Source organism: Klebsiella sp. LY (genome assembly GCF_004010915.1).
Lineage (GTDB): Bacteria > Pseudomonadota > Gammaproteobacteria > Enterobacterales > Enterobacteriaceae > Klebsiella > Klebsiella quasipneumoniae.
The window spans coordinates 222,393-677,022 of sequence record NZ_CP022444.1 but is presented as its reverse complement, the minus strand read 5'-3'; the positions used below and the strand labels follow the sequence as shown (position 1 = coordinate 677,022).

The 454,630-nt window shown below is 58.9% G+C and carries 437 protein-coding genes, 5 tRNA genes, 3 other RNA genes, 9 pseudogenes and 1 other annotated feature (2 of these 455 only partly in view); of the genes and pseudogenes, 240 read left to right on the top strand and 214 right to left on the bottom strand.

The window, feature by feature from the left end; all coding sequences use genetic code 11:
* Together mepM and lpxM are read left to right on the top strand one after the other, a co-directional pair.
* Positions 1-240: the 3' end of a murein DD-endopeptidase MepM gene (gene mepM, locus CE636_RS06115; protein ID WP_004203403.1), read on the top strand. 1,080 nt of this gene lie to the left of the window's left edge; the window shows 240 of its 1,320 coding nt (coding positions 1,081-1,320); its start codon lies off the left edge, out of view; the stop codon is at positions 238-240.
* 117 nt (positions 241-357) lie between these two features.
* Entirely contained in the window at positions 358-1,329 is a 972-nt protein-coding gene (gene lpxM, locus CE636_RS06110; RefSeq protein WP_017900217.1) for a lauroyl-Kdo(2)-lipid IV(A) myristoyltransferase, read from the top strand.
* A gap of 30 nt (positions 1,330-1,359) precedes the next feature.
* Here the strand turns inward: lpxM and dcuR are convergent, their stop codons facing one another.
* The 3 genes from dcuR to CE636_RS06095 form a co-directional block, all read right to left on the bottom strand.
* Complete coding sequence (dcuR, locus tag CE636_RS06105) at positions 1,360-2,076, bottom strand: two-component system response regulator DcuR (RefSeq protein ID WP_017900216.1); 717 nt, start codon at positions 2,074-2,076, stop codon at positions 1,360-1,362.
* Between the two features lie 54 nt (positions 2,077-2,130).
* Positions 2,131-3,816 (bottom strand): NAD-dependent malic enzyme, encoded by a 1,686-nt coding sequence (locus CE636_RS06100; RefSeq protein WP_017900215.1) that lies wholly within the window; start codon positions 3,814-3,816, stop codon positions 2,131-2,133.
* 62 nt (positions 3,817-3,878) lie between these two features.
* The gene (locus tag CE636_RS06095) at positions 3,879-4,826 is read right to left on the bottom strand and encodes an AEC family transporter (RefSeq protein WP_004203397.1); all 948 of its coding nucleotides are present in this window, start codon (positions 4,824-4,826) and stop codon (positions 3,879-3,881) included.
* 416 nt (positions 4,827-5,242) lie between these two features.
* On the opposite strand from CE636_RS06095, the gene CE636_RS06090 reads away from it, so the two are divergent.
* Positions 5,243-6,577: a 2-hydroxycarboxylate transporter family protein gene (locus CE636_RS06090; RefSeq protein ID WP_004203396.1), complete on the top strand. Its 1,335-nt coding sequence runs from the start codon at positions 5,243-5,245 to the stop codon at positions 6,575-6,577.
* Between the two features lie 59 nt (positions 6,578-6,636).
* Here CE636_RS06090 and pyk read toward each other — a convergent pair whose 3' ends face one another.
* Both pyk and CE636_RS06080 read right to left on the bottom strand, forming a co-directional pair.
* On the bottom strand, positions 6,637-8,079 hold the full coding sequence (gene pyk / locus CE636_RS06085) for a pyruvate kinase (protein WP_002911440.1): 1,443 nt from the start codon (positions 8,077-8,079) through the stop codon (positions 6,637-6,639).
* A 125-nt stretch (positions 8,080-8,204) separates the two neighbouring features.
* On the bottom strand, positions 8,205-9,110 hold the full coding sequence (locus tag CE636_RS06080) for a MurR/RpiR family transcriptional regulator (protein WP_072096624.1): 906 nt from the start codon (positions 9,108-9,110) through the stop codon (positions 8,205-8,207).
* A 159-nt stretch (positions 9,111-9,269) separates the two neighbouring features.
* On the opposite strand from CE636_RS06080, the gene CE636_RS06070 reads away from it, so the two are divergent.
* From CE636_RS06070 to CE636_RS06055, 4 genes are all read left to right on the top strand, one after another.
* Positions 9,270-9,419: a hypothetical protein gene (locus tag CE636_RS06070; RefSeq protein WP_032425929.1), complete on the top strand. Its 150-nt coding sequence runs from the start codon at positions 9,270-9,272 to the stop codon at positions 9,417-9,419.
* A 10-nt stretch (positions 9,420-9,429) separates the two neighbouring features.
* The gene (zwf, locus tag CE636_RS06065; protein ID WP_004203394.1) at positions 9,430-10,905 is read left to right on the top strand and encodes a glucose-6-phosphate dehydrogenase; all 1,476 of its coding nucleotides are present in this window, start codon (positions 9,430-9,432) and stop codon (positions 10,903-10,905) included.
* A 222-nt stretch (positions 10,906-11,127) separates the two neighbouring features.
* Positions 11,128-12,939 (top strand): phosphogluconate dehydratase, encoded by a 1,812-nt coding sequence (edd, locus tag CE636_RS06060; RefSeq protein WP_004203393.1) that lies wholly within the window; start codon positions 11,128-11,130, stop codon positions 12,937-12,939.
* Positions 12,940-12,977: 38 nt separating this feature from the next.
* On the top strand, positions 12,978-13,619 hold the full coding sequence (locus CE636_RS06055) for a bifunctional 4-hydroxy-2-oxoglutarate aldolase/2-dehydro-3-deoxy-phosphogluconate aldolase (RefSeq protein WP_002911423.1): 642 nt from the start codon (positions 12,978-12,980) through the stop codon (positions 13,617-13,619).
* A 57-nt stretch (positions 13,620-13,676) separates the two neighbouring features.
* Here CE636_RS06055 and purT read toward each other — a convergent pair whose 3' ends face one another.
* Positions 13,677-14,855 (bottom strand): formate-dependent phosphoribosylglycinamide formyltransferase, encoded by a 1,179-nt coding sequence (gene purT, locus CE636_RS06050; RefSeq protein WP_017900214.1) that lies wholly within the window; start codon positions 14,853-14,855, stop codon positions 13,677-13,679.
* Between the two features lie 135 nt (positions 14,856-14,990).
* Here purT and CE636_RS06045 point away from each other — a divergent pair, with 135 nt between their 5' ends.
* The 3 genes from CE636_RS06045 (at position 14,991) to ptrB (ending at position 18,390) form a co-directional block, all read left to right on the top strand.
* Entirely contained in the window at positions 14,991-15,338 is a 348-nt protein-coding gene (locus CE636_RS06045) for a YebG family protein (protein ID WP_017900213.1), read from the top strand.
* A 211-nt stretch (positions 15,339-15,549) separates the two neighbouring features.
* A complete protein-coding gene (locus CE636_RS06040; protein ID WP_004203389.1) occupies positions 15,550-16,209 on the top strand; it encodes a tellurite resistance TerB family protein in 660 nt (219 codons plus the stop codon).
* Between the two features lie 120 nt (positions 16,210-16,329).
* On the top strand, positions 16,330-18,390 hold the full coding sequence (ptrB, locus tag CE636_RS06035) for an oligopeptidase B (RefSeq protein WP_004203388.1): 2,061 nt from the start codon (positions 16,330-16,332) through the stop codon (positions 18,388-18,390).
* Positions 18,391-18,393: 3 nt separating this feature from the next.
* Here ptrB and exoX read toward each other — a convergent pair whose 3' ends face one another.
* Together exoX and CE636_RS06025 are read right to left on the bottom strand one after the other, a co-directional pair.
* Positions 18,394-19,053: an exodeoxyribonuclease X gene (gene exoX, locus CE636_RS06030; protein ID WP_004203387.1), complete on the bottom strand. Its 660-nt coding sequence runs from the start codon at positions 19,051-19,053 to the stop codon at positions 18,394-18,396.
* A 78-nt stretch (positions 19,054-19,131) separates the two neighbouring features.
* The gene (locus CE636_RS06025; protein ID WP_002911406.1) at positions 19,132-19,362 is read right to left on the bottom strand and encodes a DNA polymerase III subunit theta; all 231 of its coding nucleotides are present in this window, start codon (positions 19,360-19,362) and stop codon (positions 19,132-19,134) included.
* Positions 19,363-19,474: 112 nt separating this feature from the next.
* On the opposite strand from CE636_RS06025, the gene yobA reads away from it, so the two are divergent.
* The 3 genes from yobA to CE636_RS06010 are packed head-to-tail and all read left to right on the top strand — an operon-like array spanning position 19,475 to position 21,077.
* Positions 19,475-19,849 (top strand): CopC domain-containing protein YobA, encoded by a 375-nt coding sequence (yobA, locus tag CE636_RS06020; RefSeq protein ID WP_004203386.1) that lies wholly within the window; start codon positions 19,475-19,477, stop codon positions 19,847-19,849.
* Between the two features lie 3 nt (positions 19,850-19,852).
* Complete coding sequence (gene copD, locus CE636_RS06015) at positions 19,853-20,722, top strand: copper homeostasis membrane protein CopD (protein ID WP_004203385.1); 870 nt, start codon at positions 19,853-19,855, stop codon at positions 20,720-20,722.
* A gap of 16 nt (positions 20,723-20,738) precedes the next feature.
* A complete protein-coding gene (locus CE636_RS06010) occupies positions 20,739-21,077 on the top strand; it encodes a YebY family protein (RefSeq protein ID WP_002911404.1) in 339 nt (112 codons plus the stop codon).
* 648 nt (positions 21,078-21,725) lie between these two features.
* Here CE636_RS06010 and CE636_RS28580 read toward each other — a convergent pair.
* On the bottom strand, positions 21,726-21,869 hold the full coding sequence (locus CE636_RS28580; protein ID WP_032425946.1) for an Ecr family regulatory small membrane protein: 144 nt from the start codon (positions 21,867-21,869) through the stop codon (positions 21,726-21,728).
* Between the two features lie 103 nt (positions 21,870-21,972).
* Positions 21,973-22,941 (bottom strand): VirK/YbjX family protein, encoded by a 969-nt coding sequence (locus CE636_RS06000; RefSeq protein WP_004203383.1) that lies wholly within the window; start codon positions 22,939-22,941, stop codon positions 21,973-21,975.
* 156 nt (positions 22,942-23,097) lie between these two features.
* Here CE636_RS06000 and pphA point away from each other — a divergent pair, with 156 nt between their 5' ends.
* Complete coding sequence (gene pphA, locus CE636_RS05995; RefSeq protein ID WP_017900212.1) at positions 23,098-23,769, top strand: protein-serine/threonine phosphatase; 672 nt, start codon at positions 23,098-23,100, stop codon at positions 23,767-23,769.
* Here the strand turns inward: pphA and CE636_RS05990 are convergent.
* The 5 genes from CE636_RS05990 to yebS form a co-directional block, all read right to left on the bottom strand.
* A complete protein-coding gene (locus CE636_RS05990) occupies positions 23,766-23,957 on the bottom strand; it encodes a YebW family protein (RefSeq protein WP_002911395.1) in 192 nt (63 codons plus the stop codon). The genes pphA and CE636_RS05990 overlap by 4 nt on opposite strands.
* A gap of 97 nt (positions 23,958-24,054) precedes the next feature.
* Positions 24,055-24,294 (bottom strand): YebV family protein, encoded by a 240-nt coding sequence (locus CE636_RS05985; RefSeq protein ID WP_002911393.1) that lies wholly within the window; start codon positions 24,292-24,294, stop codon positions 24,055-24,057.
* A gap of 116 nt (positions 24,295-24,410) precedes the next feature.
* Entirely contained in the window at positions 24,411-25,844 is a 1,434-nt protein-coding gene (gene rsmF / locus CE636_RS05980; RefSeq protein ID WP_017900211.1) for a 16S rRNA (cytosine(1407)-C(5))-methyltransferase RsmF, read from the bottom strand.
* 128 nt (positions 25,845-25,972) lie between these two features.
* A complete protein-coding gene (locus CE636_RS05975; protein WP_017900210.1) occupies positions 25,973-28,606 on the bottom strand; it encodes a PqiB family protein in 2,634 nt (877 codons plus the stop codon).
* Complete coding sequence (gene yebS / locus CE636_RS05970) at positions 28,575-29,858, bottom strand: membrane integrity lipid transport subunit YebS (RefSeq protein WP_004203379.1); 1,284 nt, start codon at positions 29,856-29,858, stop codon at positions 28,575-28,577. The genes CE636_RS05975 and yebS overlap by 32 nt, the downstream gene beginning before the upstream one ends.
* Positions 29,859-29,990: 132 nt before the next feature.
* Here yebS and CE636_RS05965 point away from each other — a divergent pair.
* The 4 genes and pseudogenes from CE636_RS05965 to htpX all read left to right on the top strand — a co-directional run bounded on the left by CE636_RS05965 (position 29,991) and on the right by htpX (position 34,451).
* Positions 29,991-30,504, top strand: a pseudogene (locus CE636_RS05965) (GAF domain-containing protein).
* An 81-nt stretch (positions 30,505-30,585) separates the two neighbouring features.
* Complete coding sequence (gene proQ, locus CE636_RS05960) at positions 30,586-31,263, top strand: RNA chaperone ProQ (protein ID WP_004203375.1); 678 nt, start codon at positions 30,586-30,588, stop codon at positions 31,261-31,263.
* 19 nt (positions 31,264-31,282) lie between these two features.
* Positions 31,283-33,331, top strand: a complete 2,049-nt coding sequence (prc, locus tag CE636_RS05955) for a carboxy terminal-processing peptidase (RefSeq protein WP_017900208.1) — start codon at positions 31,283-31,285, stop codon at positions 33,329-33,331.
* Positions 33,332-33,566: 235 nt separating this feature from the next.
* Positions 33,567-34,451 carry a protease HtpX gene (gene htpX, locus CE636_RS05950; RefSeq protein WP_004203371.1) on the top strand — a complete coding sequence of 295 codons (885 nt, stop codon included), beginning with the start codon at positions 33,567-33,569 and terminating at the stop codon, positions 34,449-34,451.
* A 69-nt stretch (positions 34,452-34,520) separates the two neighbouring features.
* Here the strand turns inward: htpX and CE636_RS05945 are convergent, their stop codons facing one another.
* Positions 34,521-35,891 carry an MFS transporter gene (locus CE636_RS05945; protein WP_004203370.1) on the bottom strand — a complete coding sequence of 457 codons (1,371 nt, stop codon included), beginning with the start codon at positions 35,889-35,891 and terminating at the stop codon, positions 34,521-34,523.
* 177 nt (positions 35,892-36,068) lie between these two features.
* On the opposite strand from CE636_RS05945, the gene kdgR reads away from it, so the two are divergent.
* On the top strand, positions 36,069-36,860 hold the full coding sequence (gene kdgR, locus CE636_RS05935; protein WP_004203369.1) for a DNA-binding transcriptional regulator KdgR: 792 nt from the start codon (positions 36,069-36,071) through the stop codon (positions 36,858-36,860).
* Between the two features lie 55 nt (positions 36,861-36,915).
* Here kdgR and CE636_RS05930 read toward each other — a convergent pair whose 3' ends face one another.
* The gene (locus tag CE636_RS05930; protein WP_004203368.1) at positions 36,916-37,155 is read right to left on the bottom strand and encodes a YobH family protein; all 240 of its coding nucleotides are present in this window, start codon (positions 37,153-37,155) and stop codon (positions 36,916-36,918) included.
* A 159-nt stretch (positions 37,156-37,314) separates the two neighbouring features.
* Here CE636_RS05930 and mgrB point away from each other — a divergent pair, with 159 nt between their 5' ends.
* From mgrB to rlmA, 6 genes and pseudogenes are all read left to right on the top strand, one after another.
* A complete protein-coding gene (mgrB, locus tag CE636_RS05925; protein WP_002911375.1) occupies positions 37,315-37,458 on the top strand; it encodes a PhoP/PhoQ regulator MgrB in 144 nt (47 codons plus the stop codon).
* Between the two features lie 74 nt (positions 37,459-37,532).
* Entirely contained in the window at positions 37,533-37,823 is a 291-nt protein-coding gene (locus CE636_RS05920) for a YebO family protein (protein WP_004203366.1), read from the top strand.
* Positions 37,824-38,414: 591 nt separating this feature from the next.
* A pseudogene (locus CE636_RS05910) lies at positions 38,415-38,486 on the top strand (DUF2627 domain-containing protein); the annotation flags it as partial.
* Between the two features lie 85 nt (positions 38,487-38,571).
* On the top strand, positions 38,572-38,781 hold the full coding sequence (cspE, locus tag CE636_RS05905; protein ID WP_001062678.1) for a transcription antiterminator/RNA stability regulator CspE: 210 nt from the start codon (positions 38,572-38,574) through the stop codon (positions 38,779-38,781).
* A 187-nt stretch (positions 38,782-38,968) separates the two neighbouring features.
* Positions 38,969-40,717, top strand: a complete 1,749-nt coding sequence (gene ftsI / locus CE636_RS05900; protein WP_004203364.1) for a peptidoglycan glycosyltransferase FtsI — start codon at positions 38,969-38,971, stop codon at positions 40,715-40,717.
* Positions 40,718-40,778: 61 nt separating this feature from the next.
* Positions 40,779-41,573: a 23S rRNA (guanine(745)-N(1))-methyltransferase gene (gene rlmA / locus CE636_RS05895; RefSeq protein WP_004203363.1), complete on the top strand. Its 795-nt coding sequence runs from the start codon at positions 40,779-40,781 to the stop codon at positions 41,571-41,573.
* Between the two features lie 3 nt (positions 41,574-41,576).
* On the opposite strand, the gene mntP is transcribed toward rlmA, so the two are convergent.
* The 5 genes from mntP to manX all read right to left on the bottom strand — a co-directional run bounded on the left by mntP (position 41,577) and on the right by manX (position 45,775).
* Positions 41,577-42,143: a manganese efflux pump MntP gene (mntP, locus tag CE636_RS05890; protein ID WP_017900206.1), complete on the bottom strand. Its 567-nt coding sequence runs from the start codon at positions 42,141-42,143 to the stop codon at positions 41,577-41,579.
* A gap of 418 nt (positions 42,144-42,561) precedes the next feature.
* Positions 42,562-43,020: a DUF986 family protein gene (locus CE636_RS05885; RefSeq protein WP_004203361.1), complete on the bottom strand. Its 459-nt coding sequence runs from the start codon at positions 43,018-43,020 to the stop codon at positions 42,562-42,564.
* Positions 43,021-43,082: 62 nt separating this feature from the next.
* Positions 43,083-43,934 (bottom strand): PTS mannose transporter subunit IID, encoded by an 852-nt coding sequence (locus CE636_RS05880; protein ID WP_004145526.1) that lies wholly within the window; start codon positions 43,932-43,934, stop codon positions 43,083-43,085.
* A gap of 12 nt (positions 43,935-43,946) precedes the next feature.
* Positions 43,947-44,747, bottom strand: a complete 801-nt coding sequence (locus tag CE636_RS05875; RefSeq protein ID WP_004203359.1) for a PTS mannose/fructose/sorbose transporter subunit IIC — start codon at positions 44,745-44,747, stop codon at positions 43,947-43,949.
* A 56-nt stretch (positions 44,748-44,803) separates the two neighbouring features.
* A complete protein-coding gene (gene manX / locus CE636_RS05870; protein ID WP_004203357.1) occupies positions 44,804-45,775 on the bottom strand; it encodes a PTS mannose transporter subunit IIAB in 972 nt (323 codons plus the stop codon).
* Positions 45,776-46,221: 446 nt separating this feature from the next.
* On the opposite strand from manX, the gene yoaE reads away from it, so the two are divergent.
* Positions 46,222-47,784, top strand: a complete 1,563-nt coding sequence (yoaE, locus tag CE636_RS05865; RefSeq protein ID WP_004203354.1) for a CNNM family cation transport protein YoaE — start codon at positions 46,222-46,224, stop codon at positions 47,782-47,784.
* A gap of 36 nt (positions 47,785-47,820) precedes the next feature.
* On the opposite strand, the gene CE636_RS05860 is transcribed toward yoaE, so the two are convergent.
* The 4 genes from CE636_RS05860 to pabB form a co-directional block, all read right to left on the bottom strand.
* Positions 47,821-49,377: an EAL domain-containing protein gene (locus tag CE636_RS05860; protein WP_017900205.1), complete on the bottom strand. Its 1,557-nt coding sequence runs from the start codon at positions 49,375-49,377 to the stop codon at positions 47,821-47,823.
* A gap of 189 nt (positions 49,378-49,566) precedes the next feature.
* Positions 49,567-50,931, bottom strand: a complete 1,365-nt coding sequence (sdaA, locus tag CE636_RS05855) for an L-serine ammonia-lyase (protein WP_004203344.1) — start codon at positions 50,929-50,931, stop codon at positions 49,567-49,569.
* A 162-nt stretch (positions 50,932-51,093) separates the two neighbouring features.
* A complete protein-coding gene (locus CE636_RS05850) occupies positions 51,094-51,672 on the bottom strand; it encodes a CoA pyrophosphatase (RefSeq protein WP_004203342.1) in 579 nt (192 codons plus the stop codon).
* A gap of 3 nt (positions 51,673-51,675) precedes the next feature.
* On the bottom strand, positions 51,676-53,031 hold the full coding sequence (gene pabB, locus CE636_RS05845) for an aminodeoxychorismate synthase component 1 (RefSeq protein ID WP_017900204.1): 1,356 nt from the start codon (positions 53,029-53,031) through the stop codon (positions 51,676-51,678).
* Positions 53,032-53,119: 88 nt separating this feature from the next.
* Between pabB and CE636_RS05840 the strand changes: the two genes are divergently transcribed.
* Positions 53,120-53,305 carry a YoaH family protein gene (locus CE636_RS05840; RefSeq protein WP_004203339.1) on the top strand — a complete coding sequence of 62 codons (186 nt, stop codon included), beginning with the start codon at positions 53,120-53,122 and terminating at the stop codon, positions 53,303-53,305.
* On the opposite strand, the gene CE636_RS05835 is transcribed toward CE636_RS05840, so the two are convergent.
* Positions 53,306-53,650: a RidA family protein gene (locus CE636_RS05835; RefSeq protein ID WP_002910910.1), complete on the bottom strand. Its 345-nt coding sequence runs from the start codon at positions 53,648-53,650 to the stop codon at positions 53,306-53,308.
* A gap of 131 nt (positions 53,651-53,781) precedes the next feature.
* Between CE636_RS05835 and CE636_RS05830 the strand changes: the two genes are divergently transcribed.
* From CE636_RS05830 to rnd, 5 genes are all read left to right on the top strand, one after another.
* Positions 53,782-55,692 carry an ATP-dependent DNA helicase gene (locus tag CE636_RS05830; RefSeq protein WP_004175456.1) on the top strand — a complete coding sequence of 637 codons (1,911 nt, stop codon included), beginning with the start codon at positions 53,782-53,784 and terminating at the stop codon, positions 55,690-55,692.
* Positions 55,693-55,837: 145 nt separating this feature from the next.
* Positions 55,838-56,533 carry a tRNA (adenosine(37)-N6)-threonylcarbamoyltransferase complex dimerization subunit type 1 TsaB gene (gene tsaB, locus CE636_RS05825; protein WP_017900203.1) on the top strand — a complete coding sequence of 232 codons (696 nt, stop codon included), beginning with the start codon at positions 55,838-55,840 and terminating at the stop codon, positions 56,531-56,533.
* Between the two features lie 38 nt (positions 56,534-56,571).
* Complete coding sequence (locus CE636_RS05820; RefSeq protein ID WP_017900202.1) at positions 56,572-57,153, top strand: Slp family lipoprotein; 582 nt, start codon at positions 56,572-56,574, stop codon at positions 57,151-57,153.
* 205 nt (positions 57,154-57,358) lie between these two features.
* Positions 57,359-59,044 carry a long-chain-fatty-acid--CoA ligase FadD gene (gene fadD / locus CE636_RS05815; protein WP_025999236.1) on the top strand — a complete coding sequence of 562 codons (1,686 nt, stop codon included), beginning with the start codon at positions 57,359-57,361 and terminating at the stop codon, positions 59,042-59,044.
* A gap of 81 nt (positions 59,045-59,125) precedes the next feature.
* Positions 59,126-60,241 carry a ribonuclease D gene (rnd, locus tag CE636_RS05810; protein WP_072140568.1) on the top strand — a complete coding sequence of 372 codons (1,116 nt, stop codon included), beginning with the start codon at positions 59,126-59,128 and terminating at the stop codon, positions 60,239-60,241.
* A 77-nt stretch (positions 60,242-60,318) separates the two neighbouring features.
* Here rnd and minE read toward each other — a convergent pair whose 3' ends face one another.
* Genes minE through minC form a run of 3 tightly spaced genes read right to left on the bottom strand, consistent with a single transcriptional unit; the run spans position 60,319 to position 62,126 of the window.
* Positions 60,319-60,588, bottom strand: a complete 270-nt coding sequence (gene minE, locus CE636_RS05805) for a cell division topological specificity factor MinE (RefSeq protein WP_004103270.1) — start codon at positions 60,586-60,588, stop codon at positions 60,319-60,321.
* 3 nt (positions 60,589-60,591) lie between these two features.
* The gene (minD, locus tag CE636_RS05800; RefSeq protein ID WP_017900199.1) at positions 60,592-61,404 is read right to left on the bottom strand and encodes a septum site-determining protein MinD; all 813 of its coding nucleotides are present in this window, start codon (positions 61,402-61,404) and stop codon (positions 60,592-60,594) included.
* A 23-nt stretch (positions 61,405-61,427) separates the two neighbouring features.
* Positions 61,428-62,126 carry a septum site-determining protein MinC gene (minC, locus tag CE636_RS05795; protein ID WP_004203323.1) on the bottom strand — a complete coding sequence of 233 codons (699 nt, stop codon included), beginning with the start codon at positions 62,124-62,126 and terminating at the stop codon, positions 61,428-61,430.
* Between the two features lie 126 nt (positions 62,127-62,252).
* On the opposite strand from minC, the gene CE636_RS05790 reads away from it, so the two are divergent.
* From CE636_RS05790 to CE636_RS05780, 3 genes are all read left to right on the top strand, one after another.
* Complete coding sequence (locus CE636_RS05790) at positions 62,253-62,534, top strand: YcgL domain-containing protein (RefSeq protein WP_004203320.1); 282 nt, start codon at positions 62,253-62,255, stop codon at positions 62,532-62,534.
* A 16-nt stretch (positions 62,535-62,550) separates the two neighbouring features.
* Entirely contained in the window at positions 62,551-63,210 is a 660-nt protein-coding gene (locus tag CE636_RS05785; protein ID WP_017900198.1) for a fumarylacetoacetate hydrolase family protein, read from the top strand.
* A 94-nt stretch (positions 63,211-63,304) separates the two neighbouring features.
* Positions 63,305-63,751 (top strand): YcgN family cysteine cluster protein, encoded by a 447-nt coding sequence (locus CE636_RS05780; protein WP_017900197.1) that lies wholly within the window; start codon positions 63,305-63,307, stop codon positions 63,749-63,751.
* 5 nt (positions 63,752-63,756) lie between these two features.
* On the opposite strand, the gene CE636_RS05775 is transcribed toward CE636_RS05780, so the two are convergent.
* The 3 genes from CE636_RS05775 to nhaB form a co-directional block, all read right to left on the bottom strand.
* Entirely contained in the window at positions 63,757-64,101 is a 345-nt protein-coding gene (locus CE636_RS05775; RefSeq protein WP_002910895.1) for a DUF1971 domain-containing protein, read from the bottom strand.
* A 148-nt stretch (positions 64,102-64,249) separates the two neighbouring features.
* Complete coding sequence (gene dsbB / locus CE636_RS05770; RefSeq protein WP_004203315.1) at positions 64,250-64,780, bottom strand: disulfide bond formation protein DsbB; 531 nt, start codon at positions 64,778-64,780, stop codon at positions 64,250-64,252.
* Positions 64,781-64,908: 128 nt separating this feature from the next.
* On the bottom strand, positions 64,909-66,459 hold the full coding sequence (gene nhaB / locus CE636_RS05765; protein ID WP_004203313.1) for a sodium/proton antiporter NhaB: 1,551 nt from the start codon (positions 66,457-66,459) through the stop codon (positions 64,909-64,911).
* A 248-nt stretch (positions 66,460-66,707) separates the two neighbouring features.
* Between nhaB and fadR the strand changes: the two genes are divergently transcribed.
* Positions 66,708-67,427 (top strand): fatty acid metabolism transcriptional regulator FadR, encoded by a 720-nt coding sequence (gene fadR, locus CE636_RS05760; RefSeq protein WP_004203311.1) that lies wholly within the window; start codon positions 66,708-66,710, stop codon positions 67,425-67,427.
* 73 nt (positions 67,428-67,500) lie between these two features.
* On the opposite strand, the gene CE636_RS05755 is transcribed toward fadR, so the two are convergent.
* The gene (locus tag CE636_RS05755) at positions 67,501-69,033 is read right to left on the bottom strand and encodes a SpoVR family protein (RefSeq protein WP_004203310.1); all 1,533 of its coding nucleotides are present in this window, start codon (positions 69,031-69,033) and stop codon (positions 67,501-67,503) included.
* 76 nt (positions 69,034-69,109) lie between these two features.
* Here CE636_RS05755 and CE636_RS28575 point away from each other — a divergent pair.
* The 3 genes and pseudogenes from CE636_RS28575 (at position 69,110) to dadX (ending at position 71,733) form a co-directional block, all read left to right on the top strand.
* Positions 69,110-69,256: pseudogene (locus CE636_RS28575) on the top strand (hypothetical protein).
* Between the two features lie 98 nt (positions 69,257-69,354).
* Positions 69,355-70,653 carry a D-amino acid dehydrogenase gene (locus CE636_RS05750; protein WP_017900196.1) on the top strand — a complete coding sequence of 433 codons (1,299 nt, stop codon included), beginning with the start codon at positions 69,355-69,357 and terminating at the stop codon, positions 70,651-70,653.
* Between the two features lie 9 nt (positions 70,654-70,662).
* On the top strand, positions 70,663-71,733 hold the full coding sequence (gene dadX, locus CE636_RS05745; RefSeq protein ID WP_004203306.1) for a catabolic alanine racemase DadX: 1,071 nt from the start codon (positions 70,663-70,665) through the stop codon (positions 71,731-71,733).
* Between the two features lie 16 nt (positions 71,734-71,749).
* On the opposite strand, the gene CE636_RS05740 is transcribed toward dadX, so the two are convergent.
* Positions 71,750-73,483: a potassium/proton antiporter gene (locus tag CE636_RS05740; protein ID WP_004203303.1), complete on the bottom strand. Its 1,734-nt coding sequence runs from the start codon at positions 73,481-73,483 to the stop codon at positions 71,750-71,752.
* A gap of 92 nt (positions 73,484-73,575) precedes the next feature.
* Positions 73,576-74,490 (bottom strand): muramoyltetrapeptide carboxypeptidase, encoded by a 915-nt coding sequence (ldcA, locus tag CE636_RS05735; protein ID WP_017900195.1) that lies wholly within the window; start codon positions 74,488-74,490, stop codon positions 73,576-73,578.
* Between the two features lie 175 nt (positions 74,491-74,665).
* Between ldcA and emtA the strand changes: the two genes are divergently transcribed.
* Positions 74,666-75,277: a membrane-bound lytic murein transglycosylase EmtA gene (gene emtA, locus CE636_RS05730; RefSeq protein WP_004203299.1), complete on the top strand. Its 612-nt coding sequence runs from the start codon at positions 74,666-74,668 to the stop codon at positions 75,275-75,277.
* Between the two features lie 32 nt (positions 75,278-75,309).
* Here the strand turns inward: emtA and CE636_RS05725 are convergent, their stop codons facing one another.
* The 4 genes from CE636_RS05725 to CE636_RS05710 form a co-directional block, all read right to left on the bottom strand.
* Positions 75,310-76,119: a hypothetical protein gene (locus CE636_RS05725; protein WP_017900194.1), complete on the bottom strand. Its 810-nt coding sequence runs from the start codon at positions 76,117-76,119 to the stop codon at positions 75,310-75,312.
* Between the two features lie 27 nt (positions 76,120-76,146).
* Positions 76,147-76,689 carry a hypothetical protein gene (locus CE636_RS29385; protein ID WP_223171743.1) on the bottom strand — a complete coding sequence of 181 codons (543 nt, stop codon included), beginning with the start codon at positions 76,687-76,689 and terminating at the stop codon, positions 76,147-76,149.
* Positions 76,690-77,178: 489 nt separating this feature from the next.
* Positions 77,179-79,299 carry a TonB-dependent siderophore receptor gene (locus CE636_RS05715; RefSeq protein WP_017900192.1) on the bottom strand — a complete coding sequence of 707 codons (2,121 nt, stop codon included), beginning with the start codon at positions 79,297-79,299 and terminating at the stop codon, positions 77,179-77,181.
* A gap of 251 nt (positions 79,300-79,550) precedes the next feature.
* Positions 79,551-81,293, bottom strand: a complete 1,743-nt coding sequence (locus tag CE636_RS05710; RefSeq protein WP_017900191.1) for an alpha,alpha-trehalase — start codon at positions 81,291-81,293, stop codon at positions 79,551-79,553.
* Between the two features lie 512 nt (positions 81,294-81,805).
* Here CE636_RS05710 and CE636_RS05705 point away from each other — a divergent pair.
* The 6 genes from CE636_RS05705 to CE636_RS05680 all read left to right on the top strand — a co-directional run bounded on the left by CE636_RS05705 (position 81,806) and on the right by CE636_RS05680 (position 88,880).
* The gene (locus CE636_RS05705) at positions 81,806-83,164 is read left to right on the top strand and encodes a glycoside-pentoside-hexuronide (GPH):cation symporter (RefSeq protein ID WP_017900190.1); all 1,359 of its coding nucleotides are present in this window, start codon (positions 81,806-81,808) and stop codon (positions 83,162-83,164) included.
* Between the two features lie 100 nt (positions 83,165-83,264).
* The gene (locus CE636_RS05700) at positions 83,265-84,656 is read left to right on the top strand and encodes a carbohydrate porin (protein ID WP_017900189.1); all 1,392 of its coding nucleotides are present in this window, start codon (positions 83,265-83,267) and stop codon (positions 84,654-84,656) included.
* Positions 84,657-84,942: 286 nt separating this feature from the next.
* The gene (locus CE636_RS05695) at positions 84,943-86,382 is read left to right on the top strand and encodes a circularly permuted type 2 ATP-grasp protein (RefSeq protein ID WP_004180417.1); all 1,440 of its coding nucleotides are present in this window, start codon (positions 84,943-84,945) and stop codon (positions 86,380-86,382) included.
* Positions 86,376-87,305: an alpha-E domain-containing protein gene (locus CE636_RS05690; RefSeq protein WP_002910835.1), complete on the top strand. Its 930-nt coding sequence runs from the start codon at positions 86,376-86,378 to the stop codon at positions 87,303-87,305. Before CE636_RS05695 ends, CE636_RS05690 begins: the two co-directional genes overlap by 7 nt.
* Positions 87,302-88,117, top strand: a complete 816-nt coding sequence (locus tag CE636_RS05685; protein ID WP_017900188.1) for a transglutaminase family protein — start codon at positions 87,302-87,304, stop codon at positions 88,115-88,117. The genes CE636_RS05690 and CE636_RS05685 overlap by 4 nt, the downstream gene beginning before the upstream one ends.
* Positions 88,118-88,133: 16 nt before the next feature.
* Positions 88,134-88,880, top strand: a complete 747-nt coding sequence (locus CE636_RS05680) for a proteasome-type protease (RefSeq protein ID WP_004203290.1) — start codon at positions 88,134-88,136, stop codon at positions 88,878-88,880.
* Positions 88,881-88,941: 61 nt separating this feature from the next.
* Here the strand turns inward: CE636_RS05680 and CE636_RS05675 are convergent, their stop codons facing one another.
* From CE636_RS05675 to CE636_RS05655, 5 genes are read right to left on the bottom strand one after another with little or no spacing between them, the layout of a single operon-like run.
* Positions 88,942-90,027 carry an ABC transporter ATP-binding protein gene (locus tag CE636_RS05675; protein ID WP_017900187.1) on the bottom strand — a complete coding sequence of 362 codons (1,086 nt, stop codon included), beginning with the start codon at positions 90,025-90,027 and terminating at the stop codon, positions 88,942-88,944.
* Entirely contained in the window at positions 90,014-90,976 is a 963-nt protein-coding gene (locus CE636_RS05670; RefSeq protein WP_017899873.1) for a carbohydrate kinase family protein, read from the bottom strand. The genes CE636_RS05675 and CE636_RS05670 overlap by 14 nt, the downstream gene beginning before the upstream one ends.
* Before the next feature lie 2 nt (positions 90,977-90,978).
* Positions 90,979-91,818 (bottom strand): carbohydrate ABC transporter permease, encoded by an 840-nt coding sequence (locus CE636_RS05665; RefSeq protein ID WP_004203287.1) that lies wholly within the window; start codon positions 91,816-91,818, stop codon positions 90,979-90,981.
* On the bottom strand, positions 91,808-92,716 hold the full coding sequence (locus tag CE636_RS05660) for a carbohydrate ABC transporter permease (RefSeq protein ID WP_017899871.1): 909 nt from the start codon (positions 92,714-92,716) through the stop codon (positions 91,808-91,810). Before CE636_RS05660 ends, CE636_RS05665 begins: the two co-directional genes overlap by 11 nt.
* Before the next feature lie 9 nt (positions 92,717-92,725).
* A complete protein-coding gene (locus tag CE636_RS05655; protein WP_017899870.1) occupies positions 92,726-93,970 on the bottom strand; it encodes an extracellular solute-binding protein in 1,245 nt (414 codons plus the stop codon).
* A gap of 214 nt (positions 93,971-94,184) precedes the next feature.
* Here CE636_RS05655 and CE636_RS05650 point away from each other — a divergent pair, with 214 nt between their 5' ends.
* From CE636_RS05650 to CE636_RS05640, 3 genes are all read left to right on the top strand, one after another.
* Positions 94,185-95,393 carry an ROK family transcriptional regulator gene (locus CE636_RS05650; protein ID WP_004203282.1) on the top strand — a complete coding sequence of 403 codons (1,209 nt, stop codon included), beginning with the start codon at positions 94,185-94,187 and terminating at the stop codon, positions 95,391-95,393.
* Between the two features lie 74 nt (positions 95,394-95,467).
* A complete protein-coding gene (locus CE636_RS05645; protein ID WP_004203281.1) occupies positions 95,468-96,454 on the top strand; it encodes a fatty acid desaturase in 987 nt (328 codons plus the stop codon).
* Positions 96,447-97,247: a phosphate/phosphite/phosphonate ABC transporter substrate-binding protein gene (locus tag CE636_RS05640; protein ID WP_017899868.1), complete on the top strand. Its 801-nt coding sequence runs from the start codon at positions 96,447-96,449 to the stop codon at positions 97,245-97,247. The genes CE636_RS05645 and CE636_RS05640 overlap by 8 nt, the downstream gene beginning before the upstream one ends.
* Positions 97,248-97,294: 47 nt before the next feature.
* Here the strand turns inward: CE636_RS05640 and CE636_RS05635 are convergent, their stop codons facing one another.
* From CE636_RS05635 to CE636_RS28570, 6 genes and pseudogenes are all read right to left on the bottom strand, one after another.
* Positions 97,295-98,638 (bottom strand): LLM class flavin-dependent oxidoreductase, encoded by a 1,344-nt coding sequence (locus CE636_RS05635; protein WP_223171748.1) that lies wholly within the window; start codon positions 98,636-98,638, stop codon positions 97,295-97,297.
* Positions 98,639-98,696: 58 nt separating this feature from the next.
* Positions 98,697-99,596 (bottom strand): annotated as a pseudogene (locus tag CE636_RS05630) (ABC transporter substrate-binding protein).
* A 60-nt stretch (positions 99,597-99,656) separates the two neighbouring features.
* Positions 99,657-100,325, bottom strand: a complete 669-nt coding sequence (locus tag CE636_RS05625; protein ID WP_004203269.1) for an ABC transporter permease — start codon at positions 100,323-100,325, stop codon at positions 99,657-99,659.
* Positions 100,325-100,954 (bottom strand): ABC transporter permease, encoded by a 630-nt coding sequence (locus CE636_RS05620; RefSeq protein WP_004203268.1) that lies wholly within the window; start codon positions 100,952-100,954, stop codon positions 100,325-100,327. Before CE636_RS05620 ends, CE636_RS05625 begins: the two co-directional genes overlap by 1 nt.
* Positions 100,947-102,035, bottom strand: coding sequence for an ABC transporter ATP-binding protein (locus CE636_RS05615; protein WP_017899866.1), 1,089 nt, complete (start codon positions 102,033-102,035; stop codon positions 100,947-100,949). The genes CE636_RS05620 and CE636_RS05615 overlap by 8 nt, the downstream gene beginning before the upstream one ends.
* 437 nt (positions 102,036-102,472) lie before the next feature.
* On the bottom strand, positions 102,473-102,595 hold the full coding sequence (locus CE636_RS28570) for a hypothetical protein (protein WP_032447029.1): 123 nt from the start codon (positions 102,593-102,595) through the stop codon (positions 102,473-102,475).
* 197 nt (positions 102,596-102,792) lie between these two features.
* Here CE636_RS28570 and tdcA point away from each other — a divergent pair, with 197 nt between their 5' ends.
* The 5 genes from tdcA to pflB all read left to right on the top strand — a co-directional run bounded on the left by tdcA (position 102,793) and on the right by pflB (position 109,731).
* Entirely contained in the window at positions 102,793-103,731 is a 939-nt protein-coding gene (tdcA, locus tag CE636_RS05610; RefSeq protein WP_004203266.1) for a transcriptional regulator TdcA, read from the top strand.
* 93 nt (positions 103,732-103,824) lie between these two features.
* Entirely contained in the window at positions 103,825-104,814 is a 990-nt protein-coding gene (gene tdcB, locus CE636_RS05605; protein WP_004203265.1) for a bifunctional threonine ammonia-lyase/L-serine ammonia-lyase TdcB, read from the top strand.
* A 25-nt stretch (positions 104,815-104,839) separates the two neighbouring features.
* The gene (gene tdcC, locus CE636_RS05600) at positions 104,840-106,171 is read left to right on the top strand and encodes a threonine/serine transporter TdcC (RefSeq protein WP_004203264.1); all 1,332 of its coding nucleotides are present in this window, start codon (positions 104,840-104,842) and stop codon (positions 106,169-106,171) included.
* A gap of 27 nt (positions 106,172-106,198) precedes the next feature.
* Entirely contained in the window at positions 106,199-107,407 is a 1,209-nt protein-coding gene (gene tdcD / locus CE636_RS05595; protein WP_017899865.1) for a propionate kinase, read from the top strand.
* Between the two features lie 29 nt (positions 107,408-107,436).
* Entirely contained in the window at positions 107,437-109,731 is a 2,295-nt protein-coding gene (gene pflB / locus CE636_RS05590; RefSeq protein WP_017899864.1) for a formate C-acetyltransferase, read from the top strand.
* Positions 109,732-109,782: 51 nt separating this feature from the next.
* Here the strand turns inward: pflB and CE636_RS28565 are convergent, their stop codons facing one another.
* On the bottom strand, positions 109,783-109,929 hold the full coding sequence (locus CE636_RS28565; RefSeq protein WP_032425919.1) for a hypothetical protein: 147 nt from the start codon (positions 109,927-109,929) through the stop codon (positions 109,783-109,785).
* Positions 109,930-110,218: 289 nt separating this feature from the next.
* On the opposite strand from CE636_RS28565, the gene CE636_RS05585 reads away from it, so the two are divergent.
* The 5 genes from CE636_RS05585 to CE636_RS05565 all read left to right on the top strand — a co-directional run bounded on the left by CE636_RS05585 (position 110,219) and on the right by CE636_RS05565 (position 115,185).
* A complete protein-coding gene (locus tag CE636_RS05585) occupies positions 110,219-111,277 on the top strand; it encodes a branched-chain amino acid ABC transporter substrate-binding protein (protein ID WP_025999207.1) in 1,059 nt (352 codons plus the stop codon).
* A gap of 109 nt (positions 111,278-111,386) precedes the next feature.
* On the top strand, positions 111,387-112,301 hold the full coding sequence (locus CE636_RS05580; RefSeq protein WP_017899862.1) for an ABC transporter permease subunit: 915 nt from the start codon (positions 111,387-111,389) through the stop codon (positions 112,299-112,301).
* 9 nt (positions 112,302-112,310) lie between these two features.
* Positions 112,311-113,597 carry a high-affinity branched-chain amino acid ABC transporter permease LivM gene (gene livM / locus CE636_RS05575; protein ID WP_004203256.1) on the top strand — a complete coding sequence of 429 codons (1,287 nt, stop codon included), beginning with the start codon at positions 112,311-112,313 and terminating at the stop codon, positions 113,595-113,597.
* Positions 113,594-114,469 (top strand): ABC transporter ATP-binding protein, encoded by an 876-nt coding sequence (locus CE636_RS05570; RefSeq protein ID WP_004203255.1) that lies wholly within the window; start codon positions 113,594-113,596, stop codon positions 114,467-114,469. Before livM ends, CE636_RS05570 begins: the two co-directional genes overlap by 4 nt.
* Positions 114,466-115,185, top strand: coding sequence for an ABC transporter ATP-binding protein (locus CE636_RS05565; RefSeq protein WP_017899861.1), 720 nt, complete (start codon positions 114,466-114,468; stop codon positions 115,183-115,185). The genes CE636_RS05570 and CE636_RS05565 overlap by 4 nt, the downstream gene beginning before the upstream one ends.
* A gap of 5 nt (positions 115,186-115,190) precedes the next feature.
* On the opposite strand, the gene CE636_RS05560 is transcribed toward CE636_RS05565, so the two are convergent.
* The gene (locus CE636_RS05560) at positions 115,191-116,084 is read right to left on the bottom strand and encodes a LysR substrate-binding domain-containing protein (RefSeq protein WP_004203253.1); all 894 of its coding nucleotides are present in this window, start codon (positions 116,082-116,084) and stop codon (positions 115,191-115,193) included.
* 298 nt (positions 116,085-116,382) lie between these two features.
* On the opposite strand from CE636_RS05560, the gene pckA reads away from it, so the two are divergent.
* Positions 116,383-118,026: a phosphoenolpyruvate carboxykinase (ATP) gene (gene pckA / locus CE636_RS05555; RefSeq protein ID WP_004203251.1), complete on the top strand. Its 1,644-nt coding sequence runs from the start codon at positions 116,383-116,385 to the stop codon at positions 118,024-118,026.
* Between the two features lie 49 nt (positions 118,027-118,075).
* Here the strand turns inward: pckA and CE636_RS05550 are convergent, their stop codons facing one another.
* Complete coding sequence (locus tag CE636_RS05550; protein ID WP_017899860.1) at positions 118,076-118,552, bottom strand: GNAT family N-acetyltransferase; 477 nt, start codon at positions 118,550-118,552, stop codon at positions 118,076-118,078.
* A gap of 99 nt (positions 118,553-118,651) precedes the next feature.
* Here CE636_RS05550 and CE636_RS05545 point away from each other — a divergent pair, with 99 nt between their 5' ends.
* From CE636_RS05545 to CE636_RS05535, 3 genes are all read left to right on the top strand, one after another.
* Entirely contained in the window at positions 118,652-119,584 is a 933-nt protein-coding gene (locus tag CE636_RS05545) for a LysR family transcriptional regulator (protein ID WP_025999206.1), read from the top strand.
* A gap of 326 nt (positions 119,585-119,910) precedes the next feature.
* Positions 119,911-121,206, top strand: coding sequence for an MFS transporter (locus CE636_RS05540; RefSeq protein WP_023318579.1), 1,296 nt, complete (start codon positions 119,911-119,913; stop codon positions 121,204-121,206).
* A gap of 11 nt (positions 121,207-121,217) precedes the next feature.
* Complete coding sequence (locus tag CE636_RS05535) at positions 121,218-122,027, top strand: substrate-binding domain-containing protein (protein ID WP_025999205.1); 810 nt, start codon at positions 121,218-121,220, stop codon at positions 122,025-122,027.
* Here CE636_RS05535 and CE636_RS05530 read toward each other — a convergent pair.
* Complete coding sequence (locus CE636_RS05530; protein ID WP_017899856.1) at positions 122,002-122,901, bottom strand: LysR family transcriptional regulator; 900 nt, start codon at positions 122,899-122,901, stop codon at positions 122,002-122,004. The genes CE636_RS05535 and CE636_RS05530 overlap by 26 nt on opposite strands.
* A gap of 114 nt (positions 122,902-123,015) precedes the next feature.
* Positions 123,016-123,498 carry a cold-shock protein gene (locus CE636_RS05525; RefSeq protein ID WP_004203243.1) on the bottom strand — a complete coding sequence of 161 codons (483 nt, stop codon included), beginning with the start codon at positions 123,496-123,498 and terminating at the stop codon, positions 123,016-123,018.
* 191 nt (positions 123,499-123,689) lie between these two features.
* Here CE636_RS05525 and CE636_RS05520 point away from each other — a divergent pair, with 191 nt between their 5' ends.
* On the top strand, positions 123,690-124,388 hold the full coding sequence (locus CE636_RS05520) for an RluA family pseudouridine synthase (protein WP_017899855.1): 699 nt from the start codon (positions 123,690-123,692) through the stop codon (positions 124,386-124,388).
* A gap of 24 nt (positions 124,389-124,412) precedes the next feature.
* Here the strand turns inward: CE636_RS05520 and CE636_RS05515 are convergent, their stop codons facing one another.
* Positions 124,413-124,952 (bottom strand): DUF2058 domain-containing protein, encoded by a 540-nt coding sequence (locus tag CE636_RS05515; protein ID WP_017899854.1) that lies wholly within the window; start codon positions 124,950-124,952, stop codon positions 124,413-124,415.
* Positions 124,953-125,067: 115 nt separating this feature from the next.
* Positions 125,068-125,397 carry a gamma-glutamylcyclotransferase family protein gene (locus CE636_RS05510; protein ID WP_004203231.1) on the bottom strand — a complete coding sequence of 110 codons (330 nt, stop codon included), beginning with the start codon at positions 125,395-125,397 and terminating at the stop codon, positions 125,068-125,070.
* 297 nt (positions 125,398-125,694) lie between these two features.
* Here CE636_RS05510 and CE636_RS05505 point away from each other — a divergent pair.
* The 3 genes and pseudogenes from CE636_RS05505 to CE636_RS05495 form a co-directional block, all read left to right on the top strand.
* A pseudogene (locus CE636_RS05505) lies at positions 125,695-126,057 on the top strand (VasL domain-containing protein); the annotation flags it as partial.
* Between the two features lie 131 nt (positions 126,058-126,188).
* Positions 126,189-127,103 carry a sugar ABC transporter substrate-binding protein gene (locus tag CE636_RS05500; RefSeq protein WP_017899852.1) on the top strand — a complete coding sequence of 305 codons (915 nt, stop codon included), beginning with the start codon at positions 126,189-126,191 and terminating at the stop codon, positions 127,101-127,103.
* A gap of 83 nt (positions 127,104-127,186) precedes the next feature.
* On the top strand, positions 127,187-127,516 hold the full coding sequence (locus CE636_RS05495; RefSeq protein WP_004203225.1) for a DUF1869 domain-containing protein: 330 nt from the start codon (positions 127,187-127,189) through the stop codon (positions 127,514-127,516).
* Between the two features lie 86 nt (positions 127,517-127,602).
* On the opposite strand, the gene ychF is transcribed toward CE636_RS05495, so the two are convergent.
* Together ychF and pth are read right to left on the bottom strand one after the other, a co-directional pair.
* Positions 127,603-128,694 (bottom strand): redox-regulated ATPase YchF, encoded by a 1,092-nt coding sequence (gene ychF, locus CE636_RS05490; protein ID WP_004203224.1) that lies wholly within the window; start codon positions 128,692-128,694, stop codon positions 127,603-127,605.
* 117 nt (positions 128,695-128,811) lie between these two features.
* Positions 128,812-129,396, bottom strand: a complete 585-nt coding sequence (gene pth, locus CE636_RS05485) for an aminoacyl-tRNA hydrolase (protein WP_004180389.1) — start codon at positions 129,394-129,396, stop codon at positions 128,812-128,814.
* A 272-nt stretch (positions 129,397-129,668) separates the two neighbouring features.
* Here pth and ychH point away from each other — a divergent pair, with 272 nt between their 5' ends.
* Entirely contained in the window at positions 129,669-129,944 is a 276-nt protein-coding gene (gene ychH, locus CE636_RS05480; protein WP_002910437.1) for a stress-induced protein YchH, read from the top strand.
* Between the two features lie 222 nt (positions 129,945-130,166).
* A complete protein-coding gene (locus CE636_RS05475; protein ID WP_004203221.1) occupies positions 130,167-131,213 on the top strand; it encodes a MerR family transcriptional regulator in 1,047 nt (348 codons plus the stop codon).
* Here CE636_RS05475 and dauA read toward each other — a convergent pair whose 3' ends face one another.
* The 4 genes from dauA to lolB form a co-directional block, all read right to left on the bottom strand.
* A complete protein-coding gene (gene dauA, locus CE636_RS05470; RefSeq protein WP_017899851.1) occupies positions 131,214-132,893 on the bottom strand; it encodes a C4-dicarboxylic acid transporter DauA in 1,680 nt (559 codons plus the stop codon).
* A gap of 250 nt (positions 132,894-133,143) precedes the next feature.
* Complete coding sequence (gene prs / locus CE636_RS05465; RefSeq protein ID WP_002910407.1) at positions 133,144-134,091, bottom strand: ribose-phosphate diphosphokinase; 948 nt, start codon at positions 134,089-134,091, stop codon at positions 133,144-133,146.
* Positions 134,092-134,274: 183 nt separating this feature from the next.
* Positions 134,275-135,123, bottom strand: a complete 849-nt coding sequence (gene ispE / locus CE636_RS05460) for a 4-(cytidine 5'-diphospho)-2-C-methyl-D-erythritol kinase (RefSeq protein WP_025999204.1) — start codon at positions 135,121-135,123, stop codon at positions 134,275-134,277.
* Positions 135,123-135,734, bottom strand: a complete 612-nt coding sequence (lolB, locus tag CE636_RS05455) for a lipoprotein insertase outer membrane protein LolB (protein ID WP_017899849.1) — start codon at positions 135,732-135,734, stop codon at positions 135,123-135,125. The genes ispE and lolB overlap by 1 nt, the downstream gene beginning before the upstream one ends.
* Before the next feature lie 271 nt (positions 135,735-136,005).
* Between lolB and hemA the strand changes: the two genes are divergently transcribed.
* From hemA to kdsA, 6 genes are read left to right on the top strand one after another with little or no spacing between them, the layout of a single operon-like run.
* A complete protein-coding gene (hemA, locus tag CE636_RS05450) occupies positions 136,006-137,262 on the top strand; it encodes a glutamyl-tRNA reductase (RefSeq protein WP_002910404.1) in 1,257 nt (418 codons plus the stop codon).
* Positions 137,263-137,304: 42 nt separating this feature from the next.
* Positions 137,305-138,387: a peptide chain release factor 1 gene (prfA, locus tag CE636_RS05445; RefSeq protein WP_004203214.1), complete on the top strand. Its 1,083-nt coding sequence runs from the start codon at positions 137,305-137,307 to the stop codon at positions 138,385-138,387.
* Positions 138,387-139,235 carry a peptide chain release factor N(5)-glutamine methyltransferase gene (prmC, locus tag CE636_RS05440; RefSeq protein ID WP_017899848.1) on the top strand — a complete coding sequence of 283 codons (849 nt, stop codon included), beginning with the start codon at positions 138,387-138,389 and terminating at the stop codon, positions 139,233-139,235. The genes prfA and prmC overlap by 1 nt, the downstream gene beginning before the upstream one ends.
* Entirely contained in the window at positions 139,235-139,627 is a 393-nt protein-coding gene (sirB2, locus tag CE636_RS05435) for an invasion regulator SirB2 (RefSeq protein ID WP_008804389.1), read from the top strand. Before prmC ends, sirB2 begins: the two co-directional genes overlap by 1 nt.
* Positions 139,628-139,630: 3 nt before the next feature.
* Entirely contained in the window at positions 139,631-140,443 is an 813-nt protein-coding gene (gene sirB1 / locus CE636_RS05430; RefSeq protein WP_017899847.1) for an invasion regulator SirB1, read from the top strand.
* 39 nt (positions 140,444-140,482) lie between these two features.
* The gene (gene kdsA, locus CE636_RS05425) at positions 140,483-141,337 is read left to right on the top strand and encodes a 3-deoxy-8-phosphooctulonate synthase (RefSeq protein WP_002910393.1); all 855 of its coding nucleotides are present in this window, start codon (positions 140,483-140,485) and stop codon (positions 141,335-141,337) included.
* 87 nt (positions 141,338-141,424) lie between these two features.
* Here the strand turns inward: kdsA and chaA are convergent, their stop codons facing one another.
* Positions 141,425-142,525 (bottom strand): sodium-potassium/proton antiporter ChaA, encoded by a 1,101-nt coding sequence (chaA, locus tag CE636_RS05420; protein ID WP_004203207.1) that lies wholly within the window; start codon positions 142,523-142,525, stop codon positions 141,425-141,427.
* 263 nt (positions 142,526-142,788) lie between these two features.
* On the opposite strand from chaA, the gene chaB reads away from it, so the two are divergent.
* Both chaB and CE636_RS05410 read left to right on the top strand, forming a co-directional pair.
* Entirely contained in the window at positions 142,789-143,019 is a 231-nt protein-coding gene (gene chaB, locus CE636_RS05415; RefSeq protein ID WP_004203206.1) for a putative cation transport regulator ChaB, read from the top strand.
* Positions 143,020-143,155: 136 nt separating this feature from the next.
* Complete coding sequence (locus CE636_RS05410; protein WP_004203203.1) at positions 143,156-143,836, top strand: gamma-glutamylcyclotransferase; 681 nt, start codon at positions 143,156-143,158, stop codon at positions 143,834-143,836.
* Positions 143,837-143,892: 56 nt separating this feature from the next.
* On the opposite strand, the gene CE636_RS05405 is transcribed toward CE636_RS05410, so the two are convergent.
* Both CE636_RS05405 and CE636_RS05400 read right to left on the bottom strand, forming a co-directional pair.
* Positions 143,893-144,135, bottom strand: a complete 243-nt coding sequence (locus CE636_RS05405) for a DUF1883 domain-containing protein (RefSeq protein ID WP_017899846.1) — start codon at positions 144,133-144,135, stop codon at positions 143,893-143,895.
* Between the two features lie 238 nt (positions 144,136-144,373).
* Positions 144,374-144,727 carry a DsrE/DsrF/TusD sulfur relay family protein gene (locus tag CE636_RS05400; protein WP_002910380.1) on the bottom strand — a complete coding sequence of 118 codons (354 nt, stop codon included), beginning with the start codon at positions 144,725-144,727 and terminating at the stop codon, positions 144,374-144,376.
* A gap of 68 nt (positions 144,728-144,795) precedes the next feature.
* Between CE636_RS05400 and nasR the strand changes: the two genes are divergently transcribed.
* From nasR to CE636_RS05365, 7 genes are all read left to right on the top strand, one after another.
* The gene (gene nasR / locus CE636_RS05395; protein ID WP_017899845.1) at positions 144,796-145,977 is read left to right on the top strand and encodes a nitrate regulatory protein NasR; all 1,182 of its coding nucleotides are present in this window, start codon (positions 144,796-144,798) and stop codon (positions 145,975-145,977) included.
* 244 nt (positions 145,978-146,221) lie between these two features.
* A complete protein-coding gene (locus CE636_RS05390; protein ID WP_049003798.1) occupies positions 146,222-147,478 on the top strand; it encodes a CmpA/NrtA family ABC transporter substrate-binding protein in 1,257 nt (418 codons plus the stop codon).
* 1 nt (position 147,479) lies between these two features.
* Complete coding sequence (gene ntrB, locus CE636_RS05385) at positions 147,480-148,364, top strand: nitrate ABC transporter permease (protein ID WP_017900761.1); 885 nt, start codon at positions 147,480-147,482, stop codon at positions 148,362-148,364.
* A gap of 9 nt (positions 148,365-148,373) precedes the next feature.
* Positions 148,374-149,162, top strand: a complete 789-nt coding sequence (locus CE636_RS05380) for an ABC transporter ATP-binding protein (protein ID WP_004203195.1) — start codon at positions 148,374-148,376, stop codon at positions 149,160-149,162.
* A gap of 10 nt (positions 149,163-149,172) precedes the next feature.
* On the top strand, positions 149,173-153,240 hold the full coding sequence (nirB, locus tag CE636_RS05375) for a nitrite reductase large subunit NirB (protein ID WP_077252857.1): 4,068 nt from the start codon (positions 149,173-149,175) through the stop codon (positions 153,238-153,240).
* A complete protein-coding gene (locus CE636_RS05370; protein WP_017900762.1) occupies positions 153,240-155,846 on the top strand; it encodes a nitrate reductase in 2,607 nt (868 codons plus the stop codon). Before nirB ends, CE636_RS05370 begins: the two co-directional genes overlap by 1 nt.
* Positions 155,847-155,999: 153 nt before the next feature.
* Complete coding sequence (locus CE636_RS05365) at positions 156,000-157,382, top strand: YchO/YchP family invasin (protein ID WP_017900763.1); 1,383 nt, start codon at positions 156,000-156,002, stop codon at positions 157,380-157,382.
* Here the strand turns inward: CE636_RS05365 and narL are convergent.
* Positions 157,379-158,029, bottom strand: a complete 651-nt coding sequence (gene narL / locus CE636_RS05360; protein WP_002910198.1) for a two-component system response regulator NarL — start codon at positions 158,027-158,029, stop codon at positions 157,379-157,381. The two genes, CE636_RS05365 and narL, sit on opposite strands and share 4 nt — an antisense overlap.
* Before the next feature lie 10 nt (positions 158,030-158,039).
* Entirely contained in the window at positions 158,040-159,818 is a 1,779-nt protein-coding gene (gene narX, locus CE636_RS05355; RefSeq protein WP_017900764.1) for a nitrate/nitrite two-component system sensor histidine kinase NarX, read from the bottom strand.
* 311 nt (positions 159,819-160,129) lie between these two features.
* Between narX and CE636_RS05345 the strand changes: the two genes are divergently transcribed.
* From CE636_RS05345 to narI, 5 genes are all read left to right on the top strand, one after another.
* On the top strand, positions 160,130-161,518 hold the full coding sequence (locus CE636_RS05345) for a NarK family nitrate/nitrite MFS transporter (RefSeq protein WP_017900765.1): 1,389 nt from the start codon (positions 160,130-160,132) through the stop codon (positions 161,516-161,518).
* Between the two features lie 404 nt (positions 161,519-161,922).
* Positions 161,923-165,666 (top strand): nitrate reductase subunit alpha, encoded by a 3,744-nt coding sequence (locus tag CE636_RS05340; protein WP_017900766.1) that lies wholly within the window; start codon positions 161,923-161,925, stop codon positions 165,664-165,666.
* The gene (gene narH, locus CE636_RS05335) at positions 165,663-167,198 is read left to right on the top strand and encodes a nitrate reductase subunit beta (RefSeq protein WP_004203183.1); all 1,536 of its coding nucleotides are present in this window, start codon (positions 165,663-165,665) and stop codon (positions 167,196-167,198) included. The genes CE636_RS05340 and narH overlap by 4 nt, the downstream gene beginning before the upstream one ends.
* The gene (gene narJ / locus CE636_RS05330; RefSeq protein WP_017900767.1) at positions 167,195-167,905 is read left to right on the top strand and encodes a nitrate reductase molybdenum cofactor assembly chaperone; all 711 of its coding nucleotides are present in this window, start codon (positions 167,195-167,197) and stop codon (positions 167,903-167,905) included. Before narH ends, narJ begins: the two co-directional genes overlap by 4 nt.
* Entirely contained in the window at positions 167,905-168,582 is a 678-nt protein-coding gene (gene narI / locus CE636_RS05325) for a respiratory nitrate reductase subunit gamma (RefSeq protein ID WP_002910189.1), read from the top strand. The genes narJ and narI overlap by 1 nt, the downstream gene beginning before the upstream one ends.
* On the opposite strand, the gene CE636_RS05320 is transcribed toward narI, so the two are convergent.
* Positions 168,579-169,475, bottom strand: coding sequence for a DMT family transporter (locus tag CE636_RS05320; RefSeq protein ID WP_017900768.1), 897 nt, complete (start codon positions 169,473-169,475; stop codon positions 168,579-168,581). The two genes, narI and CE636_RS05320, sit on opposite strands and share 4 nt — an antisense overlap.
* A 107-nt stretch (positions 169,476-169,582) precedes the next feature.
* Here CE636_RS05320 and CE636_RS05315 point away from each other — a divergent pair, with 107 nt between their 5' ends.
* The gene (locus tag CE636_RS05315; RefSeq protein WP_017900769.1) at positions 169,583-170,026 is read left to right on the top strand and encodes an Lrp/AsnC family transcriptional regulator; all 444 of its coding nucleotides are present in this window, start codon (positions 169,583-169,585) and stop codon (positions 170,024-170,026) included.
* 116 nt (positions 170,027-170,142) lie between these two features.
* On the opposite strand, the gene CE636_RS05310 is transcribed toward CE636_RS05315, so the two are convergent.
* The 6 genes from CE636_RS05310 to CE636_RS05285 all read right to left on the bottom strand — a co-directional run bounded on the left by CE636_RS05310 (position 170,143) and on the right by CE636_RS05285 (position 172,204).
* Positions 170,143-170,275: non-coding RNA, RtT sRNA (locus tag CE636_RS05310), on the bottom strand.
* Between the two features lie 42 nt (positions 170,276-170,317).
* Positions 170,318-170,450, bottom strand: a non-coding RNA gene (locus CE636_RS05305) — RtT sRNA.
* Positions 170,451-170,492: 42 nt separating this feature from the next.
* Positions 170,493-170,577: transfer RNA gene (locus CE636_RS05300), tRNA-Tyr, on the bottom strand.
* Between the two features lie 39 nt (positions 170,578-170,616).
* Positions 170,617-170,701, bottom strand: a tRNA-Tyr gene (locus tag CE636_RS05295).
* Between the two features lie 159 nt (positions 170,702-170,860).
* Complete coding sequence (gene purU, locus CE636_RS05290; RefSeq protein WP_004203178.1) at positions 170,861-171,703, bottom strand: formyltetrahydrofolate deformylase; 843 nt, start codon at positions 171,701-171,703, stop codon at positions 170,861-170,863.
* A gap of 42 nt (positions 171,704-171,745) precedes the next feature.
* Positions 171,746-172,204: a YchJ family protein gene (locus CE636_RS05285; protein WP_017900770.1), complete on the bottom strand. Its 459-nt coding sequence runs from the start codon at positions 172,202-172,204 to the stop codon at positions 171,746-171,748.
* Between the two features lie 112 nt (positions 172,205-172,316).
* Here CE636_RS05285 and rssA point away from each other — a divergent pair, with 112 nt between their 5' ends.
* The 3 genes from rssA to galU all read left to right on the top strand — a co-directional run bounded on the left by rssA (position 172,317) and on the right by galU (position 175,422).
* The gene (gene rssA, locus CE636_RS05280) at positions 172,317-173,219 is read left to right on the top strand and encodes a patatin-like phospholipase RssA (RefSeq protein ID WP_004203175.1); all 903 of its coding nucleotides are present in this window, start codon (positions 172,317-172,319) and stop codon (positions 173,217-173,219) included.
* A gap of 89 nt (positions 173,220-173,308) precedes the next feature.
* Entirely contained in the window at positions 173,309-174,322 is a 1,014-nt protein-coding gene (gene rssB, locus CE636_RS05275; protein WP_017900771.1) for a two-component system response regulator RssB, read from the top strand.
* Positions 174,323-174,519: 197 nt separating this feature from the next.
* Entirely contained in the window at positions 174,520-175,422 is a 903-nt protein-coding gene (galU, locus tag CE636_RS05270) for a UTP--glucose-1-phosphate uridylyltransferase GalU (protein ID WP_017900772.1), read from the top strand.
* A gap of 121 nt (positions 175,423-175,543) precedes the next feature.
* Here the strand turns inward: galU and hns are convergent, their stop codons facing one another.
* Entirely contained in the window at positions 175,544-175,951 is a 408-nt protein-coding gene (gene hns / locus CE636_RS05265) for a histone-like nucleoid-structuring protein H-NS (RefSeq protein WP_002910103.1), read from the bottom strand.
* 561 nt (positions 175,952-176,512) lie between these two features.
* On the opposite strand from hns, the gene tdk reads away from it, so the two are divergent.
* A complete protein-coding gene (gene tdk, locus CE636_RS05260; protein ID WP_025999297.1) occupies positions 176,513-177,130 on the top strand; it encodes a thymidine kinase in 618 nt (205 codons plus the stop codon).
* Positions 177,131-177,276: 146 nt separating this feature from the next.
* Here the strand turns inward: tdk and adhE are convergent, their stop codons facing one another.
* Complete coding sequence (gene adhE, locus CE636_RS05255) at positions 177,277-179,952, bottom strand: bifunctional acetaldehyde-CoA/alcohol dehydrogenase (RefSeq protein WP_004203165.1); 2,676 nt, start codon at positions 179,950-179,952, stop codon at positions 177,277-177,279.
* A gap of 77 nt (positions 179,953-180,029) precedes the next feature.
* Here adhE and CE636_RS05250 point away from each other — a divergent pair, with 77 nt between their 5' ends.
* The 8 genes from CE636_RS05250 (at position 180,030) to CE636_RS05215 (ending at position 188,292) form a co-directional block, all read left to right on the top strand.
* Entirely contained in the window at positions 180,030-180,215 is a 186-nt protein-coding gene (locus tag CE636_RS05250) for a hypothetical protein (RefSeq protein WP_032425908.1), read from the top strand.
* Positions 180,216-180,428: 213 nt separating this feature from the next.
* Positions 180,429-181,076 carry a YchE family NAAT transporter gene (locus tag CE636_RS05245; protein ID WP_017900774.1) on the top strand — a complete coding sequence of 216 codons (648 nt, stop codon included), beginning with the start codon at positions 180,429-180,431 and terminating at the stop codon, positions 181,074-181,076.
* 743 nt (positions 181,077-181,819) lie between these two features.
* Positions 181,820-183,454, top strand: a complete 1,635-nt coding sequence (gene oppA / locus CE636_RS05240; protein ID WP_004203164.1) for an oligopeptide ABC transporter substrate-binding protein OppA — start codon at positions 181,820-181,822, stop codon at positions 183,452-183,454.
* Positions 183,455-183,539: 85 nt separating this feature from the next.
* Entirely contained in the window at positions 183,540-184,460 is a 921-nt protein-coding gene (oppB, locus tag CE636_RS05235) for an oligopeptide ABC transporter permease OppB (protein ID WP_002910089.1), read from the top strand.
* Between the two features lie 14 nt (positions 184,461-184,474).
* Positions 184,475-185,383 carry an oligopeptide ABC transporter permease OppC gene (oppC, locus tag CE636_RS05230; protein ID WP_004145396.1) on the top strand — a complete coding sequence of 303 codons (909 nt, stop codon included), beginning with the start codon at positions 184,475-184,477 and terminating at the stop codon, positions 185,381-185,383.
* Positions 185,384-185,394: 11 nt separating this feature from the next.
* A complete protein-coding gene (locus CE636_RS05225) occupies positions 185,395-186,408 on the top strand; it encodes an ABC transporter ATP-binding protein (RefSeq protein ID WP_004151853.1) in 1,014 nt (337 codons plus the stop codon).
* Positions 186,405-187,409 carry a murein tripeptide/oligopeptide ABC transporter ATP-binding protein OppF gene (oppF, locus tag CE636_RS05220; protein WP_002910083.1) on the top strand — a complete coding sequence of 335 codons (1,005 nt, stop codon included), beginning with the start codon at positions 186,405-186,407 and terminating at the stop codon, positions 187,407-187,409. Before CE636_RS05225 ends, oppF begins: the two co-directional genes overlap by 4 nt.
* 55 nt (positions 187,410-187,464) lie before the next feature.
* A complete protein-coding gene (locus tag CE636_RS05215) occupies positions 187,465-188,292 on the top strand; it encodes an ion transporter (protein ID WP_004203160.1) in 828 nt (275 codons plus the stop codon).
* 63 nt (positions 188,293-188,355) lie between these two features.
* Here CE636_RS05215 and CE636_RS05210 read toward each other — a convergent pair whose 3' ends face one another.
* Together CE636_RS05210 and cls are read right to left on the bottom strand one after the other, a co-directional pair.
* Positions 188,356-188,685: an HI1450 family dsDNA-mimic protein gene (locus tag CE636_RS05210; RefSeq protein ID WP_002910079.1), complete on the bottom strand. Its 330-nt coding sequence runs from the start codon at positions 188,683-188,685 to the stop codon at positions 188,356-188,358.
* Between the two features lie 34 nt (positions 188,686-188,719).
* The gene (gene cls, locus CE636_RS05205; RefSeq protein ID WP_004203158.1) at positions 188,720-190,180 is read right to left on the bottom strand and encodes a cardiolipin synthase; all 1,461 of its coding nucleotides are present in this window, start codon (positions 190,178-190,180) and stop codon (positions 188,720-188,722) included.
* A gap of 143 nt (positions 190,181-190,323) precedes the next feature.
* Between cls and CE636_RS05200 the strand changes: the two genes are divergently transcribed.
* A complete protein-coding gene (locus CE636_RS05200; RefSeq protein ID WP_023290120.1) occupies positions 190,324-190,497 on the top strand; it encodes a YciY family protein in 174 nt (57 codons plus the stop codon).
* A 278-nt stretch (positions 190,498-190,775) separates the two neighbouring features.
* On the opposite strand, the gene CE636_RS05195 is transcribed toward CE636_RS05200, so the two are convergent.
* Positions 190,776-191,423, bottom strand: coding sequence for a YceI family protein (locus CE636_RS05195; protein ID WP_164852348.1), 648 nt, complete (start codon positions 191,421-191,423; stop codon positions 190,776-190,778).
* 678 nt (positions 191,424-192,101) lie between these two features.
* Entirely contained in the window at positions 192,102-192,398 is a 297-nt protein-coding gene (locus CE636_RS05190) for a YciI family protein (RefSeq protein ID WP_002910042.1), read from the bottom strand.
* 210 nt (positions 192,399-192,608) lie between these two features.
* Here CE636_RS05190 and tonB point away from each other — a divergent pair, with 210 nt between their 5' ends.
* The gene (tonB, locus tag CE636_RS05185; RefSeq protein ID WP_017900776.1) at positions 192,609-193,355 is read left to right on the top strand and encodes a TonB system transport protein TonB; all 747 of its coding nucleotides are present in this window, start codon (positions 192,609-192,611) and stop codon (positions 193,353-193,355) included.
* Positions 193,356-193,398: 43 nt separating this feature from the next.
* Here the strand turns inward: tonB and CE636_RS05180 are convergent, their stop codons facing one another.
* The 3 genes from CE636_RS05180 to pfkB form a co-directional block, all read right to left on the bottom strand.
* The gene (locus CE636_RS05180) at positions 193,399-194,271 is read right to left on the bottom strand and encodes a fructosamine kinase family protein (protein ID WP_004203150.1); all 873 of its coding nucleotides are present in this window, start codon (positions 194,269-194,271) and stop codon (positions 193,399-193,401) included.
* 105 nt (positions 194,272-194,376) lie between these two features.
* Positions 194,377-194,661 (bottom strand): type V toxin-antitoxin system endoribonuclease antitoxin GhoS, encoded by a 285-nt coding sequence (gene ghoS, locus CE636_RS05175; RefSeq protein ID WP_004203147.1) that lies wholly within the window; start codon positions 194,659-194,661, stop codon positions 194,377-194,379.
* Positions 194,662-194,754: 93 nt separating this feature from the next.
* Complete coding sequence (pfkB, locus tag CE636_RS05170; protein WP_004203145.1) at positions 194,755-195,687, bottom strand: 6-phosphofructokinase II; 933 nt, start codon at positions 195,685-195,687, stop codon at positions 194,755-194,757.
* A 355-nt stretch (positions 195,688-196,042) separates the two neighbouring features.
* On the opposite strand from pfkB, the gene CE636_RS05165 reads away from it, so the two are divergent.
* The 10 genes from CE636_RS05165 to ihfA all read left to right on the top strand — a co-directional run bounded on the left by CE636_RS05165 (position 196,043) and on the right by ihfA (position 204,904).
* Positions 196,043-196,801, top strand: coding sequence for a DUF481 domain-containing protein (locus CE636_RS05165; RefSeq protein WP_004203142.1), 759 nt, complete (start codon positions 196,043-196,045; stop codon positions 196,799-196,801).
* A 269-nt stretch (positions 196,802-197,070) separates the two neighbouring features.
* Entirely contained in the window at positions 197,071-197,304 is a 234-nt protein-coding gene (locus tag CE636_RS05160; protein ID WP_004203141.1) for a hypothetical protein, read from the top strand.
* Positions 197,305-197,735: 431 nt separating this feature from the next.
* Positions 197,736-199,664, top strand: coding sequence for a threonine--tRNA ligase (gene thrS / locus CE636_RS05150; RefSeq protein WP_017900777.1), 1,929 nt, complete (start codon positions 197,736-197,738; stop codon positions 199,662-199,664).
* Positions 199,665-199,667: 3 nt separating this feature from the next.
* Positions 199,668-200,210 (top strand): translation initiation factor IF-3, encoded by a 543-nt coding sequence (gene infC / locus CE636_RS05145; RefSeq protein ID WP_004189469.1) that lies wholly within the window; start codon positions 199,668-199,670, stop codon positions 200,208-200,210.
* Between the two features lie 92 nt (positions 200,211-200,302).
* Complete coding sequence (gene rpmI / locus CE636_RS05140; protein ID WP_001124225.1) at positions 200,303-200,500, top strand: 50S ribosomal protein L35; 198 nt, start codon at positions 200,303-200,305, stop codon at positions 200,498-200,500.
* 50 nt (positions 200,501-200,550) lie between these two features.
* Positions 200,551-200,907, top strand: a complete 357-nt coding sequence (gene rplT, locus CE636_RS05135; RefSeq protein WP_000124850.1) for a 50S ribosomal protein L20 — start codon at positions 200,551-200,553, stop codon at positions 200,905-200,907.
* A 118-nt stretch (positions 200,908-201,025) separates the two neighbouring features.
* Positions 201,026-201,150: a sequence feature (Phe leader region), on the top strand.
* Positions 201,031-201,075: a pheST operon leader peptide PheM gene (pheM, locus tag CE636_RS28555; RefSeq protein ID WP_001386830.1), complete on the top strand. Its 45-nt coding sequence runs from the start codon at positions 201,031-201,033 to the stop codon at positions 201,073-201,075. Its footprint overlaps the feature before it by 45 nt.
* A gap of 63 nt (positions 201,151-201,213) precedes the next feature.
* On the top strand, positions 201,214-202,197 hold the full coding sequence (gene pheS, locus CE636_RS05125; RefSeq protein ID WP_002909105.1) for a phenylalanine--tRNA ligase subunit alpha: 984 nt from the start codon (positions 201,214-201,216) through the stop codon (positions 202,195-202,197).
* A gap of 15 nt (positions 202,198-202,212) precedes the next feature.
* Positions 202,213-204,600, top strand: coding sequence for a phenylalanine--tRNA ligase subunit beta (pheT, locus tag CE636_RS05120; protein WP_017900778.1), 2,388 nt, complete (start codon positions 202,213-202,215; stop codon positions 204,598-204,600).
* 4 nt (positions 204,601-204,604) lie between these two features.
* Positions 204,605-204,904: an integration host factor subunit alpha gene (ihfA, locus tag CE636_RS05115; protein ID WP_002909098.1), complete on the top strand. Its 300-nt coding sequence runs from the start codon at positions 204,605-204,607 to the stop codon at positions 204,902-204,904.
* Positions 204,905-204,956: 52 nt separating this feature from the next.
* Here ihfA and CE636_RS05110 read toward each other — a convergent pair whose 3' ends face one another.
* Genes CE636_RS05110 through CE636_RS05100 form a run of 3 tightly spaced genes read right to left on the bottom strand, consistent with a single transcriptional unit; the run spans position 204,957 to position 207,524 of the window.
* Positions 204,957-205,310 (bottom strand): RidA family protein, encoded by a 354-nt coding sequence (locus CE636_RS05110; RefSeq protein WP_004203134.1) that lies wholly within the window; start codon positions 205,308-205,310, stop codon positions 204,957-204,959.
* Positions 205,307-206,572 carry a D-amino acid dehydrogenase gene (locus CE636_RS05105; protein WP_323125872.1) on the bottom strand — a complete coding sequence of 422 codons (1,266 nt, stop codon included), beginning with the start codon at positions 206,570-206,572 and terminating at the stop codon, positions 205,307-205,309. Before CE636_RS05105 ends, CE636_RS05110 begins: the two co-directional genes overlap by 4 nt.
* Before the next feature lie 37 nt (positions 206,573-206,609).
* Positions 206,610-207,524 (bottom strand): LysR family transcriptional regulator, encoded by a 915-nt coding sequence (locus tag CE636_RS05100; RefSeq protein WP_004203130.1) that lies wholly within the window; start codon positions 207,522-207,524, stop codon positions 206,610-206,612.
* Positions 207,525-207,800: 276 nt separating this feature from the next.
* On the opposite strand from CE636_RS05100, the gene CE636_RS05095 reads away from it, so the two are divergent.
* Together CE636_RS05095 and btuC are read left to right on the top strand one after the other, a co-directional pair.
* Positions 207,801-209,234: a hypothetical protein gene (locus CE636_RS05095; protein ID WP_004203129.1), complete on the top strand. Its 1,434-nt coding sequence runs from the start codon at positions 207,801-207,803 to the stop codon at positions 209,232-209,234.
* 121 nt (positions 209,235-209,355) lie between these two features.
* A complete protein-coding gene (gene btuC / locus CE636_RS05090) occupies positions 209,356-210,333 on the top strand; it encodes a vitamin B12 ABC transporter permease BtuC (protein ID WP_004203127.1) in 978 nt (325 codons plus the stop codon).
* Positions 210,334-210,378: 45 nt separating this feature from the next.
* Here btuC and CE636_RS05085 read toward each other — a convergent pair whose 3' ends face one another.
* Complete coding sequence (locus CE636_RS05085; RefSeq protein ID WP_004203125.1) at positions 210,379-211,179, bottom strand: MetQ/NlpA family ABC transporter substrate-binding protein; 801 nt, start codon at positions 211,177-211,179, stop codon at positions 210,379-210,381.
* A gap of 236 nt (positions 211,180-211,415) precedes the next feature.
* Between CE636_RS05085 and CE636_RS05080 the strand changes: the two genes are divergently transcribed.
* The 4 genes from CE636_RS05080 to selO all read left to right on the top strand — a co-directional run bounded on the left by CE636_RS05080 (position 211,416) and on the right by selO (position 214,818).
* Positions 211,416-211,967 (top strand): glutathione peroxidase, encoded by a 552-nt coding sequence (locus CE636_RS05080; RefSeq protein WP_004203124.1) that lies wholly within the window; start codon positions 211,416-211,418, stop codon positions 211,965-211,967.
* A complete protein-coding gene (gene btuD / locus CE636_RS05075; RefSeq protein WP_017900780.1) occupies positions 211,967-212,716 on the top strand; it encodes a vitamin B12 ABC transporter ATP-binding protein BtuD in 750 nt (249 codons plus the stop codon). The genes CE636_RS05080 and btuD overlap by 1 nt, the downstream gene beginning before the upstream one ends.
* 81 nt (positions 212,717-212,797) lie before the next feature.
* Complete coding sequence (locus CE636_RS05070) at positions 212,798-213,262, top strand: NlpC/P60 family protein (RefSeq protein WP_002909082.1); 465 nt, start codon at positions 212,798-212,800, stop codon at positions 213,260-213,262.
* 113 nt (positions 213,263-213,375) lie between these two features.
* Entirely contained in the window at positions 213,376-214,818 is a 1,443-nt protein-coding gene (selO, locus tag CE636_RS05065; RefSeq protein ID WP_017900781.1) for a protein adenylyltransferase SelO, read from the top strand.
* Between the two features lie 29 nt (positions 214,819-214,847).
* Here selO and hemP read toward each other — a convergent pair whose 3' ends face one another.
* The 4 genes from hemP to CE636_RS28550 form a co-directional block, all read right to left on the bottom strand.
* The gene (gene hemP / locus CE636_RS05060) at positions 214,848-215,027 is read right to left on the bottom strand and encodes a hemin uptake protein HemP (RefSeq protein ID WP_023290103.1); all 180 of its coding nucleotides are present in this window, start codon (positions 215,025-215,027) and stop codon (positions 214,848-214,850) included.
* Between the two features lie 154 nt (positions 215,028-215,181).
* On the bottom strand, positions 215,182-216,228 hold the full coding sequence (gene aroH / locus CE636_RS05055) for a 3-deoxy-7-phosphoheptulonate synthase AroH (protein WP_004203118.1): 1,047 nt from the start codon (positions 216,226-216,228) through the stop codon (positions 215,182-215,184).
* Between the two features lie 154 nt (positions 216,229-216,382).
* On the bottom strand, positions 216,383-217,216 hold the full coding sequence (locus CE636_RS05050) for a pyruvate, water dikinase regulatory protein (protein ID WP_002909061.1): 834 nt from the start codon (positions 217,214-217,216) through the stop codon (positions 216,383-216,385).
* A gap of 144 nt (positions 217,217-217,360) precedes the next feature.
* The gene (locus tag CE636_RS28550; RefSeq protein WP_004203117.1) at positions 217,361-217,480 is read right to left on the bottom strand and encodes a hypothetical protein; all 120 of its coding nucleotides are present in this window, start codon (positions 217,478-217,480) and stop codon (positions 217,361-217,363) included.
* 75 nt (positions 217,481-217,555) lie between these two features.
* Between CE636_RS28550 and ppsA the strand changes: the two genes are divergently transcribed.
* A complete protein-coding gene (gene ppsA, locus CE636_RS05045) occupies positions 217,556-219,934 on the top strand; it encodes a phosphoenolpyruvate synthase (RefSeq protein ID WP_017900783.1) in 2,379 nt (792 codons plus the stop codon).
* An 85-nt stretch (positions 219,935-220,019) separates the two neighbouring features.
* Here the strand turns inward: ppsA and rprA are convergent.
* Both rprA and ydiK read right to left on the bottom strand, forming a co-directional pair.
* Positions 220,020-220,127, bottom strand: an RNA gene (gene rprA / locus CE636_RS05040) — antisense sRNA RprA.
* Positions 220,128-220,317: 190 nt separating this feature from the next.
* Positions 220,318-221,430 carry an AI-2E family transporter YdiK gene (gene ydiK, locus CE636_RS05035; RefSeq protein WP_004203114.1) on the bottom strand — a complete coding sequence of 371 codons (1,113 nt, stop codon included), beginning with the start codon at positions 221,428-221,430 and terminating at the stop codon, positions 220,318-220,320.
* Between the two features lie 218 nt (positions 221,431-221,648).
* Here ydiK and CE636_RS05030 point away from each other — a divergent pair, with 218 nt between their 5' ends.
* From CE636_RS05030 to CE636_RS05020, 3 genes are all read left to right on the top strand, one after another.
* Positions 221,649-224,705, top strand: a complete 3,057-nt coding sequence (locus CE636_RS05030; protein WP_017900784.1) for an FAD-binding and (Fe-S)-binding domain-containing protein — start codon at positions 221,649-221,651, stop codon at positions 224,703-224,705.
* Positions 224,702-225,112: a 1,4-dihydroxy-2-naphthoyl-CoA hydrolase gene (gene menI, locus CE636_RS05025; protein ID WP_004203111.1), complete on the top strand. Its 411-nt coding sequence runs from the start codon at positions 224,702-224,704 to the stop codon at positions 225,110-225,112. Before CE636_RS05030 ends, menI begins: the two co-directional genes overlap by 4 nt.
* A 202-nt stretch (positions 225,113-225,314) precedes the next feature.
* Positions 225,315-225,563 carry a GlsB/YeaQ/YmgE family stress response membrane protein gene (locus CE636_RS05020; RefSeq protein WP_004203110.1) on the top strand — a complete coding sequence of 83 codons (249 nt, stop codon included), beginning with the start codon at positions 225,315-225,317 and terminating at the stop codon, positions 225,561-225,563.
* 98 nt (positions 225,564-225,661) lie between these two features.
* On the opposite strand, the gene CE636_RS05015 is transcribed toward CE636_RS05020, so the two are convergent.
* A complete protein-coding gene (locus tag CE636_RS05015) occupies positions 225,662-225,982 on the bottom strand; it encodes a hypothetical protein (protein ID WP_004203108.1) in 321 nt (106 codons plus the stop codon).
* 597 nt (positions 225,983-226,579) lie between these two features.
* On the opposite strand from CE636_RS05015, the gene CE636_RS05005 reads away from it, so the two are divergent.
* Positions 226,580-227,557 (top strand): DUF1852 domain-containing protein, encoded by a 978-nt coding sequence (locus CE636_RS05005; protein ID WP_004203107.1) that lies wholly within the window; start codon positions 226,580-226,582, stop codon positions 227,555-227,557.
* Between the two features lie 23 nt (positions 227,558-227,580).
* Complete coding sequence (locus tag CE636_RS05000) at positions 227,581-228,612, top strand: methionine synthase (RefSeq protein ID WP_004203106.1); 1,032 nt, start codon at positions 227,581-227,583, stop codon at positions 228,610-228,612.
* Positions 228,613-228,676: 64 nt separating this feature from the next.
* On the opposite strand, the gene CE636_RS04995 is transcribed toward CE636_RS05000, so the two are convergent.
* The 5 genes from CE636_RS04995 to CE636_RS04975 form a co-directional block, all read right to left on the bottom strand.
* Positions 228,677-229,909, bottom strand: coding sequence for an MFS transporter (locus tag CE636_RS04995; RefSeq protein WP_017900785.1), 1,233 nt, complete (start codon positions 229,907-229,909; stop codon positions 228,677-228,679).
* Between the two features lie 11 nt (positions 229,910-229,920).
* The gene (locus CE636_RS04990; RefSeq protein ID WP_004203103.1) at positions 229,921-230,682 is read right to left on the bottom strand and encodes an ABC transporter ATP-binding protein; all 762 of its coding nucleotides are present in this window, start codon (positions 230,680-230,682) and stop codon (positions 229,921-229,923) included.
* Positions 230,682-231,719 carry a FecCD family ABC transporter permease gene (locus CE636_RS04985; RefSeq protein WP_032456256.1) on the bottom strand — a complete coding sequence of 346 codons (1,038 nt, stop codon included), beginning with the start codon at positions 231,717-231,719 and terminating at the stop codon, positions 230,682-230,684. The genes CE636_RS04990 and CE636_RS04985 overlap by 1 nt, the downstream gene beginning before the upstream one ends.
* Positions 231,719-232,717 (bottom strand): ABC transporter substrate-binding protein, encoded by a 999-nt coding sequence (locus tag CE636_RS04980; protein WP_004203100.1) that lies wholly within the window; start codon positions 232,715-232,717, stop codon positions 231,719-231,721. The genes CE636_RS04985 and CE636_RS04980 overlap by 1 nt, the downstream gene beginning before the upstream one ends.
* Positions 232,718-232,874: 157 nt before the next feature.
* Positions 232,875-233,786 (bottom strand): LysR family transcriptional regulator, encoded by a 912-nt coding sequence (locus CE636_RS04975; protein WP_004203099.1) that lies wholly within the window; start codon positions 233,784-233,786, stop codon positions 232,875-232,877.
* Positions 233,787-233,882: 96 nt separating this feature from the next.
* Between CE636_RS04975 and CE636_RS04970 the strand changes: the two genes are divergently transcribed.
* The 4 genes from CE636_RS04970 (at position 233,883) to CE636_RS04955 (ending at position 239,872) form a co-directional block, all read left to right on the top strand.
* On the top strand, positions 233,883-234,878 hold the full coding sequence (locus tag CE636_RS04970; RefSeq protein WP_017900854.1) for an NAD-dependent epimerase/dehydratase family protein: 996 nt from the start codon (positions 233,883-233,885) through the stop codon (positions 234,876-234,878).
* 97 nt (positions 234,879-234,975) lie between these two features.
* On the top strand, positions 234,976-235,590 hold the full coding sequence (locus CE636_RS04965) for a TetR/AcrR family transcriptional regulator (protein WP_017900853.1): 615 nt from the start codon (positions 234,976-234,978) through the stop codon (positions 235,588-235,590).
* Between the two features lie 74 nt (positions 235,591-235,664).
* Positions 235,665-236,774, top strand: coding sequence for an efflux RND transporter periplasmic adaptor subunit (locus CE636_RS04960; RefSeq protein ID WP_017900852.1), 1,110 nt, complete (start codon positions 235,665-235,667; stop codon positions 236,772-236,774).
* A complete protein-coding gene (locus CE636_RS04955; protein ID WP_017900851.1) occupies positions 236,771-239,872 on the top strand; it encodes an efflux RND transporter permease subunit in 3,102 nt (1,033 codons plus the stop codon). Before CE636_RS04960 ends, CE636_RS04955 begins: the two co-directional genes overlap by 4 nt.
* Positions 239,873-239,921: 49 nt before the next feature.
* On the opposite strand, the gene lldD is transcribed toward CE636_RS04955, so the two are convergent.
* Positions 239,922-241,106 (bottom strand): FMN-dependent L-lactate dehydrogenase LldD, encoded by a 1,185-nt coding sequence (gene lldD / locus CE636_RS04950; protein WP_017900850.1) that lies wholly within the window; start codon positions 241,104-241,106, stop codon positions 239,922-239,924.
* Between the two features lie 288 nt (positions 241,107-241,394).
* A pseudogene (locus CE636_RS28545) lies at positions 241,395-241,487 on the bottom strand (hypothetical protein); the annotation flags it as partial.
* Here CE636_RS28545 and CE636_RS04940 point away from each other — a divergent pair.
* From CE636_RS04940 to ldtE, 8 genes are all read left to right on the top strand, one after another.
* On the top strand, positions 241,486-241,683 hold the full coding sequence (locus tag CE636_RS04940) for a hypothetical protein (protein ID WP_004203090.1): 198 nt from the start codon (positions 241,486-241,488) through the stop codon (positions 241,681-241,683). The pseudogene CE636_RS28545 and the gene CE636_RS04940 overlap by 2 nt on opposite strands.
* A gap of 480 nt (positions 241,684-242,163) precedes the next feature.
* A complete protein-coding gene (gene sufA / locus CE636_RS04935) occupies positions 242,164-242,541 on the top strand; it encodes a Fe-S cluster assembly scaffold SufA (RefSeq protein WP_004203089.1) in 378 nt (125 codons plus the stop codon).
* 2 nt (positions 242,542-242,543) lie between these two features.
* Positions 242,544-244,031 (top strand): Fe-S cluster assembly protein SufB, encoded by a 1,488-nt coding sequence (gene sufB, locus CE636_RS04930; RefSeq protein WP_002908877.1) that lies wholly within the window; start codon positions 242,544-242,546, stop codon positions 244,029-244,031.
* Between the two features lie 16 nt (positions 244,032-244,047).
* Positions 244,048-244,794 (top strand): Fe-S cluster assembly ATPase SufC, encoded by a 747-nt coding sequence (sufC, locus tag CE636_RS04925; protein ID WP_004203085.1) that lies wholly within the window; start codon positions 244,048-244,050, stop codon positions 244,792-244,794.
* The gene (sufD, locus tag CE636_RS04920) at positions 244,769-246,043 is read left to right on the top strand and encodes a Fe-S cluster assembly protein SufD (protein WP_017900848.1); all 1,275 of its coding nucleotides are present in this window, start codon (positions 244,769-244,771) and stop codon (positions 246,041-246,043) included. The genes sufC and sufD overlap by 26 nt, the downstream gene beginning before the upstream one ends.
* Entirely contained in the window at positions 246,040-247,260 is a 1,221-nt protein-coding gene (gene sufS / locus CE636_RS04915) for a cysteine desulfurase SufS (protein WP_017900847.1), read from the top strand. Before sufD ends, sufS begins: the two co-directional genes overlap by 4 nt.
* 11 nt (positions 247,261-247,271) lie before the next feature.
* Positions 247,272-247,688, top strand: a complete 417-nt coding sequence (gene sufE / locus CE636_RS04910; RefSeq protein ID WP_004203081.1) for a cysteine desulfuration protein SufE — start codon at positions 247,272-247,274, stop codon at positions 247,686-247,688.
* A gap of 99 nt (positions 247,689-247,787) precedes the next feature.
* A complete protein-coding gene (gene ldtE / locus CE636_RS04905; protein WP_017900846.1) occupies positions 247,788-248,774 on the top strand; it encodes a L,D-transpeptidase LdtE in 987 nt (328 codons plus the stop codon).
* Between the two features lie 61 nt (positions 248,775-248,835).
* Here the strand turns inward: ldtE and CE636_RS04900 are convergent, their stop codons facing one another.
* Both CE636_RS04900 and pykF read right to left on the bottom strand, forming a co-directional pair.
* On the bottom strand, positions 248,836-249,072 hold the full coding sequence (locus CE636_RS04900; RefSeq protein ID WP_002908860.1) for a major outer membrane lipoprotein: 237 nt from the start codon (positions 249,070-249,072) through the stop codon (positions 248,836-248,838).
* Positions 249,073-249,385: 313 nt separating this feature from the next.
* A complete protein-coding gene (pykF, locus tag CE636_RS04895) occupies positions 249,386-250,798 on the bottom strand; it encodes a pyruvate kinase PykF (protein WP_004203076.1) in 1,413 nt (470 codons plus the stop codon).
* Positions 250,799-250,935: 137 nt separating this feature from the next.
* Between pykF and CE636_RS28540 the strand changes: the two genes are divergently transcribed.
* Together CE636_RS28540 and fumD are read left to right on the top strand one after the other, a co-directional pair.
* Positions 250,936-251,067: a hypothetical protein gene (locus CE636_RS28540; RefSeq protein ID WP_004217210.1), complete on the top strand. Its 132-nt coding sequence runs from the start codon at positions 250,936-250,938 to the stop codon at positions 251,065-251,067.
* 236 nt (positions 251,068-251,303) lie between these two features.
* Complete coding sequence (fumD, locus tag CE636_RS04890) at positions 251,304-251,516, top strand: fumarate hydratase FumD (protein WP_004203074.1); 213 nt, start codon at positions 251,304-251,306, stop codon at positions 251,514-251,516.
* A 17-nt stretch (positions 251,517-251,533) separates the two neighbouring features.
* On the opposite strand, the gene CE636_RS04885 is transcribed toward fumD, so the two are convergent.
* Positions 251,534-252,172, bottom strand: coding sequence for a TetR/AcrR family transcriptional regulator (locus tag CE636_RS04885; protein WP_017900845.1), 639 nt, complete (start codon positions 252,170-252,172; stop codon positions 251,534-251,536).
* 126 nt (positions 252,173-252,298) lie between these two features.
* On the opposite strand from CE636_RS04885, the gene CE636_RS04880 reads away from it, so the two are divergent.
* The 3 genes from CE636_RS04880 (at position 252,299) to CE636_RS04870 (ending at position 256,398) form a co-directional block, all read left to right on the top strand.
* Complete coding sequence (locus CE636_RS04880) at positions 252,299-254,152, top strand: bifunctional sugar phosphate isomerase/epimerase/4-hydroxyphenylpyruvate dioxygenase family protein (RefSeq protein ID WP_017900844.1); 1,854 nt, start codon at positions 252,299-252,301, stop codon at positions 254,150-254,152.
* Between the two features lie 71 nt (positions 254,153-254,223).
* The gene (locus CE636_RS04875; protein ID WP_004203068.1) at positions 254,224-255,546 is read left to right on the top strand and encodes an MFS transporter; all 1,323 of its coding nucleotides are present in this window, start codon (positions 254,224-254,226) and stop codon (positions 255,544-255,546) included.
* A gap of 15 nt (positions 255,547-255,561) precedes the next feature.
* Positions 255,562-256,398, top strand: a complete 837-nt coding sequence (locus CE636_RS04870) for a shikimate dehydrogenase family protein (RefSeq protein WP_017901287.1) — start codon at positions 255,562-255,564, stop codon at positions 256,396-256,398.
* An 87-nt stretch (positions 256,399-256,485) separates the two neighbouring features.
* On the opposite strand, the gene CE636_RS04865 is transcribed toward CE636_RS04870, so the two are convergent.
* A complete protein-coding gene (locus CE636_RS04865) occupies positions 256,486-257,298 on the bottom strand; it encodes a DNA-binding transcriptional regulator (protein ID WP_017901286.1) in 813 nt (270 codons plus the stop codon).
* Positions 257,299-257,475: 177 nt separating this feature from the next.
* Between CE636_RS04865 and CE636_RS04860 the strand changes: the two genes are divergently transcribed.
* The 8 genes from CE636_RS04860 (at position 257,476) to CE636_RS04825 (ending at position 265,837) form a co-directional block, all read left to right on the top strand.
* Positions 257,476-259,140 carry a bifunctional 3-(3-hydroxy-phenyl)propionate/3-hydroxycinnamic acid hydroxylase gene (locus CE636_RS04860; protein WP_017901285.1) on the top strand — a complete coding sequence of 555 codons (1,665 nt, stop codon included), beginning with the start codon at positions 257,476-257,478 and terminating at the stop codon, positions 259,138-259,140.
* Position 259,141: 1 nt separating this feature from the next.
* The gene (gene mhpB, locus CE636_RS04855) at positions 259,142-260,086 is read left to right on the top strand and encodes a 2,3-dihydroxyphenylpropionate/2,3-dihydroxicinnamic acid 1,2-dioxygenase (protein ID WP_017901284.1); all 945 of its coding nucleotides are present in this window, start codon (positions 259,142-259,144) and stop codon (positions 260,084-260,086) included.
* A gap of 17 nt (positions 260,087-260,103) precedes the next feature.
* Positions 260,104-260,970, top strand: coding sequence for a 2-hydroxy-6-oxonona-2,4-dienedioate hydrolase (gene mhpC / locus CE636_RS04850; protein ID WP_017901283.1), 867 nt, complete (start codon positions 260,104-260,106; stop codon positions 260,968-260,970).
* A gap of 9 nt (positions 260,971-260,979) precedes the next feature.
* Positions 260,980-261,786, top strand: a complete 807-nt coding sequence (mhpD, locus tag CE636_RS04845; protein WP_017901282.1) for a 2-keto-4-pentenoate hydratase — start codon at positions 260,980-260,982, stop codon at positions 261,784-261,786.
* Complete coding sequence (gene mhpF, locus CE636_RS04840; RefSeq protein WP_017901281.1) at positions 261,779-262,729, top strand: acetaldehyde dehydrogenase; 951 nt, start codon at positions 261,779-261,781, stop codon at positions 262,727-262,729. The genes mhpD and mhpF overlap by 8 nt, the downstream gene beginning before the upstream one ends.
* The gene (mhpE, locus tag CE636_RS04835; RefSeq protein WP_017901280.1) at positions 262,726-263,742 is read left to right on the top strand and encodes a 4-hydroxy-2-oxovalerate aldolase; all 1,017 of its coding nucleotides are present in this window, start codon (positions 262,726-262,728) and stop codon (positions 263,740-263,742) included. The genes mhpF and mhpE overlap by 4 nt, the downstream gene beginning before the upstream one ends.
* Positions 263,743-263,813: 71 nt before the next feature.
* The gene (gene mhpT / locus CE636_RS04830) at positions 263,814-265,010 is read left to right on the top strand and encodes a 3-(3-hydroxy-phenyl)propionate transporter MhpT (protein ID WP_017901279.1); all 1,197 of its coding nucleotides are present in this window, start codon (positions 263,814-263,816) and stop codon (positions 265,008-265,010) included.
* Positions 265,011-265,111: 101 nt separating this feature from the next.
* Positions 265,112-265,837, top strand: coding sequence for a polyphenol oxidase family protein (locus CE636_RS04825; protein ID WP_025999346.1), 726 nt, complete (start codon positions 265,112-265,114; stop codon positions 265,835-265,837).
* A gap of 12 nt (positions 265,838-265,849) precedes the next feature.
* Here the strand turns inward: CE636_RS04825 and CE636_RS04820 are convergent, their stop codons facing one another.
* Together CE636_RS04820 and CE636_RS04815 are read right to left on the bottom strand one after the other, a co-directional pair.
* The gene (locus CE636_RS04820; RefSeq protein WP_017901277.1) at positions 265,850-267,430 is read right to left on the bottom strand and encodes a rhodanese homology domain-containing protein; all 1,581 of its coding nucleotides are present in this window, start codon (positions 267,428-267,430) and stop codon (positions 265,850-265,852) included.
* Positions 267,431-267,435: 5 nt separating this feature from the next.
* Positions 267,436-268,038 (bottom strand): cysteine dioxygenase, encoded by a 603-nt coding sequence (locus CE636_RS04815; RefSeq protein WP_004203047.1) that lies wholly within the window; start codon positions 268,036-268,038, stop codon positions 267,436-267,438.
* Positions 268,039-268,144: 106 nt separating this feature from the next.
* Here CE636_RS04815 and CE636_RS04810 point away from each other — a divergent pair, with 106 nt between their 5' ends.
* The 7 genes and pseudogenes from CE636_RS04810 (at position 268,145) to CE636_RS04780 (ending at position 275,188) form a co-directional block, all read left to right on the top strand.
* A complete protein-coding gene (locus tag CE636_RS04810) occupies positions 268,145-269,038 on the top strand; it encodes a LysR family transcriptional regulator (RefSeq protein ID WP_017901276.1) in 894 nt (297 codons plus the stop codon).
* Between the two features lie 144 nt (positions 269,039-269,182).
* Positions 269,183-270,278 (top strand): annotated as a pseudogene (locus tag CE636_RS04805) (LLM class flavin-dependent oxidoreductase).
* Positions 270,265-271,416, top strand: a complete 1,152-nt coding sequence (locus CE636_RS04800; RefSeq protein ID WP_017901274.1) for an acyl-CoA dehydrogenase family protein — start codon at positions 270,265-270,267, stop codon at positions 271,414-271,416. The pseudogene CE636_RS04805 and the gene CE636_RS04800 overlap by 14 nt, the downstream one beginning before the upstream one ends.
* 5 nt (positions 271,417-271,421) lie before the next feature.
* Positions 271,422-272,396, top strand: a complete 975-nt coding sequence (locus tag CE636_RS04795) for an ABC transporter substrate-binding protein (RefSeq protein ID WP_004203042.1) — start codon at positions 271,422-271,424, stop codon at positions 272,394-272,396.
* Entirely contained in the window at positions 272,393-273,430 is a 1,038-nt protein-coding gene (locus tag CE636_RS04790; RefSeq protein WP_017901273.1) for an ABC transporter substrate-binding protein, read from the top strand. Before CE636_RS04795 ends, CE636_RS04790 begins: the two co-directional genes overlap by 4 nt.
* On the top strand, positions 273,411-274,406 hold the full coding sequence (locus tag CE636_RS04785) for an ABC transporter permease (RefSeq protein ID WP_017901272.1): 996 nt from the start codon (positions 273,411-273,413) through the stop codon (positions 274,404-274,406). The genes CE636_RS04790 and CE636_RS04785 overlap by 20 nt, the downstream gene beginning before the upstream one ends.
* Positions 274,400-275,188: an ABC transporter ATP-binding protein gene (locus CE636_RS04780; RefSeq protein WP_017901271.1), complete on the top strand. Its 789-nt coding sequence runs from the start codon at positions 274,400-274,402 to the stop codon at positions 275,186-275,188. The genes CE636_RS04785 and CE636_RS04780 overlap by 7 nt, the downstream gene beginning before the upstream one ends.
* 104 nt (positions 275,189-275,292) lie before the next feature.
* Here CE636_RS04780 and CE636_RS04775 read toward each other — a convergent pair whose 3' ends face one another.
* On the bottom strand, positions 275,293-277,365 hold the full coding sequence (locus CE636_RS04775; protein WP_094354828.1) for a TonB-dependent siderophore receptor: 2,073 nt from the start codon (positions 277,363-277,365) through the stop codon (positions 275,293-275,295).
* Positions 277,366-277,870: 505 nt separating this feature from the next.
* Here CE636_RS04775 and CE636_RS04770 point away from each other — a divergent pair.
* The 9 genes and pseudogenes from CE636_RS04770 (at position 277,871) to CE636_RS04730 (ending at position 285,913) form a co-directional block, all read left to right on the top strand.
* The gene (locus tag CE636_RS04770; RefSeq protein WP_017899602.1) at positions 277,871-278,692 is read left to right on the top strand and encodes an ABC transporter ATP-binding protein; all 822 of its coding nucleotides are present in this window, start codon (positions 277,871-277,873) and stop codon (positions 278,690-278,692) included.
* A complete protein-coding gene (locus CE636_RS04765; RefSeq protein ID WP_017899601.1) occupies positions 278,689-279,714 on the top strand; it encodes a FecCD family ABC transporter permease in 1,026 nt (341 codons plus the stop codon). The genes CE636_RS04770 and CE636_RS04765 overlap by 4 nt, the downstream gene beginning before the upstream one ends.
* Entirely contained in the window at positions 279,711-280,763 is a 1,053-nt protein-coding gene (locus tag CE636_RS04760) for a FecCD family ABC transporter permease (RefSeq protein WP_017899600.1), read from the top strand. The genes CE636_RS04765 and CE636_RS04760 overlap by 4 nt, the downstream gene beginning before the upstream one ends.
* A complete protein-coding gene (locus tag CE636_RS04755; protein WP_017899599.1) occupies positions 280,753-281,730 on the top strand; it encodes an iron-siderophore ABC transporter substrate-binding protein in 978 nt (325 codons plus the stop codon). Before CE636_RS04760 ends, CE636_RS04755 begins: the two co-directional genes overlap by 11 nt.
* Positions 281,696-282,629: pseudogene (locus CE636_RS04750) on the top strand (MurR/RpiR family transcriptional regulator). The gene CE636_RS04755 and the pseudogene CE636_RS04750 overlap by 35 nt, the downstream one beginning before the upstream one ends.
* A gap of 92 nt (positions 282,630-282,721) precedes the next feature.
* Positions 282,722-283,489 (top strand): basic amino acid ABC transporter substrate-binding protein, encoded by a 768-nt coding sequence (locus CE636_RS04745; protein ID WP_004203029.1) that lies wholly within the window; start codon positions 282,722-282,724, stop codon positions 283,487-283,489.
* A gap of 63 nt (positions 283,490-283,552) precedes the next feature.
* Positions 283,553-284,317, top strand: a complete 765-nt coding sequence (locus tag CE636_RS04740) for an amino acid ABC transporter permease (RefSeq protein WP_004151161.1) — start codon at positions 283,553-283,555, stop codon at positions 284,315-284,317.
* Positions 284,304-285,026, top strand: a complete 723-nt coding sequence (locus CE636_RS04735) for an amino acid ABC transporter ATP-binding protein (protein WP_002908374.1) — start codon at positions 284,304-284,306, stop codon at positions 285,024-285,026. Before CE636_RS04740 ends, CE636_RS04735 begins: the two co-directional genes overlap by 14 nt.
* A gap of 299 nt (positions 285,027-285,325) precedes the next feature.
* Positions 285,326-285,913 (top strand): DUF1062 domain-containing protein, encoded by a 588-nt coding sequence (locus CE636_RS04730; protein WP_025999180.1) that lies wholly within the window; start codon positions 285,326-285,328, stop codon positions 285,911-285,913.
* A 129-nt stretch (positions 285,914-286,042) separates the two neighbouring features.
* Here the strand turns inward: CE636_RS04730 and CE636_RS04725 are convergent, their stop codons facing one another.
* From CE636_RS04725 to CE636_RS04715, 3 genes are all read right to left on the bottom strand, one after another.
* On the bottom strand, positions 286,043-286,435 hold the full coding sequence (locus CE636_RS04725) for a VOC family protein (RefSeq protein WP_017899596.1): 393 nt from the start codon (positions 286,433-286,435) through the stop codon (positions 286,043-286,045).
* A 41-nt stretch (positions 286,436-286,476) separates the two neighbouring features.
* Positions 286,477-286,911 carry a VOC family protein gene (locus CE636_RS04720; protein WP_017899595.1) on the bottom strand — a complete coding sequence of 145 codons (435 nt, stop codon included), beginning with the start codon at positions 286,909-286,911 and terminating at the stop codon, positions 286,477-286,479.
* A gap of 115 nt (positions 286,912-287,026) precedes the next feature.
* Positions 287,027-288,226, bottom strand: coding sequence for an MFS transporter (locus CE636_RS04715; protein ID WP_004203023.1), 1,200 nt, complete (start codon positions 288,224-288,226; stop codon positions 287,027-287,029).
* A 296-nt stretch (positions 288,227-288,522) separates the two neighbouring features.
* Between CE636_RS04715 and CE636_RS04710 the strand changes: the two genes are divergently transcribed.
* The gene (locus tag CE636_RS04710) at positions 288,523-289,680 is read left to right on the top strand and encodes a M20 aminoacylase family protein (protein WP_004203021.1); all 1,158 of its coding nucleotides are present in this window, start codon (positions 288,523-288,525) and stop codon (positions 289,678-289,680) included.
* A gap of 42 nt (positions 289,681-289,722) precedes the next feature.
* Here the strand turns inward: CE636_RS04710 and fdhF are convergent, their stop codons facing one another.
* Entirely contained in the window at positions 289,723-291,873 is a 2,151-nt protein-coding gene (gene fdhF, locus CE636_RS04705; protein ID WP_017899594.1) for a formate dehydrogenase subunit alpha, read from the bottom strand.
* A gap of 246 nt (positions 291,874-292,119) precedes the next feature.
* A complete protein-coding gene (locus CE636_RS04700) occupies positions 292,120-293,199 on the bottom strand; it encodes a malate/lactate/ureidoglycolate dehydrogenase (protein WP_004203019.1) in 1,080 nt (359 codons plus the stop codon).
* A gap of 303 nt (positions 293,200-293,502) precedes the next feature.
* On the opposite strand from CE636_RS04700, the gene CE636_RS04690 reads away from it, so the two are divergent.
* The 3 genes from CE636_RS04690 (at position 293,503) to CE636_RS04680 (ending at position 297,498) form a co-directional block, all read left to right on the top strand.
* Positions 293,503-294,591, top strand: coding sequence for an ABC transporter substrate-binding protein (locus CE636_RS04690; RefSeq protein ID WP_017899593.1), 1,089 nt, complete (start codon positions 293,503-293,505; stop codon positions 294,589-294,591).
* A 74-nt stretch (positions 294,592-294,665) separates the two neighbouring features.
* A complete protein-coding gene (locus CE636_RS04685; protein WP_017899592.1) occupies positions 294,666-296,435 on the top strand; it encodes an ABC transporter permease in 1,770 nt (589 codons plus the stop codon).
* Positions 296,428-297,498, top strand: a complete 1,071-nt coding sequence (locus CE636_RS04680) for an ABC transporter ATP-binding protein (protein WP_017899591.1) — start codon at positions 296,428-296,430, stop codon at positions 297,496-297,498. The genes CE636_RS04685 and CE636_RS04680 overlap by 8 nt, the downstream gene beginning before the upstream one ends.
* Before the next feature lie 7 nt (positions 297,499-297,505).
* Here the strand turns inward: CE636_RS04680 and CE636_RS04675 are convergent, their stop codons facing one another.
* Positions 297,506-297,877 (bottom strand): VOC family protein, encoded by a 372-nt coding sequence (locus CE636_RS04675; RefSeq protein ID WP_017899590.1) that lies wholly within the window; start codon positions 297,875-297,877, stop codon positions 297,506-297,508.
* A 501-nt stretch (positions 297,878-298,378) separates the two neighbouring features.
* On the opposite strand from CE636_RS04675, the gene CE636_RS04670 reads away from it, so the two are divergent.
* The 12 genes from CE636_RS04670 (at position 298,379) to ccmI (ending at position 308,888) form a co-directional block, all read left to right on the top strand.
* Positions 298,379-299,134 (top strand): gluconate 2-dehydrogenase subunit 3 family protein, encoded by a 756-nt coding sequence (locus tag CE636_RS04670; RefSeq protein WP_017899589.1) that lies wholly within the window; start codon positions 298,379-298,381, stop codon positions 299,132-299,134.
* A gap of 2 nt (positions 299,135-299,136) precedes the next feature.
* Positions 299,137-300,921: a GMC family oxidoreductase gene (locus CE636_RS04665; RefSeq protein ID WP_017899588.1), complete on the top strand. Its 1,785-nt coding sequence runs from the start codon at positions 299,137-299,139 to the stop codon at positions 300,919-300,921.
* A 10-nt stretch (positions 300,922-300,931) separates the two neighbouring features.
* On the top strand, positions 300,932-302,272 hold the full coding sequence (locus CE636_RS04660; RefSeq protein WP_017899587.1) for a c-type cytochrome: 1,341 nt from the start codon (positions 300,932-300,934) through the stop codon (positions 302,270-302,272).
* 83 nt (positions 302,273-302,355) lie between these two features.
* Positions 302,356-302,979 (top strand): cytochrome c biogenesis heme-transporting ATPase CcmA, encoded by a 624-nt coding sequence (gene ccmA / locus CE636_RS04655; RefSeq protein ID WP_017899586.1) that lies wholly within the window; start codon positions 302,356-302,358, stop codon positions 302,977-302,979.
* Positions 302,976-303,635: a heme exporter protein CcmB gene (gene ccmB / locus CE636_RS04650; protein WP_017899585.1), complete on the top strand. Its 660-nt coding sequence runs from the start codon at positions 302,976-302,978 to the stop codon at positions 303,633-303,635. Before ccmA ends, ccmB begins: the two co-directional genes overlap by 4 nt.
* Before the next feature lie 49 nt (positions 303,636-303,684).
* Positions 303,685-304,422, top strand: coding sequence for a heme ABC transporter permease (locus CE636_RS04645; RefSeq protein ID WP_017899584.1), 738 nt, complete (start codon positions 303,685-303,687; stop codon positions 304,420-304,422).
* Complete coding sequence (gene ccmD, locus CE636_RS04640) at positions 304,419-304,649, top strand: heme exporter protein CcmD (protein ID WP_004203001.1); 231 nt, start codon at positions 304,419-304,421, stop codon at positions 304,647-304,649. Before CE636_RS04645 ends, ccmD begins: the two co-directional genes overlap by 4 nt.
* Entirely contained in the window at positions 304,633-305,091 is a 459-nt protein-coding gene (ccmE, locus tag CE636_RS04635; RefSeq protein ID WP_017899583.1) for a cytochrome c maturation protein CcmE, read from the top strand. The genes ccmD and ccmE overlap by 17 nt, the downstream gene beginning before the upstream one ends.
* Entirely contained in the window at positions 305,088-307,040 is a 1,953-nt protein-coding gene (locus CE636_RS04630; protein WP_017899582.1) for a heme lyase CcmF/NrfE family subunit, read from the top strand. Before ccmE ends, CE636_RS04630 begins: the two co-directional genes overlap by 4 nt.
* On the top strand, positions 307,037-307,591 hold the full coding sequence (locus tag CE636_RS04625) for a DsbE family thiol:disulfide interchange protein (RefSeq protein ID WP_004202997.1): 555 nt from the start codon (positions 307,037-307,039) through the stop codon (positions 307,589-307,591). Before CE636_RS04630 ends, CE636_RS04625 begins: the two co-directional genes overlap by 4 nt.
* 11 nt (positions 307,592-307,602) lie before the next feature.
* Positions 307,603-308,049, top strand: coding sequence for a cytochrome c-type biogenesis protein (locus tag CE636_RS04620; RefSeq protein WP_164852385.1), 447 nt, complete (start codon positions 307,603-307,605; stop codon positions 308,047-308,049).
* The gene (gene ccmI / locus CE636_RS29175) at positions 308,046-308,888 is read left to right on the top strand and encodes a c-type cytochrome biogenesis protein CcmI (protein WP_017899580.1); all 843 of its coding nucleotides are present in this window, start codon (positions 308,046-308,048) and stop codon (positions 308,886-308,888) included. The genes CE636_RS04620 and ccmI overlap by 4 nt, the downstream gene beginning before the upstream one ends.
* A gap of 1,233 nt (positions 308,889-310,121) precedes the next feature.
* Here ccmI and CE636_RS04605 read toward each other — a convergent pair.
* The 3 genes from CE636_RS04605 to CE636_RS28525 form a co-directional block, all read right to left on the bottom strand.
* Positions 310,122-310,817 (bottom strand): alpha/beta fold hydrolase, encoded by a 696-nt coding sequence (locus tag CE636_RS04605; RefSeq protein WP_017899579.1) that lies wholly within the window; start codon positions 310,815-310,817, stop codon positions 310,122-310,124.
* Positions 310,818-310,945: 128 nt separating this feature from the next.
* The gene (locus tag CE636_RS04600; protein WP_017899578.1) at positions 310,946-311,662 is read right to left on the bottom strand and encodes an SDR family oxidoreductase; all 717 of its coding nucleotides are present in this window, start codon (positions 311,660-311,662) and stop codon (positions 310,946-310,948) included.
* A 564-nt stretch (positions 311,663-312,226) separates the two neighbouring features.
* Positions 312,227-312,403 carry a hypothetical protein gene (locus CE636_RS28525; RefSeq protein ID WP_158512654.1) on the bottom strand — a complete coding sequence of 59 codons (177 nt, stop codon included), beginning with the start codon at positions 312,401-312,403 and terminating at the stop codon, positions 312,227-312,229.
* Between the two features lie 74 nt (positions 312,404-312,477).
* Here CE636_RS28525 and CE636_RS04590 point away from each other — a divergent pair, with 74 nt between their 5' ends.
* On the top strand, positions 312,478-312,840 hold the full coding sequence (locus CE636_RS04590; protein WP_017899576.1) for a TonB family protein: 363 nt from the start codon (positions 312,478-312,480) through the stop codon (positions 312,838-312,840).
* Between the two features lie 175 nt (positions 312,841-313,015).
* Here the strand turns inward: CE636_RS04590 and CE636_RS04585 are convergent, their stop codons facing one another.
* Genes CE636_RS04585 through budA form a run of 3 tightly spaced genes read right to left on the bottom strand, consistent with a single transcriptional unit; the run spans position 313,016 to position 316,278 of the window.
* Positions 313,016-313,786, bottom strand: coding sequence for a (S)-acetoin forming diacetyl reductase (locus tag CE636_RS04585; RefSeq protein WP_004151179.1), 771 nt, complete (start codon positions 313,784-313,786; stop codon positions 313,016-313,018).
* 23 nt (positions 313,787-313,809) lie between these two features.
* The gene (gene alsS, locus CE636_RS04580; RefSeq protein ID WP_017899575.1) at positions 313,810-315,489 is read right to left on the bottom strand and encodes an acetolactate synthase AlsS; all 1,680 of its coding nucleotides are present in this window, start codon (positions 315,487-315,489) and stop codon (positions 313,810-313,812) included.
* Positions 315,490-315,498: 9 nt separating this feature from the next.
* Positions 315,499-316,278 carry an acetolactate decarboxylase gene (gene budA / locus CE636_RS04575; RefSeq protein WP_002908205.1) on the bottom strand — a complete coding sequence of 260 codons (780 nt, stop codon included), beginning with the start codon at positions 316,276-316,278 and terminating at the stop codon, positions 315,499-315,501.
* Positions 316,279-316,384: 106 nt separating this feature from the next.
* Between budA and CE636_RS04570 the strand changes: the two genes are divergently transcribed.
* The gene (locus tag CE636_RS04570; protein WP_004145376.1) at positions 316,385-317,257 is read left to right on the top strand and encodes a LysR family transcriptional regulator; all 873 of its coding nucleotides are present in this window, start codon (positions 316,385-316,387) and stop codon (positions 317,255-317,257) included.
* A 19-nt stretch (positions 317,258-317,276) separates the two neighbouring features.
* Here the strand turns inward: CE636_RS04570 and CE636_RS04565 are convergent, their stop codons facing one another.
* The 6 genes from CE636_RS04565 to CE636_RS04540 are packed head-to-tail and all read right to left on the bottom strand — an operon-like array spanning position 317,277 to position 323,001.
* Positions 317,277-318,047: a 3-hydroxybutyrate dehydrogenase gene (locus CE636_RS04565; RefSeq protein WP_017899574.1), complete on the bottom strand. Its 771-nt coding sequence runs from the start codon at positions 318,045-318,047 to the stop codon at positions 317,277-317,279.
* Between the two features lie 23 nt (positions 318,048-318,070).
* Complete coding sequence (locus tag CE636_RS04560) at positions 318,071-319,465, bottom strand: GntP family permease (protein ID WP_196531944.1); 1,395 nt, start codon at positions 319,463-319,465, stop codon at positions 318,071-318,073.
* Between the two features lie 44 nt (positions 319,466-319,509).
* The gene (locus CE636_RS04555) at positions 319,510-320,433 is read right to left on the bottom strand and encodes a 3-hydroxyacyl-CoA dehydrogenase family protein (protein WP_017899573.1); all 924 of its coding nucleotides are present in this window, start codon (positions 320,431-320,433) and stop codon (positions 319,510-319,512) included.
* Positions 320,434-320,444: 11 nt separating this feature from the next.
* Complete coding sequence (locus tag CE636_RS04550; RefSeq protein ID WP_017899572.1) at positions 320,445-321,626, bottom strand: acetyl-CoA C-acetyltransferase; 1,182 nt, start codon at positions 321,624-321,626, stop codon at positions 320,445-320,447.
* A gap of 9 nt (positions 321,627-321,635) precedes the next feature.
* Entirely contained in the window at positions 321,636-322,292 is a 657-nt protein-coding gene (locus tag CE636_RS04545; RefSeq protein ID WP_017899571.1) for a CoA transferase subunit B, read from the bottom strand.
* Between the two features lies 1 nt (position 322,293).
* Positions 322,294-323,001 carry a CoA transferase subunit A gene (locus CE636_RS04540; RefSeq protein WP_004202983.1) on the bottom strand — a complete coding sequence of 236 codons (708 nt, stop codon included), beginning with the start codon at positions 322,999-323,001 and terminating at the stop codon, positions 322,294-322,296.
* A 140-nt stretch (positions 323,002-323,141) separates the two neighbouring features.
* On the opposite strand from CE636_RS04540, the gene CE636_RS04535 reads away from it, so the two are divergent.
* Positions 323,142-324,032 (top strand): LysR family transcriptional regulator, encoded by an 891-nt coding sequence (locus CE636_RS04535; protein ID WP_017899570.1) that lies wholly within the window; start codon positions 323,142-323,144, stop codon positions 324,030-324,032.
* A 44-nt stretch (positions 324,033-324,076) separates the two neighbouring features.
* Here CE636_RS04535 and CE636_RS04530 read toward each other — a convergent pair whose 3' ends face one another.
* A complete protein-coding gene (locus CE636_RS04530; protein ID WP_002908189.1) occupies positions 324,077-324,217 on the bottom strand; it encodes a hypothetical protein in 141 nt (46 codons plus the stop codon).
* 289 nt (positions 324,218-324,506) lie between these two features.
* On the opposite strand from CE636_RS04530, the gene CE636_RS04525 reads away from it, so the two are divergent.
* Positions 324,507-325,415, top strand: a complete 909-nt coding sequence (locus CE636_RS04525; RefSeq protein WP_004202981.1) for a DUF535 family protein — start codon at positions 324,507-324,509, stop codon at positions 325,413-325,415.
* Between the two features lie 60 nt (positions 325,416-325,475).
* On the opposite strand, the gene CE636_RS04520 is transcribed toward CE636_RS04525, so the two are convergent.
* Both CE636_RS04520 and CE636_RS04515 read right to left on the bottom strand, forming a co-directional pair.
* On the bottom strand, positions 325,476-326,693 hold the full coding sequence (locus tag CE636_RS04520; RefSeq protein ID WP_004202979.1) for an MFS transporter: 1,218 nt from the start codon (positions 326,691-326,693) through the stop codon (positions 325,476-325,478).
* Between the two features lie 236 nt (positions 326,694-326,929).
* The gene (locus tag CE636_RS04515) at positions 326,930-327,391 is read right to left on the bottom strand and encodes a winged helix-turn-helix transcriptional regulator (RefSeq protein WP_017899569.1); all 462 of its coding nucleotides are present in this window, start codon (positions 327,389-327,391) and stop codon (positions 326,930-326,932) included.
* Positions 327,392-327,451: 60 nt separating this feature from the next.
* Between CE636_RS04515 and CE636_RS04510 the strand changes: the two genes are divergently transcribed.
* The 4 genes from CE636_RS04510 (at position 327,452) to chrA (ending at position 331,504) form a co-directional block, all read left to right on the top strand.
* Positions 327,452-327,688: a tautomerase family protein gene (locus tag CE636_RS04510; RefSeq protein ID WP_004202976.1), complete on the top strand. Its 237-nt coding sequence runs from the start codon at positions 327,452-327,454 to the stop codon at positions 327,686-327,688.
* A gap of 197 nt (positions 327,689-327,885) precedes the next feature.
* Entirely contained in the window at positions 327,886-329,079 is a 1,194-nt protein-coding gene (locus CE636_RS04505) for an MFS transporter (RefSeq protein WP_017899568.1), read from the top strand.
* Positions 329,080-329,208: 129 nt separating this feature from the next.
* Positions 329,209-330,168 (top strand): chromate resistance protein ChrB domain-containing protein, encoded by a 960-nt coding sequence (locus tag CE636_RS04500; protein ID WP_017899567.1) that lies wholly within the window; start codon positions 329,209-329,211, stop codon positions 330,166-330,168.
* Positions 330,137-331,504: a chromate efflux transporter gene (chrA, locus tag CE636_RS04495; protein ID WP_017899566.1), complete on the top strand. Its 1,368-nt coding sequence runs from the start codon at positions 330,137-330,139 to the stop codon at positions 331,502-331,504. The genes CE636_RS04500 and chrA overlap by 32 nt, the downstream gene beginning before the upstream one ends.
* 136 nt (positions 331,505-331,640) lie before the next feature.
* Here chrA and CE636_RS04490 read toward each other — a convergent pair whose 3' ends face one another.
* From CE636_RS04490 to CE636_RS04445, 10 genes are all read right to left on the bottom strand, one after another.
* Entirely contained in the window at positions 331,641-332,123 is a 483-nt protein-coding gene (locus CE636_RS04490) for a hypothetical protein (RefSeq protein WP_017899565.1), read from the bottom strand.
* Positions 332,124-332,231: 108 nt separating this feature from the next.
* Positions 332,232-333,596 (bottom strand): patatin-like phospholipase family protein, encoded by a 1,365-nt coding sequence (locus CE636_RS04485; RefSeq protein WP_017899564.1) that lies wholly within the window; start codon positions 333,594-333,596, stop codon positions 332,232-332,234.
* A 273-nt stretch (positions 333,597-333,869) separates the two neighbouring features.
* Positions 333,870-335,291, bottom strand: coding sequence for an FAD-binding oxidoreductase (locus tag CE636_RS04480; RefSeq protein WP_017899563.1), 1,422 nt, complete (start codon positions 335,289-335,291; stop codon positions 333,870-333,872).
* A 26-nt stretch (positions 335,292-335,317) separates the two neighbouring features.
* Complete coding sequence (locus CE636_RS04475; RefSeq protein ID WP_017899562.1) at positions 335,318-336,133, bottom strand: ABC transporter permease; 816 nt, start codon at positions 336,131-336,133, stop codon at positions 335,318-335,320.
* A gap of 1 nt (position 336,134) precedes the next feature.
* On the bottom strand, positions 336,135-336,965 hold the full coding sequence (locus CE636_RS04470; protein ID WP_017899561.1) for an ABC transporter ATP-binding protein: 831 nt from the start codon (positions 336,963-336,965) through the stop codon (positions 336,135-336,137).
* A complete protein-coding gene (locus tag CE636_RS04465) occupies positions 336,962-337,945 on the bottom strand; it encodes an ABC transporter substrate-binding protein (RefSeq protein ID WP_017899560.1) in 984 nt (327 codons plus the stop codon). Before CE636_RS04465 ends, CE636_RS04470 begins: the two co-directional genes overlap by 4 nt.
* Positions 337,945-338,826 carry a creatininase family protein gene (locus CE636_RS04460; RefSeq protein WP_017899559.1) on the bottom strand — a complete coding sequence of 294 codons (882 nt, stop codon included), beginning with the start codon at positions 338,824-338,826 and terminating at the stop codon, positions 337,945-337,947. The genes CE636_RS04465 and CE636_RS04460 overlap by 1 nt, the downstream gene beginning before the upstream one ends.
* A complete protein-coding gene (locus CE636_RS04455; protein WP_004202959.1) occupies positions 338,819-339,301 on the bottom strand; it encodes a RidA family protein in 483 nt (160 codons plus the stop codon). Before CE636_RS04455 ends, CE636_RS04460 begins: the two co-directional genes overlap by 8 nt.
* Complete coding sequence (locus CE636_RS04450; protein ID WP_017899558.1) at positions 339,291-340,574, bottom strand: amidohydrolase family protein; 1,284 nt, start codon at positions 340,572-340,574, stop codon at positions 339,291-339,293. Before CE636_RS04450 ends, CE636_RS04455 begins: the two co-directional genes overlap by 11 nt.
* 11 nt (positions 340,575-340,585) lie before the next feature.
* Positions 340,586-341,554: a PDR/VanB family oxidoreductase gene (locus tag CE636_RS04445; protein ID WP_004202954.1), complete on the bottom strand. Its 969-nt coding sequence runs from the start codon at positions 341,552-341,554 to the stop codon at positions 340,586-340,588.
* 207 nt (positions 341,555-341,761) lie between these two features.
* On the opposite strand from CE636_RS04445, the gene CE636_RS04435 reads away from it, so the two are divergent.
* The 4 genes from CE636_RS04435 (at position 341,762) to CE636_RS04420 (ending at position 346,385) form a co-directional block, all read left to right on the top strand.
* Positions 341,762-342,661 (top strand): LysR family transcriptional regulator, encoded by a 900-nt coding sequence (locus CE636_RS04435; protein ID WP_004202952.1) that lies wholly within the window; start codon positions 341,762-341,764, stop codon positions 342,659-342,661.
* Between the two features lie 294 nt (positions 342,662-342,955).
* The gene (locus tag CE636_RS04430) at positions 342,956-343,945 is read left to right on the top strand and encodes an ABC transporter substrate-binding protein (protein WP_017899557.1); all 990 of its coding nucleotides are present in this window, start codon (positions 342,956-342,958) and stop codon (positions 343,943-343,945) included.
* Positions 343,946-343,956: 11 nt separating this feature from the next.
* A complete protein-coding gene (locus tag CE636_RS04425) occupies positions 343,957-345,375 on the top strand; it encodes an amidohydrolase family protein (protein ID WP_017899556.1) in 1,419 nt (472 codons plus the stop codon).
* Between the two features lie 20 nt (positions 345,376-345,395).
* Positions 345,396-346,385: an isopenicillin N synthase family dioxygenase gene (locus CE636_RS04420; RefSeq protein ID WP_017899555.1), complete on the top strand. Its 990-nt coding sequence runs from the start codon at positions 345,396-345,398 to the stop codon at positions 346,383-346,385.
* Between the two features lie 37 nt (positions 346,386-346,422).
* On the opposite strand, the gene CE636_RS04415 is transcribed toward CE636_RS04420, so the two are convergent.
* The gene (locus CE636_RS04415; RefSeq protein ID WP_017899554.1) at positions 346,423-347,340 is read right to left on the bottom strand and encodes a LysR family transcriptional regulator; all 918 of its coding nucleotides are present in this window, start codon (positions 347,338-347,340) and stop codon (positions 346,423-346,425) included.
* A gap of 116 nt (positions 347,341-347,456) precedes the next feature.
* On the opposite strand from CE636_RS04415, the gene CE636_RS04410 reads away from it, so the two are divergent.
* The 4 genes and pseudogenes from CE636_RS04410 to CE636_RS04400 all read left to right on the top strand — a co-directional run bounded on the left by CE636_RS04410 (position 347,457) and on the right by CE636_RS04400 (position 351,044).
* Positions 347,457-348,989, top strand: a complete 1,533-nt coding sequence (locus tag CE636_RS04410) for an MFS transporter (protein ID WP_017899553.1) — start codon at positions 347,457-347,459, stop codon at positions 348,987-348,989.
* Between the two features lie 159 nt (positions 348,990-349,148).
* Positions 349,149-349,262, top strand: a pseudogene (locus CE636_RS29380) (LuxR family transcriptional regulator); the annotation flags it as partial.
* Between the two features lie 156 nt (positions 349,263-349,418).
* The gene (locus CE636_RS29560) at positions 349,419-350,222 is read left to right on the top strand and encodes a helix-turn-helix transcriptional regulator (protein ID WP_306065949.1); all 804 of its coding nucleotides are present in this window, start codon (positions 349,419-349,421) and stop codon (positions 350,220-350,222) included.
* Between the two features lie 141 nt (positions 350,223-350,363).
* Entirely contained in the window at positions 350,364-351,044 is a 681-nt protein-coding gene (locus CE636_RS04400) for a hypothetical protein (RefSeq protein ID WP_127837808.1), read from the top strand.
* A 114-nt stretch (positions 351,045-351,158) separates the two neighbouring features.
* Here the strand turns inward: CE636_RS04400 and CE636_RS04395 are convergent, their stop codons facing one another.
* The 3 genes from CE636_RS04395 to CE636_RS04385 all read right to left on the bottom strand — a co-directional run bounded on the left by CE636_RS04395 (position 351,159) and on the right by CE636_RS04385 (position 354,696).
* A complete protein-coding gene (locus CE636_RS04395) occupies positions 351,159-352,355 on the bottom strand; it encodes an MFS transporter (RefSeq protein ID WP_017899551.1) in 1,197 nt (398 codons plus the stop codon).
* A 99-nt stretch (positions 352,356-352,454) separates the two neighbouring features.
* The gene (locus CE636_RS04390; RefSeq protein ID WP_017899550.1) at positions 352,455-353,603 is read right to left on the bottom strand and encodes an iron-containing alcohol dehydrogenase; all 1,149 of its coding nucleotides are present in this window, start codon (positions 353,601-353,603) and stop codon (positions 352,455-352,457) included.
* Between the two features lie 61 nt (positions 353,604-353,664).
* On the bottom strand, positions 353,665-354,696 hold the full coding sequence (locus tag CE636_RS04385; RefSeq protein WP_369707498.1) for an alpha/beta hydrolase: 1,032 nt from the start codon (positions 354,694-354,696) through the stop codon (positions 353,665-353,667).
* Positions 354,697-354,968: 272 nt separating this feature from the next.
* Here CE636_RS04385 and CE636_RS04380 point away from each other — a divergent pair, with 272 nt between their 5' ends.
* On the top strand, positions 354,969-355,895 hold the full coding sequence (locus CE636_RS04380; RefSeq protein WP_017899548.1) for a LysR family transcriptional regulator: 927 nt from the start codon (positions 354,969-354,971) through the stop codon (positions 355,893-355,895).
* 237 nt (positions 355,896-356,132) lie between these two features.
* The gene (locus CE636_RS04370) at positions 356,133-356,504 is read left to right on the top strand and encodes a cyclophilin-like fold protein (RefSeq protein WP_017899547.1); all 372 of its coding nucleotides are present in this window, start codon (positions 356,133-356,135) and stop codon (positions 356,502-356,504) included.
* A 78-nt stretch (positions 356,505-356,582) separates the two neighbouring features.
* On the opposite strand, the gene CE636_RS04365 is transcribed toward CE636_RS04370, so the two are convergent.
* The 13 genes from CE636_RS04365 to CE636_RS04305 form a co-directional block, all read right to left on the bottom strand.
* The gene (locus CE636_RS04365; RefSeq protein ID WP_017899546.1) at positions 356,583-357,071 is read right to left on the bottom strand and encodes a DinB family protein; all 489 of its coding nucleotides are present in this window, start codon (positions 357,069-357,071) and stop codon (positions 356,583-356,585) included.
* A gap of 118 nt (positions 357,072-357,189) precedes the next feature.
* Positions 357,190-357,717, bottom strand: a complete 528-nt coding sequence (locus CE636_RS04360; RefSeq protein WP_017899545.1) for an anti-virulence regulator CigR family protein — start codon at positions 357,715-357,717, stop codon at positions 357,190-357,192.
* A 368-nt stretch (positions 357,718-358,085) separates the two neighbouring features.
* A complete protein-coding gene (locus tag CE636_RS04355; RefSeq protein WP_017899544.1) occupies positions 358,086-359,057 on the bottom strand; it encodes an ABC transporter ATP-binding protein in 972 nt (323 codons plus the stop codon).
* Positions 359,054-360,034 (bottom strand): ABC transporter ATP-binding protein, encoded by a 981-nt coding sequence (locus CE636_RS04350; RefSeq protein WP_017899543.1) that lies wholly within the window; start codon positions 360,032-360,034, stop codon positions 359,054-359,056. Before CE636_RS04350 ends, CE636_RS04355 begins: the two co-directional genes overlap by 4 nt.
* On the bottom strand, positions 360,031-360,981 hold the full coding sequence (opp4C, locus tag CE636_RS04345; protein WP_017899542.1) for an oligopeptide ABC transporter permease: 951 nt from the start codon (positions 360,979-360,981) through the stop codon (positions 360,031-360,033). Before opp4C ends, CE636_RS04350 begins: the two co-directional genes overlap by 4 nt.
* Positions 360,978-361,937 carry an ABC transporter permease gene (locus CE636_RS04340; RefSeq protein ID WP_004202926.1) on the bottom strand — a complete coding sequence of 320 codons (960 nt, stop codon included), beginning with the start codon at positions 361,935-361,937 and terminating at the stop codon, positions 360,978-360,980. Before CE636_RS04340 ends, opp4C begins: the two co-directional genes overlap by 4 nt.
* A 44-nt stretch (positions 361,938-361,981) precedes the next feature.
* Positions 361,982-363,685: an ABC transporter substrate-binding protein gene (locus tag CE636_RS04335; protein WP_017899541.1), complete on the bottom strand. Its 1,704-nt coding sequence runs from the start codon at positions 363,683-363,685 to the stop codon at positions 361,982-361,984.
* A gap of 148 nt (positions 363,686-363,833) precedes the next feature.
* Positions 363,834-364,877, bottom strand: coding sequence for a methionine ABC transporter ATP-binding protein (locus tag CE636_RS04330; protein WP_017899540.1), 1,044 nt, complete (start codon positions 364,875-364,877; stop codon positions 363,834-363,836).
* Between the two features lie 52 nt (positions 364,878-364,929).
* Entirely contained in the window at positions 364,930-365,706 is a 777-nt protein-coding gene (locus tag CE636_RS04325; RefSeq protein WP_017899539.1) for a MetQ/NlpA family ABC transporter substrate-binding protein, read from the bottom strand.
* A 31-nt stretch (positions 365,707-365,737) separates the two neighbouring features.
* Positions 365,738-366,412, bottom strand: coding sequence for a methionine ABC transporter permease (locus CE636_RS04320; RefSeq protein ID WP_004202921.1), 675 nt, complete (start codon positions 366,410-366,412; stop codon positions 365,738-365,740).
* A gap of 1 nt (position 366,413) precedes the next feature.
* Positions 366,414-367,640, bottom strand: a complete 1,227-nt coding sequence (locus CE636_RS04315) for an SfnB family sulfur acquisition oxidoreductase (protein ID WP_017899538.1) — start codon at positions 367,638-367,640, stop codon at positions 366,414-366,416.
* Positions 367,641-367,910: 270 nt separating this feature from the next.
* Positions 367,911-368,594, bottom strand: coding sequence for a CatA-like O-acetyltransferase, family 1 (locus CE636_RS04310; protein WP_004202919.1), 684 nt, complete (start codon positions 368,592-368,594; stop codon positions 367,911-367,913).
* Between the two features lie 31 nt (positions 368,595-368,625).
* Positions 368,626-369,009 (bottom strand): VOC family protein, encoded by a 384-nt coding sequence (locus CE636_RS04305; RefSeq protein WP_004202917.1) that lies wholly within the window; start codon positions 369,007-369,009, stop codon positions 368,626-368,628.
* Between the two features lie 90 nt (positions 369,010-369,099).
* Between CE636_RS04305 and CE636_RS04300 the strand changes: the two genes are divergently transcribed.
* On the top strand, positions 369,100-369,870 hold the full coding sequence (locus CE636_RS04300) for a DeoR/GlpR family DNA-binding transcription regulator (protein ID WP_004202915.1): 771 nt from the start codon (positions 369,100-369,102) through the stop codon (positions 369,868-369,870).
* Positions 369,871-369,873: 3 nt separating this feature from the next.
* Here CE636_RS04300 and CE636_RS04295 read toward each other — a convergent pair whose 3' ends face one another.
* Positions 369,874-370,503 carry a LysE family translocator gene (locus CE636_RS04295; RefSeq protein WP_004202913.1) on the bottom strand — a complete coding sequence of 210 codons (630 nt, stop codon included), beginning with the start codon at positions 370,501-370,503 and terminating at the stop codon, positions 369,874-369,876.
* A gap of 249 nt (positions 370,504-370,752) precedes the next feature.
* Here CE636_RS04295 and CE636_RS04290 point away from each other — a divergent pair, with 249 nt between their 5' ends.
* Positions 370,753-371,388 carry a carbonic anhydrase gene (locus tag CE636_RS04290; protein WP_004202911.1) on the top strand — a complete coding sequence of 212 codons (636 nt, stop codon included), beginning with the start codon at positions 370,753-370,755 and terminating at the stop codon, positions 371,386-371,388.
* A gap of 47 nt (positions 371,389-371,435) precedes the next feature.
* Here CE636_RS04290 and CE636_RS04285 read toward each other — a convergent pair whose 3' ends face one another.
* The 4 genes from CE636_RS04285 to CE636_RS04270 form a co-directional block, all read right to left on the bottom strand.
* Positions 371,436-372,452, bottom strand: a complete 1,017-nt coding sequence (locus CE636_RS04285; protein WP_017899537.1) for a zinc-dependent alcohol dehydrogenase family protein — start codon at positions 372,450-372,452, stop codon at positions 371,436-371,438.
* 152 nt (positions 372,453-372,604) lie between these two features.
* On the bottom strand, positions 372,605-372,814 hold the full coding sequence (locus CE636_RS04280; RefSeq protein WP_004202908.1) for a YdgH/BhsA/McbA-like domain containing protein: 210 nt from the start codon (positions 372,812-372,814) through the stop codon (positions 372,605-372,607).
* 84 nt (positions 372,815-372,898) lie between these two features.
* Complete coding sequence (locus CE636_RS04275) at positions 372,899-373,615, bottom strand: hypothetical protein (protein ID WP_017899536.1); 717 nt, start codon at positions 373,613-373,615, stop codon at positions 372,899-372,901.
* 45 nt (positions 373,616-373,660) lie between these two features.
* On the bottom strand, positions 373,661-374,095 hold the full coding sequence (locus tag CE636_RS04270) for a winged helix-turn-helix domain-containing protein (RefSeq protein WP_017899535.1): 435 nt from the start codon (positions 374,093-374,095) through the stop codon (positions 373,661-373,663).
* Positions 374,096-374,495: 400 nt separating this feature from the next.
* On the opposite strand from CE636_RS04270, the gene CE636_RS28520 reads away from it, so the two are divergent.
* Positions 374,496-374,645, top strand: coding sequence for a hypothetical protein (locus tag CE636_RS28520; protein ID WP_002907802.1), 150 nt, complete (start codon positions 374,496-374,498; stop codon positions 374,643-374,645).
* 87 nt (positions 374,646-374,732) lie between these two features.
* Here the strand turns inward: CE636_RS28520 and CE636_RS04265 are convergent, their stop codons facing one another.
* Positions 374,733-375,569 carry an MBL fold metallo-hydrolase gene (locus tag CE636_RS04265; protein ID WP_025999172.1) on the bottom strand — a complete coding sequence of 279 codons (837 nt, stop codon included), beginning with the start codon at positions 375,567-375,569 and terminating at the stop codon, positions 374,733-374,735.
* A gap of 7 nt (positions 375,570-375,576) precedes the next feature.
* Complete coding sequence (locus CE636_RS04260) at positions 375,577-376,092, bottom strand: hypothetical protein (RefSeq protein WP_017899533.1); 516 nt, start codon at positions 376,090-376,092, stop codon at positions 375,577-375,579.
* 156 nt (positions 376,093-376,248) lie between these two features.
* Between CE636_RS04260 and CE636_RS04255 the strand changes: the two genes are divergently transcribed.
* Complete coding sequence (locus CE636_RS04255) at positions 376,249-377,133, top strand: LysR substrate-binding domain-containing protein (protein WP_017899532.1); 885 nt, start codon at positions 376,249-376,251, stop codon at positions 377,131-377,133.
* A 1-nt stretch (position 377,134) separates the two neighbouring features.
* Here the strand turns inward: CE636_RS04255 and CE636_RS04250 are convergent, their stop codons facing one another.
* Positions 377,135-378,055 (bottom strand): AraC family transcriptional regulator, encoded by a 921-nt coding sequence (locus tag CE636_RS04250; protein ID WP_017899531.1) that lies wholly within the window; start codon positions 378,053-378,055, stop codon positions 377,135-377,137.
* A 98-nt stretch (positions 378,056-378,153) separates the two neighbouring features.
* Between CE636_RS04250 and CE636_RS04245 the strand changes: the two genes are divergently transcribed.
* Complete coding sequence (locus CE636_RS04245; RefSeq protein ID WP_017899530.1) at positions 378,154-378,906, top strand: SDR family oxidoreductase; 753 nt, start codon at positions 378,154-378,156, stop codon at positions 378,904-378,906.
* A gap of 121 nt (positions 378,907-379,027) precedes the next feature.
* Here CE636_RS04245 and CE636_RS04240 read toward each other — a convergent pair.
* From CE636_RS04240 to CE636_RS04230, 3 genes are all read right to left on the bottom strand, one after another.
* A tRNA-Val gene (locus CE636_RS04240) sits at positions 379,028-379,104 on the bottom strand.
* 4 nt (positions 379,105-379,108) lie between these two features.
* Positions 379,109-379,185: transfer RNA gene (locus CE636_RS04235), tRNA-Val, on the bottom strand.
* A gap of 4 nt (positions 379,186-379,189) precedes the next feature.
* Positions 379,190-379,266: transfer RNA gene (locus CE636_RS04230), tRNA-Val, on the bottom strand.
* 253 nt (positions 379,267-379,519) lie between these two features.
* Here CE636_RS04230 and CE636_RS04225 point away from each other — a divergent pair.
* Entirely contained in the window at positions 379,520-380,098 is a 579-nt protein-coding gene (locus CE636_RS04225; RefSeq protein WP_017899529.1) for a TIGR00730 family Rossman fold protein, read from the top strand.
* 139 nt (positions 380,099-380,237) lie between these two features.
* Here the strand turns inward: CE636_RS04225 and asr are convergent, their stop codons facing one another.
* On the bottom strand, positions 380,238-380,588 hold the full coding sequence (gene asr / locus CE636_RS04220; protein WP_004202896.1) for an acid resistance repetitive basic protein Asr: 351 nt from the start codon (positions 380,586-380,588) through the stop codon (positions 380,238-380,240).
* A gap of 177 nt (positions 380,589-380,765) precedes the next feature.
* On the bottom strand, positions 380,766-382,139 hold the full coding sequence (gene mdtK / locus CE636_RS04215) for an MdtK family multidrug efflux MATE transporter (protein ID WP_004202895.1): 1,374 nt from the start codon (positions 382,137-382,139) through the stop codon (positions 380,766-380,768).
* 229 nt (positions 382,140-382,368) lie between these two features.
* Here mdtK and CE636_RS04210 point away from each other — a divergent pair, with 229 nt between their 5' ends.
* A complete protein-coding gene (locus tag CE636_RS04210; protein WP_004202894.1) occupies positions 382,369-383,004 on the top strand; it encodes a riboflavin synthase in 636 nt (211 codons plus the stop codon).
* 36 nt (positions 383,005-383,040) lie between these two features.
* Here the strand turns inward: CE636_RS04210 and cfa are convergent, their stop codons facing one another.
* Together cfa and punC are read right to left on the bottom strand one after the other, a co-directional pair.
* Positions 383,041-384,189, bottom strand: coding sequence for a cyclopropane fatty acyl phospholipid synthase (gene cfa, locus CE636_RS04205; protein WP_017899527.1), 1,149 nt, complete (start codon positions 384,187-384,189; stop codon positions 383,041-383,043).
* A 294-nt stretch (positions 384,190-384,483) separates the two neighbouring features.
* Complete coding sequence (punC, locus tag CE636_RS04200) at positions 384,484-385,665, bottom strand: purine nucleoside transporter PunC (RefSeq protein WP_017899526.1); 1,182 nt, start codon at positions 385,663-385,665, stop codon at positions 384,484-384,486.
* Positions 385,666-385,777: 112 nt separating this feature from the next.
* Here punC and punR point away from each other — a divergent pair, with 112 nt between their 5' ends.
* Positions 385,778-386,689 carry a DNA-binding transcriptional activator PunR gene (punR, locus tag CE636_RS04195; RefSeq protein ID WP_004202889.1) on the top strand — a complete coding sequence of 304 codons (912 nt, stop codon included), beginning with the start codon at positions 385,778-385,780 and terminating at the stop codon, positions 386,687-386,689.
* An 18-nt stretch (positions 386,690-386,707) separates the two neighbouring features.
* Here the strand turns inward: punR and purR are convergent, their stop codons facing one another.
* Positions 386,708-387,733: an HTH-type transcriptional repressor PurR gene (gene purR / locus CE636_RS04190; RefSeq protein ID WP_004202888.1), complete on the bottom strand. Its 1,026-nt coding sequence runs from the start codon at positions 387,731-387,733 to the stop codon at positions 386,708-386,710.
* 292 nt (positions 387,734-388,025) lie between these two features.
* On the opposite strand from purR, the gene CE636_RS04185 reads away from it, so the two are divergent.
* Entirely contained in the window at positions 388,026-388,118 is a 93-nt protein-coding gene (locus CE636_RS04185) for a YnhF family membrane protein (protein ID WP_002907776.1), read from the top strand.
* A 167-nt stretch (positions 388,119-388,285) separates the two neighbouring features.
* On the top strand, positions 388,286-389,455 hold the full coding sequence (locus CE636_RS04180) for an MFS transporter (RefSeq protein WP_017899525.1): 1,170 nt from the start codon (positions 388,286-388,288) through the stop codon (positions 389,453-389,455).
* 59 nt (positions 389,456-389,514) lie between these two features.
* Here the strand turns inward: CE636_RS04180 and sodB are convergent, their stop codons facing one another.
* Complete coding sequence (sodB, locus tag CE636_RS04175) at positions 389,515-390,096, bottom strand: superoxide dismutase [Fe] (protein ID WP_004202885.1); 582 nt, start codon at positions 390,094-390,096, stop codon at positions 389,515-389,517.
* A 481-nt stretch (positions 390,097-390,577) separates the two neighbouring features.
* Between sodB and CE636_RS04170 the strand changes: the two genes are divergently transcribed.
* Positions 390,578-391,063 carry a helix-turn-helix domain-containing protein gene (locus CE636_RS04170; RefSeq protein WP_017899524.1) on the top strand — a complete coding sequence of 162 codons (486 nt, stop codon included), beginning with the start codon at positions 390,578-390,580 and terminating at the stop codon, positions 391,061-391,063.
* Here the strand turns inward: CE636_RS04170 and CE636_RS04165 are convergent.
* Entirely contained in the window at positions 391,018-391,890 is an 873-nt protein-coding gene (locus CE636_RS04165; RefSeq protein ID WP_004189707.1) for a C40 family peptidase, read from the bottom strand. The genes CE636_RS04170 and CE636_RS04165 overlap by 46 nt on opposite strands.
* Positions 391,891-392,230: 340 nt before the next feature.
* Between CE636_RS04165 and CE636_RS04160 the strand changes: the two genes are divergently transcribed.
* Positions 392,231-392,578, top strand: a complete 348-nt coding sequence (locus tag CE636_RS04160; RefSeq protein ID WP_002907768.1) for a Grx4 family monothiol glutaredoxin — start codon at positions 392,231-392,233, stop codon at positions 392,576-392,578.
* A gap of 47 nt (positions 392,579-392,625) precedes the next feature.
* Here the strand turns inward: CE636_RS04160 and rnt are convergent, their stop codons facing one another.
* From rnt to CE636_RS04140, 4 genes are all read right to left on the bottom strand, one after another.
* Positions 392,626-393,273 carry a ribonuclease T gene (gene rnt, locus CE636_RS04155; protein ID WP_017901096.1) on the bottom strand — a complete coding sequence of 216 codons (648 nt, stop codon included), beginning with the start codon at positions 393,271-393,273 and terminating at the stop codon, positions 392,626-392,628.
* Between the two features lie 137 nt (positions 393,274-393,410).
* The gene (gene gloA, locus CE636_RS04150; RefSeq protein ID WP_004202879.1) at positions 393,411-393,818 is read right to left on the bottom strand and encodes a lactoylglutathione lyase; all 408 of its coding nucleotides are present in this window, start codon (positions 393,816-393,818) and stop codon (positions 393,411-393,413) included.
* 78 nt (positions 393,819-393,896) lie between these two features.
* Complete coding sequence (locus CE636_RS04145; RefSeq protein ID WP_017901095.1) at positions 393,897-394,994, bottom strand: alkene reductase; 1,098 nt, start codon at positions 394,992-394,994, stop codon at positions 393,897-393,899.
* Between the two features lie 53 nt (positions 394,995-395,047).
* Positions 395,048-395,647, bottom strand: coding sequence for a TetR/AcrR family transcriptional regulator (locus CE636_RS04140; RefSeq protein ID WP_004202876.1), 600 nt, complete (start codon positions 395,645-395,647; stop codon positions 395,048-395,050).
* Between the two features lie 139 nt (positions 395,648-395,786).
* Here CE636_RS04140 and CE636_RS04135 point away from each other — a divergent pair, with 139 nt between their 5' ends.
* The 3 genes from CE636_RS04135 to sodC all read left to right on the top strand — a co-directional run bounded on the left by CE636_RS04135 (position 395,787) and on the right by sodC (position 397,565).
* The gene (locus CE636_RS04135) at positions 395,787-396,029 is read left to right on the top strand and encodes a DUF1289 domain-containing protein (RefSeq protein WP_017901094.1); all 243 of its coding nucleotides are present in this window, start codon (positions 395,787-395,789) and stop codon (positions 396,027-396,029) included.
* Positions 396,030-396,077: 48 nt separating this feature from the next.
* Positions 396,078-396,974 (top strand): aldo/keto reductase, encoded by an 897-nt coding sequence (locus CE636_RS04130; RefSeq protein ID WP_017901093.1) that lies wholly within the window; start codon positions 396,078-396,080, stop codon positions 396,972-396,974.
* Between the two features lie 69 nt (positions 396,975-397,043).
* A complete protein-coding gene (gene sodC / locus CE636_RS04125; protein ID WP_017901092.1) occupies positions 397,044-397,565 on the top strand; it encodes a superoxide dismutase [Cu-Zn] SodC in 522 nt (173 codons plus the stop codon).
* Here the strand turns inward: sodC and CE636_RS04120 are convergent.
* From CE636_RS04120 to CE636_RS04110, 3 genes are read right to left on the bottom strand one after another with little or no spacing between them, the layout of a single operon-like run.
* Positions 397,558-399,582, bottom strand: a complete 2,025-nt coding sequence (locus tag CE636_RS04120) for an FUSC family protein (RefSeq protein WP_004202870.1) — start codon at positions 399,580-399,582, stop codon at positions 397,558-397,560. The two genes, sodC and CE636_RS04120, sit on opposite strands and share 8 nt — an antisense overlap.
* Positions 399,582-400,478: an HlyD family secretion protein gene (locus CE636_RS04115; protein ID WP_017901091.1), complete on the bottom strand. Its 897-nt coding sequence runs from the start codon at positions 400,476-400,478 to the stop codon at positions 399,582-399,584. The genes CE636_RS04120 and CE636_RS04115 overlap by 1 nt, the downstream gene beginning before the upstream one ends.
* A gap of 10 nt (positions 400,479-400,488) precedes the next feature.
* Positions 400,489-400,725 carry a DUF1656 domain-containing protein gene (locus CE636_RS04110; protein WP_004202868.1) on the bottom strand — a complete coding sequence of 79 codons (237 nt, stop codon included), beginning with the start codon at positions 400,723-400,725 and terminating at the stop codon, positions 400,489-400,491.
* A gap of 172 nt (positions 400,726-400,897) precedes the next feature.
* Here CE636_RS04110 and slyA point away from each other — a divergent pair, with 172 nt between their 5' ends.
* On the top strand, positions 400,898-401,338 hold the full coding sequence (gene slyA / locus CE636_RS04105; protein WP_017901090.1) for a transcriptional regulator SlyA: 441 nt from the start codon (positions 400,898-400,900) through the stop codon (positions 401,336-401,338).
* 34 nt (positions 401,339-401,372) lie between these two features.
* Here slyA and CE636_RS04100 read toward each other — a convergent pair whose 3' ends face one another.
* Both CE636_RS04100 and slyB read right to left on the bottom strand, forming a co-directional pair.
* Positions 401,373-402,734: a GGDEF domain-containing protein gene (locus tag CE636_RS04100; protein WP_017901089.1), complete on the bottom strand. Its 1,362-nt coding sequence runs from the start codon at positions 402,732-402,734 to the stop codon at positions 401,373-401,375.
* 223 nt (positions 402,735-402,957) lie between these two features.
* Entirely contained in the window at positions 402,958-403,425 is a 468-nt protein-coding gene (slyB, locus tag CE636_RS04095) for an outer membrane lipoprotein SlyB (protein ID WP_002907749.1), read from the bottom strand.
* 268 nt (positions 403,426-403,693) lie between these two features.
* Between slyB and anmK the strand changes: the two genes are divergently transcribed.
* The 5 genes from anmK to pdxY all read left to right on the top strand — a co-directional run bounded on the left by anmK (position 403,694) and on the right by pdxY (position 408,269).
* Complete coding sequence (gene anmK, locus CE636_RS04090) at positions 403,694-404,818, top strand: anhydro-N-acetylmuramic acid kinase (RefSeq protein WP_017901088.1); 1,125 nt, start codon at positions 403,694-403,696, stop codon at positions 404,816-404,818.
* A 92-nt stretch (positions 404,819-404,910) separates the two neighbouring features.
* Positions 404,911-405,234 carry a C-type lysozyme inhibitor gene (gene mliC, locus CE636_RS04085; RefSeq protein WP_004202862.1) on the top strand — a complete coding sequence of 108 codons (324 nt, stop codon included), beginning with the start codon at positions 404,911-404,913 and terminating at the stop codon, positions 405,232-405,234.
* Between the two features lie 57 nt (positions 405,235-405,291).
* Positions 405,292-405,948, top strand: a complete 657-nt coding sequence (gene pdxH / locus CE636_RS04080; protein WP_004202860.1) for a pyridoxamine 5'-phosphate oxidase — start codon at positions 405,292-405,294, stop codon at positions 405,946-405,948.
* A gap of 124 nt (positions 405,949-406,072) precedes the next feature.
* Positions 406,073-407,347 (top strand): tyrosine--tRNA ligase, encoded by a 1,275-nt coding sequence (gene tyrS, locus CE636_RS04075; RefSeq protein ID WP_004175868.1) that lies wholly within the window; start codon positions 406,073-406,075, stop codon positions 407,345-407,347.
* 61 nt (positions 407,348-407,408) lie between these two features.
* Positions 407,409-408,269: a pyridoxal kinase PdxY gene (gene pdxY, locus CE636_RS04070; protein WP_004202858.1), complete on the top strand. Its 861-nt coding sequence runs from the start codon at positions 407,409-407,411 to the stop codon at positions 408,267-408,269.
* 42 nt (positions 408,270-408,311) lie between these two features.
* On the opposite strand, the gene gstA is transcribed toward pdxY, so the two are convergent.
* The 13 genes from gstA to blr all read right to left on the bottom strand — a co-directional run bounded on the left by gstA (position 408,312) and on the right by blr (position 420,220).
* Entirely contained in the window at positions 408,312-408,917 is a 606-nt protein-coding gene (gstA, locus tag CE636_RS04065) for a glutathione transferase GstA (protein ID WP_004202856.1), read from the bottom strand.
* 110 nt (positions 408,918-409,027) lie between these two features.
* Positions 409,028-410,533: a dipeptide/tripeptide permease DtpA gene (gene dtpA, locus CE636_RS04060; RefSeq protein WP_004202855.1), complete on the bottom strand. Its 1,506-nt coding sequence runs from the start codon at positions 410,531-410,533 to the stop codon at positions 409,028-409,030.
* A 602-nt stretch (positions 410,534-411,135) separates the two neighbouring features.
* Complete coding sequence (gene nth, locus CE636_RS04050; protein ID WP_004202854.1) at positions 411,136-411,771, bottom strand: endonuclease III; 636 nt, start codon at positions 411,769-411,771, stop codon at positions 411,136-411,138.
* Position 411,772: 1 nt separating this feature from the next.
* On the bottom strand, positions 411,773-412,471 hold the full coding sequence (locus CE636_RS04045; RefSeq protein WP_017900824.1) for an electron transport complex subunit E: 699 nt from the start codon (positions 412,469-412,471) through the stop codon (positions 411,773-411,775).
* Positions 412,472-412,473: 2 nt separating this feature from the next.
* Positions 412,474-413,094 (bottom strand): electron transport complex subunit RsxG, encoded by a 621-nt coding sequence (gene rsxG / locus CE636_RS04040; RefSeq protein ID WP_004202852.1) that lies wholly within the window; start codon positions 413,092-413,094, stop codon positions 412,474-412,476.
* Between the two features lie 10 nt (positions 413,095-413,104).
* Positions 413,105-414,157 (bottom strand): electron transport complex subunit RsxD, encoded by a 1,053-nt coding sequence (rsxD, locus tag CE636_RS04035; RefSeq protein WP_017900822.1) that lies wholly within the window; start codon positions 414,155-414,157, stop codon positions 413,105-413,107.
* Entirely contained in the window at positions 414,158-416,419 is a 2,262-nt protein-coding gene (gene rsxC, locus CE636_RS04030; protein ID WP_117146237.1) for an electron transport complex subunit RsxC, read from the bottom strand.
* A complete protein-coding gene (gene rsxB, locus CE636_RS04025; RefSeq protein ID WP_004202846.1) occupies positions 416,412-416,990 on the bottom strand; it encodes an electron transport complex subunit RsxB in 579 nt (192 codons plus the stop codon). Before rsxB ends, rsxC begins: the two co-directional genes overlap by 8 nt.
* Positions 416,990-417,571: an electron transport complex subunit RsxA gene (gene rsxA, locus CE636_RS04020; RefSeq protein ID WP_002907658.1), complete on the bottom strand. Its 582-nt coding sequence runs from the start codon at positions 417,569-417,571 to the stop codon at positions 416,990-416,992. The genes rsxB and rsxA overlap by 1 nt, the downstream gene beginning before the upstream one ends.
* 78 nt (positions 417,572-417,649) lie before the next feature.
* On the bottom strand, positions 417,650-418,090 hold the full coding sequence (locus tag CE636_RS04015) for a DUF2569 domain-containing protein (protein ID WP_004202845.1): 441 nt from the start codon (positions 418,088-418,090) through the stop codon (positions 417,650-417,652).
* A 75-nt stretch (positions 418,091-418,165) separates the two neighbouring features.
* Positions 418,166-418,381: a transcription modulator YdgT gene (ydgT, locus tag CE636_RS04010; RefSeq protein ID WP_004202843.1), complete on the bottom strand. Its 216-nt coding sequence runs from the start codon at positions 418,379-418,381 to the stop codon at positions 418,166-418,168.
* Between the two features lie 215 nt (positions 418,382-418,596).
* Positions 418,597-419,967: a GH1 family beta-glucosidase gene (locus CE636_RS04005; protein ID WP_017900465.1), complete on the bottom strand. Its 1,371-nt coding sequence runs from the start codon at positions 419,965-419,967 to the stop codon at positions 418,597-418,599.
* 115 nt (positions 419,968-420,082) lie between these two features.
* Complete coding sequence (blr, locus tag CE636_RS04000) at positions 420,083-420,220, bottom strand: division septum protein Blr (protein WP_012541534.1); 138 nt, start codon at positions 420,218-420,220, stop codon at positions 420,083-420,085.
* Positions 420,221-420,410: 190 nt separating this feature from the next.
* Here blr and CE636_RS03995 point away from each other — a divergent pair, with 190 nt between their 5' ends.
* Positions 420,411-421,451 carry an oxidoreductase gene (locus tag CE636_RS03995; protein WP_004202837.1) on the top strand — a complete coding sequence of 347 codons (1,041 nt, stop codon included), beginning with the start codon at positions 420,411-420,413 and terminating at the stop codon, positions 421,449-421,451.
* Between the two features lie 35 nt (positions 421,452-421,486).
* Here CE636_RS03995 and add read toward each other — a convergent pair whose 3' ends face one another.
* Positions 421,487-422,488, bottom strand: coding sequence for an adenosine deaminase (gene add / locus CE636_RS03990; protein WP_004202835.1), 1,002 nt, complete (start codon positions 422,486-422,488; stop codon positions 421,487-421,489).
* Positions 422,489-422,645: 157 nt separating this feature from the next.
* Positions 422,646-423,800 (bottom strand): MFS transporter, encoded by a 1,155-nt coding sequence (locus CE636_RS03985; RefSeq protein ID WP_025999263.1) that lies wholly within the window; start codon positions 423,798-423,800, stop codon positions 422,646-422,648.
* Positions 423,801-423,994: 194 nt separating this feature from the next.
* Here CE636_RS03985 and CE636_RS03980 point away from each other — a divergent pair, with 194 nt between their 5' ends.
* Together CE636_RS03980 and CE636_RS03975 are read left to right on the top strand one after the other, a co-directional pair.
* A complete protein-coding gene (locus CE636_RS03980) occupies positions 423,995-424,459 on the top strand; it encodes a winged helix-turn-helix transcriptional regulator (RefSeq protein WP_017900466.1) in 465 nt (154 codons plus the stop codon).
* Between the two features lie 230 nt (positions 424,460-424,689).
* Positions 424,690-424,875, top strand: a complete 186-nt coding sequence (locus CE636_RS03975; protein WP_004202827.1) for a hypothetical protein — start codon at positions 424,690-424,692, stop codon at positions 424,873-424,875.
* Positions 424,876-424,884: 9 nt separating this feature from the next.
* Here the strand turns inward: CE636_RS03975 and CE636_RS03970 are convergent, their stop codons facing one another.
* On the bottom strand, positions 424,885-425,253 hold the full coding sequence (locus tag CE636_RS03970) for a hypothetical protein (protein WP_004202826.1): 369 nt from the start codon (positions 425,251-425,253) through the stop codon (positions 424,885-424,887).
* A gap of 243 nt (positions 425,254-425,496) precedes the next feature.
* Between CE636_RS03970 and cybB the strand changes: the two genes are divergently transcribed.
* From cybB to CE636_RS03955, 3 genes are all read left to right on the top strand, one after another.
* The gene (gene cybB / locus CE636_RS03965) at positions 425,497-426,024 is read left to right on the top strand and encodes a cytochrome b561 (RefSeq protein ID WP_004202824.1); all 528 of its coding nucleotides are present in this window, start codon (positions 425,497-425,499) and stop codon (positions 426,022-426,024) included.
* 104 nt (positions 426,025-426,128) lie between these two features.
* Complete coding sequence (locus CE636_RS03960) at positions 426,129-426,404, top strand: metal/formaldehyde-sensitive transcriptional repressor (RefSeq protein ID WP_004202822.1); 276 nt, start codon at positions 426,129-426,131, stop codon at positions 426,402-426,404.
* A 24-nt stretch (positions 426,405-426,428) separates the two neighbouring features.
* A complete protein-coding gene (locus tag CE636_RS03955; protein ID WP_004202819.1) occupies positions 426,429-427,547 on the top strand; it encodes an S-(hydroxymethyl)glutathione dehydrogenase/class III alcohol dehydrogenase in 1,119 nt (372 codons plus the stop codon).
* A gap of 68 nt (positions 427,548-427,615) precedes the next feature.
* Here the strand turns inward: CE636_RS03955 and CE636_RS03950 are convergent, their stop codons facing one another.
* The 4 genes from CE636_RS03950 to pcaH form a co-directional block, all read right to left on the bottom strand.
* Positions 427,616-429,988 (bottom strand): glucose/quinate/shikimate family membrane-bound PQQ-dependent dehydrogenase, encoded by a 2,373-nt coding sequence (locus tag CE636_RS03950; protein ID WP_004202818.1) that lies wholly within the window; start codon positions 429,986-429,988, stop codon positions 427,616-427,618.
* Between the two features lie 277 nt (positions 429,989-430,265).
* Positions 430,266-431,189 (bottom strand): LysR substrate-binding domain-containing protein, encoded by a 924-nt coding sequence (locus tag CE636_RS03945; RefSeq protein WP_017900467.1) that lies wholly within the window; start codon positions 431,187-431,189, stop codon positions 430,266-430,268.
* Positions 431,190-431,366: 177 nt separating this feature from the next.
* Entirely contained in the window at positions 431,367-431,987 is a 621-nt protein-coding gene (pcaG, locus tag CE636_RS03940) for a protocatechuate 3,4-dioxygenase subunit alpha (protein ID WP_004202817.1), read from the bottom strand.
* Complete coding sequence (pcaH, locus tag CE636_RS03935) at positions 431,984-432,724, bottom strand: protocatechuate 3,4-dioxygenase subunit beta (protein WP_004202816.1); 741 nt, start codon at positions 432,722-432,724, stop codon at positions 431,984-431,986. The genes pcaG and pcaH overlap by 4 nt, the downstream gene beginning before the upstream one ends.
* Before the next feature lie 239 nt (positions 432,725-432,963).
* Between pcaH and CE636_RS03930 the strand changes: the two genes are divergently transcribed.
* The 4 genes from CE636_RS03930 to rimL all read left to right on the top strand — a co-directional run bounded on the left by CE636_RS03930 (position 432,964) and on the right by rimL (position 438,456).
* Positions 432,964-434,307, top strand: a complete 1,344-nt coding sequence (locus CE636_RS03930; protein ID WP_004202815.1) for a VOC family protein — start codon at positions 432,964-432,966, stop codon at positions 434,305-434,307.
* A 41-nt stretch (positions 434,308-434,348) separates the two neighbouring features.
* Positions 434,349-435,854, top strand: a complete 1,506-nt coding sequence (locus CE636_RS03925; RefSeq protein ID WP_017900468.1) for a carboxylesterase/lipase family protein — start codon at positions 434,349-434,351, stop codon at positions 435,852-435,854.
* A gap of 315 nt (positions 435,855-436,169) precedes the next feature.
* On the top strand, positions 436,170-437,825 hold the full coding sequence (locus CE636_RS03920) for a glucan biosynthesis protein D (protein WP_017900469.1): 1,656 nt from the start codon (positions 436,170-436,172) through the stop codon (positions 437,823-437,825).
* 52 nt (positions 437,826-437,877) lie between these two features.
* A complete protein-coding gene (gene rimL / locus CE636_RS03915; protein WP_017900470.1) occupies positions 437,878-438,456 on the top strand; it encodes a 50S ribosomal protein L7/L12-serine acetyltransferase in 579 nt (192 codons plus the stop codon).
* Here rimL and ydcK read toward each other — a convergent pair.
* Positions 438,442-439,422: a YdcK family protein gene (ydcK, locus tag CE636_RS03910; protein ID WP_017900471.1), complete on the bottom strand. Its 981-nt coding sequence runs from the start codon at positions 439,420-439,422 to the stop codon at positions 438,442-438,444. The two genes, rimL and ydcK, sit on opposite strands and share 15 nt — an antisense overlap.
* Before the next feature lie 111 nt (positions 439,423-439,533).
* Here ydcK and tehA point away from each other — a divergent pair, with 111 nt between their 5' ends.
* From tehA to CE636_RS03895, 3 genes are all read left to right on the top strand, one after another.
* A complete protein-coding gene (gene tehA, locus CE636_RS03905) occupies positions 439,534-440,538 on the top strand; it encodes a dicarboxylate transporter/tellurite-resistance protein TehA (protein WP_017900472.1) in 1,005 nt (334 codons plus the stop codon).
* Complete coding sequence (gene tehB / locus CE636_RS03900; RefSeq protein ID WP_017900473.1) at positions 440,535-441,131, top strand: tellurite resistance methyltransferase TehB; 597 nt, start codon at positions 440,535-440,537, stop codon at positions 441,129-441,131. The genes tehA and tehB overlap by 4 nt, the downstream gene beginning before the upstream one ends.
* A 262-nt stretch (positions 441,132-441,393) precedes the next feature.
* Positions 441,394-442,062, top strand: a complete 669-nt coding sequence (locus tag CE636_RS03895; RefSeq protein ID WP_004202796.1) for a DUF3313 domain-containing protein — start codon at positions 441,394-441,396, stop codon at positions 442,060-442,062.
* 47 nt (positions 442,063-442,109) lie between these two features.
* Here the strand turns inward: CE636_RS03895 and CE636_RS03890 are convergent, their stop codons facing one another.
* Positions 442,110-443,006 carry a DMT family transporter gene (locus tag CE636_RS03890; RefSeq protein ID WP_004202795.1) on the bottom strand — a complete coding sequence of 299 codons (897 nt, stop codon included), beginning with the start codon at positions 443,004-443,006 and terminating at the stop codon, positions 442,110-442,112.
* 185 nt (positions 443,007-443,191) lie between these two features.
* Here CE636_RS03890 and CE636_RS03885 point away from each other — a divergent pair, with 185 nt between their 5' ends.
* Positions 443,192-444,061 (top strand): AraC family transcriptional regulator, encoded by an 870-nt coding sequence (locus tag CE636_RS03885; protein WP_004202793.1) that lies wholly within the window; start codon positions 443,192-443,194, stop codon positions 444,059-444,061.
* Here the strand turns inward: CE636_RS03885 and CE636_RS03880 are convergent.
* Entirely contained in the window at positions 444,038-445,204 is a 1,167-nt protein-coding gene (locus CE636_RS03880; RefSeq protein WP_017900474.1) for a benzoate/H(+) symporter BenE family transporter, read from the bottom strand. The genes CE636_RS03885 and CE636_RS03880 overlap by 24 nt on opposite strands.
* Before the next feature lie 184 nt (positions 445,205-445,388).
* Here CE636_RS03880 and CE636_RS03875 point away from each other — a divergent pair, with 184 nt between their 5' ends.
* On the top strand, positions 445,389-445,958 hold the full coding sequence (locus CE636_RS03875) for a helix-turn-helix domain-containing protein (protein ID WP_017900475.1): 570 nt from the start codon (positions 445,389-445,391) through the stop codon (positions 445,956-445,958).
* Between the two features lie 10 nt (positions 445,959-445,968).
* Here the strand turns inward: CE636_RS03875 and CE636_RS03870 are convergent, their stop codons facing one another.
* Positions 445,969-446,136: a hypothetical protein gene (locus CE636_RS03870; RefSeq protein ID WP_032425876.1), complete on the bottom strand. Its 168-nt coding sequence runs from the start codon at positions 446,134-446,136 to the stop codon at positions 445,969-445,971.
* A 33-nt stretch (positions 446,137-446,169) separates the two neighbouring features.
* Between CE636_RS03870 and CE636_RS03865 the strand changes: the two genes are divergently transcribed.
* The gene (locus CE636_RS03865) at positions 446,170-448,131 is read left to right on the top strand and encodes a peptidase U32 family protein (protein ID WP_004202789.1); all 1,962 of its coding nucleotides are present in this window, start codon (positions 446,170-446,172) and stop codon (positions 448,129-448,131) included.
* Between the two features lie 12 nt (positions 448,132-448,143).
* On the opposite strand, the gene CE636_RS03860 is transcribed toward CE636_RS03865, so the two are convergent.
* The 5 genes from CE636_RS03860 to CE636_RS03840 all read right to left on the bottom strand — a co-directional run bounded on the left by CE636_RS03860 (position 448,144) and on the right by CE636_RS03840 (position 451,440).
* Entirely contained in the window at positions 448,144-448,377 is a 234-nt protein-coding gene (locus CE636_RS03860; protein ID WP_017900476.1) for a DUF2554 family protein, read from the bottom strand.
* Between the two features lie 149 nt (positions 448,378-448,526).
* Entirely contained in the window at positions 448,527-448,811 is a 285-nt protein-coding gene (locus tag CE636_RS03855; protein ID WP_004202787.1) for a hypothetical protein, read from the bottom strand.
* A gap of 96 nt (positions 448,812-448,907) precedes the next feature.
* Entirely contained in the window at positions 448,908-449,033 is a 126-nt protein-coding gene (locus CE636_RS03850) for a DUF2474 domain-containing protein (RefSeq protein WP_004202785.1), read from the bottom strand.
* Entirely contained in the window at positions 449,033-450,043 is a 1,011-nt protein-coding gene (gene cydB / locus CE636_RS03845; RefSeq protein ID WP_017900477.1) for a cytochrome d ubiquinol oxidase subunit II, read from the bottom strand. Before cydB ends, CE636_RS03850 begins: the two co-directional genes overlap by 1 nt.
* Positions 450,043-451,440, bottom strand: coding sequence for a cytochrome ubiquinol oxidase subunit I (locus CE636_RS03840; protein ID WP_017900478.1), 1,398 nt, complete (start codon positions 451,438-451,440; stop codon positions 450,043-450,045). The genes cydB and CE636_RS03840 overlap by 1 nt, the downstream gene beginning before the upstream one ends.
* 720 nt (positions 451,441-452,160) lie before the next feature.
* On the opposite strand from CE636_RS03840, the gene CE636_RS03835 reads away from it, so the two are divergent.
* Complete coding sequence (locus CE636_RS03835) at positions 452,161-453,573, top strand: PLP-dependent aminotransferase family protein (RefSeq protein ID WP_017900480.1); 1,413 nt, start codon at positions 452,161-452,163, stop codon at positions 453,571-453,573.
* A gap of 305 nt (positions 453,574-453,878) precedes the next feature.
* Positions 453,879-454,630, top strand: the 5' portion of a protein-coding gene (gene ydcS / locus CE636_RS03830; RefSeq protein WP_017900481.1) for a putative ABC transporter substrate-binding protein YdcS. It continues 394 nt past the right edge of the window; the window shows 752 of its 1,146 coding nt (coding positions 1-752); its start codon is at positions 453,879-453,881; its stop codon lies beyond the right edge, outside the window.

The following is a 454,630-nucleotide window of genomic DNA, read 5'->3' as shown; positions in this document are numbered from 1 at the left end:
CACCTGCGTAAGCTGCTGGTGAAGCCGGGGCAGAAAGTGAAGCGCGGCGATCGTATTGCGCTATCGGGGAATACCGGACGCTCTACCGGGCCGCACCTGCACTACGAAGTGTGGATCAACCAGCAGGCAGTCAACCCGCTGACGGCGAAACTGCCGCGTACCGAAGGGCTGAGCGGTTCCGACCGTACCGATTATCTGGCGCAGGTCAAAGAGGTCGTTCCGCAGCTGCGGTTTGACTAACCACCGGTCAGTGGAAAGCCGGTGCCCCAGGGCGCCGGCTTTTTCTTTTGTAGGATACCCAACGTCTCGCTACACTATCCCATTATCTTGATTAAGCAGTCGATCTGCGGATTGGGCATGGAAACGAAAAAAAATAATATTGAGTTTATCCCTAAGTTTGAAAAATCTTTTTTACTGCCGCGCTACTGGGGCGCCTGGCTGGGAGTTTTTGCCTTCGCCGGTATTGCGCTGACGCCGCCATCCTTCCGCGATCCGCTCCTCGGCAAACTCGGTCGTCTGGTCGGGCGTCTGGCGAAAAGCTCGCGCCGCCGGGCGCAGATTAATTTGCTGTATTGCTTCCCGGAAAAAAGCGAGCACGAGCGGGAAGCGATCATCGACGCCATGTACGCCTCGGCGCCGCAGGCGATGGTGATGATGGCCGAGCTGGGTCTGCGCGATCCGCAGAAAATTCTCGCCCGCGTCGACTGGCAGGGTAAAGCGATCATCGACGAGCTGCAGCGCAATAACGAGAAGGTGATTTTCCTCGTCCCGCATGCATGGGGTGTGGATATCCCGGCGATGCTGATGGCCTCCGGTGGGCAGAAGATGGCGGCGATGTTCCACAACCAGGGCAACCCGGTCTTCGATTACGTGTGGAATACCGTGCGTCGTCGTTTTGGCGGACGGATGCATGCGCGCAACGACGGGATCAAACCGTTTATTCAGTCGGTGCGCCAGGGCTACTGGGGCTACTATTTGCCCGATCAGGATCACGGCGCCGAGCACAGCGAGTTTGTGGATTTCTTCGCTACCTATAAGGCCACCCTGCCGGCGATTGGCCGCTTAATGAAGGTATGCCGCGCCCGCGTCGTTCCGCTGTTCCCGGTCTACGATGGCAAGACGCATCGCCTGACGGTGCTGGTGCGCCCGCCGATGGACGATCTGCTGGACGCTGACGATACAACAATCGCCCGGCGGATGAACGAAGAGGTGGAGGTGTTTGTTACGCCGCACACCGAGCAGTACACCTGGATCCTGAAGCTGCTGAAGACGCGCAAGCCGGGTGAAATCGAGCCCTACAAACGCAAAGAGCTGTACCCTAAGAAGTAGACTGCAAGCGCGCCAGTGGGCATTCCAGGCTCACTGGCTATATTGCGTCAGCAACATCACGCTCTCGGCCACAAGCCGGTAGCGATACTCCGGGCGGCCGGTGATGCCGTAGTGATTGCTGGTGAAGAGCACGTTGATCTGCTCAAGCCAGATCAGGTATTTGCGGCACGATACTCGGGAGATCTGCAGCGCCGCCGCCAGCTCATTGGTTGAAAAATCCCGCGCCTGATGCGCGATTATCCACCGGCACACCAGGCGAAGCGTTTGCGGCGTCAGCCCTTTCGGCAAGCGGCGGGGACCGTCCTGTTGCAGAACCCCGCGGCGTAGCAGGGTGTCGATATCCGCCTGGGCGTAGCAGGATTTCGCTTGCTTCGCATCGCGTTTATTGCGCCAGGTCCGCAGCGCCTCCTCAAAGCGCGACAACTGAAACGGTTTAATCAGGTAATCAACCACGCCATAGCGCAGTGCCGTCTGGACGGTGAGCGCATCGGCAGCGGACGTCATCATGATGACGTCAATATTCCGCCCATCAGCGCGAAGCGCTGGCAGCAGGTCCAGGCCACTCTCCTGGTGCATATAGACATCCAGCAGCAGCAGATCGACCTGCGCCAGATGGCTTAGCATCGCTTTGGCGTCGGCGATCGTCGCCGCTACTCCACAGCAGTGAAAATCAGCTACCCGGCTGATAAATAACTGGTTCAGTTCGGCCACCATGGGATCATCATCGACAATCAGCACATTGAACATGAGTGGTTCCCCCCGAGTGGCGGGAAGCCTGCCGGCTTCCCGCGAGATGAGCGATCACAATGACGAACGTTTATACGCGGTGTAGCGCGCTCGCCAGAAGGTTTTATCGATATTCGCCGCCAGTTGCACCTCGTCAATCTGCGGCGCTACGCCGTCCTGCTGAGCCGCGCGGGCGACATCAGCGGCAATGGCCCGGGAAATCATTTCGATCTCTTCTACCGGCGGCAGCAACCCGCCGGTTTCGCGGGTCGCCAGAGGCGAGTGGGCGGCCAGCGTTTTACTGCAGGTGATAAGCATTGCTTCGGTGACGCGCTCGGCTTTACTGGCAAGGATCCCCAGCCCCAGACCGGGGAAAATATAGGCGTTATTGCACTGGGCGATGTCGTAGGTTTTGCCGTCATAGAAGACGGGGTCGAACGGGCTGCCGGTGGCGATAAGCGCGCTACCCCGAGTCCACTCCAGCAGATCCTTCGGCTGGGCCTCGGCCCGGGAAGTGGGGTTAGAGAGCGGCATAATAATCGGACGCGGGCAGTGCCGATGCATCTCTTTCACTATCTCTTCGCTAAACAGCCCCGGCTGGCCTGACACGCCGATCAGCACGGTAGGGTGGACGTTGCGTACGACATCCATCAGCGACAGCTGGGCCGCCTCGGTATCCCAGTGGGCGATACTGGCTCGGGGGGTGACCAGCTCGCGCTGAAAATCGAGCAGATTAGGCATCTCATCAGTCAGCAGACCAAAGCGGTCAACCATAAAGATGCGGCGGCGTGCTTCCGTCTCTGAGAGCCCATCATCCACCATCAGCGCAATGATTTTTTCCGCAATGCCGCATCCGGCCGAACCGCCGCCAAGGAAAACCACCCGCTGATCGCGGAGCGGCGTCCCGGCGGCGGCAGCGGCGGCGATCAGCGTCCCCGATGTCACGGCGGCGGTTCCCTGAATATCATCGTTAAAACAGCACAGCTGGTGTCGATAGCGGTTGAGCAGTCGCGTGGCATTTTTTTGGGCAAAATCTTCAAACTGGAGCAAGACATTCGGCCAGCGCTGTTGAACGGCATGGACAAACATGTCCATAAACTCCAGGTATTGCTCGTCGCTGATGCGCGGATGTCGCCAGCCCATATACAGCGGATCTTCCAGATGCTGCGGATTGTTGGTACCGACATCTAACATAATGGGCAGCGTTGATGCCGGATGAATACCCCCGCAGGCGGTATATAACGAGAGTTTGCCGATGGGGATCCCCATCCCGCCAATCCCCTGGTCGCCCAGCCCCAGAATACGCTCGCCATCGGTCACCACGATGACTTTGATATCGTTGCGGGAAAATCCCTGCAGCATCTCGTCAATATGGTGACGGTTGGGCCAGGAGATGAACAGGCCGCGTCCTCGGCGATATATTTCTGAAAAATGTTCGCATGCTTCACCCACCGTCGGGGTATAAATAATCGGCAGCGTCTCTTTCATATGGCTGCGCAGCAGGTTATAGAATAACGTCTCGTTGGTGTCCTGAATATTTCTGAGATAAATATGGCGCGAAATACTTTTTTTGAACTGGCAAAACTGGCCCCATGCGCGCTCGGTTTGTTCTTCAATGGTTTCCACATTGTGCGGTAACAGTCCCTGAAGATTAAACGCTGTGCGTTCGCTTTCCGTAAACGCGAGGCCTTTATTTAATAACGGGTTTTCCAGCAGGACGGCACCATTATAGGGGGTGTATAAGGTTTCTGTGGCTAACATGACATGACTCCTGAATATAAAATTAAAACATTGCCTGATGTCTAGGTATTTTATTTCCGTGATTACGAAATGAGATAAATCATGACGCCTTCGGTGACCACGCCGATGGCGGTGCCCAGCAAAATAGAAGATGAGGCGGGTTCAATATAGGTATCGCTGCGCAGGGCAAACATCCCTGCCGCGATAGCGGAAGGCGTCGCGCCGATGATAATAACCTGTTGCATCAGGGTATGACTGAGCCCAAAGGCTAGTCCGGCCAGCGCCATCATGGCCGGCTGGATCAGGTTTTTAATACTGATGTTGGTGCAGGTTTGAATATTGACCGTCGGACGTTCACCGTAAAACAGCAGCCCAAGGGCGAAGAGTGACAGACCGCCGGCGATTTTACCCACCATTTCAACGGGTACGCTGAGCAGATGCGGCAGCTGGATCCCGGCCAGGCTGAGCAGTACGCCGGAAATGGGGATCCAGACAATGGGGTTTCTCACGGCTTTCAGCAGGTTTTGCAGGATCAACTGCCCGGCGTGGAGCTGGGGAGCCCCAGCGTCTCCGGGCTGGTCTCCCATGCGGATCAGGATGATGGTCAGAGGGATCATCAACACGCTGGTCACCAGGTTTCCGATAAGCACCCCGAGAAAGCCCTCCGGACCTATCAGCACCGCCAGCACGGGAGCGCCGAAGTAGGCCATATCGGGGAAGGCGCAAACCAGCGACTGAATCGCGCTAGTTTTAATATCATGACGAAAAACATAGCGCGAGATCAGTAGCGTAAGAAAATACGACCCCATCAGACCGATAACCAGCACCGCCATAAAGGTGAAGTTTTTTATTTTATCCGGGCTGGTATGTAATGCGCCGATAAAAAGATGAAAAGGAAGCGCAAAGCGGATAACTACCGTGGCGAGAACGGAGGCGTCCTCACGGCGAGTATAGCCGAGTTTGCCGCTAAGCCATCCGAGCAGCATGATAAATACCAACGGGAAAAGAGATTGCAAGAGCAGTGAAGGCATAAAATGTCCTGACATATATTATCGGTTTGTTGTGCTGCCAATCTAACGATCCCCTAATATTTAAAAGGTGATAGCCATCACAGTCATCTGGATTTAAATAATTTCGCCTTGGCTACTTTACTTACAAATAGGGAAAAGAGGATTAAATCATGGGGTTGCATTAACAGGAATAATTATTTTAGCGGGCGATAACTTTAGCTTCGTGATAATAAATTAAATTACTTAAAATAAACTTTATGGCTCAGTCACAAAGCCGACAGCGTTAATACGGTTGTCGTTTTTAGTTTTAAAGTCCTGTGTTACCGTTTCGGTGTATTTAGTTGATACGGCGTTTAGCGCTTTTGAATTCATAGTGCTGCGCAATTTTAATATTGCATCCTGACCCTACGTGACCTCTTTATTATTCAGGTAAAAATATGAAAAATAATTCACTCAACCAACCGATAGATAAAACATTGCCGAACGGGCAAGCGACTCGACTTTTCACCAATATCGAAGTCGGCGCTGTGCCGTTAACGCTGTTTATCGGTATCGCCGCGATAGTGGCGCTCTCCGCGGGCGCGGGGTTGTTGCCAAAAAACATGATTGGCGGACTGGCGGTCATCATGACCCTGGGGTTCGCGCTGGCGAAAATTGGCCGCATGGTGCCGGTGTTAAAAGATATTGGCGGTCCGGCGATTTTGTGTTTGATGATGCCCTCAGTGCTGGTCTACTTTGGCGTGTTTGAAGCGCATACGCTCGATACCGTGCATTTGCTGATGAAGGAGGCCAATCTCCTCTATTTCGTCATCGCCTGCCTGGTGGTCGGCAGTATCCTGGGAATGAACCGCACGATTCTGATCCAGGGGATGGTGCGCATGTTTGTCCCGCTGGTGGTTGGGACCGGCGCGGCAATCGCCACCGGCCTGCTGGTGGGCAGCTTATTCGGCTACAGTCTGTATCACACCTTCTTCTTTATCATTGTGCCGATTATCGGCGGCGGCATTGGCGAAGGGATCCTGCCGTTGTCGCTGGCTTATTCGGCGATCCTCGGGCAGACGCCTGATGTCTACGTGGCCCAGCTGGCGCCGGCGGCGGTGGTGGGTAACATCTTCGCCATTATCTGCGCCGGCTTTCTGGCCCGCATGGGCGCCCGTCGCCCGGCGCTGTCCGGCAACGGGCTACTGATCCGCAGCCATGAAGATAACAGCGTCTTTGCGCAGAATCAGAGTACGCAGCCGACCGATTTTCAGCTCATGGGCGCCGGGTTGCTGATGATTTGCGCCTTTTTTATTGTCGGCGGCCTGCTGGAGAAGGTGGTGCATATTCCGGGGCCGGTGCTGATGATTCTGGCGGCGGTATTCTGCAAATATACCAAAGTTATCCCGGCGGCGATGGAGCTGGGGGCGCACAGCTGCTACAAGTTCGTCTCCGCCGCGCTGGTGTGGCCGCTGATGATCGGCCTGGGCATGCTGTATGTACCGCTGGAGAGCGTGGTATCGGTCTTCTCCGTTGGCTACGTCGTGGTGTGCGGCTCAATTGTCATTGCCATGGCGCTGAGCGGGTTCTTTATCGCTTCACGTCTAAATATGTATCCTGTGGAAGCCGCCATTGTCACCAGCTGCCACAGCGGGTTAGGCGGAACGGGGGATGTGGCCATTCTCTCGGCCTCAAACCGCATGGGATTGATGCCGTTTGCACAGATTGCGACGCGTATCGGCGGGGCGTCGACGGTGATCGCCGCGACGCTATTACTGAGCTGGATGGTGTAGCCTGCCGGAGGGCAAAAAAAAACCTGCCAGCCGTATCGCTGGCAGGTAGACACCGAGGCTTACTCGACGGTGAGGATACGCGTAGTGTTGGTGCTGCCGATGGTGCTCATCACGTCACCCTGGGTAACAACCACCAGATCGCCGGAGACCAGGTAGCCTTTGTCCCGCAGCAGATTGACGGCATCGTGCGCAGCGGCCACCCCGTCATTCTGGCTGTCGAAGAACACCGGCGTCACCCCGCGGTAGAGGGCGGTCAGGTTCAGGGTGCGCTCGTGGCGGGAGAGAGCGAAAATTGGCAGACCGGAGCTGATGCGCGAGGTCATCAGCGCGGTGCGGCCTGATTCGGTCATGGTGATGATAGCCGTGATGCCTTTCAGGTGGTTGGCGGCATACATCGCCGACATAGCAATCGCTTCTTCCACGTTGTCGAACTGGACGTCCAGACGGTGTTTGGAGACGTTGAGGCTCGGGATTTTTTCGGCGCCCAGACACACGCGCGCCATCGCGGCCACGGTTTCCGACGGGTATTGACCGGCAGCGGTTTCCGCGGAGAGCATCACGGCATCGGTACCATCCAGCACGGCGTTGGCCACGTCCATGACTTCCGCACGGGTCGGCATCGGGTTGGTGATCATCGACTCCATCATCTGGGTGGCGGTAATGACGGAACGGTTCAGCTGACGCGCACGACGAATCAGCGCTTTCTGGATGCCCACCAGCTCCGGATCGCCGATTTCGACGCCAAGGTCACCGCGGGCAACCATCACCACATCGGAGGCGAGGATCACGTCGTCCATGGCGTCCTGATCGCAGACGGCTTCCGCACGCTCGACTTTGGCGACGATTTTCGCATCACAGCCGGCATCGCGCGCCAGGCGACGGGCGTAGTTCAGGTCTTCGCCGCAGCGCGGGAAGGAGACGGCGAGATAGTCGACGCCGATTTTAGCGGCGGTGACGATATCGGCCTTGTCTTTGTCGGTCAGCGCTTCGGCAGACAGGCCGCCGCCGAGCTTGTTGATCCCTTTGTTATTGGACAGCGGGCCACCAACGGTCACTTCAGTGAAGACTTTCATCCCCTGAACTTCGAGGACTTTCAGCTGCACACGACCATCGTCGAGCAGCAGGATATCGCCAGGCACGACGTCCGCCGGCAGGCCTTTATAGTCGATTCCGACTTTCTCTTTATCGCCTTCGCCCTTGCCGAGGTTGGCATCGAGCAGGAATTTGTCGCCGACGTTGAGGAAAATTTTGCCTTCTTTGAAGGTCGATACGCGAATTTTTGGTCCCTGGAGGTCGCCGAGGATGGCCACGTGACGGCCCAGTTTTGCCGCAATCTCACGCACTTTATCGGCACGGAGCTGATGATCTTCCGGGGTGCCGTGAGAGAAGTTCATACGCACTACGTTTGCGCCCGCGGCGATAACTTTTTCCAGGTTGTTATCGCGGTCAGTTGCCGGGCCTAAGGTAGTAACGATTTTGGTTCTGCGAAGCCTTCTGGACATGTAATACTCCGTTGACTGATACAACTTTGGTGTTGCGTGAACATGGATTCGGTAGCGCCAGCCTGCAACGTCGCACAGCCGGATCGTTATCGAAGGTGTAATGGGGTACTGCTTGTTATCAACTTTTATTGATTATCACTGGGTACGAACGGTTCTTTATCAAAACGCGATTCCTTCAGCGCTTCCTTGACCCTCTTCAAGTTATCTCTGAATTTTGCCCCCCGGCGCAGGGTAAAGCCTGTCGCCAACACGTCAATGACGGTCAACTGGGCCAGACGCGAGACCATCGGCATATAGATGTCGGTATCTTCCGGCACATCCAGGGTAATGGCCAGCGTGGCTTCCCGGGCCAGCGGCGAGCCGGGGGAGGTGAGAGCGATCACCATGGCATCGTTTTCACGCGCCAGCTGCGCCAGCTCTACCAGGCTCTTGGTTCTTCCGGTATGTGAGATAATCACCACCACATCATCGTCATCGCAATTCATACAACTCATGCGTTGCAGGACAATGTCGTCGGAATAGATGACCGGCACGTTAAAGCGGAAAAATTTGTTCATCGCGTCATGAGCGACCGCCGCCGAGGAGCCGAGGCCGAAAAAGGCGATTTTTTTTGCCTGAGTCAGCAGATCCACCGCGCGATTCACCGCCGACATGTCGAGAGAATGATGGACCTGATCTAAACTCGCCATGGCCGATTCAAATATTTTTCCCGTGTATGACTCAACGCTGTCGTCTTCATCAACATTGCGGTTAACATAGAGCGTGCCGTGCGCAAGGCTCTGGGCGAGATGCAGTTTGAAGTCAGGAAAGCCGCGGGTTTCGAGACTACGGCAGAAGCGATTGACGGTCGGTTCGCTCACTCCGGCCTCAAGGGCGAGGGCGGCGATGCTCGAATGAATGGCCTGCGCGGGGGTGGCAAGGATCACTTCCGCCACTTTGCGTTCAGATTTGCTAAGGTGTTCCAGTCGGGACTGGATTTTTTCCAGCATGTTCATTAGTAACAGGGCGCTCATCAATGGAAACGATTTCATTAATGGGTGAAATCATCGGGCGTTTTAGCAAGAATATACCCCTCCGCAAGCGCAAGCGGTGAGGAATGACGGGAAAAAATGTTGTTTTTTTTCATTACATGATCAGAGTCGTATTTTACTGACCTGAAACAGGTACAAACAACGAACAATATCAGCCAGATGCCTAAATCATCGCCGAATGTTTTCACCCTGTGCGGTTTTCCCGCTGCAAACGGAGGGGAAGGCTTTCGGGAAACAGGTAAACACAGTACAGTGCAGTGTAAGAAAATTACAAATATAGCCTGGCAAAAGCACCAGACTATCAACTGAGGAGAATGACATGGCGGTAACGCAAACGGCCCAGGCATGCGACCTGGTCATTTTCGGCGCGAAGGGCGACCTGGCGCGGCGTAAATTGTTGCCTTCCCTGTATCAGCTTGAAAAGGCGGGCCAGATCCACGCCGACACCCGGATCATTGGCGTCGGCCGTGCCGACTGGGATAAAGCGGCTTACACCAAAGTGGTGCGCGAAGCGCTGGAAACCTTCATGAAGGAAAAAATTGATGAAGGTTTGTGGGATTCCCTGAGCGGCCGCCTGGAGTTCTGTAATCTTGACGTCAATGACACCAGCGGCTTCACCCGCCTGGGTGACATGCTGGACCAAAAGAATCGCGTCACCATCAACTATTTCGCCATGCCGCCGAGCACCTTTGGCGCCATCTGTAAAGGTCTGGGCGAAGCGAAGCTCAATGCCAAGCCTGCGCGCGTGGTAATGGAAAAACCGCTGGGCACCTCGCTGGAAACCTCGCGGGAAATCAACGATCAGGTCGGCGAGTTTTTTGAAGAGTGCCAGGTCTACCGTATCGACCACTACCTCGGAAAAGAGACAGTCCTCAACCTGCTGGCGCTGCGCTTTGCCAACTCTCTGTTCGTCAATAACTGGGACTGCCGTACCATCGATCATGTGGAAATCACCGTCGCGGAAGAGGTAGGCATTGAAGGGCGCTGGGGGTACTTCGACCAGGCCGGACAGATGCGCGACATGATCCAGAACCACCTGCTGCAGATCCTGTGCATGATTGCCATGTCGCCGCCGTCCGATCTCAGTGCCGACAGCATCCGTGATGAAAAGGTCAAGGTGCTGAAATCCCTGCGCCGTATTGACCGCTCCAATGTGCGCGAGAAAACCGTTCGCGGCCAGTACACCGCCGGCTTTGCCCAGGGCAAAAAAGTGCCAGGCTACCTCGAAGAAGAGGGGGCGAACAAAACCAGCAACACCGAAACCTTCGTGGCGATCCGCGTTGATATCGATAACTGGCGCTGGGCTGGCGTACCGTTCTATCTGCGTACCGGCAAACGTCTGCCAACCAAATGTTCCGAAGTGGTGGTTTACTTCAAAACGCCGGAGCTGAACCTGTTTAAAGAGACCTGGCAGGAGCTGCCGCAGAACAAGCTGACCATTCGTCTGCAGCCGGACGAAGGGGTGGATATCCAGGTCCTGAACAAAGTGCCGGGCCTCGACCATAAGCACAACCTGCAGATCACCAAGCTGGATCTGAGCTACTCCGAAACCTTCAACCAGACGCATCTGGCCGATGCCTATGAACGTCTGCTGCTCGAGACCATGCGCGGTATCCAGGCGCTGTTCGTCCGCCGCGATGAAGTGGAAGAGGCATGGAAGTGGGTGGACTCCATCACCGAAGCCTGGGCGGCCGACCGCGATGCGCCGAAACCGTATCAGGCCGGGACCTGGGGACCGGTGGCCTCGGTGGCCATGATCACCCGCGATGGACGCTCGTGGAACGAGTTTGAGTAAGCTCGCGATCTTATCCGTCAGGGTTATTTTACCGGTAACATGATCTGACGCAGAAAGTCGCACGCTTTTTAATCTTTTAAGCCCCGTGAGGATTCACCCACGGGGCTTTTTTTATTACACTGCCTTCAGACATTTTGCCCCTGAGCGCTGGTGTTGGTGGCTTCGGACACCAAAACACGTCATCTCGCAGCGGCCGGACAGATAAAATTTTGAGGAGCCTTTATGAATTCGACAATGTTACGGGTAACAAATCGCATTATCGAACGGTCGCGTGATACCCGCGCGGCTTACCTCGCAAGGATTAACCAGGCCAAAACCGACACCGTGCATCGTGCGCAACTGGCCTGCGGCAATCTGGCTCACGGTTTCGCGGCCTGTCAGGCCGACGACAAAGCCTCTCTAAAAAGCATGTTGCGCAACAACATCGCCATCATCACCTCCTACAACGATATGTTGTCCGCGCACCAGCCCTATGAACACTACCCGGATATCATTCGCAAAGCGCTGCACAGCGCCAATGCGGTCGGTCAGGTGGCCGGCGGCGTGCCGGCGATGTGCGATGGTGTGACCCAGGGACAGGACGGCATGGAACTCTCTCTCCTGAGTCGCGAAGTGATCGCCATGTCCGCGGCCATCGGCCTGTCGCATAACATGTTCGATGGCGCTCTGTACCTCGGCGTGTGTGATAAAATTGTGCCCGGACTGACCATGGCGGCGCTCTCATTCGGCCACCTGCCGTCGGTCTTTATTCCCTCCGGTCCGATGGCCAGCGGCCTGCCTAATAAAGAAAAGGTTCGCATTCGCCAGCTGTACGCGGAGGGCAAAGTTGACCGCATGGCGCTGCTGGAGTCCGAAGCCGCTTCTTACCACGCGCCGGGAACCTGTACGTTCTACGGTACGGCGAACACCAACCAGATGGTGGTGGAGTTTATGGGCATGCAGTTGCCGGGCTCGTCCTTTGTCCATCCGGATGCTCCGCTGCGGGAAGCGCTGACCGCCGCCGCCGCGCGCCAGGTCACCCGCATGACCGGCAATGGCAACGAGTGGATGCCGTTGGGCAAAATGTTTGACGAAAAAGTGGTGGTCAACGGCATTGTGGCGCTGCTGGCGACCGGCGGCTCCACCAACCACACTATGCACCTGGTGGCGATGGCCCGCGCGGCGGGCATTATCATTAACTGGGATGATTTCTCCGACCTGTCAGACGTGGTACCGCTGCTGGCGCGCCTCTACCCCAACGGTCCGGCGGATATCAACCATTTCCAGGCAGCGGGCGGCGTTCCGGTTCTGGTGCGCGAGCTGCTGAAAGGCGGCCTGCTGCATGAGGACGTTCACACCGTCGCTGGCTTCGGTCTGTCGCGCTACACCCTCGAGCCGTGGCTCAACAACGGCGAGCTGGACTGGCGGGAAGGGGCGACGGCGCCGCTTGACGATCAGGTCATCGCGACATTCGAGAAACCGTTCTCACGTCACGGCGGCACCAAGGTGCTGAGCGGTAACCTGGGACGCGCGGTCATGAAAACCTCGGCAGTCCCGGCTGAGAACCAGGTGATCGAAGCGCCGGCGGTGGTGTTCGAGAGCCAGCACGACGTGTTGCCGGCCTTCGAAGCGGGTCTGCTGGACAAAGACTGCGTGGTGGTGGTCCGTCATCAGGGGCCAAAAGCGAACGGGATGCCAGAATTACATAAACTTATGCCGCCACTTGGTGTATTATTGGACCGCCGTTTCAAAATAGCGCTGGTGACCGATGGCCGACTCTCTGGCGCCTCCGGTAAAGTCCCGTCAGCCATCCACGTCACGCCTGAAGCCTATGACGGCGGGTTGCTGGCGAAAGTGCGCGATGGCGACCTTATTCGCGTGAACGGGCAGACGGGGGAACTGACGCTGCTGGTGGACGATGCCGAACTGGCGGCGCGTCAGCCGCATATCCCTGACCTCAGCGCGTCGCGCGTAGGAACCGGTCGGGAGATGTTTGGGGCGCTGCGTGAGAAGCTCTCTGGCGCGGAGCAGGGCGCAACCTGCATCACTTTTTAAGACGATTTAATTTGTAGATCTGGCGAGAGAAAATCCTGATGAAAAACTGGAAAACAACAGCAGAAGCAATCCTCACCTCCGGTCCGGTTGTCCCGGTTATCGTAGTGAAAAAGCTGGAACACGCGGTACCGATGGCGAAAGCGCTGGTCGCGGGCGGCGTGCGCGTCCTGGAAGTGACTCTGCGCACCGAGTGCGCCCTGGAGGCGATCCGCGCAATTGCTAAAGAAGTGCCGGATGCGATTGTCGGCGCGGGCACGGTTACCAACGTCGAGCAGCTGAAAGCGGTAACGGAAGCCGGCGCGCAGTTCGCTATCAGCCCGGGGCTGACCGAATCTCTGCTGAAAGCGGCGACCGAAGACGGCACTATTCCGCTGATCCCAGGGATCAGCACCGTCTCCGAGCTGATGCTGGGCATGCAGTACGGTCTGAAAGAGTTTAAATTCTTCCCGGCGGAAGCCAACGGCGGCGTGAAAGCGCTGCAGGCGATTGCGGGTCCGTTCGGTCACATTCGTTTCTGCCCGACCGGCGGTATCTCCCCGGCTAACTACCGTGATTACCTGGCGCTGAACAGCGTGCTGTGCATCGGGGGTTCCTGGCTGGTGCCGGCCGACGCCCTGGAAGCTGGCGACTACGATCGCATCACCACCCTGGCGCGTGAAGCGGTGGAAGGCGCGAAGTAAACCGCACCTCAAGGTCAACAACCCGGTCAGCGGCAACGTAACCGGGTTTTTTTGTCTTTACCCTTCGACGATAACCGCCGCGGCGGCGGTTTTAGCCCGCGCCACAGCCTCTTCCACCGAATCGGCGACGGCGAGGGTCACCCCCAGACGACGGGTGCCGTCAATCTCCGGCTTGCCGAACAGACGCAGCTGCAGGCCAGCTCCGACGGCCGACTGCAGCTGGCCGAAGCTGACGTTCTGACTGGTCAGCTGCGGAAGGATCACTGCGGAAGCGGCCGGACCATACTGGCGGATAGCGCCGACGGGCAATCCAAGAAAGGCGCGAACGTGCAGGGCGAATTCCGAGAGATCCTGCGAAATAAGCGTCACCATTCCGGTGTCGTGCGGGCGCGGGGAGACTTCGCTGAAGATCACCTCGTCGCCGCAAACGAACAGCTCCACGCCGAACAGGCCATAACCTCCCAGCGCGAGCACCACCTTGCGGGCGATATCCTGCGCGCGTTCAAGGGCCAGGTCGCTCATCTGCTGCGGCTGCCAGGACTCGCGGTAGTCGCCGTCTTCCTGACGATGGCCGACCGGGGCGCAGAAATGCACGCCATCGACGGCGCTGACGGTGAGCAGGGTGATTTCAAAGTCGAAATTCACCACCCCTTCGACGATCACCCGCCCGGCGCCGGCGCGGCCGCCCTGCTGGGCGTAGCGCCAGGCTTCGCTGAGCTGGTCAGACGAGCGGATAAAGCTCTGGCCTTTACCGGAGGAGCTCATCACCGGCTTGACGATGCACGGCAAGCCGATCTCCGCTACCGCCGCGCGGAAGGCTTCTTCACTGTCGGCGAAACGGTAGCTGGAGGTGGGGAGCTGCAGCTCTTCGGCCGCCAGACGGCGTATGCCTTCGCGGTTCATGGTGAGCTTCGCTGCCCGCGCCGTGGGGACCACTTTTTGCCCGGCCTGCTCCAGTTCGACCAGGGTATCGGTGGCGATAGCTTCGATCTCCGGCACGATGTAATCGGGTTTTTCCTGTTCGATCAGCGCGCGCAGGCTCTCGCCGTGCAGCATATTGATGACGTGGGCGCGGTGGGCGACCTGCATCGCCGGGGCATCGGGGTAGCGGTCGACGGCGATAGTTTCAATGCCCAGACGCTGACATTCGATGGCGACTTCTTTACCCAGCTCGCCGGAGCCTAACAGCATAACTTTGGTGGCTGCCGGGCGCAGCGCGGTGCCTAATACAGTCATAACTCTCTTCCGCAGTAAAAAAAGATGCGGTCGATTATAAACGAAAACGTTTGCGTCTGTCTTTATGCGCGTGAGTTGAGTCCGGAAGGGAAATTTGCTATACTGTATAAAAATACAGTACTAAGAGGCTGCAGCATGGCGGTTGAAATTAAATATGTAGTGATCCGCGAAGGTGAGGAAAAAATGTCTTTTGCCAGCAAAAAAGAGGCCGACGCTTACGACAAAATGCTCGATCTGGCAGAGGTGCTGAATGACTGGCTGGTAGCATCGCCGCTGGAAATGGACGATGCCCAGCGCGATACCATGGCGATGTGGCTGGCGGAGCGTAAAGAGGCGCTGCAGCATATTCTGCGCGCCGGCAGACTGCCGGAGCAGGATGCGACTGTGCACGATGCGCCCGCGCCGTCAACGGACGCTGAGGCTTCCCCGGCGGAAGAGGCCGCCGCGCCGGCTGCCAAAACGCGGAAAGCCAAAGCGGCCTGATGGCTGGCGGTCAGCCGCTGATGGGCTGATGGGCTGATGGGCTGATGGGCTGATGGGCTGATGGGTTGATGGGTTGATGGGCTGGTCGGTCGGTCGGCTGGACCCGGTGCCGCCGCCGCGCGCACCTTTGCGCATCTTTAGCCATGTCTAACATTTCCTGACATCGCGTCGTTTAGGCTGATAACAGTGTTTGTCACCTGAGAGGAAAACCATGGCTAACTGGCTAAATCAACTGCAGTCGCTGCTCGGACAGCAGGGCGCGTCGCCGTCCGGCGAGTCGTCAAAAGGGAGCGCCCTGCTGCCCGGCGCCATCGGCGGGCTGGCGGGGCTGCTGGTGGCCAGCAAATCGTCACGCAAGCTGCTGGCGAAATATGGCACCAGCGCGCTGCTGGCTGGCGGTGGGGCGGTGGCGGGTACCGTATTGTGGAACAAGTATCAGCAGAAAATGCGCGCTCAGAACACGCCCGCTCCGACACCCGAGACGGCTGCGGCGCCGACGGAGGTCGATCCGCGCAGCGTGCGGTTGATCACCGCCCTGGTGTTTGCCGCCAAAAGCGATGGTCATATCGACGATCACGAGCGGGCGAGGATTGAAGCCCAGCTTCGGGAGGCCAATATTGACGTGCAGGCCCGGGTGCTGATTGACCAGGCGCTGGCTCAGCCGCTGGATCCGCAGCGTCTCGCCGAGGGCATCGTTGACCCGCAGGAGGCGCTGGAGATCTACTACGTCAGCTGCGCGGTGATTGATATCGACCACTTTATGGAGCGCAGCTATCTCAACGCCCTGGGTGAGGCTCTGGCGTTGCCAAAAGATGTCCGGGCCGACATCGAACAGGACATCCAGTCACAAAAACAGGCGCTAAGCGTTTAAATTATCACGTTTCGCTTGCATCGCCCGCGTCTTTTGCCACCCTTATAGACACGTCATCATTCAGGCGCCACCCTGCGGCCTGAATGCTCTTGTGTCACGAAAAAGCAGCAGAAGAATAACATGCCACCTAAAGCCAAACGGATCCCTCACGCCATGACCTTGCATGGCGATACACGCATCGATAACTATTACTGGCTGCGCGACGATGAACGCGCGCGGCCTGATGTGCTGGAATATCTGCACGCGGAAAACGCCTACGGCAAGCAAGTGATGGATTCGCAGCTCAGCCTGCAGGAGCGTCTGCTGAAAGAGATTATCGACCGCATTCCGCAGCGGGAAGTCTCTGCCCCCTATAGTAAAAACGGCTTTCGCTACCGGCAGGTGTATGAGCCGGGCTGCGAATACGCTATCTACCAGCGACAGTCGGTGCTGAAAGAAGAGTGGGACGAGTGGGAGATCCTGCTTGATGCCAACCAGCGGGCGGCAAAGAGCGAGTTTTACACCCTGGGCGGGCTGGGTATTGCGCCCAACAACCAGTTGATGGCGGTGGCGGAAGATTATCTCTCCCGTCGCCAGTACGGTCTGCGTTTTTGCGACCTCAGCAACGGCGAGTGGTATCCGGAGACCCTGGAAAATGTCACCTCCGGCTTTGCCTGGAGCAACGATTCACGCTTTGTGTGGTACGTGCGTAAACATCCCACCACGCTGCTTCCTTATCAGGTCTGGCGCCACACCGTCGGGACGCCGGCGCAGAGCGACGTGCTGGTCTACGAGGAAAAAGATGAGACCTTCTACGTCAGCGTGCATAAAACCACATCCCAGCAGTTCGTGGTGATTTATCTCTCCAGCGCCACTACCAGCGAAGTACTGCTGCTCAACGCCGAACTGCCAGACGCTGAGCCGGTCTGCTTCCTGCCGCGGCGTAAAGATCATGAATATAGCCTCGATCACTATCAGCACGCCTTCTATCTGCGATCCAACCGGGACGGGAAGAATTTTGGTCTCTATCGTACCGTGCTACGCGATGAAGATCAGTGGACCACGCTGATCCCGCCGCGTCACGACGTGATGCTTGAAGGATTTACCCTGTTTACCGACTGGCTGGTCGTCGAGGAGCGTCAGCGCGGCCTGACCAGTCTGCGGCAGATTAACCGCAAGACCCGGGAGGTGGTGGGGATCGCCTTTGACGATCCGGCCTATGTCACCTGGCTTGCCTATAATCCGGAGCCCGAAACGTCGCGCCTGCGCTACGGCTACTCCTCGATGACGACGCCCGACACCCTGTTTGAACTGGATATGGATACCGGCGAACGACGGGTGATCAAGCAGCAGGAGGTGAAGGGGCTGGACACCCGCTGCTATCAGAGCGAGCACCTGTGGGTGACCGCCCGCGATGGCGTCGAAGTCCCGGTCTCGCTGGTCTACCATCGCGACCATTTTCGTAAAGGGAGCAATCCGCTGCTGGTCTATGGCTATGGCTCGTATGGCGACAGTATCGATGCCGATTTCAGCGCCAGTCGGCTGAGCCTGCTCAACCGCGGCTTTGTCTACGCCATCGCCCACGTCCGCGGCGGCGGCGAGCTGGGTCAGCAGTGGTATGAGGACGGTAAATTCCTGTGTAAGAAAAATACCTTTAACGACTATCTCGACGTCTGCGACGCGCTGCTGGCTCAGGGGTACGGCGACCCGCGGCTCTGCTATGGCATGGGCGGCAGCGCCGGCGGGATGCTGATGGGGGTGGCCGTTAACGAGCGTCCAGAGCTGTTCCACGGCGTGATAGCCCAGGTGCCGTTCGTCGACGTGGTAACCACGATGCTGGATGAGACCATTCCGCTGACGACCGGCGAATTTGAAGAGTGGGGGAACCCGCAGGATGAAACCTATTACCACTACATGAAAAGCTACAGCCCCTACGACGGCGTGAAGGCGCAGGCGTATCCGCATATGCTGGTGACCACCGGGCTGCACGATTCCCAGGTGCAATACTGGGAGCCGGCGAAGTGGGTGGCAAAACTGCGTGAACTGAAAACCGACGATAACCTGCTGCTGCTTTGCACCGATATGGACTCCGGGCATGGCGGAAAATCCGGGCGCTTTAAAAGCTATGAGGGGGTGGCGCTGGAGTACGCCTTTTTCATCGCCCTGGCGCAGGGGACACTGCCGGGGAAAGCGGCAGTGTAGGGGCTATTCCCCAAGGTAATGCTTGAGCGTGAGGCGCAGTTCGGGGCTCATGCGGTCGAGATTGTTGAATAACCAGCGCAGATAGCCTGGATCGTTTTCAGCAATCTCGGCGACGGCTTTACCGCGATATTTGCCGAAGGTAAAGGTGGTGAGCAGCGCCGGCCGACCTGTGATATCGGCCATTTCGTCAGGCGTCCAGCCGGAAACGTTGATGATATCCAGCAGCAGCGCAGCGGTGATATAGCAGTCATACAGCGCCCGGTGGTGATGCAGCCCCGGCGGCGTGGCCACGTTCAGCTTACGTGATTTATAGAGCCCCATATTACTGTATTTGATCCCCGGCCACAGCCGGCGGGCCAGCTTCATCGTACAGATCCACTCGCCATGCATCTCCGGTAGCACCCGACGATCGAAGCTGGCGTTATGCGCGACGTACCACGGGCTGCCATGATAGTGCGGAATAATCTCCTCAATCCACGGCTTATCGGCGACCATCTCTTCGGTAATCCGGTGGATAGCCATCGCCTGCGGGCTGATGGGGCGGTCAGGACGCACCAGATGACTCATGGGATTGGTGATTTGCCCGTCGACAATGTCGACCGAGGCGATTTCAACAATGCCCCCCTGCAGTCCGCAGGTTTCGGTATCAATGACGCGCAGCATGGCTCGCTCCAGAGCAAAACAATAAGCGTAAAGTATTTGGTCGGGCTTGCCAACCGACGGCGAGGGGGCAAGTAGGCATTATTTCTGTTTCGGCTCCCAGGGCAGGCGGGACAGTGAAACGGAGGCCAGCCGATGGGCGATCAGCCGTTCGCGGAACCAGTCGCGCAGATGGGCGGGCTGTTCACGCTCGACCAAATCAGCGACCACCGGCATATTATACCGCTCTTTAAAGGCGACGCCGGCGGCGGCGAGATCGACGTTAACTTTATCCATCTCATCTTGCGAAATTTTGGCCAGATTTCTTTCCATCATACACTCCACTCTGCTTGTAAACCCGGTCAGGGCCTGACGCCCGGCTCGACTCTGCCATTATACAGGGTTATTCTCTGTGCTACAGACATAACAAAAGGGAATGACGAATATGCGACTTCTTGCTGGACGCGCATTGCGCCTCTCCGTTGCGTTTGCCGGGCTATTAACCGCGGCGGGCGCGCTCGCCCACGCTCACCTGCAGCAGCAGATCCCCGCCGCCGGAGCGCAGCTGGCGGCCTCCCCGCAGACGTTGACGCTCAGTTTCTCCGAAGGCATTGAACCCGCGTTCAGCGGCGTGACCGTCACCGGTCCACAGCAGCATGCGGTAGCCACCGGCAAACTGACCCGCAGCGCCGACAACCCCGCCCAGGTCACCGTGCCTGTAGCGGAAACCTTGCCGCCGGGAGAATACACTGTGGCTTGGCATGTGGTCTCAGTGGATGGCCATAAAACCAAAGGGCAATACACCTTTAGCGTGAAGTAAGCGATGCTGACCGGGCTCTACATTACTCTGCGCTTTGGGCACTTTATCACCCTGATGCTGGCTTTTGGCTGCGTGCTGTATGGCGCCTGGTGGGCGCCCGTGCCGCTGCGACGCGTACTGATGCTGCGCTTCTATCCGCTGCTGCGCCCGCTGCTGCTGATCGGCGCCCTCTCTACCCTGGCGCTGTATCTGCTGCAGGGGGGATTGATGGGCGACGGCTGGGCAGATGTCTGGCAACCCGCCGTCTGGCAGGCGGTGGCGGGCACCCGCTTCGGCGGGGTGTGGATCTGGCAGATCCTGCTGGCGTGGATCGCCCTCGCCGTAGTGTGGATCCGTCCCCGACATGGCGCTCGCCAGCTGGTGGCCCTGCTGGCGGCCCAGCTGCTGCTTTCCGCTGGGGTAGGGCATGCCGCCATGCATGATGGTTTACTCGGCGCCCTGCAGCGGACTAATCATGCTGTCCACCTCTTCTGCGTTGCCAGCTGGTTCGGCGGCCTGTTGCCCTTTATCTATTGCCTGCGCCTGGCGCAGGGGCGCTGGCGGCAGGCCGCGGTCTATACCATGGCGCGCTTTTCACGTTACGGGCATCTGGCCGTCGCCGGCACCCTTGCCAGCGGGGCGATCAATGCGCTGTTGATCCAGGGAGGGATGATTGGCGCATCGCCCTGGGGACGTCTGCTGTTGATCAAATGTGCGCTGGTGGCCGGGATGGTGGTAATTGCGTTAGTGAACAGGTATGTTCTGGTACCGCGCATGTCGGCAAGCGGTTCGCGGGCGGAAAGTCTGATCCTGCGAACCACGCAGGCTGAGATAGGGCTGGGCGCGCTGGCGCTGCTGGCCGTCAGTCTGTTTGCCACCTGGGAACCTTATTGAATTAACTGGCAAAATCATGAAAAAAATTGTTCTGACCATGTTGTTACTGGCAAGCTCCGGCGCTGCACTGGCGGCGCCGCAAATTATCACCGTGAGCCGCTTTGAGGTAGGGAAGGAGAGCTGGGCGTTCAACCGTGAAGAGGTGATGTTGACCTGTCGTCCGGGCAATGCCCTTTACGCTATCAACCCGAGCACTCTGGTCCAGTATCCGCTCAATGAGGTGGCTGAGCAGCAGGTCAAAGCCGGCAAAACCACCGCCCAGCCGATCTCAGTGATCCAGATCGACGATCCGCAGCATCCTGGGCAAAAAATGAGCCTCGCGCCGTTTATCGAGCGCGCGCAGAAGCTCTGCTAGATTTTCGCGCTATCTCGCTGTAATAGCATAAAAAAAACCGCCCTTGCCGGACAACGGCAGTGGCGGTTTTTTTGCTGGCAGCGCCCACTTTTCCAGGAATTATTCGGCCACATTGGCCGCAGACTGGAAAAGCTGACGCGTTAAACTATTCTTATAGTGCAAGGCGACTTAGCCTGCATTAATGCCAACTTTTAGCGCACGGCTCTCTCCCAAGAGCCATTTCCCTGGACCGAATACAGGAATCGTATTCGGTCTCTTTTTATCTTAATCTGTCTGCTTTCGCGATCACCAGCGACATCCTGTCAGTCAATTCAGTCAATCACCAGGCTGGCCTCTGGATGTCCCGTTATAGCACACCGTTTTTAGCATACACAATTCATTTACACACAAATTGCATCCTGCGGAAGAACGGTATGGGGAAGGCGGAACCGTAAGCGAGGGGAGAGGAAAAGAAAAAACCTGCACCTAAACAGGCCCGGCGTGCAGGTTAACTGGCGGGCCAACATCGGAAGGCTGCTAGTATACATATTTGTATGATAAATAGAATAAACAAAACCTTATTGATTTGGCAATTCATGCGATTAGCCGTCCGCGCCCCACGAAAGGGCGGGAAATAATATTGAGGGGCGTAGTTCCGAGCGTCCGGTATTATTCCGGAACGCTGAAGGTGGGAAATATCTGACTTTCCAGATAGCAGAGTAAAAGCCAAATTTCATCGCTGAAAATAAACCATATGCTGCCCAGCAGGACGACCGCGAGAATAATCAGCAGGAAAATTTCGGTTTTACTCATCATGCTAACGACTATCCAGTGGTCTGCGGGGACCATGATAGTAGCGAAATAAGAACATAATAAGCAAACGCCGCGTGACGGGGCGAGTTCACTGGTCGTGAAATTACTCGCCCGGCAGTGGCTGCGTCAATATTGCCACCTGCTCCGCCAGCTGATCCAGCAGCTGGAATCGACGCCGGTATTCGGCCCGTTTTTTACTGGCGATGCTCTCCAGCGGTTTTCTTTCCAGACGCAGCGGTAGCTGCCAGCGCCAGGGGCTTTCCGGCTTGCCGTCGATGGATTGCCAGAATTCGTCGTAGCTGGCGTGGAAATGGCGCCCCTTGCTCAGGCGATAGCGCAGGGCGCGAAACACATGGCCATTATCGCTAACGCCGTAAATCGCTGCGATATGGCTGCGAGCGGCCAGCAGCCAGATAAACTCCAGCAGCAGGCGCTTCGGGAACAGACCGTAGCAGGCGCGGGTCGCCTGCTTGATCACCTCGTGAGAAACGTGGCGTCGCGGTCCCTGCAAGCCGCCGATGATCAGCTGCCAGGCTTCGCCATCCCAGGTCACGCTGAAGGTGGCGCTGGCCAGCAGGGTATGATCGCTGTCGCGCAGCCACAGGGTGGTTTCACCCTCACGCTCGGCCTTCCCGGCCGAAGAGGCCGAGAGGGAAAACTGGCGCTCATCCTTTCCATTGAGCGTCAGCAACGGGACCTCGCACACTGCGGTCATGGCATGCGCCAGCCGGGAACCGCGCAGGGTATCGACATAGCGATAATGGCTTATTACCGCCATCGCCCGCTGCCAGGCGTTGAGATCGCGCGTTAGATATTGACGGTGCACTTTCCCTGGCAGCGTCGCCTGCGCCGCCAGCAGCTGGTTAAAATCGTCACGAGCGCTCAGCGCCTCCAGCATCGCTTTAGTCGGGCTATAAAATAATGCCGTGCGCAGTAGAAATTTAAAGCGGTAATTTTTCTGCCGCCATATAGGTGCGGGTGTTAATCTACCCATCACCAGATCGGCAATGAGATGCGAGCGCGGCGTAAGCACGCTGGATGAATGCAGGCTATTGTCTGTCACGATAAACACCTCGTTGTTATTTCCTGCTATTTTAAAACGAGGCGCTGATAAGCTTAATCCTCTGGCCGACTATATTTGCCGTTTGTTTAAAATCGATTGAGGTGTAAATAAAAAACAGCGACTATAAGTTGGAATTACCTATAATTACAGCAGAGAGGTAATTATATGTATCAGCGTATTAATGGCAGAGACTGGCGTAATATCTGGCTGATGGGCGATCTGCATGGCTGCTTTGCGCTGCTGATGGCGCGCCTGCGCCGACTGCGCTTTGATCCCTGGGCCGATCTGCTGATCTCGGTGGGCGATCTGATCGATCGCGGGCCGCAAAGCGCTGACTGTCTCGGCCTGTTGCGCAGCCGCTGGTTCCGGGCTGTGCGCGGGAATCATGAGCAGATGGCGCTGGAGGCGCTGGAGGCGCTGGAGGCGCTGGAGAGCGGAGATATGACGCTCTGGCAGATGAACGGCGGCGACTGGTACGCCCGGAGCAACGTGCGGCAGCGGGCTGACGTCGATCGCCTGCTGGCGCGCTGTCAGCGGCTGCCGTTGATTATTGAAGTGGAGTGCGCAAAAGCGCGGCATGTGATCGCCCATGCCGATTATCCGGCGCCGGTCTATCGCTGGCAGCAGCCGGTGGATCCCCAGCGGGTCCTGTGGAGCCGCCATCGTCTGAGTGAACATCTGGCGGGGCGTCATGGCGCTATCGCCGGGGCTGACCATTTCTGGTTTGGCCATACGCCGCTTCGCGCGCGTTATGACTACGACAATCAACACTATATTGACACCGGCGCTGTGTTCGGCGGCACGCTGACGCTGGTGGCGCTGCAGTCGGCAGACTAAAAGTCACTGTATTCGCTGGCGGGTTGCCAGAAGCCGTCAATAAAATCTTCTATCGGGTAGCAGCCGCCGTGGCGGATCCGCTGATCTTCCATCGCCACCAGGCACTGCGTTTCCTCGCGGTAGACGTCAACCACAATGTCCTCGCAGCCGCCATCCAGATAGCAAATAAACAACACTAAGGCAAACATCCTGGCCTCATGTTCGGGGGGACATACTGTTTAGTGTAGGGGATGACGGCGGGACGGGGAAATAAATAACCCGTCTCAGGCGACGGGTTCATTGGCGTCAGGCAAGGCGCATGACCCAGGCATCGGACTGGCGGTCGTAATGTTTACGGTAGAGGACGGAATGTTCACCATTGAGAATCGCGGGAACGCTGGTGTCGGCATCCCAGGCGTCAAGCTGCATACATAAATCTGGATCGGATTTGCAGGGAATGCTTAACGTTCGCTCACCCTGATGTTCACCATGCAGTTCGGCATCGTCTATCTCAAACGCGCCGATGCGGACATTGGTTTTACTCATCGCTTCACCCCATTTTTTCAGCTGAGCTGTGGTACGACCAGTTGCGGTCGTCATTTTTCAGCGTAGTCAATGGGGGGAAAACCGCCAGTCAAAAAGTGCGTATTTTTTGCGCGGCGTCACACCTTGCCGGCAAAAAGTTTCCCATCGCGTACCAGCTCGCGCGGGTAACTGTTCTTCAGACGGGAGCCGACGCGCTTGGCCAGGCCCAGCGGCACGCCCTGGAAGGTGACAATGGCTTCATCCTGCGCTGGCGGGGTTTGCGGATAGACGTCGCGTCCGCGATACCATTCCTCCGCTTCCTCCAGCGTCAGCTCGAAGGCGCGCTGCGGCGCGGCAAAGGCAATAACCGCCTCATGCTGCCAGCGGTAACCCTTATTGTGCAGTTCCGCCAGACGCACGCCAATGCGCGAAAACCGCACCTGACCAAACAGAGGCTCCATAGACTGCGGAAATAGCCACAGCTCTTTATCCCGTTGCCACAGCGTGTGGCTCGCGTCCCATTCCAGCCCGACAGCGCGGGCGGCGGCGGTCGCCGCGGCGGCCTCCCGGCCCTTCAGCGGCGCAAACGGGAACTTGCCGACCTTGTAGCCCGGCGCCGGGAGCGGATCGATAGCCGCCGTCTTGCGCAAGCGGGCGACAAAGAAGCCTTCACAATCGTAGATCTGCGGGAAAACATGCAGAAATCCCTCGGCGGTTAAGGCATCGGCCGCGCCGGGAAACAGCTCTCCCAGCGGCTGGATCGCCACCGCCTGCGGGTAGCGGGACAGCAGCCAGTGAATGACGGACTGATTTTCTTCGCGGTTCAGGGTGCAGGTCGAATAGACCAGCGTCCCGCCGGGGCGCAGGGCATGGAAAGCGCTGTCGATAAGCTCGCGCTGGGTGGCGGCGATGTCGAGGTTGCTCTCCGGCGACCAGTTTTTCAGCGCGTCCGCATCTTTGCGTACCACCCCTTCGCCGGAGCAGGGGGCATCAAGCAGAACGGCGTCGAAGGCTTCGGGCAATGCCGCGCCGAACACCCGGCCGTCGAAATGGGTCAGGGCGACGTTGCTGATGCCGCAGCGGCTGATGTTGGCATGCAGCACTTTCACCCGGCTGGCGGAGAACTCATTCGCCAGGATGCCGCCCGCATTGCCCATCCGGGCGGCGATCTGGGTGGTTTTCGACCCCGGAGCGGCAGCAACGTCCATGACTCGTTCAGGCTGCGGGTTATCGGCGAACAGGGCGGCGACCGGCAGCATTGAGCTTGCTTCCTGTATATAGAACAGACCGCTGAGATGTTCGGCGGTGCTGCCCAGCGGCAGCGCGTCGTCGTCGTCCCGCTCGATCCAGAATCCCTCCTCGCACCAGGGGACCGGCGTCAGCTGCCAACCATAGGGGGCGACCAGAGAGAGAAAATCATCGACGCTGATTTTCAGCGTATTGACGCGAATACTTCGGCGTAGCGGGCGCTGACAGGCGGCGATAAATTCGTCGAAAGAGAGGTGCGCCGGCATCGCCGCGCGCATTTGAGCAAGAAACGCTTCAGGGAAATAGACAGTATTTTCGGCCACAGGCAGCGCACCACAGAAAAAAAGGGTGCGCAGTTTAGCACAAACGCCCCGGTGCAGGACACCGGGGCGTGAGGTTTGTGTCTGCCCGCGCCCGGCGTTTGCCGGGGCGGGAGAAGGGCAGGCGAGGATTACTGCGGCAGGGCGGTGCCCCACTCCCGCCACTCTTTCGGCTCGCTCTCCAGCAGCAGGAAGTGCTTGCCGTCCTGGGCCTTCGGCGCCAGCGGCGTACCCGGCGGCGTGGCAAAGGCGATCCCGCCGCGGATAAACTGATTGAAGGTCCCGGTTTTCACCACGCCGCCAACCAGGCCGAAGTCGAGGCTGTAACCCGAGGCCAGCCAGAACACCGAGTTATTGCGCACCAGGTACTGGTAGCGCTTGCTGATGCGCATCTTAACCATGACCCGGTCAGACATCGATCCCAGCGACAGACCGGTCACCGTCCCGACTTCCAGGCCGCGGAACAGCACCGGCGTACCGATGCCGAGCGATCCGGCCTCCGGCGCTTCCACCACGATATTCAGGCCGTCGATATAGCGCGAGTCGCTGATCGTCGTATCCTGGATCTCAAAGTCGCGGCGCGCCGGGCCGCGTCCGGGCTCAACGTTAATATAGGACTGGAACAAGGTGTCGAGATGCTCCACGCCCGCGGCGGAGATCTGCGGGGTGATCACCGAGAAGCGGGTCCCGGCGCGGGCAAACGTGCCGACGTATTCCGGATAAAGCACGGCTTTCGCCTGCACCTCGTTTTTGGCGGTGATCAGCTCCAGCGACTGGATCTGACCGATATCGATGCCGAGATAGCGAATCGGCATCCCGGCCGCCATCTTCCCGGCGTCGAACGCATGCAGGGTGATCTGGCCGCCCACGGCTCGCGCCGCCGTTTCAGAAGCGTAAAGGATGCGTTTGTTATTCAGCCGCGCATTGGCGCTGCTGCCGTTGAGGTTGTCGAAACTGATCGCCCCTTTTATGGCGCGGGCCAGCGGCGAGGCCTGAACGGTGAGTCCGTTGCCGTCAAGTTTAACCTTCGCGCCCCCTTCCGCCCAGAAGACGCTGTTGTTGGTCAGCAGGTAGCGGTACTCGGGCTTGATATGCAGATCGATATCGAAAGCGTCTTTGCGCGGTTTGACGGCGATGATCTCGCCGACGGCGAATTTACGATACAGCACCACCGAGCCAGCCTGAACGTCAGGTAGCGTCTCAGCGGAGAGGCTCAGGGTGGTGGTCGGCACTTCGCTCAGGCTGTTTTCCTGCGCCTTTTCGAGGTTGGCGTACAGCGGATAGCTGCTCTGCATTTCGCCTTTTTCACCCGGGATCACCCGGATCCCGCCGTTCACCCATTCGCTGGCGCTGGCGCCCAGCACCTGCACGCCATCAAGTCCCACTTTGACGTCCAGACGACTGTTCACCACAAACTTGCTGTCGCCGCGAATCAGATCGCGGTATTCCGGGGCAATCGCCACCTGGAAGGTTACCCCTTTGGCCGTCAGCTTGCGCTCCAGCACCTGGCCGACTTTCACTCCGTGAAGCACCAGCGGCTGGCCGCCGTCGATCCCGTAGCTCTCCGGCGCCGAAAGGGTGACGGTGGCGACATTGGGCTCCTCCAGCAGCGCTTTATCCGCTGGCATGACGGAGAAGTGATTACGCGGCTCGCCTTCGCCGGGCACCAGCTCAAAGGTATTGCCGGTGAGCAGGGCGCTGACGCTGGGGTTATCGAGGGAGATCTTCGGCTTCTTCATCTGAATCAACGTTTTCTCCCGCAGCAGGGTCACCACGCTTGGATCGACGGTCATCTCGCCAGTGACTTTGCCGCCGGGGTTAAGATTCAGTTTGCTTAACTGGCCCACTTCCAGCCCCTGATACATCAGCGGCGTCGAGCCCGCTTTCAGGCCGTCGCCGTCAGGCAGGTCAAGGGTCACCACCACCCCGCGCTGGCTGTGCGCCAGGTCTTCATACAGATGATAGTCATCGTTTTGCGACGCGACCTGCGAATCGGCAGGGGAGTCAAAGGCGATGGCACCGTTCACCAGCGCGGAAAGGTTCTCCAGCTGCACTTTGGCCCCGCTCAGGCCGACATCGGCTTTGATCCCAGAGACGTTCCAGAAACGGCTGCCTTTTTTCACCAGGTTGGTGAACCGGCGCTCGATCAGCACATCAATGGTGACCCCCTGATTATTATCATTCAGCGTGAAGTCATACACCCGCCCGACCGGGATCTTACGGAAGTAGACCAGCGAGCCGCTGCTCAGAGAGCCAAGGTCGGGCGCCTGCAGGTGGATCATCAGCTCGCCGTTGTTGATACGGTATTTTGGCTGAGTGTCGAGGGCGACGAAGTGATCTTCGGGTTCGCCCTTGCCCGGCATCATGCCGATATAGTTCCCGCCCACCAGCGCATCGAGGCCCGACACGCCGGCCAGAGAGGCTTTCGGCGTGACCAGCCAGAACTGCGTATCTTTGCGCAGCGCCTCTTTCATATCGCGCTTGATGCTGGCGGAAACTTCAATCTTGCTCAGGTCTTTACTGAGACTAATATCCTGGACGGTACCGACTTCCACCCCCTGATAGCGGATAGGCGTCCGCCCCGGCACGATGCCGTTAGCAGACTGGAAATCGATAGTAATCGTCGATCCGCGGTCGTCAAAGCTGGTCCAGATGAGCCAGGCGGCAATCAGCAGCGCGATGACCGGCAACAGCCAGAATGGCGAGATACGACGTTTGGTTTTTATTCTGGCTTCAGTCTGCGAAGCGGGCGTTTCCTGACTCATGTGCGTCCCAAAGTAAGCGGCTGTCCAGCCATTCAACTGCAAGAATAGTTAAAATTACCGCGCCGCCAAAGTAAACCGCGGCCGGCCCCATCGTAAAGGCGAGGAGCTGATCGCGATTAATGAGCGACATGGTGAGTGAGATAACAAACAGATCCAGCATCGACCAGCGGCCAATCCAGGTTATCAGCCGCAGCAGCAGGATGCGGGTGCGCAGCCCCTGCTCGCACTTGAATTGTATGCTGAGCAGCAGGGTAAATAACACTATAACTTTGGTGAATGGCACCAAAATACTGGCGATAAACACCACGCCGGCGATGGCGATATTGCTGCTGGCGAGGGAGATGATCCCGGAGAGGATGGTGTCTTCCTGGCGCGCGCCGTTGACGTAGATGATAGAGATCGGCAGCAGGTTGGCCGGTAGGAGGAAAACCAGCGAGGCAATCAGCGCCGCCCAGCTGCGCTGCAGGCTCTGCGGCCGGCGATGGTGCAGCGGCGTGTGGCAGCGTCGGCAGCGGCCGCGGGCGTCGCGGTAGCCGGTGTAGTGGCAGCCGGTGCACACCTGCAGATTGTTATCGGCGCGGGTCGCCGGCCGTTCGGGATAGAAGCGCTCCCATAGCTCTTCGACGTTCATATGGATAAGCGTCAGGATGCTCAGCAGCGTCAGGGAGATAAACGCCACCAGGCCGATGCCGGGCTGCAGAAAGGCGTAATCCTGCACCTTGATGGAGGCGACGCCGATGCCCACCAGATAGATATCCAGCATCACCCACTCCTTGAGCTTATCGAGCATCAGCAGCACCGGGCGCAGGTTCATCCCCAGCACGTTGCCCAGCCACAGATAGCTAATCGAGACCACCAGCAGTACCGGGGCGACCACCGCGCAAAACAGCACCATCGCGGCGGTAAGCGGGTCGCCCTGCGCGGTCATCTGCCAAATCCCCTGCAGGACGTTGGCGTCAATGCGAACCCCCAGCAGGTGAAGGCGCAGCAGGGGTTCGGACCAGGCAAAGGGCATTAACAGCAGCATGGCCAGGGCCATGCTGCCCAGACGGGTCAGCGACCAGTCGCGGCCATCGCGCACCTTCGCGTTACAGCGTGGACACCAGGCGCTTTGGTTGCGTTTGAGCACCGGTAAGCGGAACAGCATGTCACACTGCGTACAGCGCTGATAATGCGCATAGGGAAGCGGCGTGCTGACGGCATGCACGACCATCTTATTCGCAGGCTTAAGGGTGGGTGTTTTTATCGGCATTTATTACGTACAGGAATGAATGTATCTCACTATCTTAACCTATGAATGAATTCATCTTGAGCCCAAGCGCATTTAATGCTTATTTTAGTAGGCTGTACGTATCAGGCAGTAAGACAACCAAGTGAAGATATAATGAGCAAAACAGAATTTTACGCGGATTTGAACCGCGATTTCCAGGCATTAATGGCAGGTGAAACCAGTTTTCTGGCGATGATCGCTAATACCAGCGCGCTGCTGTTTGAACGACTGGGCGAGGTCAACTGGGCCGGTTTCTATCTTCTGGAAGGCGATACCCTGGTGCTGGGGCCGTTCCAGGGCAAACTGGCCTGCGTCCGGATCCCGGTTGGGCGCGGCGTATGCGGCGCGGCGGTGGCGCAAGCCCAGGTGCAGCGCGTCGAGGACGTCCACGCCTTTGACGGCCACATTGCCTGCGATGCCGCCAGTAATTCGGAAATTGTCTTCCCCCTGCGCGTGAACGACCAGATTATCGGCGTGCTGGATATCGACAGTCCGGCTTACGGCCGCTTCACTGCTGAAGATGAGCAGGGGTTGCGCACGCTGGTCGAGCATCTGGAAAAACTTATCGCGGCCACTGATTATCAAAAAATCTTTACCCGTGTCGTGGGATAATCAACGGATAACGTAGCATTTAGCGAGGACGTCATTATAATGTCGCCTGTTCATGCCTGCGGCTTGTTGGCTACGTCCGTTGTAATCAGGAAATTTCATGGAAAATCAACCTAAGTTGAATAGCAGTAAAGAAGTTATCGCCTTTCTGGCCGAACGTTTCCCTCAGTGCTTCAGCGCTGAAGGCGAAGCGCGCCCCCTGAAAATCGGAATTTTTCAGGATCTCGTTGAGCGAGTGGGTGGTGAGATGAATCTCAGCAAAACCCAGCTTCGCGCTGCATTACGTCTTTACACCTCGAGCTGGCGCTATCTCTACGGCGTAAAAGCCGGCGCTATCCGCGTTGACCTGGACGGCAACCCGTGCGGCGAACTGGAAGAGCAGCACATTGCCCATGCGCGTCAGCAGCTGGAAGAAGCGAAAGCTCGCGTTCAGGCGCAGCGCGCTGCCCAGCAGGCGAAAAAACGCGAGGCCGCTGCCGCTGCAGGCCAGCCGGATGAAGGCGTTCGCCGCGAGCGTAAACCGCGTCCTCAGCAGCCGCGTCGTAAAGAGGGCGCTGAACAGCGTAAACCGCGTCCTGTTGCGGCCAAAGCTCCGCGGGAAGAGCGTCTCACTCCGGTATCGGATGTTTCCGTTCTGACCGTCGGCCAGGCGCTGAAGGTAAAAGCAGGCAATAACGCAATGGACGCCACCGTTCTGGAAATCACCAAAGATGGCGTTCGTGTACAGCTGACTTCTGGTATGTCAATGATTGTACGCGCAGAACACCTGGTGTTCTGAAACGGAGGCCGGGCCAGGCATGAACACATTTTTTAAAATCACCGCGCTTGCGGGCCTGCTGGCAATAGCAGGCCATGCCTTCGCTGTTGATGAAATAACCCGTGCAGATCAAATCCCCGTGCTGAAAGAAGAGCCGCAGCACGCGACGGTGAGCGAGCGCGTGACGTCGCGCTTTACCCGCTCTCACTACCGTCAGTTCGATCTCGACAACGCCTTCTCGGCAAAAATTTTTGACCGTTATCTGAACCTGCTGGACTACAGCCATAATGTGCTGCTGGCCAGCGATGTGGCGAAGTTCGCGGCGAAAAAAGACCAAATCGGCGACGAACTGCGCACCGGGAAACTGGATGTCTTCTACGACCTCTACAACCTGGCGCAGCAGCGCCGCTTCGAGCGCTATCAGTATGCTTTGAAGGTGCTGGAACGTCCGATGGACTTTACCGGCAACGACAATTTCAACCTTGACCGCTCCAAAGCGCCGTGGCCGAAAGACGAGGCCGAGCTGAACGCGCTGTGGGACGCCAAGGTTAAATTTGACCAGTTAAGCCTGAAGCTGGCGGGAAAAGACGATAAAGAGATCCGCGACACCTTAACCCGTCGCTACAAGTTCGCTATCCGTCGTCTGGCGCAAACCAACAGCGAGGATGTCTTCTCGCTGGCGATGACCGCCTTCGCCCGCGAAATCGACCCGCACACCAACTATCTGTCGCCGCGCAATACCGAGCAGTTCAACACCGAGATGAGTCTCTCACTCGAAGGGATCGGCGCTGTGCTGCAGATGGATGATGACTACACGGTGATTAATTCGCTGGTGGCCGGTGGTCCGGCTGCGAAGAGCAAAGCGATCAGCGTCGGCGACCGCATCGTTGGCGTCGGCCAGACCGGGAAGTCGATGGTCGATGTCATAGGCTGGCGTCTGGATGACGTCGTGGCGCTAATTAAAGGGCCGAAGGGCAGCAAGGTTCGCCTTGAGATCCTGCCGGCCGGCAAAGGGGCCAAGACGCGTATCGTCACCCTGACCCGCGAGCGCATCCGTCTGGAAGATCGCGCGGTGAAGATGTCGGTGAAAACCGTTGGTAAAGAAAAAGTCGGCGTGCTGGATATCCCGGGCTTTTACGTTGGCCTGACCGATGACGTGAAGGTGCAGCTGCAGAAGCTGGAAAAACAGAACGTCAGTAGCATCGTTATCGATCTGCGCAGCAACGGCGGCGGGGCGCTGACCGAAGCGGTATCGCTGTCGGGGCTGTTTATTCCGTCCGGCCCGGTGGTGCAGGTGCGGGATAACAATGGCAAGGTGCGCGAAGACAGCGATAACGATGGCGTAGTCTATTACAAAGGGCCGCTGGTGGTGCTGGTTGACCGCTTTAGCGCCTCGGCGTCTGAGATCTTTGCCGCCGCAATGCAGGATTATGGCCGCGCGCTGATCGTTGGCGAGCCGACCTTCGGTAAAGGTACCGTACAGCAGTATCGCTCGTTGAATCGTATCTACGATCAGATGCTGCGTCCGGACTGGCCGGCGTTAGGTTCCGTGCAGTACACTATCCAGAAGTTCTACCGCATTAACGGCGGCAGTACTCAGCGCAAAGGCGTTACGCCGGATATCATGATGCCAACCGGCAATGAAGATCGCGAAACCGGCGAGCAGTATGAAGACAACGCGCTGCCGTGGGATAGCATCAACGCGGCCACCTATGTGAAGTCCGGGGATCTGACCCCATTTGGACCGGAACTGCTCAAGCGCCACGACGAGCGTATTGCCCAGGATCCTGAGTTCCAGTACATCATGAAGGATATTGCCCGTTATAACGCGATGAAGGACAAACGTAACATCGTCTCTCTGAACTACGCTCAGCGTGAAAAAGAGAACGAAGAGGATGATGCGATTCGTCTGGCGCGGATTAACGATCGCCTGAAACGCGAAGGCAAACCGCCGCTGAAAAAACTGGACGATTTGCCGAAGGATTACCAGGAGCCGGATCCGTATCTTGATGAGACGGTCCATATCGCGGTAGACCTCGCCCATCTCGAAAAAGCGCGCCCGGCGGTGGAACCGCCGGCCAGCCAATAAGTCGCCAACGGGCACCCTGAGAGGTGCCCGTTTTTTTTATGCCCTTTGTCATCGCCATTCAGCTCATCTAACAAAATGTCAACCTGCTCTGCCGCTGTCAGCAAGATGCTACAAAATGTAAAGTTGTGTTTTTATCGTGACTTAGCGGGGGCTGATGGTTGAAAATTGCAGCCTGACCCATACGATGTGGGTAATCGCATAGTGCGTTTTGTTAAATTGAGGTAAAAAGAAAATTATGATGCGAATCGCGCTTTTCCTGCTGACGAACCTGGCAGTGATGGTCGTGTTCGGGCTGGTGTTAAGCCTCACGGGGATCCAATCCAGCAGCATGACCGGTCTGTTGATTATGGCCCTGCTGTTCGGCTTCGGTGGTTCTATCGTTTCGCTGATGATGTCGAAATGGATGGCGCTGAAGTCTGTGGGTGGGGAAGTGATCGAGCAGCCGCGCAACGAAACGGAACGCTGGCTGATGAACACCGTTGCGCAGCAGGCGCAGCAGGCGGGCATTGCCATGCCGCAGGTGGCTATCTATCACGCCCCTGACATCAACGCCTTCGCTACCGGTGCGCGTCGCGACGCCTCGCTGGTCGCTGTCAGTACCGGGCTGTTGCAAAACATGAGCCGTGATGAAGCGGAAGCGGTCATCGCCCATGAAATCAGCCACATCGCCAATGGCGATATGGTCACCATGACTCTGATTCAGGGGGTGGTGAACACCTTCGTTATCTTTATCTCCCGCGTTATCGCGCAGATTGCGGCCGGCTTCCTCGGCGGCAACCGGGAAGATGAAGGCGAGAGCAGCAATGGCAACCCGCTGATCTACTTCGCCGTCGCCACGGTGCTGGAGCTGGTGTTCGGTATTCTGGCCAGCATTATCACCATGTGGTTCTCTCGTTATCGCGAATTCCATGCTGATGCCGGCTCGGCGCGTCTGGTGGGCCGCGAAAAGATGATTGCCGCCCTGCAGCGCCTGAAAACCAGCTATGAGCCGCAGGAAGCCAGCAGCATGATGGCGTTCTGCATCAACGGTAAAGCGAAGTCCATGAGCGAGCTGTTTATGACCCACCCGCCGCTGGACAAGCGTATTGAAGCGCTGCGTAGCGGAGAATATCTGAAATAGTCCGTCAATCTGACGCTGAAAATAAAAATCCGCAGCCCGAAGGCTGCGGATTTTTTTTGTCCTTAATCGTCAGGCTGCGCGCGGCTGAGTGACGCGCAGACCGCTAATCAGCGCAGCGACGGTCGCCAGGATGCCGGCCAGCAGCAGGGCGGTGTGGGTGCCGCTGTTGCCGAGCAGGTTGAATAAAAGGGCCACCAGCGCGGCGCCGGTGCTCTGGCCGAGCAGGCGAGCGGTACCCAGCATGCCGCTGGCGCCGCCGCTGCGATGGCTCGGGGCCGAGGCGACAATGGTGTGGTTGTTTGGCGACTGGAACAGCCCGAAGCCGGCGCCGCACAGCGCCATACGCCAGATAATATCCAGATCGCTGGGCGACGCCGGAAGCAGCGCCAGGCCGAACAGGCCGCAGGCCATAACCAGCAGCCCAATGGCCCCCAGCAACCCCGCATGGCATTTTTCAATTAAATAACCGGCCAGCGGCGCCATCACCATCGTTGCCAGCGGCCACGGCGTCAGCAGCAGGCCGGTCTCCACTTCGCTGCGCCCGATCATTGTTTGCAGGAAGAAGGGCAGAGAGACCATCGCCAGCATTTGCGCACAGAAAGAGCAGATGGAGGTGCAGATAGAGAGGGAGAAGAGCGGGATGCGCAGCAGATCGACCGGCAGCAGCGGGACGGGCATCGTGAGCTGACGGCGAACGAAGAAAAAGCCCACCACCAGCATAGCGGCGACCTCCGCCAGCACCAGCTGAGTGGACTGGCCCTGGGCGAAACCGCTCAGGGCGGTGATCAACAGCCCGAAGGTCAGCGCGTTCATGATGGCGCTCGGCAAATCGAAGCGGACGATTTTGCTGCGCGCGCTGTTGGGCGGCAGAAAGCGCATCGCCAGAAGTAAGGCGACGATGCCGAGAGGCACGTTAATTAAAAACAGCCATTGCCATGAGGCGAGGGAGAGGATCGCAGCGGCGATCGTCGGGCCTGCCGCCGAAGATACGGCGACGACAAAGGAGTTGATACCCATGCCACGACCGAGAAAGCGCTGCGGATAAATCAGGCGGATCAACGCGGTGTTTACGCTCATCAGCGCGGCGCCGCCCAGCCCCTGGGCGACGCGGGCGAAGGTTAGCATTTCGAGGCTGCGCGACAGGGCGCAGGCCAGCGAGGTAAAGATAAACACCACCAGGCCTATCTTATAGATACGACGATAGCCGACCATGTCGCCGAGGAAAGAGAGCGGTAGCAGGGCGATCACAATGGCGATTTGGTAGGCGTTAACGATCCAGATTGAAGCCGCCGGGGAGGCGTTAAGATCGCTGGCGATGGTCGGCAGCGCGACGTTGGCGATGGCCCCGTCGAGCACGGCCATGGTCAGCCCAAGCACAATGGTCAGAATGGCGCCATAGCGCTGCGGCAGCGGCACGCCATCGGAAGAGTTTTTATCCATGGTGAAAATGAGTCTTAAATGAAACGGTTTTTTGAATGATGAGTTTAGCATTGATTATTCCGCCGTATGTCGCAGATTTGTAACGAAGTGGCAGAAGAATGATTGCGGCGCAGAGGCGGCGAATTTATAATAAAAACCGGTTCTAAATTTTATAAAACAGTTACGACGAGGTGATAAATGGCAGGTGCAGATTTGGATAAACAGCCAGATTCTGTCTCTTCGGTATTGAAGGTTTTCGGCATCCTGCAGGCGCTGGGTGAAGAGCGTGAAATTGGCATTACCGAACTGTCCCAGCGCGTCATGATGTCGAAAAGCACCGTTTATCGCTTTTTACAGACCATGAAATCACTGGGCTATGTGGCGCAGGAGGGAGAGTCTGAGAAATACTCCCTCACGCTCAAACTGTTCGAGCTGGGGGCGCGCGCGCTGCAGAACGTCGACCTGGTGCGCAGCGCCGATATTCAGATGCGGGAACTCTCCCGACTGACGAAAGAGACGATCCATCTCGGCGCGCTGGATGAAGACAGTATTGTTTATATTCACAAGATTGATTCGATGTATAACCTGCGGATGTACTCTCGTATCGGCCGTCGCAATCCGCTGTACAGCACCGCGATTGGCAAGGTACTGCTGGCGTGGCGCGACCGCAGCGAAGTGGAGCAGATCCTTGACGGCGTGGAGTATAAACGCAGCACCGAGCGGACCATCACCAGTACCGCTGAGTTGCTGAAGGTGCTGGATGGCGTTCGCGAGCAGGGGTACGGCGAAGATAACGAAGAGCAGGAAGAGGGGCTACGCTGCATTGGGGTACCGGTATTCGACCGTTTCGGCGTAGTCATCGCCGGGTTGAGTATCTCTTTCCCGACCTTACGGTTCTCTGAAGAACGTTTGCATGAATATGTGGCGATGCTGCACCAGGCGGCGCGCAAGATTTCTGAGCAGATGGGCTACAACGACTACCCCTTCTGACCGCGCTGAAGCATTCGGCGACCGCGGCGCTATCGTCGCGGTCGCCGATTCGATATTAGCCGTTATCCACGACGGTTGCGCTTTTACGCAGCAGCGGGCAGCTGCTGACGCCGATCACGCCGCTATCGGAATGCACATAAAGTGCGGTACTGACCCCACGGGCGGTGAGATATTGACACTTCAGGCCCAGGCCGCCGACGTTTTCTTCACTGTGGAATAATACCCCGTAGCCGCTTAATAATACGCCAATCCATAAGATAGCCACGACCACAATAGTACGAATGATTAATCGCATTGATGCCTCATTATTTGTATGATCCTTGCCGTGATTTTGACACGAACACGTTTTGAAACAAGTCGATGATTCCTAAACTTGCCTTTCGTATTACAGTTAGCCGCGGTTTAAGAAGGCCGTGTTATCCTGGCGACATAAAGTACTGATGCGGAGAGTGGAGTGAAAAAATTACGGTGGGTTTTACTGATAGTCATCATAGCAGGCTGCCTGTTGCTGTGGACTCAGATGCTTAACGTAATGTGCGACCAGGATGTTCAGTTTTTCAGCGGCATTTGCACTATCAATAAATTTATCCCGTGGTAAGACATTTTTCTGACGACTGATTTCCTTCTGCGCCGCGGGTGGTAGAATGAACGCCTTCTCTTTGAGGTGGTGAAATGAGTGAGTTACTAAATCCTGGGATCTTAAATCTGGCATCGCTGGCCGTGTCTGTGGCGCTGCTGCTTGTCGGTCTGTTGTTATGGTTCTTCGTCAACCGCGCCAGCTCGCGGGCGAATGAGCAGATAGAACTGCTGCAGGCTCTGCTGGATCAGCAAAAGCGGCAGAATGCGCTGCTACGTCGCTTGTGCGAAGCCAGTGCGCCGGAAAAAGAGGACGTGGTCGAGCCGACCGTCGCCGGTAAGGCGAAAGGGGAGGATGAGTTTATCCGCCTGGTGGCAGAGCGCTAAGTACCTCGACAGGTGTGCATCATATGATGCGCACCTGCATGATAGCGGTCGGTAATATCTTATTCTTATTCCATTATTCCTTTCTCAATGCACTATCCTCTTTTATACACGCTGTAAATAAAGTGATCCCCGCCGCGTTTATTGTCGGATAACGTGACGCTGTCATCTTTTTTTCATTATTAAGGTGCAGAATTAGCACTATTTTTAGCGAGACGACTGAAAGGATTTATTATCACTACACTGGCCTGGCTTTAGCGATTTTTCGTCTGGGGTTATAACGAATTTTGCGCATCAATATTCATCACGGCTCGTCAGTCGCCCGTATACTGGCAGTTCGTATACGGACATACCTGGACGAAGCGAAGTTGTTGAGCTATGGTAAAAAAGTTGCAGTTACAAGGCAGCGCTCCGGCGTTATTGATAAACGCCATAGCGCCTTGCCAGGGGCGGCAAAGACGCATAAATGTGCAGGCGATCAAAGGATTACCTTATAATTTGTGCGAACGATCGAGACACGTTTAAAAATGGCTTGCCATTATTTACGTAGTGTGTGATAACACCTTTCGGGTTAAACGAGGTACAGTTCTGTTTATGTGTGGCATTTTCAGTAAAGAAGTCCTGAGTAAACACGTTGTCGTTGAATACCGCTTCTCTGCCGAACCTTAAATTAGTGCCTCATGCAGTTATGTGTCAGTTTTATCTATGTAAACGCCAGCAGGCGAAGAAAACAGTCTAAGGAATTTTGCAAATGGCAAAGATTAAAGGTCAAGTTAAGTGGTTCAACGAGTCTAAAGGTTTTGGTTTCATTACTCCGGCTGATGGCAGCAAAGATGTGTTCGTACACTTCTCCGCTATCCAGGGTAACGGCTTCAAAACTCTGGCTGAAGGCCAGAACGTTGAGTTCGAAATTCAGGACGGCCAGAAAGGTCCGGCTGCAGTTAACGTAACTGCTATCTGATACAAGACCACTCTTCTTGTATAAAAGCCTCGCCTGTGCGGGGCTTTTGCGTTTTTATTGCAAAGCATGTCATTTTTCCCCCTCTCGTCGCGTCTTGTTGCAAATACTCAACTTTATTAGCATTGTGTAGCAGTCTGTTTTGCTAATTTTCTGTTAAATCAGTTGGTTGCAAAACAATGCCGGAGCTATGGTGCTAAATAAAAAAATGAAGTCCGCCGCCAGCTTTACCCCGATTCGCTTCGGGTTACTCTGCGTGGCCATACTCGGTTGTCTGGGACTGCTATTGGCCCGCGTGGGCTGGCTGCAGATTGTTTCCCCCGATAATCTGGTAAAACAAGAGGATATGCGTTCTCTGCGCGAAGAGCCCGTTGCGGTTGAGCGGGGGATGATCACCGACCGGGAAGGACGACCGCTGGCGGTGAGCGTTCCGGTTAGCGCGATCTGGATCGATCCGCAGACCACCATGGAGAAAGGCGGCGTCGGCTACGGGCCCCGCTGGCAGGCGATGGCCGAAGCGCTGCATCTCAACCTCGGGGAACTGGCCCAGCGGGTACAGAGCCATCCTCACGCCCGCTTTCTCTATCTGGCGCGGCAGATCAATCCCGAGCAGGCGGAGTGGATTGATAAACTGCATCTGCCTGGCGTCTACCTGCGTGATGAATCGCGGCGTTTCTATCCGGCAGGCCACGTGGCTGCCAATCTGCTGGGCTTTACCAATGTCGATAATCAGGGCATCGAAGGGGTGGAGAAAAGCTTCAACGCCCAGTTGACCGGTAAACCCGGGCGACGTCTGGTGCGTAAAGATAAACATGGCAATGTGATTGAGAATATTACCGAAGTACCGCCGGTGCCGGCGCATAATCTGCAGTTGAGTATCGATGAGCGCCTGCAGACGGTAACGGAAGATGCCCTCGATAACGCTGTTCGCTGGAATAAAGCCGAATCCGGAGCGGCGGTGCTGATCAAAATCGATACCGGCGAGATCCTGGCGATGGCCAGCTATCCCGACTTCAATCCAAACAATCGCGATGCCGCAACGCTGGATGATTTTCGCAACCGGGCCATCAGCGATACCTTCGAGCCGGGGTCGACCGTCAAACCGCTGGTGATCATGACCGCGCTGCAGCAGGGGATTGTCCAGCCGGACAGCGTCGTGGACACCCATCCGTTTGTCCTTGACGGCCACCGTATCCGCGATGTCGGCTATTATCCGGAGCTGAGCCTGACCGGGATCCTGCAGAAATCCAGCGATACCGGCGTGTCGCATCTTTCGCTGGCCATGCCGGTGCAGCATCTGATTGACACCTATACGGCTTTCGGTTTCGGCGAGCCGACGGGGCTGGGGTTGACCGGGGAAAGCGCTGGGCTGATGCCGCATCGTCGCTACTGGGGGCAACTGGATCGCGCCACCTTCGCTTTCGGCTATGGTTTGATGGTGACCCCGCTCCAGCTGGCGCATGTTTATGCCACCATCGGCGGCTTCGGCATTGAACGACCGTTGTCGATCACCCGCATCGACCCGCCAGTGATTGGCACGCGCGTAATGCCGGAGAATATTGTCCACAGCGTGGAGCATATGATGGAGAGCGTGGCGCTCCCGGGCGGAGGCGGCACCAAGGCGGCGGTGCGCGACTACCGGGTGGCGGTAAAAACGGGGACGGCGAAGAAGATCGGTCCGGACGGCAAATATATCGATAAATATGTGGCCTATACCGCCGGCGTGGCGCCCGCCAGCCGTCCGCAGTTCGCGCTGGTGGTAGTGATGAACGATCCGAGCAATGGCTCTTATTACGGCGGGGCCGTTTCCGCCCCGGTATTCAGCCAGATAATGGGCGACGTCCTGCGGCTGGAGAACGTCATGCCGGACGGTATGCCGCAAGGCGCGGAGAATCTGATCGTCATGCACGACAGCCACCCGCTGGCGCCGGCGCTGTAACAGTGGTCTGCAAGGGCGAATAGCGCTACACTTTCGCCCTTTCAGCGACACCGGAGCCGTCATGTCATACAGTTGCCCCCTTTGCCACGCGCCGCTCAGCCGTAGCGACAACCACTATTCCTGCCCGCAGCGGCACCAGTTCGATCTGGCGAAAGAGGGGTACGTCAATCTGCTACCGGTGCAGTTCAAACGGTCGCGCGATCCCGGCGACAGCGCTGAGATGATGCAGGCCCGTCGGGCGTTCCTCGACGCCGGGCATTATCAGCCGCTGCGGGACGCTATCGCTGAGCGATTGCGGCACGCTGCCCCTCAGGCGTTACTGGATATCGGCTGTGGCGAAGGATATTACACCCACGCGTTTGCCGCCATCGCCAGCCGCAGCTGGGGGCTGGACGTATCGAAGCCGGCAATCCGCGCGGCGGCAAAACGCTATCCGCAGGTGAATTTTTGCGTCGCCTCCAGCCAGCGTCTGCCGTTCTCCGATAACAGCTTCGATGCGGTAGTGCGCATTTACGCCCCCTGCAACGCCGGTGAGCTGGCGCGAGTGGTGCGGCCTGGCGGGTGGGTGATCACCGCCACGCCGGGACCCCGCCATTTGCTGGAGCTGAAAGGGCTGATTTACGATGAGATCCGCCTGCATGAGCTGAAGACGGAAGCGATGCCGGGGTTCCGCCTGGATGCGCAGCAGCAGCTGGCTTATCCGATGACCCTGACGGGCAGTGAAGCGCAGGCCCTGCTGCAGATGACGCCGTTCGCGTGGCGGGCCAACGCCGACGTGCATGACGCGCTGCGTCAGCAGGCAACCTTTGGCTGCCAGACCGATTTTATGATCCATTGCTGGCAGCGCGAGGAGTAAAGCTTAACCGGCGAAATGGCTCCAGAGGATTTCGCTGCCGATGCCAATCAGCACGATACCGCCGAGAATTTCGGCCCGTTTGCCCAGCAGCGGGCCGATAAAGCGACCTACCATGATCCCCAGCGTCGACATGATAAAGGTGGCGCAGCCGATCGCCAGCGCGGTGGTGACAATGCTGACCTGCAGGAAGGCCAGGCCGACGCCGACCGCCATGGCGTCAAGGCTGGTGGCGAAGGCGGTGGTGACAAGCAGCCAGAAGCCATGCCGGCGAGGCGCCTCACACGCCTCGTCGCTGTCGCCGCGAAACCCTTCGATGATCATCCGCCCGCCGAGAAACACCAGCAGAATAAAGGCAATCCAGTGGTTCCATTCGAGAACAAACTGGCTGGCCAGCATGCCCAGTCCCCAGCCGACCAGCGGCGTCAGGGTTTCAATAGCGCCAAAAATCAGCCCGGTGCGCACTGCTTCTGAAAATTTGGGTTTGTGCAGGGTGGCGCCTTTGCCAATAGAGGCCGCGAAGGCGTCCATAGACATGCCGAAAGCGAGAAGAAGGGTTGCGGATAAATTCATGTGCCTGTCCTGACCGGGGATAATCCATATGACACATCGCTGCCCCCAGTAAATATACGCGGAGCCGCTCAATGGCTGAGCAATACGTACAGCAGTGATGTATCTATGGTCTCGCCTGATTGAATCACTTCAACCCGTACGTGCCACGTTTTGCAACGAGTATGTTGACACGTACATTTCCTGGCGGGCAGGAAATCGGCTACTCCCCAACGACGGGCGCAACCTTAACATATTTTTGGAATATAAAACAATAACAGAAGAGGGCTATTTTAATAACCAAATGATAACGATTTTCATTTGAATTTATAAGTAAATAAATAGTTAATGAAAAACAGAAGAGCAGGTGGGGAAATATAGCCATGGCTATATAATCCCCAGACGAAATCGGAAAAAACATAGCGCTGGCTATATTTTTAACTCATTGAGTTGAAACAAGAAGTTTGTATATTTTCTCCAGATCGTCGATATTTCGTACGCGAATCAGCAGCCGCCGTTGCTCTAATTGCATCACCAGCACGCCGTCTTCGGATAAATTCATCTCTTTAATTCGCTGATATTCTATCCACACGTTGGCGAAGAAAAAGCCGCGCGGTTTGAAAATGATTTTCGGCGTACGGATCCAGAATAAATAGAGTCCCATCAGCGCCAGCGCAGACAATAGCCAGGTGGTGATCGGGGTACCGTGCTGGGTGATGTTGTTATAGATCAGAATGGCGATGAGGCCGACAAAGATCAGGCCGTCAACGCGGCTGCGGCGAAGCAGGGGAATGGCCAGCAGCACCGGGCCGTTGCGCCTCGGCATAATAAACTGGTCATACACCGCGTAGGCCAGTAGCGCAAGGATGAACAGGATGATCACCAGGTCCGTGAATGTCATTGCTTTGCGTTCCTCCTGATAAAAAAAAGCCGGGGGCAAGCCCCCGGCGTACAACCTGGAAATTACAGACCCAGCAGGCCGACAGCGTAGCCTGCGATACCGATGACGAAGAAGCCAACGATGATCCACAGCGGGTTAACTTTCTTACGCAGCAGCCACATACAGGCGAAGGTCAACAGCAGCGGTACCAGGCCCGGCATCAACTGATCGAGGATGGTTTGCACCGTGGTGACGTGAACCTGTCCGTCAGAACCGGTGATTTTTGACACCACCATCGGAATATTCACGTGCGTCCACTTGTTAACCAGCGCCCCCATGACAAACAGGCCGAGGATTGACGCCCCCTCAGTCAGTTTCTGCAGGAAGCCGCCGCCCATATCTTTAACGATGTCCACGCCTTTGCGGTAGCCGTAGGCGACGCCATAGTAGCGGGTCAGCAGTCGCACCGCGTTGAACAGGATAAAGAACAGCAGAGGGCCGAGCAGGCTTCCGCTCATCGCGATCCCGGCGCCTAAGGCCGCGAACACCGGACGCACAGTGCCCCAGAAGATTGGGTCGCCGACACCGGCCAGCGGCCCCATCAGACCGACTTTGATGCCGTTGATAGCGCCATCGTCAATCTCTGCGCCATTGGCGCGCTGCTCTTCCATCGCCAGCGTTACGCCCAGTACCGGAGCGGCAACGTAAGGATGGGTATTGAAGAACTCAAGGTGACGCTTAATCGCCTGCTTACGCGCATCGTTATTCTCCGGGTACAGACGACGAATCGCCGGAACCATAGAGAAGCAGAAGCCCAGCGCCTGCATACGTTCGAAGTTCCATGAACCCTGGAACAGGTTAGAACGAATGAACACGCCACGAATATCACTCTGAGTGAGTTTTTTCTCGGTGGTATTTTTAGTCATATCAACCATTTCGCTCACCTGTTAGTCCAGTTCGTTATCGAGATCGTTGTTACCAGCCGCCTGAGCCGGGGCACCGGCGACGCGGTTATATTTCGGGCTCAGCTGGATGTAGAGGATTGCCATGACCGCGCCAATCACGCCCAGGGCCACCAGGTTGAAGTTGGTGAAGGCGGCGGTGACGAAGCCGAGGTAGAAGAACGGCATCAGGTAGCCCGCGCGCATCATATTGATGACCATCGCGTAACCAACCACCACGATCATGCCGCCGGCAATGTTCAGGCCGCTGGTGACCACTTCAGGGATTGCGTTCAGCAGGCCCTGGACTTCGCTGGTACCGACGGAAATGGCCACGATGACGGCCGGGATAGCGATACGCATCGCTTGCAGGAACAGGGACGAGACGTGCAGCCACGATAGGGCGGTCAGGTTGCCATTCTCCGCCGCTTTATCCGCCGCGTGCTGGAAGGCTACGGTGATAGTACGCACGATGATGGTCAGCACCTGGCCTGCAGCCGCCAGCGGGATAGCCAGCGCGATGCCGGCGCCGATGCTCTGATGGCCGGCAATAACCAGAACGGTGGAAATAATGGACGCCAGCGCGGCATCAGGGGCAACCGCCGCACCGATGTTCATCCAGCCCAGGGCGATCATTTCCAACGTACCGCCGATAATAATACCGGTTTTCATATCGCCGAGAACGGCGCCGATCAGCGTACAGGCGACCAGAGGACGGTGGAACTGAAATTCATCAAGCACCGACTCCATACCCGCAATACACGCGACGATGAACACCAGCACAATCTGAAGAAGGGTAATCTCCATTGTACTTCTCCTGTTGATTAAGTCTTAAAGTGAAAACTGGGGCGCGATCGTCCGGGTTATTTATCGACCTTGGCGATCAGATCCATCATTTTCAGTTTCGGGTCGGTGGACACTTTACGTGCCTCCAGCTCGATACCGCGTGCGTTCAGCTTGTTAAACGCCTCAATATCTTTGGCATCGACCGAAATCGCGTTGTTAACCTGGGTTTTGCCCTGGCGGAACGCCATACCGCCGATGTTGACGCTGGTGATTTTCACGCCGCCCTCGACGACGCGCTCAACGTCGGTCGGGTTAGTAAACAGCAGCATGACGCGCTGTCCGGCGTACATCGGGTTGTTGTAGACGCGGATCATTTTGGCGACGTCCACCACGTGGGCGGTGACGCCCGGCGGCGCAACCTGGGTCAACAGGGTTTTGCGCACGGTATCTGCGGCGACTTCGTCGCTGACGACGATGATGCGGGTGACGTTGGTCTCTTTGGTCCAACGGGTGGCGACCTGACCATGGATCAGGCGATCGTCGATACGCGCGAGGCCAATCACCATGTAGTCATTCGGACCCATCGGTTTGGCCGGTGCTGCGGCTTTAGGCGCCGCGGCTGGAGCGGGCGCAGGGGCCGCTTTTTCCACCGGTTTGGCCTTCAGCGCTTTCACGCCTTCGCTGCCGGTCTCTACCGCTAAGGCGACCAGCTCATCAAAGGAAGGATCGTCATCGCGGGCCATGAAGGTTTCCACCAGCATCGGGATGTTGACGCCGGCGATAACTTCGTAGTGCTCTTTATCGACGACAATGCGGCTCGCAGCGTTGAACGGGCTGCCTCCCCATGTATCGACGAGAAACAGCACGCCTTTACTGGTATCCAGTTTTGCCAACTGGGCATTGTATTTCTCGATCAGCGTTTCGGCGTTTTCACCCGGAACGAAATCGATCCAGCCAACGTTTTCCTGCTCGCCCAACAGCATCTCTGCTGTTTTCAGCAGCTGTTCTGCAGCCCAACCATGTGTGCCTATTACAATAGCAATCGTCACTTGCTACCTCCTTTATTATCGTGAATGCATCATCTGCTTTGATACATCCTGAATCACTCTTGAGGACAAAATCGATTCAGTTAGGGTGTAAGATAGAAAATAGTTACTACCGCGAATTATTTTAGACAGTGAAAAAATAATTAATGTGATGAAGATCCGTTAATCAGGCATCGCCTGCTAATAATTTTGCAGCGCAAAAAATAGCCTTAGTTATTGCAAATTCAGGTAAATCTTTTCCAATTTCGCTCTATATTTTGCTATGTTTAACTTCCGTTTAATTACTCAGGAGTATAGGGCATAGCCCGCAGTATGGACCGTCATCGACGTCTTTTCACTTTCTGGCACCTGGTTGCCACCTCCACGCATCACGCTTATCTTTCAGCATCTATTGTCGCGTCCGTGCATGACATGGCGATGACTGACCTTGCCGCTAACCGGAGTCGCACATGGAATTGTTAATGGATCCCTCAATCTGGGCCGGCCTGTTGACGCTTATCGTTCTGGAAATTGTGCTCGGTATTGATAACCTGGTGTTTATTGCCATCCTGGCGGACAAACTGCCGCCGAAGCAGCGTGATAAAGCGCGACTGATCGGCCTGTCGCTGGCGCTGGTGATGCGCCTGGGGCTGCTGTCGGTGATCTCCTGGATGGTGACGCTGACGAAGCCGCTGATTACTATCGCCGATTTCTCCTTTTCCGGGCGTGACCTCATCATGCTGCTTGGCGGGATCTTCTTGCTGTTCAAGGCGACAACTGAGCTGCATGAACGGCTGGAAAACCGCCAGCACGATGCCGGTCACGGGAAAGGCTATGCCAGTTTCTGGGTGGTGGTACTGCAGATCGTAGTGCTGGATGCCGTCTTCTCACTGGACGCGGTGATCACCGCGGTCGGGATGGTGAACCATCTGCCGGTGATGATGGCAGCGGTCGTGATCGCGATGATCATGATGCTGCTGGCCTCCAAGCCGTTGACGCGCTTTGTCAACCAGCACCCGACGGTGGTGGTGCTCTGTCTGAGCTTCCTGTTGATGATCGGCCTGAGTCTGGTGGCGGAAGGGTTTGGCTTCCATATTCCGAAAGGGTACCTTTACGCGGCGATCGGTTTCTCGATCATCATTGAGTTCTTTAACCAGGTGGCGCGCCGCAACTTTGTACGTCACCAGTCGACGTTGCCGCTGCGCGCCCGTACCGCGGATGCGATCTTGCGTCTGATGGGCGGCCGTAATAAACAGGCCTCCGTCAACCACGACGCTGACAGCCCGGCGGCGGTGCCGGTACCGGAAGGCGCCTTTGCGGAAGAAGAGCGCTACATGATTAACGGCGTGCTGACCCTGGCTCAGCGCTCTCTGCGCAGCATCATGACGCCGCGCGGGGAAATCAGCTGGGTCGACGCCGAGCAGAGTGAAGATGAAATTCGCCGTCAGCTGCTTTCGTCGCCGCACAGTCTGTTCCCGGTCTGCCGCGGAGAACTGGATGAAATCATTGGTATCGTGCGGGCGAAGGAGATGCTGGTGGCTCTGGAGTCGGGCGAAAACGTCGCGGCGCTGGCCTCCGCCTCCCCGGCGATCGTGGTACCTGAAACGCTGGACCCGATCAATCTGCTCGGCGTCCTGCGCCGCGCCCGCGGCAGTTTCGTCATCGTGACCAATGAATTTGGCGTGGTGCAGGGATTAGTGACCCCGCTGGACGTTCTGGAAGCGATCGCTGGAGAATTCCCGGACGCCGATGAGACGCCGGAGATCGTTATCGATGGCGACGGCTGGCTTATTAAGGGGTCGACCGACCTGCATGCGTTGCAGCAGGCGCTGGGGCTGGATCCGCTGATCAATGACGATGAGGATATTGCTACGGTTGCTGGTCTGGTGATCTCCGCCAATGGCCATATCCCGCGCATTGGCGACGTGGTGTCATTACCGCCGCTGCATTTCACCGTGGTGGAAGCGAATGACTACCGGGTCGATCTGGTTCGCGCGGTGGTCACCCGTCCGCCGAGCGACGAAGAAGAGTAATCGTCCTGCGCACCGGTCCCCTTGGGGACCGGCGCGTTATTCTGTTGCCTCTCGACTGGCCAGCCACGCCGGGAATGCCTCCACCGGCATCGGCCGGGCATAATAAAACCCCTGCAGCACATCGACACCGTGGTCTCTGAGGTAGCTTTCCTGTTCCTGCGTCTCCACCCCTTCGGCAACGGTAATAATATTCAGCCGGTTGGCGAGGGCGATAATGATATCGGTCACCGTGGCATTGACGCTGTCTATCCCCACCGAGCTGGTAAACGAACGGTCAATCTTCAGCACGTCCGGGCGCAGTGTTTCCAGCCACGACAGGGAGCTGTTGCCGGTGCCAAAGTCATCGATCGCCAGCTGGACGCCTTTCTGGTGCAGATCTTCGGCCATGTGCTGGTCGCCATCCTGCAGGACATCGCGTTCGGTCAACTCGACCACCAGCTGCTGTACCGGGTTCATGCTGAACCAGTAATTATGCAGGTCATGCAGCAGTAAGCCGTTGGCAAAGTGGCGGGCAGCGACGTTAATCGCGATATGAAACTGGCGGTCGCGGGGAAAAGCATCCAGACGGCGGGCGGTTTCGGCAATCACATAGCGGGTGAGGGGGATGATCAGATTGTCCCCTTCGGCGATGGGAATAAACACCTCCGGCGAAATCGCACCGCGGCGAGGGTTGTTCCAGCGCAGCAGGATCTCCACCCCGCAGCAGCGGCCGCTGCGCGCATCCTGCAGCGGCTGGCACCAGAGGGCAAACTCCCGGGCGGAAATACCGAGGCTTATCTCCCGCGAGAAGCTCATTCTGCCGGCGGTGGCCAGCCAGGCGATGCCGGTCATCAACAGGCTGAAGATCAGCGCCAGCGGCAGCTCGCCGGGCAGCTCCTCAAGCGCAATCGCCGAGGCGCCAGGGCCATTGATATTGACGATAAACGGAAACTCGGTAGAGCGCTGGCGATAAATCACCGTTCCCGGCGGGGTATGCGCTTTCTCGAGAAGCCCATGGCTGCTGCTAAAATAACGATCGCCAACCTGCAGGCTGACGTCGCTTATCAGGGATGATTTTTCGTTGAGAATTAAGGTCCCCAGCAGCTCGATATTGACAATCAGCATCACGCCGTCCACGCCTCTCTCCGAGGCTGGATACCACTGTATCAGCACCGGTGAGCCTTTGAGCAAGGAGCTGTCATTCGAAAAGAGCAGCAGAGGACGGGGTGCAGGAAGCGCAGGCTGCAGGCGATGTAAATCCGCCTGTCGCGGCCCAAAAATACTCGAACAGTAAACGATACCTGACGTCACGAGCGCGACGGAACGAACGGTCTGCAACGAGGCCGCGATTTTACGCAGCGACAGATGGATATCCGGGCAGGGGTGACCCACCAGAGGAAGCAGAGTGGTTCGCTGCGCGCTCAGCGGACGCAGGATGTTATCCAGCGCCGCCACCCGTTGGTTGGCGGCCATGCGAATATAGCCTTCATTTTCGCTACGCTGCGAAATAAATCGGATAGCTAAGGTGGCGCCCAGGGTCACCAGGGCTACCAGCAGGCAGACAATAATGCGTTTGCGACGATAGGCCGTAATGACTTTTTGTGCAGTCTGCATGTGCGACACCCTGTCGACAGGACGAGTGGTTAAGCGTGGCTTATTTAATAGAGCAATTGTAGTGGCAGAATATCGTCAGGTATAGAAAAAAGAAATGCGCCACAGAGGGCGCATCAGGAAGGCAGGGGGCTTTCAGTTCCCCTCGCTTCACGCCTGCGCACCGGGAGGGGGCAGGCGAAAGCCAACACTTTAGTCACACTGAACTTTAATCGCCAGTCCGCCGCGCGAAGTTTCGCGGTACTTGGCGTTCATGTCTTTGCCGGTTTCGTACATGGTCTCGATCACTTTATCGAGCGAGACGCGCGGTTCGCTGGTGCGGCGCATTGCCATCCGCGCGGCGTTGATCGCTTTCACGGAGGCGATGGCGTTACGTTCAATGCATGGCACCTGTACCTGGCCGGCGACCGGGTCGCAGGTCAGTCCGAGGTTGTGTTCCATGCCGATCTCCGCCGCCACGCAGACCTGTTCCGGGCTGGCGCCGAGCAGTTCGGCCAGACCCGCCGCCGCCATCGAGCAGGCGACGCCCACTTCGCCCTGACAGCCGACTTCGGCGCCGGAAATGGAGGCATTCATCTTGTACAGCGCGCCAATCGCACCGCAGGCCATAAAGTAGCGGATATAGATCTCCGGGCTGACGGATTCGATAAAGTGATCGTAATAAGCGAGTACCGCCGGAACGATGCCGCAGGCGCCGTTGGTCGGCGCGGTCACCACGCGACCGCCGGCGGCGTTCTCTTCATTGACCGCCAGCGCGAACATGTTGACCCAGTCAACGACGTTCATCGGATCGCTGGAGAGCTTATCGCTGGCCACCAGCAGACGACGCAGCGCCGACGCGCGACGCGGTACGCGCAGCGGGCCAGGCAGCACGCCTTCGGTGTTCATGCCGCGGTCGATACAGGCGCGCATGGTCTGCCAGACATTAGCGAAATAGTCCTCGATCTCTTTTTTGCTGTGCAGCGCCAGCTCGTTCTGCATCACCATCCCGGAGAGCGACAGGCCGGTCTCCTTGCAGTAGGCCAGCATTTCCTGCGCCGATTTAAACGGGTAGGGCACCTGCAGTTCGTTGGCGTTCTCTTTGCCGAAGTGCTCTTCATCGACGATAAAGCCGCCGCCAATCGAGTAATAAGTCTTGCAGTAGATCTCTTTCTCGCCGGCCCAGGCATGAATGGTCATGCCGTTTTCGTGCAGCGGCAGATTGTCGCTGCGAAAACGCATGCCGTCATCCGCCGGGAAGTCGACTTCGTGCTGACCGTTGGCCAGCAGCAGACGGCCGCGTGTCTCGACGTCACGGATAAATGCCGGTATCGCGTCTATATCGACCGTATCGGGCTGATTGCCCGCCAGTCCCATGATAATGGCGATGTCCGTATGGTGGCCTTTGCCGGTTAATGACAGCGAACCGTAGACGTCAACCGCCACGCGGGTCACTGCATTAAGCAATCCTTTTTCGACCAGGTCATCGACGAACTGTTTACCGGCCTTCATCGGGCCAACAGTGTGGGAAGATGAGGGACCAATCCCCACCTTGAACATGTCGAATAGACTAATCACGATAATACTCCTGACAGGGTTACCGCGGGTGCGGTAACGATGTAATAACTGCGCATAGTGTAAGAGGGAAGCGCCCTGTCAGTTCAACTATTCACATGAATTAAACTAATGGATAACCGCGATTTTACTAATAGTGAGAGCGCCCTCTCATAATCAGTATAGCTAAGGGCGCGCGCCTATCTGCAGCGCCAGCTCGCGAATGATCCCGGCGGTCATTCCCCAGACAAAATAATGCTGGTACCAGGAGAGCCAGACGCGGTGGTCGTTGCCCCGGCGGTGGATATCGAGCGGATGGTAGCGCCCGAGGCGCAGGGCTTCGGCGAGCGGCATTTCAAATACCGCGGAGACCTCGTCCTGGCTGGCGTGATAGTGCAGATCCGGTGGAATAATGCCCACCACCGGCGTCACCTGGAAGCCGGTGACACTGTCCACCGGCGGCAGAACGCCAATCACCTCAACCTTCTCTGGCGGGATCGCCACCTCTTCCTGGGCTTCGCGCAGAGCGGCGGCGATAAGCGTCGCATCGGTATTATCTACCGCCCCGCCGGGAAAGGCGACCTGGCCGGCGTGCTTGCGCAGCAACGGCGAACGCTGGGTCAACAGCAGGCCAGGCTGCGGCCGGCGTACGATCGGCACCAGCACCGCCGCCTGCCGCTGGTTTAGCGCCTGTGGCGAAGGCTGTGGACGCAGCAGCTGAAAGCGGGACAGAAAGTCATCCAGATTGAGGGCGCGGTCCGCCATGGTCTAGTTCTCCAGTTGGTGCAGGATACGATTAACTTTATCAAAAGTTTCCTGATATTCTGCGGCTTCCTCACTATCCGCCACAATCCCGCCGCCGGCGGAACAGTACAGTTGCCCCTGCCAGGCCGTTAGGGTGCGAATGGTGATGCTGGTATCCATATTGCCGCAATAGCTCAGATAGCCGATGCTCCCGCACCAGGCGTTACGTCGCTGGGGTTCCAGTTCATCAATAATCTCCATCGCCCGGACCTTCGGCGCGCCGGTGATCGACCCTCCCGGGAAGGCGGCGCGCAGCAGATCGCTGGCGTGCAGCGTCGCCGGCAGGCGGGCGGTGATGGTGCTGACCAGATGATGGACCGCCGGGAACGGCTCCACCACGAACAGCTCGGGGACCCGCACGCTGCCCGGGACGGCGACGCGGCCGATGTCGTTGCGCATCAGGTCGACAATCATTAAATTCTCGGCGCGATCTTTCGGCGAGTTCGCCAGCTTCTCCGCCTGCTGCGCATCCGCCAGCGGCGAATCGAGCCGCGGCAGGGTGCCCTTAATCGGGCGCGTCTGGATTTCCCCCTGGCGGAGCTGAATAAATCGCTCCGGCGACAGGCTTAAAATCGCCCCTTCCGCAAGGCGGATGAAGGCGCTAAAGGGGGCGCGGTTGGCGGCGTTCAACTGGCGGAAAGCCTGCCATTCATCCCCGACGTAGCGGGCCTGAAAACGCTGGGCGAGATTGACCTGATAGCAGTCACCGCTGCGCAGATAGGCCTGCACCTGACGAAATTTCTCGCCGTATTGCTGGCGGCTCATATTTGACTGCCAGGCAGAGGTCAGGGCGAAGGTTTCACCTGGCGCCGGCGTTTGCGCCTCCAGCCACTGCAGACGCTGCTGCGGGTCGTCATAGCTGAGCAGCGACACCTGCTGGCGCTGATGGTCGACGATCAGCGCCCAGTCATAAATCCCCACCGCCAGATCCGGCAGCGCGATATCGGCCTGCGCCACAGTGGGAAGTCGCTCAAAACGGCGGCCCAGATCGTAACCGAACAGCCCCAGCGCGCCGCCAAGAAACGGCAAATCCTCATGGGGCTGCGGCGTGAACGGCTGACGATCCAGCTGCTGCTGGAGTAGTTGCAGCGGATCGTCCGCCGAGACAAAAGTGGTCTCGCCGTCATCGACCCAGGTCTGTTCACCGCGCGTCAGCAGCGTGGCGCGCGGGGCCGCCACCAGGATATCAAAACGGTTATGCGGATGGTCGGCAAAGCCGGAATGTAGCAGCATCGCCCAGGGCAGGGCGCTTAACGGCGTAAAATAGTGTTCGGCGGCATCCGGGCGCCAGGGCAGGGTAATAATCGCGGGGGACAACATCTTTCTCGATCCTGAACGTTACCGTCCCTCTGGCGTAGGCGGGGACGGCGTGAAATAATTACGCCCCACAATGTAGCAGGAGTACAACATGTTTGCAGGTTTACCTTCGCTGAGCCACGAGCAACAGCAAAAAGCGGTCGAACGTATCCAGGAACTGATGGCCCAGGGGATGAGCAGTGGCCAGGCGATTGCCCTGGTGGCGGAAGAGCTACGCGCGACGCATACCGGCGAACGGATCGTCGCGCGCTTTGAAGATGAAGACGAAGACGAGTAATTACACCGCGGCGATAATTTTGATTTCAACCTTATACTGCGGGTTCATCAGCGTTGCTTCCACCGTGCAGCGCACCGGGGCGTGACCGGCTACCACCCAGGCGTCCCACGCTTTATTCATCGCCGCAAAGTCGCTTTTGTCGGCGAGGAAAATGGTGGCGTCAAGAATGCGCGACTTGTCGCTGCCCTGTTTTTCCAGCACCGCGTCAATCTGCGCCAGGGTGTTGGCGGTCTGCTCGAAGGCATCGGCATCAAGATTCGCCGGCACGCCGGTGTAGTAAAGGGTCTGATTGTGGATCACTACATCTGACCAGCGGGCTTCGGCATCAATACGCGTAATTGTCATTTCTCATTCCTCTCTGAGCATTCCATTTAGCTGCGGCAAGACTGCCATAATGTTCCGCTCGCGTCACTACCCGGACTGGCGAAACGCCGCTCTCCCTGACATAATCACTGTCCAAATAACCAGGGGGCAATGTGATCGACGATTTTGCAGCAGACGGCCAGCTAGCCAAAGCCATACCGGGATTTAAACCGCGCGAGCCGCAGCGCCAGATGGCGGTGGCGGTCAGCGAAGCGATTGAGGCCTCCCGGCCGCTGGTGGTGGAAGCGGGGACCGGAACCGGTAAAACCTACGCTTACCTGGCGCCAGCGCTGCGGGCGAAAAAAAAGGTGATTATCTCCACAGGGTCGAAAGCGCTGCAGGATCAGCTCTACAGCCGCGATCTGCCCACCGTCGCCAAAGCGCTCAAATTCACCGGCAAACTGGCGCTGCTCAAAGGGCGCTCCAACTACCTGTGCCTCGAACGCCTGGAACAGCAGGCGCTGGCGGGCGGCGATCTGCCGGTGCAAACCCTCAGCGACGTGATCCTCCTGCGCTCCTGGTCGAACCAAACTCAGGATGGCGATATCAGCACCTGCGCCAGCGTGGCGGAAGATTCCCAGGCCTGGCCGCTGGTCACCAGTACCAACGATAACTGCCTCGGCAGCGACTGCCCGCTGTATAAAGATTGCTTCGTGGTGAAGGCGCGTAAAAAAGCGATGGACGCCGACGTAGTGGTCGTCAACCATCACCTGTTCCTTGCCGATATGGTGGTCAAAGAGAGCGGCTTTGCCGAACTGATCCCCGAGGCGGAGGTGATGATCTTCGACGAAGCCCATCAGCTGCCGGATATCGCCAGCCAGTACTTTGGCCAGTCGCTCTCCAGCCGCCAGCTGCTGGATCTGGCGAAAGACATCACTATTGCCTATCGCACCGAACTGAAAGACACTCAACAGCTGCAAAAATGCGCCGACCGCCTGGCGCAAAGCGCCCAGGATTTCCGCCTGCAGCTGGGGGACCCTGGCTACCGCGGAAACCTGCGGGAACTGCTGGCGGACAGCCACATTCAGCGGGCGCTGCTGCTGCTCGATGATGCGCTTGAACTGTGTTACGACGTCGCCAAACTCTCGCTGGGGCGCTCGGCGCTGCTCGATGCCGCCTTTGAGCGCGCCACCCTTTATCGCGGGCGCCTGAAGCGGCTGAAAGAGATCAATCAGCCGGGCTACAGTTACTGGTATGAGTGCACCTCGCGCCACTTTACCCTTGCGCTGACGCCGTTGACCGTGGCCGAGAAGTTTAAAGAGGTGATGGCGCAGAAGTCGGGGAGCTGGATCTTTACCTCGGCGACACTGTCGGTAAACGACGATCTGCACCATTTCACCGCCCGGCTGGGGATCGACGAGGCGCAGACACTGTTGCTGCCGAGCCCCTTTGACTATCAGCATCAGGCGCTGCTCTGCGTGCCGCGTAACCTACCGCTGCCGAACCAGCCCGGCGCGGCGCGCCATCTGGCGGCGATGCTCAAGCCGCTGATCGAGGCTAACGACGGTCGCTGCTTTATGCTGTGCACTTCGCACGCCATGATGCGCGATCTGGCGGAGCAGTTCCGCGCCACCATGACTTTGCCGGTGCTGCTGCAGGGCGAGACCAGTAAAGGCCAGCTTCTGCAGCAGTTCGTCAGCGCCGGCAATGCCCTGCTGGTGGCCACCAGCAGCTTCTGGGAAGGAGTCGACGTGCGCGGCGACGCGCTGTCGCTGGTGATCATTGATAAGCTGCCGTTTACCTCGCCGGACGATCCGTTGCTGAAAGCGCGGATGGAAGATTGCCGGCTGCGCGGCGGCGATCCGTTCGATGAAGTGCAGCTCCCGGACGCGGTGATCACCCTTAAGCAGGGGGTGGGCCGCCTGATCCGCGATATCGACGATCGCGGGGTGCTGGTGATCTGCGACAACCGGCTGGTGATGCGCCCCTACGGCGCGGTCTTTCTGGCCAGTCTGCCGCCGGCGCCGCGAACCCGCGATATCCGCCGGGCGGTGCGCTTTCTCGCCGTGCCGCCGGCAAGGTAATCCGCCCTGAAATGTGTTAAGCTGCGCGCCATTTTGTTAATTAGCGGTTCCCACTAGACTTCGGGCGGTGTGGCGACGGGTTGTCCGTCTGCCGGAAAACAGGCTGCCTGAAGGCCTGAACTATGTAACGAGAGCGTGACCACCCATGCGAATTTTGGCTATCGATACCGCCACAGAAGCCTGCTCCGCAGCGCTGTGGAATGATGGCACCCTTAGTGCTCATTTCGAAATTTGTCCCCGCGAACATACCCAACGTATCCTGCCGCTGGTGCAGGAGGTCCTCGCCGAGAGCGGCACCACCCTGACCGAGCTGGACGCGCTGGCCTTTGGCCGCGGTCCTGGCAGCTTTACCGGCGTACGCATTGGCATCGGTATCGCTCAGGGGCTGGCGCTGGGCGCGGAGCTGCCGATGATCGGTGTTTCCACGCTGGCCACCATGGCGCAGGGCGCGTGGCGCAAAACCGGCGCCACCCGCGTGCTGGCGGCGATTGACGCCCGGATGGGGGAAGTCTACTGGGCCGAGTATCAGCGCGACGAGCAGGGCGTCTGGCACGGCGAAGAGACGGAAGCGGTGCTCAAACCGGACGCGGTGGCCGAACGGCTGGCACAGCTTTCCGGCGAATGGGCCACCGTCGGCACCGGTTGGCAGGCGTGGCCGGATCTGGCGAAAGAAAGCGGACTGACCTTAAGCAGCGGCGAAATTGAACTGCCGGCGGCAGAGGATATGCTGCCGTTAGCCTGTTATCTGCTGGCGGCAGGGAAAACCGTGGCCGTGGAGAAAGCGGAGCCGGTTTATTTGCGTAACGAGGTGGCGTGGAAGAAACTTCCGGGCCGCGAGTGAATCTCAGTAACAAGAAGACTGAGAAAAGGAGTCGCATCATGGCGGGTCAAAAACAGGGCGTTCGCTGGCTGCTGGCCGCGGCGGTTGCCGTTGCGCTGAGCGGCTGCGTATCGGTGCCGGATGCCATCAAAGGCACCAGCCCCACGCCGCAGCAGGATTTAGTGCGGGTGATGAACGCCCCGCAGCTGTACGTCGGTCAGGAAGCGCGCTTTGGCGGCAAGGTGGTCAACGTGCAGAACCTGCAGGGGAAAACCCGCTTAGAAATCGCTACCGTGCCGCTGGACAGCGGTGCGCGACCGGAACTGGGCGAACCCTCGCGCGGGCGGATCTATGCCGATGTTAACGGCTTCCTCGATCCGGTGGACTTCCGCGGTCAGCTGGTGACCGTGGTCGGGCCGATTGCCGGGGTGGTCGAAGGCAAAGTAGGCAGCACGCCCTACAAATTTATGCTGATGAACGCCACCGGCTACAAACGCTGGAACGTGGTGCAGCAGGTGGTGATGCCCCCGCAGCCGATCGACCCGTGGATGCTGGGTCCGCGCCCCTGGGGTTACGGCTATGGCGGATGGGGTTGGTACAACCCCGGCCCAGCAGAGGTCAGAAACGTTGTAACCGAATGATTTTGTTGTTTTTGTTAGTTCAAAGAAACAGCGGCCGGTCCGCTGTTTCTTTGTTTTCAGTCGAATAAGAAAAAAAATAGTGACGCGCTTCGCAACCTGCTCATTGCCTAATTAATAAACTGGTACGCTGAGTTAATATAATGTTAACAAAATGTATTTTCCAGGGGCTGTGATGACGACGAATAACTATTTCAGAGGTGATGCAGTGAAAAAGGTTTGGCTAAACCGTTATCCCGCAGATGTTCCGGCGGAGATAAATCCTGACCGCTATCAATCCCTGGTTGAACTGTTTGAACATGCCACCACCCGCTACGCCGACCAACCGGCGTTTATCAATATGGGTGAAGTGATGACCTATCGTAAGCTGGAAGAGCGCAGTCGCGCCTTCGCCGCTTACCTTCAGGAGGGCTTAGGACTACAGAAGGGCGACCGGGTGGCCCTGATGATGCCTAACCTGCTGCAGTATCCGGTGGCCCTGTTTGGCATCCTGCGCGCCGGGATGATCGTGGTTAACGTCAACCCCTTATATACCCCGCGTGAACTGGAGCATCAGCTCAACGACAGCGGCGCGGCGGCGATCGTCATCGTCTCCAACTTTGCCCATACCCTGGAAAAAGTGGTGGCGAAGACCCAGGTGAAACACGTGATCCTGACGCGCATGGGTGACCAGCTCTCCACCGCCAAAGGCACGCTGGTGAACTTTGTGGTTAAGTACATCAAGCGGCTGGTGCCGAAGTACCATCTACCGGATGCCATCTCGTTTCGCAGCGCGCTGCAGCACGGCTATCGCATGCAGTACGTGAAGCCGGAGATCGTTGCGGAAGATCTGGCGTTTCTACAGTACACCGGGGGCACCACCGGGGTGGCTAAAGGGGCGATGCTGACCCACCGCAACATGCTGGCCAACCTTGAGCAGGTCAATGCCACCTACGGCCCGCTGCTGCATCGCGGCAAAGAGTTTGTGGTCACCGCGCTGCCGCTGTATCACATTTTCGCCCTCACCATGAACTGCCTGCTGTTTATCGAGCTGGGCGGGCAGAATCTGCTGATCACCAACCCGCGCGATATCCCCGGGCTGGTGAAGGAGCTGGCGAAATATCCGTTTACCGCCATGACCGGGGTCAACACCCTGTTCAACGCCTTGCTGAACAACAAAGAGTTCCAGCAGCTTGATTTCTCCTCGCTGCACCTCTCCGCCGGCGGCGGTATGCCGGTGCAGCAGGCGGTGGCTGAGCGCTGGGTGAAACTGACCGGACAATATCTGCTGGAGGGCTACGGCCTGACCGAGTGTTCGCCGCTGGTCAGCGTCAACCCGCACGACATCGACTACCACAGCGGCAGCATTGGCCTGCCGGTGCCCTCCACTGAAGCCAAACTGGTGGACGACGACGATAACGAAGTGGCGCCGGGTCAGCCGGGCGAGCTCTGTATCAAGGGGCCGCAGGTGATGCTGGGCTACTGGCAGCGTCCTGACGCGACGGATGAGATTATTAAAGACGGCTGGTTGCACACCGGGGACATCGCGGTGATGGATGAAGAGGGATTCCTGCGCATCGTTGACCGGAAAAAAGATATGATCCTGGTGTCGGGTTTTAACGTCTATCCGAATGAAATCGAAGATGTGGTCATGCAGCACAGCGGTGTGCTTGAGGTGGCGGCCATCGGCGTGCCGTCCGGCAGCAGCGGCGAAGCGGTGAAGATCTTCGTGGTGAAGAAAGATGCCGCGTTAACCGAAGAAGCGCTGATTACGTTCTGCCGTCGCCATTTGACCGGTTACAAGGTACCGAAGCTGGTGGAATTCCGTGACGAACTGCCGAAATCCAACGTCGGGAAAATTTTGCGGCGAGAACTGCGTGACGAAGCGCGCGCTAAAGTGGACAATAAAGGCTAAGTAACGAATGAGTCGCCAGACGCCGGCTACGCCGGCGTTTTTTATGGGCGCAAGTTAAGAGAGTATGCTTTGAACTATCAGATGATCACCACCGACGATGGCCTGCGCGCTGTCTGCGAAGCGGCAAGCGCCGCCTCCGCCGTCGCTCTGGATACGGAATTTGTCCGTACCCGTACCTATTACCCGCAGCTGGGCCTGCTGCAGCTGTTCGACGGCCGCCAGGTCTCTCTGATCGATCCCTTAACGATTACCGACTGGGCGCCGATGCGCGACCTGCTGCTCAACCCGGATGTGACCAAATACCTGCATGCCGGCAGCGAAGATTTAGAAGTCTTTCTCAACGCGTTCAACCTGATGCCGCAGCCGCTGATCGACACCCAGATCCTGGCAGCCTTCTGCGGTCGGCCGATGTCCTGGGGCTTCGCCTCGATGGTGGAAGAGTATTCCGGGGTTGCGCTGGACAAAAGCGAATCCCGCACCGACTGGCTGGCGCGTCCGCTAACCGAGCGTCAGTGTGAATATGCCGCGGCCGACGTCTGGTACCTGTTGCCGATCGCCAGCCAATTAATGGCGGAGACCGATCGCGCGGGCTGGCTATCGGCGGCACTGGACGAATGCCGCCTGATGCAGCAGCGTCGCCAGGAGGTGGTCGACCCGGCCGAGGCCTGGCGCGATATCGGCAACGCCTGGCAGTTGCGTACCCGCCAGCTGGGCTGCCTGCAGCTGCTGGCGGAGTGGCGCCTGCGCAAAGCGCGGGAGCGCGACCTGGCGGTGAACTTTGTGGTGCGGGAAGAGCATCTGTGGAGCGTGGCGCGCTATATGCCCACCAGCCTCGGCGAGCTCGACAGCCTCGGGTTGTCCGGTAGCGAAATTCGCTTCCATGGCAAAACGCTGATTAGCCTGGTCGAGAAAGCACAGGCGCTGCCGGAGTCGGCCCTGCCGGCGCCGCTGCAGAATCTGATCGACATGCCGGGCTACCGCAAAGCCTTTAAAGATATTAAAGCGCTGGTGCAGGAAGTGAGCGCTGAGAAGGGCGTAAGCGCGGAGCTGCTGGCGTCGCGTCGGCAGATCAACCAGCTGCTGAACTGGCACTGGCAGCTGAAAACGCAGGCCGCTGAGCCTGAGCTGATTTCCGGTTGGCGTGGTGAGCTGATGGCCGAACGGCTGAAGAGGCTGTTAAGCGACTATCCGCGCTAGCGGACGGTCTGGTTCAGGCCATAAAAAAACCGGCGGCGCGTGGCGTAGCCGGTTTTTTTTCGGGATGGAACAGCAGGTCAGGGTTTCGACTCTTCCGTTTCGGGTAGGGTCACGTTCAGCTCAAGAATGGAAATATCACCGTCCCGCTGCTCCAGTTGCACGCTGACCATCTCCGGGTCGATCTGCACGTATTTACAGATCACTTCCAGGATATCTTTGCGCAACTGCGGCAGGTAATGCGGCTCCGCGTCCCCGCGGCGGCGCTCGGCGACGATGATTTGCAGGCGTTCTTTCGCAATATTAGCCGTGTTCTTTTTTCGCGAGAGAAAAAAGTCGAGTAAAGCCATAATTTATCCTCCGAACAGGCGTTTGAGGAATCCTTTCTTCTCTTCTTCAATGAAGCGGAAAGGGCGTTCTTCTCCGAGCAGACGTTCAACGGTATCGGCATAGGCTTTGCCTGCGTCCGACGCGGCATCGAGGATCACAGGCTCACCCTGGTTGGATGCGCGCAGGACTGACTGGTCTTCCGGGATCACGCCCACCAGGTTGATGCGCAGAATCTCCAGCACGTCTTCCATGCTCAGCATATCGCCTTTATTGACGCGGCCTGGATTGTAGCGGGTCAGTAGCAGGTGCTCTTTGATCGGCTCTTCGCCATTTTCCGCACGACGGGATTTGGAGGCGAGAATGCCAAGGATACGGTCGGAGTCGCGAACGGAGGAGACTTCCGGGTTGGTAGTGATAATGGCTTCGTCAGCGAAATAGAGCGCCATCAGCGCACCGGTCTCAATGCCTGCCGGGGAGTCACAGACGATGAAATCGAACTCCATCTTCTTCAGTTCTTCGAGAACTTTGTCGACGCCTTCGCGGGTCAGGGCGTCTTTATCCCGGGTCTGGGACGCCGGAAGAATGTAGAGGTTTTCCGTGCGCTTATCTTTGATCAGCGCCTGGTTCAATATGGCATCGCCCTGGATGACGTTGACGAAATCATAAACGACGCGACGTTCGCAGCCCATAATCAGGTCGAGGTTACGCAGGCCGATGTCGAAGTCGATAACGACGGTTTTCTTTCCCTTCTGGGCCAAACCTGTAGCGATGGCCGCGCTGGAGGTGGTCTTGCCAACGCCCCCTTTACCCGAAGTCACAACAATAATGCGTGCCATAGAAATTCCTTGTTAAAAAGGGATTAATTTAACGGTTGAATTGTCAAAGCGCTTTCGCCTAAACGCAGGCGTGCCGCTTTGCCATAAAATTCGGCCGGGATGTTATCGCTCAGCCAATATTCCCCGGCGATGGAGACCAGCTCCGCCGCAAGGTGGGTACAAAATATCTGGGCGTCTCTGTCGCCACCGGCGCCTGCCAATGCGCGTCCCCGCATCATGCCATATACATGGATATTGCCGTCAGCGATAAGTTCCGCACCGGCACTCACATGATTTGTAACAATAAGATCACAGTGTGGCGCATAAATGCGCTGACCGGAACGTACCGGCTGATCAATCAAACGCGTTTTTGTGATCTGACTAGCAACTGGCGGCGGCGGGGCGGGTTCGGACGGTGCCGGACGAGGGGCTTTTTCTTTCCCTTCGGTTAATAACGGGATCCCGGCGCGGTCGATTTCGGTTTTCAGGCGCGGGATTTTGCATCCGCTGACGCCCATAATGCGTAAACCGGTCGCGGCGATAGCCTCGTTGACGGCGCGCCATTCGACACTCTCCTCGACGCTGGCGATATTCACCACCACCGGAGCATGGCGTAAAAAGGCGGGAGCCTGGGCGATTTTGTCTTCTAACGCCTGACGAATAACCTCGGGATTTGCATCGTGCAAATGAACGACAGATAACGTGAAGCTACTGCCTTTAAGTTCGATTGGCGTATTTGACATCCTGGCCTTACTCAATTTGCTGTTTATCGACCGCCGAAGTGCGGTGATATTCCGAAGACTAAAAGGCATGTTATAGTCACTGATATATTGAGGCAAGTGACCACGGGTCTAATTCCGAGTAAAACTATGTTTTGTGTGATCTATCGAAGTACTAAACGTGAACAAACCTATTTATACGTCGAAAAAAAGGACGATTTCTCACGCGTTCCTGACGAGCTCATGCGCGGTTTCGGCACGCCGCAAATGGCGATGCTGCTGCCGCTGGATGGGCGCAAAAAACTGGTTAACGCCGACCTGGAAAAAGTGAAACAGGCGTTAAGCGAACAGGGCTATTACCTGCAACTTCCTCCGCCATCTGAAAATCTACTAAAGAAACACCTGGCGGAACAGGGGAAACAATCCGATTAACCCACGAGGGAAAATAATGTACCAACATCATAACTGGCAGGGAGCGCTCCTGGATTATCCGGTGAGCAAAGTGGTTTGCGTCGGCAGCAATTATGCAAAGCACATCAAGGAAATGGGCAGTGCGACGCCGGAAGAGCCGGTGCTGTTTATTAAACCTGAGAGCGCACTGTGCGATCTCCGTCAGCCGTTGGTGCTTCCTGAGGGGCTGGGTTCGGTGCATCATGAAGTGGAGCTGGCGGTGCTGATCGGCGGTACGCTGCGTCAGGCGACGGAAGAGCATGTGCTGAAAGGGATTGCCGGCTATGGCGTCGCGCTGGATCTCACCCTGCGCGACCTGCAAGCTAAAATGAAAAAGGCCGGGCAGCCGTGGGAGAAGGCCAAAGGCTTCGATAACGCCTGTCCGATCTCCGGCTTTATTCCGGCGGCCGAGTTCCACGGCGACCCGCAGAATACGCCGTTAAGTCTGAAGATTAACGGCGAAGTGCGCCAGCAGGGCACTACCGCCGACATGATCCATAAGATTGTGCCGCTGATCGCCTACATGTCGCGCTTTTTTACCCTCAAAGCCGGCGACGTGATCCTCACCGGCACCCCCGAAGGGGTGGGACCGCTGCACAGCGGCGACGAGCTGCAGGTCGGTTTCAACGGCCTGTCGCTCACCACCCGCGTACTGTAAGCGCGGTTTGCCGCCTTTTGGGGCGGCAAAACTTGCATCGTCGTGCCAGACTGGTTATAAGGTGCACCCTTAACTGGCAACGACGGACATTCCGATGAGCGAACAACCTTTCTGGCAACAAAAAACCCTGGATGACATGACCGACGCGGAGTGGGAATCGCTGTGTGACGGCTGCGGCCAGTGCTGCCTGCATAAGCTGATGGATGAAGATACCGATGAGATCTACTTCACCAACGTCGCCTGCCGTCAGCTCAATATCAAAACCTGCCAGTGCCGTAACTACGAGCGTCGCTTCGAATATGAGCCGGACTGCATCAAGCTCACTCGTGAAAATCTGCCGACCTTCGAATGGCTGCCGCCGACCTGCGCCTATCGCCTGCTGGCGGAAGGCAAACCTCTGCCGGCCTGGCACCCGCTGCTGACCGGCTCAAAAGCGGCGATGCACGGCGAACGCATCTCCGTCCGCCATATAGCGGTGCCCGAGTCCACCGTTGTCGACTGGCAGGACCATATCCTCAATCTGCCTGACAGGGCGCGGTAAGCCCGTCACGCTTTCTTCGCGTGAAACAGCCCGTTTTCACCGTCGGTTTCTTCCGCCACCCAGAAGTGAATATTGAAGCGGGCATCGTCGCTGAGTTCGACGCGGTGCCAGTACTGCGGCGGACTGGTGGCAAACTGCCCGGCATGAATCACGACTTTTTTCTCCGGCTCCGTCGCCTGTTCATTGGCAAAACCGTAATAGGTGACCGTACCTTCCATGACGCACAACTGACCGAAGACACCGGCCGCGGTGTTGTGGTGGCTCAGCAGGGCGGCGGGGACGTTCTCTTTGGTAAAGAACGGGGTGGAGCGTTTAACTTTCCAGTCTGCGGGGATCAGTAAAGATGACATGTGAGCTCCTGTGGGGTTATAAAAGATGTATTTAATATGCGCCTTTTGGTGTCTGTGGTCAACCACGGACAGGAAACGATTCAGTGATGAACGGCAGGCACAAAAAAACGCCCCGTAGGGCGTTTCAGTGTGCGGTACTCGCTGCGGCTTAGCGGCCAAACAGATCGCGCTTTTTGGCTTTAAAAGGCTGAGCAACGATCACCAGGATAGCGACCACCAGATAAGCCGCGAAAATTCCCACCAGCCATTGCGGCATCTCCAGCGACAGGAACTGCCACTGGCGTACCGAACAGTCGCCGGACGCGACAAACACCTGCGGCAACCATTTATCCAGCGGCAGCCAGCTCGGGAAACGGGCGGCGAAATCGCAGGTCTGGAACGGCGATGGGTGCAGCTGAATCATCGTATGTTCCCACGCCAGCTGTAGCCCACGTACCGCGCTGTACAGCCAAATCAGCATGGCGACATAGCGCAGCGGAGTTTTAGGGGCGATAGCGCCCACCAGCCCCGCGCCCATGATGCCAAACAGGGCGCAGCGTTCATAAATGCACATCACGCACGGCTGCAGCAGCATCACGTGCTGGAACCACAGCGCGACGAGTTCGAGAATGAACGCGGTCAATGCCATCAGCAGCCAGGCGCCGCGTCCCCGCGAGCACTGGTTTAAATATTGCAACATAATCATTTCCCTGGAAGATGCTAAATCATGGCAGTGTAAACGAAAACCGTACCGACGCCAGCGGCCCGGCGGAAAATATTACGTAACTGGTTATTGAATCGCCCGGGCGAACCCGGGCGACGCGTGGATCACGGCAGGGTGGGGGTAACCAGCCAGCCGTGAGCCAGCAACCATTCGGTGACCGGCATCAGGGTGAACTCGACGCACAGCAGGCCGACCAGCGTCAGTACGAGGGTGTAGGGCAGGGCCATCCACACCATGCGGCCATAGGAGAGTCGGATAAGCGGCGCCAGCGCGGAAGTCAGCAGGAACAAGAATGCCGCCTGGCCGTTCGGGGTGGCCACTGACGGCAGGTTGGTGCCGGTGTTGATTGCCACCGCCAGCATCTCAAACTGCTTCAGGCTGATGGCGCCATGCTCGAGGGCGGTTTTCGCTTCGTTGATGTAGACCGTGCCGACAAAAACGTTATCCGAGATGGACGACAGCAGGCCGTTAAACAGATAAAACAGCGACAGCTGCGCGTGCGGAGAGGCCTGCAGAACAAACTCGATGACCGGCGTGAACAGCTGCTGGTCGATGATCACCGCCACTACGGCAAAGAACACCGTGAGCAGCGCGGTGAAGGGCAACGCCTCGGTGAACGCTTTGCCAATCGCGTGCTCATCGGTCACCCCGGTAAAGGTGGTGGCGAGGATGATCACCGACAGGCCAATCAGGCCGACCTCAGCCAGGTGAAAAGCGAGGGCGACGATCAACCAAACGCCAATCAGCGCCTGGGCAATCAGCCGTAGCCGCTCCTGACGACTGCGCTGGGCGCGGCTGCGATCGTCAAACTCCTGCAGCACCTTGCGCACCGTCGGCGGCAGCGGTTCGCCGTAGCCAAACAGGCGATACTTTTCCACCAGCAGACAGGTTAACAGACCGCAGACCATCACCGGCAGGGTGACGGGCGCCATGCGGAGAAAGAACTCGCCAAAATGCCAGCCCGCCGCTTTGGCGATAATCAGGTTTTGCGGTTCGCCGACCATGGTCATGACGCCGCCGAGCGCGGTCCCGACGCCGGCGTGCATCATCAGGCTGCGTAGAAAGCCGCGGAACTGCTCCAGCACCTCGCGGTAGTGCTGCTCGATATGGCTGTCGTCGAGCAGGTCGCTATCGTCCGGGCGCGCCGAGGCGACGCGGTGATAGATGCCGTAGAACCCGACGGCGACGCTTATCACCACCGCCACCACCGTCAGCGCATCGAGAAAGGCGGAGAGGAAGGCAGCGGCCAGGCAGAAGGCCAGCGACAGCAGCATCTTGCTGCGGATCCCTAACAGCAGGCGCGTAAAGACAAAGAGCAGCAGCTGCTTCATAAAGTAGATGCCCGCCACCATAAACATCAGCAGAAGCAGCACTTCCAGGTTGCTGGCGATCTCTTCCCGCACGTGCGCTGGGCTGGTCATGCCGATCAGCAGCGCCTCGATAGCCAGCAGGCCACCCGGCAGCAGCGGATAGCACTTCAGCGCCATGGCGAGGGTAAAGATAAACTCAACCACCAGCAGCCAGCCGGCGACAAATGGCGCCACGGCGAACACCAGCGGATTGATAATTAAGAAAATGATTAATGCCAGCTTGTACCAGTCAGGCGACTGGCCAAGAAAATTGCGCCACAGCGCGCGGCCATAAGAAATTTCCACGACAGAATCCTTCCCCGTCAATTAGTGCATGATTTTGTGCGTAACTATTGGCAAGAGTACCAGTTGAGCAAAATGAGAAGCAACTTTCTTCGCAGCGCGGCGGCGGTTACGGGAGATAAGGAAAAGCGTAAAGTAAAAACGGAAAATGAAACGGCGATCCCTTTTTAATTCACTTGCGATGCTATCTGCGCTATAGCGGCTCTGGTATGATGAGTGCAATTGCAACAATGTGTAATGGAAATATTATTATGGTCATTAAGGCGCAGAGCCCTGCGGGTTTCGCGGAAGAGTATATCATTGAGAGCATCTGGAATAACCGCTTCCCACCTGGATCGATTCTCCCCGCTGAACGCGAGCTTTCTGAGCTGATCGGTGTCACCCGCACCACGCTGCGCGAAGTGTTGCAGCGTCTGGCGCGTGACGGCTGGTTGACCATTCAGCACGGCAAACCCACCAAAGTGAACAACTTCTGGGAGACCTCCGGGCTGAATATCCTTGAAACGCTGGCGCGTCTCGATCACGACAGCGTCCCGCAGTTGATTGATAACCTTCTCTCCGTGCGCACCAATATTTCCACGATTTTTATTCGCACCGCGTTCCGTCAGCATCCGGATAAAGCGCTGGCGGTGCTGGACAGCGCCCGGGAAGTGGAAGATCACGCCGACGCCTTCGCCGATCTCGATTACAACATTTTCCGCGGTCTGGCTTTCGCCTCCGGCAACCCGATTTATGGCCTGATCCTCAACGGCATGAAGGGGCTATATACCCGCATCGGCCGCCACTACTTCTCCAGCCCGGAAGCGCGCAGCCTGGCGCTGGGCTTTTATCATCAGCTGGCGAAGGTGTGCGAAGGCGGCCTGCACGATCAGGTGTATGAGCTGGTTCGTCGCTACGGCCATGACAGTGGCGAGATCTGGCACCGGATGCAGAAATCGCTGCCCGGCGATTTAGCCATGAATGTGCGTTAAGCCGGCTATTCGCGATCGATAAATAAAATAAGGGGGCCGATGGCCCCCTTCGTCGTTTTAACGTCCCGCAATGCTATAGCGCGTTTGGCCGCGCCGGGCAGCGGTCCAGCAGCTCAATGCTGCCGTCGGCGTTCTGCTGCTCCAGCAGCACATCGAACCCCCACAGACGATGCACATGTTTCAGCACTTCGCGCCGCCCTTTGTCCAGCGGGACGCGGTTGTGCGGCACATAGCGCAACGTCAGCGAGCGGTCGCCGCGCAGGTCAACGTTCCACACCTGGATATTCGGCTCGAGATTGCTGAGGTTATATTGCGCCGAGAGCTTGTTGCGGATTTCGCGATAGCCCTCTTCGTTGTGGATCGCCGAGATCTCGAGATAATTGTTGTGATCGTCGTCGAGCACGGTAAAGAAGCGGAAATCGCGCATGATCTTCGGCGACAGGAACTGGCTGATAAAGCTCTCATCCTTGAAGTCGCGCATGGCGAAATGCAGCGTTTCCAGCCAGTCGGAACCAGCAATATCCGGGAACCAGTACTTGTCCTCTTCGGTAGGCGACTGGCAGATGCGCTTGATGTCCTGGAACATGGCGAACCCCAGCGCGTAGGGGTTAATCCCGCTGTACCACGGACTGTTGTACGGCGGCTGGAACACCACGTTCGTGTGGCTGTGGAGAAACTCCAGCATAAAGCGCTCGGTCACTTTCCCTTCATCATAGAGATGGTTGAGGATGGTATAGTGCCAGAAGGTGGCCCACCCCTCGTTCATCACCTGGGTCTGTTTCTGCGGGTAGAAATACTGGCTGACTTTACGCACGATGCGCAGGATCTCGCGCTGCCACGATTCCAGCAGCGGGGCGTTCTTCTCCATAAAGTACAGCAGGTTCTCCTGCGGTTCGGAAGGGTAGCGGCGGGCGGACTCAATCGCCTTCTCCTCTTCGCGCTTCGGCAGGGTACGCCACAGCATATTCACCTGGCTCTGCAGATACTCTTCCCGGCTTTTCTGCCGTGCCTTCTCCTCCTGCAGCGAGATTTTTTGCGGACGTTTATAGCGGTCGACGCCGTAGTTCATCAGCGCGTGGCAGGAGTCGAGCAGTTTCTCCACTTCGTCGACGCCATAGCGCTCTTCGCACTCGGTAATGTATTTGCGGGCGAAAATCAGGTAGTCGATGATTGAGCTGGCGTCGGTCCAGCTGCGAAACAGGTAATTGTTTTTGAAGAACGAGTTATGCCCGTAGCAGGCGTGCGCCATCACCAGCGCCTGCATGGTGATGGTATTTTCTTCCATCAGATAAGCGATGCAGGGATTGGAATTGATGACGATCTCATACGCCAGGCCCTGCTGGCCGTGCTTATAGGCCTGCTCGGTCTCAATGAATTTTTTGCCGAACGACCAGTGCGGATAGTTGATGGGCATGCCGACGCTGGAGTAGGCGTCCATCATCTGTTCGGAAGTAATGACTTCGATCTGGTGCGGGTAGGTGTCAAGACGATAGAGCTTAGCGACCCGGTCCACTTCGGCCAGGTAGGTCTCCAGTAACTCAAACGTCCAGTCGGGTCCATCGCTTAAACGGGTGGTGTCCCTGTTCATGGAGTCAATCGTAGCCATTAGCGCGCCCTCGTTGTTGTTGGTTTTCTCTGAACGGAAAACCTCTAAACAAGCATAGAACACCGCACAGCAAACTGTGTTGTCAGCCAATCGCTTTTCTTCGCGATTTCCCCATCTCAAAGCCGTTTTTTGCGCTTATTTGCAGAATTAAATGCTGGGTAAAAATAAAGCGCAGCATGAGATCGTAAATCTTACAGCTCAGGACTGGTGCGGTTTGCTGTGAGTTAAGTCACCATAAATAAAGCGTATGTTGAATAATATTTTCAACTGAGTTATCAATTTGTAATTAGATGATTGTTCTTTAACTGTTACGGAGTTGCTATGCGTGTCGTCATACTGGGAAGTGGGGTGGTTGGGGTAGCCAGCGCGTGGTATTTGAGTCAGGCGGGTCATGAGGTGACGGTCATCGACCGTCAGCCCGGTCCGGCAGAGGAGACCAGCGCGGCCAACGCCGGGCAGATATCTCCCGGCTATGCGGCGCCGTGGGCGGCGCCGGGAGTGCCGCTGAAGGCGATCAAATGGATGTTCCAGCGCCATGCGCCGCTGGCGATCGGCCTTGACGGCACATCGTTCCAGCTGAAGTGGATGTGGCAGATGCTGCGCAACTGCGACACCCGCCACTATATGGATAACAAAGGCCGGATGGTGCGCCTGGCGGAGTACAGCCGCGACTGCCTGAAGGCGCTGCGCGACACCACCGGCATTCAGTATGAAGGGCGTCAGGGCGGGACGCTGCAGCTGTTCCGTACCGCCAAACAGTATGAAAACGCCACCCGCGACATCGCGGTGCTGGAGGACGCCGGCGTGCCCTATCAGTTGCTGGAGGCGAAGCGGCTGGCGGAAGTGGAGCCCGCGCTGGCGGAGGTTAGCCACAAACTGACCGGCGGTCTGCGTCTGCCAAACGATGAAACCGGCGACTGCCAGCTGTTTACCACCCGTCTGGCGGCGATGGCGGAACAGGCCGGGGTCACCTTCCGCTTTAACACCGCGGTGGACGCCCTGCTGCAGGAGGGCGATCGCATTGCCGGGGTGAAATGCGGCGATGAGATTATCAAGGGCGACGCCTATGTCATGGCCTTTGGCTCTTACTCGACGGCGATGCTCAAGGGGCTGGTGGATATTCCTGTCTACCCGCTGAAAGGCTATTCGTTAACCATCCCGATTGCCCAGGAAGACGGCGCGCCGGTTTCCACTATCCTTGATGAGACCTATAAAATCGCCATCACCCGTTTCGATCAGCGCATTCGCGTCGGCGGTATGGCCGAGATCGTCGGTTTTAATAAAGCGCTGCTGCAGCCGCGTCGCGAAACCCTGGAGATGGTGGTGCGCGATCTGTTCCCGCGCGGCGGCCACGTTGAGCAGGCCACCTTCTGGACCGGCCTGCGGCCGATGACGCCGGACGGCACGCCGGTGGTCGGGCGCACGGCGTTTAAAAACCTGTGGCTCAACACCGGCCACGGCACGCTTGGCTGGACCATGGCCTGCGGCTCCGGGCAGCTTATCAGCGATCTGATCTCCGGCCGCACGCCGGCGATCCCTTACGACGATCTGGCTGTCGCCCGCTATAGCCCCGGGTTTACCCCGGCGCGTCCGCAGCATCTGCATGGCGCACACAACTAAGGAGCTTGCATGACCCGTCCGGTAGTGGCCAGTATCGACTTGCTGGCCTTGCGGCAGAATTTACAGATAGTGCGTCGCGCGGCCCCCGGGTCGCGCCTGTGGGCGGTGGTCAAAGCAAATGCTTATGGCCATGGCGTGGCGCGGGTATGGAGTGCGTTAAGCGCGGCGGATGGTTTCGCCTTGCTCAACCTGGAAGAGGCGATCCTGCTGCGCGAGCAGGGCTGGAAAGGGCCGATCCTGTTGCTGGAGGGCTTCTTCCATGCCGATGAGCTGGCGGTGCTGGATCAATATCGCTTAACCACCAGCGTCCACAGCAACTGGCAGATTAAGGCGCTGCAGCAGGCGAAGCTGCGCGCGCCGCTGGATATCTATCTCAAGGTGAACAGCGGTATGAACCGGCTGGGCTTTATGCCGGAGCGGGTGCATACCGTCTGGCAGCAGCTGCGGGCGATAAGCAACGTCGGCGAGATGACGCTGATGTCGCACTTCGCGGAGGCGGAGAACCCGCAGGGGATTGTTGAGCCGATGCGCCGGATCGAACAGGCGGCGGAGGGGCTGGATTGCCCACGCTCGCTGGCCAACTCGGCGGCGACGCTCTGGCATCCGGAAGCGCATTTTGACTGGGTTCGTCCCGGCATCGTGCTGTATGGCGCATCGCCCTCCGGGCAGTGGCAGGATATCGCGAACACCGGCCTGAAGCCGGTGATGACCCTGCGCAGCGAAATCATCGCCGTGCAGAACCTGCGCCCCGGCGAAGCGATTGGCTATGGCGGCCTGTATCGCACCACCCAGGAGCAGCGGATCGGCATCGTCGCCTGCGGCTATGCCGACGGCTACCCACGGGTAGCGCCGAGCGGCACGCCGGTGCTGGTGGACGGCGTACGCACCACCACCGTCGGGCGCGTGTCGATGGATATGTTGGCGGTCGATTTAACGCCCTGTCCGCAGGCCGGGATCGGCGCGCCGGTCGAACTGTGGGGCAAAGAGATTAAAATCGACGACGTGGCGGCCAGCTGCGGCACCGTCGGCTATGAGCTGATGTGCGCCCTGGCGCCGCGGGTGCCGGTTGTGACCCTGTAACCTGTTCCGGGGCGGATCACTCCGCCTCGTCTTCCGCGACCCGTACCCCTACCTTCAGCACGTGATCGTTCTCTTTTTCCGCGACTGTCCATACCATCCCGGCGAACTCCACCTGGTCGCCCACCACCGGCGCGGCGCCCAGCAGCTGCTGCACCACTTCCCCCAGCGACTGCTGATGTTCGCGGAACTCCTCTCCGCCGTCGAGGCCGTAGATTTGCGCCACATCGGCGAAGCGGGCCTCGGCATCAAGTATAAAGTCGCCGAAAAAACGCTGATCGAGCGCCACCGGCGGCGACTGGCTGAACATTTTGCCCAGCGCCGGCAGGTCGTGCTCGCGGCCAATGACGCACAGGATATCGCCTTCCCGCAGGCGGGTGCTGCCGGTGGGGTGCAGCAGGGCATTGTTGCGAAACAGGGCGGCAATCCGCGTCTCCGGCGGCATATGCAGGTCGCGCAGCGCCGCGCCGATGCACCATTTATCGGCGCCCAGCTGGTAGACAAACTGCTCCCACGGGTTTTCCGGATGAATATCCAGCCCGACGCGGGAGATAGGCCAGCTGACGGGCGGCACCACCACTTTGGCTTTTTTCGCCGCCCACGATAGCGAGGTGCCCTGGAGCAGAAGTGATACCAGCACCACGAAGAAGGCGACATTGAAGAACAGGCGGGCGTTGTCCAGGCCGGCCATCATCGGGAACACCGCGAGAATAATCGGCACTGCGCCGCGCAGGCCGACCCAGCTGATAAATACCCGTTCGCGGAGGTTGAACCCGCGGAACGGCAGCAGACCGGCAAATACCGACAGCGGACGGGCAATGAAAATCATCCACATCGACAGCAACAGCGCCGGGATAGCGATCGGCAGCAGGTCGGAGGGCGTCACCAGCAGGCCCAGCACCAGGAACATGGCGATTTGCGCCAGCCACGCCAGACCGTCGAAGTTCTGCAGGATACCGTGCCGGTTGCGGATAGGCCGGTTGCCCAGCAGAAAGCCGCAGAGATAGACGGCGAGGATACCGCTGCCGTCGAGGGTAGTGGTGACGGCGAAAATCATGATCCCGCCGCTCAGCGCCAGCAGCGGATAGAGCCCGGCGGGCAGCACGATGCGGTTGATCATCTGCAGCAGCAGGTAGCCGCCGCCGAGGCCGATGGCGATCCCGAGACCGAACTGTTGAATGATATGCACGGCGAACATCCAACTGAGGCCGGTCTGGTGCTGCTGGATCATTTCGATCAGGGTGATGGTCAGGAAGACCGCCATCGGGTCGTTACTGCCTGACTCAATCTCCAGCGTCGAGCCGACGCGCTCGTTGAGCCCCTTGCCGCCGAGCAGCGAGAAGACCGCTGCGGCGTCGGTGGAGCCGACAATGGCGCCGATCAGCAGGCCTTCGATCATATCCAGTTTGAACAGCCAGGCCGCCATCATCCCGGTCAGCGCCGAGGTGATCAGCACCCCGACCGTCGCCAGCGACAGTGCTGGCCACAGCGCGACGCGAAAGGAGCTGGCCTGGGTGCGCATCCCGCCGTCCAGCAGGATCACCGCCAGCGCCAGGTTACTCACCATATAGGCGAAGGGGTAGTTGTCGAAGGGGATGCCGCCGATGCCGTCAATGCCTGCCAGCATCCCGATGGCCAGAAAGATGACCAGAATCGGGATGCCAAGGCGCGAAGAAAAGGAGCTCAATAAGATACTGCAGGTTACTAAAACAGAACCCAGAATAAACAGACTAATGACCGCAGCGGCGTCCAATGTTCACGTACTCCCTGACTGGCGTGAAAAAATGGCTAAAAGTGACACTATTTTAACAATTCGCAGGGAATCCGCCTATGCGTCTGGGAAATTTATTCTGCCAGCACCGGGTGGCCGCTGATTGTCAGGGTGGTGGCTGATGGCTGGTTGACCAGCCGCGCGCGCGCGCCCAGCGGCAGGGTCACCGTGCGCTGCTCGTGGCCAAACTCCAGTCCGCTTATCAGCGGTACAGAGAGCTGCTGGCGCAGATAATCAAACACCTGCGGCAGGTCATATCCCACGTCATAGTCGTTCGGCGCGCCGCCGGTGAAGCTGCCGAAGATCACCGCCTTCTGCGCCGCCAGTACGCCGCTGTGCAACAGCTGAAGCAGCATGCGTTCGACGCGGAACGGGTGCTCATTGATATCCTCCACCACCAGAATGCCGTCGCGGATCGCCGGCAGCCACGGGGTACCGATAAGCGAAGTCAGCATCGCCAGATTCCCGCCCCACAGGGTGCCTTCCACCCGGCAGTTCGGCCCTTCGCCCGGCCATTCGAGGGTGAATTCAGGCTGGCGCAGCGCCTGCCAGAAATGCTGTTCGGTAAACGGATCGAGGGTCTCCGCGCCGAAGTTCCCTGCGAGCATCGGCCCGCTGAAGGTGACGACGTTGCCCATGGCCAGCAGGCCCGACTGGATGACGGTGAAATCGCTGTGGCCGCAAATCAGCAACGGGTCACGCTGCTGGCGGGCAATCAGCCCCTGCCAGTCGATATGCGGCAGCAGGCGGCTGGCGCCGTAGCCGCCGCGCACCGCGAGAACGATCCGGTTGCGGCCCGGCAACTGGGCAAGCTGGTTAATATCGGCCAGCCGTTCATGTTCAGTTCCGGCGAAACGCTGCTGCCGACGGGGAATGACCTGCTGGTGGGCCACCTCGTGCCCGGCCTGCTGCAGACGCTCGACGCCGCGGGCCGCCGCCTGCTGGTTGATGCAATAACCGGATGGCGCGACCAGATAAAACTGAGACATGATAATTCCTTGCTATGAATGAAAGGGTTATGATGCCGCCTGGAATGGCGATTGTCATCTCCAGGTGGCTAACTTCAATCCGCACCCGTCATCCATCAGGCTGTCGGCGGGCGGGGGACGTACCGCTGCCGTCGTTCTGCAGCATGATGGCGTTTGGGTAGATAAGGATAGATGTGTGAAATTGAGATGGTTGCTTATTTTAGTCGTTTTTCTGGCCGGTTGTAGTTCGAAACATGATTACACCAATCCACCGTGGAACCCCGAGGTCCCGGTGAAGCGGGCGATGCAGTGGATGCCGATCAGTGAAAAAGCCGGCGCCGCCTGGGGCGTGGATCCGCAGCTGATCACGGCGATCATTGCCATCGAGTCGGGCGGTAACCCTGCGGTAGTGAGTAAATCCGGCGCCGTCGGGCTGATGCAGCTTAAGCCGTCGACCTCCGGACGCGATGTTTACCGGCGGATGGGCTGGCGCGGCGAGCCGTCGGTCAGTGAGCTGAAAAACCCGGAACGGAATATCTCGATGGGGGCCGCCTATCTGAGCATTCTGGAGAATGGTCCGCTGGCGGGGATCAAAGACCCGCAGGTGATGCGCTATGCGGTGGTGGTCTCCTATGCCAACGGCGCTGGCGCGCTGCTGCGCACCTTCTCGTCAAACCGGCAGGACGCCATCGAGGAGATTAACGACCTCGACGCCGATGAGTTCTTCGAGCATGTGGCGAAAAAACACCCGGCTCCGCAGGCGCCGCGCTATATCTGGAAGCTGCAGAAAGCGCTGGACGCCATGTAACCTTACCTTCGCCCCGCCGGCCTGGCGGGGTCCTAATCCTCTGTGCGCAGCGACGTGATAACGCTAATCGGCGCTATTAACGCTTTATATTCCCGGTAGCGCTCGGGAAGCGATTCCACGCCGTTTACCGCCACGCAGAGCATGGCCGTCGCGTCATCCTCCTGCGCGCCTTTATACGCTAACGTTTCTCGTAACGCATTGATGCAGGCGTGGGCGTCATGATGCGAAATGCCGTTGATATCGAGACGAATGGTTTTGCTAATGGCCTCTATCCATAATCCGCCCCACAGAACGCACCCCGAGGGCATGAGCAGGCAACTGAAGATGCTGTAAGCGGTGAGGTCGAGCCAGATAAAGGTCTTACTGGCAACGATAACGCCGAGGGCGACCGAAGGGATGCTGATGGCCAGCATATTCCATCCGCGGCGCAGCGGACTTAAGGCTAAACCCGCGCTTGCTATCTGTTCCTGCCAGAGGTTACGTCCGGCGATACTCAGGCTGCAGGGCAGATCTTCATGACACGGCTTTCGCACCGCAAAATGGTCAAATAGTATGCTTTCAATGACGTTCATTTCGTGGTTTGCATAGCGTCCGTTAGCCAAAACCTGCCCGGGCTCCGGGATCCACAGATGCTTATTACTGAGTAAGCTGAACATTGCCAGTTGAATCACCCGGGTCCCTTCTCCGGTCAGCCACGCCAGCAGCCAGGGGCTAACCTCCATCGCGTGCGGCTGGGGCTGAGCCGCTGGCCGCGACAGGATAATCATTATACCAATAGCAATATAGATACCCGGGACGATAAGTATAAAACCGCCGAGAAACAGCAGTGGATGCAGATGCATTATAAAATTCCACATACCATCCCCTCGTTAATCCAGCCTCTGCAGACAAAAGGGATACTTAATAAAGTTGATGATTTTTACATATTCACCATATCTTTCTGGAAGCAGGGCGGTTTTACCGATCGCCACGCAATAATCGGCGTTTTCATCGGTCAGGGTGTCTGCGTCAGCAATAAGCGTCTCCTTCAGGGTATCAATATAGTGATGAAAGATATTAACGGCGATCCCTTCCCGGTCCAGCCGGGTGGCATTTAAGGTGATGCATAACAGCCACAGCCACCACAGGCCGGAAACCATCCCCATTGTCAGCCAGCTGAACACGCTGGAGTGAATTATCGCCTGATTATCAAAAAGCGTTTTCCAGGCGAGCGCGGCGATTAATAGCAGGGAGGGCGCGGCAATCAATATCGTATTCCACGTTTGGTGCGTCGGGCTGAGCCGCAGCCCTTGGCAGTGAGGATCGGTGGCCCAGTGGTACTTTTCGGCGACGTGCAGAGAAAGCGGCAGATCCTGGTCACTGGATTTTGGCGTAGCGAAATGGTCAAACAGTATTTTTTCCACACAGGTCATTTTGCATTCTGCGTACTGCTGATTGGCGCAGAGTTGAATATTGTCCGCAGAATGGATGAGAGTGACATAGTTTTTTCTTAACAGCCGGAACATGGCCAGCTGAATGACGCTGGTGGCGCTATTACGTAGCCAGGCTAAAAAAGAGGGTGAGATAGAATAGGGCGCCGGAACGGCTGTGGTATTTTCAGTAGGGCGGGTCTTCGCAATAATTATATTCACCAGAATATATATCACTGTGGTGAATAATACATGATAACCCATAAATGATAACGGATGTAAATTGGCGAGATAGCTAATGACAGGGTTCACTTTTATTCCTTGTGAGCGTCCTAACCTGTTTTCGCCAGCATATTAAGTCCTCTCATCACAGGGGGGCAAGTGAAATAATGGCCTGGCATCTTTAAGTTAATATTAGCCATCAAAGCGTGACGTCACCTGTTAACGAAAGCCTCCGCCGTCACGGGCGGAGGCTTATCTTTACGCTGTCAGTTAAAAGTCGTAGCCCACGGTGGCCATGACGCTGCGCTCTGCTCCCCAGTAGCAGTTGCCGGTGCCGTAGCAGCCGGAAACGTATTCACGATTGCCGATATTGTTGGCGTTGACCTGCACATAAGCGCCTTTCAGCCCCGGCGACCAGACGCCGAGGTCAGCCCGCATCATGGCGTCCATCAGCGTGACCGACGGCAGCCGCGCGGTGTTGGCATCATCCGCCCACTGTTTACCAATGTAGCGGACGCCGGCGCCCAGCGAGATCCCCGCCGGAAACTGATAGCGCGCCCAGAAGGAGGCCATCTGATCCGGGGTCAGCTGCGGCGTGTTGTTGTCGGTACCGTCCTTAGTGTCCTGGAAGCGCAGACGATTCCAGGTATACGAGGCGAGGGTGCTCAGCTGCGGGGTGATCTGGTGGTGCGCTTCCAGCTCAACCCCCTGGGAATGGACCTTACCCGCCGGAATATAGGTGGCGGTGGCGATGTTGGGGTCGCGGGTGGCGACATCCTTTTGCATCAGATCGTAAATCGCAATGCTATAGAGGTCGCTGCTGCCCGGCGGCTGGAACTTCAGGCCGGCTTCGACCTGTTCGGCGGTGGTCGGTTTCAACGGTTTGCCGTCAGCGCCGGGCAGCATCGCCGGGGTAATCGCCTGGCTGTAGCTCAGGTAGGGCGAAAGACCGTTGTCCAGGGCGTACAACAGCGAGGCGCGGCCGCTGATATGGTCGTCTGAACGGCGGTTTGAGGTGCCGAAGGTATCGCTGACCTGCTGGGAAACGATACGGTCATAGCGGGCGGAAACATCCACATGCCAGCGGTCCCAGACCATCTCATCCTGCAGATACAGCCCGGTCTGGTAATAACGGCGATTATTATCATCGCTGTAGGTCACGGTATGCCCGGTCTGGGTGGTATAGCCGGTAAACGGGTTAAGGGGCGCCGCGCCGCCGGCGCCGGTCCACAGATCGTTGCGGAAGCGATGGTATTCAGCGCCGAGGATCAGGGTATGCGCCAGATCGCCAGTATTGAAATCGGCGCGCAGGCGGTTATCGGTTGACCAGCCGTCCAGCGAACCGCGCGAGCCGCTGTAGCCGCGAGCCAGCATGTCGCTGTCATCTATCCAGCCGACCTGGTAGACCTGATCGAGGGAGACGTTGGTGTGGGTGTAGCTTCCGGCGGAATAGACCGACCAGACGTCGGTGAACTGGTGGTCAAACTCATAGCTGTAGATCTGCTGGCGGCGCTGATAGCCATCTCCCGGATCGCCCTCGTTGGTGCTGGTGGAGAGCTTACGGCCATTGTGCGCGTAGCGGGTGCCGTCCAGCGGCAAAGAGCCATGATAGCCACCGGAAGGATCTTTTTGCAGATAGGCGCGTAGCAGCAGCGAGGTATCGCTGTCCGGCTGCCACAGCAGGGAAGGTGAAATGGCGTAGCGCTCTTCGCGGGTATGGTCATACTGCGTGTCGCTGCTGCGGGTCATACCGATCAGCCGCCATGCCCACTGCTCATTGATGGCGTCGGTGTAATCGAAGGCCGCGCCTTTGGTATTTTGCGTCCCGCCAGTCAGGCGGACGTGGCCCTGCTGACTGAACTGCGGGCGCTTGGAGGTCAGGTTGACCACGCCGCCCGGCACGCTCTGCCCGTAGAGCGCGGAGGAGGGGCCGCGGATCACATCGACGCGTTCGATAAACCACGGGTCGATCTGCACCACGTTATGGCTGCCGCCGTCGCTCATCAGACGCATGCCGTCGAGGAACAGGTTATCGACGTCGCCGCCGTGGTAGCCGCGCAGGGAGATAGCGTCAAACCGGGTGGCGCCACCGCCGAAGCTGGAGTAGACCCCCGGGGTATATTCCAGCGCCTGGCTGATGGTATTCGCCCCCTGATCCGCCATCTGCTGGCGGGTGACAACCGACACCGACTGGGCGGTGGTGATTAACGGCTGGTCGGTTTTTGTCGCCCCGAGCGAGGTGCTGGCGCTATAGCCCTCAGTCGGCGCGCTGGCGGATGCCGGCGGGCTGGCCGTTACCACCACCGTCTCTTCGGCCTGCGCGGTGAAGGGAAGTGCGATCGCGAGGGCGCACAGCAGCCCCGGGCGTTTGCGAGAAATAGCCACGTTCATAAGATCATCCTGAACCTGCGCGGTCTGGTACTCCTGTACGCCGCCGCGGGAAAAACGAATCTGTCATTATTCGTTAAAAAGTAATGCGAATTATTATTGTTTGTATTTATGCGATCAAGCGAAAAGGTGATCTGTTCAGCGCGAGGGGATGGAGAAGGGTTTCCCGCGAGCCGCAGAATGGGCCTGCGCGGGACGGTAGTGACCAGGGAGACCGCTTCCCCCTACCGATTTTGGTAGGGGGCGGCAAAGCGTCAGGAGCCGGTCTTTTGCGGTTCCGCAGGGGCGGGGTCGTTAGCCGCGGGCGCCGCAACAGGTTTGTCCTGCGGTGAAGGCGTTGTCGCCGGACGGGTAGCAGGCAGCGCATCGCAGGGTTTCTCCTGCGGGCAGATCAGATCCAGCATCTTAAGGGTGACGCCGTTGGTCCAGCCAAAGCCGTCCTGCAGTGGATATTCCCCACCGCCGCCCCCGGTGCCGGTCGAGCTTACGTCATACTTCTCCACCAGCTTTTGCTTGCTGTCATAGGTATGCTGCACGTTGGTCAGGAAGCGCCAGGTGACCTCCATGGCGATCTTCTGCTGACCATAGTTTTGCAGCCCCTCGACGGCCACCCACTGCAGCGGCGCCCAGCCGTTGGGGGCATCCCATTGTTGGCCGCTGTTGACGGTGGTGGTGGTCAGCCCGCCGGGTTTGAGCAGCCGCGACTCGGCGGCGGCCGCCACTTTCGTCGCTCGCTCGCGCGACGCGGCATTGACGTACAGCGGGAACAGCGCCGCGGCGGTCAGCTGATTGCGCACCTTGTGGGTTTTCAGATCGTAATCGGTGTACCAACCCTCTTTTTCATTCCACAGGTATTTCTCGATAGCCTGCTGGCGGGCGTTGGCCAGCGCGTCGTACCGGGTAGCGCCGGCGCTGTCCCCCGCTGCTTTACTGGCGCGGGCGAGTGTTTTCTCCAGATGGAACATCAGGGCATTGAGATCGACCGGGATAATCGAGGTGGTGCGAATGGTGGCGAGCTGCTGCGGATTGTCCATCCAGCGGGAGCTGAAATCCCAGCCGGAAGCGGCGGCGGAGCGCAGGTCGCGATAGATCTCGGTGGCCGGACGATTCGGGTTGCTTTTGGCGGTTTTGACGTCGTCAAGCCAGGACTCGGGGCGTGGGGTGTCGTTATCGTCCCAGTAGCGGTTGAGCAGCGCGCCATCCGCCATCCGCACCGCCCGTTTGTCGGCGCTGCCGGGTGCCAGCGCGTCCGCCCCGGCCATCCAGTAGCGATACTCTTTCTCCAGCTGCGGCTGGTAGGTTTTCAGCACCTGGTCGCCATCGTGCGTCGCCAGCAGGCTTACCATAAAGGAGAAGAAGGGGGGCTGCGAACGGCTGAGGTAATAGGTGCGGTTACCGTTGGGGATATGGCCCCAGGTGTCAATTTCCGCAGCGAAGTTGGCGACCATATCTTCGACTTTATCCCAGTGACCGCTTTCGGCAAGACCCAGCATGGTGAAATAGCTGTCCCAGTAATAGACTTCGCGAAAGCGTCCTCCGGGGACCACGTAGGGCTTAGGCAGCGGCAGCAGCGAGTCCCACTTTTCCACCTCAACGGTGCTGCGGGTCAGGACCGGCCACAGGCCGTCGATATGCTGACGCAGGGTTTGCCCTTTGGGCGGCACATAGGCGTCGTTCTCTTTCGGCAGCGTGAAGTTCAGCTCGACGAAGTGGCGCAGGTCGAAGCTGGCCTGGTTTTTTTGCATCCGGTAATCGGCAAGGATCATCAGCGGATCGCTGTTCGGAATGGCGTCAGCGAACGTTTTCTGATCAGAAAACAGTTTCGCGCTTTGCACATCATTAAACAGCGGACCGAGCAGGATATCGGGTGATTGCGGGATTGGACGGGTTTCTTCAGCCTCTGCGGTCAGCGTCGCCAGGGCGATAAACGCACCCCCTAGCGCCAGACGAAGAGCATAAGGCAGGGTAGCGGGGCGACGGGAAAAGGGACTCGTCATGGATTGTTCTCCTTATCATTGCAGACTCATGTGCCACTGCATTTGGCCATCAGAAAACCATAGACGAATATCCGCCGCTGCGCGTGTCGAAGCTAACATTTTGCGCTAAAACAGAGAATTTACCGCTCACCGGTCGCTATCCAGGCGGCACAATTCTGCTCAGCCCAATATTATATCCTTAATTATATAAATGCTGACTGGTGTTATTTTTGTTGTGAATGTTTCTAGGTAAATAATAAGCGCTATTCGATAGCGGCATCCGAAAAAAGAACGGATGTTTATCTGTAACAATAAGGTTCGTATTTATCGCATTTTAAAAATTGCGCAACGGATGAAGGCTGTGATCTGTCAGGCAAAAATACCGGGATTAATATGACTGAAGCCTGGCAGGATCACATAAATTAAAAAACATAAATAATTAATAAAAAAACATAATGGCGCCGCGCATAGCGGATAAGTAAAAAATGCAGACAGTACAGAAACCGGTTTCATTTTGCATAAAGGAGTGGTGTATGTCTGCTGGCGAAAAAATTTCTGTCAGAGAGAAAATAGGTTATAGCCTGGGGGACGCAGCCAGTCACATCGTATTTGACTCGTCTGTGGCTATTCTGGCTTATTTTTATACCGATATTTATGGCCTGCCGCCCGCCGTAATGGGGACGATGTTTTTGCTGGTGCGTCTGCTGGATGCGATTACCGATCCGATTATGGGCGCGATTGCTGACGCCACCTCAACCCGCTGGGGCCGCTTTCGCCCCTGGCTGTTAGCGATCTGCGTGCCCTTTGCGGTGAGCTGCGTGCTGGTGTATTCCATTCCCTCCTTTTCCGACTCCGGAAAAATTGCCTACGCCGTGGCGGCTTATATATTTATGACACTGATGTATACGGCGATTAATATTCCGTACTGCTCGCTGGGCGCGGCGCTGACCTCCGATCCGCGCGAAAGCCTCTCGCTGCAGTCCTGGCGTTTCGCTATCACCCCAATCGGCGGCGCGCTCGGTACTGCGTTTATTTTACCGCTGGCTGATTTTCTCTATCCCGGCGATCGCGCGACCGGTATTCAGGTCTCGATGGCCCTGTTTGGCGTTATCGGCTGCCTGATGTTTATCACCTGTTTCGCCACGACTAAAGAACGCGTGCAGCCGATTAAAGAACAGAACCTGAACATCGCGCGGGACGTGAAAATACTATTTCGTAACGATCAGTGGCGTATTCTTTCCGTTTACAATTTTATGATGCTGGTCGCCGTGGTAATTCGCGGTGGCGCCGTCGTCTATTATGTTAACAGCGTCCTGCATAAAGGCGCCGACGTGATTACCATATTCATGCTCGGCGGTATGTTTGCCTCCATGCTGGGTTCGGTGCTGGCCAAACCCTTCGGGACGCGCTTTTGTAAGGTCCGATTCTCTTTCTGGATTAATCTTCTCACCGCCGCGCTGGGCGTGGTCTGCTTTATCGTCCCGGTACAATATTGGATTGCGGTGCTCGGCGTGCATATTCTGATTTCTATCATTCAGGGCGGCAACGGCGCGTTGCAGTGGTCGATGATTACCGACGTGAATAACTATGGCGAATGGAAAACCCAGCGGCGTATTACCGGTATGAATGTCGCAGCAAATATCTTTGTCATCAAGCTGGGCGTCGCCGTCGGCGGGGCCATCCTCGGCTGGATATTGGCCTATTTCCATTACGCCGCTAACACCACGGTGCAGTCGGCTTCAGCGGTGCAGGGCGTGGTGCTGTTGTTTACTCTGGTCCCTTCCGTGTTTTATGTGCTTACCGCCGTCTCGATTAAATTCTACGGCTTAACGGAAAACAGAATGAACGGCATCGTTGATGATTTAAAACACGGCACTTTCGCCGAATCCTGAATATTCCACGCTGTATTAAGAGGGCTATGCAGGTAATTCCCTGGATAGCCCGGCTATACCCTGGATGAAACATATAACAATGTAATTAGGGATGTTAATAATGAAAGTAAACTATATGGCTCTGATTATGAGTGGCCTGTTCTCCTCTAGCCTTTGGGCCGCGGCGAATAATCACCCGACGGATATTGAAAAACGTTTAGCGCAGCTGGAACAGCGCGTAATAAATGCTGAGCAACGAGCGGCCGATGCGGAAGCGAAAATCCAGACCTTAACCCGACAGCAGAGCGTGGTGGCGAAAAGCACGCCAACTGTCAAAGTGGAGTCCGCCGAGCCCGTCGCACCGGGCGCGGAGCCGACAACACTAACGCTGTCCGGCTATGGGGATATCAAATTTTATGGTGATGTCGAATTTAACATGGATGGCGCCAGCAGCAGCGGGAGCCTGACTTCGGTAAAAACCACGGCAAATAAAGACTGGGCGCCGGGCAATAATGAACGCTGGGATATTAATGGCCGCCTGCTGTTAGGTTTTGACGGCATGCGCAAAATGGATAATGGCCGTTTTGCCGGTTTTTCCGTCCAGCCGCTGGCCGACCTGAACGGCAAAATGAATCTTGATGATGCGGTATTCTTTTTTGGCCAGGAGAACGACTGGAAGGTGAAGGTTGGTCGTTTCGAAGCCTACGATATGTTCCCGTTGAATCAGGATACGTTCGTGGAATACTCCGGGAACACCGCCAACGATCTGTACAGTGACGGCTACGGCTATATTTACATGATGAAGGAAGGGCGCGGTCGGAGCAACAGCGGCGGCAACTTCCTGATGAGCAAAACCCTTGATAACTGGTATTTCGAACTGAATACCCTGCTGGAGAACGGCAGCACGCTATTCCAGGACCAGCAGTATCATGGCACCGCACTGGAAAATGAGAAAAATGTGGCCTATTTGCGCCCGGTTATCGCGTGGAACAGCGGGCGCTTCTCCACTGCCATCGCCATGGAAAGCAACGTGGTAAATAACGCCTATGGCTATCACGATGCGAAAGGACGCTGGGTCGACCAGTCCAGCCGTACCGGCTATGGCTATACGATGACGTGGAATGGGCAAAAAACCGATCCGCAGGACGGCGTGGTGACCAACCTTAACGTCGCTTATATGGATGCCGAAGATGAGACTGACTTTACCGCGGGCGTTAACTCCCTGTGGCACGGTTTTGAGCTGGGCTACATTTACGCTCATAACAAAATCGACAGCTTTAACACCGCTGATTTTATCGCTAACTGCGACGATAATTGCTGGATCGCCGATCCGGGCAACTATGATATCCACACAATCCATGCGTCGTACCTGTTTCCGAACGTAATGAATATGAAGAACTTCAACATCTATCTTGGGGCCTACGCATCATGGATTGAATCCAACCCAAACAACGGCGACGGCCAGGAAGACTCCCGCTATGGCGGCCGGCTGCGCTTCAAGTATTTCTTCTGAGCAACACAGAGCCTGCACAGCGCAGGCTCTGTGCTATTCAGCCGCCTGTCGCTACGCGGCGTGGCTCGCGAAGCCTCAGCGTCCCGTGAATCCACTTGCCCCAAACTGGTGCGTTTAACGCTAAAAACCGCCCACAAATAAGCAAAGTGTCTGGTTGTTTTTTAATCAATTCAGGGCCATGGCCTCACAGCGTAACGCTGCGCCGACGCGCTGTGTGACCTGGCATAATTAATGCTTATCTCTTATCGGGATTACCACAAAGTGAGTACAACCGGAGGAGACGGCCATGATAAAAATAACGCTTCCTGACGGGCATTATTATGACGAGATGCTGACCGCCCAGGGTGAGCAGCGGCCGCACTATAATGCCTGGTGGCAATGGTTTCGCAACACCGATCAATTCTCTATCCGGCAGAAAAAAGCGCAAGCGGAACTGCTTTTTCACCGTATCGGCATCACCTTTAACGTGTACGGCGAGGATGAGGGAACCGAGCGGCTGATCCCGTTTGATAGCGTGCCGCGGATCATACCCGCCGGGGAGTGGCAGCGCATTGACCGCGGCATTCGCCAGCGGGTGAAAGCGCTGAACGCTTTCCTCTATGACATCTATCATGAACAGAATATTCTGCGCGCGGGGCTGATACCGGCCGAGCAGGTGCTGGCCAACGAGCAGTATCAACCGTGCATGCAGGGCATCAACCTGCCAAACAACACCTATGCCCATATCACCGGCGTCGATATGGTGCGCAATAACGACGGCCAGTACTACGTGCTGGAGGATAATCTGCGCACGCCGTCCGGCGTCTCCTACATGCTCGAAAACCGTAAGATGATGATGCGCCTCTATCCGGAGATGTTCGAGCAGCATCACATTGCGCCGGTGGAGCGCTACCCGAGCTACCTCCTGCAGACCCTGCGCGAAAGTTCGCTGGTGGATGATCCCTGTGTCGTGGTGATGACCCCGGGTCGCTTTAACAGCGCCTACTTCGAGCACAGCTTCCTGGCGCAGCAGATGGGGGTCGAGCTGGTGGAAAGCGCCGATCTGTTTATTAAAAACGGCGCGGTGTATATGCGCACCACCGAGGGGCCGCGGCGGGTGGATGTGATTTATCGCCGCATCGACGACGCCTGGCTCGACCCGCTGGCCTTCCGCGCCGATTCGATGCTCGGTGTCCCGGGGCTGCTGTCCGTCTATCGCGCCGGCGGCGTAGTGCTGGCCAACGCCATCGGCACCGGGGTGGCTGACGACAAATCGATCTATCCGTACGTCCCGGAGATGATCCGCTTTTACCTCGGCGAACAGCCGATCCTCAGCAATATCCCCACCTGGCAGTGTCGGAAAGCGGAGGATCTGCGCTACGTGCTGAGCAATCTGGAGCTGATGGTGGTCAAGGAGGTCCATGGCGCCGGGGGCTACGGCATGCTGGTCGGCCCGCGTTCCACCAAAGAGGAGAGGGAGGCCTTCCGCCAGCGCCTGCTGGCCAATCCGGCCAACTATATCGCCCAGGATACCCTTGCGCTGTCGACCTGCCCAACCTTCGTTGATGAAGGGCTGTCGCCACGGCATATCGATTTACGCCCCTATGTGCTTTCCGGACAGGAGATGCGGCTGGTGCCCGGCGGCCTGACCCGCGTGGCGCTGACCGAAGGGTCGCTGGTGGTCAACTCGTCGCAGGGCGGCGGAACCAAGGATACCTGGGTGATGGAGGATGACGCATCATGCTAAGTCGTACGGCGAGTGAACTGTTCTGGATGGCCCGCTACCTTGAGCGGGCGGAGAGCTACGCCCGGGTGCTGGACGTGACCTGGAAATTATCAATGATCCCCCGCCACAGCCAGCAGTCGCGGGATCTGGCGCTACCGCTGAATTTGTCAATGACCCACGAGCTGTTTCAGGCGCGCCATGCCCGCTTTACCATGAGCAATCTACTCAACTTTTTTGCCCTCGATGGCAACAACCCCTGCAGTATTTACAGCTGCGTGGAGATGGCGTGGAACAACGCGCACGCGGTGCGCGGCAGTCTGTCGGCCGAAGTGTGGGAGAGCATCAATGCCACCCGCATCGAACTGCGGACCCTCCGCCAGCAGGGGCTGGGCGAACTGGGGAGCGACGGCTTTTTCGAGTGGGTGAAAGAGCGGGTGCATCTGTTTCGCGGAGCGGTGATAGGCACGCTGCTGCGCAACGACGCCCTGAGTTTTATCGGTATCGGCACGCTGATCGAGCGCGCGTTCGCCACCACCCAGCTGCTGCTAATTAAGGATCAACAGCTGACCAACGATCCGGACCCGGTGCGCGAATACTACCGGCTGGATACCCTGCTCAATGCTGTCAGCGCCCGCGAAGCTTACAACAGCCTCTACCGCCAGCCGGTCAGTCGCGAAACGGTGATGGAGCTGCTGATCCTGCGTAACGATATTCCACGTTCGCTGCGCGCCAGCATTGCCGACCTGGTGGGCGAACTGGAGAAGATCGCCAACGATCGCTCTTATCAGCCGCTGCGCCTCGCCCATCAGCTCAACGTTGACCTGCGCTTCAGCACCCGTGACGACCTGGCGCAGGCGGACCTGCAGACCACGCTTAACGGACTGCTGGCGAGAATTAACGCCCTGTCCGACAGCATCAGACAAACCTATCTGGAGGCCTTATGAAACTGGTCATCGATCATCTCACCCGCTATGGCTACGATGAAGAAGTGAAGTTTTCCACCCAGTATCTGCGCCTGACCCCGCGCAGCACCGGACGGCAGACGATCACCGCCTGGACGCTGACCCTGCCGGACGGCGCGGCGGTGACCACGACCGACGGCTGGGGTAATGTGCTGCATGTGCTGACGCTGGATAACCCGCATAAAGAGATCACCATCCGCGCCAGCGGGATTGTCGATATCGCCGACGAGGGGGAAGAGACGTGTGATGAAGAGGCCGAGCTGCTGTCGCCGCTGGTTTTTCTGCGCAGTACGCCGCTGACCCGCGCCGATACGGCGATCCGTGAGTTCGCCCAGCGCCTCTATCGTCCCGATGCGGCGGAAGAGAGTTTGAATCAACTGATGGCGGATCTGCTGTTAAGAATGCCATACTCCCCCGGCGCGACCCAGGTCCAGGACTCCGCTGCCGACGCCTTCGCCCGGGCGAAGGGCGTGTGCCAGGATCATACCCATGTTTTTCTCGCCTGCTGCCGGGCGCTGGAGATCCCGGCGCGCTACGTCAGCGGCTATGTCTACAGCGATAACGCCCAGCATGTCGCGATGCATGCCTGGGCGGAAGTGTGGCTCGACGGCCGTTGGCTGTCGTTTGATATCACCAATAATACCCGTCGCCTGAATCAGCATCTGCGGCTGGCGACTGGGCTGGATTATCTCGACGCCTGCCCGGTACGGGGCACCCGGCTGGGCGGCGGCGGGGAGATTATGTTAACCAACGCTGAAGTGCGCGAACACAGCCAGCAGGCGCAGCAGCAATAATACGGGAATAACCGCAATGACCTACTGTGTGGCCATGTGCCTGGCGGATGGACTGGTGTTTGCTTCCGACTCCCGCACCAACGCGGGCGTCGACCATATTGCCACTTTTAAAAAGCTGCACGTTTTCCATCAGGAAGGGGAACGGGTGCTGGTGCTGCAATCCGCCGGCAACCTGGCCACCACCCAGAGCGTGATAAGCCTGCTCAGCGCGCGGATCCGTACCCAGCAGGAGCCGAACCTGATGCAGGTGACTTCCCTCTACGACGCCGCCATGCTGATCGGTAAAACGCTGCTGGAGGTGATCCAGCGCGACAGCAGCAACCAGCAAAACTGCAGTAATACTAACTTCAACTGCAACCTGTTGCTTGGCGGCCAGATCGCCGGCGAAACCCATCGTCTGTTCCATATTTATCCGGAGGGCAACTTTATTGAAGCCACCCGCGACACGCCTTATTTCCAGATTGGCGAAAGCAAGTACGGCAAGCCGATCATCGATCGGGTGCTGACCATCGATACGCCGCTGGAGCAGGCGATGTGCTGCGCCTTGATCTCCATTGACTCGACGCTGCGCAGTAATCTGTCCGTTGGCCTGCCGCTGGATACGCTGCTCTACCGCAGCGGCAGCCTGAGCAGCGCCGGGCAGCATCGCATCACCGACAGCGATCCCTACTTCAACCGCATCCGCAAGGCGTGGTCCGAGGGGCTGTTGCACACCTTCCAGACTCTGCCGGCCTGGACGCCAGCAGAGCGGGAAGGGGAGTAGCCCTGGAATACGACCTCGCCCGGAGCCCGGCCACACGGATGATGACCGGCTCCCTTCGCCCTTAACGCGTCTCCGCCAGCCGCTCGCCGCTGGCGGCATCAAACAGATGCAGGCTCTCGCAGCGGAGAGTCAGCCCCAGCGTCTGCTGCGCCGCGACCGCCACCCTGCCGGCAACCTGCACATGCACCGGAAAACCCTGCCAGTCGAGATGCAGCAGGGTGGACTCCCCCGTCACCTCCATAATGTTTACCGTTGCCAGCGCGCCATGCGCATCCGGCAGAATATCCTGCGGGCGCAGGCCGACAATCAACGGGGCATCGCCCTGGTTCGCCACCGCCTGATGCCAGCGTTCGGCCAGCGGAAACCACAGCGCGCCGCAGGCGACGCCGGGCTGGCCATTGCGCACGTCTCGCTGACCGGGCAGGAGGTTCATCGGCGGGGAGCCGATAAAGCGGGCGACGAAGGTGTTGCATGGCTGGTCGTAAATGGCCAGCGGCGCCCCCTGCTGGACGATCTGCCCGTCGCGCATCACCACAATCTGATCGGCCAGAGTCATTGCCTCCACCTGATCATGGGTGACATAGATCATGGTGGTATTGATGCGCTGGTGCAGGGATTTGATCTCCGCGCGTAGCTCCATCCGCAGCTGAGCGTCAAGGTTCGACAGCGGCTCATCGAACAGGAAAACCTGCGGGTTCCTGACCATTGCCCGGCCCATCGCCACCCGCTGGCGCTGGCCGCCGGAGAGCGCACGCGGATAGCGAGCCAGCAGTTTATCAATCCCCAGCAGGCTGGCGACCTGCTGCACTTTGCTTTTCTGTAACTGCTTATCCACCTTTTTCACCTGCATATGAAAGGCGAGATTTTCCGCCACCGTCAGGTGGGGGTAAAGCGCATAGCTCTGAAAGACCATCGCCACATCGCGGTCGGCGGGATCCAGATCGTTGACCGGCCGCTGGTTCATCAGAATGGTGCCGCCGGAAAGCGTTTCGAGACCGGCCAGCAGGCGCAGCAGGGTCGACTTGCCACAGCCGGAAGGGCCCACCAGCACGGTAAAGCTGCCGTCGGGGATGGTGAGGTCCAGCGGCTGGAGCACCGTCTGTTTCCCGTATCGCTTGGCGACATCGATCAGTTCAACACTGGCCATCGGTGGCCTCCTCAAGGTGATGTTGCAGGGTATGCCAGTCGGGATAGCGGCGCGGGGAGGTGCCGATCGCCTGCGCGGCGACGGTATTTCCCCAGCGCAGCGCTTCTGGCACCGGTTTACCGCTTAGCAGCGCGGCAAGAAAGCCCGCGTTAAAGCTGTCGCCAGAGCCGATGGTATCGATGACGGTGACGGGCCGGGTTGGCGCATGGTGATGGCTGTCGGTCGTCCAGCAGTCCGCGCCGTCAGCGCCGCGCTTCACCACGCACCCGCCGCTGCCGCTGAGCCGTGCCGCAAGGGCTGCGGCGGCTTCGGCGAGGGTCGGGCGGGCGGCCAGCTGCTGGGTTTCAACGTCGTTGAGCAACAGCCAGTCGCAGTCGCCCAGCCAGCGGTCGACCTCATGACGCAGCGGGTCGCTCCAGCCCTGGGGCGGCCAGCCGGTATCGACGGCAAGGGTAAACCCGCGCTGGCGGAGCGTGGCGAGCAGCTGCGGATAGTCGGACAGCAGCCTGGTACAGAGAAAGGTGCCGCAGAGCAACACGATATCGCCCTCGCCAGCGGCGGCAGGCAACTGGTCCAGCACATCCCCGGCGGTCAGGCGGGTAATGTGTCCGTGGTTGCTGAGGAACGAGCGCTCTTTGTTGGGATGGGTGACCGCCACCGTCAGCGAGGTTTCACAGGGATACTGCGGCCAGCGCGCGCTATCGCCGGGAAACTGTGCCGCCAGCCACGGGGTAAACGCGTCGTCGCCCTGACAGCCGACCGCGCAGTGCGGCAGCTGCATGGCGGCGGCGGCCAGCGCGCAGTTGCCAGCAGAGCCGCCGGGCCGCAGAGCGCTGTGCTCGAGCATCATCTCAGTTCCCTGCGCGGGCCAGTGGGGCAGGGTTCCCATCACTAAATCAATATTGTAATTGCCCACGATATAGAGCACAGGTGTCCTGGTGTTATCCATAGTTATCCTTTACTTCCCCCGTTGGTGAGGCCACTGACCAGCGATTTTTGCAACCAGATTGCAATCAGCAGCGGAGGGACTGAGGCGAGTATGCCTACCGCCGCCACCAGTCCGTCATCGGTGGCGCGGCCGGCGGTGAAGCCGGCGATGGTCACCGGCAGCGTTTGGGCGGCGAGGTTGCTGGTAAACAGTAGCGCATAGAAAAACTCATCCCACGCCAGCAGCCAACCGAACAGCGCGGCGGCGCCAAGCATCGGTTTCGCCAGCGGCAGGGTGATGCGCAGCAAGACTTGCCAGATGCGCAGACCGTCAAGCCGTGCCGCCTGTTCGATATCCTGCGGTAGGGTATCGAACTGGTTTTTTACCATCCACGTCAGAAACGGCACGATCAGCGAGCAATAGACCAGCACCAGTCCGCTGCGGGTGTTGAGCAGGCCAAAGTGTTCGAGAATAAAATAGAGCGGCAGCACAAAGGCTACGGGCGGCACCATATAGATGCCGAGGCCGGCGTACAGCCAGCCGTCGCGTCCGGGGTAGCGAGAAAAGCTGAAGGCGGCGGGGATCGCCAGCAACAACGAGACCAGCGTCGCGCCAGCGGCCACCAGCACGCTGTTGCCCAGCGCGGGGAGAAACAGCGCCCCGGGTTCGCCAGGGGCCAGCGACAGCAGATGGCCATAGCGGCTAAAGTCCCACTGCCGCGGGATCCACGCCAGCGGGACGCGGGTGAGGTCCGCGGTGGTGCTGACGCTCATCAAAAATAGCCACAGCATCGGGGCGAGGATCGAGACCGCCACCGCCAGCGCCGCCATGTAACGCAGCACGATGTACCCTTTACGCTTCATCATCAATACTCCGGCGCCGCTGACGCAGCAGCAAAAACAGATACAGGGCGATCAGTACGGCGCACATCAGGCTCATCAGCATGGCGTAGGCCGCGCCGCTGCCGGCGCGCAGATAGCTGAATGACTCCTGATAGACAAAAAAGCTCAGCGTTTTGGTGCTGTCCAGCGGGCCGCCGCGGGTCATAACATAGATAATGTCGAACACTTTGAAGGCATCGATGGTGCGTAGCACCAGCGCGACGCCAAGAGGGCCCACAATGGCCGGAAAGGTAATGGCGCGAAAACGCCGCCAGGCGGAGGCGCCGTCGAGCCGCGCCGCCTCGTACAGATCGTCGGGGACGGACTGCAGCGCGGCCAGCACCAGCAGAGTGACCAGCGGGTAGTTTTTCCAGATATCCGCCAGCATCACCGCGTGCAGCGCAGAATCCGGCGAGCCCAGCCAGCTGCGATAGCTGTCAATCAGCCCCAGCTGGCTGAGCAGGGCGTTAACGCTGCCGTAGTCGGGATTAAAGTTAAGCCGCCACATCATGGCGTTGACGATCGTCGGCAACGCCCACGGCAGGATCACCAGCACCCGCAGGACATTACGCCCGACAAAACGCTGATTCAACAACAGCGCCACCAGTACGCCGATCGCCCCCTCAATCGCCACCGAGACCACGGTGAAATAGAGCGTTCGCGCGAAGGCGGCGCGAAAGTCCGGGTCGGTCAGGGCATAAAGATAATTATCCAGCCAGACGTAGTGGGTCGCCTCGCCGCTTCCCGCCAGCGCAGTATCAGTGAAACTCAGCCACAGGGTGCGCGCCAGCGGCCACGCAGTGAGGATAAACATCGCGATAAGCATGGGCGCTAACAGCACCCATGCCTGACGATGCTCGCGTCGTTGCAGACTCAGCATCACGCCTCCTTAACGCAGACGGGCCGCGCTGGTGTCGACCGCCTTGAGGGCGACGTCGGGCGTGGCTTTACCCTGCAGTACCGATTGAAGCTGCTGTTGCAGGGTGTTTGACAGGCGCGAGTAATCTGCCGTTTCGGGGCGAGAGAGCATCACGTTCAACGACTTGTCGGCGGCGGCGATCAGGCTCTCCTGGCCTTTGGCAACGGCAGGATCCTGGTACGAGGCTTTCCATACCGGCAGGCTCAGTTTGGCATACTTGTCCTGTACCGGCTGGGAGGTGAGGTAGTGAATATACTGCCAGGCCTCTTCCGAATGCTGACTGGCTTTGGCGATGCCCAGTCCCATTGAACCGTTGACAGCGCCGGGTTTATCCGGGGTATCGCCTGGGGCGGGGACAATGCCAACATCACCTGCGACTTTACTCTGTTTCGGATCGTTGGCCATGTTGTACATATAGGTCCAGTTGAGCGCAAAGGCGGCGTCGCCATTGGAGAAAGCCTTACGCACATCCTCCTCAAGGTATTCACGTGATGCCGGGTTGCTCAGCCCCTGATCGAGCGAGGTTTTCATCAGCGTGACCGCTTTCAGCGAGGCGGGCGTCGAAAAATCGAGCTTGCCGTTCTGGTAGAAGCTCCCGCCGAAGCCGGAGACGAGGGTGGTGTAATCACAGACCAGCGCTTCCGCTTGCGACCAGCTCCACACCAGCGGATATTTAACGATCCCTTTGTCCTTAAGCACTTTAGCGTCGTCCATCACCTGCTGCCAGCTGACTGGCGGCGTTTTGATCCCTGCTTTGTCCAGCATGGCTTTGTTGTAGTACAGATATTTGGTGTCGAGGATCCACGGCATGCCGAGGGTTTTGCCTTGATACACCACGGTATTCATCGCCCCGGGGAAAATCTTCTCACGCTCGTCTGGGGCAATTCGTGAAGAGACATCCTGCAGCAGATCGAAGCGGCTAAACTCCGCCGGCCAGATCGCGTCGAACAGCACCACGTCGTAGCCGTTACCCCCCGCGCCGCGGGCGGCGACGATCTTGTCGTGCAGCGCTTCGTAGGGAACGAATTCGAGGTTGACCTTCACATCAGGATGTTGCTTTTCGAAATCGCTGGTCATCGCGCGAATGTCGTTTTCGCTATAGGCCGCCTGGGTCATAAACAGGGCATTAATCTGGGTCGCTGCGCTGACGCTCCCACTGATAACGAGCATCGCCAGCAGACAGGCGTTGACCCGTAGTGCGCTGTGGTATTTCATCTTTGCTCTCCGCTGTGCTGTACTGAAAGGGGTTATGATTTATTAAATCAATTTGATTGATTTAATCAGGGCGACACTATCGGCAACATCTCCCGAGTGGCCCTGGGACTAAGCGTAGCAAAGGGTATGCCATCGCGAAGGCTCGCCTGCGCGGGTCGTTGTCAGATCTGTGATGCCGGCTAAAATTTCACCAGTCCAGCCTGGAAGGGAAACGATGAAAACATCAGGTACAAACCTTGAACATGCCCGGGTGCATAACCGCCGGGTGATCATTGAGGCGGTGCGTTTACATGGCGAGCTGACCCGCGCCGAGCTGGCGCGGCTGACCGCGCTGACCCCGCAGACCGTGTCGAATATTGTGGCGGAGCTGGAGCAGATGGATCTCCTGACCAGCCACCAACCGCGGCGCGCCAGCGGCCGGGGACAGCCAGCGGTGCCGGTGAGCCTCAATCCCGCCAGCGCCTGGTCGATTGGCATCCATCTTGATCATCAGACGCTGATTGTGGTGCTGGTGGATCTGACTGGCGAGGTCCATTTTCGCCGACTCATTCTGGTGCAAAAGCCCCAGCCTGGTGCGACCTTTGCCCGCCTCGCTGAGGTGCTGGATGAGATCCGTGCGCTGCCGGCGCTGGACTGGTCGCGGGTGCTGGGGATGGGGGTTGTGATGCCGGGGCCCTTTGGCGTGGAAGGGATTTCGTCGACGGGACCCACGACGCTTAACGGCTGGGAAGGGGTAGACGTAGCAGCGGAGCTCGGGCGACTGAGCGGCCTGCCGGTGACCCTCGAAAACGACGCCACGGTGGCCGCCATTGGCGAACGCTTTCACGGCGTGGCGCGGCAGCTCAACTCCTTTGTCTATCTCTACATAGGCACTGGTCTGGGCGCCGGAATTTTTACCGATGGTCATGTGTATACCGGCCATGCTCATAACGCCGGCGAGGTCGGGCATATTGTGGTCGCGCCGAATGGTCGCCCTTGCTATTGCGGGAATGAGGGATGTCTTGAGCGCTATGTTTCCCTGCAGGCGGCCTATGAGTTTTGCGGCCTCGATCCCTATCGCGCCCTGCCGGAGGATCTGCTGTCGGTGGACGCTGCGCTTTTCGACCAGTGGATCACCAGCATCCTGGCGCCGTTGCGTCAGGCGATCAATTTGCTGGAGTGCGTCTTCGATGCCGAGACGGTAGTGGTGGGCGGCATGATGCCCGCCCCGCTGCTGGAGAGAGTGCTGGCGCGTCTGCCGCCGCTGTATCAGTCCGTCCGCGGGCGTTACCTGCCGGCCCAGCGTGTCAAAATGGGGATGACCGGCACTGATACCGCCGCGCTGGGCGCCGCTGCGCTGCCGATCTTTGACGAATTTAATCCGCAGTTTCAGGTGTTGATGAAAGCGGTAAATACAAACGCGCTTTTTGGCAAAGCTAAGTAAATTAAATACTTTGTTATTTAACGTGTTATCTCACATCTTCGGAGGGAATGAGGCAACACGGCAAGGTATCGGAAGTGACGGAAAAGAAGACGGCTGTCTATGTGGATGACCAACAGCGCATCCTGATCCGCCAGCTGGCGCGCAGCTGGCTGTGGCGCAGCGAGCTGCCGACCTGGCTGCTGTTGGTGACGGTTTACGGCGGCTGGTTTGCCTGCGTGGCGGGCTGGCGGACGCTGGGCCTGTTTCCGGCCACGCTGCTGCTGATCTGGTTTACCGCCTGGTATATGTCCTTACAGCATGAGCTGATCCATGGGCATCCTACCCGGCTGGCATGGTTTAACCAGCTGCTGGGGACGCTGCCGCTGGCGGTCTGGTATCCCTATGGCGTCTATCGCGACAGCCATCTGGCGCACCATCGCAACCATCTGCTGACGCACCCCGAGGATGATCCCGAATCGTACTACGTGACCGCGGAAAGCTGGCAGCGTTTCTCAGCCTGGCAGCGCCGCCTTATCCACCTGCGCAATACCTTCTGGGGGCGTCTGCTGCTGGCGCCGCTGATGGATATCGTTCACACCCTGCGCAGCGCGCTGCGGGCTTTCCGCGAGGGCGACCGCCGCGCCATCGCCATGTGGAGCCTGCATCTGTTGCTGCTGACGGGCCTGCTGGCCTGGATGGCGGCGCAGGGTTTATCCCCGCTGTGGTTTGTGCTGGCGGTGAGCTACCCGGCGCTGGCCCTGACCAAAGTGCGCTCTTTTCTCGAACACCGGGCCGCGGATGACCCGCTGGCCCGCTCGGTGATCAACGAGGCCGGGCTCCCCTGGCGAGTGCTGTTCCTCAATCTCAACTACCATGCGGTGCATCATGACCTGCCAGGGGTTCCCTGGTACGCTTTACGTCAGCTGTATCTGCATCGCCAGACGGCCTATCTGCAGCGTAATCAGGGGTTCCTGGTGCGTGGGTACGGTGAGTGGCGACGCCATTTTAGCCGCCGGGCGGTGGCGGTGAACGCCCATCCGGGCTTTGGCGAGCAGGCGCAGGCGGGAGGAGAACATGGCTGAACGCATGACCTTTCCGATGTATGCCATCCACCGTCAACAGACCCAGGCTCTGTGGCAGGCGGTACAGTCGCTGCTGGCCGAACGCGGCGTGATGGTGGCGGGGGACCCGCCGGCGGATGACCCCGAGGATCTGCTGGCCCACTGGCGTCAGCCGAGGCTGTTGCTGAGTCAGACCTGTGGCTATCCGCTGGTGACCCAGCTGCCGGAGGTGCAGACGGTGGGCTGCTTCCACTACGCCGCGCCCGGTTGCGAAGAGCGCCGCTACCGCAGCCTGCTGGTGGTCCGCGAAGCGGATAGTCACCGGATGCTGGCGGACTTTTTTGGCCGCCGGGCCGTGTGCAATGCCGAGCACTCGCAGTCCGGCTACAACGTGCTGCGCAAAATGGTCGCGCCGCTCTCGCGGGAGGGGCGATTTTTTTCGGCTGTGGTGTTTAGCGGCAGCCATCGGCAATCGCTGCGCGAGCTGCAGCAGGAAAACGCCGATATCGCCGCCATCGACTGTGTGACCTACGCTCTGCTGCAGCGACATCAGCCGCAGGCCCTGGCAGGACTGGTGGCGATCGGCTGGAGCCCGGACGCGCCAGGGCTGCCGCTGATCACTGCCAGCGCCACCCCGGCTTCGACGCTGAACAGCCTGCGCGAGGCGCTCCAGCAGTTAGTGAGCGATGCGCGCTATCGTTCCCTGTGCGACGCCTTGCTGATCTGCGGCTATAGCGATATGTCGCGGGAGGCCTATGCTCCGCTGCTGGCGTGGCGGGATGAGGCCGCGGCGCAGGGAGTCAGCCAGCTATAGGTAAAATGCCCCGGCCAGCGATCTGCGCCGGGGCGGGTCATGGCAGACTACGGCGTCGGCGGTAACGCGGGGCGGGAAGGGGCGGTGAAGCGGTTTGCCACCGCCGGCAGACCGAGCTTTTCACGCAGGGTGCCGGGCGGATAGCGGTCACGCATGACGCCGTTACGCTGCAGAAGCGGCACCACCTGGTCAACAAAGCGGTCAAAGTCTCCCGGCAGCAGCGGGAACATCAGGTTGAACCCATCGGCGGCGCCCGCCTGCCAGGTCTCCGTTAAGGTGGCGGCAATCTCCTCGGCGCTGCCCAGCAGCAGCCAGCTATCAGAACTCTGTAATAACAACTTCCCCAACTCCAGCAGAGTGAGCCGCGGATCGTACTGGCGGATAAGCTTCAGCGCGGTACGGATGCCGTCAAAGCTCTCTTCATCAGGGAGCGGCGGCAGGGGCTGGTCCCTCGGCAGGGCGCTGAGATCCATTCGAAGATAAGAGGAGAGCAGATCGATAGCCATCTGGTCGCTCATCAGCTGTTCGTTAAGCTGCTGGCGGGCCGCCTTCTCCTCGTCGGAGTTCACCACCACCGGCAGGACCCCGGCGATGATTTTGAAATGGGCCGGATCGCGCCCGTGCTGGCGCAGCCGCTGATTCATCTCTTCGCGATAGGCCAGCCCCTCGGCGATCGAGTGAATAAACACGAAGTGCATATCGGACCAGGCGGCGGCCAGCGCTTTCCCTGCTTCCGAAGAGCCGGCCTGCACCAGCAGTGGATGGCCCTGCGGCGGGCGAGGGACGTTGAGCGGGCCGCGCACGCGAAAGTACTCGCCCTGATACTCGAGATGATGCACCTTGTCGGCATCGGCAAATAATCCGCGCGCTTTATCGAAGATCGCCGCGCCATCTTCCCAGGAATCCCACAGGCGAGTGACCACGTCGATGAATTCATTGGCCCGCTGGTAGCGCGTGCCGTGGCGGGGAAGCTGCTCCAGACCGAAGTTTGCTGCTTCTTCTTCCAGCCACGACGTGACCACATTCCAGCTTGCCCGGCCATTGCTGAGCAAATCCAGCGAGGCAAAGTAGCGAGCCAGGTTATAGGGTTCGTTATAGGAGGTGGACGCGGTGGCCATCAGGCCGATATGCTCCGTCACCGCGGCGAGGGCGGAGAGCAGCGTCAGGGGTTCAAGCCGGGCGTTGGCGTAGTGGGTCAGGCCGCTGGGCACCGTATCCCACACCGCGATATGGTCGGCGACAAAGATAGCGTCGAGGGTCGCCGCTTCGGCCTTGCGCGCCAGACTGGCGTAATAGTTGAGGGTAAATATATCCGCTTCAGGCGCGTCAGGGTGACGCCAGGAGAAACGGTAATCCCCCTGTGGGTTATAAAAGAACAGGTTCAGGATCATGTGTCGGGTAGACATAGCGTGGACTCGCGGCTGAACGCCATCCGTGGCGGAGTGAAGGTCAGTGTTGGGATAGGTTGGCATTAACCCACTGGTCGGCGACGGCCGCTGGATCTTTATGCTGAAGATCTACCTGCTGGTTGAGGGCAATCAGCGTGGCATTGTCCAGTTTGCCGGAGACCTCATTGAGCACGGCGCCGATCTCCGGCGTCAGACTGGCTTTGCGCACCAGCGGCACCACGTTCTGACTCGGTTGCTCATGTTTATCATCTTCCAGAACCACCCATTTCTCCTTCGCCAGATTGCCCTGGGTGGAGACGACCGTCGCGACATCGATTTTGCCCGAATTGAGCGCCAGCCGGGTCAGCGGCCCGCCCATGTCCAGCGATTACACCGCTTTGAACTCAAGACCATAGACGCGTTTCAGCCCCGGCAGGCCCAGGGCGCGTACCGCCAGCTCCGGCGGTCCGCCGATCACCAGCTGCGGGGCGACGGGCTTCAGGTCGGAGAGGGTGCGCAGATGGTATTTCTCCGCGGTCTCGGCACGTACCGCCCAGGCGGTGATCGAGGTGGCCGGGGCCGGGTTCAACAGAGTGAAATCGGCAGGCAGGACCTGAGCCAACTCAGCGCTGACGTCCTGCTGGCTGGTGGCCTCGGTTTTGCCGTTATAGAAATTGAGCAGGGCGCCAAGATATTCCGGAACGATATCGATCTCACCGCTCTGCAGCGCCGGAATAATAATTTCCCGGTTGCCGAGGTTGAGACGGGTGTTGGCCTCGATATGATTTTTCTTTAGCGCGCTGGCGTAGATGTTGGCGAGAATGGAACTTTCGGTAAAGTTGGCCCCGCCCACCGTGACGCTGGCGGCATAGGTGTAAACGCTCAGGCTGAACAGCCCGGCGGCCAGCAACGAGAGACGAAATCGACGGGCGGTGACGGCCTTGCCAAATAATTGCTTCATAATACCTCTTTTATTTTCAGGTTAATCAGCGCCAGGCGCTGGGGTCATGTCAGTGTCACGCTAATAAGGCGCGGCAATACGGCGATGAACCAGGCGGCCGGCGCAGCGGGCGAAAAGCAGTTCGCCGCCTATCGCCAGCAGGGAAACCACCAGCGAGCCGCCGATCACCTGCGGGATATCCCGTTGCCCGAGTCCGTCGATCAGAAATCGTCCCAACCCGCCCAGACCGGCATAGGCTGCGACCACCGCCGTGGCGATAAGCTGAACCAGCGCGGTGCGCACTCCGGCGAGGATCAGCGGCGCCGCCAGCGGGATCCGCACCTGCCACAGGCTTTGCCAGGGGGTCATGCCCAGCGCGATGGCCGCATCGCACAGCGGGCGGTCGGCGTGATAAATCCCCACCCAGGTGTTAGTGAGAATCGGCGGAATAGAAAGCGCGATAAGCGCCGCCAGCACCGGGATATCGTTAAAGCCAAAAACGATGATGCATAATAAAATCAGCCCTAACGAAGGGATGGCGCGGCCAAGATTAAACAGGTTGATCACCACGAAGGCGCCTTTGCGCCAGTAGCCCAGGGCGATACCAAGCGGCAGGGCAATGGCGCAGGCCACGGCCATGCTGACCAGCACGTAATAAAGGTGTTGGCCCAGGCGCAGCAGGATGCCCTCGTCGCCCAGCCAGTGCTCCGGCTGGGTCAACCAGTGAAAGGTGGCGAGAAGCAGTGTCATCATTTCGTCCACGGCGTTAGCCAGTCGCCGAGACGGGCGATCAGCCCGTCAAAGACCAGCGACAGCAGCAGGCTCAGGACCAGGCTGACGATAATCGGCGTCAGAAAGTCCTGATTAAAACCCGCCAGCAGCAGCTGTCCCAGCCCGCCCTGGCCGATCAGCGCGGTGACGGTGACCAGGCCGACCAGCGTTACCGAGGCAATGCGCAGCCCGGCAAACAAGGAGGGCAGCAGCAGCCACAGCTCGATATCGAAGAAGCGGAATCCCCGGGTGTAGCCGAGCGCCCGCGCCGACTCCAGCGCCGCCTGTGGCAGCTTTTCTATGCCGGCCAGCATGTTGCGCAACAGGATCAGCAACGAGTACAGCGTCAGGCCAATCAGCGAGGTAGTCAGCGACAGCCCGGTAAACGGCAGCAATAAAATAAATAGCGCCAGCGAGGGAATGGTAAACAGCACGCCGCAAAGGGTGATGAGCGGCTGCGCCGTCGCGGGCCAGCGCAGGGTAATGGCTAACAGGCCGCCGGTGAGCAGGGAGCCGAAAAGTAGCGCCAGCAGGACCATCCGCGCATGCTGCCAGAGGAGATCGCCGATCATCGCGCGGTTATCGATAACCCAGCCCCAGTCAATCATGAGGTCTCACTCCCACCGCGCCGTCGAGCACTTGCTGCAGCAGGGCGTGAGACACCGCCCCCTGGTATTGTCCTTCGCCATCCACATGCACCAGCACGCCGGTCGCCACGTCGAGCAGCGCGCTATAGGCAAAACGCAGGCTGTGGCTGCTGGCGAGCGGGCGCTCCACCGGCAGGGTGAGACCCCGCAGCGGATCAAACCAGTGCAGCGGGCGTCGCTGGCGGTCAAGCACCAGGCGCAGCGGGCTGGCCAGCGGTGGATGGGCGCTGGCGATCGGCGTTAGCGCTTCGTCGAGCAGGGGGACATCGTGACGCGGCAGCTGGCCGACCTGTATCATGCCCAGCCGCTTCAGATTGGGTTCCGGACCAATAAAGCGGCGCACGAACTCGCTTGCCGGGTGGGCCAGAATACGGTCGGGGGTATCAAACTGCGCCAGCACGCCGCCTTCCTGGAAAATGGCGATTTTATCGCCGAGACGGATCGCTTCATTGATGTCGTGGGTCACCAGTACAATGGTTTTCTGCAGCCGCTGCTGCAACAGCAACAGCTCGTCCTGGAGGCGTTCACGGACCACCGGGTCGATGGCGGCGAAGGGCTCATCCATCAGTAAAATCGGCGGATCGGCGGCGATGGCGCGGGCGATGGCTACGCGTCCCTGCTGGCCGCCGGAGAGCTGATGCGGATAGCGGTGCAGCAGATGGCTGTCGAGCGACATCAGCGCCACCAGTTCGTCAATGCGCGCGCGGATCCGCGCTTTGCTCCAGCCCGCCAGCCGCGGTACGGTGGCGATATTTTGCGCCACGGTACGATGGGGAAAGAGCGCGGCGCTTTGCATCACGAAGCCGATCTGGCGGCGGACCTGGATAATATCAGCGTCAGCGAGGCGGACGCCCTGAATATAGACGTCGCCGCTGTCGGGAATATCCAGCTGGTTAATCATGCGCAGGATAGTCGTTTTTCCGCAGCCGCTCGGGCCGACGAAGGTGCAGAATTCGCCATGATCAATATCCAGACTGAGGTTGCGAATGGCCGGCTGGGCGCTGCCTGGGTAGGTTTTGCAAAGATGCGTTAATTTAATCATGGTGGAATTCAACACTCTGAATAATAAAGTCCTGACCCGGATAAAGTAGCGCCGGGATCCTGGCTCAAACTACAGAGCGCCTGCGGGGAGGGCAAATACGTTATTTGCATTTGCATAGTGAAAAGCTGGTTAATCAGTTGCGGTGGAAGAAAAGCCGGAAGGTTGTTTTATGGATTTGTGATCGGCAACACAAATGACTCTCAAGCGGCCACCGTAAAAAATAAATTACCAGGGTTGATTTTAATCAAAGTATGACCGCCTGCGATAGGGCGGAAAAAGCCGTACCGTCCGCCGCACAAGAAAAACTAAATTGTGAATATAATGTTTCTTTGATGTAAATAATGCCTGTGCCCTTTTCCCGCCCGCCGCAGATAAAATGTGATGCCAAACCGACTTGTCGTTAAATAAGGGCGTTGATTACGTCTGCTTTTTATTCTTTACAGCATTAATTTAATTTTCGGCTCTCTTCTCACCCTGACAGCGTTGGTTAAATAGCGTGCAAAAGGCGTATTTTTTATCGCCATTCTGCCGTCGATGTTATTGCCATCAATTATTTTTATCCCCGCATTCGGTCACGACAAAAGGCGTGCAAATAGCGTTCATGATGCTTTTAATGTATTGATTTTAATTTATTTATTCTGACTTGTGACTCTTGCTCATCCGCCGCGGCGGAGCCTTTGTGAGAGCTCTCACATAACCCGGCGATCGCGATTTGTTACACTTTCCGCCGTCAACAAAGGAATGAAAGCGAGACGTGATGAATACTTTTTCTCTGCCTAAAACTCAGCATCTGGTGGTTTTCCAGGAAGTGATCCGCAGCGGGTCAATCGGGGCTGGAGCAAAAGCGTTAGGACTCACTCAGCCGGCGGTCAGTAAAATCATTGGCGACATGGAAAGCTATTTTGGCAGCGAGTTAATCGTTCGGCGAAATACCGGCGTCTCGCTCACCGAGGCCGGGCAGGTATTTCTTAACTGGTCAGAGACAATCACCCGTGAAATGAAAAATATGGTCAATGAAATGAATGCCCTGACCAACAGCACGGTAGTGGATGTCTCCTTTGGTTTCCCCTCGCTGGTGGGGTTTACCTTTATGTCGGAGATGGTGCATCAGTTCAAAATGACCTTCCCCAAGGCGCGGGTCTCAATGTATGAGGCGCAGCTCTCCGCCTTTTTGCCGGCAATCCGCGACGGCCGCCTCGACTTCGCCATCGGGACGCTGAGCGATGAGATGAAGCTGCAGGACCTGCACGTCGAGCCGCTGTTTGAGTCTGAGTTTGTGTTGGTGGCGAACCGGGCGCGGATCGGCAACGGCACCGTCCGCCTGGCCTCGCTCCAGCACGAGCAGTGGGTGCTGCCGGAGACCAATATGGGTTACTACAGCGAACTGCTGACCACCCTGCAGCGCAGCGGCATCCGCCGCGAAAATATCGTCAATACCGATTCGGTGGTGACGATCTATAACCTGGTGCTCAATGCCGATTTTCTGACGGTCATTCCCTGCGACATGACCACGCCGTTCGGCTCGAGCCAGTTTGTCACCATCCCCATTAAAGAGGCCTTGCCGGTGGCGCGCTATGCGGCGGTGTGGTCGAAAAATTACCGGCTGAAAACCGCGGCGGCGTCGCTGGTGGAGATGGCGAAACAGTATTCATCGGGGCAGGGCAACCGCCACTGGCAGCCAATAGAAATTGCCTGACTGATAGTTATTAAATAACCCAACACCCATCCTCGCTGTTATCAGCAGGATGACGCCCGGTTATTGACTTTATCTTAAGAAACAGAGGCCATCATGCATATTACCTACGATCTTCCGGTATCGATTAACGATATTCTCGAAGCGAAACAACGCCTGGCAGGAAAGATATATAAAACGGGTATGCCGCGCTCGAATTATTTTAGCGAACGCTGCAAGGGGGAAATATTTCTTAAATTCGAAAATATGCAGCGCACGGGCTCATTTAAAATTCGCGGCGCCTTTAATAAGCTCAGCGGGTTAACCGCGGCGGAAAAACGCAAAGGGGTGGTGGCCTGCTCAGCGGGCAACCACGCCCAGGGCGTCTCGCTCTCCTGCGCCATGCTCGGCATTGACGGGAAAGTGGTGATGCCGAAAGGGGCGCCGAAATCGAAAGTCGCCGCCACCTGCGATTATTCGGCGGAGGTGGTGCTGCATGGCGATAATTTTAACGATACCCTCGCCAAAGCCAGCGATATTGTTGAACTTGAAGGCCGTATTTTTATTCCCCCCTATGACGACCCGCAGGTTATTGCCGGGCAGGGCACCATCGGTCTCGAAATATTAGAAGATCTGTATGACGTGGATAATGTCATCGTGCCGATTGGCGGCGGTGGCTTAATTGCCGGCATCGCGATTGCGATTAAATCCATTAACCCGACGATCCGTATTATCGGCGTGCAGTCGGAGAATGTTCACGGTATGGCCGCCTCCTGGTACGCCGGAGAGATCACCAGCCATCGCCACGCCGGCACTTTAGCCGATGGCTGCGATGTCGCCCGCCCGGGGAAACTGACCTATGAAATCGCCCGCCAGCTGGTGGATGACATCGTCCTCGTCAGTGAGGACGACATTCGCCAGAGCATGGTCGCCTTAATTCAGCGCAATAAAGTGATCACCGAAGGGGCCGGGGCCTTGGCCTGCGCCGCGTTATTAAGCGGCAAATTAGACAGCTATATCCAGAACCGCAAAACGGTCAGCCTGATTTCCGGCGGCAATATCGATCTCTCGCGGGTCTCGCAAATTACGGGTTTTGTTGACGCTTAATTCAATACAGAAGTGAGGACAGGATATGAGTACGACTGAGAGCATTGCATCCAGCCAGACAAGCCTTTCGTCCTGGCGTAAATCTGACACCACCTGGACCCTGGGCCTGTTTGGCACCGCTATCGGCGCCGGGGTACTGTTTTTCCCCATCCGCGCCGGCTTCGGCGGGCTGATCCCGATCCTGGTGATGCTGGTGCTGGCCTATCCCATTGCCTTCTATTGCCATCGGGCGCTGGCGCGGCTGTGCCTGTCGGGGGCTAACCCCTCCGGCAATATCACCGAAACGGTGGAAGAGCATTTTGGCAAAACCGGCGGGGTGGTGATCACCTTTCTGTACTTCTTCGCCATCTGCCCGCTGCTGTGGATTTATGGCGTCACGATCACCAATACCTTCATGACCTTCTGGGAGAACCAGCTACAGATGCCGGCCCTCAACCGCGGGGTGGTGGCGCTGCTCCTGCTGCTGCTGATGGCGTTTGTCATCTGGTTTGGTAAAGACCTGATGGTCAAGGTGATGAGCTATCTGGTGTGGCCGTTTATCGCCAGCCTGGTGGTGATCTCCCTGTCTCTGATCCCTTACTGGAATAGCGCGGTGATTGACCAGGTGAACCTCAGCGATATCGCCTTAACCGGTCATGACGGCATTCTGGTGACAGTATGGCTGGGCATCTCCATTATGGTGTTCTCCTTCAACTTCTCGCCGATCGTCTCCTCGTTTGTGGTCTCCAAACGCGAAGAGTATGAAGCGCAGTTTGGCCGGGAGTACACCGAACAAAAATGTTCGCAGATTATCTCCCGGGCCAGCATGCTGATGGTGGCGGTGGTGATGTTCTTCGCCTTCAGCTGCCTGTTTACCCTCTCGCCGCAGAACATGGCGGACGCCAAGGCGCAGAATATCCCGGTGCTCTCCTATCTGGCGAATCACTTTGCCTCGATGTCGGGCACTAAATCCACCTTTGCCACCCTGCTGGAATATGGCGCGTCGATTATCGCCCTGGTGGCCATCTTCAAATCGTTCTTCGGCCACTATCTCGGCACCCTCGAGGGGCTGAACGGGCTGATCCTGCGCTTCGGCTATAAAGGGGATAAAACCCGCGTCTCCAGCGGCAAGCTCAATACCCTGAGCATGGTGTTCATCATGGGCTCGACCTGGGTGGTGGCGTATGCCAACCCCAATATCCTCGACCTGATTGAGGCCATGGGCGCGCCGATTATCGCCTCGCTGCTGTGTCTGCTGCCGATGTACGCCATTCGTAAAGCGCCTTCGCTGGCCAAATACCGTGGCCGTCTCGACAACCTCTTTGTGACCGCTATTGGTCTGCTGACCATCCTCAACATCGTTTACAAACTGTTCTAATCCGGCTCAGGCCACGCGGAGTAAAACATGACTGAATTTCCGGTAGTTCTGGTGATCAACTGCGGCTCGTCGTCGATCAAATTTTCCGTGCTGGACGCCGCCAGCTGCGACTGCCTGCTCAACGGCGTGGCCGAGGGCATCAACGCAGACCAGGCGTCTCTCTCGCTTAACGGCGGCAAACCGGTGGCGCTGGCGCCGCGCGGCTACGAAGGCGCCCTCCAGGCGATTGCCGGGGCATTAGCCCAACGCGACCTCATCGGCAGCGTGGCCCTGATTGGCCACCGCGTCGCCCACGGCGGCGACCTCTTCACCGAGTCGGTCATTATCAGCGAGGAGGTTATCGACAATATTCGCCAGGTGTCGTCCCTGGCCCCCCTGCATAACTACGCCAGCCTCAGCGGCATCGCCTCGGCGCAGCGGCTGTTCCCGGAGGTGATGCAGGTGGCGGTCTTTGATACCAGCTTTCACCAGACCCTGGCCCCGGAAGCCTTTCTCTATGGTCTGCCGTGGGAGTATTACCAGAACCTCGGGGTGCGCCGCTATGGCTTCCACGGCACCTCGCACCGCTATGTCTCCCGGCGCGCCCTGGCGCTGCTCGGGTTGCCGGAGCAGGAGAGTGGTCTGGTGATCGCCCACCTGGGCAATGGCGCCTCGGTCTGCGCAGTGCGCAACGGCCGCAGCGTAGACACCTCGATGGGGATGACGCCGCTGGAGGGGCTGATGATGGGCACCCGCAGCGGCGATGTCGACTTCGGCGCCATGGCGTGGATTGCCGCGGAAACCCGGCAGACCCTCAGTGACCTGGAGCGGGTGGCCAACACCGCCTCCGGCCTGCTGGGGATCTCCGGCCTTTCCTCCGACCTGCGGGTGCTGGAGCAGGCCTGGCATGAGGGCCATGCCCGCGCCCGCCTGGCGATCAAAACCTTCGTCCATCGCATCGCCCGCCATATCGCCGGCCACGCCGCCGCGCTGCAGCGTCTCGACGGCATTATTTTTACCGGCGGGATTGGCGAAAACTCGGTGCTGATCCGCCGACTGGTAAGCGAGCGGCTGGCGGTCTTTGGCCTTGAGATGGACGCCGCCCGCAACCAGCAGCCCAATTCGGACGGCGAGCGTCTGATCTCCGCCGACGGCAGCCGGGTGCGCTGTGCGGTTATCCCCACCAATGAAGAGCGCATGATTGCCCTCGATGCGATCCGCTTAGGCCGGATCCACACCGCGGCGGCGCTGGCCTGATTTTTTTATTCTGTAGAGAGACGATGTTCATGAAAGTAGATATCGACACCCACGACGCACAATACGCCGACGCCTGGCAGGGCTTTCGCGGTACGGCGTGGCAAACGCAGATTAACGTTCGCGACTTTATTCAGCATAACTACACCCCTTACGAGGGCGATGAGTCTTTCCTCGCCGACGCGACGCCGGCCACCACCGCCCTCTGGGAGCAGGTGATGGCCGGGATCCGCGTCGAGAACGCCACCCATGCGCCGGTGGATTTCGACACCAATGTCGCTACCTCCATCACCGCCCACGCGGCGGGCTATATCAACCAGCCGCTGGAAAAGATCGTCGGCCTGCAAACGGACCAGCCGCTGAAGCGCGCTCTGCATCCCTTTGGCGGCATCAATATGATCAAAAGCGCCTTCGAGGCCTATGGTCGCGAAATGGATCCTGACTTTGAGTATCAGTTTACGGCGCTGCGCAAGACCCACAATCAGGGCGTTTTTGACGTCTATTCCCCGGATATGCTGCGCTGCCGTAAATCCGGGGTGCTGACCGGGCTGCCGGACGGCTACGGTCGCGGACGGATCATCGGCGATTACCGCCGCGTGGCGCTGTACGGCATTCGCTTTCTGGTCCGCGAACGTGAGCTGCAGTTTGCCGACCTGCAGCCGGCCCTTGAACGCGGCGAGGCGCTGGAGGCCACCCTGCGCCTGCGCGAAGAGCTGGCCGAACAGCGGCGCGCGCTGCTGCAGATGGAGGAGATGGCGGCCCGCTACGGCTGCGATATTTCCCACCCGGCGCGCACTGCCCGTGAGGCGGTACAGTGGCTCTACTTCGCCTACCTGGCGGCAGTGAAGTCGCAGAACGGCGGCGCCATGTCGCTGGGGCGCACGGCCACCTTCCTCGACATCTATATTGAACGCGATCTGCGCGCCGGCTTACTGAATGAGGAGCAGGCCCAGGAGCTGATTGACCACTTCATCATGAAGATCCGCATGGTGCGTTTCCTGCGCACCCCGGAATTTGATTCGCTGTTCTCCGGGGATCCCATCTGGGCGACGGAAGTGCTGGGCGGCATGGGGCTGGATGGTCGCACCCTGGTCAGCAAAACCACCTTCCGCTATCTGCATACCCTGCACACCATGGGCCCGGCGCCGGAGCCCAACCTGACCGTGCTCTGGTCGCAGGCGCTGCCGGTGGCGTTTAAAAAATACGCCGCCCGGGTCTCTATCGCCACCTCGTCGCTACAGTATGAGAACGACGATCTGATGCGCAGCGATTTCCACAGCGACGACTACGCCATCGCCTGCTGCGTCAGCCCGATGGTCATCGGCAAGCAGATGCAGTTCTTCGGCGCCCGCGCCAATTTGGCCAAAACGTTGCTCTACGCAATTAACGGCGGGATGGATGAGAAACTGAAGATCCAGGTGGGGCCGAAAACCGCGCCGCTGCGCGATGAGGTGCTGGACTACGACACCGTGATGGCCAGCCTCGACCACTTTATGGACTGGCTGGCGGTGCAGTACATCAGCGCGCTGAACATCATCCACTGCATGCATGATAAATACAGCTACGAGGCGGCGCTGATGGCCCTCCACGACCGCGACGTTTACCGCACGATGGCCTGTGGCATCGCCGGCCTGTCGGTGGCGGCGGATTCGCTGTCGGCAATAAAGTACGCCCGGGTGAAGCCGGTACGCGACCATCACGGGCTGGCGGTGGACTTTGTCATTGAGGGGGATTATCCGCAGTATGGCAACAACGACGATCGCGTCGATGCCATCGCCTGCGACCTGGTGGAGCGCTTTATGCGCAAAATTCAGGCGCTGCCCACCTGGCGCCAGGCGGTGCCGACCCAGTCGATCCTGACCATCACCTCCAACGTGGTGTACGGGCAGAAAACCGGCAACACGCCGGACGGACGTCGGGCGGGGACGCCGTTCGCCCCGGGGGCCAATCCGATGCATGGCCGCGATCGCAAAGGGGCGGTGGCGTCGCTGACCTCGGTGGCGAAACTGCCGTTTACCTACGCCAAAGATGGCATCTCGTACACCTTCTCCATCGTGCCGGCGGCCCTCGGCAAAGCGCCGTCGGCGCAGGAAAATAACCTGGTGGGGCTGCTGGACGGCTACTTCCATCACGAGGAGACGGTGGAGGGGGGACAGCATCTCAACGTCAATGTGCTGAACCGGGAAAAGCTGCTCGATGCGATAGAACATCCGGAGCAGTATCCGAATCTGACGATCAGGGTCTCCGGCTATGCGGTCCGCTTTAACGCGCTGACCCGCGAGCAGCAGCAGGATGTGATCTCCCGAACGTTCACCAGCCAACTCTGAGCGGCCGCCGGGCCACAGGGGAGCCCTTAACGGGCTCTCCTGTTATCATCTTCACATTACCGCAACAAAATAATCACCACTGTTGATCATATTCGCATTTTTGCACCACGCTGGCGCGCAGCGAGCGCTAACTGCATCTATGTTTAGCTCACGGGCCGGTACGGATACCGCGTTGTCCGGCTCGCCACGTGATGGCAACCAATCTCCTGACCTGAAAGGGAATGCGCCCTTGCCGGATGCGGCACGGGTTGCCGTCGCGTGCGCACCGACCGGGGCGTCCGCTCTCCGGCGCGCCCTCTCTACCTGGCGGGATTTTTGCTTCTTCCACCCTGGCCGTCCTGGCGCTGCGCCTGCGTCGGCACCACACGGTAAGTGATATTTTCTGCGTCATTCCATGACGCCAGGCTCTAAATCGCTGAGGAATATCCGAATGTCTTTGAAACTGAAAACAATGACGCTTCATGTTGTGATAGCAGGTTGTATGAGCATGGCCTTTTACGCCCAGGCTGACGTGAAGATCGGCGTCGCCGGGCCCTTCACCGGCCCCAACGCTACCTACGGCGCCCAGTACTGGAAAGGGGCCTCGCAGGCGGTGGCTGATATCAATGCCGCCGGCGGCATCAAAGGCGAAAAAATTGTGCTGGTGCAGGGGGATGACGCGTGCGAACCGAAACAGGCGGTAGCGGTGGCTAACCGGCTGGTGGACGAAGCGAAAGTCTCCGCCGTGGTGGGGCACTTTTGCTCTTCCTCAACGATGCCGGCCTCCGAGGTGTATGACGAAGCCGGGATCCTGACCATTACCCCCGGCTCCACCAACCCGCAGATCACCGAGCGCGGCATGAAGGATCTCTTCCGCATGTGTGGTCGCGACGATCAGCAGGGGGCGATTGCCGCCAACTATATGCTGGACGTGCTGAAGGCGAAGAAAATTGCCGTCATCCATGATAAAGACACCTATGGCCAGGGGCTGGCCGATGCCACCCGCGCAGCGCTGGCGAAGCGGGGCACCAAAGAAGTGTTGTACGAAGGCCTCTCCCGCGGTGAAAAAGACTTTAACGCCCTGGTGACCAAGATCGGCGCCCTCAAGCCGGACGTGGTCTACTTTGGCGGCTGCCACCCTGAGGCCGGCCCGCTGGTGCGCCAGATGCGCGAGCAGGGGGTGCAGGCGAAGTTCTTCTCCGGCGACTGTATCGTCACCGAGGAGCTGGTGACGGCCGCCGGCGGGCCGCAGTTCACCAACGGCGTGCTGATGACCTTTGGTCAGGACCCGCGCACCCTCCCGGAAGGCAAAGCGGTGATCGAGAAGTTCCGCGCCAGCGGCTTTGAGCCAGAAGGCTATACCCTCTACGCCTACGCCTCCATTCAGGCTATTGCCGCGGCCTGGAACGCCGTCGGCACCGATAACGCCAAAGCCAGCGACTGGCTGAAGAACCACGACGTCGAGACGGTGATGGGCAAGAAAGCCTGGGATGGCAAAGGCGACCTCAAGGTGTCCGACTACGTGGTCTATCAGTGGGATGACAAGGGCAAATATCACCAGCTCTGATCGGCCACGACCTGAGGACGTTCTGTCCTTTTGACTTGCGAATCGTCACATGACGGCGGTCGACCGGGTACCCATCCCGGCGGCCGTCGGCCTGGCGGCTGGAGGGGCTATGACGGCGTTTTTTCTACAACAACTGATCAATGGGTTGACGCTGGGGGCGGTGTACGGCTTAATCGCCATCGGCTACACCATGGTGTATGGGATCATCGGCATGATCAACTTCGCCCACGGCGAGGTGTATATGGTCTCCGCCTACCTGTGCGCCATCGGCCTGGCGCTGCTCTCTTTCTTCGGGATCCACTCCTTTCCGCTGCTGATTTTCGCCACCCTGGTGTTCACCATCGTGGTCACCGGCGTGTACGGCTGGGCGATCGAGCGCATCGCCTACCGGCCGCTGCGCAACTCGACGCGCCTGGCGCCGCTGATCTCGGCTATCGGGATGTCGCTGATCCTGCAGAACTATGTCCAGCTGAGCCAGGGGCCGAACCAGCAGGGGATCCCGACGCTGCTCAGCGGCGCGCTGCGCATGACGGTGGGCGATGGGGTGGTGCAGATCACCTGGACCAAGGTGTTTATTCTCGTCGCGGCGCTGGCGGGGATGCTGATCCTGACCTGGATTATTCAGTACACCCGGCTGGGGCGCATCTGCCGTGCCACCCAGCAGGACCGGCGCATGGCGGCGATCCTTGGCATCAATACCGACCGGGTGATCTCCCTGGTGTTTGTCATCGGCGCGGCGATGGCCGGCCTGGCCGGGGTGCTGGTGACCATGAACTACGGCACCTTCGACTTCTACATCGGATTTATTATCGGCATCAAAGCCTTCACCGCCGCGGTGTTGGGCGGGATTGGCTCGCTGCCGGGCGCGATGCTGGGCGGACTGCTGCTTGGGGTGGCTGAAGCCCAGTTCGCCGGGCTGGTGAATTCGGATTACAAAGATGTCTTTTCCTTTGCGCTGCTGGTGGCGATCCTGATTTTTCGCCCGCAGGGGCTGCTGGGTCGTCCGCTGGTGGCCAAGGTCTGAGGGGGCTCTATGGGTGAACTGACGCGCCAGCCTGCGCGGGAAATCAAAAGCGCGCTGATCGACAGCGTGCTGGCCGGTCTTTGCGCATTAATTGTCTTTGGCCCGATCGTCGGTGTGGTGCTCAAAGGGTATGGCTTTACCCTCGCGCCCGCGCGGGTGGCGATCCTGGTGGCGGTGGTGATGGCCGGCAGGCTGGCGCTCAGCCTGCTGCTGCAGAGCCACAGGGGAAAAGCCTTTATTGCCCGCTTTGAGGGGGCGGATGACGGGGTGTACGTCCGGCCGCCGGGCTACCGCTCGCGGCTGCGCTGGATAATGCCGATGCTGGTGGGCCTGGCCATTGTCTTTCCGTTTCTCGCCACAAAATATCTGCTGACCGTGGCCATCCTTGGGCTGATCTACGTTCTGCTTGGCCTGGGGTTAAATATTGTGGTGGGCCTCGCGGGGCTGCTCGATCTGGGCTATGTGGCGTTTTACGCCATCGGCGCCTACGGCCTGGCGCTGGGCTACCAGTACCTCGGGCTCGGCTTCTGGGCGATGCTGCCGCTGGGGGCGGTGATGGCGGCCCTCGCCGGGGCATTGCTCGGCTTTCCGGTGTTGCGCATGCATGGCGACTACCTGGCTATCGTCACCCTCGGCTTTGGCGAAATTATCCGCCTGGTGCTCAACAACTGGGTGAGCTTTACCGGCGGCCCTAACGGCGTACCGGTGCCGTCCCCTACGCTGTTTGGCCTCGAATTTACCCGTCGGGCTAAGGATGGCGGCATCCCCGTCCATGAGTTCTTCCACGTCAGTTACAACCCCAACCTGAAATTCATCTTTCTCTACGCCGTGCTGTGCCTGGTGGTGATGCTGGTGCTGCTGGTGAAGCATCGCCTGACGCGGATGCCCATCGGCCGCGCCTGGGAGGCGCTGCGCGAGGATGAGATCGCCTGTCGGGCGATGGGGCTCAACCACGTGCTGGTCAAGCTCTCGGCGTTTATGCTCGGCGCGTCGACCGCCGGCATCGCCGGGGTGTTCTTCGCCAGCTATCAGGGATTTGTTAACCCGACGTCGTTCACCTTTTTTGAGTCGGCGCTGATCCTGGCGATTGTGGTGCTGGGAGGAATGGGCTCCACCCTGGGGGTGGTGCTGGCGGCGTTTGTCCTGACGGTCACCCCGGAGCTGCTGCGCGGGTTTGACGAATATCGCGTGCTGCTGTTTGGCGTACTGATGGTGATGATGATGATCTGGCGGCCGCGCGGCCTGGTGCGCACCAGCCGCAGCGGGGTAGCATGGCGAAAAGGAGTCGCGCCATGACCGACAGCATCTTACGCGTTGAGCATCTGATGATGCATTTCGGCGGCATCAAAGCGCTGAATGACGTCAATCTGGAGGTGGAGCGGGGGTCGATCACCGCCCTGATCGGCCCCAACGGCGCGGGCAAAACCACGGTATTTAACTGCCTGACCGGCTTTTATCGGGCGACGGGGGGGAGCATCGTGCTGCGGGCGCGGGAAAAGGTCACCGATGTCATTCAGGTGCTGGGGCAAAAGCTTCACCCGGACGATTTTCTCCACCCGGCGCAGCTGGGGCGGCGGATCTATTACAAGATGTTCGGCGGCACCCATCTGGTGAACCGCGCCGGCCTGGCGCGTACCTTCCAGAATATTCGCCTGTTCCGCGAGATGTCGGTGATTGAGAACCTGCTGGTGGCCCAGCATACCCAGGTTAACCGCCATCTGCTGGCCGGGATCCTCAATACCCGCGGCTATCGGCAGGCGGAGAGTCAGGCGCTGGATCGCGCTTTTTACTGGCTGGAGGTGGTGGATATGGTGGACTGCGCCAACCGTCTGGCGGGAACGCTTTCCTACGGACAGCAGCGGCGGTTGGAGATCGCCCGCGCCATGTGCACCCGCCCGGAGATGATCTGTCTGGACGAGCCGGCGGCCGGACTCAACCCGGTGGAAACCCAGGCGCTGAGCCGGATTATCCGCTTTCTGCGCCAGCAGCACGGCATCACGGTGCTACTGATCGAACATGATATGGGGATGGTGATGGAGATTTCGGATCATATCATCGTCCTCGACCACGGGGATGTCATCGCCCGCGGCGCGCCGCAGGCGATCCAGGCCAACGCCAGCGTGATTGCCGCCTATCTTGGCGCTGAGGAAGAGGAGACCCGCCGATGAGCCAGCCACTGCTTGCCTTTGATGAGGTGGATGTCTTCTACGGGCCGATCCACGCCCTGAAGCAGGTCTCCCTCACCGTCAACGAGGGGGAGACGGTGGCGCTGATCGGCGCCAACGGCGCCGGTAAATCAACGCTGCTGATGTCGGTCTTCGGCCAGCCGCGCATTGCCGGCGGGGAGATTTTCTATCGCGGGGAGGCGATCAGCCGGAAATCGACTCACTTTATCGCCAGCAACGGCATTGCCCAGGCCCCGGAAGGGCGGCGCATTTTTCCCGATATGACCGTCGAGGAGAATCTGCTGATGGGGACCATTGCCATCGGCAACCGCTATCAGGCCGAGGACAAGGCCCGGATGTACCAGCTGTTCCCCCGGCTGGAAGAGCGGCGGGGACAACGGGCGATGACCCTCTCCGGCGGCGAGCAGCAGATGCTGGCCATCGCCAGGGCGCTGATGAGCCGGCCGCGCCTGCTGCTGCTGGATGAGCCGAGCCTGGGTCTGGCGCCGCTGGTGGTGAAGCAGATATTTCAGATCCTGCTCGAGCTGACGGCCCAGGGAATGACGCTGTTTCTGGTGGAGCAGAACGCCCGCCATGCCCTCAACCTGTCGGACCGCGCCTATGTGATGGTGAACGGTCAAATCCGCCTGAGCGGTAGCGGCCAGGCGCTGCTCAACGACCCGGAGGTGCGTAAGGCGTATCTGGGGATCAGCGGCTGAGAGAGTTAATCCTGCGCTTCGTTACGGGTTTTAATGTGCTGCCAGAAACGTTCGGCGGCCTGGTTAAGCCGCGAGCCGGAGCGGTAGAGCCAGGCGCCGATCGGCAGCGACAGGCTCTCATCGAGGATCGTCAGTCGGCCTTCGTCCAGCTCGCGCTGAATAGAGTACTGCGGCAGCCAGCCCACGCCGTCGCCATTGAGGATCATGCGCTTGAGCAGCTCGCTCATGGAAGAGACAAAGGTGAGGGAGAAGGTGATCTCCGGCGTGCGGTCGATCACCTGGTTCACCTGGCGCCCCATATAGCTGTCGTTGGCGTATTTCATCAGCGGCAGCACGCCGCGATGTAAATGAAACAGCGGCCGGCCATGTTCGTCGCAGGGGGAGACCAGGTGTAGGTAAGAATCAAAAATTTTATGATTAATAAACGGATAGTTCATTAATTCTTCATTATAGAAGGAGAGGATAAAATCGCTTTTACCTTCTTTCAGGTTAAATACGGCGTCGTTGACGTTAATCGATTCAACATGAAAAGTCTTATTTTTACGGTCGGTGTAACCGGCGATAATTTCCGGCAGCAATAACACCGACAGCGAAGGGGCGGCGTCGATTCTTATTTTTTGCGTGGTGTTATTTAAACCTTTAATACGGCTGATCTGAAAATCCATATCGTCGAGCATATTTCGCGCATAGCCGACAAAAATTTTCCCGCGGTTGGTCAACTGCAGGGGGTTGGCGCTGCGGTCGAAGATGCTGAATCCGAGGGAAGCCTCCAGCGACTGGATGCGTCGGCTGAACGAGGACTGGGAAATATTGCGGGCTTTGGCCGCCAGGGTAAAGCTGCGTGACTCCTCGAGAGCAATCACATCATACAGCCATTTAACTTCCAGATTTGCCAACACCGATCCAGTCCTCAAAAACGCAATAAAGGCTATGCAATTTTAGCATAGCGCATAGAAACTATGCAATTAACATAATTATCGACAGGTGTTAACATTTTTTGGAAAGTTGAGATTTATGAATGCGTATCGGCGACCCTACATGAGCACGATATACATGAGCACGATATGAAATCGCGACTCACGGTTATTTATTGCTTTATTTCATTGCCCCGGAATTATCTTATTCAATAGCGGGCGACGAAGACGAAAGCAATGAATAACCCAGGCCTCTTACCTTAAATAGTTTGTCAGGAGTTCCATGTCACAACAAATTGAATCAGTAAAAATGGCTCTGCAGGAGCTGGGGATTAATGCAAGCGGCGAATTGTTTTACAACCCTGATTACGATTTGCTTATTGCACATGAAACCTCCCCTGAGCTGACCGGCGCGGCCCGCGGCGTGATGACCGACTCTGGCGCTGTGGCAGTGGATACCGGTATCTTCACCGGCCGCTCGCCGCGCGATAAATATATCGTCAGAGACGAGCAGACTCGCGACACCGTATGGTGGGCTGACTCCGGCCTCGGCCGCAATGACAATAAGCCATTATCGCCAGACGTGTGGCGCAGCCTGAAAAGCCTGGTCGCAGGCCAGCTGAGCGGCAAAAAACTGTACATCATCGACGCCTGGTGCGGCGCCAGCCCGGACACCCGCCTTGGCGTGCGCTTCGTTACCGAGGTGGCGTGGCAGGCCCACTTTGTCAAAAACATGTTTATCGTGCCGAGCGCCGACGAGCTGGCCAGCTTTACGCCAGACTTCGTGGTGCTCAACGGCGCCGGCTGCACCAATGCCAACTGGCAGGCGCAGGGCATGAACTCCGAGAACTTCGTCGCCTTTAACCTGAGCGAGCGTATTCAGCTCATCGGCGGCACCTGGTACGGCGGCGAAATGAAAAAAGGGCTGTTCTCGGTCATGAACTACCTGCTGCCGCAGAAAGGCATCGCGTCGATGCACTGCTCGGCCAACCGTGGCGAAGCAGGGGACGTCGCGCTGTTCTTCGGCCTCTCCGGTACCGGCAAAACCACGCTGTCCACCGACCCGCATCGTCAGCTGATTGGCGATGACGAGCACGGCTGGGACGATGACGGGGTATTTAACTTCGAAGGCGGCTGCTACGCCAAGACCATTAATCTCGACCCGCAGGCGGAGCCGGAGATTTATGGCGCCATCCGCCGCAATGCGCTGCTGGAAAACGTGGTGGTGCGCGCCGACGGCAGCGTGGATTATGCCGACGGCAGCAAAACCGAGAATACCCGCGTCTCCTATCCGCTGTCGCATATCGACAATATCGTCAAGCCGGTGTCCCGCGCAGGCCATCCGTCGAAGGTCATTTTCCTTGCCGCTGACGCGTTTGGCGTCCTGCCGCCGGTCTCCCGTCTGACCACCGAGCAGATGCAGTACCATTTCCTGTCGGGCTTCACCTCGAAGCTGGCGGGCACCGAGCGTGGCATTACCCAGCCGACGCCGACCTTCTCCGCCTGCTACGGCGCGGCGTTCCTGCTGCTTCACCCGACCCAGTACGCCAGTGTCCTGGCGGCGAAGATGGCGGAATCCGGTGCGGAAGCCTGGCTGGTCAACACCGGCTGGAACGGCGAGGGCAAACGCCTGTCGCTGCGCGATACCCGCAGCATCATTAGCGCAATCCTCAACGGTACCACCGGCCCGCTGCGCGATGAGGCAATCCCGGTATTCAATCTTGCGATCCCGCAGAGCATTCCGGGAGTCGACAGCGCGGTGCTGGATCCGCGTAATGGCTGGAGCTCAGCGGATAAGTGGCAGGAGAAGGCGGAGAGTCTGGCTCAGCTGTTTATGGATAACTTTAAGCAGTACAGCGATACCGAAGCGGGCGCGCGTCTGGCGCTGGCCGGTCCGCAGCTGCAGAATAGCGCGGTCGAAGCCTGATCCGCGGCCAGCAGGTCGACGCCTGGCGCCGACCTGTTGGCGAGCCGCTTTACTCCGCAAAGGCCCGCAGCGCATCGCCCGTGAGGCGATAACGCACCCACTCATCCTGCGGCTGCGCGCCAATGCTCAGATAGAAATCAATCGCCGGCTGGTTCCAGTCGAGCACGCTCCACTCCAGACGCCCGCACTGACGCTGTACAGCATATTGCGCGATGGTTTTCAGTAGCGCTTTTCCGGCGCCGATCCCGCGATAGTCGGGGGTCACGTACAGATCTTCCATATAGATGCCATTGCGGCCAAGCCAGGTGGAGTAGCTGGTGAAGAACACGGCGTAGCCCACCGCTTTGCCCGCCACTTCGCAGATCAGCGCCTCAGTTTTGCTGCTGCTGGCAAACAGCGTCTCTTTGATCTCCTCTGCCGTCGTCACCACCTCTTCGGGGGCTTTCTCGTAGACCGCGAGTTCATAAATCATGTCGTAAATGGCGGTGGCGTCGTCCGGGGTGGCCTGGCGGATCGTGATGCTCATGGGTCGTCCTGTCTGAATGGTATCAAGGAAAGCAACATTGCTGACCCAGAGCATAAGCGGTATTGTGAAAAGAATTAAGTGCAATGAAATCAGCAAATGATGAATATTATGCATCCAGTCCTGCGCCGGATTGACCTCAACCTGCTGCCGGTCTTTGACGCGGTCTATCGCTCCCGCTCGGTGCGCCTGGCGGCGGAAGAGCTGGCGATGAGCACCTCGGCGCTGAGCCATGCGCTCTCCCGGCTGCGCAGCGCCCTCAACGACCCGCTGTTCTATCGCGAAGGCCACCGGATGTGTCCCAGCGTCTATGCCAGCCAGCTGGCGCCCTCTATCGCTTCGGCGCTGAAATTTCTCAATCAGGAGCTGACGCCGCCGGCGGCGTTTGTGCCGAGCGCCAGCACCGACTGCATGCAGATTGCGATCACCGATTTCACCGCATTCTGCGTCTTTCCGACGCTGATGCACCGCCTGCAGCGGGAGGCGCCCGGGCTGCGGTTTGAGCTTCGTTATCTGCCCCATAGCCCGGCGCTGACCGAGCTGCTGGCGGGCGAGGTCGACCTAGCTCTCGGGTTCAACACCCCTGACGAGCCAGCCCATCCCGATCTTGAGGAGATCAACTGGCTGCGGGACGAATATGTGGTCATCAGTCAGGCTGACCGCACGGCGCTGACCCTGGACGCCTATCTTGCGGCCCGTCATCTGGTGGTAACCCCGTGGAATGAGCGGCAGGGGGTGCTGGACTGCGAGCTGGAGCGGCAGGGCTATTCGCGGCAGGTGGCGGTGAAAACGCCCTCGATGCTGAGCGCCCCCTTTATTATTGAGCAGAGCGATCTGCTGATGGCGCTGCCCCGGCGGGCGGCGGAGACGATGGCCCGCGCCGCCCGGCTGACCATTTTCCCGCTGCCGTTTCCGGTTCCCCCGTTTGACGTCAAGATTTACGCCCATAAACGCAGTGGGAAACGCGAGGCCACCCGCTGGCTGATCTCCCTGTTGCAGACGCTGGGGAACGTCGCCGCGGCGCCGGCGCCCTGAGGCCACATCCAGGTTATTAACCTATCGCCGCTGCGCATCGCGTTAACCGTCCCGGACCGGGCATGTCTTATACCGTCGGGGGCGCAACCGCGTACCCTGGCCTCGGTCACAAAACGGAAAACTCACATTTTCATCTCCACCACCGATGCTGAGGGTACAGAAGGTGTTAAATGATTGTATATAAAAGTAATGTTAATTAGCTAAATGTTATTTATGCGTAAATTGCATCAATGGATGCGTTTATTACGCTTATTTCATACCGGGTTCTGTTTCAGTCTTCAGCAACAGGCGCGCGACAACGCGTGGATAACAAACTGGAGACCTGCATGCATTCGACAACCTCACTGATGAGCACCCGTGACCGGCTCGGCGCCATTTTGCGCGTCACGTCCGGTAACTTTCTCGAACAGTTCGACTTTTTCCTGTTCGGGTTTTATGCCACCTACATCGCACATACCTTTTTTCCGGCGAGCAGTGAATTCGCCTCGCTGATGATGACCTTTGCGGTCTTTGGCGCCGGCTTTCTGATGCGGCCCATCGGCGCCATCGTGCTTGGCGCCTATATCGACAAGGTTGGGCGGCGCAAAGGGCTGATTGTGACCCTGTCGATCATGGCCACCGGCACCTTCCTGATCGTGCTGATCCCCTCTTACCAGACCATTGGCCTGTGGGCGCCGTTGCTGGTGCTGATCGGCCGTCTGCTGCAGGGCTTCTCCGCCGGCGCTGAACTGGGCGGGGTATCCGTCTATCTGGCCGAGATCGCCACCCCGGGCCGCAAAGGGTTTTACACCAGCTGGCAGTCGGGCAGCCAGCAGGTCGCCATCATGGTGGCGGCCGCGATGGGCTTTGCCCTCAACGCCGTGCTGGAGCAGAGCGCCATCAGCGACTGGGGATGGCGTATTCCGTTCCTTTTCGGCTGCCTGATCGTGCCGTTCATTTTTGTGCTGCGCCGTAAGCTGGAGGAGACCCAGGAGTTTACTGCCCGCCGCCATCACCTGGCGATGCGGCAGGTGTTCGCCACCCTGCTGGCGAACTGGCAGGTGGTCATCGCGGGGATGATGATGGTGGCGATGACCACCACCGCGTTCTACCTGATCACCGTCTATGCGCCGACCTTTGGCAAAAAAGTGCTGATGCTCAGCGCCTCTGACAGCCTGCTGGTCACGCTGCTGGTGGCGATTTCCAACTTCTTCTGGCTGCCGGTGGGCGGGGCGCTGTCCGACCGCTTTGGCCGCCGGCCGGTGCTGATTGCCATGACGCTGCTGGCGCTGGCTACTGCCTGGCCTGCGCTGACCATGCTGGCGAACGCGCCGAGCTTTTTGATGATGCTGAGCGTGCTGCTGTGGCTGTCGTTTATCTACGGCATGTACAACGGGGCGATGATCCCGGCGCTGACCGAAATTATGCCCGCCGAAGTGCGCGTGGCAGGCTTCTCGCTGGCCTATAGCCTGGCGACCGCGGTGTTTGGCGGCTTCACGCCGGTGATCTCCACGGCGCTGATCGAATATACCGGTGATAAAGCCTCCCCTGGCTACTGGATGAGCTTTGCCGCCGTCTGCGGTCTGCTGGCCACCTGCTACCTCTATCGCCGCAGCGCCGTCGCGCTGCAGACGGCACGTTAATCAGGGAGAGGATGATGCGTAAAACGACAGGAACCCTGCTGGCCACGCTGCTGCTGGCCGCCACCGGCGGCAGCGCGCTGTCCGCTGAGGTCACCGTGATGATCTCCGGCGGCTTCAAAGCGGCGCTGGAAAAGCTGGCCCCGGCGTGGGAAAAACAAACTGGCAACCATCTCGTGGTGATCCCCGGCCCGTCAATGGGGAAAACGCCGCAGGCGATCCCTAACCGCCTGGCGCGGGGCGAACACGCGGACGTGGTGATTATGGTCGGCGACGCGCTGACCAGCCTCGAGAAAGCGGGCCGAACGCAGCCGGATTCGCGCCGGGAGCTGGCCGACTCGCCCATCGGCGTGGTGGTGAAAGCGGGAGCGCCGCTGCCGGCCATCCGCAGCGCAGACCAGCTGCGGGCGGCGCTGCTGGCTGCCCCGTCGGTCGCGTACTCCGACAGCGCCAGCGGACGCTATGTCAGCTCGACGCTGTTCCACCGCCTGGGCATTGATGAGGCGATGCAGAGCAAAGCGCAGATGGTGGAGCGTATTCCGGTGGCCTCGGAAGTGGCGAAGGGACGTTATGCGATCGGTTTTCAGCAGGTGAGCGAACTGCTGCCGGTGCCCGGCGTAACCTTCGTCGGCGAACTGCCGGATAACCTGCAGTACATCACCCGCTTTGCCGGGGCGGTGACCGTCAGCGCCGACCACCCGCAGGAAGGAAAGGCGCTGCTGACCTATCTGGCCTCACCGGCGGCGCAGGAGACCATCCACGCCACCGGTATGCGAAGCGTGGCCGCCGCTGCGCCGGTCAGCCAGAAGGATACTGTTCAATAATCAGCTTCTCCAGCTCTGCCGCTACGTAGGACTGAATACGGCCGCTGAGGCGGATCAGGCCTACCGTGCGGGTGACCACCGGGTCGGTGAGCGGCACGGCGCGGAGAACGGAATGCTCCCCAGCGGGCATTGACATCGCGGGCACGGCGGCAATGCCGATGCCCGCTTCCACCATCCCCAGCATCGTGGTGACGTGGCGGGTTTCGCAAATGCTTGGCCGCGCCGGCGTCAGATGCGCCAGCTCCCGGTCGAGCAGCGTCCGGTTGCCGGAGACCCGATCGAGGCCAATATAATCCTGTTCAAAATATGCCTGCCAGCTGAGGTGCGTCCTGCCTGCCAGCGGATGGTCATGCCGACAGGCGGCGACATAGCGGTCGTCGGCCAGCGGAGTGAATTCGATGCTGGCCGGCAGGTTTTTGGCAAAGCAGAGCCCAAAGTCAGCCTGTCCGCTGCTGACCGCCTCGATCACATTCCCGACGCTGCTGTCAATCAGCCGGATACGCACCTGGGGATAACGCGCCTGAAAGCTGCGGATGATGTCCGGCATGAAGTAGTAGGCGGCAGAGGGTACCGTCGCCACCGTCACCAGCCCGGTGCGCGCCTTGCTGACCTGGCTGATATCCGCCAGCACCGTCTCGACGTGGGCCAGCAGCTGCTCTGAACGTTCGGCAAAATTCTGTCCATACAGCGTAAGGGTCACGCGGCGGGTGGTGCGCTCGAACAGCCGGTTGCCCAAGGCGGTCTCCAGCTTTTCGATGCGCCGGCTGAGGGCCGACTGCGACAGGCAAATGGATTCTGCGGCCAGCCGAAAGCTGCCATACTCCATCAGGGCGCGAAAGGCATAGAGATCGTTGAAGTCAAAATTTACGGGCATGGCGGCGGCATCCTTATCGGCTGTCTGACGCCTCGCCCCGTCCGGTGAGGGGCGATGGCGACGAAAATCGGCTCGGCAGGTGACTGGGCGCGCGGCTGACCGCACGCCGGGTCGTCAAACCTTGAGCAGTTTTACCGTGGCATCGATATCGATTTCGTCTTCCGAGAAGATCAGGGTTGTCCCCTGAAAGGTGGTGATCGCCAGCTTTTTCACCGAGCGCATCTCTCCCGGCTGCACCGTGGATTTTGGCCGGATGCTGTTCATCAGCAGCCCGACCGACAGCACCGCGTTTTCTTTATCCACGCGGGTCTCGACCGGCTCTTCTTCCCGGTAAACCACATAGGACTTGATGGAGGTCAGCTTCAGCCGCTCGCCGGCGATATAGATATATTTGCTCTCCGGAATGACCTTGACCGCGTAGGCCGACAGCCCTTTATTGTTGGTGGTTGGTTCGAAAGTCACCGCCGCGTCTTTCTTGATGAGATCGGGATTGGCGACCTTAATCACATGAAAATACCGGTTTTCGCCGTTTTCATCTTTGATAAATCCAAAACCTTTATCTTTAAACCACGTTGTGATTGTTCCGTTCATCGCCATTACCGTTCTTACTCGTTGGTTAACTCAAATTTTGCAGCGCGCAGTGTAAAGCACATTGCCTGCGCAGACCATGCCTTTACGATAAGTGTGGGTGATAAATGACACCGCCGCGAGGGCGGATCGTGCGCCAGCGTCGTACCGGCGGACAAAATGGGGTACTATCGCCGGCCACTCCTTCTTCGGGCCGCCTGATGTCCACCATTATCGATACCTTTGTCGCGCCGCCGTGCCGCGACCAGATCACCCTCTTGTATCAGGATGAACACCTGCTGCTAATCAATAAACCGGCCGGGCTGCTGAGCCTGTCAGGCAAAGATCCGCGCAACCTCGACTCTGTCCATCATCGACTGGTCCAGCGCTTTCCGGGCTGTACCCTGGTACACCGCCTTGACTTCGGCACTTCCGGTCTGATGGTGGTCGCCCGCAACAAGGGGATTAACGCTGCGCTGTGCCAACAGTTCAGCCAGCGCACGGTGGGTAAGGTCTATACGGCGCTGCTGTGCGGCCATCTGCCGGAAGACGAGGGGGGCGTGGAGGCGGCGATCGCCAAAGACCCGGCCCGTTTCCCGCGCATGTCGATCAGTGTCCGGCACGGCAAACCGGCGCGTTCGCGCTACCGGGTCATTGACCGCCTGTACCAGACGCGGGAAGGGGAGAGGGCGCTGGCGCTGACGAGGGTGGCGCTTACCCCGGAGACCGGGCGCACCCATCAGCTGCGGATCCACTGTCAGCTGCTGGGCTATCCGATCCTTGGCTGCGATCTGTATGGCGGCCGGGAATTGCCGGGCACGGAACAGGCTCCGCGGCTGATGCTGCACGCCAGCGAGCTGCGCTTTGTCCATCCCGTCAGCCGCGAGCCGATGCATATCCAGCAGGCAAGCTCGTTCTGATCGCCTGCCGCCGGAAGCCCGCGATCACCACATCAGGTCGTCGGGCACCTTAAAGTCGGCGTACGGATCGTCTTCATCCTGTTCATCCTGACTCAGGGCGCTGTGCAACACGATGCTGCTGGCATCGCGCTGGGCAATTTTCTCTGCCACGACCGCCGGAATAATCGCATACTCCCCTTCAGGTTTGTTATCCACCGCCAGGCGGGCAATCGCCAGACGGCCGTTAATCAGCTGGGTTTGGGTGGTCTTGTCGACCATGATTTTTTTGATCAGATTATTATCGGTAAAGTTAAAGCCGATATCGCCCCGGGCGACCGTAATGCGGTTCATCTCAATCAGCTGCTTGACCTGGGCTTTATACTCTTTCGCCAGCACCGCCTGCTTTTGCTGCTCGCTGAGCAGTTTATCGCGCTCCAGCTGGGCTTTTTTATTCTCTTCCACCGCTTCCCGGGCCTCACGGGCCTGCACGCGGGATTTTTTCGCCGTTCTCTGGACTTTGGCCATTTTTTTGCTGCTGACCAGGCCGGCTTTGAGCATCTGCTCTTGTAAGGTAAGTTTTGTCATTTGCGTATCTGAAGCTTAGGAAACATCTGGCAAGTATACCTGCATTGGCGGAAACGACGCCAGACCCGCGGACGTGCTGGGCCGCTGTGGCTAGTAGCGCGAGACTGGCGGGGGATTACTCCCGGGGCTGGAGCTGATAAATCCAGGCGCTGACCTGCTGTCCATCGTCGGTGGTCACCTCAACCGACACCCGATCGTACCCCTCCTCAAACTCGTCCAGCATGGGCCAGTGCGCCGCCAGCCGGTCGGACAGGAACAGATAGCCGTTGACCCGCGGGCCGTTGGCGTCGAGGACGATCCCCGGAAAATCAGCGGCAGCGCCCCAGCCGCGCGCGTAAAAGGTGCCAGTGACGTAGCCCGGACGCCACTCGCCCCCGATCGTCTCCAGAATATGCGCATTGCTGCGACCGGGACAGAGCGTCCCATAGACAAATAACGGTTTCATTGTTCCTCTCGCGATCGTGACTTCATCCGCCCACAGCGGAAACCCAAAATACGGGGTAATGTAGCGCCTGGCAATGGCCGGGTGTTGATCCGCCACCTCAACCGCCAGCAGTACCTTGACGCTCGCTCCGCCCGCTAATCCTCGCGCTGACAGACATCATGATGACAACACATACAGACCTCCGCTATTAAACCGGTGGCGACCCGCGCACGCTGGCCGATTTTATTGCGCTGCGTGCAGAAATGAACAAGCTCAACCACCCGGCGCGGCCGAATATTAACTGGCCGTATGCCGAGCAGCTTGCCCGCGGAACACCTCACCGGCTGGGCGGAGGGCATGCGGCAGCTGCAACGGCTCGCCGGTCAGCTCAATGCCCTCGACGAGCAGAAGGGGAAGTACCTGACGGTGAGCGAACTGAAAACGGCGGTGTTTGCCATCATGCAGTCGCTTAACCGTGCCGTTCCGCTGGAGGAGCAGCTGCGCGAGCTGGCCGCGCTCCCCGCGGGTCAACCCTGGCCTGCCGCCCGCGGCAGCCTCGCCGAACTGCATCTGCAACAGCCGATCGTGGAGTATGCACTGCTGAAGCGAAATCAGCCGGCGTCGCCGCCCGCTGCGCTCCCCGAAACCGGTGAGCCCTCGATGAGTGAGGCGGTGAAATAAAATGTGCGCATGGCAACATTTTCTTTACATCATGATTGCAAGAACCGAACGCCCTTCGTAGTCTGAAAATGATTTAAATATACCGTTTGTGTTTATATTGAAAATTTTATTTCAAACTCTGAGGGCATGCTATGAAGCACTGTAAAATCATCCTGTTAGTAGGCCTTCTGGCCAGTTCCGCTTCGGCATTAGCGGAGAAGATCGGCGTCTCGATGGCTTACTTCGATCAAAACTTTCTCACCATTATCCGTCAGTCCATTGAGAAAGAAGCTCAAGCCCGTCACGTCGATGTGCAGTTCGAAGACGCCCGCGGCGACACCGGACGCCAGGCCGATCAGGTGCAGAGCTTCATCGCCTCCGGCGTGGACGCCATCATCGTGGACCCCGTGGACTCCGCCAGCACCCCGCAGCTGACGAAGATGGCGCAGCAGGCCAGAATGCCGCTGGTGTATGTGAACCGGACGCCGGGGGATAAAACGTTACCGCCTGGCGTGGTGTTTGTCGGATCGGACGAGCGGGAGTCCGGTACATTACAGATGGAAGCGCTGGCGAAGCTGGCAAACTACAAAGGCAACGTCGCCATCATGATCGGCAATCTCACCGATGCCGGCGCGCTGCAGCGCACCAAAGACGTAGAGCAGGTGGTGGCCAAATACCCGGCGATGAAAGTGGTGCAGAAACAGCCGGCCAACTATTCCCGCAGCGAGGGAATGGATCTGATGCAGAACTGGGCAGGTAACGGGGAAGAGATTGATATTGTGGCGGCGAACAACGATGAGATGGCGATTGGCGCGGCGATGGCGCTGGAGAAGAGCCAGAAGAAGTTGCTGATCGGCGGGATCGACGCCACGCCGGATGGGCTAAAAGCGTTGGCCAGCGATAAGATCCAGGTAACAGTCTTCCAGGATGCCGTTGGTCAGGGCAAAACGGCCTTAGCGGTGGCGCTGAAGCTGATTAAAGGAGAAAAAGTCGAGTCCCATGTCTGGATCCCGTTTGAGTTAGTGACCAAAGAAAATATGCAGACCTATGTGGAAAAGAGTCATTAACGGCAAGGCGGAAGTGTTCGAACTTTGCTGATAAAACCGGGCTGAGAATGTGTCGCCCGGGCAATGAAACCGGAGGATAAGACATGGCAATGGCAAAAAGCGGTTATACGCTGCAGGTGATAAAGGCAGGGCAGCAGGGGCATGTTGAAATGAGGTGGGGGCATCTCGCGGAAGTCGATACGCGCGCGGCGGCGGCGACCATCGCGCAGCATATCGGGCGACCCTCGTCTGCGGCGGATCCGCAGGAGATTAGCCTGTCGCTGACCAATGCTGCCAGCGGCATCTCGGTGGAGCTTCATCACCCGGCCTCAGGGGAAAGCGCCACCCCGGCTTTTATTGAGGACGAGTTAAAAAAGATTGTGCAGATCGTTGATGGCTACGAAGCGGCAGAAGAGACCCATATCGTGGAGTAGCGCGCCGTCTGGCGCACGAAAAAAAATCCACGCCGGAGCGTGGATTTTTTATTACTCGATGGCGGCAGAAATGCCAGCCAGCGGGATCAGACGTTGAACAGGAAGTTCATCACATCGCCATCTTTGACGATGTAATCTTTACCTTCAGCGCGCATTTTACCGGCTTCTTTCGCGCCCTGCTCGCCTTTGTAGGCGATAAAGTCTTCATAAGCGATGGTCTGCGCGCGGATAAAGCCTTTCTCGAAGTCGGTGTGGATCTTACCGGCTGCCTGCGGCGCAGTCGCCCCTACCGGGATGGTCCATGCGCGCACTTCTTTCACCCCAGCGGTGAAGTAGGTCTGCAGGTTCAGCAGGGCGTAACCAGCGCGGATCACGCGGTTCAGACCCGGCTCTTCGAGGCCCAGCTCAGCCATAAACTCGTCACGTTCTTCATCGTCCAGCTCGGCGATGTCCGCTTCAACCGCGGCGCACACCGGCACCACCACAGACCCTTCCTGCTCGGCGATGGCGCGAACCTGATCGAGGTACGGGTTGTTCTCGAAACCGTCTTCATTGACGTTCGCGATGTACATGGTCGGCTTCAGGGTCAGGAAGCTCAGATAGCGGATGGCGTCTTTCTCTTCTTTGGTCAGATCCAGCGCGCGCAGCATACCGGCGTTTTCCAGCTGCGGCAGGCATTTCTCCAGTGCGGCCAGCTCAACTTTCGCGTCTTTATCGCCGCCTTTGGCTTTTTTGGAGACGCGGTGAATCGCGCGTTCGCAGGTATCAAGGTCAGACAGCGCCAGTTCGGTGTTGATAACGTCGATATCTTCCGCCGGGTTCACTTTCCCCGCGACGTGAATGATATTGTCGTTTTCGAAGCAGCGAACCACGTGACCGATAGCTTCGGTTTCGCGGATGTTGGTCAGAAACTGGTTGCCGAGACCTTCGCCTTTGGACGCGCCTTTAACCAGGCCCGCGATATCAACGAACTCCATGGTGGTCGGCAGGATACGCTGCGGTTTGACGATTTCAGCCAGCTTGTCCAGACGCGGATCGGGCATCGGTACGACACCGGTGTTCGGCTCAATGGTACAGAAGGGGAAGTTGGCCGCTTCAATACCCGCTTTGGTGAGCGCATTGAACAGGGTGGATTTGCCGACGTTGGGCAAACCGACGATACCGCATTTGAATCCCATGATTTAAATCACCTTAATCTTTTGATAATCAATCTGTTACAAGGAACAGATTGCAGAAAATTGAATAGCTTTGCCTATTATACACGGTGCGCGGCAAAAATGCCGCACGACAACGGCTTATTGCGCCTTAAAGGCGTGTAAACGGTTGGTCGCTTTGGTGAGACCATCCTTTAACCAGATTTCCGTACAGCGCGCCGCTTCGTCGACGGCATCATCAATCAGTTTCTGCTCGCTGGCCGGCGGTTTGCCGAGCACAAAGCCGACAACCTTGTTTTTATCGCCCGGATGGCCGATCCCGACGCGTAAGCGGTGAAAGTTCGGGTTATTGCCGAGCTTGCTGATGATGTCCTTCAGGCCGTTGTGGCCGCCATGGCCGCCGCCAAGCTTAAATTTCGCCACGCCCGGCGGTAAATCCAGCTCATCATGGGCAACCAGAATTTCGTCCGGGTTGATGCGATAAAAGGTCGCCATCGCGGCCACGGCTTTACCGCTAAGGTTCATAAAGGTGGTGGGCACCAGCAGGCGAACATCCTCGCCCGCCAGGTTGATGCGCGAGGTATAGCCGAAGAATTTGCTCTCTTCGCGCAGCGGCGCGCGATGGCGATCCGCCAGTAAATCCACATACCAGGCGCCAGCGTTGTGCCGGGTGGCGGCATATTCCGCACCGGGGTTGGCCAGGCCGACAATCAGTTTAATGGTCACGTTTTCTTTCCTGCATGGGGCATTCTCTGCCGCGTAGTGTACTGTCTGCGGGCGCGCTTGACAAAGTTCTGGCCTCGAGACAATACCAGCATTGATGATTTACTCTCTAAACCATTAGAATTTGATATTGTTCATAGGCTTATTTGTAAATTTTTGTCTATTTGCTGTTCACTAATGTGATCGTGGGCGCACTCCGCAGAAGAGACCTTGTCTATACTACACCTATAAGATTTGGGGACATTCCCTGGCAACCCAAAGTCCGGAGGTGACACATGAAACGCAAAAACGCTTCGTTACTCGGTAACGTACTCATGGGGTTAGGGTTGGTGGTGATGGTTGTGGGGGTGGGTTACTCCATTCTGAACCAGCTTCCGCAGCTTAACCTGCCACAATTCTTTGCGCATGGCGCAATCTTAAGCATCTTCGTTGGTGCGGTGCTCTGGCTGGCCGGTGCCCGTATTGGCGGCCACGAGCAGGTCAGCGACCGCTACTGGTGGGTGCGCCACTACGATAAACGCTGCCGTCGTAATCAGCATCGCCACAGCTAACCGCAGCATGATTCCCCGCATCGGTTCCTGAAGACCGATGCGTTTTGCTGTGCCTCTCGTTATCTCTTCTTCTTTTTCCCGCCATTTGACGACCCCCGTTCCGACCTGACCTTCGTGATGCTATGGTTGCCGCCAAAAGTGAATATCAAGCGCGTTTTTCGCTTGACCCTGACGTTACGTCAGGCAGCAGAGTAGCGGACCTGGCCACAGAGAGGAGCAGTCATGTTAATTCAGGTGGGAGAGCTGGCGAAGCGCGCCGGGCTGACGGTGCGTACGCTGCATCATTATGAACAGACGGGGCTGTTAACGCCTTCGGCCAGAAGCGAGGCGGGCTATCGGCTCTATAACCTGTCAGCGGTTCAGCGCCTGCATATGATAAAGGCGCTGGCGCAGACCGGGCTGACGCTCGCCACCATCAAGGACTATCTCGATCGGCAAACGCTGTCGCTGCCTGAGCTGCTGACGCAGCAGATAGAGACGCTGAATGACCAACTGCGTGATGTCGCCAGGCTGCGCGACCGGCTGTTGGCGCTGCGCGAGGCGCTGGCGAGCGGCAATGAACCCGATCTGGAGTCCTGGCTACAGACGCTGGAGTTAATGAAAATGTACGATCGTTGGTTTAGTCAACAGGAGTTAGCCGCGCTGCCGTTTGCGGCACAGGATGAACAGCGCGCCCAAGCGTGGCGCGAGCTAACGGAGGAGGTGCAGACGCTGATGGCGAGCGGCTGCCCGACGGACAGTCCGCAGGCGATGAGTCTGGCGACGCGCTGGATGGAGCGCCTGGAGCAGGATACAGCAGGGCGCCCGGAGTTTCTGACCCGCCTGAACGCGATGCATGCCGCCGAGCCGCAAATGGTTGAACAGACCGGCGTCACCCCGGCCATCATCGCCTTTATCACCGAGGCCTTTGCCGAAAGCAAACTGGCCATCTGGGCGCGGTATCTCGACGATGAAGAGATGGCGTTCACCCGCCAGCACTATTTCGACCGGCTACAGGAGTGGCCTGCGCTGGTGGCGAAGCTGCATCAGGCGTGCCGGGAGGGCATAGCGCCGGATTCAGCTTCGGGTCAGGCGCTGGCCCGGGCGTGGCTTGAGCTGTTTCAGTCCTACGCCGGTACCCGGCCGCAGACGTTGCAGAAGTTTCGTCGGGCAATGGAGCAGGAGCCGCATTTGATGAAGGGCACCTGGATGACGCCGGCGGTGCTGAGCTGGCTACAACAGGCGACGGGGGCGGTGATGCGGCAGGCGCAGGGGCCTGCCGCCGGGTGATCACAGGTCAGCCAGCGCGGCCTGACGATCGGGGTAGAAGCTCAGGCGGCCTGGCAGCGGCTTGACGCCGGCGCGCGCTAACGTGCGTAGCGGCTGAAACTCGAGGTTAGATACGCGCAATTCACAGCCTTCCGGCAGCTTGTTCACAAAGCGCTGGAAGGCATCCAGACCCCCGGCGTCGAGAACCGGCACGGCGTCCCACTTCAGCACCACGATGCGCTTGCCGGCGATCCGGGTCTCCAGATCGTTGAATAAACCTTCGGCGGCGGCAAAGAATAGCGGACCGATCACCCTCAGCACCAGCACATCGTCTGGCACTTCGACGTTGACCGGCGCCAGATGCGTCATGCGCGCGATACGGCGCATAAACAACAGCGAAGCCAGCACGATCCCGACGCTGATGGCGATCACCATATCAAACAGCACCGTCAGCGACATGCACATCAGCATCACCACGATGTCGTCCTTCGGCGCGTGGCGCAGCAGATTGATGACTTTATGCGCCTCACTCATGTTCCATGCCACCATCAGCAGCAGGGCGGCCATCGCCGACAGCGGCAGCCAGGAGAGCAGCGGGGCGAGGATCAGCAGCGCCATGATCACCAGCAGGGCGTGGATCACGGCGGCAACCGGCGATGTGGCGCCGGCGCGCACGTTCGCCGCCGAGCGGGCAATCGCCGCGGTGGCGGTGATTCCGCCGAAGAACGGCGCAACGATGTTGCCTAGCCCCTGGCCAATCAGCTCGCTGTTGGCTTTATGCTTGGTACCGGTCATACCGTCGAGCACCACCGCGCACAGCAGAGATTCAATGGCGCCGAGCATCGCCATGGAGAAGGCGGCGGGCAGCAGCGCCTGCAGCGAAGCCCAGCTCAGGGTAAAGCTGGAGCCCGGCATATCCCAGGGCAGCACCAGCTGCGGCAGCAGCTGCGGAATACCGTTGCCCTGAGTGCCGTCCGCCAGCTGATAGTGGAACTGCGAGCCGATCGTCGCCACATCGCCGCCGAGCAAGTTGACCACCAGCATCACCGCGCAGCCCGCCAGCAGCGCGGGGAGGTGGCCCGGCAGGCGGATACCCAGCCGCGGCCAGAGGATCAGGGTGCCGAGGGTGACGACGCCGATGGCGGCGTCACCGACGTTAATGGTCGGCAGGGCCATCGCCAGCGCGGCCACTTTCTGCAGATAATGCTCCGGCACATGGGGCATCTGCAGGCCGAGAAAATCCTTAATCTGCATGGTACCGATAGTGATACCGATCCCGGAGGTGAAGCCGAGGGTGACCGACAGCGGGATATATTCGATCAGGCGGCCAAAGCGCGCCAGGCCGAAAAGAATTAAAAAGATCCCCGACATCAGCGTCGCCACCAGCAGACCCGCCAGGCCGAACTGCTGGGAAACCGGATAGAGGATCACCACAAAGGCGGCGGTCGGGCCGGAAACGCTAAAGCGAGACCCGCCGGTTAAGGCGATCACAATCCCTGCCACCGCTGAGGTATAGAGGCCGTACTGCGGCGGCACACCGCTGCCAATCGCCAGCGCCATCGCCAGCGGAATCGCAATGATCCCGACGGTGATCCCGGCGATCAGGTCGCGCGTGAAGCGGGCGGTGGTGTACTTTTCTTTCCAACAAGCGTCGATGAGGGCGCGGAAAGGCATCACATGTGAGGAAAATAATCTGTTCACAATAATGTTTCATCCATGAGCGCATCATCTGTCAACTAAATGGCAGGTGAAGGAGGCATTGATCATTTCCACGTCATCCTTCGGGATGCCTCTGTGTTGGCCGCGTTCATTTACCCCGGTCACGTACTGCCTGTACGCCCCCGGGGATTCATTCACTTGCCGCCTTGACGCATGCCGAATGATGTTGTGGAAGAATTAAAAATGCAGAGACAAAAAAACCCGCCGCAGCGGGTTTTTGTGCTCGGCTCGATTAATGTTCGAACATAGCAGAGATTGATTCTTCATTGCTGATACGGCGAATAGCTTCAGCCAGCATACCGGAGAGCGTCAGAGTACGCACTTTATCCAGCGCTTTAATTTCTGGTGCCAGCGGAATGGTATCGCAGACGACAAATTCATCGATCACAGAGTTTTTGATGTTCTGGATTGCGTTGCCGGAGAAGATTGGGTGCGTCGCGTAAGCGAATACGCGTTTCGCGCCGCGCTCTTTCAGCGCTTCTGCCGCTTTACACAGGGTGCCGCCGGTGTCGATCATATCGTCGACCATCACGCAGTCACGACCAGCGACGTCGCCGATGATATGCATCACCTGGGAGACGTTGGCGCGCGGACGACGCTTGTCGATGATGGCCATATCGGTATCGTTCAGCAGTTTAGCGATAGCGCGAGCACGAACTACGCCGCCGATGTCTGGAGAAACCACGATCGGGTTGTCCAGGTTCAGCTGCAGCATATCTTCCAGCAGGATTGGGCTGCCGAACACGTTATCAACTGGCACATCGAAGAAGCCCTGGATCTGTTCTGCGTGCAGGTCAACGGTCAGCACGCGGTCAACGCCGACGCTGGACAGGAAATCCGCCACCACTTTCGCGGTGATTGGCACACGAGCAGAACGAACACGACGGTCCTGACGAGCATAACCGAAGTAAGGGATAACGGCGGTGATACGACCTGCCGAAGCACGACGCAGAGCATCAACCATAACAACCAGTTCCATCAGGTTGTCATTGGTGGGAGCACAAGTGGACTGGATGATGAAAATATCACCACCGCGTACGTTTTCATTGATTTGTACGCTGACTTCGCCGTCGCTAAAACGACCTACAGCGGCGTCGCCAAGAGAAGTGTACAGGCGGTTGGCAATACGTTGTGCTAGTTCCGGGGTGGCGTTACCAGCAAAAAGCTTCATATCAGGCACGAGAAGAACCTCAGGCATGCGTCCAGTGGTGGATGAATGGGCCAATAATGTGCGGGCTGGCGCCATTCGATCCAGTCGGTGTATTTAAAGAGCACGATGCAACGTCTGGAACAGGGTGACGTTGTCACCGTAACTCAATTTCCCCGGCTGACTCATGATCGTTGCGCCATCACAGCGCAGGAATCAGAGCAGGGCCTGCTTGAGCGGCGAGAGATTGACTCCGCGCGCCACAAAGCCATTTAGCCATGCCGGGGCAGTGTCCAGCACCTGACGGGCAGCGGATTCGGTGTTAAATTCAGCAAACACACAGGCCCCTGTGCCGGTCAGGCGTGACGGCGCATATTCTAACAGCCAGGAAAGCGCGGCATCAACCTCGCGAAAACGTTTTCTTGCGATAAGCTCGCAATCGTTGCTGAATTCACAATTTAATAACGTATTAATTGACCGGCGCGGGGTATTTCGTGGTAGCTCCGGGTCGCGAAAAATGATCGGCGTCGGAATACTGACGCCTGGATGAGCCACCAGGTACCATTTTTCCTCGGGGTCCACCGGCGTGAGAATTTCACCCACTCCCTCGGCAAAGGCGGCATGGCCGCGCACGAAGACCGGCACATCGGCCCCCAGCTGCAGACCAAGGGTCGCCAGCTCATCTTCCGAAAGCCCGCAGCCCCAGAGATGGTTAAGCGCCACCAGCACGGTGGCGGCATTGGACGAGCCGCCCCCCAGGCCGCCGCCCATCGGCAGGCGTTTATCGATACTGATATCGGCGCCACTGCCCGCCGGCAGGCGGCCGCTTTCGCCGGCGGCGCGCATCAACAGACGCGCGGCGCGAATAATCAGATTTTCTTCATCCGGTACACCGGCCACCGGCGTAAGCAAACGCAGTTCGCCGTCAGCGCGCGGTTCGATGGTCAGCGTATCGCCATAGTCGAGGAACTGAAACAGCGTCTGCAGGGTGTGGTAACCATCGGCCCGCTGGCCGGTGATATATAAGAACAGATTCAGTTTTGCAGGTGAGGGCCAGCGGCTCATCATTTCACGATCCAGTTATCCATCTTCAGCTTGATGCGCTGGGCGCCATTGTTTAGCTCGACATTAGACGGCAGGGCTGGCTGGGTATCGGTGGTGTAGCCGCCGTAGGTGACGTGCCAGGTTTTGCCGTTTTGCGTGTAGTTCAGTTCGCGCAGACGGTACCGATCGTCCAGCGAATAGTCGGTGGCGTCACCCGGCAGGCCGATGATCCACTGGCGCAGGCTGTTCAGCGGGATCGGCATCCCGGTCAGGCGGCCAATCATCTCTTCGGCATCGGTGGCGTTATAGGTCTGGCCTTTGTTGTCGATCAGCTGCACGCTGCCCGGCTGGGCGGTCAGCGACAGCTCGGTGCTGCCCAGCGGGTTAGTTAACAGCAGGCGATAGCGGTCCTGACCGGTTTGCTGCCAGAAGAAGCGGGCATAGACTTTTTGCTCGTCGGAGAGATAGGCAAACGCCCCGCGGGTCTGGAACTGGTTGAGGCTGCGAACAGCCTGCTGGTGCTGGCGCCACTGCGGCGAATCCGGGCTTTTGCCAGGCCCCTGGGGGGTATGAACAGAACAAGCGGTCAGGACGAGGCTGGCCAGCGGCAGCAGGCGGAACAGTCGATTCATAATGATGACAAATCCTTGATGTCTACAGTGAAATCCGGCGGCAGGGGAACAGCGGGCCGATTTGTGTAGCAGGTTACATTTATAACCCTTAATGCTAGCGTCGCCGGGCGATAGCGTCTACGTTCAAGTTGTCTGAAATCAAAAAATTAACCTTAATGGCGGTCTTGCTTTGGCTATTACTCCAAAAGGGGAGCCTCTCTTTTATTGATTACGCGCATCCTGTATGATGCACTCAGACTAACCTTAGCAACGCTGGTACTACTCCCTCACAATGACCCTTTTAGCTCTTGGCATCAATCACAAAACAGCTCCGGTCGCCCTGCGAGAACGCGTCACGTTTTCGCCGGAAACGCTCGATAAGGCGCTGGAGAGCTTGCTGGCTCAGCCGATGGTGCAGGGTGGAGTGGTGCTGTCGACCTGCAACCGCACAGAACTCTATCTCAGCGTCGAAGAGCAGGATAACCTGCAGGAAGCGCTGATCCGCTGGCTGTGCAATTACCACGGCCTCAATGAAGAAGACCTGCGTAAAAGCCTCTACTGGCACCAGGATAACGACGCCGTCAGCCATCTGATGCGCGTCGCCAGCGGCCTTGATTCGCTGGTGCTGGGCGAACCGCAGATCCTCGGTCAGGTGAAAAAAGCCTTCGCCGATTCCAGCCGCGGCCACCTCAACGTGAGCGAACTGGAGCGGATGTTCCAGAAATCGTTCTCGGTGGCCAAGCGCGTGCGTACCGAAACCGATATCGGCGCCAGCGCCGTTTCCGTCGCCTTCGCCGCCTGTACCCTGGCGCGGCAAATCTTTGAATCCTTGTCGAGCGTGACGGTGCTGCTGGTCGGCGCCGGTGAAACCATCGAACTGGTGGCGCGTCATCTTCGCGAACATCACGTGCGCAAAATGGTGATCGCCAACCGCACTCGTGAACGCGCCCAGGCGCTAGCGGAAGAAGTGGGCGCCGAGGTGATTGCCCTTAGCGATATCGACGAACGGCTGAAAGAGGCCGACATCATTATCAGCTCCACCGCTAGTCCGCTGCCGATCATCGGCAAAGGCATGGTGGAGCGCGCGCTCAAGGCGAGGCGTAACCAGCCGATGCTGCTGGTGGATATCGCCGTCCCGCGCGACGTCGAACCGGAGGTCGGTAAACTGGCTAACGCCTACCTCTACAGCGTCGACGATCTGCAAAACATCATTCAGCATAACCTGGCGCAGCGTAAGGCCGCGGCGGTGCAGGCGGAATCGATCGTCGAGCAGGAGACCAGCGAATTTATGGCCTGGCTGCGCGCGCAGAGCGCCAGCGAGACCATTCGTGAGTACCGTTCGCAGTCTGAGCAGGTCCGTGAGGAGCTGACGGCGAAGGCGCTGGCCGCGCTGGAGCAGGGCGGCGATGCCCAGGAAATTATGCAGGATCTGGCGCGTAAGCTCACCAACCGCCTGATCCACGCGCCAACCAAATCTCTTCAGCAGGCCGCCCGTGACGGGGACGACGAACGCCTGCATATTCTGCGCAACAGCCTCGGGCTGGAATAGCGCACCTTTCTCTTATTTTCAGGACAGGGTGAATTCACGCCTATGAAGTCTTCTATTGTTGCCAAACTGGAAGCGTTGTACGAGCGCCACGAAGAAGTGCAGGCGCTGCTCGGCGATGCCGCGACGATTGCCGATCAGGATAAATTCCGCGCGCTGTCGCGGGAGTATGCTCAACTGAGCGATGTGGCGCGCTGCTATACCGACTGGCGTCAGGTGCAGGAGGATATTGAAACCGCACAGATGATGCTCGACGATCCGGAAATGCGCGAAATGGCGCAGGAAGAGCTGCGGGACGCCAAAGATAAAGGCGAACAGCTGGAGCAACAGCTGCAGGTCCTGCTCCTGCCGAAAGATCCCGATGACGAGCGTAACGCCTTCGTGGAAGTACGCGCCGGGACCGGCGGCGACGAAGCGGCGCTGTTTGCCGGCGATCTGTTCCGCATGTACACCCGTTACGCGGAATCGCGCCGCTGGCAGGTGGAGATCCTCAGCGCCAACGAAGGTGAACACGGCGGCTTTAAAGAGGTGATCGCCAAGATCAGCGGCGACGGCGTCTACGGCCGGCTCAAATTTGAATCCGGCGGCCATCGCGTGCAGCGCGTGCCGGCCACCGAGTCGCAGGGGCGTATCCACACCTCCGCCTGTACGGTGGCGGTGATGCCGGAGCTGCCGGAGGCGGAAATGCCGGATATCAACCCGGCGGATCTGCGCATCGATACCTTCCGCTCCTCCGGCGCGGGCGGGCAGCACGTTAACACCACCGACTCGGCGATCCGTATTACCCACCTGCCCACCGGCATCGTGGTGGAGTGTCAGGACGAACGTTCTCAGCATAAAAACAAAGCCAAGGCGCTGTCGGTGCTGGGTGCGCGGATCCGTGCCGCCGAAGTGGCCAAGCGTCAGCAGGCGGAAGCCTCCACGCGCCGCAACCTGCTGGGCAGCGGCGACCGCAGCGATCGCAACCGTACCTACAACTTCCCGCAGGGCCGGGTGACCGACCACCGCATCAACCTGACCCTTTACCGTCTGGATGAGGCGATGGAGGGCAAACTCGACATGCTGATTGAGCCGATTGTCCAGGAACACCAGGCCGATCAGCTGGCGGCGCTGTCCGAGCAGGAATGATGACCTTTCAGGCCTGGCTGCAGCAGGCAATCGCCCGCCTGGCGGAGAGCGACAGTCCGCGACGCGACGCCGAGATCCTGCTGGGACACGTCACCGGCCGGGCGCGCACCTGGATCCTGGCCTTCGGCGAAACGACGCTCTCCGCTGACGAGGCGACGACGCTGGAGGCGCTCCTGCAGCGACGCCAGCGCGGAGAGCCCATCGCCCATCTGGTCGGGCAGCGGGAGTTCTGGTCGCTGCCGCTGTTTGTCTCCCCGGCGACGCTGATCCCCCGCCCGGATACCGAATGTCTGGTAGAGCAGGCGCTGGCGCGTCTGCCCGTCGCGCCGTGCCGTATTCTCGACCTCGGCACCGGGACCGGCGCCATTGCCCTGGCGCTGGCCAGCGAGCGTCCGGACTGTGAGATCACCGCGGTGGACGTCATGCCGGACGCCGTGGCGCTGGCGTTGCGTAATGCCGCCCATCTGGGCATCGCTAACGTGACGATACGGCAAAGCGACTGGTTTGCCGCGCTGGCCGGGCAGCGTTTCGCCATGATCGTCAGCAATCCCCCCTATATCGACGCTGCAGACCCGCATCTCGCCGAGGGCGATGTGCGCTTTGAGCCGCTAACGGCGCTGGTGGCGGGCGATGAGGGGCTGGCCGATCTGGCGCAGATTATCCGCGAGGGGCGGCAGTATCTGCAGCCCGGCGGCTGGATGCTGCTGGAGCATGGCTGGACCCAGGGCGAAGCGGTGCGCGCGCTGTTCCGCGAAGCGGGCTATCTGGACGTCGCGACCTGTCGCGACTATGGCGACAATGAGCGTCTGACCCTCGGACGTTTACCCGACATGGAGAACGTTGGCTGATGAACTTATTCACGGCTGTCCTCTATCTGCACATCGCCAGCGTGGTGGTGTCGGTAGGATTGTTCGTTTTACGTTACTGGTGGATGTATCACCAGAGCCCGCTGCTGAACCAGCGGTGGGTGCGAATTGCGCCGCACTGCAGCGATACGCTGCTGTTTCTCAGCGGTGCGGGATTAATGGCGATAACGCACTACCTGCCGTTCACAGAAGACGGCGCATGGCTGACTGAAAAGCTGTTTGGCGTTATCATTTATATCGCATTAGGTTTTATCGCGCTGGGCCGTCGTCGTCCGCGCAGCCAGCAGAGCCGCTTTATCGCGTTCCTGCTGGCGCTGGTGGTGTTGTTTATCATCATTCAACTCGCCATCACAAGAATACCGATACTGGGGTAGGTCATGGGGTCATTAGCGGATTTCGAATTTAACAAAGCGCCATTGTGTGATGGCATGGTCCTCATTTCTGAACAGGTTCGCGACGATTTTCCGACGCGTTTTGTCGAGGAAGAGCTGCAGCGGCTGCTGCGCCTCGCGCAGGAGGAGATTGCGCCTTCGTGGGACCAGGAACGCCAGATAGAACGCCTGCTGGCGCTGTTTTACGAGGAGTGGGGCTTTGGCGCCTCGCAGGGCGTTTATCGTCTTTCCGACGCGCTTTGGCTGGATAAAGTGCTGGTCAACCGTCAGGGGAGCGCGGTGTCGTTAGGCGCGATCCTGCTGTGGATCGCCCAGCGTCTGGGGCTGCCGGTGGTGCCGGTGATCTTCCCGACCCAGATGCTGCTGCGCGCGGACCCGGAAACCAGCGAAGAGATGTGGCTGATTAATCCGTTCAATGGCGAAACCCTCGACGAACATACTCTGGAGGTATGGCTGAAGGGCAACATCGGGCCGGTGGCGGAACTGTTTAATGAAGATCTCGACGAAGCGGATAACGCCGAGGTGATCCGCAAGCTGCTGGACACCCTGAAGTCGGCGCTGATGGAAGAGCGGCAGATGGAGCTGGCCCTGCGCGCCAGCGAAGCGCTGCTGCAGTTTAACCCGGAAGACCCGTATGAGATCCGCGACCGCGGGCTGATATATGCCCAGCTGGATTGCGATCACGTGGCGCTGCTGGACCTGAGCTATTTTGTCGAGCAATGTCCGGAGGATCCGATTAGCGAGATGATCCGCGCACAAATCAACACGATTTCGCACAAACAAATTACATTGCATTAGTCTGGAACCATTCCGGTTACACCCTGATAAGGCGAACTTATGAAACAAAAAGTGGTTAGCATTGGTGATATCAACGTAGCGAACGACCTGCCGTTCGTGCTGTTCGGCGGGATGAACGTGCTGGAGTCACGCGACCTGGCGATGCGTATCTGCGAACATTACGTCACCGTTACGCAGAAGCTCGGCATCCCCTACGTCTTCAAAGCCTCCTTTGATAAAGCCAACCGTTCCTCCATCCACTCCTATCGTGGGCCGGGTCTGGAAGAAGGGATGAAGATTTTCCAAGAGCTGAAGCAGACCTTTGGCGTGAAAATCATCACCGACGTTCATGAAGCCAGCCAGGCGCAGCCGGTGGCTGACGTCGTGGACGTGATCCAGCTTCCCGCCTTCCTCGCGCGCCAGACGGACCTGGTGGAAGCGATGGCCAAAACCGGGGCGGTGATCAACGTCAAGAAACCGCAGTTCGTCAGCCCGGGCCAGATGGGCAACATCGTCGATAAGTTCATCGAGGGTGGTAACGACAAAGTGATCCTCTGCGACCGCGGCGCTAACTTCGGTTACGACAACCTGGTCGTGGATATGCTTGGCTTCGGCGTGATGAAGAAAGCCTCCAACAATTCACCGGTTATCTTCGACGTCACCCACGCGCTGCAGTGCCGCGACCCGTTTGGCGCTGCCTCCGGCGGTCGCCGTGCGCAGGTGAGCGAGCTGGCCCGCGCCGGTATGGCGGTAGGTATCGCCGGTCTGTTTATCGAAGCGCATCCGGATCCGGACCACGCGAAATGCGACGGCCCGTCCGCGCTGCCGCTGGATAAACTGGAGCCGTTCCTCAAGCAGATGAAAGCGATTGACGATCTGGTGAAAAGCTTCGACGAGCTGGATACCAGCAAGTAAGCCTGACCTCATCAGTTAAAAAGCCTGCCGGCGTCAAAACCGGCAGGCTTTTTTTTCGCCCGGACTCCGCCGGGCGGGGAAGCGAGGTCAGGCGAAAATGGTCATCAGGTAGGCGGCGAAAAGCGCCAGATGGGCCGCGCCGTTCAGCACATTGGTGCGTCCGGTGGAGAAGGAGATATGGCACAGCACCAGCGAGGCGACCATCACCACCATCTCCGGCGCGCCAAGGCCAAAGCGCAGCTCATTGCCGGTCAGGAAGGCGATGAGGGTGACTACCGGGACCGTCAGTGAGATGGTGGCCAGCACGGAGCCGAAGAACAGGTTCATCGCCCGCTGTACCTGATTGTTGAGCACCGCTTTGAGCGCGCCAAGGCCTTCCGGCGACAGGATCAGCAGGGCTACCAGGAAGCCGGTAAAGGCCACCGGGGCGTTCATGCTGGTCAACAGCGTTTCCAGCGGGTTGGCGTTCATTTTCGTGACGGCGATAACCGCCACCAGGTGCACCAGCAGCCAGGCGGTATGCCACCCGCTGCTGTGGGCGGAGGGTTTACCGTGGTGCGGGTCGTCATCGTCGCCGTCGTCTTCATGCTCATAAACAAACAGACTCTGATGGGTTTTGGTCTGAATAAGCAGGAAAACACCGTACATGGCCGCCGAAATCACCGCCACCAGCAGCGATTGCCCGGTGCTAAAGTTCGCGCCCGGCAGCGCCATGGGAAACACCAGCACGATAATCGCCAGCGGAAACAGGGCGATAAGATACTGCTTAATGCCGAACAGATTCATATATTGGGTGGCGAATTTACGCCCGCCCAGCAGCAGGGAAAAACCGACCAGACCGCCGGTGACGATCATAATGATGGAGTAGAGCGTGTCACGCATCAGGGTCGGCGCGGCGTCGCCGGTGGCCATTAACGCCGAGATCAGACTGACCTCAAGGATAACCACCGACAGGCTCAGGATCAGGGAGCCATAGGGTTCGCCCAGGCGGTGGGCGAGAACGTCGGCGTGGCGGACCACGCTGAAGGCGCTGCTTAAAATACCGACCAGCGCGAGGATGTTAATCGCGATAACCACTGGCAGTGACTGGCTGCTGCCCCAGAAAAACAGCACCGCCAGCGCTAGCACCGGAAAGACGAGGGAGGACTCCTTATGGCGGGTTTTTACCGCCTCATGTGCATGGGTCATGAACCATCTCCATTTATGCAGGTGTTATAATTATAAAAACGCAGGGCGATAAAGTAACAGATTTTGCTAAATTGCCGCTGGATTTTTACTTAAATTTACGGGTGTCGAGAGATATCTTGATTAGTTTATTATAATTTGCGATTACTCTATTTTTATTATTAATATTCAGATAATTACTAAAATTCATTTTTAACTCATCATGGGCTTGATAGCCTGCCGCCTGCGTTCCAGACTTAAACTTTATGCTCAAACAGGAGGCCATAATGCCCTATCACAGTAAACAAGAGCTACCCGACAGCGTTAAGCATGTTCTGCCTGCCCATGCGCAGGAAATTTATAAAGAAGCGTTTAACAGCGCCTGGGATCAATATAAGGATAAAGACGACCGGCGCGATGACGCCAGCCGCGAAGAGACGGCACACAAAGTCGCCTGGGCGGCGGTGAAGAACAGCTACGAGAAAGGCGATGATGATAAGTGGCATAAGAAAAAATAATTGCTGACGCCGCTTTTACGCTTGCCAGCGCCCCGCTGATTGCTTATTGAAAGATAAAGCTGGATAATATTTCAGCAATATTGACGGATGCATGAGACGAACGCCGGGAAGCGGGCAGTGGCGGAGGTAGTAAACAGTGTTAACTCGTGATTTCTTGATGAATGCGGATTGTAAGACAGCGTTTGGCGCTATTGAGGAATCGCTACTCTGGTCGGCAGAACAACGCGCAGCCTCGCTGGCGGCGACGCTGGCCTGCCGCCCGGATGATGGCTCAGTATGGATCTTTGGCTACGGTTCGCTTATCTGGAACCCGGCGCTCAATTATCGCGAGTCCTGCACCGGCACGCTGCCGGGCTGGCACCGCGCGTTTTGCCTGCGGTTGACCGCCGGGCGCGGGAGCGCCTGCCAGCCGGGACGCATGCTGGCTCTGAAAGAGGGCGGCCGGACTACCGGCGTCGCTTATCGTCTGCCGGACGACACGCTGGAAGAAGAGCTGACTCTGCTGTGGAAACGGGAGATGATCACCGGCTGCTATCTGCCCACCTGGTGCAAGCTGGAGCTGGACGACGGGCGAACGGTAAATGCTTTGGTGTTTATTATGGATCCGCGTCATCCGCTGTTTGAGCCGGATACCAGCGCCCAGGTCATCGCTCCGCTGATCGCCCGGGCCAGCGGGCCGCTCGGGACCAACGCCCAGTACCTGTTTTCGCTGGAACAGGCGTTAAGTAAGCTCGGGATGCACGACGCCAGTCTTGATGATCTGGTGGCCAGCGTCCGCGCGCTGTTGGGCGAGAGCCCGACGCCAGGCCTGGCCTGAGCGCGCGGAAAAGAAAAACGCCCGGCATGGCCGGGCGGGTGTTCTGTCAGTGACGGTCAGGCTGGCACGTAGCTGATGGAGTGCTCCAGTGACTGGCTGTGACTGTCGATAAGCACGTTCCAGGTGCCGCTGTAGGGCACCGTCAGATAGGCGCTGTCCCGATCCTGCACGCTCAGAATATCCGCATGGCTGTCGCCAGGGACCTTCGTGCTCATCAGATGAATATGGCAGCGCTCTGAGCACCGCACCACCAGCGTGTCACCGCCAAACAACGTCAAACTTGCTTTTACCATCGCCATTTTTGTACCCCGTTTCTGTCCTGCTACAGCATCCTGCCCACCCAGTCCTCGCGTGATATTGTTCACACTTTGCTCTGTGCATCACACCAAACGGCGCGGGTCGGGATGCTGATTTTGATCAAAAAAAGGGATAAAGATTAAACAAAAATGACGTTGTTCCTGAAAGCATTCAGCTAACGTTTTTTTCGCCTCTTCAGGTGGCGAAACCTGATATTTCCTGCCGTTCGGCACCCCAGATTCAGAAGGTCAGCACTTTATCTGCCGCCAGGGTCCACTGGGCCAGCTCAACGAGAGTGCCAACCTCCACCCCGTCAACCAACGGCAGTGCGCTGACCCCGCGGCCGTCCGCGCAGGTTTTGCACAGCTTCACGGGAACCTGCTGGGCGGTGAGGATCTCCAGCATCTGCTGCACATTATACCCTTCCGCCGGCTTCTGCCCGCGCAGCCCGGCGGTGACCGCGTCGGACATCAGAAACAGCTTGAGATCGAGGTCGGACTGCTGTTCGCGCAGGGCAATGGCCAGGCGCAGGCTGTTGAACAGGGATTCACTGCCGTAGGCGGCGCCGTTGGCGATAATCACAATACGTTGCATACAAACTCCTTCTTAAAGGCACGGTTATTGCTTTACCGCAGTATAAAGCGTTAACCCGGAGGAGGGGTATGAATAATACGACTGGTCACGCGGACGAGGCGACGGCCTGGCTGCAGCTGGCGCGCCGCCTGCAAAAACAACAGCTTCAGCAACTAGCCCGGCTGGGCGAGCTGGCAAGTCAGCTCAGCGCGCTGGTGCATATGCTGCAGTGCGAGCGCGGGGCGTCGAATATTTTTCTTTGCTCGGGCGGCCAGCTGTACGCGGCGGAGTGTCGGGCGGGTGGGGCGCTGGTTGATGAGCGGCTGGCCTTGTTCTATGCCGCCCTCGAACGGGCACGCGCGGTCGCCGGCAGCGCGCTGTGCTGGCGCATCGCCCGGGCGGTAGGCGATCTGGCGCAGCTCCCGGCGCTGCGTGAGCAGGTCAGCCGCCGGCAGGTAGCCGCTGAAGCCGCGACGGAGCAGTTCAGCCGTATTATCCGCCATCTGCTGAATATCGTCCCGCAGCTCAATGACAGTATTGACGACCCGCCGGTAGCCGGGCGTATGGTCGCCCTGTACAGCTTTATGCAGGGAAAAGAGCTGGTGGGTCAGGAGCGCGCGCTGGGAGCATTGGGCTTTACCCGCGGCGAGTTCAGCGACAGCCTGCGCCAGCAGCTGGTGGACCGTATTGACGGTCAGCAGCCCTGCTTCGACAGCTTCCTGGCGCTGGGCAGCCCGGCGACCGTCCAGCTGTTTACTACCCAGTGTCAGGCCGGTCTGGACATAGAGCAGCTGCGGCGGATCGCCTGCACCCGCCAGCCGGCGGCAGACGGTGGGGAAACGGCGCTGCGCTGGTTCGGCCTGCAGACCCAGCGGCTTGAGCAGCTGCGCGAAGTGGAAGAGCAACTGATCGACGATCTGCTGGACGCCACCGACGCGCTGTTAGAAGACGACGCGCCTGGCTGGCTGGCCGGGGAGGAGAGCGACAGCGTGACGCCGCGGCTGGATAAACAGCTGCTGCCGCTGGTGCGCCAGCAGGCCTATGAGCTGCAGCAGCTCTCCAGTCAGCTGGCTTCGCTGAAAGACGCACTCGAGGAACGCAAGCTGATCGAAAAAGCGAAAAGCCTGCTGATGACACACCAGGGGATGCCGGAGGAGCAGGCCTGGCAGACGCTGCGCAAGATGGCCATGGACAAGAATCAGCGGATGGTTGAGATAGCCCGCGCGCTGCTGATGGTGAAGGCGATCTGGCCAGTAACTCCAAAGGAGTAGATGCACAACCGATGGGCATTTGCTGCCTGTCGGCGGTGCACTTTTGCCTGACAAACCGACCCGGGCGAAAGGAAAAGCCCGCCCGTGCGCCATTGCCAAAGCTGGCATCCCCTTTGCATTAATTATAGTGAGTGAATAAAAGTCCGGGCGACGAACCAATGGCGGTTCGGGTGTCCGTGGATAAAGGCGTCCTGCAGTGCATATGCACTGTCGGGCGCTTTTTTTTTGCGCGTGTGGAGCGGATATGAGCGATAAATTTTCAATTTCACGGCGGCGCTTGCTGCAGGCAGGGGCCGCGCTGGGCGGCGCGATGCTGCTGCCGGGCGTGATGCAGGCCGCATGGGCCGGCGGCTCGGACAGACCGGAGCAGACCACCGTGCGGGTCGGGTTTATTCCGCTGACCGACTGCGCGCCGCTGGCCATCGCTGCGGCGAAGGGGTTTGACAAAAAATATGGCATTAGCCTGGCGCCGAGTAAGGAGGCCAGCTGGGCGGCGGTGCGCGACAAACTGGTGGCCGGTGAACTGGACGCGGCGCATATTCTCTATGGCCTGCTGTACGGACTTGAACTGGGGATCGCCAGCAAGCCGCAGGCGATGGCCAATCTGATGACCCTCAACCGCAATGGTCAGGCCATCACCCTCTCCAGCGAACTGCAGGAGAAAGGGGTGACCGACCTCGGCGGTCTGAAGCGGCTGATCGACCGCAGCGCGCCGGGCAGCTACACCTTCGCCCATACCTTTCCCACCGGCACCCATGCTATGTGGCTCTACTACTGGCTGGCGAGCGCCGGCATCGATCCCTTTAACGATGTGCGCACCGTCGTGGTGCCGCCGCCGCAGATGGTGATGAACATGCGCATCGGCAATATGAGCGGCTTTTGCGTCGGCGAGCCGTGGAACGCCCGCGCCATAAACGACCGTATCGGCTTCACCGCGGCCACTTCCCAGGATATCTGGCCCGAGCATCCGGAAAAGGTGCTGGGCGCCCGTCGCGACTGGGTGGAACGCCAGCCGAACACCGCCCGCGCGCTGGTGGCGGCCCTGATGGAGGCGCAGCGCTGGATCGCCGCCTCGGCGGAGAACACCCGGGAGACGGCCCGCCTGCTCGCCAGGCGCGGCTGGCTCAATACCAAAGAGCAGTACCTCACCGGCCGGATGCTTGGGGAGTATGACAACGGCCTCGGCCGCCGCTGGCAGGATCCCCATCCGATGCGCTTTTACGCCGAGGGCGAGGTGAGCTTCCCCTGGCTGTCGGACGGGATGTGGTTCCTCACCCAGTTTCGTCGCTGGGGGCTGCTGAAACAGGCTCCGGATTATCTCGCGGTGGCGTCGCGCATTAATCGCATCGACGTCTGGCAGGCTGCCGCCCAGGCGGTAGGGGGGATCAGCGCGCCGGCAGCCACGATGCGCAGCAGCACACTGATGGACGGTACGGTCTGGAACGGGTCCGACCCGGAAGGCTACGCCCGCCATTTCGCTATTCAACGTAAGGGGGCATGAGATGAAGCAGGCACAACGTAAGCAACCGGCCGTCAGCGTGGAGAACGCGCCTGGCGAAGTGATTCTCCTGCCGCCGGTGCAGGTCCGGCGCACCACGCCAACCGTCACGCGCTGGCTGCGTGAGCTCATCCAGCGCCTGCTGCCCCCGCTGCTGGGGCTGGGGGTGCTGCTGCTGGCCTGGCAGCTGGCGGCGATGCACAGCAAAGGCTTTCCCACGCCGCTGAGCACGCTGGACTCGGCGCTGACCCTGTTTGCCGATCCGTTCTATCAGGACGGGCCGAATGACATGGGCATCGGCTGGAACGTGCTGGCTTCCCTGCAGCGCGTGGCGGTGGGCTTCGGCCTGGCGGCGCTGGCGGGCATTCCGCTGGGGTTTTTGATCGGCCGTTCGCTGTTCTTCGCCCGCATGTTTAATCCGCTGATTGCTCTGCTGCGCCCGGTCAGCCCGCTGGCCTGGCTGCCGATTGGCCTGCTGCTGTTCCAGAAGGCGGAGCCTGCTTCCAGCTGGACCATTTTTATCTGCTCCATCTGGCCGATGGTGATCAACACCGCGGAAGGCGTGCGGCGGATCCCGCAGGACTATCTCAACGTCGCCCGCGTCCTCCAGCTCTCGGAGTGGACGGTGATGCGCAAAATTCTCTTTCCGGCGGTGCTGCCGGCGGTGCTTACCGGCGTGCGCCTCTCCATCGGCATCGCCTGGCTGGTGATCGTGGCGGCGGAAATGCTTACCGGCGGGCTGGGGATCGGCTTCTGGATCTGGAACGAGTGGAACAACCTCAATGTGGAAAACATCATCATCGCCATCGTCATTATCGGCGTCGTCGGCCTGCTGCTGGAGCAGGGTCTGATGCTGCTCGCCCGCCGCTTTAGCTGGCAGGAAAAATAAGGAGCCAACATGAAACCATTAATTCAGGTGCAGGCCGTCAGCCAGCGCTTCAACACCGCCAGCGGCGAGTTTCTGGCGCTGCAGAATGTCTCCTTCGATATCGTCGAAGGGGAGACCATTAGCCTGATCGGCCACTCGGGTTGCGGAAAATCGACTCTGCTAAACCTGATCGCCGGGATCACCACCCCTACCGAGGGCGGACTACTGTGTGATAACCGGGAAATTGCCGGTCCCGGGCCGGAGCGGGCGGTGGTTTTCCAGAACCACTCACTGCTGCCGTGGCTGAGCTGTTTCGACAATGTGGCGCTGGCGGTGGATCAGGTGTTCCGTCGCACCATGAGCAAGCATGAGCGTCGGGAGTGGATTGAACACAATCTCGCGCGCGTGCAGATGGGTCATGCGCTGCATAAACGGCCCGGGGAGATCTCCGGCGGCATGAAGCAGCGGGTGGGTATCGCCCGGGCGCTGGCGATGAAGCCGAAAGTGCTGCTGCTTGATGAGCCCTTCGGCGCTCTGGACGCGCTGACTCGCGCCCACCTCCAGGACACGGTGATGCAGATTCAGCAGGAGCTCAATACCACCATCGTCATGATCACCCACGACGTTGATGAAGCGGTGCTGCTCTCCGACCGGGTGCTGATGATGACCAACGGCCCGGCAGCGACGGTCGGCGAGATCCTCGCGGTCGATCTGCCGCGTCCGCGCCACCGCGTTCAGCTGGCGGACGACAGCCGGTATCACCATCTGCGCCAGCAGATCCTCCATTTCCTGTATGAAAAACAGCCGAAAGCGGCGTAAGGAGGCGGTCATGACGCGGCGACTGGTGGTGATCGGTAACGGCATGGCGGCCACCCGTCTGGTGCAGCGGCTGGTTGAGCGCGACCCTGCGCGGTTTGCCATTACCGTCGTCGGCGACGAGCCGCACCCGGCCTATAACCGCATCCAGCTCTCGCCGCTGCTGGCTGGCGAAAAAACAGCGGCGCAGCTCCCGTTGCTGCCGGCGGAGTGGTACACCCGGCACGGGGTGTGCCTGCGGTCTGGCGAGGCGGTGGATGAAGTCGATGTTGTGCAACGGCGGCTGCGCATCGCGGAGACCTGGCTGCCGTGGGATGAGCTGGTGTTCGCCACCGGTTCGCGGCCCTTTATCCCGCCGCTGCCGGGCATTGATCGTCCGCAGGTTATGCCCTTCCGCACCCTGGCGGACGTGGAACGTATTCTGGCGATACCCGGCCCGGCGGTGGTGATTGGCGGTGGGGTGCTGGGGGTGGAAGCGGCGGCGGCGCTGCGTCGCCACGGCGGGGAGGTCACTCTCCTGCATCGCGGCGGCGGATTAATGACGCCGCTGACCGACGCTTTTGCCGCCGATGAGCTCAGGCAGCAGCTTGAAGCGCGCGGCATTCGCTGTGTGCTGGAGTGCCGGATCGCCGCCATCGACGCCGACGGCGTGCGGCTGGCGGATGGGCGGGTATTCCGCGCCAACAGAGTGGTGCTGGCGACCGGCGTGCAGCCCAACAGCCGTCTGGCGGCGCAGTCCGGTGTGCTGTGCCAGCGGGGGATCGTGGTTGACCGCCAGATGGCCGCCTCGCTGCCGGGGATCAGCGCCATTGGCGAATGTTGCGAAATTGACGGCCAGACCTGGGGGCTGGTGGCTCCCTGCCTGCGCCAGGCCGAAGTGCTGGCGGATCGCCTGTGCGGCGTCCCCGGCGCGGGCTTTGTCTGGCAGGACGCCGGCACCCGGCTGAAGGTCACCGGCATTGAACTCTTTAGCGCTGGCGAGCAGCAGGCCGGCGAACAGGATGACATTTTTACCAGCTGGGACCCCATCGACCGCCACTATCGTCGCCTGCTGCTGCGCGACGGCCGCCTGCGCGGCGTGCTGCTGATGGGCGATTGCACTGCCGCCGCCGCGCTCACCGCGCGCCTGGAAAGCGACGAGCCCGCCACCGCGGACTGGCTTTTTGATCCTTCTTCAACGCAGCCGCAGGCTGCAGGAATAATGACGATGACGAAACCTGTATTAGTGCTGGTGGGACATGGCATGGTCGGCCACCATTTTCTCGAACAATGCGTGAGCCGCAACCTGCATGAGCAATATCGTATCGTGGTGTTTGGCGAAGAGCGTTACGCCGCCTACGACCGGGTGCACCTCTCCGAATATTTCGCCGGACGCAGCGCCGAATCGCTGTCGCTGGTGGCCGATGATTTCTTTCACCGGCACGGCATCGAACTCCGCCTCGGCAAGGCGGTGGCGACGATCGACCGCGACGCGCGGCTGGTGCGGGACGCCGAGGGACATGAAACCCACTGGGATAAACTGGTGCTGGCGACCGGCTCCTATCCCTTTGTTCCGCCTGTCCCTGGTAGCGATCTCGACGGGTGCTTTGTCTATCGCACCCTTGACGATCTGGACCGCATCGCCGCCCATGCCGCCGCGGCGAAGCGCGGGGTGGTGATCGGTGGCGGCCTGCTCGGGCTGGAGGCCGCCAACGCCCTGAAACAGCTGGGGCTGGAGACGCACGTGGTGGAGTTTGCCCCGAACCTGATGGCCGTCCAGCTGGATAACGGCGGGGCGGCGATGCTGCGGGAGAAGATCGTCGCCCTCGGCGTGGGGGTGCATACCAGCAAAGCCACCACCGCCATCGTGAGCGAGGCCGACGGCCTGCGGCTGAACTTTGCCGACGGTGACACGCTGTTGACCGACATGGTGGTCTTCTCGGCAGGGATCCGCCCGCAGGACGCGCTGGCCCGCGGCTGCGCGCTGCAGGTCGGCGAGCGCGGGGGGATTGGCATTGATGGCCAGTGCCGCACCTCTGACCCGGACGTGCTGGCGATAGGCGAATGCGCCCTGTGGGATAATAAAATTTACGGCCTGGTGGCGCCGGGCTATCAGATGGCGCGGATCGCCGCAGCCACCCTCGCAGAAGAGGACGCCTGCTTTAGCGGCGCCGACATGAGCACCAAACTGAAGCTGCTGGGGGTTGACGTGGCCTCGTTTGGCGATGCGCAGGGGCGCACGCCGGGCTGCCAGAGCTATCAATGGACCGACGGTCCGCAGCAGGTTTACAAAAAAATCGTCGTCAGTCAGGACGGCAAAGCCCTGCTTGGCGGCGTGCTGGTGGGGGACGCCAGCGACTATGCCACGCTGCTGCAGATGATGCTGAACGGCATGGCGCTGCCGCCGCGTCCGGAGAGCCTGATCCTGCCGGCGCTGGAGGGGGCCGCGCCGAAGGCGCTGGGGGTGGCGGCGCTGCCCGACAGCGCGCCGATCTGCTCCTGCCATAGCGTCAGCAAAGGCGATATCTGCCAGGCGGTGAACAATGGCGCGGGGGATATGGCGGCGATAAAAAGCTGCACCAGAGCGGCCACCGGCTGCGGCGGCTGCAGCGCGCTGGTGAAACAGGTGATGGAGTACCAGCTGGCGGCGCAGGGCGTCGAAGTGAAAAAAGACGTCTGCGAGCATTTCCCGTGGTCGCGCCAGGAGATCTACCACCTGGTGCGGGTCAACCATATCCATACCTTCGAGCAGCTGATTAGCCGCTACGGCCAGGGGCATGGCTGCGAGGTTTGTAAACCGCTGGTGGCCTCGGTGCTGGCCTCCTGCTGGAACGAATACCTGCTGAAGCCGGCGCACCTGCCGCTGCAGGATACCAACGATCGCTATTTCGCCAACATTCAGAAGGACGGAACCTATTCGGTGGTGCCGCGGATGGCGGCGGGGGAAGTGACGCCGGACGGGCTGATCGCCATCGGGCAGATCGCCAAACGTTATCAGCTCTACAGCAAAGTGACCGGCGGCCAGCGCATCGACCTGTTTGGCGCGCGGCTGGAACAGCTGCCGGCTATCTGGCGCGAGCTGGCCGACGCCGGGTTTGAAACCGGCCACGCCTATGGCAAGTCGCTGCGCACGGTGAAGTCCTGCGTCGGCGCAACCTGGTGTCGCTACGGCGTGCAGGACTCCACCGGGCTCGCGGTGCGGCTTGAGCATCGCTATAAAGGGCTACGCGCCCCGCACAAGATCAAGATGGCGGTCTCTGGCTGCACCCGCGAGTGCGCCGAAGCCCAGGGCAAAGATATCGGAGTGATTGCCACCGACAAAGGCTGGAATCTCTACGTCTGCGGCAACGGCGGAATGAAACCGCGTCACGCCGACCTGTTTGCCAGCGATCTCGACGAAGCGACGCTGATCCGCAGCATCGATCGTCTGCTGATGTTCTATATCCGTACCGCCGACCGCCTGCAGCGCACCAGCACCTGGATGGACAACCTGGAGGGCGGCGTCGCCTACCTGCGGCAGGTGGTGCTGGAGGATAGCCTCGGCATTGGCGAGGAGCTGGAGCAGGAGATGGCCCGCATCGTCGACAGCTACCAGTGCGAGTGGCAGACCACCCTCAACGATCCGCAGCGTCTGGCGCTGTTCCGCTCCTTCGTTAACAGCGACCAGCCCGACGAGGCGGTGCAGCGCCACGATCTGCGCGGTCAGCCGCAGCCGTTGCCTGCTGAAGTGTTGCCCGAAGGCGAACTCCCATCCCGGCCGTGGCAGGCGATTTGCGACCTTGACGCCATTCCGGCGCAGGCGGGGATCGGTGCCCGGTTAGGCGAGCGGCAGATCGCCCTGTTCCGCTTCGGCGATCGGGTGTATGCCCTGGACAACCGCGAGCCGGGCAGCGCGGCCAACGTGCTGTCGCGGGGGCTGTTAGGGGACGTCAGCGGGGAACCGGTGGTGATCTCCCCGCTGTACAAACAGCGGATTCGCCTGCGCGACGGCTGGCCGTGCGACGGCGGTGAACAGGCGGTGCGCGCCTGGCCGGTGAAAGTGGAAAACGGCAAAGTGTGGGTGGGCAGCCAGCAGCTGCTGGCGCGAGCGGAGGCCTCCTGATGAAGACCATCCGAACGACCTGTCCCTACTGCGGCGTAGGCTGTGGGGTGCTGGCGAGCGTAGATGACGCGGGGCGGGTGAGCGTGCGCGGCGACGACCAGCACCCGGCCAACCTCGGCCGTCTGTGCGTCAAAGGGGCTGCCCTCGGGGAGACCACGGGCCTGGCGGGGCGGCTATTGGCGCCGGAGGTGGACGGCCAGAAGGTGACCTGGCCTCAGGCGCTGGCGGAGACCGCTTCTCGCCTGCAACAGGTTATCGACCAGCACGGCCCGCAGGCGGTGGCCTTCTACGCCTCCGGCCAGCTGTTAACCGAGGATTACTATGCCGCCAACAAGCTGATGAAGGGGTTTATCGGCGCGGCGAACATCGACACCAATTCGCGGCTATGCATGTCGTCGGCGGTGACCGGCTACAAGCGGGCCTTTGGCGCCGACGTGGTGCCCTGTAGCTATGAGGATGTGGAAAACAGCGATCTGGTGGTGCTGGTCGGCTCAAACGCTGCCTGGGCGCATCCGGTGCTGTACCAGCGTCTGGCGCAGGCGAAGCGGGACAATCCCCGGTTGCAGATCGTGGCGATCGATCCCCGACGCACCGCCACCTGCGAGATCGCCGATCGCCATCTGGCGCTGGCCCCGGGAAGCGACGGCGGGCTGTTCGTGGGGTTGCTTAACGCCCTGGCGCAGGCTGGAGCCTGCGTCGACGGTTTTCGCGATGGCGCGCAGGCGCTGGCCGAAGCGAGTGGCTGGGACGTGGCGAAAGTAGCTGATTTTTGCGGCCTGGCTGCCGATGAGGTGGCGGGTTTCTATCGCGATTTTATCGCCGCCCCGCGGGCCATCACCCTCTACACCATGGGAATTAACCAGTCAGCCAGCGGCAGCGACAAATGTAATGCCATCATCAACGTCCATCTGGCTAGCGGAAAGTATGGCCGCCGCGGCTGCGGCCCCTTTTCGCTGACCGGTCAACCCAACGCCATGGGCGGGCGCGAAGTTGGCGGGCTGGCGACGATGCTGGCGGCGCACATGGATTTTGTGCCGGCCGATCTGCAGCGGCTGGCCCGCTTTTGGGGAACCGAGCGGCTGGCGCAGACTCCGGGGTTGACCGCCGTGGAGCTGTTTGCCGCCATCGGCCGCGGCGAGGTGAAAGCGGTCTGGATCATGGGCACCAATCCGGTGGTATCCCTCCCCGACAGCCACGCGGTGAGCCAGGCGCTGGCCGGCTGTCCGCTGGTGATCGTCTCGGATGTCGCCGCTGAGACGGATACCGAACATTTCGCCCACATCCGTTTTCCGGCGCTGGCCTGGGGCGAGAAAAATGGCACGGTCACCAACTCGGAGCGGCGCATCTCCCGTCAGCGCAGCTTTCTGCCGCCGCCGGGGGAGGCGAAAGCGGACTGGTGGATCATCGCCAGAGTGGGGCAGGCGCTGGGATATCGCGAGGCGTTTGCCTGGCAGCATCCGCATGACGTTTTCCGCGAGCATGCGGCGCTGTCCGGTTTCGAAAACGACGGCCAGCGGGCGTTTGATATCGGCGCGCTGGCGGATCTCAGCCGCGAGGCGTGGGACGCCATGGCGCCGGTCCGCTGGCCAGTCAGCCGCCGCCGCGCCGACCTGGATGTCACGCGCGGCTGGCATAGCGATGGCAGGCTGCGGATGGTGCCAGTGACGCCTCAGCCGACCCGGGCGGCAACCGATGTCTTTTATCCGCTGATCCTCAACAGCGGGCGGATCCGCGATCAGTGGCACACCATGACCCGCACCGGCGCCGTGCCGCGGCTGATGCAGCATATCGCGGAGCCGGTGGTGGAGGTGGCGCCGCAGGACGCCGTTCGCTACCAGCTTGTCGCCGGCGGGCTGGCGCGGATCTGGTCGCGCCATGGGGTGATGGTGGCGAAAGTGGCGATCAGCGAAGGCCAGCGCCCCGGCTCGCTGTTTGTCCCCATGCACTGGAACAATCAGTTCGCCCGCCAGGGGCGGGTGAATAACCTGCTGGCCGCCGTCACGGACCCGCATTCCGCCCAGCCGGAGAGTAAACAGGCGGCGGTGGCCATCGCCGCCTGGCAGCCTGCCTGGCACAGCGAACTGTTTTGTCGCGAACCGCTGCCATTTCCTGCGGCCTGGCACTGGCGGCGGCGGGCGGCGACAGGAGTGCTGCACTACTCGCTGGCCGGGGAGGCGTCAGCCCGCCAGTGGCTCAGGGTCTGGTGCGAGCAGCGCGGCTGGCAGCTGCAGATAGCAGACGGCGGCGCAGTGTGGAACCTGCTGGCGTGGCATCAGGGGAGGCTGATGCTGGGCTGGTGGAGCGATGCGCGCGAGCCGGCGGTGGATAGCGCAGGAGTAAGCGCCGCCTTCGCCACGCCGCCGTCCGATGCCGCCCGGCGCCATGCGCTGCTCAGCGGCCGACCGGACGCCGCCGCCGCGCTGCCGGGGCGGATTGTCTGCAGCTGCTTTGGGGTCGGCGAGCGGGCGATCGGCGAGGCCATCGCCAGCGGCTGCGCCAGCGTCGGGGCTTTGGGCGCCAGGCTGAAGTGCGGGACCAACTGCGGCTCCTGCGTGCCGGAGCTCAACGCGCTGCTGGCGACGCAACCGGCCCGCGCCGGGGCCTAACGGCGCGGCGATATCTTCTGTGGTTGGGCGACAGATTGCCCAACCGGTTTCAGCATATTCCTGGAATTGTCCGCAGGGCTGCGGGAGAGGGGAAAAAACGATAAACTAAAACCATCTTCCAATTTTTTCTGCGAGCCCGCGCAAAACCAGTTGATGCCTGTGTCGTACCGTTTGCTGCCATCCCTGATCTTTCTCCTGCTGCTGCCGGGCGTTCCCGTCTGGGCGCTGACCGCCAGCCACACCACTTTTACTTCCCAGGAAGAACCTTCCTTGCCCGATTTGGGGATCGCCCCGCAGGTCGATGACGACGCCAGACACTTTGCCGAAGTGGCTAAAAAGTTCGGCGAGGCCAGCATGAGCGATAACGGACTGACGGCGGGCGAACAGGCGCAGATGTTCGCCATCAACAAACTCGGCAATGAAGTGAGCCACCAGCTGGAGAGCTGGCTCTCGCCATGGGGCAACGCCAATGTCGACCTGCTGGTCGATAAAGAGGGGAAGTTCACCGGCAGTAAAGGGAGCTGGTTCGTGCCATTGCAGGATAACGATCGCTACCTGACGTGGAACCAGTATTCGGTGACCCGGCGCGAGAACGATCTGGTGGGCAACATTGGGCTTGGCCAGCGCTGGCGGGTCGGCGGCTGGCTGCTGGGCTATAACTCGTTTTATGACAAGGTGCTGAGCGAAAGCCTGGCTCGCGGCAGCGTCGGCGCCGAGGCGTGGGGAGAATATCTCCGCCTGTCGGCGAACTACTACCATCCGCTGGGCGACTGGCAGCTGCGGGAGAATCAAACCCAGGAGCAGCGGATGGCCGCAGGGTATGACGTTACCGCCCAGGCGCGACTGCCGTTTTATGAGCACATCAACACCAGCGTCAGCGTCGAACAGTACTTCGGCGACAGCGTCGATCTGTTTCACACCGGCACTGGCTACCATAACCCGGTGGCCGTCTCCGTCGGGCTCAATTACACCCCGGTCCCGCTGGTCACCGTAACCGCCAAACATAAGCAAGGGGAAAATGGCGTCAGTCAGAATAACGTTGGCCTGAAGCTCAACTACCGCTTTGGTGTGCCGCTCAAGCAGCAGCTGGCGGCGGACGAGGTGGCGTTCAGCAACTCGCTGCGCGGCAGCCGCTTCGACAGCCCGGAGCGGGATAATCTGCCGGTTGTGGAGTATCGGCAGCGCAAAAATCTGACGGTCTATCTGGCCACGCCGCCCTGGGATCTACAGTCCGGGGAGACGGTGCAGCTGAAGCTGCAGATCCATAGTCTGCACGGTATCAAGTCGCTGCACTGGCAGGGCGACACCCAGGCGCTCAGCCTGACGCCGCCGGTGGATGCCCGCAGTCCCGATGGCTGGAGCGTGATTATGCCGGTGTGGAACAGTGAACCGGGCGCCGCGAACCGCTGGCGCCTGTCGGTGGTGGTAGAGGATAAACAGGGGCAGCGCGTCTCATCCAATGAGATCGCCCTGGCGCTGACCGAGCCGCTGGTCAAGTTCACCACGCCAGGCGTCTCCTGGACGGACTCGCCTTAAAAAATTCGCTCCTGGTGGACCCATACCGCGGCTTCCACCCGGGATTTGAGCTTCATTTTCTTCAGCATGTGCTTGACGTGCACTTTGACGGTGCTTTCGGTGATATCCAGCCGGCGGGCGATCATTTTGTTCGGCAGCCCCTGGGCGATCAGCTTGAGAATGTCGCGCTCGCGCGGGGTCAACTGGCTGATGTCGCGATCGGAGGTGGCGCGGTTGGCGCGCAGGCTGGCGGCCAGCACCGGGGTTAACGCTTCGCTTAATACCATTTCTCCGGCGGCCGCCTGCTGCAGCGCTTTCAGCAGATCTTCCGGCTCCATGTCTTTCAGCAGATAGCCATCGGCGCCGCGCTTGAGGGCGGTAACAACGTCCTCTTCATGGTTAGAGACGCTGAAGACCACCACCCGCCCAGACAGCGATTTCTCACGCAGTTTGTCCAGCGTTTCCAGGCCGTTCATGCCCGGCATATTGAGGTCCAGCAGGATCAGATCCGGATCCAGCGACTCCGCCAGCTCGATACCTTGCGCGCCATTGCTGGCTTCGCCAATCACCTGGATGTCCGGCGCCATGCTAATCAATTGTTTCACGCCGGTGCGCAGCATCGGATGGTCGTCAATGAGAAGGATGGTTGCCCGTTCCTGTTGACTCATGGGGGTCTCCTTATTGGATGGAAAACGTTTTTTCCGGGATAAACGTGACGATCACTTCGGTCCCGCCGGTTTCCCGGCGCCGAACCTGACAGTCGCCGCGCAGGCTTTGCGCGCGATCCCGCATAATAATTAAACCGTAATGGTTACTCCGCTCGGCGTGGTCCGGCACGCCGCGGCCATTATCCGCCACCACCAGACGGACCTGGTTATCGCGTTGTGACACCGTCACGGTCACTTCCGTCGCGCTGGCATGCTTCAGGGCGTTGCTTAACGCTTCGCGGGCGATCTGCAGCAGGTGTATGGCCTGATGCGACGGCACAAAGCGCGGCGGAAGCTGATAATCAAGTTGCACCGTAAAGCCGAAGTGGGCGCTGTACTCCTGACAGCTGGCCTCCAGCGCCGGGCGCAGGCCCGGCTCGGTCAACTGCAGGCGGAAGGTGGTTAACAGCTCCCGCAGTTGGGCCCACGAGGTATTCAGCTCGTTACGAATTTGCCCCAGCAGCTGGCGGCTCTCCGCCGGCAAAGCGTCGCCCTGCATCTGCAGGCAGCTGACCTGCATCTTCATACAGGATAGCGACTGGGCGATGGAGTCATGCAGCTCGCGAGCGATAGTGGCCCGCTCTTCCATGACGATCAGCTGCTGCTGTTTCTCCTGATGGCGGTCCAGCGCCAGAGTGCTGGTCAGTTGTTCAACCAACGTATCCACCAGCTGCTGCTGATCGTGGCTGAGATGACGGCCAACCGGCAGCGTCGCCAGCAGGATGCCGTACTGATTATGCGCATCCGACAGCCGCCACTTCAGCGTCGTGCCGCCATCCGGTAGCGGCGGCAGGTTGCGTGGGCAGAGGTAGCAGCCCATGTCATCACATTCATTATCCGAGTGGCAGGTAAACTCCTGATGGTTGTCTTCATCTTCCAGATCGTAGACCCGCACCTCGATATCGCGCAGCAGCGTCAGACCCTGCAGACCGTTCAGCACCGGCGAAATGCGTTCGCAGAGCGGGGCGTTGGCGTGCAGCCGGCGGTTGGCCTGCCATAAGAAGGCGAGGATCTCGTTCTTCTGTTCCAGCCCGGCGGTCTTCTCCTGCACCCGGCGCTCCAGCACGGCGTAGCTTTCCGCCAGCTCTTCCGACATGTTATTTAGCGCCATGCCAAGAGTCGCCATTTCGTTGCGCCCGCTGATGTGTGCCCGCTGGGTGAAATCACGCTGGCTCACCGCTCGCGCCATGCTCAGCAGCTGTTTCCATGGCCGCAGCAGTCGGGCGCGTAGCCAGATGATGGTGAAGATCAGCAGTAGCGCCATGCCGATGGCGAGGAGGCGATGGATCCAGACTACCCGTTCGATACGCTGCTCGGTGGTATGGTCGAATGCGGTCACCAGCTGGTCGATACGATCGACAAAGTCGGCGACATCCTGGGCGACCTCCGCCTGGTTGACCGCGCGCTGCATGCCGGGAGCCAGCGCCAGCTGCCAGTACTGCTGCAGGGCCTGCAGCTGGCGCTCCTGTCCGTCGCGGCGGGCGGAGTTTTGCAGCTCCGGACTGAAGACGGTGGCGGTCATATCATCGACCAGCTTTTGATCGTGTTCATTCAGCGGGATCGCCGCCAGCAGCCGGTAGCTCTGCATGCGTAATGACCCGGCTTTGTTAATGGCGTGCGCGCTGCCCTGCACGCCGTTGACCAGGCGCGCGGAGATCGCCATGCCGGCGACGCCTGTAAGGGTGGCAAGCAGGACGATCAACGCCAGTTGATTGACCAGCGTCAGCGGGGTAAAAAGACGTTTTAACATGGAATGCGTGGCTCCTGACCGGTCGTGTCTCCGGGAGTGGCGCTTATTCTCGGCTATCCCCTGGAGTATACCCATACCCCCAAAGAGTTACTCCTTAATTGTCGGTGGTAGGCACCGTTGGGAGAGGGGTTATATGCATCCCGGCAGCCGTGTGAAAAACCACACTTTTTTTCCCACCATTCTCTACTCACTTCGGAGCATGGTCTATTTTTGCACAAATTAGTCCGCGCTTTTCCTTTGATTTATATCAACTTACCGCCCCGGGCAACCCCTAAGGTAGCGGCAGGAAATATGAATAATCAGAGGTATCTATGAGTCAATCTTCCCTCCCGGAGAAGGCTAATCGCTCGGTCATTACCGACTGGCGGCCTGAAGATCCTGAATTCTGGCAACAGCGCGGCCACCATGTGGCGAGCCGCAATTTATGGATCTCCGTTCCCTGTCTGTTACTGGCGTTCTGCGTATGGATGTTGTTCAGCGCCGTTGCCGTTAACCTCAACAAAGTGGGCTTTCAGTTTACGACCGATCAGCTGTTTATGCTGACCGCGCTGCCGGCGCTCTCCGGCGCGTTGTTGCGCGTGCCTTACGCCTTTATGGTGCCGCTGTTCGGCGGCCGTCGCTGGACGGCGTTCAGCACCGGGATCATGATTGTGCCGTGCGTGTGGCTGGGCTTTGCGGTCCAGGATACTTCCACGCCGTTTAGCGTCTTCGTCATCATCTCTCTGCTGTGCGGCTTCGCCGGGGCCAACTTCGCCTCCAGTATGGCCAACATCAGTTTTTTCTTCCCGAAAGCGAAGCAGGGCGGGGCGCTGGGCGTCAACGGCGGCCTCGGCAATATGGGCGTCAGCGTGATGCAGCTGGTCGCACCGCTGGTGGTGTCGGTCTCGGTGTTTGCCATTTTTGGCGGGACCGGCAGCCAGCAGCCGGATGGCTCGATACTGTATCTGGAAAACGCCGCGTGGATCTGGGTACCTTTCCTGATTATCTTCACCCTGGCGGCGTGGTTCTTTATGAACGACCTGTCCGCTTCCAAAGCCTCGCTGAGCGAACAGCTGCCGGTGCTTAAACGCCTGCATCTGTGGATCATGGCGCTGCTCTATCTGGCGACCTTCGGCTCCTTTATCGGTTTCTCCGCCGGTTTTGCCATGCTGTCGAAAACCCAGTTCCCGGACGTGCAGATCCTGCACTACGCTTTCTTCGGTCCGTTTATTGGCGCGCTGGCGCGTTCGATGGGCGGGGCGATCTCCGACCGTCTCGGCGGTACCCGCGTGACGCTGGTGAACTTCGTGGTGATGGCTGTCTTCTGCGCGCTGCTGTTCCTGACGCTGCCGACCAATGGCCAGGGCGGCAACTTCATCGCCTTCTTTGCAGTGTTTATGGTGTTGTTCCTTACCGCCGGGCTGGGCAGCGCCTCCACCTTCCAGATGATCTCCGTGATCTTCCGTAAGCTGACCATGGACCGGGTGAAGGCCCAGGGCGGCAGCGAAGCCCAGGCGATGCGCGAGGCGGCGACCGATACCGCGGCGGCGCTGGGCTTTATTTCCGCCATTGGCGCCATCGGCGGCTTCTTTATTCCGAAGGCGTTTGGTATCTCGCTGGATCTGACCGGCTCGCCGGCCGGCGCGATGAAAGTCTTCCTGATCTTCTATATTGCCTGCGTAATCATCACCTGGGCGGTATACGGCCGTAAGCGTCAGTAATTCGCCATAGTCGATGTCGCTTCATAAAGGCGCACTCCTGAGGGAGGCGCCTTTTTTACTGGCTTAATTAGTTACAACATACTATTGAGCGTTTTTATTCATTTTGGCCACTGAGCCGGGGAGGGACGGCTTACCAGCGTCACCGCTCTACCCCTTAATACCTCCCTGGTGAACCATCCCGCGTCTGGCGAGCTATTTTTCGCTAAAAAACCTTAAAAAACATCAAATTAAAAAGCTGAGTTTTGTACCACCTTGGTGGTAATTGCCAATTTGCGCCACGTTAACAAGCCAGTCCGTATTGATCGCTATCAATTCCCGCCCGCTTTCATGGCGTTACCTTCGCTGCAAATCCAGCAATGTCGATTTATCAGAGAGCCGTCAGGCTCCATATCAGGAGAAACCCGATGAGTAAATTCCTGGACCGGTTTCGCTACTTCAAACAGAAGGGTGAAACCTTTGCCGATGGGCACGGCCAGCTTCTAAACACCAACCGGGACTGGGAGGATGGATACCGTCAACGTTGGCAGCATGACAAAATTGTGCGTTCCACTCACGGTGTTAACTGCACCGGTTCATGCAGCTGGAAGATTTATGTCAAAAACGGGCTGGTGACCTGGGAAACCCAGCAAACGGACTATCCGCGCACCCGTCCGGACCTGCCAAACCACGAACCACGCGGCTGCCCGCGCGGCGCCAGCTACTCCTGGTATCTGTACAGCGCGAACCGCCTGAAATACCCGCTGATGCGCAAACGCCTGATGAAAATGTGGCGGGAGGCGAAGGTTCAGCATAGCGATCCGGTCGCGGCATGGGCCTCGATTATCGAAGACGCCGACAAAGCCAAAAGCTTCAAACAGGCTCGCGGTCGCGGCGGGTTTGTCCGCTCCTCATGGCAGGAAGTGAACGAGCTGATTGCCGCCTCCAACGTCTATACCGTGAAAACTTACGGTCCGGACCGCGTGGCCGGCTTCTCGCCGATCCCGGCGATGTCGATGGTCTCCTACGCCTCCGGCGCCCGTTACCTGTCGCTGATCGGCGGCACTTGCCTGAGCTTCTACGACTGGTACTGCGACCTGCCGCCGGCCTCGCCGATGACCTGGGGCGAGCAGACCGATGTGCCGGAATCCGCCGACTGGTACAACTCCAGCTATATCATCGCCTGGGGCTCCAACGTGCCGCAGACCCGTACCCCGGATGCGCACTTCTTTACCGAAGTTCGCTATAAAGGGACCAAAACCGTGGCCATCACTCCGGACTACGCCGAAATCGCCAAGCTCTGCGATCTGTGGCTGGCGCCGAAGCAGGGTACCGATGCCGCGATGGCGCTGGCGATGGGCCACGTGATGCTGCGTGAGTTCCATCTTGATAAGCCGAGCCAGTATTTCACCGATTACGTGCGTCGCTACACCGACATGCCGATGCTGGTGATGCTTGAGGAGCGCGACGGCTATTACGCCGCCGGCCGCACGCTGCGCGCGTCCGACCTCGTGGATTCCCTTGGTCAGGAAAAGAATCCGGAATGGAAGACCGTCGCCTTTGACGAGAAAGGCGATCTCACCGTGCCGAACGGTTCCCTCGGATTCCGCTGGGGCGATAAAGGCAAATGGAACCTCGAACAGCGCGATGGCAAAACCGGCGAAGAGATTGAGCTGCGTCTGAGTCTGCTCGGCAGCCATGACGAGGTGGCGGACGTTGGCTTCCCGTACTTCGGCGGCGAAGGTTCTGAGCACTTCAACAAAGTCGCTCTTGAAAACATTCTGCTGCACAAACTGCCGGTCAAACGCCTGCAGCTGGCCGACGGCTCCAGCGCGCTGGTGACCACCGTGTACGATCTGACCATGGCCAACTATGGCCTGGAGCGCGGTCTGAACGATGACAACTGCGCCGCCAGCTATGATGAAGTGAAAGCCTACACCCCGGCCTGGGCGGAGAAAATTACCGGTGTCTCCCGCGCGCATATCATCCGTACCGCCCGCGAGTTTGCCGATAACGCCGATAAAACCCATGGTCGCTCGATGATTATCGTCGGGGCGGGTCTCAACCACTGGTTCCACCTCGACATGAACTACCGCGGTCTGATCAACATGCTGATCTTCTGCGGCTGCGTCGGCCAGAGCGGTGGCGGTTGGGCGCACTATGTGGGCCAGGAAAAACTGCGTCCACAGACCGGCTGGCAGCCGCTGGCGTTCGCCCTTGACTGGCAGCGTCCGGCACGCCATATGAACAGCACCTCGTACTTTTACAACCACTCCAGCCAGTGGCGCTATGAAACCGTGACCGCGCAGGAGCTGCTGTCGCCGATGGCGGATAAATCCCGCTACAGCGGCCATCTGATCGACTTCAACGTCCGCGCCGAGCGGATGGGCTGGCTGCCGTCGGCGCCGCAGCTGGGCGTTAACCCGCTGCGCATCGCCGATGAGGCGAAAAAAGCCGGCATGACGCCGGTGGATTACACCGTCAAATCCCTGAAAGAGGGATCGATTCGCTTTGCGGCGGAGCAGCCGGAAAACGGTAAAAACCATCCGCGTAACCTGTTTATCTGGCGTTCCAACCTGCTGGGCTCCTCCGGTAAAGGCCATGAGTACATGCTCAAGTACCTGCTGGGTACGGAGAACGGCATTCAGGGTAAAGACCTTGGCAAGCAGGGCGGCGTGAAGCCGGAAGAAGTCGAATGGCGAGATAACGGCCTCGACGGCAAGCTGGATCTCGTGGTGACTCTCGACTTCCGTCTGTCGAGCACCTGTCTCTACTCAGACATCGTGCTGCCGACCGCCACCTGGTATGAAAAAGACGACATGAATACCTCGGATATGCATCCGTTTATTCATCCGCTGTCGGCGGCCGTTGACCCGGCCTGGGAATCGAAGAGCGACTGGGATATCTATAAAGGTATCGCGAAGAAATTCTCTGAACTGTGCGTGGGTCACCTCGGTAAAGAAACCGACGTCGTTACGCTGCCGATCCAGCATGATTCCGCCGCGGAAATGGCGCAGCCGCTGGACGTCAAAGACTGGAAGAAGGGCGAATGTGACCTGATTCCGGGGAAAACCGCACCGCATATTATTCCGGTCGAGCGTGATTATCCGGCGACTTACGAGCGCTTCACCTCTATTGGCCCGCTGCTGGAAACCATCGGTAACGGCGGGAAAGGCATCGCCTGGAATACCCAGAGCGAAATGGACCTGCTGCGTAAGCTCAACTACACCAAGGCGGAAGGCCCGGCGAAAGGTCAGCCGAAGCTGGAGACGGCCATTGACGCTGCGGAGATGATCCTCACCCTGGCGCCGGAAACGAACGGTCAGGTGGCGGTGAAGGCGTGGAAAGCGCTGAGCGAGATCACCGGCCGCGAGCACGCGCACCTGGCGCTGAACAAAGAAGACGAGAAGATCCGTTTCCGCGACATTCAGGCGCAGCCGCGGAAAATTATCTCCAGCCCGACCTGGTCAGGTCTGGAAGACGAACACGTCTCCTATAACGCCGGATACACCAACGTTCACGAGCTGATCCCATGGCGTACCCTGTCCGGTCGTCAGTCGCTGTATCAGGATCACCAGTGGATGCGCGACTTTGGCGAAAGCCTGCTGGTTTATCGTCCGCCGATTGACACCCGCTCGGTGAAAGCGGTGATTGGCGAGAAGTCCAACGGCAACCCGGAGAAGGCGCTGAACTTCCTGACCCCGCACCAGAAATGGGGTATCCACTCGACCTACAGCGATAACCTGCTGATGCTGACCCTGTCACGCGGCGGACCGATCGTCTGGATGAGCGAGGCGGATGCGAAAGATCTGGGGATCGAAGATAACGACTGGATCGAAGTGTTCAACGCCAACGGCGCCCTGACGGCGCGCGCCGTGGTGAGCCAGCGCGTACCGGCCGGGATGACCATGATGTATCACGCACAGGAACGCATCGTAAACCTGCCAGGCTCTGAAGTTACCGGCCAGCGCGGCGGGATCCACAACTCGGTTACCCGTATTACGCCGAAACCGACCCATATGATCGGCGGCTATGGCCATCTGGCCTATGGCTTTAACTACTACGGCACCGTCGGCTCCAACCGCGATGAGTTTGTGGTGGTACGTAAGATGAAGAACATTAACTGGTTAGACGGCGAAGGCAATGACCAGGTACAGGAGAGCGTAAAATGAAAATTCGTTCACAAGTCGGCATGGTGCTGAATCTCGATAAGTGCATCGGCTGCCACACCTGCTCGGTCACCTGTAAAAACGTCTGGACCAGCCGGGAAGGGATGGAGTACGCCTGGTTCAATAACGTGGAGAGTAAGCCTGGCGTCGGTTTTCCGAACGACTGGGAAAACCAGGAGAAATGGAAGGGCGGCTGGATCCGCAAAATCAACGGCAAGCTGCAGCCGCGCATGGGCAACCGCGCGATGCTGTTAGGTAAAATCTTCGCGAACCCGCATCTGCCGGGCATCGATGATTACTACGAGCCGTTCGATTACGACTACCAGAACCTGCATAACGCCCCGGAGAGTAAACACCAGCCGATCGCCCGTCCGCGCTCGCTGATCACCGGCCAACGGATGGACAAGATCACCAGCGGTCCGAACTGGGAAGAGATCCTCGGCGGCGAGTTTGAAAAGCGCGCCAAAGACCAGAACTTCGACAACATGCAGAAGGCGATGTACGGCCAGTTCGAGAACACCTTCATGATGTATCTGCCGCGCCTGTGCGAGCACTGCCTGAACCCGGCGTGCGTCGCGACCTGCCCGAGCGGCGCCATCTATAAGCGTGAAGAAGACGGCATCGTGCTCATCGACCAGGACAAGTGCCGCGGCTGGCGGATGTGCATCACCGGCTGCCCGTACAAGAAAATCTACTTCAACTGGAAGAGCGGAAAGTCCGAAAAGTGCATCTTCTGCTACCCGCGTATTGAATCCGGAATGCCGACGGTATGCTCCGAAACCTGCGTGGGCCGAATCCGCTATCTCGGCGTCCTGTTGTATGACGCGGATGCGATCGAAAATGCCGCCAGCACCGAGAACGAGAAAGATCTCTATCAGCGTCAACTGGACGTGTTCCTCGATCCGAACGACCCGAAAGTGATTGAGCAGGCGCTGAAAGATGGCGTACCGCAGGGGGTGATTGAAGCCGCGCAGCAGTCGCCTGTCTGGAAAATGGCGATGGACTGGAAGCTGGCCCTGCCGCTGCACCCGGAATATCGCACCCTGCCGATGGTCTGGTACGTGCCGCCGCTGTCGCCAATTCAGTCCGCCGCCGATGCCGGCGAACTCGGCAGCAATGGGATCCTGCCGGACGTGGAAAGCCTGCGTATTCCGGTGCAGTATCTGGCGAACCTGCTGACCGCCGGCGATACCCAACCGGTCCTGTTGGCCCTGAAGCGGATGCTGGCGATGCGTCACTATAAGCGGGCGGAAACCGTTGACGGCGTTGTCGATACCCGCGCGCTGGATGAGGTGGGCTTAAGCGAAGCGCAGGCTCAGGAGATGTACCGCTACCTGGCGATCGCTAACTACGAAGATCGTTTCGTGGTGCCAAGCAGCCATCGTGAACAGGCGCGGGAAGCGTTCCCGGAGAAAAACGGCTGCGGCTTTAGCTTTGGTGACGGCTGCCACGGCTCTGACAGCCAGTTCAACCTGTTCAACAGCCGTCGCATCGACGCCATCGACGTGACCAGCAAAACGGAGCCGCACGCATGATTGAACTTGTGATTGTGTCGCGCCTGCTCGAATACCCTGACGCTGCCTTATGGCAGCATCAGCAGGAGATGTTCGAGGCGCTTGCGTCATCAGAGAAACTCAGCAAAGAGGATGCTCACGCGCTGGGCGTTTTTCTGCGCGATCTGCTGACTCAGGATCCGCTGGATGCCCAGGCGGCCTATAGCGAACTGTTTGACCGCGGCCGGGCCACCTCGCTGCTGCTGTTTGAACACGTGCACGGCGAATCCCGCGATCGCGGGCAGGCGATGGCTGATCTGATGGCGCAGTATGAGCGCCACGGTCTGCTGCTCGATAGCCATGAGTTGCCGGATCATCTGCCGTTGTATCTGGAGTATCTGGCGCAGCTGCCGGAAGAGGAAGCGCTTGGCGGCCTGCGGGACGTTGCGCCGATCCTCGGCCTGCTCAGCGCGCGGCTGCAGCAGCGCGAGAGCCGCTATGCGGTGCTGTTCGAACTGCTGCTGAAGCTGGCAAACACTCAGGTCGACAGCCAGAAGGTGGCGGAGAAGATTGCCGACGAAGCCCGCGACGATACGCCGCAGGCGCTGGACGCGGTCTGGGAAGAAGAACAGGTGAAATTCTTTGCCGACCAGGGCTGCGGCGAGTCGGAGATTTCCGCTCACCAGCGTCGTTTTGCCGGAGCCGTGGCCCCGCAATATCTGAATATCTCTAACGGAGGACAGCAATAATGCACTTCCTGAATATGTTCTTCTTTGACATTTATCCGTACATTGCGGGTTCAGTGTTCCTGATCGGCAGTTGGCTGCGCTACGACTACGGTCAGTACACCTGGCGCGCCGCCTCCAGCCAGATGCTGGACCGTAAGGGAATGAACCTGGCGTCGAACCTGTTCCATATCGGCATCCTCGGCATTTTCGCCGGCCACTTCCTCGGCATGCTGACCCCGCACTGGATGTATGAATCCTTCCTGCCGATCGACGTCAAGCAGAAGATGGCGATGATCGCCGGCGGCGCCTGCGGCGTGATGACCCTGGTGGGCGGTTTACTGCTGCTTAAGCGTCGTCTGCTCAGCCCACGCGTGCGTGCCACCACCACCGGCGCGGATATTCTGATCCTCTCCCTGCTGATGGTGCAGTGTGCGCTGGGTCTACTGACGATCCCATTCTCTGCCCAGCATATGGACGGCAGCGAAATGATGAAGCTGGTCGGCTGGGCGCAGTCGGTGGTCACCTTCCACGGCGGTGCGTCGCAGCACCTGGATGGCGTGGCGTTTATCTTCCGCGTCCACCTGGTGCTGGGGATGACCCTGTTCCTGCTGTTCCCATTCTCTCGCCTGGTTCATATCTGGAGCGCGCCGGTAGAGTACCTGACGCGCAAATACCAGATTGTCCGCGCCCGTCGCTAACTGGCCCGCGACCGCTGACTGACCCCGCCCTGGCGGGGTTTTTTTTCGCCCCAGCCGAGGTTATTACCGGCGGCGGCAAACAGAATAAGCATCCCGCCGAGCAACTGCACAGGGGTTAACGCATGATGGAAGACCAGATAGTCGACCCCCATCGCCACCAACGGATAAATAAAGGAGAGCGAACCGGTAATGGGCGTCGGCAGCTTCTGTATCGCGCTATATAAAAGCTGATACATGATCCCGGTATGGACGACGCCGAGGATCAGCAGATAGCGCCAGGGGAAGCTGGCAGAAAAGTCGGGCATTTGCACCAGCGGCAGCAGCATCACGACGCCGACGAGCATCTGAATAAAGGCAATATGCTGAGCAGGGAGCGGATGCAGTTTGCGGGCGATGATGGCGGTCAGGGCATAGAAAAATGCCGCGCCTAATGCCAGCAAAACGCCGGCCGTGAGACTTTCGCCGTGCGTCGGGGCAAGCTCGCTTGACAGCAGGATCACCACGCCGCCGAAGGCCAGCAGTAACCATCCCCATTTTACGGCGCTGACCCGTTCCCCCAACACCATGCCCATCAGCACCAGCATAAACGGCTGGGTGTTGTAGACCACCGTGGCCATGCCAATTGAAATACGCGAGTAGGCGGCAAACAGCAGCAGCCAGTTGATGACCAGCGCGATGCCGCCAAGTACCGCGAGGGCGAGGGTGAAGCGCGTGAGACGACTGAAGGGCTGGCGGCTGAGAACGATAAACAGCAGCAGGGTGAGCGCGCCAATCAGGCAGCGCCAGAACACCACATCAATTACCGGCAAACCAGAGAGCAGCACGAACGCGCCGATCGAGCCAGAAATTATCATCGCCAGGCTCATTTGCCAGACGCCGCGGGTAATTTGCATATTTCACCTCCAGAAGTTTTCCAGTATTGTGCGAAAAATCCTGACAGCCTGACATGGCTGAATTAAGGCAAACAGGGGGAAATCCCTTTCATAATTAGGTAAAAAACATGAATGACGTACTTGATGAAATTGACCGGGCGATCCTCACTTGCCTGACTCAGGATGCCAGAGTCTCGTTGAAGGTATTGAGCGCGCGGGTGGGGCTGACCTCGCCGAGCACCGCCGAGCGGGTGAAGCGCCTGGAGGAGCGGGGCGTGATTCAGGGCTATGGGGCGCGGGTGAATCTCGCCGCGCTGGGCTACAGCCTGCAGGCGCTGGTGCGGGTTCGGCCGCTGCCTGGTCTACTGCAAAAGGTGGATAAATATATTCAGGCGATGCCGGAGTGCATTGAAAGTGACAAAGTGACCGGAGAGGACTGTTTCGTGATGCGACTGGTGGTGCGTGATATTGCCCAGCTGGATATGTTACTGGACGGCCTGGCCGAATTTGCGCAGTGCAATACCTCGGTGGTGAAAAGTTCTCCGGTGAAGAGGCGACTGCCCCCGCTGTGAGTTTTCCCGGAGGCGGTGCGGCGCACCCGTCCGGGCTACCAGACGACACACCTGTAGCCTCGCTAAGCGAAGCGCGAGCGAGGAGAGAGCAGAACAGGTGGCTGAAGAGAGTGCAACAGCGGTGGGGGAAGGATGACTCGGCGCTAAAGCGCCTCGCCCTTCGGACCGTTGCCTTCGGCAACGTTCTCTCGCTACGCTCGAGTCGAACCCTGGTCGAAGCTTCTCATCCTTTCCCGTGGGGCAGAATATAGAGTATCGCAGATGGAGTAAGCTGGGGATGACATGAAGAGATGGTGGTGGGGGAAGGATAACTCGGCGCTAAAGCGCCTCGCCCTTCGGACCGTTGCCTGCGGCAACGTTCTCTCGCTTCGCTCGAGTCGAACCTTAGTCGAAGCTTCTCATCCTTTCCCGTGGGGCAGAATATAGAGTATCGCAGATGGAGTAAGCTGGGGATGACATGAAGAGATGGTGGTGGGGGAAGGATTCGAACCTTCGAAGTCGATGACGGCAGATTTACAGTCTGCTCCCTTTGGCCGCTCGGGAACCCCACCAGGGGTAAAATCACATTGTAGGCTATTCAGCACATTGAATGGTGGTGGGGGAAGGATTCGAACCTTCGAAGTCGATGACGGCAGATTTACAGTCTGCTCCCTTTGGCCGCTCGGGAACCCCACCACGGGGTAATGCTTAGTACTGGCCTGCTTCCTTCTCGGGAAGCGGGGCGCATCATACCAAATGATGCGCCCCTGTAAAGCATTCCTTTGACAAAAATAAACTGGTTGCCTGATTTTTACCCGTAACGCCGTAAAGCTAACCAATTCATTTCTCAGTCGATTAAAGAATAATCGTCCGGTTGCCGTAGACGAAGACGCGCTGCGCCAGTACCTGATACAGCGCCCGGCTCAATACGTTTTTTTCGACATCGCGCCCGGCACGCATCATATCTTCTGCGGTATAAGTATGATCGACGTGAATGACGTCCTGCATAATGATGGGGCCTTCGTCCAGATTATCATTCACGTAGTGGGCGGTGGCGCCGATGATCTTCACGCCACGCTCATAGGCCTGATGATACGGACGCGCGCCGATAAACGCCGGCAGGAACGAGTGGTGAATGTTAATGATCTTGTTCGGGAAACGGGCGACAAATTCCGGCGTAAGCACGCGCATATACTTGGCCAGCACCACGTAATCCGGCTCGTGGGCGGCAATCGCGTCGCCCATCTGTTTGTCGTGCTCTTCGCGGCTCAGCCCTTCATGGCTGACCAGTTCAAACGGGATGCCAAAACGTTCCACCAGCGGGCGCAGGGTGTCATGGTTACCAATAACCGCGGCAATATCGACATCCAGCCCGCCGTAATTGGCTTTCATCAGCAGATCGCCGAGGCAGTGGGCCTCTTTCGTCACCAGAATCACCACCCGGCGGCGGCCTGCCGGATTGAGTTCACGAATCGAGCCTTCCGGCAGGGCGCTGTCCAGATCGGCCAGTAGAATAGCGTCGTTGAAAATGCCTTCCAGTTCGGTGCGCATAAAGAAACGACCGGTGCGGTGGTCAACAAATTCGTTGTTCTGCACAATGTTAAGTTCGTGCTTGTAGCAGATATTGGTGATACGCGCGATGAGGCCTTTCTGATCAGGGCAAATAGTGCGTAGTACTTTACGTTGTAATGAATGCATCGCGAGGAAAATCCTGTAGTGTTTGCAAGCGCTGCGGCAGCGTTACTGGCCGCAGCATTTTTTAAATTTTTTACCTGAACCGCAAGGGCAGGGGTCGTTACGGCCAATCAGCGGTCGTGTCCCGTCGATATAGTACCACTGTCCATTTTCTTTTAAGAATCTGGAACGTTCAATAATGGCGCCCGGGCGGTTATTGTCATTAAAGCGGGCGATAAAGCTGACAAAGCCTTCATTTGCGGCTCGTCCTTCATCGCTGGCGAACAGGGTTAAGCCCAGCCATTCTGTGTGGGCAAAGCCTTTCTCCAGTTCGGCGCGAAACTGCCGCGCCTGACAGGACGGATGCCAGGTTTTGATCAGATAGTCGGCATCTTTCATGACGAACGCGCTGTAACGTGAGCGCATAAGCTGTGACGGGCCTGGCGCAAGCTCAGCGCCGGACAGATATCGCTGGCAACATGAGCTATACTCCAGTGCGCTGCCACAGGGGCATAATTGCGACAAAACAGCCTCCATGGAAGAATGAGTAACGGCGCTTCTACGCCAAAGGGCTTTATGTTAACTGAGCCGTGACAATGTTGCCACGCTCAGAGTGGAAGGATAGTTATCAGTACTAATGAGAAAGCTTAAAATTGGTCTGGCGTTAGGTGCGGGTGCCGCCCGCGGATGGTCGCATATTGGCGTCATCAACGCCCTCCAGCAGGCCGGCATTGAGATTGATATCGTGGCCGGTTGCTCTATCGGTTCGCTGGTAGGGGCGGCGTATGCCTGTAACCGGCTCCCGGCGCTTGAGTCCTGGGTCTGCTCTTTCAGCAACTGGGACGTTCTGAAACTGATGGACCTCTCCTGGCGCCGCGGTGGACTGTTGCGGGGTGAAAAGGTATTCAATCATTATCGCCGCATCATGCCCGTGACCGATATCGAACACTGCGAACGGCGATTTGCCGCCGTCGCGACAAATTTAAGCACTGGCAGGGAGCTGTGGTTTACCGAAGGCGATCTGCATTTAGCGATTCGAGCCTCCTGCAGTATGCCGGGGTTAATGTCGCCGGTAAGGCATAATGGTTACTGGCTGGTCGATGGCGCGGTGGTCAATCCGGTTCCCGTGTCGCTTACGCGGGCAATGGGGGCCGATATCGTGATTGCCGTGGATCTGCAACATGATGCCCACCTTATGCAGCAGGATTTATTCTCCCTCGAAACGCCGCGGCGGGAAGCCGAAGCGAAGGAGGGGCCATGGCATACTCGTCTGCGTGCACGCTTGACGCAAATGAGTTCCCGCCGGACGGCCGTGACGCCGACGGCGATGGAGATCATGACCACCTCTATCCAGGTCCTGGAGAATCGTCTTAAACGCAATCGTATGGCGGGTGACCCGCCGGATATCCTGTTGCAACCGTACTGTCCACAAGTCTCGACGCTTGATTTCCATCGCGCCGGCGAGGCGATTACCGCAGGGCAGCTGGCGGTAGAAAAGAAAATGGATGAATTATTACCCTTAGTGCGTACCGCGATTTGACGCACGAGTACCTGACTTAAGCAAATTCTGACAGGCGATAGTGAGAATAGCGTGCCACTATTGAATTATCGTCAGCCAGGGGAGATATCATGACGCAGCCATTGGCGGGAAAACAGATTCTGATAGTTGAAGACGAACCCGTTTTCCGCTCACTCTTGCATGGATGGCTGACCTCGCTGGGAGCAACGACCTTCCAGGCGGAAGATGGCAAGGATGCCCTGCATAAAATGACGGAGGTGCATCCGGACCTGATGATTTGCGACATTTCGATGCCGAGAATGAACGGTCTGGAGCTGGTGGAGACGTTGCGTAATCGCGGCGAGCAGCTACCGATCCTGATGATTTCCGCTACCGAAAACATGGCCGATATAGCCAAAGCGTTGCGGCTTGGCGTTCAGGACGTGTTGTTAAAGCCAGTAAAAGATTTCAATCGCCTGCGTGAAACCGTTTATGCGTGCCTCTATCCTGCGATGTTCAGTTCACGTGTGGAAGAGGAAGAGCGTCTATTTGAGGACTGGGACGCGCTGGTCAGTAATCCTACCGCCGCCTCACGATTACTGCAGGAATTACAGCCGCCGGTGCAACAGGAAATGTCGCACTGCCGCATTCATTATCGCCAGCTGGTGTCGGCGGATAAACCCGGTCTGGTACTCGATATCGCGCCGCTCTCGGACAATGATTTGGCCTTCTATTGTCTGGATGTCACACGAGCAGGAGATAATGGCGTACTGGCAGCTTTATTATTGCGCGCGTTGTTCAATGGCTTGTTACAGGAGCAACTGGCGCATCAGGGACAACGGCTTCCAGAAATGGGGAGTCTGCTAAAACAGGTGAATCAGCTGCTGCGTCAGGCAAACCTTCCCGGTCAGTTTCCTTTGTTAGTGGGGTATTACCACAGCGGACTGAAAAATTTAATTCTGGTGTCGGCGGGGCTCAATGGCACGCTGAATACCGGTGAGCATCAAATTCAGATTAGTAATGGCGTTCCTTTGGGAACGTTGGGTGATGCTTACCTTAACCAAATTAGCCAGCGTTGTACCTCATGGCAGTGCCAAATTTGGGGGGCTGGAGGGCGTTTACGCTTAATGTTGTCTGCGGAATGAGCAATTACGGTTATATCTAAGCAGACGGGATTACCCGTTGCCCTTTAGCGGTGGTAACATCGAGCAGTTTTATGCGTAAAAGTCCTAATTCGAGGCTATCGGAAGCTTTTCAGACCAGTGAATACGCGGTTGACTGATATACTCGACACGTTATTTGTAACGAGAAGTTTAAAAAACAAACAGTCCAGGAGATTTCAATGGCTGCCCTTAATTCTAAAGTCAGAAAAGCGGTTATCCCGGTTGCGGGATTAGGCACCAGGATGCTGCCGGCCACCAAAGCGATTCCAAAAGAAATGCTGCCGCTGGTAGATAAGCCGTTAATTCAGTACGTTGTTAATGAATGTATCGCTGCAGGAATTACTGAAATTGTTCTGGTAACGCACTCGTCCAAAAACTCTATCGAAAACCATTTCGATACCAGTTTTGAGCTGGAAGCGATGCTGGAAAAACGTGTGAAACGCCAGCTGCTGGAAGAAGTGCAGTCTATTTGTCCGCCACACGTAACCATTATGCAAGTTCGTCAGGGCCTGGCAAAAGGTCTGGGACACGCGGTGCTTTGCGCCCATCCGGTGGTGGGTGATGAGCCGGTCGCAGTTATTCTGCCAGACGTTATTCTGGATGAATATGAATCCGATCTGAGCCGCGATAACCTCGCGGAGATGATCTCTCGTTTCGATGAGACCGGCGCCAGCCAGATTATGGTTGAGCCTGTCGACGACGTGACCGCTTACGGTGTCGTTGACTGTAAAGGTGAATCCCTCAAGCCGGGAGAAAGCGTGCCGATGGTAGGCGTGGTCGAGAAGCCAAAAGCTGACGTCGCGCCGTCCAACCTGGCGGTGGTGGGGCGCTATGTCCTCAGCGCCGATATCTGGCCGCTGCTGGCGAAGACTCCTCCGGGTGCCGGTGATGAAATTCAGCTGACTGACGCGATTGATATGCTGATCGAAAAAGAGACTGTCGAAGCTTATCACATGAAAGGCAAGAGCCATGACTGCGGTAATAAGCTTGGCTACATGCAGGCGTTCGTCGAATATGGTATTCGCCACAAAACGCTGGGTGACGATTTTAAAGCCTGGCTGGAAACCGCGGTCACGAAGTAATCTGCCGCGCTGTTGAAAGCACAAAACCGGGAGCCGCAGATGCGCTCCCGGTTTTTTATATCGGCCCTGGAGCAAAAAAAATCCCGCCGCAGCGGGATTTTTTATATCAAAACAACGGAGATTAGATCAGGAAATCGTCCAGTGATTTACCTTGCTCATCCATTGCTTTTTTGATCACCGCCGGGGTACGGCCCTGGCCGGTCCAGGTTTTGGTTTCGCCGTTTTCGTCGACATAGCTGTATTTAGCCGGACGTGCAGCACGCTTGGTTTTGGTACCGGCTTTAACGGCTGCCATGGTGCTCAGCAGTTCATTCGGATCAATACCGTCAGCAATCAGCATTTCACGGTATTGCTGCAGCTTACGCGTACGTTCTTCAATTTCTGCTGCGGCGGCGTTTTCTTCTTCACGGCGCTCGTTAACAACGACTTCTAATTTTTCCAGCATTTCTTCGAGCGTTTCCAGGGTGCATTCTCTTGCCTGCGCACGAAGAGTACGGATGTTGTTCAAAATTTTAAGTGCTTCGCTCATTGTAGTAATCTCAAACTTATATTGTGGGGTGGTTTGTTGAACTAATAATAGAGCGATAAAATGCGTTGTGCAATAGGGGGGAATGTAAGGAATTCAAAATTACTGGTTATTTGTCGCGAGAATTAATTAATTTAAGTTAAAATTCCCGTGCCGCTTCACATCTTTCATCCTTATAGCGATGAGGAGAAGGTAAGCTAAAACCCTGAGACGGTATGCTTTTTCTGAGGTACGGTGAGAAAAATTATCCTTTACATGGGTAAATAACCCTCGTCAGTATTAGCGCATTTTTGGTTACGAGACTTAATATAAAACAACGTGCGGCCCAGCTTATAGCCCCATAGTTAACCGCCCTATAAGCACGAAAAGACAATGGTTACCCCGCCAGTAGCGTAACGGGGCGCACAAATAATGGCCCTGTAAATTCAATTCATCCTCTTAATCCTTTGGCTTTGCAGGCTCTTCGGCTGCGATACAATACCCCTGCTAAATGGGCGGCTGTACGCATAAAATATGGTATAATCGCCGCCGCGATAAAACACTTTGATTGGGGTCACGCAGCCGATGGCACAACTTTATTTCTACTACTCTGCAATGAATGCAGGTAAGTCGACCGCTCTGTTGCAATCTTCGTACAATTACCAGGAGCGGGGGATGCGTACCGTCGTTTATACCGCTGAGATTGATGACCGCTTTGGCGCCGGAAAAGTTAGCTCGCGTATCGGTCTCTCATCGCCGGCCCGTTTGTATAATCCACAGACGTCGCTATATAACGATATTGCCGCAGAGCACAAGTTAAAACCGATTCACTGCGTGCTGGTGGATGAAAGCCAGTTTCTGACGCGCGAGCAGGTTCATGAGCTGTCTGAAGTTGTCGATACGCTGGACATTCCGGTGCTTTGCTATGGCCTGCGGACAGACTTTCGCGGTGAGCTCTTCACCGGTAGCCAGTATTTGCTGGCCTGGTCAGATAAGCTGGTGGAGCTGAAAACCATCTGTTTCTGCGGACGAAAGGCTAGCATGGTGCTGCGCCTCGATCAGGAGGGGCGTCCTTATAATGAGGGCGAGCAGGTCGTCATCGGCGGTAATGAACGATACGTTTCAGTCTGTCGTAAGCATTATAAAGAAGCGCTGAGCGTCGGCTCGTTAACCCAGGTACAAAACCTGCACCGCCCCTGCTAATACGCGCAGAAGCTCGTCCAGGCGCCTGTAGGCGCCTTTTTTATTGCCTGCGCTCCGTTGGGTTAGCAGGGTTAAAGCATGGCTGACGGCAGGCAAAAAAAAGCCCCGTCAGATGACGGGGCTTGCAGAACGTTTATGCTTGTTGATTAAGCGGATTTTTTCGCTTTTTTCTCAGCTTTCACTGGTGCCGCTTCGGCTTTCGCGGCGGCTTCGCCTTCGACGAACTCGCGACCGTAGTAGGTATCCAGCAGGATCTGTTTCAGTTCGGAGATCAGCGGGTAGCGCGGGTTAGCGCCGGTGCACTGGTCATCGAATGCATCTTCAGACAGCTTATCAACGTGGGCCAGGAAGTCAGCTTCCTGAACGCCAGCTTCGCGGATAGATTTCGGAATACCCAGCTCAGCTTTCACGCTTTCCAGCCATGCCAGCAGTTTCTCGATTTTCGCTGCGGTGCGGTCGCCCGGTGCGGAGAGACCCAGGTGATCGGCGATTTCAGCGTAGCGACGACGAGCCTGCGGACGGTCGTACTGGCTGAACGCGGTCTGCTTGGTCGGGTTGTCATTCGCGTTGTAGCGGATAACGTTGCAGATCAGCAGGGCGTTGGCCAGACCGTGCGGAATATGGAACTGGGAACCCAGTTTGTGCGCCATGGAGTGGCACACGCCGAGGAAGGCGTTAGCAAACGCAATACCGGCGATGGTGGCGGCACTGTGTACGCGCTCGCGGGCAACCGGGTTCTTGGAACCTTCGTGGTAGGACGCCGGCAGGTACTCTTTCAGCAGCTTCAGCGCCTGCAGAGCCTGGCCGTCAGAGAACTCAGAAGCCAGAACGGAAACGTAAGCTTCCAGGGCGTGGGTCACTGCATCCAGACCACCGAACGCACACAGCGATTTCGGCATATCCATCACCAGGTTGGCATCGACGATGGCCATATCCGGGGTCAGCGCGTAGTCCGCCAGCGGATATTTCTGACCTGTCGCGTCGTCGGTCACAACGGCGAACGGCGTAACTTCAGAACCGGTACCGGAGGTGGTAGTGATCGCCACCATCTTGGCTTTAACGCCCATTTTCGGGAACTTGTAGATACGTTTACGGATATCCATAAAGCGCAGGGCCAGTTCTTCGAAGTGGGTTTCCGGATGTTCGTACATGACCCACATGATTTTCGCCGCATCCATCGGGGAACCGCCGCCCAGCGCGATGATCACGTCTGGTTTGAAGGAGTTCGCCAGTTCAGCACCTTTACGTACGATGGTCAGCGTCGGGTCAGCTTCAACTTCGAAGAAGACTTCAGTTTCCACACCCGCAGCTTTCAGTACGGAGGTGATCTGATCGGCATAACCGTTGTTGAACAGGAAGCGGTCAGTCACGATCAGCGCGCGTTTGTGACCATCAGTAATCACTTCATCCAGTGCGATAGGCAGGGAGCCACGACGGAAGTAGATAGATTTCGGAAGTTTGTGCCACAACATGTTTTCAGCTCGCTTAGCAACGGTTTTCTTGTTGATCAGGTGTTTCGGACCAACGTTTTCAGAGATGGAGTTACCACCCCAGGAACCACAACCCAGAGTCAGGGAAGGAGCGAGTTTGAAGTTGTACAGGTCACCGATACCACCCTGAGAAGCCGGGGTGTTGATCAGGATACGCGCCGTTTTCATCATCTGGCCGAAGTAAGCCACGCGAGCCGGCTGGTTATCCTGGTCGGTGTACAGGCAAGAGGTATGACCGATACCGCCCATGGCGACCAGTTTTTCTGCTTTGGTCACGGCGTCTTCGAAATCTTTCGCACGGTACATCGCCAGCGTCGGAGACAGTTTTTCGTGAGCAAACGGCTCGCTTTCGTCAACGTCGGTGACTTCGCCAATCAGGATTTTAGTCGTGGCCGGTACGGTGAAGCCTGCCAGTTCAGCGATTTTCGCTGCAGGCTGACCAACGATAGCGGCGTTCAGCGCGCCATTTTTCAGGATAATGTCCTGAACGGCTTTCAGCTCTTTACCCTGCAGCAGGTAGCCGCCGTGGCTGGCGAAACGTTCGCGAACCGCGTCATAAACGGAATCAACCACCACAACGGACTGCTCAGAAGCACAGATAACGCCGTTATCGAAGGTTTTAGACATCAGAACGGAAGCAACGGCGCGTTTGATGTCAGCCGTTTCATCAATCACCACCGGGGTGTTACCGGCACCTACGCCGATAGCAGGTTTACCGGAGCTGTATGCTGCTTTCACCATGCCTGGACCACCGGTTGCAAGGATCAGGTTGATATCCGGGTGGTGCATCAGGGCGTTAGACAGCTCAACAGACGGCTGATCGATCCAACCAATCAGGTCTTTCGGTGCGCCGGCAGCGATGGCAGCCTGCAGGACAATGTCAGCCGCTTTGTTAGTGGCTTCTTTAGCACGCGGGTGCGGAGAGAAAATGATGGCGTTACGCGTCTTCAGGCTGATGAGCGATTTGAAGATGGCTGTTGAAGTCGGGTTCGTGGTCGGAACGATACCGCAGATGATGCCGATAGGTTCAGCGATAGTGATGGTACCAAAAGTGTCGTCTTCTGACAGGACGCCACAGGTTTTTTCGTCTTTATAAGCGTTGTAGATGTATTCGGAAGCGAAGTGGTTTTTGATCACTTTGTCTTCAACGATGCCCATGCCGGATTCGGCAACGGCCATTTTGGCGAGAGGGATTCGAGCATCTGCAGCGGCCAGCGCGGCGGCGCGGAAGATTTTGTCGACTTGTTCTTGAGTGAAACTGGCATATTCACGCTGGGCTTTCTTGACACGCTCAACAAGCGCGTTCAGTTCAGCGATATTAGTAACAGCCATAATGCTCTCCTGATAATGTTAAACTTTTTTAGTAAATCAGTCGCTCGATTCGACATTATAGACAGGCTGTAAACAGCTTGCATGTAAATGTTTATGTAGGAAAATCAGGACGCTGTTTTACCGATTTACTAAAAAAGCTTTATCTTTTTAACTTTCAGGTACTGCTGCCTTCCACTCTGTTGGTGTCATCAAGATTACTCACTTCTGAGTACAAATTACGTGATTTAGATCAAGTATTGGCACTGCTGATACCTTTCAGCTGACTGCTTTTTGACCGGTTCGATCAAGTGTAATGGGAGGGTTTTGAAATTAAAAAAACGATTAGCATTAAAACTACAAATAGCTAACATTCGATACATATCACCGGGTTATGCATATTTATAATGAATATTGCATGCAAAAAGCGTATGTTTCGCGCAGTTATTTTATGCTGTTAACAGTCAACCGCCAATTTTGATGATGCTGCGGAGCCCATTGTGCCTCAATCACTGTTCGATTTTTCTGCATATTTCAAGTTTTTCATCGGCTTATTTGCTCTGGTTAACCCGGTGGGCATTATTCCTGTGTTCATTAGTATGACCAGCTACCAACCGGCAGCAGTGCGCAATAAGACCAACCTGACCGCCAACCTGTCGGTGGCGATCATCCTCCTGACGTCATTGTTTCTCGGCGATGGCATTCTGCAGATTTTTGGTATCTCCATTGATTCATTCCGTATCGCCGGCGGCATCCTGGTGGTGACCATCGCGATGTCGATGATCAGCGGTAAGCTCGGTGAAGATAAGCAGAACAAGCAGGAGAAGTCGGAGACGGCGGTGCGGGAGAGCATCGGCGTGGTTCCTCTCGCGCTACCGCTAATGGCCGGACCGGGGGCAATCAGTTCCACTATCGTGTGGGGTACGCGGTATCACTCCTGGGTGCACCTCGTCGGTTTTTCACTGGCGATTGCCGTCTTTGCCCTCTGCTGCTGGGGGATTTTCCGCATGGCGCCGTGGCTGGTGCGTCTGCTAGGGCAGACAGGGATCAACGTCATCACCCGTATTATGGGCCTGCTGCTGATGGCCCTTGGCATTGAGTTTATTGTGACGGGGATTAAAGCGCTCTTTCCGGGGCTGCTGAGTTAGCTGGTTGCCACGCAGGCGGGTAGGTTCCCTTCTCGCCTGCGCGATTATTAGCAAAACCTATTAGCCAGCGCGTAACCGGCGGTAGGAATAACATTTTGCGATATCGCTATTAATTCCATAATTTTCATTAATATATGAAATATTCCTCTTAACATTCCCCTCACGTCTCCCCATCCTGTGATGTTATTTTCTTCACATCATTCTCTGGTACTTGCTGTCGGATCATCGAAATGATATTAGTAATTTTAACAAGGCTGTAGATGAATGTGCTAAAAAGTAATCTATTGTTAAATTTTTGTACAAAAAATCATCTTGCGGTCGTTGATCAGTATGTTGGCTGGTGAAAGCATCATAACTAAATGATTAATAATGATATTTTTCTATCGGTGTTTTGTGGCAACCGCGAGTAACGCTGGCAAAGCCGGCAATAAAAGAGAATCCGGTAACATATTTGCAAATTGCATTGGCGGAGGTGTTTACCTTTTGGTACTTTCCGCCGTTATCGTCTGCTGAATTATGTGCGTAAATGAGAATCATTTTTAATGATCTCGCTATGCCGGAACTGCCCCCCAGCGAGGGGGAACGAATCGACGTTAAGACTGCCGTTCGAGCGGTCGTAATAAATAAGTCGGTGATAGCAATCTGCCAATCGCAAACACTCCTGCGCTGGACAGATCCCCTAAACGGGAAAAAAACAGGCTGGTTAAAAAACCAGTAATTATAATGACTGGAGTTACAACACAATGACCATCATCACTAAAAAACGTTTGATCGCCGCAGGAGTGCTATCCGCACTCATGGCCGGCAATATGGCTATGGCAGCGGATGTCCCGGCCGGTGTGCAGCTTTCGGATAAGCAAACGCTGGTGCGAAATAGCGGCGCCGAACCGCAATCGCTGGACCCGAATAAAATCGAAGGGGTGCCTGAGGCGAATATTAGCCGCGACCTGTTCGAAGGCTTGCTGAATACCTCGCCGAAAGATGGCCACCCGATCCCTGGCGTGGCAGAGAGCTGGGATAATAAAGATTTCAAAGTCTGGACTTTCCATCTGCGTAAAGATGCGAAATGGTCTAACGGCGAGCCGGTGACCGCCCAGGACTTCGTTTATAGCTGGCAGCGTCTGGTGGATCCGAAAACCGCGTCTCCTTATGCCAGCTATCCGCAGTATGGTCATATCGTGAACGTCGACGAAATCATTGACGGCAAGAAAGCTCCGAGCGAACTGGGCGTAAAAGCCATTGACGACCACACGCTGGAAGTCACCCTCAGCGAGCCAGTACCCTATTTTTATAAACTGCTGGTTAACCCGGCGATGTCTCCTGTCTACAAACCAGCGATTGAAAAATTTGGCGAGAAGTGGACGCAGCCTGGCAATATCGTCACCAACGGCGCGTACACCCTGAAAGACTGGGTGGTCAACGAACGTATCGTCATGGAGCGCAACCCGCATTACTGGGATAATGCCAAAACCGTTATTAACACTGTCACCTGGCTGCCGACCTCTTCTGAAGTGACCTATGTTAACCGTTACCGCAGCGGTGAGCTGGATATGACCTATAACCAGCTGCCGATCGAGCTCTTCCAGAAACTGAAAAAAGAGATCCCGAACGAGCTGCACGTTGACCCGTATCTGTGTACTTATTACTACGAAATTAACAATCAGAAAGCACCGTTCACCGACGTGCGCGTACGTACCGCGCTGAAGCTGGGTCTGGACCGCGACATTATTGCCAATAAGGTAAAAGGACAGGGCGATCTGCCGGCCTACGGCTACACCCCGCCGTATACCGATGGCGCGAAACTGACCGAGCCGGAATGGTTTACCTGGTCGCAGGAAAAACGGAATGAAGAAGCGAAAAAACTGCTGGCCGAAGCCGGCTATAGCGCCGATAAACCGTTGACCTTCAACCTGCTGTATAACACCTCTGATTTGCACAAGAAGCTGGCGATTGCCGCCGCCTCGCTGTGGCGTAAAAACCTGGGCATTGACGTGAAGTTAGTCAACCAGGAGTGGAAAACGTTCCTCGATACCCGTCATCAGGGTACCTATGACGTGGCGCGTGCAGGCTGGTGCGCCGACTATAACGAGCCAACCTCATTCCTGAATACCATGCTTTCAGACAGCTCAATGAACACTGCGCACTATAAGAGCCCGGCGTTCGATAAGATTATGGCTGAATCCGTGAAAGCATCCGATGAAGCGCAGCGCACTGCAGCCTATGCGAAAGCAGAGCAGCAGCTGGACAAAGACAGCGCGATCGTACCGGTCTATTACTACGTTAACGCCCGCCTGGTGAAACCGTGGGTCGGTGGCTACACCGGTAAAGACCCGATGGATAACGTCTATACCAAAGACCTTTACGTTATCAAACATTAATGGCAATACGTGGAGCGGGCCTGTGCTCGCTCCATCGTGTCTTATTTGAGAGCAGTGCAAAGGCACACGCCAGAAGGTACGGGCAATGTTAAAATTTATCTTACGTCGCTGTCTGGAAGCGATTCCGACGCTATTCATTCTTATTACCATTTCATTCTTCATGATGCGTCTGGCTCCGGGAAGTCCTTTTACCGGGGAACGCACGCTACCGCCGGAAGTCATGGCGAATATTGAAGCAAAATACCATTTAAACGACCCCATCATGACGCAGTACTTCAATTACCTGAAGCAGCTGGCGCATGGCGATTTTGGTCCTTCCTTTAAATACAAAGATTATTCGGTCAACGATCTGGTGGCGGCCAGCTTCCCGGTTTCGGCGAAACTGGGCTTCGCTGCCTTTTTGCTGGCGGTAGTGATCGGCGTCGCTGCGGGCGTTATTGCCGCTTTGAAGCAGAATACCCGCTGGGACTATGCGGTGATGGGGGTAGCCATGACCGGCGTGGTTATTCCGAGCTTTGTGGTGGCGCCTCTGCTGGTGATGATCTTTGCTATTACCCTGCACTGGCTGCCGGGCGGCGGCTGGAACGGCGGGGCGTTGAAATTTATGATCCTGCCGATGGTGGCGCTTTCCCTGGCCTATATCGCCAGCATCGCGCGAATTACCCGCGGCTCAATGATTGAAGTGCTGCACTCTAACTTTATCCGCACCGCGCGGGCGAAGGGGCTGCCGATGCGCCGCATTATTTTGCGCCATGCGCTGAAGCCGGCGCTGCTGCCGGTGCTCTCCTATATGGGGCCGGCTTTCGTGGGCATCATTACGGGCTCAATGGTCATTGAAACCATTTACGGCCTGCCGGGGATTGGCCAGCTGTTCGTTAACGGGGCGCTTAACCGCGACTACTCGCTGGTGCTCAGCCTGACGATCCTCGTGGGTGCCCTGACTATTCTGTTCAACGCCATCGTTGACGTGCTTTACGCCGTTATCGATCCGAAGATTCGCTACTGAAGCCGGAGTTCGCCATGATGTTAAGTAAGAAAAATAGCGAGGCGCTGGAAAACTTCAGTGAGAAGCTGGAAGTGGAGGGGCGTAGCCTCTGGCAGGATGCGCGTCGCCGCTTTATGCATAACCGCGCCGCGGTCACCAGCTTGATTATGCTGGTGCTCATTGCGCTGTTCGTGACCTTCGCGCCGATGGTGTCGTCATTCTCCTATTTCGATACCGACTGGGGCATGATGTCCAATGCCCCGGACATGGCCTCTGGCCACTACTTTGGGACCGACTCCTCCGGTCGCGATCTGCTGGTGCGCGTGGCGATCGGCGGGCGTATTTCGCTGATGGTTGGGGTGGCGGCGGCGCTGGTGGCGGTGATCCTCGGCACGCTGTACGGTTCGCTTTCCGGGTATCTCGGCGGCAAAGTGGATTCGGTGATGATGCGTCTGCTGGAGATCCTCAACTCCTTCCCGTTTATGTTCTTCGTTATCCTGCTGGTGACCTTTTTTGGTCAGAATATCCTGTTGATTTTTGTCGCTATCGGCATGGTCTCCTGGCTGGATATGGCCCGTATCGTACGCGGACAGACCTTGAGCCTGAAGCGCAAAGAGTTTATTGAGGCGGCGCAGGTCGGCGGGGTCTCCACAGCGAGCATCGTGCTGCGCCATATCGTTCCTAATGTGCTGGGTGTGGTGGTGGTGTACGCCTCGCTGCTGGTCCCCAGTATGATCCTCTTCGAATCTTTCCTCAGCTTCCTGGGGCTGGGGACGCAGGAGCCGCTCAGCAGCTGGGGGGCATTGCTCAGCGATGGCGCCAACTCAATGGAAGTCTCGCCCTGGCTGCTGCTGTTCCCGGCGGGTTTCCTGGTGGTGACCCTGTTCTGTTTCAACTTTATCGGCGATGGTCTGCGTGATGCCCTCGACCCGAAAGACCGCTAAGGAGCGCTGCCATGACCATGATTGAAACGGCAAAAGCGCCGCAAGCGCAGAGTCACAGCGGCCTGCTGCTGGACGTGAAAGATCTTCGCGTCACCTTTAAAACGCCGGATGGCGATGTCACCGCCGTCAATGATCTGAACTTCACCCTCCAGGCGGGCGAAACGCTCGGTATTGTCGGGGAGTCCGGCTCCGGTAAATCGCAGACCGCCTTCGCCCTGATGGGGCTGCTGGCGGCCAACGGTCGCATCGGGGGTTCCGCCACCTTTAACGGTCGGCAAATCCTCAATTTGCCCGAGCGTGAGCTGAACAAACTGCGCGCCGAGCAAATCTCGATGATTTTCCAGGATCCGATGACCTCTCTGAACCCATATATGCGGGTGGGAGAGCAGTTAATGGAAGTCCTGATGCTGCATAAGGGGCTGAGCAAAGCCGAAGCATTTGAAGAGTCGGTCAAGATGCTCGACGCGGTGAAAATGCCGGAAGCGCGCAAGCGCATGAAGATGTTCCCGCACGAGTTCTCCGGCGGGATGCGCCAGCGCGTGATGATTGCCATGGCGCTACTGTGCCGGCCGCGGCTGCTGATTGCCGATGAGCCGACCACCGCCCTGGACGTCACTGTGCAGGCGCAGATCATGACGTTACTGAATGAGCTGAAACGCGAATTTAATACGGCCATCATTATGATCACCCATGACCTCGGAGTCGTGGCGGGGATCTGCGATAAAGTGCTGGTGATGTATGCGGGCCGCACCATGGAGTACGGTCAGGCGCGCGATGTCTTTTATCAGCCGTCGCACCCATACTCTATTGGGCTGTTGAATGCGGTTCCTCGTCTGGATGCCGAAGGCGATGCGTTATTGACCATTCCGGGCAACCCGCCGAACCTGCTGCGTTTGCCGAAAGGCTGCCCATTCCAGCCGCGCTGTCCGCATGCAATGGAACAGTGCAGTAGCGCGCCGCCGCTGGAGTCTTTCGCGCCAGGTCGCCTGCGCGCCTGCTTTAAACCGGTGGGGGATCTGCTATGAACGCCGTAACTGAACAACGAAAAGTCCTGCTCGAAATTGCCGACCTGAAGGTGCATTTCGATATTAAAGATGGCAAACAGTGGTTCTGGCAGCCGTCGAAAACGCTGAAAGCCGTAGATGGCGTGACGCTGCGTCTCTATGAAGGCGAGACCCTCGGCGTGGTGGGGGAGTCAGGCTGCGGTAAATCGACTTTCGCCCGCGCCATCATTGGCCTGGTGAAGGCCACCGATGGCAAAGTGGCCTGGTTGGGTAAAGATCTGCTGGGCATGAAGCAGGAAGAGTGGCGCGACGTGCGCAGCGATATCCAGATGATCTTCCAGGATCCGCTGGCCTCGCTGAACCCGCGTATGACCATCGGAGAAATCATCGCTGAACCGCTGCGTACCTATCATCCGAAGATGCCGCGTCAGGAAGTGCGCGATCGCGTGAAGGCGATGATGATGAAAGTCGGGCTGTTGCCTAACCTGATCAACCGCTATCCGCACGAGTTCTCTGGCGGTCAGTGTCAGCGCATCGGCATCGCGCGGGCGCTGATCCTCGAGCCGAAGCTGATTATCTGCGATGAGCCGGTGTCCGCACTTGACGTGTCCATCCAGGCCCAGGTGGTCAACCTGCTGCAGCAGCTGCAGCGTGAAATGGGACTGTCGCTGATATTTATCGCCCACGATCTGGCGGTAGTTAAGCACATCTCCGATCGCGTACTGGTGATGTATCTGGGCCATGCGGTGGAACTGGGAACCTACGATGAGGTGTACCATAATCCGCTGCATCCCTATACCAAAGCGCTGATGTCGGCGGTGCCGATCCCCGATCCGGACCTCGAAAAAACGAAAACCATCCAACTGCTGGAGGGCGAATTACCCTCGCCGATTAATCCGCCTTCGGGCTGTGTCTTCCGCACCCGCTGTCCGCTCGCCGGACCGGAGTGCGCCAAAACCCGTCCGGTGCTGGAAGGCAGCTTCCGCCATGCGGTTTCCTGCCTTAAGGTAGACCCGTTATAATCTCAGGGGCTGACGCAGGTCAGCCCTTTTTTTATGCGAGGTTAACGAAGTGGGTATGCTTTCTGCCGCTCGTCTGCGGCTTTATCATTTACTTTTCGATCAGAACCGACGTTCCGGCCGCCGCTTTGAAGGTCTGTGCGGACTTTTCGCATTGCTCAGCGTGGTGGTGATATTTGTCGAGTCGGGGCTGGGCACGCAATATCATCTGACATTAGATGAATGGCATATTTTCGTCTGGCTGGAGCTGCTGGTGACCGCGGTCTTTACCCTGGAGTATCTGCTGCGTATTGCGACATGGCCCAATCCGCTCCACTACATTTTCAGCTTCTGGGGATTTATTGACTTAGCGACCATCCTGCCGCTGTACGTGATGTGGCTATGGCCGGAAATTAGCCTCAATTATGTCTTTGCCTGGCGGGCAATGAGGGCGATCCGCGCGTTGCGTATTCTCAAACTGTTGCGCTTTATGCCTTCGCTCAATGTGTTCTGGCGGGCGATTGTCAGCGCGCGCCATCAGCTGATCCTGTTCTATTCGTTTATCGCCATTGTGATGGTGATTTTCGGCTCGTTAATGTACCTGATAGAAGGGCCAGAGTATGGTTTTACCACGCTCAACGCTTCGGTCTATTGGGCCATTGTAACCATCACTACCGTCGGCTACGGGGATATCACGCCGCATACACCGCTGGGCCGCATCCTGGCCTCCATTCTCATCCTGATCGGATACTCCATTATTGCCATTCCGACCGGGCTTATCACCACCCATATGACCAGCGCCCTGAACCGGCGGCGTCAGCAGCGGGTATGCCCGCAGTGCCAGCAGGGCCACCATGACGATAACGCCCGGTTTTGTCACGCCTGTGGCCATGCGTTACCGCAGTAAACCCTCGGCATAAAAAAAGCCTGCCGGGAGGAACGCGGCAGGCTTTTCACTGGCTAGTCAGCGTTATTCACGCCACAGAATATGACACAGCTTATGATCTTTCTCGCGGCACAGCAGTACGCGGGCGAAGATATCATTGATTTCCCCGCCGTCGGTATCCGCCAGGCCAATCACCACTTCGGCGAAGAAATCCGGGTTCAGATCGTAATCCACATGCTCTTCCCAGTCTGCAGACGGGTCGAACAGCTCGGCGCCGCCGCGCTCCTCAAACTGCAGGTTAAACAGAATGATGTCCGCCGGGTCGAGGTTATCGGCCGCCAGTTCGAGGAAGATGTCGTATGCCTGCTCAAGCGTTTCGTCTTCGGTCAGACGGTTGTTTAAATCCATATCCATGATTGCTACTCATTCGGTATCTGATGGGCACGTTTTACAGCAACGGGCTGAAGAAGTAAAACAGTCGCTCGGCGATCCGCTGCCACAGCGGACGTTTTAACCAGCGACGGGCGTCCAGCAGGCGCGAGCGCGAGATATAGTCATCCTGGACCGCCGCCAGATCGCTGCCGAAGCCGGCGTCATCGATGACCAGCGTGATTTCAAAATTGAGCCACAGGCTGCGCATATCCAGATTCACGGTACCCACCAGACTCAGTTCGCCATCGACCAGCACGCTCTTGGTATGCAACAGGCCGCCTTCGAACTGGTAAATCTTCACCCCTGCTGCCAGCAGCTCGGTGAAAAAGGCCCGGCTGGCCCAGCCCACCAGCAGCGAATCGTTCTTGCGCGGTAAAATAATACTCACGTCCACGCCGCGCTGGGCGGCGGTACAGATCGCGTGCAGCAGGTCGTCGCTGGGTACGAAGTAGGGCGTGGTCATGATCAAATGCTCTTTCGCCGCGTAGGCGGCGGTGAGCAGCGCCTGATGGATAAGATCTTCCGGAAACCCCGGGCCGGAGGCGATCGTGTGGATGGTATGTCCACTGGCCTCTTCAAACGGCATGATATTGACGTCCGGCGGCGGCGGCAGAATACGCTTTCCGGTCTCGATCTCCCAGTCACAGGAGTAGACGATGCCCATCGAGGTCGCCACCGGGCCTTCCATGCGCGCCATCAGGTCAATCCATTGTCCGACCCCTGAGTCCTGTTTAAAGTAGCGGGGATCAACCATATTCATGCTGCCGGTGTAGGCGATATAGTTATCGATCATCACCATTTTGCGATGCTGACGCAGGTCCATCCGGCGCAGAAACACACGCATCAGATTGACCTTGAGAGCCTCGACCACTTCAATGCCGGCGTTACGCATCATTGCCGCCCATGGGCTGCGGAAAAAAGCCACACTGCCCGCGGAGTCGAGCATCAACCGGCAGTGAACCCCGCGACGGGCGGCGGCCATCAGCGATTCGGCGACGCTGTCGGCCATGCCGCCTGGCTGCCAGATATAGAAGACCATCTCAATATTATGGCGAGCCAGTTGAATATCGCGGATCAGGGCCTGCATGACGTCGTCAGATTCCGTCAGCAGCTGCAGCTGGTTGCCTTTTACGCCGCCAATGCCCTGGCGCCGTTCGCACAGCTTGAACAGGGACTCGGCCACCGGGCTGTTATCTTCCGCGAAGATATGTTTGCAGGCTTTGAGGTCGTTTAACCATTTGGCCGTGGAAGGCCACATCGCCCTCGCGCGTTCTGCCCGCCGCTTGCCAAGATGCAGCTCGCCAAAGGAGAGATAGGCGATGATCCCCACCAGCGGCAGAATATAAATTATCAATAACCATGCCATCGCGGACGGCACAGCGCGGCGTTTCATTAGAATTCGTAATGTTACACCGGCGATCAACAGCCAGTACCCCAGAATGACCAGCCAGTTCACCACCGTGTAAAAGGTTGTCATAGATGTAAAATCCTTTTGAATGACGTTATGTGATGAGTTTACGCATCAGTATTTTTCTGGCAAATAAAAACGCAGCGAAAGCGGTGGTCAGCCGCAGGCAGAGGTTTATAATGGGGGCTGTTTTCACTCGTAGAGTCGTTGCAATGAAGCGTAGTAGAACGGAAGTAGGGCGCTGGCGCATGCTGAGACAGGTGAATCGCCGTAAAGCGCGCTGGCTGGAAGCCCAATCACGCCGCAATATGCGGATCCTCGCCATCAGAAAGGGGCTGGTAAAACGGCAGCGTCATGCTCTGCTGTTTATTTTCCCCGACTGTTAAGCGAGCAGGCTAACGGCACCGTGCGCGGTGCCGTTGTCGTTTTCTCAGCCCTGCGCCGAACTCCCTTTTAACATCGCCAGGTGGCCTAATAAAATATCTATGCGATGTCTGTCAGGGTATGACGGGGAATTACCGACAGAACTCCTTATTCTGCGACAGACATAAACCGCCCTGCAGAAGCCTGAACAGGGCGCGGGGTTGCCGATCGTTTTTCAATTTCATGCTAACTATCGGGGTGACCACTCTGATTAAAATGCACCGCTTTTGTGGGTGTAAATTTATTTGGCATAGGCTTCCGTAGATAACGTGATGGTCACGTTATCACTCACCGCCGGAACATATTTATCAAGCTTGAAGTCTGAACGTTTTATTACCCCAGTGGCATCAAAACCAATGGCCTCTTTTTTCACCATCGGATGCATATCCTGCTTGTTCAGGGTGGCATGCAATACTGCCGGTTTGGTGATGCCTTTAATGGTCAGGTTACCTTCAACATCATATTTATTGCCGCCTTTACTTTCCACCCGGGTGCTCTGAAAGGTTGCCTCAGGATACGTTTTGACATCGAAGTACTCTTTGCCTAAAAACTCATCCGTTAACGCTTTGACATGCGTATCAATGGTTTTGACTGGCAGCGTGACGTGCACAGAGGATTTCTCTGGGTTATCTTTGTCAAAAGAGAGTTTCCCTGAAACATCAGAGATATAGGCGGTAGGGTTAGAGAAACCAAAATGGTTCCAGGCAATAACAACCGAAGTATGCTGTGGATCCAGGCTATATTCTGTCGCAGCGGCCTGTGATACAGGAATATATAAGGCAAGCAGAGAAAATAATGCGGTTTTTTTCAGGGTATTCATACAAAAATCCTCATAAGCGTCAGGTGCATAAATGGTAGCCCAAAAAAATGCAGGGCTTATTGAAAACATTTGTTATTCCCGTTCAAATATTTTAACCAACCAATAATAACCCTACAATCACTCCGCGTGAATTTTACCTAACGAAATTAATAGGCATTAAAAAATCCTCTGCAATGTAAATCTGGTCACGTGATCTTTATACGTTCATCCCTACGGGATGTGCCCGGATCAGCGCATTTTTTATTTCCGGTTGCTTTCCAGTCACCGCGATCCTGAATGCAGCAAGATAGGCGATATTTGGTCCTATGCTAGCTGAACCGGATATACATGCTTATTTACTCCAGGCGTTAATATCTGTTTCTGAGAATCCTTCTCTCTTTATCGAGCTTCTTTCAACTGTATTTAAGATTTACCGGGCGATGTCGGGATGCGCTGGCATGCAAAGCAAGCGATAGATCCATGCAAGATCTCTGTCACAGACTTATTCAATATATTAGCCATTCAATATCATGCCCGGCGTCGACGTTTGGTCGGCATTTTCTGTTGCCGCAAAAGGCGAGGTGATGGTCGATGATGTCGTCGCTGGGGAAGATATGTGCTCATCTTCCAGGCATCTCAGGCGGATAACAGCCAGCGCTTTCGTGCGGTTAAAAAGGGCGGCATTTTAATGTTGTGTAGAAAAATGCGCCCTTTCATCTGATGGCCTGGTGTGTTTTTGCGGTTAACCAGAAAAAGAAAAGGGTATTTTCAAAATACTTTCTTATATGGCTTAACAGAGACCTGGCGGTAGACGCCAGCTGCAATGTACGGATCGTCATTGGCCCAGGCCTGAGCCGCTTCCAGCGATTCAAACTCAGCGATTACCGTTGAGCCGCTGAATCCGGCTGCGCCCGGTTCGTTGCTGTCAACGGCCGGCATTGGTCCGGCGGTAAGCAACCGACCTTCATCATGTAAAAGTTGTAGACGCGCAAGATGCGCGGGGCGAACCGAGAGCCGCTTTTCCAGAGAATCGGCGATATCTTCAGCGTAGATAACGTAAAGCACGGCAAAGCTCCTTATCAATAAACAGGCGAATTACGTTAAGTTAAACGACGATGGACTGCAATGCAAAGATGCGCCCCGGCGCCGAATGCCCTGCCGACGCGGCTTTTTTCCGCAAATGGTGGCAAAAATTGACTCAGGTTAAGACGGCTTATTGAATATGATTGCTATTTGCATTTAAAATCGGAGCATCATTTTTCAACAGAAACGACTATGAGCGCAATGACCCTTGATTTACCTCGCCGCTTCCCGTGGCCAACGCTGCTGTCCGTGGCTATCCACGGTGCCGTTGTGGCGGGGTTGCTTTATACCTCGGTACATCAGGTTATTGAACAGCCTTCCCCGACGCAGCCTATAGAGATCACCATGGTGGCGCCGGCCGATCTTGAGCCGCCCCCGGCGGCGCAACCCGTCGTGCAGCCCGTTGTTGAACCCGAACCAGAGCCGGAACCTGAGGTGGTCCCTGAGCCGCCGAAAGAGGCGCCGGTGGTGATCCATAAACCAGAACCTAAGCCGAAGCCCAAACCTAAACCGAAGCCCAAGCCGGAGAAAAAGGTTGAGCAGCCTAAGCGGGACGTCAAGCCGGCAGCGGAGCCGCGTCCGGCTTCACCGTTTGAAAACAACAATACGACGCCAGCGCGCACCGCGCCGAGCACCTCCTCCGCAGCGGCCAAACCCACCGTCACTGCCCCGAGCGGCCCGCGGGCCATCAGCCGTGTCCAGCCGACCTATCCGGCGCGCGCTCAGGCGCTGCGCATTGAAGGGACGGTGCGGGTGAAGTTTGACGTTACGCCAGATGGCCGAATTGATAATTTGCAGATCCTCTCCGCCCAGCCGGCGAATATGTTCGAGCGCGAGGTGAAAAGCGCGATGCGCAGATGGCGTTACGAGCAGGCAAGACCGGGAACCGGCGTGACGATGACCATTAAATTCCGCCTCAACGGCGTCGAGATTAACTGATAATGCAGGGCGGCGGACCGGTGAGGTCCGCCGTAAACCTTGTCTAACGCGTTTTTTCCATCAGGACATCGTCCAGCGCCTGCTGGACTGTCACCAGGTGCTGGCCACCGAACAATATCGCCCGGTTCAGCAGGGTATAAAGCTGGTAAATCGGCTGACGCTCGAGAAAACCAGCCGGTAGCGGCGAGACGGACTGATAGCCGTCATAGATCTGCGGGGGTTGTTCCGGGTGCATCGGCAGCATTGCTAAATCACACTCGCGGTCGCCCCAGTAGCAGGCCGGGTCGAAGATGTAGGGGCCATCCGGCCCTAAGGCGCAGTTGCCGGACCACAGGTCCCCGTGCAGCAGCGAAGGTTGCGGCTGATGGTTGGCCAGCCGCTGCTGTACCACATCGACTAAGGTATCGATATCGCCAAAGTGCAACCCTTTCTCCGCCGCCAGCTCCAGCTGCCAGCCGATACGCTGCTCGGCAAAAAACACCGACCAGCGACGCTGCCAGGCGTTGGGCTGCGGCGTGGTGGAAAGATCGTTATCAAAATCCAGACCGAACTGCGGCTGATCGCTCCACCGATGCAGGTGGGCTAACTGCTGGCCAAGCAGGAAAGCGTTATGCGCATCCAGCGGACGGGGAGGGAGGTATTCCATGACCACGAAGCTGTAGTCGCGATCGCTGCCGACGGCAAAGACCTGCGGTACGCGAACGGTTTTGCTTCGCGACAGCAGCTCCAGCTGATCGGCCTCGGCGGTGAAGATAGGCAGGAGTTCCCGTTCGTCGCATTTCACGAAGTAATCTTTGCCGCCGAAGCGCAAATGCCAGGCGGAATGGATCTCTCCGCCGGGCAGCTCGGTTTTCAGTTCGATTTCAGCGTCTTCGGTATGCCAATCGCGTAAAAGAGTACTGATTGCTTGCCACATGCTGTCTCTCCCCATGTTTTCCACCATATCATAAGGTTAGCGCATTACTACCGGGTAAACCTGGAACTGACGCACAACTGACGCTTTCCGTTGCGCTAAACGCATTTATTGAGCTTTTAACCACTCGGCGAATGTGCTGACGGCGATTTCTGCCGGACGGCCAAGGGCCGATTCCGCCAGGCCGGCGCTGAGAGCTTTCACTTCCTCGGCTGTTTGGGCGCTCAGCAGGCCAAAGGTATTGGTGCCCAGCTCATGGGGCGTGCCCTCTTCATCATTGAGCGTTAGTACAAACCCGGCACGGGTAAAATGGTTGCTGACCTCATTGATCTCCGTTAGCACCTGCTCATGGAAGGTTACGCTGACGACCCAGGCGGTAATTTCATTGCTCATCTCGACACCCCGTTGTTATGTATGGCCTTTCCAGCATAGACCATCCTGCAAATCTCGCGGCTCCCCTCCGCCGGCGCGGAGGGGCAGGGGAAATCAACGTCCGCAGAGATAATCGTAGATTTTTTGCGTATTGGCCTGCGAACAGAGGCGGGTACCCTGGTTGATGGTCGCGGCACTACCGGCGGCGACGCCAAAGCGTACCATGTCTTCGAGGCTGGCGTTTTCCGCCAGACGCAAGGTCATGGCGCCCACCATGCTGTCGCCGGCGCCGACGGTGCTCTGGCTTTTCATTGGCGGCGGCACCACCTGAACGCTGCCGCTGGCGTCAACCCCTAACGCCCCCTGCGGACCGAGGGAGACCACCACCCGGCGCACTTTACCGGACTGGATCAACGACTGAGCGGCAAGGCGGACGTCATCAGGCTGGCTCAGATCGCGCTGCACGAGGGCGCTGAGCTCTTTCTGGTTTGGCTTCACTAATTCAATATTGCCGACGTCCAGCGCGGCGGCCAGCGCATCGCCGGAGCTGTCGATAATGCAACGCAGGCCTTGCTGTTGCGCATTTTTAACCAGCTGCATCAGATTTTCGACGCTGATACCTGGCGGCAGGCTGCCGCTGATCACCAGCAGTGAGCCGGGGTCGATGGTCAGGACTTTTTCTTCCAGGCGGCGGAATTCATCGTCTGTCAGCGCGGCGCCGGGCATCACAAAGCGATACTGTTCGCCGCTGGCGGCCACGTGAACGTGCAGGTTCTGTCGCGTCCAGTCGCGGGTTTCGACGGTCTCGATCGGCACCTGCTCATCGGCCAGCAAGGCGGCAAGGTGCTCGCCGGTGGCGCCGCCAATCGGGAAAATGGCGGTGGCTTTGCCGCCGAGAAAGGTCACGGCGCGGGCGACGTTGATCCCGCCGCCGCCGGGTTCAAATACCGGCGCGCTGCAGCGGAGTTTCCCTTCCGGGTAGATCTGCGGGGTCTGGGTGGCGCTATCCAGCGAGGGGGCCAGCGTGAGCGTATAAATTTTGGTCATTCCTTCTCCTCCTTAATACGGCGACTGTGCTTTATTTAAGCATGGCACGATGATTCAGGGAGGGAAAGTGCTGTCCCTGAGAGATTTGCAAAGAAGCCTGTATTTTCATTATGAAATAAAGATTGTTTCCGGAGCTGTCTTATTCAAAAAACGAAAGAGTAAGTGATTGCTATGTTATTCGTGCTTTTTTATAATTTGCTACCTTTCTTAGGACCTGCACTCCGCGATCCTCGCGAAAGTTTCCGGGACCCACAGGTCTCTTTTATGTTGTACGGACGCTAAATTCAATGAGCCGGCATGGTTAGGCCTGTTCATCATTTGTACTGTCCTAAAAAATGTATTTTAGAGAGTTATAATGAAGCTTTTAAAGACAGTACCCGCAGCGGTCATGCTGGCGGGGGGGCTTTTTGCGTCTGTTGGCGCAATGGCCGATGATTCTGTATTTACCGTCATGGATGACCCTTCCGCTGCCAAAAAACCGTTCGAAGGGGTGGTCAACGCAGGTTACCTGGCGCAGTCCGGCAACACCAAGAACTCCTCAATGACGGCTGATTCCACCCTGACCTGGTATGGCAACACCACCGCCTGGTCCCTGTGGGGCAACGCCAGCAACACCTCGTCCAACGATGAGCGCTCCTCAGAGAAATATGCAGTCGGTGGTCGTAGTCGCTATAACCTGACCGATATGAACTACGTCTTTGGGCAGGGCAGTTGGCTAACCGACCGTTATAACGGCTATCAGCAGCGCGATGTCCTGACGGCGGGCTATGGTCGTCAAATCCTCAACGGACCGGTGCACAGCCTGCGGTTTGAATTTGGTCCTGGCGTCCGCTATGACGAATACACCGACGGGGATACCGACACTCAACCGCTGGGCTACGCCTCCGGAACCTGGGCCTGGCAGATGACCGATAACGCCAAATTTACCCAAGGGGTATCGGTATTTGGCGCCGAGGACACCACGGTCAACTCAGAGAGTGCGTTAAACGTGGCGATTAACGCCCACTTTGCGTTGAAAGTGGCGTACAACGTCACCTGGAACTCGGAGCCGCCGGCGTCTGCGCCGGAGCATACCGATCGCCGGACCTCGCTCTCCCTCGGGTATAAAATGTAATATTTTCAGGCCGGGTTTCCCGGCCTGATCGTTTTAGATTTAGCAATAAGTGACATTATTTTTTCTGGCAATTCGTTTTAGTTTTTATAAAAAGAAACTGGCCTCCATTTTTTCTCCATTATTCTCCATTTGCTGACAAATATTCATTTTATTTGACACGAAAAGCTAAATATTCGACGGACAAATATGTGATCTGGATCTATACTAACAGCCACTGACCGAATGGAGTCATTGTTCGGTCCGTCTTCCGTAATAAGAGAATAAACATCATGAAAAAAAGCCAATTTACCATCGCAGCCCTGGCGCTGTGCGTGCTTTCCTTTGGCGCATCGGCCGCCACGCCAGTTCCGCCGTCGGGTAACCAGGACCATACGCAGGTAGGTATCGCCAAAGCTACCGACGTTGAGGCCGGATCGAATATTGCCCCCGGTTCCCGTAGCACCGGACAATCCATGAGCGATGCCTTTAATGTGCATACGCTGGTGGCAGGCGAGTGGTCTTAATATCGCAGGCTACTGCTTCACGGGCAGTCTATTAAGCCGGGTAAAGTGGTACCGGTTTAACGACCCGCGCTAAACATCACGCAGGCAATATCAACGCGTCTCTTTTAGTTTGTCCGCATAATATCGTCCGGCTTCGCTGGTGATTATTATCGCCCCTTCCTGGCGGATATTCTGCTTTTATCCGCGCCGCTCTTGTTTTCTCCGCATTCCGCCATCATTTATGCTATTGCGGCTTTAATCACGTACCAATGATGTGTAAACTACTCCCCGGTGTTATCAGCAGGCGGCAGCAGGCGGGAACGATCGCTCCGGTCGTGCTCCTCTTTTCGCAGAGTGAAGCGGGAACTGCGCCTTAACCTGGTGATAATTATGATTATATTGTTTTGTATGTGCTCTTTCGTGTGGGGCACCACTGCAAATAAGGACATAAAATGCCTGTAATTACGCTTCCTGATGGCAGCCAACGCCATTTTGATCACGCCGTCAGCCCGATGGACGTCGCGCTGGATATCGGCCCAGGCCTGGCGAAAGCCACCATCGCCGGGCGGGTAAACGGTGAACTGGTAGACGCCTGCGACCCGATCGAAACCGATTCCACCCTCTCTATTATCACGGCTAAAGATGAAGAAGGGCTGGAGATCATTCGTCACTCCTGCGCGCACCTGTTAGGCCATGCTATCAAACAGCTGTGGCCCAACACCAAAATGGCTATCGGTCCGGTTGTTGATAATGGCTTCTACTATGACGTAGACCTCGACCACACCCTGACTCAGGAAGATATCGACGCGCTCGAAAAACGTATGCATGAGCTCGCCGAGAAAAACTACGATGTCATCAAGAAGAAAGTGAGCTGGCACGAAGCGCGTGAAACCTTCGTGAAGCGCGGCGAAAGCTATAAAGTTTCTATTCTTGACGAAAACATTGCTCATGATGACAAGCCTGGCCTGTATCATCATGAAGAATATATCGATATGTGCCGCGGTCCGCACGTGCCGAACATGCGTTTCTGCCATCACTTCAAGCTGATGAAAACCGCAGGCGCGTACTGGCGCGGCGACAGCAACAACAAGATGCTGCAGCGCATTTATGGTACCGCGTGGGCCGATAAGAAAGCCCTGAACGCCTACCTGCAGCGCCTGGAAGAGGCCGCGAAGCGCGACCACCGTAAAATCGGCAAGCAGCTCGACCTGTACCACATGCAGGAAGAAGCGCCGGGTATGGTCTTCTGGCATAACGACGGCTGGACTATCTTCCGTGAACTGGAAACCTTCGTGCGCTCCAAGCTCAAAGAGTACCAGTACCAGGAAGTGAAAGGTCCGTTCATGATGGACCGCGTGCTGTGGGAAAAAACCGGCCACTGGGACAACTACAAAGATGCGATGTTCACCACCTCTTCTGAGAACCGTGAATACTGCATTAAGCCGATGAACTGCCCGGGCCACGTGCAGATCTTCAACCAGGGGCTGAAATCCTACCGTGACCTGCCGCTGCGTATGGCGGAGTTCGGTAGCTGCCACCGTAACGAACCATCAGGCGCGTTGCACGGTCTGATGCGCGTTCGCGGCTTTACCCAGGATGATGCGCATATCTTCTGTACTGAAGATCAGGTTCGCGATGAAGTGAACGCCTGTATTCGTATGGTTTATGATATGTACAGCACCTTTGGCTTCGAGAAGATCGTTGTCAAACTGTCGACTCGCCCGGAAAAACGTATCGGCAGCGACGAGACCTGGGATCGCGCGGAAGCGGATCTGGCGGTGGCGCTGGAAGAAAATAATATCCCATTTGAATATCAACTGGGTGAAGGGGCGTTCTACGGCCCGAAAATTGAATTTACCCTGTATGACTGCCTCGATCGTGCATGGCAGTGCGGTACGGTACAGCTGGACTTCTCTCTGCCGCAGCGTTTAAGCGCCTCCTATGTGGGCGAAAACAACGAGCGTCAGGTGCCGGTCATGATCCACCGTGCGATTCTCGGTTCTCTGGAGCGCTTCATTGGCATCCTGACCGAAGAGTTCGCTGGCTTCTTCCCAACGTGGATTGCGCCAGTGCAGGTGGTGGTCATGAATATCACCGATTCTCAGGCTGAATACGTTAACGAATTGACGCGTAAACTACAAAATGCGGGCATTCGTGTAAAAGCAGACTTGAGAAATGAGAAGATTGGCTTTAAAATCCGCGAGCACACTTTACGTCGTGTCCCGTATATGTTGGTCTGTGGCGACAAAGAAGTCGAAGCCGGCAAAGTGGCCGTGCGCACCCGTCGCGGGAAAGACCTCGGCAGCATGGACGTAAATGAAGTGATCGAGAAGCTGCAACAAGAGATTCGCAGCCGCAGTCTTCAACAACTGGAGGAATAAGGTATTAAAGGCGGAAAACGAGTTCAAACGGCACGTCCGAATCGTATCAATGGCGAGATTCGCGCCCAGGAAGTTCGCTTAACAGGTCTGGAAGGTGAGCAGCTGGGTATTGTGAGTCTGAGAGAAGCTATCGAAAAGGCTGAAGAGGCTGGAGTAGATTTAGTTGAAATCAGCCCTAACGCCGAGCCGCCAGTTTGTCGTATCATGGACTACGGCAAGTTCCTTTATGAAAAGAGTAAGTCTTCTAAGGAACAGAAGAAGAAGCAGAAAGTTATCCAGGTTAAGGAAATTAAATTCCGCCCTGGTACTGATGAAGGTGACTATCAGGTAAAACTCCGCAGCCTGATTCGCTTTCTCGAAGATGGCGATAAGGCCAAGATCACGCTGCGTTTCCGCGGTCGTGAGATGGCCCACCAGCAGATCGGTATGGAAGTGCTTAACCGCGTGAAAGACGATCTGGTTGAACTGGCAGTAGTCGAATCCTTCCCAACGAAGATCGAAGGCCGCCAGATGATCATGGTGCTCGCTCCTAAGAAGAAACAGTAAGGCCATCAAGAAACATTTCCGGTGGGCTTCGGCTCACTGGTTTTGTTCGCCTTTGTTTCGTTTATTAACAATGCGAAGTGGAAGTTATTAAAATGCCAAAAATTAAGACCGTACGCGGTGCTGCTAAGCGCTTCAAAAAAACCGGTAAAGGTGGTTTTAAGCACAAGCACGCTAACCTGCGTCACATTCTGACTAAAAAAGCTACCAAGCGTAAACGTCACCTGCGTCCGAAAGCCATGGTTTCCAAAGGCGATCTGGGCCTGGTTATCGCGTGCCTGCCGTACGCATAAGTCGTTAACGTTTAACTTTTTTAACTTAGAATAGATACAGGAGAGCACACATGGCTCGCGTAAAACGTGGTGTAATTGCACGTGCACGTCACAAGAAAATTTTGAAACAAGCTAAAGGCTACTACGGTGCGCGTTCTCGCGTATACCGCGTTGCCTTCCAGGCTGTTATCAAAGCTGGTCAGTACGCTTACCGTGACCGTCGTCAACGTAAACGTCAGTTCCGTCAACTGTGGATTGCACGTATCAACGCAGCAGCACGTCAGAACGGTATTTCTTACAGCAAATTCATCAATGGCCTGAAAAAAGCCTCTGTTGAAATCGACCGTAAGATCCTGGCTGACATCGCCGTATTCGACAAAGTAGCGTTCACCGCTCTGGTCGAAAAAGCGAAAGCAGCTCTGGCATAAGCCAGTTGAAAGAGGGAGCTTGTCTCCCTCTTTTCGTTTCAACACCATCAATACATTGACTTTTATCGGCGCAGGCTTTTCAATACAGGTCTGACGTTTCTTACCAGACAAGGTAATGCAAGCATGAATGCTGCTATTTTCCGCTTCTTTTTTTACTTTAGCACCTGAACTCAGGAGGCTAGCGCGTGAAAGAAGAAACGGAAAACAGCGCCAGAAAGCCTCCCCTGTGGAGGCTTTTTTCGTATATGGATTCGGAATATTAATTTCACTATAACCGGTGTCTGCACCGACATAATGAGGAAAACCATGTCACATCTCGCAGAGCTGGTTGCCAGTGCCAAGGCAGCCATTAACGAGGCATCAGATGTTGCTGCGCTGGACAACGTCCGCGTGGAATACCTGGGTAAGAAAGGGCATCTGACCCTGCAAATGACCACCCTGCGTGAGTTGCCGCCGGAAGAGCGTCCGGCAGCCGGTGCGGTCATCAACGAAGCGAAAGAGCAGGTACAGCAGGCGCTGAATGCGCGCAAAGCCGAACTGGAAGGGGCGGCGCTGAATGCTCGTCTGGCTGCAGAGACCATCGACGTCTCGCTGCCGGGTCGCCGCATTGAAAATGGCGGCCTGCATCCGGTCACCCGCACCATCGACCGTATTGAAAGTTTCTTCGGTGAGCTCGGCTTTACCGTGGCGACGGGCCCGGAAATCGAAGATGATTACCACAACTTCGATGCGCTGAATATCCCGGGTCACCATCCGGCGCGCGCTGACCACGACACTTTCTGGTTCGATGCCACTCGCCTGCTGCGCACCCAGACCTCCGGCGTGCAGATCCGCACCATGGAAAACCAGCAGCCGCCGATCCGTATTATCGCGCCGGGACGTGTCTATCGTAACGACTACGATCAGACCCACACCCCGATGTTCCACCAGATGGAAGGTCTGATCGTTGATAAAAACATCAGCTTCACCAACCTGAAAGGAACCCTGCACGATTTCCTGAACAACTTCTTTGAAGAAGATCTGCAGGTACGCTTCCGTCCGTCTTACTTCCCCTTCACCGAACCGTCCGCGGAAGTCGACGTGATGGGTAAAAACGGCAAATGGCTGGAAGTGCTGGGCTGCGGGATGGTGCACCCGAACGTGCTGCGCAACGTGGGTATCGATCCGGAAGTGTATTCCGGCTTCGCCTTTGGCATGGGCATGGAGCGTCTGACCATGCTGCGCTATGGCGTCACCGATCTGCGCGCGTTCTTCGAAAACGATCTGCGTTTCCTCAAACAGTTTAAATAAGGGCAGGACAGAACAATGAAATTCAGTGAACTGTGGTTACGCGAGTGGGTTAACCCGGCGATCGACAGCGAAGCGCTTTCCGATCAGATCACCATGGCGGGCCTTGAAGTGGACGGCGTTGAGCCGGTTGCCGGCAGCTTCAACGGCGTCGTTGTTGGTGAAGTCGTGGAGTGCGGTCAGCACCCGAACGCTGACAAACTGCGCGTCACTAAAGTCAACGTCGGCGGCGAACGCCTACTGGACATCGTCTGCGGCGCGCCAAACTGCCGTCAGGGGCTGAAAGTCGCCGTGGCGACCATCGGCGCCGTGCTGCCGGGCGATTTTAAAATCAAGGCTGCGAAGCTGCGCGGCGAACCGTCAGAGGGGATGCTGTGCTCCTTCTCCGAGCTGGGCATTTCCGACGATCATAGCGGAATTATCGAGCTGCCGGCGGATGCGCCGATCGGTACCGATATTCGCGAATACCTTAAGCTAGACGATAACACCATCGAGATCAGCGTCACCCCGAACCGCGCCGACTGCCTGGGCATCATCGGCGTCGCGCGCGACGTGGCCGTGCTGAACAAGGCGCCGCTGAACGCGCCGGAAATCACCCCGGTTGCCGCCACCATTGACGATGTGCTGCCGATTCAGGTTGACGCCCCGCAGGCGTGTCCGCGCTATCTGGGCCGCGTGGTGAAAGGCATCAACGTCAAAGCGCCGACGCCGCTGTGGATGAAAGAGAAACTGCGCCGCTGCGGGATCCGCTCCATCGACGCGGTGGTTGACGTGACCAACTATGTGCTGCTTGAGCTGGGCCAGCCGATGCACGCCTTTGACCGCGACCGTATCGAAGGCGGGATCGTGGTGCGCATGGCGAAAGAGGGCGAAACCCTGGTCCTGCTTGATGGCTCCGAAGCGAAGCTCGACAGCGATACCCTGGTCATTGCTGACCACAACAAAGCGCTGGCAATGGGCGGGATCTTCGGCGGGGAGCACTCCGGCGTTAACGACGAAACCCAGAACGTGCTGCTGGAGTGTGCCTTCTTCAGCCCGCTGTCTATCACCGGCCGCGCGCGCCGTCACGGCCTGCACACCGATGCCTCTCATCGCTATGAGCGCGGCGTCGATCCGGCCCTGCAGTATAAAGCGCTGGAGCGCGCCACGCGTCTGCTGATCGACCTCTGCGGCGGCGAAGCCGGCCCGGTGATCGACGTGACCAACGAAGAGACTCTGCCAAAACGCGCCACCATCACTCTGCGTCGTAGCAAACTGGATCGCCTGATTGGCCACCATATCGACGACGCGCAGGTCACCGACATTCTGCAGCGCCTCGGCTGCGAAGTGACGGTGGGCGAAGGCGAATGGCAGGCGGTGGCGCCGAGCTGGCGTTTCGACATGGAGATCGAAGAGGATCTGGTCGAGGAAGTGGCTCGCGTTTATGGCTACAACAACATTCCTGATGAGCCGGTGCAGGCGGGTCTGATCATGGGTACCCACCGTGAAGCCGATCTGTCGCTGAAGCGCGTGAAAACGCTGCTGAATGACAAAGGCTATCAGGAAGTGATCACCTACAGCTTCGTCGACCCGAAAGTCCAGCAGCTGATCCACGCCGGTGAAGAGGCGCTGATCCTGCCAAGCCCGATCTCCAGCGAAATGTCGGCGATGCGCCTGTCGCTGTGGACTGGCCTGCTGGGGACCGTGGTCTACAACCAGAACCGTCAGCAGAGCCGGGTACGCATCTTTGAGAGTGGTCTGCGCTTTGTGCCGGACACCAATGCGCCGCTGGGCATTCGTCAGGATGTGATGCTGGCCGGGGCCATCTGCGGCAACCGCTACGAAGAGCACTGGACACTGGCGAAAGAGACGGTCGATTTCTATGATCTGAAAGGCGATCTGGAAGCCGTTCTGGATTTAACCGGAAAATTAGCGGATATCGAATTCCGTGCTGAAGCGACCACCGCGCTGCATCCGGGGCAATCCGCAGCGATTTATCTTAAAGGTGAACGCATTGGTTTCATTGGGGTTGTTCATCCTGAGCTGGAACGTAAACTGGATCTGAACGGTCGCACTCTGGTGTTTGAACTGGAGTGGAACAAGCTCGCAGACCGCGTGGTGCCTCAGGCGCGCGATATTTCCCGCTTCCCGGCGAACCGTCGCGACATCGCGGTGCTGGTCGCGGAAAACGTGGCTGCCGCCGATGTTTTAGCCGAATGTAAGAAAGTTGGCGTAAATCAGGTAGTTGGCGTAAACTTATTTGACGTGTACCGTGGTAAAGGTGTGGCGGAAGGGTATAAGAGCCTTGCGATTAGCCTGATCCTGCAGGATACCAGCCGTACACTCGAAGAAGAGGAGATTGCCGCTACCGTTGCCAGATGTGTAGAGGCATTAAAAGAGCGATTCCAGGCATCATTGAGGGATTGAACCTATGGCGCTTACAAAAGCTGAAATGTCAGAATATCTGTTTGATAAGCTTGGGCTTAGCAAGCGGGATGCCAAAGAACTGGTCGAGTTGTTTTTCGAAGAGATCCGTCGTGCTCTGGAAAACGGAGAACAGGTCAAACTCTCCGGGTTCGGCAACTTCGATTTGCGGGATAAAAACCAACGCCCGGGACGTAACCCGAAGACGGGGGAGGATATTCCCATTACAGCCCGGCGCGTGGTGACCTTCAGACCCGGTCAGAAGCTGAAAAGCCGTGTCGAAAACGCGTCGCCTAAAGACAAATAATCTGAACTAATTAAAAAGGCCGCATCGCGGCCTTTTTCTTTTCTGTCGAAACTTACGCTTTAACGGCAGTGAGCATGATCTCCACCAGGATTTCTGGTCGCGCCATCTCCGCCTGCACGGCCGCTCGCGCCGGGCTATGGCCGTCCGGCATCCACTCCACCCACGCCTCATTGAACGCAGCAAAGTCACGTTCGATATTTTTCAGCCAGATCTGCGCGGAGAGAATATGCCGCTTATCGCTCCCGGACTCTGCCAGCAGGGCGTCGATCTTCTCCAGCACTTCGCGGGTCTGCAAGGTGATCTCCTCCTCGTTGCTTTTCGGCGTCTGTCCGGAGAGGAACAGCAGATTGCCATACTCAACGCTGGCGGAAAGACGAGGTTGTGGATGATTGCGAATAATTGTCATGCGGTTTGTTTCCATGTGAGACCTTCTAAAGAAATGTCTGGCATCTGATTGTCGATTAACGCGCCCAGCACCACCGCGCTGCCGGCGGCGAGGGTAAAGCCGAGGCTTCCCTGGCCGAGGTTCATCCACAGGTTGGGGTAGCCGGCGCGTCCCAGCAGCGGTGGGCCGGCTGGCGTTGAGGGGCGCATGCCGGTCCAGGCTTCGGCCTTGTCCAACCCCTCGAGTTCGGGAAAGCTACGGGCGACGATGCTCTTCAGCGCCTGAATGCGGCTTTCGCGCAGTTCGTCGCCGTCGTAGCCGATGTCCACCATCGCTGCGATGCGCAACTGCTGGCCAAGGCGGGCATAGACAATTTTGTGCCCATAGTCGGTAACGCTGATGTCCGGCGCAATGCCCGTCTGTTGGGGATAGGGAAGGGTCAGGCTATACCCCTTCAGGGCGCAGAGCGGCACGCGAACGCCCAGATGTCCCAGCAGCGGGCCGCTGCCGTTTCCGGCGGCGACGACATACTCATCGCCGGTGATGCTCCCGCGGCTGGTCTCCAGGGCGCTGACGCGTCCGCCGCGCTTAGTGAGCTGCAGCACCTCACAGTGGGTCAGCAGGCTGAAGCGGCTGCTGGCGGTGAGCTTGTCGAGCAGCGCAAGGCAAAACTGATGGCAATCCGCCGTTTCATCCCCCGGCGAATAAATGCCGCCCTGTAGCGAAGGGCTGATATGTTTTAGCGCCGGCTCCAGCCGCAGGCAGGCTTCAGCATTCAGCACCTGCTGATATTGAGGATCTATCCCTTTTGCCGCTTTAGTAAAATCGTATTCCCGGCGATGGATAATTAATTTTCCGCTGCGTCGCCAGTGAAAATCGGCAAGCCTATCCTCTTCCCGCCACGACTGCATAACCTGCCGGCTGAGCAGCGACAGACGCAATATATGGTCGCCGTTTATTTTATTGGTCTGGCTATTACAGGCGCGCAGGAACTGCAGCAGCCAGCGCCACTGCTGAAAAGAGATATTGAGACGCATATTGAGCGGCGAATCGGCTTTACCCATCCATTTCATCCCCTGCAGGGGAACGCCGCTGTCGGCAAGGGGAGCGACGTAGCGGTAACTTAATTGTCCGCCGTTGGCAAAACTGGTGGCCCTGGCCGGTTCGCCATTGCGCTCCAGTAATTGCACCTGATGGCCGCGCTTAATCAGTTCCCAGGCCGTGGCCAGACCGACCACGCCGCCGCCGATAATGACAATGCGTTTGTTCATAACCCGATATATCCACCGCTGATCAATTTATCGGGTTATGTCAAAGCATTTACCCCAGCGGCGCAATTGACTTTTTATGGTCAGGGTATAACCGCAGGTTAATCTCCTTGAGCTGCTGGCGCAGGCGCTGGCAGAGAAAATCGACGAACTTTTGCGCCATCGGGCTCAGGGAAACGTCGGCCCGCCGTAACAGGCAGAGGTTAATCGCGATCGGCGGCGTAATGGGATGGATCATCTCGGGAGAAAGGTTGTGCTGGGCGGAAAAGATATCGGTAATGCTGCAGCCCATGCCGCGCTTCACGAACTCGGTGGCCATATAGTATGTCTGGACGTTTAGCCGGGTAGTGGAAAAGTCGCGACGGGTGGCGATGGCGGCGGAGAGCGAGTGCGGCCCCGGCGAGATCCACCGCTGCTGGTCGATCTCGCTGATGTCCACCGCACCCTGACGATAATGACGGTCGATATACACCAGCGGCACTTCGGCAATCAGGGTGGTAAGGATCTCTCCCTGCTGCACCGGCTGCAGCGTCAGCGCTAAATCTATCTCGCGTAAATCCAGTTTTCTAACCAGCGTCTCGGTGTGTTCAGTGGTGAGCGTCATTACCAGATTGCTGTTTTGTTGATAAAAATCGGTCACCAGCTCCGGTACCAGGCTTAACCCCAGGCTTGGCAGGCAGCCTAAGGTGATTTTAGCGCGCGGATCGCGGGCCAGGTTATCGGCCAGCAGGCGCAGGTTATCGAGGTCCTGATAAATAGTCTGCGCTTTTTCGAAAAGTGTGATCGCCTCGCTGGTCGGCAGCAGCTTGCCGCGCACCCGCTGAAAGAGGGTAAAGCCCAGCTTCAGCTCGGCGCTTTTTAACGCTTTGCTGGCCGCTGGCTGGGAGATATTGAGCGATTCCGCTGCCCGCGACAGAGAGCCGCAGGTCATGACGGCATAGAAGATTTCCAGATGACGCAGTTTCATGAACAGTTAACTCAGGGTTATAGCCTACCGATAAAAAGTCATTTTCTACTAACACTAAGTTAACATAAATTTAATCACCAATCAGCGCATTGGTTACATATTGTGCTGCTGGCCCCGCCTGATGGCGGAATAAAACGCTCTCAGAATCGTTTCCTTTGTACCCCACCAGACCCTCAGGCCGTGGCCAATAATGAAAAAGAGGGAGGATATTTTCTGAGCAGGCCCCAATACACCACCTGACCTTTACGGTCGGATTGATTGGCATTAAGGAGTGTTATGAGTGACTCAACGCTCGCAGGCAATACGCCTGTCAGACGAAATATCACGCGAAAAAACGTTATTACCGGTCTGTTATTGCTGCTGTTCGTGTTGATTGCGCTGTGGTGCCACGGTCGACCGGGCAGCGAGCTTGGCCTGCTGGGATTTACGCCGCTGGTGGCGTTAGCGATATTATCGCTGATCGGCGTCGATATTGTGCTGGCGGTCATCTCCTCGATTATTATCGCCATGATCATGACCTCGACCGGTCTCCCGGAAATGGGCGTGATGCTGGCGAAATCCACCGGGTCATTTATTGCCACCGTCGGGCTTATCATTATGCTCGGCGCCGGCGTGGGGGAGGTAGCCACCCGCACCGGTGCGGCGGTTGAGCTGGTGAAATTCGTGGTCCACCGTATTGGGCTGTCGAGCCAGACGCGGGTCAAGTTCGGCATTGTGGTGTCATCGATTTTAATTTGCGGTTCGCTGGGCACCATGGCCGGCGGCAACGCGATTATTGTCGCAGTGATTATCCCCGTAGCGGCGGCGGTACGCTTAACGCCGCCGACGGTGGCCGCGCTGATGATGACCGCCGGTTCCGTTGGACTCTTTACCGGGCCCTTCACCCCCAGCACCGTGACGATCCTCAGCCTTGGCGGACTGAGCTATCCGGATTATCTGCTGTATGTCGGCCTGCCGATGAGCGCCGTCACCCTGTTAGCCGGCTGGATCATGGCGGGACGGATCCAGAAGATGACCGAAGGCAAACTGTGCTATGAGGTCGATCTCTCGGAAAAGCCGCAAGAGGAACTTAACGCCGCGCAGCAGCGCCGGCGTAAATTAAGCGCGCTGGCTTTCGCCGCGACCATCATCGTGATGGCGGTAGTTGGAGTGGTGATTAAAGCCGGCTTTAGCTTTGCAATTATCGTCATGCTGCTGGTGGCGCTGATGACCGGGCTGGTGGGCGGCCTGCGGCCGACGCAGATCCTGCAGGCCCTCTATCACGGCTGCGGTCGTCTGGTGTGGATGTTTATTCTCTACTGGCTGTACAACCCGATCCTTGAGCTGATGGATGGCCTGCACGCCTATCAGGGGCTGCTGGAGTATACCCAGCCGTTGCTGGAGGGGATCTCCCCGGCCTGGCTGTGCTTTAGCATCTTCGCGTTCAATATTATCGGCCATGTGCCTGGCGCGGCGGTGGCCCAGATGACCTTTACTCATAAAATCTTTGGCCCAATGCTGATGGCCGCCGGCGTGCCGCCGCAGGGGACCACCGCGGTGCTGCTGGCCTCGTCTCAGGTGGACTGGTTCGGGCCGTTCCCCTCATCGGACATGTTCGGCCAGATGGGGCTGGCACAGTCTACTCATCTGAAATACATGCTCTATAACGGCTGGGCAATCGTGGTGGCGAACATCATTCTCTTCGCGCTGCTGTTTCAGATCCTGGTGTAAAGCGGGATGGTCGACGCGGGGGAGCCTCCTCCGCGTCGACGTTTGGCTGTGAGGTTTTCCTTTTCTCACCGCGACAGCCACCGTAAAATCAGCCTCTTGTTCCCAGTGCGTAATGGAATCTATGCTGACTCTCGCCCATCTCCAACAGCGCCGCAGCCGGCGTTGGCTCTTTGGTTTAACGCTGTTGCTGCTGGTCACCCTGCTGATCAGTCTGTGCGCGGGGGATCAATGGATCCCGCCCGGTGAGTGGTTCAGCGCCAAGGGGCAGCTGTTTATCTGGCAGATCCGCCTGCCGCGGACCCTGGCGGTGCTGCTGGTGGGGGCGGCGCTGGCGCTCTCCGGGGCGATAATGCAGGCGCTGTTTGAAAATCCGCTGGCGGAACCGGGTCTGCTGGGCGTCTCCAACGGCGCGGGCGTCGGGCTGATTGCCGCCGTCCTGTTGGGCAAAGGCCTGTTACCAGGCTGGGCGCTTGGGCTGTGCGCGATCCTCGGCGCGCTGCTGATCACCTTTATTCTGCTGCGTTTCGCCCGCCGCCATCTTTCCACCAGCCGTCTGCTGCTGGCGGGGGTGGCGCTGGGCATCATCTGCAGCGCCCTGATGACCTGGGCGGTGTACTTCTCCACCTCTTTTGACCTGCGGCAGCTGATGTACTGGATGATGGGCGGGTTTGGCGGCGTCGACTGGCAGCAGCTGTGGCTGATGATAGCCCTCCTGCCGGTACTCTGCTGGGTCTGTCTGCAGTCACAACCCCTGAATTTACTGGCGCTGGGCGAAGTCTCCGCCCGTCAGCTCGGGCTGCCGCTGTGGCTGTGGCGCAAGCTGCTGGTGGTGGCGACCGGCTGGATGGTCGGCGTGAGCGTGGCGCTGGCGGGGGCGATTGGCTTTATCGGCCTGGTGATCCCACACATTCTGCGGCTGTGCGGCTTGAGCGATCACCGGGTGTTGCTCCCGGCCTGCATGCTGGCGGGGGCAAGCGCTTTGCTGGGGGCGGATATTATCGCCCGGCTGGCGCTTTCCGCCGCTGAGCTGCCGATTGGCGTGGTGACGGCGACGCTGGGCGCGCCGGTCTTTATCTGGTTGCTGCTGCGCTCGCGGTGACGGGGATAGCGCGACGCCGTCTGCAGGGACGGCGCCGGCTCGGGCTTACCAGCCTTTGATCGCGTCGCCTTTGTAGACTTCCTTCGCTTTTTCCGCGACTTCACTGGTCTGGAAGGCGGCTTTCAGTTCCTGAATTTTCTTGCTGTCCTTGTTATCCTCGCGGGCGACGATCGCATTCACGTAAGGGGAATCCGGTCCCTCCATGAACAGGCCGTCGCGGGCGGCCGACAGGCCGGCCTGGGCGGAGAAGTTGGTGTTAATGATTGACAGGCTGACGTTCGGGTCATCCAGAGTACGAGTCAGCTGCGGGGTATCCACCTCCACAATTTTCAGCTGTTTTGGGTTGTCGATGATATCCAGCGTGGTGGGTAAATAGCCGACGCCCGGTTTCAGCTTGAGCAGTCCCTGCGCCTGAAGCAGCAGCAGGCTGCGGCCCAGGGTGGTGGTTTCATTAGAGATGGTCACTGTCGCCCCCTCAGGGAGCTCGCTGATATTTTTGATACGATGTGAATAGGCGGCGATAGGGAAGACAAAGGTTTTACCCACCACCGCGAATTTATAGCCGCGCTCCTTCGACTGCGCCTCAAGGTAAGGCAGGGTCTGGAAGGCGTTGGCATCCACATCTTTGTTGTTCAGCGCTTCGTTAGGCAGCACGTAATCATTGAAGGAGACCACTTCGACGTCGAGGTGATATTTATCCTTCGCTACCTGCTCCACTACTTTCCAGATGGCTTCGTCCGGCCCGGTATTGATAGCGACTTTCACTTTATTATCTTCATCCGGAGAGCAGGCGCTCAGCAGGGCGACAGAGGCGGCGATTAACGCCAGGCTAAACAACTTCTTCATCAATAAAACTCTCTTAAATTAACAAGTAACAAAACCATATTACATTCATGGAACACTGTACACGGAAATGGTTGCCTGCCCAATTGAGAGGATTTCATGTTGCCGACGGGCAGCGAAGCGCTGTTACATCATGCGACAACTCGCGGGGATTGGCAGTAGAATGGCGGGCGCTGAATCCGCTACAGTAGATAGGGATCACCTTCACCGGAAACCGGTTTATCCATTGAGGACAGGCTATGCAACATGACATTCTGAATACCGAAGTGACGACCATTGATGGCGAGAAAACCACCCTGGCATCCTTTGCCGGCAAGGTGCTGCTGATCGTCAATGTGGCCTCCAAATGCGGCCTGACGCCGCAGTATGAGCAACTGGAGGACCTGCAAAAGCAGTTTGCCGGCGAGGGCTTCAGCGTCCTGGGCTTCCCCTGCAACCAGTTCCTCGGCCAGGAGCCGGGCAGTGAAGAAGAGATTAAGACCTTCTGCAGCACCACCTACGGCGTCACCTTCCCGCTGTTCAGCAAGATTGACGTCAACGGCGAACATCGCGCGCCGCTCTATCAAAAGCTGGTTGCTGCCGCGCCGAAGGCGGTGGCCCCGGAAGGCAGCGGTTTTTATGAGCGGATGGCCAGCAAGGGCCGGGCGCCGCTGTACGTGGACGACATTCTGTGGAATTTCGAAAAATTCCTCGTCGATCGCCAGGGCAACGTCATTCAGCGCTTCTCTCCGGACATGACGCCGGACGATCCGCAGCTGGTGGCGGCGATTAAAGGAGCGCTGGCGAAATAATGTCGTTTCTGATGCAGCTACAGGATGTAGAAGCGGCGGGGCGTTTGGCCCCGTTTTCTGCGGCCTTTCGCGCCGGGGAGATCGTCCACCTGGTGGGGCCTAACGGCGCAGGGAAGAGCACGCTGCTGGCCCGCATGGCGGGACTGTCCGACGGCCCCGGTACGATTCATTTTAACGGACGACGGCTTGACGAGTGGCCGGCGACGGAGCTGGCGCGCCGTCGCGGATATCTGTGTCAACACCAGACCCCGCCGTTCGCCATGCCGGTGTGGCACTACCTGGCGCTGCATATGCAGCAGCAGGGTGATAGCGCCCGTCTGAGCGATATCGCGGCCCGGCTTGGTCTGGACAATAAGCTGGGCCGTCCGGTCAATCAGCTGTCGGGCGGCGAGTGGCAGCGCGTGCGGCTGGCGGCAGTGATCCTGCAGATCGATCCCTTAAGCAATCCCGTGGGTCAACTGCTGCTGCTGGATGAGCCGATGAACAGTCTGGATGTGGCCCAGCAGGCGGCGCTGGATCGGCTGTTACGCGAGCTAAGCGCGGCGGGAATTGCGGTGGTGATGAGCAGTCACGATCTCAACCACACTTTGCGCCATGCCGGACAGAGCTGGCTGCTCTGCCAGGGGGAAGCCATCGCCTGCGGGGAGACCGCCGAGGTGCTGAATGAGGAAAATTTAACCGCCGCCTATGCGATCCCGTTCCAGCGCGTGGAGGTGGCCGGTCATATTATGCTCATCGCGTCACAGTAGCACGCAGTTATCTTGTCACTATATTGATAAACAAGCTAAATTATTGCGATAAAGAGACTAGGGACAGAGGGATCATCTGAAATGCGCTTCTGGTTCATGTTGGCGGCGGCGTTAATTTTAGCCGGCTGCAGCAGCCATCGGGCACCGCCGCCGAATCCTCGGCTGGCTGACTCCATTACGGTGGTGGCGAATCTGAACGAGCAGCTGCGCAGCTGGCGCGGCGCACCGTATCGCTACGGCGGCATGACGCCGCGCGGCGTCGACTGCTCCGGCTTTGTGGTGCGCACGTTTCGCGATAAATTTGCCCTCCAGCTGCCGCGCGAAACCCGCGAGCAGGCGGAAATCGGTACCCGGATTGATAAGCGCGATCTGCTGCCTGGCGATCTGGTGTTCTTCAAAACCGGCTCAGGCGAAAGCGGCCTGCACGTCGGCATCTACGATACCGATAACCAGTTTATACATGCCTCCACCAGTCAGGGCGTCACCCGTTCCTCGCTGGATAACGTCTACTGGAACAAAAAGTTCTGGCAGGCGCGGCGTATCTGACGTCATTCAGCGGCCTGAGGGAAGCGAGCGCTTCCCTTTTTTATGCCGATAACCCTGCACTCCGCCCGTGTTAATCCGCTGTTCCAGGCACTACACTGGAGAGAGGAGGAATCATGACCCTTTCTTTTACCACCCACTGGCGGGATGAACTGCCGGACTTTTACACCTCCCTGTCACCAACGCCGCTGGATAACGCCCGACTCATCTGGCGCAACGCCCCGCTGGCGCAACAGCTGGGCGTCCCTGACGCGCTGTTTGCGCCTGAAAACGGGGCCGGCGTCTGGGGCGGGGAAGCGCTGCTCCCGGGCATGTCCCCGCTGGCGCAGGTATACAGCGGCCATCAGTTTGGCGCCTGGGCCGGCCAGCTGGGCGACGGCCGCGGGATCCTGCTCGGCGAGCAGCAGCTGGCGGATGGCCGTCGTTACGACTGGCATCTGAAAGGCGCCGGCCTGACCCCCTATTCGCGGATGGGGGACGGCCGCGCCGTGCTGCGCTCGACGATCCGGGAGAGTCTGGCGTCAGAGGCGATGCACGCCCTGGGGATCCCGACGACGCGCGCCCTGGCGATGGTGACCAGCGATACGCCGGTCTACCGCGAGCGCGTGGAGCCTGGCGCGATGCTGATGCGGGTGGCCGAGAGCCATGTCCGCTTTGGCCATTTCGAACATTTTTACTATCGTCGCGAGCCGCAGAAGGTCCAGCAGCTGGCCGACTATGTCATTCGCCACCACTGGCCGCAGCTGCAGGATGAGGCGGACAAGTACCTGTTATGGTTCCGTGACGTTGTCACGCGTACCGCGCAGACCATCGCCAGCTGGCAAACCGTGGGCTTTGCCCATGGGGTGATGAATACCGACAACATGTCGATTCTCGGTTTGACCATCGACTACGGCCCGTATGGCTTCCTTGACGATTTTCAGCCGGACTTCATCTGCAACCATTCCGACTATCAGGGGCGCTACAGTTTTGAAAACCAGCCGGCGGTGGGGCTGTGGAATCTGCAGCGTCTGGCCCAGTCGCTGTCGCCGTTTATCAGCGCCGAAGCGCTGAATGCGACGCTGGATGAGTATCAGCACGCCTTGCTGACCGCCTATGGCCAGCGGATGCGCGACAAGCTTGGCCTGTTCAGCCAGCAGAAAGGGGATAACGACCTGCTCGACGGTCTGTTTGCCCTGATGATCCGCGAGAGAAGCGACTATACCCGAACGTTCCGCCTGCTGAGCCACAGCGAACAGCTCAGCGCCGCCTCGCCGCTGCGCGACGAGTTTATCGACCGTGCGGCTTTCGACAGCTGGTTCGCCGGATATCGCGCGCGGCTGCGTGATGAACAGGTGGGGGATGCCCAGCGCCAGCAGCGGATGCAGGGCGTCAACCCGGCGCTGGTATTACGTAACTGGCTGGCGCAGCGGGCGATCGAGCAGGCTGAGGCTGGCGATATGGGGGAGCTGGAGCGTCTGCATGCCGCGCTGGCCGATCCTTTCACCGATCGCGAGGACGACTACGTCCGCCGGCCGCCGGACTGGGGGAAACGTCTGGAAGTCAGCTGCTCGAGCTAACTCGCCTCGCCCCGCGCACCGCGGGGCGACTATTTGGTCAGGATCAACTTCCCGGCGTGGGTCTGGCGCAGCAGATAGCGCTGGCCGCCATGCTCAATGACTACCCGTCCTTCGCTGCCTAACAGAACCCGACTGCTGATCTGTCTGTCCGTCGCCACGGGATAGGGGGCATTGTCTTTTGGTTTTTCAGCTGTGGCAGTGTTATCCATACGCGTCATAGCTCTCAAAATAAAAATCAAAGCAACAATGATAATCATTATCAATAATGTTGTTTTTGACGGCAAGCGTTATTTATCGTGTTACCGAATTTGGTAGGGAATGTCAGAAGGGGTTCGCCCACCGCATGCGCGGCGGGCGGAGCGGTCACAGACGGGTGGCCGTGGCGGCCGCCAGCTCGCTCAATAAACGTTCGCTGTCTTCCCAGCTCAGGCAGGGATCGGTGATCGACTGGCCCCAGGCCAGCGGCTGGCCGGGAACCACTTTCTGGGTCCCTTCCTGCAGGAAGCTCTCCGCCATAATGCCGGCGATGGCGGTAGAGCCCGCGCGAATTTGCTGACAGATATCGGCGCACACCTCCAGCTGACGGCGATGCTGCTTCTGGCAGTTGCCATGGCTGAAGTCGACCACCAGCTGCTCCGGCAGATCGAATTCCCGCAGCGCCTCGCCGGCGGCGGCGATGTCCTCGGCGTGATAGTTCGGCCGTTTGCCGCCGCGCATAATGATATGCCCGAACGGGTTGCCGCTGGTCTGGTAAATCGTCATCTGCCCCTGCTTGTCCGGGGAGAGGAACATATGGCTGGCGCGGGAGGCGCGGATGGCGTCCACGGCGATGCGCGTATTGCCGTCGGTGCCGTTTTTAAACCCGACCGGGCAGGAGAGCGCCGAAGCCATTTCACGGTGAATCTGACTTTCAGTGGTGCGCGCCCCGATGGCTCCCCAGCTGATGAGATCGGCGATAAACTGACCGGTCACCATATCGAGAAACTCGGTGGCCGTCGGCACCCCCAGCTCATTGACCTGCAGCAGCAGGCGCCGTGCCAGCTCAATCCCGTGGTTGACCCGGTAGCTGCCGTTGAGGTCCGGATCGGAGATTAAGCCTTTCCAGCCCACCACAGTACGGGGTTTTTCAAAGTAGGTGCGCATCACGATCTCCAGCTGCGGCTGGTAGCGCTCGCGCATGGTCTGCAGGCGGCGGGCATACTCCATCGCCGCGTCGGTGTCGTGAATGGAGCAGGGGCCGATAATCACCAGCAGGCGGCGGTCTTCGCCGTTGAGGATTTTTTCAATTCGGCGACGGGAGGCCGAGACGTGGGCGGCCACGTCGGCCGTAACGGGATGGCGCTGGGCCAGCTCCGCGGGCGTTACCAGGCTTTCAATGCGCGCGGTACGCAATTCGTCTGTTTTATTCATTGGGGTCTCAAAAATCTGTTTCTTCGCCAGCGAAAATGCCGGGAAGTGATGCGCATCACGATAAACCAATCCCTGCTTATTGCAAGAGCAGGGCATGATCCTGTATAGGCCACGGGTGATAGCATAAACAAATTTTTAATAATGTACTAGTGTATTAGTACATCCTGCGATTCAGCCCCATGATGTCCATGATTTTTGTCGCTATTTCCTCAACGGAATAGTTGGTGCTGTTCAGGCAGGGGATTTTATTCTTGCGATACAGCGCCTCCACTTCGGTCACTTCCATCCGACACTGGCGCAGCGAGGCGTAGCGGCTGTTCTCCCGGCGCTCCTCGCGGATCGCCGCCAGACGTTCCGGATTGATGGTCAGGCCGAACATCTTATGCTGCAGGGGTTTCAGCGAGGCCGGCAGAACCAGATTGTCCATATCGTCGGCGATAAACGGATAGTTGGCGGCGCGAATGCCGTACTGCATGGCGAGGTACAGACTGGTGGGCGTCTTGCCGCAGCGCGACACGCCGAGGAGGATCACCTGCGCCTGGTCAAGGTTGCGCAGCGAGATGCCATCGTCATGGGCGAGGGTGTAATCGATGGCGGCGATACGCGCATCGTATTTGATCAGGTTCCCGGGGTTCAGGCCGTGGGTGCGGTGCGCCACCGGGGTCGGGTCGAGGTTGAGCTCCTGCTGCAGCGGGGCCACCAGCGCCTGAACGATATCCTGACAAAAGCCCTCGCTTTGCAGAATGATATCGCGGATCTCCGGAATGACGATGGAATAGAACACCAGCGGGCGGATGCCCGTTTGCTGATAAATCGCGTCAATCTGCTCTTTCACCGCCCGCGCACGGCTGATATTTTCCACAAACGGCAGGGTCACGCTGCTGATGGCGACCGGGAATTGCGACATGACGGCATGTCCCAGCACCTCCGCCGTAATGGCGGTACCGTCAGAAATATAAAATACGTGGCGATCTACAGCACTTTCCATTTTGACCATCCGGTATAATGAGTTTAATTGCCTGAAAGCGGATATTAAATTTAAGCATATCCCTGTTTGATTTGTCTCTTGTTAAAATTGAAACACTATTTTTGTTTTTTATGAAAAGGGTGGTTCATTTTCTTTTTTTTGCCGTTATTTCCAGCGTTTCTCGTCATAATTCCTAAAAATCATCAAGTTATCTATATCAGAGGAACAGTCCGAAAAAAGAAAAAATAATTTGCTTGAACGATTCACCGTTTTTTTCAGCACCATAAATATGTCAGGATAATCTTGCAGTCGATCGTGAAATTTTTTTCACTGGTATTAAATCACAAAAGGATTGTCTCGATGTCCAACAATGGCTCGTCACCGCTGGTGCTTTGGTATAACCAACTCGGCATGAATGATGTAGACAGAGTTGGGGGCAAAAATGCCTCCCTTGGTGAAATGATTACGAATCTGTCCGGTATGGGTGTTTCCGTACCTAACGGGTTTGCCACCACCGCTGATGCTTTCAACCAGTTCCTGGACCAAAGCGGTGTTAACCAGCGCATCTATGCGCTGCTGGATGAAACCGACATTGACGACGTTTCCGCATTAGCGAAAGCGGGCGCGCAGATCCGACAGTGGATCATCGATACCCCCTTCCAGAGCGAACTGGAAAACGCGATTCGCGATGCTTATGACCTGCTGTCCGCCGATGACGCCGAGGCCTCATTCGCCGTGCGCTCTTCCGCCACCGCGGAAGATATGCCGGATGCCTCCTTCGCCGGGCAGCAAGAGACATTCCTCAACGTGCAGGGCTTTGACGCCGTGCTCGTTGCCGTGAAGCACGTATTTGCTTCACTGTTTAACGATCGCGCGATCTCCTATCGCGTGCATCAGGGTTACGATCATCGCGGCGTGGCGCTCTCCGCCGGGGTGCAGAGGATGGTCCGCTCCGATCTGGCCTCCTCCGGCGTCATGTTCTCCATCGATACCGAATCCGGCTTTGACCAGGTGGTGTTTATCACCTCGGCGTGGGGTCTGGGCGAGATGGTGGTGCAGGGCGCGGTGAACCCGGACGAATTCTACGTCCACAAACCGACGCTGGCCGCTGGCCGCCCGGCGATCGTGCGCCGCACTATGGGCTCGAAAAAGATCCGCATGGTTTACGCGCCGACCCAGGAGCACGGCAAGCAGGTGCGTATCGAAGATGTGCCGCAGGCGCAGCGCGATATCTTCTCGTTAACCAACGAGGAGGTGCAGGAGCTGGCGAAGCAGGCGGTGCAGATCGAGAAGCACTACGGCCGTCCGATGGATATCGAGTGGGCGAAAGATGGCCACACCGGTAAGCTGTTTATCGTCCAGGCGCGTCCGGAAACCGTGCGTTCCCGCGGCCAGGTGATGGAGCGTTATACCCTCCACGCTCAGGGGCAGATCATCGCCGAAGGGCGCGCCATCGGCCATCGCATTGGCGCCGGTCCGGTGAAGGTGATCCACGATATCAGCGAGATGAACCGCATTGAGCCGGGCGACGTGCTGGTTACCGATATGACCGACCCGGACTGGGAACCGATCATGAAGAAAGCCTCGGCGATCGTCACCAACCGCGGCGGCCGTACCTGCCACGCGGCGATCATCGCCCGTGAGCTGGGTATTCCGGCGGTGGTCGGCTGCGGCGATGCCACCGATCGCATTCAGGAAAACCAGAACGTGACCGTCTCCTGCGCCGAAGGCGATACCGGCTATGTCTACGCCGAGCTGCTCGACTTCAGCGTCAAGAGCTCCAGCGTCGGCGACATGCCGGATCTGCCGCTGAAGGTGATGATGAACGTCGGCAACCCGGATCGCGCCTTCGACTTCGCCTGCCTGCCGAACGAAGGCGTGGGTCTGGCGCGGCTGGAGTTTATCATCAACCGCATGATTGGCGTGCACCCGCGCGCGCTGCTGGAGTTTGACGACCAGGAGCCGGGCCTGCAGAACGAAATCCGCGAGCTGATGAAAGGCTACGATTCGCCGAGAGAGTTCTACGTTGGCCGCCTGACCGAAGGGATCGCCACCCTCGGTGCCGCTTTCTATCCGAAACGGGTGATCGTGCGTCTGTCGGACTTCAAGTCGAACGAATACGCCAACCTGGTAGGCGGCGAGCGCTATGAGCCGGAAGAAGAGAACCCGATGCTCGGCTTCCGCGGTGCCGGACGCTACGTTTCCGAAAGCTTCCGCGACTGCTTCGCGCTGGAATGTGAAGCCATGAAGCGCGTGCGTAACGACATGGGGCTGATCAACGTAGAAGTGATGGTGCCGTTCGTCCGTACCGTTGCCCAGGCGAAAGCGGTGGTCGAAGAGCTGGAGCGTCAGGGGCTGAAGCGCGGCGAGAACGGGCTGAAGATCATCATGATGTGCGAGATCCCGTCGAACGCATTGCTGGCGGAGCAGTTCCTCGAATACTTCGACGGCTTCTCCATCGGTTCGAACGACATGACCCAGCTGGCGCTCGGTCTGGACCGCGACTCCGGCGTGGTCTCTGAGCTGTTTGATGAACGCAACGACGCGGTGAAAGCCCTGCTGTCGATGGCGATCCGCGCCGCGAAGCAGCAGGGTAAATACGTCGGCATCTGCGGCCAGGGGCCGTCTGACCATGAAGATTTTGCCGCCTGGCTGATGGAGGAGGGGATCGATAGCCTGTCCCTCAACCCGGACACCGTGGTGCAAACCTGGTTAGGTCTGGCGGAACTGAATAAATAAGTTCGCCCTGACAACACCGATCCCCGGCAGCGATGCCGGGGATTTTTTTTGCCTGTGTCAGAGCGCCAGGCGACGTGAGCGCAGGACAAAAAAAAGCCCATCGTGGGAGATGGGCAAAGACTACACACAGCAATTCGTTGTTTCACTCAGGGGATTTCCATGCTTATAAATCAAGGTGTTGATTTATAACCGTGAGCTAATAGTAGGCAGCGGGGCCTTTGCCGTCGATCAGATTCCTCTCAATAGTTAAATTGTTGTGAAGGTCCGGAAGGTGAAACGCGGGTGAGGGGCCTACAAGTCTGGCGTTGAGCCGGCGATCAATAAATTTTGCTTAACAATTGTGCTGGCGGGGAAACAGGCGGGTCTCCCCGCCTGACAATGCATTACTTGCGCCCGGCCTCCAGCTCGCTGAGCTCTTCGAGCACGACGTCGGGGTCTTTCGGCGGCGGCGGCACTTCGTGCACCCAGGCGTCATACAGGCGCCAGGAGACGGCCAGCAGCACCGGACCGATAAACAGACCGATCATGCCGAAGGCGATCAGGCCGCCAATGACGCCGGTAAGAATGAGGATCATCGGCAGGTCGGCGCCCATGCGGATAAGCACCGGGCGGATAACGTTGTCCATGGTGCCGACCACGCAGCTCCACACCAGCAGCACGGTGCCCCAGGTGGTGTCCCCGCTCCAGTAAAGCCAGATAATCGACGGCACCAGAACCAGCAAAGGCCCGAGCTGGACCAGACAGGTAAAGATCATCACCACGGTCAGCAGAGCGGCGTAGGGCACGCCGGAGATGGCAAGGCCGATACCGCCCAGCACCGCCTGGGTGAGGGCTGTCACCACCACGCCCAGCGCCACGGCGCGCACGGCCTGGCCGGCCAGCAGCACGGCGGCGTCACCGCGTTTAGCCGCCAGGCGCGTGGCGAAATAGCGGAAACCGTAGGCCACCTGCTCACCGCGCCAGTAGAGCAACGCGCTGAACAGCAGCATCAAACCGCAGTAGACCAGAAGCTTGCCGATGTGCGCCGCCTGACCGACAAACCAGCTGGTAGTGGTGCCAATATAGGGGCGAACCTTGGCCATAATCGCCGAGCCGCCCATATCCAGCAGGCCATGCCAGGCGGAGTAGAGCTTATCGCCCACCAGCGGCACGCTGTTGAGCCAGGCGAAATCCGGCAGCGTCACATTTCCGCTGCTGATGAGTTTGATCAGCGGAACGCTGTTATCCACCAGGCTGTTGACCAGCAGAGCGATAGGAATAACGAATAGCAAAAACAGCAGCAGGGTCATCGCCAGCACCGCCAGCATCCGTTTGCCGAACAGCACACGCTGCAGACGCAGCAGCACCGGCCAGGTGGCGATCACCACGGTGCCGGCCCAGGCGAAGGACAGAATAAACGGCTGCACAACCCACAGGCAGGATATGATAATCAGGGCCAGGAACAGCACCGACAGCAGTATTTGCGGTATGTCCCGAGGCTGATGGGGGTTAATCATAGATAAATTTTACCTTTCCAGTCGCGCCAAAAAGCTGGCGCCGCGTAAATCCATGTACTGATAATAATATCAATAATTTTGCCGGGCTGATTTTGCACAGAAAACACGTGGGCGCATATGAAAAAAATGTGATAAAAAGTTGAATGCGCTACGCAAACGTTTAGTTAGCACCAACACAATATTTTCAAACACAACATAGTCAGGCAGGGTCAAGTGTGATGATCCCACAAATTTCTCAGGCGCCAGGGGTAGTTCAGCTGGTGCTGAATTTTTTGCAGGTACTGGAGCAACAGGGTTTTACCGGCGATACCGCCACCAGCTATGCCGACAGGCTGACGATGGCCACCGACAACAGCGTCTATCAGCTGCTGCCGGATGCGGTCCTTTTTCCACGTTCCACGGCAGACGTCGCGCTACTGGCGCGCGTCGCCGCCGAACCACGCTTTAAATCGCTGATCTTCACCCCGCGCGGCGGCGGCACCGGCACTAACGGCCAGGCGCTGAACGGCGGAATTATCGTCGATATGTCCCGCTATATGAACCGCATTATCGAAATCAACCCCGAAGAGGGTTGGGTGCGCGTTGAAGCCGGAGTCATCAAAGATCAGCTGAATCAGTTTCTCAAGCCCTATGGCTATTTCTTTTCCCCGGAGCTCTCCACCAGCAACCGCGCTACCCTGGGCGGGATGATTAACACCGACGCGTCCGGACAGGGATCGCTGGTGTACGGTAAGACGTCGGATCACGTGCTTGGCCTGCGGGCGGTGCTGATGGGCGGTGATATCCTCGATACCCAGGCGGTGCCGGTGGCGCTGGCGGAGACGCTGGGCAATACGCCCTCGACGATCGGCCGGATCTACAACACGGTCTACCAGCGCTGCAAGGCGCAGCGCGAGCTGATCATGGATAAGTTTCCCAAACTCAACCGCTTCCTCACCGGATACGATCTGCGCCACGTCTTTAACGATGAGATGAGCGAGTTCGACCTGACCCGAATTTTAACCGGTTCGGAAGGGACGCTGGCGTTTATTACCGAAGCGCGGCTGGATATTACCCGCCTGCCGAAGGTGCGCCGGCTGGTCAACGTCAAATATGACTCCTTTGACTCTGCGCTGCGTAATGCACCCTTTATGGTGGAAGCCAAGGCCCTGTCGGTGGAGACCGTCGACTCTAAGGTCCTCAATCTGGCGCGCGAGGATATCGTCTGGCACTCGGTGAACGAACTGATCACCGACGTACCTGATAAAGAGATGCTCGGGCTGAATATCGTCGAATTCGCCGGGGATGACGCGGCGCTGATTGACCAGCAGGTCACCACCCTGTGCCAGCGGCTGGACGAGCTGATGGCCCGCAGCGAGGCGGGAGTCATCGGCTGGCAGGTTTGTCACGATCTTGATGGCGTGGAGCGCATCTATGCCATGCGCAAGAAGGCGGTAGGCCTGTTGGGTAATGCCAAAGGTGCCGCCAAGCCGATCCCCTTTGCCGAGGATACCTGCGTCCCGCCCGAACACCTGGCGGATTATATCGTCGAGTTCCGCGCGCTGCTCGACAGCCACGGCCTGAGCTACGGCATGTTTGGCCACGTCGACGCCGGGGTGCTGCATGTGCGCCCGGCGCTGGACATGTGCGATCCGCAGCAGGAGGTGCTGATGAAGCAGATCTCCGACGATGTGGTGGCGCTGACGGCGAAGTATGGCGGCCTGCTGTGGGGGGAACATGGCAAAGGCTTTCGCGCGGAGTACAGCCCGGCCTTCTTTGGCGAGGCGCTGTACGGCGAACTTAGGAAGATCAAAGCGGTCTTCGATCCCGATAACCGCCTGAACCCAGGGAAAATCTGTCCTCCGGAAGGGGTCGACGCGCCGATGATGAAAGTCGACGCGGTGAAGCGTGGCACCTGGGATCGGCAGATCCCCATCGCGGTGCGCAGCAGCTGGCGCGGGGCGATGGAGTGTAATGGCAACGGGTTGTGCTTCAACTTTGACGTAAAAAGTCCGATGTGTCCGTCGATGAAAGTCAGCAACCAGCGCATCCACTCGCCGAAAGGGCGGGCGACGCTGGTCCGCGAATGGCTGCGTCTGCTGGCGGATCGCGGCGTCGATCCCAATCAGCTGGAGAAGGCGCTGCCGGAGCAGGGCGTTAGCCTGCGCTCGCTGGTGGCTCGCACCCGTAACAGTTGGCATGCGCGCAAAGGGGAATATGACTTCTCGCACGAGGTCAAAGAGGCGATGTCCGGCTGTCTGGCCTGCAAAGCCTGTTCGACCCAGTGCCCGATCAAAATCGATGTCCCGGAGTTCCGCTCGCGCTTCCTGCAGCTGTATCACAGCCGCTATCTGCGTCCGGTGCGGGATCATCTGGTGGCGTCGGTGGAGTCCTATGCGCCGCTGATGGCCCAGGCGCCGAAGACCTTTAACTTCTTCATTAACCAGCCGTGGCTGAAAAAGCTGTCGGAGAAGCATATCGGGATGGTCGATCTGCCGCTGCTCTCGGCGCCGTCGCTGAAGCAGCAGATGGCCGGCCACCGCTCCGCCAATATGACCCTTGAGCAGCTCGAAGCGCTGAGCGACGAGCAGAGGGCGAAGATGGTGCTGGTGGTGCAGGATCCCTTCACCAGCTATTACGACGCTCAGGTGGTGGCTGACTTTATCCGTCTGGTCGAGGCCTTAGGCTATCAGCCGGTGCTCCTGCCGTTCTCGCCGAACGGCAAGGCGCAGCATATTAAAGGATTCCTGACCCGCTTCGCGCGCACCGCGCAGAAAACGGCAGACTTCCTTAACCGCGTGGCGCAGCTGGGTATGCCGCTGGTCGGCGTCGATCCGGCGCTGGTGCTTTGCTACCGCGATGAATATAAGCAAACGCTCGGCGACAAGCGCGGCGATTTCCAGGTCATGCTGGTGCATGAGTGGTTGCCGAAGGCCCTGCCGACCAACGCCCGTCCCGATCTCGGCGGCGAGCCCTGGTACCTGTTCGGTCATTGTACGGAAGTGACCGCGCTGCCGGCGGCGACAAAGCAGTGGGCAGAGATTTTTGCCCACTTCGGCGCGAAGCTGGAAAACGTCAGCGTTGGGTGCTGCGGGATGGCAGGCACCTATGGTCATGAAGTGAAAAACCATGCCAACTCGCTGGCCATTTACGCGCTCTCCTGGCAGCAGGCGATGCAGCGGCTGCCGCGTAACCGCTGTCTGGTGACGGGCTACTCCTGCCGCAGCCAGGTGAAGCGCATTGAAGGCAGCGGCGTTCGCCATCCGCTGCAGGCGTTACTGGAGATAATCGGATGATTTGGAAACGTCAGACCACGCTGGAGCAGCTCAACCGGCTCGGTGAGGGAAACATGGTAGGGCTGTTGGATATTCGCTTTGAGACGTTTACCGACGATACGCTGGAGGCCACCATGCCGGTGGATGGCCGCACCCAGCAGCCGTTTGGTCTGCTGCACGGCGGGGCGTCGGTGGTGCTGGCGGAGACGCTGGGGTCGGTGGCGGGTTATCTGTGCAGCGAAGGCGAACAGAAGGTGGTGGGGCTGGAGGTTAACGCCAACCACATCCGTTCAGCGCGTGGGGGCCGGGTGCGGGGCGTGTGCAAAGCGCTGCACGTCGGGACTCGCCATCAGGTCTGGCAAATTGAAATCTTCGACGAACAGTCGCGATTGTGCTGTTCATCGCGGCTAACCACCGCGGTAATATAAACCGTAAGGGGGAGGCGAATAGCCTCCCTTTTTTCAAGGTAATAAGCGGCAAAGGGCCTGGCAGCGCGAGAGATGGCGTGAGAACACTACCGCGCAGCGGCAAGAAATTATCTAATAAATAGATTATCACCGATCCAATCTCGTTATATATGCTACTCTTTTCAATACGAAATGCATAAAGGTAACAAGAGGACGGTTAACCATGGGTATTCTTTCCTGGATCATTTTTGGACTTATTGCCGGTATTTTAGCCAAGTGGATTATGCCGGGGAAAGACGGCGGCGGGTTTATTGTAACCATTATTCTGGGGATCATCGGCGCCGTGGTCGGCGGCTGGATCAGCACCTTCTTTGGTTTTGGCAAAGTCGACGGGTTTAATTTCGGCAGCTTCGTGGTGGCGGTAATCGGTGCGCTGGTTGTGCTGTTTATCTACCGTAAAGTGCGCAGCTAATTCTCTGCATTCTGTTTTATTCAAGTTAACAAAAGCTGCCGCTTATCGCGGCAGCTTTTTTATTATCGCAGGACTCAGGCAGCGTACCCACGCCAGGGCTATTGCCCGTCGGCATCCTCCGCAACCGGCACCACCTCCACGTGAACTTCGTAGTGCTTCGCCTGACCGGTCGGGATCAGGGCGGTTAGTTTGTTAATGGTTTCCGCCGGCGTATCGGTCGCGACCGTTGCTGAAAACAGCACCGGCTTGCGCGGCGGAAACGGTGGCGGGAACGGCGGCAGGGGACCATGACCCATCTCCAGCGGAGGACGGCCGCCGTTGTCGACAGCGGGCGTCGGAGCGTCGGTTTTATCAGCCGCAAAAGCGCTGGCGGCGGCCACGGCAGCAATAGCGAACAGCGCAAAGAGAGCTTTTTTCATCTGGTTATCCTCGATAAGCAAGTGCATAAAGAGTAGAGGGCGGCGGCAGGCGGGACAATGCCGTGCGGCGCGAATCCTCTGAATCTCCTTTATTCCTCGCGAATGTGAAGGTCAGATGAGAGCGGGTGTCATTGTGTTCGGGAGCCTCTTAATTCAGCAGTACGCTCATAATCAGCAGCACGGCCATGCACATCGACATAATACTGATATCAACAATCATTCTTTACGACAAAAGCTCCAGCAAACGGGTACGGCGGCCAGGTCACAGCACGTATTATAGTGGTTAAAGATTGTACCCTGCATGCATTCCCTGGACAAACGATTATTAGCCTGGCGTTGCCTGAACTGCCGCGCCTGACCATGGCTTCATGATGATACCGCGAACCGTACCTTGCCCTTAGCGGAGCAACATGAGGATAGCTCATGTTGCAATGAATTTAAGTCGCTTTCCCTCCATCACCGACTCTGGCAAAAATAGACCCATTAACGAATCAACAACATTTACCGGTTGAAGCGCGCCAGGTCTGACTCTGCGTCGCCAGTGGAGAGTACTCCGCTTATTCCGCTTTATGCCCGACACCAGGATGGACAATCGCCATGAATAACGAATTTACCTATACGATTAAGCGCAGCCGGTTTGATGAAAATTATAACCCTGCGGAAAATACGCGTATTACCACCAATTTTGCCAATTTGGCGAGAGGGGAGAGCCGTCAGGACAATCTGCGCAATACGTTAATCATGATGAATAACCGGTTTAATACCCTGGCGCACTGGGATAATCCCTACAACGATCGCTATGCGGTGGAACTGGATATTATTTCTGTCGAGATGAATATTGCTGATGCCGCCAGTTTTCCGGTGATAGAGATCCTGCAAACGCATATTGTCGATAAAAAAACCGGTGAGCGCCATGCCGGTATCGTCGGCAATAACTTCTCTTCCTGGGTACGGGATTATGATTTTAGCGTGCTGCTGCTGGAGCATAATAAAGACCAGAGCCGCTTCAGCGTGCCCGAAAACTTTGGCGAGCTGCACGGCAATATCTTTAAGGATTTCGTGCAATCCAGCGCCTATAAGACCAGTTTCAGCAAGGCGCCGGTGATTTGTCTGAGCGTATCCAGCAAAGATGTTTATCGTCGCACCGGTAACGAACATCCGGTTCTCGGTATTGAATATGCCCAGGAAGGCGTCTCGCTGACCGAGCGCTATTTCAGCAAAATGGGGCTGCAGGTGCGCTATTTTATGCCGAAACACAGCGTCGCGCCGTTGGCCTTCTATTTTTCCGGCGATCTGCTCAGCGATTACACCAGCCTGGAGCTGATCGCGACCATCAGCACGATGGAGACGTTTCAAAAAATATATCGTCCGGAGATTTACAACGCGAATTCCGCGGCGGGGCAATACTATCAGCCCAATCTCAATCACCTGGATCATTCCGTCACCAAAATTGTGTATGACCGGGAAGAGCGCAGCCTGTTGGCGATAGAGCAGGGTAAATTTACACAACAACATTTTATCGACCCGCACAAGACGTTGCTTGAGCAATGGTCTGCTAACTTCGCGCGTTGCTAAACCAATATAAAAGGTTCCTTATTATGAAAACATGGCTTCCGACCTCCACCGCTGGCAGTTTACCGAAACCTTCCTGGCTGGCGCAGCCAGAGACCCTGTGGTCGCCCTGGAAACTGTCCAGCGAAGAATTACTGGCCGGCAAGCGCGACGCCCTGCGTTTGTCCCTCGACGACCAGCTGCGGGCCGGGATCGATATTGTCAGCGACGGCGAGCAAACGCGGCAGCACTTTGTCACCACCTTTATTGAACACCTCAGCGGCGTTGATTTTGCCAAACGCGAGATCGTGAAAATTCGTAACCGCTATGAGGCCAGTGTTCCAACCGTGGTGGGCGCCGTAGAGCGCCAGAAACCGGTCTTCGTTGAGGACGCGCGCTATCTGCGTCAGCTCACCAGTCAGCCGATAAAATGGGCGCTGCCGGGCCCCATGACCATGATCGATACGCTGTATGACAATCACTATAAAAGTCGGGAAAAGCTGGCCTGGGAGTTCGCCAAAATCCTCAATCAGGAAGCGAAAGAGTTAGAGGCCGCCGGGGTCGATATTATTCAGTTCGATGAGCCGGCCTTCAACGTCTTCTTCGATGAGGTGAACGACTGGGGGATCGCCGCGCTGGAACGAGCCACTGAAGGGCTGAAGTGCGAGACGGCAGTGCATATCTGCTACGGCTACGGCATCAAGGCCAATACCGACTGGAAAAAAACGCTGGGCTCAGAGTGGCGTCAGTATGAGGAGGCCTTCCCGCAGCTGCAGAAATCGTCCCTCGATATTATCTCTCTCGAGTGCCACAACTCGCGGGTACCGATGGATCTGCTGGAGTTGATCCGCGGTAAAAAGGTGATGGTCGGGGCGATCGATGTCGCCAGCCATGCGATTGAAACTCCGGAAGAGGTGGCTGCTACCCTGCGCAAGGCGCTGGCGTTCGTCGATGCCGACAAGCTCTACCCCTCCACCAACTGCGGTATGGCGCCGCTGCCGCGCCAGGTCGCGACCGGCAAACTGCACGCCTTAAGCGCCGGTGCCGAGATCGTTCGCCGCGAGCTGGCGGTAAAATAAGGCGGACTGGCTTTCGTGCGCTTCTCCCGGTTAACCTCCTGAGCGGGCCGTTACCCGCTCAGCGTCAGGTTGCCGCCAGCGGGCGGCAGATCGCCCGCAGGGCGACGGCACTGCACAACGGAAACAGCGCCAGCAGAAGCCAGGGATAGACCGCCTGCGGCGAGGGGGTGAGCGCCTGGTCAAGCAAATGGCCGAGCAGCAAATTCCCGGCTAACACCGCGCACCCACCCGCAGTGGCGAGCGCCCCGTAGTGGGCGCCCAGCGTCGACTCCTCGGCAAACAGCGGGATGAGATCCTTGGCTGAGGGCACCAGCAGCATCTGGCCGAGGGTGAGCAGTGTGACAAAGCAGGCCGACGGCAAAAATCGCAGCCAGCCGGCGGCGGGCGGCGAGGCGGCGAATAACGCCACGCTGACGAAGGAAGCCGACAGCAGCAGAAAGCCCACCGGCAGAATGCGCACGGCGCCAATACGACGGGCGAAGCGGGCGAGAGGAAGCTGTAGGGTAATAATCAACAGCGAGGCCAGCATAAAAAGCGGCGCCAGATCCTGCTCACGGCCGCCTGCGCGTTGGATCTCCACCGGCAGGGCGAGATACAGCTGGTTGTAGCTCAACAGCCATGAACTGTAAGCAATAATAAACGCGACGAAGCGCGGCTGGCGCAAAGGGGTCCACCACGGAACCCGGCTGCGCGTTTGGGGCCTCTGCCCGTCGGCGGGCAGACAGAAAAAGAGCACCAGCAGCGCCAGAAGAAATAGCCCCGCACCGGCGAGGGCGATATGCCGAAAGCCGATCCCGCTCAGTAACCCTCCGGCCACCGGGCCGATAACCGCTCCCAGCTCACCGCACACCGCAAACAGCGCAAACCACTCTGCGCGGCTGCGTTTTCCGTTGGCCTGGCTGTGGGTCCCGGTTCGCGCCAGCAGGGCCTCGATCGACGGGGAAAACAGCGCCCCGCCGACGCCCGTCAGGCAGGCGCCGAGGATAATCGGCTCCAGCGTTGTGCCGCACGCCAGCAGCAGATAGCCGGCAACGCGGACCACGCAGCCGGTGAGGATGATCGCCTTAGCGCCGTAGCGGTCGGCCAGCGTCCCGCCGATGATAAACATGCCCTGCTGAGAGAAGGTGCGCAGCCCGAGGATCAGGCCGATAAGCCCGCCGGAAAGCAGCATCTCGTCGCGCAGGAAGAGGGCAAGGAAAGGGACGACCGCATAAAAGCCAATATTAAAAACGAACTGGCTTCCCAGTAAAACGGGAGGCCAGAGGGTCGCCGCAGGGCGCAGGGGGAAGAGAGGCATACTCGCCCAACCTAAACGATGAAATGAATGTGCTTTTTACCGTGGTACGGGGAGATCTCGATTTTGGTTTTCACCCGGAAAACGTCCCACAGCAGCGCTTCGGACAAAATCTCCTCCGGCGTCCCGTTGGCGAGGATCTGCCCCTGCTGCATCACGATCAGCGAATCGCAGAACATCGCGGCATGGTTAAGATCGTGAATGGCCACAATGCTGGTCACCGGCAGCTCGCTGATCAACTGCATCAGCTGCATCTGATGGTGAATATCCAGATGGTTGGTAGGTTCATCCAGCAGGATCTCACTCGGGTTCTGCGCCAGTGCGCGGGCGATATGCACCCGCTGCCGCTCGCCGCCGGAGAGGCTCAGCCACCCCTGGTCGCTTTTCTCCAGCATCGCCACCCGCTGCAGCGCGGCGGTGACCGCCTCGTCATCCTGAGCGCTCCAGTTGGAGAACGGCGAGTGGTGCGGAATACGTCCCAGCCGCACGACGTCGCGCACCCGCATATTGGCCTCGGTCATGCCGTGTTGCTCGACGAACGCCACCCGGCGGGCGAGCTGCTTTTTCGCCATCCGGGCGATGTCGTGGCCGTCGAGGGTGACGCGACCCGCATCCGGGCGGCGCAGGCCCGCCAGAACCCGCAGCAGCGAGGATTTGCCGCAGCCGTTGGGGCCCAGCAGACCCACCGTTTCGCCGCGCGACACCCGCAGCGAGACATTATTGACGATGACCTTTTTGCCTGCCTTCCAGGTGATATTTTCAGCGCAAATACTCATCACTTATTCCTTGAGCGGTAGATAATCACGGCAAAGAAAGGCACCCCAACCAGGGCGGTCACCACTCCGACCGGCAGACTCTGCGGGGCAATCAGCAGGCGCGAGGCAATGTCCGCCAGCACCATCAGGATCGCCCCCGCCAGCGCGCTGGCGATCAGCAACGTCCGGTGCAGCGGGCCAAAGAAGAAGCGCATCACGTGCGGCACCACCAGGCCGACAAAGCCGATCGAGCCGGCCATGCTGACGATGGTGGCAGTAATCACCGCCGCGGTGGTGAAGAGGATCAGGCGCACGCGCGGCACGGCAATGCCCAGCGAAGCGGCGGCATCGTCGCCGAAGGTGAACGCGTCCAGCGCCCGGGCATACCACAGGCAGACCGCCAGGCCCGCGAGGACCACCACCAGAACCAGCTGGAATTCGGGCCAGCGGACGCCGCTGAAGCTGCCCAGCAGCCAGAACATCACATCGCGCGCCTGCTGCGCGCTGGCGGAGGTGCTGATGGTGTAGGCCGTGAGGGCGTTAAATAACTGCGAGGCGGCGACGCCCGCCAGAATGGTGCGCTCATTGCCGCCGCGCGCGCCGTTGGTCAGAAAGGCAACAAAGGCGAAGGCGGCGAAGGCTCCGGCAAACGCCCCGACGGAGAGGGAGATCGCCCCGGCGCCAAGGCCCAGCACCACAATCGATACCGCGCCGGTGGAGGCCCCGGCGGAGACGCCGAGGACGTAAGGTTCCGCGAGGGCGTTCTTGAGCAGGCTTTGCAGCACGGCGCCGCAGATAGCGAGGCCGGCGCCGCAGCAGGCGGCGACCAGCGCGCGGCTGAGGCGGAAATCCCAGATAACGCTCTCGGAGATACGATTGAGAGGCACCGCGGTTAAGCCGGTTTTATTGCTGATAGCGTAAAAGACGTTCTGCAGCGGGATGGGCAGTTCGCCGACGCTGACGCCCACCGCAATCACCAGCGCCAGCACGCACACGGCGACGACACACCAGCCGGTGAGCAGCATGCTGCGGCGCGTCTGCAGTACGGCGGCGCTCATCAGTTAAGCCCCATTTTTCTCAGCTGTTCGCCCACCTGCTCCGCGCCGTAAAGGGTGCGGATGGTCGGATTCATCGCCTGGCCGTCCATCACCACGATATGGCCTTTTTTCACCGCCTCCAGCTGGCTGACGGCGGGATCGCTTTTGAGGAATTTAATCTTCTCCTCGGCCTTATCCAGCGCCCAGCGGTTACGATCCAGGCTCGAGACCACGATCACATCCGGGTTGGCGGCAATGATGCTCTCCCAGCTCACCGTGGGCCACTCGGTCTCGGAGGTTATCGCATTATGACCGCCCAGCACGTTGGCGATAAAGCCGGAGGCGCTGTTTTTACCGCCGACATAGGCATCGGCCGATGGCGAGGCGCTGGAGAACCAGAAGACGAAGGAGAGATCTTTTTTGCTTTTACCGAACTCCTGACGCAGGTCGGCTTCACGTTTTTTGAAATCGGCGATCAGCGCCTGGCCACGATCTTCGACGTTGAAAATGCGGGCGAAATCGCTAATTTCCTGATACAGCCAGGTCATGTCCCACAGCTTCTGCCGGCTGCCGTACATATCGCCGGTAGCCTTTTTGGTGGCGCACATCCCCGGCGACACGTAGCTGTTCACGCCAACGGTGGCAAGATCTTCACGCCTGGCGACTTTGCTTTCCGGCCCCAGCAGCAGCGGCAACTGGGCGGGAACGAAATCGGGATTTTGCGCCAGCACGGATTCCAGACTCGGGATTTCCACCGTCAGGGTTTTAATCTTCGCGTTTTGCTCAGCCAGCTGCGGTAATACCGTAGTCGGCCAGAAGGCGCTGGCCACCACCTGCTTTTGCAGCCCAAGCAGCAGCAGGATTTCGACCGTATTTTGCCCCAGCGCGACCACGCGCTCCGGCGGCCGGGTAAAGGTCTCCTGATAGCCACAGTTTTCAATCGTCAGGGGGTAGGTTGTTGCCAGCCCGGAACTGACGGCGGTGAACATCAAGCCTAACGCGCAGAGGACCTTCTTCATTAAACGCTATCCTTGTAAACAGGCGAGTAAATGACCAGCAAATGGGAGTAATGCAAATGAAACTCATTATTGGGGCGGGGTTTTATACAATGCCGTATTTACAGTGTCAATGAGTGACTATTTCAGCAGGGAAGGGATTACCCGCGAGGCGGGTGGGTCAGCGCGCCAGAGGGCCGCGAATATACGTCTGCAACCCCTCGGCGAGGAAATTAAATACCCGCTTACAGGCGGGGCTATGGCGCAGGTCCTCATGCATCACCAGCCAGGTATCGAGATACAGAGAAAAGTCGGCCGCCAGCACTCGCTGCAGGGGAATAATGCCGTCGGCGAGGGGCGCCTGGCAGATGCCGATCCCTGCCCCGGCGCGGATCAGGTTCAGCTGGGCGAGGTCGCTATCGGTGCGCATCGCGAAGGCCTCGCGCTGAAAACGGGGATAGCGCTCAAGAGCCCGGCGAACGAGGGGGGTGGCGCTGTCGAAACCAATCAGCGCGTGGCCGTCAAGCTCCTCAGGCGTAGCGGGCCGACCCTGGCGGGTCAGATAGGCATCGGTAGCATGCAGCCCAAGCTCGATCCTGCCGAGACGCCGCGCGATAAGCTGCTCCTGCTGCGGAGCGACCATCCGCACTGCGATGTCCGCCTCCCGGTGAAGCAGATCCTGAAACCGATTGGAGAGCATTAATTCGATGACGATACTCGGGCACGCTTGCCTGAGCCGGGCAATCAGCGGCGGCAGCACCTCAGCGCCGACCACCTCGCTGGCGGCCACCCGCACCACGCCACGCAGATCGGTGCTGTCGCGACTAAAGTTAGCCGCCGTGCGTTCCAGCGCCCGGGCGGTGTTGGCCATTGTCTCGGCGTGCGCCTGCAGCGCCAGCGCCGCGTCGGTCGCCAGCAGGCCGGTTTGCGAGCGGGTAAATAAGGCCTGGCCGAGGGCGGCCTCCAGGCCGGCGATATGACGTCCCGCCGTCGGCTGAGTGATGTTCAGGGTGCGCGATGCGCCCGATAAAGAGCCTTCCTGCAGGACGGCGAGAAAGGTTCGGTACCACTCCCAGGGAATAGAGGTATTCATACAAAAATGTATAGCCGCTCGATGATGGTATGCAATTTCATTTGATATGAGCCGCAGGTAGGCTGTCAAGCATCCATTAGCGAACGGGGAAAGACGATGAACAGCAGCGGCAAAGTCCTGATTTTGGGAGCAAGCGGGGGCATAGGCGGGGAAGTGGCGCGTCGGCTGGCGGCGGACAACTGGCAGGTTCGGGCGCTGAAGCGCGGCGCCCAGCTTCATGGGCCCGAAGAGGGCATGCAGTGGATTGCCGGCGACGCGCTGGATGCCGGGCAGGTGGCGGCGGCGGCTGCCGGTTGCGACGTGATCGTCCATGCGGTCAATCCGCCGGGCTACCGGCACTGGCGGCAGCAGGTACTACCTATGCTGCGCAACACCCTGCAGGCCGCCGCCCAGCAGCGGGCGTTAGTTGTCCTGCCCGGCACGGTCTACAACTATGGACCGGATGCCTTTCCGCTGATTGACGAAGCGGCCGCGCAACGGCCGGTGACCCGCAAAGGCGCCATCCGGGTGGAAATGGAGCAGGCGCTGGAGGATTACGTGCAGCGCGGCGGCAGGGCGTTGATTGTCCGGGCGGGCGATTATTTTGGTCCGCGCGCCGGAAATAACTGGTTTTCCCAGGGGCTGGTCAAGCCAGGTCAGCTTCCCCGGACTATCAGCCTACCAGGGGCGATCGGCGTGGGGCATCAGTGGGCCTGGCTGCCCGACGTTGCCGCCACCATCGCCGCGCTGCTGGCCCGCAGGCATGAGCTTGAGCCGTTTGCCCGCTTTCATATGCAGGGCCACTGGGACCCGGACGGCAGCGAAATGAGCCAGGCGATCCAGCGGGTGGTCGCCCGCTATGGCGGCAGGGCGGTAGTGAGGTCCTTTCCCTGGTGGCTGGTGAAGCTGGCGGCGCCCTTCAACGCCACCCTGCGCGAAATGGTCGAGATGCACTATCTCTGGCGTCTACCGGTACGCCTGCGCAACGATAAGCTGGTGGCTTTTTTAGGCGCGGAGCCGCATACCCCGCTCGATCGTGCCGTACATCTGACGCTGCAAGGCCTGGGCTGTCTGCCCGCCGGCGCGATTAACCATGAGGCGCGTGAGGCATAACGCGGCGAGAGAGGTGAGCAGGGCGGGGTGTTAATGTGACCAAATCATGATAACGTCACTCGTTGTCAAACGATAGCGATCGCATTAAGCTAAACGGATGACGAAAATTACCCCCACCCCAGCAAGCCGTGGCCCCGTTGACCACAGCGTTCGGGACCAGATTCTTGACGCGGCCATGGCGCACTTCAGTCGCTATGGCTATGAAAAGACTACGGTCACCGATCTCGCCAAAGCAATAGGCTTTTCCAAAGCCTATATCTACAAGTTTTTTGACTCCAAGCAGGCGATTGGCGAGGCAATCTGCGCCAGCCGGCTGGAGAAGATCATGGTGGCCGTCAGCGAGGCCATCGCCGATGCACCCTCCGCCAGCGAGAAGCTGCGCCGCCTGTTCCGGGCGCTGACCGAGGCCGGCAGTGAACTGTTTTTCGAGGATCGCAAACTGTACGATATCGCCGCCGTCGCGGCGCGCGATAAATGGCCCTCAACGGAGCAGTATGCCGGTCATCTGCAGCAGCTGATTGGTCAAATCCTGGTCGAAGGCCGCCAGGCGGGTGAGTTCGAGCGCAAAACCCCGCTGGATGAGGCGACCCTGGCGGTCTATATGGTGATGTGTCCTTTCATCAACCCGGTGCAGCTGCAATACAATCTCGACACCGCGCCCACCGCGGCGGTGCTGCTTGCCTCCCTGATCCTGAGAAGTCTCTCCCCCTGATTTGTGACCATTGACTTTATTGGTCACTCGTCTGAGAATGCAGTCACCAACCGGTCTTTTCATTAAGGTGACCCATGCTCAGGCCCAACGCCGTCCATCTTGCCGTCTGCTTCCTGCCGCTGGCCCTCGCGGGCTGCGGCGAACCTGCCGATCATGACGATCCCCGCACCCGACCGCCGCTGGTGCGGGTGGCGACCGTCGAGCGCGCGGAGGCCAGCTCGCGGGCCTTTACCGGCGTGGTGGTCGCTCGTACCCAAAGCGATCTCGGCTTCCGGGTATCGGGGAAAATCCTTGCCCGGCTGGTGGAGACCGGGCAGAGCGTCCGGCGCGGTCAACTGCTGCTGCGCCTGGATCCGGCTGATCTAACCTTGCAGGCGCAGTCCCAACAGCGGGCGGTCGACGCCGCGCGGGCGCGAGCCAAAAAAGCGGCCAACGATCTGGCCCGCTATCGCGGCCTGGTGGCCAGCGGCGCCGTCTCGGCGGCGGAGTTCGACCAGATCAACGCGACGGCAGAGGCAGCGAGAGCCGACCTCAGCGCGGCCCAGGCGCAGGCAAACGTGGCGCAAAACGCCACCGACTATGCCGGACTGCTGGCGGATGCCGACGGCGTGGTGGTGGAAACGCTCGCCGAGCCGGGACAGGTGGTCAGCGCCGGGCAGGTGGTGATCCGCCTGGCGCGGGCAGGGCAGCGCGAAGCGCGGGTGCAGCTTCCGGAGACGCTGCGCCCGGCGGTCGGCAGCGAGGCGCTGGCGACACGCTATGGCAGCGAATCTCAGCCGGTCACCGCGACCCTGCGGCTGCTTTCGGACGCGGCTGACGCCGCCACCCGCACCTTTGAAGCGCGCTATGTGCTGAACGGCGCGCTGGCGAATGCGCCGCTGGGGTCTACCGTGACCCTGCGTATCAGCAGCGACCAGGGGCCAGGCGAGGTGCTGGAGGTGCCCCTGGCGTCGGTCTACGATCCGGGCAACGGCCCTGGCGTCTGGCGCATTGCGTCGCGCCCGGCCACCGTCTCCTGGCAACCGGTGACGGTGATCGGCCTGAATGATGAAACGGCGCGGGTGACCGGCCCGCTGAAGCCCGGGGAGCCCATCGTCGCCCTGGGCGCCCATCTTCTGCACCAGGGCGAGACGGTGCGGCTGGCGGAACGACGCGAGCATAATGCCGACGGGAGTCAGCCATGAGCGGCGGGCGTTTTAATCTCTCCGCGCTGGCCGTCCGCGAGCGGTCGGTAACCCTGTTTTTGATTATCCTTATCTCGGTCGCCGGGCTGGTGGCCTTTTTCGGGCTCGGTCGGGCGGAAGATCCGCCCTTCACGGTCAAGCAAATGACGGTCATCACCGTCTGGCCGGGCGCCACCGCGCAGGAGATGCAGGATCAGGTCGCCGAGCCGCTGGAAAAACGGCTCCAGGAGCTGAAGTGGTACGATCGCACCGAGACCTATACCCGTCCCGGGATGGCGTTAATCACCTTATCGCTGCAGGATCAGACCCCGCCTTCCGAGGTGCCGGAGCAGTTTTATCAGGCGCGCAAAAAGCTCGGGGATGAGGCGAAAAACCTGCCTGCCGGCGTCTCCGGCCCGATGATGAATGACGAATTCGCCGATGTCACCTTTGCCCTCTTTGCCCTGAAAGCGCGGGGAGAGCCGCCGAGGCAGCTGGTGCGTGACGCCGAAGCCCTGCGTCAGCAGCTGCTGCATGTCCCCGGGGTGAAAAAAGTGAATATTCTCGGTGAACAGGCGGAGCGCATTTATCTCTCCTTTTCTCATGACCGTCTCGCCACCCTGGGGCTCTCGCCGGAGGCGATTTTTGCCGCGCTGAACAATCAGAATGTGCTGACCGCCGCCGGGGCCATTGAGACCCGTGGCGGGCAGATCTTTATCCGCCTCGACGGGGCGTTCGACCGCCTGCAGCAGATCCGCGACACGCCGATTATTGCCGGGGGCAGAACGCTGAAACTCGCCGATGTCGCCACGGTTGAGCGGGGGTATGAAGATCCTGCTACCTTCCTGATCCGCAATCAGGGCGAACCGGCGCTGCTGCTGGGGGTGGTGATGCGCGAGGGCTGGAATGGTCTGGCGCTGGGGAAAGCGCTGGACGCCGAAACGGACAGCATCAATCAGAGCCTGCCGCTCGGCATGTCGTTGGCCAAAGTGACCGATCAGTCGGTGAATATCAGCGCGGCGGTCGATGAGTTCATGATCAAATTTTTTGTCGCTCTGTTGGTGGTGATGGCGGTGTGCTTTGTCAGCATGGGCTGGCGCGTGGGGGTGGTGGTCGCGGCGGCGGTGCCGCTCACCCTGGCCGTGGTGTTTGTGGTGATGGCCGCCACCGGCAAAAACTTCGACCGCATCACCCTCGGCTCGCTGATCCTCGCCCTGGGGCTGCTGGTGGATGATGCCATTATCGCCATCGAAATGATGGTGGTCAAAATGGAGGAGGGGTATGACCGCCTCAAAGCCTCCGCCTATGCCTGGAGCCACACCGCGGCGCCCATGCTGGCCGGTACCCTGGTGACGGCCGTGGGCTTTATGCCTAACGGGTTTGCGCAATCCACCGCCGGGGAGTATGCCAGCAACGTGTTCTGGATCGTCGGTATCGCGCTGATTGCCTCCTGGATCGTGGCGGTGATTTTTACCCCCTGGCTGGGCGTACACCTGTTACCGGAGAGGAAGTCCGCGGCGGCAGGCCACGCCGCGCTGTATGACACCCCGCGCTATCAGCGCTTCCGCCGGCTGCTGACCCGGGTTATCGCCGGCAAATGGCGCGTGGCCGCCGGGGTGGTGGTGCTGTTTATGGTGGCGTTACTGGGAATGAGCGTGGTGAAAAAGCAATTTTTCCCCACCTCCGACCGCCCGGAAGTGCTGGTTGAGGTGCAGATGCCTTACGGGTCGTCGATTATCCAGACCAGCGCCGCGACGGCGAAAATTGAGCGCTGGCTGCAGCAGCAGCCGGAGGCGAAGATTGTCACCAGCTATATCGGCCAAGGCGCGCCGCGCTTTTACCTGGCGATGGCTCCGGAATTGCCCGATCCCTCATTTGCCAAGCTGGTGGTATTGACCGACGGTCCGGCCTCGCGCGAGGCGCTTAAGCTGCGGCTGCGGGAGGCGGTGGCCAATGGCCTTGCGCCGCAGGCGCGGGTGCGCGTCACGCAGCTGGTCTTTGGCCCTTATTCGCCTTATCCAGTCGCCTGGCGGGTGATGGGGCCCGATCCGCACACCCTGCGCGACATCGCCGATCGGGTGAAAGCCGTGCTGCAGGCCAGTCCGCTGATGCGCACCGTCAATAGCGACTGGGGATCGCGGGTACCGGTGATGCATTTCAGCCTCAATCAGGACCGGCTGCAGGCGAGTGGGCTCAGCTCCCAGGCCGTCGCCCAGCAGCTGCAGTTCCTGCTGTCAGGGATCCCCATTACCACCGTCCGGGAGGATATTCGCGCGGTGCAGGTCATCGGCCGCGCGGCGGGCGATATCCGTCTGGACCCGGCGAAAATCGCCGACTTCACTCTCGTAGGCAGCGGCGGGCAGCGGGTTCCTTTGTCGCAGATCGGTGAAGTCGACGTCAGGATGGAAGAACCCCTGCTCCGTCGTCGCGACCGCACGCCGACCATTACCGTCCGGGGAGATGTCGCAGATAACCTGCAGCCGCCGGATGTCTCCAGCGCGCTGATGAAGCCGCTGCAGCCCATTATCGACTCCCTGCCGCCTGGGTATCGCATCGAGACGGCGGGGTCGATCGAGGAGTCAGGCAAAGCCACCCGGGCAATGGTGCCGTTATTTCCGATCATGATCGCCCTCACGCTGCTGATCATTATCCTGCAGGTACGTTCCCTGTCGGCGATGGTCATGGTTTTCCTGACCGCGCCGCTGGGGCTGATTGGCGTGGTGCCGACGCTGCTGTTGTTCAATCAGCCGTTTGGCATCAATGCCCTTGTGGGCCTGATCGCCCTGTCAGGGATCCTGATGCGAAATACGCTGATCCTGATTGGTCAAATCCACCATAACCAGCAGGCGGGGCTCGATCCGTTCCACGCGGTGGTGGAGGCGACGGTGCAGCGAGCCCGTCCGGTTCTGCTGACCGCGCTGGCGGCGATCCTGGCGTTCATTCCGCTGACGCATTCGGTTTTCTGGGGGACGCTCGCCTATACGCTGATTGGCGGGACGCTGGGGGGAACCATCATGACCCTTATCTTCCTGCCGGCCATGTATGCGATCTGGTTCCGCATCCGCCCGGAGCGCCCGGCTGACGCAGCGCAACGGCCGGCGCTGGACCCGCAGGGGTAATTTCGGTTGCCGGGCCAAGGCACGCGGTCAGGCCCGGCCCCGGGCTGCGTCAGGCAGATAAGGATACCGGGACCGCACGGCTGCGCTGTTGATCTTTTTCCAGCCGGTCGAGGCAATCGAGGCTGATGGCCGAGGGGGAGGTGGCGCCGGTGAGGGTCATGGTGACCTTCATATCCTCGGCAAATAAGCGCAGCAGGTGCGCCACGCCCGCTTCGCCCGCGGCGGCCAGGGCATAAATATAGGCCCGACCAAGCAGGACTCCCTTCGCGCCGAGGGCCAGCAGGCGAATAACGTCCACGCCGGAGCGCACTCCGGAGTCGGCAAGGACCGTCAGATCGTCGCCGACCGCATCCGCCACCCGCGGCAGCGCCCGGGCGGTGGGGATGGCGCCATCGAGCTGTCTGCCGCCGTGATTGGAGACCACAATGCCATCGGCGCCCAGCCGCACGGCATTGCGCGCATCGTCGGCATCGAGGATCCCTTTAATGATCAGCTTTCCTGGCCAGCTGTCGCGGATCCACTCCAGATCGTGCCAGGCGATGGACGGGTCGAAGTTGTTGCTGATGAACCCCATATAGTCATCCATGGTCATTTTGTGGCCGGTATAGGCTTCGATATTACCGAACGACAGAGGCCTGCCCGCCAGGCCGACGTTCATTGCCCAGCGCGGGTGGGTGCAGGCCTGAAGATACTGTCGCAAGGTGGCGTGCGGCCCGGACATTCCTGAGCGGTTGTCCCGATATCGTGAGCCGGGGATCGGCATATCGACAGTGAATACCAGGGTTTTCATGCCGGCGGCCCAGGCGCGCTCCAGGGCATTACGCATGTAGCCGCGATCTTTCAGGACGTACAGCTGGGACCAGAGCGCGCCGCTGGCGTGGCTCGCTACCTCCTCAATGGAGCAGACCGACACGGTGGACAGAGTGTAAGGGATCCCGGCGCGGGAGGCGGCGCGGGCCGCCTGGACTTCGCCGCGGCGGGCGTACATTCCGGTGGCCCCGACCGGCCCCAGCGCCACGGGCATCGCCCATGGGGCATCAAGGATGGTGGTGGCCAGCGTCGGCTCACCCGCTCCGCACAGCACGCGCTGGCGAAGGGCTACCGAGGCGAGCTCGGCGGCATTAGCGTTCATGGTATTTTCCGCCACCGCGCCACCGTCAATATAGTCAAAAAGGAAACGTGGCAGACGGCGACGAGCGGCTTCGCGATAATCGCTGGGGGCTGAAACAATCATGATTATATCCTTATGTCTTTTAACCTAAGTGGATGTTCTGCAGGCAAAAAAACTATAGGCTTCTAAAAGGCGGTGGGGAAATGAAATATTAGCATCCAAGCCATTCCCTAACGGAATAAACTGGATTTGTCGCTTAAATGGTTATTTCTTTTTTTTGCCTTGGGCACGCGCGTTATTTTTATTTATTTCCGCAAAGCGTGAATTCGGGCCAAATAAAAGACCCGATGTGGTGCGACAGCGTTTTGCGCTATCGCCATAGCAAGGAAGCGTGGTCAGCTCGGCGCCTGCGTTTTCCGGGAGGTGTAAAGAAGATGATTTTGAAATTGAGCAGATGCTATCTTTTGCTAGCCTTTCTGAGGAGGACAGACGGAGCGACACCATGAAAGATAAAGATGAACAAACGGCATTGATTGGCATGGCTATCGGCGCGGCGGTCATTAGCTTAGTGGCGACCCAAAAGCAGATTAATCAGGGGAGTATCGTGGATGAGCTGGTGCGGCTGGGCAGACAGAAGGGGGATGGGGTGGAGGATGAAGTTTTTGTCCAGGCCGCCCGCCTGGTGAGAAAAGGAACTTAGCCAACCGATAGCCTTCCTGGCTACCCGTTTTATCGCGGTTTATCTCCCCCCGATCGCGGCCACGTCCCCCGCCAGGCCGCGACCGCCCCTGCCGAAAGCGTTGCGCCTTGACGCTTTCGGCTTACGCTTTCTCATTCCGCAGGCCAGCGCCTGTTCAGCGCGCATGGCTGCTCAGTGACGCCGTCACTTTTTTGGCTTCTACGACAAGGTTAATCAGGAAGGTGGTCTGCTGCTATCGCATAAATCGGTATTTTCGATACATCTTTGCCATTGCGTGCGGTGATAGAGCGATATCAGAATAAAATATTATAAATCATATGATTAGGTTCAACTTGCGCACCCTGATAATCCCCGGGCAAGGGTCTATGCTTATAAAAAGCGCTAATTGGGGCAATACCCCTGCTGGAGAAGGGTTGAAGTGATAATCATTATCACTAACATGGCGGTATGCCTTGATGGCGCCAACCTGGAGGTCTATCGATGGAAGTACAAGCAGGAACCTTTAATCCCGCCGATTTCAGCTGGCAGGGACTGACCATGACGCCGGCCGCTGCCGCGCATATTCGCGATCTGATGCGCAAGCAACCGGATAAAAAGGGGCTACGGCTGGGTATTAAAACCAGCGGCTGCGCCGGTTTTGGCTATGTGCTCGAAATGATTGCCGAGCCGGCGCCCGACGATCTGCTCTTTGAATCTGAAGGGGCGAAGCTGTACGCGCCGCTGCAGGCGATGCCGTTCATTGACGGTACGGAGCTGGATTACGTCCGGGAAGGATTAAATGAAATCTTTAAATTTCATAACCCGAAAGCGCAGCACGAATGCGGCTGCGGCGAAAGTTTTGGGGTGCAGGCGGAGTAACTATGTCGCGTAATACTGAAGCAACAGACGATGTCAAAACCTGGACCGGCGGCCCGCTCAATTATAAAGAGGGCTTTTTCACTCGCCTGCAGACCGATGAGCTGGCCAAAGGCATTAATGAAGAAGTGGTTCGCGCCATCTCCGCCCGCCGCAATGAGCCGCAGTGGATGCTGGAGTTCCGGCTCAATGCCTACCGGGCGTGGCTGGAGATGGAAGAGCCGCACTGGCTGAAGGCGCATTACGATAAGCTGAATTATCAGGATTACAGCTACTATTCCGCCCCCTCCTGCGGCAACTGCGATGAGACCTGCGCCTCCGAGCCCGGCGCGGTGCAGCAGACCGGGGCCAACACCTTTCTGACCAGCGAGGTGGAAGAAGCCTTTAACCAGCTGGGCGTACCGGTGCGCGAAGGGCGCGAGGTGGCGGTGGACGCGATATTCGACTCGGTGTCGGTGGCGACCACCTACCGTGAAAAGCTGGCGGAGCAGGGGATCATCTTCTGCTCTTTCGGCGAGGCGATCCACGATCATCCGGAACTGGTGAAAAAGTATCTGGGTACCGTGGTGCCGGGCAATGACAACTTCTTTGCCGCGCTGAACGCCGCGGTGGCTTCGGATGGCACCTTTATCTATGTGCCGAAGGGCGTCCGCTGTCCGATGGAGCTATCGACCTATTTCCGCATCAACGCCGAAAAGACCGGCCAGTTTGAACGTACCATTCTGGTGGCCGATGAAGGCAGCTACGTCAGCTACATCGAGGGCTGCTCGGCGCCAGTGCGCGACAGCTATCAACTGCACGCCGCGGTGGTGGAGGTCATCATCCATAAAGACGCGGAAGTGAAATACTCCACGGTGCAGAACTGGTTCCCGGGGGACAACAACACCGGAGGGATCCTCAACTTTGTCACCAAGCGCGCTCTGTGCGAAGGGGAGAACAGCAAAATGTCATGGACCCAGTCGGAAACCGGCTCGGCCATCACCTGGAAATACCCCAGCTGCATCCTGCGCGGCGATAACTCGATCGGCGAATTCTTTTCGGTGGCGCTGACCAGCGGCCATCAGCAGGCGGACACCGGCACGAAAATGATCCATATCGGCAAGAACACCCGCTCGACCATCATCTCGAAAGGGATCTCCGCCGGACACAGCCAGAATAGCTATCGCGGGCTGGTCAAAATCATGCCGACCGCCACGAATGCCCGCAACTATACCCAGTGCGATTCAATGCTGATCGGCCCGGACTGTGGGGCGCATACCTTCCCCTATGTCGAATGTCGCAACAACAGCGCTCAGCTGGAACACGAAGCGACCACCTCGCGGATCGGTGAGGACCAGCTGTTCTACTGCCTGCAGCGCGGGATCAGCGAAGACGATGCCATCTCGATGATCGTCAACGGCTTCTGTAAAGACGTCTTCTCCGAACTGCCGCTGGAGTTCGCCGTAGAGGCGCAAAAATTGCTGGCCATTAGCCTTGAGCATAGCGTCGGCTGATAATTAAGGAAAAAAGATGTTAAGTATTCAAGATTTACATGTCGCCGTTGAAGATAAAGCGATCCTGCGCGGGCTGAACCTTGAGGTGCGTCCGGGGGAGGTCCACGCCATTATGGGGCCAAACGGCTCGGGGAAAAGTACGCTTTCGGCCACTCTGGCCGGGCGCGAAGATTACGAGGTCACCGGCGGCAGCGTCGAATTTAAGGGCAAAAACCTGCTGGAGCTCGCCCCGGAAGATCGCGCCGGGGAAGGCATCTTTATGGCCTTCCAGTATCCGGTGGAGATCCCCGGCGTCAGCAACCAGTTCTTCCTGCAGACTGCGCTGAATGCCGTACGGAGCTATCGCGGCCAGGAGCCGCTGGATCGCTTCGATTTCCAGGACCTGATGGAAGAGAAAATTAAGCTGCTGCAGATGCCGGAAGATCTGCTGACCCGTTCGGTGAACGTAGGTTTCTCCGGTGGCGAGAAAAAGCGCAACGACATTCTGCAGATGGCGGTGCTTGAGCCGGAGCTGTGCATTCTCGATGAATCGGATTCCGGGCTGGACATCGATGCTCTGAAAATCGTCTCCCAGGGCGTGAACGCGCTGCGCGACGGCAAACGCGCCTTCATCATCGTCACCCACTATCAGCGCATCCTTGACTATATCAAGCCGGACTATGTCCATGTGCTCTATCAGGGGCGGATTGTGAAGTCGGGGGATTTCACCCTCGTCAAACAGCTGGAGGAGCAGGGCTATGGCTGGCTTACCGAACAGCAGTAACGCGCTGCAGCAGTGGCACCATCTGTTTGAAGCGCAGGGCGACCAGCGTACGCCGGAGGCCAGCCAGCATCTGCAGCAGCTGTTGCGCCTGGGGCTGCCGACGCGCAAGCAGGAGGACTGGAAATACACCCCGCTGGACGCGCTACTTAACGGCCGCTTCGTCGCCGAGGAGGGGGCGTCGCTCAGCGCCGAACAGCGTGACGCGCTGGCGCTGCCGCTGGACGCCTGGCGTCTGGTATTTATCGACGGCCGCTATCATCCTGAGCTGAGCGACGATCTCGCCGCCAGCGGCGTGGAGGTTAGCGTTGATAACCAGCGCCAGCATCTGCCGGATGCCCTGCAGCCGGAAGTGTTTCTCCATCTGACCGAAAGCCTGGCGCAGTCGGTGACCCGCCTTCGCGTGCCGCGCAACCGTCGCCTGGATAAGCCGCTGCTGCTGATGCATATCACCCGCGGCCTGGCCGGCGATGCGCTGAATACCGCCCACTATCGTCACCATCTGACGCTGGAGAGCGGGGCGGAGGCGACGATTGTCGAGCATTACCTCAGTTTCGATGAGCAACCGCACTTCACCGGCGGGCGGCTGACCATGACGGTGGCGGACAACGCACGCCTGCAGCACATCAAGCTGGCGTTCGAGAACGCGCATAGCTACCACTTCGCCCATAACGACCTGCAGCTGGGCCGCGACGCCTCGGCCTTCAGCAGCAGTTTCCTGCTCGGCGGCCAGGTGCTGCGTCACCACACCAGCACGCGTCTGGGCGGCGAAAATAGCGACCTGCGCCTTAATTCGCTGGCGATGCCGGTAAAAAATGAGGTCTGCGACAGCCGCACCTGGCTGGATCACCAGGTGGGGTACTGCACCAGCCGCCAGCTGCACAAAACCATCGTCAGCGATAAGGGCCGGGCGGTGTTTAACGGGCTGATCAACGTCGCGCCGCACGCGCTGAAAACCGACGGGCAGATGACCAACAACAATCTGCTGCTCGGGCGGCTGGCGGAAGTCGACACCAAACCGCAGCTGGAGATTTACGCCGATGACGTGAAATGCAGCCACGGGGCGACGGTCGGGCGCATAGACGAAGAACAGCTGTTCTATCTGCGCTCGCGCGGAATTGAACATCAGGCGGCGCAGCAGATGATCCTCTACGCCTTCGCCGCCGAGCTTACCGAAGCTATCCGCAGCGACGCGCTCAGAGAGCAGGTGCTGGCGCGAATTGGAGAGCGTTTGCCGGGAGGCACAGCATGACATTTTCAGTAGAACGGGTTCGCGCCGATTTTCCGGTGCTGAGCCGGGAGGTCAACGGCCAGCCGCTGGTCTATCTTGACAGCGCCGCCAGCGCCCAGAAACCGGAGGCGGTGATCGGCGCCGAAGCGGAATTCTATCGTCACGGCTACGCGGCGGTGCATCGTGGGATCCATACCCTCAGCGCGGAAGCCACCGCGCGGATGGAAGCGGTGCGCCAGCAGGCGGCCACTTTCCTTAACGCCGGATCGGCGGAGGAGCTGGTATTCGTGCGCGGCACCACCGAGGGCATCAACCTGGTGGCCAACAGCTGGGGAAATGCCAACGTCGGCGCTGGGGATAACATCATCATCAGCGAGATGGAGCACCACGCCAACATCGTACCGTGGCAGATGCTCTGCGCCAGGGTGGGGGCTGAGCTGCGGGTGATTCCCCTCAACCCGGACGGCACCCTGCAGCTGGACGTGGTTCCCGGGCTGTTTGACCAGCGTACCCGCTTGCTGGCGATCACCGAAGTCTCCAATGTGCTGGGCACCGAAAACCCGCTGTCGGCGCTGATTGCCCTTGCGCATCAGCATGGCGCGAAGGTACTGGTGGACGGCGCTCAGGCGGTGATGCACCACCCGGTGGACGTTCAGGCGCTGGGTTGTGATTTTTATGTCTTCTCCACCCACAAATTGTATGGTCCGACCGGGATCGGCGTGCTCTACGCCCGGGCCGAGCTGCTGCAGACCATGGCGCCTTGGGAAGGGGGCGGGTCGATGATCGCCACCGTCAGCCTGACGGAGGGCACCACCTGGAACCAGGCGCCGTGGCGCTTTGAGGCCGGCACGCCGAATACCGGCGGGATCATTGGCCTCGGCGCCGCGTTGAGCTACGTCAGCCAACTGGGACTGACGCAGATCGCCGAATACGAACAGACGCTGATGCGCTACGCGCTGGAGGCCCTGCGCGCGGTGCCGGACCTGATCCTCTACGGTCCGGCGCAGCGCAAAGGGGTGATTGCCTTTAACCTCGGCCAGCATCACGCCTATGACGTCGGCAGCTTCCTCGATAACTACGGGATCGCCGTGCGGACCGGGCACCACTGCGCCATGCCGTTGATGGCCCGCTATCAGGTACCGGCCATGTGTCGGGCGTCGCTGGCCATGTACAATACCACGGAAGAGGTGGACCGCCTGGTGGCTGGCCTCCAGCGGATCCACAAACTATTAGGGTAAAGGACGTGACGATGACGGCATTACCGGACAAAGATAAACTGTTGCGCAATTTTAGCCGTTGCGCCAACTGGGAAGAGAAGTATCTCTATATCATTGAGCTGGGCCAGCGGCTGGCGCCGCTGAGCGACGCGGAGCACAGCCCGCAGAATATTATTCAGGGCTGTCAAAGCCAGGTATGGATCGTGATGGCGCAGGATCCTTCCGGCGTTGTCACCCTGCGCGGCGACAGCGATGCGGCGATTGTCAAAGGGCTGATTGCGGTGGTGTTTATCCTTTATGACCGGATGACCGCCCAGGACATCGTCGAGTTCGACGTCCGCCCGTGGTTTGAAAAAATGGCTCTCACCCAGCATCTTACCCCCTCCCGCTCGCAGGGCCTCGAAGCCATGATCCGCGCGATACGCGCGAAAGCCGCAAATATTAGCTAGAATAAACAGGTAGATTTCATTCTGTTACGTCCGGCAGGGCGCTGACCCTGCCGCCGTTCAGTCTCCTGGCGTTTTATCAGCGAAAGAAGGAATCTCAGTATGAAACGCAAAACGATGATCACCTTAGCCCTTCTCAGCGCCCTTGGCGCTTCCCCGGCCGCCTGGGCCGTCGACTACCCGCTGCCTCCGGCTAACAGCCGGCTGATTGGCCAGAACCAGTACTGGACGGTTCAGGAGAGCGATCGCAACCTGCAGGCGATTGCCCGCCATTTCGATACCGCGGCGATGCTGATCCTCGAAGCCAACGATACCATTGCGCCGGTGCAGCCGAAGCCCGGGACCCAGGTGCTGATCCCTTCGCAGATGCTGCTGCCTGACGTGCCGCGGGAGGGGATTGTCGTCAACCTCGCGGAGCTGCGGCTGTACTACTTCCCGCCGGGAGAGAATCAGGTCCAGGTTTATCCCCTGGGCATCGGCCAGTTAGGACTGGAAACCCCGGAGATGACCACCCGAGTCGGGCAGAAGATCCCTAACCCGACCTGGACACCCACCGCCGGCATCCGTGCGCGCTCGCTGGAGAAAGGGGTGACGCTGCCGGCGGTGGTGCCGGCCGGGCCGAATAACCCGCTGGGTCGCTATGCGCTGCGTCTGGCCTACGGTAACGGCGAATATCTCATCCACGGGACTAACGCCCCGGACAGCGTTGGGCTGCGCGTCAGCTCGGGCTGTATGCGGATGAACGCTGATGACATCAAGGCGCTGTTCAGTCAGGTGAAAACCGGGACGCCGGTGCGGATCATCAATCAGCCGGTGAAGTTTGCCGTCGAACCGGATGGTAAACGCTACGTAGAGGTCCACAGGCCGCTGTCGCAGACGGAAGGGGAAAACACCCGGACCATCGCTTACACGCTGCCAGCGGCGTTTCACGCCTTCGCAGAGGATAAAGCGGTGGATGACCAGCAGTTGAAAAAAGCGATGTCGAGAAGGGCGGGCTATCCGGTGGTGGTATCGACGGGGGCGGGGAGCGCGGCGACGTCGCTGTCGGCGCAGAACAGTTCGTCTGATAACGGCCTGCTCACCCAGTAGCCGTCAGCGCGAGGGCAAAAAAAATGGCGCACTGAGTGCGCCATTTTTATTACCAGAACTCTTACTTACGGTAAGAGTGAGCCTGGTTGTCCAGACGCTGGTTAGCGCGAGCTGCGTCGTCTTTAGCAGCCTGAACGTCGGAACGCATTGCGTTCACGTCGTTGCTCAGCTGGTCAACTTTAGCGTTCAGAGTCTGAACGTCAGAAGACAGCTGATCGATTTTAGCATTGCTGGAGCAACCAGCCAGCAGAGTAGAACCCAGGATTACCGCGCCCAGTACCAGTTTAGTACGATTCATTATTAATACCCTCTAGATTGAGTTAATCTCCATGTAGCGTTACAAGTATTACACAAACTTTTTTGGGATGAGAATATTTTTTTTACCTGAACGCACTTATTTTTGATCGTTCGCTCAAAGAAGCATCGAATTGGTCAAAATCGCTGAAAAAGGCGAGTGAAAACAGCGCGCTTCCATCGGATTCATCTTAGATAATCTCTTATTAAATAGTAAATTCCGATTTGCATTTTTAATAGGAAGAGCTAGCCGGTGAATAAAAAAAAAGCGCCCCGAGAGGCGCTTTATTAAAAAAAACCAATTAACCTGTAAATTATTACAGCACGTGCACGGAAGCGGTATTAGTGGTGCCGCTCGGGACTAATGCGCCAGAGACCATCACCACCACGTCGCCTTTGCGCGCGAGGCCGCTCTTCAGCGCCAGATCTTTGCCCAGGTGATAGAAGTCATCAGTAGAGGCAATCTCTGTCACCAGCTGCGGCACAACGCCTTTGCTCAGCACCAGCTGGCGAGCGGTGGTTTCGTTGGTGGTCAGCGCCAGGATGGTGGCATCCGGGAAATATTTGCGCACAGCGCGTGCGGATTTACCGCCCTGGGTGGCGACGACGATCAGCGGCGCTTCCAGTTTCTCAGCGGTTTCTACCGCGCCGCGGCACACCGCTTCGGTGATGCGCAGTTTACGGTTGTCGTTGTTGAAATCCAGACGGCTGGTCATGACGCGGTCGGTACGTTCGCAGATAGTCGCCATGATGGTGACCGCTTCCAGCGGGTATTTACCTTTCGCGGATTCGCCGGACAGCATCACCGCATCGGTGCCGTCGAGGATGGCGTTGGCCACGTCGCCGGCTTCAGCGCGGGTCGGACGCGGGTTCTTGATCATGGAGTCAAGCATCTGGGTGGCGGTGATAACCACTTTGCGCGCGCGGATACATTTTTCGATGATCATTTTCTGCGCGAAGATAACTTCTTCAACCGGGATCTCAACGCCCATGTCGCCACGAGCAACCATGATGCCGTCAGAGGCTTCGAGGATTTCGTCGAAGTTGTTCAGGCCTTCCTGGTTTTCGATTTTGGAGATGATCTGGATATTTTCGCCACCGTGGGCTTTCAGGTGCTCACGGATCTCGACGACGTCGGAACGCTTACGGATGAAGGAGGCCGCGACGAAGTCCACGCCCTGTTCGCAACCGAAGATCAGATCCTGTTTGTCTTTTTCCGCCAGCGCCGGCAGGGCGATGGAGACGCCCGGCAGGTTCACGCCTTTGTTCTCGCCAAGGTCGCCGTTGTTCAGCACTTTACAGATAACTTTGTTGCCTTCGATCGCGGTCACTTCCATGCCGATCAGGCCATCGTCCACCAGAACGGTGTTGCCGACGCTCAGGTCAGAGGTGAAGCCTTCATAGGTTACCGCTACGATTTCGCTGTTGCCGATAACGGATTTATCGGTGGTGAAGGTGAAAGTCTGGCCCGCTTTCAGGGAGACGTCGTTGCCGCCTTCCAGCTTGATGGTACGAATTTCCGGTCCTTTGGTGTCCAGCAGAATAGCGGCTTTCTTACCGGTTTTGCTCATCACATTGCGCAGGTTCTGGATGCGCTGACCGTGTTCCGCATAGTCACCGTGAGAGAAGTTCAGACGCATCACGTTCATGCCGGCTTCCAGCATTTTGGTCAGCATCTCTTCAGATTCGGTTTTCGGACCGATGGTGCAAACAATTTTGGTCTTTTTCATGACAGTTTTAGTCTTTAAGTTGTGAAGGATATGGAATTCTCGCTCCGCGGGCGCACTGCCGGGGAGCCAAACCTGTATTACGAAAGTTGCTAAGCCACGCCCTAAGGATAGGTGACAACCCTGAAGCGTGCAGAAGAATGTGTGCTGGCGGTTCAGCCCATGAAATGTGGCAAGGTGTTATGCGTTTTATCATGCAGTCCAATGCGCTGAAACCATTCAAGAAAGAATCGAAGCGCATTATACGCTGCCGAAATCAAAAAGGAAAATAAAAACCTCGTTTCAAATTATGGACAAAACGCGTAACAAAACCGGCACGTTATGCATAAAACTACGCAACACAATATTTCATCAGGCGGCATGAAAAGGGGCGTAAGAAAGGGATTTTACTGACATCATGAGGCGCTAAAATACCCCATTGAGCCGTTAACGGTGGGATGATTTGCGTTGTCGGAAAAATCTATCAATAATGATTTGATTGATAATGAGAAAATGCGAGCCAGACTCAATGGGAAATAAAGCGAAAGACGACGAGCTGTACCAGGAAATGTGCCGCGTGGTGGGCAAAGTGGTGCTGGAGATGCGTGACCTTGGTCAGGAGCCGAAACACATTGTCATCGCCGGCGTGTTGCGCACCTCGCTGGCGAACAGCAAAATCCAGCGTTCACCGCTCACCGAGGAGGCGATGGCGAAGGTCATTCATGCCCTCTCCGGACACTGACGCCTTTCGCCGGCGGGTCAGGAAATCACAAAGCGGACCACCGCCCGGACGGCAATGTCGCAGTGGTGGGCCACCATCGCTTCATCGTCAATGGCGGGCAGCGGATCGTCAAGGTACAGACTGCTGAAGGTGTAGAAATTCGACACCTGATAAAAGCTGAAGCTGCTGATCAACCGGTGGACATCGCGCGCTTCCAGCCCCGCCTGAAAGACGCCCTGCTGTTGGCCGCGTTGCAAAATGTCTTCCAGAATCGACAGGGCGGTTCGATTCAGCGGCTTCAGATCCCCTGAGGTCTTCAGCCACTTGCCGCGCTGCATGTTCTCCATGCAAATCACCCGCATATAGTCCGCATGGGTGGCGTGATAGCGCACGCTCCAGCGCACCAGCCGCACCAGCGCCTCTACCGGCGGCACATTCTCCAGCCCCAACTGCTGCTCGGTTTCGCGGATCCGCGCATACACATGCTGCAGCACCTCCTGATAGAGCTGCTCTTTGCTTTTGAAGTAGTAGACCACCATGCGCTTGGTAGTCTGCGCCTCGGTGGCGATCTGCTCCATGCGGGCGCCTGATAGCCCGTGTTCGGCAAAGACGGCGATAGCGGCGCTGAAGATCCGCTCCTTCAGAGATTGTGCTTCATCATGAGCAACGACGGTCATGGCAACTCCTTTTTCTTGGGTGACAAAAAATACACATAATGATCACAATTTAGCAACCTGCTATGGCGTAAATGAACCAAATGATACATATTCAAGACTCACGTCAGCTATTGACCCGAGGACCTTATGCTGCGCTCTATCGCCACCGTTTCGATTTCCGGCACCCTGCCAGAGAAGCTGCACGCTATTGCGGCGGCGGGCTATCAGGGTGTGGAAATTTTCGAGAACGATCTGCTCTATTATACGGGGACGCCGGCGGAAATCCGCCAGCTGGCCGCCGATTTAGGGTTAAAAATCACGCTTTTTCAACCCTTTCGCGATTTTGAAGGCGCCAGCCGGGCGCAGTTTGCGGCCAATATGACCCGCGCCAGACGCAAATTTGCGCTGATGCGCGAGCTGGGCTGCGACACGCTGCTGTTGTGCAGCAATGTGCAGCCGGACTGCTCGGCGGATAGCGAACTGCAGGTGGCGGACCTGCGGGCGCTGGCCACGTTGGCGGAAGAGGAGGGGATCGTAATCGGCTATGAGGCGCTGGCCTGGGGAACCCATGTGAACCGCTGGCATCAGGCCTGGGAGCGGGTGCAGCAGGTGGACAGCCCGGCGCTGGGCCTGGTGCTCGACAGCTTCCATATCCTGGCCCGGGGCGACACCCTCGACGCGCTGCCATCGGTGCCGGTGGAGAAAATCACCTTCGTTCAGCTCGCCGATGCGCCGTATATGAAAATGGATCTCCTGGAGTGGAGTCGCCATTTCCGCTGCTTCCCCGGGCAGGGGGAGCTGCCGCTGGAGGCGTTTGCCGAGCAGATCACCCGCTGCGGCTATCGCGGTCCCTGGTCGCTGGAGATCTTTAATGACGGTTTTCGCGCCTCGCCAAACGGCGCGACGGCCAAAGATGGTTATCGTTCGCTGCTGTGGCTGGAGGAGCAGACTCGACGCCGGCTCCCGGCGTGCGATGCCGATCTGTTTTCACCGCCGCCGTTGCCGAATTATCACGGGCTGGAGTTTATTGAATTCGCCGCCAGCGTCGCCGAGGCGCAGCGCCTGGGGCAGCATCTGCAGGCTTTGGGTTTTCAGCACGAGGGAAGCCACCGCTCCAAACAGGTCACGCTGTGGCGCAACGGCGGGGCGCGGATCGTGATTAACCATCAGCCCCACAGCTGGGCCGATCACTTTTATCAACGCCATGGGGTATCGCTCTGTGCGATGGCGCTGCGGGTCGACAGCAGTGCGCCGATTGTCGCTCGCGCCCGCGCGCTGGGGTATGCCACCTGGCAGGGCGACGCCGGGCCGAACGAGACGCCGATCCCGGCGATCTGCGCCCCTGACGGCAGCCTGGTCTATCTGATCGACGCCGGAGAGGCGATCTACGAGCGCGATTTTCTCCTGCGCGACGGTTTGACGGTGCGCGAAGATTACCTCGGTATCGACCATCTGGCGCTGGGGATGGAGGCAGACAGCCGCGACAACTGGGTGATGTTCTTCCGCACGGTGTTTGGCTTTACCCTTGAACATGAGCAGACGCTGCCGGACCCCTATGGACTGGTGCGCAGTCTGGCAGTGCGCAGCCCGCAGGGCGATATCCGCCTGGCGCTGAATATCTCCCAGAGCCGGGCGACGCAGATCGCCCGATCGGTCGCCTGCTACCAGGGGGCAGGGCTGCAGCATGCCGCCTTTGCCTGCCGCGATCTGCCGGCCACCTGCGACCAGCTCGCCGCGGTTGCCGGCCATGCGCTGCCGATCCCGGCCAATTACTATGACGATCTGCTGGCGCGTTTTGGCGGCGAGTTGGACGTCGGGCAGCTCCAGCGGCGGCAGCTTCTCTACGACCGCGATCCGCAGGGCGGGGCGTTCCTGCACCTGTATACCCGGCCCTTCACCGCCGGGCGCTTCTTCTTTGAATTAACCGAACGACGGGCAGGCTACGCGCTCTATGGCGCGGCGAATGCGGCCGTCCGCCTGGCGGCGATGCAGTATTGTTAGCCTGAATCAAATGGTTCATTATGCCTGAAACACAATAACAACACCCTCTGTACCCGAGACAGGAACTGACTATGAGCTCATATAGCCCTAACCCGACGGCTGCCGCCCAGCCGGCCGTCACCGCGCGCCGCTCCCGGCGGCGCATCGGCATTCTTGCGCTGCTGGCCATCGGCACCATGATCAACTACCTCGACCGCACCGTGCTGGGGATCGCCGCCCCAAAGCTCACCGCTGAGCTGGGGATCGATCCAGCGATCATGGGGATACTTTTCTCCGCTTTCGCCTGGACCTACGCCCTGGCGCAAATCCCCGGCGGGCTGTTTCTTGACCGCTTTGGCAACAAAGTCACCTATTTTCTGTCGCTGACCCTGTGGTCGCTCTTTACCCTGTTCCACGGCATGGCGGTGGGGCTGAAAACGCTGCTGCTGTGCCGTTTCGGGCTTGGCGTCAGCGAAGCGCCGTGCTTTCCGGTCAATAGCCGGGTGGTCAGCGCCTGGTTCCCGCAGCAGGAGCGCGCGAAGGCCACGGCGGTGTACACCGTGGGGGAGTATCTTGGGCTGGCCTGCTTTGCCCCGCTGCTGTTCTGGATCATGGATGGCTTCGGCTGGCGGGTGCTGTTCGTCAGCGTCGGCGCGGTTGGCATTCTGTTTGCCCTGGTGTGGTGGCGCTGCTACCGCGAACCGCATGAAGATCCTCGTCTCAGCCAGCAGGAGCGTGAGCATATCGAAAACGGCGGCGGCCTGAGCGCCCCGACGGACCAGCAGGTGGCGTTCAGCTGGCCGCTGGTCCGCCAGCTGCTGAGCAAACGCCAGATCATCGGCGCCAGCATCGGTCAGTTTGCCGGCAATACCGTGCTGGTGTTCTTTCTCACCTGGTTCCCGACCTGGCTGGCCACCGAACGCCATATGCCGTGGCTGAAGGTCGGTTTCTTTTCCATCCTGCCGTTTGTCGCCGCCGCCGGTGGGGTGATGTTTGGCGGCTGGATCTCCGACAAGCTGCTCAAAGCCACCGGGTCGGCCAACCTGGGGCGTAAGCTGCCGATCGTCGCTGGCCTGCTGATGGCCAGCTGTATCATCTCCGCCAACTGGCTGCAGAGTGACCTGGCGGTGATCCTGGTGATGTCGTTTGCCTTTTTTGGCCAGGGGATGGTGGGCCTCGGCTGGACGCTGATCTCCGACATCGCCCCGAAGGGGCTGGGCGGACTTACCGGTGGCCTGTTCAACTTTTGCGCCAACCTCGCGGGGATCCTCACCCCGCTGGTGATCGGCTTTATCGTCGCCGGGTTCGGCAATTTCTTCTACGCGTTGATCTACATCGGCGGCGCCGCGCTGCTGGGTGTGGTGGCCTATCTGTTTATCCTCGGCGACGTCAAACGTATCGAGTTATCGCAGTAAACAAAGGAGCAAGGCATGGTGATTAGTGGGAATACGCGGCTGATAGCGCATCTTGGCTATCCGACCGCCAGTTTTAAGGCGCCGATGATCTACAACCCGTGGTTTGTCGACCAGCAGGTGGACGTGAAGGTGGTGCCGATGGGGGTCAAACCGGAGGACTATGCCGCGTTTATTCCGCCGCTGTTTACGATGACCAATATCATCGGCGCGCTGGTGACGATGCCACATAAAATCACCACCTGCGAGCTGGTGCAGCGCCTGAGCCCGACGGCGGCTATCGCCGGCGCCTGTAACGCCATCCGTCGCGAGGCGGACGGCAGCCTCTCCGGGGACATGTTCGATGGTGACGGCTTTGTGCTGGGCCTGCGCCGCAAAGGATTTCATCCTGAGGGGACGCGGGCGCTGGTGGTCGGCAACGGCGGAGTGGGGTCGGCTATCGCCGCCTCTCTCGCGGCGGCAGGGGTTAGCGCTCTGACCCTGTACGATACCCGACCGGAGGTGGCGCACGCTCTCGCCGGACGGCTGCATCAGCACTATCCGCAGCTCGATATCACCCTGATGCAGCGCGATCCGGCCGGACACGAGCTGGTGGTTAACGCCACGCCGCTGGGGATGAAGGTCAGCGATCCGCTGCCGCTGGACGTGGACCGTCTGGCGCCTGGCACCTGGGTGGGGGAGGTGGTGATGACCCAGGAGTATACCCCGCTGCTGAGGGCCGCCCAGGCGCGACAGTGCCCCATCCAGCGCGGGACCGACATGCTGTTTGAAATGATCCCCGCCTATCTGCGCTTTTTCGACCTGCCGGTAGCCACCCCGGAACAGCTCCGGGCGCTGGCGGAAATTCGCTACTGACGCGACGCCCATCCGGCCGCACCGCGCAGTGTGGCCGGGTTTATCATCACGTTATCTGCAGGCGGTTTCTCACATGCCAGCGGACGTTCAGAGCATTTCGTACCACACTTCTTGATCCTCCATGCGCGCCTCTATCTGGCCCGCCACCCTCTGCAGCGTAGAGAGATGCTTGTGCGCCGCCTGCTCAATGGTCATGGCGCTGGCGATATAGACCAGGTTGAGGCAGCCGATGACCCGCTGCTGGCTGCAGACCGGCACGGCGATAGAGGCGATTTTCTCCTCCTGCCGCCAGCCGCGGTAGTTTTCTCCATAGCCGTTCTGGCGGGTGCGGGCGAGGATTGCCGCCAGCCGTTCCGGTTCGCGGGCCAGCTGATACTCCGCCTCCGGACGGGCGGCCAGCATGCTGAGAATGGCGTCGCGCTCCGCGTCGGGAGCAAAGGCCAGCCACGTCAGACCGGAGGCGGTGAGCAGCAGCGGCAGTCGCCGTCCGACCATCGCCCGGTGAAACGACAGCCGACTGAAACGGTGGGTGGTTTCGCGCACCACCATGGCGTCGACGTCGAGGGTGGTGATGTCCGTCGGCCACTGTACTTCGCGCAGCAGCTCGCCGAGCAGCGGCGTGGCGAGGGCAGAAATCCAATGTTCGTCACGAAATCCGTCGCTCAGCTGGCGGACGTTAATGGTCAGACGAAAGCTGTCATCGGAGCGGCTGCGGCGGACAAAACCCTCCTCCTGTAGCGTCTCCAGCAGCCGGCGCACGGTGGTGCGATGCAGGCCGCTAAACTCCGCCAGCAGGCCCGGCGTCGCGCCGCCGTCGAATTTATTTAACAATTTTAATAACAATAAACCCCGGCTTAATCCGCGCACCGTTTTGTACGCTGTGGACCCATCGTCATGCATCAAACCCTCCTGAAAACGCTTTATAAACAGCGCTGTGCACCTGGTGCACATTCGATGATGTTTTGATTGTAGCCGAAAACCCCCGCCCTATACTCAGCCCATTATAAAAATACGTTTACACATGATTAACAAATGGCCTGCCGGTCTGGCCGTTTCCGAGTCGTGAGGTCGCTGAGAATGACAACATCTACACCCGATATTCAACCCGCCGTGCAGCATACCGCCCAGGTCGCCATCGCCGGCGCCGGTCCGGTAGGCCTGATGATGGCCAACTACCTTGGCCAGATGGGCATCAGCGTGCTGCTGGTGGAAAAGCTCGACAAACTGATCGATTACCCGCGGGCCATCGGTATTGACGACGAATCGCTGCGGGCGATGCAGGCGGTGGGGCTGGTGGATGACGTGCTGCCGCACACCACGCCGTGGCACGCCATGCGCTTTCTGACCCCGAAGGGCCGCTGCTTTGCCGACATCCAGCCGATGACCGATGAGTTTGGCTGGTCGCGGCGCAACGCCTTTATCCAGCCGCAGGTGGATGCGGTGATGTATCAAGGCCTGCAGCGTTTCCCACAGGTCCGTTGCCTCTTCTCCCGCGAGGTGGAAGCCTTTAGTCAGAACAGTGACAGTGTCACGTTAAATATCAAAGGGCCGGACGGCGAGCGGGAGACGGTGCGCGCGGACTGGCTGGTGGCCTGCGACGGCGGCGCCAGCTTTATTCGCCGTACGCTGAACGTCCCCTTTGAAGGCAAGACCGCGCCGAATCAGTGGATCGTCATCGATATTGCCAACGACCCGCTGGCCACCCCGCACGTCTATCTGTGCTGCGACCCGGTGCGGCCCTATGTTTCCGCTGCGCTGCCACACGGCGTGCGCCGCTTTGAATTTATGGTGATGCCCGGGGAAACCGAAGCCCAGCTCAGCGAGCCGCACAATATGCGCCGCCTGCTGAGCAAAGTGCTACCGGACCCGGATCGCGTCGAACTGATCCGCCAGCGGGTCTACACCCATAACGCGCGCCTTGCCGAGCGCTTTCGCATTGACCGGGTGCTGCTGGCCGGCGACGCCGCGCACATCATGCCGGTCTGGCAGGGCCAGGGATACAACAGTGGCATGCGCGACGCCTTCAACCTGGCGTGGAAGCTGGCGCTGGTGGTCAACGGCAAAGCGGGAGAGGCGCTGCTTGACAGCTACCAGCAGGAGCGTCGCGACCACGCGAAGGCGATGATTGACCTGTCGGTGACCGCCGGCCACGTGCTGGCGCCGCCGAAGCGCTGGCAGGGGGCCGTGCGCGATGGCCTCTCGTGGCTGCTGAACTACCTGCCGCCGGTGAAACGTTACTTCCTCGAAATGCGCTTTAAGCCGATGCCGCAGTATCGCGAGGGGGCGCTGCTGACCGATGGCGCAGATAAATCTTCGCCGGTGGGCAAAATGTTTATTCAACCGCAGGTGACGCTGGAGAATGGCGAGAGCCTCCTGCTCGACGAGGTTATCGGGGCGAATTTCGCCATTATCGGCTGGGGCTGCAACCCGCAGTGGGGGCTCGACGCCGGGCAGATCGCTCGCTGGCGCGCGATAGGGGTGCGCTTTATTCAGGTGGTGCCGGAGGTGCAGATCCACCGCGAGCAGGATAACGCTCCGGGCACGCTGCGGGTGGGGGATAAGCAAAACCGACTGAAGAGCTGGTTTGCGCAACATCATACCGCCATCGCCGTGGTCAGGCCGGACCGCTTTGTCGCCGCCCTCGCTATCCCGCAAACCCTCGGCGCGCAGCTGACCGCCCTGGCGGAAAAAATGACCCTCGCAGCCGGGGATACCGCCCACGCTGAAGAGAAGGTGGCCTGATATGCATGCCTATCTGCACTGTCTGTCGCACACCCCGCTGGTGGGATTCGTTGACCCGGAGCAGGCGGTCCTTGATGAGGTCAACGGGGTGATTGCCGACGCCCGGCGGCGGATCGCTGAATTCGATCCCGAACTGGTGGTGCTCTTCGCCCCCGATCACTACAACGGTTTTTTCTATGACGTGATGCCGCCGTTCTGCCTCGGCGTCGGCGCCACCGCCATCGGCGACTTCGCCAGCGCCGCCGGCGACCTGCCGGTGCCCACCGAGCTGGCGGAAGCCTGCGCTCACGCCGTGCTCAACAGCGGTATCGACCTGGCGGTGTCGTACAACATGCAGGTGGACCATGGCTTCGCCCAGCCGCTGGAGTTTTTGCTGGGTGGGCTGGATCGCCTGCCGGTGCTGCCGGTGTTTATTAACGGCGTCGCCGCGCCGCTACCGGGTTTTCAACGCACCCGGCAGCTTGGCGAGGCGATGGGCCGCTTCCTCAACACCCTCAATAAGCGGGTGCTGATCCTCGGATCTGGCGGGCTGTCGCACCAGCCGCCGGTGCCGGAGCTGGCGAAGGCCGACGCCCATCTGCGCCACCGCCTGCTCGGCAGCGGCAAACAGCTGCCGCCGGACGAACGCGAGCTGCGCCAGCAGCGGGTGATCAGCGCCGCCCGCCGGTTTACCGAGGACCCGCGCTCGCTCCATCCCCTTAATCCGGTGTGGGACAACCGCTTTATGAGCCTGCTGGAGCAGGGGCGGCTGAGCGAACTGGACGCGATCGGCAACGACGAGCTGTCGGCGATGGCCGGCAAATCGACGCACGAAATTAAGACCTGGGTGGCCGCCTTTGCCGCGCTATCCGCTTTTGGCCGCTGGCGTAGCGAAGGCCGCTATTACCGGCCGATCCCCGAGTGGATCGCCGGATTCGGCTCGCTGAGCGCCACCACCGAGATTTGATTAACCGGGAGACTAACATGAGCTATCAACCGCAAACCGAAGCCGCCACCAGCCGATTCCTCAACGTCGACGAAGGGGGCCGCACGCTGCGTATCCATATCAATGACTGCGGCGACGGGAAAGAGACCGTGGTGATGCTCCACGGCTCCGGGCCGGGGGCTACCGGCTGGGCCAACTTCAGCCGCAATATTGACCCGCTGGTCGAGGCGGGCTATCGCGTGCTGCTCCTCGACTGTCCGGGGTGGGGGAAGAGCGATTCGATCATCAACAGCGGCTCGCGTTCGGATCTCAACGCCCGCATTTTGAAAAGCGTGGTCGATCAGCTGGGGATCGATAAAGTCCATCTGCTGGGCAACTCGATGGGCGGCCACAGCGCAGTGGCCTTCACCCTGAGCTGGCCGGAGCGGGTGGATAAGCTGGTGCTGATGGGCGGGGGGACCGGCGGCATGAGCCTGTTCACGCCGATGCCGACGGAGGGCATCAAGCTGCTGAACGCCCTGTACCGCGAGCCGACCATTGAAAACCTGAAGAAGATGATGAGCATTTTCGTCTTTGACACCCGCGACCTCACTGACGCGCTGTTCGAGGCGCGGCTAAACAATATGCTGTCGCGCCGCGACCATCTGGACAACTTCGTCAAGAGCCTCGAAGCCAACCCGAAGCAGTTCCCTGACTTTGGCCCGCGGCTCGGCGAGATCGCTGCGCCAACTCTGATCGTCTGGGGACGCAACGACCGCTTCGTGCCGATGGACGCCGGGCTGCGCCTGCTCGCCGGGATCGCCGGCTCTGAGCTGCATATTTACCGCGACTGCGGCCACTGGGCGCAGTGGGAACATGCCGACAGTTTTAATCAGCTGGTGCTCAATTTCCTCGCACGAGCCTAAGGAGTAATGATGACTTTTTCTCTTGACGCGCTGGCGCAGCAGCTGCGCGACGCCGAACGGACCGGCCAGGCGATCGCCCCGCTGCGCGATATCCTCGGCGTCGACAACGCCGACGCCGCCTACGCCATCCAGCGTCTGAACGTTCAGCACCACGTGGCCCATGGCCGGCGGGTAGTGGGCCGCAAGGTAGGCCTGACCCATCCCAAAGTGCAGCAGCAACTGGGGGTCAACCAGCCGGATTTCGGCACCCTGTTTGCCGACATGTGCTACGGCGACAACGCCGACGTGCCGTTTGGCCGCGTGCTGCAGCCGAAGGTGGAGGCCGAGATCGCCCTGGTGCTGAAACATGATTTGCCCCATGCCGATACCACTTTTGATGAACTGTATAACGCCATCGAATGGGTGCTGCCGGCGCTGGAGGTGGTGGGCAGCCGCATTCGCGACTGGTCAATCGGCTTTGTCGACACCGTCGCCGATAACGCCTCCTGCGGCCTGTACGTCATCGGCGGCCCGGCGCAGCGCCCGGCGGGGCTGGATCTGAAGCAGTGCGCCATGCGGATGACCCGCAACCAGGAGCTGGTCTCCAGCGGCCGGGGCAGCGAGTGCCTGGGGCATCCGCTGAACGCCGCGGTCTGGCTGGCGCGCAAGATGGCCAGCCTCGGCGAACCGTTGCAGGCGGGGGATATCGTGCTCACCGGGGCGCTAGGCCCAATGGTGGCGATTAACGAGGGGGACAGCTTTGTCGCCCATATTGAAGGTATTGGCTCAGTCGCGGCACGCTTCGTCGCCGCCGGAGAAGGACATCGTGATGCGTAAACGTAAAGTCGCCATTATCGGCTCCGGAAATATCGGCACCGATTTAATGATTAAAATTCTGCGCCACGGCCAGCATCTTGAAATGGCGGTGATGGTCGGCATCGACCCGCAGTCGGATGGTCTGGCCCGCGCCCGGCGCATGGGGGTAGCGACCACCCACGAAGGGGTGGGCGGCCTGATGCAGATGGCGGAGTTTGCCGATATCGACTTCGTCTTCGACGCCACCAGCGCCGGGGCGCACGTCAAAAACGATGCCGCGCTGCGCGAAGCGAAGCCGGGGATCCGCGTCATCGACCTGACGCCGGCGGCGATTGGCCCATACTGCGTGCCGGTGGTCAACCTCGCGGCCAACCTCCACCAGGGCAACGTCAATATGGTGACCTGCGGCGGCCAGGCGACCATCCCGATGGTCGCCGCGGTTTCGCGGGTGGCGAAAGTGCATTATGCAGAGATCGTGGCCTCCATCGCCAGTCAATCCGCCGGGCCGGGCACGCGGGCGAATATCGACGAATTCACCGAAACCACCTCGCAGGCGATTGAAAAAGTGGGCGGCGCGGACAAGGGCAAGGCGATTATCGTGCTGAACCCGGCGGAGCCGCCGCTGATGATGCGCGATACCGTGTATGTGCTGAGCGAGATGGCGTCCCAGGAGGCGATTGCCGCCTCGATCGCCGAGATGGCGGCGGCGGTGCAGGCTTACGTGCCTGGCTACCGGCTGAAGCAGCAGGTGCAGTTTGAGGTTATCCCCGAGGATAATCCGGTCAACCTCCCCGGCGTGGGCCGTTTTTCCGGCCTGAAAACCGCGGTTTACCTCGAAGTGGAAGGGGCGGCGCACTATCTGCCGGCGTACGCCGGCAACCTCGATATTATGACCTCGGCGGCGCTGGCGACGGCAGAGCAAATGGCCGGGGCAATGAATAGCGCGGCGGGAGCGACAGCATGAACGGTAAAAAACTCTACATTTCGGATGTGACGCTGCGCGATGGTATGCACGCTATTCGTCACCAGTATTCCCTGGCGCAGGTGCAGCAGATTGCCGGCGCGCTGGATAAGGCGGGGGTGGACTCCATCGAAGTGGCCCACGGCGATGGGCTGCAGGGATCCAGCTTCAACTACGGCTTTGGCGCCCACAGTGATATCGCCTGGATTGAAGCGGCGGCGGCGGTGGTCAGCCAGGCGAAAATCGCCACCTTGCTGCTGCCGGGCATCGGCAAGCTGCACGACCTGAAAGCCGCGTATCAGGCCGGGGCGCGGGTGGTGCGGGTCGCCACCCACTGCAGCGAAGCGGACGTCGCGGCGCAGCATATTGCCTTTGCCCGCGAGCTGGGGATGGACACCGTCGGTTTTCTGATGATGAGCCATATGATCTCCCCGCAGGCGCTGGCGCAGCAGGCGCTGAAGATGGAATCCTATGGGGCGACCTGCATCTACGTGGTGGATTCCGGCGGGGCGATGACCATGAACGACATTCGCGACCGCTTCCGCGCGCTGAAGGCGGTGCTGAAGCCGGAGACCGCCACCGGGATGCATGCCCACCATAACCTGAGCCTCGGGGTGGCCAACTCTATCGTCGCGGTGGAAGAGGGCTGCGATCGCATAGACGCTAGCCTGGCCGGGATGGGGGCGGGGGCGGGCAATGCGCCGCTGGAGGTGTTTATTGCCGCCGCCGACAAGCTCGGCTGGCAACATGGCACCGATCTCTATGCGCTGATGAACGCCGCCGACGAGCTGGTGCGGCCGCTGCAGGACCGCCCGGTGCGCGTCGACCGCGAAACGCTGGCGCTGGGCTACGCCGGGGTCTACTCCAGCTTCCTGCGCCACAGCGAAGCGGCGGCGGCGCGCTATGGCCTCAGCGCGGTGGATATTCTCGTCGAGCTGGGCAAACGGCGGATGGTCGGCGGCCAGGAGGATATGATCGTCGACGTCGCGCTGGATCTGCTTAACCGCCAAAAATAACAACGCGCGGCTGACCACGCATCAGCCGCCCATCACCTGATCCGCTTGTCCGGCTATCGCCAAGGTACCCTATGACCAAGATAACGACCACAAACTCCTCGCGCCTGATGGTCACCATCGGGCTCTGTTTTATGGTGGCCCTGATGGAGGGGCTGGATCTGCAGGCGGCGGGGATCGCCGCCGTCGGCATGGCGCAGGCCTTTGCGCTGGATAAAATGCAGATGGGCTGGATCTTCAGCGCCGGGATCCTCGGCTTGCTGCCCGGCGCGCTGGTGGGCGGCATGCTCGCGGACCGCCACGGGCGCAAACGCATCCTGCTGAGCTCGGTGCTGTTGTTTGGCCTGTTCTCGCTGGCCACCGCGGTGGCCTGGAGCTTCCCGACGCTGCTGCTGGCGCGCCTGCTCACCGGCGTCGGGCTGGGGGCGGCATTGCCGAACCTGATTGCCTTAACCTCGGAAGCCGCTGGCCCACGCTTTCGCGGCCGGGCGGTGAGCCTGATGTACTGCGGCGTGCCCATTGGCGCCGCGCTGGCGGCGGCGCTGGGGTTCTCTGGCCTCGCCGCGGCCTGGCAGACCATCTTCTGGATTGGCGGCGTGGTCCCGCTGCTGCTGATCCCGCTGTTGATGCGCTGGCTGCCGGAGTCGCAGGCGTTTCAGCGCGTGGAGACCAGCGTGCCGCTGCGCACCCTTTTTGCCCCGGGACATGCTGCCGCCACGCTGCTGCTGTGGCTGGGCTATTTCTTCACCCTGCTGGTGGTCTATATGCTCATCAACTGGCTGCCGATGCTGCTGGTGGGCCAGGGGTTCAGCGCCAGCCAGGCGGCGGGGGTGATGTTCTCTCTGCAGATCGGCGCCGCCTGCGGTACTTTGCTGCTGGGCGCGCTGATGGATAAGCTTACTCCGCTGCGCATGTCGCTTCTGATATACAGCGGCATTCTGGCATCGCTGCTGGCGCTGGGCAGTGCGTCGACGCTGAGCGGGATGCTGCTGGCGGGGTTTGTGGCCGGGCTGTTCGCCACCGGCGGCCAGAGCGTGCTCTACGCGCTGGCGCCGCTCTTCTATCCCGCGGCGATCCGCGCTACCGGGGTCGGCACCGCCGTGGCGGTGGGCCGCCTCGGGGCGATGAGCGGCCCTTTGCTGGCCGGCAAGATGCTGGCCCTCGGCACCGGCACCGTCGGGGTGATGGCAGCCTCAGCGCCGGGCATCGTGCTGGCCGGCGTGGCGGTGTTCTGGCTGATGCATCGCCAGCAGCGCGCGGCCATGGTCTGATGCTGTCCGGCGGTCTGGCGGAAAAATGCCGGGCCGCCGCCTTGCCTCTCCGCGTGTCCTGGCCTAAGGTAAGACATCATTCCCTGTCGTTTATCGTCTCTATGGCTTACCGCTCCCGCTTGCTCGACGCTATCCCTGGCATCCGCCACGCGTTTCTCGATGTCCACGAAACCGCCGCTTTTCCCTATGCCGAATTGGCCCCGGTGAAGCTGGTCCATGGCAATGAGGTGCATCACTATCAGCAGCCGCTGCCGACGCGGCCGCACGCCGACGCGGTGTTTACCGCCGTGGCCGGGCAAAAGGTGGGGGTGGTGACCGCCGACTGCCTGCCGATACTGATCGCCTCGCGCGACGGTCGCTTCGTCTGCAGCGTCCATGCCGGCTGGCAGGGGCTGGCCAGCGGCATTGTCGACAACAGTCTGGCGACTTTTCGCCAGCAGGGGGTGGCGCTGGCCGATCTGGTTATCGCCGTGGGGCCGCATATTCACCCTTGCTGTTACGAAGTCTCCGCCGGATTTTATCAGCAACTGCTGGACCAGCCCGGCGGTGATCGGGTGGCCCGGCACCGCCAGCGGCTGTTCCATTCCCGTTCGGGCCCGGTCAGCGATCCGCTTAAAGCCGCCGCACGCGGCAGCGATAATCTGTGGTTTGATCTGCGCGCTTTCGCTGAAGCGATCTTCGCAGAGGCGGGGGTGGCGCCGGCGAGCGTTGAATGGCTAGGGAGCTGCACCTATTGCACGCCGCAATCGCTGGGCTCCTACCGGCGCCGGACCCATTTTCCGGCGCCGAAGAGCTTTCAGTACTCGTGGATCATGCGTCAGGCCTGAGGCGCGCTGGCGTTAGATCACCCGAAAACCGTGGGTGCCGTCGCGGGCCAGCTGATCCACCAGGCCGTACTCCCACTCCAGATAGGCCTGCATGGCCTCTGCGGAATTATCGGTCCCTTCATAGGGACGGCGATAGCGGTCCCGGCGCTCGACGGCGAGGCCGTCGTCGCCATGGGCCAGCGGCAGACCGGCGGCGATCCACGCCAGCGTCCCGCCGCGCAATACCTGTACCGGCTTATCGGTTAAGGCCGCCACCTCGGGCACCGCGTAGCGGGCCAGCAGGCTGCTGCCGCAGGTCACCACGTAACGTTGCGCGGGAGGGATCGCTTCCAGGGCCTGGCGCAGCTGCGAGCGCGTCAGCCACCACGCGCCGGGGATATGGCGGGCGACAAAGTTGGCGCTGGTGGTAAAATCGAGCACCACCGTCCCGGGCTCCTCCAGCTGTTGCGCCAGCTGCGCCGGGCTTATCTCCTCCGCCGGCGGGGCGGGGGGCACTTCGGCGGCCGGCACCCCGCGCTCGCTCAGCTGGCTGGCCGACAGCGCGCTCAGCCGCGCCGTCTCCCAGCCCATCTGCGCCAGCCACGAGCCGGTCATCGCCGCCCGGACGCCATCGTCATCCAGTAACACTATCCGCGCTCCCCGCACGCTGGCGAAGTGATCGGTCTCCTGCACCAGCTGGCCGCCTGGCGCGCTCAGGCTGCCAGGATAGTGGCCCGCCGCGTACTCCTCGGGGCTGCGGACATCAAACAGGAAGGTGGTGCGGTCGCTCTGCTGCCGCCAGCGTTGTAGCGTCGCTTCATCGATGACTGCCACCCCGGCCCGTTCGGCGAGATGCGCCGCCTCGGCGGCCCGGACGCCGGAGGCGCGGGCGGAGGGGTCGTATTGCCGCTGCTGCTGGTGCGCCAGCGTCTGACCAGCCAGCGTCCAGCCGATAGTGCCATTGCGCAGGGCATGGACCGGGTTCGGCACCCCGGCGTTGATCAGCGACTGGGTGCCGATGATGCTGCGGGTGCGTCCGGCGCAGTTGACGATGATCGGCGTCTGCGGGGAGGGCGTCAGGCTCTCCACCCGCAGGACCAGCTCGCCGCCGGGCACGCTGATGCTGCCAGGGATGCTCATGGTCTGGTACTCATCGAAGCGCCGGGCGTCGACGATCACCACCTCCTGCCGGCTGTCGATGAGCGCCTGAACCTCCTGGGCGCTGAGCGACGGCGTGTGACGCACGCTTTCCACCAGCTCGCCAAAAGCTTTACTGGCAGAGTTGACGTCCTGAAACAGCTCGCCGCCGCTACGGCGCCAGCCGGCGAGACCCTCGGCCAGCAGGGCCACATCCTGATAGCCCCAGGTCCGCAGCCGTTCGACGGCGATCTCCGCCAGCCCTTCGCCGTTGTCGTAGACGGTGATCGGGGTGGTGAAGCGCGGTATCCGCCGGCGGACCTCCAGCTCCAGTTTGCTGAGCGGCAGATTGACGGCAAACAGTGGATGAGCGGTGGCGAAATCGGCCTCTTCACGGACGTCGATCAGCGCCAGTTCACGACGGTCGAGCAACGCCTGACGGAGCCCGGCGGCCTGGCGATAAGCGTAAGTGGACATAATGGTTATCCTTGGTGTTCGCGGGAGGAATCCCAGATATTGGGTAAATGGCGGTTGGAGTAGCCGGATATAAACGGTTTTTGCTGGCCTTCCGGGGTATACACTGCGCGCTTCACCGCGCCGATGTTGCCGCCGTAAACATGTATGCTGATGGAGACGCGATCCGCCAGCGCATTGCTGACGCGATGAATGTCGCCATCGTCAGCGGAGACTTTCTCCACCTGACCTGCCTGCAGAAGCGTGGCGGCGCCCAGCGCGCGCGGTATGCCATCGGCATCCAGCTGGTAGCGTTGATTTTCCTCCGCGCCGCGCAGCATCCCAATGGCGCCCCACACCCGGTGGTCATGGATCGGCGTCGCCTGTCCCGGCCCCCAGACGAAGCTGACGATCGAGAAGCGCTCGCCGGAGTCGGCATGCAGCAGATACTGCTGGTAATGGTGTGGGTGCGGCAGGGTGTACTCTTCCGGCAGCCAGTCGTCGTGACGCACCAGCGCCGCCAGCCGCTGCGCCACGGCGTCAAGCAGCGGCGCGGTCGAGTGGTGTTCCCGGTGCAGACGGTCAACCTCATGAATAAAATGGCGTAATTTTTCCAGTCGTGGTGCAGTCATGTGCGCTTCCTGTCAGAGGGACTGGTCAAAACGCTAACAGAGGCGTTAATATTATTTAAATGCAATTTACGCATATATTAATATGCAAATTTCACATAAGGATCCTATGCGCATCGACGATATTGACGCTCTGCTGGCCACAGTGCAGTTTTCTTCCCTCAATCAGGCGGCGGATTATCTGGGGATCACCCAGTCGGCGATCACCCGGCGCCTGCAGCGTCTGGAGCAGGAGCTGAACGTCACGCTGTTAGCGCGTCAGACCCGCCCGCTGACCCTGACCGCCGCCGGTCAGCGGGTGTACGAGCAGTGCCTGAGCATTAAGCGCGAGACGAAAAAGCTCTACAGCCTGTTGGATCCGCAAGGCGAGCCGCGCGGCGCGCTGCGTCTCGGCGTACCGCAGAGTATCAGCGAGATCGCGCTGCCGGCGGCGCTGGCGGCGCTGAGCCAGCAGTTTTCCGCACTGTCCCCGCAGGTCACCTGCGGCTGGAGCGGAGAGCTGCAGCGCCGGCTGGAAAACGGCGAACTGGACGGGATGCTGGCGATGGGCCCCGCCCAGCAGACCCTCGCCGAGGGCTACAGCGGGCGTCTGCTGTGCCCCCTGGAGGTGGTGCCGATTGCCGCCCGGCGGCTGAATCTGCGGGCGTCGTCGCTGCGGGAGTGCGTCGAACAGGGCTGGATCCTTAACCCCGATGGCTGTGGCCTGCGCGCCGGGCTCATCCGCGAGCTGCAAAGCCAGGGCCTGCGCCTGAAGCTTAACGTCGAGAGCGCGGGCGCTCAGCTGCAGATGGCGCTGGTGGCGCAGGGACTGGGGCTGGGTCTGGTGCCGCGGGCGGCGCTGGCGGCCAGCCCGTGGCGGGACGAGATCGAGGTCGTCAACCTCAGCGATTTTCAGCCTGCGGTGTCGCTGTGGCTGATCCACGCTCAGTATCTGGCCAACCTGCAGTCGCCGCTGATCTTTTTCGCCAGCAAAGTGGTGCAGCAGCTGACAGTATCTGACTGAAAACACTATTCATTTTCTATTAATGCAAGACTTGCATATTAAGATATGCTAAAAATGCATTTTGTTCATTAACACACTCTGTATAGGGTAATGACCAGCGCCGCCGTCGCGGCCACTCCATTACCCTGACGCAAGGAGTTGTTCATGAGCATTCAGTTTCTTGGCATGATTGGCCACCGCCTCTCTTCCGAAACGATTGCCCCGGTGGGGCCGATCTTTGACCGCGACTATATTGTTCGCTTCGCGCAAACCCATGAAGCCGCCGGGTTCGATCGCCTGCTGGTGGGTCACTGGTCCGATCAACCCGACGGCTTTCTGGTAACCGCCCTGGCCGGACTATCGACGCAGAAAATTCAGTACCTGCTGGCCCATCGCCCCGGTTTTGTATCGCCGACCCTCGCCGCGCGCAAATTCGCCACCCTTGAGCATCTGCTGGGGGGCCGGCTGGCGGTGCATATCATCAGCGGCGGCAATGACGCCGAGCAGCGCCGGGACGGCGATTACCTCGACCACGACCAGCGCTATGCCCGCACCGACGCCTTCCTCGACGTGGTGCGCCAGGTGTGGACCAGCGAGCAGCCTGTCGATATTCACAACGATTTTTATCAGGCCGAACAGGCCTGGTCAGCTATTCGTCCGCTGCAAAAGCCGCATCTTCCCATCTACTTTGGCGGCTCGTCGGAAGCGGCCATCGCCGTCGCCGGCAAACATGCCGACGTCTTCGCCCTGTGGGGCGAGTCGCTGGCGCAAACCGGCGAGACCATCCAGCGCGTGCGCGCCGAAGCGGCGAAACACCAGCGTGACATCGGTTTCAGCGTCTCGTTCCGGCCGATTATCGCCGACAGCGAAGCCGAGGCCTGGGAGAAAGCCGAGCATATCCTGCATGTCGCCACCGAGCAGGCGGCGCAGCGCGGGGGCGGTTTCAAGGCCAAACCGGACAGCATCGGCGCCCAGCGGCTGCGGGCCACCGCCGCGCAGGGCAGAGTGGTGGACAAACGCCTGTGGACCGGCATCGCCCAGCTGGTGGGCGGCGGGCATAACTCTACCGCCCTGGTGGGCACCCCGGAGCAGGTGGCTGATGCGCTGCTCGATTACTACGACCTCGGGGTGCACAACTTCCTGATCCGCGGATTCGACCCGCTGAACGATGCGGCAGACTACGGCCGGGCGCTGTTGCCGATCGCTCGTGAAAAAGCCGCGCGGCGTGCGGCGGCGGAGCGCGCATCGTGATCCATCCTGAACGCGACGACTGGGCGCAGCAGCTGACGGCGGTACGCCAACAGATGGCGGAGCAGGCGGCCAGCCTCGACGCCAGCGGCGACTTTCCCTGGCGCAATATCGACCACCTGCGCGCGGGGGGCTGGTTAAGCCTCGCCGTGCCGCGTGCTTACGGCGGCGCGGGCGCCAGCCTGGCCCAGCTGCAGCAGGCCATCGCCGCCATCGCCTGGGGTGAGCCGGCGACGGCGCTGATCGTCTGCATGCAGTATCTGCACCATTTGCGGCTGGCGGAAAACGACGCCTGGCACGCGCCGCTGCGCCAGCAGGTTTTTCACGACGCCGTCGAACGCGGTGGCCTGATCAACAGCCTGCGCGTTGAGCCGGAGCTGGGTTCCCCGGCGCGGGGCGGCCTGCCGGACACCGTGGCGAGCCGCTGCGCGGACGGCTGGGACATCAACGGTCATAAAATCTATACCACCGGCATTGAAGGGCTACGCTGGCTGGCGGTATGGGCGAGAAGCGATGATAACCCGCCGCGGGTGGGCACCTGGCTGGTGCCTGGCGACAGCGCCGGGATTAGCGTGGTGAAAAGCTGGGATCACGCCGGGATGCGGGCCACCGGCAGCCATGAGGTGATTTTTCGCCACGTGCGGGTGGCGGCAGAGCACGCGGTGGATGTCTGGCCTGTCGATGCACCACCCTCTGCCCAGGCGGAACCGTTGCGCCTGTTCGCCAACCGGCAGACGGCGCTGCTGGCGGCGATCTATGACGGCATCGCCCGCGCCGCTCACCACTGGCTGGTGAGGTGGCTGACGGGGCGGGTGCCCGCGGGCCTCGGCCATCCGCTTTCCCGCCTGCCGCGGGTGCAGGAGAAGGTCGGACAGATCGCCGGGCTGCTGCTGGTGAACCGCAGCCTGCTGGAGCAGGCCGCCGCGCTGCGCTTTTCCGCCATCGAGGCCAATCTGGCGAAAGTCACCATTACCGACAACGCCATTCAGGCGGTGAATATCGCGCTCGAGTTGACCGGTAATCATGGCCTCAGCCGACAGAACCCGCTGGAACGCCACTACCGTAATGTGCTCTGCGGCCGGGTGCATACCCCGCAGAGCGACAGCGCCTGGCTGGCAGCCGGCCACTTCGTCTTTCAATCACAAGGATAATCACGATGCGTCTATCATTCTCAGGCCGGGTGGCGGCAGCGCTGATGCTGCTGGCGCTGGGCGGTTACGCGACGGCGCAGGAGCGGCTTACCCTGCGCATCGCCGATCAAAAAGGCGGCATGCGTTCGCAGCTGGAGGCGGCCAACGCCCTGCAAAACCTCCCCTATGACATTAAGTGGGCTGAATTCCCGGCCGCCGCGCCGCTGGCGGAAGCCCTTAACGCGGGCGCCGTGGACGCGGGGATCATCGGCGATGCGCCGCTGCTCTTCGCCCTGGCTAACGGCGCGCCGGTGAAAGCGATTGCCGTGGACAAAAGCAATCCGGCGGGGACCGCGGTGCTGGTTTCCCCCGGCAGCGCGATAAAAACCGCCGCCGGGTTAAAAGGCAAGCGCATTGCCACCGGCAAAGGGTCGATTGGTCATTTCGTGGCGCTGAAAGCGCTCGAGCAGGCGGGCATCTCGCCGAAGGAGGTGCAGTGGGTGTTCCTCGGCCCGGTGGACGCCAAAGTGGCGCTGCTTAACGGTTCGGTGGACGCCTGGGCGACCTGGGAGCCCTACACCACCCAAATGGTGAAGACCAACGAGGGGCAGATCCTGGTGAGCGGCAAAGGGCTGCTGCCGGGGAATACCTTCCTTGCGGCAACGGATTCCGCGCTTAACGATCCGCAAAAGCGCGCCGCGCTGCAGGATTATCTCCAGCGCCTGGCCGGCGCCGAGCGCTGGGCCTACGCCAATCTCGACAGCTACGGCAAAACGCTGGGGGAGATCATCCGCTTCCCGGCGGAGATCGCCCGCGCACAGTTTGCCAACCGCCAGTCGCAGTGGCAGCCGCTGGCAGAGGAAACCGTGACCCAGCAGCAGGCGACGGCGGACTTTTATCTCGCCAACGGCCTGATCCGCACCCGGCTGGACGTGAAGCCGACCTTTGACCCCAGCTTTAGCGTGCCCGCCGCGCCGGCCCACGCGGAGGTGACGCCATGAGCCGATCCGCTTTTTCCCGCCGCCGTTTTTTACAGCTTAGCGGCGGCCTGGCGCTGGCCGGGGTTTCTCTGCCGCTGTGGGCTCACGATATGGCGGAGATGGCCAGCGGCGATGCCCATCCGGCGCTGCGCCTGCCTCAGCCTTACAAGATCAAGCTGGCGATCAACAAAAGTGCGGTATGCCTCGCGCCGGTCGCCGTCGCCGAGCAGCAGAAGATTTTCAGTAAATATAACCTCGACGTTGAGTTTGTTAACTTCGGTAACTCCACCGATGTGCTGCTGGAGGCGATCGCCACCGGCAAGGCCGACGCCGGGGTGGGGATGGCGCTTCGCTGGCTGAAGGCGCTGGAGCAGGGTTTTGACGTCAAGCTCACCGCCGGTACCCACGGCGGCTGTCTGAACCTGCTGACGGCCAAAGACTCGCCGTTCGGCGGCCTCGAGAGCCTGAAGGGACAAACCATCGGCGTCACCGACATGGCCGGGCCGGATAAAAACTTCTTCGCCATTCTGCTTAAGCGCCACGGTATCGACCCGATCAGCGACGTGCAGTGGAAAGTCTACCCGGCGGATCTGCTCAGCGTGGCGCTGGACAAGCGCGAAATCGCCGCCATCAGCGGCAGCGAGCCGTTCAGCTATCGGCTGCTGAAGACCGGCAAGTATCAGCTTGTCGCCAGCAATATGACCGGAGATTATGCCAACCTCAGCTGCTGCGTGCTGGGGGTGAGCGGGAGCCTGGCGCGGGACCATAAACCGGCCGCCGCGGCGCTCACTCAGGCGATCCTTGAAGCGCACAGCTATGCCGCAGAACACCCGGAAAGCGTGGCGCAATCCTTCCTTGCCCATGCGCTCAATACCAATGAAGCGGAGGTGAGCGGCATTCTGCACGGGCAGGGGCACGGCCACCACGCGGTGGGTGAGGCGTTCGTGAAAGAGCTGACGCAGTACGCGGTCGACCTGCAGCGGGTGCAGGTGATCAAACCGGGCACCGATCCCCATCAGTTTGCGGAGAGTATCTATGCCAACGTCTTCGCTTGAGCAGGCTCTGGCGCGCCCCACCGGCCGCGCGCCGCTGTGGGGAGAAGGGCTGCTGGCCGCCGCGCTGTGGCTGCTGGGCGGTCTGTTTACTCTGACCTGGCCCGATGCCGGGCGGCGCTGGCCGTTTAGCGAGGGCTGGGCGCTGGCGCAGTTCACCTTCGGCGGCGGCTTGCTGCTGCTGGCGCTGAGCTATCGCTACTGGCGAGCGCGCGGCGCGCGCGTGCGGCATGCCGGCAAGTGGCTGGCGCTGCTGCCGGTGCTGTTCGCTGCCTGGGAAGGGCTGACCGCCAAGAGCGGCGTGCTGCCGGTGCCGTTTTTCGCGCCGCCGCAGGCGCTGATCGAGGTGCTGCATGATGACTGGCCGCGCCTGCTCGACAGCCTGTTGCACTCCCTGGGGCTGCTGGGGCTCGGCGTGCTGCTCGGCACCAGCAGCGGGTTCATCACCGGTCTGGCCATTGGCTGGTCGCAACGGATTGGCTACTGGGTCCATCCGGTGTTACGCCTGCTGGGGCCGGTGCCGTCTACCGCGCTGCTGCCGCTGTGCCTGTTTATTTTTCCGTCAAGCTTCGGCGCCAGTGTGTTTTTGATTGCGCTGAGCACCTGGTTCCCGGTCACGGTGCTGACCTGGTCCGGGGTCATTGGCATTGACAAGGCATGGTACGACGTGGCGCGGACCCTCGGCGCCAGCCAGCGTTTCCTGATCCTGCGGGTGGCGATCCCCGCCGCGCTGCCGAACGTCTTTGTCGGCCTGTTTATGGGGCTTGGCGCGTCGTTTTCGGTGCTGATTGTGGCTGAAATGGTCGGGGTGAAGTCGGGGATCGGCTTTTACCTCCAGTGGGCCCAGGGCTGGGCGGCCTATCCCAATATGTACGCCGCGCTGCTGGTGATGGCCTTGCTGTGCTCCGGCCTGATTAGCGGATTATTTATGCTGCGCGATAAGCTGCTGAGCTGGCAGCGGGGAGGGATGCAATGGTAACCGCGACGTCAGGTTCGCAGACGATAGCGCGCGGCGCGGCGGTATCGATAAGCCATCTTCATCACGCGTTTACGCTCGGCAAACAGGCGGTGCCGGTGCTGGAGAATATCAGCCTGCAGCTGCGGCCGGGGGAAAGCGTGGCGCTGCTGGGTCCTTCCGGCTGCGGTAAATCCACCCTGCTGCGGCTGCTGGCCGGGCTGGAAGCGCCGCAGAGCGGACAGATGCAGTTCGACGGCGCGCCGCTCGGCGCTCCGGGGCCGGAGCGCATACTGGTGTTTCAGGATCCGACGCTCTATCCGTGGCTGACGGTGCGGCAGAACGTACTGCTGGGCCCGCAGGCGCAGGGCAAAAGGGGGCTGGAAGCAAAGGCCGACGCGCTGATTGACCGCATCGGGCTGCAGGCCTTCAGCGAAGCGTGGCCGCGGCAGCTGTCAGGGGGGATGGCGCAGCGCGCCGCGCTGGCGCGCGCGTTGTTGAACGAGCCGCGCCTGCTGCTGCTCGACGAACCGCTGGGCAAGCTGGACTCGCTGACCCGCATCAGTATGCAGCGGGAGCTGATCGCCCTCTGGCAGCAGCAGGGTTATACCAGCCTGCTGGTGACCCACGATATCGAAGAGGCGCTGCTGCTGTGCGAGCGGGTGCTGGTGATGTCGCCGCGTCCGGGGCGGATTATCGCCGAGTTCGCCTTGCCGCTGGCCTTTCCCCGCCATCGCGATAACCCGCAGCTGCTGCAGCATCGTCAGGATATATTGCGCATCCTCGGCCAGGAGGAGGACTGGTAAGGTGAACGCATTGCCCGGTGGCGGCTGCGACAAAGGTCACGGAAAGGTAGGCCGGTGCAAGCGCAGCGCCGCCCGGCAATCGACATCCGGCGCCAGTGTAAGGGTTAAAAATCCATCTTCACCGTGAACTGCACCTCGCGCGGATCGCCAATCTGGTTACCGAGGTTATTGGTGCCGATGGAAGAGGTGTAATAGGTCTTATCAAACAGGTTCTTCACGTTCACCTGCAGCGTCACCGGATACTGCAGCTTCATCTTATAGGCGGCGAACACGTCTGCCACCGCATAGCCCGGCAGATAATAATCCGCGCCGTTGGTGCCGGAGCGCTTGCTGACCGCATGGCCGCCGCCGCCGATCGTCAGGGTGTTGCTGTTGTAGACGTTATGAATGTCATAGGTCAGGAACAGCGAACCGGTGTGCTTCGGTACGTTCGGCAGCGGTTTCCCCGCGTAATCCGGATCTTCCAGCACTTTGGCGTCGGTATAGCCGTAGCTGGCAATCATGCTGAGGTTATCGGTAATTGACCCGGCCAGATCCACCTCCACCCCCTGGGAACGCACCTTGCCCGCGGTTTTCGCCACCGTCTCATCGCCAATACTCTCGGTGTACAGCACGTTGCGCTTATGGATATCAAACAGCGCGATATTGGCGGTAATGCCCTCCAGCAGGTCGAATTTGGCGCCCACTTCGTAGGCGGTGGACTCTTCCGGCGGCAGCTCGCCGATATAGCTGGCAATCGACGACTGCGGCATAAACGACTGGGCGACGTTGGCGAACAGCGACACGTTCGGCGTCACTTTGTAGACCAGGCCGGCTTTCGGCGTCCATTTCTCATCTCGGCTGTCGGTATTGACGTTAAACGGTCGGCCTTTACCGGCGTACTGGGTGTAATACTGGTAGCGCACGCCGGCGACGGCGATCCAGTTGTCGGTGAGGTACAGCGCGTCCTGCACGTAAGCGGCATAGCTCTCCTGCTGGATCCGCTGATCGCTATCGGACGCGGAGACGGTATTGCAGGTGTCCAGGGTGCCGTAGACCGGATGATAGATGTTAAAGCCTTTCACGTTCTTGCAGCGCAGCATATCGGTGCGCAGCAGATCGTAATTCTCATAGGTGACGCCGGTCAGCAGTTCGTTATAAAAGCCACCCACCACCACGTTGCCCTGCAGGTCGGCGCGGGTCGAGTGCATCTTCTGTGTGGAGCCATGGGTACCGTCAACCCGGCGGGTGAGGTTGCCGGTCGCCGAGTCATAGGCCACCACTCGCGCCTGGTTATCGTTGTAGTGATCCTGGCTGTAGCTGTAGTCGAAGCGCGCGGTCCAGGCGTCGTTAAGGCGATACTCGGCGTTCAGCTGGGCGAGGTCGGAATAGCCATCGGTAATATTAAAGGCTTCATCGAAGCGGGTTTTGCGATCGACGTTCACCGCATGCCCGGTATTGAGATCGAAGATAGTGCCGCGGTCGAAGGGGGCGCTGTAGTCGCGGTGCGAATAGGACGCGGTCACCGTCGCCCGGTCGCCAAACCAGGTCAGGGAAGGGGCGATAAAGCGGCTTTTGTTTTTACCAAAGTTGCGCCAGTAATCCTCATTCTGATATTCGCCGATCAGCCGGTACGCCAGATTCGTGCCTTCGATGGGGCCGGTGACGTCGACGCTGCCGGTGCCGCCGCCAAAGCTGGTGGAGGTCCCGGAAACCGAACCGGAGAACTGCCGCTCCGGACGTTTGGTGATGACGTTGATCAGCCCGCCGGGATCGAGAATACCGTACAGCGTCGAGGCGGGTCCCTTCAGGACTTCCACCCGTTCGGTGGCGGCGTTAAAGCTGCGCGGCAGCACGGTGCGCAGGCCGTTGGTCATGATCGAGCCGTCGCGGTTAGCGCCGAAGCCGCGGCGGGTAAAAGCGTCCTGGGTGCCGCCAAGGGTGTTGGTCTGCACCACGTTGGCTACGTTATACAGCGCCTCATCGAGCGAGGTGGCGTGCTGATCTTCGAGAACCCGATCGCTGACGGTATTCACCACCTGCGGAATATCCAGCAGCGGCATTGAGGTCAACGTCGCGGTAGAGGAGCTGAGCGGTTGATAGCCGCTGGTGGCGCTCTGCCGGGCGTCGTTGGCCACCACGATGATGGTCTCTTCCGCATCGTTGTTATCTTTCGCCGCGTGATTTTCCGCGGCCATTAATCCCGGTGAGGCCAAAAAAAGAAGCGAAAAAAGCGCCCGCCCTTGCAACGAGGTGAAGGCGACATGGGGTTGAGTCATTATCTTTTTCTCGTGAACGAATCTGCCTTTGCGGTCAGATAAAGCCAATAAAATCATTGCCCTGGATAATAAAAACACGTGGTTTAGCGTCTGAACGCGCCTTTATATGTGTAATTGAGAATCATTCAACCATGAAGGAATGTAGTAGTAAACGTTATGCAAGATAAAATTTCAGCGGCGAGGAACAGGACGTTTTAAACGCCTCCAGTAGGGAGCATTATGTAGTTATCTCTTTGATATTATTTTATTTAAATTATTTTGCGTTGGCGCAGCCTCGCTGTAGTCAGCGTCCCCGCAGGAAGACGATGGCGACTATTGACTACTACATTCATCCCCGTCATGATCAAAAGAGAATGAGATTTATTTTGATTTGACTGCAGAATGTCCAGCCATCGCCTGGAACGCTGCGGCGCAGGAGCGAGTTATGCCACAGCGGGTGACACCTGCAGAGCAGGGGATCGTACTGGATGCCCTGTCAGCCGGCTACGGCCAGACCCTGATCGTTGACGACATCAACCTGACCATCCCCAGCGGCAAAATGACGGTGCTGGCAGGGGCGAACGGCTCCGGCAAATCAACGCTGTTGTCGACTATCGCCAGGATGCTGAAGCCGCTCGGCGGCTGCGTGCGTCTGGACGGGCAAGCCATTCATCAGATGCCGACGAAGGCCGTCTCGCGCCAGCTCGGCATCCTGCCGCAATCGCCGCTGACCCCGGAAGGGTTAACGGTTTTCGAGCTGGTCTCGCGTGGGCGCTATCCGTGGCAGGGTCTGATGCGCCAGTGGTCAGACGCCGATGAGCTGGCGGTGGAGGAGGCGCTGCGCTTAACGGGCACCCGCGAGTTCGCTCATCTGCCGGTGGACAGCCTCTCCGGCGGCCAGCGTCAGCGCTGCTGGATCGCCATGGCGCTGGCCCAGCAAACGGCCACCATTCTGCTCGATGAGCCGACCACCTGGCTCGATCTGCGCTATCAGGTCGATATCCTCGAGCTGCTCCAGACCCTGACCCGCGAACATGGCCGCACGGTGGTGACGGTGCTCCATGACCTCAACTTTGCCGTGAACTACGCCGATCTGCTGGTGTTTCTCAAACAGGGGCGCATCGCCGGTACGATTAGCGACAACGAAGTCTGTAGCCCTGAGCTGATTAAACGCGTGTATGACGTTGACGTGCAGATGTCGATTAACCCGCAAACCGGCAAACCCTTCTTTATGCCGTTTCGCGCCCGCCAGGCGGCGGCGCAATGAGCGTGACTATCCTGCTTTCCGCGCGGCGGCGCGCCCGTCCCCGACTGGCGCTGCTCCTGCTTACGCTGCTGCTTATCGCCGGTTCGCTGGTGCATCTTGGCCTGGGCGCCCGCTGGATCGCCCCGCAGACGGTGCTGCAGGCGCTGCTGGAGTACAATCCGCGCAATTTCGAGCAGCGGATTATCGTCGAACTGCGCCTGGTGCGGCTGGCGGCGGCGCTGCTGACCGGCGCGGCGCTCGGCGTCGCCGGGCTGCTGCTACAGACGGTGATCCGCAACCCGCTGGGCGAGCCGCATATCCTCGGCCTTAACGCCGGCGCGTCGCTGGCAGTGGTGGCGACCTCCGCGCTGGGGCTCTCTCTCGGCGCTTTCCCCGCCGCGCGGCCGCTGACCGCCGCCTGCGGCGCGGCACTGCTGTTCGGCGGGGTGATGGTGCTGGCCTCTGCCGGTCGCGGCGGAGCGACGCCGCTGCGCATCACGCTGTGCGGGGTAGCGCTGTCGGCGTTTGCGTCGGCGGTGACGGCGGCGATATTAATTCTCGATGAACAGACGCTGCTGGCGATGCGCACCTGGCTGGCCGGCGATCTGGCCGGGCTGAACTGTAGCACGCTGTGGACGGCGCTGGTCCCGGCGCTGATCGGCCTTGGCGTCGCGCTGTTCCTTGCCCCGCGCCTCAACGTGCTGGCGCTGGGGGATAAGGTGGCGCTGGGCCTCGGCGTGAACCTCGTCCAGACGCGGCTGCTGGGCCTGCTGGCGATTGCGCTGCTCTGCGGCGCGGCGGTGGCGGTGGCCGGACCGATCGGCTTCGTCGGGCTGGTGGTGCCGCACGTGGTGCGCCGTCTGGTGACGGAAGATATCCGCCTGGCGCTGCCCCTGGCGGCGCCGGTAGGGGCGCTGGTGCTGCTCCTGGCAGATATCGCCGCCCGGACGCTGGTCGCGCCGCAGGAGCTGGCCACCGGGGCGATGACCGCCCTGGTGGGCGCACCGCTGTTTATCTTTATCGCCGCGAGGTTTTTTAAATGACGCGCGCCGTTCACCGGGCCGGTTTTCGGCCGCTGCTTTTCGCTTCCCGCCAGCTGCTGCTGCGCCCGGCGGCGCTGAAAATTGCCGCCTTTATGCTGCTGATGCTGCTGGCGCTCGGGCTGTACAGCCTCAGCCGCGGCAGCTATCCGCTGCCCGCGTCGACGCTGGCGCAGGCCCTGCTGGCGCCACAGGAGATTGGCGAGCAGCCGCGCTTTATTCTGTTTGATATTCGCCTGCCGCGGATCCTGATGGCGCTGCTGTGCGGGGCCATGCTGGGGCTGGCCGGCGCGGCGATGCAGAGTATCACCCGCAACGGGCTGGCCGATCCGGGGCTGATCGGCGTTAAAGAGGGGGCCAGCATCGTGGTCCTGGCGCTGGTGCTGTTTTTCCCGGCGGTAGGCCTGGTCTGGCGGCCGCTGGCGGGGATGGTCGGCGGCGTGGCGGTGGCCCTGCTGGTCCTGACGCTGGCCCGCGACTGCTCGCGGCCGCGCTTTATTTTAATTGGCATCGGCGTCTCCTGGACCCTGGCGGCGGCGGTCGGCATCTTTATGACCACCGCCGACGTACGCGACGTACAGACAGCGATGATCTGGCTGGCGGGCAGCCTGCAAGCCGCCTCCTGGCCGCTGCTGGCGGTGGCCTTTTGCTGGGCGCTGCCCGGGGCCATCATCCTGTTCTGTACCGCCCGGGCGGCGGACGCGGCGCTGCTGGGCGACCGAACCGCCATTGGCCTTGGGGTGCGTCTGCAGCAGTTGACTCTGCTGCGCTTTTTCGCCCCGGTGCTGCTGACCTCGGCCAGCGTCTCCTGCGTCGGCAGCCTGGGCTTTGTGGGCCTGATGGCGCCGCATATGGCGCGTTTCGTGCTGCGCGGCGGCCAGGTCTCGCTGCTGAGCGGCAGCGCCCTGATTGGCGCCTTGCTGGTGCTGGCGACCGATACCCTTGGCCGGTTGGCGTTTGCGCCGCTGCAGATCCCGGCGGGGATTGTGATTGCCCTGGTGGGCTGCCCGTTCTTTGTTGTCTTGCTCTGGCGTCGCCGTGATGCCCTTTAATCAGGAAGGTATTATGCGTTGGTTCGTCTCATTGCTGCTGTTGCTGACGGGGGCCGTCAGCGCCGCCGACCCACATACTCAAACTTTTACCGATGATTTAGGCCGCACGGTCACCGTCCCGCTGCATCCGCAGCGCATTGTTTCGATGCACGATCTCGATATTACTATTCCGCTGATTGAGCTCGGGGTACCACCGATCGCCAGCCACGGCCGCACGCGCCCGGACGGCAGCCACTATCTGCGCTCCAGCGCCCAGCTCACCGGTGTCGATTTCGATAATAGCGATATCCGCTTTATTGGCACCGCCGATATCGATCTGGAAGCGGTGGCTGCCGTCAGGCCGGATCTGATCATCACCGAGCCCAGTCGCCACGTGTCGGTGGAGCAGCTGGAGAAGATTGCCCCGACGGTGAGTATCGACCATCTGCAGGGCAGCGCCCCGGATATTTACCGCAAGCTGGCCCAGCTGACCGGCACCCAGCCGCGGCTGGCGATCCTTGAGCACCGCTATCAGGAACAAATCAAGCAGCTGAAAGCGATGGTCAACCCTTCTCAGTACACCGTCTCGGTGATCCAGGCGAACAATGGCAAGGTCACGGTGCATCATTCGTATCATGCCCTGGGCCGGGTGCTGCGCGACGCCGGGTTCCGCTTTCCGCCGCTGATTGAGCGGATCCCTGACGGCCAGCGCATTGACGTCAGCGCGGAACAGCTGCCGGAGCTGGACGCCGATTTTGTCTTCGCCACCTGGCGGTCGGATACCGGCGGCAAGCCGCAGGATGAGCTGCAGGCGATGGAAGCGGTGATGCCCGGCTGGTGCGACTTTATGCGCGCCTGCCGCACCGGGCACTATATTTTGCTGCCGCGGGAGGAGGTGATCTCCAACTCCTACGCCGCGCTCTCCCTGATGGTGGCCCAGGTGCAGTCGCATATTGCCGGCAGGCCGCTCCCGGCGGAGGCCAAATGAAAAGCGCGATAAAAAAAGAGAAGGGGCGGGTCGACCTGTTCGGCGAACGCTATCGCGCCCGGGCGCATCAGCTCTCTCCCCGACTGCGGGCCGTGGTCAGCTATATCAACGACAACCGCGAGGTGGTGCTGGAGCAGACGGCGATGGAGATCGCCGCTGCGACCCAGACCTCCGACGCCACGGTGGTGCGCGCCATCCAGGCGCTGGGCTTCGCCGGGCTGCGCGAGCTTAAGCAGACCATGGAGCGCTGGTTCGGCACCTCGGTCACCTCGGCGGAAAAGATGCGCTCCACGGTCACCGCGCTCTCCAGCGACGTCAATTCCAGTATTGATTTTGTGCTGGAAGGCCATCAACGGGTTTGCGAGGTCCTGTCGCGGGCCGACAACCGCGCGGCGGTGGCTCAGGCGGTGGCATTGCTCAGCGACGCACGCCAGGTGGGGATCTTCGGTATCGGCGCCTCGGGGATCCTCGCCGAATACACCGCCCGGCTGTTCAGCCGCATTGGCCTGCCGGCGTATGTGATGAACCGCACGGGTTTCAGCCTCGCCGAGCAGCTCATCGGCCTGCAGCGCGGCGATGTGCTGATCATGATGGGGCAAAAATCGCCCCATCGTGAGGGGATGACCACCCTGCGCGAGGCGAAGCGCTTGGGTATTCCGACCATCCTGCTGACCCAGGCGGTGGACTCGCGCTTCAGCCAGGAGGCGCAGGTGGTGATTGACGTCCCGCGCGGCGGGGACAGTAGCCGGATGCCGCTGCACGGCACGGTGCTGGTCTGTCTGGAGATGATTGTTCTGTCGGTGGCCTCCACCACGCCACAAAAAACGGTGAAATCCCTGAAGCGAATCAACGACCTGCACCGGGCCATTGGTAAATCCGGCGGTAAACGCGGCAGTTGATAAGATAATTCACCAGCGGGAAGGTTTCCGGTTGCATATAAAAGTCAGTGTGTGTATTTTTATGCAAAATAAATGCATAAAAAGGAAATCTCATGGTCAAGAATTTGCTCAAAGCGTGTTTCATGATGGCCGCGCTGACGGCAGCCGGACAGGCGGCTGCGGAAACCTATACCGTCGGCTCCGGCGGCACCTACCGGCCGTTTGAATTTGAAAACAGCCAGAAACAGCTGGAAGGTTTCGACATCGACATCATTAAAGCCATCGCCAAAGCCGAAGGCTTTGACGTCAAGCTGGTCAATACCCCATGGGAAGGCATCTTCGCCACGCTGAACACCGGCGACCGCGACATCATCATCTCCGGGATCACCATCACCGATAAACGCAAACAGATGGTCGATTTCTCCGCGCCGTACTTCCCGGCCGAGCAGTCGATCGTCGTCGCCCAGGACTCGAAGGTGGATTCGCTGGCGGCCCTGAAAAACGAGAAGGTCGGGGTGGTGAACTCCAGCACCGGCGATATCGTGGTTTCTGAGGTGCTGGGCAAGAACAGCACGGCGATCAAGCGCTTCGACAATACCCCGCTGATGCTCCAGGAGCTGTTCGAGGACGGCGTCAGCGCCGCGGTGGGTGACGTCGGGGTGGTGAAGTACTACATCAAACAGCACCCGGAGAAGCAGTTCAAGCTGGTGCCGGATGCCAAATTCGAACGTCAATATTTCGGTATCGCGGTGGCGAAAGGCAACAGCGAACTGCTGGGCAAAATCAACGCCGGTCTGCAGAAGATCGTTGCCGACGGGACTTACGCCAAAATCTATAAAACCTGGTTCGACGACAACGTGCCGACGCTGCCAGCGCAATAAGCCACCTTTTTCAGTGACCACGGCTATCGCCCAGGCGATAGCCGTATTTTTTAGGGAAGGACTATGACGGGATTCCGTTGGGAGATCATCGAGGAGTACGGCCCGCTGTTTGTGGACGGCGCCCTGATGACGATTAAATGTACCATTATCTGCGTGATCCTCGGGACGCTGTGGGGGTTAACCCTCGGTCTCGGACGGATGGCGAAGGCCGAGCACGGGCCGTGGAAATATATTCTCCGCTACCTGGTGCAGTTTCCGGTGCGCTTTTACGTTAGCGCCTTCCGCGGTACGCCGCTGTTCGTGCAGATCATGGTGGTGCACTTTGCTCTGGTGCCGCTATTTATCAACCCGCGCGACGGCCTGCTGGTGACCAGCGGCCTGATGAGCGCCGACTTTGCCCGCGAGCTGCGCGCCAGCTACGGGGCGTTCCTCTCCTGCATCGTGGCGATCACCCTTAACGCCGGGGCCTATGTGTCGGAGATTTTCCGCGCCGGCATCCAGTCGATCGACAAAGGGCAGATGGAGGCCTCCCGCGCGCTGGGCATGCCGTGGTGGAAAACCATGCGCAAGGTTATCCTGCCCCAGGCGTTTCGCCGCATTCTGCCGCCGCTGGGCAACAACGCCATCGCCATTGTTAAGGACTCGTCGCTGGCCTCGGCAATTGGCCTGGCCGATCTGGCCTACGCCGCGCGCACCGTCTCCGGCGCCTACGCCACCTACTGGGAACCCTACCTGACCATCTCCCTGGTCTACTGGGTGATCACCTTCCTGCTGGCGCAGCTGGTTAACCGTCTGGAAAAGAGGTTTGGCAAAAGTGATTCACATTAATAATTTACATAAGCGCTTCGGCGACAGCCACGTGCTGCGCGGCATCAGCTGCGATATTAAACCGCAGGAAGTGGTGTGCATCATCGGCCCGTCCGGCTCGGGGAAAAGTACCTTCCTGCGCTGTATGAACGCCCTTGAGACGGTCAGCGAAGGCGAGGTGGTGGTCAACGGCTTTGCCGCTCACGACCGCACTACCGACCTCAACAAGATGCGCGAAAGCGTTGGCATGGTGTTCCAGCGCTTTAACCTGTTCCCGCATATGACGGTGCTGGAAAACCTGATTATGGCGCCGATGAATCTGCGCAATATGCCGCGCCAGCAGGCGGTCGACCTGGCGGAAGCCTTGCTGGCGAAGGTGGGCTTAAGCGATAAGCGCGACGCCTGGCCCTCGAGCCTGTCCGGCGGCCAGCAGCAGCGGGTAGCCATCGCCCGCGCGCTGGCGATGAAGCCGTCGATTATGCTGTTTGATGAGCCCACTTCGGCGCTGGATCCGGAGCTGGTGGGCGACGTGCTGGAGGTAATGAAAAACCTCGCCAGCGAGGGGATGACCATGGTGATCGTGACCCACGAAATGGGCTTTGCCCGCGAAGTGGCCGACCGGGTGATCTTCATCGACCAGGGCGTGATTCAGGAAGAGGGCAAGCCGGGGCAGATCTTTAGCGCACCGAGCAACCCACGCACCGCCGCGTTCCTCAGCAAGGTGCTGTAAACCGAGCGGGCTGGCGCCAGGCCAGCCCGCTGAGTGTTGTCAAATATATTGATGATGTTTTTCATCATCAGTATAAACATTGACTGAACTCATATATCCCGCGATAACCCCTTTGTTAATCTCCGGGTATCGCTTTGGGCTTCTCCAGGAATATAACGTTGGAAATCTTTTTTTAACCCACTGAAAAATAGCGACTAACTATTTTTCATACGCCAAAAATCATGGTCCGTTAATGACGGACGCGGTTTCGTATGGGTTAAAAAAGGTACGTTATGACAGTTACATGGACGGTCACGCCCGTGGGGTATCAGCACATTGCCAAACGCTGCCCCGCCTGCAATGTAAAACGCGACTTCGCACCTTCCGGCGCCATCCGGGTGAATTCGCAAAAGAAGCTGCTGGATATCTGGAGCATCTATAAATGCACGCACTGCGATTACACGTGGAATATCGCCCTGTTTTCCAGGCTGCACGTCAGCAAGATAAACCGTAAACTGCTTCAGCGCTTGATGCAGAACGATGCAGCTATGGTTCACTATTATGCCGCTGACCTCGCGACGCTGAAGCGCAACCGCGCCGAGCCGTCGGGGCAACCTGATTTTCGTATTCATGAGCAATGGTCGGTGACGCTGATGGCGTGCCCGCGGATAACGGTGCGCGTCAGAGTCAGTCGGCCATTTCGCATCAGCCTGCTATCAATACTGAAAAAGCAGCTCAAGCTGAGTACGGCTGAAATCCGGTGGTTGGTCGCGACAGGGCATATCGAGGGTATTCCACTAAAACAGCTCAAGACGAAAAAGCTGAAGGCGATGGAATATCATTTTCAGCTGGCGGCGGAAACGCTGTATGCGCGACGCCGGATTACGTTATCACTTCGCGGTAGATAACTCGTCGGGGAGAGAAGTCGTAGCGCTTTAACCGCGGTTTTTCGTGATTCTCAATGAAATCAGGACGGCGAAGTCGGCCGTCCTGAATGACGCATTACTGCCTGAAAAAGGCACTTCCGCAGCAGCCATTCAAGCTGCCGACGCATAATAAACAAACGCCAGCTTATTGCCGTCGGGATCGCGGACGTAGGCGCTGTGAAAGCCGTTGCCATATTGTGGGCGATGACCGGGAGCGCCTTCGTCACGTCCGCCGAGTTGCAGGGCGAGGGCATGCAGTTCCGCAATATGTTCGACGGAGCGGGCGTTAAGCGCCACCATCGTTCCATTACCCACCCCGGCAGGCTGCAGGTCAAAAGGAACGCCCACGCACAGCCCACAGGTGTGGTTGCCATTGAAGGTGCCCCAGGACGCCCCCTGTTCGTTACGACCGGCTTTGACGTGTCCCAGCAGCGCCATTAACGGGTCATAGAACTTGATGGCGCGTGGCAGGTCATTGGTTCCCAACATGATGTATGAAAACATAGTGTCCTCCTGTTGCGGGCAAAAAGGTGTCTTTCGCCCGCTTACTGCGTGAAGCTGATCGCAACAGACCCGGCGCTGCGCTCAGCCTCGCCATGGTAGACCGCCTCAATATTATTCCCCTGCGGATCCAGCACAAAAGCGGCATAGTAACCAGGATGATAGTGTCGTTCGCCAGGCGCGCCGTTATCGCGGCCGCCATGGGTCAGCGCCGCATGGTAAAAAGCGTCCACCCTGTCACGATCTCTGGCCTGGAACGCCAGGTGGTGGCGTCCTGTCAGTTTCCCGGCAGCCTCCGGGCTGTGGCGTGAGGCCACCACCAGTTCGTCGGCCAGCAAGTAGTCATTAGCGGTGGTAATAACCGGGATCTCCAGCGCCGACAGTACGGCAGTATAGAAGTCTTTGCTTGCCTCAAAGTCTTCGACAACCAGCAGGATATGATCGATCAATCTGCCACGATGTAACGTCATGCTTTCCATGGAATTTCCTCTCGGCAGGGGGCCGGCAATGGTTATAGCAGTGAGCCAGCAAGAACAGGATTCCCTCAGGTAAGGGCCATAAAAAAAGGGCTGGCGCCAGGCCAGCCCGTCAGGACTACTGCGCGGACTCCGTCGCTTCGTCCATGTCGTCTTCCTGCTCGCTGGCGAGCAGGGTTTTCTCGTTTTTGCACAGACACTGGATCAGCAGGAACAGCACGCCGCTGGCCACCAGGGTGGCGATCAGGCCATCGTAGCCGGTGATGCCGATCAGCATGCCGCTGACTACCGGCCCGGCGACGCTGCCGGCGGACCAGAAAAAGCCGAACAGGGCGTTAATCATAATCAGCTTCTGTCCGCTGAAGGTTTTCCCCGCTCGCACCAGCGACAGGGTATAAAGCGCCCCCGCCGCGGCGCCCAGCAGCAGGCAAATGGCCATCAGCTGAATGCGCGAACCGAGCATCAGCGGCAGGGCCAGCAGCGACAGGCTGAAAACCACCGCGCAGGCCAGATGCACGCGGCGAATGCCGACCCGGTCGGCCAGCCAGCCGAGCGGGGTCTGGAACATCGCATCCCCGGTAAGTACCACGGTCACCAGCAGCACCGCCATTCCTTCATTAAGCCCTTTATCCATACCGTACAGTGGCAGCAGGGCGAGGATGCTGGCGTCGAAGAAAGCGAAGCAGAAGACCCCGGAGGCCAGTACCGGCAGGAAGGCGCCGAGGCTGCGCCAGCTGGCGCGCTCCCCAAGGCTTTCGCGGGTGCCGGTGGGCAGATGGCGCAGCATCAGCAGGCAGACGGCGGTGACCGCGACGATCGCCATCAGCGCCGAGGCCTGCCAGGCGGGGCCGACGGAGATCAGCAGCGGCCCGGCCAGCTGGCAGCCGGTAAAGGCCGAGGCGTAGATACCGGTGAGGGTGGCGCGCTGGTTGCCTGCCGCGCCGCCGGTGATCCAGCTTTCACCGAGGACGATAATGACCCCGGAGGCCAGGCCGGTCAGCAGGCGCGGCAGCAGAAGCAGCGTCATATCGGTGGTCATGCATGAGGCGATGGTCGCCAGCGCCAGCAGGATCAAACTGCCGCTCAGCAGCACGCCCATCTCAACGCGCCGGCACAGCGCAGGAGAGAGGAAAGAGGAGATCATCATGCCGGCGGGCGGCAGGGCGGCCAGCAGGCCGACATACAGCGGCGCGATCTGCTGCTGCGCCAGCTCAAGACTGATTAACGGCACCGTATAGCCGGTGATAAATCCCACGAGCGACGCGGCCATGATCATCGCCAGCGTGGGAGCAAGACGATTCTGGTCTGGGTTAAACATTTTATTTCCGATGACGGAGAGGTTAGTAGTGGATCCTTCGGCAAATTGCCGTCCTGAGCTGCATAATAATTAATCGCCTGGCCGTTGTCACCGTTGAAATCACTACCAAAAAAGGACCGCCGGGCGACGGCAGGCCTGTACGCCGCGCCGCCGCCGCATTTCGTGACGTTGTCAGCGTGTTAACGACAGGATATAACGGAGGGAGCGGCAGCGACCCGACGCCGGTGAGCGACGGGTAAAAACGCAACGCATGACCAAATTATTCAGCATTACGCTATGCAGGAAAGGAGTAATACATGGCCGTATCGCCGTCACTGATCGCCGAAGCCACAGGCTGGCGACGTGAGTTTCACGCCGCGCCTGAGCTCGGATATCAGGAGCAGGAGACCTCGCGCCGCGTCGCCGAGCTGCTGGCCTCGTTTGGCCTGCAGGTTCATCGCGGGCTGGCCGGCACCGGCGTCGTGGCGACGCTGGAAAACGGCCCCGGGCCGGTCATCGGCCTGCGCGCCGATATGGACGCCCTGCCGATCACCGAGCTGGGGAGCGTCAGCTACCGTTCGCGCCGCGCCGGGGTCATGCACGCCTGCGGCCACGATGGCCACACCGCGATGCTGCTGGCGGCCGCCGCCCATCTGGCGCAGACCCGTCAGTTCAGCGGCACCGTCCACTTTGTTTTCCAGCCAGCGGAAGAGAACCTCGGCGGCGCGCGCAAAATGGTGGAGGAGGGATTATTCGAACGCTTCCCGATGGATGCGATTTACGCGCTACATAACTGGCCGGGGATCCCGCTTGGCGAAGTGGCGCTCAGCGATGGCGCGATGATGGCCTCCCTCGACGCCTTCGAGATCACCCTGCGCGGCAAAAGCTGCCATGCGGCGATGCCGGAGAGCGGGGCCGATCCGATCGTCGCTGCGGCGCAGCTGATTATGGCGCTGCAGACCATTCCTTCCCGCCGCCTGTCGCCACAGGATTCGGCGGTGGTCAGCATCACCCAGATAAACGGCGGCGAGGCGATCAACGTCCTGCCGGACACCGTGGTGCTGCGCGGCACCTTCCGCTGCCTGAGCAATCGCGTTCGCGCCCGCGTGCGGGAGCTTATCGAAAGCTATGTGGCGACCCAGCCGCAGGTGTCCGATGTGCAGGGCGAGATTAGCTGGTTTCCGGGGTATCCGGTGACCAAAAACCATGCGCCGCAGGCGCAGCTGCTGCGCGAGGTGGCGGTCGCCACCCTTGGCGCGGAGGCGGTGCGCTGGAACCAGGCGCCGTCGATGGCCTCTGAGGATTTTGCCTGCATGCTGGAGGCCTGTCCGGGGGCCTATTTCTGGATCGGCACCGATGGCGAAACGCCGTCGAAGCCGCTGCATAACGCCAGCTATGACTTTAACGATGCGCTGATTAGCCACGGGGTGGCGATGTGGGTGGCGCTGGTGGAGAAACAGCTGCCGGCGGCGTAACCCACCGGCAGCGGCAGCAGGGAGCGCGCGCGCTCCCTGAGGTCAGACGTCGGCGGCGGCTTTCAGTCGCGCCTTCATGTCGCTGTAGGCCGTCCAGGCATAGCGCTCCGCCCACTGCTGGTCGGCTATCGCTTCCACTTTCACCGCACAGTATTTGGTTTCCGGCGTTTTGGAGATCGGATCGAGGTTATCCTGGGTCAGCTCATTGCAGGCGCCCACCCACCACTGATAGGTCATATAGACCGCGCCCGGGTTGATGCGATCGCTGAGGTCGGCGCGGGTGATGACTTTCCCGCGTCGGGAGCTAACCCACACCAGCTGTTTGTCAGCGATCCCCAGCCGTTGCGCATCCACCGGATTCATCTGCACCCGTCCCGGCTCGTCGGCCAGCGACTGCAGCGCGGCGCAGTTGCCGGTCATCGAGCGGCAGGAGTAGTGCCCCACCTCCCGCACCGTGCAGAGCACCAGCGGCCATTCATCATCCGGACGCTCCGCCGGAGCGCGCCAGGCGGTGGCGAACAGCTGCCCTTTACCCGATGGGGTGTCGAAGCGGTTGTCTTTATACAGCCACGGCGTGCCGGGGTGGTCGAGGGTCGGGCACGGCCACTGAACATGGCCCATATCGCCCATTTTCTCCCAGGTCACGCCGTAGAAAAGCGGGCAGAGCTCGCGCATCTCGTCCCAGATCTGCTGGTTGTTCTCATAGTGCATCGGATAGCCCATTTCGCTGGCCAGCAGACTGATGATCTCCCAGTCGCGCTTCACATTCCCCGCCGGAGGGATTGCCTGTTCAAACCGCTGAAACCCGCGGTCGGCGCAGGTGAAGACGCCACCGTGCTCGCCCCAGGAGGTGGCCGGCAGCAGGACATCGGCAATCTCCGCCGTTTTGGTCATGAAGATATCCTGCACCACCACGAAGTCCAGCGCCTCGATGCCTTTGCGCACCAGGCCGAGGTCGGCTTCGGTCTGCAGCGGATCTTCGCCCATGATGTAGTAGGCTTTGATCTCGCCGGTCAGCGCTTTATGCGGCACTTCGGTGATGCGGGTGCCGACCTGGTCATCCATTTGCGCCGGGTCGATCCCCCAGGCGGCGGCGAATTTGGCCCGCACGGCGGGGTCGGTGACCTCCTGATAGCCGGGGAACAGGTTCGGCAGCACGCCCATATCGCAGGCGCCCTGCACATTGTTTTGTCCACGAACAGGCCCCACGCCGACGTTCGCCCGCCCCAGGTTGCCGGTGAGCAGCGCCAGGCTTGCCAGACCGCGCACCACGTCCACCGCCTGGCCAAACTGGGTGACGCCCATGCCCCACATAATAGTGGCGGAAGGGGCGGCGGCGAAGATGCGCATCGCCTCACGGATCGCCTGCGCGCTGACCCCGACAATCGCTTCCACCGCTTCCGGGGCGTAATCCTTCACCGCCTCGCGGTAGGCGTCCAGCCCTTCGGTGTAGCGTTCGACATAGGCTTTGTTGTACAGCTCCTCCTCCAGCAGGACATAGCCGAAGGCGTTCACCAGCGCCATATTGCTGCCGTTGTTGAGCTGCAGATGACGGTCGGCTATGCGTGCGGTTTCAATGCGTCGCGGATCGCAGACGATGATCTTGGCACCGTTTTCCCGGGCTTTGATCACCCGGCGGGCGACGATGGGATGGGAGTCGGCGCAGTTGTAGCCAAAGACCAGCAGGCACTTCGAGTTTTCGATGTCGCTTATCGAGTTGCTCATCGCCCCGTTGCCCAGCGCCTGCTGTAGCCCGGCGACGGAAGGGCCGTGGCAGACGCGGGCGCAGCAGTCGACGTTATTGGTGTTCAGCACCGCGCGAGCGAACTTTTGCATCACATAGTTGGTTTCGTTGCCGGTGCCGCGCGAGGAGCCGGTGGTCATGATGGCGCGCGGGCCATGCTTCTCTTTGATCTCCCTGAGCTTGCTGGCGGTATAGCGAATCGCCTCCTGCCAGCTGACCGGCGTAAAGGCGCCGCCTTTCTGGTAGCGGATCATTGGTTGTTTAAGACGGGGCGTCAGGAGCTGCGTGTCGTTCAGAAAATCCCAGCCGTAATAGCCTTTCAGGCACAGCTGGTTCTGGTTGGTGACGCCGTCGGCGGCTTCCGCGCGAATGATTTTATTGTTGTCGACAACCAGTTTAAGTTTGCAACCCGCCCCGCAGTAGGGGCACACGCTCGTGATTTTTTTCATCAGTAACAGACCTGTTAACAGTGAACAGAGGATCGCTGTCGCGCCGGGCCCGACGGGCAACGATCGCGGTATCGCCTGGTGGTGATGCGGACGCAGGCCCGCTGCGCTATGCAGGTCTCGTGCCAGATTTTAATCTGTTGATTTATAATGAAAAACTTCAGATGGATGATGACGGGAGCGTGACCTCGTCACTAATGACGATGACGCAGAGCGCCGACGTCAGACGCTCTGCGGGGGAAAACGCCGCTACGCGAGAGGGCGGCAGCGGGTGATATGCGACTCGCTCAGGCCGACGTCGCGTGCGGCGGCGCAGATTGCCTGCCAGCTGCCCGCATCCAGCGGGATCCCCTCGGCCAGGCGCGCTTCGCGGTTGGCGGCTTCCCATTCGCCGGGGGCCAGCACCGGGGCATCGGGATCGTGCGGCGACTGTTTACACCATGCGATAAAGGCCTCCGTCTGCGCCTGGCTGTCCGGGGCATCGAACGCGTCCGGGCGCAGGATCACGGTGGTCATGCAGTTAAAGATGGCGTCGACGCTGGTCTGCAGGCTTTCCTGATGGGTGGTTTGCCCCCCGGAGAGCGCGCCGCCGAGCACTTCACACAGCGTCGCCAGGGCATAGCCTTTGTGCTGGGCGAAGGTGAGCAGGGCGCCCAGCGGCGAGGTTTGCATCACCGCCGGGTCGGTGGTGGGCAACCCCTCGGCGTCGATCAGGCAGCCGGGGGCCACGGCTTCCCCTTTGTGCCAGGCGACGCGGGTTTTTCCAAAGGCGATGGCGCTGGTGGCGTAGTCCAGCAGCAGCGGCGGATGGCCCTCTCGCGGAAACACCACGCACAGGGGGTTGGTGCCGAAGCGACTGTCTTTTCCGCGGAACGGAGCGACCATCGGGTCGCCGATTACGCTGACGAAGTGAATGGAGATCAGTCCGGCGGCGGCGCACTGCTCGGCCCAGTAGCCGATGCGCCCGACGTGATGCGCATTGCGCAGGGCGATAGCCGCCATGCCGTGCTGCTTCGCCTTTTCGATACCTAACTGCATCGCTTCGTGGGCGACTACCTGGCCGAAGCCGGCGTTGCCGTCGAGGGTGACCACGGCGCCGGCATCTTTGGTGACCGTGGCGTGGCGGTTGAGCTGCAGAAAACCGCCGGCATGGGATTTCACATAGCTTGGGATCATCCCGACGCCATGGGAGTCATGCCCGGCCAGGTTGGCGGCGATCAGGTGGTCGGCGACCAGCGTCGCTTCTTCTGAGCGGCTGCCGAGATGGGTAAACAGTGAGACGACAAACTGATGCAGATCCGTCGCCAGAAAGCGGTGTCCTGTTGGCACTGATTCTCTCCTGTAGTCTGTTGTTATTTTGTTATGTTTGCCGTTTTATGCTGCGCCGCCCGGCGCAGAAGGTCAAGGGCGGGGGCTCCGGGCGTCACGCCACTGCGCCAGCGTCTGCGTTATACGCCAGACGATAAAAAACCGGTCCGCGATCGCGTTTTAATTAACGTCATAAACACCACATTTTTAAATTCTGCCACTGTCACAAAAGCCAGAAAAAAGCCAGCCCCGGCGTTGCAAGGGCAGCTGATACCACTATATGTTAAATTTGTGTTTATTAATTGATGATTAAAGGTTGGTATCATGTATAAGAAAATAAGTGGTTTAGTGGTTTCACTGACGGCCATTTTCGCCTGTGCCGCCTGGGCGGAGGTGCCTGCGGGCTATCCGGCGGATTATCAAAAAACGGTTGATGCCGCCGTCAAAGAGGGCAAGGTGGTGATCTATTCCACAACCGATACCAAAGCCGCCGGGCCGTTAATTAAAGGATTCGAAGCGCAATATCCGGGCGTCAAAGTCGAATATAACGACATGAATAGCACCGAGCTGTATAACCGCTATATCAGCGAGCAGGCCGCCGGGGGCGGCAGCGGGGACGTGGTGTGGAGCTCATCGATGGATACGGCGCTGAAATTAGCCACCGAATACGCGGAACAATATGCCTCGCCGGAGGTGAAGCAATTGCCCGACTGGGCGGTGTGGCAGCAGAAAGCCTATGGCACCACCTACGAGCCGGTGGTATTTATCTATAACAAACGGCTGATCCCGCAGAATGAGGTTCCGGATTCGCATACCGCGCTGGCAAAATTGATCGCCAGCCAGGCCGATAAATTTAAAGGCAAAGTCACCACCTACGATATCGAAAAATCGGGCCTCGGCTTTATGCTGGCGGTGCAGGACAGCCAGGCCGACGCGAACTATTTTACCGACCTGGCGAATATCGCCAAAGGCGGCCTGACGGTGCAGTCTTCCACCGGCACGATGATGGAGCGCGTCTCCTCTGGCGAAAACCTGATCGGCTATAACATCCTTGGCTCCTATGCGGAAGCGCGGGCGAAAAACGATCCCTCTTTAGGCATTGCCTATCCGAAAGATTACGTGCTGGTGCTCTCCCGCGTCTCGTTTATTAGCCAGGAGAGCGAACATCCCAATGCGGCAAAATTGTGGCTGGACTATGTCCTGTCGGAAAAAGGCCAGCAGATCCTCGCCAGTCAGGCGGATATTCCCTCTATTCGTCGCGATATTGAAGGCAAAAATGATATCGACGGCATGACCGCGCTGCTGGGCAAAGCGTTAAAACCGATCCCGGTCAACGAAACGCTGCTGGATTATTTACAGCCGCAAAAACGTCTGCAGTTTATTAAACAATGGCGCAGCGCCGCCGCGAAATAATCCTCCCCCGGGGCATCGCCGATGCCCCTTATTCACACCCGGCGGGTTTATTCACCTGACCAAAGGGATGAACCATGAATGTATTACGCAGAAAGTGGCAGGGGCTGCCGCGCGGTGTGGTGGTGTGCATCACGGCGCTGGTGATTTATGTCCCGCTGTTATTTATTGTGGTGCAGAGTTTTCTCTCCGCGCCGTTCTTTTCCCGCTCCAAATCCTGGAGCCTGGAAGCCTTCGCCTTTATTTTTACCGACCCGGATTTTTATCTGGCGTTAAGGTCAGGCTTTATTCTGGCCTTTGGCCTGGTGATTATCGCCATTCCACTGGGCGGTATTTTGGCCTTTCTGATGGTACGCACCGATTTACCCGGCCGGCGTTTCATTGAGCCGCTGATCCTGGTGCCGATCTTCGTCTCGCCGATGGTGCTGGGCTTTGGCTACGTGGTGGCCGCCGGGCCGGTAGGCTTCTTTTCCCAGTGGGCGCAGCAGCTGATCGGCTTTGTGCCGTGGAATATCTACTCGATGTTCAGCATTGTGGTCATCGCCGGCTTAACCCACGTGCCGCACGCCTATCTTTATATCTCTTCGGCGCTGCGCAGCGTCGGTTCCGACGTGGAAGAGGCGGCGCGCACCGTCGGCGCCACGCCGCTGCAGGTGATGACCTCGGTGAGTCTGCCGATGGTGCGGCCGTCCATCCTTTACGCCTGCGTGCTGCTCTTCTTCCTCGGTCTGGAGGTTTTCGGTCTGATGCTGGTGCTGGGCGACCCCGAGGGCAACATGGTGCTGGCGACCTATCTCTATAAGCTGACCAACAAGCTCGGCACCCCCTCCTACCATCTGATGGCGGCGGTGGCGGTGGTGCTGATCTGCATCACCATCCCGCTGGTGATGCTCCAGAGGCGGCTGATGCGCACCGCCAACCGCTTTGTCACCATGAAGGGCAAGGCGTCGCAGGCGCGGGCGCTGCCGCTGGGTAAATGGCGTTGGGTGGCCGGGGCGGTGGTGGTGGCCTGGCTGACGGTGACCATCGGCGTGCCGCTGCTCGGCGTGGCGCTGCGGGCCTTTATCTCCAACTGGGGCGTCGGCGTGTCGCTGTGGGATGAGCTGTCGCTGACGACGTTCCACAATATCTGGCAGCAGCCCAACCTGCTGCGGGCGATCGTCAACTCGATGGCTATCGGCATCGTCGGCGGCGCGCTGGCGGTGATCTGCTATCTGTTTGTCGGTATCGCCATGCACCGCAAAGCGGACAACGTCACCCGCTTTCTTGATTACAGCGTACTGGTCCCGCGCGCGGTGCCGGGGCTGCTGGCCGGTCTGGCCTTCCTGTGGGTGTTCCTGTTTATGCCGATGTGGCTCGATCAGTCGCTGAAGCACGGCTGGCTCTCGGCGCTGCCGGTGGCCGACTGGCTGCGGGAGCACCTTATCGTGCAGCTGCGCGCGCTGCGCAACACCATCTTCAGCGTCTGGCTGGCCTACACCGTGGTATGGATGGCTTATGGCCTGCGGCTCATCTCTTCGACGCTGCTACAGGTGGGCCCGGAGCTGGAGGAGGCGGCGCGCAGCACCGGCGCCTCGCGGGGGCAGATCACCCGCCACGTCACCGTCCCGCTGTCGCGCTATGGGCTGATTGGCTCCTGGCTGCTGATGTTCCTGATCTTTGAGCGCGAATATTCCACCGGCGTCTATCTGCTGTCGCCGGGTACCGAAACCATCGGCTCGATGCTGGTGTCGCTGTGGGCGGCGGGGGCCATCGATATCGTCGCGGCGCTCTCCTTTATCAATATTCTGCTGGTGGTGATTGGCCTTGGCATCGCCCTGCGCTTTGGAGTGAAATTACATGATTGAGTTATCGGTAGAAAACCTGCATCTCACCTATGGCGACAACCCGGTGCTGAAAGGGGTGTCGATGACGCTCGGCCGGGGAGAGGTGGTGTCGTTGCTGGGGCCGTCGGGAAGCGGCAAAACCACGCTGCTGCGGGCGGTGGCCGGGCTGGAGAAGCCGACGAGCGGACGGATCGCCATCGGCAACCGCACGGTGTACGACGGCACGCCGCGCAGCGAAATCCCGGCCGAAGAGCGTAACCTCGGGCTGGTGTTCCAGTCCTATGCCCTGTGGCCGCACAAAACGGTGTTCGACAACGTGGCCTATCCGCTGAAGCTGCGTAAAGTCGCCGCCGGGGAGATAAAAGAGCGGGTGCAGCGCGTGCTGGATCAGCTGGGGCTCGGGCACCTTGGCAACCGCCATCCGTACCAGCTCTCCGGCGGCCAGCAGCAGCGGGTGGCTATCGGCCGGGCGCTGGTCTACAACCCGCCGGTGATCCTGCTGGATGAGCCGCTCTCCAACCTTGACGCCAAGCTGCGCGAAGAGGCGCGGGTGTTTCTGCGCGAGCTGATCGTCAAGCTGGGCCTGTCGGCGCTGATGGTCACCCACGATCAGAATGAGGCGATGGCCATCTCGGATCGTATTCTGCTGCTGAACAATGGCGTCATCGAGCAGCAGGGGACGCCGCAGGAGATGTATGGCAGCCCGGCGACGCTGTTCGCCGCCGAGTTTATGGGCAGCAATAACCGCCTGCACGGCAAGGTAATGGAGCTGGAGAACGGCAGGGCGCGAATCGAAGGCGCCAGCTGGAGCCTGTGGGGGCGAGCGGGCGAGGGGGTTAGCGTCGGCGAGCCGGCGACGGCGGTGATCCGCGTCGAGCGCCTGCGTCTGGACGGCGCGGCGCAGGATAACAGTCTCCAGCTACCGCTGCTGACCAGCATGTACCTCGGCGACCGCTGGGAGTACCTGTTCCGCACCGAGGGCGACGATTTCCCGCTGCGCGCCTACGGAACGGCGCTGCGCGATGCCGAACACTGTCATCTGACGCTCCCGGCGGAGGATGTGTGGATTTTTCCGCAGCGGTAACCGCTGGTTAAGACGCCAGATGGCACACGGCTTCAATATTGTGCCCGTCTGGCGCAATCACAAAGGCGGCGTAATAACTGGCGTGGTAGTTTGGTCGTAACCCCGGCGCGCCGTTGTCCTTTCCTCCGGCGGCCAGCGCCGCCTGCCAGAAGGCATCGACCTGCTCGCGGCTGTCGGCGCGAAAGGCAATGTGCAGCGGCGCCGGTTTTTCCGTACTTTGATAGAGGCATAGAGAGACATCGCCGCTGCCGGCCAGCTCTGCGCCGTAGGTCGGCTCGCCTTCGCCGACCAGCGTTACGCCAAGCGGGGCAAGGGCTTGTAAAAAGAACGCTTTGCTCGCGGCATAATCACTGACGCCGAATTTCACATGATCGAACATATCTTCTCTTCTCCTGCGGATGGGATATCGCCAGCCGAACGCGTTAGCCGGGAAATAGATGCAAAATAGTTAACAACGGTTATTAACTTTTTTAACAGCTCAAAATGTTTAATTATTCCTAATACGAGTATTTACAGACGTTTAATCTGCCATGTACCATAAACAAAAAATAACATTTGTGATACAAGTCACTCTTTTTTGGCGCATGGGTAAGCTCAGCGCGGTGTGAACGCCGCCGGTTTACCGCCTCAAGGTTATGGCAGCACCCTTCTCACGATGACATTCCGGTGAATTTCTCTCCGATTTCCCGCGTTTCGTTGAGAATCGTCTACTATCCAAACGATAACCCTATAAATGATATCGCCTCTGGCGATGTTTTATCCGACTTGCCGGGCCGGGCCAGACGCTAAGCGGTTTAAAAGCGCAATGGTATCGGTTCCAGCACGACATTCACTGGTTTTGTCAGCGACAAAAACAGTAATTTTCAATGACAGGAATGTGATGATGTCGAGCGAGAAAACTAACAATTCCAGGCGTGATTTCCTGGTGAAGTCGATGGCGCTGATCCCGACGGTGGTGATCGGCGGCGCGGGAGCAGGGGCCATTGGCGTGGCCACCAGCGCGACCGCGCAGGCGGCCCCCGCTTCAGAGCCAGCCTCCGGGAACACGGCGGCGGCCAGCGACTGGAAGCCGCAGTTCTTCAACGATCGTGAGTGGGCGTTTATCAACGCCGCCGTCGCGCGCCTGATCCCAGCGGATGAACTTGGCCCCGGCGCTAAAGAGGCCGGCGTGCCGGAGTTTATCGACCGCCAGCTCAATACCCCTTACGCCACCGGCTCCATCTGGTATATGCAGGGGCCCTTCAACCCCGACGTGCCGAAAGAGATGGGCTATCAGCTGCCGCTGGTGCCCAAACAGATCTATAACCTCGGGATCGCCGACGCCGAGGCCTGGTGTCAGGACAAGTATCACAAGACCTTCGCTGAACTGAGCAACGAGCAACAGGACGAGGCGCTCGGCCTGTGGGAATCCGGCAAAGCCGAGTTCAAACAGCTTCCGGCCTCGCTGTTCTTCACCTATCTGCTGCAGAACACCCGAGAAGGCTTCTTCAGCGACCCGATCCATGGCGGTAATAAAGGCATGGTCGGCTGGACGCTGATTAATTTTCCCGGCGCGCGCGCCGACTTTATGGACTGGGTTGAACGGGGCGAACGCTACCCCTTCCCGCCGGTATCAATTAATGGGGAGAGGGCGTAATCATGGCCACCGTATTGAAAAAAACCGATGTCGCGATCGTCGGCTTCGGCTGGGTTGGGGCGATCATGGCCAAAGAGCTGACCGAAGCCGGGCTCAACGTCGTGGCGCTGGAGCGTGGCCCGATGCGCGACACCTGGCCGGACGGCGCCTATCCGCAGGTGATTGATGAGCTGACCTACAACATCCGCCGCAAGCTGTTCCAGGATCTGTCGAAAAGCACCGTCACCATCCGCCATAACACCAGCCAGCAGGCGGTGCCGTATCGCCAGCTGGCGGCTTTCCTGCCGGGTACCGGCGTGGGTGGGGCCGGGCTGCACTGGTCCGGCGTCCATTTCCGCGTCGATCCCATCGAACTGCGGATGCGCAGCCACTATGAAGAGCGCTACGGCAAAAACTTCATTCCCCAGGATATGATCATCCAGGATTTCGGCGTCACCTACGACGAGCTGGAACCGTTCTTCGATAAAGCGGAGAAAGTGTTTGGCACCTCCGGGACCGCCTGGTCGATCAAAGGCAAGGTCGTCGGTAAAGGCCGCGGCGGCAACGCTTTCGCCCCGGACCGCTCAGACGACTTCCCGCTGCCGGCGCAGAAAAACACCTGGTCAGCGCAGCTGTTTGAAAAAGCGGCGCTCGAGGTGGGTTACCATCCCTACAACCTTCCGTCGGCCAACACCTCCGACTCCTATACCAACCCCTATGGCGCGCAGATGGGTCCGTGCAACTTCTGCGGTTTCTGCAGCGGCTACGCCTGCTACATGTACTCTAAAGCCTCGCCGAACGTGAACATCCTGCCGGCGCTGCGCCAGGAAAAACGCTTTGAGCTGCGGACCAACGCCAACGTGCTCAAGGTCAACCTGACCGACGACAAATCCCGCGCTACCGGCGTGACCTACGTCGACGGCCAGGGGCGCGAAATGGAGCAGCCGGCGGACCTGGTGATCATCGGCGCCTTCCAGTTCCATAACGTGCACCTGATGCTGCTCTCCGGGATCGGTAAACCGTACAATCCGGAGACCGGCGAAGGGGTGGTGGGGCGTAACTTCGCCTACCAGAACATGACCACCATCAAGGCCATTTTCGACAAAGACACCTATACCAACCCGTTTATCGGCGCGGGCGGCAACGGCGTCGGCGTCGATGACTTCAACGCCGACAACTTCGACCACGGCGCGGCCGGCTTTGTCGGCGGTTCGCCGTTCTGGGTCAACCAGGCCGGTACCAAGCCCATCTCCGGTTTCCCGGTACCGCCGGGCACCCCGGCGTGGGGCAGCAAGTGGAAAGCGGCGGTGGCCGATACCTACACCCATCACCTGTCGATGGATGCCCACGGCGCGCACCAGTCCTATCGGCAGAACTACCTCGATCTTGATCCGAACTACAAAAACGTCTTTGGCCAGCCGCTGCTGCGCATGACCTTCGACTGGCAGGAAAACGACATCAAGATGGCGCAGTTTATGTTCGATAAGATGGAGCCGATCGCCAAAGCGATGAAGCCGAAATATATCCTCGGCAGCCCGAAAAACGCCAACAGCCACTTTGATACCACCACCTACCAGACCACCCATATGAACGGCGGGGCGGTGATGGGGGAGGATCCGAAAACCAGCGCCGTTAACCGTTATCTGCAAAGCTGGGACGTGCATAACGTCTTCGTCATCGGCGCCTCCGCTTTCCCGCAGGGGCTGGGCTATAACCCAACCGGCACGGTGGCCGCGCTGGCCTACTGGTCAGCGAAGGCGATCCGCGAGCAGTATCTGAAAAATCCGGGTCCCCTGGTGCAGGCATAAAGGAAGGCAGATGATGAAAATGCAATGGTTATCGGCCCTGGTGCTTGGGGCATTGAGCTGCGCGGCCTTCGCCGAAGAGGCGCCTGTGGACAGCAATCTGATTAAGCAAGGGGAGTATCTGGCGCGGGCGGGGGACTGTGTCGCCTGCCACACCAACGGCAAAGCGGGCAAACCTTTCGCCGGCGGTCTGCCGATGGAGACGCCGATCGGCACCATCTACTCCACCAATATCACGCCGGATAAAGAACACGGCATTGGCGGGTACACCTTCGAAGAGTTCGACGACGCGGTGCGCAAGGGCGTGCGGAAAGATGGTTCCACACTCTATCCGGCGATGCCGTATCCCTCGTTCGCACGGATCAGCGAAGCGGACATGCGCGCCATGTACGCCTACTTTATGCACGGCGTGGAGCCGGTGAATGTCGCCAACAAGGACACCGACATCCCGTGGCCGCTGTCGATGCGCTGGCCGCTGGCGTTCTGGCGCGGCATCTTCGCGCCGACGCCGAGCGACTTTGTCGCCAACCCGCAGGTTGACCCGGTGCTGGAGCGCGGCCGCTATCTGGTGGAAGGCCTGGGCCACTGCGGCGCCTGTCATACCCCGCGTAGCCTGACGATGCAGGAAAAAGCGCTCAGCGAAAGCGAAGGCGATGATTACCTGGCGGGCAGCAATGCGCCGATTGACGGCTGGGTTGCCTCCAGCCTGCGCGGCGAAAACCGCGACGGTCTGGGGACCTGGAGCGAAGCCGAGCTGGCCGAGTTCCTGAAAACCGGACGTAACGATAAATCGGTGGTCTTCGGCGGCATGAGCGATGTGGTGGAGCACAGTCTGCAGTATCTCTCTGATGACGACATCACCGCCATCGCCCGCTATCTGAAGTCGCTCCCGCCGCGCGGCGGCAAACAGACCCCAGCCCCGGTGGAAGACAGCGTGGCGAAAGATCTGTGGAAGGGTAACGACAGCAAAACCGGCGCCGCGCTGTACGTCGATAACTGCGCCGCCTGTCACCGCACCGACGGCGTAGGCTATAAACGCGCCTTCCCGTCGCTGAAGGGCAATCCGGTGGTGCAGACCGAAGATGCCACTTCGCTTATCCATATCGTTCTGACCGGGAGCACCACGCCGGCGGTGAAAGATGCGGTCTCCAACCTGACCATGCCGTCGTTCGGCTGGCGTCTGGACGACCAGCAGGTGGCGGATGTGGTCAACTTCATCCGCACCAGCTGGGGCAACAACGCGCCGGCGGTCAGCGCCAGCGATGTGGCGAAGGTGCGTAAGGAGACCGCGGCGCACGATGAGAAGGCGTTAGGCAACGCTGATATCTCGAAGCTGCCGGGGGCCGGACAGTAACCGTCAGGGTTGCGTCGCCCGCGCGGCGCAACCCATACTTAGCCAGGACGTAAAATACTGTCTGAATCAAGGAGTTTGCCTTCATGCTGCATGCAGAGCGACTGACCTGCATCGTTGACGATCGACCGCTGTTTGCGGAGCTGACGCTGTCCCTTGCTGCCGGTGAGCTGCTGCAGGTCGCCGGTGATAACGGCGCGGGGAAAACCTCGCTGCTGCGGATCCTCTGCGGCCTGGCGCGCCCGGAAAGCGGCGGGGTGAGCTGGCAGGGCCAGCCGCTGGCGAAGGTCCGGGAGTCATTTCATCGTCAGCTGCTGTGGCTGGGCCATAAGCCCGGCGTTAACGCGGCGCTGACCGCCGATGAAAACCTGCGTTTCTTCTTTCCGGCCAGCCGCCTTCAGCAGCGGGAACGCGCCCTCGCCGCCGTCGGCCTGGCGGGCTATGAAGATCTCCCCTTGAACCAGCTCTCTGCCGGGCAGCAGCGCCGGGTGGCGCTGACCCGCCTGTGGTTAACCGACGCGCCGCTGTGGATCCTCGATGAGCCGTTCACCGCCCTCGACGCCACAGCGATGGAAACCCTGACCTGCCGCCTGGAGCAGCACGCCCGGCAGGGGGGAAGCGCGATCCTCACTACCCACCAGCCGCTGCGGCCGCTGCGCTGCCCGTTGCGCACCCTGCGCCTCGGCGGCGACGCTGGAGGCGGGCAATGATGCGAGCGCTGTTGGCCCGGGAACTGCGCCTGGCATGGCGCAGCGGGGCGGAGATCCTCAATCCGCTCTGGTTCTTTCTGATCGTCATCACCCTGTTTCCGTTCGGCGTCGGCGCCGCGCCGCAGCTGCTGGCGCAGATTGCGCCGGGCGTGGTATGGGTCGCCGCGCTGCTGGCGGCGCTGCTGGTGATGGATCGGTTGTTTCGTGACGACTGGCAGGACGGCTCCCTGGAGCAGCTGTTGCTTCTGCCGACGCCGCTGGTGGCGGTGGTGCTGGTGAAGGTGGTCGCCCACTGGATGATGAGCGGCCTGCCGCTGCTGATCGTCTCTCCGCTGGCGGCGCTGCTGCTGGGGATGAGCGTGCATGACGCCGGCGTGCTGGCGCTGACCTTGCTGCTGGGCACCCCGACGCTCAGTTTTCTTGGCGCGGTGGGGGTTGGCCTGACCGTCGGCCTGAAGCGCGGCGGCGTCCTGCTGAGCCTGCTGGTGCTGCCGCTGGCGGTGCCGCTGCTGATTTTCGCCACCGCGGCCTGCCAGGCCGCCGCCGCCGGGCTCCCGGTCGGCGGCTATCTGGCGATGCTGGCGGCGTTCTTAACCGCCAGCGCCACCCTGTGTCCGTTCGCCACCGCCGCCGCGCTGCGGCTAACCGTGCAATAATTCGCTGCGCCTGTGGGCGCGGCCATCAAAACCGTGTGAGTAAGCGTCTATGTGGAAAGCGTTACATCAACTGGCGATCCCCGAGCGGCTGTACCGCCTGTGCGGATGCTGGATCCCCTGGCTGGCGGCGTTGAGCGCGCTGTTGCTGGTCATCGGCCTGGGATGGGGCTTTGGCTTCGCCCCGGCGGACTATCAGCAGGGGGAGAGCTACCGGATCATGTATCTTCACGTCCCGGCGGCGATGTGGTCGATGGGGCTGTACCTGGCGATGGCCGTCGCGGCCTTCATCGGGGTGGTCTGGCAGATCAAAATGGCCGATCTGGCGATTGCCGCCCTGGCACCGGTGGGGGCGGTCTGCACCCTGGTGGCGCTGGTCAGCGGCGCGGCGTGGGGCAAGCCAATGTGGGGGACCTGGTGGATCTGGGATGCCCGTCTGACCTCGGAGCTGGTGCTGCTGTTTCTGTATGCCGGGGTCATCGCCCTGTGGCACGCCTTTGACGACCGGCGGCTGGCCGGGCGCGCAGCGGGGATCCTCGTGCTGGTCGGGGTGGTCAATCTGCCCATCATTCATTACTCGGTCTACTGGTGGAATACCCTGCACCAGGGTTCGACCAACCTGCAGCAAACCATCGACCCGAGCATGCGTCTGCCGCTGCGGATCTGCATCTTTGCTTTCCTCGCGCTGTCGGTCACCCTGACCCTGATGCGCCTGCGTAACCTGATACTCCAGCTGGAGCGCCGTCGACCGTGGGTGGTGGCGCTGGCTAACAAAGGAGCCGTACGATGAGTCCCGCCTTTTCGTCTTTCGCCGCCTTCCTGAATATGGGCGGCTATGCCCTGTACGTCTGGCTGGCGGTGGCGGTGGCCGTCGCCGCCTTTGGCTTGCTGACGGTGCACACCCTGTGGGCGCGGCGGGCGCTATTCCATGAAGTGCGACGCCAGCAGGCGCGCGAGCGGCGGATCGCGGCTGCCCGCGAACATGACAAGGAGGCCGCGGATGCAAGCGCGTCGTAAAACCCGGCTGTATATCGTGCTGGCGGTGCTCGCCGGACTTGGGCTCACCGTCAGCCTGACGCTGTACGCCCTGAGCAGCAATATCGATCTGTTCTACACCCCGGGGGAAATTATCTACGGCAAAACGGAAACCCGGGCGCTACCCCATACCGGGCAGCGCCTTCGGGTAGGAGGCTACGTTCAGCCGGGCTCCCTGCAGCGCGACCCGCAAACTCTCGACGTGCGCTTTAAGCTGTATGACGCCTGCGGGGTGGTGGACGTTAGCTATAAGGGCATTCTGCCGGACCTGTTCCGTGAGGGGCAGGGCGTGGTGGCCCAGGGCGTGCTGGACGGCGAGCGGCATATTACCGCCCAGCAGGTGCTGGCCAAACATGATGAAAATTACACCCCGCCGGAGGTGAAAAACGCCATGACGCCGGAGAAAACGGGGGCGCAGCCATGATGCCGGAGCTGGGCAACTTTTTACTGTGTCTGGCGGCGGGGCTGGCGCTGCTCCTGAGCGTCTATCCCTTGTGGGGCGCGGCGCGGCAGGACCGGCGGCTGATGGCCCTTGCCCGGCCGCTGGCCTGCGGGCTGTTCGCCTGTATCGGCGGCGCCTTCCTGCTGCTGGTGCACGCCTTCGTGGTCAACGACTTTACCGTCCGCTACGTGGCGGAAAACTCCAACAGCGCGCTGCCGGTGTGGTATCGGGTGGCGGCGACCTGGGGGGCGCATGAGGGCTCGCTGCTGCTGTGGGTTCTGCTGCTCAGCGTCTGGACCTTCGCCGTCGCCCTCTTCAGCCGCCGGATGCCGCTCGACGCCGTCGCCCGGGTGCTGGCGGTGATGGGGATGATCGCCTTGGGGTTCCTGCTGTTTATCCTCTTTACCTCCAACCCGTTCAGCCGCGGCCTGCCGCAGTACCCCATTGATGGCCGCGACCTTAATCCGCTGCTGCAGGATATCGGCATGATTTTCCATCCGCCGATCCTCTATATGGGGTACGTCGGCTTCTCGGTGGCTTTCGCCTTCGCCATCGCCTCGCTGCTGGCGGGCCGGCTGGATACTGCCTGGGCGCGCTGGTCGCGTCCCTGGACCCAGGCGGCATGGATGTTCCTCACCCTCGGCATCGTGCTGGGCTCGGCGTGGGCCTATTACGAACTGGGCTGGGGCGGCTGGTGGTTCTGGGACCCGGTGGAAAACGCCTCGTTTATGCCGTGGCTGGTGGGCACCGCGCTGCTGCACTCCCTGGCGGTGACCGAGAAGCGGGGCAGCTTCCGCGCCTGGACGGTGCTGCTGGCCATCGCCGCCTTCTCCCTGTGCCTGCTGGGCACCTTCCTGGTGCGCTCCGGGGTGCTGGTCTCGGTGCATGCCTTCGCCTCGGATCCGTCGCGCGGGCTGTTTATTCTGGCGCTGCTGATTGTCGCCATCGGCGGGTCGCTGCTGCTGTACGCCCTGAAGGGCGGCCGGGTGCGGGCGCGGGTGGAACATACCCTGTGGTCGCGCGAGTCGTTCCTGCTTGGCAACAATATTTTGCTGATGGCCGCGATGCTGGTGGTGCTCCTCGGAACGCTGCTGCCGCTAGTGCATAAAGAGCTGGGCCTCGGCAGCATCTCCATCGGCGAGCCGTTCTTTAACACCATGTTCACCGCCCTGATGGCGCCGTTTGCGCTGCTGCTGGGGCTGGGGCCGCTGATCCGCTGGCGGCGCGATGACATCGCCAGGCAGATTAAGCGCCTGATTATCGCCCTGGTTGTGACGTTGTCACTTTCTCTGGCGCTGCCGTGGCTGCTGCAGGATCGTATCACCGCCATGGCGGTCATTGGCCTGATGATGGCCCTGTGGGTGCTGATCTTCGCCCTGCTGGAGGTTCACGAACGGGCCACTCATCGCCACGGCTTCTGGCGCGGCCTGCGGACGCTGACCCGCAGCCAGTGGGGGATGGTGCTCGGTCACGTCGGCGTGGCGGTGACCGTTATCGGCATCACTTTTAGCCAGAACTACAGCGTGGAGCGCGATGTACGGATGCGCCCCGGCGACAGTATCGATATCCATCGCTATCACTTTGTGTTTAACGGCGTGCGCAATATCGTCGGCCCCAACTGGACCGGTGGCGAAGGCATTATCACCGTGACCCGCAGCGGACGCCCGGAAGCGACGCTGTATGCTGAGAAGCGCTTTTACACCGCCAGCCGGATGATGATGACCGAGGCGGCGATCAGCGGCGGGCTGACCCGCGATCTTTACGCCGCGCTGGGGGAAGAGCTGAGCGACGGCAGCTGGGCGGTGCGTCTGTACTACAAACCGTTCGTTCGCTGGATCTGGTACGGCGGGGTGCTGATGGCCCTCGGCGGTCTGTGCTGCATGCTCGACCCACGCTATCGGATGCGTAAGAAACTGCAGGAGGCCTCATGAACCGGAAGCTGCTGTTTATCCCGCTGGCGCTGTTTCTGGCGCTGGCCGCCGCGCTGTTCTGGCAGCTGATGCGCAACGCCGATGGCGACGACCCGACGACCCTTGAGTCGGCGCTGATTGGCAAACCGCTGCCGGAGTTTCGCCTTGAAGCGCTGAATACCCCCGGTCAGACTCTGGACCGGCGGACGCTGATTGACGGCAAGCCGCTGCTGCTCAACGTCTGGGCCACCTGGTGCCCAACCTGTCGCGCCGAGCATCAGTTTCTCAACGGCCTGGCGCAGCAGGGCGTGCGGGTGGTGGGGATGAACTACAAAGACGATCGCCAGAAGGCGATGAGCTGGCTGCAGCGCCTGGGTAATCCGTACAGGCTGAGCCTGTACGACGGCAACGGCATGCTCGGCCTGGATCTGGGGGTTTATGGCGCGCCGGAGACGTTTCTCATCGACGGTCAGGGCATCATCCGCTGGCGGCACGCCGGCGACCTGAACGAACGGGTGTGGCGCGAGGAGCTCCAGCCGCTGTGGAATCAATACAACCGGGGGGCGGGCTGATGAGAGGTGTCATAGGCATCCTGCTGGCGCTGATGCTGACCGGCCAGGCGTGGTCCGCCATCGATACCTGGCAGTTTAAAGACGAGGCCCAGGAGCAGGCGTTCCGCGAGATCACCTCCCGGCTGCGCTGCCCGAAATGCCAGAACAACAGCATCGCCGACTCGAACGCGATGATTGCCGCCGATATGCGGCAGAAGGTGTACGAGCTGATGCAGCAGGGGAAAACGAAAGGGCAGATCGTTGACTATATGGTGGCCCGCTACGGCAATTTTGTCAGCTACGAGCCGCCGCTGACCGCGGGCACGGTGCTGCTGTGGCTGGGGCCGGGGCTGTTCGTCCTGGCGGGCGCCGGGATGATTATCGCCCGCGCGCGTCGTCGCGATATTCCTGACGCGGCGCTCAGCGTCGAAGAGCGCCAGCGGCTGGCGGCATTATTGAAAGAAGGAAAAGAACGATGAGCCTGTTGGTGGTTATCGCCGGGCTGTTGCTGGCTGGCGCGCTGGGGCTGCTGTACTTCCCGTGGTCGGGCAAAGGGGCGGTGGACCGCGATACCCTCAACCGCGCCCTGTATCAGTCGCGCCTGCAGGAGCTGGCGCAGGAGCGCGGCGAGGACAACCCGGCGCTGGTCGTCGAGCTGCAGCGCACGCTGCTGACGGATATCCCGCCCCAGCCACAGCCTGGCGAACGGCCGCTAAGCCGCTGGGCGCTGTTTCCGGGCGCGCTGCTGCTGGTGGTCCTGAGTCTGGGCCTGTATCTGAAAACCAGTGATATTGGCCAGGTGCTGCTCTGGCAGCAGGCGGAGCGGCATTATCCCGCGCTGTTGCAGCAGGTTAAGGACCCGACGGCGGCGCCGCTGCGAATGGATGAGCTGGCGGAGCTGCGGCTTGGTCTGCGCAGCCATCTGCAGAATACTCCGCACGACCTCCCCGGCTGGCAGCTGCTTGGACGGCTGGGCCTGTTGTTAAACGATGGCGAGACGGCGATCGGCGCCTTTGGCCGGGCGCATGCTCTGGCGGCGGATGACCCGGCGGCGGCTTTCGATTACGCCAGCGCGCTGGTGCGGGCGGGAGATAGCGGTCAGGTTCGGATGGGCGAGCTGCTGCTGCGTGACCTGCATCAGCGACAGCCGAACAGCCTGCCGGTGCTGGAGATGCTGGCCCTGAGCGCGGTGCGTAATGAAGATTACCCCGAGGCCGTGGCCGCCCTGCAGGCGCTGCTGGCCCGGCTGCCGGAAGGGGATGCGCGGCGCGAGGCGATCGTCCGCCAGCTGGCGCAAGCACAGCAGCAGGCGCAGTAACAGCCCGGCGGCGCTGAACGTGGGGTCTGCCGCGAGGACGGTACGGGCAGCTCTGGTTTTGTAGGCCGGGTAAGTTTTGTAGGCCGGGTCAGGCGCAGCCGCCACCCGGCACAAAATCGGCTCCATGCCCGCTGTCCTTGCCCGGCGGCGCTACGCTTGCGCGGGCCTACGAAGGGCGCGAATAGAGCGCCAAATCGCGGGCAGTTTTGTAGGCCGGGTAAGCGAAGCGCCACCCGGCAATATGTTGGGCTCGGAGCCTGATATCTTCCCGGCGGCGCTGCGTTAGCGTGGGCCTGGGGATATGAGCTGACGGGAGGTCTTTGTAGGCCGGGTAAGCGAAGCGCCACCCGGCAACATGTTGAGCTCGGAGCCTGATACCTTCCCGGCGGCGCTGCGTTAGCGTGGGCCTGGGGATATGAGCTGACGGGAGGCCTTTGTAGGCCGGGTAAGGCGCAGCCGCCGCCCGGCAACATGGGGGGCACGGTGCGATATCTTGCCCGGCGGCGGGGGAGACTGTTATCGGTTTTACAGGTTCTCAGCCCGGGGAAAGCGTTTATCACGCTTGACTTCAGCGTAGTTTGCGCTCCCGGTTAATCTTCTGCGTTATGCCTGGCATGGCCCAGGGAGCGCACAGGGGGCGGCCAGTCGCCGCCGCCCCCTGTACCCCCGGGCTCCGGCCAGCAAAATCGCCACTTCGTGGTGCCTTCGACTTATCCCTGCAGGCTTCGGGTCGGGCCGAGGCAGCGTCCGTGCAAAACACGGCCCTCAGCCCGCATCCATGCGGGCTGCCCCGGCCTTCCGGGAACGTCTCAGCGATTTTGAGGCCGCCAGCACCGGCAGTTTCAGCAAGGCTGGTGAATAAATTAACGACAGGTCGCACGAACTGTAGGCCGGGTAAGGCGTAGCCGCCACCCGGCACAAAATCGGCTCCGTGCCCGCTGTCCTTGTCCGGCGGCGCTACGCTTGCGCGGGCCTACGAAGGGCGCGAATAGAGCGCCAAATCGTGGGCAGGGTAAGGTGTAGCTGTCACCCGGCAAAAATACGGCACAAGAGCGGCCCAACAGCGTAGCCGGGATAAGGTGCCATACGCCGCCATCCGGGATTTTCTCTGCTGTCGCTATGCTCAGCCGCTTCCGTGTTGCTATTGCAGAACTTCATGTTTGCTGGTGACCAGGAACAGACCATACCCTGATGAAGTCAGTCAGGATATTTGCCGGATAAACGCCCAATAATTTACGTAGCCGGGAGCCATTCAACAATAGTTCTTGCCAACTCCCTGGGCTGTTCGAGCGGAATCATATGGCCGCAATCCCGAATAATTCTTAACGACGCAGAAGGTATGGCTTCGACCAACTCTTTTGCCTCCTTCATCGAACGGATGGCATCATCTTCACTGGCTATAACCAATGTTGGACAGCATATTGTTGCAGAAGGTATACCTTGTCTGGATAAGGATGATTGCGTGATGAAGGCTTCAAATCCCAGAGAGTATCCCATTTTCTGGATAGCTGAAATCATATCCTGATTTGATGTGTTGAGAGGGTGGAGTGACCGGGCAATAGCATAGCTGCTCAGCCCCTTAAACGTTGTGGGGGACAATGACTGCACATTTTTCCGCTTTGCTTCAGCCTCTAACGGCGTATCTTCCCGTAAGGAACTGGCAATAAGCACTAAGGACTCTACACGTTCAGGGAATTCTGCTGCCAGTTGTCGGGCAATATACCCTCCCATCGAAAAACCTATCAAAGAAAACTTCTCAGGCAGAAAAGTAATCAGATGCTGCACTACATCATGAATGGTTCGTCCTTCAGTTACAGATGCATGATGAACAATACAGTTTGACGGCAGGTATCTTTCAAATTCATGCCACAGCATTTCATTCAGCATAAACCCGGGAATTAAAACGATTTTACGCGGCTTTAAACTCATATGTCTCGCTTAAATGTATCAGTGTATTTATTGGGTTTGACAGGTCAAAAATATCTTATTAACTGCGACAATATCAAATCCCAGCCCTGGATAGGCGCTGTCTATTTCCACAGAGTCCCTTAACGTTTCTAACGTCCTCCCAGGCTTCCTCCACCATCAACAGGCAGTACTACGCCAGTAATAAAACTCGCGTCTGATGATAAAAGAAAGGCTATTGCTGAAGCCACTTCAGCAGGAGAACCAAGTCTGCCCATAGGTATTGTCGATAAAATGCGTTGTTCTGCTTCACTTCCAACAGGTCGTGTTCTATGAAAAAGCTCTGTCTCTATTGGCCCGGGAGCAATCGCGTTTGCGGTGATCCCGAATTGAGCAAGCTCTAAGGCCCAGGTTCGTGTACAACCTACCAGAGCACTTTTGGCCGCTGCGTAAGCTGTTCTGTCAGTCGCACCGAAAATAGCACGGCTACATACATTCACAATTCTTCCCCAGCCTCTGCTCTTCATGTTGCTAACCAGCGCTTGTGTTATCTGAACTGCCACCCGTACATTGATATCCATAACATTCAGGAACGTTTGAATATCAATGTTTCCCAATTGTTGAGGTAAGGCCACACCTACATTATTTACGATGCCGTGAATTTCATGATTTTCGGTAATTTTTAATAAAACTACGCGAGTTTCATCAGCACTACTCAGGTCGGCCGTATATAAAACCCCCGGAAAGCCGGCATCAACATGACGGGCAATACCCACAACAAGGTGACCCTGTCCTGATAATTTGTCACTGAGCGCTCTTCCTATCCCTCTGGTTGCGCCAGTAATAAGAAAAGTACGATAAGGTTCCATAGTAGAATCCTCTGTCTCATTAGGAGGGATGCGAATCAGATGATTACTGAAATCCCATTTTTGTGTTCACCGTCTATCAGACTAGCAGAATAATGACCAACTTCCGCTCCTCGCTGATGGCGGACCTCTGGCTCTGCTGGTTTGTCCGCTTGATGCCAGGAGCGGGAAGGGCTGACATCATCAGGTACCATTCAACGCGGTGCAAGCCAGTCAGTTAGCTAGCGAGTTTTCGTAGGCCGGGTAAGGCGCAGCCGCCACCCGGCAAAAATACGGCACAAGAGCGGCCTAACAGCGTAGCCGGGATAAGGCGTCACGCATCGCTTTCTGGAATTCTTCCTGCTGGCGCGATGCTCAGCCGCTTCCGTGTTAACCTCCAGATGTCGCCGGAATGACTGAAGAATCTCCCCCTTAGTATCGGCAGCAGGCTGCCGCTTAGGCCCCGAAGATCACTCCCTTAACGTTGCAAGCGCTGTGGATCCCGAGCACCGGAGTTAAAAATGATTAGCTGAACGTCTTCAGCGCGGGACGCGAATCCATGCTAATCACTTGAGGGGGTTAGCTCGCTCATGTTCCCCGACGAGCCGGATAGCGCTGCCGACAGCTGGCAAAAGAGTCGTTGATATAGTCGCTCAGCGCCCACTTGTCCTGATAGCGAAACGTCATCGGGAATGGATGTAGTACGAAACGCCTGGTCAGGAGGTCAACGTGATTGCTACTGAAGACGCGGTATTCAGTGATCATCTCAGCTGGTAACCTGTCACTCGCGCCATTGGTAACGTGAAGATTCATGATTAATTTTGGAGTTCGGACGATTTATGAAAGCTAGCAGACTATTCACTCTGATTCTGCCATTGTTCCTGGCACTCTGCGCCGGCACACAGGTCAGCGCCAGCACACCTTCAGGCAGCATTTCCTCTGCAAACACATCAATTACCACTCGTGATAAGAACGGAAACCTACTGCCGAGTTTCCTGCGGCTTCAGTACGATGTGGATTCAGATGGCAGAGTTCAGAATGTAAAGATACTTGAATCGACAACGACTCCGGAGTTGGAACATCAAATCATTGATAAAATGATGAAAAAATGGCGTTTTGAAAAGGGGAAACCAGGAAAAGCGCAAAGATTAGTCGTCAAGATCCAACCCAAATCAGACGGCGGTCCCGCAAATAAGCAGTAAGAACTTATAATGACAAGTTCCCTGAAGCATCGTCTACGTCGTTAAAGTCCCCTGAGTGCCAGGAGCGGACTCTACCTAATCAATAGAGGGTTCGTTTCACCGGAATGCTTACACTCAAACCCAAAAAAGCCCCCGCGCGAAAGCAGGGGCAAGCCATGTCAGAGCTTATTTTTTATTAGTTAAATACCATCCCGCCGTCGATCAGCAATGACTGACCGGTCATGTAATCAGAATCCGGGCTGGCAAGATAGGAGACGCAGGCGGCGACATCTTCCGGCTCGGATAGCCGACCGAGGGTGATGCGTTTGGCGAACTCGGCGGTACCGTAGCCCAGCGGTTTACCGGCGGCTTCTGACACCTGGCGGTCAATTTCGGCCCACATCGGCGTTTTGACAATCCCCGGGCAGTAGCCGTTGACCGTGATGCCCAGCGGCGCGAGGTCGCGAGCGGCGGTCTGGGTTAAGCCGCGCACCGCGAATTTACTGGAGCTATACACCGCCAGCTCCGGGTTGCCGACGTGGCCGGCCTGGGAGCAGGCGTTGATGATTTTCCCGCCGTGCCCCTCTTTCTTAAAGGCTTCGACCGCCGCCTGAATGCCCCAGATCACCCCTTTGACGTTGATGTTGTAGACTTTATCGACAATTTCCGGGGTAATGGACTCGATCGGCGTGGACGGCGCCACGCCGGCGTTGTTGACGATGACGTCGAAGCCGCCCAGCGTTTTGCGCGCCTGTTCGACGGCGGCGAACACCTGATCGCGGTCGGAGACATCCACTTTCACCGCCATGGCGCGGCCGCCGGCCTGGTTGATTTCGGAGGCGACCGCTTTGGCGGTGGCGTCGTTATAATCGGCAATGGCCACGGCAAATCCATCCTTCACCAGACGAAGGGCGATAGCTTTACCAATCCCCTGGCCGGCGCCGGTAACAAGTGCGACTTTTTTCATTTTCCTTTCCTTATTGTGATGACTTACAGAATCTGACTCAGATGCAGCTGGCCCATCAGCAGCGGGTTATCACGATAATCCACCGGAATGGCCACCACCGCCGGGCCGTCGACGTCCATCGCCGCGCGCAGGGTCGGCTCCAGCGCCTCGGCGCTTTCCACGGCAAACCCTTTGGCGCCGAAGGACTCGGCATAGGCTTTAAAATCCATCGGCCCGAACTCGACGCCGGACAGGCGCTGATATTTTTTCTCTTCCTGGATGGCCACCATGTTGTAGCCGTTATCGACCCAGATCAGGTGCAGCACGTTGGCTTTCAGGCGGACGGCGGTCTCCAGCTCCATGCTCGACTGCAGGAAGCCGCCGTCGCCGGAGACGGAGACCACTTTGCGCTCAGGATTGACCAGCCAGGCGCCGATGGCCCAGGGCAGGGCGACGCCCATGGTCTGCTGGCCGTTGGAGATCATCACCTGACGGGCGCGGAAGCTGTACAGGTAGCGGGCAATCCAGATATGGAAGCTGCCCATGTCCACGGTCAGCGTGACGTCGCTGTTGACGATATCCTGCATGGCGCGAACGATGCGCAGCGGATGCAGAGCAAACTGATTCAGCTGCGCGCCGCGGCGGTCCAGCAGTTCGCGCTGGTGCTGGCGGTCGCGGAGGATCTCCGCCGCCTGCGGGGAGAGCACCAGCCGGCGATCGATATTTTGCGCCAGCTTGTTGAGGGTGCCGGCGATATCGCCCACCAGCTCGACGTCCGGGGTGTAGTTGCGCTCTTCATAGGCGGGCAGGACGTCGATATGCACCAGCGTCGCGTTGCCGCTGTTCCACATCGCCGGTTCATATTCCACCGGGCTGTAGCCGATGCAGATCACCAGGTCGGCGAGCTGCAGCAGACGGTCCCCGGCCTGGTTGTTAAACAGCCCGACCCGGCCGGCGAAGCGAGAGAAGTTATCCTGATTCACCGCCCCGGCGGCCTGATAGGTGCTGGTGACCGGAATATGGCTGGCCTCCAGCAAACGGCGCAGCGCCGCGCTGTTTTCCGGCTGACTGGCCATCAGGCCGAGCAGGAAGATCGGGTTCTTCGCCTGAGCGATAAGCTTCGCCACCCGATCGATGGCGGCATCCGGCGCGGCGCCTATCTGCGGGGCCCCGCTGGCCGGCAGCACTTTGCCGCTGACCGGGCCATCGACCACATCCTGCGGCAGGCTGACGAAAGCGCTGCCCGGGCGGCCCTGCTCGGCGGCGCGGAAGGCGTTGGAGACCACTTCCGCCAGCGCGTCCGGCGCGGTCACCTCGACGGCGTATTTCGTCACCGGGCTGAACATCGCCACCGTATCCATACTCTGGTGGACCTGTTTGGCTTTATCGGCGCGTTTCACCGCGCCGCCCAGGGCCACCACCGGGTCGCCTTCGCTGTTGGCGGTGGCCATACCGGTGATCAGGTTGGAGCAGCCCGGGCCGGAGGTGACCAGCGCCACGCCGGCTTTACCGGTAATGCGCCCGACGGCGGCGGCCATAAACGCGGCGTTGGCTTCGTGGCGTACCGGAATAATGCGAATGGAGGAATCCAGCAGTGAGTCGAATACCTTGTCGATTTTGGCGCCAGGGATGCCGAACACCTGACGTACCCCCTGGGCTTCCAGCTGGCTGACGACGAGATCGGCGCCGTGCGCCCACTGGCGTACCGGATACTGTTTGTCCATGTGACCCCCTTAACTTTCTACGGAACGGATGGCGGCATCGAGATTATCGGGATGCAGATTGGCCTGCAGGAACGCGCTGTCGGCGGGCAGGTCGATCATCAGCTTGTGAATTTCGCCGAAGGTCAACACCCCGTGGTCGAGCTGGTAATCCAGCAGGTGACCGCCGCCTTTGCGGTCATCGGTAATAAAGTGCTCGTGATACCCGGCGACGTTGATCCCCTGCATATGCTGCGGGGTACGGAAGCCGACCAGTACCCCTTCGCGCTGGTTAAAGCGGAACACCGGCTGATCGTCGAGGACGTCGGTCATCGCCCGGTACGGCGGCGTCTGGCGCGGCACGGTGCGGGTATGGGCATGGCGGAAATGGCCATCGATGCGCAGGGCGCAGAACAGGTTGTCAGAGGGAATTTGCTGGTCGATCACCTCGTGCAGCTGCTGGCGGCTCACCGGGTGGTCGAAGGTTTTCCGGTACTGCGGCTGGAACCAGGTCATCACCGCGAACGGCGTTTTCTGCTCCGGCTGCGCTTTGCGCGCGCTGCCGTCGGCCCGCAGCTGATAGACCTGACTGCTAAAGGCGATCAGCTCCCCGTCCAGCTCATTAAAGGTGCCGAGACCGAAATCGCCGTGCTTCAGCAGGTCGGCGATGGTGGTGCTCCCTTCGTAAACCCCGCTTAGCAGGGCGCTCATGAGCGATGTCTGATAGAGCACGCTCTCGGGATGCTGCGCGGAAAACGCCCGCAAGGTTTCGCATAGACTCTCTTCGCAGGTGCATTCAGCAGAATGATTCATATACCACTTCCTCGTTCAACAAATATAAGAAAGGTTAAATAAATGTTGACCCGATTCAGCTCACAGTTCCAATATAGAAACCATGCTGGTTTGAGACGTTTTCGATATGGAACTTCGTTATCTTCGCTATTTTGTCGCCGTCGCCAGGACGCGGCACTTCACCCAGGCTGCCAAGGAACTGGGTATTTCACAGCCTCCGTTAAGTCAGCAAATTCAGCGGCTTGAGCGCGAGGTGGGGACTCCGCTATTTCGGCGTTTGACCCGCGGGGTGGAGCTCACCGAGGCCGGTGAGTCGTTCTATGAGGATGCCCGTCAGATCCTCGCCATGAGCGATGCGGCGCTGGAGAAGGCCAAGGGCATTGCCCGCGGGATGAACGGCAGCCTGTCGCTAGGCATTACCAGTTCTGATGCTTTCCACCCGCAAATCTTCACGCTGCTGCACCGTTTTCAGCTCGACCACCCTGGGGTGACCCTGCACCAGATGGAAGACAACATGGCCAATCTGATGACCGCCCTGAGCGAGGCCGAGCTGGATATTGCCTTCGTCCGTCTGCCGTGCGAGAGCAGTAAGGCTTTTAATCTGCGGATTATCGATGAGGAGCCGATGGTTATCGCGCTGCCGCGCGATAACCCGCTGGCGACGCAGCCGACCCTGGCCCTGGAGCAGCTGCGCGACGTGGCGCCGATCCTCTTCCCGCGGGAAGTGGCTCCGGGGCTGTATGAGCTGGTGTACAACAGCTGCCTGCGCGCCGGCATCGATATGGAGCGCGCCTGGCAGTCGTCGCAGATTTCGTCGTCGCTGAGCATGGTCAATGCCGGGTTCGGCTTCGCGCTGGTCCCGCAGTCAATGACCTGCATCCAGCAGCCGAACGTCAGCTATCACCCGCTCAGCGGGGCGCCGCTGAAGACCGATATCGCCATCGCCTGGCGGCGCTTCGAGCGCTCGCGCACGGTGAAACGCTTTCTGGCGATGTTCTGATCTTCGCGACGCCTGCGGCTTACTGCGCCACCCAGCCGCCGTCCATGTTCCACGCCGCGCCGCGCACCTGGGCGGCGGCGTCGCTGCACAGAAACAGCGCCATTTCGCCCAGGTGCTGCGGGGTGACAAACTCCCCGGAGGGCTGCTTTTCCGCCAGCAGCTGGGCGCTGGCCTGCTCCGGGTCGACCCCCTCGGCGATGCGCTTATCGATCTGCTGCTGCACCAGCGGAGTCAGCACCCAGCCGGGGCAGATGGCGTTGCAGGTGATGCCGCTGCGCGCGGTTTCCAGGGCCACGGTTTTGGTCAGGCCGACCACCGCGTGCTTGGCGGCGACATAGGCCGATTTCTCTTTCGACGCCACCAGGCCATGCACTGAAGCAATGTTGATGATGCGCCCCCAGTTGCGCTGGCGCATGCCCGGCAGCGCCAGGCGAGTGGTGTGGAAGACGCTGGAGAGATTGATCGCGATGATGTCGTTCCATTTGTCCACCGGGAACTGCTCCACCGGGGCCACGTGCTGGATGCCGGCGTTATTGATCACGATATCGACGCCGCCGAAGGTGCTTTCGGCATAGCGCATCATCGCCTCGATCTGCCCGACGTCGCGCAGGTCGGCGTCGTGATAGCCGGGGATCTTGCCCAGCGCGGCGACTTCAGCCCGGGCGTGGCTGCTGTCGCCGAAGCCATTGAGCACCAGCTGGGCGCCTGCCTGCGCCAGCACTTTGGCGATCCCTAAGCCGATGCCGCTGGTGGAGCCGGTGACCAGCGCTGTTTTACCGTTTAAATTCATCATATTTCTCCTTCAGTCGGGTCTCAGACAATGCCGGTCACATAGAACGTGGCAATGACAAACAGTACCGCGAGGCTTTTGATCACCGTGATGGCGAAAATGCCGCCGTAGGCCTGGCGATGGCTCAGGCCGGTGATCGCCAGCAGGGTGATCACCGCCCCGTTATGCGGCAGGGTATCCATGCCGCCGCTGGCCATGGCGGCGACGCGGTGCAGGACCTCCAGCGGAATATTGGCGGCGTGGGCGGCGGCGACAAAGGTCTCGGACATCGCCGCCAGGGCGATGCTCATTCCCCCGGAGGCCGAGCCGGTGATCCCGGCCAGTACCGTGACGCTGATCGCCTCGTTTAACAGCGGATTGGGAATAGCCGCGAGGGCTTTCGACAGCACCAGGAAACCCGGCAGGGCGGCGATAACCGCGCCGAAGCCATACTCAGAGGCGGTGTTCATCGCCGCGAGAATAGCCCCGCCCACCGCCGTCCGGCTTCCTTCTGCCAGCCGGCCGCGAATATTGCGGTAGCCGCAGACCAGTACCAACACAATGCCGGAGAGCAGCGCCGCCTGTACCGCCCAGATGGCGGTGATTTTCCCCACCTCGGTGACCACAGGCTTCGCCAGACCCGGGAGGGTGAGCTCATGGCTGGCGCCGTACCACTGCGGGATCCAGTGGGTAAACAGCAGATTCAGCACCCCCACCAGCAGCAGCGGGGCGATAGCGATCAGCGGATGCGGCAGGTTGATGTCATCCGGGGTCTCCGGCTCATTTTGCAGGTCGGTCCCATAGCCTTCGCCGCTGGCCTGCGCTTTGCGGCGCTGGCGCTCCAGCCACAGCAAACCGAAGAGGATAATGAACAGCGAGCCGATAAGCCCCAGCCACGGGGCCGCCCAGGCGTTGGTGCCGAAGAAGCTGGTGGGAATAATATTCTGGATCTGCGGCGTGCCGGGCAGGGCGTCCATGGTAAACGAAAAGGCCCCGAGGGCGACGGTGGCTGGGATCAGCCGTTTGGGGATCCCGCTCTGGCGAAACAGCTCGGCGGCGAAAGGGTAGACGGCAAAGGCCACCACAAACAGCGATACCCCGCCGTAGGTCAGCAGGGCGCACACCAGCACGATCACCGGGATCGCATGGCGGCGTCCAAGGATGCGGATGGCGGCGGCGACAATCGACCGCGAGAATCCCGACAGCTCAATCAGCTTGCCGAATACCGCGCCCAGCAGAAACACCGGGAAATAGAGCTTCACAAAGCCGACCATTTTTTCCATAAACAGGCCGGTAAAGGCCGGGCCGACCGCGCCCGGGTCGGTGAGCAGCACCGCGCCGAGGGCGGCGATCGGCGCAAAGAGGATCACGCTGTATCCACGGTAGGCTGCCAGCATCAGTAATGCCAGCGCGGCCAGGGCTATTATCACACTCATCACGACGTCTCACTCTCATTGTTATTGTAGGGGTACAGAACGAGATACTAGGGTTTCAGGGCGAAGCGCAGCTGGTGTTCCCGGCGCGACTGGATGCGCTGGCGCCGGGCCTCGTCCCAGCGGTAAAAGCCTTGCCCGCTGCGGGCGCCGGTGTCGCCTCGCGCCACTTTCTCTGCCACCAGCGACATCATCTCGGTGCCGCTGGCCAGCTCCGGCAGCAGGTGCTGGCAGATATCCTGCACCGTCGCCAGGCCGGTCATGTCCGCTGCCTCCAGCGGGCCGACCATCGCATAGCGGCGGCCCAGCGAGGCGCGCATCACCTGGTCCACCACCTCCGGGGACGCGATGCCGCTGTGGACGATATGCAGCGCTTCGCGCAGCAGGGCGAACTGCAGCCGGTTGCCGACAAAGCCCGGCGCGGCGCGGTTGAGCACCACCGCTTCCAGCGCGCAGGCGGCGCAAAAGTCGCTCACCTGGCGCGCCAGATGAGGCAGGGTGGCGCTCCCGGGCACCACTTCCACCAGCGGGATCAGGTGCGGCGGATGCCAGAAATGGGCGATCAGTAGCCGTTCCGGGAGGCGCATGCCCTGCGCCAGCTGATCCGGCGGCAGGCCGCTGGTGTTGCTGGCGATAATCGCCTCGTCGGCGATCAGCGTTTCCAGTTCGGCATACAGGGCGTGCTTCAGCCCCAGCCGTTCGGGGATCGCTTCAATCAGCAGCGTGGCGTCCGCCAGCGCTTGCAGCGCCGGGGTAGGGGTTAGACGGCTCAGCACGGCGTCGCGGTCGGCGGGATCCTGCTGACCGCTCGCCTCCAGCTCGCGCAGGATCGCCCCGGCTACTGTGGGTACCTCGGCGAGACGTTGCGGATCGGTGTCATACAGGCGGACGGCGTGACCGTGACGGGCGAAATGGCAGGCAATGCCGACGCCCATCAGTCCGGCGCCGAGTACCGCCAGGCGTGGTGTAAACATAGTGGCTCCTGTTAACGTTGAAGGGTCATGGCGATGCCCTGTCCGCCGCCGACGCACAGGGTGGCCAGCCCTTTGCTGGCGCCCCGGCGCTGCATCTCATGCACCAGACTGACGAGGATCCGGCAGCCGGAGGCGCCGATGGGATGGCCAAGGGCGATGGCGCCGCCGTTAACGTTGACCTTCTCGCTGTCCCATTCGAGCAGCTGGCCGACGGCCAGCGCCTGGACGGCAAAGGCCTCGTTGGCTTCGATCAGATCCACCTCGTCCAGCGTCCAGCCGGCGCGCTGCAGCGCCTGGCGGCAGGCGCTCACCGGGCCGATGCCCATCACCGACGGGTCGACCCCGGCGACCGCCGCGCTGACAATGCGCGCCAGCACCGGCAGCCCAAGCTCGTGCGCTTTATCGACGCTCATCAGCAGGACCGCCGCAGCGCCGTCGTTCAGCGATGAGGCATTCCCGGCGGTGACGCTGCCGTCAGCCGGGCGAAACGCCGGGCGCAGCTGGGCCAGCTGCTGCTCGCTGGTCTCCGGGCGCGGTTGCTCATCGTCGGTCACGACACGCGGCGGCTTTTTGCCCTGCGGGACGCTGACCGGGACGATCTCCTCGCGAAAGCGTCCGGCGGCGATAGCGGCCGCCGCTTTGCGCTGGGAGCTGGCGGCGAAGGCGTCCTGGCGCTCGCGGCTGATGTCGAAGGCGTCGGCGAGGTTCTCGGCGGTGATGCCCATGTGGTAGTCGTTAAAAGCGTCCCACAGGCCGTCCTGGATCATGCTGTCCTGCAGGCTGGCATGGCCGAAACGCAGGCCGTCTCGGGCGCCATTCATCAGATAGGGAGCATTGCTCATGCTCTCCTGGCCGCCGGCGATAACGATCTCGGCGTCGCCGCAGCGGATCGCCTGCACCGCCTGCTGAACCGCTTTCAGCCCGGAGCCGCACACCAGATTGACGGTGACCGCTGGAGTGTCCACCGGCAGGCCGGCCCGCAGCGCGGTCTGGCGCGCCGGGTTCTGCCCGCAGCCGGCGGTGAGCACCTGGCCGAAAATCAGTTCATCGACCGCTGCGGCGGGCAGCTGGCAGCGTTCAAGCAGGCTGCGCACCACTGCCGCGCCGAGGTCGACGGCGGAAAGCGGGGCGAAGGCGCCGCGAAAGCTGCCGACCGGGGTGCGTACGGCAGCAACAATGGCAATATCGGTCATGGTCTCTCCTTAGCTGAAGCGCATTTCGCGCACGTCGTCGGCGACGATCAGCCGTCCCGCCGTTTTACGTATCACCTCGTCGGGGCTGACCCCCGGGGCCACTTCGCGCAGGACAAACGCCCCGTCGACAATGTCCAGCAGGGCCAGGTCGGTGAGCACCCGGCGAATGCAGCCCACGCCGGTGAGCGGCAGGGTGCACTGCGGCAGCAGTTTGGATTCGCCGTTCTTTGAGGCGTGGGTCATCACCACGATGATGTTCTGCGCGCCGGCCACCAGGTCCATGGCGCCGCCCATCCCCTTGACCATTTTTCCGGGGATCATCCACGAGGCGATATTCCCTGCGACGTCGACCTCAAAGGCGCCAAGAACCGTAAGATCGACGTGGCCGCCGCGGATCATGGCGAACGACTGGGCCGAATCGAAGATCGCCGCCCCGGTTTGCGCGGTGACGGTCTGTTTGCCGGCGTTGATCATGTCGGCGTCGAGAGTTTGCTCATCGGGAAACTCGCCCATCCCCAGCAGGCCGTTCTCCGACTGGAGCATCACTTCAATGCCGGCGGGAATGTAATTGGCCACCAGCGTCGGGATACCGATCCCGAGGTTGACGTAGTCGCCGTCGCGCAGCTCCTGGGCGACGCGCATCGCCATTTGTTCGCGGGTTAACATCTCAGTGCCCTCCGGCGCGCAAGGTGCGCTGTTCAATGCGTTTTTCGAATTGCCCGACGATCAGCCGGTCGACATAGATCCCCGGGGTGTGAATGGCGGAGGGCGGCAGTTCGCCCGGCGGCACAATCTCTTCCACCTCCACCACCGTAATGCGCCCGGCGGTGGCCATCAGCGGGTTGAAATTCTGTGCGGTATGGCGATAAACCACATTGCCGTACCAGTCAGCCTTCCAGCCCTTCACGAGGGCGAAATCGCCGCGAATAGCTTGTTCAAGAATGTAATTTTTACCGTCGAACTGGCGCACCTCTTTGCCTTCGGCGACCGGCGTGCCATAGCCGGTGGCGGTGTAAAAGCCGGGGATCCCGGCGCCGCCGGCGCGGATTTTTTCCGCCAGCGTTCCCTGCGGGGTGAGCTCTACCGCCAGCTCGCCGCTCAGCACCAGCTGTTCAAACAGCGCGTTTTCCCCGACGTAAGAGGCCACTACCTTGCTGACCTGGCGCGACTCCAACAGCATGCCGAGACCGAAGCCATCGACGCCGCAGTTGTTGGAAACCACCGTCAGCCCCTTCACCTGGCGACGCTTCACCTCGGCGATCAAATTCTCGGGTATACCGCACAGGCCGAAGCCGCCGGCGAGCAGCGTCATGCCGTCCGTTAACCCTTCCAGCGCCGCTTCGTAGCTGGCGACGCGTTTATCCAGTCCTGCCATCTTGTCTCTCCTGCCTTGCGATACCCTTATCATTGGCGCGGGCGACTGATTTGATAATTTTGAATTTGTGACTCACTCATTTGGAAATTTAATTAATTTCCTGTTAACTAATTTCTTTCAATTAGTTAACAGGATGAAAAATGAGAATGAGTGTCAAACAGTTACGCGCGTTTTTAGCGGTAGCTCACACTCTCAATTTCGCCCACGCCAGCGAAAGGCTGAATCTGTCGCAGCCAGCGCTCAGCCTGACCATCAAAGGGTTGGAGGAGGCGCTGGGGGGCGCGCTGCTGCAGCGCAGCACCCGCAAAGTGACCCTCACCCAGGAGGGGGAACTCTTTCTGCCGATGGCCCGTCAACTGCTGGCCGACTGGGATAACGTTGAGGAGGCGATGCGCCAGAGCTTTACCCTGCAGCGCGGCAAAATCTCGGTCGCCGCGATGCCGTCGTTCGCCGCCAACGTTCTGCCGGAGGCGCTGAAAGCCTTCCGCGACCGCTATGCCGGGGTGAACGTCACGGTGCATGATGTGATCAATGAGCAGGTAATCGAGATGGTGCGTGAGGGGCGGGTAGAGATGGGCATCGCTTTCGAGCCATCGCCCAACCACAACCTGCTGTTTACCCCGCTGGCGGTGGACCGCTTCGTGGCGATCGTTCCCCGGCAATCGCCGCTGGCGAAGAAAAAAAAGCTCACCTGGCAGGAGCTGTTAACTCTCGACTTTATCACCCTCCAGCGTCCCTCGGCGGTGCGCCTGATGCTGGAGGAGGCGCTGGCGCGCAGCGGGCGTCAGCTGGACGTGGCGCTGGAGAGCCACCAACTGGTGACGGTGGGGAGGATGGTAGCCAGCGGTCTGGGAGGCAGCGCGGTGCCGGCGCTATGCAAAACGCAGATGACCTCGCTGGGGGCAGTGTGCATTCCGCTCAGCGATCCGCCGATTGAAAAGTGCGTTGGGGCGATCCATGCCGGACATCTGCCGCTGTCGAAGGCGGCGCAGGCGCTGCTGGATACGTTGAAAGGGTATTTACCCACCTGAGGGGGCGTGGGGAAAAAAAACCGGCCCGCAGGCCGGTTTGATAATCAGATTTTGCAGGCGTCGCCGCAATCGTCATCGGCAACGATCGCCTGGGCTTTTTTGTCCGCTTCTTCCAGACGCTCCGCGTTGCGCTCTTCCGCTTCATCCAGGCCGCTGAAGACCAGGTTGTCGAGATCAATTTCCATAAGTTACCTATCGTTGCTGGTTTTGAATCAGCGTCAAGTATAGGGCATAACCGCCTGCGGAGGTAACCGCTCTTCGCGCCGAACGCACAGAGCGTTAAGTCCGCCGGCAGCAGATAAAACCCACCATAAATAACCGTTGACAGGATGGCGTTAGCTTTAAATATCTCCACCAGAATAATTTCCTGCCTAAATATTAAATGAAAGGACAACGAAGGTGTAATTAAGCATTGACGAATGGCTTTTATGTTAATATGGCCGCGATTATGGATGAATCTATGGATCTTAATCAATGGAACATACTGTTACAGGCGCCATCAAAGAATGGCGTAAACATAATAAAGTGATCGGTCAGGTCAAAATAAGCTATAAAAAATTCTTACGAAAATGCAGAGAGCTCTCGCTCGCAGGAGGTAAATACAGAGAATATCAAGGACTTTGCGCCAAATATCAGTGCGCACGATTGACCGCCGTGACCCAGGGACTGGTGCCTTTCGAGGATAAACCCTTTAAGGCCTATCTTAATAAACGGATGTCAAAACGGCGCAAGCTGGATATTGCCCACGGTTCGCTGAATTTTATCGAGAAAACGTTTCAGCCCGATGTGCTGCCGCAGCTCTATAACGTGGCGGATTTTGGCCGGACGATGTTTGCTATTCCTCTGAAAAATGGCGAAAAGCTTGACGTTAAGCTGCTGGCATCGCCGTTTCAGGAGGAGGGTGAGCTGATGCTGCAGCTGTTTCTCGGCGACCGGCGCGTTTATAGCGTCTGTTTTTCCTGTACCGACGATGGCCGCGCTTATATCGGCGGAATACAGGGCGGGAAAGATATCACCAATGATGAGGTGAAGGTGCTGACCAAAGAGCTGCATGGCGCGCGGCCGAAAAATATCATCATGAGCGTGCTGTATGGTTTCCTGCGTTATTTCGGCATCACTACGGTCTACGCGATCGATTCCGATTACCACGTGAAAAGCGATCTGGTGAAAGCCAGTTATTCATCGCTGTGGCTGGAAATGGGCGGAGAGAAACAGGCTCGCGGCTGGTATAAACTGCCGGCGCAGGAGATCAAAAAAAGTCTTGAAGAGGTAAAAAGTAAACACCGCAGCCAGTTTATTAAGCGCGAAGGTGTCAAAGAGCTGATTCAGCTCGAAATGGCGAACGCTCTGCGGCAAATAACCTTGAATCCGCAGATGAATTAACGCCTTTCCCACGTCAGGCAGGCAGCAGGGGGCTGTTGTCCGCCTGACGATATCCTTTCTTTACTGGCCGCTCTCGCCGATCGGCGGCGACACCGAGTTGGTGAGCAGCGGGGCGCTGCGCCACCACACTATCAGCGCGACCAGCGCGATAACGCTCAGCACGCCGAAGGCGGTAGCAAAAGAGTAGCGCCCGGCGATAGCGCCGGTTAACGCCGGACTCATCGCCGCCCCGGCGCCCTGCATTAGCATCACCACGCTTTGTCCGGCGTTAACGTGCCCGCTGCCGCGCAGCAGCGAGACGATAAAGCTGGGCACCGCCACCCCCAAAATCCCTGCCGCCAGACCATCAAGAATTTGCACCGGGACCATCATCGCCGGGGCGTCGCTGGCGGCCGCCAGCGCCGCGCGGATGGGCATGATCAGCAGCGCCAGCAGAATGCATCGCCAGTAACCATATTTGTCGATGCTGCCGGCGACCCGGATGGCCACCGGGATCATTACCACCTGCGAAATAATCACCGTGGCGGCGGCAAACAGCCCCGGATTGAGGTGTCCCGGCGCGGCGGCGATCCGCATGCTGAGCATCGGCAACAGCGCGGCGTTGGCGAGATGGAACAGCATCAGGGTCACGCCGGCGATCAGCAGCGGCGTATGGCGGAACAGGATGGCAAACCCAGGCACAGCGGGCGTGACGGCCGACTCGAGGCCGCGGGCGGCGTCATCGTCAATATCGCTGCTGCGGATTGCCAGCAGGGCGATCAGGGTAAACAGGGTGGTACAGGCCATCAGGATGAAAATGCCGCCGATGCCCCAGTACCAGGCGATGGCCCCGGCAATCAGCGCAGTGAAGAAATTCCCCGCATGGTTGAAGGCTTCGTTTTTTCCCATCTGAGCGCTAAAGCCGCGCTGTCGGGTCAGCCCAAGGGTGATCCCGGCGATTAACGGTCCGACAAAGGCCGCGCAGATCCCGCTGGCAACCTGTGAAAGGGCCACCACGCTGGTCTTCTGACTGAACCAGAGCAGGAGGGTGGTCAGGGTGATCGCCAGGCAGACCCCGGCCAACAGCACGCGCTTATGCCGCGAGGTGTCGGTGATGAAGCCGGCGGGCAGGGTCGCCAGCAGGCCGGCCACGCCGCCGACGGTCATCAACAGGCCGATGTCCTCCGCCTGCCAGTGACGCTGGGTGAGAAAGATCCCCAGAAACGGGCCGAGGCCGTCGCGAACGTCGGCGATAAAGAAGCTGGTCAAACATAAAGCCCGCAGTGAACGAAGCGACATTTTCTTCCTTTAGCATGAACGATCCGCGGATCAGCGGCGGACCAGGGCGGTCATGGCGTGCGCCACGAATAATAGCCGGGATCGGACCCGGCAGAGAGCCTCATTCTTTATCGCACCGTTCGATGAAACCAAAATGTCACCCAGTCGTCGGGTAACGTGGCAATGCAACATACCTGCTCGTCGCGGCTTCCGCCAGAGGCCTACGAAAGTTCTGTATCAGGGCAACCGCGCCGCTCTCAGCGTTCGTCTGCCTTAACGATCTGCAGCGCGGCGGGATTCGCCACGCTGCCGCTGGCGGTGACGAACCCGGGATGGACGGCCTCGCCGCTGGCGCTGTCCACCAGCGCAATATGCGGCGCGCTGTGCAGCACCTGCTGGTGGCCCCATTCCATCAGGGCGAACAGCACCAGCGCCAGGCTACGGCTTTTTTCGGTGAGAACATATTCATAGCGCTCGCGAGCCCCCGCTTCCCGATAGGGGACTTTGCGAAGCAAGCCCATTTCGGTCATGGTTTTCAACCGGGTGGTGAGCGTCTGGCGGGTGATATGGGTATGCGCCTGCATCGTTTCAAAGCGCGTCACGCCGTAAAACGCCTCGCGGAGGATCAGCAGCACCCAGCGGTCGCCCAGTATTTTGGCTCCTTCCGCCAGGCCGCACAGCTCAGGATCGAGGTAGGGCAATGATTTATTTTTTGACATCGTGAGATTGGCCTTCTACTCTGAGTTTGAAATTTAGACTTAGATGCTAAGGAGCATAGCGTGCCATTTGTTAACGTGCAAACCATTAAAGGGATCATGACCGCGGAACAGAAAAGTGAGCTGCTGCGGCGGATGACCGATCTGCTGGTGGAGATTGAGGGGCAGGGCGATCCGCAGTTCCGCCAGTCGGTGTGGATCCGCATTGATGAACATGACCCGGAGCAGTGGAGCCTGGGGGGCGTCCAGCCGACGGCCGCGATGATTGCGGCTAAATTCGCCGCGGCGCGGCGCGACTGATTCCCTGAAAAAAGCGGGCGGCGAAGCCCGGCCCGGCTATCTGGCGCAGAAGAGGGCCAGGTCGCCGGGTAATATTGCTATTCGCTATGGTGCAAAAGCGTATTTTGCGGCTAAGGTAACGGTCAGGGAACCCAACAAACAGGGCGCGATGCCAGACGACCCGCCTGGCGCCACTCTCAAACTGGTGAAAACAACGGATGTCTAGCGAACAGATGCTGCCGCTGGCGGCGCAGAACAACAATATCATCCGCCTGGCCGTCGCTCAGGCGCTGGCCGGCGCCAACTCGGTGGTGTTCTACGCCACCGGCGCTATCGTCGGCAATACTATCGCCCCCAGCCCGTCGCTGGCCACGCTGCCTATCACGCTGTTTGTGCTGGGGATGGCAGCCTCGATTCTGCCTTTCGGCGCGCTGGCGCGTAAGCGGGGCCGCAAAGCCGCGTTTATGGCCGGTACCGGCGCCGGGGTGGTTACCGGTCTGGCGGCCGCTCTGGCGGTGGTGCTGGGCTCTTTTCTGCTGTTTTGTTTCGCCGCGATGCTTGGCGGCGCCTATGCCGCGGTGGCGCTCAGTTTTCGCTTTGCCGTCACCGACGGCGTCGCTCCGGAACGTCGCGCCCGCGCGCTGTCGCTGGTGATGGGCGGCGGCGTGGCCGCCGGGATCATTGGCCCGATGCTGGTCACCGGCACCATGCACCTCTGGCCGACTCATACCTTCGCCTTCACCTTCCTCGCTCAGGCGCTGGTGGCGGCGCTCGCCGCCATTCTGCTGGCAGGCGTGACGCCAGCAGAGCCCGCGGCGGCCAGCGTTCGCGGAGGGCGGCCGCTGCGCGAGATTGTCCGCCAGCCGGGCTTTACCACCACGGTGTTCAGCGGCGCGGTGGCCTATATGGTAATGAATTTTCTGATGACCGCCGCGCCGCTCTCCATGCATATGCACGGCCTTTCCCAGCAGGCCGCCAACCTCGGGATCCAGTGGCATGTGATGGCGATGTACGGTCCGGGATTTGTCACCGGCCGGCTGATCCAGCGCTTCGGCGCAGCGCGCATGGCGGCGGCGGGATTGCTGATCACCGGCGCCTCGGTGGCGGTCGGTCTCAGCGGCGTCGGGGTGTATCATTACTGGCTGTCGCTGATTTTGCTCGGCATCGGCTGGAACTTTGGCTTCACCGGCGCCTCGGCGAAAATCATCGATTTCCACCGCCCGGAAGAGAAGACCCAGGTTCAGTCGCTCAACGATTTTCTGGTCTTCGGCGTGATGATCGTGGGTTCGTTTTCGTCCGGCGTTCTGCTCAACGCCTTCGGCTGGAACGCGGTGCTGTGGGGATCCCTGGCGCCGGTGGGGCTGGCGCTGTTCACCCTGCTGCTGCGCCCGTTATCGCCGCCCCGCGCTTAGCGCCTGGCCTGCCGCTGCGCGGGCCCTCGTTTTGTGCTTTTTAGCTATGCATTGCTGAAATTCATCTTAACCTGCGCGCGAATGAACGTCACACACGCTACATGCTGTAGTAATCTCTACATCATGACAATGCATCTCTTGATCCTTAACCTGACGACGTCTCAAGCCACGCTGCGCATGCGTGTCTGGCGAACCCTGAAGCAGAGCGGGGCGGCGATCCTGCGCGACGGGGTCTATCTGCTGCCCGACGTGCGCCAGGGCTATGACATTTTCCTCAGCACCTGCCAGGTGATCCGCGCGGAGGGCGGGGCCGGGTATGTGTTTACGATTGAGTCGGCGGAAGAGGAGGCGCTCAGGCCGCTATTCGATCGTCGCGAACAGTATGATGCGCTGTTGCAGGATCTGCTGGTGCTGCAGGAGACGTTATCCGCCGACGGACTGGCGGCTCAGCTCAAACAGCTGCGTAAAATTCAGCGTGACTACCAGCGGATCGCGGCTATCGATTTTTTCCCGGGGGCCGCCCGGGAGCAGGCCGCTGAGCGACTGGCCACCCTCGAGCAGGCGATTAATCAGCGGCTATCGCCGGACGAGCCGCAGGCGGTTGAGGGCGAACTGAGCCTTCTGGATAGAGAGGCCTTTCGCGGCCGTTTGTGGGCCACCCGCCGACGCCCGTGGGTCGATCGTCTGGCCAGCGCCTGGCTAATTCAGCGCTTTATCGACCCTGATGCGCGGTTCCTGTGGCTGGCCGCGCCTGAGGACTGCCCGGCGACGGCGGTTGGTTTTGATTATGACGGGGCGCCGTTCAGCCACGTTGGCACGCGGGTGACCTTCGAAGTTCTGGTCCGGCGCTTTGCTCTGGAGGCCGCTATCCCCGACGCTCTGGGCCGGCTGATCCACTTCCTGGACGTCGGTGGGGTATCCACCCCGGAGGCGGCGGGGGTGGAAAGCATTCTTGCAGGGCTGCGGGAAACCATTACGGACGATGACCAACTGCTGGCGGCAGCCTGCTCGCTGTTCGACGGCTTACTGAAGTCCTGTGAAATGAGGTCTGGTAATCATGAGCAAAACGGTGGTTCTTCCGCAGACTGACAGCCCTTCCGTCGTCGCTTCCGTATCCTTCTGGCAGGCATTTCGCTTCTGGCTGAAGCTCGGCTTCATCAGCTTCGGCGGACCAGCCGGGCAGATCGCCATGATGCACCAGGAGCTGGTGGATAACCGACGCTGGATCTCGGAAGGGCGATTCCTGCACGCGCTCAACTTTTGTATGGTCCTGCCGGGCCCGGAGGCCCAGCAGCTGGCGACCTATATCGGCTGGCTGATGCATAAAACCTGGGGAGGCATCATCGCCGGGGTGCTGTTTATTTTGCCCTCGCTGGTGTTGCTCATCGCGCTGGCGTGGATCTACCTCGTCTGGGGAGATGTCGCGGTGGTGGCGGGGATTTTTTATGGCATCAAACCCGCCGTGGCGGCGATCGTGCTGCAGGCGGCGCACCGCATCGGCTCGCGGGCGCTGAAAAATGGCGCCTACTGGGCCATTGCCGCCGCAGCCTTTGTCGCTATTTTTGCGCTGAACGTACCTTTTCCGCTGATCGTCCTGACCGCGGCGATCGTCGGGTTTATCGGCGGACGGGTGGCGCCGGCGACCTTCGGCAAAGCCGACGCCCATCGCGCGCAGAGTCAGCCTGGCGGGGCCGCCATTATTGATGACGCGACGCCGATCCCAGCCCACGCCCTGTTCAGCTGGCGGCGCACTGCCCGGGTGCTGATCGCCGGGATACTGCTGTGGCTGGTGCCGATGGCCACCCTGGCGCTAATGCTGGGCTGGGCGCACCCGCTGACCCAGATGAGCTGGTTCTTTACCAAAGCCGCGTTGATGACTTTCGGCGGGGCGTATGCCGTCTTGCCTTACGTTTACCAGGGGGCGGTGACACACTATGGCTGGCTGAGCGCAGGGCAGATGATGGACGGCCTCGCACTGGGGGAATCCACCCCCGGACCGTTGATCATGGTGGTGACCTTTGTCGGGTTTGTCGGCGGCTACACCAAAGCGGTGTTGGGCGTTGATGATGTGCTGCTGGGGGGCATCGCGGCGGCGTGCCTGGTGACATGGTTTACCTTTTTACCCTCGTTTATCTTTATTCTCGCCGGCGGGCCGTTTATTGAAACCACGCATAATAAAGTGGGATTTACCGCGCCGTTGACCGCCATTACCGCCGCGGTGGTGGGCGTTATCCTGAATCTGGCGCTGTTTTTTATCTGGCATAGCGTCTGGGGGCCATCAGGTTTCGACCCATGGTCTGCGGCCATTGCTCTCGCCGCCGCCGGGCTGCTGTTTCGCTATAAGTGGAAGCTGACCTGGGTACTGGCCGCCGCCGCCGCGGTAGGGCTTATCGTCCATATGGCGGGACTGTCCGGCGCAGGGTGAGGTCGGCGTTGGGCTGAAAAGGCGGGAGGCAGGGACGGTATGGGGAAAGGGGCCGATGCCTGGTGAAACAGTCGTCGGCCGGAAGGTGTGGTAATAGCAATGTCTCTATTTCTCAAAGCATCTATAAGACTTCGCGTTACCAAAAACGAGCTGCGTAATTAAAATGCTTCATCTGATGTTCATCAACATATGAGCTAGTTTCATCGGTGACTACAGGATTTGTGGAGACGGTGTTACCTGAGATATATAACGGGATGCCTGCCTTATTTTTACCTGTGTAAATCCCGGCGTGATCTCCTGGCTTTTTGCCGTTAGACTGGGCGGGATAATCTACTCTTAAAACAATATCGCCAACGGCAATGTCGGAAATATTTATTATTTTTCCGTGCGCTAATGACTCCTGATAGAATTTCGCTACGCTGGCGGTTTTAGGCAGGCCGGGAATACCAGCCTGACAGCTACACCAGTAGATAAAAGCCATACACCATGGCGAGCCGGAGGGGCTACCCACGTAGTCGAGATAGGTATTTACCATCGGGCCAGAGTTGCTGTTAAGTGGTTCCTCTTTAACATTAAGCTGACTTCTTGCTGCGTTTATTAAGTCATTACCATTAGGCATGTTCTTATCCTCATCAGGTAGATTGTTAAATTGTGGATGGCAGAGAATGATTTTTTCGAGTTTCGCTCCTTATCTGGCTGAACTTTTCTGTTTTTATCTTTGAAGTATTTATTTATTCTTGAAGTATCTATTTAATTTTGCAAGGGGAAGGCTTGTCTGATAAGCGGAAGTAATATCTCGCCTGATTTTTTTGTAATTATGCCAATCAAAATTAATAAGAAATTGATAAGCGGTTTCTGCGCCAAGTCTAAACAGTTTAAGTTTGTTGGCATCGCACATACTGAAGTCTAACCAGCCAATGTCTCCAGTGTCTATGAATGATACTAGCTTATTGTAATCAGGGTTTTTTTTAATGAAATCGTAATTCATGGCATGTCTGGCGGTGTTGAACGATTGAGCAAATATATCAAGGGTGCTATTAATTTCATGACTGTGATCGTCAAGTTGCAGTTTGACACCAAATGTGGGTCTTGCTGGAACTTTTGTGGGGTTGTGAAAAACATCAATCGGAAAGTTTGACATGATGCCGCCATCAACAAAACAAGCGATAGGTGGCGGAAATCGAGTCGCTAATCTGCTTTGAAAACTAATGCCGGTATATTTTTGCCATTTCAATTGTAGATTATTATCCATATGAGGTATTTTTACCGTGTAGGGCTGAAAAACAAAAGGGATAGACATAGAGCAGCGGCAGAACACCGCGGGATTTACATCGTTCGCTTTTTCCCAGTATAGTTCTGCCATGACAGGAAGTTCAACTTTATATTCGGTGGCTAAATCCGCTGTTATCAGGCATAAATAGTCATGATTTACATCCAGTTCATCAAGGGATTGTTTACCTTCAAGTTGGGATGATTTATCAATGCTGGTGCTTCTAAGCTTCCATCCGTATGGAGTCGTCGCCATTCTTTTTCTAAGATCGTTTACTGTATAAATATTAAAAGATGATAGCTGTTTTTTAAGCCAGGACTCAAATTCATCGCCTCTATTAAGTCCTTGCATTATTTTTAAGTTGTCCGTTGTCGTAAGAAACCTTAAAAATGCACTAAAATATTTAAATCCTGACTTGTTTTTAGAGTTCATTAAGCCTGTGGCAGTATCCATAAATTTCTTTGGGTCATAATCTCCGTCCTTTTTCCCATCAATAAATGTATTTATTGGCATATTGGCGATCATATCTATTAGGCGTTCGCTTTTTTCTTTTTCAGGTACATCTATTGCAGATAATAACAAGGCGGCAATTGAACCGGCTGACGTGCCTGCGATACCAATGAATCTTATCCCTGCTTGCTCTAAAATATATATGTAACCTACAAGGGCTAATCCGAGGACGCCGCCACCCTCCATTACCAGATCAACGTATTGATGGCCATTTTCATCAATAGTGTCACTGAATTCTTTATTGGACAGGGCGGTGGCTTTATTTTTTATTTCTTCAACTTCTTTTAGGTACCTATTCACGGATAATGACATTTTAATTTCCTTAGCAACGGATCTGATCATTGTTGATCATAAAAGGGAATTTATTGGCCGTTATCAGAAGACCTCTTTTTTGCTCAAAGAGAAAATTGAGAAAATGCTGTGAACAATTTTTAACGGCCGTCTCGTCAACTACAGAAAAGTATAACGGAGGAAACAGAGACACCACTCATTCATATGAATGAGTGACGTAAAAAACTCGCCGTGCGGGCAGGGGGAAGAGAGACGGGCCCGCTCCGCGTTAGCCCGCACGCGGAGCGGGGGCGATCAGGTCGCGGGGCTTTCGCGGGTGGCCCGCGCCAGCGGGTTGCTGTCCAGCTCCAGCTGGTCGCGCAGCGCCCAGCCGCGCAGCTTGCCGGGGTTAAGCAATCCTGCCGGGTCGAGAGATTGTTTAACCGCCACCACGTCAGGGCGGATAACCCCCTGTTTGCCGTCCTCAACCTGCAGTACGTGGGGATTGTTAATTTTGACGTCGTTATCGCGAAATATCTGCATGATCGCGTTGAGACGTTCGGGCGTGGTATAGCGCACCAGCTGCAGACCGCTGGCGGTAAGGTTGCCTTCGATATCGCGCAGAAATTCAATATGGGACATTACCTCCCCGGCGAAATGCTGCTCCATCTGTAAAATTTGCTGCGGATAGCGCAGCGGATCAAACGCCGTCTGTAGATAGGTCAGCGTATTGTCCACCTTGAGCGCATGCAGGGTGGTGTGGTTCCAGCAGTATTCCATTAACGAGGCGTTTTGCGTCCGGGCCTCGTCGCTGGTCTGACGGATGGCGTTGCTCCCGCGATGGCGCGGTAACAGACTGGCGCAGAGTCCTTCGCTCTCCTTGGCGATCAGGCTGATAACCGCATGCTGGCCGGCGCGGTAACGATCTTTCAGGTGGCTAAAATAATCGGCGATCGGCGTGGCCAGCAGCGCCACCTGGCGCTTCACCAGCCCCGGGGAGCGGACGCAGGCGTTGGCATAGTTCAGCGCATCGGCGAAATCGTCAAACACGTCCAGGCGTTCTATCCACTGGTGCGCGGGAGCCAGCGCCAGCTCAACCTCGAGAATGATGCCGTTGGTGCCGTAGGCGTGATGCAGCAGCAGCGCTTCGGGAGCCGGGATGGTCAGTACGCGAGGGACCGGCTCGACGGTCATCACTTTGACGCTGAGCACATTGCCGGGCGCCGCCAGCGGCCCATAGTTGATGGAGCCGATGCCGCCGAACCCGCCGCCGTAGAGGCCGCCCAGGCTCGCCAGGCGATAGGTCGACGGCATACAGCGCAGCTCCCAGCCCGTCGGGCGGGCGGCGGTTTCGATGTCCGCCAGGCGAATGCCGGCCTGGGCTCTCACCGTGCCGTTGCCGAGGGCGACGATCTGGTTGAGCCCGGTCATATCCACCAGCATCCCGCCTTCGAGGGGGACCAGTTGGCCGTAGTTGCCGGTGGCGCTGCCGCGCAGGGTCAGCGGCAGCTGGTGCTGCGCGCAGGCGGCGACCAGTTGCCGCAGCTCCTCTTCATCGCGCGGGCGAACCACCGCGTCCGCCTGTTTTCCCGCCAGCTGCTCGGTGAGTACCGGACTGAACCAGTGAAAATCGCGGGAAAGCCGTTTGAGTTTCGCCGGCTGCAGGGTCCACTCCAGCGCCGGGAGTGCCTGCTGGATCGCCGCCATCGCTTGTTGACGCTGTTCATCAGTCATCATTCTTTTTCCTGTTCGTCAGCAGAACATTAATGAGATTGCACGGCTTCGCTTTCATGCCAGGCGCTGAGCGCCCGGCGCGAGACCCAGGACATCACGCCGAACAGCGCAATCCCGGCGAGAGAGATCAGCAGCAGCGCGGCAAACATCAGCGGGATATCCAGCTGATAGCCGGCCTGCAGGATCTGATAGGCCAGCCCGGTATTGGTCCCACCAGTGCCGGCGACAAACTCCGCCACCACCGCGCCAATCAGCGACAGCCCGCTGGAAATACGCAGCGCGCCGAAGAAATAGGGCAGCGCCGAGGGGATACGCAGTCGCACCAGCGTTTGCCAGCGGCTGGCGTGATTGAGGCGGAAATAGCTCAGCAGGCCGGGAGAGACGCTGCGCAGTCCCTGGGTGGTATTGGAGATGATGGGGAAGACCGCCATCAGGGTGGCGCACACCACCAGCGAGAGGGTGGCGTCCTTCACCCAGATGATGATCAGCGGGGCGATGGCGACGATCGGCGTCACCTGCAAAAACACGATGTAGGGAAACAGGGCGGTTTCCACAAACCGGTTCTGCACCAGGATAAACGCCACCGCGGCGCCGATGACAATCGACAGCAGAAACGAGATCAGGGTGATCTTAAGGGTGAACAGCAGCGCCAGCAGCAGCGGCGTGAGATGCGTCCACAGGCTGTCCAGCATCACCAGCGGCGACGGCACCAGAAAGGCCGGGATGCGGAAATAGCTTACCGTGCCCTGCCACAGGAGCACCACCGCCACCGCGACGAGGGTCGGATAGAGAATTTTGAGAAAACGCGGATGCTGGATCCACGGCGTTGCGGTTGTGGTTTTCATATTATGGCTCCATACCAGACTGGCTGGCCTGCAACAGACTGTCCTGCAGCTGACGGGCATACAGGGAAAAGGCCGGACTGACGCGGAACGCCTCGCTGCGCGGGAACGGCTCCCGGATGGCGATATCTTCCACCACCCGTCCGGGACGGGCCGCCATCATGATCACCCGCTGCGAGAGAAACACCGCTTCGTGGATCGAGTGGGTGACGAAGACCACCGTCAGGTTCTGCTCCTGCCACAGACGCAGCAGATCGCTGTCGAGCTTGTTGCGCGTAATTTCATCCAGCGCGCCGAAGGGCTCATCCATCAGCAGCAGCTTTGGCCGGGTGACCAGGCCGCGGGCGATGGAGACGCGCATTTGCATGCCGCCGGAGAGTTCGCGCGGCAGGACGTCGGCGAATTTGCCCAGCCCCACCAGTTCAAGGACTTCACTCACCCGGGTATTACCTTCCGCGCGCGGCACGCCGGCCAGATCCAGCGGCAGCCTGACGTTATTGCGCACGCTGCTCCACGGCATCAGGGTGGCTTCCTGGAAGACGAACGAGAGCGGATGCTGGGCCTTTTCCCGGCTGTCGCGCCGCCACAGCATCAGCTTGCCGTCGCTGGGCTCCACCAGGCCGGCGACCATCTTCAGCAGCGTACTTTTACCGCAGCCGGACGGACCGAGCAGGGTAATGAACTCCCCCTGATTGATGGTCAGGTTGACGGGCAGCAGCGCCCGGGTGCCGTTGCTGTAGATCTTCTCCGCCGACAGCACCTCAATGGCCGGCGTGGCGGAGGTGGGCGTAAAGCGGGTGTCGCTCATCACGGTCAGTTTCGGGGCGGTATTCATGGCATCACTCCGGCGTCTTTGACCATATCCAGGGTGTAAGTCTGCTCAAACGGCACCTTGCTGGCGTCGATCAGTTTGTTTTTCACCAGCATGTCCCAGGTTTTCTTCAGCCGCGGCTCGGTGATGATGCCGATACCGCCGGTCTTAGCATCGCCGCCGGTCACCAGCTGGTAGTGCTTCATCTGGGCAATGCCAAAGGCGATCTGCTCGGCGCCCATTTGTGGATTCGCTTTGCCGATCAGATTGTTTCCGGGGGTGGGATTCTGCAGGTAGCTTTTCCAGCCCTCCATGGAGGCTTTGACGAAGGCCGCCACCGCCGCCGGACGTTTGCGGATGGTGTCCGCCATACAGATGATCGAGTTGCCGTAGGGCGGGTAGCCCCAGTCGCTGAGCGGATAGACATAGAACGGCTGCCCGCCTTTGGCGACGGAGAACGGCTCGGAGGTGACGTAGCCCTGCTGCACCAGATTTTTATCGGCGAGGAACGGCTGGACGTTAAAGGTATAGGGGCGCACTTTGCTGCCAGCCAGACCCAGCTCGCTCTTCGCCCACGGCCAGAAGGAGGTATAGGCCTCGGTGGCGAGCAGGAAGGTTTTGTCTTTAAGCTCAGCCGGGTTGCTTACTTTGTCATGGGTGATAAACACCGTCGGCGAGTGCTGGAACACGGTGGCGACGGTTACCGCATGCACCCCCGCCTGCCAGGTCTCCAGCGCCTGGCCGTTGTCGCCAAGGGTGCAGTCCGCCTGACCGGCCGCCATCAGCTGCATAACGTTGATCTGCGGGCCGCCCATTTTAATTTCGACATCGAGACCGGCGTGTTGGTACAGCCCGGTGGCCTGGGCCTGGTAAAACCCGCCGTGCTCCGCCTGGGCATACCAGTTGGTGAGAAACGTAAACTTCTCCGCCGCGAAGGAGGAGGCTGAGGTCGCGAGGGCGGCCACGGTCAGCAGGGTAAAAACGGGCGTCGATCTGGTATTCATCAGGGCTCCTTGGAATCAGCAGCGATAGAGGGGGGGAGGGACTGGACAAAGCCGTGCCAGTGCTGTTTGCCCCAGGTCGGTTCGCGACGTTCGACCCAGGCCATGCGGTGGATCTCGATGATTGCCTGCGCCCAGCTGGCGGCGAGGGAGTCGAGCAGCCCTTCGCCTTGCTCCCGCGTCGCCGGGGTCGGGTCGCCAATCACCCCGCTGGGGCCAAAGTCATACGCTGCCCATGCCGCCGCCGGGCGGCCTTTCGACAGGGTCGGGCAGGGGAATTCCGGCGGGAAGTTGGCGACCGCCCGCTCCATATGAACGCACTCCGGCGCCAGCGCCAGCATCAGCGCCGTTTCGCTATGGCCGGCGTGCATCGCCATCCGCTGTTCATGCGGGCTGAGAAACTGTTTTTCGCAGTTGGGCACGTTGAACACATCGTGCGGGATGGCGATGAAATCCCCGTGGCGCAGGCGCATTTCCCGGCAGGCGATCTGCAGGATCTGCGGCTGGCCGCCGTGGCCGTTGATCATCAGCAGCTTGCGAAAACCGGCCCGATAGAGAGATTCGGCGATCTCCAGCAGGGTATGCAGCAGCGTATCGCCGCTGAGGGTCAGGGTGCCGGGAAAATGCAGATGCTCCTCTGACTTACCGTAGACGATCGGCGGGATGGCGTAGGCCGGGATCGCCGCCGGTAGCCTGGCGAGGGCATGGCCCGCCACGCCGGAAGATATCACGCTGTCCACCGAGCAGGGCAGATGCGGGCCATGCTGTTCGATCGCCCCGGTGGGGAGGACGATAACCGTATTGCTTTTATCCGGCAGGGCGGCCACGTCCGTCCAGCTCAGGAAAGGGAGAAAGCGCGCTGCAGGAATGTAACCGTTAATCATCGCGGTGCCTCGAGTGAATTGGCTGGGGTAACCAGACGGTTGCTTCGACTTCAATCAATACCGTGGCGTCGGGCAGCATTTCGCTGACCTGCACCACGGTGGAAACGGGCGGTTGGTCGGGATAAAACAGCTTCCTGACCCGGCTGTAATAGGGAAAATGGTCAAGGTTGCGAAAGTACTGCACCAGCTTGATAACGTCGCTCATCTGCCCTCCCGCGGACTCCACGGTGCGGCGGATGCTTTCCAGGACGTACCAGCTCTGGGCGAGGATCGGCCCCTGTTTCGCATCGGTTGAAAATTCGCCGGTCGCCCCCAGCAGCTCCCGCACCGGCTCAGGCACATCCTGAAAGCCATTGACGATGGTGCCGGTCAGGGGATTGACCGGAATAATGCCGGAGAGAAAGATAAAATCGCCGGCTCTGCGCCAGGCGGCATACCGCGCCAGCGGCGCCCCCGCGCCTGCTTCAAGACTCATGTGCCATCTCCTCCTGCCACACTCGCCGGTGGGTTAACCTGCCGTGGTTAACCACCAGACGGGCGGCGCTGTTTAAAGGCCAGGTAAAGCGGTCGCTACCCGGGAAAATCACCACGCTGGCCGCCGCCCCGACGGCAAAGGGCACCGCGTCTGCCGGCGAACTGGTTAGCGCCGCGCGATCGCAGATCAGCCGCGACTGCCGGTCGAACGGGTCGCTAAGCTGGGCGCTGAACAGGCCGCAGGCCAGGGTGTCCAGCGGGTCGTAGCTTCCCGCCGGACAAAAAGCGTCCTGCACGTTGTCGCACCCAAGCAGGGTGGCCACGCCGGCGGCCTGCGCCTCGTGCAGCAGGGTGATCCCCCGCTGGCGCGGCGTGCGGCCGAACGTCGCATCCTGCAGCAGCAGGTTGGTCATCGGCAGGGCGATAAGGGTGACGCCGTGCGCCGCCAGCTGACGCAGGATTTGCGCCGCCTGCGCGTCGCTGCCGGCGGCCAGCGCGCAGCCGTGGCTGCAGCAGATATGTCCGGGGAAAGGGTGGCGGGAGAGATGATCCGCCAGCCAGGTCAGCCCCTGAGACACCTCGCTGAGCTCCTCATCGATATGCAAATCCAGATCCAGTTTCCAGCGGGCTGCGCTATGCAGCAGGTTTGCCATGGCGGCGGCGTCCCAGTTGGAGGAGTGGATGAAGCCGCCCAGCAGGCAGCGCTCCCCGCTGTTGGCGACCGCACGGGCAATGGCCTCGGCATCCGCCGGATCCTCAAACAGAGGCAGCGGGACCAGCGCCACCCGCTCCAGGGTGATGCCGCCGGTATCGAGGCGGGCGATCTCCTGCCAGGCGTCCGGCGCGTCGGTGGTAAACCAGTCGATATGGCTGCGCAAATGGGTCACGCCATTCGCTGCCGCCCGGGCCAGCGCGGCGGACGCCCGACGTTGAATATCCGCCCCGGTCCAGTGTCGGCGATCCTCATGCATGGCGTGGATCGCCGGCAGCAGCCCGGCCTGCGCCGGACGGCAGCGTTCAATGGTAAAGGTTTTATCCAGATGGGCATGGGGTTCCACCAGACCGGGGAGCGTCAACGCCCCCGCCAGATCCCACAGGCCGGGAGCCGGCTGGTCGGTTGGGGTCAATGCGGCGATCCGGCCATCGCGAAAGGCCAGGTCCGCCAGCAGCGGTTCACCGTTGGCCTGCGTCGGCCAGCCTTCGGGCAGCGCCCAGGCCGGGAGTCGGGCGCGGCTGATACCGGTGAGCGGCGCGCAAGAGGAGGAGAATGTCATCGTCAGTCTCCTCACAGATCCAAAACCAGACCCGGTGATTTCGCCCGCGAACAGCAGAGCGTGATCTGGTCGTTGCCAGCTTTCTCTTCCGCCGTCAGCACGCTGTCCCGGTGCTCGGGGATCCCGTCGAGGACCCCGGTAATACATGACCCGCACATTCCCTGTTCGCAGGAGAGCATGACCTCCACCCCGGCGTGCTGTAATACCTGAGCAATGGTTTGATCCGCGGCGACCTGCAGACGCTGCCCGCTGGAGGCCAGCTCAATATAAAAAGCGTTTTTCGCCGCAGTATTATTTTCCGCCGCGGGAGTGAAGCGCTCGAATACAAATTGCGACGGCGACCAGCGATATTCATCCATGACCGACCGCAGTCGCTGAATAAAGCCCTCCGGGCCGCAGGCCACCACCGCGGTATCAGGATCGGGCGCGGTTAAGCATGGGGGGATCTGCTGGCGAAACGACTCGCCTTCCTCGCTGCAGTGAATCGCCACCGTGCCGCTCGCGGCCAGCTGAGCCAGGCGCGGGGAGAAGGCGGTCTGGCGCGAGCTGGCGACATAATAATGCAGCTCCAGCTCTCCCTTTCTGGCGGCAATCGCGTCAGCCATCGCCAGCAACGGCGTGATGCCGATACCGCCGGCAAACAGCAGGTAGCGCCCGGCTTGCGGCAGGGGGAAATGGTTGCGCGGCTGCGAAATGGAGAGCCGATCGCCGGCTTTGAGCTGCTGGTGCAAATAGCGTGAGCCGCCGGTGGAAGCGTCCGCCAGCCTGACGCAAACTTCATAGCGATTTCCGCGGTCAGGCATGCCGCACAGGGAATATTGCCGCGGGCCAACGCCGGGAATAATAATATCGATATGCGCCCCGGCGGAGTAGGCCGGTAATATTTCCCCGGCCGCTGCCTGCAATATTAAAGACAGATTTCCCTCTCCGTTAGGCCGTATTTCCCCGACCGAGACCGAAATAAAATCGTGGCTGTGCATTACCGTTTACTCTCCCTCATTCCGCTGTCTGCAGGGCGGCCAGGGTCGGCGAAGAGATAACTCCCCTTCGCGGTGAACTGTCCGGCGTGCAAGAAAATGGGTGAAACGATCGTTTCTCCGCTATGAATGCTACGGTATTGTGATAAAACTGTTGCGTCCAGAGCTTTGATTCGCACAACCCGTTGCAAAAAAGAGAGCACCCAAACGATGTTTGCCTTCTCCCGATTTCTGCTCTATTTCACTGAAGTGGCCCGTCAGGGGTCGTTTCGTAAAGCGTCAGAGGCGCTGCATGTCTCTGCGTCCTCTATCGACCGTCAGATTTTGCGTGTGGAACAGGAGCTGGCGATGCCGCTCTTCGAGCGCCATCCCACCGGGCTGCGGCTGACCGCCGCCGGGGAGCTGCTGCTGCATGCGGCCAATAACTGGAAAAAGGACTTTACCCGGGTCTGTGAGCAGCTGGATGACCTGCGCGGACTGCGGCGCGGGCATGTGCGCATCGCCACCATCGATGCCATTAACCGGCATTTCTTTTCGACGATGCTCAAAGAGGTGCATAAACATTATCCCAACATCTCTTTTACATTGACCACCATCAACAATATCCACATCCAGCAGGCGCTGATCTCCGGCGAGGCGGATTTCGGCATCATGCTCAATCCGCAGACCTCCCGTGAACTGCAGGTAAGGGCGTTTGCCGAAATGAATATGGGGATCGTGGTGCCGACCGGCCATCCGCTGGCCAGCCGCAGCGCTGTGCGCTTTAGCCAGTGCATCGACTACCCGTTTATCCTGCCCTCCGCCCCATTGATGATCAGCGAACCGGTAGAGGCGCTGGTGAACATCAGCGGCAACGAGGTGAAGGAGGTGGCAGTGTCGAATAACATCCACATGATCCGCACCCTGATTAAAGAGCAGATGGGTATCGGCATACTGTGCCGGCTGGATATTCTCGATGAGATTGAGTCCGGCCAGCTGGCGTTTGTGCCGCTTACCGATCCGCAGCTTAAGCCTTTCACGCTGGCGCTGTGCGTCTCGCCCGCCCGCCAGCTTTCACTTGCCGCCTCGATGATGTTGAACCAGCTGGAGATGCTCTTCAGCCAGCTGTGAGAGACCGGCAGGCACTAAAATCATTCATTAGCGCACCATAATGGTGCGTTTTTTGTGTGCATGAATCAAAGGTTGCATGCCCCAGGGCGGCGGCGCAGGCGATTTTGCGCGGCCGCGCGCGGGCGATAAAATCTGGCATTGTTTTTGTATAGCTAAGTGTGAGTAGAAGCGGTCAGTACGGGTTATCCATACGGGACATTGCTCAGTCACCATGTCGCGGTTCAATGTTGACCGGGATGGGAGGCTGAGCCACATTCGCTCGCTCCCCCTCCCGGCGTAAAGAGGAGAGGGATAATGAACACAGGCGCACGCCTTCCCCGGGGTTTACGCTGGCTGGGCCTGATGGCCCTCGGCGGTGTCTCGCTGGCCGTTCAGGCCGAGGAGAAAATCGTTCTGCTGACCTCCTGGTACGCTCAGGCGGAGCAGGGGGGGTATTATCAGGCTCAGGCCACTGGGCTGTACAAAAAATATGGTCTCGACGTCGAGATCCGCTCCGGTGGCCCCCAGGTCAACGGCATGCAGTTGCTGTTGTCGAAGCGGGCCGATGTGATCATCGGTTACGATCTGCAGCTGCTGGAAGGCATTCAGCGCGGCTTCCAGGCGAAAGCCATTGCCGCTCCCTTTCAGTACGATCCCCAGGGGCTGCTGACCCACGCCGATGTCACCTCCCTGCAGGGGCTGAAAGATAAAACTATTCTGGTCTCCAGCTCCGGTCAGGCGACATGGTGGCCGTGGCTGAAGGCGCAATACCAGCTGAGCGACGCTCAGGTTCGCCCCTACACCTTCAATATTCAACCCTTTGTCGTCGACGACGCTGTCGCCCAGCAGGCTTATGTCAGCTCCGAGGTGTTCCAGGTGCAGAAGGCTGGGGTGAAGGCGAACTTCTTCCTCTTTTCTGAGCATGGTTACCCTCCCTATGGCGGCATTCTTATCGCCCGCCCGGACACCATCGCCGAGCGTAAAGCGGCGATGGCGAAGTTTGTCCGCGCCTCAATGGAGGGCTGGGTGAGCTATCTCAAGGATCCGGCGCCGGGCAATGCGCTGATTAAGCAGGACAATCCGAAAATGACCGACGATCTGCTCGCCTGGGGCGTGACCCAGATCCGTGAGCATCATCTGATCGACGGCGGGGATGCCGCCAGCCAGGGCTGGGGGACGATGACCGACGCGCGCTGGCAGAAGACCCGCGATTTTATGGTCAGCGCCGGTCTGCTGGCGGCGGCCACCGACTGGAAACAGGCCTACACCACCGAATTTGTTCAGGCCATGCAGGTTAAACCCTGAGGAGCGACGCCATGTCATTAATTATTAAAAATGCCCATGCCATCCTCAGCGGTCTGCCCGGAGAGGCGGCTCGGCTGGCCGGGCCAGATATTCGCATCCGCGACGGCAAGATTGCGGCCATCGGCAGCCTGACGCCGCTGCCGGAAGAGCGACAGATCGATGCCCGCGACTGTGTGATCTATCCGGCATGGGTGAACACGCACCACCATCTTTTTCAGTCGCTGCTGAAGGGCGAGCCGCAGGGGCTGAACCAGAGCCTGACGGCCTGGCTGAGCGCCACGCCGTACCGCTTTCGCGCGGCTTTCGATGAGCATACTTTTCGTCTGGCGGTGCGCATTGGCCTGGTGGAGCTTCTGCGCTCGGGCTGCGCCAGCGTGGCGGATCACAACTACCTGTACTGGCCGGATATGCCCTTCGATACCTCGGAGATTGTCTTCAGCGAAGGGGAAGCGCTGGGGATGCGCATCGTTCTGTGCCGGGGTGGGGCGACCCAGGGTCGGGCGGTGGAACAGGATCTGCCGGTGGCGCTGCGTCCGGAAACCTTCGCCGGCTATATGGCGGATATCGAACGGCTGGTCAGCCGCTATCACGACCCCCGGCCCGATTCTCTGCGCCGGGTGGTGATGGCGCCCACTACCGTCCTTCACTCCGCGCCGGGCGCCCAGCTGCGGGAGATGGCGAAGCTGGCCCGCCAGCTGGGGATCCGGCTGCACAGCCATTTATCGGAAACCGTCGATTATCTTGACGCCGCGCGGCAGAAATTCGCCATGACGCCGGTGCAGTTCTGCGCGGAGCATGACTGGCTGGGAAATGACGTGTGGTTTGCCCATCTGGTGAAGCTGCTGCCGGAGGAGATTGCCCTGCTGGGCCGCACCGGAACCGGCATCGCCCATTGCCCGCAAAGCAACGGTCGGCTGGGCAGCGGCATCGCCGATCTGCTGGCGCTGGAGCAGGCCGGGGTCCCGGTCTCGCTGGGGGTGGATGGCGCTGCCTCCAATGAGGCGGCGGATATGCAAAGCGAAGCCCACGCCGCATGGCTGCTGCAGCGCGCGCGCAAGGGGATGCTGGCGCAGCCGCGCTACGCCGGAGGCACCTTCGAGGGCGGGGCCGATGCGGCCACGGTGGAGGATGTGGTGCGCTGGGGCAGCGCCGGCGGGGCGCAGATCCTCGGCTTAGCGCAGAGCGGCACTCTGCAGGTCGGCATGCAGGCGGACCTCGCCATTTACCGGCTGGACGATCCGCGCTACTTCGGCCTGCACGATATGGCCATTGGGCCGGTGGCCTGCGGCGGGCGCGCCGCGCTGAAGGCGCTGCTGCTCAATGGCCGACCCATCGTGGAAGATGACGCCATTCCCGGTCTCGACCTTGACGCGATGCGCCACGACGCGCTGGCGGCCGTCCGTACCCTCCAACAGCGCGCCGCTGTTTAACTGATAACAGGATAATGACGATGAACGCAACCACCCAGAATCAACGCTATGCCTTACAGGAACTGGAAAAAGAGGCGCTGATGGGCGCCGAGGGCGAAGAGACCTTCATCCGCGAAGTGCGCTGTATCGACCTGTCGAACTTTGCCGAAAGAAAAAATGATATTGCCGAACAACTGTGGGAGGCGGCGGTGGAGATCGGCTTCTTCCAGGTCAGCCACCATGGTATTCCGCTGGCGGAGATCCGCCAGGCGTTCAGCACGACCGAGGCGTTTTTCAACCTGCCCGACGAGGTGAAGCGCCAGTATCCGCTGGCCGGCAACGCCGGCTGGGAGAGCAAGGCGCAGGTTCGGCCATCGACCCGCACGCCGGATCAAAAAGAGTCCTATCAGATAACCCGTCCGCTGATGGATGGGCGCTGGCCCAGCGATCGGGAGCTGCCAGGCTTCCGACAGACGATGCTCGGGTTTGAATCGCAGTGCTGGCAGCTGGGGATGAAGATCCTCTCCTGCTTTGCGTTAAAGCTCGGTTTTCCGGAATCGTTTTTCACCACCGCGCACGATCCGCAGCGTGACACCTATCAGAGCACCTTGCGCATGCTGCACTACTATGCAACCGAGCAGTCGCAGCAGGGAATGTGGCGGGCCGGCGCGCATACCGATTTTGACTGTCTGACGCTGCTGTTCCAGCGCCCCGGTCAGGGCGGCCTGCAGGTTTGTCCCGGTAAAGACCGCGAAAGCCAGCAGTGGACCAGCATTGAGCCGCGCGAAGAGGTCATCACCTGCAATATCGGCGATATGCTAATGCGCTGGAGCGACGACCAGTTGCCGTCTAACTTCCACCGGGTGAGAAACCCGCTGCCCCACGAATATCAGGGGCCGCGCTACAGCCTGGCGTTTTTCTGCCAGGCCAATAAAGATGTCGAGATCCTCGGGCCGCAGAGAAAGTACCCGCCCATCAGCGCCGAGGATTATCTGCAGCAGCGGATCCAGGCCAATTTTGCCAAAGGGTAAGATGCTCCCTTGAGTGGTATGTCCTGCCGCCGGCTTTTCAGGGGGTAGGGCTTGCCGATACGGGTGACAAGGGTATCTCTGCCGCAGCCATAAAATCGATAAAACAGCGTATTCGCGGTGACAGGTAGCGGCTGGCGGGCCACAGGACCGAGAAATGCCCATCCTTGACGCAACAGCCGGGCAACACCTCCTGCAGTTGTCCCTCGTTGATGGCCTCGCGCACGACAAAATCAGGCACATAAGCGATGCCCATCCCCGCCGCGCTCAAGCGAATGGCGGCCTCAATGTTATTGACTGTCATAATGGCAGCGGCCCTGAAATCTCCCGTCAGCCGCATATCGCGCAGTTCCCAGGGCTGGATCAGCCCTGTCGCGGGGAAGCGAAAAAAAATACACTTGTGCGCCGCTAATTCCGCTGGCGAGCCGGGAACGCCGTATTCCGCCAGATAGGCCGGACTGGCGCAGAGCACAAAACGAAAGCCCCCCAGCTTTCTGGCGATCAAGCGGGAGTCCGCTAGTTCGCCGCTGCGGATAGCGACATCAAATCCTTCATCGATCAGATTGACCAGCCGGTCACTAAAGTCGAGATCCAGTTCAACCTGCGGATAAAGACGGCTAAAGGCGGTGAGGGCGGGGAGCAGCAGGCGGTAGCCGATGACAGGCAGTGAAATCCTCAGTTTACCGGTGGGCTGTGAGAGACTGCTGGTCAGCTCAGACTCGGCCTCCTGGATCTGCTCCAGGATACTCTGGCAGCGGGTCAGAAACGCGGCCCCCTCCGCCGTCAGGCTGACGTTTCTGGTGCTACGGTTGAACAGCCGGACCCCCAGCTTATGCTCAAGCCGGGCGACATTCTTACCCACCGCCGAGGCAGATATCCCCAGCAGCCTGGCGGCCTGAACAAAGCTTAGCGTTTCGGCGGTGCGGACAAAGGACGTCAGCGAAGTGAGGCTGTCCATCGATTATAAACCTTTTGTCTCTTAAGAAGATATTTTCAGTCTATTTATCGGCAAGAACATCCGCAATAGGATGGCGATAGTTTATTCATTCCTTGCCGACTGATGAGGGTCGCCCGATGTTACTCACCGCCAGAACACCTTCCCGATACGCCAGCGCCCTGGCCGCGCTTTCTGTCTTTATGGCGGCCTTGCTGCTGCCGTTAAGTTTTACCGGCGGCGTCATGACCACCCCGGCGATACAGCAGTCGCTGGGCGGCTCTCCCGCTGCGCTGTCGTGGCTGACCAATGGCTTTATGCTGACTTTCGGCAGCTTTTTGCTGGCCGCAGGGGTGACGGCGGATGCCATCGACAGAAAACGTATTTTTATCGCCGGCGCCGCGCTGTTTTGCCTGAGCAGCCTGCTGTTTTGTCTGACGCACAATCTCTTCCTGTCAGGCGTGCTGAGGGCGCTGCAAGGTCTGGCCGCGGCGATGATTTTAGCCAGCGGCAGTGCGGCGCTGGCCCAGCTGTATGACGGCGCTCAGCGGACGCGGGCATTCAGCATCCTGGGCACGGTGTTCGGCGCCGGCCTGGCGTTCGGCCCGCTGCTGATCGGCTTCATGACCGACGCGGTGGGTTGGCGCGGCGTATACGCCCTGTTTGCGCTGCTCTCGGCGATGGTTCTGCTTATCGGTCTGGCGTATCTGCCGGCGGCAGAACAAAGCCAGCCGCGGACACCCGACAACCTCGGCTTAACCCTGTTTACGCTGGCCCTGATGCTGTTTACTGCATCGCTTATGGTCATTCCGGCCCGCGGCTTTTTATCGCTGACCACGCTGGCCTTGTTCATCGCGTCGGCGGGACTGTTCGTGGCGTTTGCCGTGCGCTGCCAGAGGGTGAGCAACCCGGTGCTGGAACTCTCCCTGCTGCGCCATCCGCGTTTTGTCGGCGTACTGTTGCTGCCTGTCGCCACCTGCTGTTGCTACGTGGTCCTGCTGATTGTTGTTCCACTGCATTTTATGGGCGGAGAGGGGATGAGTGAGTCGCAGAGCGCGCTATATCTGATGGCGCTGACCGCGCCGATGCTGATTTTCCCATCCGTTGCGGCCCTGCTCACCCGCTGGTTTTCACCGGGGCGGGTATCCACGGGAGGGCTGACGATGGCCTCCGTCGGGTTGCTGTTGCTGGGCGATGCTTTTCACAGTAACCATCTTTCGCAATTGGTGCTGGCGCTGATCCTCTGTGGGGCGGGGGCGGCGCTTCCCTGGGGGCTGATGGACGGCCTGGCGATATCCGCTGTGCCGGTGGCGAAAGCCGGTATGGCGGCAGGCCTGTTCAACACCGTTCGCGTTGCCGGCGAGGGGATCGCCCTGGCGATAGTCTCCGCGGTATTAACGGCAAGCAATACCCTGACCCTGCAGAGTCGCGTTCACGGGTATGCCCCCGAGGTGATTCACCGCGCCGCAGGCTGGCTGGGAGCCGGCAATATGCCGCAGGCGGCTGCGCTTTTGCCTGACTTTTCCCTCCGGGCGCTGCGCGAGAGCTATGACTCTGCTTATACGCTACTGTTTAGTGGGCTGGCGGTTGTCACCCTGCTGTGCGCCCTGATGGTCTGGCGGACGCTATGCCGGAAGGGGAGCGCTATCCAAACCCGCAACAGCGGATCCTGAGCCTCCTTGATAGCGCATTGGCGTCACGCTCCCGGCAACCGCCTTTCCCGGTCTGCTTAGCGAACCGGGACTGTCATTGTTTCGCTGGCGGAACTATGCTGATCAGGGCGGCCACATGCGCCGCTCCGGCAGCGGAAACAGTGACTCACAGGTGGCGGTATGGCGAGTGATCCGGAACTGATTTACATCGAGATCCTGGAAACGGTGCTGATGGCCACCCTGGATCCCGATTTGTGGAAATCGGCATTGCAGAAACTGGCGTTCCTCACCGGCCATCAGTACGCGGCATTTCTGTTCTACGATAAAGGCAATGCGCATCTGTTGACCGATTCATTCCTGCTGGAGGAGAAGGTCTTCACCGCCTATCGCGACGTGTTTCTGGCCATCGATCCCGCCGAAAAAATATTGACCGCGTTACCGGTCGGGCAAATGTACCGGGACCGCGAGTATTTAGGCGATAAATTTATTGCCGGCAGCGTCTATTACAATGAGTTTCATCACCCTAACGATCTGAATAATCTTACCAGCGTCAAGCTATGCACCCTCAATGGCTATGCCACCTATCTGTCACTGATGACGGCCAATACGGCGGCTTATCCGCAGCCGGCGCAGTTTGAACTGTTCAGGCGCTTGATCCCGGCGTTAAAAACCGCCTGCCAGCTTCACGCCCGATTTGAACAGCTGCGAGACACCATAAAATACCAGAGCGCGGTGATGGACAACGGGATCTACCCGGTATGGCTGGTGGATCATGGCGGTAAAATTCTCTACGCCAGCGCGCATGCCGAACGCTACCTGCGCGCTAACACCCGCCTCTCCTGGTATAGCGGGGGCGATACGCTGTGCCTCAATACCGACAGTAAAAAACTGAAACGGGCTATCGAGCAGGCCACCCGGACGGCAGAGCCGCCGAGGGCAGGCGTGTGCTATACCGCCGGGCGTCAGCCGAAACCAATCCTCGTGATCCCGGCGGCCCGCCAGACCGGGATGGCCTGCGTGATTATTCCCGAGCCGTTTCTCACCGGCAGCGCCTTGATGGAACTGTTTAACGTCAAGCCTGCCGAAAATGCGGTGGCGGAGCTGCTGGTGCGGGGCATGACGCCGGATGAGTGCGCCTTACATCTGGGCGTATCTATCGCCACCATCAGAACCCACCTTAGCGCCCTGTACCGGAAAACCCACACCCGTAATCAGGCAGAACTACTGCTGATCATTCGCGCGATTCACGGCTGATTTATTTCATCCACTCATTCATATGGATGAGTGGATCTGTTATTACCGCCATTATAATCCTCCTAAAACGAATGAAGGATTTAATCGCTCTCTGAGCGGTCAGTCCGTATATCTAATTCCTGCTGGATGGGAGTGGTTAATATGTTTTTCTTCCGTGTGATAGCCATCGCAATTTTATTCCCTGCTTTAATATCCTGCACAACGCAAAAAGCCCTAAATGAAACCGGGAAGGAGATTGATAAAGGCCATTATGGTGTCGCGACATGGTATGTCGCAACCTTACCCGTTGTCATGCTTTATGACGTATTTACTCTCGGCGGTACCAGCGACCCGCAAACGGGATATAATACGGTCGCCAGCGTCGCGAATAAACAACCGGTGACTCAGTCAGCCCACAGTTCATCAGGTACGCGGTCTCAATCTACAATTCAAACCGCTGCTGGCGGTTCAGTTGCGACCGTCACAACGCCTCAAAACGTCGCCCTGAGAACAGCGTCTTCGCAAGGGCCGTCATCGGTTTCTTCGTCAGTCAAATCCTATCCTCCGGCTGATAATTGCCTTACCCGTGATTCGACGTCGAATTCACTGGCAGACTTCTGGATTAACCACTGTGGCTTTGCCGTTACCGTGATGTGGTTTGATGCGAATGATTGTCGTACGGGGTGTATGGATGGCGTGGGGGCGAATTCACGCCAGTCAATAACAAAAGGAAGGGCGGGAAGCGCTTATACTTCCGTGGCTTGTCCAAAACCTTCTACACCAAAAGGACCCGATGGCATTCATCAGTGGGCCAACGAAGGGCATCATCAATGTACTTCCTGAGTCGTGGATAGCCAGGCCAGAGATATTCTGGCCTGGCTATCCAATCGAGCTTTTCGTCTCTATCGAATGGTCGACGACGTTAGCCGGAACCGAGCCAGCAAACATCGCGCGTAATCAGTTAGCAGAACGTCGCGCCGTCTGGATCGTCATCAGCGCGGCCACGATCAGCATCCCGGCGCTCAGGCAAAAGGTGCTCTCATAGCCCAGATGGTCGAATAAAATACCGCCGACCGTTGCACCAAGGGCAATAGAAAACTGCACTGTGGCGACCATCAGTCCCCCGCCTGATTCGGTATCCGCTTTGCTGGCATGGGCGACCCAACTCCACCACCCCACCGGCGCTGCGGTGGAGAGTACGCCCCACAGGGCCAGCAGAATCGACACCGCAACAAGGTTTGTCGCCAGCGGGATCAGTAATAACGCAATCAGGGCCATCAGTAGCGGAATAATGATTAACGTTTTATAGAGCTGCTTTTTAATCACCAGTCCAATAGCCGTAGTCCCCGCCAGTCCGGAAATACCGATCGCTAATAATAGTAGCGAGATGGTCCTGGCATCGACCTGAGCGATCAGTTCGAGGTACGGGCGAATATAGGTGAATAAGGTAAATTGCCCCATAAAAAAAATACCGGCCGCGCCCATGCCAATCGCCACCGAACGATCGCCCAGTAGTCTGCGCAGACCGGAACCGCTAGCGGCCTGGTGCGCTCCCGCTTTCATTGAGGGAAGGCTTATCCATTGCCAGATAAAGGTTACCACGGCGATGGGCACCAGGCTCAGAAAGGCGCCACGCCAGCTGGTGACTGACGACAGATAGCTACCCAGCGGTGCGGCCACCACGGTGGCAAGCGCATTGCCGCCATTAAAAACGGCCAGAGCGCGCGGAACCTGACTAATATGGACCAGCCTGACCGCCGTGGCGACAGACATTGACCAGAAGCCGCCAATGACTAGACCAATCAATGCGCGCCCTAGCATATAAATGCTGAAATTCGGCGCCATCGCTACAATTAAAGCCGAAATTCCCATCAACGCGGTCAGGAGTAACAGCAAATATTTGCGGTTCATTTTACCTACCAATCTGCGAATACACAGGCTGGTTAAAACAGCACATATTCCTGAGATCGTCATTCCCTGACCCGCGGTACCTTCGGTGATCTCCAAATCCATAGCGATGGGGGAGAGCAGACTCACCGGCATAAATTCTGAAGCAATTAGCGTAAATACGCAGAGCGTGATGGAAAATACCCCCCTCCAGTTGGAGGAGTGATTTTTATCATCATCATAAGCTGAATGTTTTCTGAGATCCATAATAGGGTTTATTACACCTTAACGTTTACGGCAGGCGTCACTCTGTATTGGTTGATCGCGAATGAAAGGGACCTTCCCGAAGCCCATTCGTATTCGCCATTAAAGCGCATTTTGCAAAATAACTTCGACAACATCAGGCGAATAGGTTTCGGCGATACCAAAGGCCCGGATATGCGATTTAACATTGTCGATAATTGAAGGTAATGCCTCGGCAGAAATATTCACCTCGGAAAGTCTCACCGGCGTGCCGATTTTCGTAAACCAGGATTCCAGTGCAGCAATACCTTCTTCCGCACTTTCCACGTTAAAAACTACCCGGGCGAAGCGGTTAAACTGGGCTTTATTTTGGGACTGGTACCATTTCATCCATGCAGGCATCACCACCGACATCCCGGCGCCATGAGGCACGTCGAACAGGGCAGACAACGAGTGCTCAATCGCATGGTTAGGATAACTATAATCCGCGGCGCCGGAGAAGGTTATCCCATTTTGCGCCAGCGTCGAAGCCCAGGCAAATTCGCCGCGTGCCGCAATATTTTGCGGATCGTTAAGCAGTATATCCGTTGTTTCGATGACGGTTTTAATCAATGATTCAATCAGTCTGGACTGCAGCCTGGGCAGTACGGTGGCCGTAAAGTACACCTCGATCAAATGCGAAATAATGTCCGCTGCCGAGTAGACCAGGTATTCCCTCGGAACACCCGTCATCAAAGCCGGGTTTAATACCGTCACCCGTGGACGAGTGGCATCGTTACCAATGGATAATTTTTCTTTTGTTTCTTCGTTAACCACCACGGCATACGGATTCATTTCGCTACCGGTGGCCGCGAGGGTCAGAATGGCATATATCGGCAGTGCGGAGATTAATTCCCCGTCGCCAGTGAACAATTCCCAGGCGTCGCCTGGATAGTCGACTCCCGCAGCAATCGCTTTCGCGCTGTCAAGAACCGAGCCGCCACCGATGCTGATAATCGCCTGTACCTTTTCCTTACGCGCCATCTCAACGGCGCTTCTGACCGATGAAATGACCGGGTTGCTGATAATACCGCCAAATTCACACCAGCTTATTCCCTGGGATACGAGACGGCGCGTGACCTTCTCGAACAGACCCTCATTTTTGATTCGCTGGCTGCCATAGCAAATCAGCACATGATGAATACCGTCTTTGGCGATATGGTCAGCAAGGGTATCTTCTTTATCGATGCCGAATTCAATACGTGTTGGATTATAAAAATTAAAATTATGCATATTCGCTCCTGTGCGCCGGCTTAATTCCGACACAGGTATTAAAATGGTTATCAATAAAAAGTTATTTCAGAGTGGCTTTAAAGAAATGGTCCAGTTTATCAAAAGGAATTCTTCCACTCTGGTTGTCATATAAGTCCACGTGGTTAGCGCCCGGAACAATGACCAGTTCTTTAGGCTGAGCCGCTTGCTGGTAGGCGGTTTCCGCAAAGTAACGCGAATGCGCTTTCTCACCGGTAATAATCAGTACCGGTCGTGGCGAGATTTCCTTAATATGATCCAGTTGCGCGAAATTCATAAACGGCATCGGGGTTGTCACTGACCATGACCCGGCGGAGTTAACCGACCGCGGGTTATACCCACGCCTGGTGCGATAATAATCGAAGAATTCTCGAGTAATGGGATCGGCATCCGCTTGCAGCGTTGCTGGCAGGATAGTTTTATCCCGGACCACGTTACCCGCTTTATCAAAGCTGACATTGTGGCTCTCATAAGCAGGCACGCCATTCTCGGCGTCTTTCCAGCGCTGCAGGCTCATGTTTTCCAGCACTTTGCTACGCTGTTCCGGGGTATAGCTGTCCTGGAAGCCTTTACCCCACAGGCGCGACATATCATACATCACCGAGGTGGCGACAGCCTTGATACGTTTATCCATTGCCGCCGCGCTAAGGTTCAGCCCGCCGTAGCCGCAGACGCCCAACAGGCCAATGCGTTGACGGTCAACGATATCCAGCAGACCCAGATAGTCGACGGCCGCCATGATATCTTCCGTGTTGATATCGGGTGAGGCGATATTACGCGGTTCGCCGCTGCTCTCGCCGGTATAGGAAGGATCAAAAGCCAGAGTAACAAAACCACGCCGGGCCATTTCCTGAGCATAGAGACCGGATGACTGCTCCTTTACGGCACCGAATGCCCCACTGACCGCCAGGGCAGGAAGCTTACCGGCCGGGTGATTTTTCGGCACATAGACATCGGCGACAAGGGTAATACCGTAGCGGTTTTTAAAGGTGACTTTTTGATGGTCGACGGCGCTGCTCAGCGGAAAGGTTTTATCCCAGATCTGAATGAGCTTAACATCCGTGTCGCCTTTCATAGGCAGCGCCAGGTCTGCGATGGCGGCATTGGAACCAAACAGCATCGCCATCCCAACGATCATTCCCGTGCGCAGCGTTCGATGAGAAAAAGTAGCCATAAATACTCCTGAATGGTGTAAAGGACAGGCCAGGATGTCCCGTTCGGTGTGAGTGTTGATGGCGCTTATAGTAGAGAACCAAAACCGTTCTGATTAGCAGGCAAAACCGCACTTCATTAATGTGTCCATGTTATAAATAGAATCCTTGAGACCGACCAGACGCAGGAGGCAGGGTGGATATTTTTCGTCGTGAGGATTTGCATCATCTCTATCTTTTTTATCATGTGGCTAAAGAGGGGGGATTTACCCGTGCCGCGGCCAGGCTGGGGCTTGCCCAGTCGAGTATCAGCCGCAGCATCAGCATGCTGGAGAAAAGTATTAATCTGCAGTTACTGGTGAGAAGTACCCGCAAGGTCGCGCTCACCTCAGCCGGGGAAAAACTACTGCGTTCGCTCGATCAGGGGTTCGGTCAACTGGAAAATGGCTGGATGCTGCTGAATCAGCTTCGGGAGAAACCTGCAGGAACCGTGCGCATTAACGGCAGCAGGCAGGCCATCGAGCAAGTGTTGCTACCGCGACTGCAGTCGTTACGGGATGCATACCCAGATATCGCGCTGGAGCTTATTGAAAATAATACCTTTGTTGACATTGTGAAGGAGCGATATGATGCCGGGGTTCGCTACGGCAGCATGGTCAACGAGGATATGGTTTCCGTGCGTATTGGCCCCGATGTGCCGATGCGGGTTGTCGGTAGCCCCAATTTTCTTCGCCAGCATGGGATCCCCGCACATCCCCGCGAACTCGATAAGTATCCCTGTATTGGCTACCGCATGTCCGACGGTTCACCATGGGGATGGGAGATGCATGATGGCGATCGGTTATATCGACATAACCCCGCCGGAGGATGGGTGTTCAGCGATGCCGGCACAGTCATTAAAGCCGCGACGCTGGGAGTGGGGCTGGCCTATGAAGCGGCGGATCTGATGCAGGACGAACTGGCAAGCGGTCGGCTGATACCGGTTCTGGAGAATTACAGTCACACCTTTCCTGGGTTTCATATCTATTATCCGCACCGGAACGTGTCCAGTGCGCTGCGAGTGATTATCGACATTCTGAGGGACTATCCCGGAGCGGACAGCCGCGCTATCAGAACGGGCTGATCCCTTGCGGACCCGTCGCGAACCGTGGTGCCGGCAGGGCATGGCTCCCGCCGCTGGTTTTTCAGGATATCAGCGGTAGCCAACTGCCTGACGATCAGCGTCAGCTAATAGCACGCCTCTCCGGTTAAAGGTAGTCCTGGCGGGGCAGGGTGAGAAGGAGATGCTCGCCGCCGGGAAGCGGTTTACCTGTTCCGCGCATCAATTTTAATGACCTCAATCATTAGCAGGGAGTGAAGGATGAAGTTAAAGATTACTATCAATGATAACGTGCTCACCGCGACCCTGAACGGTAGTCAGGCCAGCCGCGAATTCGCTGGATTGTTACCTTTAACGTTGCAGCTCAGCGACTATGCAGGAGAGGAAAAGATAGGCGATTTACCCGCCCGGCTGTCGACGGCGGATTCGCCTGTAGGGTCAGCAGCCAGCAAGGGCGATATCATGGTCTTTTTACCCTGGGGCAATCTGGCCATTTTTTATCAGGCTCATGGTTACGTTGACGGGCTCATCCCTCTGGGGAGGCTGGATGAACCTGACGCATTACCTCTGCAGCCTTCATCATACCCGGCACGATTCGAATTAGCCGCAGCAGCATCGCTCGGGAGCGATTAGCAAGCCGTTACGGCGACGGACAGAACGGCATCATTCGCCACGAGGACGTTCCCCGAGGGGAACGTCACGGGATAAGTTTCAGGAATGATGGTCGCGCAGGAAAACGGTCAGCACATCTTTCGGCGGCACGCCGCCGCATTCGCCAATCATCCAGCCCACCGCGCCGCGGTGATAGGCGCCGTGAAAGAGCATGTGGTTCAGCATCTCCATCGCGGTCATATTGCCGTCGCCGCCGTCGACAAATTTGAAGGCGATACGTTCGTGGAAATCGGCGGGGGTCATGGCGCTGACGTAGTGAATGTATTCGTCCGTACAGGCGGTCATTGCCGTTTCCAGCGCATCAATGGTTGGCGTCTCGGGGGTATTCAGCGCGGTGTAACCGTGCGTCATGCCGCGCAGATTCGCCCGGAAAATCATGTCAACGACATGGATATGGTTCATCAGCCTGAGGGTCAGGTGACGCTTTTCGCCATGTATTGTTCCGTCTATCGCGCGGATCGCCTGCAAGGTGGCAAGGTCAATCCAGCGCTTGTACTTCAACAGCGTCACTACAGTATCTTTGTCCATAGTCGGTCCCGGGTTGGTTGAGCCATTATCTTAGCGATGATGCCAGCGAGTTGTCACTCTCCAGCGCCAGGCACAAAAAAAGCCTCGCCGGAGCGAGGCTTTTTAATAAGCAGGTGAGTTAGTCAAACACACCGTTAATCACGGCGGTGACAATGGCAGTGCTCAGCGCTACCAGCACCAGGTCATCGCCAACCGCCCGCCATTCATAGCCCGGATAATAGGGCAGATCGTTAATCATAGAAGCTGGCAGGGTCTTTTTCGCGATACCCGGAGGGAGCGGTTTGCCGCGGGCGACATTTTTGGCGATACCCGGAGGCAGCGCCTGATAGCCGACCAGACCGTAGTTCACGGCCAGGGAGCGCGCCCGTGAGAAGCTAATATCGCTGTCGACGTGGTCGGGCTTGCCGTAGTTTTTGCGGTTGCCATGATCGGCGGTGGACTGACCTTTATTTTGTCCTTTATTATCATGGTCGCCGCTGTTACCGCTGTTACCATGATTGCCGCTATTGCCATGGTTACCACTGTTCCCGTGATTACCGCCGCCATTGCCATTACCGTTACCCGGGTTGGCATAGGCCGGTGCCGCCATGACGGCGAGAGAAATAACCGCCGCCAGTGCTGTTTTAATAGTGCGACGCTTAAGCATGATCTTGCTTCCTTAATGTGGAGTACACGCTTAAAAAATAAGATAACGCTATGCCTCAGGCAATCTCATATAGTCTTATTTTTTTCCGGGATTTCACGGGAAGGTCATTAAGGAATAGCGGGACGCGGGCGAGCAATTCCATTGCTGCGTTTTGACAGACGGGCGACCGCGCCCCGCTAAATTTGTCGCCGGCAGGATCGCTCCCGGGCGTGTCGCAAAAAAATGCCCGAAGCCATCGGGCAAAAATGAACAAAAATATTACGCTTCATTCATAACGCGTCTCACAAGACGGAGCGGATAGTAAATCCTGGCGCCGCTGCGCACAATCGACCGGTTGTTTAGAAATAAATAACCCCCGTCGGCCGCGCTCAGGACGCGACCCAATGGCAGGCCACTCGATGGCCAGGGGCCACCTCGCGCAGCGCCGGAGCTTCTCTGCGGCACAGATCGCCGGCCTGCGGGCAGCGAGATGAAAAGCGGCAGCCGGCGGGAGGATTGGTCGGATCCGGGATCTCGCCTTGCACCAGCGCCTGCGGTTCGCTGTGCGGGTCGAGGGTCGGCACCGCGGCTAGCAGAGCGCGGGTGTAGGGATGGAGGGGGCGGCTGAACAGCGCATCGCGGCTGGCGCTTTCCACCAGTTGCCCGAGATACATTACCGCCACATCGTCACATAAATGCTCCACCACCCCGAGGTCGTGGGAGATAAACAGAAACGTGACGCCGCGGTCGTCGCGCAGGTCGGAAAACAAATTGATGATCTGCGCCTGAATCGACACATCGAGGGCCGAGATGGGCTCATCGGCGACGATAAAATCCGGGTTGAGGATCAGCGCCCGGGCAATACCGATCCGCTGGCGCTGGCCGCCCGAAAACTGATGCGGAAAGCGGGCGTAGTGTTCCGGCGCCAGGCCGCAGATCTTCATCACGTCGATCACCCGGTCATAGAGCTCATCGCGGGTGCAGAGCTTGTGCTGCAGCATGGCTTCGCCTATCGCCTCGCCAATACGCAGCCGCGGGTTCAGCGAGCTGTAGGGATCCTGAAATACCAGCTGCATCCTCGGCCGAATGGCGCGCAGGGCGGGCCCGGTCAGGTCGGCCAGCTCCTGACCGTGAAATTTCACGCTGCCGGCGCTCTTCTCGTACAGGCCAAGCAGGGTTCGGCCGACGGTGGTTTTGCCGCTGCCGGACTCGCCCACCAGGCCAAAAATAGTGCCCGGACGGATGTTAAAGCTGACGCCGTCCACCGCGCGAAGCTCGCCGGTCTGCTGGCCAAAGAGGCCGTCGCGCAGCGGAAAATACTTCTTCAATCCATCCACTTCAATAACATAGCGATCGCTCATGCTGTCGCCTCCGCAAATTCGCTATAAAAGCAGGCGGCCCGCTGGCGCTCGCCGAGCAGCGGCGGAATCGCCTCCCGGCAGCGCGGCGTCGCCCGTTCGCAGCGCTCGGCAAAAGCGCAGCCCGCCGGCAGGGCGGCCAGATCCGGCACCTGACCGGGAATCGAGTACAGTCGCCGACGCCGCTCGCCCGGCACCGGGCGGGAGGCGATGAGCCCACGCGTATAAGGGTGCTGCGGATGGCGTAGCACCTCCGCCGTGGCGCCCTGTTCCACGATCCTCCCGGCATACATCACCACCACCTGTTCGGCCATCTGCGCGATCACCCCCAGGTCGTGGGTAATCAGCATCATCGCCATCTGGCTGGCCCGCGACCGGTCCCGCAGCAGGCGCAGGATTTGCGCCTGCACGGTGACGTCCAGCGCGGTGGTCGGTTCGTCGGCAATCAGCAGTTTGGGCTGACAGCTCAGCGCCATGGCGATCATCACTCGCTGCAGCATGCCGCCGGATAGCTGGTGGGGGTAGCTGGCCATCAGGCTGTCGCCGCGCGCCAGGCCGACCTCGCTTAGCAGCCGGGTAGCCAGCTGCCAGGCGGCTTTCGGCGTGGCGCCGAGGTGGCGGATCGCTGGTTCGCACAGCTGTTCGCCGATGGTCAACACCGGGTTCAGGGCCGACATCGGTTCCTGAAAGATCATGGCCAGCTGGTGGCCGCGCAGGTCGGCCATCTGTCTGGGGTTCAGCCGCAGCAGATCGCGGTCCGCGAAACGAATTTCGCCGCCGTCGATGCGCGCTGCCTGCGACGGCAGGAGGCCCATCAGCGCCATGGCGGTGACGCTTTTGCCGCAGCCGGACTCGCCCACCACGCCAACGGTTTGCCCGGCCTGAATCGTGAAAGAGACGTCCTGCACCGCGCGCACGCGATGACGTTCGCCAGCGAAAGAGACGGAGAGATGATTAAAAGAGACTAACGGTAGGGTCATTTCAGCCTCGGTTTCATATTGGGATCCATGGCGTCGCGCAGGCCATCGCCCAGCACGTTAATGGCGATCACGGTGAGAAAGATGGCGATCCCAGGCGGCATCCACAGCCAGGGACGGCGCTGGAAATCGATCAGGCTATTGGCGGCATCCATCATATTGCCCCACGACGGCGTTGGCGGCACCACGCCGAGGCCGAGATAGCTCAGCGCGGATTCGCTGAGAATGGCGTTGGCGACAGCCATGGTCGCCATCACCACCAGAATCGGAATGGTATTCGGCAGCAGGTGGCCGAACAGCCGGCGACGCGCCGACAGGCCCAGTACCCGGGTGGCCAGCATAAAATCGCGTTCGCGCAGGGAGAGACATTGCCCGCGCACCAGCCGCGCCAGTCGGGGCCACTCCAGCAGGCTGAGCATTACCACCACCATATAGATGCGCGAGTCCGGGGAAAAATCGAGCTCGGAAAGCATCGCCCCGGCGACAATCAACAGCGGCAATCCAGGGATGGTCATCACCAGGTCGGCCACGCGCATGATCACTCTGTCGGTTAACCCACCGACATAACCCGAGAGGGCGCCGAGCAGATAGCCGAGGAATACCGACATCACCATGGTCAGCAGGCCGATAATCAGCGAGATGCGCCCGGCCAGCAGCAGGCGGGTGTAGACATCGCGACCAAGGAAATCGGTCCCCAGCCAGTGTTCCGCGCCGGGCGGTTGGTTGATGCTCAGGGCGTCGGTGGCATCATCTTTCCACGGCGACCAGACGGGCCCCAGCACGCACCACACCGCCATTACGGCCAGCAGGATCAGGCAGAACATGGCCAGCCGGTTACGGCGCAGCTGTCGCCATCCCTGGCGCCAGGGAGAGGGGGTAATGTGCGCCAGCGCCGGGATAGCCGCCTGCCGCTGGCGGCGACGGGAAGCAAAGTAAGACAGGATCATCATGACCTCACCCGAATACGTGGATCGGCCCAGGCGTACAGCACGTCGGCGAGCAAATTACCGACTATCGTCAGCACCGCCAGAAACAGAGTAAACCCCATCAGCACCGGATAGTCGCGGGCGGCCAGCGAGTCGATATGGATGTGGCCTGCCCCCGGCCAGTTGAATACCTTTTCGGTAATGATCGCCCCGGAGAACAGCCCCGGCAGCTCAAAGCCCAGCAGGGTGATGATCGGCAGCAGGGCGTTGCGCAACGCATGTTTAAGGATCACCGTGCGCTCATGCAACCCCTTGGCGCGGGCGGTACGGATAAAATCCATTTTCACCACGTCGAGCATACTGGCGCGCACATAGCGCGTCAGGCTGCCCGCCTGCAGCATCACCAGCGCCAGCACCGGCAGCGCCAGGTGGGCAGCCACTTGCAGCACATACTGCCAGCCGCTTTCGTCGCTGCCGGTATTGGTCATCCCGCCTACCGGCAGCCAGTGGAGATCGACGGCAAACCATTTAATCAGCAACAGGCAGAGGAAAAAGGTGGGGAATGACATGGCGGCAAACACCGCAACGCTCACCAGATGATCAAACCAGGAGCCAGGTCGCAGGGCCGACACCACGCCGACCGCCAGGCCAATGCCCCAGTAAAAGACCAGCGCGACGCTGGCCAGCAGAAAAGAGTTCCAGATGTACTGGTTGAGCAGCTGGCTGACCGGGATCTGATACTGCAGCGAAAAGCCTAAATCGCCGCGCAGAAGCTGTCCCAGCCAGTGGAGATAGCGGGTGAACAGCGGCTGGTCGAGGCCATAGATCGCCTTCAGCTCCGCAGCGCGGGCGGCGGTCAGGGTAATATTGCCATCGATAAAGTCGCCGGGGGTTTTGGCAAACAGCATAAAAATAATGAACGAGGCCAGCAGTAGCATCGGCAGCGTTTGCAGCAGGCGCCTCAGGATGAAATTTTTCATGACGATCTCGCATCAGCCGCCGGTTAACCCGGCGGCCAGGGGATTTACTTAACGATTTTCACATCCGGCAGGCTGCCGGTCAGGCCGTTGTAGATATCTGGTTTAAAGCCGGTGACGCGGGCGCTGCTGGCGGAAAGGATGTTGCGATAGCCGAGCAGGATCACCGGCGGATCGTCGGCCAGCACTTTATACAGCTGGTGATAGATCGGCTTGCGCTTTTCGATGTCGAGCACCGCGTTGCCGGCGTTAATCAGCTTATCGACCTCCGCGTTGTGGTAGCCGGACTCTTTAGCTTCGCTGCTGTAGAAATCCCATACCCCGTCGTGCGGGTCGTTGAGAGTGCTGGTGCTGAACGAGGCGAGATCGTAATTTCCGGCTTTGCGCTGCGCCATCAGAGCGTTGAAATCCACCACCTGCGGTTTAAGCAGCACGCCGATCTGCCGCCAGTTCTCCTTGGCGATGGGGATCAACGCATCGTTGAGCACCTTCTTGCTCGCCAGCAGGGTTAGCTCCAGGCGCTGGCCCTCTTTGACGCGGATACCGTCGGCGCCAGCTTTCCAGCCGGCCTCATCCAGCAGCTTTTTCGCCTGCGCCGGATCGTAATGGTAAGGATTGACGCCTTCTGCGTTAAAGGCCCAGGAGATCGGGGCGATCGGCTCGATGGCGACTTTGCCGTACCCCTGGTAGACCACGTCGATCAGCTTCTGCCGGTCCAGGCCGTAAATCAGCGCCTGGCGCACCCGTTTATCCTGCAGCGCCGGACGATGAACGTTGAATTCCACCTGGCTGTAGTCGCTGGAGCCGTAAAGATTAATGTTGGCGAAGCCGAGCATCTTCAGCTGTTCGATATCGTCAGGACGCGAGGTAAAGGCGTCGTAGTCGGTCTCCCCGGTCTGGAACAACTGGAAGTTGGTCGACGGATTGGTCACGCGATAGATAAAGCGCGGCGTTGGCGGCGTCCCACGGTAAAAATGGCTATTGGCATGGAAGCGAATTTCCTGACCGGGAATATAGGTATCGTACACGTAAGGGCCGTTGCCCAGCGGCTTGCCGTGCAGTGAGCGCAGATAGTCGAGATGTCCCCGTTGATATCCTTTGCCGTACCAGGCTTTCGACAGCACTGGCCCGCCAATTTTGGCCAGCGTGGTGGCGCCTGGCTGGGTGGTGGTCACCTGAAGAGTGAGCGGGTCGATGACCTTCAGGCCGCTGACGCTGTCAGCCTTGCCGGCTTTGTATTCTGCGCCGCCAGCGATATTGGCCAGGGTGATGTCGGTATCGCCATCATATTTGGGGTCGAGCAGGACCGTCAGGGTAAAGGCGACATCTTCCGCCGTCAGCGGTGAACCATCGCTGAAGGTCAGACCAGGGCGCAATTTAATGGTATAGACTTTACTGTCCGGGCTGACCGTCCAGCTCTCCGCCAGCCCCGGGACCAGTTTGCCCTGGCTGTCCCAGTCGATCAGGCGTGAAAAAATGACGTTCGTGACGTTCTCATCCCAGCCGTTGACGAAAAAGTAGGGGTTAAAGATCCCCTGCGGCTCGGAGATCCCGGCTACCACCGTGTCTTTGCGCAGCTTGGCGCTGGCCGGGATCTGACTGGCGTCAGTGGCCGGGGTGATGCCTTCTTTCAGGAGACCCTCAGCAAAGACAGCAGAAGAAAATGCTACCACGCCGCCGAGCAGGGCCACTTTTAGCGCCAGGGCGAAGCGGGTTTTTTGGGTTTTTAATCCTTGTTGTAATCTGGACAAAAGTGCTACCTCATCAAGTGATTGCGTGGTGATTTACAATTCATGACGAAAGATAAGAGGCGCACTTCGCCCTGTCTAACACTGAAACGCTATGATTTATAACCAATTATCCTTAGCAAAGGATCGGAAATATAATTCCATTCTATGGCTATGGCGCAGTGGTTTCCGCTGTCTGAAGAGGGTGGGTCAAAATGCTGTCCGCGACCCAGCCATCCTGCACCAGCGCGCTGGCGGCCAGCGGCCCGCTCAGCCGGACCTGCAGCTGGCCGATGACCCGGCCCTGGATACGCTCGCAGTTGCTGTACAGCAGGCGGGCGTCGCCCCCCAGCAGGCTGGCGATATGCTGCAGATTGGGTTCGCGACCGCTGCTGCCGTCAAACCGTAAGGTCACGATCTGCTCGCCGTCGCGCAGCGATGGCCTGGCCTCCGGGCGATCGGGGTGCTGCAGGCCGAGCATAGCGCGCGTCACCGGATGTTGCGGGTTGCCAAACACGCGCCAGACCTCCCCCTGTTCGACAATGCGTCCGCCTTCGAGCACGCTGACCCGATCGCAGAGGGTGCGAATAACCTCCATTTCGTGAGTGATCAGCACGATAGTCAGCCCCAGGCGCTGGTTAATCTCCTTCAGCAGGGTTAACACCGACAAGGTGTTTTCCGGATCCAGCGCCGAAGTTGCCTCATCGCACAGCAGAATTTCCGGTTGAGTGACCAGCGCCCGGGCGATGCCGGTTCGCTGTTTCTGGCCGCCGGAAAGGCGGGCAGGGTAGCTGTCGCGCAGGGCGCTGAGGCCCACCAGCTCAAGCATTTCCGTAACCCGCCGCTGACGTTCGCCGGCCGGGATGCCAGCCATCTTCAGCGGCAGCGCAATATTCTGCGCCACGGTTTTGGTGGCCATCAGATTAAAGTGCTGAAAAATCATCGCCACCCGCCGACGCAGGTCGCGCAGCTGGCGCGTGGAGTAGCGAACGGTCGACTCGCCGTGGATGAACATCTCGCCGCTATCGGCACTTTCCAGGCGATTAAACAGGCGCAGCAGGGTGGATTTTCCGGCGCCGCTGCGGCCGATGATGCCGAAAATTTCGCCCTGACGGATGGTCAGGTCAATGTCCTGTAGCGCCTGCACGCCGTTAGGATAGGCTTTGCTGATACCAGCAAACTCAATATGGATCGGTGGGGCGGGGATATGCGTCACGATGATGCGCTCCGTTAGCCCGGGCAGCGGCTGTCGCCGCTGCCCGCGGTGATTAAAATCCGGGTAAAATTTTGCCCTGATAACGCGTCAGAATGAACTGACGAACGGCGTCCGAATGCAGCGCTTGCGCCAGTTTCTGAATGCCCGGGTCCTGAATATTGTCCGGACGCGCCACCAGATATTCGACGTACAGATCGCTGCCTTTTTCCACCAGCAACGCTTTATCGGTGTCGATACCGGCCTCCAGCGCATAGTTGGCAAAGATAAAGGCGAGGTCGACCTGCTTCACCGCCCGCGCCAGCATGGCGCCCTCCAGTTCGCGGATTTTAAAGTGATGCGGGTTGCTGGTAATGTCCTTCGTTGCCGATTGCGGATTGTGCGGATCCTTGAGGGTAATCAGCCCGGCGTTGCTTAACATCACCAGCGCGCGTCCAGTGTTCACCGGATCGTTAGGAATGGCGATCGTCGCCCCGTCAGGCACCGCGGTGAGACTCGTGTATTTGCTGGAGTAGGCGCCGAAAGGTTCGATATGCACCCCGACCACCGGAACAAGGTTGGTATGCCGGGTCTGGTTGTAGTTATCGAGAAACGGACGGTACTGGTAGTAGTTAGCGTCGAGGTGTTTCTCCGCCAGCTGCTGATTGGGCTGTATAAAATCGTTAAATACTTTGATCTGTAAATCGACGCCTTCCTTTGCCAACACGGGCTTCACAAACTCCAGGATTTCCGCATGCGGTACCGGCGTGGCGCCGACGATCAGCGTCTCGTTAGCCATTGCTGTGGTGGAGAAGAGGGCCAGAAGTCCGGCGGCGATAATGGATTTTTTCATGATAGTGATTCCTGAAACCTGGAAGGGTAAGTTATTTGCGGCTGACGTAGCGCACCAGGCGGTCGCCGCTCATTTGCAGAAGCTGTACCAGCGCAATCAGCATCAGGACGGTGACCACCATCACGTCAGTCTGAAAGCGCTGATAACCAAAACGAATGGCCAGATCGCCCAGCCCACCGCCGCCAATCACCCCCGCCATCGAGGTGTAGTCGACCAGCAAAATGGCCGTCACGGTCACAGCGGCGATCAGCCCGGCCCGCGACTCCGGTAACAGCGTGTGCCAGATAAGCTGCCAGGTGCTGCCGCCCATCGACCAGCTGGCCTCCACCAGGCCGTGCTCCACCTCGCGCAGAGCGGTTTCCACCAGCCGGGCGAAGAACGGGGCGCAGCCGGCGACCAGCGGCGGAATGGTTCCTTCCACCCCCAGCGAGGTGCCGGTCAGCAACGTGGTCAACGGGATCATAACAATGAGTAAAATGATGAACGGCAGGGAGCGCAGCACGTTGACGCACAATGACAACAGGCGGTAAAGACGCGGGGCGTACAGCAAACGCGGCTCGCCGGTGAGATAGAGTACGATCCCCAGCGGAAGGCCCAGCAGCACGGTCCAGCCCAGCGACCAGGCCAGCATGGTGAGGGTATCGAGGGCGGCCTGGGCCACATCGCTCCAGTCGATTTGTGCGAAAAATGCCAGCAGACTCGTCATATCAGTTCCAGTCATGTCGTTGCGGACGAATACCGTTCAGCACCCAGTTTCCGAGCAGCTGATACTTCCAGCGTACCGGGTCGTGCAGGGTGTGCACCCGGGCATTGCGCCAGTGGCGGTCGAGGTTGAGCGACTCACCGGTAGCCCGCGTGCCCCCCAGCTCAAACAGGCGGCTGGCGGCCTCCAGCGCCACTTCAGTGGTCCAGATTTTGGCGCGGGCGACGGCCAGCGATGCCTCGGCGACATGTTCCTCACTGAGGTCATTTTTATAGCGGTCGAGCACCCGTCCGGCCCGCTCCAGCAGCGCGTCGGCAGCGGCAAGACGGCTATCCAGCTGACCGATATGGTAGATAGTCAGCGGGTCGTCACTGGCTCGCGCCACACCGGCGTCGATCCACGGTCGGGCGCTGTTGCGCACGAACGCCACGGTATCGTCCAGCGCCGCGCGGGCGATACCGGCGTCTATCGCCGCGGTGGTCAACTGGGCAAAGGGGCCGGCAAGGGTCGGGCTGGCGTAGGACTTCCACGTTGGGAAAAGGTGGAAGGGATTGACCGGAAGATTATCGGCCAGTACGGTGCCGCTGGCGGTAGTTCGCTGACCGAGGCACGCCCAGTCATCGACCACCGTCAGCCCCGGGCTGTTCTGTGGCACAAAGGCGAGCTGGGCGCGATCGTCAGCATCCAGCGCCAGAATGCCAATCCAGTGGGCATACAGTGATCCGGTGCAATAGCCTTTACGGCCATTGATCCGCAGCCCCTCGGCGCCTTGCACGATACGGGTACGAATATCGAGGACCGTTTTCCCCCCGGTTTCCGACAGGGCATTGGCGAAGCGATAGCCTTGCAGTACCTGGGCGAAAAAAAACGCCTGCTGGTCGTCGCTGCCCTGCAGACGAATATCTTCCAGCAGGCAATAGTGGTTCTGGGGAATCTGACCTAACGATGGATCGGCCGCGGAAAGAATGGCAATGACCTGCGCCAGGGTCGCGGCCGAGACCTCGGCGCCGCCAAAGCGGCGCGGCACCGTAATACCCCACAGCCCGCTGTTGGAGTAGGTGTTGACGATCTCCACCGGGACGATACCCGTGCGGTCGCGCTCGGCGGCGCCGGGTTTGAGCACGGCGGCGATCTCATCGGCGATGGCGAGGGCTTCCGCATCGCTGGCAATAATATGCGCCTGCGGCGAGGACTGGGTGTAAGGCAGAGCGGGTGAACTGGCTGACATCATCTTCTCTCTTATTCAGTGAATAGCTTATGCGTAAATTGGATAAATAAATTATTCATAATGCCCATGGGTTATATGTATGAGTAAGCAAAACACGTGCCAGCGAGAGAGGAAGGCAGGTTGGCGATATTTAGCGGGGTGGCTATGTCTGCTGACGGAGCGGACTGCTGCAAATGCAGCGCGCTTTTGCGCTGCCTGTTGCAAAGGCGACAGTTAGGGAAAAGCGACCTCCGGACAGAGGGAAGACTGCCCGGCGGTGAGTGTGGCGAGTTCTCAGCGATCCTTCGCCGTAGGGGGGAGCAGTGAGGGGGCGGTCGCGGTTAGCGGCTGCCAGAGCCGCTCGGGGTCACGAAACCCCGCTTCGACGAGGGCATAAAAGCGGCTGGCATGGAGACCATCGACGAAGGCATGGTTAAATCGCCCGGCTACCGGGATCACGCCGTTCTGCAGTTTCCCCCAGGTGAGCGCAGGAACCGCGGCGCCCACCGCGTATTCCGCATGGGTCATCGAAGTAAAGTGGAGCCACGGCAGACAGCTGGCGCAGATAAAATGTTCGCCATCGACGATGAGCGGCGCCGGCGATGTCTCTCTTGCCGCGACGATCTTCGGCGTTGCCGCGGCGCTGAAGGCGGTGAACTCGGCAGCGTTGTCGCACCATACCTGGCGGAAGCCCTCCTCGACGGTCATCACCGGCGTCATGACCGCCAGGCTGTCATATTCAATCACCTCGCCATCGCGCACGCGCTGCCGGAGCTGCGGCACCCCGTTGGCCGCGCGCAGCAGGGCATAGAGCGCGAGCTGAAAAAATGAGACCCGCCGGTCCTTCGCACATTCGTACAGGCGCTGCGCCTCTATCGGAACGCAGAGATTAAAGCTGGGGTTGGCAAATTGTCGGTAAAAGGTGAAATGGTCCCGGCGGGGCCAGGCCGCTGTGTCGATGATCCGGTAACGTGCCATGGATGCCTCCTTATAGCTGGCGGTCTACTGACTATGCGACGATTTCAATCAGGTTGCCATCGGGATCGGCGATCACCGCCTCATAATAGCCGTCGCCGGTGGTGCGCGGGGGTGAAACCAGTATTCCCGCCGCTCCGGCGCGTTGGGCAAGGGCATCGACCTGTTCTGCGCCGCCCACCGAGAGGGCCAGATGCGCCCAGCCGGTATGGTTATTATCCGCGCTGGCCTGCTGCAGGCCAGGCTTGGTCATCAGCTCGATCACTACTTCGTCGTCGATGGTGACAAAATAGGAGGCAAATCCGGGGTTGGTCTGGCTGAGGTATTTTTCATTAATACTGGCGGCAAAGAACTCGACCCAGAAGCGGGCCTGAGCCTCAAGCTGTTGGGTCCACAGAGCGAAATGGGCAATTTTCATGGTAAACCTCCGGGCAGGAACATTGACAAACACAGCAGGGCAGACGATCATGCTTACTGTTGCTCGTTTATGATTATTTAAGGAGTTGCTTTGCTCGATTATGCTGCTTTTCCCCAACAGCGACAAGCGCTGATTTGCCAGATCCTGCAGGAAAACGGCAGGGTGGTGTGTGCGGATCTGGCGGCGCGTCTTCAGGTGTCTGAGCATACTATCCGCCGCGATCTGCATGAGCTTAGCCGCGAAGGCGTCTGTAAAAAAGTCTACGGCGGGGCGGTGTTGAGCCTGCCGGAAGCGGGAGACTACAGTGAACGGAAAGATAAAAACCGAGCAACAAAACTCAGGATCGCGCAGCAGTGCGCCCGGCTGGTGAAACCCGGCGGCACTATTTTCATTGATACCGGCACCACCAATCTGGCGATGGCCGAGGCGCTGCCCGCCGAGCTTGCGCTGACGGTGGTGACGAACTCTCCGGAGATCGCCGCGGTGCTGGTGAAAAAGCCGCTCTACGACGTGGTGATGCTCGGCGGTCAGGTGCAGCGGGCGAGCGGGGGCTGCGTTGGGGCCGCGGCGGTGGCTCAGGTGCAGGGGATGTTATTCGACCAGGGGTTTATCGGCGGCTGCGCCATGGCGCCAGAGTCAGGCCTGACCGGCTTTGACTATGCCGACTGTGAGTTTAAGAAAGCGGTGATTAAGCAGTGCAGCGAAATTATCATCGGCCTGACCTCGGATAAAATTCCGGCGGTGGCGCGGTTCGTGGTGGCCGCGAGCAGCGATATCGATGTGCTGGTGGTGGAGGAGAATATTAGTCGCGAATATCGCGTTGCCTTTCAGCAACACGATATCCGTATCCATACCGTGTAGCCGCTAGCGGGTGAGTGAGGTCGCGATAAGCCGCAGGCCCAGCGCCCCCAGCACCGTCGCGGTGGCGATATCGATTCGGCGCTTCAACCGCAGGTAGACCCGACGCGGGCGATCGGCGGAGAGCACCAGCGCCACCAGTGAATACCAGCTAACGTCAATCAGAAAACTCATCAGCGGCACGATGTAATAGAACGCGGTGGGGATCTGCGTCGGCAGCAGGGCGGTAAAAATCGAGGCAAACACCAGCGCGGTTTTGGGATTGCTCAGCTGGGTATACAGCCCGTCGCGGAAGGTCTTCAGCAACGAACGGTTGCCGGCCATACCGCTGGCGGAAAAATCCATCGGCTGCGCCGAACCGCGGAAAATCTTATAGCCCAGCCATAACAGGTAGAGCCCGCCCGCTACTTTCAAGCCAATAAACAGCTCTGGCACCGCGGTGAGCACCTTCTGCAGGCCCAGCATCGCCATAATAGAAAAAATGGCGGCGCCGGCGCCGGTGCCGAGGGCGGTCACCAGACCGTGCAGGCGCGAGCGGGCGACCGCATTGCGCGCGACAAAAATAAAGCTCGGGCCGGGACTGATCACGCCCATGATCAGCACCGCGGCAATGGCCATCAGGCTGGATAAGAACATAGCAACTCCTGGTGTGTTCGCCGCCGTCAGGCGGTCGGCAACATGGGGACGGTACGAGCAGACAGAGTAGCAAACTGGCTCAGGAAAGCACGTGAAAACCCTGTGGAATAGGCGAGGCTGAATGGGCATCCGCGGCGCGCGTTTTCTGCGCAACTGTTTGAATAACGATTCCCATTCTTGTCAGCAATGGTAAACTGAATAACTGTGATCTTTGTCATACCGTAATAACTACAGAGAAGAGACACTGCTATGCAACATATCATTGAGGGCTTCCTCAACTTCCAGAAAGAGATCTTCCCCCAGCGTAAAGAGCTCTTCCGCAGCCTGGCTTCCAGCCAGAATCCCAAAGCGCTTTTCATCTCCTGCTCTGACAGCCGTCTGGTGCCGGAACTGGTTACCCAGCAGGAGCCGGGACAGCTCTTTGTTATTCGTAATGCCGGGAATATCGTGCCGTCTTTCGGGCCGGAGCCGGGCGGTGTATCCGCGACCATTGAGTATGCCGTGGTTGCGCTGGGCGTGACTGATATCGTGATCTGCGGCCACTCAAACTGCGGGGCGATGAAAGCGATCGCCACCTGCCAGTGCCTGGAGCCGATGCCGGCGGTGTCTCACTGGCTGCGCTACGCTGATGCTGCGAAAGCGGTGGTGGAAAAGAAAACCTGGGCCAGCGAAACCGATAAGGTCAACGGCATGGTGCAGGAAAACGTCATCGCTCAGCTGAACAACATCAAAACCCACCCGTCGGTGGCCGTCGGCCTGCGCGACCATACCCTGCGCCTGCACGGCTGGTTCTACGACATTGAAAGCGGCGAGATTCAGGCGCTGGATAAAAACACGAAATCCTTTGTTTCGCTGTCGGACAATCCGGACGTCTTTTTCGAATAAAGCCGTTCTCAGGGCACGGAGGCCCTGTTCATCTCATCTCCTCACCCCTACCACTCCACGCAAATTTTGCCGAAATGGGCGCCGCTTTGCAGATAGCGGAAGGCGTCTGGTAAGGCCGCAAAATCAAACACTTTATCGATGACCGGCCGCGACGCCTGCAGGTTCAGCGCGTTGACGTAGTCCTGTTGTTGCCGGCGATGACCCACCACTAGCCCCTGCAACCGGGCCTGTTTACTCATCAGCAGATGGGTGGGCACATGACCTTCGAAGCCAGTCAGGACGCCGATGAGGGCGATGTGTCCGCCAACACGGACGGCTTCGAACGACTGGCTCAGGGTGCCCGGTCCGCCGAGCTCGAGGATAATATCGGCCCCGCGATGACCGGTGATGTCCTGCACCGTAGCACCCCACGCCGGGGTGGTGCGGTAATTGATGAGATGGTCAGCCCCCAGGGCGCGCGCGCGGGCGAGCTTTTCATCTGATGAGGAGGTGACGATGACCTGCGCGCCCATGCTTTTCGCCAGCTGCAGGGCGGTTATCGACACGCCGCCGGTGCCGAGCGTCAGCACCGTATCGCCCGCTTTTAGCCGCCCCTCCACCACCAGCGCGCGCCAGGCGGTGAGGCCGGAGGTGGTGATAGTCGCCGCTTCCCTGAAGCTCCATCCGCCAGGCGCATGGGTAAAATGGCTGGCCGGTCTGACCACATACTGGCAGGCAAACCCCTCGGCGCCGTCGCCCGGGGTCTGGCTGAAGTCCTTCACCTGCGGGCCAGGACGGCCATCCAGCCACTGCGGGAAAAAGCCAGCCACCACCCGGTCGCCTGGCTGAAACTCGCTGACTCCGGCGCCAACCGCTTCGACCACCCCCGCGCCGTCCGCCATCAGGATCCGCCGATCGGCGGTGGGAATCACCCCCGTCGCTACCAGCAAATCGTGATAATTCAGGGAGGTGGCGTGGAGCGCTACGCGGATCTCGCCTGCCGCCGGCGCGCCGGGGTCGGCAAGATCGACAAGCTGCAGATTGTCCAGTGAACCGGGTTTGTTGACGATCCAGGCTTTCATCATCGGGTTCTCTTTTCCGGGGGATACGGTAAGTATTGGCCCGGAATTGGCTGAACGCCACAGCGCGCCGCTCAGGAAATCACTGCCCGGAGAAAGAGGCGAAAAAAAAGCGCCGTTTTTGACGGCGCTTTTTTCATTGCGAAAGAACGAAGAGATTATTTGCTCAGCTCAGCCGTCATATGGACGCGATTATTAAACTGGGCGCTGGTGATTTTATAGGACGCACCCTGCTCAGCGGCCTGGGCGGCGATTTTGGCTTCAGCACGGTCCAGGGTGGAGGCGGTGGCGCTGACGCTCTGGGCGAAGCTAACGGAAGAGAACAGTGACAGTGCAGCAACAGCAACGAAAGTTTTGATGGATTTCATGGTCGTATTCCTTAATCTGGTGTCTGATATAGAGCTTGTCGCCCTGATGTGATAAAGAATACGCGCAATACCTCGTGGTTAAAATCAAAACAATTTGCGAAACTCATTCAAATTATATGAATGATTTTCGGCCGGTCGCGATGCGGCACGTCGTTGCCGGGCTGGCCGTACTCCTGGTCTATAGCAGCTGAGATCGGCGCAGAGGTGGCTAAACGTGGCCTCCGCGGTCATAAAATGATGAAAATGAGTATGGCTGACGAGGCGAAAATTCATTTTGATCCGCTCCAGTCCGTTATAAACCCGCTTGCGATTAACCCCCAGCGCGTCCGCCATCTGATTAATTGACTGTCCGTCGACCACGCCACGAATCATCTGCATCTCCAGGTCATTAAGTGGGGCTCGCAGCCGGGAGGAGTGACTCTGACGCTGATGGCGCGGCGCGAAAGGGCGGCTACGGTCTGCCAGCCGGCGCAGAAGGCGGCCGATCTCGTGAACGCTTTCCCGTTGGCTGACCCACAGGAGGGTATCCGCGTAAAAGGCGCGTCCGCGTCTCACATTGTTGGCGGAGGTAAATCCGACCACCAGACCGGGATAGCGCTGGGCTAATTCAGCAGCGGCCTGATAATCGTGATAGTTTTCCAGCGCTAAAATAATTACATCCATCCCGGCCAGATCGGGCAGATGGCTGAGCGGCAGTGAATGAATAATATTCAGACCGGGCAGGGTTTCCTGAATATCTCTGAAACACTGGGCGAGGCCGATATTAAAATAAATATTATTGCTGTGAATTAAAATATTCAAAGAATAAATCCTGTTGCAAGCGATCTAAACGGCGTGGAGAGGAGATTAGTTGCGAACCAGGAGCTTATTCATATCAGCAGGCGAGTTATTTATATAATTCATCATGCCCGGCGGTTTGAAGGAATAAATTTCGGCTACGCAAGCAGGGTTAATATAATACCCTGCGCATTTAACGCGGACAATTAACGTGCTTTCGACCCCCGCCTGGTTTAAGCGAGATTTTAGGGTCTGGATAACCTGCCATAATCGCTGCGCGGACGGACGGAGATTATTTTTTTCCCAGACGTTAATCATTAACTCTTCATCGCTGACCAGACGTTCTCTGCCATGCGCCAGCAAATACTCCAGTAAACAAGCCATGGTGCTGCGCAGCTGAACCTGCGTTCGCGTCCCACGTAACGCGATAATTTCCCGATGATGCAGGCAGTAGAAAATATTATCCGCTAACTTATAGCCAAGTAGTTTATAGCCTGTAGTCATCCACCACTCCCTGACAAATCCCCGTATTGCCGGTGCAGAGTAACCGCCTGCGGCGGTCTGACCAAGTGAATTTTATTAGCTAGAATAATCAAAACAATTAACCACATTAGCATACATAACTAGAATAAAAATCTGATAATATTGCCCTCTTCTGTTGGATTATGTGGTATAGGAAAAGTCTTAATCAAGCGGTGGCCGAAGTTAAACGGTTGAAAATATAGGTGGCGAAATCAAAAAATCGCACTTACATTGATCTAGATCAATTTAATACCTTTCAGATGGCAATCACCATTTACATAGCAAAACAAAGATTGAAATAACTACGTTTAAGCGGTGATAAGCTGATTCTGAACTTATGGAATTACCCAGGGAACTGTTCATTACTTTCAGGAGCGTTTTTATGGTCATTGCAACTCGTAAGCCTCTGTGCAACAAACGCTGGTCCGCCAGCCCGGCCTCTCAGGATCTTCAGTTGACCCAGCTGCGTCACCCATGGGTCGCCACCAAAGCCAGCTGCAAAAGTAAAAAAGGCTGGAAGAGCCGCGGTTAACGGCTAGTCCACTTCCCCAGACACCACGCCCCGGTCGCGTTAATGTCACGACCGGGGTTTCGCTGTGATCGGTGTTCGCCGCGAAGGTCACACCGGGCGCAGGCAGTAGCCTGAGGCGGTATTCTCCACGCGGGCGAAACCCGGCAGGCCAAGATGCATACCGGCGATGAGCCACCGTTCGCGGGCGGCCTGGCGCAGCAGACTTTCCCGTGTATGCCGGGCCTGGTCAGGATCGACGTCAAATGCCACCGACACATCTGGCCGGGCGCTCTGGATCGAGGGAAAGTGGACGATATCCCCCCATATTAGCAGCGACGTTCCGCCCGCCTCAAGGCGATATCCGGTATGCCCTGGCGTATGCCCGGGCAGGGGACATGGCCGGATCCCGGCTACCGGCTCGTCTTCATCAATATCACGAATTTGCGTCGCGCAGATCGCCATTATGCGGCGGACGAGCAGCACGTTACGTTGTCCACGATCGCTGGCGTTGTCCAGTGTCGATGGCGCCAGCCAGTAAGCGCTTTCCCGCGAGGGCAGGAACACCATGGCGTTGGGATAAGCCGGTGTACCGGCGGCGGTCAGCAGGCCGCCGATATGGTCCGGGTGCGCGTGGGTGAGAAGGATGGTGTCAATTTCCTCAGGGCGCACGCCGAGCAGCGCCAGATTGGCAATAAGCGCGCCGCCGACGCCGTTGGCCCCGCCGGTGCCGGTATCCACTAGCAGCGTGTGCCCGCGTCCGCGGATCAGGTAAGCGCCGATCTCGATGGCCTCCGCCGAGGTTAACCCGGCCTGGCGCTGCAGACGCGCCGCCTCTTCAGGGGCGATCCCCGCGAGTAGCGTCAGCGGCGCTGTCATCTGACCATCACTGATGGCGCTTATCGTCAGGTCGCCTGCTGTCAGGGTATAAAAGGGAGCAGGTGTCATGTTGACCTCACGCTTGCTCCGCCGGGTGACGCAACCTGGCGGTAATGGGCTGATAGATAAAGACCGCGGCAGAGTTGACCCGGTGATGCAGGTCGTCACGCGGGACGATGGCGGCATAGCGGGTATGCCGGGTGGCCAGACCCCCGGGCTGCAGGACGATCGGCGCAGCGACGGGCAGGGCTTCCGCGGTATCGCTCAGCAGCAGCACCTCGTCAGGAGCCACCTCCCGCAGCGCGTGAGTCGTGAGATAGAGGTGGCGATGCCAGTCGGCGATCGCCGATTGCCAGCGGGCAAAATGACCCCCACCATTGCGGCGATAGGCGTCGCTGTCGAGGACGGCGGCATCGCGGATATCGTGTAGGGCCAGGTAGCGAGGGCAGCCCTCGCTGAACGCGCAGAAGCGCTGGGAGGCATGAAAACCGGGCACCGAGACCAGCGCCGGCAATTTTTCCCGATTGTAAAAGGTATTCCACGCCGCTTCGCTTTGCGGGTCGGTGTAGGCGCATTCGACGACATAGAGCATAGTGACCTCGAGAGACAGATGATTCAGCGCATAACGCGCTTTAGTGAGTTTTCCTCATCCTATCCGGCAATAATGGCGCTGAAAAACGATGTTTATTCATCACTCAGTGATATTCTGTCACTGAATTTCAATGGGCCCGCACAAGGAGCATTGGCTATGCGTCGTAAAATCCCCAGCAGCGCTGCGCTACTGGCCTTTGAGGCCGCCGCCCGCCACGGCAACTTTGCCCGCGCGGCGGCGGAGCTCGCGTTAACGGAAGGGGCCATCAGCCGGCAGATCGCCCGTCTGGAAGCGCTCCTCGACAGCAAACTATTTGACAGGATCGGGAGCCGGGTACGGCTCAATCCGGCCGGCGCCCGCTATGCCAGACAGGTCCGCGAGATCCTCAGCAGGCTGGAGCGGGAAACCCACGACGTCAGCGGGATGCCCGCCGATGGCAGCAGTCTCGAGATCGCCGTGCTCCCCACCTTCGCCAGCCGCTGGCTCATCCCCCGGCTCGGGCAGTTCACGGCGCAGCATCCGCATATCGTGGTCAATATCGCCGCCCGCAGCGACCCCTTTATTCTGCCGGGCAGCGGATTTGATGCGGCCATCCATTTTGATCACCCGGCGTGGACCGGAATGGATGTAACGTTTTTATTTGCGGAGTATCTGCTGCCGGTCTGTCATGCCGCGCTGCTGACGGATGACGATCTCCCGGGGCTGCTGAACCGGCTGCCGCGCATTCATCGGCGGCAAAACCCGGACGCCTGGCTGCACTATGCCCGCGAGTGCGGTCTGGCGCTGGATAACCCGGCGCAGGGGCCGCGCTATGATCTGCATGAGATGGCAATCGCTGCGGTACTCAGCCAGCAGGGCGTGGCCCTGGTGCCGAAGATGTATGTGGAGAGCGAACTGCGCAGCGGGACGCTGGTCGCCCCATGGCCGGGCTTGCCGACGCTGGCCAAGCGCTTTTGCCTGATCAAACCCGGCGGCGGCGAGGGGGAGCCGGCGCTGCAGGTGTTTGAGCGCTGGCTGCAGACGACGATTGCGGCAGGTTAACTTATGGCGGGCCTTGGGGGCACTGCGCCGCCCGCTGGCGGGCATATTTGCCCGGCGATATCCCGGCATATCGGGTAAAGGCCACGCTGAACGCGCTGGTCGAGCCATAGCCGAGGCGCTCGGCGATATCCGTTATGCTGATGCCCGTCTCGCCCAGCCACTGCATGGCCAGGGTCATGCGCCAGCTCAACAAATAGCCCATCGGGGTCATTCCGGTCAGGCCGGTAAAGCGTTCAAATAACGTCGAGCGAGACAGCGCGCAGTCGGCGGCCAGGGCGTTGACGGTCCAGCGTCTGGCGGGGGCCTGATGTAGCAGGCGGATTGCCTGGGCGACCCGCGGGTCGCTCAGGCCGCGCATCAGTCCGGGGGTGGCGAGCGTTCCGCAGGATCGGATGGCCTCGATAAACAGCAGCTCAACCATCCGCGCCAGAACGAAAGATTTGCCTGCGCGATCCGCCTGGGCTTCCTCTTTCAGCAGCCCGACAAAGGTGGCCAGCCGCGGCTGGTTGCGAACCACCACTAAGGCGGGCAGCAGGGAGGTTAGCAGGCTGGCGTTATCCGAATCGGCAGCGCAGTGGCCAATCAGCGCCTGCATCTCCGCTGGCTGGTCGAGAGCTCCCAGGCGAAAGTGTTCCGCCGCAAGCTTCACCGGGGTGGTCTCCAGCGCCGGTGAAGGCGGCGGGGTCAGGCTGGTTAACGCGAAGCGGTACGCCGCCGGGATCAACATAAAATCCCCGGCGCGCAGGATCTGCGGTTCATGCTGGTCTATTTCCAGCCGACAGCCGCCTTCCAGTACCACGCCGTAGAACGACATTCCCTGGTCTGAACGTTTAACGCGCCATTCTCCCGCCCCCTCAATGGTTTTGGTCAGCACCGCTCTGAGATTGAGCATCGCTATGATTTCCGCCAGCGGGTCGCTCATTTCCGGACTCCTGCTAAAGAATAATGGATTATTGACCCTATATCGTCCGGAGCGGGCTGTCTATGATGAAAAGGAAGAAACCAATCGGAGACAGAGATATGCAAACGATTATGATCACCGGCTGTTCATCGGGTTTTGGTCTGGAGACGGCGCGTTATTTTCTTGAACAGGGCTGGAAGGTTATCGCCACGATGCGGGTTCCGCGCGAGGATCTGTTGCCGGCCAGCGACCGTCTGCGGCTGGTGCGTCTTGACGTCACCTCAGCGCAGAGTATCGCCGAGGCGATTGCCGAGGCCAGAGAGATTGACGTTCTGGTCAATAACGCCGGAGTGGGGATGCTCAATGCCCTGGAGGGGGCGTCGCACGAGGCGATAGCGAACCTGTTTGCCACCAACACGCTTGGGACTATCGCCATGACCCAGGCGGTACTTCCCCGGTTCAGAGCGCGCCGTAGCGGGACGATCATTAATATCACCTCGGCGGTCACCCTGCAGCCGATGCCCCTGCTGGCGGTCTATACCGCGAGTAAAGCGGCGGTGAATGCCTTCACGGAGTCGCTGGCGCTGGAGCTGCGGCCCTTTAATATTCGCGTCGGTGTGATCCTGCCGGGACGCGCTCCCCAGACCCGCTTCGGGGAAAACGCGCGTCGAACGATGGGCCAGCTCCCGGAGAGCTATGCGCCGCTCGGCCAGCAGATCCTCGACAGCATCCAGGATAACGCCAGCGTGACGCAGGCTGTCGATGTGGCTCAGGCCGTCTGGCGGATGGTGAACGATCCTCAAGCCCCTTCGCGGTTGCCGGCAGGGGAGGATGCCCTGGCGATGGCGCAGGCTATTCATAGTCGCGAATAATCGGGTTTCGCTTTGTCGCTGGCAGGGTTCGATGACGTTCAGGCTGGAAGCGCAGAAGGCGTGCGTTTTCCGGTCACGATGCAGCAGGCTAATGTTGAGAGGGAATGATACGAAACGAGATTGGTGCGTCTGAATGGACTCGAACCATCGACCCCCACCATGTCAAGGTGGTGCTCTAACCAACTGAGCTACAGACGCATTATGGTGCGTTTAATTGGACTCGAACCAACGACCCCCACCATGTCAAGGTGGTGCTCTAACCAACTGAGCTATAAACGCATAATGGTGCGTTCGATTGGACTCGAACCAACGACCCCCACCATGTCAAGGTGGTGCTCTAACCAACTGAGCTACGAACGCAATGTTGTGGTGACAACGGGGACGCATATTAGCGGCAGGCAGGGGATGTGGCAAGAGGTAAACGTCACTTTTCTTGTACATTGTATGCGATTGCGGATCTTTTACCCACTCCGGCGATATTTTACTGAACCACAAGGATATTTCTTCGCCAGCAGGCGCCTCGCCTCTCTTTTCTTTGCCGGTCTCACCCTGCGCGTAAGGGTTGCCGTTGTGTTAAATTATCGCCCACCAGAAGAGAGGAGTAATAAGGAAGATGAAATCGATTGGTATTTTCTGCGGTTCTTCAGCTGGCGAACATCCGCTGTATCTCGAAACTGCCCGACGGGTTGGCCACATGCTTGCGCAGCAGGGACTGGCTGTTGTCTATGGCGGCGGCAAAGTTGGCTTGATGGGGGCGGTTGCCGATGCGGCGCTGGAGGCCGGGGGCACGGTCATCGGCGTAATGCCGCGCGGCCTGGTGGAGCGGGAAATTGCCCACCGCGGGTTGACGGAGCTGCATGTGGTGGAGGATATGCACGAACGGAAAACCAAAATGGCGGCGCTGGCCGACGGCTTTATTGCTCTGCCGGGCGGAGCGGGGACGCTTGAAGAGATTTTCGAACAGTGGACCTGGGCGCAGTTGGGCATCCATGAAAAACCGTGCGCATTCCTGAATATCAAGGGGTATTACGATCCGCTGCAGGCGATGGTCAATAACATGGTACGGGAAGGATTTATGCACTCGCGCTACGCGGAGATGCTGCCGTTTGCTGCTTCACCAGAGGAGATTATCGCCGGTTTCCGCGACTATACGCCGCCGGCCCGTAAATGGGTTCAGCAGCCCGCTATTTAAACATCAAGCGAAGGGTAAACAGCGCGCAGACGATGAGCATAACCAACAGCAATTCGAAGCGATAGCGTTGCAGCATGATGTCCTCCTGAAAAAAAACCGGCGCTATTCAGCGCCGGTTTATTACCTTAACGCCTGACCGTTATGCCGCCGGTTGTACCGCCGGTTTGGCTGCGTGGTGCGCCGCTTTATGGTGCTTCTTCGCCGCCTGGGCTTTCTGCGCTGCTTCCGGTTTCGCCGCGGCTTTGTGATGCTTCTTCGCTGCCTGGGCTTTCTGCGCTACGGCCGGTTTTGTCGCCGCTTTATGGTGTTTCTTCGCTGCCTGGGCTTTCTGTTCGGCTGCCGGTTTCGCCGCCGCTTTGTGATGTTTCTTGTGGTGAACGGTGGTGTGGCTGGCTGCGGTAGCCGGGGTGGTGGTCGCGGCGTCGGCTGCGAAAGCCACAGATGACAGACCCATAGCAGCGGCAACAACCAGAGCTAATACTTTTTTCATGCTGAAATCCTCGAATTGGTTTCCTGAGTAACCCCACTGCGGGGCTGTTGGCTACACTATATGCATCTCCGGGGCGCTCATCAGTGAGTCTTTGGTGTCGGGGAGTAACGGAATGTACAACGTCGGAACATAACTGAAGAAAGAAAAAGCCCGCCAGGGTGGCGGGCTTTGGCAGGATTAGCGCGCGGCGCGCTGTAAGATGATGCTGGAGGGCTGGCGCTGCAGAAAACGCATCCGCAGCATCATCATAATAGCGGCGGAGGTCAGGCCGATGATAAATCCGCACCAGAAGCCGGCGGGCCCCATGCGGGGGACAATCACGTCGGTCAGCGCCAGCAGGTAGCCGCTGGGTAAACCCAGCACCCAGTACGCGGTAAAGGTGATAAAAAAGATAGACCGCGTATCTTTATAGCCGCGCAGGATACCGCTGCCGATCACCTGAATAGAGTCCGAGATCTGGTAGACCGCCGCCAGCAGCATCAGATGCGAGGCCAGCATCACCACCTCCGGGTTATCGTTGTACAGCAGGGCAATTTGCTTGCGCATCAGCACGGTAAAGATAGCGGTAAACACCGCCAGGCAGACGCCCACGCCCACACCCGTACGGGCGGAAACCTGGGCATCGATCGTTGAGCCCTGGCCGAGGCGGAAGCCGACGCGAATGGTGACCGCGGCCGCCAGCGACAACGGCAGAACGAACATCAGCGAGCTGAAGTTCAGCGCAATCTGGTGGCCGGCGACGTCAATGATCCCGAGCGGCGAGACCAGCAGCGCGACGACGGCAAACAGGGTCACTTCGAAGAATAGCGCCAGGGCGATGGGTAGCCCCAGCTGCACCAGCCGCAGCAGGACGGCGAAATCGGGGCCGCTGAAGCCCTCGGCGCAGCGGATATCGCGCATCGAACGCGACCGGCGCACCCACCACAGCATGCTGGCAAACATCACCCAGTAAACGGAGGCGGTCGCCACGCCGCAGCCGACGCCGCCCAGCTCTGGCATGCCGAAATGGCCATAGATAAAGATGTAGTTCACCGGAATGTTGACCAGTAAACCGATAAAGCCCATGACCATTCCGGGCTTGGTTTTTGCCAGCCCTTCACACTGGTTACGGGCGACCTGGAAGAACAGATAGCCCGGCGCCCCCCACAGCAGCGCGCGCAGATAGCCAACCGCTTTCTCCGCCAGCAGCGGATCAATGTTATGCATGGAGCTGATGATATACCCGGCATTCCACAGCACGACCATGATCAGCACCGAGACCAGCCCCGCCAGCCAGAAGCCCTGACGCACCTGCGGCGCGATACGCTCACGCCGCCCGGAGCCATTAAGCTGCGCCACCACCGGGGTCAGCGCCAGCAGCAGCCCATGGCCGAAGAGAATGGCCGGCAGCCAGATGGAGGTTCCGATGGCCACCGCGGCCATATCGGTGGCGCTGTAGCCGCCCGCCATCACGGTATCGACAAAACCCATCGCCGTCTGCGCTACCTGCGCAAGAATGACGGGTATAGCCAGAGCTAATAACTGACGCGCTTCAATGAAATACTTCTGCACGTGAACACCTTTGTATTGTTGTTATTTTGAGACTAAAAAAGCCGCCGTAACTGGCAGCAAGGGGATAAAAATGAGGAAATTCCAGTCTATTGTAGCGAGGATTAGCCATTAAGCCAGTGAAAAAAGAGTCGAGGCACGAAGCGCGCTGGCAACCGCTCAGCCCTCCTGTTATTGTTCCCGATAGCGAAAACGGTAATGATACCGTCATGATTTTCAACAGGAGCCAAACATGTTTACTGGTATTGTTCAGGGAACCGCGAAAGTGGTCTCCATTGATGATAAACCCAATTTTCGCACCCACGTGGTGGAGCTGCCGGCGCATATGCTGGAGGGGCTCGAAACCGGGGCATCGGTAGCCAACAACGGTTGCTGTCTGACGGTGACCGACATCAATGGCGCGCGCATCAGCTTTGATCTCATGAAAGAGACGCTGCGGATTACCAATCTCGGCGATATTCAGGTCGGGGATGAAGTTAACGTCGAGCGGGCGGCGAAATTCAGTGATGAAATCGGCGGGCATTTGATGTCCGGCCATATTATGACCACCGCGGAAATCGTGAAGATCCTCACTTCCGAAAATAACCGTCAGATCTGGTTTAAAGTACAGGACCCGACGCTGATGAAATATATCCTTTATAAAGGATTCATCGGTATCGATGGCATCAGCCTGACGGTAGGTGAGGTGACGGCAACCCGATTCTGCGTGCATCTTATTCCGGAGACGCTGCAGCGGACCACGCTGGGGGCGAAAAAGCTGGGCGACCGCGTCAATATCGAGATCGACCCGCAAACCCAGGCGGTTGTCGATACGGTCGAACGCGTGCTGGCGGCGAAAGAGATGGCGGCAAAGGTCAGTGAAGCCTGAAAAAAAATCCCCCGCCGGTGAGCGGGGGACTGTGTTTTAACGGGCGACGCGCAGTCCGTGTTCAACCCCGCGCGAGAACACCACCTGCCAGAGCTGAATGTCGCGGGCGCGGAAGGCGCCGGCGCAGGCGTTCAGGTAATAAGTGAACATGCGTTTGAAACGCTCTGAATAGTTATCGGCAATTTCCGGCCAGCTGGCGAGGAAACGCTCATACCAGGCCATCAGGGTGGTGTCGTAATCGGCGCCGAAGTTGTGCCAGTCTTCCATCACAAAGTGCTTCTCGCTGGCATCGGCGATCTGCCGTACCGACGGCAGGCAGCCGTTGGGGAAGATATATTTATTGATCCACGGGTCAACGTTATGGTCGGTGACTTTGGAACCGATGGTGTGCAGTAAGAAGCGGCCGTTGGGTTTTAAATTACGATCGGCGACCTCAAAGTAGGTGGCGTAATTTTTGGGACCCACATGCTCGAACATGCCGACGGAGACAATGCGGTCGAAGCTGTCGTGCAGATCGCGATAATCCTGAAGACGAATCTCTACGTCAAGGCCATCGCAGCGCGCCTGGGCCATCTTTTGCTGTTCGGCGGAGATGGTCACGCCGACAACGCTCACCTGGTAATTTCGCGCCATATATTCGGCAAGACCGCCCCAGCCGCAGCCGATATCCAACACTCGCATGCCTGGCTCGAGCTCCAGCTTACGGCAGATGAGATCCAGCTTATCCTGCTGCGCGGCTTCGAGGGTCTGCGCCTCTTTCCAGTAACCGCAGGAATATTGCATGTAGGGATCCAACATCCGGCTGAAAAGATCGTTGCCGAGGTCATAGTGCTCTTTGCCGACAATCCAGGCGCGTTTTTTACTTTGCAGGTTAAACAGGCGAGCGCCTGCGATGCGGAGTGTGTCTTTGAAATGATGAGGGAGTTGTTTTTCCAGCCCGGCGCGGAGCACTTTATGGAAGAATATATCCAGACGCTCGCAGTCCCACCAGCCGTCCATATAGCTTTCGCCTAAACCCAGCGACCCCTCCTGCAATACGCGTTTAAAAAAAAGAGGGTTTTTAATCCGCAGGTCTGACGGCGCGGAGCCGTTGATTTCAATTCCCGCACGGCCCAACAATTCAGCTGCAATCCGGTACCAGTCATCATTTGGTACACTTACTTCTTCTATACACGATGAACTCATAGCTTCTCCATCACGCCCAAGTGATCAGAACCTTAAAACAGCGTAGACGCTTTTTTGGCTTTGTGAGAAATCTCACGGATAATCCGTGAAGTCGCTATCCGACGTAGAACAGAGGAAGGGAGATAACCCTTGCCGAAAGGCCTTCCATGGTGAAACGGAGGCATCCTGCATCCGTTAATCTGTTAAATATTTTTTATTTATGTGAACCCGGATCCAGTATAGGACGCTAAGTACTGGCTTTCAATAAAAATATCTTAGCGTGCTAATCACTGGTCCGGGCTCTGGCGACGGGCGTCAGGCGTGGGAAGAGTGGGCCGCCAGCTCTGGCGTCTGCTGCAGTCGATAACCCACTCCGGCTAACAAAATAGAGACCAGCATCACGCTGGTGGTGGTCAGCAGCGGCGTGGCGATCAGCGCGGAGACTAACAGGCTGGTCAGGAAGCACAGGCCAAGCTGGAGCGTGTTCTGCAGCGCCGCCGCGCGGCCGGTTGCCTGCGGGAAAGGCTTCAGCGCCTGAGCGACCACGATAGGGTAGATCCCGCCGTTAACTACCGCCATCAGGCAGAACGGGATCATTAACGCCACCAGCGAGGCATGCGTTTGCAGACCCACCAGCCAGGTGGCGGCGACGCTGACGGCGAAGATCACTAACAGCCACGGGAGCATCTGTTGTCCGGACCATTTTTGCAGCAGCGCGCGACAGCCATAACCGCCCACCAGAAAAGCGATGGTCTGCGGGATATAGCTCAACCCGATAGCGGTTGGGCCGTAGCCCATCTCATGAAGGATAAACGGCGAACCGGTAAGCCAGGCGAAGAAGCTGGCGGAACAGGCGGCGTAGATCAGGACGTTGCCGCTGTATTCCCGGGAGCGCAGCAGCGCGAGAAAAGTGATTTTCTTTTCAGTCACAGTGGCCGACTTAGCGGCGGCTTTCAGGCGCAGGGCAGGCAGCATCAGCAGCAGGGTGATGGCAAACAAGGTGGCGAAGATGGCCTGCCACTCGAAATGCACCAGCAGCCAGCTGCCCAGCAGCGGGGCCAGCGCAGGCGACAGCCCTACCAGCGGCATAATGGTGGCGAAGATGCGGTTGGTGCGCTGGGCGGGATAGTAATCGGTCACCATCGCCTGCCAGGTGACCGCCGCGGCGCAGACGCCAATCGCCTGCAGAAAGCGCAGCGCCAGCATCAGAGTGGCGTTCTGCACCCACAGCATCCCCAGGCAGCCGACCGCGAAAATCGTCAGGCCGCTCAGCAGCACCGGTTTGCGCCCGTAGCGGTCCGACAGCGGCCCCCAGAACAGCTGGCCCAGCGCGAAGCCGGCCAGGAACAGGCTCAGGCTGGCGCTAATGGATGCGGCGGAGGTGTTGAGATCCTGCTGCATGGCGGCAAATGCCGGCAGGTACATATCGGTGGCCAGAAAGCCCAGCACGCTCAGACCGGCCAGCCAGACTAAAAATCCTTTCCCAGGTTGTGACATAACGTTCTCTTTTTTGGAGTACAGGTACGATGCCGCAGAGTGTAGGGAGTGCATGGTGGCTTGTGAAACGCTAATATTTGTCACATGCATTCAAAAATTTTGCAGGCAGAAAATGTGGTCTGAATACTCTCTGGAAGTGGTTGATGCCGTCGCCCGTAACGGCAGCTTCAGCGCGGCGGCGCAGGAGCTGCACCGGGTGCCTTCCGCCGTCAGCTATACCGTGCGTCAGCTCGAAGAGTGGCTGGCCGTCCCCTTGTTTGAGCGCCGTCATCGTGACGTGGAGCTGACCCCTGCAGGGGTCTGGTTTTTACAGGAAGGGCGCTCTGTTATCAAAAAAATGCAGATCACCCGCCAGCAGTGCCAGCAAATCGCTAATGGCTGGCGCGGGCAGTTGTCAATCGCGGTGGACGATATCGTGAAACCCGCGCGGATGCGCCAGATGATCGTGGATTTCTATCGCCATTTTCCCGACGTCGAACTGATCGTTTTCCAGGAAGTGTTCAACGGCGTTTGGGATGCGCTGGCCGACGGCCGCGTGGAGCTGGCGATTGGCGCAACGCGCTCTATTCCTGTCGGGGGGCGCTACGCGTTCCGCGATATGGGGATGCTGAGCTGGGACTGCGTGGTGGCGAGCGATCATCCGCTGGCGAAGATGGCGGGTCCGCTGAGCGATGATGTCCTGCGCAACTGGCCGTCGCTGGTGCGGGAGGATACCTCGCGTTCATTGCCAAAAAGGACAACGTGGCTGCTGGATAACCAGAAGAGGGTAGTGGTCCCCGACTGGGAATCGTCAGCCACCTGTCTGTCGGCAGGGCTCTGCGTCGGCATGGTGCCAAGCCATTTCGCCCGGCCATGGGTGGATCGCGGCGAGTGGACCGCGCTGGCGCTGGAAAATCCGTTTCCGGATGCGGCCTGCTGTCTGACCTGGCAGCAGAATGATGCTTCACCGGCGTTAAACTGGATGCTGGACTACCTGGGGGACAGCGACACGTTGAATCGGGAGTGGCTGCGGGCGCCGGAGTGATCCGCGCCCGCCAATGCTTTAGCGACGATAGTCGACAAACGGGCCATCCGCCACCGAGCGGCGTTCGACCAGCCGAGGGTGCACTTCGATAGACTGCGACTCTTCGCGCTTGTTGACGATACGATCCAACAACATATTGAACGCGGCTTCGCCCAGCGAATCTTTCGGCTGATGAATGGTGGTTAACGCCGGGCTGAAATAGCGGGCGTTGCGCACATTATCATAACCGATCAGCGAAATGTCCTGTGGCACGCGCAGCCCCATTTCATCCGCGGCGCAGATGGCGCCCATCGCCATAATGTCGCCGCCGCAGAAGACCGCCGTTGGACGGTGCTGCTGGCTGAGGATCTGCTGCATGGCGCGGTAGCCGGACTCCGGCTCGAAGTCGCCCTGTACAATCCAGTTTTCCGGCACGCTGATATGCGCCTCTTTCATCGCCTGCATGAAGCCGGCCAGTCGCCCCGCGCCGGTGTTGCGCTCCAGCGGGCCCGGGATCACGCCGATTTCGCGGTGACCGCGTTCAATCAGGTAACGTCCGGCGATATACCCGCCCTGGAAGGCGTTATCGATCACCGCATCGGTAAAGTCGGCTTTGGCTTCGCCCCAGTCCATCACCACCATCGGAATATGGCGGTACTCTTCCAGCATGCTCAGGACGGAATCCGGATATTCCGAACACATCACCAGCAGACCGTCGACGCGTTTTTGCGCCATCATCGATAGATAGGCACGCTGTTTTTCCGGGTCGTTCCAGGCGTTGCCGAGGATCAGAGTATAGCCTTTCTGGAAACAGCTCTTTTCCACGGACTCAATGATTTCAGCGAAATAGGCGGCTTCGCTACTGGTCGCTAGCAGGCCAATCGATTTTGTATGATTGACTTTCAGGCTGCGGGCCACCGCGCTCGGCGAGTAGTGCAGCTCTTTAATCGCCGCCCATACCGCATTACGCGTCTCTTCGGCAACGAAACGGGTTTTGTTAATTACATGTGACACAGTTGTAGTGGAAACGTTTGCGCGCTTCGCTACATCTTTAATAGTTGCCATTACATCTCACTCCATGCCTTGACCTGATCGCCTGATCATCGATACGTAAACGTTTGCCTACACACACCCTGAATACAATTTTCAACATTGCATCACGTCGGGAAAACGACACAGAACGACAGGAAGGGGTCAATGGCCGATACGCTTTTAAATTAGCGTGGGATTTTGTCCGATCTTGGGGCAAAGTGGAAGAGCAAAAATGTGCATCGCCCTAAATCCCGGAAGATTTTTGCGATTTTTTGTGCAAAAATGAGCAAGCTCACTTTTGGTGTGGGGATAACAAGAGGGAAAAATGATGGATACCAATTTAAAGTTTTCGCTGATCACCACGATTATTGCTCTCGGCGTGATCGTCGCATTCAGCCTGACCGCCATACTGCACTAATGCTCCAATGAGGGAGGAGCGCGGCTTCCTCCCCGTATCCCGCCATTATTATCAATTCTGCAAAAATCTTTTGTCATTTCGTTCACTTTTGTTTTTTTGTGATTGATGTCATGCTTTTGGCTTCTGATGTTATGCCGTCCCTCCCGACGGTCTGATGGAGTCATTGAATGAAAATCAACTTTCCTTTACTCGCGCTGGCGATCGGCGCCTTTGGCATCGGTACCACCGAGTTCTCCCCAATGGGATTGCTGCCGGTGATTGCCAAAGGCGTGGACGTTTCAATACCGGTGGCGGGAATGCTGATCAGTGCATATGCCATCGGCGTCATGGTCGGTGCGCCGCTGATGACTCTGCTGCTGTCGCATCGCGCCCGACGCAATACGCTGATTTTTCTGATGGGGATCTTCACCGTCGGCAACCTGCTGTCATCCATTGCGCCGGATTACACTACGCTGCTGCTGTCGCGCATTATTACCAGCCTCAACCACGGCGCCTTTTTTGGCCTGGGGTCGGTGGTGGCGGCCAGCGTGGTGCCCAGGCACAAGCAGGCCAGCGCGGTGGCCACCATGTTTATGGGCCTCACCATCGCTAATATCGGCGGCGTGCCTGCCGCGACCTGGCTTGGGGAAACCATCGGCTGGCGGATGTCCTTCCTCGCCACCGCGGGGTTAGGCCTGCTGGCAATGGTGAGCCTGTGGTTCTCCCTGCCGAAGGGCAGTGCGGGCGAGCGGCCGGATGTCAAACAAGAGCTTTCGGTCCTGTTACGGCCGCAGGTGCTCTCAGCCTTGCTGACCACCGTGCTGGGCGCCGGGGCGATGTTTACGCTGTATACCTACATTTCGCCGGTCCTAAATACGCTGACCCATGCTTCATCGTTGTTTATTACCGCGATGCTGGTGCTGATTGGGGTTGGTTTTTCGCTGGGCAACTATCTGGGTGGCAAATTCGCCGACCGGTCGGTCTCCGGCACGCTGAAAGGCTTTCTGCTAGTGCTGATGGCGATCATGCTGGCGATCCCGCTGCTGGCGCAATCCCAGGCGGGTGCGGCCATCAGTATGATCGTCTGGGGCGCAGCCACCTTTGCGGTGGTGCCGCCGCTGCAGATGCGAGTGATGCGCGTGGCGCATGAGGCGCCGGGGCTCTCATCTTCGGTGAATATTGGGGCGTTCAACCTTGGCAACGCGCTGGGCGCCGCCGCAGGCGGGGCGGTGATCTCCGGCGGACTGGGATACGCTTTTGTGCCGGTGATGGGCGCGATCATTGCCGGTCTGGCGCTGCTGCTGGTCTGGTTTAGCGGCCGAGCGCAGCCGGAAGAGGCCTTTGCCAGTCAGTCATAAACGGGTGGGAAAGCGCTAAAAAAAACCGCAGCCGGGGGGACCCAGCTGCGGTTTGTCGTTTATGCGGCCAGGTTAGCGGCAACAAACTTCCAGTTAACCAGCGCCCAGAAGTGATCCAGATAGCTTGGACGGGCGTTGCGGTAGTCGATGTAGTAAGCGTGTTCCCAGACGTCAACGGTCAGCAGCGGCTTGGCGTCGGTGGTCAGCGGGGTACCGGCGTTGCTGGTGGAGACAATAGCCAGGCTGCCGTCGGCATTTTTGACCAGCCAGGTCCAGCCAGCGCCAAAGTTTTTCGCCGCGGCGTCGGTAAATTTGGCCTTAAACTCAGCGAAGCTGCCGAAGGATTTGGCAATAGCGGCAGCCAGCTCGCCTTCCGGTTCGCCGCCGGCGTTCGGTGCCAGGCAGTTCCAGTAGAAGGTGTGGTTCCAGACCTGCGCCGCGTTATTGAAAACACCGCCTTCAGAGGTGCGCACGATCTCTTCGAGCGACTTCCCTTCGAATGCGGTGCCTTTGATCAGGTTGTTAAGGTTAGTGACATACGCCTGGTGGTGTTTACCGTAGTGGTATTCCAGGGTTTCTGCGGAAATGTGCGGCGCCAGGGCGTCTTTTGCATATGGTAATGCAGGTAATTCAAACGACATTGCTACTCTCCTTATAACTTTTTTGTTTTATCTCACATTGACAAGATGAGGTTTTCACCTGAATCGAGTGCTGACCGCCCGACGCTGTCGCGTCCCGGGCCTGTTATTGTATTGAGAATGTTAACATTTGCCGCAGGCAGTGAAAAGCCTTACAACGATAAAGGCTATTATCACAGGCGCAACTGCCGAAGGCTTAACCGTTTTCTGCGGAGCAGAGCGTTAAGACGCCCGTAGATGTTGCAAAAATGTATAAGTTAAAGGGGGCAGGGGCACGGGTCTCTCGCCGCGATGGTTCATTCCTCAGCTCGTCATTCGAAGATCCCTGCAGCGCAAGCGCCTGAGTGGAAATAAGCATTTTAAATCAATTAATTAATGATGCTATGCTTTCAGGTAATTGCCGCTATGCCAATAATTCATTGTCTATTTTTAAATTTGTATGACAAATATAGCCGCCGGCAGCAATTTCCACAGGATGGCTACGATGGCAAAAACAGATGAAGTGGTAAGCCCGAAAATGATCCCGGTAGTGCAGGGGATCGTTGAATGGATTGAAGCACATATTTTTGACACCCTGCCGGTGAGCGCGATAGCGAAAAAGTCCGGCTACTCGCACTGGTATTTCCAGCGGCAATTCGCCATGGTGACCGGCTGTACGCTGGCGAGCTACGTCAGCCGACGGAAGATGACCATCGCGACAATCTACTTAACGCAGACCGAGGCCTCGATGCAGAGTATTTCTCAACGTTTGGGGTACGACGGGCAGGCGGCATTCTGCCGCACCTTTCACCGTCACTTTGGCATGTCGCCCACCCGCTATCGTCGGGAAGCGCCGGTCACAGAGGCGAATATGCAGTTTCCCCTGACGGTAGGGGCGGAGAACGGGCAGGTGAAGAGGGCTGCCGCCGTAGCGGCAGACCGGGATCAGCGAATGGTTTTCGGGGTCATGACGCGCCGGGCACCGACGTAATGGCGAACCCAGTAATCTTCGCTCAGGGAGGTGATTTGTATATCGCGACCTGTGCGCGGTGACTGTATGAATTTCCCGTTGCCGACGTAAACGCCTACGTGGTCGGCAGTGCCGCGTCCGCGGGTGCGGAAGAAGACCAGGTCGCCGCTCTGCAGTTCGTCACGATCGACCGGACGCGCATCGCGCAGGTGGTACATTTCGTTGGCGGTACGCGGGATATGAATCTTGACCAGGTCTTTGTAGGCGTAATAGACCAGCCCGCTGCAGTCGAACCCGGTGCGCGGGGAGGTGCCGCCCCAGCGATATGGTTTACCCAGCTGGCCCATCAGTTTGTTCATGGCGGTACTCTGCGCTTTTTGCACCCGGACTTTATGCGCATCGGCGATCGTCAGATTCGCTTCGCTGGCCTCGGGTTTACAGCGCTTTTTATAGCCTTTACGCACCACGCATTTGCTTTTGACGCTGTTCAACGCCAGGGTCGGCTCGGCGCTGGCGGCCACCGTTTTCGCGCACTGCTTTTTATACCCTTTACGCAGCACGCATTTTTTCGTGGCGCCGACGGCCTGACGATGAAGCGCGGTTTGGCTTGCTGCGGTAGTACGGGTAGGGAGCCGGGTGCTCGAGGACTTTTTACTGGTGGTTTTAGCGGTGGTTTTACTTTTTTGACTGGTTGCTTTTTTCTTGCGCTCTGAGCCGCTTTTCGCGGGCAACGCCTTTGGCGAGGCGGAGGCGTGCGTATGCCCTGAAGCCTGAGCCAGTGGTGTGAATGAGATAGATGTGAACAGTAATGCACAGAGCGATATCGCGATTTTGTTTAGCCGCGCCACTGAGCAATCCCCTGATTAATTACAGACATGTACAAATGCCTGACGATGAATGACAAACCGGAACGATTCTAAAGCATAAAAACCCGGAAAGTTAATATTCTTTTGTATCAAAAATGTCGATTGGTTAACGATTGCAAGAAAACGCGTCAGACATTGACCGCCTCGCACAGAAAATGCGCAACGCGCGCCTGCCCGCGGCGTCAAAATGATATTTTTAAGGCAACTTCGCGCAACAGAAGATAAAATATGAATAGTGAAAAAAATGTTATTATCGGTCCTGCCCTCGGGACGCTACAATGACAAGTTACTGCCGTAGAAAGAAGTTTAAGGAAGCACGACAATGAGCTCGACTTTAGAAAAGATCCAACGCCAAATCGCTGAAAACCCGATCCTGCTGTACATGAAAGGTTCGCCGAAGCTGCCAAGCTGCGGTTTCTCCGCTCAGGCCGTTCAGGCGCTGTCCGCCTGTGGCGAACGTTTTGCTTACGTTGATATCCTGCAGAACCCGGATATCCGCGCTGAGCTGCCAAAATATGCCAACTGGCCGACCTTCCCGCAGCTGTGGGTGGACGGTGAACTGGTGGGCGGCTGCGATATCGTCATCGAAATGTACCAGCGCGGTGAACTGCAGCAGCTGATCAAAGAGACCGCGGCGAAATATCACACTGACGAGCCGAAAGCGGAATAATTCCCGCTGTCAGTAAAAAAGCGACTTCCTGGAAGTCGCTTTTTTTATCACTCCGGCGTCGCTGCCGGCAGCGGCCAGCCGCCCAGACGCTTCCAGCGGTTCACTATCTCGCAAAACAGCTGCGCCGTCTGCTCGGTATCGTAGAGGGCGGAATGGGCCTGCGCGCCGTCGAACGGCATGCCCGCGGCAATACAGGCTTTCGACAGCACCGTCTGGCCCAGCGCCAGCCCGCTCAGCGCGGCGGTGTCGAAGGTGACAAACGGATGGAACGGGTTGCGTTTTAGCCCCGCCCGTTCGGCGGCGGTCATGGTGAAGCTGTGGTCAAATGTGGCATTGTGCGCCACCATGATAGCCCGACTGCAGTCGCTCTCTTTCATCCCTTTGCGTACCATTTTGAAGATGGCATGCAGGGCATCGTATTCGCTAACGGCGCCGCGCTCTGGATCGTGCGGGTTAATCCCGTTAAAGGCCAGCGCTTCGGGCTGGAGATTGGCGCCCTCGAAAGGTTCAACATGGAAATGCAGCGTTTCATCGGGCATCAGCCAGCCATGCTCATCCATCTTCAACGTAATGGCGGCGATCTCCAGCAGGGCGTCGGTTTTGGCATTAAATCCTGCGGTTTCAACATCAATCACCACTGGATAAAAACCGCGGAAACGGTCGCACAGACCATTCAGTTGAGCGTTCTCGGACATCAGATTCTCTTAGCTGGTAAAAAGTAGCGCGCATTATGGCAAATTTTGCCACGGCTTGCAGCAGGCAGGGGTGAAAACAACGGGCGCCGCAGCGCCCGGGCGAGCGATGAAAATAAAGACGCTATGGTCGGGAGGGGTTAGTTGCCCAGCCCTTTGCCGGCGTCTTTCTCTTCAATCAGCTCAATTTTGTAACCGTCAGGATCTTCCACGAAGGCGATAACGGTGGTGCCGCCTTTTACCGGCCCGGCTTCACGGGTGACGTTGCCCCCGTTCTGGCGGATCCGCTCGCAGGCTTCGGCGGCGTTGTCGACGCTCAGCGCGATGTGACCGTAGGCGGTGCCCAGCTCATAGCTGTCCACGCCCCAGTTGTAGGTCAGTTCGATCACCGCGGTATCGCTCTCTTCGCCGTAGCCGACGAAGGCGAGGGAGTATTTGTACTCCGGGTTTTCGCTGGTGCGCAGCAGCTTCATGCCTAACACGTTGGTATAGAAGTCGATAGAACGTTGCAGGTCGCCAACGCGCAGCATGGTATGGAGTAAGCGCATAATGTCCCCTATGCAGTTTATTTGCTAGATCAGAGCGTTGAGTATAGCGGCGATACGTCGCCGCTATCAATGGAGGGATTACAGCGTAGGATAATCGGTGTAGCCTTCCGCGCCGCCGCCGTAGAAGGATTCCGGGCGCTGTGGGTTAAGCGCCGCTTTTTTCTGCAGGCGGGCCACCAGATCCGGGTTGGCGATGTAATCGCGGCCAAAGGCCACGGCATCAATCAGCCCTTTGTTGATCAGGTCGTTGGCTTTTTCAACGGTGTAGGCGCCAGCGCCAATGATCACGCCAGGGAAGCGGTCGCGAACTTTCTGACGGAAAGCTTCACTATACGGCTTGCCGCCCGCCCAGTCCGGCTCGGACATGTGCAGATAGGCGATACCGCGTTTCGCCAGCTCGCTAATCAGATACAGCGCGTCTTCTTCTTCATTCGGGCCATTATCCACATTCTGGAAGCTGCCAATCGGCGACACGCGGATGCCAATCCGGTCAGCGCTCCACTCTTTGCTCACGGCGTCGACCACTTCCAGCACCAGACGGGCGCGGTTTTCCACGCTGCCGCCATACTGGTCGGTACGCTGGTTCGCCGACGGCGAGAGGAACTGGTGCAGCAGATAGCCGTGGGCCGAGTGCAGTTCAACCAGATCGAAACCGGCGTCACGGGCATTGCCCACCGCCTGACGGAAATCATCGACGATCCCCGGGATCTCTTCGGTTTCCAGAGCGCGAGGCATCGAGGTGTCGACGCGGATGGCGTGGCCGTTTTCGTCGCGCAGCGAGGTGCGGGTGCCGGCGCTCAGCGCAGACGGCGCTACCGGTGCGGCGCCGCCGGGCTGCAGGCTGCTATGGGAAATTCGTCCGGTGTGCCACAGCTGCACGGCGATATGGCCGTTTTCCGCGTGAACGCCGGCGGTGATTTTCTGCCAGGCGGCAATCTGCTCCGGGCTGTGCAGCCCTGGCGCGCCGGCATAGCCTTTGGCCTGGCCGGAAATCTGCGTCGCTTCGGTGATGATCAGCCCGGCGCTGGCGCGCTGACGGTAGTATTCGCCCATCAGCGGGGTAGGGATATCGCCCGGCTCGATGCTGCGCAGACGCGTCAGTGGAGCCATAAATACGCGATTAGGGACGGTGACAGCACCGACTTTCAACGGGGTGAATAATTTTGATTCCGACATAATGACTCCTGAGTAGACCGGTCGTCTAGGAACTGATGAAATAAAAACGCCTGTTATACAGCAGGCGCCGCAATAATCTGTTTCGCGTGGGCAAGGGCGCTCTCCAGCGGCGTTGCGCTACGCGTTATTTTGGCCTGCAGGTTGGCGCCGAGCCACAGGGAATAGAGTACCTGCGACAGCGTCCTGGCCTCGCCGTCAAAGGTCAGACTGCCTTCCTGACGCCCTTTCTCCAGCGCGTCGCCCAGCAGGGCGATGATCTGGCTGGCGCCGTGGTCCATGGCGGTGCGCATGTCTTCCGACAGATCGCAAACCTCTGCCGACAGCTTGACGGTGAGACACCCGCTAATAATCCCCTGCTGGTAAAACTGATTCAGCGTGTGCTGATAGTAGGCCAGCAGCCGATCGCGATAGTTGCCCTCGCCATGGGCGAAGTGATCGACAAGGCGCTGCAGATATCCGGCGTAATGGTTTTCAAGCAAGGCGACGCCGAAGGCTTCTTTAGAGCGAAAGTAATGATAGAAAGAGCCCTTGGGCACTTCCGCCGTCTTCAGGAGTTCGCTCAAGCCCATGCCGGTAAAGCCGCGATGCATGCATAGCTGCTCGCCGGTGGCCAGGATATGTTCTCGGGTATCGCAATCGCTGTGTCTGTTCATGGCGCACACTGTAGTAGACCGATTGGTCTAATGCAAGACTTAGCGCAAAAATGTTAGCTGGCGCAGCACGGAGTGAACAAAATTTGCGTCGGCGCAGGGAAACGTCTTCAATGAAAGGAGATGAGGGGACAGGAGGCGTGTGGTGGCAGAGCAGTTAGAGTTTTTCCCGGTGCAGAGCCCGTGCCGGGGAATTTGTCAGACCGATGAGCGCGGCTACTGTCGCGGCTGTTTCCGTAGCCGTGAGGAGCGTTTTAACTGGCAAACGATGAGCGATGCGCAGAAACAGGAGGTATTGCGTCTGTGCCGTCAACGCCTGCTGCGCAAAATACGCGCGAACAGACCAGAGGCGGCGGAAGAACCGCAGCAACCCTCACTGTTTTAAGCCAAAAATTACGTATACTCAGAGCACTTTTTTATTGAGGAAGTGGTTATGGTTCAGCGTATTGCTATGGCTCCCCAGGGGCCGGAATTTTCGCGTTTTGTGATGGGCTACTGGCGTCTGATGGACTGGAAAATGTCGCCAGGCGAGCTGGTCGGCTTTATCGAACAGCATCTCGATTTAGGCATTACCACCGTCGATCACGCCGATATCTATGGCGATTACCAGTGTGAATCCGCCTTTGGTGAAGCCCTGAAGCTGGCGCCGCATCTGCGTAGCCGGATGGAGATTGTCAGCAAATGCGGCATTGCCACCCGGGCGCGCGCTGAAAACACCATCGGTCACTACATTACCGACCGGGACCACATCGTGCTCAGCGCCGAGCAATCGCTGCGCAACCTGGCAACGGACCATCTCGATCTGCTGCTGATCCACCGGCCGGATCCGCTGATGGACGCCGACGAGGTGGCTGAAGCCTTCCTCGCGCTGCACCACAGCGGCAAGGTACGTCATTTCGGCGTCTCGAACTTTACCCCTGCCCAGTTCACCCTTCTGCAGTCGCGCCTGCCGTTTACGCTTGCCACCAACCAGGTGGAGATCTCGCCGGTGCATCAGCCGTTGCTGCTTGACGGTACCCTCGACCAGCTGCAGCAGCTGCGTATTCGTCCGATGGCCTGGTCCTGCCTCGGCGGCGGCCGCCTGTTTAATGAAGAGGGCTTTCAGCCGCTGCGCGACGAGCTGGCCCAGGTGGCCCACGAGCTCAACGCCGACAGCATCGAGCAGGTGGTTTACGCCTGGGTGATGCGCCTGCCGTCGCAGCCGCTGCCGATTATCGGCTCGGGTAAAATTGAGCGCGTGCGCTCGGCGATTGTGGCCGAAAAACTGAGTATGACCCGCCAGCAGTGGTTCCGTATCCGCAAAGCCGCGCTCGGTTACGACGTGCCGTAACGGGCATTTCGCCTCCGGAAAGCAGTTCCTGGTTTACACTTAACAGAGAGACAGCCATCCGGAGGTGTTATGCAACGATGTATTCTCGCTATCCTTTCCCTCGCATTTTGCGCTGGCGCGCAGGCCGTCAGTGAAGATGTGCCACTTAATCTCGTGACCAGCCAGGGCGTTGGTCAATCCATCGGCAGTGTAAAAATCACCGAAACCGACCGCGGACTCGAATTTGCTCCTAATCTGCGGGCGTTACCGCCGGGCAAGCACGGCTTTCATATTCATGCTGAAGGCAGCTGCCAGCCGGCGATGAAAGAGGGCAAAGCCGTAGCCGCCGGAGCGGCGGGCGGACATTACGATCCGCAACATACCGGTAAACATGAAGGGCCGTTGGGCACCGGGCATCTTGGCGATCTACCGCTGCTGGTGGTCAACGACGCGGGTGTGGCTGACCAGCCGATTATCGCTCCGCGTCTGAAAACGCTGGCGGAAGTGAAAGGCAAAGCGCTGATGGTTCATGTCGGCGGCGATAATATGGCCGACAGTCCGCAGCCGCTGGGCGGCGGCGGCGAACGGTTTGCCTGCGGGGTGATTAAGTAATCTTTTCGCCAATCGTTCCGGCGACCGGAGCCTGTTCCAGCTGCGACAGCGCGCAATACAGCCGCCATATCGCGGCGGCCAGCTCCCGGGCCGCCGGCTGATGATGGTGGTTCAGAACTTCGCAGATCCGCAGCAGCTCCTGCAGCGTGGAGGCCAGCGGCCGCTGCTGCACGCCACGCTCGCTCATCACATCGCGCAGCAGGTTGATACACAGGTCGCGCACCTGGGCGAGAGGATCGGAGCGCGTTTCCCACTCGCGAAGCTGCCAGACCACGTGGGAGCAGTTCAGCAATACCACCCCCCAGCGCAGCAGCCAGCGGCGAGCCAGCGCATCCTGGCTCTGACTGAGCTGGCTGACATGGTGATATACCAGCGATTCAAATTCGTGCTCGCTGTGCTGGGGGTGGCGGCTGAGCTGATCGACAAAGTGACGCCGTAACGCTCTGATATGTCGTCGACCTTTACGGGCGTCCGAGCCGGGACTGAGCACCGCAAAGGCCAGCCATGCAAAGCCCACGCCGACAATCTTACTTAAATTGTCATTAAAAAAGGCCGCATAGTCGTAAACCGGTGGGTTGGTGACGGAGATAAACGAGCCCATAAAGACGATAAGCTGCCCCCACAGGCCGGCAAATTTTGGCCACTGCAGCTTGAGTAACTGCATGGTGGTCAGCAACGGGAACAGAAACAGCAAGAACTGCCACAGGTCGGTTATCTGCACCATCAGGCCAAATTTCACGACAAAACTGAACAGCGACAGCAGCACCAGGGTCTGCATCAGCAGCGTCAACGAACGAAACGGCGAGGCGGAAACCGAATAGAGCACGCAGCAAATGGAGGCCAGGGTCAGGGCCGCCGCGCAGCTGGTCCACTGGGTACTGATCCCCCACGCGCCAATCGCCACCAGCGCGCAAAAGGTACGGATGCCGTTGAGCAATGCCTCTGCCTGGTCGGTGTGGCGGGCCAGCGCGGGCGCGGAAGGGACATTGAACTCGGCGATCGCCGAGGCATTTTCAACCCGGCGGATCCAGCGGCTGCTTTCCAGATAAATGCGGCAGAAATAGCGTAACCGCGCCCAAAAGGCGAGGTGGCGGTAATCCGCGTCCGGCGGCGGCGCCAGCGGCGCCAGAATGCGGGCGACGTGATAGCTGTCAGCACTGGAGGTGGCGAGCTCCGCGAGCAACGATTCCAGCACCTGGCGGGTATTGGCCGGGGCGTCAGGCCAGTTCAGCAGCATACGCCGCAGACTGGAAATGACGCTGGTCATGCGGAGCTGCTGGTGCAGCAGGTAGTTCAGCAGGGGATTTTGCCGACGGAAGCGGTAGTGGCTCCAGAAGGCCTGGATGCGCAGCAGGTTCATGGTCAGGATCTGGCCAATTACGCTTTCATGGGCGGTGCGGATGGCATCCGTCGTTTCCGGGACCCACAGCAGACTGGCGTGCTCCAGCAGGCGGGCGTGCATGGTTTTCAGGGCCGTCAGCAGATTGCTGCCATCGGAGGTGCTGGGCAGGATCATCATCATCAACCCGCCGCACAAGATCCCAACGATGACTTCGCACACGCGCGACTGGGCAATCACCCATAGCTCGTAGCTGTCGCTGATATTAATCACCGGAAAGGCGATGATGGCGCAGGTATAGCCCGCCAGCTGAAAGGCGTAGGCCACGTTATTGGTGAACAAGGCGCAGGCCCAGGTGCACAGCGCCAGCCAGCCGGAGATACTGAACAGGAACAGCCAGGGATCGTTGAGCGTATGGCCCGCCAGCAGCAGGGCGGCGCAGGCGCCGAGAAGGCTGCCGGCAATGCGGCCAAAACTTTTACTGATCACCCCGCCGACGGTGGGAAAGCTGACCACCGCCGCGGAGGTCATCGCCCAGTAGGGCTCATCCAGATCCAGTGCGTAGGCGATGCTTAACGCGAGACACATGGCGATGCCGTTGCGTAGCGCGTATCGCCACTGCGGTCGGGTGGCTTTAACCCAGGGCAGCGTGCGCCATGACAGGGTCTGCAGATTCATCACTGTCCGCCGATCGAGACGGTGCAGGTGGTACCGGAGACCAGAGTGACATCGGCCGGCAACGTATCAAAGGCAATCCGCACCGGCACGCGCTGGGCGAGGCGGACCCAGGGGATATTCGGTTTGATATTGGCCACCAGCCCGGTTCCCTGTTCCACGCTCTGGTCGACAATCGCGCGACCGATGCTGGCGACATGCCCCTGCAGCGTCTGCTGATTGCTGTAGAGAATGATTTGCGCCGGATCGCCGATGCGAATATGGCGCAGTTTGGTCTCTTCAAAGTAGCCCAGCACGTAGAACGAATGGCTGTCCACCAGGGCAAAGACCGGATGGCCGGTGGTGGCGTAATCGCCGACCCGGGTGGAGAGGTTAGTCACCCAGCCGTCTACCGGCGCTTTGACGACCGTCTGGCTGAGCTGCCACTGCGCATGTTTCAGCGCCGCCTCGCTGACACCGACTCCCGCTCTGGCGGCCGCCAGGGTAGTGGTGGCGGTATTCAGGGCGGTATTGGCGTTTTCAAGGTCCTCAGCTGAGATGGCATTTTGCGACAGGTTTCTGCGACGGCGGGCTTCGCTGGCGGCTTTGCTTTGCTCCGCCTGCGCTTTCGCCACCTCAGCTTGCGCTTTCGCCAGCTGCGCCTGGGCGTTCAGCACCGCGATGCGGTAGGGGGTGTCGTCGAGGGTAAACAATACCTCACCGGCCTTGACCTGCTGGTTATCGGCCACGTTCAGCTGCAATATACTGCCGGAAACCTGAGGGGTGATCCCGACCTGCTCGGCGCGCACTTTACCGTCGCGGGTCCAGGGGGACTGAGTGTAGAAATTCCATAACAACCACGCGGCAACCAGAGCGATGGCCGCCACCAACAGTGTTGAAAGATATTTTAATTTTTTCATAGCAGGAAGATCACCAGGCAATCAGTAACACCAGGGCCAGACAGACCGAGAGCGCGAACAGGGAGAGATCCATCAGCAGTGGATGCCAGATGTCGCCCGCATACATCCAGTCACGCAGCTGGCGATGTAAAAACAGCCAGATAAAGAAGCCCAGCAGGACGGCTTTGAACAACGGAGGGAAATAGACGGATGCGCCGAACACAAGGTCCTGCAGCGGCAATCCGGATGAATTAAGACTCAGTTTCACAAGCAAAAATCCTTTGCCATAACAGGGATAACCTCAGGACGTGCTACTCTTTAACAGTGTAAATCATTGTTTTGGTTTTTGTTGAATCAAGTAATTCATTTGTTTTGATTATTCAAATGCTGCACACTATTCTAAAATCAGTATAATAACTTAGCAAGCTAATTATAAGGAGATGAAATTGGAATCGCCACTTGGTTCTGATCTGGCACGTTTAGTTCGCGTCTGGCGCGCGCTAATCGACCATCGCCTGAAACCTCTGGAGTTAACGCAGACCCACTGGGTTACGCTGCATAACATCCACCAGCTGCCGCCTGAGCAGTCGCAGATCCAGCTGGCGAAAGCCATCGGTATTGAACAACCGTCCCTGGTGCGCACGCTCGATCAGCTGGAGGAGAAAGGGCTTATTTCTCGCCAGACCTGCGCAAGCGATCGGCGAGCCAAACGCATCAAGCTGACGGAAAAAGCCGAACCGCTGATCAACGAGATGGAAGAGGTGATAGGCAAAACCCGCGATGAAATCCTCGCAGGGGTCTCGAAGCAGGAAGTGGAAACGTTGCTTCACTTAATTCGTAAACTTGAACAAAATATCCTCGATCTCCAGGCAAAAGATTAATCGTTTTGCGGCCCGGTTTATCCCGGGCCTTTTTTTACCTGCCCTGGCGTCGCCAGATTACCACCCGGTTACGTCCGCTGTTTTTTGCTTCATACATGGCTTCGTCCGCGCGCTGGACGCACTCTTCGGCTGTCACACTGCCGTCATGGGTCGTATACACGCCCATGCTGATGGTCATCCGCTCTGGCAGAGGGGTTTGCTCGGCGCTGACCGCCAGGCGGATGCGCTCGGCGATCGCCTGCGCCTCGTCCTCTGCGGCGTTGACCAGCAGCAGGGCAAACTCCTCACCGCCAATGCGGGCGGCCGCGTCATCCTTACGCGAATGGCTGTCCAGCACCGAGGCGGCAAACTGGATCACCTTGTCGCCGGCGATGTGGCCATAGTTATCGTTGATGCGTTTAAAATGGTCGAGGTCGCAGATGATCACCGACAGCGGATGCTGGGCCTTCACCTTTGCCAGCTGCTGGTTGAGGGTATCGTAGAAGAAGCTGCGGTTGTAAAGCCGGGTCAGCGGGTCGCGTATCGAATTCTGGTATGAGTTGACATACTTGTGGTTAGACTCGCGATAGAGGATAAAGACGTCTACCAGCAGCACCAGGATCAGGAACAGGGTGCACAGCGTTTCAAAAAAACGCGCCTGATACCAGGCCTGATCGAGCTCCCCAACGGCAGAGAGCAGCTGGAAAATGGTGAACAAATATGCGCTGCAAAAAAAAGCGCCGCTGTACCAGAAAATATTGCGAAGTTTGCTAAACCAAATTATTAAAATCAGCGCGATAAACCAGACTGCCATCAGCAGCCAGCCAATAATACTTCGCCACAGCGGCGTAAAAGTATGGCTCAGATCGTCAATAAACCTAATGCTCAACCATGGCGAGTGGCTGGAGAAGATCCATGACAAAAAAATTATCATTAACGTAAAAACAATACATGCCGCGAAAGTCATTACATGGGCTTTAAAGGAGTGCATGATCCGTCGGCGAAAATAATACAAAATAATTGACGACGTGAATAAGACGGCCATCATTATATTGCGAAAGAAATAATATATCACAGCGTCATTTTGTTTCACCACCGGCGCGGGATTACAGCTGAGCCAGTCCGGATAGCTACTGAGGGTGCCCAGCATCAGTAACGCCGAACAGGCAAAACCGAAAGCGACAGGCGTCAGATACAGGCGACGCTTGCTGCTCCAGTATTTCATGCCCATAAAACAGGCAATAGTGATATGAAAAACCATCAGAAAACTGGTCAGCAGGGGAAATAGTATTGATGAGGTGCTGTTGAATCTGGTCTCAAAAGAGCTGGTTAACCCGGTAATGCCGACTCCGGCCAGCAAACAAATAAAAAAATAAATGATAAGACGTCTAACAACATGATTCACATGTTTGTTCATAGGCAATATTCCAGAATAATAACAACAGCAACGAGGTTGGGTTGGCTTAATAATATTAACGGTTATAAGAGTAGTGGGGGCTGTGGGCAAAGATATTGCGCAGGCGCAATGATTGATGAAATATTAAAATTAATATGTGTTATCGCTAATACAAAACTTTTACGGCGAGATAAATGTGGGTGATAAGTACGATGCGGCGCAACTGGCCGCATCGTGACAGGTGTTAGCGAGGAGAGACGGTGACCTGGCTGCCGCTGCCGGCAATGGCTACGCGCTGTCCAACAGAGAACGGGGTGCTGCCCTGTTTCTGTACCACCATGATGGTGTTGCCATCATCTTTACGAATTTCCAGTTCCACGCCCTGGGTTTTATTCATGGCGCCCTGTACGCCCTGACCGGCTACGCCGCCCGCGACCGCGCCAGCCGCAGTGGCCAGAGAACGTCCGGTGCCGCCGCCGATGGTATTCCCGAGGAAGCCGCCCAGAACCGCGCCGCCAATCGCCCCGATGGCATTGCTGTCGTCGCCGCTCTGGATCTGTACGGCGCGGGTATGCACGATGGTACCGTATGTCACGCTCTGCACCTGTTTGGCTTCAGATGCGGAATAAACGTCGCCGGACAGGCCGCTGCTGCTCACACAGCCCGCGAGCGTAAAACCAATCATCGATACAGCCAAAACACGTAAAATCATTTATGAATCTCCTGTTCACCGAAGGTGTTCAATTGAACGTCCATGCGGTTAATTATATGGCATTTAGTCGTCGGCGGGCATAGCTTCCCCCCGGGATATACAAAAAATAATAATTAATGGTGCTTCAACCTAAACTAAACGCCGGTTCTTTACGATGTTCTCCGAAATGTCTCTCTATTGTTAAAAAGTATTATTACAACATAGCATTAGCGGACACTTTATGATGGAGTGAGACGCATACGAGGGTCATGGAATGAAGGAAAAACGTATGAGATCGGGTCGCTTTATTGGCGTTATGTCGGGTACCAGCCTTGATGGTATCGATGTCGTTTTAGCCGCTATCAACGAAAACATGGTGGCGCAGCAGGCCAGTCTCACCTGGCCCATCCCACACGCGATAAAAGAAGAGATCCTGGCGATTTGTCAGGGCCAGTCGCTGACCCTCTCGCAGCTGGGGCGTTTGGATACCCGCCTCGGAAGGCTGTTTGCCGAGGCCGTGCTGGCGCTGATGCGTCAGGAAAGTCTCAAACCCGCGGACGTCATCGCCATCGGCTGTCATGGGCAGACTGTATGGCACGAGCCGCAGGGCGATGCCCCGCACACGCTGCAAATTGGCGACAACAACCAGATCGCCGCCCATACCGGCGTCACTGTGGTGGGGGATTTCCGTCGGCGTGATATGGCGCTTGGCGGGCAGGGGGCGCCGCTGGTGCCGGCTTTTCATCATGCGCTGCTGGCGCACCCCGTTGAGCGGCGGATGGTGCTGAATATTGGCGGGATCGCTAATGTGTCGCTTCTGGTGCCGGGCCAGCCGGTGCGCGGCTATGATACCGGGCCGGGCAATATGTTGCTGGACGCCTGGATCTGGCGTAAGCAAGGTAAACCTTACGATAAAGACGCCCAATGGGCCAGTGAAGGCAAAGTGCTCCTGCCGCTACTGCAGGATATGCTGAGCGATCCGTGGTTTGCCTTGCCGGCGCCGAAAAGCACCGGTCGGGAATATTTCAATTACGGCTGGCTGGAGCAGCATCTGGCTCGTTACCCGGGGCTGCGCGGACAGGATGTGCAGGCAACCCTCGCGGAATTAACCGCCGTGACCATCAGTGAGCAGGTATTGTTAAGCGGCGGCTGCGAGCGTTTGTTAGTGTGCGGCGGCGGCGCGCGTAACCCATTGTTAATGGCGCGCCTGGCGGCCCTGCTGCCGGGAACCGAAGTCTCCACCACCGATGAAGCGGGGATCAGCGGCGATGATATGGAAGCGCTGGCCTTTGCCTGGCTGGCCTGGCGCACCATCGCTGGCCTGCCGGGGAATCTGCCCTCTGTGACTGGCGCCAGCGAAGCCACGGTGCTGGGCGCCATTTTCCCTGCTAACCCGCCGCAGAATCGGAGTTAACTGAAATCTTAAATACGACGCGACCGGTAAACTGGACATGTTAAGCGGAGGGCGGAGTGCCCTCCGTGACCGGGAAAGTCGAAGGCAAACGAATGAAAAAAATTCTTATCGCAGTTGTACCTTTTATGCTGGCGGGCTGTAGCTACTACAACCAGTTTGTCGAGCGGATGCAGACGGACACGCTGGAGTATCAATGCGACCAGAAACCGTTGACGGTCCATCGCAATAACTCACGCCAGCAGGTGAGTTTTATTTATGACAATCAGCAGCTGAATCTGTCAGAGGGGCTGTCGGCTTCCGGAGCGCGCTACACCGACGGCGTCTATGTCTTCTGGTCGAAAGGCGATACCGCCACCGTCTATAAGCGCGACCGCATCGTTCTCGATAACTGCCAGCTGCAGACCGCCAAACGTTGAGATTTCTGTCCGGGGGGCGCACAATAACGCCACCTTATGACTATATCCTCAATGGCCATGTCTGATAACGACGAACTCCAGCAAATCGCGCACTTGCGCCGTGAATACACCCGTGGCGGTTTGCGTCGCCACGATCTTCCAGCTGAACCTCTGCCGCTGTTTGAGCGCTGGCTGCGTCAGGCCTGCGACGCGAAACTCGCCGACCCGACGGCCATGGTGGTTGCCACCGTTGATGAAAGCGGCCAACCTTATCAGCGTATTGTGCTGCTAAAGCATTACGACGAAAAAGGGCTGGTGTTTTATACCAACCTTGGCAGCCGTAAAGCCCATCAGATTGAAAATAACCCGCAGGTCAGTCTGCTGTTTCCGTGGCATATGCTGGAGCGCCAGGTGATGGTGATCGGCAAAGCGGAACGCCTGTCCACGCTGGAGGTGGTCAAATATTTCCACAGTCGCCCGCGCGACAGCCAGATCGGCGCCTGGGTCTCGAAGCAGTCGAGTCGGATCTCTGCTCGGGGTATCCTGGAGAGCAAATTCCTCGAGCTGAAGCAGAAATTCCAGCAGGGTGAAGTACCGCTGCCGAGTTTCTGGGGCGGATTCCGCGTCAGCATTGAGCAGATGGAGTTCTGGCAGGGGGGCGAACATCGCCTGCACGATCGCTTTTTATACCAGCGCGATAACGGCGCCTGGAAAATAGACCGCCTGGCACCGTAATTGCCGAAATTAGTTATCGAAGCGCTGGCGCTGAAAGGGCCGGCGCTTTATTCTATGTACTTTTCGCATCTGGCGAAAAGTCGTGTACCGGCAGAGGTGCAGTCGTTTATACATGGAGAATTTGATGGCAAGCAGTAACTTGATTAAACAATTGCAAGAGCGGGGGCTGGTAGCCCAGGTGACGGACGAGGAAGCGTTAGCAGAGCGACTGGCGCAAGGCCCGATCGCGCTCTATTGCGGCTTCGATCCTACCGCTGACAGCTTGCATTTGGGGCATCTTGTTCCATTGTTATGCCTGAAACGCTTCCAGCAGGCAGGTCATAAACCTGTGGCGCTGGTGGGCGGCGCTACCGGTCTGATTGGCGACCCAAGCTTTAAAGCCGCTGAGCGTAAGCTGAATACCGAGGATACCGTGCAGGAGTGGGTGGATAAAATCCGCAAACAGGTAGCCCCGTTCCTTGATTTTGACTGCGGCGACAACTCGGCGATCGCGGCGAACAACTATGACTGGTTTGGCAGCATGAACGTGCTGACCTTCCTCCGCGATATCGGTAAACACTTCTCTGTTAACCAGATGATCAATAAAGAAGCGGTGAAGCAGCGCCTGAATCGTGACGATCAGGGCATCTCCTTTACCGAGTTCTCCTACAATCTGCTGCAGGGTTACGACTTCGCCTGTCTGAACAAACTGCATGGCGTGGCGCTGCAGATTGGCGGCTCCGACCAGTGGGGCAACATTACCTCCGGTATCGATCTGACCCGTCGTCTGCACCAGAACCAGGTGTTTGGCCTCACCGTGCCGCTGATTACCAAAGCGGACGGCACCAAGTTCGGTAAAACCGAGGGCGGCGCCGTGTGGCTGGATCCGAAAAAGACCAGTCCGTATAAATTCTATCAGTTCTGGATCAACACCGCGGATGCTGACGTCTATCGCTTCCTCAAGTTCTTCACCTTCATGGACATTGCAGAGATCAATGCCCTGGAAGAAGAAGATAAAAACAGCGGTAAAGCGCCGCGCGCCCAGTACGTGCTGGCAGAGCAGGTGACGCGTCTGGTGCATGGCGAAGAGGGTCTGGAAGCGGCGAAACGCATTACCGAGAGCCTGTTCAACGGCAACCTGAGCGACCTCAGCGAAGCTGACTTCGAACAGCTGGCTCAGGACGGCGTGCCGATGATCGAGATGGAAAAAGGCGCCGATCTGCTGCAGGCGCTGGTGGATTCCGAGCTGCAGCCGTCCCGCGGCCAGGCGCGTAAAACCGTCGCCTCTAACGCGGTGACCATCAACGGTGAAAAACAGGCCGATCCGGAATATGTTTTTGCTGACAGCGATCGCCTGTTTGGCCGCTACACCTTGCTGCGCCGCGGTAAGAAGAATTACTGCCTGGTCTGCTGGAAATAAAAAAATACTACCAGGGCGTGGGAAACCACGCCCTTTTTCTTTTTAGGGTTGTGGTAAGAAAATGAAGAACATCCTCGCCATTCAGTCTCACGTAGTGTTTGGCCACGCCGGCAACAGTGCCGCCGAGTTCCCGATGCGCCGCCTGGGTGCCAATGTCTGGCCCCTCAATACCGTACAGTTCTCTAACCATACGCAGTACGGCAAATGGACCGGCTGTGTGATGCCGCCTTCGCACCTGACGGAGATCGTCCAGGGCATCGCCGACATTGACAAGCTGCAGACCTGCGATGCGGTACTGAGCGGCTATCTCGGATCTGCTGAACAGGGCGAGCATATCCTGGGCATCGTGCGTCAGGTAAAAGCGGCCAATCCGGAGGCGAAGTATTTTTGTGACCCGGTGATGGGCCATCCGGAAAAGGGCTGCATCGTCGCCCCGGGCGTGGCGGAATTCCACGTGCGCTACGCGCTGCCGGCCAGCGATATCATTGCGCCTAATCTGGTGGAGCTGGAGATCCTCTGCGGTCATCCGGTCGCCAGCGTGAGCGAGGCGGTGGCCGCCGCGCGGGAGCTGATTGTCCAGGGGCCGGAGGTAGTGCTGGTTAAGCATCTTTCCCGCGCCGGCATGAGCATGGACCGCTTTGAGATGCTGCTGGTGACCGCAGAGGAAGCCTGGCATATCAGCCGGCCGCTGGTGGATTTTGGCCTGCGTCAGCCGGTGGGCGTTGGTGATGTGACCAGCGGTCTGCTGTTGGTGAAACTGCTGCAGGGCGCCAGCCTGCGCGACGCGCTTGAGCACGTCACCGCCGCGGTGTACGAGATCATGTTGACCACCAAAAACATGCAGGAGTATGAACTGCAGGTGGTGGCGGCGCAGGATCGTATTGCCGTGCCGGAGCACTGCTTCAGCGCTACCCGGCTGTAACTTTCTGACTCTGCCCGGCAGACCGCCGGGCAGAGTCTGGTCTTACTTTAAGCCTTCCGCCGCCAGTGCGTCAGCCACTGCCGGACGCGCCGCCACCTGCGCCATCCAGCTGCCGATATGACCGCAGGCGGCCATATCCAGTTTAATCGCATAGCCCCAGCGCAGCACCGTGAACAGATAACCATCGGCGATGGTGAAGCGATGGCCGGTCAGCCACTGTTTATCCGCCAGCGAGGCATCGACGTACTGCAGTTTCTTCTCGAGCAACGCGCGGGCAACGGGCTTATAGTCTTCCGGGGTGTCCGGGCGGAACAGCGGCGTAAAGCCTTTATGCAGTTCGGTAGCCACGTAGTTCAGCCATTCCAGGGTCTGGTAACGGGCAACGGAGCCCACGGGCGCCAGCAGATGGCGGTCCGGCACCTGATCGGCGATGTACTGCATAATAGCCACGCCCTCGGTGAGCAGGATGTCATCATCCAGCAGCAGCGCCGGCACCTGACCTTTCGGGTTGATCAGCAGATAATCTTCCCCGTTTTCCAGCTGTTTCCTTGCCAGATCCACGCTCTGCAAAGTGAAATCCAGGCCGCTTTCGCGCAGGGCGATGTGTGAGGCGAGGGAACAGGCGCCGGGTTTGTAGAACAGTTTCATGCGTTACTCCTCGTGGCTGCAGTTTTCTGTATGTTAGTCCCGCCAGGGGTAAAAAAAAAGCCGCTAACCTAACGTTAGCGGCTTAAAAATAATTGGTTTTCCCTGCGGCGTCAGGCTGCCGCGGTTTCGCGTGCTTTTACGTCCGCGCTGTCGTCCTGAGTCATTCGGTTCAGCTTCGGCGCGGTCAGCAGCATCAGGGCGGCGATGACCGCGGTGACGATACCGATCTGCAGGAACACATGACCGTACACTTCCAGCGACACCAGCGGATCGGTGACGTTTTCCGGTACCGCCATCAGGTTGGCGATTTTCCCGGCGATGATTGCCGCACCGGCGGTGGTGAGGAACCAGCTGCCCATAATGAAGCCCATCAGACGCTGAGGAACCAGCTGAGCGACCATCGCCAGGCCGAGGCCGGAGATCATCAGCTCACCGATAGACTGCAGCGCATAGCTCAGGATCAGCCAGTTAACCGAGACGATACCAGCGTCGCTGGCGAACTTCGCCCCTAAAGGCAGGACGAGGAACGCGCCGGAGCACAGCACCATACCGATAGCGAACTTGTGCGGCATCGGCAGGCGATCGCCCATCTTGTTATAGATGGCGGCCAGAATAGGGCTACCAATCATGATCCAGAACGGGTTCAGCGCCTGATACTGTTCCGGCTCGAAGGCGATGCCGAGGATCGAGTGCTCCACGTTGCGGATAGCGAAGAAGTTCAGAGAGGTCGGCATCTGGCTGTACAGTACGAAGAAGACGATCGCTTCTACCATCAGCAGGAAGGCGACGATCATTTTCCGACGCGCGGCACCTTTCAGGCCCATCGCTTCTTTGGCGAAAATCACCACGATACCCAGCGCGATGACGCCCAGCGCCATGCGTGCGATACCCTGGTTGTGCAGCAGCCAGGTCGCGATAGCGACCAGCACCACCACGCCAGCGATGGTCGCCAGCAGTTTACCCATATGCACCGGGGCAAAGTCCGGTTTCGAACCGTACTGTTTCACCCATTTCTGGCAGAAGGCGAAGTTGATGATAGTGATCACCATCCCCACCACGCTCAGGGCGAAGGCGACGCTCCAGCCGAAACGCGCGGCCAGCCACGGAGTTGCCAGCATCGAGAAGAACGAACCGATATTGATGGACATGTAGTACATGGTAAATGCACCGTCCAGACGCGGGTCGTTTTTGTCATAGCAGGTAGAGAGCAGGGAAGACGGGTTGGCTTTAAACAGGCCGTTACCGACGGCGATTGTCGCCATACCCATATAGACGATAGCGGCGTCATGGCCAGACCAGGCGACCAGCGCATAGCCGATGGCCAACACGATAGCGCCCAGCATAATGACGCGTTTGGTACCCAGCACTTTATCGCCCAGCCAGCCGCCAATGGCGACCAGGCCATAAACCAGCGCGCTAAAGGAGGAGAACAGAGTAATGGAATCCGCTTCCGACATACCCAGCTGTTTTACCAGGTAAACGGCCATGATCCCTTGCAGGCCGTAGTAACCAAAACGCTCCCACAACTCGATCGAGAAAATGAGATAGAACGCGCGTGGTTGTTTGAAAGCGTTCAGACTCACGCTTTCTGCTGGTTTATTGTTTGCAGTAGACACATATACCTCTTTTTTTACATCCCATATTTACTGGGGGGTGTTCGGGGCGCAATCTCGTTGGACCGCCGCCTTTATAGTTATTCTTGGAGGGAAAACGGCAGGTAATGTTCACTATCCTGGCGCATCAGGCAAGGCTTTTGTAATAATCTGTTACACATAATAAGGGTGGCATAATGCTCCGGACATATGAATGTTATCCAGAGTTAAATTTCACCGTTACGTTATCGTTGATATTTTTATCTTTTTGATTGCCCGCTTTTCGCCAAAACGGCGATATATTCTGCTGATCGCGCAGTGAGGTAGTGATATGGTCCATTATCCTAAAAATTCATGGGCTATTATCCTGGCAATCTTTGCTCAGCCGTTGTATTACCTGACTTTAATTTCCATTTTCATAACATTCGTTCAACATTGAGTTGCGAGCATGATCTGGATCACAAATGTATAGAAATTTTGCGTTGATAAAAAATGAATGAGCTAGTTGTTTGTTATATAACCGGATAATTGCCCAGCAAAATGCGGTTTATGCGGTGTTAACGGCGGGTTAAATAGCTAAATACGGACCATAACCCAGAGTGAGGCTATGGTCGTGAGAAAGGCGCTCAGGCGTAGACTTTTTCTTTGAATTCGCAAAGGTCTTCAATCAGGCAAGAGCCGCAGCGCGGCTTGCGAGCGATACAGGTGTAACGGCCGTGCAGAATAAGCCAGTGATGGCAGTCGACCTTAAACTCGGCGGGAACGACTTTCAGAAGCTTCTCTTCAACCTGTTCGACGTTTTTCCCGGGAGCGAATTGCGTCCGGTTGCAAACACGGAAGATATGGGTATCCACGGCGATCGTCGGCCAGCCAAAGGCGGTATTCAGCACCACGTTGGCGGTTTTGCGGCCCACGCCGGGCAATGCCTCCAGCGCCGCTCTGTCCTCTGGTACCTCGCCGTTGTGCTGCTCCAGCAGGATCCGGCAGGTTTTGATGACGTTTTCCGCTTTGCTGTTAAACAGGCCGATGGTCTTGATATAGGATTTCACGCCCTCCACCCCCAGCGCCAGCATCGCCGCGGGCGTATTGGCCACCGGGTAGAGTTTGGCTGTCGCTTTATTGACGCTCACGTCGGTTGCCTGCGCCGAGAGCAGGACGGCAATCAGCAGCTCAAACGGCGAGCTGAAGTGCAGCTCGGTGGTGGGGTGGGGATCGTTGTCCCGCAGCCTGGTCAGGATCGCCAGGCGTTTGGCTTTGTTCATGTTACGCTTTCCCTGTCGCGTCAGACGGGGCGACAGCGTCGGCCCGGGCCGCCTGCGCCTTCCGCTGCTTGCTACGTTCATCGATAAGGTATTTTACCGCCAGCATCATGCCGAGGCCAATAAAGGCGCCTGGCGGCAGCATAGCCAGCAGGAAAGGGGTGTCCGTATGGAAAACCTCGATGCGCAGCACCTTTGCCCAGCTGCCAAGCAGGCTGTCGGCGCCGTCAAACAGCGTGCCATTGCCGAGGATTTCGCGCAGGGAGCCCAGCACGAACATCGCGCAGGTGGCCCCCATACCGATAGAGAAACCGTCCAGCGCCGACAGCGCCGGCCCTTTTTTGGCGGCAAAGGCTTCGGCGCGGCCCACCACGATGCAGTTGGTGACGATAAGCGGGATAAATATCCCCAGAGACTGATACAGACCGAACGCATAAGCGTTGATCAGCATCTGCACCACGCTCACTACCGAGGCGATGATCATCACGTAGATCGGGATGCGGATCTCCGCCGGGGTCCAGCGGCGCAGGCTGGAGATGGTCAGGTTGGTCAGGGTCAGCACCAGGGTGGTCGCCAGACCCAGCCCAAGGGCGTTGGTGGCGGTCGAGGTGACTGCCAGCAGGGGACACATCCCTAACAGCTGAACCAGAGCGGAGTTGTTTTTCCACAGACCCTGGACGATGACGTCTTTAACTTCGCTCATGGTTACTCTCCACAGGCGCTGAATTCAGGAAGTTGCGCAGGCAGCGTTTGTGCATACAGGCCTGCGCGCTTAACGGCATTGACCACCGCCCGGGGGGTGATGGTGGCGCCGGTGAACTGGTCAAAATCGCCGCCGTCTTTTTTGACCGCCCAATGGCTGTCGCCCTGACCGTGGATGACTTTCCCGGCAAAATGGGTGATCCAGTCCGACAGGCGAAGCTCGATTTTATCCCCCAGACCCGGGGTCTCATGATGCTCGGTCACGCGGGTGCCGAGGACCGTGCCGCTAAAATCGGCGGCCACCAGCAGCTGGATCGCTCCGGAATAGCCGTCCGGCGCGGTGGCTTCCATGACCGCGCCAATCGGCTGGTCGTTATTTTTGGCGATCCACACTTTATGCTGGCCTTTGCCCAGCGCCGGGGCGCTGACCAGATAGCAGCTCTTGAGCAGATCGTTATTATAGCGGTCGGCAGGTAAAACCTGGTCGAATAACGCTTTTTGCTGCAGGGCCGCCTGCTGGTCGATGGTGCTTTTGGTCAGCTCATTGATTGCCGCCGTTAGCCCGGTGGAGCCGGCGGCAAAAAGCGCCAGCGTGACGCCGTGTTTTCGCATCGTTTTTAACATCATCGCTCTCTCAACGGTGGCCATACACGCGCGGGCGCGTGTAGTAATCGATCAGCGGCACGGTAATATTCGCCAGCAGAACGGCAAACGCCACGCCGTCCGGGTAACCGCCGAAGCTGCGAATAAGCCACACCAGCAGGCCGGCGAGGGCGCCGAAGATCAGACGTCCGCGGTTGGTTGTCGAGGCCGTCACCGGGTCGGTCAGAATAAAGAAGGCGCCAAGCATGGTGGCCCCGGAGAATAAATGCATCTGCGGCGAGGCCAGACTCTGCGGCGAGAAGATCCAGCCGAGGGTTGCGCACAGGCCAAGGCTGACGAGGAAGCTGACCGGGATATGCCAGCGGATCGCCTTCTGCCACAGCAGAAACAGACCGCCCGCCAGCCAGGCGATATTCACCCACTGCCAGCCCAGCCCCGCCAGAACGCCGCCGTAAACCGGCAACTGCAGTACCTGCTGGACGCTATGCCCGGCATGCAGGGAGGTTTTGAAGGTATCCAGCGGGGTGGCCTGACTGATGCCGTCGATACCCAGCCGCAGGGTGGCCATGTCGTTTCCGACGGCGGTATGACCGGTGAAGATCATCTGCAGCGTATCGCTGAACGTCGGGATATGGGCGGCAATCTCGTAAGAAGGCAGCCAGGAGGTCATCTGCACCGGGAACGAAATCAGCAGCACGACGTAGCCGATCATTGCGGGGTTGAAAGGATTATGGCCGAGTCCACCGTACAACTGCTTGGCGATCACTACGGCAAAGGCGGTGCCGAGCACCACCATCCACCAGGGGGCCAGCGGCGGAATACTCACCGCCAGCAGCAGGCCGGTGAGCAGGGCGGAGTTATCCCTCAGGGTGGCCGCAACAGGCTGTTTGCGCAGTTTGAGAATAGCGGCTTCCGTTGCCCAGGCCGTCAGGGCGGCGAGGACAATCTGCAGGACGGTGCCCCAGCCGAAAAACCACGTCTGGATCACAATACCAGGCACGGCGGCGAGCAGCACCAGCAGCATAATGCGCGAGGTCTGCCGCTGGTTATGGGTATAGGGGGAGCTTGCGATTCTGAAAACCATTTATTCCTCGTTAACTGCCTGCTGTGTTGCTTTGCGCGCCTGAACGCGAGCGATCGCCGCGGCGACGGCCGCTTTGCGTGGGTCGTCATTGGCTGCGGTTGACGCAATATCCGCCTGGGCAGCCTGCTGTTCGGCTTTGCGCGCTTTGGCGCGGGCGATAGCGGCCTCCACCGCGGCCTTGCGCGGGTCGACCGGCTCGGCTGGCGGGGTTTCCGCCGGCGCGGCCTGCTGTTCGGCTTTGCGCGCTTTGGCGCGGGCGATAGCGGCTTCCACCGCGGCCTTGCGCGGGTCGACCGGATCGGCTGCCGGGGCTTCCGCCTGGGCAGCCTGCTGTTCGGCTTTGCGCGCTTTGGCGCGGGCGATAGCGGCTTCAACCGCCGCCTTGCGCGGGTCGACCGGCTCGGCCGCCGGGGTTTCCGCCGGCGCGGCCTGCTGTTCGGCTTTGCGCGCTTTGGCGCGGGCGATAGCGGCTTCCACCGCCGCCTTGCGTGGGTCGACCGGCTCGGCTGGCGGGGTTTCCGCCGGCGCGGCCTGCTGTTCGGCTTTGCGCGCTTTGGCGCGGGCGATAGCGGCTTCCACCGCCGCTTTGCGTGGATCGGCAGCGTCGGTCGACGGGGATTCCGCCGGCACGGACTGCTGCTGCGCTTTACGCGCCCGGGCTTCGGCCTTCCGCGCTTCGCGGGCGGCAATCGCCTCGCTGTTATCCGGTCTGGCGCCGGCCTGAATCACGATAGGCTGCGCTGCGTCGCGCTGTTTATCACGTACCCGGGCCAGGGCGGCGTTAATCGCATCCTGATCTTTGGCGGCTGGCTGGACGGCGGCTTTTTTATGCCGCTCGGCGCGGGCCGCTTTCTCACGCTCCAGGCGCGCCTGTCGCGCCTCGAATCGCGCCTTGGCTTCCGCAGCGCGCTGCTCTTCCAGACGAATCGCCGCGATCTCGGCTTTCTCCTGGCGGAAGTACTGCACCAGCGGAATATTGCTTGGGCATACCCACGCGCACGCGCCGCATTCGATGCAGTCCGCCAGATTGTGAGCGGTGGCTTTATCGTGCTGCTGGCCTTTGCTGAACCAGTACAGCTGCTGCGGCAGCAGATCGGCCGGGCAGGCGTCGGCGCAGGCGCTACAGCGAATGCAGCCTTTTTCTTCCTGCGGCTCGCCCATTTCGCTGGCGGAGGGCGCTAAGAGACAGTTGGTGATCTTCACTACCGGGACGTCGAGCCCCGGCAGAGTAAAGCCCATCAGCGGGCCGCCCATGATCACCATCGGCTCAGCGCTGGCGCAGAATCCGGCGTCGTTCAACAGATGGCGCACCGGCGTGCCAAGGCGCGCCCAGACATTGCCCGGCCGGGTTACCGCCTCGCCGGTGAGGGTGACCACGCGCTCGGTTAACGGTTCGCCGTCAATTACCGCGCGTTTCACCGCGTAGGCTGTACCGACGTTCTGCATTAGCACGCCAATGTCCGAAGAACGACCGCCGTGCGGCACCTGTTTCCCGGTGAGAATCTGGGTGAGCTGCTTGGCGCCACCGGAGGGGTATTTGGTGGGGATCACGCGCAGCGAAATGCCATGGGCGTCGCAGAGTACCGCCCGCAGCATGGAGATGGCCTGCGGCTTATTGTCTTCAATGCCGATCAGCACCTCGTCAGGCTGCAGAATGTGGGCGAGGATGCGGATCCCTTCGACAATCTGCGCCGCGCAGTCCTGCATCAGGCGGTCGTCCGCCGTGATATAGGGTTCGCACTCGGCGGCGTTAATGATCAGCGTTTTAATTTTATCGCCGCCGCCGCGCAGTTTACTGCCGGTGGGGAAGCCGGCGCCGCCGAGGCCGGCAACGCCAAACTGGTGGATGCGCTCAATCAGCGCTTCACGTGTGCGGGTCTGGTAGTCGCTCCAGCCGTCGCGTTCGATCCAGCGGTCTTCGCCGTCGGCGTCAATGATCACGCTCATCTCCGCCAGCGCGGATGGATGGGCGGTGGTGTGCGGGGCGATAGCGGCAACGGTGCCGGAGGTGGGGGCGTGAACCGGCAGCATTCTTCCCCAACCGCGGGTTAGCGGCTGGCCGCGCAGCACCCGGTCGCCTACTTTGACGCACAGTTCGCCTTCGGCGCCGATGTGCTGCTTCAGCGGGATCACAAAGCGCTGCGGCAGGGAAACCTGGCGCAGCGGGGTGCCGTTTGACTGGGTTTTCATCTCCGGCGGGTGAATACCGCCGTTAAAATCCCAGACTTTGTCTTTTCGGAAAGCGGAAAATAGCTTAAACATGTTGTTCCACAGGAATATTTCGCACCGGGATCGTGTGCAGATCCCATTTCCAGGTCTCCGGGGTGGTCGCCACCGGAACGAGTGAAATGCACTGGGTCGGGCAGGGGGCAACGCACAGGTTGCAGCCGGTGCATAGGTCGCTCATCACGGTATGCATGGCGCGGGTCGCCCCGACAATGGCATCCACGGGACACGCCTGAATACATTTGGTGCAGCCGATGCAGTTCGGCTCGTCAATCACGGCGAGCATGCGGGCCGGCTCGGCTGCCTGCTCGTCGCCATCGACAGGCTGCGGGTCGACGTTGAGCAAGGCGGCGATTTTTAACATCACCGCTTCACCACCCGGCGCGCAGCGATTAATTTTCTCACCCTGCACGCCCACCGCTTCCGCATAGGGGCGGCAGCCAGGGTAGCCGCACTGCCCACATTGGCTCTGCGGTAACAGTTCATCAATTTTTTCCACCACCGGGTCGTCCTGCACCGCGAAACGGCGCGACGCATACCCCAGTATTAAGCCGAAAATCAGCCCTAACAGGCTGATGGCGATCACGGCTATCCAGACTGCGCTCATTACAACTTCACCAAACCACTAAAGCCCATAAAGGCCAGAGACATTAAACCGGCGGTAATCAGCGCGATGGCATTACCGCGGAACGGCGCGGGGACATCGGCCACCACCAGACGTTCGCGGATCGCCGCGAACAGCACCATCACCAGCGAGAAGCCGACGGCGGCGGCAAAGCCGTACAGCGCCGACTGCAGGAAATTGTGGCCCAGGTTGATGTTCAGCAGCGCCACCCCGAGCACCGCGCAGTTGGTGGTGATAAGGGGCAAAAAGATGCCCAGCAGGCGATAGAGCGCCGGGCTGGTTTTACGCACCACCATCTCAGTGAACTGGACCACCACGGCGATAACCAGAATAAAGGCCAGGGTACGTAAATAAACCAGATTTAGCGGGATAAGGATCCAGGTATCAATCAGCCAGGCGCAAATAGAGGCCAGGGTCATCACGAAGGTGGTGGCGAGCCCCATCCCCATTGCGGTTTCCAGCTTTTTGGAAACCCCCATAAACGGACACAGGCCAAGGAACTTCACCAAAACGAAGTTATTGACAAGGACAGTACCGATAAAGAGCAGTAAATAATCAGCCATCATGCGACCTGAAACGAAAAAAAGCCGCTTATTATCGAATAAAACGATACCGGCGACAACAGGTTAAGTGTGGGGTTATTACGGATTAACAAAGGTCCGTTTTACCCGCTGTGAACGGCGAAAATAGGGCGCCAGCAGCGCGGCGGCCAGCAGCGGAAACAGTAGCTGACGCAGTGCAAGGACATCCGAAACGGGGGAGAAGGCAAACGCCTTTATCGCCAGCAGCAGCGTAATGAGCAGCCAGATAATATAGTGTTTCGGCACCAGCGAGCGCCGCTTGAAAAAGGCGATGGTCAGCCAGAGCGTATAAAACCACATGGCGAGGGCAAACAGCAACGAGGCGACCCACAGCGCCATGTGTCCGGTGCTCATGGCGCGCAGCAGGGCCCAGGTTTGCGGCGACATGAGGGCATTGGCAAAAAACAGCAGCGATAACGAGGCGCTCAGCAGCGCCACCAGCAACCAGGCCAGCGGTGCTAGCAGCCATCCGCCGATGCGTTCCGCAGATTGAGACGTCATGGTTCTCCCCTATTTAACGCCAGTATATAAAAGCAGGCCGGGAAGTATAAGCAACTGGCGTGAAGGATGACAGTCTTACTGCACGAATCGCCAAACGGATTTAGGCACCTGGCCCACATCGAACAATTTACCGCCGGAAACCAGCTCTGCCCGGCGGTGATCGGCGGCGCGATACATATTAACGATCTCTTCGGTGTCAGTCAGGGAGTAGTTAAGGTGATCAAATAGTTTTTCAAGACTTTCCAGCGAACTGATTTTGCGGAATTTTAATAAATAGTCCAGAACGGTCATTTTCGTATCCATTTTATAATCGGAATAATTACGTTGAATATTATCAGCATTCACTAAACCTACTCTCAACCAACGGCGCCTTCTGCCGGGGCCGCGTGGAATGTTTCAGGTTATATAAACCCATGACAAGGGGCAAAGCCAGCCTTGAAGAGCAGGGAGATGTTTAAGAATATTCTAAATCAGACCGGGCGCCGAATGGCGCCCGCAGGAGAAGATTAACGCTGTTCGCCGCGACTGGCAATAACAGATTTGTACCAATAAAAACTCTTCTTTCGTTTCCGTGCCAGATTTTGCTGGTGGTCCACATAGACAAAGCCATATTGCTTTTGATATCCGTTGAGCCAGCTAAGCAGATCGATAAACGACCAGGGATAATAGCCGCGAACGTCAGCTCCCTGCGCCAGCGCCTTTTCCAGAGCGCCAATATGGCTGCTCAGGTAGTCGATTCGCGGATCGTCGACCACCTCACCGGCAATAATCGGGTCTTTCGCTCCCAGGCCATTCTCGGTGATATAGATCGGGATATCGCCATAGCGCGCCTTGATCATCATAATGCCGTCGGTTAGCCCCTGCGGCCAGATCTCCCAGCCCCATTCGGTATAAGTGCTCTGCGGATTACGCACGAAATAGAATAACCCCTCCACGCCAGGCTCGCCGCCGGTGGGGATTTCGGGCGGCTGGGCGGATACCGTTTCCCGACGATAGTAATTCAGACCGATAAAGTCACAGCGGTTGTCTCGCAGCAGCGCGTCGTCGCCTGGAGCAAAGCGCGGTACTCCCCACAGGGCTTGAGTCTGCGCCAGCAGAGCAGCAGGATAGGTGCCTTTTAGCACCGGATCGTACAGCCAGTGGGTATGGATGGCGTCAGCCAGGTCGGTAGCCTGCCTGTCCGCCTCGCTGTCGGTGAGCGGGGTATGCGGCTGCAGCACATTGACGAAACCAATCTCGCCCGCCACGGCCATCTCGCGAAACGCCTTCACCGCCAGCGCATGGGCGATAAACACGTGATGACAGGCCTGGATGGCGCGCGCCGGATCGCGAACGGCCGGCGGATGCAGGCCGTTAATGTAGCCGTGGCCGATAAAGACGATGGTCTCGTTAAAGGTAGCCCACAGCTTCACCCGCGAACCAAAGCGGGCGTAGCACAGGCGGGCGTACTCGGCGAAGGCTTCGGCGGTGCTGCGTGCTTCCCAGCCGCCCTCATCCTGCAGGGCCTGCGGCAGGTCCCAGTGATAGAGGGTAATCATCGGCTCAATATTATGCGCCAGCAGTTCATCGATCAGATCGCTATAAAACTGCACGCCTGCTTCATTAACCTCGCCGCGCCCGGTGGGCAGCAGGCGCGGCCAGGAGATGGAAAAGCGATAGCTCTGCAGGCCCATCTCGGCCATCAACGCCACGTCTTCGCGAAAACGGTGATAGTGATCGACGGCGATATCGCCGGTGGTCCCTTCAAAGGTGGTTCCCGGCAGGTGAGAGTAGATATCCCAGATTGACGGTCCTTTACCGTCAGCGTCGTGCCCACCTTCAACCTGATACGCTGCGGTAGCGGCACCCCATAAAAAATGTTGCGGAAAAGCGGCCATGAAAAAGCTCCCAGTCTGATGATAGAGGGAGTGTAATCAAAGCAAGGATAACTGTGCAACCGGTTTCTGAAACCGGTTGCACAGTTGCGAAGCGGATCACTGTTTCACGGCGGCGCTACTTTGTCTGCACCACATCCGCTGGCGGTGGCGACTGGTAGTTATCAATATGGTGCGCGATAACCAAAAGCAGTGCGGAAATCCCAAAAACAATCCAGCCAATAAGTTCTACAATACGAGTAAAAACAGTCGTCATAACACTTCAATATCCTTTGAACACAGTGGGAAATGTTACTCTATGGTCAGCAGATCACAAGGGGTATCTGTCTGATTTTGCACGCATGCGTTAAAACCTTAAGTGAAAAAATGATAAGTTTTATTCACGTTTTGTAAGAATATTCTCATTGGTCAGATATTGACATCAGCTGAATAAGAGAGGCGGTTAAATGAGTGATGCGATCCGGGTGGGGCTGGTGGGCTATGGCTATGCCAGCAAAACGTTTCACGCGCCATTAATCAGCGGCACGCCGGGCCTGGCGCTGACGACGGTCTCCAGCAGCGACGCGGCCAAAGTTCATGCCGACTGGCCTGGCGCGAAGGTGGTCAGTGCGGCGGGTGAATTGCTGAACGACCCGGAGATCGATCTGGTGGTCATCGCCACGCCGAACGACACCCACTTCCCACTGGCGAAAGCGGCGCTGGAGGCCGGTAAGCACGTGGTGGTGGATAAACCCTTTACCGTGACACTGTCACAGGCTCGTGAGCTGGAGAGCCTGGCGAAGCACTGTGGCCGGGTGCTGTCGGTATTTCACAACCGGCGCTGGGACAGTGATTTCTTAACGGTCAGAACGTTAATCGACGAAGGCCTGCTGGGAGAGGTGTGTTACTTCGAATCCCATTTCGACCGCTTCCGCCCGCAGGTACGCCAGCGCTGGCGGGAACAGGCGGGCCCCGGGAGTGGAATTTGGTATGATCTCGGACCGCATCTGCTCGACCAGGCGGTGGTGCTGTTTGGTCTGCCGGTGAGCATCACGGTGGATCTCGCTCAACTTCGGCCCGGCGCGCAATCCACCGACTATTTTCACGCGGTGCTGGCCTATCCACAGCGGCGGGTGGTGCTGCACGGCACATTGCTCGCCGCCGCGGAGAGCGCGCGCTTTATCGTCCACGGCTCGCGGGCCAGCTTTATCAAGTACGGTCTCGACCCGCAGGAGGAGCGGCTGAAAAATGGCGAGCGTTTGCCGCAGGAGGACTGGGGGTATGATATGCGTGACGGTACCCTGACCCGCGCCGAAGGCGACGAACGTAGCGAGGAGACATGGCTGACGCTACCGGGCAATTATCCCGCTTACTATGCCGCTATCCGCGATGCGCTCAATGGGGTGGGAGAAAACCCGGTTCCGGCCAGCGAGGCGATTCAAATCATGACCCTGCTTGAGCTCGGTATCGAGTCGGCTCGGCATCGCGCCACGCTCAGCCTTGTGTAAGAGATAGCCCGGCAGCGCGGCTGCCGGGCCGGCTATCAGCCTTTAGCCACCCGCTGAATGAGCGCGGCTTTTTCCTGTTCGCTCAGAAACGCCTGGGTCAGACCATTGATCTGGGCCTGGCGGATCTGCTCCCGGCTCAGGCCCGCCGCCGGCGCCGCCACGGTGTATTCGTGGATAATATCGACCCCCTGGACCGCCGGATCGTCAGTGTTGAGGCTCGCCAGCACGCCGTGCTCAAGGAACTGCTTCAGCGGATGCTGGGCCAGAGAGGGTACGGTGCTGGTTTGCACGTTCGAGGTGAGACAGGATTCAATCCCGATGCGGTGCTCGGCCAGATAGTCCATCAGGGCGGGATCCTGTACCGCTTTTACCCCGTGGCCGATACGCTCGGCGCCCAGCTCACGAATGGCCTGCCAGATACTTTCCGGGCCGGCCGCTTCGCCAGCGTGAACGGTGATATGCCACCCGGCATCGCGGGCCTGGTTAAAATGACTGAGGAACAGCGCCCCCGGGAAGCCCAGCTCATCGCCAGCGAGGTCGAGGGCGGTGATGCCATCGCGGTGGGCGAGCAGCGCCGCCAGCTCTTCCTGACAGGCCGCTTCGCCAAAGGTGCGGCTCAAAATGCCGATCAGGCGGGCGTCGACCTGAAAATCGCGGCACCCCTCACGTACCCCGGCGATCACTGCCTCTACCACGCCGTCAACCGGCAACTGGTGGGTCATCGCCATATAGCGTGGGGAGAAGCGCAGCTCCACGTAGTGCAGGCCATTGCGCGCCGCGTCTTCGACGTTCTCATACGCCACGCGACGGCAGGCTTCCAGCGAGGCCAGGACTTTCACCCCCCAGTCGAGCTTGGCGAGAAAACTGACCAGATCGGGCTCCAGGCTGGTGACCTGGACGTGGGGACGCAGCGTGTCAAGGGTGGTAGCGGGAAGGGTGATATTAAACTCGCGGCCAAGATCGAGGATGGTTTGGGCCCGGATGTTACCGTCAAGGTGGCGGTGAATGTCGGTTAATGGCAATGAGGAATCAATCATGGTCGCACTCTTTTTTTAGTTAAAGTGCACGTCATTATACAACATGAGCATAACTGTTTAAAAGCATTGAAAAAATCTATGCGATACAAACAGCTGGGGGCAATCAGGTCATTTTTACGCGATTTTTGACTGGCCCCTTCAAAACAGGGGCCGAATGTCATGATCGACGCGATCCTGACCAGACAAGAAAAGCACACGCGCTGACCGCGGCACCCGCAAGGCATACCGCCTGCCATCCCCAGTGGGAATAAAGCTGTGTGGCAACGATAGCCCCTGCCGCGCTACCCAGCGAATAAAAACACATGTAAGCCCCAACCAGGCGGCTTGCCGCTGCAGGCCTGGCGGCAATGATCAGGCTCTGGTTAGAGACATGTACGGCCTGTACCGCAAAGTCCAGCGCAATGACGCCAACTAACAGCCAGAGCAAAGAGGTTTCAACATAGGCGATAGGCAGCCATGAGAGAGCCAGCAGCGCCAGCGCCAAGCCGGTAGTACGCTGAGCCCATCCCTGGTCAGCCCACTTTCCCGCTCTTGAGGCGGCCAGCACGCCAGCGATGCCGGCTAAGCCAAACATCCCCGCCTGGGTGTGCGAGAGGGAAAGGGCGGTAAGCGGCATGACCATAGTTGTCCATAGCATGCTGAAGGCGGCGAAGATAAGAAGCGCCAGGATGCCGCGCTTTCTCAGTTGCGGTTCAGTGATATATAGCTGAAACACTGACTTCAATAAGGAAAGGTAGGTGGACTTTTGTGGCTGCGATTGCTTTGAGGGCGAAGGCATGACCTTCCAGACGACACCGGCCATCAACAGCATCATACAGGCAGCCGTGAGATAAACGGCTCGCCAGCCGGCAATATCGGCTATCGCGCCTGAGATAAACCGAGACAACAGGATGCCTGAAACAATTCCGCTGGTCAGGGTACCCACCGCCTGGCCTCGTTTCTGCGGTGTCGCCAGTATTGCCACCCACGCCACCATCAACTGCACCACAACGGCCATCAGGCCAACGATCAGCATGGCGCCAAGCAGAGTGGCTATATTGGGGGATAACCCTGCTACAACTAACGCCGCCGCTGAAAGCAACAGCTGAGTCATCGCCACGTATTTACGGTTCAGCCAGTCCCCGAGCGGAACCAGGAACAGTAAGCCAATGGCATAGCCCAACTGCGTAGCGGTGATGACGCCGCCAATCATGCCTGGCGCCACCTTGAGGCTGACCGCCATCGAGTCGAGTAAAGGTTGAGCTGAATAAACGTTGGCTACCGCCAGCGCGCAGGTCAGTGAAAACAACGTCGTTATCCCTGCGGTGAGCATCGCGTCAGGGGCTGACGCGGTTTGAATTCCGTGGCCGGTACACCTGCTTGTCTTATCTTTCATAAGAGACCTTCTATCTGGTTGCTTTTTAAAACTCGTTTACCTATAGAAATAGCCATAGTGGTTTTTTTTTGCAACTGGTAAAACGGAAGATTAAGCTAGCATTAGTAGACAGATTGATGAGGAGCGCGCAGATGGCAAAACAGGAATCACTCAGAACCAGTGAATGTCCGGTGGCGAGAACGTTGGAATCAATTGGTGAACGCTGGTGCCTGATGATTATCCGCGAAGCATTTGACGATGTACGGAGATTCAGCGAGTTTCAAAAAAATTTAGGGCTGGCCAAAAATATCCTTGCCGCGCGCCTGAAGCACCTGGTCGAGATCGGTATTTTCGAGATTTTACCGGCATCGGATGGCAGCGCATATAAGGAATACGTCCTGACTGAAAAGGGGCGCTCCGTGTTTCCCATTGTTGTGGCGATGCGTCAATGGGGAGAGCGTTATATGTTTGAGCAGGGAGAAACCTACTCTGTCCTGCTGGATAACGAACACTGCCAGCCGCTTCAATATCTGGATGTGCGTTCCGCTCAGGGAGATAAATTGCAACCAGGCGACTGTCATCGCCGGCGCGTTGTATCAGATACCAGCGCCGAATAATGTCGTGAAGGGTTTGCGGGATTCTAGTGAGAATACGATCGTACCGCTAAAGGGTTGTGGAACAATCCTGACCTATTTTTTGCGCACTGCTTCTGATGCTAACTCCCCGGACGCGTAACAGTGACCCGCCGCCAGCCGCATAATCATTTACATTTATATTTTATTTGAATGTATTCATGTTACATATTAAATTCTGCTTACTTTATCGACGATGAGGCAGGGATGCGGATGTGGAAAGCGTAATCCATAATAATATTGAGGGTTTTCTGCTGTTGTTATTAAGCATGTGGCCCATTCTGCTGGTGGTATTCGTTGGCGTCGCGATCTCCTTCTATACCATGCTGTTACGCAAAACGGCGCTGGCCTGCCTGCTGTTCGCCGTCGCCATCGGCGCCGCAGGCTGGAGCTTTGCCTGACGCCAGGCCTCAGGGTTTATCCAGCAGGCTCATACTGGAGGTAGCGGCGCCATCATTCAGATTGGACGGCGAATGCCAGTCGCGACCCGCCAGGGCGCTGTCTCCCTGACCACTACTGGCGACGCTGTCCTGCTGTGTCGACAGCGTTGACCCTTCAAGCGCTTCCTCTGCCCCCGACTGGTCGGGCAGAGAACTGCTATACCCGCCATTATTCGAATACGTATCCATACCGTTGACTTCATTCGGCACCGTGTCGGTAGTGGTCCCGTCATCGTTAATGCAAAATGAGCCGCCGATGCCGTTAGGCTGACAGTCCGCGGCGAAAGTCGGGCTGGCCAGCGCGGTCAGCAGCAATAGCGGTAAGCTGATTTTCTTCATTTTCATCTCCATACGCAGCGTGGCCGACAGATGTTCTCAACTATAGAAGGGAGAGCGCGGCGGCAGGTAACAAAAATGTTTAATTTTGTAATAGCGGATGGTATCCGGCGCCCGTTTGCGTGGTCCGGGTGCAGCGGCTCAGCACAATGCGGTAATCAATTGTTAATTCAACGTAAAGGTTAATGAAAATTTAAGAGAAGGCCGCTATGTTGGCACAATCACACTTTCCATTAAGGATATTCCATGCGCGATAAATATTCCGGCCTGCAGATCGGCATCCACTGGCTGGTCTTTCTGCTGGTGGTGGTGGCCTATGCGGCGATGGAGCTGCGCGGATTTTTCCCCCGCAGCGATCGGCCGCTGATCAATATGGTTCATGTTTCCTGCGGAATCACCATTTGCGTGCTGATGGTGGCGCGTCTGCTGGTGCGGCTGAAAATGCCGACGCCGCCGATCGTGCCAAAGCCGTCACCGATGATGACTGGTTTCGCCCATCTCGGCCATCTGATTATCTATCTGCTGTTTATCGTCCTGCCGCTGATTGGCATGGTAATGATGTACTGGCGCGGGAATCCCTGGTACGCCTTTGGCCTGACGATGCCGTATGCTCCGCAGAGCGATTTTGAGCGGGTGGACACCCTGAAAGCGATCCATGAATGGTTAGCGAACGCCGGTTACTTCGTGATTGGCCTGCATGCCTTTGCTGCGCTGCTCCATCATTACTGGTGGAAAGATAATACCCTGCTGCGAATGATGCCCCGTAAGCGCTGAATGGTTTGCTTCAACATTCAGACCCCGTCCCGCGACGGGGTTTTTTTTGCCTTTGTGGTGAATAAAATATAGTATACCCCCCTATATGATACGGAGGCGTTATCGTGCCACATTCACCTGAAGATAAAAAACGGGCGCTCAGCCGCGTACGACGCATCCGCGGCCAGGTTGAAGCCCTTGAACGCGCGCTGGAGTCCGGCGAGCCCTGTATGACTATCCTGCAGCAGATCGCCTCGATTCGCGGGGCGGCAAACGGTCTGATGGGCGAAATGGTGGAGATCCACCTGCAGGACGAGCTGGTCAGCGGCGACACCACCCCGGACCAGCGGGCCGCGAGAATGGCAGAGGTCGGTCATCTGCTACGATCCTATTTAAAATAACATCACGACGAGGAAGAGACAGTTATGAAATCACGCGCAGCAGTGGCCTTTGGCCCCGGTCAGCCGTTAAAAATCGTAGAGATTGACGTCGCGCCGCCGAAAAAAGGCGAAGTTCTGGTGAAAATCACCCATACCGGCGTGTGCCATACCGATGCTTTCACCCTTTCCGGCGACGATCCGGAAGGGGTCTTCCCGGCGGTGCTGGGCCATGAAGGCGGCGGCGTGGTCGTGGAAGTGGGCGAGGGCGTCACCAGCCTTAAGCCGGGCGATCATGTCATCCCGCTGTATACCGCCGAATGCGGCGAGTGCAAATTCTGTAAGTCGGGTAAAACCAATCTCTGTCAGGCGGTACGCGCTACCCAGGGCAAAGGGCTGATGCCGGACGGCACCACCCGTTTCTCGTATAACGGCGAACCGATTTATCACTACATGGGCACCAGCACCTTCAGCGAATACACGGTCTGCGCTGAGATCTCGCTGGCGAAAGTCAATCCGCAGGCGCCGCTGGATAAAGTGTGTCTGCTGGGCTGCGGCGTGACCACCGGTATCGGCGCGGTGCACAACACGGCGAAGGTTAAGGCCGGGGATACCGTCGCGGTCTTTGGTCTGGGCGGCATCGGCCTGGCGGTGATCCAGGGCGCTGTGCAGGCGCAAGCCGGGCGCATTCTGGCAGTCGATACCAACCCGGATAAGTTCACTCTCGCTAAAGAGATGGGGGCTACCGACTTTATCAACCCCAACGACTACGATAAGCCGATTCAGGATGTGATCGTTGAGCTGACCGACGGCGGGGTGGATTTCAGCTTCGAGTGCATCGGTAATGTCAATGTGATGCGCGCGGCGCTGGAGTGCTGCCATAAGGGTTGGGGCGAGAGCGTCATTATCGGCGTGGCCGGCGCCGGGCAGGAGATCAAAACCCGTCCGTTCCAGCTGGTGACAGGCCGCGTGTGGCGCGGCTCCGCCTTTGGCGGCGTGAAAGGCCGTAGCCAGCTGCCGGGAATGGTGGAAGACGCGATGGCGGGTAAAATTCGCCTCGACCCGTTTATTACTCATCGCCTGCCGCTGGAGCAGATTAACGAGGCCTTTGACCTGATGCATGAAGGCAAATCGATTCGCACCGTGATCCACTTTGGCGACCAGTAATCGCTAACGCGCAAGGCGTTTCGGCAACAGCAAAAAAGGGCCCGGATGGGCCCTTTTGCTTAAGTCAATCAGTGATGGTCAGGGAGCGCGTAGGCGATAATGTAATCGCCGCGATCCGGAGACTGACGGGCGCCGCCCGCATTGATAATGATGTACTGCTTACCGGTTTTCGGCGACACGTAGGTCATCGGGCCTGACTGGCTGCCAACCGGCAGACGGGATTTCCAGATCTCCTTGCCGTTAGCGGTATCAAAGGCGCGCAGGTAGAAATCCTGAGTGCCGGCGAAGAACAGCAGCCCGGACTGCGTCGCCAGCGACGCGCCAAGGGTCGGCATACCGATCGGAATCGGCATGTGCATGCGGATCCCCAGCGGCCCGGTATCCTCTACGGTACCTACCGGCACCTGCCACACCAGTTTCCCGGTTTTCAGATCCACCGCGGACATGGTGCCGAACGGCGGCTTCTGGCACGGAATGCCCAGCGGCGACAGGAAACGTTCGCGCATGGCGCCAAACGGCGTGCCTTCCATCGGCACGATGCCCATCTCGATGCCGCTGGCGTCTTTCGCCACCTTCTCGCGCGGCACCATATAGTTGGCGAGACCCAGACGCATATCGTTAACGAACATCAGGCTGTTGTTGGGATCCACCGAGACGCTGCCCCAGTTCATGCCGCCAAGCGAGCCCGGGAACTGCAGGGAGCGGTCTTCTCCCGGCGGGGTAAAGACGCCCTGATGGCGCATCTCTTTGAACTGGATACGGCACAGCAGCAGGTCGATCGGCGTCGCTCCCCACATATCGGACTCGGTCAGCGTCTGGTTACCGATCATCGGCATTCCCACCGAGTAAGGCTGCGTCGGCGAGTAGCGCTCGCCTTTGACATTGCCCACCGGCACCGGCCGCTCTTCCACTTTCGCCACCGGCTCGCCGGTTTCGCGGTTGAGCATAAAGATCATGCCCTGCTTGCTGGTCTGCACCAGCACCGGGGTGGTGCCGCCCTTGCCGTCAGGCAGATCGTACAGCAGCGGCTGAGACGGCAGGTCAAAGTCCCACAGGTCGTGGTGGGTGGTCTGGAAGTGCCAGCGTACCTGGCCGGTAGCGGCATCCACGGCGACGATGGAGGAGCTGTATTTATCGTCCAGCGCGGTTCGTTCGCCGCCAAAGAAGTCAGGCGTAGCGTTACCGGTCGGCAGATAGATCAGGTTCAGCTTCGCGTCGTAAGACATCGCCGACCAGACGTTCGGCGTGCCGCGCGTATAGGTCTGGCCCTCCGGCGGTACGCCGGTCAGCGCCGGATTACCCGGATCCCACGCCCAGGCCAGTTTACCGGTGTGGACGTCAAACGCACGGACCACCCCCGGCGGTTCGCCGGTAGAGTAGTTATCCGCGACGCGGCCGCCGACCACCACCACATTACCCGCGACCAGCGGGGTGGAGGTCTGCTGATAGTAGCCTGCTTTGACTTCGCCCATCCCGACGCTAAGGTCGACAATACCGCGATCGCCGAAGCTCTCGCACAGTTTGCCGGTGTCGGCATCAATGGCGATCAGGCGGGCATCGATCGTCGGCAGGAACAGACGACGGGAGCAAGCGGCAGGCTGAGCGCCTGACGCTGGCGTCGTCTGCGCCTGGCTATCTTCGTAATAGCCTAAGCCGCGGCAGCGCTGCCAGTTAGGCGAAGAGGATTTGGAATCATAGCGCCATTTCTCTTTGCCGCTGTCGACATCCAGCGCCAGCACTTTGCTGTAAGGGGTACAGACGTAGAGGGTATCGCCAATCTGCAGCGGGGTATTCTGATCTTCCGCGCCGGAGCCATTGCTCTGTGGGATATCGCCAGTATGCGCCACCCAGGCTACCTGCAGCTGGTTGACGTTTTGCTTGTTGATTTGATCCAGGGCGGCGAAGCGGTCGCCGTGGGTGGTGTTGCCCCAGTGCGCCCAGTTTTTCTGCTCTTCGCCCGGCGCGACGGGTTTCACCGGCACCGCTTCCGTGGCGCTGACCAGCGGTTCGGATTTAAACATCCAGCCAAAGCTTCCCGCCAGCGCCACGGCGAGCACGGCGGCGATGGCAAAAGCCGGGCCTTTTTTCGTCGGCGAGCTGGCAAGGAAAGGCCAGACCAGGGCGGCGAGGAAGGCCAGCACGCCAAGGGCGAACAGACGCGAGAAGAGCGGCCAGAAGTTCCAGCCAGCGTCGCCGATCGCCCAGATCACCGAAGCGATAAACGCCACGGCGTACAGCAGAATACCCCCGCGGCGGCGACGGAAAATCAGCACCGCCGCGATAACCATCACCACGCCCATCAGCGCGAAGTACAGCGTGCCGCCGACGAGAGCCAGTTTTGCCCCCAGAATACCGATAGCCAGACCGATGATCAGCATCAGTCCGGCGAGAAGCCACTGCAGGATCCGGGGGAATCCGCGCGGCGCGTTGCCAGTTGTCATGAAATCTCCTTAACCACACCAGCCACCTCAGTGCGAACCAAATGAAACAAAGTTATTTTGTTTTATTTTTGAATGAAGTGGTTTGTATCTTCATAACGCCAAGTTTATTGCCTGTTTTGATTTCGTATGAACCATTTGGTGAAATCGCGATATGATAGATCTGTTAAAGAAATTTGCGCAAATGTTAATAAATAATTTCGCACTAAATGATTATTCTGCTGAATGTGACGCAGTCAGCGTTGGCTCCCCGGCCGCTACGGGCCGGGGGATCAGCGGATCAGGCAGGCATTGATTTACGAATAACGCTGAGCAGGGTTTGTGTCCCGGGGGTCAGCGTCGCATCGACGCGGGTTAGAATGCCGATGGGCTCCCCGGCGCCCTGGGTGGCAATCGGCAGGGCGGTCAGTACGCCACGGCGAAGATCGTCTTTCACCGCCCCGGAAGGGACGAACCAGACATAGTCAAAATCGACCGTCAGCTGGCGCGACAGTGAAGCGGAGAGGGTCTCGATGCAGCCGGCGGGCATTTTACAGCCCTGGCTCTGGAGCAGCGCTTCGGCGTTTTGCCGCGGCACGGTGCCCTTTGGCGAGACCACCACCGGCCACTCCATCACCCGACTGAGGGTCACGGTCTCCTGCAGCAGAGGATGTCCCGGGCGTACCACCAGCTTAAGGGATTCCAGGAACAGCAGTTCGTAATGCAGCCCGCTCATCAGCTCCGGATCGGACATCCGTCCGATGCCGATGTCGATCTCCCCGGATTTTAACCCGGCGAGCAGCATGGTGTTGTTCATGGTGGCGACCTGCAGCGTGATATCTTTTTGCTGCTTATGGAACTGGCCGATCACCGTCGGTAGGATCCCCAGCGCGGCGGTAGGCAGCGCGCCGATGCGCACGATATCGTTATTCAGCCCCTCTTTACGGTTCAGCGCCTGGCCCGCCGAGTTAAGGGCATCAAGCACTTTCACTGCATGAGTCAGAAACTGTTCCCCGACCAGCGTCAACTGCGCCCCCAGACGTCCCCGCTCAAACAGACGGGTACCGGTCAGCTGTTCAAGCTCGTTAAGCGTTTTTGAAAGTGCTGGCTGGCTCAGATTTAAAGTTTCAGCCGCGCGCCCCAGCGTTCCCTGTTGAGCGACGGCCACGAAGGTGTGTAGATGGCGCAAGCGAATGCGCTGACTGAAGAGACCATTTTTTTCCATAGTAAGATGATGTTAAAAACACAGCGGTGAAAGAGACAAGCGGCCTTGTTTAAATTTGATAACCAGATAGCAAAATATTATTAACATTTGAGCTGATTACATTACAAGATCTTTCCCTATGGTTTAACACGCCGTCGCCCCGGCTGTACGGGGCGACGGCGGTGGTCAGCATGGCCGCTAGATATCGAAAAAGACGGTTTCGTTCTCGCCCTGCAGATAAATGTCGAAACGATAGACCACTTCCGCACCGCGAACCTCGCGCTCGGCGATTAAGGTTTTGCGTCTCACCTCCCATTCGATGAGATTCAGCACCGGGTCGCTGGCATTGGCCTCGTGCTCATCGGCGAAATACATCCGCGTATTCAGGCCAATGTTGATCCCCCGAGCCACCACCCACAGATTGACGTGCGGCGCCATCAGACGGCCGTCGCGGCCAACCACCGCGCCGGGCTTGATGGTTTCAAAGCGCCAGACGCCGGAGGTGAAGTCAGAGCAGGTGCGCCCCCAGCCGCGAAAGCCTGGGTCGACCGCTTTCTGCTGCTGACGGTCCTCAGGATGGTTATAGCGTCCCGCGGCGTTAGCCTGCCAGATCTCCAGCAGCACGTCGCGGACCGGGGTTCCGGAGCCGTCGATAACCCGGCCTTCAATGGTGATCCGTTCCCCGACCGTATCGGCGGTGGTGAGAACCGGACCAAAATTTTTTTCAAAAATATGAAAACCCGCCGCGTCCGGTGCCAGACCGATATGAACATAGGGTCCCGCAGTCTGCGAGGCGGTTTCAGGCAGATACTCTTTCATCGGGCGGCCCCCTGAGTGCGATTTTCAAACAGCGTGGCGCGATGGCCGCGCAGAACAAGGTCGAAGCGGTAGGCCAGACAATCCAGCGGCACGGCGGCGTGCATGTCCAGCTCGGCGATCAGGGTGCGCACGGCGTCGTCATTATTAATGGTCCTGACGATCGGGCACTGCTTGATCAACGGGTCGCCTTCGAAATACATCTGGGTGATCAGGCGCTGGGCCCAGGCGTCGCCTGAAAGCGAGAAATGAATATGCGCCGGACGCCAGTCGCTGGCCTGGTTGCGCCAGGGGTAGGGGCCGGGCTTGATGGTGCGAAAACAGTAATAACCGTTCTCGTCGGTCAGCACCCGACCGCAGCCGCCGAAGTTCGGGTCAATCGGCGCCAGATACTGATCTTTTTTATGTCGATAGCGGCCGCCGGCATTGGCCTGCCACACTTCCACCAGGGTGTTTTTCATTGGTCGGCCGAAACCATCCCGCACGTAGCCGTGCACAATGATCCGCTCGCCAATCGGCAGGCCTTCTTTGGCATAGTTAAGGATAAGGTCATTATCCAGCGGTCCCAGGTCGTCGCGGCTAAACACCGGGCCGGTGATCTCTGACAGCGAGTTCTGCAGGGAGATTAGGGCGTTTTTCGGGGAGCGCAGGACGCTGGTTTTATAGCCCGGGGCGTAAGCGGGCGGGTGACTACTGTAATCGCGATGGATAACCTCGCGCGGGGACCATTTATCGTTCATCGGGTACTCCGTATAGAGGGTAGAGAGGCATGTTGTTGTAATGTCGCCAGAAACAGTGTGTGTAAATATATTGTTAATTTAAAGTGAAATTACCGGGTGTTTTTCATAACCGTCGGTTATGCCCTGCGCCATGCCCATGACCGGAAGCAGGTTATCGCCATCACAGTTTGTAAATTCTTCCCCCCGCCGGGAGGCAGCTTTCCTACACTCCAGGAAGTATTCACTGGAGGTAACACATCATGGCGAACACCATCACGGCTGATGAGATTCGGGAGCAGTTTTCGCAGGCCATGTCGGCCATGTACCAGCAGGAAGTTCCGCAGTACGGGACGCTGCTGGAGCTGGTGGCTGACGTCAACCTGGCGGTACTGGAAAATAATCCGAAGCTGCATGAACAACTGGCCAACGCCGACGAGCTGGCTCGCCTGAACGTTGAGCGCCACGGGGCGATCCGCGTGGGCACAGCGGAGGAACTGGCGACGCTGCGTCGCATGTTTGCCATCATGGGGATGTATCCCGTCGGCTATTATGATCTTTCACAGGCCGGCGTGCCGGTTCATTCCACGGCGTTTCGTCCTGTCGACGATGCCGCGCTGGCGCGCAATCCGTTTCGGGTTTTTACCTCGCTGCTGCGTCTGGAGCTGATCGAAAACCGCGCTCTGCGTGAGCGAGCCGAGGCGATCCTCGCCCGGCGCAACATATTCACTCCCCGCTGTCTGGCGCTGATCGCCCGGCACGAGGCCGAAGGGGCGTTCACCCCTGCGGAAGCCCGCGAGTTCGTGCAGGAGGCGCTGGAGACCTTCCGCTGGCACCGGCATGCCACCGTCGATGAGGAGACCTACCACGCGCTGCATCGCGAGCATCGCTTGATTGCCGATGTGGTCTGCTTCCCGGGATGTCATATCAACCACCTCACGCCGCGGACGCTGGATATTGACCGCGCGCAGGCCCTGATGCCGGAGTGCGGCATTGAGCCAAAGGCCCTGATCGAAGGTCCGCCGCGCCGGGAGGTACCGATCCTCCTGCGACAGACCAGCTTCAAGGCGCTTGAGGAACCAGTAATGTTCGCCGGCGAACACCGCGGCACTCACAGCGCCCGCTTCGGCGAAATTGAGCAGCGCGGCGTGGCGCTGACGCCAAAAGGACGCGCGCTATACGACCGATTGCTGCAGGCAGCAGGGACCGGCAAAGACAATCTCAGCCACCAGCTGCATCTGCAGGAGGTATTCCGCGAATTTCCCGACAGCGAATTTCTGCTGCGTCAGCAGGGGCTGGCCTGGTTTCGCTACCGCCTGACGCCGGCTGGCGAGGCCCATCGCCACGCGTTTCGCCCGGGCGACGATCCCCAGCCGCTGATCGAGCGCGGGTGGATAGTGGCCCAGCCTATCGTCTATGAGGATTTTTTACCGGTCAGCGCGGCGGGCATTTTTCAGTCCAATCTGGGTAACGAAACCCAGGCCCGCAGCCACGGGAATGCCAGCCGCGAAGCCTTTGAAGCGGCGCTGGGCTGTCCGGTGCAGGATGAATTTGAACTGTACCAGCAGGCGGAGGAGCGCAGCAAACGACGTTGCGGTCTGCTGTAAAATCAGTAACCTGCTGGCATCAGCCTTACAGGGAGCAGGTTATGCAACATCCGTCGAAACCGCTGGCGAAAACCCGGCAGGGCACGCTGGCCGGGAGTGCAGAGCAGGGGATCCATATCTGGCGCGGCATTCCGTACGCCGCGCCGCCCGTGGGGCCGCTGCGCTGGCGCGCGCCGCAGCCTCCCTCCCGCTGGCCGGGCGTGCGTCAGGCCGACGCCTTTTCCGCCGCCAGCTGGCAGGACATTGACTACTGCCGCGAACTTGGCGGCGGGGATCCCGGTCGCTTCAGCGAAGACTGTCTCTATCTCAACGTCTGGGCCCCCGCCAGCGCAGCGCAGCCGCTGCCGGTGATGGTCTGGCTGCACGGTGGCGGGTTTACCATCGGCGCCGGTAGCCTGCCGCCTTACGATGGCCTGGCGCTGGCCAGCCGCGACGTGGTGGTGGTGACGGTCAACTACCGTCTGGGCCACCTCGGCTTTTTCGCCCACCCGGCGCTGGAAGAAGAGGCGGGCGAGCGGTTGTATAACTTCGCGCTGCTCGACCAGATCGCCGCCCTGCAGTGGGTCCAGGAAAACATTCACGCCTTCGGCGGCGACGCCGCCAACGTCACGCTGTTTGGCGAATCCGCCGGGGCGCGCAGCGTGCTGTCGCTGATGGCCTCGCCGAAAGCGAAAGGGTTGTTCCATAAAGCGATTATTCAGAGCGGGTATACCTTACCCGATCTGCCGCGGGAAAAGGCGCTGGAGAAAGGCCGTCTGCTGGCGGAGCATTTCGCCTTACCACAGGCCAGCGCTGAGCAACTGCGGGCAATCCCGGCGGAGGCCTTCTGGTCGCTTTCCGCCCCGCTGAATATCGGGCCAGCGCCCATCGCAGGCGATATCGTGCTCCCGCAGCCGATGCTGGAGACCTTTTTTGCCGGGCGCCAGCATCCGATGCCGGTGATCATCGGCTCCAACAGCGATGAAGCCAGCGTGATGGCGGTGTTTGGCGTCGACATCGCCGGGCAGATCCAGAAACTGCGCCGTGAGCGCCGTCTGGGTCTGGGACTGATCAAACTCCTCTATCCCGGCGTAAAAGGCGATGAAGCGCTGGGGCGGGAAGTCTGTCGGGATATGGCGTTTACCACCCTCGGCTATGTGGTGATGCAGGCCCAGCAGCGCGTGGGCCAGCCGTGCTGGCGGTACTGGTTCGATTATGTCGCGGAAGCGGAACATGACGCCTATCCGCACGGCGCCTGGCACGGCAACGAGGTGCCCTACGTGTTTGATAACCTGCGGCTCACCGACCCGGTGCGGCAGTATGCCAGTGAAGCGGATCTGGCCTTCGCCGCTCAGGTCGCTGACTACTGGGTCCAGTTTGCCCGCGTCGCCAGCGGCGAGCAGGTGCTTGCCGGCGCGGTGCGCTGGCCGGCGTGCCTGCGCGGACGGGATCGTTTGCTGCGCATTGGCCTGCATAAGCGTGCCGGGTTTAAAGTGGAGAATCGCTTTATGCGCGCCCGGCTGGCGCTGTTTCGCCGGGTGATGAAGCACCACGTGACCCTCGAATAAAGGGGATGGGGGCGGCTCAGCGGGGCACGCCCCTGCTGCAGGCCGCGGGTGGCTAAGAAACGGCCCGGCGATGAGACAGGGCGCCGGGAGAGTGCTGTCCGCTTTGTTTAAGGCGGGTTTGCGTTAGATATTGCGCTCTCCCTCCGCCGGCGATGAAAAAACAGCCTGTTCTGGTAGACAGGGCTTTTTTACCGTTTTTCTGCTGGCAACAATTGGATTATTAATCGTTTTTGTCTAGAGTGGGCGGAAATTATCACGCAGCGTGATGACGCGTTGCGAATCATTTCACCCGTGCAGAAGGACGCTTTCTCAGGCATGAACCGCAGACGTTTTCTTAAATCTTCCATGGCTGTTGCCGCCGTATGCGGAACGTCAGGAGTCGCTTCCTTATTCAGTCAGGCCGCGTTTGCTGAAGACGCGGGCATTGCCGACGGGCAGACGCGTCGGTTCGATTATGCCGTGCTGCAGGCGATGGCCCACGATCTGGCGCGCCAGCCGTGGGGCGGGGCACCGCGCGATCTGCCGCCGACGCTGGCCAATCTCACCCCGCAGGCTTATAACAGCATTCAGTATGACGCTAACCACTCGCTATGGAACAATATTGAAGAACGCAAACTGGATATCCAGTTTTTCCACGTCGGGATGGGGTTCCGTCGCCGCGTGCGCATGTTCTCTTTAGACGCCGCCACCCAGCAGGCGCGCGAGATCCACTTCCGTCCGGAGCTGTTCAAGTACAATGACGCCGGGGTAGATACCCGCCAGCTGGAAGGACAGTCCGACCTCGGCTTCGCCGGGTTCCGGGTATTTAAAGCACCTGAGCTGGCGCGCCGGGATATCGTGGCGTTTCTCGGCGCCAGCTATTTTCGCGCGGTAGACAGCACCTACCAGTATGGCCTGTCGGCCCGTGGGCTGGCGGTGGATACCTTTACCGATACCCCGGAAGAGTTCCCCGATTTCACCTCTTTCTGGTTCGAAACGGTCAAAGGGGACGCCACGGTCTTTACCGTTTACGCCCTGCTCGACAGCCCGAGCATCACTGGCGCCTACAAGTTCACCATCCACTGCCAGGATACCCAGGTCATTATGGACGTCGAGAACCATCTCTACGCCCGCAAGGATATCAAACAGCTGGGGATCGCGCCGATGACCAGCATGTTCAGCTGCGGCAACAACGAGCGTCGGATGTGCGATACCATCCACCCGCAGATCCACGACTCCGATCGGCTGTCGATGTGGCTGGGCAACGGCGAATGGATCTGCCGGCCGCTGAACAACCCGCAGAAGCTGCAGTTCAACGCCTTCCAGGACAAGAACCCGCGCGGCTTTGGTCTGCTGCAGCTGGACCGTAATTTTTCCCACTACCAGGACGTGATGGGCTGGTATAACAAGCGTCCCAGCCTGTGGGTTGAGCCGCGTAACCAGTGGGGCAAAGGGGCGGTCAGCCTGATGGAGATCCCGACCACCGGTGAAACGCTGGATAATATCGTCTGCTTCTGGCAGCCGGAAAAGGCAGTGAAGGCGGGCGACGAACTCGACTTCAGCTACCGTCTCTACTGGAGCGCACAGCCGCCGGTCAGCACACCGCTGGCGCGTGTGCTCGCCACCCGCACCGGGATGGGGGGCTTCCCGGAGGGATGGGCACCGGGCGAACACTACCCGGACAAGTGGGCGCGTCGTTTTGCCATCGACTTTGTTGGCGGCGATCTGAAAGCGGCCGCGCCGCGCGGTATTGAACCGGTGATCACCCTCTCCAGCGGCGAAGCGAAGCAGATTGAAATCCTCTACGTCGAGCCGTTCGATGGCTACCGGATCCTCTTCGACTGGTATCCGACCTCCGACTCGACCGACCCGGTGGAGATGCGTCTGTTCCTGCGCTGTCAGGGAGAAGCCATCAGCGAAACCTGGCTCTATCAGTACTTCCCGCCGGCGCCGGATAAACGTAACTACATTGACGACCGGATCATGAAATAACCCCGTGACAGCCGTGGCCCCAGGCACCCCCTGCGGGCCCGTAGAGAGGCCCATGACCACAGACATTCCAGCAGTACCGGAGTCGATCCCGGTAACCGAGGCGCTGACGCTTATCGCCATTGATGAACGCTACGTCAGCGACCTGCACCAGCTGGTGGTGAAAAACCAGCGCTGGCTACAGCAGTCGCTCAGCTGGGCCGGCGAGGTGCGCAGCGAAGAGGAGACCCGCCGCCATATGCAGGGTAACGTGATGCTGCATCAGCGGGATTACGCCAAAATGTTTTTGCTGTTTCTCGAAAAGCGGCCGATTGGCGTTCTGTCGTTTAACCAGATCGAGCCGCAGAATAAGACGGCCTATATTGGCTACTGGATCGATGAGGATCACCAGGGGCAGGGGTATCTGTCCCGTTCCCTGCAGGCCTTTATCCACCACTATGCCCGCAGCGGGCTGGTGCGCCGGTTTGTGATCAAATGTCGGGTGGCGAATACCCGCAGCAACCAGGTGGCGTTGCGTAACGGGTTTGTTCTGGAAGGCTGTCTCCGACAGGCCGAGTATCTGAACGGCAGCTATGACGATCAGAATATCTACGCCCGTATTATTGACCGCGACGAGGCGCTACAGGGCGCCTAACAGCGGCGTTCGGGTGATCTGCTGTTGGCCGCCGAGGGTCTTCGGGCCGCGCAGGTGAATGGCTTCTCCTTCCCGTGCGGCGATTTGCACCTCGTCCCCAAGAGTGACCTGGTGCTCAACGATCACATCGCCGACGATGACAGCCCGCCCCTGGATCAGCACGTCATCATCAAGCAGAATCGGTCCACCGCGCAGCTGCGCCTCGCCGCCCACCATCGCCCGATGCTTTAGCAGACAGTTGCCTTCAATCACCGCATTCTCCGCGACCTGCGAGCTGTAGCGCACGGTGGGAATGGCGTCCTCACCGCGTCCCGCGATCAGACGGGCATGTCCGTAAATCCGCGCGTTATCGCACACCCAGACGTCGTTCTCCTCGTTTCCCTCGAGCCTGGCATGGTCAAAGACTTCCGCCCGATGTTCGACAAAAGCGTGTTCGACGAAGGCCTCGCCATAGATCTGCGCCTGGTGGAGAATGCGCGACGCGCTGACGGTGGCTCGCTGATAAATCTGCAGCACTTTGTCGCGATCGGCGGTCAGCCCACGGGCGGCAATGACTTGACAGTGGGGCAGAAGACGAGCCTCATCGGCGAGGCGACAGTAGCCGCGCACCAAACTCTGGCTAATCGTGACGTTGTCACCAATCTGCGCGTGATGGCTGACCTGCGAGGCGTGAATGGATGCCCGTCCGCTGATGATAGCCCCATGGCTGACCACGCAGGGGCCATTGAGTCGGGCTTCGTCGAGGATGCGCGCCCCGGCGAAGACCACGCTATTGGCATCGTAGATCCAGCATTCTCCCTGCTGGCTGAGGGCGCTTTCTTCATCCACCCAGCCGCCTTCGCTGCCCGCTTTGACGTCAGCGAAATCGATAAGCGCCACGATCTGGCGCAGGGTGACGCACTGTTTGCCATCCTCTTCCTGGTAACAATACTGCCGGGTCTGTTCGCTGAGACGGTATTTACGCATTCCCGATCCTCATTACTTATGGTTAACATAAACATAGCAAAGATCGCCGTAGCGCGTGGTATAAGGTTCCTTTAGAATGCAACTTCAAATTTAATTGATAACATCAATAAAATGAACAAAACGTATAGGTCGCAGCAGGTGCTTAACCTGCCGGCGGGATATTTTGGCATGGTGCTTGGCACCATCGGGATGGGCTTTGCCTGGCGTTACGCCAGCACCCTCTGGCCGGTCAGCCGCAGTATTGGTGATGGGCTGGTGACGCTGGCGATAGCGATATGGGTCCTGCTCAGTATGGCGTTTATCAGCCGGGCGATCCGCTTTCCGGCGAGTGTGCTGCAGGAGATGCGACATCCGGTCAGCAGCAGCTTCGTCAGCCTGTTTCCCGCCACCACGTTGCTGGTATCGATTGGTCTGGCGCCCTGGTGCCGACCGCTGGCCATCGGGCTGTTTGTGCCGGGCGTGGCGCTGCAGCTGGCCTATGCCGCCTGGCAAAGCGGCGGCCTGTGGCGGGGAAACCATCCTCGCGAGGCCACTACGCCGGGGCTGTATCTGCCCACGGTGGCGAATAATTTTATCAGCGCGATGGCCTGCGGCGCGCTGGGGTTTACCGACGCCGGACTGGTGTTCCTTGGCGCCGGGGTCTTCTCCTGGCTGAGCCTCGAGCCGGCTATCCTCCATCGTCTGCGCAGCGCAGGCGAACTGCCGACCGCGCTGCGCACGTCGCTGGGGATCCAGCTGGCGCCTGCGCTGGTGGCCTGCAGCGCCTGGCTCAGCGTTAACGGCGGTGAGGCCGATACCTTCGCTAAGCTGCTGTTCGGCTACGGTCTGTTGCAGCTGCTGTTTATGCTGCGTCTGATGCCCTGGTATCTTCGCCAGCCGTTCAATGCTTCTTACTGGAGCTTCTCGTTTGGTATCTCCGCCCTGGCCACCACCGGGCTGCATCTGGGCCAGGCGAAGGCGGACGGCTTTTTTCATCATCTGGCGCTGCCGCTCTTTATTTTTAGCAATCTGGTCATCGGCCTGCTGCTGCTGCGCACAGGGCTGCTGTTGGTCAGCGGGAAACTGTTGCTACAGGTCGACCGGGAAACACTCCTGAATAAGAAGGAAGGATCATGACAACGCGAGACGCGGATTATTTTAGTGAAAAATATGGCCTGACCCGCACCCACTCTGAGGTGCTGCATGCCGCGACGATTGTGCCGCCGGGAAGGGCGCTGGATCTGGGCTGCGGCAACGGACGTAACAGTCTTTATCTGGCGGCGAATGGCTTCACGGTGACGGCGTGGGATAAAAATGCGATGAGCATCAACAATCTGGAGACTATTCGCGCCGCCGAAGGGCTGGATAATCTGCAGACCGCGGTGAAAGACCTCAACAGCCTGGCCTTTGACGGCGAGTATGATCTGATCCTCTCCACCGTAGTGATGATGTTCCTCGAGCCTGACACCATCCCTGGACTCATCGGCAATATGCAGCGCTGCACCGCCGCCGGGGGCTATAACCTGATTGTCGCGGCGATGGACACCGAGGACTATCCCTGCACCGTCGGCTTCCCGTTTGCTTTTAAACCCGATGAACTTCGGGAGTACTACCGGGACTGGGAATTACTGAAATATAATGAGGACGTCGGTGAGCTGCATCGGACCGACGCCAGCGGCAACCGGATCAAATTGCGCTTCGCCACGCTGCTGGCGCGCAAGCCCGCATAATCCTCAGCGGCGCGTGTAATTACTGAGATTGACCGCGCCGCCTCTCACGAATACACCTCGGATCAAGAAGCGCGAAAATCCTCGCTGAAAAGAAAGGTTAAAGCCGACCTGTTAACGTTTTAAGTAATTATTTAATAACGTAATGTTGATCCCATCAATATTTGTATATCTTCCTTGACGAAGCCCTCATTTTGTCACAAAACTAGTGGGTCTTATCTGCTATAACGTCTGCCGAAAAAACTGCATTTACAGGGATCTCTTTATGCGTACTCGCGTGTTATTTAAAGTCGCCGCTCTGGCGGGGATGTTAGCGTTGACGGGCTGTGCGTCCAAACTGGCGCAACCGAATCAGTATTCGGGCTTTTTAAAAGACTATTCCAACCTGAAAGAAGCCACCACTGCCTCCGGTAAGTCGGAGCTGCGTTGGATCGATCCAAACTACAATCCGGCCAACTACGATAATGTCGTCTACCATCCGGTAACGTACTATCCAGTACCGAAGCCGACGACCCAGGTGGGTGAAAAGGCGCTGCAGGATATTTTGAATTACACCAACAAACAGCTCAAACAGGCCATTTCCGAGCGTAAACCGCTGGCAACCACCGCCGGCAAGCGTAGCCTTATTTTCCGCGGGGCGATTACCGGAGTGGACTCCAGCAAAGAAGGGCTGCAGTTCTATGAAGTGGTTCCGGTAGCGATGATTGTTGCCGGTACTCAAGCCGCCACCGGCCATCGTACGATGGACACCGACCTCTATTTTGAAGCCGAACTGATTGACGCCAGCACCAACAAGCCGGTGATCAAAGTGGTTCGTAAAGGTGAGGGCAAAACCCTGGCCAATGAAAACACGCCGCTGACTATCGAAACCATGAAGCAGGTGATCGATGATATGGCGGTAGACGCCGTCAAATTCGACCCTTCCCAGCGGTAATCTCGTCAGCGCCGTCTGCCGACGGCGCTGATTTATCTTCCTCCGTTTCAGGCCAGCTTTCGGCGCAGCAGCAGCTGTTCCGGTTTGGCAAACATCACCAGATTACCCAACAGGATCAGCGCCAGTCCGATAACGGCGTTGCTGTGCCATACATACCCTTCATAGACGGTGGAGATGGACAGGGCGACCAGCGGAAACAGCAGCGTACTGTAGGCGGCTTTGCTGGCGCCGATGCGCCCTACAAGGGTGAAATAGGCGCCGAAGGCGACAACTGAGCCGAACAGCGCCAGGTAAAGCAGGGCGCCAAGATAGCTGACGGTCCACTCCGGCATGAAATTATCCCCGCGGAGCAGAGCGATAGCCCCCATCACCAGCGTGCCGTACAGCATCGCCCAGCTGTTGGTGGTCAGCGTCTCCAGCCCCCGCCGCTGGTGACGAATACTGAACATATTGCCCAGCGAAAAGCCATAGGTGCCCAGCGCGCTCAGACCGATCCCCCACAGTAGCGTAGCGTTTAGCCCGTTGGCCAGCAGGTCATCCCAGAACAGGGTGACGATACCGGCCAGACCGAGCGCGGCGGCAGCCCAGAAGCGTCCCGGCGGCTGCTGGCGGAAGAAAAGAAAGCTGTTGATGGCGTTAAACAGTACCGCCATGGAAAAGATCACCGACTCCAGACCGGTGTTGATCCAGGCGGCGGCGGTATAAAAGCACCAGAAATTGAAGCAGAAGACGCAGCAGCCCTGCAGCAGGCAGCAGAGATGGTCCTTCGCGCCCAGCGGCCGCAGACGTCGTGTGACGAGCAGAATCGTCAGCATTGTGACGCTGGCCACGGCGAAACGCCAGAATATCGATACCGGCGCCGCCACCGGCCCCTGTTGTAAAAAAATAGCAATCCACGTCGTCCCCCAGATAACTACAACGAGTGCATAAAGTAATGCGTTCACCCTGGTTCTCCTCTGCTTGTTGAACGGAGGAGTATGCCGCCTGCCGCAACCTGCGGCTTTCATCCGCTTGTTGTCGGCTTGCAAATTCTTGCGCTTATTTGTCTTTTGCCGGCGGTGAGGACTGGAAACCGCATCGCAGTCTCCCTAGACTAGAGTTTTCTTGACAGAACAGATGTGTGAAGGCGATGGGTTACGGGACGTTTGAAACATTACGGCGACAGAATGCGGTGCTGAAGGGCACCGTGGAGCTGAATTCCGGTATTCAACTGGCCGCGTGGTATAACAACTGCGATACCGTGACGGTGCGCAGCGATCATCATACCTTAAGCCTGTACATCGCCGATGGTTATGAAAGCTATCAAAAGACGCCGCACGGCTGGAAGAATGGCGGCGGCCCGGATCGCTTTTGCCTGATGCCGAAAGGCGATGAAAGCGTCTGGGATATCCGCGGCGATCTGTCGTTTGTCCATCTCTATTGTACCGATGCGCATCTGCGCCGCGTTGGGGAGGAAGTGTGGGATCGCAGCCCGGCTAACTTCACCCTGCAGGAAAAAACCTTCGCCAGCGATGACAAAATCACCAGCGTGTATCGTCAGTTTTTGCTGGCTAATGACTGGCGACAGCCGGCGAACCAGCTGACACTTAGCGCCGCCAGCAGTTTGTTGCTCACCCATCTGATCCAGCACTATTCCACAGTGCAGTGGCGCTTGCCCTCGGTCACAGGAGGACTGGCGCCAGGGGTGAAGCGTCACGTGCTGGCCTGGATTGACGCTCATCTCGATCAGCCGTTGACCCTGGCCGACCTGGCGCAGCAGGCGGGACTGAGTGAATTTCATTTTGCCCGTATGTTCCGCCAGTCGCTGAATATGGCTCCGCATCAATATGTGATGCAGCAGCGAATGGCGAAGGCGCAAAACCTGATCTGCCACAGCGCGCTGCCGCTCACCGAGATCGCTCTGGCATGCGGTTTCAGCTCCGCCAGCCATTTCAGCCATCGGGTCAAAGCCGCCACCGGCCTGACGCCCTCCCAGCTACGGGCGGCGCAGCGCGGATAACACGCCGTAGCTCACTCCGCCGAGCATCACGCCCCAGAACGCCGAACCAATTCCCGCCAGCGTCACCCCGCTGGCGGTGATCAGAAAGGTCAGCACCGCCGCGTCGCGCTCACTGGCCTGGTGTACCGCCTGAAACAGGCTACCGCCGATGGTGCCGAGCAGCGCCAGGCCGGCCAGCATCTGGATCCACGCTGTCGGCAGGGCCGACATCAGCGCAGTGATCGATCCCCCGAACAGACCGGCCAGCAGATAAAAACCGCCGGCAGCCATGGCCGCCAGCCAGCGCTGCTGAGGATCCGGGTGCGCTTCCGGGCTCTGGCAGATGGCGGCAGTGATCGCCGCAATACAGATGGAGTAGACCCCAAACGGCGCCAGCAGCAGCGCCAGCCCCCCGCAGACAACGATCAGCGCGGAGACCGGTACGGCATAGCCTGCTGCCTGCAGGGTAGCGAACCCGGGCGCGTTCTGTGAAGCCATGGTGACGAGGAAGAACGGCAGGCCGACGCTGAGCAGCAGCGCCGGGGTAAACTGCGGGGCGATCCATTCCGGTGCGACAAACGCCAGCGGCACAGCGGCGCTGGCTACTTCCCCGGAGACCGCGGCTATCAGCGCCCCCGCAGCCAGCGCGGCCACCACGGCGAAGCGGGGCCACAGCGCCTTACACAGAAGCCAGGCGGCGAGCATGCCGCCGCACAGCAGCAGATGATCCTGTAAGCCGGCGAAGGCTTGCAAACCGAAACGCAGCAGAATGCCGGCCAGCATTGCGGCGGCCAGCGAATGGGGAATGATTTTCATCAGCCAGGCAAACAGGCCTGTGACGCCGCAGAGGACGATCAGCGCATTGGCGAAGATAAATACCCCCACCGCCTCGGGTAGGGTCATCCCCTGCAGGCCGCTGACCAGCAGGGCGGCGCCCGGCGTTGACCAGGCGGTGAGCACCGGCACTTTTCGCCAGCCGCTCAACGCGAGGGTGCTGACGCCCATGGCGAGGCCCAGGGCCGTCATCCAGCCGGCGATCTGCCCGGGCGTGGCGCCGGCGGCCGCGGCGGCCTGCCAGATGATGGCGGCAGAACTGGCATAGCCCACCAGCACGGCGACGAAGCCGGCGAACAGGGTGGGAAGCGGAACGGTAAACGAGCGCATAGTTTTCTCTTGTGCGTTATAACGTCCGTTTACTCTATCATTGTACGTTATAGCGCACAAGCTATCCGCGGCGTGAGGGTAGCGCCACCGAGGCGCTCGTCGCAAACGGCCCGCGATGCCGCTAATCGCCCTGTAGAATGAGGCAAATGGGGGTATACTCTGGGCTGAAAAATCAGGAGGTAGGATGAATATTGCGCAACATCTGGCGGCCACCCTCAAACATCTGCGTCAGCAGCGCGACTGGAGCCTGTCGCGTCTGGCGGAAGAGACCGGGGTGTCGAAAGCCATGCTCGGGCAGATAGAGCGGAATGAATCGAGTCCGACGGTAGCGACGCTGTGGAAGATTGCCACCGGGCTGAACGTGCCGTTTTCGGCATTTATCGTTCCGGATGACAGCGTGGCGCCCTCCGCGTTTGACCCGCAGCAGCAGGCGATGGTGGTAACCCCGGTCTTTCCGTGGGACCCGGAGCTGCGCTTTGATCATTTCTCGATAACCCTCGCTCCCGGGGCGTTGAGTGAATCGACGCCGCATGAACAAGGGGTGATTGAGCATGTGGTGGTGATTAGCGGTACTCTGGAGCTCTGCTTACAGGGGGAATGGCACTCGCTGCAGGCGGGTGAGGGTCGGCGCTTTGCCGGCGATGCGGCGCATGCCTATCGGAACAGCGGCGTCCTGGCGGCTCATTTCCATTCGCTTATCCATTATCCAAAAGAAAAAACCGCGGGCGAACCCGCGGCCAGACAAGATGACTGATGATAACCACTCACAACGTGACGAGGAAAATCCGGAATACGTAATGACAGTACTCTGTACGGTGATTTGAAGGAAATATCTTTTCCTTCAATACTTTGCTGAAAACTGAAAATTCGTCGTCCCATGACGGCGGAAAAGGTTTTCGTCTGCGCCCGGTTCTGACTACAATAGCCGCCATTTCGACCCCCTTATACTGGATAACAACACGCGTATGCGCCTGCACAATCATCGTCTTGAACTTCTTAGTCCTGCCCGCGACGCCGGTATCGCTCGCGAAGCGATCCTTCACGGCGCTGACGCCGTTTATATCGGTGGACCTGGCTTTGGCGCCCGCCACAACGCCAGCAACAGCCTGAGTGACATCGCCGGGCTGGTGCCTTTCGCCCATCGCTTTGGCGCCAAGGTCTTTGTGACGCTGAACACCATTCTGCATGACGATGAGCTGGAGCCGGCGCAGCGGCTGATCACGGATCTCTATGACGCGGGCGTCGATGCGCTGATTGTTCAGGATATGGGGATCATGGAGCTGGATCTGCCGCCAATCGAGCTGCACGCCAGCACCCAGTGCGATATCCGTAGCGTGGAGAAAGCAAAGTTTCTCTCAGACGCCGGCTTCAGCCAGATCGTGCTGGCGCGCGAGCTGAACCTCAGTCAAATCAAAGCCATCTACGATAATACTGACGCCACCATTGAATTCTTTATCCATGGCGCACTGTGCGTGGCCTATTCCGGCCAGTGCTACATTTCCCACGCCCAGACCGGACGCAGCGCCAACCGCGGCGACTGCTCGCAGGCCTGTCGCCTGCCGTATACCCTGAAGGACGATCAGGGGCGCGTGGTGGCCTATGAAAAGCATCTCCTGTCGATGAAAGACAACGACCAGACCGCCAACCTGGCGGCGCTGATCGACGCCGGGGTACGCTCCTTCAAAATTGAAGGCCGTTACAAAGACATGAGCTACGTGAAAAACATCACCGCTCACTACCGCCAGATGCTGGACGCCATAATCGAAGACCGCGGCGACCTCGCGCGCGCTTCAGCCGGCCGCACTGAGCATTTCTTTATCCCGTCCACCGATAAAACCTTCCACCGCGGCAGCACCGACTACTTCGTTAATGCCCGTAAAGGCGATATCGGCGCCTTTGATTCGCCAAAATTTATCGGACTGCCGGTGGGCGAAGTGCTGAAGGTGGGTAAAGACCATCTCGACGTCGAGGTTAGCGAACCGTTAACCAACGGCGACGGCCTTAACGTGATGATTAAGCGCGAAGTGGTGGGTTTCCGCGCCAATACCGTGGAAAAAACTGGCGAAAATCGCTATCGAGTGTGGCCGAACGAGATGCCTGCGGATCTGCATAAAGTGCGTCCGCATCAGGCGCTTAACCGCAACCTCGACCACAACTGGCAGCAGGCGCTGCTGAAGACCTCCAGCGAACGCCGCATCGCCGTAGACGTCACCCTAAGCGGCTGGCAGGAGCAGCTGGTTCTCACCATGACCTGTGAAGATGGCGTCAGCGTGACCCATACCCTTGACGGGGTGTTTGCCGAAGCTAACCAGGCAGAGAAAGCGCTAACCAATCTGCGTGACGGTGTCACAAAACTGGGGCAAACCATTTATTATGCGCGCGATGTGCAGGTCAACCTGCCGCCGCTGTTTGTTCCCAACAGCCTGCTCAACCAGCTGCGTCGTGAAACCGCCGAAATGCTGGATGACGCGCGTCTCAACGCCTGGCAGCGCGGTACCCGCAAGCCGGTCTCCGTGCCGCCCCCGGTTTACCCGGAGACCCATCTCTCCTTCCTCGCCAACGTCTATAACCATAAGGCGCGGGCGTTCTACCAGCGCTATGGCGTGCAGCTGATTGATGCCGCCTATGAAGCGCACGAAGAGAAGGGCGATGTGCCGGTGATGATCACCAAACACTGCCTGCGCTTTGCCTTCAATCTCTGTCCGAAACAGGCGAAAGGCTCCATCAAGAGCTGGAAAGCCACGCCGATGCAGCTGATCCATGGCGATGAAGTGTTGACCCTGAAGTTTGACTGCCGTCCGTGCGAAATGCACGTGGTCGGCAAGATCAAAAACCATATCCTCAAAATGCCGCATCCGGGGAGCATCGTGGCCTCCGTTAGCCCTGACGAGCTGATGAAGACCCTGCCGAAGCGCAAAGGGGCCTGATCTGCGGCGACGCTACTGGCTGTGTGATGCCCGCGGTTTGCGGGCGTCCTGCCAGCGGTGATGCTCGCGCAGGTCGGCGGCGTTCTCTTCGCACCGGCTGCGAAGCTCATCGCTATCCGCCTCATGCAGCAGCTGCTGTTCGAGACCCTGTACCGGAAAGTAATCGTGCCCCTGACGGTGGGCCAGCAGATGCCCGGAAAATAGCGCGCACAACAACAGCAGGGCACTCGTGCTTCTTCTCAACATACCTTTTCTCTGCGAATCAATGGCGTGGGCTTACTATGCCAGGGGCTGTGCAGGTTTTTTTCCCGGTTTATCAAAGAAGGGCAAGGGTTTGTCAATGTCTGCTGAAAGAGGGTGAAAAAAGCCTGGCGTAGAAGGCCAGGCCTGAGGGATTACGCTTTTGGCGGCAGTGGTTTCCCGCTGTGCTCGCCGCCTTTTGGCGGCTGCTTACCACCATGCTGCGGTTGTTTGCCGTCTCGTTGCGGCTGCTTGCCATCATGCTGCGGCTGCTTGCCGTTGTGTTGCACTTGCTTACCGTCGTGTTGGCCCTTTTTCGCCGGCAATTTACCCTGATGGTGCGCGCCTTTTTCTGGCGGCGGCGGCGGGTTGTCGGCAGCGAAAGCCCATGACGATATTCCCAGCGTCAACGCGGCGGAGAGTAAAGCTAACTTCTTCATAGCAATATCCTTTATTCTGATGTGTCCGCGTATTTCAGCAGGTAAAAGTGAAGACAAGATGGAGAAGTCCAGATCCGGAATACTCTGCATCCCGGTTCAAACTTTAAGACCTGCGGCGGTCATCAGCAGGCGAAATAGCAGGCTGATGGCGGCCAGCGTCAGCACGCTGCCTCCCCACAGCGCGATCAGCCACAGCAGACGTTTGGACCAGACGGTTTTCATCAATGATACCCCTCCCCGGGCTGGACTTTGCCGCGGAACACGTAATAGCTCCAGCAGGTATAGCCAAGAATAACCGGAATAATCAGCAGCGCGCCCACCAGCATAAAGCCCTGGCTTTGCGGCGGGGCGGCGGCCTGCCACAGGGTGATCGACGGCGGAATAATATGCGGCCAGATGCTGATCCCCAGTCCGCTAAAGCCGAGAAACACCAGCCCCAGCGTCAGGGTGAAAGGCGAGACATGGCGGTCATGCAGAGGTAGCGTGCGCCATAGCCAGGCGCTAATCAGGAGCACCAGCAGCGGCACCGGCAGCAGGAAATAGAGATTCGGCAGGCTGAACCAGCGGGCGGCGATCGCCGGGTGCGCCAGCGGCGTCCACAGGCTGATGACGGCAAACACCGCCAGCAGGGCAACCAGCAACTGTCGCGACGTGCTGCGCATCCGCTGCTGCAGCGCGCCTTCGCTCTTCATCACCAGCCAGGTGGCGCCGAGCAGCGCATAGGCCACGCACAGCCCGAGTCCGCAAAACAGGCTGAACGGGGTCAGCCAGTCAAACATGCCGCCGCTGAAGGCGCGACCGCTGACGGTAAAACCGTCGATCACCGCTCCGACCACCACGCCCTGGCTGAAGGTCGCCAGCAGGGAACCGCCAAAGAAGGCGCGGTCCCAGAATGGCCGGTGCGACGGCGTGGCCTGGAAACGAAATTCAAAGGCCACGCCGCGAAAGATCAGGCCGATCAGCATCAGGGTCAGGGGGATCGACAGGGCGTCGATTATCACCGCGTAGGCGAGGGGAAAGGCGCCAAACAGACCGGCGCCGCCCAGCACCAGCCAGGTCTCATTGCCATCCCATACCGGGGCGACGCTGTTCACCATCACGTCGCGCTCTGTGCTGCCCTGGACCGTGCCGAACAGTATGCCAATGCCCAGATCAAAGCCGTCCATGACGATGTACATCAGCGTGGCAAAGACGATAATCACGAACCAGATCACCGATAATTCGATACCCATTAGCGGGACTCCTTCTGCAGATAACCTTCAGTAGCGGCGGACAGCGGGCGGGCTGGCGTACCGGTTGTCGCGGGTTGCACCTCCTGCGGCCCCTTGCGGATCAGGCGCAGCATATAGCTGTAGCCGACGCCGAAGACGGCGCTATAAACCACAATAAAGGTCAACAAACTGACCGACATATGCAGATCGCCGTGGGCGGAAACGGCCTCGGCGGTGCGCTGAACGCCATACACTACCCATGGCTGGCGGCCCACTTCGGTGGTCACCCAGCCGGCGAGAATGGCAATCAGTCCTGAGGGGCCCATCCACAGGGCGAAGCGCAGAAACGGCCGCGAGTGGTACAGCCGGTCGCCGCGGCGCAGCCACAGGGCCAGCACCCCGAGCAGCAGCATCAGCATACCCAGACCGGCCATCAGGCGAAATGACCAGAACACCACGGTGGAGTTTGGGCGATCCTCAGGGGCGAACTCCTTCAGCGCCGGCACCTGTTTATCCAGGCTATGGGTGAGGATCAGACTGCCCAGCGCCGGGATCTCAAGCCCGTAGCGGGTGCGCTCCTGCTCCATATCTGGCCAGCCAAACAGCAATAATGGCGTAGGCTCGCCGGGCGGGTTTTCCCAGTGGCCCTCAATGGCGGCGATTTTTGCCGGCTGGTGTTTCAGGGTGTTCAGGCCATGCATATCACCGATCAGCGCCTGGACCGGCGCGACCAGCAGCGTCATCCATAGCGCCATGGAGAACATCTTGCGGATCGCTGGCGACTGATTGCCGCGCAGCAGATGCCAGGCCGCCGAGGCGCCGACGAACAGCGCGCTGCTGAGAAATGCCGCCACCGTCATGTGCAGTAAGCGGTAGGGGAACGACGGGTTAAAAATCACCGCCAGCCAGTCGACGGGCACCACCTGGCCATCGACGATTTCAAATCCCTGCGGAGTCTGCATCCAGCTGTTGGAGGCGAGGATCCAGAAGGTTGAGATGATGGTCCCCAGGGCTACCATGCAGGTGGCGAAAAAGTGCAGCCCCGGCCCCACCCGGTTCCAGCCGAAGAGCATGACCCCGAGAAAACCGGCTTCGAGAAAGAACGCCGTCAGGACTTCATAGGTCAGCAGGGGGCCGGTGATGCTGCCCGCGAACTGCGAGAAACCGCTCCAGTTAGTGCCGAACTGATAGGCCATCACCAGCCCGGATACCACTCCCATACCGAAGTTGACGGCGAAGATCTTCGACCAGAAATGGTACAGCGAGCGCCAGGTGGGATTTTTGCTTTTCAGCCACAGGCCTTCGAGAACCGCCAGGTAGCTCGCCAGGCCAATGGTGATGGCGGGAAAGATAATATGAAACGAGACCGTAAAGGCGAATTGAATTCGCGCCAGATGGAATGCATCAAGACCGAACATGCAGGACTCCACAACAAAATTGATTCAGCGCAATTTTAGGCAGGGCGGCGGCAAGGGGGCAGAGGCAGTCGGGCCATTTTTTAGCATAACAGTTGGCGGCTGTTATGATCTTTTTGCCGGTCTCCGGGGACCGCCAACATGGAGATCCCCCGGGTGAACAGCGTCATTTTTAACGCTGAAAGCAAAGCCAGATTGTTGGCCAGGAAAATATTAATAATCTATTTCACTGTATTATCGTAGTCTTACGGATCAGCTTAGACCTATAGCTGCCCGGGAAAGCGCGGTCGTTTAATTTTTGTGAGCAATATCCTCTGATTACGACAGATATAGCATTTTATTATCTGTTCTTTATTAATGAATTTAACGTCTGCACACGTTTGCTAGTATGAGAATCAGTAAAAAAGATGAGGCAGTTAATTGTGAATTAAATAATTTTAAATTGTCGTCTTTTACCGCGCTTTGTATTTTATTCTCAGGATATCAATACAAAGGAATGTACATGTCAGAAAAAGGATTACATAGTTTATGTATTACGCTCGGTATCATGCTCATTTTTTGGTTGGGTATAATTACGTTGTTTTGGGCAATTTTCGCGTAACTCCGGCCTGGAGGCTTTCTGTGCGATAGGGTTGCGCTGTTTTACATAACAGTTTCTTAAAACTGTTAATTTATAACAACTGATATATGATAAAAGGAGGTTGCAGCAAGGAAAGGGTAACAATGAAAAAGTATCAACAGCTGGCGCAGCAGTTGACCGACCAGATCGCGCTGGGCGTCTGGTTACCGGGCGATCGGCTCCCCTCGCTGCGCGAGCAGGTGATCAGCAGCGGCATGAGCTTTATGACCGTCAGCCATGCCTATCAGCTACTGGAAAGCCAGGGGCGCATCGTCGCCCGACCACAGTCAGGGTATTACGTTGCCCCCCAGCCGGTGAAGCTTCGTCAGCCGGCGCCGCCTGCCCAGGTGACCCGCGATGAAGCGGTTGATATCAATACCTACATCTTTGAGGTGCTTCAGGCCAGCCGCCAGGCGTCAATGCTGCCCTTTGCCTCGGCCTTCCCGGATCCGCGCCTCTTTCCGCTCCAGCAGCTTAACCGTTCGCTGGCGCAGGTGAGTAAAACTGCCACCGCCATGAGCGTGATTGAGAACCTGCCGCCGGGCAACGCGGAGCTACGGCACGCCATTGCCCGGCGCTATGCTCTGCAGGGGATGAACGTCTCGCCCGACGAGATCGTCATTACCGCCGGAGCGCTGGAGGCGTTAAACCTTAGCCTGCAGGCGGTGACCGAGCCGGGGGACTGGGTGGTGGTGGAAAATCCCTGTTTTTACGGGGCCCTGCAGGCGCTGGAGCGGCTGCGCCTGAAGGCGCTGTCGGTGGCCACCGACGTCAAGGAGGGCATTGACCTGACGGCGCTGGAGGCGGCCCTGCAAAACTATCCGGTCAAGGCCTGCTGGCTGATGACCAACGGTCAGAACCCGCTCGGCTTCACCCTCCGCGCCGAAAAAAAAGCGGCGCTGGTGGCATTGTTGGCGCGCTATAACGTGATGCTGATTGAAGATGATGTTTACAGTGAGCTCTATTTTGGCCGCGAGAAGCCGTTGCCGGCGAAGTTCTGGGATCAACAGGATATGACGCTGCACTGCAGTTCGTTTTCAAAATGTCTGGTGCCCGGCTTTCGTATCGGCTGGGTGGCTGCCGGGAAACAGGCGCGACGGATCCAGCAGTTGCAGCTGATGAGTACGCTCTCCACCAGCTCGCCGATGCAATTAGCCCTGGTGGATTACCTGTCGACCAAACGCTACGACGCCCATCTGCGCCGTCTCCGTCGCCAGCTGGCGGAACGTAAACAGCAGGCCTGGCAGGCGCTGCTGCGCCATCTGCCGCCGGAGGTCACTATTCATCACAGCGACAGCGGCTATTTTCTGTGGATCGAACTACCGGAAGGGGCGGATGCCAGCGTGCTGAGCGCCCGGGCGCTGGCGTCGCACATCAGCATCGCTCCGGGAAAAATGTTTTCCACCTCTGCCAGCTGGACCTCGTTTTTCCGTTTCAATACCGCCTGGGGCTGGGGAGAACGCGAAGAGCAAGGGGTGAAGCGGCTGGGTGAACTAATTCGTGAGCAGCTTACCTGATCGCTTTGGCTATTTTTCGCCGCGATAACCAATCGCTATAAATAAACGAAGAGTTTTTTTTATCGAGGCCGGTCATTATTTTACCGGCGCTCACCATAGGAAATATGCATACCCCTCCTTTTTCTCTAACTCGTTGTCTATAATCCATAAAGTCATTCTTGTGTTGGCGATTTTTGCGTAATGCGTCCCGGGTCACAACCTGAATAAATTCCCTCGAGGGCGTTAATCCGCTGACTACCCTTATTTCAGGAGATATTTTTACGGCACGGCTGCCGCTAATTCCCTTGTGACAGGAGTAACACCTGATGAGCAAAAAATTGGCCCGTTGCAGCCTTTATGTGCTGGGGATGGCCTGCCTGACCGTACAGGCGGCTGAGCCACTCACCTCGCTGGATAAACCGGAAGGGCGCCTGGATATTATCGCCTGGCCGGGGTATATCGAACGCGGTCAGACCGACAAGCAGTACGACTGGGTCAGCCAGTTTGAAAAGGAGACCGGCTGTCAGGTCAATGTGAAAACCGCCGCCACCTCCGACGAAATGGTCAGCCTGATGGCTAAGGGGGGCTACGATCTGGTGACCGCCTCGGGCGATGCTTCGCTGCGTCTGATCATGGGTAAACGCGTTCAGCCGATTAACACAGCGCTGATTGCCGGGTGGCGCACTCTTGACCCGCGCATTGCGCAAGGGGCATGGTTTAACGTCGGGGGCAAAGTCTACGGCACGCCGTATCAGTGGGGACCGAACCTGCTGATGTACAACACCCGCGTATTCCCGACGCCGCCGGACAGCTGGAGCGTGGTCTTCGTGAAGCAGGATCTTCCGGATGGCAAAACCAATCAGGGGCGAGTGCAGGCCTATGATGGCCCGATCTATATCGCCGACGCCGCGCTGTTTGTCAAAGCCACCCAACCACAGCTCGGGATCGACGACCCCTATCAGCTGACCGAAACCCAGTACAACGCGGTGCTGAAAGTGCTGCGTGACCAGCAACCGCTGATTCACCGCTACTGGCATGACGCCACCGTGCAGATGAACGACTTCAAAAACGAAGGGGT

Coding starts and splice junctions, on each gene's coding strand:
- lpxM (WP_017900217.1), top strand. CDS start 358: ATGGAAACGAAAAAAAATAATATTGAGTTTATCCCTAAGTTTGAAAAA.
- dcuR (WP_017900216.1), bottom strand. CDS start 2,076: ATGTTCAATGTGCTGATTGTCGATGATGATCCCATGGTGGCCGAACTG.
- CE636_RS06100 (WP_017900215.1), bottom strand. CDS start 3,816: ATGTTAGCCACAGAAACCTTATACACCCCCTATAATGGTGCCGTCCTG.
- CE636_RS06095 (WP_004203397.1), bottom strand. CDS start 4,826: ATGCCTTCACTGCTCTTGCAATCTCTTTTCCCGTTGGTATTTATCATG.
- CE636_RS06090 (WP_004203396.1), top strand. CDS start 5,243: ATGAAAAATAATTCACTCAACCAACCGATAGATAAAACATTGCCGAAC.
- pyk (WP_002911440.1), bottom strand. CDS start 8,079: ATGTCCAGAAGGCTTCGCAGAACCAAAATCGTTACTACCTTAGGCCCG.
- CE636_RS06080 (WP_072096624.1), bottom strand. CDS start 9,110: ATGAAATCGTTTCCATTGATGAGCGCCCTGTTACTAATGAACATGCTG.
- CE636_RS06070 (WP_032425929.1), top strand. CDS start 9,270: ATGCCTAAATCATCGCCGAATGTTTTCACCCTGTGCGGTTTTCCCGCT.
- zwf (WP_004203394.1), top strand. CDS start 9,430: ATGGCGGTAACGCAAACGGCCCAGGCATGCGACCTGGTCATTTTCGGC.
- edd (WP_004203393.1), top strand. CDS start 11,128: ATGAATTCGACAATGTTACGGGTAACAAATCGCATTATCGAACGGTCG.
- CE636_RS06055 (WP_002911423.1), top strand. CDS start 12,978: ATGAAAAACTGGAAAACAACAGCAGAAGCAATCCTCACCTCCGGTCCG.
- purT (WP_017900214.1), bottom strand. CDS start 14,855: ATGACTGTATTAGGCACCGCGCTGCGCCCGGCAGCCACCAAAGTTATG.
- CE636_RS06045 (WP_017900213.1), top strand. CDS start 14,991: ATGGCGGTTGAAATTAAATATGTAGTGATCCGCGAAGGTGAGGAAAAA.
- CE636_RS06040 (WP_004203389.1), top strand. CDS start 15,550: ATGGCTAACTGGCTAAATCAACTGCAGTCGCTGCTCGGACAGCAGGGC.
- ptrB (WP_004203388.1), top strand. CDS start 16,330: ATGCCACCTAAAGCCAAACGGATCCCTCACGCCATGACCTTGCATGGC.
- exoX (WP_004203387.1), bottom strand. CDS start 19,053: ATGCTGCGCGTCATTGATACCGAAACCTGCGGACTGCAGGGGGGCATT.
- CE636_RS06025 (WP_002911406.1), bottom strand. CDS start 19,362: ATGGAAAGAAATCTGGCCAAAATTTCGCAAGATGAGATGGATAAAGTT.
- yobA (WP_004203386.1), top strand. CDS start 19,475: ATGCGACTTCTTGCTGGACGCGCATTGCGCCTCTCCGTTGCGTTTGCC.
- copD (WP_004203385.1), top strand. CDS start 19,853: ATGCTGACCGGGCTCTACATTACTCTGCGCTTTGGGCACTTTATCACC.
- CE636_RS06010 (WP_002911404.1), top strand. CDS start 20,739: ATGAAAAAAATTGTTCTGACCATGTTGTTACTGGCAAGCTCCGGCGCT.
- CE636_RS28580 (WP_032425946.1), bottom strand. CDS start 21,869: ATGAGTAAAACCGAAATTTTCCTGCTGATTATTCTCGCGGTCGTCCTG.
- pphA (WP_017900212.1), top strand. CDS start 23,098: ATGTATCAGCGTATTAATGGCAGAGACTGGCGTAATATCTGGCTGATG.
- CE636_RS05990 (WP_002911395.1), bottom strand. CDS start 23,957: ATGTTTGCCTTAGTGTTGTTTATTTGCTATCTGGATGGCGGCTGCGAG.
- CE636_RS05985 (WP_002911393.1), bottom strand. CDS start 24,294: ATGAGTAAAACCAATGTCCGCATCGGCGCGTTTGAGATAGACGATGCC.
- CE636_RS05975 (WP_017900210.1), bottom strand. CDS start 28,606: ATGAGTCAGGAAACGCCCGCTTCGCAGACTGAAGCCAGAATAAAAACC.
- yebS (WP_004203379.1), bottom strand. CDS start 29,858: ATGCCGATAAAAACACCCACCCTTAAGCCTGCGAATAAGATGGTCGTG.
- proQ (WP_004203375.1), top strand. CDS start 30,586: ATGGAAAATCAACCTAAGTTGAATAGCAGTAAAGAAGTTATCGCCTTT.
- prc (WP_017900208.1), top strand. CDS start 31,283: ATGAACACATTTTTTAAAATCACCGCGCTTGCGGGCCTGCTGGCAATA.
- htpX (WP_004203371.1), top strand. CDS start 33,567: ATGATGCGAATCGCGCTTTTCCTGCTGACGAACCTGGCAGTGATGGTC.
- CE636_RS05945 (WP_004203370.1), bottom strand. CDS start 35,891: ATGGATAAAAACTCTTCCGATGGCGTGCCGCTGCCGCAGCGCTATGGC.
- kdgR (WP_004203369.1), top strand. CDS start 36,069: ATGGCAGGTGCAGATTTGGATAAACAGCCAGATTCTGTCTCTTCGGTA.
- CE636_RS05930 (WP_004203368.1), bottom strand. CDS start 37,155: ATGCGATTAATCATTCGTACTATTGTGGTCGTGGCTATCTTATGGATT.
- CE636_RS05920 (WP_004203366.1), top strand. CDS start 37,533: ATGAGTGAGTTACTAAATCCTGGGATCTTAAATCTGGCATCGCTGGCC.
- cspE (WP_001062678.1), top strand. CDS start 38,572: ATGGCAAAGATTAAAGGTCAAGTTAAGTGGTTCAACGAGTCTAAAGGT.
- ftsI (WP_004203364.1), top strand. CDS start 38,969: ATGGTGCTAAATAAAAAAATGAAGTCCGCCGCCAGCTTTACCCCGATT.
- rlmA (WP_004203363.1), top strand. CDS start 40,779: ATGTCATACAGTTGCCCCCTTTGCCACGCGCCGCTCAGCCGTAGCGAC.
- mntP (WP_017900206.1), bottom strand. CDS start 42,143: ATGAATTTATCCGCAACCCTTCTTCTCGCTTTCGGCATGTCTATGGAC.
- CE636_RS05885 (WP_004203361.1), bottom strand. CDS start 43,020: ATGACATTCACGGACCTGGTGATCATCCTGTTCATCCTTGCGCTACTG.
- CE636_RS05880 (WP_004145526.1), bottom strand. CDS start 43,934: ATGGTTGATATGACTAAAAATACCACCGAGAAAAAACTCACTCAGAGT.
- CE636_RS05875 (WP_004203359.1), bottom strand. CDS start 44,747: ATGGAGATTACCCTTCTTCAGATTGTGCTGGTGTTCATCGTCGCGTGT.
- yoaE (WP_004203354.1), top strand. CDS start 46,222: ATGGAATTGTTAATGGATCCCTCAATCTGGGCCGGCCTGTTGACGCTT.
- CE636_RS05860 (WP_017900205.1), bottom strand. CDS start 49,377: ATGCAGACTGCACAAAAAGTCATTACGGCCTATCGTCGCAAACGCATT.
- CE636_RS05850 (WP_004203342.1), bottom strand. CDS start 51,672: ATGGCGGACCGCGCCCTCAATCTGGATGACTTTCTGTCCCGCTTTCAG.
- pabB (WP_017900204.1), bottom strand. CDS start 53,031: ATGTTGTCCCCCGCGATTATTACCCTGCCCTGGCGCCCGGATGCCGCC.
- CE636_RS05840 (WP_004203339.1), top strand. CDS start 53,120: ATGTTTGCAGGTTTACCTTCGCTGAGCCACGAGCAACAGCAAAAAGCG.
- CE636_RS05835 (WP_002910910.1), bottom strand. CDS start 53,650: ATGACAATTACGCGTATTGATGCCGAAGCCCGCTGGTCAGATGTAGTG.
- tsaB (WP_017900203.1), top strand. CDS start 55,838: ATGCGAATTTTGGCTATCGATACCGCCACAGAAGCCTGCTCCGCAGCG.
- CE636_RS05820 (WP_017900202.1), top strand. CDS start 56,572: ATGGCGGGTCAAAAACAGGGCGTTCGCTGGCTGCTGGCCGCGGCGGTT.
- rnd (WP_072140568.1), top strand. CDS start 59,126: ATGATCACCACCGACGATGGCCTGCGCGCTGTCTGCGAAGCGGCAAGC.
- minE (WP_004103270.1), bottom strand. CDS start 60,588: ATGGCTTTACTCGACTTTTTTCTCTCGCGAAAAAAGAACACGGCTAAT.
- minD (WP_017900199.1), bottom strand. CDS start 61,404: ATGGCACGCATTATTGTTGTGACTTCGGGTAAAGGGGGCGTTGGCAAG.
- minC (WP_004203323.1), bottom strand. CDS start 62,126: ATGTCAAATACGCCAATCGAACTTAAAGGCAGTAGCTTCACGTTATCT.
- CE636_RS05790 (WP_004203320.1), top strand. CDS start 62,253: ATGTTTTGTGTGATCTATCGAAGTACTAAACGTGAACAAACCTATTTA.
- CE636_RS05785 (WP_017900198.1), top strand. CDS start 62,551: ATGTACCAACATCATAACTGGCAGGGAGCGCTCCTGGATTATCCGGTG.
- CE636_RS05780 (WP_017900197.1), top strand. CDS start 63,305: ATGAGCGAACAACCTTTCTGGCAACAAAAAACCCTGGATGACATGACC.
- CE636_RS05775 (WP_002910895.1), bottom strand. CDS start 64,101: ATGTCATCTTTACTGATCCCCGCAGACTGGAAAGTTAAACGCTCCACC.
- dsbB (WP_004203315.1), bottom strand. CDS start 64,780: ATGTTGCAATATTTAAACCAGTGCTCGCGGGGACGCGGCGCCTGGCTG.
- fadR (WP_004203311.1), top strand. CDS start 66,708: ATGGTCATTAAGGCGCAGAGCCCTGCGGGTTTCGCGGAAGAGTATATC.
- CE636_RS05755 (WP_004203310.1), bottom strand. CDS start 69,033: ATGGCTACGATTGACTCCATGAACAGGGACACCACCCGTTTAAGCGAT.
- CE636_RS05750 (WP_017900196.1), top strand. CDS start 69,355: ATGCGTGTCGTCATACTGGGAAGTGGGGTGGTTGGGGTAGCCAGCGCG.
- dadX (WP_004203306.1), top strand. CDS start 70,663: ATGACCCGTCCGGTAGTGGCCAGTATCGACTTGCTGGCCTTGCGGCAG.
- ldcA (WP_017900195.1), bottom strand. CDS start 74,490: ATGTCTCAGTTTTATCTGGTCGCGCCATCCGGTTATTGCATCAACCAG.
- CE636_RS05725 (WP_017900194.1), bottom strand. CDS start 76,119: ATGCATCTGCATCCACTGCTGTTTCTCGGCGGTTTTATACTTATCGTC.
- CE636_RS29385 (WP_223171743.1), bottom strand. CDS start 76,689: ATGACCTGTGTGGAAAAAATACTGTTTGACCATTTCGCTACGCCAAAA.
- CE636_RS05715 (WP_017900192.1), bottom strand. CDS start 79,299: ATGAACGTGGCTATTTCTCGCAAACGCCCGGGGCTGCTGTGCGCCCTC.
- CE636_RS05710 (WP_017900191.1), bottom strand. CDS start 81,293: ATGACGAGTCCCTTTTCCCGTCGCCCCGCTACCCTGCCTTATGCTCTT.
- CE636_RS05705 (WP_017900190.1), top strand. CDS start 81,806: ATGTCTGCTGGCGAAAAAATTTCTGTCAGAGAGAAAATAGGTTATAGC.
- CE636_RS05700 (WP_017900189.1), top strand. CDS start 83,265: ATGAAAGTAAACTATATGGCTCTGATTATGAGTGGCCTGTTCTCCTCT.
- CE636_RS05695 (WP_004180417.1), top strand. CDS start 84,943: ATGATAAAAATAACGCTTCCTGACGGGCATTATTATGACGAGATGCTG.
- CE636_RS05690 (WP_002910835.1), top strand. CDS start 86,376: ATGCTAAGTCGTACGGCGAGTGAACTGTTCTGGATGGCCCGCTACCTT.
- CE636_RS05685 (WP_017900188.1), top strand. CDS start 87,302: ATGAAACTGGTCATCGATCATCTCACCCGCTATGGCTACGATGAAGAA.
- CE636_RS05680 (WP_004203290.1), top strand. CDS start 88,134: ATGACCTACTGTGTGGCCATGTGCCTGGCGGATGGACTGGTGTTTGCT.
- CE636_RS05675 (WP_017900187.1), bottom strand. CDS start 90,027: ATGGCCAGTGTTGAACTGATCGATGTCGCCAAGCGATACGGGAAACAG.
- CE636_RS05670 (WP_017899873.1), bottom strand. CDS start 90,976: ATGGATAACACCAGGACACCTGTGCTCTATATCGTGGGCAATTACAAT.
- CE636_RS05665 (WP_004203287.1), bottom strand. CDS start 91,818: ATGAAGCGTAAAGGGTACATCGTGCTGCGTTACATGGCGGCGCTGGCG.
- CE636_RS05660 (WP_017899871.1), bottom strand. CDS start 92,716: ATGCTGAGTCTGCAACGACGCGAGCATCGTCAGGCATGGGTGCTGTTA.
- CE636_RS05655 (WP_017899870.1), bottom strand. CDS start 93,970: ATGAAATACCACAGCGCACTACGGGTCAACGCCTGTCTGCTGGCGATG.
- CE636_RS05650 (WP_004203282.1), top strand. CDS start 94,185: ATGAAAACATCAGGTACAAACCTTGAACATGCCCGGGTGCATAACCGC.
- CE636_RS05640 (WP_017899868.1), top strand. CDS start 96,447: ATGGCTGAACGCATGACCTTTCCGATGTATGCCATCCACCGTCAACAG.
- CE636_RS05635 (WP_223171748.1), bottom strand. CDS start 98,638: ATGATCCTGAACCTGTTCTTTTATAACCCACAGGGGGATTACCGTTTC.
- CE636_RS05625 (WP_004203269.1), bottom strand. CDS start 100,325: ATGACACTGCTTCTCGCCACCTTTCACTGGTTGACCCAGCCGGAGCAC.
- CE636_RS05620 (WP_004203268.1), bottom strand. CDS start 100,954: ATGATTGACTGGGGCTGGGTTATCGATAACCGCGCGATGATCGGCGAT.
- CE636_RS05615 (WP_017899866.1), bottom strand. CDS start 102,035: ATGATTAAATTAACGCATCTTTGCAAAACCTACCCAGGCAGCGCCCAG.
- tdcA (WP_004203266.1), top strand. CDS start 102,793: ATGAATACTTTTTCTCTGCCTAAAACTCAGCATCTGGTGGTTTTCCAG.
- tdcB (WP_004203265.1), top strand. CDS start 103,825: ATGCATATTACCTACGATCTTCCGGTATCGATTAACGATATTCTCGAA.
- tdcC (WP_004203264.1), top strand. CDS start 104,840: ATGAGTACGACTGAGAGCATTGCATCCAGCCAGACAAGCCTTTCGTCC.
- tdcD (WP_017899865.1), top strand. CDS start 106,199: ATGACTGAATTTCCGGTAGTTCTGGTGATCAACTGCGGCTCGTCGTCG.
- pflB (WP_017899864.1), top strand. CDS start 107,437: ATGAAAGTAGATATCGACACCCACGACGCACAATACGCCGACGCCTGG.
- CE636_RS05585 (WP_025999207.1), top strand. CDS start 110,219: ATGGCCTTTTACGCCCAGGCTGACGTGAAGATCGGCGTCGCCGGGCCC.
- CE636_RS05580 (WP_017899862.1), top strand. CDS start 111,387: ATGACGGCGTTTTTTCTACAACAACTGATCAATGGGTTGACGCTGGGG.
- livM (WP_004203256.1), top strand. CDS start 112,311: ATGGGTGAACTGACGCGCCAGCCTGCGCGGGAAATCAAAAGCGCGCTG.
- CE636_RS05570 (WP_004203255.1), top strand. CDS start 113,594: ATGACCGACAGCATCTTACGCGTTGAGCATCTGATGATGCATTTCGGC.
- CE636_RS05565 (WP_017899861.1), top strand. CDS start 114,466: ATGAGCCAGCCACTGCTTGCCTTTGATGAGGTGGATGTCTTCTACGGG.
- pckA (WP_004203251.1), top strand. CDS start 116,383: ATGTCACAACAAATTGAATCAGTAAAAATGGCTCTGCAGGAGCTGGGG.
- CE636_RS05550 (WP_017899860.1), bottom strand. CDS start 118,552: ATGAGCATCACGATCCGCCAGGCCACCCCGGACGACGCCACCGCCATT.
- CE636_RS05545 (WP_025999206.1), top strand. CDS start 118,652: ATGAATATTATGCATCCAGTCCTGCGCCGGATTGACCTCAACCTGCTG.
- CE636_RS05540 (WP_023318579.1), top strand. CDS start 119,911: ATGCATTCGACAACCTCACTGATGAGCACCCGTGACCGGCTCGGCGCC.
- CE636_RS05535 (WP_025999205.1), top strand. CDS start 121,218: ATGATGCGTAAAACGACAGGAACCCTGCTGGCCACGCTGCTGCTGGCC.
- CE636_RS05530 (WP_017899856.1), bottom strand. CDS start 122,901: ATGCCCGTAAATTTTGACTTCAACGATCTCTATGCCTTTCGCGCCCTG.
- CE636_RS05525 (WP_004203243.1), bottom strand. CDS start 123,498: ATGGCGATGAACGGAACAATCACAACGTGGTTTAAAGATAAAGGTTTT.
- CE636_RS05520 (WP_017899855.1), top strand. CDS start 123,690: ATGTCCACCATTATCGATACCTTTGTCGCGCCGCCGTGCCGCGACCAG.
- CE636_RS05515 (WP_017899854.1), bottom strand. CDS start 124,952: ATGACAAAACTTACCTTACAAGAGCAGATGCTCAAAGCCGGCCTGGTC.
- CE636_RS05510 (WP_004203231.1), bottom strand. CDS start 125,397: ATGAAACCGTTATTTGTCTATGGGACGCTCTGTCCCGGTCGCAGCAAT.
- CE636_RS05500 (WP_017899852.1), top strand. CDS start 126,189: ATGAAGCACTGTAAAATCATCCTGTTAGTAGGCCTTCTGGCCAGTTCC.
- CE636_RS05495 (WP_004203225.1), top strand. CDS start 127,187: ATGGCAATGGCAAAAAGCGGTTATACGCTGCAGGTGATAAAGGCAGGG.
- ychF (WP_004203224.1), bottom strand. CDS start 128,694: ATGGGATTCAAATGCGGTATCGTCGGTTTGCCCAACGTCGGCAAATCC.
- ychH (WP_002910437.1), top strand. CDS start 129,669: ATGAAACGCAAAAACGCTTCGTTACTCGGTAACGTACTCATGGGGTTA.
- CE636_RS05475 (WP_004203221.1), top strand. CDS start 130,167: ATGTTAATTCAGGTGGGAGAGCTGGCGAAGCGCGCCGGGCTGACGGTG.
- ispE (WP_025999204.1), bottom strand. CDS start 135,123: ATGAGCCGCTGGCCCTCACCTGCAAAACTGAATCTGTTCTTATATATC.
- lolB (WP_017899849.1), bottom strand. CDS start 135,734: ATGAATCGACTGTTCCGCCTGCTGCCGCTGGCCAGCCTCGTCCTGACC.
- hemA (WP_002910404.1), top strand. CDS start 136,006: ATGACCCTTTTAGCTCTTGGCATCAATCACAAAACAGCTCCGGTCGCC.
- prfA (WP_004203214.1), top strand. CDS start 137,305: ATGAAGTCTTCTATTGTTGCCAAACTGGAAGCGTTGTACGAGCGCCAC.
- prmC (WP_017899848.1), top strand. CDS start 138,387: ATGACCTTTCAGGCCTGGCTGCAGCAGGCAATCGCCCGCCTGGCGGAG.
- sirB2 (WP_008804389.1), top strand. CDS start 139,235: ATGAACTTATTCACGGCTGTCCTCTATCTGCACATCGCCAGCGTGGTG.
- sirB1 (WP_017899847.1), top strand. CDS start 139,631: ATGGGGTCATTAGCGGATTTCGAATTTAACAAAGCGCCATTGTGTGAT.
- kdsA (WP_002910393.1), top strand. CDS start 140,483: ATGAAACAAAAAGTGGTTAGCATTGGTGATATCAACGTAGCGAACGAC.
- chaA (WP_004203207.1), bottom strand. CDS start 142,525: ATGACCCATGCACATGAGGCGGTAAAAACCCGCCATAAGGAGTCCTCC.
- chaB (WP_004203206.1), top strand. CDS start 142,789: ATGCCCTATCACAGTAAACAAGAGCTACCCGACAGCGTTAAGCATGTT.
- CE636_RS05405 (WP_017899846.1), bottom strand. CDS start 144,135: ATGGCGATGGTAAAAGCAAGTTTGACGTTGTTTGGCGGTGACACGCTG.
- CE636_RS05400 (WP_002910380.1), bottom strand. CDS start 144,727: ATGCAACGTATTGTGATTATCGCCAACGGCGCCGCCTACGGCAGTGAA.
- nasR (WP_017899845.1), top strand. CDS start 144,796: ATGAATAATACGACTGGTCACGCGGACGAGGCGACGGCCTGGCTGCAG.
- CE636_RS05390 (WP_049003798.1), top strand. CDS start 146,222: ATGAGCGATAAATTTTCAATTTCACGGCGGCGCTTGCTGCAGGCAGGG.
- ntrB (WP_017900761.1), top strand. CDS start 147,480: ATGAAGCAGGCACAACGTAAGCAACCGGCCGTCAGCGTGGAGAACGCG.
- CE636_RS05380 (WP_004203195.1), top strand. CDS start 148,374: ATGAAACCATTAATTCAGGTGCAGGCCGTCAGCCAGCGCTTCAACACC.
- nirB (WP_077252857.1), top strand. CDS start 149,173: ATGACGCGGCGACTGGTGGTGATCGGTAACGGCATGGCGGCCACCCGT.
- CE636_RS05370 (WP_017900762.1), top strand. CDS start 153,240: ATGAAGACCATCCGAACGACCTGTCCCTACTGCGGCGTAGGCTGTGGG.
- CE636_RS05365 (WP_017900763.1), top strand. CDS start 156,000: ATGCCTGTGTCGTACCGTTTGCTGCCATCCCTGATCTTTCTCCTGCTG.
- narL (WP_002910198.1), bottom strand. CDS start 158,029: ATGAGTCAACAGGAACGGGCAACCATCCTTCTCATTGACGACCATCCG.
- narX (WP_017900764.1), bottom strand. CDS start 159,818: ATGTTAAAACGTCTTTTTACCCCGCTGACGCTGGTCAATCAACTGGCG.
- CE636_RS05345 (WP_017900765.1), top strand. CDS start 160,130: ATGAGTCAATCTTCCCTCCCGGAGAAGGCTAATCGCTCGGTCATTACC.
- CE636_RS05340 (WP_017900766.1), top strand. CDS start 161,923: ATGAGTAAATTCCTGGACCGGTTTCGCTACTTCAAACAGAAGGGTGAA.
- narH (WP_004203183.1), top strand. CDS start 165,663: ATGAAAATTCGTTCACAAGTCGGCATGGTGCTGAATCTCGATAAGTGC.
- narJ (WP_017900767.1), top strand. CDS start 167,195: ATGATTGAACTTGTGATTGTGTCGCGCCTGCTCGAATACCCTGACGCT.
- narI (WP_002910189.1), top strand. CDS start 167,905: ATGCACTTCCTGAATATGTTCTTCTTTGACATTTATCCGTACATTGCG.
- CE636_RS05320 (WP_017900768.1), bottom strand. CDS start 169,475: ATGCAAATTACCCGCGGCGTCTGGCAAATGAGCCTGGCGATGATAATT.
- CE636_RS05315 (WP_017900769.1), top strand. CDS start 169,583: ATGAATGACGTACTTGATGAAATTGACCGGGCGATCCTCACTTGCCTG.
- purU (WP_004203178.1), bottom strand. CDS start 171,703: ATGCATTCATTACAACGTAAAGTACTACGCACTATTTGCCCTGATCAG.
- rssA (WP_004203175.1), top strand. CDS start 172,317: ATGAGAAAGCTTAAAATTGGTCTGGCGTTAGGTGCGGGTGCCGCCCGC.
- rssB (WP_017900771.1), top strand. CDS start 173,309: ATGACGCAGCCATTGGCGGGAAAACAGATTCTGATAGTTGAAGACGAA.
- galU (WP_017900772.1), top strand. CDS start 174,520: ATGGCTGCCCTTAATTCTAAAGTCAGAAAAGCGGTTATCCCGGTTGCG.
- hns (WP_002910103.1), bottom strand. CDS start 175,951: ATGAGCGAAGCACTTAAAATTTTGAACAACATCCGTACTCTTCGTGCG.
- tdk (WP_025999297.1), top strand. CDS start 176,513: ATGGCACAACTTTATTTCTACTACTCTGCAATGAATGCAGGTAAGTCG.
- adhE (WP_004203165.1), bottom strand. CDS start 179,952: ATGGCTGTTACTAATATCGCTGAACTGAACGCGCTTGTTGAGCGTGTC.
- oppA (WP_004203164.1), top strand. CDS start 181,820: ATGACCATCATCACTAAAAAACGTTTGATCGCCGCAGGAGTGCTATCC.
- oppB (WP_002910089.1), top strand. CDS start 183,540: ATGTTAAAATTTATCTTACGTCGCTGTCTGGAAGCGATTCCGACGCTA.
- oppC (WP_004145396.1), top strand. CDS start 184,475: ATGATGTTAAGTAAGAAAAATAGCGAGGCGCTGGAAAACTTCAGTGAG.
- CE636_RS05225 (WP_004151853.1), top strand. CDS start 185,395: ATGACCATGATTGAAACGGCAAAAGCGCCGCAAGCGCAGAGTCACAGC.
- oppF (WP_002910083.1), top strand. CDS start 186,405: ATGAACGCCGTAACTGAACAACGAAAAGTCCTGCTCGAAATTGCCGAC.
- CE636_RS05215 (WP_004203160.1), top strand. CDS start 187,465: ATGCTTTCTGCCGCTCGTCTGCGGCTTTATCATTTACTTTTCGATCAG.
- CE636_RS05210 (WP_002910079.1), bottom strand. CDS start 188,685: ATGGATATGGATTTAAACAACCGTCTGACCGAAGACGAAACGCTTGAG.
- cls (WP_004203158.1), bottom strand. CDS start 190,180: ATGACAACCTTTTACACGGTGGTGAACTGGCTGGTCATTCTGGGGTAC.
- CE636_RS05200 (WP_023290120.1), top strand. CDS start 190,324: ATGAAGCGTAGTAGAACGGAAGTAGGGCGCTGGCGCATGCTGAGACAG.
- CE636_RS05195 (WP_164852348.1), bottom strand. CDS start 191,423: ATGTTTTCAATAAGCCCTGCATTTTTTTGGGCTACCATTTATGCACCT.
- tonB (WP_017900776.1), top strand. CDS start 192,609: ATGAGCGCAATGACCCTTGATTTACCTCGCCGCTTCCCGTGGCCAACG.
- CE636_RS05180 (WP_004203150.1), bottom strand. CDS start 194,271: ATGTGGCAAGCAATCAGTACTCTTTTACGCGATTGGCATACCGAAGAC.
- ghoS (WP_004203147.1), bottom strand. CDS start 194,661: ATGAGCAATGAAATTACCGCCTGGGTCGTCAGCGTAACCTTCCATGAG.
- pfkB (WP_004203145.1), bottom strand. CDS start 195,687: ATGACCAAAATTTATACGCTCACGCTGGCCCCCTCGCTGGATAGCGCC.
- CE636_RS05165 (WP_004203142.1), top strand. CDS start 196,043: ATGAAGCTTTTAAAGACAGTACCCGCAGCGGTCATGCTGGCGGGGGGG.
- CE636_RS05160 (WP_004203141.1), top strand. CDS start 197,071: ATGAAAAAAAGCCAATTTACCATCGCAGCCCTGGCGCTGTGCGTGCTT.
- thrS (WP_017900777.1), top strand. CDS start 197,736: ATGCCTGTAATTACGCTTCCTGATGGCAGCCAACGCCATTTTGATCAC.
- rpmI (WP_001124225.1), top strand. CDS start 200,303: ATGCCAAAAATTAAGACCGTACGCGGTGCTGCTAAGCGCTTCAAAAAA.
- rplT (WP_000124850.1), top strand. CDS start 200,551: ATGGCTCGCGTAAAACGTGGTGTAATTGCACGTGCACGTCACAAGAAA.
- pheS (WP_002909105.1), top strand. CDS start 201,214: ATGTCACATCTCGCAGAGCTGGTTGCCAGTGCCAAGGCAGCCATTAAC.
- pheT (WP_017900778.1), top strand. CDS start 202,213: ATGAAATTCAGTGAACTGTGGTTACGCGAGTGGGTTAACCCGGCGATC.
- ihfA (WP_002909098.1), top strand. CDS start 204,605: ATGGCGCTTACAAAAGCTGAAATGTCAGAATATCTGTTTGATAAGCTT.
- CE636_RS05110 (WP_004203134.1), bottom strand. CDS start 205,310: ATGACAATTATTCGCAATCATCCACAACCTCGTCTTTCCGCCAGCGTT.
- CE636_RS05100 (WP_004203130.1), bottom strand. CDS start 207,524: ATGAAACTGCGTCATCTGGAAATCTTCTATGCCGTCATGACCTGCGGC.
- CE636_RS05095 (WP_004203129.1), top strand. CDS start 207,801: ATGAGTGACTCAACGCTCGCAGGCAATACGCCTGTCAGACGAAATATC.
- btuC (WP_004203127.1), top strand. CDS start 209,356: ATGCTGACTCTCGCCCATCTCCAACAGCGCCGCAGCCGGCGTTGGCTC.
- CE636_RS05085 (WP_004203125.1), bottom strand. CDS start 211,179: ATGAAGAAGTTGTTTAGCCTGGCGTTAATCGCCGCCTCTGTCGCCCTG.
- CE636_RS05080 (WP_004203124.1), top strand. CDS start 211,416: ATGCAACATGACATTCTGAATACCGAAGTGACGACCATTGATGGCGAG.
- btuD (WP_017900780.1), top strand. CDS start 211,967: ATGTCGTTTCTGATGCAGCTACAGGATGTAGAAGCGGCGGGGCGTTTG.
- CE636_RS05070 (WP_002909082.1), top strand. CDS start 212,798: ATGCGCTTCTGGTTCATGTTGGCGGCGGCGTTAATTTTAGCCGGCTGC.
- selO (WP_017900781.1), top strand. CDS start 213,376: ATGACCCTTTCTTTTACCACCCACTGGCGGGATGAACTGCCGGACTTT.
- hemP (WP_023290103.1), bottom strand. CDS start 215,027: ATGGATAACACTGCCACAGCTGAAAAACCAAAAGACAATGCCCCCTAT.
- aroH (WP_004203118.1), bottom strand. CDS start 216,228: ATGAATAAAACAGACGAATTGCGTACCGCGCGCATTGAAAGCCTGGTA.
- CE636_RS05050 (WP_002909061.1), bottom strand. CDS start 217,216: ATGGAAAGTGCTGTAGATCGCCACGTATTTTATATTTCTGACGGTACC.
- CE636_RS28550 (WP_004203117.1), bottom strand. CDS start 217,480: ATGGTGCTGAAAAAAACGGTGAATCGTTCAAGCAAATTATTTTTTCTT.
- ppsA (WP_017900783.1), top strand. CDS start 217,556: ATGTCCAACAATGGCTCGTCACCGCTGGTGCTTTGGTATAACCAACTC.
- ydiK (WP_004203114.1), bottom strand. CDS start 221,430: ATGATTAACCCCCATCAGCCTCGGGACATACCGCAAATACTGCTGTCG.
- CE636_RS05030 (WP_017900784.1), top strand. CDS start 221,649: ATGATCCCACAAATTTCTCAGGCGCCAGGGGTAGTTCAGCTGGTGCTG.
- menI (WP_004203111.1), top strand. CDS start 224,702: ATGATTTGGAAACGTCAGACCACGCTGGAGCAGCTCAACCGGCTCGGT.
- CE636_RS05020 (WP_004203110.1), top strand. CDS start 225,315: ATGGGTATTCTTTCCTGGATCATTTTTGGACTTATTGCCGGTATTTTA.
- CE636_RS05015 (WP_004203108.1), bottom strand. CDS start 225,982: ATGAAAAAAGCTCTCTTTGCGCTGTTCGCTATTGCTGCCGTGGCCGCC.
- CE636_RS05005 (WP_004203107.1), top strand. CDS start 226,580: ATGAATAACGAATTTACCTATACGATTAAGCGCAGCCGGTTTGATGAA.
- CE636_RS05000 (WP_004203106.1), top strand. CDS start 227,581: ATGAAAACATGGCTTCCGACCTCCACCGCTGGCAGTTTACCGAAACCT.
- CE636_RS04995 (WP_017900785.1), bottom strand. CDS start 229,909: ATGCCTCTCTTCCCCCTGCGCCCTGCGGCGACCCTCTGGCCTCCCGTT.
- CE636_RS04990 (WP_004203103.1), bottom strand. CDS start 230,682: ATGAGTATTTGCGCTGAAAATATCACCTGGAAGGCAGGCAAAAAGGTC.
- CE636_RS04985 (WP_032456256.1), bottom strand. CDS start 231,719: ATGAGCGCCGCCGTACTGCAGACGCGCCGCAGCATGCTGCTCACCGGC.
- CE636_RS04980 (WP_004203100.1), bottom strand. CDS start 232,717: ATGAAGAAGGTCCTCTGCGCGTTAGGCTTGATGTTCACCGCCGTCAGT.
- CE636_RS04975 (WP_004203099.1), bottom strand. CDS start 233,786: ATGAATACCTCTATTCCCTGGGAGTGGTACCGAACCTTTCTCGCCGTC.
- CE636_RS04970 (WP_017900854.1), top strand. CDS start 233,883: ATGAACAGCAGCGGCAAAGTCCTGATTTTGGGAGCAAGCGGGGGCATA.
- CE636_RS04965 (WP_017900853.1), top strand. CDS start 234,976: ATGACGAAAATTACCCCCACCCCAGCAAGCCGTGGCCCCGTTGACCAC.
- CE636_RS04960 (WP_017900852.1), top strand. CDS start 235,665: ATGCTCAGGCCCAACGCCGTCCATCTTGCCGTCTGCTTCCTGCCGCTG.
- CE636_RS04955 (WP_017900851.1), top strand. CDS start 236,771: ATGAGCGGCGGGCGTTTTAATCTCTCCGCGCTGGCCGTCCGCGAGCGG.
- lldD (WP_017900850.1), bottom strand. CDS start 241,106: ATGATTGTTTCAGCCCCCAGCGATTATCGCGAAGCCGCTCGTCGCCGT.
- CE636_RS04940 (WP_004203090.1), top strand. CDS start 241,486: ATGAAAGATAAAGATGAACAAACGGCATTGATTGGCATGGCTATCGGC.
- sufA (WP_004203089.1), top strand. CDS start 242,164: ATGGAAGTACAAGCAGGAACCTTTAATCCCGCCGATTTCAGCTGGCAG.
- sufB (WP_002908877.1), top strand. CDS start 242,544: ATGTCGCGTAATACTGAAGCAACAGACGATGTCAAAACCTGGACCGGC.
- sufC (WP_004203085.1), top strand. CDS start 244,048: ATGTTAAGTATTCAAGATTTACATGTCGCCGTTGAAGATAAAGCGATC.
- sufD (WP_017900848.1), top strand. CDS start 244,769: ATGGCTGGCTTACCGAACAGCAGTAACGCGCTGCAGCAGTGGCACCAT.
- sufS (WP_017900847.1), top strand. CDS start 246,040: ATGACATTTTCAGTAGAACGGGTTCGCGCCGATTTTCCGGTGCTGAGC.
- sufE (WP_004203081.1), top strand. CDS start 247,272: ATGACGGCATTACCGGACAAAGATAAACTGTTGCGCAATTTTAGCCGT.
- ldtE (WP_017900846.1), top strand. CDS start 247,788: ATGAAACGCAAAACGATGATCACCTTAGCCCTTCTCAGCGCCCTTGGC.
- CE636_RS04900 (WP_002908860.1), bottom strand. CDS start 249,072: ATGAATCGTACTAAACTGGTACTGGGCGCGGTAATCCTGGGTTCTACT.
- pykF (WP_004203076.1), bottom strand. CDS start 250,798: ATGAAAAAGACCAAAATTGTTTGCACCATCGGTCCGAAAACCGAATCT.
- CE636_RS28540 (WP_004217210.1), top strand. CDS start 250,936: ATGTGTGCTGGCGGTTCAGCCCATGAAATGTGGCAAGGTGTTATGCGT.
- fumD (WP_004203074.1), top strand. CDS start 251,304: ATGGGAAATAAAGCGAAAGACGACGAGCTGTACCAGGAAATGTGCCGC.
- CE636_RS04885 (WP_017900845.1), bottom strand. CDS start 252,172: ATGACCGTCGTTGCTCATGATGAAGCACAATCTCTGAAGGAGCGGATC.
- CE636_RS04880 (WP_017900844.1), top strand. CDS start 252,299: ATGCTGCGCTCTATCGCCACCGTTTCGATTTCCGGCACCCTGCCAGAG.
- CE636_RS04875 (WP_004203068.1), top strand. CDS start 254,224: ATGAGCTCATATAGCCCTAACCCGACGGCTGCCGCCCAGCCGGCCGTC.
- CE636_RS04870 (WP_017901287.1), top strand. CDS start 255,562: ATGGTGATTAGTGGGAATACGCGGCTGATAGCGCATCTTGGCTATCCG.
- CE636_RS04865 (WP_017901286.1), bottom strand. CDS start 257,298: ATGCATGACGATGGGTCCACAGCGTACAAAACGGTGCGCGGATTAAGC.
- CE636_RS04860 (WP_017901285.1), top strand. CDS start 257,476: ATGACAACATCTACACCCGATATTCAACCCGCCGTGCAGCATACCGCC.
- mhpB (WP_017901284.1), top strand. CDS start 259,142: ATGCATGCCTATCTGCACTGTCTGTCGCACACCCCGCTGGTGGGATTC.
- mhpC (WP_017901283.1), top strand. CDS start 260,104: ATGAGCTATCAACCGCAAACCGAAGCCGCCACCAGCCGATTCCTCAAC.
- mhpD (WP_017901282.1), top strand. CDS start 260,980: ATGACTTTTTCTCTTGACGCGCTGGCGCAGCAGCTGCGCGACGCCGAA.
- mhpF (WP_017901281.1), top strand. CDS start 261,779: ATGCGTAAACGTAAAGTCGCCATTATCGGCTCCGGAAATATCGGCACC.
- mhpE (WP_017901280.1), top strand. CDS start 262,726: ATGAACGGTAAAAAACTCTACATTTCGGATGTGACGCTGCGCGATGGT.
- mhpT (WP_017901279.1), top strand. CDS start 263,814: ATGACCAAGATAACGACCACAAACTCCTCGCGCCTGATGGTCACCATC.
- CE636_RS04825 (WP_025999346.1), top strand. CDS start 265,112: ATGGCTTACCGCTCCCGCTTGCTCGACGCTATCCCTGGCATCCGCCAC.
- CE636_RS04820 (WP_017901277.1), bottom strand. CDS start 267,430: ATGTCCACTTACGCTTATCGCCAGGCCGCCGGGCTCCGTCAGGCGTTG.
- CE636_RS04815 (WP_004203047.1), bottom strand. CDS start 268,038: ATGACTGCACCACGACTGGAAAAATTACGCCATTTTATTCATGAGGTT.
- CE636_RS04810 (WP_017901276.1), top strand. CDS start 268,145: ATGCGCATCGACGATATTGACGCTCTGCTGGCCACAGTGCAGTTTTCT.
- CE636_RS04795 (WP_004203042.1), top strand. CDS start 271,422: ATGCGTCTATCATTCTCAGGCCGGGTGGCGGCAGCGCTGATGCTGCTG.
- CE636_RS04790 (WP_017901273.1), top strand. CDS start 272,393: ATGAGCCGATCCGCTTTTTCCCGCCGCCGTTTTTTACAGCTTAGCGGC.
- CE636_RS04785 (WP_017901272.1), top strand. CDS start 273,411: ATGCCAACGTCTTCGCTTGAGCAGGCTCTGGCGCGCCCCACCGGCCGC.
- CE636_RS04780 (WP_017901271.1), top strand. CDS start 274,400: ATGGTAACCGCGACGTCAGGTTCGCAGACGATAGCGCGCGGCGCGGCG.
- CE636_RS04775 (WP_094354828.1), bottom strand. CDS start 277,365: ATGGCCGCGGAAAATCACGCGGCGAAAGATAACAACGATGCGGAAGAG.
- CE636_RS04770 (WP_017899602.1), top strand. CDS start 277,871: ATGCCACAGCGGGTGACACCTGCAGAGCAGGGGATCGTACTGGATGCC.
- CE636_RS04765 (WP_017899601.1), top strand. CDS start 278,689: ATGAGCGTGACTATCCTGCTTTCCGCGCGGCGGCGCGCCCGTCCCCGA.
- CE636_RS04760 (WP_017899600.1), top strand. CDS start 279,711: ATGACGCGCGCCGTTCACCGGGCCGGTTTTCGGCCGCTGCTTTTCGCT.
- CE636_RS04755 (WP_017899599.1), top strand. CDS start 280,753: ATGCCCTTTAATCAGGAAGGTATTATGCGTTGGTTCGTCTCATTGCTG.
- CE636_RS04745 (WP_004203029.1), top strand. CDS start 282,722: ATGGTCAAGAATTTGCTCAAAGCGTGTTTCATGATGGCCGCGCTGACG.
- CE636_RS04740 (WP_004151161.1), top strand. CDS start 283,553: ATGACGGGATTCCGTTGGGAGATCATCGAGGAGTACGGCCCGCTGTTT.
- CE636_RS04725 (WP_017899596.1), bottom strand. CDS start 286,435: ATGTTTTCATACATCATGTTGGGAACCAATGACCTGCCACGCGCCATC.
- CE636_RS04720 (WP_017899595.1), bottom strand. CDS start 286,911: ATGGAAAGCATGACGTTACATCGTGGCAGATTGATCGATCATATCCTG.
- CE636_RS04715 (WP_004203023.1), bottom strand. CDS start 288,226: ATGTTTAACCCAGACCAGAATCGTCTTGCTCCCACGCTGGCGATGATC.
- CE636_RS04710 (WP_004203021.1), top strand. CDS start 288,523: ATGGCCGTATCGCCGTCACTGATCGCCGAAGCCACAGGCTGGCGACGT.
- fdhF (WP_017899594.1), bottom strand. CDS start 291,873: ATGAAAAAAATCACGAGCGTGTGCCCCTACTGCGGGGCGGGTTGCAAA.
- CE636_RS04690 (WP_017899593.1), top strand. CDS start 293,503: ATGTATAAGAAAATAAGTGGTTTAGTGGTTTCACTGACGGCCATTTTC.
- CE636_RS04685 (WP_017899592.1), top strand. CDS start 294,666: ATGAATGTATTACGCAGAAAGTGGCAGGGGCTGCCGCGCGGTGTGGTG.
- CE636_RS04680 (WP_017899591.1), top strand. CDS start 296,428: ATGATTGAGTTATCGGTAGAAAACCTGCATCTCACCTATGGCGACAAC.
- CE636_RS04675 (WP_017899590.1), bottom strand. CDS start 297,877: ATGTTCGATCATGTGAAATTCGGCGTCAGTGATTATGCCGCGAGCAAA.
- CE636_RS04670 (WP_017899589.1), top strand. CDS start 298,379: ATGATGTCGAGCGAGAAAACTAACAATTCCAGGCGTGATTTCCTGGTG.
- CE636_RS04665 (WP_017899588.1), top strand. CDS start 299,137: ATGGCCACCGTATTGAAAAAAACCGATGTCGCGATCGTCGGCTTCGGC.
- CE636_RS04660 (WP_017899587.1), top strand. CDS start 300,932: ATGATGAAAATGCAATGGTTATCGGCCCTGGTGCTTGGGGCATTGAGC.
- ccmA (WP_017899586.1), top strand. CDS start 302,356: ATGCTGCATGCAGAGCGACTGACCTGCATCGTTGACGATCGACCGCTG.
- ccmB (WP_017899585.1), top strand. CDS start 302,976: ATGATGCGAGCGCTGTTGGCCCGGGAACTGCGCCTGGCATGGCGCAGC.
- CE636_RS04645 (WP_017899584.1), top strand. CDS start 303,685: ATGTGGAAAGCGTTACATCAACTGGCGATCCCCGAGCGGCTGTACCGC.
- ccmD (WP_004203001.1), top strand. CDS start 304,419: ATGAGTCCCGCCTTTTCGTCTTTCGCCGCCTTCCTGAATATGGGCGGC.
- ccmE (WP_017899583.1), top strand. CDS start 304,633: ATGCAAGCGCGTCGTAAAACCCGGCTGTATATCGTGCTGGCGGTGCTC.
- CE636_RS04630 (WP_017899582.1), top strand. CDS start 305,088: ATGATGCCGGAGCTGGGCAACTTTTTACTGTGTCTGGCGGCGGGGCTG.
- CE636_RS04625 (WP_004202997.1), top strand. CDS start 307,037: ATGAACCGGAAGCTGCTGTTTATCCCGCTGGCGCTGTTTCTGGCGCTG.
- ccmI (WP_017899580.1), top strand. CDS start 308,046: ATGAGCCTGTTGGTGGTTATCGCCGGGCTGTTGCTGGCTGGCGCGCTG.
- CE636_RS04605 (WP_017899579.1), bottom strand. CDS start 310,817: ATGAGTTTAAAGCCGCGTAAAATCGTTTTAATTCCCGGGTTTATGCTG.
- CE636_RS04600 (WP_017899578.1), bottom strand. CDS start 311,662: ATGGAACCTTATCGTACTTTTCTTATTACTGGCGCAACCAGAGGGATA.
- CE636_RS28525 (WP_158512654.1), bottom strand. CDS start 312,403: ATGATCACTGAATACCGCGTCTTCAGTAGCAATCACGTTGACCTCCTG.
- CE636_RS04590 (WP_017899576.1), top strand. CDS start 312,478: ATGAAAGCTAGCAGACTATTCACTCTGATTCTGCCATTGTTCCTGGCA.
- CE636_RS04585 (WP_004151179.1), bottom strand. CDS start 313,786: ATGAAAAAAGTCGCACTTGTTACCGGCGCCGGCCAGGGGATTGGTAAA.
- alsS (WP_017899575.1), bottom strand. CDS start 315,489: ATGGACAAACAGTATCCGGTACGCCAGTGGGCGCACGGCGCCGATCTC.
- budA (WP_002908205.1), bottom strand. CDS start 316,278: ATGAATCATTCTGCTGAATGCACCTGCGAAGAGAGTCTATGCGAAACC.
- CE636_RS04570 (WP_004145376.1), top strand. CDS start 316,385: ATGGAACTTCGTTATCTTCGCTATTTTGTCGCCGTCGCCAGGACGCGG.
- CE636_RS04565 (WP_017899574.1), bottom strand. CDS start 318,047: ATGAATTTAAACGGTAAAACAGCGCTGGTCACCGGCTCCACCAGCGGC.
- CE636_RS04555 (WP_017899573.1), bottom strand. CDS start 320,433: ATGTTTACACCACGCCTGGCGGTACTCGGCGCCGGACTGATGGGCGTC.
- CE636_RS04550 (WP_017899572.1), bottom strand. CDS start 321,626: ATGACCGATATTGCCATTGTTGCTGCCGTACGCACCCCGGTCGGCAGC.
- CE636_RS04545 (WP_017899571.1), bottom strand. CDS start 322,292: ATGTTAACCCGCGAACAAATGGCGATGCGCGTCGCCCAGGAGCTGCGC.
- CE636_RS04540 (WP_004202983.1), bottom strand. CDS start 323,001: ATGGCAGGACTGGATAAACGCGTCGCCAGCTACGAAGCGGCGCTGGAA.
- CE636_RS04535 (WP_017899570.1), top strand. CDS start 323,142: ATGAGAATGAGTGTCAAACAGTTACGCGCGTTTTTAGCGGTAGCTCAC.
- CE636_RS04530 (WP_002908189.1), bottom strand. CDS start 324,217: ATGGAAATTGATCTCGACAACCTGGTCTTCAGCGGCCTGGATGAAGCG.
- CE636_RS04525 (WP_004202981.1), top strand. CDS start 324,507: ATGGAACATACTGTTACAGGCGCCATCAAAGAATGGCGTAAACATAAT.
- CE636_RS04520 (WP_004202979.1), bottom strand. CDS start 326,693: ATGTCGCTTCGTTCACTGCGGGCTTTATGTTTGACCAGCTTCTTTATC.
- CE636_RS04515 (WP_017899569.1), bottom strand. CDS start 327,391: ATGTCAAAAAATAAATCATTGCCCTACCTCGATCCTGAGCTGTGCGGC.
- CE636_RS04505 (WP_017899568.1), top strand. CDS start 327,886: ATGTCTAGCGAACAGATGCTGCCGCTGGCGGCGCAGAACAACAATATC.
- CE636_RS04500 (WP_017899567.1), top strand. CDS start 329,209: ATGCATCTCTTGATCCTTAACCTGACGACGTCTCAAGCCACGCTGCGC.
- chrA (WP_017899566.1), top strand. CDS start 330,137: ATGAGCAAAACGGTGGTTCTTCCGCAGACTGACAGCCCTTCCGTCGTC.
- CE636_RS04490 (WP_017899565.1), bottom strand. CDS start 332,123: ATGCCTAATGGTAATGACTTAATAAACGCAGCAAGAAGTCAGCTTAAT.
- CE636_RS04485 (WP_017899564.1), bottom strand. CDS start 333,596: ATGTCATTATCCGTGAATAGGTACCTAAAAGAAGTTGAAGAAATAAAA.
- CE636_RS04480 (WP_017899563.1), bottom strand. CDS start 335,291: ATGATGACTGATGAACAGCGTCAACAAGCGATGGCGGCGATCCAGCAG.
- CE636_RS04475 (WP_017899562.1), bottom strand. CDS start 336,133: ATGAAAACCACAACCGCAACGCCGTGGATCCAGCATCCGCGTTTTCTC.
- CE636_RS04470 (WP_017899561.1), bottom strand. CDS start 336,965: ATGAATACCGCCCCGAAACTGACCGTGATGAGCGACACCCGCTTTACG.
- CE636_RS04465 (WP_017899560.1), bottom strand. CDS start 337,945: ATGAATACCAGATCGACGCCCGTTTTTACCCTGCTGACCGTGGCCGCC.
- CE636_RS04460 (WP_017899559.1), bottom strand. CDS start 338,826: ATGATTAACGGTTACATTCCTGCAGCGCGCTTTCTCCCTTTCCTGAGC.
- CE636_RS04455 (WP_004202959.1), bottom strand. CDS start 339,301: ATGAGTCTTGAAGCAGGCGCGGGGGCGCCGCTGGCGCGGTATGCCGCC.
- CE636_RS04450 (WP_017899558.1), bottom strand. CDS start 340,574: ATGACATTCTCCTCCTCTTGCGCGCCGCTCACCGGTATCAGCCGCGCC.
- CE636_RS04445 (WP_004202954.1), bottom strand. CDS start 341,554: ATGCACAGCCACGATTTTATTTCGGTCTCGGTCGGGGAAATACGGCCT.
- CE636_RS04435 (WP_004202952.1), top strand. CDS start 341,762: ATGTTTGCCTTCTCCCGATTTCTGCTCTATTTCACTGAAGTGGCCCGT.
- CE636_RS04430 (WP_017899557.1), top strand. CDS start 342,956: ATGAACACAGGCGCACGCCTTCCCCGGGGTTTACGCTGGCTGGGCCTG.
- CE636_RS04425 (WP_017899556.1), top strand. CDS start 343,957: ATGTCATTAATTATTAAAAATGCCCATGCCATCCTCAGCGGTCTGCCC.
- CE636_RS04420 (WP_017899555.1), top strand. CDS start 345,396: ATGAACGCAACCACCCAGAATCAACGCTATGCCTTACAGGAACTGGAA.
- CE636_RS04415 (WP_017899554.1), bottom strand. CDS start 347,340: ATGGACAGCCTCACTTCGCTGACGTCCTTTGTCCGCACCGCCGAAACG.
- CE636_RS04410 (WP_017899553.1), top strand. CDS start 347,457: ATGTTACTCACCGCCAGAACACCTTCCCGATACGCCAGCGCCCTGGCC.
- CE636_RS29560 (WP_306065949.1), top strand. CDS start 349,419: ATGTACCGGGACCGCGAGTATTTAGGCGATAAATTTATTGCCGGCAGC.
- CE636_RS04400 (WP_127837808.1), top strand. CDS start 350,364: ATGTTTTTCTTCCGTGTGATAGCCATCGCAATTTTATTCCCTGCTTTA.
- CE636_RS04395 (WP_017899551.1), bottom strand. CDS start 352,355: ATGGATCTCAGAAAACATTCAGCTTATGATGATGATAAAAATCACTCC.
- CE636_RS04390 (WP_017899550.1), bottom strand. CDS start 353,603: ATGCATAATTTTAATTTTTATAATCCAACACGTATTGAATTCGGCATC.
- CE636_RS04385 (WP_369707498.1), bottom strand. CDS start 354,696: ATGAAAGGCGACACGGATGTTAAGCTCATTCAGATCTGGGATAAAACC.
- CE636_RS04370 (WP_017899547.1), top strand. CDS start 356,133: ATGAAGTTAAAGATTACTATCAATGATAACGTGCTCACCGCGACCCTG.
- CE636_RS04365 (WP_017899546.1), bottom strand. CDS start 357,071: ATGGACAAAGATACTGTAGTGACGCTGTTGAAGTACAAGCGCTGGATT.
- CE636_RS04360 (WP_017899545.1), bottom strand. CDS start 357,717: ATGCTTAAGCGTCGCACTATTAAAACAGCACTGGCGGCGGTTATTTCT.
- CE636_RS04355 (WP_017899544.1), bottom strand. CDS start 359,057: ATGAGCGATCGCTATGTTATTGAAGTGGATGGATTGAAGAAGTATTTT.
- CE636_RS04350 (WP_017899543.1), bottom strand. CDS start 360,034: ATGACCCTACCGTTAGTCTCTTTTAATCATCTCTCCGTCTCTTTCGCT.
- opp4C (WP_017899542.1), bottom strand. CDS start 360,981: ATGATGATCCTGTCTTACTTTGCTTCCCGTCGCCGCCAGCGGCAGGCG.
- CE636_RS04340 (WP_004202926.1), bottom strand. CDS start 361,937: ATGAAAAATTTCATCCTGAGGCGCCTGCTGCAAACGCTGCCGATGCTA.
- CE636_RS04325 (WP_017899539.1), bottom strand. CDS start 365,706: ATGAAAAAATCCATTATCGCCGCCGGACTTCTGGCCCTCTTCTCCACC.
- CE636_RS04320 (WP_004202921.1), bottom strand. CDS start 366,412: ATGACGAGTCTGCTGGCATTTTTCGCACAAATCGACTGGAGCGATGTG.
- CE636_RS04315 (WP_017899538.1), bottom strand. CDS start 367,640: ATGATGTCAGCCAGTTCACCCGCTCTGCCTTACACCCAGTCCTCGCCG.
- CE636_RS04310 (WP_004202919.1), bottom strand. CDS start 368,594: ATGGCACGTTACCGGATCATCGACACAGCGGCCTGGCCCCGCCGGGAC.
- CE636_RS04305 (WP_004202917.1), bottom strand. CDS start 369,009: ATGAAAATTGCCCATTTCGCTCTGTGGACCCAACAGCTTGAGGCTCAG.
- CE636_RS04295 (WP_004202913.1), bottom strand. CDS start 370,503: ATGTTCTTATCCAGCCTGATGGCCATTGCCGCGGTGCTGATCATGGGC.
- CE636_RS04290 (WP_004202911.1), top strand. CDS start 370,753: ATGCAACATATCATTGAGGGCTTCCTCAACTTCCAGAAAGAGATCTTC.
- CE636_RS04285 (WP_017899537.1), bottom strand. CDS start 372,452: ATGATGAAAGCCTGGATCGTCAACAAACCCGGTTCACTGGACAATCTG.
- CE636_RS04280 (WP_004202908.1), bottom strand. CDS start 372,814: ATGAAATCCATCAAAACTTTCGTTGCTGTTGCTGCACTGTCACTGTTC.
- CE636_RS04270 (WP_017899535.1), bottom strand. CDS start 374,095: ATGACTACAGGCTATAAACTACTTGGCTATAAGTTAGCGGATAATATT.
- CE636_RS28520 (WP_002907802.1), top strand. CDS start 374,496: ATGGTCATTGCAACTCGTAAGCCTCTGTGCAACAAACGCTGGTCCGCC.
- CE636_RS04265 (WP_025999172.1), bottom strand. CDS start 375,569: ATGACACCTGCTCCCTTTTATACCCTGACAGCAGGCGACCTGACGATA.
- CE636_RS04260 (WP_017899533.1), bottom strand. CDS start 376,092: ATGCTCTATGTCGTCGAATGCGCCTACACCGACCCGCAAAGCGAAGCG.
- CE636_RS04255 (WP_017899532.1), top strand. CDS start 376,249: ATGCGTCGTAAAATCCCCAGCAGCGCTGCGCTACTGGCCTTTGAGGCC.
- CE636_RS04250 (WP_017899531.1), bottom strand. CDS start 378,055: ATGAGCGACCCGCTGGCGGAAATCATAGCGATGCTCAATCTCAGAGCG.
- CE636_RS04245 (WP_017899530.1), top strand. CDS start 378,154: ATGCAAACGATTATGATCACCGGCTGTTCATCGGGTTTTGGTCTGGAG.
- CE636_RS04225 (WP_017899529.1), top strand. CDS start 379,520: ATGAAATCGATTGGTATTTTCTGCGGTTCTTCAGCTGGCGAACATCCG.
- asr (WP_004202896.1), bottom strand. CDS start 380,588: ATGAAAAAAGTATTAGCTCTGGTTGTTGCCGCTGCTATGGGTCTGTCA.
- CE636_RS04210 (WP_004202894.1), top strand. CDS start 382,369: ATGTTTACTGGTATTGTTCAGGGAACCGCGAAAGTGGTCTCCATTGAT.
- cfa (WP_017899527.1), bottom strand. CDS start 384,189: ATGAGTTCATCGTGTATAGAAGAAGTAAGTGTACCAAATGATGACTGG.
- punC (WP_017899526.1), bottom strand. CDS start 385,665: ATGTCACAACCTGGGAAAGGATTTTTAGTCTGGCTGGCCGGTCTGAGC.
- punR (WP_004202889.1), top strand. CDS start 385,778: ATGTGGTCTGAATACTCTCTGGAAGTGGTTGATGCCGTCGCCCGTAAC.
- purR (WP_004202888.1), bottom strand. CDS start 387,733: ATGGCAACTATTAAAGATGTAGCGAAGCGCGCAAACGTTTCCACTACA.
- CE636_RS04185 (WP_002907776.1), top strand. CDS start 388,026: ATGATGGATACCAATTTAAAGTTTTCGCTGATCACCACGATTATTGCT.
- CE636_RS04180 (WP_017899525.1), top strand. CDS start 388,286: ATGAAAATCAACTTTCCTTTACTCGCGCTGGCGATCGGCGCCTTTGGC.
- sodB (WP_004202885.1), bottom strand. CDS start 390,096: ATGTCGTTTGAATTACCTGCATTACCATATGCAAAAGACGCCCTGGCG.
- CE636_RS04170 (WP_017899524.1), top strand. CDS start 390,578: ATGGCAAAAACAGATGAAGTGGTAAGCCCGAAAATGATCCCGGTAGTG.
- CE636_RS04160 (WP_002907768.1), top strand. CDS start 392,231: ATGAGCTCGACTTTAGAAAAGATCCAACGCCAAATCGCTGAAAACCCG.
- rnt (WP_017901096.1), bottom strand. CDS start 393,273: ATGTCCGAGAACGCTCAACTGAATGGTCTGTGCGACCGTTTCCGCGGT.
- gloA (WP_004202879.1), bottom strand. CDS start 393,818: ATGCGCTTACTCCATACCATGCTGCGCGTTGGCGACCTGCAACGTTCT.
- CE636_RS04145 (WP_017901095.1), bottom strand. CDS start 394,994: ATGTCGGAATCAAAATTATTCACCCCGTTGAAAGTCGGTGCTGTCACC.
- CE636_RS04140 (WP_004202876.1), bottom strand. CDS start 395,647: ATGAACAGACACAGCGATTGCGATACCCGAGAACATATCCTGGCCACC.
- CE636_RS04130 (WP_017901093.1), top strand. CDS start 396,078: ATGGTTCAGCGTATTGCTATGGCTCCCCAGGGGCCGGAATTTTCGCGT.
- sodC (WP_017901092.1), top strand. CDS start 397,044: ATGCAACGATGTATTCTCGCTATCCTTTCCCTCGCATTTTGCGCTGGC.
- CE636_RS04120 (WP_004202870.1), bottom strand. CDS start 399,582: ATGAATCTGCAGACCCTGTCATGGCGCACGCTGCCCTGGGTTAAAGCC.
- CE636_RS04115 (WP_017901091.1), bottom strand. CDS start 400,478: ATGAAAAAATTAAAATATCTTTCAACACTGTTGGTGGCGGCCATCGCT.
- slyA (WP_017901090.1), top strand. CDS start 400,898: ATGAAATTGGAATCGCCACTTGGTTCTGATCTGGCACGTTTAGTTCGC.
- CE636_RS04100 (WP_017901089.1), bottom strand. CDS start 402,734: ATGAACAAACATGTGAATCATGTTGTTAGACGTCTTATCATTTATTTT.
- slyB (WP_002907749.1), bottom strand. CDS start 403,425: ATGATTTTACGTGTTTTGGCTGTATCGATGATTGGTTTTACGCTCGCG.
- anmK (WP_017901088.1), top strand. CDS start 403,694: ATGAGATCGGGTCGCTTTATTGGCGTTATGTCGGGTACCAGCCTTGAT.
- mliC (WP_004202862.1), top strand. CDS start 404,911: ATGAAAAAAATTCTTATCGCAGTTGTACCTTTTATGCTGGCGGGCTGT.
- pdxH (WP_004202860.1), top strand. CDS start 405,292: ATGTCTGATAACGACGAACTCCAGCAAATCGCGCACTTGCGCCGTGAA.
- tyrS (WP_004175868.1), top strand. CDS start 406,073: ATGGCAAGCAGTAACTTGATTAAACAATTGCAAGAGCGGGGGCTGGTA.
- pdxY (WP_004202858.1), top strand. CDS start 407,409: ATGAAGAACATCCTCGCCATTCAGTCTCACGTAGTGTTTGGCCACGCC.
- gstA (WP_004202856.1), bottom strand. CDS start 408,917: ATGAAACTGTTCTACAAACCCGGCGCCTGTTCCCTCGCCTCACACATC.
- nth (WP_004202854.1), bottom strand. CDS start 411,771: ATGAACAAAGCCAAACGCCTGGCGATCCTGACCAGGCTGCGGGACAAC.
- CE636_RS04045 (WP_017900824.1), bottom strand. CDS start 412,471: ATGAGCGAAGTTAAAGACGTCATCGTCCAGGGTCTGTGGAAAAACAAC.
- rsxG (WP_004202852.1), bottom strand. CDS start 413,094: ATGTTAAAAACGATGCGAAAACACGGCGTCACGCTGGCGCTTTTTGCC.
- rsxD (WP_017900822.1), bottom strand. CDS start 414,157: ATGGTTTTCAGAATCGCAAGCTCCCCCTATACCCATAACCAGCGGCAG.
- rsxC (WP_117146237.1), bottom strand. CDS start 416,419: ATGTTTAAGCTATTTTCCGCTTTCCGAAAAGACAAAGTCTGGGATTTT.
- rsxB (WP_004202846.1), bottom strand. CDS start 416,990: ATGAGCGCAGTCTGGATAGCCGTGATCGCCATCAGCCTGTTAGGGCTG.
- rsxA (WP_002907658.1), bottom strand. CDS start 417,571: ATGGCTGATTATTTACTGCTCTTTATCGGTACTGTCCTTGTCAATAAC.
- CE636_RS04015 (WP_004202845.1), bottom strand. CDS start 418,090: ATGACGTCTCAATCTGCGGAACGCATCGGCGGATGGCTGCTAGCACCG.
- ydgT (WP_004202843.1), bottom strand. CDS start 418,381: ATGACCGTTCTGGACTATTTATTAAAATTCCGCAAAATCAGTTCGCTG.
- CE636_RS04005 (WP_017900465.1), bottom strand. CDS start 419,967: ATGGCCGCTTTTCCGCAACATTTTTTATGGGGTGCCGCTACCGCAGCG.
- blr (WP_012541534.1), bottom strand. CDS start 420,220: ATGACGACTGTTTTTACTCGTATTGTAGAACTTATTGGCTGGATTGTT.
- CE636_RS03995 (WP_004202837.1), top strand. CDS start 420,411: ATGAGTGATGCGATCCGGGTGGGGCTGGTGGGCTATGGCTATGCCAGC.
- add (WP_004202835.1), bottom strand. CDS start 422,488: ATGATTGATTCCTCATTGCCATTAACCGACATTCACCGCCACCTTGAC.
- CE636_RS03985 (WP_025999263.1), bottom strand. CDS start 423,800: ATGCTCACCGCAGGGATAACGACGTTGTTTTCACTGACCTGCGCGCTG.
- CE636_RS03980 (WP_017900466.1), top strand. CDS start 423,995: ATGGCAAAACAGGAATCACTCAGAACCAGTGAATGTCCGGTGGCGAGA.
- CE636_RS03970 (WP_004202826.1), bottom strand. CDS start 425,253: ATGAAGAAAATCAGCTTACCGCTATTGCTGCTGACCGCGCTGGCCAGC.
- cybB (WP_004202824.1), top strand. CDS start 425,497: ATGCGCGATAAATATTCCGGCCTGCAGATCGGCATCCACTGGCTGGTC.
- CE636_RS03955 (WP_004202819.1), top strand. CDS start 426,429: ATGAAATCACGCGCAGCAGTGGCCTTTGGCCCCGGTCAGCCGTTAAAA.
- CE636_RS03950 (WP_004202818.1), bottom strand. CDS start 429,988: ATGACAACTGGCAACGCGCCGCGCGGATTCCCCCGGATCCTGCAGTGG.
- CE636_RS03945 (WP_017900467.1), bottom strand. CDS start 431,189: ATGGAAAAAAATGGTCTCTTCAGTCAGCGCATTCGCTTGCGCCATCTA.
- pcaG (WP_004202817.1), bottom strand. CDS start 431,987: ATGAAAGAGTATCTGCCTGAAACCGCCTCGCAGACTGCGGGACCCTAT.
- pcaH (WP_004202816.1), bottom strand. CDS start 432,724: ATGAACGATAAATGGTCCCCGCGCGAGGTTATCCATCGCGATTACAGT.
- CE636_RS03930 (WP_004202815.1), top strand. CDS start 432,964: ATGGCGAACACCATCACGGCTGATGAGATTCGGGAGCAGTTTTCGCAG.
- CE636_RS03925 (WP_017900468.1), top strand. CDS start 434,349: ATGCAACATCCGTCGAAACCGCTGGCGAAAACCCGGCAGGGCACGCTG.
- CE636_RS03920 (WP_017900469.1), top strand. CDS start 436,170: ATGAACCGCAGACGTTTTCTTAAATCTTCCATGGCTGTTGCCGCCGTA.
- rimL (WP_017900470.1), top strand. CDS start 437,878: ATGACCACAGACATTCCAGCAGTACCGGAGTCGATCCCGGTAACCGAG.
- ydcK (WP_017900471.1), bottom strand. CDS start 439,422: ATGCGTAAATACCGTCTCAGCGAACAGACCCGGCAGTATTGTTACCAG.
- tehA (WP_017900472.1), top strand. CDS start 439,534: ATGAACAAAACGTATAGGTCGCAGCAGGTGCTTAACCTGCCGGCGGGA.
- tehB (WP_017900473.1), top strand. CDS start 440,535: ATGACAACGCGAGACGCGGATTATTTTAGTGAAAAATATGGCCTGACC.
- CE636_RS03895 (WP_004202796.1), top strand. CDS start 441,394: ATGCGTACTCGCGTGTTATTTAAAGTCGCCGCTCTGGCGGGGATGTTA.
- CE636_RS03885 (WP_004202793.1), top strand. CDS start 443,192: ATGGGTTACGGGACGTTTGAAACATTACGGCGACAGAATGCGGTGCTG.
- CE636_RS03880 (WP_017900474.1), bottom strand. CDS start 445,204: ATGCGCTCGTTTACCGTTCCGCTTCCCACCCTGTTCGCCGGCTTCGTC.
- CE636_RS03875 (WP_017900475.1), top strand. CDS start 445,389: ATGAATATTGCGCAACATCTGGCGGCCACCCTCAAACATCTGCGTCAG.
- CE636_RS03870 (WP_032425876.1), bottom strand. CDS start 446,136: ATGGCGGCTATTGTAGTCAGAACCGGGCGCAGACGAAAACCTTTTCCG.
- CE636_RS03865 (WP_004202789.1), top strand. CDS start 446,170: ATGCGCCTGCACAATCATCGTCTTGAACTTCTTAGTCCTGCCCGCGAC.
- CE636_RS03860 (WP_017900476.1), bottom strand. CDS start 448,377: ATGTTGAGAAGAAGCACGAGTGCCCTGCTGTTGTTGTGCGCGCTATTT.
- CE636_RS03855 (WP_004202787.1), bottom strand. CDS start 448,811: ATGAAGAAGTTAGCTTTACTCTCCGCCGCGTTGACGCTGGGAATATCG.
- CE636_RS03850 (WP_004202785.1), bottom strand. CDS start 449,033: ATGAAAACCGTCTGGTCCAAACGTCTGCTGTGGCTGATCGCGCTGTGG.
- cydB (WP_017900477.1), bottom strand. CDS start 450,043: ATGGGTATCGAATTATCGGTGATCTGGTTCGTGATTATCGTCTTTGCC.
- CE636_RS03840 (WP_017900478.1), bottom strand. CDS start 451,440: ATGTTCGGTCTTGATGCATTCCATCTGGCGCGAATTCAATTCGCCTTT.
- CE636_RS03835 (WP_017900480.1), top strand. CDS start 452,161: ATGAAAAAGTATCAACAGCTGGCGCAGCAGTTGACCGACCAGATCGCG.